This is a genomic window from Kineosporiaceae bacterium (assembly GCA_016713225.1).
Taxonomy (GTDB): Bacteria; Actinomycetota; Actinomycetes; order Actinomycetales; family Kineosporiaceae; genus JADJPO01.
The window spans coordinates 455,989-917,361 of the sequence record JADJPO010000001.1 but is presented as its reverse complement, the minus strand read 5'-3'; the positions used below and the strand labels follow the sequence as shown (position 1 = coordinate 917,361).

General features: G+C 70.3%; 396 protein-coding genes, 5 tRNA genes, 9 pseudogenes, 2 CRISPR repeat arrays and 3 riboswitches (2 of these 415 cut by a window edge). Of the genes and pseudogenes, 195 read left to right on the top strand and 215 right to left on the bottom strand.

Features of this window, described 5'->3' with window-relative positions:
* Nucleotides 1-63: the 3' end of a SigE family RNA polymerase sigma factor gene (locus IPK24_04130; GenBank protein MBK8074758.1), read on the top strand. Its footprint begins 480 nt before the window's first position; the window shows 63 of its 543 coding nt (coding positions 481-543); its start codon lies off the left edge, out of view; the stop codon is at nucleotides 61-63.
* Nucleotides 60-1,508, top strand: a complete 1,449-nt coding sequence (locus tag IPK24_04125) for a hypothetical protein (GenBank protein ID MBK8074757.1) — start codon at nucleotides 60-62, stop codon at nucleotides 1,506-1,508. Before IPK24_04130 ends, IPK24_04125 begins: the two co-directional genes overlap by 4 nt.
* 28 nt (nucleotides 1,509-1,536) lie before the next feature.
* On the opposite strand, the gene IPK24_04120 is transcribed toward IPK24_04125, so the two are convergent.
* On the bottom strand, nucleotides 1,537-1,980 hold the full coding sequence (locus IPK24_04120; protein ID MBK8074756.1) for a hypothetical protein: 444 nt from the start codon (nucleotides 1,978-1,980) through the stop codon (nucleotides 1,537-1,539).
* A gap of 178 nt (nucleotides 1,981-2,158) precedes the next feature.
* On the opposite strand from IPK24_04120, the gene fbaA reads away from it, so the two are divergent.
* The 10 genes and pseudogenes from fbaA to efeB all read left to right on the top strand — a co-directional run bounded on the left by fbaA (nucleotide 2,159) and on the right by efeB (nucleotide 13,917).
* Entirely contained in the window at nucleotides 2,159-3,181 is a 1,023-nt protein-coding gene (gene fbaA / locus IPK24_04115) for a class II fructose-bisphosphate aldolase (GenBank protein MBK8074755.1), read from the top strand.
* A gap of 98 nt (nucleotides 3,182-3,279) precedes the next feature.
* A complete protein-coding gene (locus tag IPK24_04110) occupies nucleotides 3,280-3,846 on the top strand; it encodes a hypothetical protein (protein MBK8074754.1) in 567 nt (188 codons plus the stop codon).
* A gap of 301 nt (nucleotides 3,847-4,147) precedes the next feature.
* Nucleotides 4,148-5,155, top strand: a complete 1,008-nt coding sequence (locus IPK24_04105; GenBank protein ID MBK8074753.1) for a response regulator transcription factor — start codon at nucleotides 4,148-4,150, stop codon at nucleotides 5,153-5,155.
* A 146-nt stretch (nucleotides 5,156-5,301) separates the two neighbouring features.
* Entirely contained in the window at nucleotides 5,302-5,871 is a 570-nt protein-coding gene (locus tag IPK24_04100) for a hypothetical protein (GenBank protein ID MBK8074752.1), read from the top strand.
* 122 nt (nucleotides 5,872-5,993) lie between these two features.
* Nucleotides 5,994-6,404, top strand: coding sequence for a DUF3151 domain-containing protein (locus IPK24_04095; protein ID MBK8074751.1), 411 nt, complete (start codon nucleotides 5,994-5,996; stop codon nucleotides 6,402-6,404).
* Nucleotides 6,405-6,407: 3 nt separating this feature from the next.
* Nucleotides 6,408-7,694, top strand: coding sequence for an adenylosuccinate synthase (locus tag IPK24_04090; protein ID MBK8074750.1), 1,287 nt, complete (start codon nucleotides 6,408-6,410; stop codon nucleotides 7,692-7,694).
* A 65-nt stretch (nucleotides 7,695-7,759) separates the two neighbouring features.
* Nucleotides 7,760-10,510 carry a phosphoenolpyruvate carboxylase gene (ppc, locus tag IPK24_04085; protein ID MBK8074749.1) on the top strand — a complete coding sequence of 917 codons (2,751 nt, stop codon included), beginning with the start codon at nucleotides 7,760-7,762 and terminating at the stop codon, nucleotides 10,508-10,510.
* Between the two features lie 100 nt (nucleotides 10,511-10,610).
* Nucleotides 10,611-10,859 (top strand): FTR1 family protein, encoded by a 249-nt coding sequence (locus IPK24_04080; protein MBK8074748.1) that lies wholly within the window; start codon nucleotides 10,611-10,613, stop codon nucleotides 10,857-10,859.
* A 268-nt stretch (nucleotides 10,860-11,127) separates the two neighbouring features.
* On the top strand, nucleotides 11,128-12,648 hold the full coding sequence (locus tag IPK24_04075; GenBank protein MBK8074747.1) for a peptidase M75 family protein: 1,521 nt from the start codon (nucleotides 11,128-11,130) through the stop codon (nucleotides 12,646-12,648).
* A gap of 3 nt (nucleotides 12,649-12,651) precedes the next feature.
* A pseudogene (gene efeB, locus IPK24_04070) lies at nucleotides 12,652-13,917 on the top strand (deferrochelatase/peroxidase EfeB).
* Nucleotides 13,918-13,926: 9 nt separating this feature from the next.
* Here efeB and IPK24_04065 read toward each other — a convergent pair.
* Nucleotides 13,927-14,796: a Ku protein gene (locus IPK24_04065; protein MBK8074746.1), complete on the bottom strand. Its 870-nt coding sequence runs from the start codon at nucleotides 14,794-14,796 to the stop codon at nucleotides 13,927-13,929.
* Nucleotides 14,797-14,906: 110 nt separating this feature from the next.
* Here IPK24_04065 and ligD (IPK24_04060) point away from each other — a divergent pair, with 110 nt between their 5' ends.
* The 6 genes from ligD (IPK24_04060) to IPK24_04035 all read left to right on the top strand — a co-directional run bounded on the left by ligD (IPK24_04060) (nucleotide 14,907) and on the right by IPK24_04035 (nucleotide 19,882).
* Nucleotides 14,907-15,869: a non-homologous end-joining DNA ligase gene (ligD, locus tag IPK24_04060; protein MBK8074745.1), complete on the top strand. Its 963-nt coding sequence runs from the start codon at nucleotides 14,907-14,909 to the stop codon at nucleotides 15,867-15,869.
* Nucleotide 15,870: 1 nt separating this feature from the next.
* Nucleotides 15,871-16,803, top strand: coding sequence for a non-homologous end-joining DNA ligase (gene ligD / locus IPK24_04055; protein MBK8074744.1), 933 nt, complete (start codon nucleotides 15,871-15,873; stop codon nucleotides 16,801-16,803).
* Nucleotides 16,800-17,498: a 2-C-methyl-D-erythritol 4-phosphate cytidylyltransferase gene (locus IPK24_04050; protein ID MBK8074743.1), complete on the top strand. Its 699-nt coding sequence runs from the start codon at nucleotides 16,800-16,802 to the stop codon at nucleotides 17,496-17,498. Before ligD (IPK24_04055) ends, IPK24_04050 begins: the two co-directional genes overlap by 4 nt.
* 65 nt (nucleotides 17,499-17,563) lie before the next feature.
* A complete protein-coding gene (locus tag IPK24_04045) occupies nucleotides 17,564-18,019 on the top strand; it encodes a DUF4442 domain-containing protein (protein ID MBK8074742.1) in 456 nt (151 codons plus the stop codon).
* Between the two features lie 355 nt (nucleotides 18,020-18,374).
* On the top strand, nucleotides 18,375-19,043 hold the full coding sequence (locus tag IPK24_04040; protein ID MBK8074741.1) for a hypothetical protein: 669 nt from the start codon (nucleotides 18,375-18,377) through the stop codon (nucleotides 19,041-19,043).
* Between the two features lie 194 nt (nucleotides 19,044-19,237).
* On the top strand, nucleotides 19,238-19,882 hold the full coding sequence (locus IPK24_04035) for a hypothetical protein (protein MBK8074740.1): 645 nt from the start codon (nucleotides 19,238-19,240) through the stop codon (nucleotides 19,880-19,882).
* Nucleotides 19,883-19,904: 22 nt separating this feature from the next.
* Here the strand turns inward: IPK24_04035 and IPK24_04030 are convergent, their stop codons facing one another.
* The 3 genes from IPK24_04030 to IPK24_04020 form a co-directional block, all read right to left on the bottom strand.
* Entirely contained in the window at nucleotides 19,905-21,215 is a 1,311-nt protein-coding gene (locus IPK24_04030; protein MBK8074739.1) for an AMP-binding protein, read from the bottom strand.
* 155 nt (nucleotides 21,216-21,370) lie between these two features.
* Nucleotides 21,371-22,795, bottom strand: coding sequence for an argininosuccinate synthase (argG, locus tag IPK24_04025; protein MBK8074738.1), 1,425 nt, complete (start codon nucleotides 22,793-22,795; stop codon nucleotides 21,371-21,373).
* 9 nt (nucleotides 22,796-22,804) lie between these two features.
* Nucleotides 22,805-23,482 (bottom strand): phosphoribosyltransferase, encoded by a 678-nt coding sequence (locus IPK24_04020; GenBank protein ID MBK8074737.1) that lies wholly within the window; start codon nucleotides 23,480-23,482, stop codon nucleotides 22,805-22,807.
* Nucleotides 23,483-23,773: 291 nt separating this feature from the next.
* Between IPK24_04020 and IPK24_04015 the strand changes: the two genes are divergently transcribed.
* The 7 genes from IPK24_04015 (at nucleotide 23,774) to IPK24_03985 (ending at nucleotide 31,768) form a co-directional block, all read left to right on the top strand.
* Nucleotides 23,774-25,450, top strand: a complete 1,677-nt coding sequence (locus IPK24_04015; GenBank protein MBK8074736.1) for a diguanylate cyclase — start codon at nucleotides 23,774-23,776, stop codon at nucleotides 25,448-25,450.
* Nucleotides 25,447-25,881, top strand: a complete 435-nt coding sequence (locus tag IPK24_04010) for a protein phosphatase (GenBank protein ID MBK8074735.1) — start codon at nucleotides 25,447-25,449, stop codon at nucleotides 25,879-25,881. The genes IPK24_04015 and IPK24_04010 overlap by 4 nt, the downstream gene beginning before the upstream one ends.
* Nucleotides 25,878-27,434 carry a hypothetical protein gene (locus IPK24_04005; protein ID MBK8074734.1) on the top strand — a complete coding sequence of 519 codons (1,557 nt, stop codon included), beginning with the start codon at nucleotides 25,878-25,880 and terminating at the stop codon, nucleotides 27,432-27,434. The genes IPK24_04010 and IPK24_04005 overlap by 4 nt, the downstream gene beginning before the upstream one ends.
* A gap of 216 nt (nucleotides 27,435-27,650) precedes the next feature.
* Entirely contained in the window at nucleotides 27,651-29,054 is a 1,404-nt protein-coding gene (locus IPK24_04000; protein MBK8074733.1) for a carbohydrate ABC transporter substrate-binding protein, read from the top strand.
* Between the two features lie 172 nt (nucleotides 29,055-29,226).
* Nucleotides 29,227-30,201: a sugar ABC transporter permease gene (locus IPK24_03995; GenBank protein MBK8074732.1), complete on the top strand. Its 975-nt coding sequence runs from the start codon at nucleotides 29,227-29,229 to the stop codon at nucleotides 30,199-30,201.
* On the top strand, nucleotides 30,198-31,130 hold the full coding sequence (locus IPK24_03990; protein ID MBK8074731.1) for a carbohydrate ABC transporter permease: 933 nt from the start codon (nucleotides 30,198-30,200) through the stop codon (nucleotides 31,128-31,130). Before IPK24_03995 ends, IPK24_03990 begins: the two co-directional genes overlap by 4 nt.
* A 119-nt stretch (nucleotides 31,131-31,249) precedes the next feature.
* Nucleotides 31,250-31,768: a shikimate kinase gene (locus tag IPK24_03985; GenBank protein MBK8074730.1), complete on the top strand. Its 519-nt coding sequence runs from the start codon at nucleotides 31,250-31,252 to the stop codon at nucleotides 31,766-31,768.
* Here the strand turns inward: IPK24_03985 and IPK24_03980 are convergent.
* Nucleotides 31,751-33,472 carry an FAD-dependent oxidoreductase gene (locus tag IPK24_03980; GenBank protein ID MBK8074729.1) on the bottom strand — a complete coding sequence of 574 codons (1,722 nt, stop codon included), beginning with the start codon at nucleotides 33,470-33,472 and terminating at the stop codon, nucleotides 31,751-31,753. The two genes, IPK24_03985 and IPK24_03980, sit on opposite strands and share 18 nt — an antisense overlap.
* A 1,048-nt stretch (nucleotides 33,473-34,520) precedes the next feature.
* On the opposite strand from IPK24_03980, the gene IPK24_03975 reads away from it, so the two are divergent.
* Both IPK24_03975 and IPK24_03970 read left to right on the top strand, forming a co-directional pair.
* Nucleotides 34,521-37,100 carry an AMP-binding protein gene (locus tag IPK24_03975; GenBank protein ID MBK8074728.1) on the top strand — a complete coding sequence of 860 codons (2,580 nt, stop codon included), beginning with the start codon at nucleotides 34,521-34,523 and terminating at the stop codon, nucleotides 37,098-37,100.
* 61 nt (nucleotides 37,101-37,161) lie between these two features.
* The gene (locus tag IPK24_03970) at nucleotides 37,162-37,407 is read left to right on the top strand and encodes an AbrB/MazE/SpoVT family DNA-binding domain-containing protein (protein ID MBK8074727.1); all 246 of its coding nucleotides are present in this window, start codon (nucleotides 37,162-37,164) and stop codon (nucleotides 37,405-37,407) included.
* Nucleotides 37,408-37,526: 119 nt separating this feature from the next.
* Here IPK24_03970 and IPK24_03965 read toward each other — a convergent pair whose 3' ends face one another.
* The 4 genes from IPK24_03965 to IPK24_03950 form a co-directional block, all read right to left on the bottom strand.
* Nucleotides 37,527-40,376: an FAD-binding protein gene (locus tag IPK24_03965; protein ID MBK8074726.1), complete on the bottom strand. Its 2,850-nt coding sequence runs from the start codon at nucleotides 40,374-40,376 to the stop codon at nucleotides 37,527-37,529.
* A gap of 28 nt (nucleotides 40,377-40,404) precedes the next feature.
* Nucleotides 40,405-41,433, bottom strand: a complete 1,029-nt coding sequence (locus tag IPK24_03960) for an FKBP-type peptidyl-prolyl cis-trans isomerase (GenBank protein MBK8074725.1) — start codon at nucleotides 41,431-41,433, stop codon at nucleotides 40,405-40,407.
* An 88-nt stretch (nucleotides 41,434-41,521) separates the two neighbouring features.
* Complete coding sequence (locus IPK24_03955) at nucleotides 41,522-43,498, bottom strand: glycosyltransferase family 39 protein (GenBank protein ID MBK8074724.1); 1,977 nt, start codon at nucleotides 43,496-43,498, stop codon at nucleotides 41,522-41,524.
* Between the two features lie 302 nt (nucleotides 43,499-43,800).
* Nucleotides 43,801-45,234 (bottom strand): SDR family NAD(P)-dependent oxidoreductase, encoded by a 1,434-nt coding sequence (locus IPK24_03950; protein ID MBK8074723.1) that lies wholly within the window; start codon nucleotides 45,232-45,234, stop codon nucleotides 43,801-43,803.
* Nucleotides 45,235-45,442: 208 nt separating this feature from the next.
* Here IPK24_03950 and IPK24_03945 point away from each other — a divergent pair, with 208 nt between their 5' ends.
* Entirely contained in the window at nucleotides 45,443-46,882 is a 1,440-nt protein-coding gene (locus IPK24_03945; GenBank protein ID MBK8074722.1) for a 26S protease regulatory subunit, read from the top strand.
* Nucleotides 46,883-46,902: 20 nt separating this feature from the next.
* Here IPK24_03945 and IPK24_03940 read toward each other — a convergent pair whose 3' ends face one another.
* The 5 genes from IPK24_03940 to IPK24_03920 form a co-directional block, all read right to left on the bottom strand.
* Entirely contained in the window at nucleotides 46,903-48,756 is a 1,854-nt protein-coding gene (locus tag IPK24_03940; GenBank protein MBK8074721.1) for a SpoIIE family protein phosphatase, read from the bottom strand.
* A gap of 150 nt (nucleotides 48,757-48,906) precedes the next feature.
* Nucleotides 48,907-51,672, bottom strand: coding sequence for an EAL domain-containing protein (locus tag IPK24_03935; protein ID MBK8074720.1), 2,766 nt, complete (start codon nucleotides 51,670-51,672; stop codon nucleotides 48,907-48,909).
* Between the two features lie 247 nt (nucleotides 51,673-51,919).
* On the bottom strand, nucleotides 51,920-52,339 hold the full coding sequence (locus IPK24_03930; GenBank protein MBK8074719.1) for a pyridoxamine 5'-phosphate oxidase family protein: 420 nt from the start codon (nucleotides 52,337-52,339) through the stop codon (nucleotides 51,920-51,922).
* 214 nt (nucleotides 52,340-52,553) lie between these two features.
* Nucleotides 52,554-52,898 carry a metallopeptidase family protein gene (locus IPK24_03925; GenBank protein MBK8074718.1) on the bottom strand — a complete coding sequence of 115 codons (345 nt, stop codon included), beginning with the start codon at nucleotides 52,896-52,898 and terminating at the stop codon, nucleotides 52,554-52,556.
* A gap of 51 nt (nucleotides 52,899-52,949) precedes the next feature.
* Nucleotides 52,950-53,795 (bottom strand): DeoR/GlpR transcriptional regulator, encoded by an 846-nt coding sequence (locus IPK24_03920; protein ID MBK8074717.1) that lies wholly within the window; start codon nucleotides 53,793-53,795, stop codon nucleotides 52,950-52,952.
* A 243-nt stretch (nucleotides 53,796-54,038) separates the two neighbouring features.
* Here IPK24_03920 and IPK24_03915 point away from each other — a divergent pair, with 243 nt between their 5' ends.
* Genes IPK24_03915 through IPK24_03895 form a run of 5 tightly spaced genes read left to right on the top strand, consistent with a single transcriptional unit; the run spans nucleotide 54,039 to nucleotide 59,318 of the window.
* The gene (locus tag IPK24_03915) at nucleotides 54,039-55,358 is read left to right on the top strand and encodes a sugar ABC transporter substrate-binding protein (protein MBK8074716.1); all 1,320 of its coding nucleotides are present in this window, start codon (nucleotides 54,039-54,041) and stop codon (nucleotides 55,356-55,358) included.
* A gap of 14 nt (nucleotides 55,359-55,372) precedes the next feature.
* Nucleotides 55,373-56,314 (top strand): sugar ABC transporter permease, encoded by a 942-nt coding sequence (locus IPK24_03910; GenBank protein ID MBK8074715.1) that lies wholly within the window; start codon nucleotides 55,373-55,375, stop codon nucleotides 56,312-56,314.
* Nucleotide 56,315: 1 nt separating this feature from the next.
* The gene (locus IPK24_03905) at nucleotides 56,316-57,158 is read left to right on the top strand and encodes a carbohydrate ABC transporter permease (protein MBK8074714.1); all 843 of its coding nucleotides are present in this window, start codon (nucleotides 56,316-56,318) and stop codon (nucleotides 57,156-57,158) included.
* 51 nt (nucleotides 57,159-57,209) lie between these two features.
* A complete protein-coding gene (locus IPK24_03900; protein MBK8074713.1) occupies nucleotides 57,210-58,070 on the top strand; it encodes a ketose-bisphosphate aldolase in 861 nt (286 codons plus the stop codon).
* A gap of 12 nt (nucleotides 58,071-58,082) precedes the next feature.
* The gene (locus tag IPK24_03895) at nucleotides 58,083-59,318 is read left to right on the top strand and encodes a hypothetical protein (protein ID MBK8074712.1); all 1,236 of its coding nucleotides are present in this window, start codon (nucleotides 58,083-58,085) and stop codon (nucleotides 59,316-59,318) included.
* Nucleotides 59,319-59,356: 38 nt separating this feature from the next.
* Here the strand turns inward: IPK24_03895 and IPK24_03890 are convergent.
* Nucleotides 59,357-60,648, bottom strand: a pseudogene (locus IPK24_03890) (transposase family protein).
* A 171-nt stretch (nucleotides 60,649-60,819) separates the two neighbouring features.
* On the opposite strand from IPK24_03890, the gene IPK24_03885 reads away from it, so the two are divergent.
* Both IPK24_03885 and IPK24_03880 read left to right on the top strand, forming a co-directional pair.
* Nucleotides 60,820-60,892: transfer RNA gene (locus IPK24_03885), tRNA-Glu, on the top strand.
* A 25-nt stretch (nucleotides 60,893-60,917) separates the two neighbouring features.
* Nucleotides 60,918-60,991, top strand: a tRNA-Asp gene (locus tag IPK24_03880).
* 1 nt (nucleotide 60,992) lies between these two features.
* On the opposite strand, the gene IPK24_03875 is transcribed toward IPK24_03880, so the two are convergent.
* Nucleotides 60,993-62,063 carry an alpha/beta fold hydrolase gene (locus tag IPK24_03875; GenBank protein MBK8074711.1) on the bottom strand — a complete coding sequence of 357 codons (1,071 nt, stop codon included), beginning with the start codon at nucleotides 62,061-62,063 and terminating at the stop codon, nucleotides 60,993-60,995.
* A 143-nt stretch (nucleotides 62,064-62,206) separates the two neighbouring features.
* On the opposite strand from IPK24_03875, the gene IPK24_03870 reads away from it, so the two are divergent.
* Nucleotides 62,207-62,280, top strand: a tRNA-Phe gene (locus IPK24_03870).
* Nucleotides 62,281-62,586: 306 nt separating this feature from the next.
* On the opposite strand, the pseudogene IPK24_03865 reads toward IPK24_03870, so the two are convergent.
* Nucleotides 62,587-63,302: pseudogene (locus IPK24_03865) on the bottom strand (ATP-binding protein).
* Nucleotides 63,303-63,358: 56 nt separating this feature from the next.
* Nucleotides 63,359-64,833, bottom strand: a pseudogene (locus tag IPK24_03860) (IS21 family transposase).
* A gap of 637 nt (nucleotides 64,834-65,470) precedes the next feature.
* Here IPK24_03860 and IPK24_03855 point away from each other — a divergent pair.
* Complete coding sequence (locus IPK24_03855; GenBank protein ID MBK8074710.1) at nucleotides 65,471-65,650, top strand: hypothetical protein; 180 nt, start codon at nucleotides 65,471-65,473, stop codon at nucleotides 65,648-65,650.
* A gap of 8 nt (nucleotides 65,651-65,658) precedes the next feature.
* Nucleotides 65,659-65,970: a hypothetical protein gene (locus IPK24_03850; GenBank protein ID MBK8074709.1), complete on the top strand. Its 312-nt coding sequence runs from the start codon at nucleotides 65,659-65,661 to the stop codon at nucleotides 65,968-65,970.
* Between the two features lie 549 nt (nucleotides 65,971-66,519).
* Here IPK24_03850 and IPK24_03845 read toward each other — a convergent pair.
* The 4 genes from IPK24_03845 to IPK24_03830 form a co-directional block, all read right to left on the bottom strand.
* Nucleotides 66,520-66,942: a hypothetical protein gene (locus tag IPK24_03845; GenBank protein ID MBK8074708.1), complete on the bottom strand. Its 423-nt coding sequence runs from the start codon at nucleotides 66,940-66,942 to the stop codon at nucleotides 66,520-66,522.
* A gap of 600 nt (nucleotides 66,943-67,542) precedes the next feature.
* Entirely contained in the window at nucleotides 67,543-67,818 is a 276-nt protein-coding gene (locus tag IPK24_03840; GenBank protein MBK8074707.1) for a hypothetical protein, read from the bottom strand.
* A gap of 141 nt (nucleotides 67,819-67,959) precedes the next feature.
* Nucleotides 67,960-68,382, bottom strand: coding sequence for a PIN domain-containing protein (locus tag IPK24_03835; GenBank protein ID MBK8074706.1), 423 nt, complete (start codon nucleotides 68,380-68,382; stop codon nucleotides 67,960-67,962).
* Nucleotides 68,379-68,648: a hypothetical protein gene (locus tag IPK24_03830; protein MBK8074705.1), complete on the bottom strand. Its 270-nt coding sequence runs from the start codon at nucleotides 68,646-68,648 to the stop codon at nucleotides 68,379-68,381. Before IPK24_03830 ends, IPK24_03835 begins: the two co-directional genes overlap by 4 nt.
* A 678-nt stretch (nucleotides 68,649-69,326) precedes the next feature.
* On the opposite strand from IPK24_03830, the gene IPK24_03825 reads away from it, so the two are divergent.
* Both IPK24_03825 and IPK24_03820 read left to right on the top strand, forming a co-directional pair.
* A complete protein-coding gene (locus IPK24_03825) occupies nucleotides 69,327-70,376 on the top strand; it encodes a Fic family protein (GenBank protein MBK8074704.1) in 1,050 nt (349 codons plus the stop codon).
* 357 nt (nucleotides 70,377-70,733) lie between these two features.
* On the top strand, nucleotides 70,734-71,714 hold the full coding sequence (locus IPK24_03820; protein MBK8074703.1) for a CPBP family intramembrane metalloprotease: 981 nt from the start codon (nucleotides 70,734-70,736) through the stop codon (nucleotides 71,712-71,714).
* 371 nt (nucleotides 71,715-72,085) lie between these two features.
* Here IPK24_03820 and IPK24_03815 read toward each other — a convergent pair whose 3' ends face one another.
* Nucleotides 72,086-72,337, bottom strand: a complete 252-nt coding sequence (locus IPK24_03815) for a DUF4242 domain-containing protein (GenBank protein MBK8074702.1) — start codon at nucleotides 72,335-72,337, stop codon at nucleotides 72,086-72,088.
* Nucleotides 72,338-72,499: 162 nt separating this feature from the next.
* Complete coding sequence (locus IPK24_03810; protein MBK8074701.1) at nucleotides 72,500-75,121, bottom strand: AAA family ATPase; 2,622 nt, start codon at nucleotides 75,119-75,121, stop codon at nucleotides 72,500-72,502.
* 259 nt (nucleotides 75,122-75,380) lie between these two features.
* Here IPK24_03810 and IPK24_03805 point away from each other — a divergent pair, with 259 nt between their 5' ends.
* Nucleotides 75,381-76,031, top strand: coding sequence for a hypothetical protein (locus tag IPK24_03805; protein MBK8074700.1), 651 nt, complete (start codon nucleotides 75,381-75,383; stop codon nucleotides 76,029-76,031).
* Between the two features lie 194 nt (nucleotides 76,032-76,225).
* On the opposite strand, the gene IPK24_03800 is transcribed toward IPK24_03805, so the two are convergent.
* The 5 genes from IPK24_03800 to IPK24_03780 form a co-directional block, all read right to left on the bottom strand.
* A complete protein-coding gene (locus IPK24_03800) occupies nucleotides 76,226-77,014 on the bottom strand; it encodes a hypothetical protein (protein ID MBK8074699.1) in 789 nt (262 codons plus the stop codon).
* On the bottom strand, nucleotides 77,007-77,510 hold the full coding sequence (locus IPK24_03795; protein MBK8074698.1) for a sigma-70 family RNA polymerase sigma factor: 504 nt from the start codon (nucleotides 77,508-77,510) through the stop codon (nucleotides 77,007-77,009). Before IPK24_03795 ends, IPK24_03800 begins: the two co-directional genes overlap by 8 nt.
* A 117-nt stretch (nucleotides 77,511-77,627) precedes the next feature.
* The gene (locus IPK24_03790; GenBank protein ID MBK8074697.1) at nucleotides 77,628-78,641 is read right to left on the bottom strand and encodes a YncE family protein; all 1,014 of its coding nucleotides are present in this window, start codon (nucleotides 78,639-78,641) and stop codon (nucleotides 77,628-77,630) included.
* A gap of 247 nt (nucleotides 78,642-78,888) precedes the next feature.
* Nucleotides 78,889-80,697 (bottom strand): GGDEF domain-containing protein, encoded by a 1,809-nt coding sequence (locus tag IPK24_03785; GenBank protein ID MBK8074696.1) that lies wholly within the window; start codon nucleotides 80,695-80,697, stop codon nucleotides 78,889-78,891.
* Nucleotides 80,698-80,944: 247 nt separating this feature from the next.
* Nucleotides 80,945-81,460: a hypothetical protein gene (locus IPK24_03780; protein ID MBK8074695.1), complete on the bottom strand. Its 516-nt coding sequence runs from the start codon at nucleotides 81,458-81,460 to the stop codon at nucleotides 80,945-80,947.
* A 66-nt stretch (nucleotides 81,461-81,526) separates the two neighbouring features.
* Here IPK24_03780 and IPK24_03775 point away from each other — a divergent pair, with 66 nt between their 5' ends.
* A complete protein-coding gene (locus tag IPK24_03775) occupies nucleotides 81,527-84,214 on the top strand; it encodes a glycogen/starch/alpha-glucan phosphorylase (protein MBK8074694.1) in 2,688 nt (895 codons plus the stop codon).
* A gap of 194 nt (nucleotides 84,215-84,408) precedes the next feature.
* A complete protein-coding gene (locus IPK24_03770; protein ID MBK8074693.1) occupies nucleotides 84,409-86,583 on the top strand; it encodes a glutamine synthetase III in 2,175 nt (724 codons plus the stop codon).
* Nucleotides 86,584-86,664: 81 nt separating this feature from the next.
* On the opposite strand, the gene IPK24_03765 is transcribed toward IPK24_03770, so the two are convergent.
* On the bottom strand, nucleotides 86,665-87,414 hold the full coding sequence (locus tag IPK24_03765) for a hypothetical protein (GenBank protein ID MBK8074692.1): 750 nt from the start codon (nucleotides 87,412-87,414) through the stop codon (nucleotides 86,665-86,667).
* Nucleotides 87,415-87,798: 384 nt separating this feature from the next.
* Between IPK24_03765 and IPK24_03760 the strand changes: the two genes are divergently transcribed.
* The gene (locus IPK24_03760; protein MBK8074691.1) at nucleotides 87,799-89,040 is read left to right on the top strand and encodes an FAD-dependent oxidoreductase; all 1,242 of its coding nucleotides are present in this window, start codon (nucleotides 87,799-87,801) and stop codon (nucleotides 89,038-89,040) included.
* A 29-nt stretch (nucleotides 89,041-89,069) separates the two neighbouring features.
* On the opposite strand, the gene IPK24_03755 is transcribed toward IPK24_03760, so the two are convergent.
* Together IPK24_03755 and IPK24_03750 are read right to left on the bottom strand one after the other, a co-directional pair.
* Nucleotides 89,070-90,167, bottom strand: a complete 1,098-nt coding sequence (locus IPK24_03755; GenBank protein ID MBK8074690.1) for an aldose 1-epimerase family protein — start codon at nucleotides 90,165-90,167, stop codon at nucleotides 89,070-89,072.
* A 38-nt stretch (nucleotides 90,168-90,205) separates the two neighbouring features.
* On the bottom strand, nucleotides 90,206-90,493 hold the full coding sequence (locus tag IPK24_03750; protein ID MBK8074689.1) for an antibiotic biosynthesis monooxygenase: 288 nt from the start codon (nucleotides 90,491-90,493) through the stop codon (nucleotides 90,206-90,208).
* 189 nt (nucleotides 90,494-90,682) lie between these two features.
* Here IPK24_03750 and IPK24_03745 point away from each other — a divergent pair, with 189 nt between their 5' ends.
* The 3 genes from IPK24_03745 (at nucleotide 90,683) to IPK24_03735 (ending at nucleotide 94,258) form a co-directional block, all read left to right on the top strand.
* Nucleotides 90,683-91,006, top strand: coding sequence for a rhodanese-like domain-containing protein (locus IPK24_03745; GenBank protein ID MBK8074688.1), 324 nt, complete (start codon nucleotides 90,683-90,685; stop codon nucleotides 91,004-91,006).
* Between the two features lie 7 nt (nucleotides 91,007-91,013).
* Nucleotides 91,014-93,347 carry a TSUP family transporter gene (locus IPK24_03740; protein MBK8074687.1) on the top strand — a complete coding sequence of 778 codons (2,334 nt, stop codon included), beginning with the start codon at nucleotides 91,014-91,016 and terminating at the stop codon, nucleotides 93,345-93,347.
* Nucleotides 93,348-93,499: 152 nt separating this feature from the next.
* Nucleotides 93,500-94,258 (top strand): GntR family transcriptional regulator, encoded by a 759-nt coding sequence (locus IPK24_03735; protein MBK8074686.1) that lies wholly within the window; start codon nucleotides 93,500-93,502, stop codon nucleotides 94,256-94,258.
* Between the two features lie 181 nt (nucleotides 94,259-94,439).
* On the opposite strand, the gene IPK24_03730 is transcribed toward IPK24_03735, so the two are convergent.
* Nucleotides 94,440-95,639, bottom strand: coding sequence for an NAD(P)/FAD-dependent oxidoreductase (locus IPK24_03730; GenBank protein MBK8074685.1), 1,200 nt, complete (start codon nucleotides 95,637-95,639; stop codon nucleotides 94,440-94,442).
* A 148-nt stretch (nucleotides 95,640-95,787) separates the two neighbouring features.
* Here IPK24_03730 and IPK24_03725 point away from each other — a divergent pair, with 148 nt between their 5' ends.
* Nucleotides 95,788-96,402: a class I SAM-dependent methyltransferase gene (locus IPK24_03725; GenBank protein MBK8074684.1), complete on the top strand. Its 615-nt coding sequence runs from the start codon at nucleotides 95,788-95,790 to the stop codon at nucleotides 96,400-96,402.
* A gap of 18 nt (nucleotides 96,403-96,420) precedes the next feature.
* Here IPK24_03725 and IPK24_03720 read toward each other — a convergent pair whose 3' ends face one another.
* Complete coding sequence (locus IPK24_03720) at nucleotides 96,421-97,122, bottom strand: PIG-L family deacetylase (protein ID MBK8074683.1); 702 nt, start codon at nucleotides 97,120-97,122, stop codon at nucleotides 96,421-96,423.
* A complete protein-coding gene (locus IPK24_03715; protein MBK8074682.1) occupies nucleotides 97,119-98,849 on the bottom strand; it encodes an aminotransferase class V-fold PLP-dependent enzyme in 1,731 nt (576 codons plus the stop codon). The genes IPK24_03720 and IPK24_03715 overlap by 4 nt, the downstream gene beginning before the upstream one ends.
* A 94-nt stretch (nucleotides 98,850-98,943) precedes the next feature.
* Between IPK24_03715 and IPK24_03710 the strand changes: the two genes are divergently transcribed.
* Complete coding sequence (locus IPK24_03710) at nucleotides 98,944-100,305, top strand: hypothetical protein (GenBank protein ID MBK8074681.1); 1,362 nt, start codon at nucleotides 98,944-98,946, stop codon at nucleotides 100,303-100,305.
* 33 nt (nucleotides 100,306-100,338) lie between these two features.
* On the opposite strand, the gene IPK24_03705 is transcribed toward IPK24_03710, so the two are convergent.
* Entirely contained in the window at nucleotides 100,339-102,600 is a 2,262-nt protein-coding gene (locus IPK24_03705) for a glycoside hydrolase family 3 C-terminal domain-containing protein (protein MBK8074680.1), read from the bottom strand.
* Nucleotides 102,601-102,693: 93 nt separating this feature from the next.
* Here IPK24_03705 and IPK24_03700 point away from each other — a divergent pair, with 93 nt between their 5' ends.
* A complete protein-coding gene (locus tag IPK24_03700) occupies nucleotides 102,694-103,662 on the top strand; it encodes a LacI family DNA-binding transcriptional regulator (protein ID MBK8074679.1) in 969 nt (322 codons plus the stop codon).
* 105 nt (nucleotides 103,663-103,767) lie between these two features.
* On the opposite strand, the gene IPK24_03695 is transcribed toward IPK24_03700, so the two are convergent.
* From IPK24_03695 to IPK24_03665, 7 genes are all read right to left on the bottom strand, one after another.
* Nucleotides 103,768-104,799, bottom strand: coding sequence for an AAA family ATPase (locus tag IPK24_03695; protein ID MBK8074678.1), 1,032 nt, complete (start codon nucleotides 104,797-104,799; stop codon nucleotides 103,768-103,770).
* Nucleotides 104,800-105,153: 354 nt separating this feature from the next.
* Complete coding sequence (locus IPK24_03690) at nucleotides 105,154-105,786, bottom strand: DnaJ domain-containing protein (GenBank protein MBK8074677.1); 633 nt, start codon at nucleotides 105,784-105,786, stop codon at nucleotides 105,154-105,156.
* Nucleotides 105,787-105,988: 202 nt separating this feature from the next.
* Nucleotides 105,989-106,768 (bottom strand): hypothetical protein, encoded by a 780-nt coding sequence (locus IPK24_03685; GenBank protein ID MBK8074676.1) that lies wholly within the window; start codon nucleotides 106,766-106,768, stop codon nucleotides 105,989-105,991.
* Nucleotides 106,768-107,628, bottom strand: a complete 861-nt coding sequence (gene folP, locus IPK24_03680) for a dihydropteroate synthase (protein ID MBK8074675.1) — start codon at nucleotides 107,626-107,628, stop codon at nucleotides 106,768-106,770. Before folP ends, IPK24_03685 begins: the two co-directional genes overlap by 1 nt.
* Nucleotides 107,622-108,686 carry a glucosyl-3-phosphoglycerate synthase gene (locus IPK24_03675; GenBank protein MBK8074674.1) on the bottom strand — a complete coding sequence of 355 codons (1,065 nt, stop codon included), beginning with the start codon at nucleotides 108,684-108,686 and terminating at the stop codon, nucleotides 107,622-107,624. The genes folP and IPK24_03675 overlap by 7 nt, the downstream gene beginning before the upstream one ends.
* A 26-nt stretch (nucleotides 108,687-108,712) precedes the next feature.
* Nucleotides 108,713-109,624 carry a formyltetrahydrofolate deformylase gene (gene purU / locus IPK24_03670; GenBank protein MBK8074673.1) on the bottom strand — a complete coding sequence of 304 codons (912 nt, stop codon included), beginning with the start codon at nucleotides 109,622-109,624 and terminating at the stop codon, nucleotides 108,713-108,715.
* Nucleotides 109,625-109,683: 59 nt separating this feature from the next.
* Nucleotides 109,684-110,688 carry a DUF2278 family protein gene (locus tag IPK24_03665; protein MBK8074672.1) on the bottom strand — a complete coding sequence of 335 codons (1,005 nt, stop codon included), beginning with the start codon at nucleotides 110,686-110,688 and terminating at the stop codon, nucleotides 109,684-109,686.
* A 241-nt stretch (nucleotides 110,689-110,929) separates the two neighbouring features.
* On the opposite strand from IPK24_03665, the gene IPK24_03660 reads away from it, so the two are divergent.
* Nucleotides 110,930-111,793: a helix-turn-helix domain-containing protein gene (locus IPK24_03660; protein ID MBK8074671.1), complete on the top strand. Its 864-nt coding sequence runs from the start codon at nucleotides 110,930-110,932 to the stop codon at nucleotides 111,791-111,793.
* A 133-nt stretch (nucleotides 111,794-111,926) separates the two neighbouring features.
* On the top strand, nucleotides 111,927-112,178 hold the full coding sequence (locus IPK24_03655) for a DUF397 domain-containing protein (protein ID MBK8074670.1): 252 nt from the start codon (nucleotides 111,927-111,929) through the stop codon (nucleotides 112,176-112,178).
* Nucleotides 112,179-112,870: 692 nt separating this feature from the next.
* Here IPK24_03655 and IPK24_03650 read toward each other — a convergent pair.
* Nucleotides 112,871-113,698, bottom strand: coding sequence for an SAM-dependent methyltransferase (locus tag IPK24_03650; GenBank protein MBK8074669.1), 828 nt, complete (start codon nucleotides 113,696-113,698; stop codon nucleotides 112,871-112,873).
* 145 nt (nucleotides 113,699-113,843) lie between these two features.
* Here IPK24_03650 and IPK24_03645 point away from each other — a divergent pair, with 145 nt between their 5' ends.
* The gene (locus IPK24_03645) at nucleotides 113,844-114,509 is read left to right on the top strand and encodes a nucleoside/nucleotide kinase family protein (GenBank protein ID MBK8074668.1); all 666 of its coding nucleotides are present in this window, start codon (nucleotides 113,844-113,846) and stop codon (nucleotides 114,507-114,509) included.
* 89 nt (nucleotides 114,510-114,598) lie between these two features.
* Here the strand turns inward: IPK24_03645 and IPK24_03640 are convergent, their stop codons facing one another.
* Genes IPK24_03640 through IPK24_03620 form a run of 5 tightly spaced genes read right to left on the bottom strand, consistent with a single transcriptional unit; the run spans nucleotide 114,599 to nucleotide 119,262 of the window.
* Entirely contained in the window at nucleotides 114,599-115,030 is a 432-nt protein-coding gene (locus IPK24_03640; protein MBK8074667.1) for an SRPBCC family protein, read from the bottom strand.
* 5 nt (nucleotides 115,031-115,035) lie between these two features.
* On the bottom strand, nucleotides 115,036-115,779 hold the full coding sequence (locus IPK24_03635) for an SDR family NAD(P)-dependent oxidoreductase (protein ID MBK8074666.1): 744 nt from the start codon (nucleotides 115,777-115,779) through the stop codon (nucleotides 115,036-115,038).
* Nucleotides 115,776-117,026, bottom strand: coding sequence for a class I SAM-dependent methyltransferase (locus IPK24_03630; protein MBK8074665.1), 1,251 nt, complete (start codon nucleotides 117,024-117,026; stop codon nucleotides 115,776-115,778). The genes IPK24_03635 and IPK24_03630 overlap by 4 nt, the downstream gene beginning before the upstream one ends.
* A complete protein-coding gene (locus IPK24_03625) occupies nucleotides 117,023-117,751 on the bottom strand; it encodes a DUF1365 domain-containing protein (GenBank protein MBK8074664.1) in 729 nt (242 codons plus the stop codon). Before IPK24_03625 ends, IPK24_03630 begins: the two co-directional genes overlap by 4 nt.
* A 41-nt stretch (nucleotides 117,752-117,792) precedes the next feature.
* Entirely contained in the window at nucleotides 117,793-119,262 is a 1,470-nt protein-coding gene (locus tag IPK24_03620; GenBank protein ID MBK8074663.1) for an FAD-dependent oxidoreductase, read from the bottom strand.
* On the opposite strand from IPK24_03620, the gene IPK24_03615 reads away from it, so the two are divergent.
* From IPK24_03615 to IPK24_03600, 4 genes are all read left to right on the top strand, one after another.
* Nucleotides 119,249-120,184, top strand: a complete 936-nt coding sequence (locus tag IPK24_03615) for a MerR family transcriptional regulator (protein MBK8074662.1) — start codon at nucleotides 119,249-119,251, stop codon at nucleotides 120,182-120,184. The two genes, IPK24_03620 and IPK24_03615, sit on opposite strands and share 14 nt — an antisense overlap.
* 180 nt (nucleotides 120,185-120,364) lie before the next feature.
* Complete coding sequence (locus IPK24_03610; GenBank protein ID MBK8074661.1) at nucleotides 120,365-121,273, top strand: ABC transporter substrate-binding protein; 909 nt, start codon at nucleotides 120,365-120,367, stop codon at nucleotides 121,271-121,273.
* A 5-nt stretch (nucleotides 121,274-121,278) separates the two neighbouring features.
* Nucleotides 121,279-122,220, top strand: coding sequence for an amino acid ABC transporter permease (locus tag IPK24_03605; GenBank protein MBK8074660.1), 942 nt, complete (start codon nucleotides 121,279-121,281; stop codon nucleotides 122,218-122,220).
* A 29-nt stretch (nucleotides 122,221-122,249) separates the two neighbouring features.
* Entirely contained in the window at nucleotides 122,250-123,020 is a 771-nt protein-coding gene (locus tag IPK24_03600; protein MBK8074659.1) for an amino acid ABC transporter ATP-binding protein, read from the top strand.
* A gap of 59 nt (nucleotides 123,021-123,079) precedes the next feature.
* On the opposite strand, the gene IPK24_03595 is transcribed toward IPK24_03600, so the two are convergent.
* From IPK24_03595 to bldC, 5 genes are all read right to left on the bottom strand, one after another.
* Nucleotides 123,080-124,645, bottom strand: coding sequence for a methyl-accepting chemotaxis protein (locus IPK24_03595; protein ID MBK8074658.1), 1,566 nt, complete (start codon nucleotides 124,643-124,645; stop codon nucleotides 123,080-123,082).
* A gap of 96 nt (nucleotides 124,646-124,741) precedes the next feature.
* Nucleotides 124,742-125,524 carry an SDR family NAD(P)-dependent oxidoreductase gene (locus tag IPK24_03590; GenBank protein ID MBK8074657.1) on the bottom strand — a complete coding sequence of 261 codons (783 nt, stop codon included), beginning with the start codon at nucleotides 125,522-125,524 and terminating at the stop codon, nucleotides 124,742-124,744.
* Nucleotides 125,525-125,605: 81 nt separating this feature from the next.
* On the bottom strand, nucleotides 125,606-126,265 hold the full coding sequence (locus IPK24_03585) for a 3'-5' exonuclease (protein ID MBK8074656.1): 660 nt from the start codon (nucleotides 126,263-126,265) through the stop codon (nucleotides 125,606-125,608).
* A 55-nt stretch (nucleotides 126,266-126,320) separates the two neighbouring features.
* The gene (locus tag IPK24_03580) at nucleotides 126,321-128,153 is read right to left on the bottom strand and encodes a cyclic nucleotide-binding domain-containing protein (GenBank protein MBK8074655.1); all 1,833 of its coding nucleotides are present in this window, start codon (nucleotides 128,151-128,153) and stop codon (nucleotides 126,321-126,323) included.
* A gap of 167 nt (nucleotides 128,154-128,320) precedes the next feature.
* The gene (bldC, locus tag IPK24_03575; protein ID MBK8074654.1) at nucleotides 128,321-128,530 is read right to left on the bottom strand and encodes a developmental transcriptional regulator BldC; all 210 of its coding nucleotides are present in this window, start codon (nucleotides 128,528-128,530) and stop codon (nucleotides 128,321-128,323) included.
* Nucleotides 128,531-129,083: 553 nt separating this feature from the next.
* Between bldC and IPK24_03570 the strand changes: the two genes are divergently transcribed.
* Nucleotides 129,084-129,314 (top strand): DUF3073 domain-containing protein, encoded by a 231-nt coding sequence (locus tag IPK24_03570; protein MBK8074653.1) that lies wholly within the window; start codon nucleotides 129,084-129,086, stop codon nucleotides 129,312-129,314.
* 46 nt (nucleotides 129,315-129,360) lie between these two features.
* Here the strand turns inward: IPK24_03570 and IPK24_03565 are convergent, their stop codons facing one another.
* The 10 genes from IPK24_03565 to IPK24_03520 form a co-directional block, all read right to left on the bottom strand.
* On the bottom strand, nucleotides 129,361-130,500 hold the full coding sequence (locus IPK24_03565; protein MBK8074652.1) for a phosphoribosylformylglycinamidine cyclo-ligase: 1,140 nt from the start codon (nucleotides 130,498-130,500) through the stop codon (nucleotides 129,361-129,363).
* Nucleotides 130,501-130,582: 82 nt separating this feature from the next.
* Nucleotides 130,583-132,010, bottom strand: coding sequence for an amidophosphoribosyltransferase (locus tag IPK24_03560; protein MBK8074651.1), 1,428 nt, complete (start codon nucleotides 132,008-132,010; stop codon nucleotides 130,583-130,585).
* 22 nt (nucleotides 132,011-132,032) lie between these two features.
* Entirely contained in the window at nucleotides 132,033-132,389 is a 357-nt protein-coding gene (locus tag IPK24_03555; GenBank protein ID MBK8074650.1) for a hypothetical protein, read from the bottom strand.
* A gap of 9 nt (nucleotides 132,390-132,398) precedes the next feature.
* Nucleotides 132,399-132,773: a hypothetical protein gene (locus IPK24_03550; protein MBK8074649.1), complete on the bottom strand. Its 375-nt coding sequence runs from the start codon at nucleotides 132,771-132,773 to the stop codon at nucleotides 132,399-132,401.
* Nucleotides 132,774-132,831: 58 nt separating this feature from the next.
* Complete coding sequence (locus tag IPK24_03545) at nucleotides 132,832-133,566, bottom strand: SGNH/GDSL hydrolase family protein (GenBank protein MBK8074648.1); 735 nt, start codon at nucleotides 133,564-133,566, stop codon at nucleotides 132,832-132,834.
* A gap of 80 nt (nucleotides 133,567-133,646) precedes the next feature.
* Nucleotides 133,647-134,975 carry a DUF1501 domain-containing protein gene (locus IPK24_03540; protein ID MBK8074647.1) on the bottom strand — a complete coding sequence of 443 codons (1,329 nt, stop codon included), beginning with the start codon at nucleotides 134,973-134,975 and terminating at the stop codon, nucleotides 133,647-133,649.
* Nucleotides 134,976-134,982: 7 nt separating this feature from the next.
* On the bottom strand, nucleotides 134,983-136,413 hold the full coding sequence (locus IPK24_03535; protein ID MBK8074646.1) for a DUF1800 domain-containing protein: 1,431 nt from the start codon (nucleotides 136,411-136,413) through the stop codon (nucleotides 134,983-134,985).
* A gap of 114 nt (nucleotides 136,414-136,527) precedes the next feature.
* Complete coding sequence (gene rfbC / locus IPK24_03530) at nucleotides 136,528-137,064, bottom strand: dTDP-4-dehydrorhamnose 3,5-epimerase (protein MBK8074645.1); 537 nt, start codon at nucleotides 137,062-137,064, stop codon at nucleotides 136,528-136,530.
* A 7-nt stretch (nucleotides 137,065-137,071) separates the two neighbouring features.
* Nucleotides 137,072-138,682 carry a sugar transferase gene (locus tag IPK24_03525; protein ID MBK8074644.1) on the bottom strand — a complete coding sequence of 537 codons (1,611 nt, stop codon included), beginning with the start codon at nucleotides 138,680-138,682 and terminating at the stop codon, nucleotides 137,072-137,074.
* A 299-nt stretch (nucleotides 138,683-138,981) separates the two neighbouring features.
* Entirely contained in the window at nucleotides 138,982-139,872 is an 891-nt protein-coding gene (locus IPK24_03520) for a glycosyltransferase (protein MBK8074643.1), read from the bottom strand.
* A 60-nt stretch (nucleotides 139,873-139,932) separates the two neighbouring features.
* Between IPK24_03520 and IPK24_03515 the strand changes: the two genes are divergently transcribed.
* Nucleotides 139,933-140,775 (top strand): polysaccharide deacetylase family protein, encoded by an 843-nt coding sequence (locus IPK24_03515; protein MBK8074642.1) that lies wholly within the window; start codon nucleotides 139,933-139,935, stop codon nucleotides 140,773-140,775.
* Here IPK24_03515 and IPK24_03510 read toward each other — a convergent pair.
* On the bottom strand, nucleotides 140,737-142,152 hold the full coding sequence (locus IPK24_03510) for a hypothetical protein (GenBank protein MBK8074641.1): 1,416 nt from the start codon (nucleotides 142,150-142,152) through the stop codon (nucleotides 140,737-140,739). The genes IPK24_03515 and IPK24_03510 overlap by 39 nt on opposite strands.
* Nucleotides 142,153-142,646: 494 nt before the next feature.
* Here IPK24_03510 and rfbF point away from each other — a divergent pair, with 494 nt between their 5' ends.
* Genes rfbF through IPK24_03490 form a run of 4 tightly spaced genes read left to right on the top strand, consistent with a single transcriptional unit; the run spans nucleotide 142,647 to nucleotide 147,251 of the window.
* Nucleotides 142,647-143,426, top strand: a complete 780-nt coding sequence (rfbF, locus tag IPK24_03505; GenBank protein MBK8074640.1) for a glucose-1-phosphate cytidylyltransferase — start codon at nucleotides 142,647-142,649, stop codon at nucleotides 143,424-143,426.
* Entirely contained in the window at nucleotides 143,423-144,721 is a 1,299-nt protein-coding gene (locus IPK24_03500; GenBank protein ID MBK8074639.1) for an NAD(P)-dependent oxidoreductase, read from the top strand. The genes rfbF and IPK24_03500 overlap by 4 nt, the downstream gene beginning before the upstream one ends.
* A 45-nt stretch (nucleotides 144,722-144,766) precedes the next feature.
* A complete protein-coding gene (locus IPK24_03495; GenBank protein MBK8074638.1) occupies nucleotides 144,767-145,915 on the top strand; it encodes an NAD-dependent epimerase/dehydratase family protein in 1,149 nt (382 codons plus the stop codon).
* Nucleotide 145,916: 1 nt separating this feature from the next.
* A complete protein-coding gene (locus IPK24_03490) occupies nucleotides 145,917-147,251 on the top strand; it encodes a UDP-glucose/GDP-mannose dehydrogenase family protein (GenBank protein MBK8074637.1) in 1,335 nt (444 codons plus the stop codon).
* A 175-nt stretch (nucleotides 147,252-147,426) separates the two neighbouring features.
* Here IPK24_03490 and IPK24_03485 read toward each other — a convergent pair whose 3' ends face one another.
* The 4 genes from IPK24_03485 to IPK24_03470 all read right to left on the bottom strand — a co-directional run bounded on the left by IPK24_03485 (nucleotide 147,427) and on the right by IPK24_03470 (nucleotide 152,901).
* Nucleotides 147,427-148,560, bottom strand: a complete 1,134-nt coding sequence (locus tag IPK24_03485) for a hypothetical protein (GenBank protein ID MBK8074636.1) — start codon at nucleotides 148,558-148,560, stop codon at nucleotides 147,427-147,429.
* Between the two features lie 314 nt (nucleotides 148,561-148,874).
* The gene (locus IPK24_03480) at nucleotides 148,875-150,101 is read right to left on the bottom strand and encodes a glycosyltransferase family 2 protein (protein MBK8074635.1); all 1,227 of its coding nucleotides are present in this window, start codon (nucleotides 150,099-150,101) and stop codon (nucleotides 148,875-148,877) included.
* 17 nt (nucleotides 150,102-150,118) lie between these two features.
* Nucleotides 150,119-151,588 (bottom strand): hypothetical protein, encoded by a 1,470-nt coding sequence (locus tag IPK24_03475; protein ID MBK8074634.1) that lies wholly within the window; start codon nucleotides 151,586-151,588, stop codon nucleotides 150,119-150,121.
* A complete protein-coding gene (locus IPK24_03470) occupies nucleotides 151,585-152,901 on the bottom strand; it encodes a hypothetical protein (GenBank protein ID MBK8074633.1) in 1,317 nt (438 codons plus the stop codon). Before IPK24_03470 ends, IPK24_03475 begins: the two co-directional genes overlap by 4 nt.
* 127 nt (nucleotides 152,902-153,028) lie before the next feature.
* Between IPK24_03470 and IPK24_03465 the strand changes: the two genes are divergently transcribed.
* Nucleotides 153,029-154,228 carry a glycosyltransferase gene (locus IPK24_03465; protein MBK8074632.1) on the top strand — a complete coding sequence of 400 codons (1,200 nt, stop codon included), beginning with the start codon at nucleotides 153,029-153,031 and terminating at the stop codon, nucleotides 154,226-154,228.
* On the opposite strand, the gene IPK24_03460 is transcribed toward IPK24_03465, so the two are convergent.
* Together IPK24_03460 and IPK24_03455 are read right to left on the bottom strand one after the other, a co-directional pair.
* Nucleotides 154,194-155,369 carry a hypothetical protein gene (locus IPK24_03460; protein MBK8074631.1) on the bottom strand — a complete coding sequence of 392 codons (1,176 nt, stop codon included), beginning with the start codon at nucleotides 155,367-155,369 and terminating at the stop codon, nucleotides 154,194-154,196. The two genes, IPK24_03465 and IPK24_03460, sit on opposite strands and share 35 nt — an antisense overlap.
* Entirely contained in the window at nucleotides 155,366-156,331 is a 966-nt protein-coding gene (locus IPK24_03455; protein MBK8074630.1) for a glycosyltransferase family 2 protein, read from the bottom strand. Before IPK24_03455 ends, IPK24_03460 begins: the two co-directional genes overlap by 4 nt.
* Nucleotides 156,332-156,739: 408 nt before the next feature.
* On the opposite strand from IPK24_03455, the gene IPK24_03450 reads away from it, so the two are divergent.
* A complete protein-coding gene (locus IPK24_03450) occupies nucleotides 156,740-157,321 on the top strand; it encodes a hypothetical protein (GenBank protein ID MBK8074629.1) in 582 nt (193 codons plus the stop codon).
* Nucleotides 157,322-157,376: 55 nt separating this feature from the next.
* On the top strand, nucleotides 157,377-157,970 hold the full coding sequence (locus IPK24_03445) for a S24/S26 family peptidase (protein MBK8074628.1): 594 nt from the start codon (nucleotides 157,377-157,379) through the stop codon (nucleotides 157,968-157,970).
* Here the strand turns inward: IPK24_03445 and IPK24_03440 are convergent.
* Both IPK24_03440 and IPK24_03435 read right to left on the bottom strand, forming a co-directional pair.
* Complete coding sequence (locus tag IPK24_03440) at nucleotides 157,949-159,517, bottom strand: GGDEF domain-containing protein (GenBank protein MBK8074627.1); 1,569 nt, start codon at nucleotides 159,515-159,517, stop codon at nucleotides 157,949-157,951. The genes IPK24_03445 and IPK24_03440 overlap by 22 nt on opposite strands.
* The gene (locus IPK24_03435) at nucleotides 159,514-160,500 is read right to left on the bottom strand and encodes a hypothetical protein (GenBank protein ID MBK8074626.1); all 987 of its coding nucleotides are present in this window, start codon (nucleotides 160,498-160,500) and stop codon (nucleotides 159,514-159,516) included. The genes IPK24_03440 and IPK24_03435 overlap by 4 nt, the downstream gene beginning before the upstream one ends.
* A 162-nt stretch (nucleotides 160,501-160,662) precedes the next feature.
* Here IPK24_03435 and IPK24_03430 point away from each other — a divergent pair, with 162 nt between their 5' ends.
* On the top strand, nucleotides 160,663-161,337 hold the full coding sequence (locus IPK24_03430) for an MBL fold metallo-hydrolase (GenBank protein ID MBK8074625.1): 675 nt from the start codon (nucleotides 160,663-160,665) through the stop codon (nucleotides 161,335-161,337).
* 52 nt (nucleotides 161,338-161,389) lie between these two features.
* Nucleotides 161,390-162,190, top strand: coding sequence for a glutamine amidotransferase (locus IPK24_03425; GenBank protein ID MBK8074624.1), 801 nt, complete (start codon nucleotides 161,390-161,392; stop codon nucleotides 162,188-162,190).
* Here IPK24_03425 and purC read toward each other — a convergent pair.
* The 3 genes from purC to IPK24_03410 all read right to left on the bottom strand — a co-directional run bounded on the left by purC (nucleotide 162,165) and on the right by IPK24_03410 (nucleotide 165,011).
* Complete coding sequence (gene purC / locus IPK24_03420; protein ID MBK8074623.1) at nucleotides 162,165-163,154, bottom strand: phosphoribosylaminoimidazolesuccinocarboxamide synthase; 990 nt, start codon at nucleotides 163,152-163,154, stop codon at nucleotides 162,165-162,167. The genes IPK24_03425 and purC overlap by 26 nt on opposite strands.
* Nucleotides 163,151-164,446, bottom strand: coding sequence for a phosphoribosylamine--glycine ligase (gene purD / locus IPK24_03415; protein MBK8074622.1), 1,296 nt, complete (start codon nucleotides 164,444-164,446; stop codon nucleotides 163,151-163,153). Before purD ends, purC begins: the two co-directional genes overlap by 4 nt.
* A gap of 94 nt (nucleotides 164,447-164,540) precedes the next feature.
* Nucleotides 164,541-165,011: an SRPBCC family protein gene (locus tag IPK24_03410; GenBank protein ID MBK8074621.1), complete on the bottom strand. Its 471-nt coding sequence runs from the start codon at nucleotides 165,009-165,011 to the stop codon at nucleotides 164,541-164,543.
* Between the two features lie 138 nt (nucleotides 165,012-165,149).
* Between IPK24_03410 and IPK24_03405 the strand changes: the two genes are divergently transcribed.
* A complete protein-coding gene (locus IPK24_03405) occupies nucleotides 165,150-165,935 on the top strand; it encodes a MerR family transcriptional regulator (protein MBK8074620.1) in 786 nt (261 codons plus the stop codon).
* A 478-nt stretch (nucleotides 165,936-166,413) separates the two neighbouring features.
* Here the strand turns inward: IPK24_03405 and IPK24_03400 are convergent, their stop codons facing one another.
* Together IPK24_03400 and IPK24_03395 are read right to left on the bottom strand one after the other, a co-directional pair.
* A complete protein-coding gene (locus IPK24_03400; GenBank protein ID MBK8074619.1) occupies nucleotides 166,414-167,847 on the bottom strand; it encodes an aspartate aminotransferase family protein in 1,434 nt (477 codons plus the stop codon).
* A gap of 46 nt (nucleotides 167,848-167,893) precedes the next feature.
* On the bottom strand, nucleotides 167,894-169,960 hold the full coding sequence (locus IPK24_03395; protein ID MBK8074618.1) for a sigma-70 family RNA polymerase sigma factor: 2,067 nt from the start codon (nucleotides 169,958-169,960) through the stop codon (nucleotides 167,894-167,896).
* Nucleotides 169,961-170,233: 273 nt separating this feature from the next.
* Here IPK24_03395 and IPK24_03390 point away from each other — a divergent pair, with 273 nt between their 5' ends.
* Nucleotides 170,234-170,455 (top strand): hypothetical protein, encoded by a 222-nt coding sequence (locus IPK24_03390; protein MBK8074617.1) that lies wholly within the window; start codon nucleotides 170,234-170,236, stop codon nucleotides 170,453-170,455.
* Here the strand turns inward: IPK24_03390 and IPK24_03385 are convergent.
* Nucleotides 170,383-172,161 (bottom strand): sigma-70 family RNA polymerase sigma factor, encoded by a 1,779-nt coding sequence (locus IPK24_03385; GenBank protein ID MBK8074616.1) that lies wholly within the window; start codon nucleotides 172,159-172,161, stop codon nucleotides 170,383-170,385. The two genes, IPK24_03390 and IPK24_03385, sit on opposite strands and share 73 nt — an antisense overlap.
* Before the next feature lie 252 nt (nucleotides 172,162-172,413).
* Between IPK24_03385 and IPK24_03380 the strand changes: the two genes are divergently transcribed.
* Entirely contained in the window at nucleotides 172,414-173,304 is an 891-nt protein-coding gene (locus IPK24_03380) for a hypothetical protein (GenBank protein ID MBK8074615.1), read from the top strand.
* A gap of 42 nt (nucleotides 173,305-173,346) precedes the next feature.
* On the opposite strand, the gene IPK24_03375 is transcribed toward IPK24_03380, so the two are convergent.
* Both IPK24_03375 and IPK24_03370 read right to left on the bottom strand, forming a co-directional pair.
* Nucleotides 173,347-173,892 (bottom strand): orotate phosphoribosyltransferase, encoded by a 546-nt coding sequence (locus IPK24_03375; protein ID MBK8074614.1) that lies wholly within the window; start codon nucleotides 173,890-173,892, stop codon nucleotides 173,347-173,349.
* Between the two features lie 66 nt (nucleotides 173,893-173,958).
* Nucleotides 173,959-174,759, bottom strand: a complete 801-nt coding sequence (locus IPK24_03370; protein MBK8074613.1) for an SDR family oxidoreductase — start codon at nucleotides 174,757-174,759, stop codon at nucleotides 173,959-173,961.
* Nucleotides 174,760-174,917: 158 nt separating this feature from the next.
* Here IPK24_03370 and xth point away from each other — a divergent pair, with 158 nt between their 5' ends.
* Entirely contained in the window at nucleotides 174,918-175,706 is a 789-nt protein-coding gene (xth, locus tag IPK24_03365; protein ID MBK8074612.1) for an exodeoxyribonuclease III, read from the top strand.
* A gap of 26 nt (nucleotides 175,707-175,732) precedes the next feature.
* Here the strand turns inward: xth and IPK24_03360 are convergent, their stop codons facing one another.
* Nucleotides 175,733-177,295 (bottom strand): ATP-binding cassette domain-containing protein, encoded by a 1,563-nt coding sequence (locus tag IPK24_03360; GenBank protein MBK8074611.1) that lies wholly within the window; start codon nucleotides 177,293-177,295, stop codon nucleotides 175,733-175,735.
* Entirely contained in the window at nucleotides 177,292-180,318 is a 3,027-nt protein-coding gene (locus IPK24_03355; GenBank protein MBK8074610.1) for a hypothetical protein, read from the bottom strand. Before IPK24_03355 ends, IPK24_03360 begins: the two co-directional genes overlap by 4 nt.
* Nucleotides 180,319-180,713: 395 nt before the next feature.
* On the opposite strand from IPK24_03355, the gene IPK24_03350 reads away from it, so the two are divergent.
* A complete protein-coding gene (locus tag IPK24_03350) occupies nucleotides 180,714-181,040 on the top strand; it encodes a CGNR zinc finger domain-containing protein (GenBank protein ID MBK8074609.1) in 327 nt (108 codons plus the stop codon).
* Between the two features lie 33 nt (nucleotides 181,041-181,073).
* Here the strand turns inward: IPK24_03350 and IPK24_03345 are convergent, their stop codons facing one another.
* Nucleotides 181,074-181,970, bottom strand: a complete 897-nt coding sequence (locus tag IPK24_03345; protein MBK8074608.1) for a response regulator transcription factor — start codon at nucleotides 181,968-181,970, stop codon at nucleotides 181,074-181,076.
* A 325-nt stretch (nucleotides 181,971-182,295) separates the two neighbouring features.
* On the bottom strand, nucleotides 182,296-184,932 hold the full coding sequence (gene clpB / locus IPK24_03340) for an ATP-dependent chaperone ClpB (GenBank protein ID MBK8074607.1): 2,637 nt from the start codon (nucleotides 184,930-184,932) through the stop codon (nucleotides 182,296-182,298).
* 396 nt (nucleotides 184,933-185,328) lie between these two features.
* On the opposite strand from clpB, the gene IPK24_03335 reads away from it, so the two are divergent.
* Complete coding sequence (locus IPK24_03335; GenBank protein MBK8074606.1) at nucleotides 185,329-186,918, top strand: transporter; 1,590 nt, start codon at nucleotides 185,329-185,331, stop codon at nucleotides 186,916-186,918.
* Nucleotides 186,919-186,961: 43 nt separating this feature from the next.
* Here IPK24_03335 and IPK24_03330 read toward each other — a convergent pair whose 3' ends face one another.
* On the bottom strand, nucleotides 186,962-187,291 hold the full coding sequence (locus tag IPK24_03330; GenBank protein MBK8074605.1) for a DUF192 domain-containing protein: 330 nt from the start codon (nucleotides 187,289-187,291) through the stop codon (nucleotides 186,962-186,964).
* 165 nt (nucleotides 187,292-187,456) lie between these two features.
* On the opposite strand from IPK24_03330, the gene IPK24_03325 reads away from it, so the two are divergent.
* The 7 genes from IPK24_03325 (at nucleotide 187,457) to IPK24_03295 (ending at nucleotide 195,162) form a co-directional block, all read left to right on the top strand.
* Nucleotides 187,457-188,782, top strand: coding sequence for a hypothetical protein (locus IPK24_03325; GenBank protein ID MBK8074604.1), 1,326 nt, complete (start codon nucleotides 187,457-187,459; stop codon nucleotides 188,780-188,782).
* Entirely contained in the window at nucleotides 188,779-189,801 is a 1,023-nt protein-coding gene (locus tag IPK24_03320) for a hypothetical protein (GenBank protein ID MBK8074603.1), read from the top strand. The genes IPK24_03325 and IPK24_03320 overlap by 4 nt, the downstream gene beginning before the upstream one ends.
* An 87-nt stretch (nucleotides 189,802-189,888) precedes the next feature.
* The gene (locus IPK24_03315; protein ID MBK8074602.1) at nucleotides 189,889-191,346 is read left to right on the top strand and encodes a hypothetical protein; all 1,458 of its coding nucleotides are present in this window, start codon (nucleotides 189,889-189,891) and stop codon (nucleotides 191,344-191,346) included.
* Nucleotides 191,343-192,104 carry a hypothetical protein gene (locus tag IPK24_03310; protein MBK8074601.1) on the top strand — a complete coding sequence of 254 codons (762 nt, stop codon included), beginning with the start codon at nucleotides 191,343-191,345 and terminating at the stop codon, nucleotides 192,102-192,104. The genes IPK24_03315 and IPK24_03310 overlap by 4 nt, the downstream gene beginning before the upstream one ends.
* Nucleotides 192,105-192,109: 5 nt before the next feature.
* The gene (locus IPK24_03305) at nucleotides 192,110-192,730 is read left to right on the top strand and encodes a hypothetical protein (protein MBK8074600.1); all 621 of its coding nucleotides are present in this window, start codon (nucleotides 192,110-192,112) and stop codon (nucleotides 192,728-192,730) included.
* Nucleotides 192,727-193,386 carry an isoprenylcysteine carboxylmethyltransferase family protein gene (locus IPK24_03300; GenBank protein MBK8074599.1) on the top strand — a complete coding sequence of 220 codons (660 nt, stop codon included), beginning with the start codon at nucleotides 192,727-192,729 and terminating at the stop codon, nucleotides 193,384-193,386. Before IPK24_03305 ends, IPK24_03300 begins: the two co-directional genes overlap by 4 nt.
* A gap of 87 nt (nucleotides 193,387-193,473) precedes the next feature.
* Nucleotides 193,474-195,162, top strand: a complete 1,689-nt coding sequence (locus IPK24_03295; protein MBK8074598.1) for an OmpA family protein — start codon at nucleotides 193,474-193,476, stop codon at nucleotides 195,160-195,162.
* A gap of 12 nt (nucleotides 195,163-195,174) precedes the next feature.
* On the opposite strand, the gene IPK24_03290 is transcribed toward IPK24_03295, so the two are convergent.
* The 10 genes from IPK24_03290 to cpaB form a co-directional block, all read right to left on the bottom strand.
* A complete protein-coding gene (locus IPK24_03290; protein ID MBK8074597.1) occupies nucleotides 195,175-195,876 on the bottom strand; it encodes a hypothetical protein in 702 nt (233 codons plus the stop codon).
* Nucleotides 195,873-196,079 carry a Flp family type IVb pilin gene (locus IPK24_03285; protein ID MBK8074596.1) on the bottom strand — a complete coding sequence of 69 codons (207 nt, stop codon included), beginning with the start codon at nucleotides 196,077-196,079 and terminating at the stop codon, nucleotides 195,873-195,875. The genes IPK24_03290 and IPK24_03285 overlap by 4 nt, the downstream gene beginning before the upstream one ends.
* A 78-nt stretch (nucleotides 196,080-196,157) precedes the next feature.
* Nucleotides 196,158-196,898, bottom strand: a complete 741-nt coding sequence (locus IPK24_03280) for a response regulator transcription factor (GenBank protein ID MBK8074595.1) — start codon at nucleotides 196,896-196,898, stop codon at nucleotides 196,158-196,160.
* The gene (locus IPK24_03275; GenBank protein MBK8074594.1) at nucleotides 196,891-198,114 is read right to left on the bottom strand and encodes a hypothetical protein; all 1,224 of its coding nucleotides are present in this window, start codon (nucleotides 198,112-198,114) and stop codon (nucleotides 196,891-196,893) included. The genes IPK24_03280 and IPK24_03275 overlap by 8 nt, the downstream gene beginning before the upstream one ends.
* Nucleotides 198,111-198,995: a type II secretion system F family protein gene (locus IPK24_03270; GenBank protein ID MBK8074593.1), complete on the bottom strand. Its 885-nt coding sequence runs from the start codon at nucleotides 198,993-198,995 to the stop codon at nucleotides 198,111-198,113. Before IPK24_03270 ends, IPK24_03275 begins: the two co-directional genes overlap by 4 nt.
* Before the next feature lies 1 nt (nucleotide 198,996).
* Entirely contained in the window at nucleotides 198,997-199,914 is a 918-nt protein-coding gene (locus tag IPK24_03265; protein ID MBK8074592.1) for a type II secretion system F family protein, read from the bottom strand.
* Nucleotides 199,911-201,251 (bottom strand): CpaF family protein, encoded by a 1,341-nt coding sequence (locus IPK24_03260; protein ID MBK8074591.1) that lies wholly within the window; start codon nucleotides 201,249-201,251, stop codon nucleotides 199,911-199,913. Before IPK24_03260 ends, IPK24_03265 begins: the two co-directional genes overlap by 4 nt.
* Nucleotides 201,242-201,622 carry a pilus assembly protein gene (locus tag IPK24_03255; protein ID MBK8074590.1) on the bottom strand — a complete coding sequence of 127 codons (381 nt, stop codon included), beginning with the start codon at nucleotides 201,620-201,622 and terminating at the stop codon, nucleotides 201,242-201,244. The genes IPK24_03260 and IPK24_03255 overlap by 10 nt, the downstream gene beginning before the upstream one ends.
* A 5-nt stretch (nucleotides 201,623-201,627) precedes the next feature.
* Nucleotides 201,628-203,280 carry an AAA family ATPase gene (locus tag IPK24_03250; GenBank protein MBK8074589.1) on the bottom strand — a complete coding sequence of 551 codons (1,653 nt, stop codon included), beginning with the start codon at nucleotides 203,278-203,280 and terminating at the stop codon, nucleotides 201,628-201,630.
* Nucleotides 203,277-204,008, bottom strand: a complete 732-nt coding sequence (cpaB, locus tag IPK24_03245) for a Flp pilus assembly protein CpaB (protein MBK8074588.1) — start codon at nucleotides 204,006-204,008, stop codon at nucleotides 203,277-203,279. The genes IPK24_03250 and cpaB overlap by 4 nt, the downstream gene beginning before the upstream one ends.
* Nucleotides 204,009-204,284: 276 nt before the next feature.
* On the opposite strand from cpaB, the gene IPK24_03240 reads away from it, so the two are divergent.
* Both IPK24_03240 and IPK24_03235 read left to right on the top strand, forming a co-directional pair.
* Nucleotides 204,285-204,818 (top strand): hypothetical protein, encoded by a 534-nt coding sequence (locus IPK24_03240; GenBank protein MBK8074587.1) that lies wholly within the window; start codon nucleotides 204,285-204,287, stop codon nucleotides 204,816-204,818.
* Between the two features lie 70 nt (nucleotides 204,819-204,888).
* Nucleotides 204,889-205,326: a hypothetical protein gene (locus tag IPK24_03235; GenBank protein MBK8074586.1), complete on the top strand. Its 438-nt coding sequence runs from the start codon at nucleotides 204,889-204,891 to the stop codon at nucleotides 205,324-205,326.
* A 32-nt stretch (nucleotides 205,327-205,358) separates the two neighbouring features.
* Here the strand turns inward: IPK24_03235 and IPK24_03230 are convergent, their stop codons facing one another.
* The 5 genes from IPK24_03230 to IPK24_03210 all read right to left on the bottom strand — a co-directional run bounded on the left by IPK24_03230 (nucleotide 205,359) and on the right by IPK24_03210 (nucleotide 210,179).
* Nucleotides 205,359-205,736 carry a MerR family transcriptional regulator gene (locus tag IPK24_03230; GenBank protein ID MBK8074585.1) on the bottom strand — a complete coding sequence of 126 codons (378 nt, stop codon included), beginning with the start codon at nucleotides 205,734-205,736 and terminating at the stop codon, nucleotides 205,359-205,361.
* Nucleotides 205,737-205,818: 82 nt separating this feature from the next.
* Entirely contained in the window at nucleotides 205,819-206,874 is a 1,056-nt protein-coding gene (locus tag IPK24_03225) for a DnaJ domain-containing protein (GenBank protein ID MBK8074584.1), read from the bottom strand.
* A 23-nt stretch (nucleotides 206,875-206,897) separates the two neighbouring features.
* Nucleotides 206,898-207,584, bottom strand: coding sequence for a nucleotide exchange factor GrpE (gene grpE, locus IPK24_03220; GenBank protein ID MBK8074583.1), 687 nt, complete (start codon nucleotides 207,582-207,584; stop codon nucleotides 206,898-206,900).
* Complete coding sequence (dnaK, locus tag IPK24_03215) at nucleotides 207,584-209,452, bottom strand: molecular chaperone DnaK (protein MBK8074582.1); 1,869 nt, start codon at nucleotides 209,450-209,452, stop codon at nucleotides 207,584-207,586. The genes grpE and dnaK overlap by 1 nt, the downstream gene beginning before the upstream one ends.
* 292 nt (nucleotides 209,453-209,744) lie before the next feature.
* The gene (locus tag IPK24_03210) at nucleotides 209,745-210,179 is read right to left on the bottom strand and encodes a nitroreductase family deazaflavin-dependent oxidoreductase (protein ID MBK8074581.1); all 435 of its coding nucleotides are present in this window, start codon (nucleotides 210,177-210,179) and stop codon (nucleotides 209,745-209,747) included.
* A gap of 157 nt (nucleotides 210,180-210,336) precedes the next feature.
* On the opposite strand from IPK24_03210, the gene IPK24_03205 reads away from it, so the two are divergent.
* Nucleotides 210,337-211,419, top strand: a complete 1,083-nt coding sequence (locus IPK24_03205; GenBank protein ID MBK8074580.1) for an EamA family transporter — start codon at nucleotides 210,337-210,339, stop codon at nucleotides 211,417-211,419.
* A 66-nt stretch (nucleotides 211,420-211,485) separates the two neighbouring features.
* A complete protein-coding gene (locus tag IPK24_03200) occupies nucleotides 211,486-211,674 on the top strand; it encodes a hypothetical protein (GenBank protein ID MBK8074579.1) in 189 nt (62 codons plus the stop codon).
* Nucleotides 211,675-211,693: 19 nt separating this feature from the next.
* On the opposite strand, the gene IPK24_03195 is transcribed toward IPK24_03200, so the two are convergent.
* Both IPK24_03195 and IPK24_03190 read right to left on the bottom strand, forming a co-directional pair.
* On the bottom strand, nucleotides 211,694-212,494 hold the full coding sequence (locus tag IPK24_03195; protein ID MBK8074578.1) for a transglutaminase family protein: 801 nt from the start codon (nucleotides 212,492-212,494) through the stop codon (nucleotides 211,694-211,696).
* Between the two features lie 72 nt (nucleotides 212,495-212,566).
* Complete coding sequence (locus IPK24_03190; GenBank protein MBK8074577.1) at nucleotides 212,567-213,847, bottom strand: MFS transporter; 1,281 nt, start codon at nucleotides 213,845-213,847, stop codon at nucleotides 212,567-212,569.
* Between the two features lie 87 nt (nucleotides 213,848-213,934).
* Between IPK24_03190 and IPK24_03185 the strand changes: the two genes are divergently transcribed.
* Nucleotides 213,935-214,885: an FAD:protein FMN transferase gene (locus IPK24_03185; protein MBK8074576.1), complete on the top strand. Its 951-nt coding sequence runs from the start codon at nucleotides 213,935-213,937 to the stop codon at nucleotides 214,883-214,885.
* Here IPK24_03185 and IPK24_03180 read toward each other — a convergent pair.
* Nucleotides 214,875-215,495, bottom strand: a complete 621-nt coding sequence (locus IPK24_03180) for a PepSY-associated TM helix domain-containing protein (GenBank protein ID MBK8074575.1) — start codon at nucleotides 215,493-215,495, stop codon at nucleotides 214,875-214,877. The genes IPK24_03185 and IPK24_03180 overlap by 11 nt on opposite strands.
* Nucleotides 215,496-215,499: 4 nt before the next feature.
* Entirely contained in the window at nucleotides 215,500-216,033 is a 534-nt protein-coding gene (locus IPK24_03175; protein ID MBK8074574.1) for a DUF2271 domain-containing protein, read from the bottom strand.
* Nucleotides 216,034-216,348: 315 nt separating this feature from the next.
* Here IPK24_03175 and IPK24_03170 point away from each other — a divergent pair, with 315 nt between their 5' ends.
* Complete coding sequence (locus IPK24_03170; GenBank protein MBK8074573.1) at nucleotides 216,349-217,212, top strand: alpha/beta hydrolase; 864 nt, start codon at nucleotides 216,349-216,351, stop codon at nucleotides 217,210-217,212.
* A gap of 3 nt (nucleotides 217,213-217,215) precedes the next feature.
* On the opposite strand, the gene IPK24_03165 is transcribed toward IPK24_03170, so the two are convergent.
* Nucleotides 217,216-218,148, bottom strand: a complete 933-nt coding sequence (locus tag IPK24_03165; GenBank protein ID MBK8074572.1) for a sulfite exporter TauE/SafE family protein — start codon at nucleotides 218,146-218,148, stop codon at nucleotides 217,216-217,218.
* Nucleotides 218,149-218,340: 192 nt separating this feature from the next.
* On the opposite strand from IPK24_03165, the gene IPK24_03160 reads away from it, so the two are divergent.
* Nucleotides 218,341-218,805, top strand: a complete 465-nt coding sequence (locus IPK24_03160; protein ID MBK8074571.1) for an Rrf2 family transcriptional regulator — start codon at nucleotides 218,341-218,343, stop codon at nucleotides 218,803-218,805.
* 81 nt (nucleotides 218,806-218,886) lie between these two features.
* Here IPK24_03160 and IPK24_03155 read toward each other — a convergent pair whose 3' ends face one another.
* A complete protein-coding gene (locus IPK24_03155) occupies nucleotides 218,887-220,362 on the bottom strand; it encodes a cation:dicarboxylase symporter family transporter (protein MBK8074570.1) in 1,476 nt (491 codons plus the stop codon).
* A 147-nt stretch (nucleotides 220,363-220,509) separates the two neighbouring features.
* On the opposite strand from IPK24_03155, the gene IPK24_03150 reads away from it, so the two are divergent.
* Together IPK24_03150 and IPK24_03145 are read left to right on the top strand one after the other, a co-directional pair.
* Nucleotides 220,510-222,177, top strand: coding sequence for a sensor histidine kinase (locus IPK24_03150; protein MBK8074569.1), 1,668 nt, complete (start codon nucleotides 220,510-220,512; stop codon nucleotides 222,175-222,177).
* A gap of 2 nt (nucleotides 222,178-222,179) precedes the next feature.
* Complete coding sequence (locus IPK24_03145) at nucleotides 222,180-222,875, top strand: response regulator (GenBank protein MBK8074568.1); 696 nt, start codon at nucleotides 222,180-222,182, stop codon at nucleotides 222,873-222,875.
* A gap of 20 nt (nucleotides 222,876-222,895) precedes the next feature.
* Here the strand turns inward: IPK24_03145 and IPK24_03140 are convergent, their stop codons facing one another.
* Nucleotides 222,896-223,516, bottom strand: a complete 621-nt coding sequence (locus tag IPK24_03140; protein MBK8074567.1) for a YbaK/EbsC family protein — start codon at nucleotides 223,514-223,516, stop codon at nucleotides 222,896-222,898.
* Nucleotides 223,517-223,795: 279 nt separating this feature from the next.
* On the opposite strand from IPK24_03140, the gene IPK24_03135 reads away from it, so the two are divergent.
* Nucleotides 223,796-224,311, top strand: a complete 516-nt coding sequence (locus IPK24_03135) for a hypothetical protein (GenBank protein MBK8074566.1) — start codon at nucleotides 223,796-223,798, stop codon at nucleotides 224,309-224,311.
* On the opposite strand, the gene IPK24_03130 is transcribed toward IPK24_03135, so the two are convergent.
* From IPK24_03130 to IPK24_03105, 6 genes are all read right to left on the bottom strand, one after another.
* Nucleotides 224,292-224,999 (bottom strand): hypothetical protein, encoded by a 708-nt coding sequence (locus IPK24_03130; GenBank protein ID MBK8074565.1) that lies wholly within the window; start codon nucleotides 224,997-224,999, stop codon nucleotides 224,292-224,294. The genes IPK24_03135 and IPK24_03130 overlap by 20 nt on opposite strands.
* Nucleotides 224,996-225,202 carry a hypothetical protein gene (locus IPK24_03125; protein ID MBK8074564.1) on the bottom strand — a complete coding sequence of 69 codons (207 nt, stop codon included), beginning with the start codon at nucleotides 225,200-225,202 and terminating at the stop codon, nucleotides 224,996-224,998. Before IPK24_03125 ends, IPK24_03130 begins: the two co-directional genes overlap by 4 nt.
* Nucleotides 225,202-225,897: a hypothetical protein gene (locus IPK24_03120; GenBank protein ID MBK8074563.1), complete on the bottom strand. Its 696-nt coding sequence runs from the start codon at nucleotides 225,895-225,897 to the stop codon at nucleotides 225,202-225,204. Before IPK24_03120 ends, IPK24_03125 begins: the two co-directional genes overlap by 1 nt.
* Nucleotides 225,894-228,260, bottom strand: coding sequence for an AAA family ATPase (locus tag IPK24_03115; protein ID MBK8074562.1), 2,367 nt, complete (start codon nucleotides 228,258-228,260; stop codon nucleotides 225,894-225,896). Before IPK24_03115 ends, IPK24_03120 begins: the two co-directional genes overlap by 4 nt.
* Before the next feature lie 101 nt (nucleotides 228,261-228,361).
* A complete protein-coding gene (locus IPK24_03110) occupies nucleotides 228,362-228,571 on the bottom strand; it encodes a hypothetical protein (GenBank protein ID MBK8074561.1) in 210 nt (69 codons plus the stop codon).
* Between the two features lie 106 nt (nucleotides 228,572-228,677).
* Nucleotides 228,678-228,872, bottom strand: coding sequence for a hypothetical protein (locus IPK24_03105; protein MBK8074560.1), 195 nt, complete (start codon nucleotides 228,870-228,872; stop codon nucleotides 228,678-228,680).
* A gap of 208 nt (nucleotides 228,873-229,080) precedes the next feature.
* On the opposite strand from IPK24_03105, the gene IPK24_03100 reads away from it, so the two are divergent.
* A complete protein-coding gene (locus IPK24_03100; GenBank protein MBK8074559.1) occupies nucleotides 229,081-229,899 on the top strand; it encodes an SARP family transcriptional regulator in 819 nt (272 codons plus the stop codon).
* A gap of 47 nt (nucleotides 229,900-229,946) precedes the next feature.
* On the opposite strand, the gene IPK24_03095 is transcribed toward IPK24_03100, so the two are convergent.
* Complete coding sequence (locus IPK24_03095) at nucleotides 229,947-230,540, bottom strand: hypothetical protein (GenBank protein ID MBK8074558.1); 594 nt, start codon at nucleotides 230,538-230,540, stop codon at nucleotides 229,947-229,949.
* A gap of 182 nt (nucleotides 230,541-230,722) precedes the next feature.
* Between IPK24_03095 and IPK24_03090 the strand changes: the two genes are divergently transcribed.
* From IPK24_03090 to IPK24_03060, 7 genes are all read left to right on the top strand, one after another.
* Nucleotides 230,723-231,409: a response regulator transcription factor gene (locus tag IPK24_03090; protein ID MBK8074557.1), complete on the top strand. Its 687-nt coding sequence runs from the start codon at nucleotides 230,723-230,725 to the stop codon at nucleotides 231,407-231,409.
* A gap of 11 nt (nucleotides 231,410-231,420) precedes the next feature.
* On the top strand, nucleotides 231,421-232,710 hold the full coding sequence (locus IPK24_03085; GenBank protein MBK8074556.1) for a HAMP domain-containing histidine kinase: 1,290 nt from the start codon (nucleotides 231,421-231,423) through the stop codon (nucleotides 232,708-232,710).
* A gap of 330 nt (nucleotides 232,711-233,040) precedes the next feature.
* Nucleotides 233,041-233,514, top strand: a complete 474-nt coding sequence (locus IPK24_03080; GenBank protein MBK8074555.1) for a hypothetical protein — start codon at nucleotides 233,041-233,043, stop codon at nucleotides 233,512-233,514.
* A gap of 26 nt (nucleotides 233,515-233,540) precedes the next feature.
* A complete protein-coding gene (locus IPK24_03075) occupies nucleotides 233,541-234,482 on the top strand; it encodes an FAD:protein FMN transferase (protein ID MBK8074554.1) in 942 nt (313 codons plus the stop codon).
* A gap of 6 nt (nucleotides 234,483-234,488) precedes the next feature.
* A complete protein-coding gene (locus tag IPK24_03070; GenBank protein ID MBK8074553.1) occupies nucleotides 234,489-235,061 on the top strand; it encodes a ferric reductase-like transmembrane domain-containing protein in 573 nt (190 codons plus the stop codon).
* Nucleotides 235,058-236,362 (top strand): NADH-quinone oxidoreductase subunit I, encoded by a 1,305-nt coding sequence (locus IPK24_03065; protein ID MBK8074552.1) that lies wholly within the window; start codon nucleotides 235,058-235,060, stop codon nucleotides 236,360-236,362. The genes IPK24_03070 and IPK24_03065 overlap by 4 nt, the downstream gene beginning before the upstream one ends.
* Nucleotides 236,363-236,406: 44 nt before the next feature.
* On the top strand, nucleotides 236,407-236,694 hold the full coding sequence (locus IPK24_03060; protein MBK8074551.1) for a ferredoxin: 288 nt from the start codon (nucleotides 236,407-236,409) through the stop codon (nucleotides 236,692-236,694).
* Nucleotides 236,695-236,880: 186 nt separating this feature from the next.
* Here the strand turns inward: IPK24_03060 and IPK24_03055 are convergent, their stop codons facing one another.
* On the bottom strand, nucleotides 236,881-237,909 hold the full coding sequence (locus IPK24_03055) for an SLAC1 anion channel family protein (protein MBK8074550.1): 1,029 nt from the start codon (nucleotides 237,907-237,909) through the stop codon (nucleotides 236,881-236,883).
* 46 nt (nucleotides 237,910-237,955) lie between these two features.
* On the opposite strand from IPK24_03055, the gene hrpA reads away from it, so the two are divergent.
* The gene (gene hrpA, locus IPK24_03050) at nucleotides 237,956-241,846 is read left to right on the top strand and encodes an ATP-dependent RNA helicase HrpA (protein MBK8074549.1); all 3,891 of its coding nucleotides are present in this window, start codon (nucleotides 237,956-237,958) and stop codon (nucleotides 241,844-241,846) included.
* 66 nt (nucleotides 241,847-241,912) lie between these two features.
* Here the strand turns inward: hrpA and IPK24_03045 are convergent, their stop codons facing one another.
* Entirely contained in the window at nucleotides 241,913-243,304 is a 1,392-nt protein-coding gene (locus tag IPK24_03045) for a hypothetical protein (GenBank protein ID MBK8074548.1), read from the bottom strand.
* Between the two features lie 227 nt (nucleotides 243,305-243,531).
* Nucleotides 243,532-243,662, top strand: a riboswitch (FMN riboswitch).
* Nucleotides 243,663-243,820: 158 nt separating this feature from the next.
* Between IPK24_03045 and ribD the strand changes: the two genes are divergently transcribed.
* From ribD to IPK24_03025, 4 genes are read left to right on the top strand one after another with little or no spacing between them, the layout of a single operon-like run.
* Entirely contained in the window at nucleotides 243,821-244,858 is a 1,038-nt protein-coding gene (ribD, locus tag IPK24_03040; GenBank protein ID MBK8074547.1) for a bifunctional diaminohydroxyphosphoribosylaminopyrimidine deaminase/5-amino-6-(5-phosphoribosylamino)uracil reductase RibD, read from the top strand.
* 8 nt (nucleotides 244,859-244,866) lie between these two features.
* Nucleotides 244,867-245,499, top strand: coding sequence for a riboflavin synthase (locus IPK24_03035; GenBank protein ID MBK8074546.1), 633 nt, complete (start codon nucleotides 244,867-244,869; stop codon nucleotides 245,497-245,499).
* Nucleotides 245,496-246,809 carry a 3,4-dihydroxy-2-butanone-4-phosphate synthase gene (gene ribB / locus IPK24_03030; protein MBK8074545.1) on the top strand — a complete coding sequence of 438 codons (1,314 nt, stop codon included), beginning with the start codon at nucleotides 245,496-245,498 and terminating at the stop codon, nucleotides 246,807-246,809. The genes IPK24_03035 and ribB overlap by 4 nt, the downstream gene beginning before the upstream one ends.
* The gene (locus tag IPK24_03025; protein ID MBK8074544.1) at nucleotides 246,806-247,306 is read left to right on the top strand and encodes a 6,7-dimethyl-8-ribityllumazine synthase; all 501 of its coding nucleotides are present in this window, start codon (nucleotides 246,806-246,808) and stop codon (nucleotides 247,304-247,306) included. The genes ribB and IPK24_03025 overlap by 4 nt, the downstream gene beginning before the upstream one ends.
* A 23-nt stretch (nucleotides 247,307-247,329) precedes the next feature.
* On the opposite strand, the gene IPK24_03020 is transcribed toward IPK24_03025, so the two are convergent.
* From IPK24_03020 to IPK24_03010, 3 genes are all read right to left on the bottom strand, one after another.
* The gene (locus tag IPK24_03020) at nucleotides 247,330-248,103 is read right to left on the bottom strand and encodes an SDR family oxidoreductase (GenBank protein MBK8074543.1); all 774 of its coding nucleotides are present in this window, start codon (nucleotides 248,101-248,103) and stop codon (nucleotides 247,330-247,332) included.
* Entirely contained in the window at nucleotides 248,097-248,993 is an 897-nt protein-coding gene (locus tag IPK24_03015; GenBank protein MBK8074542.1) for a cyclase family protein, read from the bottom strand. Before IPK24_03015 ends, IPK24_03020 begins: the two co-directional genes overlap by 7 nt.
* A 98-nt stretch (nucleotides 248,994-249,091) precedes the next feature.
* Nucleotides 249,092-250,093, bottom strand: a complete 1,002-nt coding sequence (locus tag IPK24_03010) for a hypothetical protein (GenBank protein MBK8074541.1) — start codon at nucleotides 250,091-250,093, stop codon at nucleotides 249,092-249,094.
* A 123-nt stretch (nucleotides 250,094-250,216) separates the two neighbouring features.
* Between IPK24_03010 and IPK24_03005 the strand changes: the two genes are divergently transcribed.
* The 4 genes and pseudogenes from IPK24_03005 (at nucleotide 250,217) to IPK24_02990 (ending at nucleotide 253,746) form a co-directional block, all read left to right on the top strand.
* Nucleotides 250,217-250,732: a GNAT family N-acetyltransferase gene (locus IPK24_03005; protein MBK8074540.1), complete on the top strand. Its 516-nt coding sequence runs from the start codon at nucleotides 250,217-250,219 to the stop codon at nucleotides 250,730-250,732.
* A gap of 109 nt (nucleotides 250,733-250,841) precedes the next feature.
* The gene (locus tag IPK24_03000; protein MBK8074539.1) at nucleotides 250,842-251,396 is read left to right on the top strand and encodes a DUF1697 domain-containing protein; all 555 of its coding nucleotides are present in this window, start codon (nucleotides 250,842-250,844) and stop codon (nucleotides 251,394-251,396) included.
* Between the two features lie 7 nt (nucleotides 251,397-251,403).
* Nucleotides 251,404-252,231, top strand: coding sequence for a methyltransferase domain-containing protein (locus IPK24_02995; protein ID MBK8074538.1), 828 nt, complete (start codon nucleotides 251,404-251,406; stop codon nucleotides 252,229-252,231).
* 61 nt (nucleotides 252,232-252,292) lie between these two features.
* A riboswitch (TPP riboswitch) is annotated at nucleotides 252,293-252,414 on the top strand.
* Nucleotides 252,407-253,746 (top strand): annotated as a pseudogene (locus IPK24_02990) (cytosine permease). It overlaps the preceding riboswitch by 8 nt.
* Here IPK24_02990 and thiD read toward each other — a convergent pair.
* The 3 genes from thiD to thiM all read right to left on the bottom strand — a co-directional run bounded on the left by thiD (nucleotide 253,719) and on the right by thiM (nucleotide 256,083).
* Nucleotides 253,719-254,591, bottom strand: coding sequence for a bifunctional hydroxymethylpyrimidine kinase/phosphomethylpyrimidine kinase (gene thiD / locus IPK24_02985; GenBank protein MBK8074537.1), 873 nt, complete (start codon nucleotides 254,589-254,591; stop codon nucleotides 253,719-253,721). The pseudogene IPK24_02990 and the gene thiD overlap by 28 nt on opposite strands.
* Nucleotides 254,588-255,256 carry a thiamine phosphate synthase gene (gene thiE, locus IPK24_02980; GenBank protein ID MBK8074536.1) on the bottom strand — a complete coding sequence of 223 codons (669 nt, stop codon included), beginning with the start codon at nucleotides 255,254-255,256 and terminating at the stop codon, nucleotides 254,588-254,590. The genes thiD and thiE overlap by 4 nt, the downstream gene beginning before the upstream one ends.
* A gap of 8 nt (nucleotides 255,257-255,264) precedes the next feature.
* Nucleotides 255,265-256,083: a hydroxyethylthiazole kinase gene (gene thiM, locus IPK24_02975; GenBank protein MBK8074535.1), complete on the bottom strand. Its 819-nt coding sequence runs from the start codon at nucleotides 256,081-256,083 to the stop codon at nucleotides 255,265-255,267.
* Nucleotides 256,074-256,167, bottom strand: a riboswitch (TPP riboswitch). Its footprint overlaps the gene before it by 10 nt.
* A gap of 58 nt (nucleotides 256,168-256,225) precedes the next feature.
* Between thiM and IPK24_02970 the strand changes: the two genes are divergently transcribed.
* A complete protein-coding gene (locus tag IPK24_02970; GenBank protein MBK8074534.1) occupies nucleotides 256,226-256,504 on the top strand; it encodes a DUF4235 domain-containing protein in 279 nt (92 codons plus the stop codon).
* On the opposite strand, the gene IPK24_02965 is transcribed toward IPK24_02970, so the two are convergent.
* Entirely contained in the window at nucleotides 256,494-257,723 is a 1,230-nt protein-coding gene (locus IPK24_02965; GenBank protein MBK8074533.1) for an imidazolonepropionase, read from the bottom strand. The genes IPK24_02970 and IPK24_02965 overlap by 11 nt on opposite strands.
* Before the next feature lie 96 nt (nucleotides 257,724-257,819).
* On the opposite strand from IPK24_02965, the gene IPK24_02960 reads away from it, so the two are divergent.
* Both IPK24_02960 and mmuM read left to right on the top strand, forming a co-directional pair.
* On the top strand, nucleotides 257,820-258,191 hold the full coding sequence (locus tag IPK24_02960) for a hypothetical protein (protein ID MBK8074532.1): 372 nt from the start codon (nucleotides 257,820-257,822) through the stop codon (nucleotides 258,189-258,191).
* A gap of 40 nt (nucleotides 258,192-258,231) precedes the next feature.
* A complete protein-coding gene (mmuM, locus tag IPK24_02955) occupies nucleotides 258,232-259,152 on the top strand; it encodes a homocysteine S-methyltransferase (protein ID MBK8074531.1) in 921 nt (306 codons plus the stop codon).
* Here mmuM and IPK24_02950 read toward each other — a convergent pair.
* The 6 genes from IPK24_02950 to IPK24_02925 form a co-directional block, all read right to left on the bottom strand.
* On the bottom strand, nucleotides 259,139-259,543 hold the full coding sequence (locus IPK24_02950) for a DUF3592 domain-containing protein (protein ID MBK8074530.1): 405 nt from the start codon (nucleotides 259,541-259,543) through the stop codon (nucleotides 259,139-259,141). The genes mmuM and IPK24_02950 overlap by 14 nt on opposite strands.
* Entirely contained in the window at nucleotides 259,540-260,778 is a 1,239-nt protein-coding gene (locus IPK24_02945) for an MFS transporter (protein ID MBK8074529.1), read from the bottom strand. Before IPK24_02945 ends, IPK24_02950 begins: the two co-directional genes overlap by 4 nt.
* Nucleotides 260,775-261,344 carry a TetR/AcrR family transcriptional regulator gene (locus IPK24_02940; protein MBK8074528.1) on the bottom strand — a complete coding sequence of 190 codons (570 nt, stop codon included), beginning with the start codon at nucleotides 261,342-261,344 and terminating at the stop codon, nucleotides 260,775-260,777. Before IPK24_02940 ends, IPK24_02945 begins: the two co-directional genes overlap by 4 nt.
* 58 nt (nucleotides 261,345-261,402) lie before the next feature.
* Nucleotides 261,403-262,236 (bottom strand): CoA ester lyase, encoded by an 834-nt coding sequence (locus tag IPK24_02935; GenBank protein ID MBK8074527.1) that lies wholly within the window; start codon nucleotides 262,234-262,236, stop codon nucleotides 261,403-261,405.
* Between the two features lie 70 nt (nucleotides 262,237-262,306).
* On the bottom strand, nucleotides 262,307-263,371 hold the full coding sequence (locus IPK24_02930; protein MBK8074526.1) for a CoA ester lyase: 1,065 nt from the start codon (nucleotides 263,369-263,371) through the stop codon (nucleotides 262,307-262,309).
* Nucleotides 263,372-263,537: 166 nt separating this feature from the next.
* Nucleotides 263,538-264,884: a formimidoylglutamate deiminase gene (locus IPK24_02925; protein MBK8074525.1), complete on the bottom strand. Its 1,347-nt coding sequence runs from the start codon at nucleotides 264,882-264,884 to the stop codon at nucleotides 263,538-263,540.
* An 86-nt stretch (nucleotides 264,885-264,970) separates the two neighbouring features.
* Here IPK24_02925 and IPK24_02920 point away from each other — a divergent pair, with 86 nt between their 5' ends.
* Both IPK24_02920 and IPK24_02915 read left to right on the top strand, forming a co-directional pair.
* The gene (locus IPK24_02920) at nucleotides 264,971-265,807 is read left to right on the top strand and encodes an amidohydrolase family protein (GenBank protein MBK8074524.1); all 837 of its coding nucleotides are present in this window, start codon (nucleotides 264,971-264,973) and stop codon (nucleotides 265,805-265,807) included.
* Nucleotides 265,764-266,135, top strand: a complete 372-nt coding sequence (locus IPK24_02915) for an amidohydrolase family protein (GenBank protein ID MBK8074523.1) — start codon at nucleotides 265,764-265,766, stop codon at nucleotides 266,133-266,135. The genes IPK24_02920 and IPK24_02915 overlap by 44 nt, the downstream gene beginning before the upstream one ends.
* Here IPK24_02915 and IPK24_02910 read toward each other — a convergent pair.
* From IPK24_02910 to cas3, 13 genes are all read right to left on the bottom strand, one after another.
* A complete protein-coding gene (locus IPK24_02910; GenBank protein ID MBK8074522.1) occupies nucleotides 266,101-266,547 on the bottom strand; it encodes a type II toxin-antitoxin system VapC family toxin in 447 nt (148 codons plus the stop codon). The two genes, IPK24_02915 and IPK24_02910, sit on opposite strands and share 35 nt — an antisense overlap.
* On the bottom strand, nucleotides 266,510-266,749 hold the full coding sequence (locus IPK24_02905) for a type II toxin-antitoxin system prevent-host-death family antitoxin (GenBank protein ID MBK8074521.1): 240 nt from the start codon (nucleotides 266,747-266,749) through the stop codon (nucleotides 266,510-266,512). Before IPK24_02905 ends, IPK24_02910 begins: the two co-directional genes overlap by 38 nt.
* A gap of 99 nt (nucleotides 266,750-266,848) precedes the next feature.
* Nucleotides 266,849-268,959: a CRISPR direct-repeat array (repeat unit 28 nt; unit sequence GGATCACCCCCGCCTGCGCGGGGAGCAC).
* Nucleotides 268,960-269,114: 155 nt separating this feature from the next.
* Complete coding sequence (locus IPK24_02900; protein MBK8074520.1) at nucleotides 269,115-269,930, bottom strand: ExeA family protein; 816 nt, start codon at nucleotides 269,928-269,930, stop codon at nucleotides 269,115-269,117.
* Nucleotides 269,927-271,447: a DDE-type integrase/transposase/recombinase gene (locus IPK24_02895; GenBank protein MBK8074519.1), complete on the bottom strand. Its 1,521-nt coding sequence runs from the start codon at nucleotides 271,445-271,447 to the stop codon at nucleotides 269,927-269,929. Before IPK24_02895 ends, IPK24_02900 begins: the two co-directional genes overlap by 4 nt.
* Before the next feature lie 132 nt (nucleotides 271,448-271,579).
* On the bottom strand, nucleotides 271,580-272,185 hold the full coding sequence (locus IPK24_02890) for a helix-turn-helix domain-containing protein (GenBank protein ID MBK8074518.1): 606 nt from the start codon (nucleotides 272,183-272,185) through the stop codon (nucleotides 271,580-271,582).
* 201 nt (nucleotides 272,186-272,386) lie between these two features.
* Nucleotides 272,387-275,285: a CRISPR direct-repeat array (repeat unit 29 nt; unit sequence GGGATCACCCCCGCCTGCGCGGGGAGCAC).
* 44 nt (nucleotides 275,286-275,329) lie between these two features.
* A complete protein-coding gene (gene cas2e, locus IPK24_02885; protein MBK8074517.1) occupies nucleotides 275,330-275,704 on the bottom strand; it encodes a type I-E CRISPR-associated endoribonuclease Cas2 in 375 nt (124 codons plus the stop codon).
* A complete protein-coding gene (gene cas1e, locus IPK24_02880) occupies nucleotides 275,701-276,636 on the bottom strand; it encodes a type I-E CRISPR-associated endonuclease Cas1 (GenBank protein MBK8074516.1) in 936 nt (311 codons plus the stop codon). Before cas1e ends, cas2e begins: the two co-directional genes overlap by 4 nt.
* Before the next feature lie 8 nt (nucleotides 276,637-276,644).
* Entirely contained in the window at nucleotides 276,645-277,322 is a 678-nt protein-coding gene (gene cas6e / locus IPK24_02875) for a type I-E CRISPR-associated protein Cas6/Cse3/CasE (GenBank protein MBK8074515.1), read from the bottom strand.
* Nucleotides 277,323-278,063, bottom strand: a complete 741-nt coding sequence (gene cas5e, locus IPK24_02870) for a type I-E CRISPR-associated protein Cas5/CasD (protein ID MBK8074514.1) — start codon at nucleotides 278,061-278,063, stop codon at nucleotides 277,323-277,325.
* Nucleotides 278,060-279,181 (bottom strand): type I-E CRISPR-associated protein Cas7/Cse4/CasC, encoded by a 1,122-nt coding sequence (gene cas7e, locus IPK24_02865; GenBank protein ID MBK8074513.1) that lies wholly within the window; start codon nucleotides 279,179-279,181, stop codon nucleotides 278,060-278,062. Before cas7e ends, cas5e begins: the two co-directional genes overlap by 4 nt.
* On the bottom strand, nucleotides 279,178-279,852 hold the full coding sequence (gene casB, locus IPK24_02860; protein MBK8074512.1) for a type I-E CRISPR-associated protein Cse2/CasB: 675 nt from the start codon (nucleotides 279,850-279,852) through the stop codon (nucleotides 279,178-279,180). Before casB ends, cas7e begins: the two co-directional genes overlap by 4 nt.
* A complete protein-coding gene (gene casA / locus IPK24_02855) occupies nucleotides 279,849-281,516 on the bottom strand; it encodes a type I-E CRISPR-associated protein Cse1/CasA (protein MBK8074511.1) in 1,668 nt (555 codons plus the stop codon). The genes casB and casA overlap by 4 nt, the downstream gene beginning before the upstream one ends.
* Complete coding sequence (cas3, locus tag IPK24_02850; GenBank protein MBK8074510.1) at nucleotides 281,509-284,436, bottom strand: CRISPR-associated helicase Cas3'; 2,928 nt, start codon at nucleotides 284,434-284,436, stop codon at nucleotides 281,509-281,511. The genes casA and cas3 overlap by 8 nt, the downstream gene beginning before the upstream one ends.
* Nucleotides 284,437-284,755: 319 nt before the next feature.
* On the opposite strand from cas3, the gene IPK24_02845 reads away from it, so the two are divergent.
* On the top strand, nucleotides 284,756-285,352 hold the full coding sequence (locus IPK24_02845) for a type IV toxin-antitoxin system AbiEi family antitoxin domain-containing protein (protein ID MBK8074509.1): 597 nt from the start codon (nucleotides 284,756-284,758) through the stop codon (nucleotides 285,350-285,352).
* A gap of 305 nt (nucleotides 285,353-285,657) precedes the next feature.
* Here the strand turns inward: IPK24_02845 and IPK24_02840 are convergent, their stop codons facing one another.
* The 4 genes and pseudogenes from IPK24_02840 to hutH all read right to left on the bottom strand — a co-directional run bounded on the left by IPK24_02840 (nucleotide 285,658) and on the right by hutH (nucleotide 290,976).
* Nucleotides 285,658-285,999, bottom strand: a complete 342-nt coding sequence (locus IPK24_02840; protein MBK8074508.1) for a hypothetical protein — start codon at nucleotides 285,997-285,999, stop codon at nucleotides 285,658-285,660.
* Nucleotides 286,000-286,262: 263 nt separating this feature from the next.
* The gene (locus tag IPK24_02835; protein ID MBK8074507.1) at nucleotides 286,263-287,513 is read right to left on the bottom strand and encodes an allantoate amidohydrolase; all 1,251 of its coding nucleotides are present in this window, start codon (nucleotides 287,511-287,513) and stop codon (nucleotides 286,263-286,265) included.
* The gene (locus IPK24_02830) at nucleotides 287,510-289,180 is read right to left on the bottom strand and encodes a urocanate hydratase (protein ID MBK8074506.1); all 1,671 of its coding nucleotides are present in this window, start codon (nucleotides 289,178-289,180) and stop codon (nucleotides 287,510-287,512) included. The genes IPK24_02835 and IPK24_02830 overlap by 4 nt, the downstream gene beginning before the upstream one ends.
* Before the next feature lie 184 nt (nucleotides 289,181-289,364).
* Nucleotides 289,365-290,976 (bottom strand): annotated as a pseudogene (gene hutH, locus IPK24_02825) (histidine ammonia-lyase).
* A 339-nt stretch (nucleotides 290,977-291,315) separates the two neighbouring features.
* Between hutH and IPK24_02820 the strand changes: the two are divergent.
* The gene (locus IPK24_02820) at nucleotides 291,316-291,519 is read left to right on the top strand and encodes a cold-shock protein (protein MBK8074505.1); all 204 of its coding nucleotides are present in this window, start codon (nucleotides 291,316-291,318) and stop codon (nucleotides 291,517-291,519) included.
* A 54-nt stretch (nucleotides 291,520-291,573) separates the two neighbouring features.
* On the opposite strand, the gene IPK24_02815 is transcribed toward IPK24_02820, so the two are convergent.
* From IPK24_02815 to IPK24_02790, 6 genes are all read right to left on the bottom strand, one after another.
* Nucleotides 291,574-292,026: a CZB domain-containing protein gene (locus IPK24_02815; GenBank protein ID MBK8074504.1), complete on the bottom strand. Its 453-nt coding sequence runs from the start codon at nucleotides 292,024-292,026 to the stop codon at nucleotides 291,574-291,576.
* A gap of 4 nt (nucleotides 292,027-292,030) precedes the next feature.
* Nucleotides 292,031-292,822, bottom strand: a complete 792-nt coding sequence (locus tag IPK24_02810) for a hypothetical protein (GenBank protein MBK8074503.1) — start codon at nucleotides 292,820-292,822, stop codon at nucleotides 292,031-292,033.
* Between the two features lie 103 nt (nucleotides 292,823-292,925).
* A complete protein-coding gene (locus tag IPK24_02805) occupies nucleotides 292,926-293,855 on the bottom strand; it encodes a sucrase ferredoxin (protein MBK8074502.1) in 930 nt (309 codons plus the stop codon).
* Nucleotides 293,852-294,265 (bottom strand): hypothetical protein, encoded by a 414-nt coding sequence (locus IPK24_02800; protein MBK8074501.1) that lies wholly within the window; start codon nucleotides 294,263-294,265, stop codon nucleotides 293,852-293,854. Before IPK24_02800 ends, IPK24_02805 begins: the two co-directional genes overlap by 4 nt.
* Nucleotides 294,262-294,978 (bottom strand): cupin-like domain-containing protein, encoded by a 717-nt coding sequence (locus IPK24_02795; protein MBK8074500.1) that lies wholly within the window; start codon nucleotides 294,976-294,978, stop codon nucleotides 294,262-294,264. Before IPK24_02795 ends, IPK24_02800 begins: the two co-directional genes overlap by 4 nt.
* A gap of 104 nt (nucleotides 294,979-295,082) precedes the next feature.
* Nucleotides 295,083-295,334, bottom strand: a complete 252-nt coding sequence (locus tag IPK24_02790; protein MBK8074499.1) for a hypothetical protein — start codon at nucleotides 295,332-295,334, stop codon at nucleotides 295,083-295,085.
* A 104-nt stretch (nucleotides 295,335-295,438) separates the two neighbouring features.
* Between IPK24_02790 and IPK24_02785 the strand changes: the two genes are divergently transcribed.
* The 3 genes from IPK24_02785 to IPK24_02775 all read left to right on the top strand — a co-directional run bounded on the left by IPK24_02785 (nucleotide 295,439) and on the right by IPK24_02775 (nucleotide 299,184).
* The gene (locus IPK24_02785) at nucleotides 295,439-296,281 is read left to right on the top strand and encodes an IclR family transcriptional regulator (GenBank protein ID MBK8074498.1); all 843 of its coding nucleotides are present in this window, start codon (nucleotides 295,439-295,441) and stop codon (nucleotides 296,279-296,281) included.
* A 163-nt stretch (nucleotides 296,282-296,444) separates the two neighbouring features.
* A complete protein-coding gene (locus IPK24_02780; GenBank protein MBK8074497.1) occupies nucleotides 296,445-296,627 on the top strand; it encodes a hypothetical protein in 183 nt (60 codons plus the stop codon).
* Between the two features lie 286 nt (nucleotides 296,628-296,913).
* On the top strand, nucleotides 296,914-299,184 hold the full coding sequence (locus tag IPK24_02775) for an ATP-binding domain-containing protein (GenBank protein ID MBK8074496.1): 2,271 nt from the start codon (nucleotides 296,914-296,916) through the stop codon (nucleotides 299,182-299,184).
* A 62-nt stretch (nucleotides 299,185-299,246) separates the two neighbouring features.
* Here the strand turns inward: IPK24_02775 and IPK24_02770 are convergent, their stop codons facing one another.
* Genes IPK24_02770 through IPK24_02760 form a run of 3 tightly spaced genes read right to left on the bottom strand, consistent with a single transcriptional unit; the run spans nucleotide 299,247 to nucleotide 301,933 of the window.
* Nucleotides 299,247-300,347 (bottom strand): NAD(P)/FAD-dependent oxidoreductase, encoded by a 1,101-nt coding sequence (locus IPK24_02770; GenBank protein MBK8074495.1) that lies wholly within the window; start codon nucleotides 300,345-300,347, stop codon nucleotides 299,247-299,249.
* Nucleotides 300,344-300,847 carry a hypothetical protein gene (locus tag IPK24_02765; protein MBK8074494.1) on the bottom strand — a complete coding sequence of 168 codons (504 nt, stop codon included), beginning with the start codon at nucleotides 300,845-300,847 and terminating at the stop codon, nucleotides 300,344-300,346. The genes IPK24_02770 and IPK24_02765 overlap by 4 nt, the downstream gene beginning before the upstream one ends.
* A 12-nt stretch (nucleotides 300,848-300,859) precedes the next feature.
* Nucleotides 300,860-301,933: a type III polyketide synthase gene (locus tag IPK24_02760; GenBank protein MBK8074493.1), complete on the bottom strand. Its 1,074-nt coding sequence runs from the start codon at nucleotides 301,931-301,933 to the stop codon at nucleotides 300,860-300,862.
* Between the two features lie 415 nt (nucleotides 301,934-302,348).
* Between IPK24_02760 and IPK24_02755 the strand changes: the two genes are divergently transcribed.
* A complete protein-coding gene (locus IPK24_02755; GenBank protein ID MBK8074492.1) occupies nucleotides 302,349-302,774 on the top strand; it encodes an NUDIX hydrolase in 426 nt (141 codons plus the stop codon).
* Here the strand turns inward: IPK24_02755 and IPK24_02750 are convergent.
* From IPK24_02750 to IPK24_02735, 4 genes are read right to left on the bottom strand one after another with little or no spacing between them, the layout of a single operon-like run.
* A complete protein-coding gene (locus IPK24_02750; protein ID MBK8074491.1) occupies nucleotides 302,732-303,514 on the bottom strand; it encodes an NTP transferase domain-containing protein in 783 nt (260 codons plus the stop codon). The genes IPK24_02755 and IPK24_02750 overlap by 43 nt on opposite strands.
* Nucleotides 303,487-304,107 carry an HAD family phosphatase gene (locus IPK24_02745; protein ID MBK8074490.1) on the bottom strand — a complete coding sequence of 207 codons (621 nt, stop codon included), beginning with the start codon at nucleotides 304,105-304,107 and terminating at the stop codon, nucleotides 303,487-303,489. The genes IPK24_02750 and IPK24_02745 overlap by 28 nt, the downstream gene beginning before the upstream one ends.
* Before the next feature lie 13 nt (nucleotides 304,108-304,120).
* Nucleotides 304,121-304,870, bottom strand: a complete 750-nt coding sequence (locus IPK24_02740) for a class I SAM-dependent methyltransferase (GenBank protein ID MBK8074489.1) — start codon at nucleotides 304,868-304,870, stop codon at nucleotides 304,121-304,123.
* Entirely contained in the window at nucleotides 304,867-306,564 is a 1,698-nt protein-coding gene (locus IPK24_02735; protein ID MBK8074488.1) for a CDP-glycerol glycerophosphotransferase family protein, read from the bottom strand. The genes IPK24_02740 and IPK24_02735 overlap by 4 nt, the downstream gene beginning before the upstream one ends.
* A 93-nt stretch (nucleotides 306,565-306,657) precedes the next feature.
* On the opposite strand from IPK24_02735, the gene IPK24_02730 reads away from it, so the two are divergent.
* Nucleotides 306,658-307,458 carry a 4'-phosphopantetheinyl transferase superfamily protein gene (locus IPK24_02730; protein MBK8074487.1) on the top strand — a complete coding sequence of 267 codons (801 nt, stop codon included), beginning with the start codon at nucleotides 306,658-306,660 and terminating at the stop codon, nucleotides 307,456-307,458.
* A gap of 474 nt (nucleotides 307,459-307,932) precedes the next feature.
* Here IPK24_02730 and IPK24_02725 read toward each other — a convergent pair whose 3' ends face one another.
* From IPK24_02725 to IPK24_02685, 9 genes are all read right to left on the bottom strand, one after another.
* Nucleotides 307,933-308,931 carry a magnesium transporter CorA family protein gene (locus tag IPK24_02725; GenBank protein MBK8074486.1) on the bottom strand — a complete coding sequence of 333 codons (999 nt, stop codon included), beginning with the start codon at nucleotides 308,929-308,931 and terminating at the stop codon, nucleotides 307,933-307,935.
* 527 nt (nucleotides 308,932-309,458) lie between these two features.
* Nucleotides 309,459-315,131 (bottom strand): hypothetical protein, encoded by a 5,673-nt coding sequence (locus IPK24_02720; GenBank protein MBK8074485.1) that lies wholly within the window; start codon nucleotides 315,129-315,131, stop codon nucleotides 309,459-309,461.
* An 84-nt stretch (nucleotides 315,132-315,215) separates the two neighbouring features.
* Entirely contained in the window at nucleotides 315,216-324,698 is a 9,483-nt protein-coding gene (locus tag IPK24_02715; protein MBK8074484.1) for an SDR family NAD(P)-dependent oxidoreductase, read from the bottom strand.
* On the bottom strand, nucleotides 324,695-326,416 hold the full coding sequence (locus tag IPK24_02710; protein MBK8074483.1) for an acyl-CoA dehydrogenase family protein: 1,722 nt from the start codon (nucleotides 326,414-326,416) through the stop codon (nucleotides 324,695-324,697). The genes IPK24_02715 and IPK24_02710 overlap by 4 nt, the downstream gene beginning before the upstream one ends.
* Nucleotides 326,417-326,474: 58 nt before the next feature.
* Entirely contained in the window at nucleotides 326,475-328,658 is a 2,184-nt protein-coding gene (locus IPK24_02705) for a (Fe-S)-binding protein (protein ID MBK8074482.1), read from the bottom strand.
* Nucleotides 328,659-328,703: 45 nt separating this feature from the next.
* Nucleotides 328,704-329,672 carry an electron transfer flavoprotein subunit alpha/FixB family protein gene (locus IPK24_02700; GenBank protein ID MBK8074481.1) on the bottom strand — a complete coding sequence of 323 codons (969 nt, stop codon included), beginning with the start codon at nucleotides 329,670-329,672 and terminating at the stop codon, nucleotides 328,704-328,706.
* Between the two features lie 67 nt (nucleotides 329,673-329,739).
* Complete coding sequence (locus tag IPK24_02695) at nucleotides 329,740-330,519, bottom strand: electron transfer flavoprotein subunit beta/FixA family protein (protein MBK8074480.1); 780 nt, start codon at nucleotides 330,517-330,519, stop codon at nucleotides 329,740-329,742.
* A 280-nt stretch (nucleotides 330,520-330,799) separates the two neighbouring features.
* Nucleotides 330,800-331,483 carry a hypothetical protein gene (locus IPK24_02690; GenBank protein MBK8074479.1) on the bottom strand — a complete coding sequence of 228 codons (684 nt, stop codon included), beginning with the start codon at nucleotides 331,481-331,483 and terminating at the stop codon, nucleotides 330,800-330,802.
* Nucleotides 331,484-331,582: 99 nt separating this feature from the next.
* Complete coding sequence (locus IPK24_02685) at nucleotides 331,583-333,256, bottom strand: formate--tetrahydrofolate ligase (protein ID MBK8074478.1); 1,674 nt, start codon at nucleotides 333,254-333,256, stop codon at nucleotides 331,583-331,585.
* Between the two features lie 403 nt (nucleotides 333,257-333,659).
* Here IPK24_02685 and IPK24_02680 point away from each other — a divergent pair, with 403 nt between their 5' ends.
* The 7 genes from IPK24_02680 (at nucleotide 333,660) to IPK24_02650 (ending at nucleotide 340,424) form a co-directional block, all read left to right on the top strand.
* Nucleotides 333,660-334,862, top strand: coding sequence for an acetyl-CoA C-acyltransferase family protein (locus IPK24_02680; protein ID MBK8074477.1), 1,203 nt, complete (start codon nucleotides 333,660-333,662; stop codon nucleotides 334,860-334,862).
* 4 nt (nucleotides 334,863-334,866) lie between these two features.
* A complete protein-coding gene (locus tag IPK24_02675; protein MBK8074476.1) occupies nucleotides 334,867-335,445 on the top strand; it encodes a hypothetical protein in 579 nt (192 codons plus the stop codon).
* A gap of 83 nt (nucleotides 335,446-335,528) precedes the next feature.
* Entirely contained in the window at nucleotides 335,529-336,587 is a 1,059-nt protein-coding gene (locus IPK24_02670) for an alpha/beta fold hydrolase (protein MBK8074475.1), read from the top strand.
* Between the two features lie 140 nt (nucleotides 336,588-336,727).
* Nucleotides 336,728-337,552, top strand: a complete 825-nt coding sequence (locus tag IPK24_02665; GenBank protein MBK8074474.1) for a 3-oxoacyl-ACP reductase FabG — start codon at nucleotides 336,728-336,730, stop codon at nucleotides 337,550-337,552.
* A gap of 236 nt (nucleotides 337,553-337,788) precedes the next feature.
* Complete coding sequence (locus IPK24_02660; protein MBK8074473.1) at nucleotides 337,789-338,088, top strand: hypothetical protein; 300 nt, start codon at nucleotides 337,789-337,791, stop codon at nucleotides 338,086-338,088.
* Between the two features lie 270 nt (nucleotides 338,089-338,358).
* Complete coding sequence (locus IPK24_02655; protein ID MBK8074472.1) at nucleotides 338,359-339,123, top strand: SDR family NAD(P)-dependent oxidoreductase; 765 nt, start codon at nucleotides 338,359-338,361, stop codon at nucleotides 339,121-339,123.
* Between the two features lie 191 nt (nucleotides 339,124-339,314).
* Nucleotides 339,315-340,424, top strand: a complete 1,110-nt coding sequence (locus IPK24_02650) for an alpha/beta fold hydrolase (GenBank protein ID MBK8074471.1) — start codon at nucleotides 339,315-339,317, stop codon at nucleotides 340,422-340,424.
* Between the two features lie 53 nt (nucleotides 340,425-340,477).
* Here the strand turns inward: IPK24_02650 and IPK24_02645 are convergent, their stop codons facing one another.
* Complete coding sequence (locus IPK24_02645; GenBank protein MBK8074470.1) at nucleotides 340,478-340,855, bottom strand: helix-turn-helix transcriptional regulator; 378 nt, start codon at nucleotides 340,853-340,855, stop codon at nucleotides 340,478-340,480.
* Nucleotides 340,856-341,124: 269 nt separating this feature from the next.
* Here IPK24_02645 and IPK24_02640 point away from each other — a divergent pair, with 269 nt between their 5' ends.
* Entirely contained in the window at nucleotides 341,125-343,443 is a 2,319-nt protein-coding gene (locus tag IPK24_02640) for a (Fe-S)-binding protein (GenBank protein ID MBK8074469.1), read from the top strand.
* 5 nt (nucleotides 343,444-343,448) lie between these two features.
* Here the strand turns inward: IPK24_02640 and csrA are convergent, their stop codons facing one another.
* The 5 genes from csrA to flgN are packed head-to-tail and all read right to left on the bottom strand — an operon-like array spanning nucleotide 343,449 to nucleotide 347,166.
* On the bottom strand, nucleotides 343,449-343,811 hold the full coding sequence (gene csrA / locus IPK24_02635; protein MBK8074468.1) for a carbon storage regulator CsrA: 363 nt from the start codon (nucleotides 343,809-343,811) through the stop codon (nucleotides 343,449-343,451).
* A gap of 55 nt (nucleotides 343,812-343,866) precedes the next feature.
* Entirely contained in the window at nucleotides 343,867-344,370 is a 504-nt protein-coding gene (locus tag IPK24_02630; GenBank protein ID MBK8074467.1) for a flagellar assembly protein FliW, read from the bottom strand.
* 8 nt (nucleotides 344,371-344,378) lie between these two features.
* Nucleotides 344,379-345,251, bottom strand: a complete 873-nt coding sequence (gene flgL / locus IPK24_02625; GenBank protein ID MBK8074466.1) for a flagellar hook-associated protein FlgL — start codon at nucleotides 345,249-345,251, stop codon at nucleotides 344,379-344,381.
* 6 nt (nucleotides 345,252-345,257) lie between these two features.
* Nucleotides 345,258-346,661 (bottom strand): flagellar hook-associated protein FlgK, encoded by a 1,404-nt coding sequence (flgK, locus tag IPK24_02620; protein ID MBK8074465.1) that lies wholly within the window; start codon nucleotides 346,659-346,661, stop codon nucleotides 345,258-345,260.
* Between the two features lie 7 nt (nucleotides 346,662-346,668).
* Nucleotides 346,669-347,166: a flagellar export chaperone FlgN gene (flgN, locus tag IPK24_02615; GenBank protein MBK8074464.1), complete on the bottom strand. Its 498-nt coding sequence runs from the start codon at nucleotides 347,164-347,166 to the stop codon at nucleotides 346,669-346,671.
* Between the two features lie 228 nt (nucleotides 347,167-347,394).
* Here flgN and IPK24_02610 point away from each other — a divergent pair, with 228 nt between their 5' ends.
* The 34 genes from IPK24_02610 (at nucleotide 347,395) to IPK24_02445 (ending at nucleotide 380,580) form a co-directional block, all read left to right on the top strand.
* Nucleotides 347,395-348,360 (top strand): sigma-70 family RNA polymerase sigma factor, encoded by a 966-nt coding sequence (locus IPK24_02610; GenBank protein ID MBK8074463.1) that lies wholly within the window; start codon nucleotides 347,395-347,397, stop codon nucleotides 348,358-348,360.
* 94 nt (nucleotides 348,361-348,454) lie between these two features.
* The gene (locus tag IPK24_02605) at nucleotides 348,455-349,267 is read left to right on the top strand and encodes a flagellin (GenBank protein ID MBK8074462.1); all 813 of its coding nucleotides are present in this window, start codon (nucleotides 348,455-348,457) and stop codon (nucleotides 349,265-349,267) included.
* Between the two features lie 167 nt (nucleotides 349,268-349,434).
* Nucleotides 349,435-351,285 carry a flagellar filament capping protein FliD gene (fliD, locus tag IPK24_02600; GenBank protein ID MBK8074461.1) on the top strand — a complete coding sequence of 617 codons (1,851 nt, stop codon included), beginning with the start codon at nucleotides 349,435-349,437 and terminating at the stop codon, nucleotides 351,283-351,285.
* Nucleotides 351,286-351,387: 102 nt separating this feature from the next.
* Entirely contained in the window at nucleotides 351,388-351,828 is a 441-nt protein-coding gene (fliS, locus tag IPK24_02595; protein ID MBK8074460.1) for a flagellar export chaperone FliS, read from the top strand.
* Nucleotides 351,825-352,127: a hypothetical protein gene (locus tag IPK24_02590; GenBank protein MBK8074459.1), complete on the top strand. Its 303-nt coding sequence runs from the start codon at nucleotides 351,825-351,827 to the stop codon at nucleotides 352,125-352,127. The genes fliS and IPK24_02590 overlap by 4 nt, the downstream gene beginning before the upstream one ends.
* 66 nt (nucleotides 352,128-352,193) lie before the next feature.
* Nucleotides 352,194-353,582: a glycosyltransferase gene (locus IPK24_02585; protein MBK8074458.1), complete on the top strand. Its 1,389-nt coding sequence runs from the start codon at nucleotides 352,194-352,196 to the stop codon at nucleotides 353,580-353,582.
* A 214-nt stretch (nucleotides 353,583-353,796) separates the two neighbouring features.
* On the top strand, nucleotides 353,797-354,144 hold the full coding sequence (locus IPK24_02580; GenBank protein MBK8074457.1) for a flagellar biosynthesis protein FlgB: 348 nt from the start codon (nucleotides 353,797-353,799) through the stop codon (nucleotides 354,142-354,144).
* Nucleotides 354,144-354,542 carry a flagellar basal-body rod protein FlgC gene (locus IPK24_02575; GenBank protein ID MBK8074456.1) on the top strand — a complete coding sequence of 133 codons (399 nt, stop codon included), beginning with the start codon at nucleotides 354,144-354,146 and terminating at the stop codon, nucleotides 354,540-354,542. Before IPK24_02580 ends, IPK24_02575 begins: the two co-directional genes overlap by 1 nt.
* Complete coding sequence (locus tag IPK24_02570) at nucleotides 354,542-354,904, top strand: flagellar hook-basal body complex protein FliE (GenBank protein ID MBK8074455.1); 363 nt, start codon at nucleotides 354,542-354,544, stop codon at nucleotides 354,902-354,904. The genes IPK24_02575 and IPK24_02570 overlap by 1 nt, the downstream gene beginning before the upstream one ends.
* Nucleotides 354,901-356,532 (top strand): flagellar M-ring protein FliF, encoded by a 1,632-nt coding sequence (fliF, locus tag IPK24_02565; GenBank protein MBK8074454.1) that lies wholly within the window; start codon nucleotides 354,901-354,903, stop codon nucleotides 356,530-356,532. Before IPK24_02570 ends, fliF begins: the two co-directional genes overlap by 4 nt.
* Before the next feature lie 2 nt (nucleotides 356,533-356,534).
* Nucleotides 356,535-357,551 (top strand): flagellar motor switch protein FliG, encoded by a 1,017-nt coding sequence (gene fliG / locus IPK24_02560; protein ID MBK8074453.1) that lies wholly within the window; start codon nucleotides 356,535-356,537, stop codon nucleotides 357,549-357,551.
* 31 nt (nucleotides 357,552-357,582) lie between these two features.
* Entirely contained in the window at nucleotides 357,583-358,215 is a 633-nt protein-coding gene (locus IPK24_02555; protein MBK8074452.1) for a hypothetical protein, read from the top strand.
* A gap of 41 nt (nucleotides 358,216-358,256) precedes the next feature.
* On the top strand, nucleotides 358,257-359,585 hold the full coding sequence (locus IPK24_02550) for a FliI/YscN family ATPase (protein MBK8074451.1): 1,329 nt from the start codon (nucleotides 358,257-358,259) through the stop codon (nucleotides 359,583-359,585).
* Nucleotides 359,582-360,046, top strand: a complete 465-nt coding sequence (locus IPK24_02545) for a flagellar FliJ family protein (GenBank protein ID MBK8074450.1) — start codon at nucleotides 359,582-359,584, stop codon at nucleotides 360,044-360,046. Before IPK24_02550 ends, IPK24_02545 begins: the two co-directional genes overlap by 4 nt.
* 29 nt (nucleotides 360,047-360,075) lie before the next feature.
* The gene (locus IPK24_02540) at nucleotides 360,076-361,158 is read left to right on the top strand and encodes a transglycosylase SLT domain-containing protein (protein ID MBK8074449.1); all 1,083 of its coding nucleotides are present in this window, start codon (nucleotides 360,076-360,078) and stop codon (nucleotides 361,156-361,158) included.
* Nucleotides 361,155-362,882 (top strand): flagellar hook-length control protein FliK, encoded by a 1,728-nt coding sequence (locus IPK24_02535; protein MBK8074448.1) that lies wholly within the window; start codon nucleotides 361,155-361,157, stop codon nucleotides 362,880-362,882. Before IPK24_02540 ends, IPK24_02535 begins: the two co-directional genes overlap by 4 nt.
* A gap of 81 nt (nucleotides 362,883-362,963) precedes the next feature.
* Nucleotides 362,964-363,449 carry a flagellar hook capping protein gene (locus tag IPK24_02530; protein MBK8074447.1) on the top strand — a complete coding sequence of 162 codons (486 nt, stop codon included), beginning with the start codon at nucleotides 362,964-362,966 and terminating at the stop codon, nucleotides 363,447-363,449.
* Between the two features lie 127 nt (nucleotides 363,450-363,576).
* The gene (locus IPK24_02525; GenBank protein MBK8074446.1) at nucleotides 363,577-364,773 is read left to right on the top strand and encodes a flagellar hook protein FlgE; all 1,197 of its coding nucleotides are present in this window, start codon (nucleotides 363,577-363,579) and stop codon (nucleotides 364,771-364,773) included.
* A 167-nt stretch (nucleotides 364,774-364,940) separates the two neighbouring features.
* Nucleotides 364,941-365,297, top strand: coding sequence for a flagellar FlbD family protein (locus IPK24_02520; GenBank protein ID MBK8074445.1), 357 nt, complete (start codon nucleotides 364,941-364,943; stop codon nucleotides 365,295-365,297).
* A 3-nt stretch (nucleotides 365,298-365,300) separates the two neighbouring features.
* The gene (locus IPK24_02515; GenBank protein MBK8074444.1) at nucleotides 365,301-366,083 is read left to right on the top strand and encodes a MotA/TolQ/ExbB proton channel family protein; all 783 of its coding nucleotides are present in this window, start codon (nucleotides 365,301-365,303) and stop codon (nucleotides 366,081-366,083) included.
* Nucleotides 366,080-367,213, top strand: coding sequence for an OmpA family protein (locus IPK24_02510; GenBank protein ID MBK8074443.1), 1,134 nt, complete (start codon nucleotides 366,080-366,082; stop codon nucleotides 367,211-367,213). The genes IPK24_02515 and IPK24_02510 overlap by 4 nt, the downstream gene beginning before the upstream one ends.
* Before the next feature lie 72 nt (nucleotides 367,214-367,285).
* Nucleotides 367,286-367,741 carry a flagellar basal body-associated FliL family protein gene (locus IPK24_02505; GenBank protein ID MBK8074442.1) on the top strand — a complete coding sequence of 152 codons (456 nt, stop codon included), beginning with the start codon at nucleotides 367,286-367,288 and terminating at the stop codon, nucleotides 367,739-367,741.
* 45 nt (nucleotides 367,742-367,786) lie between these two features.
* On the top strand, nucleotides 367,787-368,695 hold the full coding sequence (locus IPK24_02500) for a flagellar motor switch protein FliM (protein ID MBK8074441.1): 909 nt from the start codon (nucleotides 367,787-367,789) through the stop codon (nucleotides 368,693-368,695).
* A 35-nt stretch (nucleotides 368,696-368,730) separates the two neighbouring features.
* A complete protein-coding gene (gene fliN / locus IPK24_02495) occupies nucleotides 368,731-369,507 on the top strand; it encodes a flagellar motor switch protein FliN (GenBank protein ID MBK8074440.1) in 777 nt (258 codons plus the stop codon).
* Nucleotides 369,508-369,640: 133 nt separating this feature from the next.
* Nucleotides 369,641-369,982, top strand: coding sequence for a flagellar biosynthetic protein FliO (locus tag IPK24_02490; protein MBK8074439.1), 342 nt, complete (start codon nucleotides 369,641-369,643; stop codon nucleotides 369,980-369,982).
* 3 nt (nucleotides 369,983-369,985) lie between these two features.
* Nucleotides 369,986-370,846 (top strand): flagellar type III secretion system pore protein FliP, encoded by an 861-nt coding sequence (gene fliP, locus IPK24_02485; protein ID MBK8074438.1) that lies wholly within the window; start codon nucleotides 369,986-369,988, stop codon nucleotides 370,844-370,846.
* Nucleotides 370,847-370,858: 12 nt separating this feature from the next.
* Nucleotides 370,859-371,134 carry a flagellar biosynthetic protein FliQ gene (locus IPK24_02480; protein ID MBK8074437.1) on the top strand — a complete coding sequence of 92 codons (276 nt, stop codon included), beginning with the start codon at nucleotides 370,859-370,861 and terminating at the stop codon, nucleotides 371,132-371,134.
* Between the two features lie 169 nt (nucleotides 371,135-371,303).
* On the top strand, nucleotides 371,304-373,100 hold the full coding sequence (locus IPK24_02475) for a methyl-accepting chemotaxis protein (protein ID MBK8074436.1): 1,797 nt from the start codon (nucleotides 371,304-371,306) through the stop codon (nucleotides 373,098-373,100).
* A 40-nt stretch (nucleotides 373,101-373,140) separates the two neighbouring features.
* Nucleotides 373,141-375,324: an acyltransferase gene (locus IPK24_02470; protein MBK8074435.1), complete on the top strand. Its 2,184-nt coding sequence runs from the start codon at nucleotides 373,141-373,143 to the stop codon at nucleotides 375,322-375,324.
* Nucleotides 375,325-375,411: 87 nt separating this feature from the next.
* Entirely contained in the window at nucleotides 375,412-376,446 is a 1,035-nt protein-coding gene (locus IPK24_02465) for a hypothetical protein (GenBank protein ID MBK8074434.1), read from the top strand.
* An 11-nt stretch (nucleotides 376,447-376,457) separates the two neighbouring features.
* Nucleotides 376,458-377,237 (top strand): flagellar biosynthetic protein FliR, encoded by a 780-nt coding sequence (locus IPK24_02460; GenBank protein MBK8074433.1) that lies wholly within the window; start codon nucleotides 376,458-376,460, stop codon nucleotides 377,235-377,237.
* 3 nt (nucleotides 377,238-377,240) lie between these two features.
* Nucleotides 377,241-378,407, top strand: a complete 1,167-nt coding sequence (locus tag IPK24_02455) for an EscU/YscU/HrcU family type III secretion system export apparatus switch protein (protein ID MBK8074432.1) — start codon at nucleotides 377,241-377,243, stop codon at nucleotides 378,405-378,407.
* A 261-nt stretch (nucleotides 378,408-378,668) separates the two neighbouring features.
* Nucleotides 378,669-379,850, top strand: a complete 1,182-nt coding sequence (locus IPK24_02450; GenBank protein MBK8074431.1) for a hypothetical protein — start codon at nucleotides 378,669-378,671, stop codon at nucleotides 379,848-379,850.
* A 4-nt stretch (nucleotides 379,851-379,854) separates the two neighbouring features.
* Nucleotides 379,855-380,580: an HNH endonuclease gene (locus IPK24_02445; protein ID MBK8074430.1), complete on the top strand. Its 726-nt coding sequence runs from the start codon at nucleotides 379,855-379,857 to the stop codon at nucleotides 380,578-380,580.
* Between the two features lie 55 nt (nucleotides 380,581-380,635).
* Here IPK24_02445 and IPK24_02440 read toward each other — a convergent pair whose 3' ends face one another.
* The gene (locus IPK24_02440; GenBank protein ID MBK8074429.1) at nucleotides 380,636-381,154 is read right to left on the bottom strand and encodes a signal peptidase I; all 519 of its coding nucleotides are present in this window, start codon (nucleotides 381,152-381,154) and stop codon (nucleotides 380,636-380,638) included.
* A 66-nt stretch (nucleotides 381,155-381,220) separates the two neighbouring features.
* Nucleotides 381,221-381,838, bottom strand: coding sequence for a hypothetical protein (locus tag IPK24_02435; GenBank protein MBK8074428.1), 618 nt, complete (start codon nucleotides 381,836-381,838; stop codon nucleotides 381,221-381,223).
* 212 nt (nucleotides 381,839-382,050) lie between these two features.
* On the opposite strand from IPK24_02435, the gene IPK24_02430 reads away from it, so the two are divergent.
* The 4 genes from IPK24_02430 to IPK24_02415 all read left to right on the top strand — a co-directional run bounded on the left by IPK24_02430 (nucleotide 382,051) and on the right by IPK24_02415 (nucleotide 393,038).
* Nucleotides 382,051-384,123, top strand: a complete 2,073-nt coding sequence (locus IPK24_02430) for an FHIPEP family type III secretion protein (protein MBK8074427.1) — start codon at nucleotides 382,051-382,053, stop codon at nucleotides 384,121-384,123.
* A complete protein-coding gene (locus IPK24_02425) occupies nucleotides 384,098-387,007 on the top strand; it encodes a hypothetical protein (GenBank protein MBK8074426.1) in 2,910 nt (969 codons plus the stop codon). Before IPK24_02430 ends, IPK24_02425 begins: the two co-directional genes overlap by 26 nt.
* A complete protein-coding gene (locus IPK24_02420) occupies nucleotides 387,007-387,324 on the top strand; it encodes a hypothetical protein (GenBank protein ID MBK8074425.1) in 318 nt (105 codons plus the stop codon). The genes IPK24_02425 and IPK24_02420 overlap by 1 nt, the downstream gene beginning before the upstream one ends.
* Before the next feature lie 98 nt (nucleotides 387,325-387,422).
* A complete protein-coding gene (locus IPK24_02415) occupies nucleotides 387,423-393,038 on the top strand; it encodes an ATP-grasp domain-containing protein (protein MBK8074424.1) in 5,616 nt (1,871 codons plus the stop codon).
* 74 nt (nucleotides 393,039-393,112) lie between these two features.
* On the opposite strand, the gene IPK24_02410 is transcribed toward IPK24_02415, so the two are convergent.
* The 11 genes from IPK24_02410 to IPK24_02360 form a co-directional block, all read right to left on the bottom strand.
* On the bottom strand, nucleotides 393,113-394,348 hold the full coding sequence (locus IPK24_02410) for an HDOD domain-containing protein (GenBank protein ID MBK8074423.1): 1,236 nt from the start codon (nucleotides 394,346-394,348) through the stop codon (nucleotides 393,113-393,115).
* A gap of 37 nt (nucleotides 394,349-394,385) precedes the next feature.
* Nucleotides 394,386-394,871: a hypothetical protein gene (locus IPK24_02405; GenBank protein ID MBK8074422.1), complete on the bottom strand. Its 486-nt coding sequence runs from the start codon at nucleotides 394,869-394,871 to the stop codon at nucleotides 394,386-394,388.
* The gene (locus IPK24_02400) at nucleotides 394,871-395,233 is read right to left on the bottom strand and encodes a response regulator (GenBank protein MBK8074421.1); all 363 of its coding nucleotides are present in this window, start codon (nucleotides 395,231-395,233) and stop codon (nucleotides 394,871-394,873) included. The genes IPK24_02405 and IPK24_02400 overlap by 1 nt, the downstream gene beginning before the upstream one ends.
* On the bottom strand, nucleotides 395,230-395,757 hold the full coding sequence (locus tag IPK24_02395; GenBank protein ID MBK8074420.1) for a chemotaxis protein CheX: 528 nt from the start codon (nucleotides 395,755-395,757) through the stop codon (nucleotides 395,230-395,232). The genes IPK24_02400 and IPK24_02395 overlap by 4 nt, the downstream gene beginning before the upstream one ends.
* A complete protein-coding gene (locus IPK24_02390; GenBank protein MBK8074419.1) occupies nucleotides 395,754-396,575 on the bottom strand; it encodes a protein-glutamate O-methyltransferase CheR in 822 nt (273 codons plus the stop codon). The genes IPK24_02395 and IPK24_02390 overlap by 4 nt, the downstream gene beginning before the upstream one ends.
* Nucleotides 396,575-397,666 carry a chemotaxis response regulator protein-glutamate methylesterase gene (locus IPK24_02385; protein ID MBK8074418.1) on the bottom strand — a complete coding sequence of 364 codons (1,092 nt, stop codon included), beginning with the start codon at nucleotides 397,664-397,666 and terminating at the stop codon, nucleotides 396,575-396,577. The genes IPK24_02390 and IPK24_02385 overlap by 1 nt, the downstream gene beginning before the upstream one ends.
* Nucleotides 397,663-398,034, bottom strand: coding sequence for a response regulator (locus tag IPK24_02380; protein MBK8074417.1), 372 nt, complete (start codon nucleotides 398,032-398,034; stop codon nucleotides 397,663-397,665). Before IPK24_02380 ends, IPK24_02385 begins: the two co-directional genes overlap by 4 nt.
* Before the next feature lie 73 nt (nucleotides 398,035-398,107).
* Nucleotides 398,108-398,542 carry a chemotaxis protein CheW gene (locus tag IPK24_02375; protein ID MBK8074416.1) on the bottom strand — a complete coding sequence of 145 codons (435 nt, stop codon included), beginning with the start codon at nucleotides 398,540-398,542 and terminating at the stop codon, nucleotides 398,108-398,110.
* Complete coding sequence (locus IPK24_02370; GenBank protein MBK8074415.1) at nucleotides 398,539-401,175, bottom strand: chemotaxis protein CheA; 2,637 nt, start codon at nucleotides 401,173-401,175, stop codon at nucleotides 398,539-398,541. The genes IPK24_02375 and IPK24_02370 overlap by 4 nt, the downstream gene beginning before the upstream one ends.
* A gap of 73 nt (nucleotides 401,176-401,248) precedes the next feature.
* Nucleotides 401,249-402,346 carry a hypothetical protein gene (locus IPK24_02365; protein MBK8074414.1) on the bottom strand — a complete coding sequence of 366 codons (1,098 nt, stop codon included), beginning with the start codon at nucleotides 402,344-402,346 and terminating at the stop codon, nucleotides 401,249-401,251.
* A 12-nt stretch (nucleotides 402,347-402,358) separates the two neighbouring features.
* A complete protein-coding gene (locus tag IPK24_02360; protein ID MBK8074413.1) occupies nucleotides 402,359-402,934 on the bottom strand; it encodes a dCTP deaminase in 576 nt (191 codons plus the stop codon).
* Between the two features lie 336 nt (nucleotides 402,935-403,270).
* Here IPK24_02360 and IPK24_02355 point away from each other — a divergent pair.
* Nucleotides 403,271-403,344 (top strand) — tRNA-Gly (locus tag IPK24_02355).
* Nucleotides 403,345-403,658: 314 nt separating this feature from the next.
* Here the strand turns inward: IPK24_02355 and IPK24_02350 are convergent.
* Entirely contained in the window at nucleotides 403,659-406,490 is a 2,832-nt protein-coding gene (locus IPK24_02350) for a tetratricopeptide repeat protein (protein ID MBK8074412.1), read from the bottom strand.
* A gap of 830 nt (nucleotides 406,491-407,320) precedes the next feature.
* Between IPK24_02350 and IPK24_02345 the strand changes: the two genes are divergently transcribed.
* A tRNA-Ser gene (locus IPK24_02345) sits at nucleotides 407,321-407,394 on the top strand.
* A 538-nt stretch (nucleotides 407,395-407,932) separates the two neighbouring features.
* Here the strand turns inward: IPK24_02345 and IPK24_02340 are convergent.
* Entirely contained in the window at nucleotides 407,933-408,868 is a 936-nt protein-coding gene (locus tag IPK24_02340; protein MBK8074411.1) for an SH3 domain-containing protein, read from the bottom strand.
* A 172-nt stretch (nucleotides 408,869-409,040) separates the two neighbouring features.
* On the opposite strand from IPK24_02340, the gene IPK24_02335 reads away from it, so the two are divergent.
* Nucleotides 409,041-409,409 carry a VOC family protein gene (locus IPK24_02335; protein ID MBK8074410.1) on the top strand — a complete coding sequence of 123 codons (369 nt, stop codon included), beginning with the start codon at nucleotides 409,041-409,043 and terminating at the stop codon, nucleotides 409,407-409,409.
* Between the two features lie 22 nt (nucleotides 409,410-409,431).
* Here IPK24_02335 and IPK24_02330 read toward each other — a convergent pair whose 3' ends face one another.
* Nucleotides 409,432-409,821 carry a hypothetical protein gene (locus IPK24_02330; protein MBK8074409.1) on the bottom strand — a complete coding sequence of 130 codons (390 nt, stop codon included), beginning with the start codon at nucleotides 409,819-409,821 and terminating at the stop codon, nucleotides 409,432-409,434.
* A 532-nt stretch (nucleotides 409,822-410,353) separates the two neighbouring features.
* Between IPK24_02330 and IPK24_02325 the strand changes: the two genes are divergently transcribed.
* From IPK24_02325 to IPK24_02300, 6 genes are all read left to right on the top strand, one after another.
* Nucleotides 410,354-411,499: a multicopper oxidase domain-containing protein gene (locus tag IPK24_02325; GenBank protein MBK8074408.1), complete on the top strand. Its 1,146-nt coding sequence runs from the start codon at nucleotides 410,354-410,356 to the stop codon at nucleotides 411,497-411,499.
* A 243-nt stretch (nucleotides 411,500-411,742) separates the two neighbouring features.
* Nucleotides 411,743-414,241, top strand: a complete 2,499-nt coding sequence (locus tag IPK24_02320) for a nitrate- and nitrite sensing domain-containing protein (protein MBK8074407.1) — start codon at nucleotides 411,743-411,745, stop codon at nucleotides 414,239-414,241.
* Nucleotides 414,238-414,663, top strand: coding sequence for a roadblock/LC7 domain-containing protein (locus IPK24_02315; GenBank protein ID MBK8074406.1), 426 nt, complete (start codon nucleotides 414,238-414,240; stop codon nucleotides 414,661-414,663). The genes IPK24_02320 and IPK24_02315 overlap by 4 nt, the downstream gene beginning before the upstream one ends.
* Nucleotides 414,660-415,052, top strand: coding sequence for a DUF742 domain-containing protein (locus IPK24_02310; protein MBK8074405.1), 393 nt, complete (start codon nucleotides 414,660-414,662; stop codon nucleotides 415,050-415,052). Before IPK24_02315 ends, IPK24_02310 begins: the two co-directional genes overlap by 4 nt.
* Nucleotides 415,036-415,632, top strand: a complete 597-nt coding sequence (locus IPK24_02305) for an ATP/GTP-binding protein (protein MBK8074404.1) — start codon at nucleotides 415,036-415,038, stop codon at nucleotides 415,630-415,632. The genes IPK24_02310 and IPK24_02305 overlap by 17 nt, the downstream gene beginning before the upstream one ends.
* A complete protein-coding gene (locus tag IPK24_02300) occupies nucleotides 415,629-416,597 on the top strand; it encodes an ABC transporter substrate-binding protein (GenBank protein ID MBK8074403.1) in 969 nt (322 codons plus the stop codon). Before IPK24_02305 ends, IPK24_02300 begins: the two co-directional genes overlap by 4 nt.
* Before the next feature lie 48 nt (nucleotides 416,598-416,645).
* Here IPK24_02300 and IPK24_02295 read toward each other — a convergent pair whose 3' ends face one another.
* Together IPK24_02295 and IPK24_02290 are read right to left on the bottom strand one after the other, a co-directional pair.
* A complete protein-coding gene (locus tag IPK24_02295) occupies nucleotides 416,646-417,104 on the bottom strand; it encodes a flavodoxin family protein (GenBank protein MBK8074402.1) in 459 nt (152 codons plus the stop codon).
* 93 nt (nucleotides 417,105-417,197) lie between these two features.
* Nucleotides 417,198-418,061 carry an EamA family transporter gene (locus tag IPK24_02290; protein ID MBK8074401.1) on the bottom strand — a complete coding sequence of 288 codons (864 nt, stop codon included), beginning with the start codon at nucleotides 418,059-418,061 and terminating at the stop codon, nucleotides 417,198-417,200.
* Nucleotides 418,062-418,318: 257 nt separating this feature from the next.
* On the opposite strand from IPK24_02290, the gene IPK24_02285 reads away from it, so the two are divergent.
* The 8 genes from IPK24_02285 to IPK24_02250 all read left to right on the top strand — a co-directional run bounded on the left by IPK24_02285 (nucleotide 418,319) and on the right by IPK24_02250 (nucleotide 425,811).
* Nucleotides 418,319-419,080 (top strand): DeoR/GlpR transcriptional regulator, encoded by a 762-nt coding sequence (locus IPK24_02285; GenBank protein MBK8074400.1) that lies wholly within the window; start codon nucleotides 418,319-418,321, stop codon nucleotides 419,078-419,080.
* A complete protein-coding gene (gene pfkB, locus IPK24_02280) occupies nucleotides 419,077-420,027 on the top strand; it encodes a 1-phosphofructokinase (GenBank protein MBK8074399.1) in 951 nt (316 codons plus the stop codon). Before IPK24_02285 ends, pfkB begins: the two co-directional genes overlap by 4 nt.
* 58 nt (nucleotides 420,028-420,085) lie before the next feature.
* Nucleotides 420,086-420,532: a PTS sugar transporter subunit IIA gene (locus IPK24_02275; protein ID MBK8074398.1), complete on the top strand. Its 447-nt coding sequence runs from the start codon at nucleotides 420,086-420,088 to the stop codon at nucleotides 420,530-420,532.
* Between the two features lies 1 nt (nucleotide 420,533).
* Entirely contained in the window at nucleotides 420,534-422,063 is a 1,530-nt protein-coding gene (locus IPK24_02270) for a PTS fructose transporter subunit IIBC (protein MBK8074397.1), read from the top strand.
* An 86-nt stretch (nucleotides 422,064-422,149) separates the two neighbouring features.
* Nucleotides 422,150-422,419 carry an HPr family phosphocarrier protein gene (locus tag IPK24_02265; protein MBK8074396.1) on the top strand — a complete coding sequence of 90 codons (270 nt, stop codon included), beginning with the start codon at nucleotides 422,150-422,152 and terminating at the stop codon, nucleotides 422,417-422,419.
* 6 nt (nucleotides 422,420-422,425) lie between these two features.
* Complete coding sequence (gene ptsP, locus IPK24_02260) at nucleotides 422,426-424,126, top strand: phosphoenolpyruvate--protein phosphotransferase (protein ID MBK8074395.1); 1,701 nt, start codon at nucleotides 422,426-422,428, stop codon at nucleotides 424,124-424,126.
* 72 nt (nucleotides 424,127-424,198) lie between these two features.
* A complete protein-coding gene (locus IPK24_02255; GenBank protein ID MBK8074394.1) occupies nucleotides 424,199-425,428 on the top strand; it encodes a beta-lactamase family protein in 1,230 nt (409 codons plus the stop codon).
* Nucleotides 425,429-425,544: 116 nt separating this feature from the next.
* Complete coding sequence (locus tag IPK24_02250) at nucleotides 425,545-425,811, top strand: GlsB/YeaQ/YmgE family stress response membrane protein (GenBank protein ID MBK8074393.1); 267 nt, start codon at nucleotides 425,545-425,547, stop codon at nucleotides 425,809-425,811.
* Nucleotides 425,812-425,995: 184 nt separating this feature from the next.
* Here IPK24_02250 and IPK24_02245 read toward each other — a convergent pair whose 3' ends face one another.
* Both IPK24_02245 and IPK24_02240 read right to left on the bottom strand, forming a co-directional pair.
* Nucleotides 425,996-426,472, bottom strand: coding sequence for a hypothetical protein (locus tag IPK24_02245; GenBank protein MBK8074392.1), 477 nt, complete (start codon nucleotides 426,470-426,472; stop codon nucleotides 425,996-425,998).
* A 98-nt stretch (nucleotides 426,473-426,570) separates the two neighbouring features.
* Nucleotides 426,571-428,643, bottom strand: a complete 2,073-nt coding sequence (locus IPK24_02240) for a hypothetical protein (protein MBK8074391.1) — start codon at nucleotides 428,641-428,643, stop codon at nucleotides 426,571-426,573.
* A gap of 334 nt (nucleotides 428,644-428,977) precedes the next feature.
* Between IPK24_02240 and IPK24_02235 the strand changes: the two genes are divergently transcribed.
* On the top strand, nucleotides 428,978-430,834 hold the full coding sequence (locus IPK24_02235; GenBank protein MBK8074390.1) for an acyl-CoA dehydrogenase: 1,857 nt from the start codon (nucleotides 428,978-428,980) through the stop codon (nucleotides 430,832-430,834).
* Between the two features lie 123 nt (nucleotides 430,835-430,957).
* Here IPK24_02235 and IPK24_02230 read toward each other — a convergent pair whose 3' ends face one another.
* Nucleotides 430,958-432,304, bottom strand: coding sequence for a glycoside hydrolase family 6 protein (locus IPK24_02230; protein MBK8074389.1), 1,347 nt, complete (start codon nucleotides 432,302-432,304; stop codon nucleotides 430,958-430,960).
* A 106-nt stretch (nucleotides 432,305-432,410) separates the two neighbouring features.
* The gene (locus IPK24_02225; GenBank protein ID MBK8074388.1) at nucleotides 432,411-433,028 is read right to left on the bottom strand and encodes a hypothetical protein; all 618 of its coding nucleotides are present in this window, start codon (nucleotides 433,026-433,028) and stop codon (nucleotides 432,411-432,413) included.
* Nucleotides 433,029-433,088: 60 nt separating this feature from the next.
* Between IPK24_02225 and IPK24_02220 the strand changes: the two genes are divergently transcribed.
* On the top strand, nucleotides 433,089-433,292 hold the full coding sequence (locus IPK24_02220; GenBank protein MBK8074387.1) for a hypothetical protein: 204 nt from the start codon (nucleotides 433,089-433,091) through the stop codon (nucleotides 433,290-433,292).
* 9 nt (nucleotides 433,293-433,301) lie between these two features.
* Here IPK24_02220 and IPK24_02215 read toward each other — a convergent pair whose 3' ends face one another.
* From IPK24_02215 to IPK24_02195, 5 genes are all read right to left on the bottom strand, one after another.
* Entirely contained in the window at nucleotides 433,302-434,198 is an 897-nt protein-coding gene (locus IPK24_02215; GenBank protein MBK8074386.1) for an N-acetylmuramic acid 6-phosphate etherase, read from the bottom strand.
* A 20-nt stretch (nucleotides 434,199-434,218) separates the two neighbouring features.
* Nucleotides 434,219-435,748: a glycoside hydrolase family 3 protein gene (locus tag IPK24_02210; protein MBK8074385.1), complete on the bottom strand. Its 1,530-nt coding sequence runs from the start codon at nucleotides 435,746-435,748 to the stop codon at nucleotides 434,219-434,221.
* Nucleotides 435,749-435,752: 4 nt separating this feature from the next.
* Nucleotides 435,753-436,595 carry a carbohydrate ABC transporter permease gene (locus IPK24_02205; protein MBK8074384.1) on the bottom strand — a complete coding sequence of 281 codons (843 nt, stop codon included), beginning with the start codon at nucleotides 436,593-436,595 and terminating at the stop codon, nucleotides 435,753-435,755.
* A complete protein-coding gene (locus IPK24_02200) occupies nucleotides 436,592-437,584 on the bottom strand; it encodes a sugar ABC transporter permease (protein MBK8074383.1) in 993 nt (330 codons plus the stop codon). Before IPK24_02200 ends, IPK24_02205 begins: the two co-directional genes overlap by 4 nt.
* A gap of 70 nt (nucleotides 437,585-437,654) precedes the next feature.
* A complete protein-coding gene (locus IPK24_02195; protein ID MBK8074382.1) occupies nucleotides 437,655-438,938 on the bottom strand; it encodes an extracellular solute-binding protein in 1,284 nt (427 codons plus the stop codon).
* A 190-nt stretch (nucleotides 438,939-439,128) separates the two neighbouring features.
* Between IPK24_02195 and IPK24_02190 the strand changes: the two genes are divergently transcribed.
* Together IPK24_02190 and IPK24_02185 are read left to right on the top strand one after the other, a co-directional pair.
* On the top strand, nucleotides 439,129-439,878 hold the full coding sequence (locus tag IPK24_02190) for a GntR family transcriptional regulator (GenBank protein ID MBK8074381.1): 750 nt from the start codon (nucleotides 439,129-439,131) through the stop codon (nucleotides 439,876-439,878).
* Entirely contained in the window at nucleotides 439,875-440,936 is a 1,062-nt protein-coding gene (locus tag IPK24_02185; protein MBK8074380.1) for an SIS domain-containing protein, read from the top strand. The genes IPK24_02190 and IPK24_02185 overlap by 4 nt, the downstream gene beginning before the upstream one ends.
* Nucleotides 440,937-440,980: 44 nt before the next feature.
* Here the strand turns inward: IPK24_02185 and IPK24_02180 are convergent, their stop codons facing one another.
* From IPK24_02180 to IPK24_02170, 3 genes are all read right to left on the bottom strand, one after another.
* Nucleotides 440,981-443,029, bottom strand: coding sequence for a bifunctional copper resistance protein CopD/cytochrome c oxidase assembly protein (locus IPK24_02180; protein MBK8074379.1), 2,049 nt, complete (start codon nucleotides 443,027-443,029; stop codon nucleotides 440,981-440,983).
* A 76-nt stretch (nucleotides 443,030-443,105) separates the two neighbouring features.
* On the bottom strand, nucleotides 443,106-443,702 hold the full coding sequence (locus IPK24_02175) for a cysteine dioxygenase family protein (GenBank protein ID MBK8074378.1): 597 nt from the start codon (nucleotides 443,700-443,702) through the stop codon (nucleotides 443,106-443,108).
* Nucleotides 443,699-444,649 (bottom strand): amidohydrolase family protein, encoded by a 951-nt coding sequence (locus tag IPK24_02170; protein ID MBK8074377.1) that lies wholly within the window; start codon nucleotides 444,647-444,649, stop codon nucleotides 443,699-443,701. Before IPK24_02170 ends, IPK24_02175 begins: the two co-directional genes overlap by 4 nt.
* Nucleotides 444,650-444,791: 142 nt before the next feature.
* Here IPK24_02170 and IPK24_02165 point away from each other — a divergent pair, with 142 nt between their 5' ends.
* Entirely contained in the window at nucleotides 444,792-445,862 is a 1,071-nt protein-coding gene (locus IPK24_02165) for a LacI family DNA-binding transcriptional regulator (GenBank protein MBK8074376.1), read from the top strand.
* A 63-nt stretch (nucleotides 445,863-445,925) separates the two neighbouring features.
* On the opposite strand, the gene IPK24_02160 is transcribed toward IPK24_02165, so the two are convergent.
* Together IPK24_02160 and IPK24_02155 are read right to left on the bottom strand one after the other, a co-directional pair.
* Nucleotides 445,926-446,921, bottom strand: a complete 996-nt coding sequence (locus IPK24_02160; protein MBK8074375.1) for a CopD family protein — start codon at nucleotides 446,919-446,921, stop codon at nucleotides 445,926-445,928.
* A gap of 10 nt (nucleotides 446,922-446,931) precedes the next feature.
* Nucleotides 446,932-447,768, bottom strand: coding sequence for a carbon-nitrogen family hydrolase (locus tag IPK24_02155; GenBank protein ID MBK8074374.1), 837 nt, complete (start codon nucleotides 447,766-447,768; stop codon nucleotides 446,932-446,934).
* Nucleotides 447,769-447,814: 46 nt separating this feature from the next.
* Between IPK24_02155 and IPK24_02150 the strand changes: the two genes are divergently transcribed.
* The 3 genes from IPK24_02150 to IPK24_02140 all read left to right on the top strand — a co-directional run bounded on the left by IPK24_02150 (nucleotide 447,815) and on the right by IPK24_02140 (nucleotide 451,087).
* Nucleotides 447,815-448,504, top strand: coding sequence for a hypothetical protein (locus tag IPK24_02150; GenBank protein ID MBK8074373.1), 690 nt, complete (start codon nucleotides 447,815-447,817; stop codon nucleotides 448,502-448,504).
* Between the two features lie 112 nt (nucleotides 448,505-448,616).
* Nucleotides 448,617-449,129, top strand: a complete 513-nt coding sequence (locus IPK24_02145; GenBank protein MBK8074372.1) for a MarR family transcriptional regulator — start codon at nucleotides 448,617-448,619, stop codon at nucleotides 449,127-449,129.
* Nucleotides 449,129-451,087 (top strand): MFS transporter, encoded by a 1,959-nt coding sequence (locus tag IPK24_02140; protein MBK8074371.1) that lies wholly within the window; start codon nucleotides 449,129-449,131, stop codon nucleotides 451,085-451,087. The genes IPK24_02145 and IPK24_02140 overlap by 1 nt, the downstream gene beginning before the upstream one ends.
* Here the strand turns inward: IPK24_02140 and IPK24_02135 are convergent.
* The 4 genes and pseudogenes from IPK24_02135 to IPK24_02120 form a co-directional block, all read right to left on the bottom strand.
* Nucleotides 450,972-452,126: pseudogene (locus IPK24_02135) on the bottom strand (beta-galactosidase). The gene IPK24_02140 and the pseudogene IPK24_02135 sit on opposite strands and share 116 nt — an antisense overlap.
* A gap of 858 nt (nucleotides 452,127-452,984) precedes the next feature.
* A pseudogene (locus tag IPK24_02130) lies at nucleotides 452,985-453,236 on the bottom strand (hypothetical protein).
* 153 nt (nucleotides 453,237-453,389) lie between these two features.
* Nucleotides 453,390-454,100: pseudogene (locus IPK24_02125) on the bottom strand (hypothetical protein).
* Nucleotides 454,101-454,212: 112 nt separating this feature from the next.
* Entirely contained in the window at nucleotides 454,213-455,163 is a 951-nt protein-coding gene (locus IPK24_02120; protein MBK8074370.1) for a metallophosphoesterase, read from the bottom strand.
* A gap of 123 nt (nucleotides 455,164-455,286) precedes the next feature.
* Between IPK24_02120 and IPK24_02115 the strand changes: the two genes are divergently transcribed.
* The 4 genes from IPK24_02115 to IPK24_02100 all read left to right on the top strand — a co-directional run bounded on the left by IPK24_02115 (nucleotide 455,287) and on the right by IPK24_02100 (nucleotide 458,716).
* Nucleotides 455,287-455,916, top strand: coding sequence for an alpha-ketoglutarate-dependent dioxygenase AlkB (locus IPK24_02115; GenBank protein MBK8074369.1), 630 nt, complete (start codon nucleotides 455,287-455,289; stop codon nucleotides 455,914-455,916).
* A 159-nt stretch (nucleotides 455,917-456,075) separates the two neighbouring features.
* Nucleotides 456,076-457,128 carry a hypothetical protein gene (locus IPK24_02110; protein ID MBK8074368.1) on the top strand — a complete coding sequence of 351 codons (1,053 nt, stop codon included), beginning with the start codon at nucleotides 456,076-456,078 and terminating at the stop codon, nucleotides 457,126-457,128.
* A 161-nt stretch (nucleotides 457,129-457,289) separates the two neighbouring features.
* On the top strand, nucleotides 457,290-457,496 hold the full coding sequence (locus IPK24_02105; protein ID MBK8074367.1) for a helix-turn-helix transcriptional regulator: 207 nt from the start codon (nucleotides 457,290-457,292) through the stop codon (nucleotides 457,494-457,496).
* Complete coding sequence (locus IPK24_02100) at nucleotides 457,493-458,716, top strand: HipA domain-containing protein (protein ID MBK8074366.1); 1,224 nt, start codon at nucleotides 457,493-457,495, stop codon at nucleotides 458,714-458,716. The genes IPK24_02105 and IPK24_02100 overlap by 4 nt, the downstream gene beginning before the upstream one ends.
* 116 nt (nucleotides 458,717-458,832) lie before the next feature.
* Here IPK24_02100 and IPK24_02095 read toward each other — a convergent pair whose 3' ends face one another.
* The 3 genes in view from IPK24_02095 to pdhA are tightly spaced (at most 28 nt apart) and all read right to left on the bottom strand, a layout consistent with a single transcriptional unit that may run on beyond the window.
* Nucleotides 458,833-460,149, bottom strand: a complete 1,317-nt coding sequence (locus IPK24_02095; protein ID MBK8074365.1) for a 2-oxo acid dehydrogenase subunit E2 — start codon at nucleotides 460,147-460,149, stop codon at nucleotides 458,833-458,835.
* Between the two features lie 28 nt (nucleotides 460,150-460,177).
* The gene (locus IPK24_02090; protein ID MBK8074364.1) at nucleotides 460,178-461,185 is read right to left on the bottom strand and encodes an alpha-ketoacid dehydrogenase subunit beta; all 1,008 of its coding nucleotides are present in this window, start codon (nucleotides 461,183-461,185) and stop codon (nucleotides 460,178-460,180) included.
* Nucleotides 461,182-461,373, bottom strand: partial view of a pyruvate dehydrogenase (acetyl-transferring) E1 component subunit alpha gene (pdhA, locus tag IPK24_02085; protein ID MBK8074363.1) — the final stretch only. It continues 966 nt past the right edge of the window; 192 of the gene's 1,158 nt are visible here — the last part of the coding sequence; its start codon lies beyond the right edge, outside the window; it ends in the stop codon at nucleotides 461,182-461,184. The genes IPK24_02090 and pdhA overlap by 4 nt, the downstream gene beginning before the upstream one ends.

Here is a 461,373-nt window from a genome sequence, read left to right as displayed (position 1 = left end):
CACCAGTTGCGCGACGCCCTGACCCGCCTGAACGCCCTCGCCGACGTGGAGGTGCAACCGTGAACGACAACCTGCTCGAGGACGCCGCACTTCTCGAGGATGCGGCGCGCCAGGAGCTCGCCCGGCTCGCCGCCGAGCTGCCGACGGCTCGCGCCGTCGAGTGGGGCTCGGTGTCCGCCGGACTCCACCGGTCGCTTCGACGCCGTCGGCTGCAGCGGCTCGCGGGCGCAACGGTGGCGCTCGGCGTGGCCGCCCTGTTCGCCGGGGGCATCCCGCGGTGGAGTGGCGTGAGGTCCTCGGACGATCCGGCCGGCATGGTGAGCGTGGTGCCCTCACCCCTGGACGGCGTGAGCGCCCTCGCCCGGCAGCCCACCAAGGGCTCGCTCGCCCACGACACGGCGTGGCTGGCAGAGCTTCGCGCCCGGACGGTCGAGCTGATCCGTACTTACCCCGGCAGCCGCCAACAGATCTCGGCCGCCGACCTTCGGGCCGAGCAGGTCGCAGTGCTCTACACGGATGATCTCGCCGGCAACCGCATCGCTGCCGTCGAGTTCCCCGTGACCGGATCCGACGGCCGCGCCGAGCGGCTCCAGGCGTGTCTGGCCGGCGGACGAGCGACAACGGCAGACGGGATGGGCGTCACGAGCTACGTGTCCGGCGCCTTCGACGTCGTCGCCTGCAGCCTGGGTGAGAACGCCGGCGGGACGGCGGAGGCGGGCGGGCGGGCCAACGGCACGGTCGTGATCTCCGCCGCGCCCCAGGACCTGCAACTCGTGGGCCCGGTCAGCTACGCCGCCGACGGCTCGCCATCGGCGGCGCGGGTGGCGGTGAAGGCCGCCGAACCAGGGGTCTACGCCGTGGTGCCCAAGGATCCGATCCATGCCAGCCTCGCCCTTCGGGTTCCGGGATTCGAGGCCCAGCTCGTGTTCACGACGACGCAGGCAGCCGAGTACCTGGCCGCCCGGATCGCGGACACCGGGGGCCGGGTACCGCACCGGATCCTGGTGGACTTCTGCCGACGGGTGCTCGACGAGACGAGCCTGGACCCGCGCACCGTCACCCCCACCCTGGCCTGGTCGGACTCCGGGGCCAACCATGTCGCCGTCCTCACCCTCGCCACGCCATCCGGCGCCACGGTGAACGCCCTGGCCATGATCGGTCCTCAGCTGTACCCCGACCTGGGTCTGGGTTACGTGCTGTCTCTGCCGAAGGGCGAGCCCAAGATCCTCGCCTGGCGTCCGGCCGATGTGACGGGAGCCGGCACGCGATGGCTGGCCCTGGCCGGTCCCTCTGAGGCCGTCCAGGCCAGGTTGCTCGACAGCCATGGCGCCGTCATCCGTCGTGTTGTCCTGACGCAGGGGCGAGCATTGACGGCCGAGGGCACGGGCGTGGCCGTCGTTGATTTCGTCGACGGTGCCAACCGCGTGGTCGCCACCACGGTGCCGACGACCAGCCCGAGGTCGACCACCTCGTCCACGGCGGTGCAAGCGCTGGCAAACACACCCTGAATCGAGTCGTCCCGCCCCAGTGAGCGGGTCAGGCGCTGCGCGCGCCCACCTTCGCCCAGGTCGCCCCCGGGCGAGGTTCACGACGAGCAAGGTCCCGCTGTACGGCACCGCGATGGTGACCCGCTGTCAGCACCGGGCGGCACCGGCGACACGTAGCGGTCTGCCAGCGCGCGTCGTCCGTGCGTTGCTCGGTGACCACTGCGGCAGGTGAGCCGCAGGCCTCACAGTCCAGATCGAGACCGGTGCCGAACAGCGTCTCGACGGCGATCTGTTCGCGATACCACCGGCCGTAGCGGCGTTCGATGCGCATCGTGCCCGGCGGCAGGCGTCGCGGCAGGTCGATCCGATCACGCCAACACGACACCGCCAGCGTTTCGCCGTGGGTGTCGTCGGCGACCACGGCAACGTCCGCCATGAACCCACAGGTGTCGCAGGTCAGGCGGGCCGGCATCGGCGCGGGCACGTCCAGCACGGGCCGATCATGCCGCGAACGAGTCACTCAACGTGGTCGACACGCGACAGGTGTTCACGAAAAGCCCGGGAGTGTTCACGAAAACGCCGGGACCTCTGGTGCTCTGTGCCGCGACGAAGCGTGGAAGGATCGAGTGCGGATATCCACCCCATCATGCGATTACCAGGGAGCTCATCTCATGCCCATCGCAACCCCCGAGGTCTATGCCGCGATGCTCGACCGGGCCAAGGCCGACCGCTTCGCCTACCCGGCGATCAACATCAGCTCGTCGCAGACCCTCAACGCCGCCATTCGCGGCTTCGCCGAGGCCGAGAGCGACGGCATCGTCCAGGTCTCCACCGGTGGCGCCGAGTACCTGTCCGGCCCCACGGTCAAGGACATGGTGACCGGGTCGGTCGCGCTGGCCGCCTACGCGCACGAGGTCGCCAAGAAGTACGACATCAACATCGCGCTGCACACCGACCACTGCCCCAAGAACAAGCTCGACGGCTTCGTCCGCCCGCTGCTGGCGATCAGCACCGAGCGCGTGAAGAGCGGGCAGAACCCGCTGTTCCAGTCGCACATGTGGGACGGCTCGGCCGTGCCGCTGGCCGAGAACCTGGTCATCGCTCAGGAGCTGCTGGCTCTGGCCAAGGCTGCCAACATCATCCTCGAGGTCGAGATCGGCGTCGTGGGCGGCGAGGAGGACGGCGTCGTCGGCGAGATCAACGACAAGCTGTACACCTCGGTCGAGGACGGCATGGCCACGGCCGAAGCGCTCGGCCTGGGTGAGAAGGGCCGCTACATGGCCGCCCTCACCTTCGGCAACGTGCACGGCGTGTACAAGCCGGGCAACGTGAAGCTGCGCCCGGAGATCCTCAAGGAGATCCAGGACGCGGTCGGCGCCAAGTACGGCAAGGACAAGCCGTTCGACCTTGTCTTCCACGGCGGATCCGGCTCGTTGCCGTCGGAGATCTCGGACGCTGTCGACTACGGCGTGATCAAGATGAACGTCGACACCGACACCCAGTACGCCTTCACCCGCCCGATCGCTGCACACATGATGCAGAACTACGACGGCGTGCTGAAGATCGACGGCGAGGTCGGCAACAAGAAGACCTACGACCCCCGTGCCTGGGGCAAGGCCGGCGAGGCCGGCATGACCGCTCGCGTGGTCGAGGCCTGCCAGGACCTGCGTTCGGCCGGTACCAAGCTCAAGTAAGGCCTTCAGCGCACCAAGGTGGAGGGTTCGGCACCGTCTGCGTGTCCGAACCCTCCACCTTGTTCGCTGTCCGAGCCCGAGTGCGATGAGATAGGGCCGTGACGCAGCGCTTCCTGGACGAGGTCGATCCCCCGCTGAGTGAGCTGACGCTCGACTCGAACCACCTCGAGCTGGCCCAGAGCAGTGCGCTGCAACGAGGCGCCGAGAACCTGCTGACCAAGGCCATCGATGCGCTGGCCGAGGACGACGCCGCGCGTGCCGACCGCTTGGTGCGCCGCGCCCTCGGGCTCCCGTTCGACGACTACGAAGAGTGCACACCTGCCTGGTGGCAGGCGTACATGCTGCTGTTCCTGCTGATCACCGACGAGCTGGAGGACGGCCCGGACGACGAGGCCTGGCTGGACGCCGCACTGCAGGTCGAGGCGCAGGCCACCGGTGCGGGGCGGGACGCCGTCCGGCTTGCCTTGGCCGTGATCGAGCAGGACTTCGGCCTGGACCGTGCGGCGGCCCGACGCATCCGGGAGCGAATCGGCACGACCAAGCCGCTGCCGAGCTGGCAGGACCTGCTACCCGAGGCACCGGACGACGCCACCGCGGCAATCCTGCAGGTCTTGACCACCTTCAACGCCTATGACGACGCCCTCGACCTGCCGGCGGACGCCTAGGCCGTGCCGGCGAGCCAGATCTGGCCGGTCGAGCTCACCTTGTGCGACAGATGTTCTTGTTCCATCCCATGACGCCGCAGCCATCGCTGGCCGACGCCTGTAGCGCACTGCCTCCACCCACGAGGGCCATCGCCACCAGAACCACTGCCACCACACGCTTTGCCGACATTGCGATCTCCTCGAACACGCCCCGGTCGAGCCGCCGGAGCCTCGCCGGGGATCTTTCTGCCCCACTCCCCCCGATCCAAGGAATTGGCGTGGCACAGTGTTGCCACGGCCGCTTTGTGCCAGGGGAGGGTCGGTGTTCGAGTCGTTCGGGGTCGGCGCTGACGCCGAGTCGCTCTATCGGTTCATGCTCGACCACCCTGGCCTCTCCCGAGCTCGACTGTCGGTTGAGTGGGGCCGCACTCACGAGATCACCGAGGGGTTGCTGGGCGAACTCGACGGGCTGGGTCTGGTCGTCCAGGATCCCCGGTCCGAGCCGTGCGCGCTGGCACCGGAGCGGGCGATCGACATCCTGATCGCGCGCGAGGAGGAAGCCCTCGACGACCGTCGACGACAGTTGCAGGCCACGCGGGCCTCCATTCCCGAACTGGTGGACGTGTTCGTCGAATCCCGGCGGCAGTACGTGAGCCGGGACGTCGAGCTGCTGACCGACTCGGCCCTGGTGCGGTCACGGTTGTACCAACTCGCCACCGAGGCCGAGGCATCGGTCTGGGCGCTGCAGCCCGACCGAGGTCTGACACCGGAGGCGATGGCCGCAGCACGGCCCCTGGATCACGATCTGCGCGCGCGTGATGTGGCGTGCCGGCTCGTGGTGACGGCGTCGTCGCTGCACACGCCAGGGTGGCTCGGCTACCTGCACGAGTTGCAACAGATCGGCCAGCAGGTTCGCGTCGCCGGCACGGTGAGCCAACGCTGCATCATCGTCGATGACCACACGGCGGTGATCCCGAGCAGCGACCACGGGTCGCCCGGCGCGTATGTCCTGCACGGCCATTCCCTGGTCGCTCCCGTCGTGGCCCTGTTCGAGGAGATCTGGCTGCACGCCGGGCCGGTCCCCCAGGATGGGGAGGACCGCTCGTCCTCGACACCCGAGCGCATGCGGGAGGTCGCCGCGTTGCTCGCCCTCGGCATCAAGGACGAAGCCGTGGCCCGCCGCCTCGGAGTCTCGGTACGCACCGTTCGTCGACTGATCGCCGCCACCATGACGGAATTGCGCACCGACAGTCGATTCCAGGCCGGCGTCGCCGCGGTGCGCCGAGGCTGGCTCACCGTCGACAGTGAGCCACCGGACGGCGAGCCCTGAGGTGTCGACGCGACCCGCACCCGTGACACCAAGCGGACGTGGCCGGTCCTGACCCACCCCACTCCTCCCCACGGCGTGAGCCGGGACTGCAGAGTCCTCCACGGATGGCGCGGATCGGCCGCGCACCGACGAAACGGAGGGACACCATGACTGCACCCCGGCGTCAGACGATGGGACGCATCACCGGAGGGATCGTGCTCGCGGGAGCCGCATTCCTGGCCCCCACGGGCTCGGCGTCCGCTGTGACGACCACCGTGGCGGCCACCACCTGGGTCACCGACGACACCGACCTGCTCGAGGTGGCATCCACGAACGGCAAGGCCGAGATCACCCCGGCGACCATCGTCTGGCAGCACGAGGGCGGCATCCAGGTCTACGAGGACGCGCGTGCCGCCTGGCAGGCGCGGCTGCGCGTGGACGGCGGGCCGAACTCCTGCGCCTATCTGAAGGTCACGACCTACATGAAGGACAACAACGGCAACGAGAGCATCTCGAAGCTCTTCCCCGCCAAGGGAACAGAGCCGCACGGGTACTTCCACGTGTGCAAGGACGACGGCAAGGGCTCGAATCTCTTCACCGGCGCAGATGTGATCGACAACCATCTCGGCGGTGCGCCTCACCACTTCAGCCGAGTGGTGGCGGAGGTCTGCTACGCGAAGGATCTGCAGAGCGTCGGGTTCGCCTGCGCGAAGATCACCAAGCACCCGGGCGACTGACCTCACCCGGCGGTGATTGGGTGCGGTGGGACGGGCGCGTCGGCGTCAGAGCCCACCGCACCCCGGCTTCGGTTCCGCTCGACCACACCCCGTGCTCGTACACTTCACCAGTGAGCGGAAACCTGCTGAACCCCTCCCTGCCCGGGCACGGTACCGAGCTTCCCGACGACCGCGAGGTCCGCGCCGAACTGGACGCCGGCCGAACGCCGTCCGAGGTTGCCGCGGCGCACCCGGCCCGCAGCCTGCCGTGGGCGGTGCTCGCCGAGCAGGCGCTGGACGCCGGTGAGCCGGTTCAGGCGTACGCCTATGCCCGCGTGGGGTACCACCGCGGCCTGGACGCGTTGCGTGGCGCAGGATGGCGCGGCACCGGAGCGGTTCCCTGGTCACACGAACCCAACCGTGGGTTCCTGCGGGCACTGCACGCGCTCGGCCGGGCGGCAGCCGCCATCGGCGAGGACGCCGAGAAGCGGCGCTGTGCCATGTTTCTGGCCGACTGCGACCCAGCGGCCGCAGCCGAACTCGGGGAGAAGTGAGCCATGCCTGCAGTTGTGATCGTCGGCGCTCAATGGGGTGACGAGGGCAAGGGCAAGGCGACCGATGCCCTCGGGCACGCGGTCGACTATGTCGTGAAGTTCAACGGCGGCAACAACGCCGGCCACACCGTGGTGATCGGGCAGGAGAAGTACGCCCTGCACCTGTTGCCCTCGGGCATCCTCACCCCCGGCGTGGTGCCGGTGATCGGCAACGGCGTGGTGATCGATCTGAGCGTGCTGTTCAGCGAGATCGACGCCCTGGTCTCACGCGGCATCGATTGCTCCGCCCTACTCGTGTCGGCGAACGCGCACATCATCCCGCCGTACAACCGCACCATCGACAAGGTGATCGAGCGCTTCCTCGGCCAGCGCAAGATCGGCACCACCGGCCGGGGCATCGGGCCGACCTATGCCGACAAGATGAACCGCATCGGCATCCGGGTGCAGGACCTGTTCGACGAGCACATCCTGGCCCAGAAGGTCGGCAGTGCCCTCGACCAGAAGAACCACCTACTGGTGAAGGTCTACAACCGGCGGGCCATCTCGGCCGACGAGACCGTCGAGCACCTCTTGTCCTATGCCGAGCGGCTGCGCCCGATGGTGGCCGACACCGCCAAGGTGCTGGTCGACGCCCTGGACGAGGGCCGCACCGTGCTGTTCGAGGCCGGTCAGGCGACCCAACTGGACGTCGACCACGGCAACTATCCGTTCGTGACGTCGTCCAATGCGACCTCGGGCGGAGCCTGCACCGGTAGCGGCGTGCCGCCGACCCGGATCGACACCGTGGTGGCCGTGGCCAAGGCGTATGCCACCCGGGTCGGTGAAGGTCCGTTCCCGACCGAGTTGTTCGATGCCGACGGCGAGCGGTTGCGTCGCGTCGGCGGCGAGTTCGGGACGACGACCGGGCGGCCACGGCGCTGCGGCTGGTACGACGCCCCGGTGGTCCGATACGCCACGCGGATCAATGGTTTGACCGATCTGGTGCTCACCAAGCTCGACGTGCTCACCGGGGTGGAGCAGCTGCCGGTGTGCGTGGCCTACGACGTGGACGGCGTGCGCCAGGAGGACATTCCCTTGACGCAGAGCGACTTTCACCACGCCAAGCCCGTCTACGAGTACTTCGACGGCTGGGCCGAGGACCTCGCCGGCATCCGGTCGTTCGAGGATCTACCCAAGAACGCGCAGCGCTATGTGCTGGCCCTGGAGGAGATGGCCGGCGTACGGATCAGCGCGATCGGGGTGGGTCCCGAGCGCGAGGACCTGGTGATCCGACACGACATTCTCGGCTGAGGTTAGGCTTCGCCTCGCCGCCAGTGGTGTCGGCGTCCATCTCGCCCGTCCACCCGGGAGCCCCGATGAGCACCTCCACCCTGCCCGACACCACGGCACCCTTGCGGTCGGAGATCAACCGGCTCGGTCAGATCCTCGGCGACACCCTGGCTCGTCAGCACGGGCCCGAATTGCTCGGCCTCGTCGAGCAGGTGCGCCAGTCGGCCCGCACCGACCCGCAGCGGACGGCGCAGTTGCTGGCCGAGGTCGACCTGCCCACGGCGACCTCGCTGGCGCGGGCCTTCGCCACCTACTTCCACCTGGCCAACGTGGCCGAGCAGGTGCATCGAGCCCGTGAGATCACGCGGGCCAACCGCAGCCAGGGCGACCCGCTGACCCTGGCCGCCGCCCGCATCGGTGAGGCCATCACGGCCGGTGAGATCGAACGCGAGCAGGTCGGCGAGGCAGTGCGCGCCCTGGCCGCCCGCCCGGTGTTCACCGCTCACCCGACCGAGGCCGCGCGGCGCTCGGTGCTGCTGAAACTGCGCGGCATCGCCGACCAGCTGTCGAGCACCCCGGACGCCGCCGCCCTGGACGACCCGCGCACCCACCGCCGGGTGACCGAGTTGATCGAGCTGCTCTGGCAGACCGACGAACTGCGCTTGACCCGGCCCGAGGTGATGGACGAGGCGCGCAACGCGGTCTACTACCTCGACGCTCTCATGGCCGGGGCGGTGCCGGAGGTGTTGGACGGGCTGGCCGCCTCCCTCGCCTCGATCGGCGTCGAGATGCCACTGGACACCCGCCCGCTCTCGTTCGGGTCGTGGATCGGTGGGGACCGTGACGGCAACCCGTTCGTCACGCCGCAGACCACCCGCGAGGTCGCCGACCTGCTGCGTGACCATGCCATCCGCGACCTGCACGCCCTGATGGACCGGTTGCTCGAAGACCTCTCGTGCAGTGAGCGTTTCGTCGAGGCCACGCCCGAGCTGCGCGACTCGCTCACGGCGGATCTCGCCGCGTTGACCACGCTCGACGAGCGCTATCGACGACTCAACGCCGAAGAGCCCTATCGTCTGAAACTCACCTGTATCCGGGCCAAGCTGACGGCCACGCGCGCTGCGGCCACGATCGGGACGCCGCGTCGTCCGGGGGTGGAGTACGCGAGTACCCGCGAGCTACTCGACGATCTGCTGCTGGTGCGAAACTCGTTGGCGGCGTGCGGAACAGACCTGGCTGCCCGTGGCATCATCGAGCGGGCGATCCGCATCGTGTCGGCCGCCGGCCTGTCCCTGGCGACGCTCGACGTGCGCGAGCACGCTGCCCTGCATCATGCTGCACTGGGCACGCTGATCGACCGCCTCGGTGAGCAGCCCCGACCGTATGCCGACCTGGCACGGGCCAATCGAACGGCGGTGCTCGCCACCGAACTCGCCTCGCGCCGCCCGCTCGCGCCGAGCCCGCCCCCGCTGGACGGCATGCAGCGCACGACCTTCGAGACGTTCGTGGCCATCCGGGACGTGCTCGATCGGTTCGGGCCGGAGGCATGCGAGTCCTACATCATCTCGATGACCAAGGGCGCGGACGACGTCCTCGCGGCGGTGGTGCTGGCTCGCGAGGCGGGGCTGGTCGACATTCCGGGCGGGGTGGCGCGGATCGGTTTCGTCCCGCTTCTCGAGACCGTCGACGAACTGCGCCGAGCCGGGGATCTGTTGGGGGAGTTGTTGTCCGAGCCGAGCTATCGGCGACTGGTGGCGCTGCGCGGCGACGTCCAAGAGGTGATGCTGGGCTATTCCGACAGCAACAAGGACGCCGGGATCACCACCTCGCAGTGGCAGATCCATCTCGCGCAGCGGTCATTGCGCGACGTCGCCGCAGCACACGGCGTTCGGCTGCGGTTGTTCCACGGCCGCGGCGGCACCGTGGGCCGCGGCGGTGGCCCGACCTACGACGCGATCCTGTCGCAGCCGTGGGGGGTTCTGGACGGCGAGATCAAGCTGACCGAACAGGGCGAGGTGATCTCGGACAAGTACCTGGTGCCGCAACTGGCCCGCGAGAACCTCGGGCTGCTGGTCTCGGCGACGCTGGTCTCGTCGGTGTTGCATCGTCGATCGCTGGCCAGCACCGACAAGCTCGCCCGCTGGGACGCCGCGATGGGGCTGATCTCGACGGCCGCGCAGCGTCGCTACCGCGACCTGGTCACCGACCCCGATCTGCCGGAGTACTTCGGCCGCTCGACCCCGGTCGAGGAGCTGGCCGACCTGCACCTGGGCTCGCGCCCGGCCCGGCGGGCCACGACCGGCGAGGGGATCGACGGACTACGCGCGATCCCGTGGGTGTTCGGCTGGACCCAGTCGCGCCAGATCGTGCCGGGCTGGTTCGGCGTGGGCTCAGGCCTGGCCGCGGCCAGGGCGGCCGGGTTGGGCGAGGTGCTGCGCGAGATGCTGGACGAGTGGCGGTTCTTCGCCAACTTCGTCTCCAACGTCGAGATGACCCTGGCCAAGACCGACCTCGCCGTGGCCCGGCAGTACGTCGAACAGTTGGCACCGGCGCATCTGCACCGGGTGTTCGACCTGATCGAGGCCGAGCACGCGCTGACCGTGCGCGAGATCCAGGCGCTGACCGGAGAGTCGACGATCCTGGCCCGCCAGCCGTCACTGGCTCGCACCCTGGCGACCCGCGATGCCTACCTCTTGCCGCTGCAGCTGCTGCAGATTCAGCTACTGCGCCGGGTCCGCGCGGCCCGGGAGGCCGGCCACGAGGTCGACGAGACCCTGCGCCGGGCGTTGCTCGTCACCGTGAACGGCATCGCCACGGGGTTGCGCAACACCGGCTGATCACCGCCCCACCAGGCTCCGCCGCCCCTCGGCGCCGACGTGACCGAGTCGACCCCTCGTCGACGTGACTTAGGTAAGGCTAACCTAATATGGTCCTCACGTGCCGGGGCGCCCGGCGTTCCGGCAACCCGGAGGGGCCGTGCTCGCGAACTATCTGATCGGGCTACGCGAGGGGCTCGAGGCCTCACTGGTCGTCGTGATCCTGGTGGCGCACCTGGTGCGCACCGGCCGCAGTGATCGCCTGGGTGCCGTATGGGCCGGCGTGGCCGCGGCGATCGCGATCTCCCTCGGCGTCGGGGCACTGCTCACCTTCGGCCCCAAGGGGCTCACCTTTCAGGCCGGCGCCTGATCGCCGTCGCCTTGGTCACCTGGATGGTGCTCTGGATGGCCACGGCTGCGCGCAGTCTGTCGGGCGAGCTGAAGAACCGGCTGGACGCCGCGGCTGTCGTCGGACGGCGCGCACTGGCCCTGGTGGCGCTGCTCGCGGTCGGCCGCGAGGGCCTCGAGACAGCTCTGTTCCTCTGGGCGGCCACCCGATCTGCCGCCACCCCCGGGCAGTCGGCCGCAATTCCACTCGTCGGAGCGCTGCTCGGCCTGCTCACGGCCGTGGTGATCGGATGGCTGATCTATCGAGGAGCGTTGCGGCTGAACCTGTCCCGGTTCTTCGCCTGGACCGGTGGCCTGCTGGTCCTCATCGCGGCCGGCGTCCTCGCCTACGCCGTCCACGACCTGCAGGAGGCCGGCGTGCTGCCGGGCCTGAACACCTTGGCCTTCGATGTCAGCACGAGCCTGGCGCCGTCCACCGCCCTCGCCACCGTGATCAAGGGAATCTTCAACCTGTCCCCCGCCATGACCTGGCTCGAGTTGCTCGTCTGGGTCGGCTACGTGGCCGTGGTCATGCCGCTGTTCCTGCAGCGGCTCCGCCGTGCGAACCCACCCCAGCCCGTCCCCACCCCGACCGGAGTCCGTTCGTGAACCGTCCCCTCACCCTGCTCTGCTGCGCCAGCGCCGCGCTGACCCTCGCCCTCACCGGGTGCACCGACAATCCCGGCACGTCGTCGGCCGGTGGGCCGGCGTCCGGTGCGCTGTCGGTCGTCACCACGGACGATGCCTGCCGGGTGTCCGCGACCGAGGCGCCGTCCGGCACCCTGACCTTCTCGGTGACGAACGAGGGCACCACGGTCACCGAGTTCTACGTGTTGGCGTCCGACAAGCTGCGCATCATCGGCGAGGTCGAGAACATCGGGCCCGGGCTGACCCGCGACCTGGTGCTGAAAGCCCCTGCGGGGTCGTACGTCACGGCCTGCAAGCCGGGCATGACCGGTGCCGGTATCCAGGCGGCGTTCACCGTCACCGAATCCGGCGCCGACCTCTCCCCGTCCGGCGCCGAGGCCGACCTGCTCGCTCAGGCGAACACGGCGTACTCGGCGTACGTGAAGGATCAGACCGAGCAGCTGGTGGCCCAGACGTCGTCCTTCGTGGCCGCCTACACCGCCGGGCGGGACGACGAGGCCCGCGGTCTCTACCCGACGGCCCGAGTGCACTGGGAACGGATCGAGACCGTGGCGGAGTCGTTCGGCGATCTCGACCCCCGGATGGATGCCCGTGAGGCCGACCTGGAACCGGGCCAGGACTGGACCGGCTGGCACGTGATGGAGAAGGACCTCTGGCCCCCGGCCTCCGGGTACACCCCGCTGACCCCGGCGCGCCGCCGGCAGATCGCCGACCTGCTGGTCACCGACACCGCGACCTTGTTCGAGCGCACTCGCACCATGACGTTCACCGCCGACCAGATCGGCAACGGCGCCAAGGGTTTGCTGGACGAGGTGGCCAGCGGCAAGGTCACCGGCGAAGAGGAGATCTGGAGCCACACCGACCTGTGGGACTTCCAGGCCAACGTGGACGGCGCCCGCGTGGCCTGGCAGGGGTTGCAGCCGCTGCTGCGCACCCGCGACGCCGCGCTCGATGCCCAACTCGCCACCCGGTTCGCCGACCTGCAGCGCCTGCTCGACTCTCACCGGCGAGGCGACGGTTTCGTCACCTACGACACGCTCACCCCGGTGCAGGTCAAGGCGCTCTCGGACGCCGTGAATGCCCTGAGCGAGCCGATCTCGCGACTGACCGCGGCGGTGGTCTGAGCCATGGATTCCACCGCACTCGGCCGCAGGGGCCTGCTCGCCGCCGCCGTGGGGACCGCGACCGCCGGCCTGATGGCCGGTGCCGCGGCGGCCCGCGGCATCTCGGCCGTGGACACCGCCGGGGCCGGCGCCGCACCGATCGACGCCTACCCGTTTCACGGTGAGCATCAGGCCGGCATCATCACGCCGGCCCAGGATCGGATGCACTTCGCCGCCTTCGACCTGACCGCACGTTCACGTGAGGACCTGATCGCGCTGCTGCGCACCTGGACGCAGATTGCGGCCGATCTCACCCAGGGCCGCCCGGTCGCCGCCGGCCAGGCCGGCCCCTACGAGGCGCCTGGACACCGGAGAGGCCCAGGGGTTGCCACCGTCCGGCCTGACGATCACCTTCGGGTTCGGCCCCAGCGTGTTTCGCGATGCCGACGGCCGCGATCGCTTCGGCCTGGCCGCGCGTCAGCCCGAGGCATTGCGGCGGCTACCGCACTTCCCGGCCGACGCCCTCGACCCCCGGCGCAGCGACGGTGACCTCTGCGTGCAGGCCTGCGCGCACGACCCCCAGGTGGCGGTGCACGCGGTGCGCAACCTGGCGCGGGCGGCATTCGGTACCGCCGCGATGCGCTGGGCCCAACTCGGGTACGGCCGGACGTCGTCCACCTCGCGCAGCCAGACCACACCGCGAAACCTGTTCGGGTTCAAGGACGGCACGGCGAACATCACCGCCGAGGACACGGCCGCGGCCACCGAGCACGTGTGGGTCGGCCCGGATATGACCCACGCGCCAGATGGCTGGCCGGCGGTTCGTACCTGGTGGCGCGGCGGATCAGCATGAGCATCGAGACCTGGGACCGCACGTCGTTGCGTGAGCAGGAGCAGATCGTGGGACGTGACCGGCGCGAGGGTGCACCGCTGTCCGGCGGCACCGAGTTCACCGAGCCCGACTTCGCCGCTGCCGGTGGCGAGGGAAGGCCGTTGATCGACGAGGTGTCCCACGTACGACTGGCGCACCCGGACAGCAACGGCGGGGCGCGAATGCTGCGGCGCGGCTACAACTTCACCGACGGCAGCGATGACCTCGGCCGCCTGGACGCCGGGCTGTTCTTCGTCGCCTACGTCCGCGACCCGCAGCGACAGTACGTTCCGGTGCAGAACCGGCTGTCGCGCCAGGACCTGATGATGGAGTACCTGAAGCACACCGGATCCGGACTCTTCGCCGTGCCACCCGGGGCGCGCCCGGGCGAGTTCGTCGGGCAGGCCCTGTTCACCTGACCCCGCCGGTCACGCCGTCTTGCGCGGGGCCTTCTTCGCGGCGGTCTTCTTGGCGGGGGCCTTCTTCGCCGCGGGCGCCTCGGCGCCCTCGTCGCTCTCGCCTCGCGCCTTCTTGGCTGCCTCGACGCTGCGCTGCAACGCGGTGAGCAGATCCACCACCTCGGCGCTGCCGGCCTCCTCGTGGGTGACCTCGGGCAGCGGGGTGCCCTCGAGTTTGGACTCGACCAACTCGACCACGGCCTTGGCGTAGGCGTCCTCGTACGCGTCCGGTTCGAAGTCCGCGGCCAGCGACTCGACCAAGGACATCGCCATGCTGAGCTCGGCGTCGCGCACCTCGACGTCCTCGTGCAGGACCTCGAACTCGGCGGCCCGGATCTCATCCGGCCAGAGCATGGTCTGCAGCACGATCACGTCGTCGCGAACCCGCAGCACGGCGAGGGTCTCGCGTTGGCGCATCGCCAGCTTGACCACGGCCATCCGGTCGGTCTTGACCAGGGCCTCACGCAGCAGCACGTACGGCTTGATCGTGCGCGCCTCGGGCTCGAGGTAGTACGACTTGTCGAACAGCATCGGGTCGACCTGGTCGGCGGGCACGAACTCGAGTACGTCGATCTCACGGCTGCTGGTCAGCGGCAGGCTCGCGAAGTCCTCGTCCTCGAGCATCACCTGGCGCCCGTCGGGCGATTCGTACCCCTTCGCCAGCTGGTCCCAGGGCACCTCGTCGCCACACACCTGGCAGACCCGCTTCATCTTGATCCGGCCACCGTCGGCGCGATGCACCTGATGGAAGCGGATGTCGTGCTCCTGCGTGGCCGCGAACACCCGCACCGGCACATTGACCAGGCCGAACGAGACGGCACCCTTCCAGATCGCACGCATCCACCCAGCATGACCGATCGTGGGCCGGTGCGCAGGTCTGCGGCGCGCGGGATCACCCGTCCGTGAGCCACGATGGGGCCATGGCCTTGCTCCCGCGGCAGCTCGCCCCGATGCTCACCACGGCCGCCGACTCGGCCGGCGAACTGCCCGATGACAGCCTGACCTGGGCATACGAGGTGAAATGGGACGGCGTGCGGGTCCTGGCCCAGGTCGACGTCGAGCCGAGGCCCCGGGTTCGGATCGTGAGCCGGGCGGGCAACGAGGCGACGGCGGCCTATCCGGAGTTCGCGGCGTTGTCGGGGGCACTGACCGCCGGACACACCGATGCGGTGCTGGACGGCGAGGTCGTCGTCCTGCGCGCGGGCCGTCCCAGTTTCAGCGCACTGGCCGAACGAATGCACGTGCGTGAGGCGCGGCGGGCAGCAGCGCTGGCGACCAAGGCCCCGGCCACCTTCATCGTGTTCGACCTGTTGCGGCTGGACGGCGAGGATCTCACCGCCCTGCCGTGGTCTCGCCGGCGCGCCCTGCTGGTCGAGGCGTTGGCTGCGACGAGCCCCACCTGGCAACTCTCGCCCGTGTACGACGACCGCGACGCGCTGGTGGCTGCCACCTTGGAGCAAGAGCTCGAGGGAGTGGTGGCCAAGCGCCGTTCGTCGCGCTATCACTGCGGACGGCGTACAGACGACTGGATCAAGTTGGCGCACAAGCGGTTCCAGTCCGCGGTCGTGGGTGGCTGGCGGTGGGAGACCGGCAGCCGAGACCGGCTGGGCGCGCTGCTCATCGGTGTGCCGGACGGCGCGGGCGGGCTGGCGTTCGCCGGTCGGGTGGGTAGCGGCATCACGGCCGGCGTGGCTCGGCACCTGCGCCAACTGCTCGAAGCCGCTCCCGCGCCGGCAAGTCCGTTCACCACCGAGGTGCCGGCCGTCGATGCGCGCGGCACGCTGTGGACCGTCCCGAGCGTTGTGGTCGAGGTGCGTTACCTGGGCCGCGGCGAGGCGGGGCGACTACGGCAACCGGTGTTCCGCGGCGTCCGCAGCGATCTGCGCCCCGACGACGTGCGATGGGAGGCCTGAGGTGACACCCGCACCCCAGCACGGCCCGGATCAGGTGGTGCAGATCGGCGAGCGTCGGCTGGTGCTGCGCAACCTCGAGAAGGTGCTCTACCCCGCCACCGGCACCACCAAGGGCGAGGTGCTCTCGTACTACACACAGGTGGCCGAGGCGATGCTGCCGCACATCATCGGGAGGCCCGCCACCCGCAAGCGCTGGCCCAACGGAGTGACCGGGGCGTCGTTCTTCGAGAAGAACCTGCCCAACGGGACGCCCGACTGGGTGCGCCGGGTCCGCTTGCCGGTCCCCGGATCGTCCAAGGACCGCGAGACCATCCTGTACCCGCTGCTGGACGACCTGGCGAGTCTGATCTGGGCCGCCAACCTGGCCGCCCTCGAACTGCACGTGCCGCAGTGGCACGCCGATCCGAGTCCGGACGGCGCGGCGTCCCGGGGGGTGGCCCACGCCCCCGACCGGCTCGTGATCGACCTCGACCCCGGCGCCCCGGCGGGGTTGGACGAGTGCACCGAGGTGGCGTTCGCCGTCCGGGATCGGCTCGCCGACGACGGACTGGAGTGCTTCCCGGTGACCAGCGGCGGCAAGGGGATGCAGCTCTACGCGCGGCTGCCCGACGATCCGGGTTGGGACGAGGCGGACGACGTCGTGGCGTATGCCAAGGCGTTGGCCGAGGGGCTCGAGTCGCGCATGGGGTCGCTGGTGACCAGCCGCATGACCAAGGCGCTGCGGCCCGGCAAGGTGCTGCTCGACTGGAGCCAGAACAATCCGGCCAAGACCACGATCGCGCCGTACTCTCTACGCGGCCGGGACCTGCCCAACGCCGCCGCGCCGCGCAGTTGGGACGAGCTGGAGGCCGGTGGGCTGCAGCAACTCGATCACGCCGAGGTCGCCACCCGCCTGGCGACCGACGGAGATCTGCTGGCAGGGTTACTGCCATGAGCGTGTGGGCCATCGTCTTGGGCGGCGGGTCGGGCACCCGGTTCGGGGGCGGTGTCGCGAAGCAGTTTCTCGACCTGGGCGGGCGCAGCCTGATCGAGCACGCCATCGCCGGCTCCCGGGCGGTGGCCGACGGAGTGGTCGCCGTGGTGCCCGACCCGTCGGACCCGGCCGCGGCGGCCCTGGACGTCGAGGCCGTCACGCGCGGCGGCGCCTCACGAGCGGGGTCCACCCGCGCCGGGCTCGCGGCCGTTCCCGACGATGCGCAGATCGTCCTGGTGGCCGATGCGGCGCATCCGTTGGCGCCGGTGGCGCTGTATTCGGCTGTGGTGCAAGCGGTTCGGGACGGCGCCGAGGGTGCCTTCCCCGGCTTGCCGCTGGTCGACGTGGTCGCCCGACTATCGCCGGACGGCGCGCGCGGACGATCGCTCGACCGCGCAGCACACGTGAGTGTGCAGGTGCCGCAGGCGTTTCGGGCCGACGTGCTGCGCGCCGCGCATGTTCGCGCGATGCGGGAGGACGCCGAACTCGATGCCGTGACCGTGGTGGAGGATTCCGGCCTGGTCTCGGCCATGACCGTGCACGGCCGACCGGCGCGGGTGGTGAGCGTGCCGGGCGACCCGCGCAACGTCCACATCACCACCCCGGCAGAACTCGAGATGGCGCGCGCCCTGGTGGCTGCCGGGGTGTGCGTGTGAGTCGCACGTCGCAGTCGATCGGCCGGGTCAAGGGTGCCTTCCGCACGCCGTCCGGCCTGCGTCGCATGATGAACGTCTGGCCGCCCTTCCTGTTCGCGGGGATCCGGGTCGAGGAGATCGGGCCGGAGTTTCGGCACGTGAGGGTGCGCCTGCGCCACAGCCTGCTCACGTCGAACTACGTGGGGACCCATTTCGGCGGATCACTCTTCGCCATGACCGACCCGTTCTGGATGCTGATGGTGATGCACAACCTCGGCCCCGATTACGTGGTCTGGGATGCCTCTGCCGAGATCGCGTTTCGCCGGGCGGCGAAGACGGCCGTCACGGCCACCTTCGATCTGGACGATGCCGTGCTCGACGAACTTCGTCGGGCGGTTGCCCGTGGAGGCAGGACACTGCGTTGGTTCGACGTCGACGTGGTGGACCCCCAGGGGCAGATCGTCGCGCAGGTGCGCAAGCAGCTGTACGTGCGGCTGGCGACACCACCGCCCCCCAGCGATACCCCGCCCAAGGCACCGTGACGCGACCCTGCCCACCCGCGACACCACGACGCGCCTCGTCCCGGGCGACACCCATGACGCGAGTCGACCCACCCCGAACCCACCCCGACCTCACCCCGACCTCACCCCGAACCCACCCCGACCTCACCCCGAACCCACCCCGACCTCACCCCGAACCCACTCCGAACCATGATCACCGTTAGATCGCAGATTGCTCCGGATACGCGGTAGCAAACTGCGATCCAACGGTGATCATGGATGACTTCTTCGGCGGACTGGTCAAGATTCGGGGTGAAGGACTATCTTTCGGACTCGTGTCACAGAACGTGCACTACCCACACATTTACCCAAGAGCCGACCTTGGTGGGGACGGACTGTGACCGCGAAAGGGCAGAGAGTGCACCGAGGATCGATCCGGACGGCGACCGTCGTCGCCGCGCTCCTGGTGACCGCCGGATGCACGGGTAAGGGTGACGCAAACCCGCCCGCCACCAGCCGGACGTCGGCCCCGGTGATCTCGCAGCCCGCCGCGACGCCGACACCGTCGACGAAGATCAGCGTTCCGGCCTCGATGTCGCCGGCCGAGACGAAGGCGGTGGGTAACGCGATCGAGGCTTACAAGCAATGGGTCGCGGCGTACGACGTACTGAGGCGATCGGGCGGCAAGAACGTCAAGCCACTGCAGGAGTTCGCGACACAGACAACCCTCGCCAGCGGCCAACAAGCTGCGGCCCTGTATGCCACTAAGGGCTGGCATAGCATTGGAAGTATCGAGATTCGAGAGGTTCGCATCGAACGCGTGAGCATGGCAATCGATCTCGACAAGGACGTTCTTCCGGAAGTTGCTCTGGCAACCTGCGTCGACGCCTCAAACGTCGATGTTCTGGATCCGGGCGGCAGCTCTGTAATCACAACCAGAGAGCGAGTCTATACGGAACAGGTTTGGGTGAGGTACTTCCCGCCAGCTAAATTCCCTCAGGTTGGCCGTGGAGCCAACCATTGGCTTGTTGGCCAAAACAGGAACCAGCAGGTTGAAGAATGTTGACAGCGGCCGTGCTTGCTTTTCTAATACGGGTCCGCCCCGCAAATCTATCTGTGGATGAAGACATTTGCGTAGAGCGCGAGCCTGGCACCGGAATTTGCCTTGTATGGGCGACCGTTCCCGGCCAGCCGGGTGCGTCTCCGCGTCAGACTCCGACGCCAGGCAATGCCCCAGAACCTACGGGGCCGACCTGTTGGGTGGAATCGCTCAGCCCTCAACCCGCACGCAGCGACCCAGTCTGGCAGGGCCACCAAGACGGAACCATCGTTCGTCGCCTGTGCCGCAGTATCGACTTCAACGGATCACCCGTCGGTATTCCCGGACCGCCGTACTGGACCGGCCAAGCCCCACCGGCCGTCGACCCCGCCGTCCTGGCCCGCCAACTCCTGGCCACTCTGCAGATCCGCGCCATCACCATCGGCATGGTCCCCGAGGCCGGACCCGACAAGCTGGGCGCCGTCGGCGTCCCGGTCTGGATGTGGGCCGAACAGCCCACCCCCCAAACCGTCGGACCCATCACGGCGTCTCAGACCATCTCGGGCGTCACCGTCTCGCTCACCGCCACCCTGACCAGCACCGACTGGGACATGGGCGACGGCACCACCGTTCACTGCACCGGCGCCAACGCCCCCGGCACCCCGTACACGTTCACCACCGAGCTGACCCCTTCGCCCACCTGCGGTCACGTCTACACCAAGCAGGGCAACCCCTACACGATCACCGCCACCGCCCGCTGGCAGGTCAACTGGACTGCCGCCGGCCAGGCCGGAACCATTCCGCTGCAACTCACCTCGACCACGACCCGCCGCGTCGGCGAACTCCAAGTGATCAGCGTCCGCTGACCCGCAGCGGCGACGGCACACCTCAGCGGCTGTACATCTCGGTCAATCGCCGCCGCAGGATCTTGCCGTTCGCCGAGGTCGGCAGCTCCTCCACCACGTAGACGGACTTGGGTCGCTTGTATCGAGCCAGTGCAGTGGCGGCAAAAGCGTGCACGTCCCCCGGCACGATGTCGCCCACCGCCGCGACGCACACGCGCTGGCCCCACTCGGCGTCCGGCACCCCGAAGACCGCGAGCTCACGGACCCCCGGTGTCCGCGACAACGCCTGTTCCACCTCGACCGGGTAGACGTTCACCCCGCCGGTGATGATGAGGTCCTCACGGCGCGATTCGATCCACAGGTACCCGTCGTCGTCCAGGTACCCGAGGTCGCCGACGGTGAACCACTCGCCGTCCTCGCTCCAGGCTGCTGCCGTCGCAGCCTCGTTGCGCCAGTAGGTGAACCGAGCATGCACCGGCGGCCGGCACCAGATGATGTCATCCGCATCGACCCGGATCTCCCGATGGGGTCTCGCCCGCCCCACCGTCCCCGGCCGCGCCTGCCACTCCGCCGCCGGACAGGCCGTGAACTGTCCTTCGGTCGATCCGTAGAACTCCCACACCGACCCGGCCGGGAACAGCTCGATGGCTCGCTCCTTGACCGGGTGCGGACACGGTGCCCCCGCATGCGCCAGCAGGCGAAACCCCTCGGTGTCGAACGGAATCCCGTCGTGTACCACGGCATTCAGCAATCGTTGCAGCGGCGTCGGGGCGATGAACGTGGTGGTGGCTCCGCCGGCCAGGCCTTCGAGAAACCCCTCCACCGACCAATGCGGCAACACCCGCACCGTCCCGCCGGCCAGCAACGTCCCGATGGCGAACCGCAGCGGCGCCGAATGGTAGAGCGGCCCGGCGGCCAGGTACGCGTCGTCCGGCCCGAAGTCCCACACCTCACGCTCGTCCAGCACCGCTGCCCAGGCGGCATCATGATCGAGCACGCCGCCGTAGACGCCCTTGGCCCGCCCGCTGGTTCCGGACGTGTAGTGCATCGGCCGCACCAACGGCACGTCGGCCACCTCGATCGGCGCACCCGCGAGCAGACCCGGCAATTCGCCGTCCCCGATCACCACAACCGGTTCGGCGTCACCCACCAGGACGTCCCGCTCGTGCGGCAGCAACCCCGGGTTCAACACCACCGGGACGACGCCACTCGCCGAGGCCCCCAACACCGCCACCACGAGGTCCTCGGCCGGCGTCGCGACGAACGCCACCCGATCACCCGGCTCGGCGCCCCGCGCCGCGAGCGCCCCCGCGACCCGCGCCGCGCCGTCCCATGCCTGATCTGGGGTCAGCATCGAAACCTGCTCATGCTCCGCAGCCGCCCGGGGAAACTCGCATTTCGACCATCAAAGCCGTCGCCTGGGGAGCATGAGCTGTCACCTGCGGAGCATGAGCGGGTTGGTTTGGGGATTCGGGGTTGGGTGAGTTGGGTTGGGTGAGTTGGGTTGGGTCAGTCGGCGCCGAAGTCGAAGGAGGCCTGGTCGACCAGGGCGTCCGTGGGCTGGGTGCCGACGTCGTCGGTGCCGATCTCGGCGATGGGGTCGGCGCCGCCGGCCTCGATCTCTCCGATCAGCTGCGCGTGGGAGCCCAACTGGCCCTGGCGGGCGTACAGCTCGAGCTTGGCGCGGGAATCGGAGATGTCGAGGTTGCGCATCGTCAGCTGACCGATGCGGTCCAGCGGGCCGAACGCCGCGTCCTCGGTGCGCTCCATCGACAACCGGTCGGGGTGGTAGCTCAGGCCCGGGCCGCGGGTGTCGATGATCGAGTAGTCGTCGCCGCGACGCAGCCGCAACGTCACCGTGCCGGTGACCGCCGAACCCACCCAGCGCTGCAGTGACTCACGCAGCATCAGCGACTGCGGATCGAGCCAACGCCCTTCGTAGAGAAGGCGTCCCAGTCGACGCCCCTCGGCATGGTAGTTCGCGACGGTGTCCTCGTTGTGAATGGCGTTCAGCAGCCGCTCGTAGGTGACGAACAGCAGCGCCATGGCGGGCGCCTCGTAGATCCCGCGGCTCTTGGCCTCGATGATCCGGTTCTCGATCTGGTCGGACATGCCCAGCCCGTGCCGGCCACCGATCCGGTTCGCCGCGTGCACCAGGTCAACCGGTGAGGCGAACGACTCACCGTTGATCGCCACCGGGCGGCCCTGCACGAACTCGACCGAGACATCTTCCGAGTCGATCACCACGGCCGGGTCCCAGAACCGCACGCCCATGATGGGTTCGACGATCTCGATCCCGGCGTCCAGGTGCTCGAGGCGCTTCGCCTCGTGAGTGGCACCCCAGATGTTGGCGTCCGTCGAATAGGCCTTCTCGACCGAGGCGCGATAGGGCAACCGGCGCTCGGCCAACCAGGTCGACATCTCGGTGCGGCCGCCCAGTTCGGCGACGAAGTCGGCGTCCAGCCACGGCTTGTAGATCCGCAGCTCGGGGTTGGCCAGCAGGCCGTAGCGATAGAACCGTTCGATGTCGTTGCCCTTGAACGTCGATCCGTCGCCCCAGACGTCGACGTCGTCGGCCCGCATCGCGCGCACCAGCAGGGTGCCGGTGACGGCACGGCCCAGCGGCGTGGTGTTGAAGTACGCCTTGCCACCCGAGCGGATGTGGAACGCCCCGCAGGTCAGGGCCGCCAGTCCTTCCTCGACCAGGGCCTCTCGGCAGTCGACCAGGCGGGCCACCTCCGCGCCGTAGTCGCGTGCCCGGTCGGGCAACGTGGACATGTCGTCCTCGTCGTACTGACCGAGATCAGCGCTGTAGGCACACGGGATCGCCCCGTGTTCCCGCATCCACGCGACGGCGACGGAGGTGTCGAGACCACCCGAGAAGGCGATGCCGACCCGCTCCCCCTTGGGCAAGCTGGTGAGGACCTTGGACACGCCGCCAGCCTAGTGGGTGCCCCCGGTGGCCGATGGGGCCGAACCCTCGAGGTCGGCCCGCCGACGGGCCAGCAAGTCCAGCACGGTCTCGTCGTAGGTCACGGTGAAGTCGTCGTACGCCGACCCGACGGACGCCAGTTCGCGCGGCTCATCGACACACACCACCGAGTCGGCCACCGCCAACAGTTCGGATCGCCGATGTCGCGGCGCCACCGGTGTCGCGAGCACCACGCGCCGCGCACCCTGCGCCCGAGCCACCTGGCAGGCCGCCGCAGCCGTGGCACCCGTGGCGATCCCGTCGTCCACGATGACGGCGAGCCGGCCGGAGATCGAGACGCAGGGATGATCGGCCCGCACCATGGCCAGCCGCCTGGTCAGCGCCTCGCGTTCGACCACCTCGGTGGTCTGGAGCACCTCGGTCGAGGCGCCCATCTCGCGGACGACGCGCTGGTTCACCACCCGGACGCCGCCCTCACCGATCGCACCCATGGCCAGTTCGGGCTGCCACGGCACGCCCAGCTTGCGCACCACGATCACGTCCAAGGGAGCCTCGAGCGCCACGGCCACCTCATAGGCCACCACCACACCCCCGCGCGGCAGGCCGAGGACCACGACGTCCTCGCCGCGGAGCCACTGCAGCCGCTCAGCCAGCTGACGGCCGGCGTCCACGCGATCCCTGAAGGTCATGCTCGGCTCACCGGTACCGGCTCGGAGTGCGGCACGGCGATCCTCCATCCCGCCACCAGCGTGAGGCAGCACATCATCCCCCGCCAGAGCACCTTCGGCCCAACCGGCCCTCGAGCGTATCCAGGACCGGCCCGCGGCCCGTATGCCCCTCGGTCACTCGGGGCGTAACGGGCCACCTCAGAGGGTTCCGGGGTAATCCTCCGCCTCGGGCTCAGTTGAGCAACCCCACGTGCCGACACTACGGCGCAAGGGTCTGCACGGCCCGCCACCGGCCACGGAAAGGAGTCCCCGGTGCTCAGTGCCGATCACCCCGGACGCCGCACCATGTCCGGACGGCGCCTCGGCGGCCGCGACAAGGTGCTGTTCGGCCTGGTGGGCCTGATCGCCCTGCTCATGGCCGGCAGCTTCACCTTGGCCGAGGCGCGGGCCATCGAGGTCAACGACGCCGCGGTGGTCAACCTGCGGGCAACGCTGCTCACCAGCAACGTCAACGCCTACGCCCGAACGGTCGAGGGTATGGCTGCCAGCGTCCAACGCTGGACCGAGAGCCAGTTGCCGCAGGACGATCTGCGCTTTCTGCGCAACTACCCCGAACACAAGGTCTATGCACTGTCGGGCGTGGCCGCCGACGGTGGCCAGGAATCGCGAATCGGCACCCTCACGGGGATCGGGGACGCGCGATCGCTGACCCCGGCCCTGCGACGCGAGATCACCGCTGCCCTGAACCTCGACGGGCAGTTCGAGGCTCACCTGTCCCGCGACTCCGAAGCGGTGTGGGTCTACTACACCTCGGCGAGCAACTTCATGTACCTCGCCCCCAAGGTGCCTGTCGCCGACTTCCAGATGAACGCCGATCAGTACGACAACGCGTTCTGGACCGAGGCGATCCCCTCGGCGAACCCCCGCCACGACACCGTGGTCACCGACCTGTACGAGGACGGCGCGGGCAAGGGCCTGATGATCACCGTGTCGCATCCGGTGATGGACGGCGAGCGTCTGCTCGGCGTGGCCAGCGCCGACATCGGCATCAGCACGCTACGCACCATGCTCGGCGCGGGAGAGGCCGCCGGCACCTCGCAGTTGGTGGGCCGCAACGGCAATCTGATCGCACGCATCGGCCCGCTCCACCCGGGCGAACACGTCGGCCCAGAGCTGGCAAGCCTCTCGGAGGGAGTTCATCGGATCGGGTCGAGGTGGTGGACGGTCCACCCTCTGCTCGACGGGCGGGTGGTGTTGCTGCACGAGCTCGAGCTGAGCACGCTGGTCGAGCGGGCGCTTCGCTCCACGGCCCACGTGTGGGGACTCATGGTCGCCCTGGTCGGGACGTTCTATCTGATGCTGCTGCTGCGACGAACCCTGGCCTCGGTGACGGTGATCACCCGGACCGACCCCCTCACGGGGGTACTCAATCGGCGCGGCTTCGTCGAGGACGTCGAGCCGACATCGCATCTGGCCGACCGCACTTCGTTGCAGCAGTCCCTCGCCCTGATCGATCTGGACCACTTCAAGCAGATCAACGATCGGTTCGGTCACCACGAGGGCGACCGGGTGCTCGCCGCCGTGGCGGCGGTGATGGTGGACAGTATTCGCACCAGCGATCGGCTGTGTCGGTGGGGTGGCGAGGAGTTCGCCATCATGCTCCCCGGTACCGACCTGGACGGCGCCGTCCTGCTCTTGGATCGGTTGCGGCAGAAGGTGACCGCCTCGGTCGAGTTGTCCGACGGCACGCCCGTCACCTTCAGTGCGGGTGTGGTGAACGCTCCGGGTGGCGTCGAGTTGGATCGGGTCATCGGCGCCGCGGATCAACTGCTCTACGAGGCCAAGCAAGCCGGACGCGATCGGGTTCACGGCAAACAGGTGCACTTCGAGGTGCGGCCCACCTCGGCGACCCCAGCGAGGCGCTGCCCGGCGGTGAGTGAGGCTCACCCGCGAGCCCACGGACCGAACCTGGCTAACCTCGGAGCATGACCGCCTGGGATCGCCTCGACGGAGTGGTGACCCTGCCCGGCGGCGCCACGGTGCGAGGCCGCAGCCTGCGGCGCCCACCACCCAGCCCGGCCGACCTCACCGTGATGCTCGCCCCGGCCGACCCCCCGCCCTGGGAGCACCGGCGGGTCCTGTGGCCGGACTTCTGGGTGCCGACCGATCGCGATGATGCCCTGGCCGCCCTGAGCGATGCCCTGCATCGTGCCCGTGCCGGGCAACGGGTCGAGGTGGGGTGCGCCGGCGGTATCGGACGCACCGGCACCGCCCTGGCGGCCCTCGCCGTCCTGGACGGTCTGCCCTCGGCCGAAGCGGTGCCGTGGGTGCGTCGGACCTACCACCCCCGGGCGGTCGAGACCCCCTGGCAGCGCTGGTGGGTGCGCCGGCTGCGTGGCGGGTCCGGGTGGTCCGGGTGAGCGCGACACCCCTGGTGGCCGTCCTGCGCGATCCCGACCTGGTGCGCGCCTTCGACGGTGAGGCCGAGATCCCCCTGGACGGCGCGACGCTGCACCTGACGACCGACCTCGTGGACGACGTGCTGCGGGTGAGACTGGCCGGCAGCGCAGCGGTGAGCCGGATCGTGCTGCGCTGGCACGGCGACGCCAGCGCCGTCCGCCGTTACCTACCCGACGCGTGGGAGCGCTCCTACGGCGACCTCGGCTGGCTGCCCGAACGGGCCGAACGAGTGATGCCGTGGTCGTTCCTCGCGACCACCGACCGGTCCACCACCGGGTACGGCGTCAGGGTCGGCCCCGGCGCCCTGTGCTTCTGGACCGCCGACCGTGCGGGTGTCTCGCTGTGGGCCGACGTCCGCAACGGCGGAACGGCGATCCGACTGGGCGAGCGCACGCTGCCGGTGTGCGACGTGGTCATGGTCGAGGGCGAGGACGACGAGAGCGCCTTCGCCGTCCACCAGCGGCTCTGCCGGGAGATGAGTCCGACACCGCGGCTGCCGGCGCACCCGGTGTACGGAGCGAACGACTGGCACTACGCCCTCGGCACCTCCACCGCGGGGAGCATTCTCGCCCTCGCCGAGTTCACCTCACGAGCGGCCACCGACACCACCAACAGGCCCTACCTCATGGTGGACGACGGCTGGTCGGCCGGCGGGTTGGGCCACGGCCCGTGGATCGGCAATCACCGCTTCGGACACATCGGTGACCTGGCACGTCGGTTGCGCGAGAGTGGAGTTCGGCCCGGTTTGTGGTATCGCCCGCTCACGCCACTGCCGGAACACCGCGACCGGTGGCGGCTGGCTCGTGGCGGTGGCGCAATGGACCCCAGCGTGCCCGAGGTCCTGGCCAGCATCCGCGAGCAGCTGCAGCGCTTCGCCGGCTGGGGCTACACCATGGTCAAGCACGACTTCACCGTGTGGGACCTGCTGGGCCGCTGGGGCTTTCAGATGGGCGGCACGATCACGGACGACGGCTGGTCGTTCGCCGATCGCCATCGCACGTCCGCCGAGATCATCACCGGGCTCTATGCCACGATGCGGGAGGCCTCGGGGCCGGCGATCCTCATGGGCTGCAATGCCTTCGGCCATCTCGTGGCGGGTCATGCCGAGCTGCAACGCATCGGGGACGACGCCTCGGGCCGCTCGTGGAACCGCACGCGTCGGATGGCGATCAACTCCCTGGCCTTCCGGGCCGCGCAGCACGGGGCGCTGTACGCGGTGGACGCCGACGTCGCACCGATCACCTCCGAGCTGCCGTGGCGCCAGACCGTGCAGTGGCTGCACCTGCTCACGGCCAGCGGGACGCCGGCCTTCGTCTCGGTGGACCCCGGCTCACGCACCCCGATGGTGGCCGCGGCACTGCGTGACGCCTTCACCCTGGCATCGTCCGGGCCTCCGGTCGCCGTGCCGCTGGACTGGACGGCGTCGGCCACGCCCGCGCAGTGGCAGCTGGGAGCCCACCGTCAGACCTACGACTGGGCCGGCCCCGACGGCGGTTGGCCCTTCAGTGACTGACCCCTTGTACCGTCGAGGACCTGCCCTGGCCAGCCTCGATCCGGCCCCCGGCGACGACCCGGAACAGCAGCGGCAGCAGGCCCATCATGACGTGACCCAATCGTTATCGCTTTGGTGCTTCCCCGCAGTTGCCACGGCGTTACGAAATCGTTTACATAGCGCCGACACGCAAACCGGGCGACGGCGCCCGGTCGTCGTTGGACCGAGAGGAAACTCATGGCAGCACGTACATATCGGCGCGGTTCGACCGCCGTCGCGACCACCCTCGGTGTCGCCCTCGCCCTGTCGGCGTGCGGTGGCTCGAGCGGTGACTCCGCCAGCACGTCCGGCGCGGCGTCGTCCGCTGCCGGCGCTGCGGGCGGCGACTGTGCCGCTTTCGCCGACTACGGCAAGTTCGAAGGCAAGAAGGTCGAGATCTACACGTCCATCCGCGACGTCGAGGCGGAGCGCTTCGAGAAGTCGTTCGAGGCCTTCCAGAAGTGCACCGGTATCGACATCCAGTGGAACGGCTCCGGCGAGTTCGAGACCCAGTTGCAGGTGCGGGTCAAGGGCAACAACGCCCCCGACCTGGCCCCGATCCCGCAGCCGGGCCTGCTGCAGACGCTGGTCGGCCTCAAGGCCGTCAAGCCGGCGTCGGACAAGGTGAAGGCCGCCTCCGAGGCCAACTTCTCCAAGGACTGGCTGGCCTACGGCACCATCGGAGGCACGTTCTACGCGCCGCCGCTCGGCGCCAACGTCAAGTCGTTTGTCTGGTACTCGCCCAAGATGTTCAAGGACAACGGCTGGACCGTGCCGCAGACGTGGGACGAGCTGCTCAAGCTGAGCGACACGATCGCCGCCAGCGGCAAGGTCGACAAGCCGTGGTGCGCGGGCTTCGAGTCCGGTGACGCGACCGGCTGGCCGGGCACCGACTGGATCGAGGACATCATGCTCCGCACCCAGGGGCCGGACGTCTACGACCAGTGGTACCAGCACAAGATCCCGTTCAACGACCCCAAGGTCATCGACGCCTTCGACAAGGCCGGCGCGATCCTGAAGAACGACAAGTACATGAACGGCGGCTACGGCGACGTCAAGTCGATCGTGACCACCGCGTTCCAGGACGGCGGCAAGCCGATCGTCGAGGGTCAGTGCGCGATGCACCGTCAGGCCTCGTTCTACGCCAACCAGTGGCCCGAGGGCACGAAGGTCGCCGAGGACGGCGACGTCTTCGCCTTCTACCTGCCGCCGGTCGACGCAGCCAAGGGCAAGCCGGTGCTCGGTGGTGGCGAGTTCCTCGCCGCGTTCAACGAGAAGCCCGAGACCCAGGCGGTGCAGCTCTACCTGCAGGACGCGAACTGGGTGAACGAGAAGGCCAAGCTCGGTGACTGGATCACGCCGAACAAGCAGCTCAAGGTCGAGAACGTGCTGACGGTCACCGACCAGAAGCCGAACCCGATCCAGCAGCTGTCGGTCAAGATCCTGCAGGACCCGACCACGGTCTTCCGGTTCGACGCCTCGGACCTGATGCCGGCTGCGGTCGGTGCCGGGACGTTCTGGAAGGGCATGGTCAACTGGATCACCGGTGCGGACACCAAGACCGTGACCGGTGCCGTCGAGGCCTCCTGGCCGAAGAGCTGACGAGTTCTGCTCGTCGGTGATCGTCCGACGGTGGCCGCGAGGCGTCACGCCTCGCGGCCACCGTCAGCCAACTGCAGGCCAGAACCGGGCGCGCCCGGGTCGTACCCCGCCTCGCGCGCCCCGGACGTGACCTGTCACGTCCCACCAGCTCTTTCCGTCGAGGAGGACGAGCATGGAGAACTGGGCACCAAAAGTCACGATGCTGGTCGTGGGCATCGTCGCCTTCATCGTCGTGGCCGGGGCGATCATGTTGATCGTCGACAACTGGCCCAAGAAACTCTTCCGTGACCGGGCTCAGATCTTCTGGTTCATCGCCCCGCCGATCCTGCTCGTGACATTCGGCTTGGTCTACCCGGCAGTCAACACGTTCCTGCTGTCGTTCAAGGATCCCCAGGGCGAATCCTGGGTGGGGCTGGCCAACTACAAGTGGATCTTCACCGATCCCGACGGCCTGCTCAACGTGCGCAACACAGCGATCTGGGTGCTCTTCACCCCGATCTTCTCGGTGGCGATCGGGCTCATCTACGCCCTGCTCATCGACAAGATGAAGCGAGAGTCGCTGGCCAAGATCTTCGTGTTCCTGCCGATGGCGATCTCCGGCGTGGCCGCAGCGATCATCTGGAAGTTCGTCTTCGCCTACAAGGCCACCCGGTTCGAGCAGATCGGCCTGCTCAACGCCATCACCAAGAAGCTCGGGTTCGAGACCCAGCAGTGGCTGCTCAACGCGCCGTGGAACACCTTCCTGCTCATCATCGTCATGATCTGGGTACAGGCCGGTTTCTCGATGGTCGTGCTGTCCGCCGCCATCAAGGGCATCCCCAACGACATGATCGAAGCCGCCCGGCTCGACGGCGTCAACGCGTGGGAGATGTTCTGGAAGATCACGTTGCCGACGGTCCGGCCGACGGTGGTGGTGGTCTTCACCACGATCACGATCGGGGTGCTCAAGGTCTTCGACATCGTCCGCACCATGACCGGCGGCAACTACGAGACCAGCGTGGTCGCCAACGGCATGTACTTCTACTCCTTCGTCGGCAACCAGCAGGGCTGGGGCTCCGCACTGGCGGTGTTCCTCTTCGTGCTCGTCACCCCGGTCGTCATCTACCAGGTGCGCCAGCTGCGCCGTCAGAGGTTGGAGGCACGATGAGCGCCACGGTCACCCCTGCCGCGACCACCGCCACGGGGGCAGCGAACGCGGCCGCCGGCCGGGTCAAGAAGAAGATGTCCAATCCCATCGCCTCACTGGTCGCGGTGATCATCGCGATCATCTGGACGATCCCGACCTTCGGCCTGGCGCTCTCGTCGTTCCGGCCCGAGAAGGAGATCAAGGGCACCGGCTGGTGGACGGCGTTCACGAGCCCGTCGTTCACCCTGGACAACTACCGAGAGGTGCTCTTCGGGGCCTCGAGCAGCGGACGGCTGGCGAACTTCTTCCTGAACTCGCTGGTGATCACCGTGCCGGCGGTGTTGTTCTCGCTGTTCTTCGGCGCGCTGGCGGCGTACGCGCTGTCGTGGATGCGGTGGCGGCTGCGCGACTGGGTCTTCATCGCGATGTTCGCGCTGCAGATCGTGCCGTTGCAGATGGCCCTGGTGCCCCTGCTCAAGATCTTCTCGTCCTGGTACCCGTTCAGCCAGCTCGACCCCCAGGGCACCGGCAAGTTCATGACGATCTGGATCGCCCACGTGTGCTTCGGTATGCCTTTGGTGACCTACCTGTTGCACAACTTCATGAGCGACCTGCCCGGTGAGCTCATGGAGGCGGCCCGGGTCGACGGCGCCGACCATGCCCGGATCTTCCGGAGCATCGTGTTGCCGCTCATCGTGCCGGCGATCGCCTCGATCGGGATCTTCCAGTTCCTCTACATCTGGAACGACCTGCTCGTCGGTCTGGTGTTCGGTACGACCGAGACCAAGCCGCTGACCGCGGCCCTGGCCGACCTGGCCGGCACCCGCGGATCGGAGTGGCAACGGCTCACGGCCGGCGCGTTCGTGTCGATGATCGTGCCGATGGGCGTGTTCATCTCGCTGCAGCGGTACTTCGTCCGCGGCCTGCTCGCCGGCGGTCTCAAGGGCTGACCGGCACCACCGGCCCGTCGCGGGGCGTCGTCCGGCTGGACGGCGCCCCGTTGCCGTATGACCCCTCGGCCGCGCACGGCACGGCGCACACGGCACGGCGCGCACGGCACACTGAGGTCATGACCGACACCCGGCCCGCCGTCGTCCTGATCGGCTTCATGGGCGCCGGCAAGTCCGCGGTCGGTCGGTTGCTGGCGGACCGGCTCGGCGTGGCCTTCACCGACTCCGACGCCGTGATCGAGACCGAGGCCGGGTGCACCATCGCCGACATCTTCGCCACGGACGGCGAGCCGGCCTTTCGCGACCTCGAGCACCGCACCATCGCCCGGCTGCTGGCCGAGACGGACGGCGTGCTGGCGCTCGGCGGTGGCGCCGCCATGCACCCCGGCACCCAGGCCCTGCTGCGCCGGCACCCGATGGTGGTCCACCTGCGCATCGACCTGGGGCACGCACTGGCGCGGACCGGCGACGACGCGCGGCGTCCGATGCTGCGCCGGGCCGACCTGGCCGAGATCCATGCCCGACGGATGCCCGTGTTCGACGCGATCGCCACCCTCGTGCTGGACACCGCCGACCGGTCCCTGACGCAGGTGGCCGACGTGGTGCTGGCCGCGGTGGCCTCAGCGCCCCAGGTCTGACTCCGCCACCACGCGCAAGGCCTGTGCCGCGATGGTCAGCGCCGGATTCATCGCCGCCGAGGAGGGGAAGAAGCCACCGTCGACCACCCACAGGTTGTCCAGCTCGTGCACCCGGCACCAGGGGTCGAGCACGCTGGTGGTGGGATCGCTGCCCGCCACCACGGTGCCGCACTGATGGCTGTTCATGGCGATGTCGAACCACTGGGTGAAGACCACGTCGTACCCGGCACCGCGGAGCAGTTCGACCGCCCTGCGGTGCAGGCGTCGGTGCGTGGTCGTGTTGAGCGCGGCTCGGCGGACGACGATCCGCCCGTCCGCCGCCAGCTGGACCCGGTTGTGGCGGTGCGGCAGATCCTCGGTCATCACCAGCCACTCCACACTGCGGCCGGCCAGCGCGTTGAGCATCGGCAGCGGCGCCTTGGTGGCCCAGCTCTTCATCATCACGCCCTGCACCTTGCCGATCAGCTGCAGCGCGCCCAGCTCGTGGTACCAATCGTTGACCGACAGCGTCTTGGCGAAGGTCACGTCGTTGCGCCGGTCGAGGTCCACCGCCGCCACGTGGGCGTTGTTGTGCATCATGAAGTTGCGCCCGACCAGCCCGCTGCGATTGCCCAGGCCGTTCGGGTGGGACTCGTCCGCCGAGGCCAGCAACAGGGCCGCCGAATTGACCGCTCCGGCCGCCAGCACGTACCGATCACCGCGAACGGTGCGCTCGCCGTCCGCGGTCTCGACCACCAGGTGATCGACCCGCCGGCCGTGACCGGCCACGATCCGCCGCACCCGCGCGCCTGTCATCAGATCGACATGTCCGGTGGCGATGGCCGGGTCGAGCGCGCAGGTCTCGGCGTCGCTCTTGGCCCCGAACGGGCAGGGGAACCCGTCACAGGTGCGGCACCGGATGCAGCTACCGCCCGCGCGAAGGTCGATCCCCATGGCGTTGCTCGCCGGGTGCACCCCGCGAGCACGCAGCCGATCGGCCAGGTCGGCGATGTAGGGCTCGTGGGGCAGGGCCGGGTAGGGATAGGGCGCGCTGCGCCAGGGCTCGGTCGGGTCCTCGCCGGTCGTTCCGTGAACCCGGTAGAGCGCCTCGGCCTCGACGTAGTACTGCTCCAGCTCCTGGTACCCGAACGGCCAGGCCGGCGACACCCCGTCGGAGTGCTCGGTGGCCTCGAAGTCGCTCTCGCGGAACCGCGGCAGACTGGCGCCGTAGACCTTGGTGTTGCCGCCCACCACGTAGTGCACCCCGGGGGCGAATCGTCGTGCCGTCCGGGCGGGGTCCGAGCCGTCCAGCCAGGTCTCGGCGGGCTTGTAGCGACGGCGCAGGAAGACCTCGCGGGGGTCGGCGTTCTGGGGTTCGCGCGGCAACCGCTCGCCCCGTTCGAGCACCAGCACCGTGGCGCCACGGCGCGCCAGAGCCCAGGCACAGGTGGCACCACCCATGCCCGACCCGATCACCACCACGTCGTAGGGGCCGGCCACGGCCTCGATACAAGCACTCCGGAGAGGCTCTGCCCAGCCCCGCACGGGTGGTTCACTCTGAGCATGACCACGCAACCTTCTGTCGTCGAGGTCTCGCACCCCGGCGCGCCCGCGCTGCGCTGGGCGCTGATCGGTGCCAGCGACATCGCCGCCACCCGGGTACTGCCCGCGATCCGGGCCGCCGGCGGCGAGGCGGTCGTGGTCCGGTCGGGACAGGCCGGGCATGCCGCCGCCTACGCCACCCGGCACGGCATCGCCGGCTCGACCACCGAGCTGGCCGCAGCGCTGCAGCGGGACGACGTCGACGCGGTCTACGTCTCGTCGGTGAACCAGCTGCACCGGGAGCAGGTGATCGCAGCCTGCCAGGCTGGAAAGCACGTGCTGGCCGAGAAACCCCTCGCCCTGTCGCTGGACGACGCCCGCGCGATGGTGCTGGCCGCGCGCGAGGCCGGCGTCGTGCTGGCCACCAACCACCATCTGCCGGCCTCCCCCACCCACCGAGTGCTGCGCCGCGCGGTGGCCGAGGGGCTGGTCGGCGAGGTGCGCGCCGTCCGGGTGGCGCACGCCGTCCAGCTACCCCAGCGGCTGGCCGGATGGCGCGTACAGGACGCCGACGGCGGTGGCGTCGTCCTGGACGTCACCGTGCACGACGCCGCCGCGGTGAACGCCATCCTGGGCACCCGGGCTCTCGCGGTCACCGCCCAGGCGCTGCAGCAGGACAACCGGTCGCCCGAGGGCTCCGCCGGCCCCGCCGATGCCGTCGTGACCACGGCGGTCTGGGCCTCGCCGACCGGCTCACCCGGTGGGCCGGACATCCTGGTGCAGACCCACGACGCCTACAACAACGCTCATCTGCCCACCGGGCTGCACATCCTGGGCACCGAGGGCGCCCTGGTGGGCGAGAACTGCAACACCGGCGACCCGGTCGGAACCGTGACGCTGTGGCGCGGCGACGGGTCGAGTCACCGTGGTGAGCCACTCGAGATCGGCCCGCGCGACGACCTGTACCTGACCACCGTGCGATCGTTCACCGCGGCCGTCCACGGCGAGGGCGAGGTGCTGGTCAGCGGCGAGGACGGCGTGGCCTCGCTCGCGGTCTCCCTGGCCGTCCTCGACAGCCTGCGCAGCGGGCGCCGGGTCGAGGTGGAGCCGGTGGGCCTGTGACCGGCGGCTCGGCTGACGCCGTCCTCACGGCTCACCGCGACTCTGGCTCGCGCGACACCGGCCGATGGTAGCGTCGAACGGCCGGACACGACCCGGGGGGTAGCACCGCATGAGCATCCGCGCCACCGAGAGCGCCCAGCCCGCCACGCAGCCGCGCCCGGTGACGCCCCTGAGCATGGCCGACGCGCCCGACGGTGTCATCGCCCGGTTCCGGGTGGTGCTCGATGCCCAACCGGAGGCCATCGCCGTCGCCGATGCCCAGCGCCGCCTCACGTATCGCAGTCTGGCCGCCGAGGCTGCCGGGGTCCTGCGCACCATCCGCGCCGCACGGGCCGACGGTCGGCTGGCACCGCGGTCGCCCGTGGCCCTGCTGCACCCTCACGAGTCGGGCGCGGTCGCTGCCCTGCTCGGCGTCCTCGCCTCCGGGCACCCCGTGGTGGTGCTCGACCCTCGGACGCCTGCGGCCCGCCTGAGCGTCTTCATCCAGCGCTCGGGTGCCACGACGTGCGTCGTCCACCCCGACACCGCCGAGGTCGGTGGTCAGGTCGCCGACCACCTGCTGCTCACCGGCATCGACCGCGTGCCGGACGACCCGGCGAGCCTGGCGGCGCTCTGGGAGCAGCCGCCCGACCCCGCATCACCCGCTGCGCTCGCCTTCACCTCCGGCTCGACCGGGGTTCCCAAGGTCGTCGTCAACGACCACCGCATGCTCACCCGTGACGCCTGGACCAACTCGATCGACACCGGCTGCTACGACGCGAACGACGTGGTGGCCCACACCCTCCCCCTCGCCTTCCACGCCGGTCTCATGGTCACCGTCGCCGGGCTGGTGGTCGGCTCCCGGATGGAGTTGTACGACGTCCGGGGCTCGGGGATCGCCGGGCTGCCGGCTTGGCTGCACCGGGTCGGCGCCACCGTGATGCACTCCAGCCCAGCCATTCTGCGGGCCTTCGTCGGCACCCGTCCCGACCCCGCCCTGCTGGCCGGTCTGCGGTCACTGACCATCGCCGGGGAGGCTGCCCACGGCCGGGACGTGGAGGCGGCCCGCGCGCTGCTGCCACCATCCTGCGTGGTGCGCAACCGGTACGGCTCGAGCGAGACCGGACTGATCGCCGAGTACGCGGTGCCCGCCGACCACCCGGTGCTGGACGGCCCGCTGCCGGTCGGCCATCCCGTGGGTGACACCGTGCTGCGCATCACCGCGGCCGACGGCGCCGAGCACCCGGACGGCGAGCCCGGGGTGCTGACCGTGACCACGGCGTTCATGGCCTCTGGGTACTTCAACGACCCGGAGAACACCGCGAAGTCCTTCACCCCCAACGCCGATGGCACCCGGACGTATCGCACCAGCGACGTCGGGGTGTTCGAGACCGGACCGGCCGGACGGGTGCTGCGGTTGCTGGGCCGGCGTGACCACAGCGTGAAGATCCGCGGCTACCTGGTCGAGCCCGGCGAGGTGGACGCCGCCCTGTTCACGCTGCCCGACGTCACCGAGGCCGTCACCGTGGCGGCGCTGCGACCGGGTGCCGACCCCGAGGACGGCGCCAAGCGGCTGGTGTCGTACGTGGTCTCCCGCGCCGAACAGCCCAGCGCGGCCGAGATCCGAAAGCGATTGCGGGGGCTCTTGGCCGGGCACATGGTGCCCGAGGTCGTGGTGTTCCTGACGGCCCTGCCGCGCACCGACCGGGGCAAACTCGACCGGGCTGCCCTGCCCGAGCCGCCCGCGATCGGCGGCCCGGAGACCTACGGCCCGATGAGCGACTGGGAACAGGCCGTGGCCGACGTCTGGGCCGGTGCGCTGGAACTGGAATCGGTCGGCCCGGACGACGACTTCTTCGAACTCGGCGGCGACTCGCTGGCCGCCGAGGCGGTGATGGCGGCGACGGTGACCGATCTGGGGGTCCCGGCGGGTCAGGTCACCGCGACGGTGCTGACCGAGGCCCCGACGGTGCGGGAGTATGCCGCACGGGTGCAACGCGCGCCGGATGCCCTCGGCGCCGTCTTGGTTCCGTTGCAGCGCACAGGGTCTCAGCCGCCCGTGTTCTTCATCGCCGGCGGTGGTGGGCTCGGCGTCGCCTTCGTCGCCCTGGCCCGCCGGCTCGGCGAGGACCAGCCGTCGTATGCGGTGCAGATGCACGGCATGGAGCGTCGGGGCCTACCCGACTGGACCGTGGGCCGCGCCGCCAAGCGCAACATCACCGTGATCAAGACGGTGCAGGCGCAGGGGCCGTACGTGCTCGCCGGGCACTCCTTCGGCGGCCTGGTGGCGCTGGAGATGGCCCACCAGTTGCGGGCCGCGGGAGAGCAGGTGTCCCTGCTCGCCGTGATCGACTCCTTCCCGCCCGAGCCGTCGATGCACCCCGCCCCGGAGCAACGCTCCCTGGTGCAGCGGGTCAAGGCCGGGATCGGTCTGGCCGCCACCGGCTGGGCGACGCCACCCGGCGGGGGCAACTACTGGCGCTTCTACGACCTCACCTCGTTCATCGGTCGGCACTACCGTGCCGCGCCGTACCCCGGCCGGGCCGTCGTCCTGGTGGCCGACTCCCCCGAGAAGGAGCAGCGCTCGGCCTGGGCACCCCATCTGACCGGCGACTGGAGCCTGGTCGACGTGGGTGGTGATCACCTGTCGATGCTTCGCGAGCCGCACGTCGTCGAGGTGGCGAAGGTGTTGCGCGACGCGCTGGGCTGACCTACGACCTGCTGTCATCCCGCCGCATTCCACCCGGATCACGTAGAGGTACTTTCGACACATGAGTGGTATTCATCCAGTAACCATGGGCGACAGGGGCCGGGTCGTCATCCCCGCCCAGGTCCGCGAGCGAGCCGGCCTCACACCAGGGACCCCGCTGATCCTGCTCGACACCCCCGGCGGGCTGGTGCTGCTCACCCGTAACCAGCTGCGAGATCGGGTCCGCTCCGATCTTGCCGGGCTGGATCTGGTGAACGACCTGATCGTCGAGCGCCGCCGGGCCGCGGCGACCGAAGACGCCGCATGACCGCCGTCCTCGACGTGGTGGCGGCCCTGCTCGACAGTTACGTCCTCACCGCAGACGCGGCCTGGGGCGAGTAGGGGCGCGTCCGCCAGATCCGCCCCCGACCGGATCACTCGGCCGGGTCAGCCGGGTAGGCGGTCGGCGATAACCTCGGCCAGGTGAACGGCGCGCCGTCCGGTGAGGGCCTCGATCTGGGTGCGGCACGAGAACCCGTCCGCCAGGGCGATCCCGCCGGGGTCGACCTCGGCCTGGGCGTCCAGCGCGGGCAACAACGAGGTCTCGGCAACCGCTACCGAGACGTCGTAATGCCCCTGCACCACACCGAAATTGCCCGCCAGGCCACAACAGCCACCCACTGCGGTGACATCGGCGCCCGCCCGGCTCAACAACGTGGCGTCCGCCTCGAACCCCATCACCGCATGCTGATGACAGTGCGGCTGGGCCACCGCTGAGATGCCGTCGAGCCGCGGCAGCAAAGAGGCATCCACCTCGCTCAACAGCTCGGCCAGCGTCTGCACCCGAACCGTCCGCCCGACCAGCTCGGCCGCGTCATCCCGGAACACCGCGGTGCACGATGGTTCCAGGCCGACGATGGGAATCTCTTGCGCTGCAACACCTTCGAGGGCCTGGACGCTGCGAGTGAGCAGTCGTCGAGCCACCGATCGCTGCCCGGTCGAGATCCAGGTCAAGCCGCAGCACTCGTCGCGTTCGGTCAGCTGCACGGTGAACCCGGCGGCCTCCAGCACTCGCACGGCAGCGATGCCGACCTGCGGGCTGAAGTGGTTGGTGAAGGTGTCCACCCACAGCAAGACGCCGCGGCCACCGCCACTCTGAGCCGGTGAGTGATCGGCAAACCAGCGGCGGAAGGTCCGGGGCGCGAACGCCGGCAGGGGTCGCCGGGCATCGATTCGGCCCAGCCGCTTCACCACCGAAGCCACGGATCCGTTGCCCAGCAAGCGATTCACGACCGTGGCACCGCGCGGCGAAGCGGTGGCCAGCCGCGCCCACAGCGGCAGCCAACCCAGGGCGTAGTGGTCCATCGGGCGCAGCCGGCCCCGGTAGGCCTGGTGCAGCACGAGGGACTTGTAGGCGGCCATGTCGACGCCGGTCGGGCAGTCCGAGGCACACCCCTTGCACGACAGGCACAGATCGAGGGCCTCGTGCACCTCGGGCGCCCGCCACCCACCGGTGATCAGCGTGCCGTTGACCATCTCCTGCAAGACCCGGGCTCGGCCCCGGGTCGAGTCCTTCTCGTCCCGGGTGGCCTGGTACGAGGGACACATCACGCCGCCGGCCGCCGTGGTGTCGGCCCGGCACTTGCCGACGCCGGTGCACCGGTGCACCTCGTCGGTGAGTGGATGCGGTGCCCGGCGCTGGGCGAGTCGCAGGTCGGCGTCCACGGCGGCGGGGCGGACGACGACCCCCGGGTTCAGCACGCCGTCCGGGTCGAAGATGTCCTTGACGTCGGCAAACAACGACAGCGCCGCCGGCGAGTACATCCGGGGCAGCAGCTCACTGCGCGCCCGGCCGTCGCCGTGTTCGCCGGACATCGACCCGCCGTGGGCGGCGACCAGATCGGCCGCATCGGTGAGGAAGGCGCGCAGCGCGCCGGGGCCGTCCCGCCCGTCGAGCGGCAGGTCGAGGCGGATGTGAAGGCAGCCGTCCCCGAAGTGGCCGTAGGGGATCCCGGTCAGATCGTGGGTGGTCAGCAAGGTGTCGAAGGCGCGCAGATAGGCACCCAGCTGGGCCGGCGGCACCGCCGAGTCCTCCCAGCCGGCGTGTGCCGGACGGTCTCGGGGACTGCGTGCGGACAGCCCGGCGCCGTCCTCCCGGATCCGCCACAGCGCCGCCGCCTCGCCGGGGTGCTCGACCACCCTGGACCCCAGGGCACCAGCCGCCGCCGTCACCCCGAGCGCGCGCGCCGCGAGCTCTCCCGGGTCGGCGCCGCCGAGTTCGACCATGAGCCACCCGGTTCCGGGCGGCAGGTCGGGGATCGCCCCGCCGCCGTGGGCCGCCCGCTGCGCCCGGACGACGTCCACGATGCGGGCGTCCAAGCCCTCGATCGCCACCGGGTCGAAGCCGAGCAGAGCCGGGACGGCGTCCGCAGCAGCCGCCATGTCGGGGTAACCGAGCACCACCAGCACGGTGTGTGCCGGTGCCTCCACCAGCCGCACCGTGGCCTCGCGGACCACGGCCAACGTGCCCTCGGTGCCCGCCAGGAATCGGGCCAGTGATGGATCTCGTTCCGGCAGAAGGTGTTCCATCGAGTAGCCGGAGACCTGCCGGCCGAACCGGCCGAATTCGGTCCGGATGGTCGCCAGGTTCGCCCGCACCAGCGCGGACAGGCTCGGGAGCAGCCCGTCGGCCCGGGCCGGGGTCTCGGTCTCGGTCATGATCTCGGCCATGGCCTCGGCCGGTGGCAGCAGCTCGGCACGCACCAGCGCACCGGACCCGGTCACCACCTCGAGGGCCACCACGTTGTCGGCCGTGCGGCCGTAGCCCAACGCGCGCGATCCGCAGGCGTTGTTGCCGATCATTCCGCCCAGGGTGGCCCGGTTGTGGGTCGAGGGGTCCGGCCCGAAGCGCAGTCCGTGGGGTGCGGCGGCGGCCTGCAACGTCGACAGCACGCACCCCGGTTGCACCCGCGCGGTCCGGGCGAGCGGGTCCAGGTCCAGCACCCGGTTCAGGCGACGGCTGGTGTCGATCACCAACCCCGGCCCGACGGCGTTGCCGGCGATGGAGGTCCCGGCGCCACGCAGCGTGAGAGGAACCCCGAGGGTGCGGCACACCTCGACCGCCGCGACGAGCTCATCCGGGTGTCGAGGGCAGGCGACCGCCTGCGGCACGACGCGATACAGCGAGGCATCGGAGGAGTACCGAGCCCGGTCACCGAGCTCTGCCGAGACCTCGCTCAGTCCCGCGCGACGCAGCGCACCGACGAGGTCGGTGACCTCACCGACCTCAGATGCCATCACCGCCGACACCCCGGGCTGCCGGGCGTCAGAACTGAGCCACCACGTCGACGACCACGACGAGGCTTTCCGACCCCGCGGCCGCCGCCGTGACGACGACCGCCCGGCTGCCGACCCGCGCTCCCTTCAGGGCCTCGGCGACCGTGAAGACCTGCTCGGCGGGTACCACCTCGACGCCCTTGCCCCAGGTGGTCTGGGTCTGCTTGCCGGTGGCCGTGTCGGTCTGGATGAACTGCAGCGCCAGCGACTTCTTCGGGTCGATCGTCGGCCCGGTTCCCTTGATGAGCAACGTGGACCGACTGGTCGAGGAGGCCGTGACACCCTTCACCGAGGTGATCTGGGGTTCCTTGCCGGCGACCGAGGTGACGCTCGGGTAGCCGGCAGGCGGCTTCACCGCGGTGCCGGAGGCACCGGCCTTGGCGTCGACGGCGCCCACGATGTCGACCACGAACAGCAACGGCTCGCCGGCCAACGGGTTGTCGGCTGCCGGGCTCGCTCCATAGGCCTCGGCCGCGGGGATCGACAACAGCACCCGAGAGCCGATCTTCTGGCCGACCAGACCGGTGTCCCAGCCCTTGATGACGCTCCCAGTGCCGATCTGGAACGAGGCCGGGGCCTTGCGGTCATAGGAGTTGTCGAAGATGTTGACCTTGCCGTCCTTGGGCTTCCAGGTCTGGCCCAGGTAGTTGGCCACCAGGGTCTGCCCCGTGGCCACCGTGGCGCCGGAACCGGTGACCAGCTGCTCGACGCGCAGGGTGGTCGGAGCGGCCGATGCGGGAACCGTGAGCGCCGGCTTCTGCCCGAAGTCGCCGGTGACCTTCACGCCGACCTTGGTCTCGCGCACCGGGCCGGTGACCGCGGGCACCGTGGGCGCGGCCGACGAGTCGACGGACTCAGATGCCGAGGCGCTCGCCGAAGCCGAGGCGGCCGACGACGAAGACGCCGTCTTCGTGTCGGAACCACCACCGCAGGCACTGAGCGCGGCGGCACCCACGACGAGGCAGCCCAGCAACCGGGCGGCGGAATGATCGATGCGGCGACGGCGGCCAGAACTCACGAGAACCTCGAACGGTCGAAGACGGGATGCAGGCCAACGCTACCGGGCGTGGCCGACGCGACAGGATCCGGCCCATGGTTCACGCCGGTCACGAGGCGGCCCGGGTGAGGTCGTGGACCGTGACGGAGCCGATCCTGGCCGCGGGGAAGGTGGCCTGCACCCAGGCCGAGATCTGGGACGACGCGCTGCCGCCTGGACCGGATCTACCGCCACCTCCACCCGGACCGCCTCCACCCGGACCACCTCCACCACTGATGAAGTAGTGGATCCGCTTCTGCGCGACCTGCTCCTGAAAGGCCGCCAGGGTCGGTGACGGGTCATTGCCGCCGAATCCACCGATCGACATCACCGGTAGACCGGTGGCCAACTGTGGCCCGGCAGCTGCCTGCGACCCGACGGCGGCGGCCACCCAGGTGAACGACGAGGCGTCCTGGCGCAGGGCGGCGACCAGCGCGGCGTCCACCGTCTCGGTCTGCAGACCATCGCCACCGGGCGGGCCGGGTCGAGCAGCTCCGCCGGGACCACCCCGCGCGAACGGGCCGGAGGCACCGGCCACCGGCGGCCCGGCCGTCGGGATCGATCCGCGGTGCCCGGTCGACACGGTCTGCAGCGAGTAGGCGGCCGGCCCGGCCAGCGCGGCCAGAACCGACGCCCCCACCACCACGGCCGCCACCCGCCTGCCGAACCGCGTGCGCAGCCAGGCCATCGCCGCCACCGCCACCGCCAGCAGCAGGCCGAAGAAGATCACCGCGGCGCGCGCCACCGGGTAGAACTGGGGGCTGCGCCCCCAGAGCACCCAGGCCCAGGTCACCGTCCCCGCGAGGATCACGGCCAGCAGGACGGCAGCCAGCTCCCCGCGGCGGGTGGGGTCGACGATCCGCCACAGATCGGTGACGCCCATCCCCACCAGAGCGGCGATGCCCGGCGCAAGGGTGATCGTGTAGTAGTCGTGATAGATCCCGGCCATGAAGCTGAACACCACCAGGTGCACCAGGAGGTAGCCGCCCCACAGCAGATAGGCCGCCCGCAGCCGGTCGGTGCGCGGCGACCGTCCTCGTAGCCACAGTCCTGCCACCAGCAGCACCAGGGCCGCGGGCAGCAGCCACGACACCTGACCTCCGCTGCCCGACTGGAACATCCGCAGCGCTCCCGTGGCGCCCCACATGCCGCCACCGGGGCCGCCACCTCCGCCCGGCATACCCCCCGGTCCGCCGGCCTCGTCACCGTTGAGCCGGCCCAGCCCGTTGAAGCCGAACACCAGCTCCAGCAGGCTGTTGTGCTCCGAGCCACCGACATAGGGCCGGGCGCTCGCCGGGATCAGCTCGATCGCCGCCACCCACCACCCACCAGCGACCACCATCGCGGCGAAGGCTCCGAGCAGCTGCACCAGCCGGCGCCGCATCGAGGTCGGTGCACAGACCAGATAGACCAGCACCAGCGCCGGGAGCACGAGGAACGCCTGCAGCATCTTGGTCAGGAAGGCCAACCCCACCAGGACGCCGCCCAGTAACACCCAGCGCGTGCTCGCCTGCTCGAGGGCTCGGACGATGGCATACACCGAACCGATCAACAGCAGGGTGAGCAGCGCATCGGGGTTGTTGAACCGGAACATCACCACGGCGACCGGTGTCAGCGCCATCACGGCACCGGCGAGCAGGGCCGCCGCCGGAGTGAACCAGCGGCGCACCGTCGCGTACACCAGCGCGGTCGAGGCCACCCCCATCACGGCCTGCGGCGCGAGCATGCTCCAGGAGTTCATGCCGAACAGCCGCGCCGACAGCGCCATCACCCACAGCGACAGCGGCGTCTTGTCGATCGAGATCGAATTGCCGGCATCCGCGGCCACGAAGAAGAACGATCGCCAGCTCACCGACCCGGCCTGAACGGCGGCGGCGTAGAAGGAGTTGGCCCAACCGGAGGCACTGAGCCCCCACAGGTGCAACACCGATGCGCCGAGCAGCAGCCCGGCCAGGGCGGGGCGCTCCCAGCGGGTTCGACCAGGTGAGGACGGCGGCAGGGGGGCTGCGGGCTCGTCGACTGCAGCCGCCTGGTCGACCAGAGACATGGCGTGATCCTCGATCATCGACCTGGGCATCCCATGGATGGAACCTGAGTGCCGGCTGGGAGGCGGTCGCGCCAACGGGCACGGTCGGCGGCGGGCGTCGGGGGCCGCCGCCGCCGACCGTGGTCTCAGGGGCGCCCTACCCGGGCGCCACGCCCCCTGGTCGGAGGGCCTATCAACTTTCTGTAATTGAGACATTACTGGGAGTGTTTAACGGATCGAAGAGAGTCCCCCTCGGACGTTCGGCGGAAAAGTCCACCCGGCCGTTACGCCGGTGGCCGTCACGGCCGAACGCTCGGCCGGCCTCACCACCGATGGGGGCGATAGTCCTTGAGGAAGACCCCGTACAGATCCACACCGGCCTCCCCCTGCACGATCGGGTCGTACACCCGAGCCGCGCCGTCCACCAGGTCGAGGGGGGCGTGAAAGCCCTCCTGCGCCAGCCGGATCTTCGTGTGATGCGGCCGTTCATCGGTGATCCACCCGGTGTCCACCGCGGTCATCAGGATGCGATCGGCCTCGAACAACTCGGCGGCACTGGTACGCACCATCATGTTGAGTGCCGCCTTGGCCATGTTGGTGTGCGGATGCCCCGGCCCCTTGTACCCGCGACCGAACACCCCCTCCATGGCCGAGACGTTGACGATGTACCGGCGCGCGGCCGAGGACGCCGCGAGCGCCGGGCGCAGCATGCTGACGAGGATGAACGGCGCGGTCTGGTTGCACAGCTGCACCTCGAGCAGTTCGAGCGCGTCCACCTGACCGACCACCTGGGTCCAGCTGTTGACGTCGGTGACATCGGGCAGCAACCCCCCGGCGTCCACCGCCGTTCCGCTCTCGTGGCGAGCCAGCGAGGCCGACCCCGCCACCATCGCCATCCGAGACCAGTCATCGGCCGAGACACCCTGGGGCACATGGGGTTGCTGATGGGCGGCGAGCGAACCGGCCAGGGCAGCGGGATGCGCCTCACTGATCCGGTCGAAGGTGAGCACCTCGGTGCCCCGGGCCAGCAGCTCCGGCTCCAGCGGCTGGGCCTCACCCGCCACCAACGCCGAGTACGAGCCCGGCGAGCGCCGCACCGTCTGGGCCGCATTGTTGATGATGATGTCCAACGGCCCTGCCGCCGAGACGGTCTCGGCCAACGAGACCACCTGCGAGGGGTCACGCAGGTCGATGCCGACGATGCGCAGCCGATGCATCCAGTCCGCGGCGTCCTCGCACGCAGCGAAGCGCCGCGCGGCGTCATGGGGGAACCGGGTGGTGATCGTGGTGTGCGCGCCGTCCCGCAGCAACCTCAGCGCGATATACATGCCGATCTTGGCCCGACCTCCGGTCAGCAGCGCTCGTCGGCCGGTCAGATCCGTTCTCGCCGTGCGCTTCTCGTGACTCATCGCGGCGCACTCGGGGCAGAGCTGGTGGTAGAAGGCGTCGACGACGGTGTAGTGCTGCTTGCAGATGTAGCAGGGTCGGGCCTTGACGTACTCCCCCGCGGTGGCGCCCGGTGCGCTGGAGACCAGCGGGATGCCCGCGGTCTCGTCGTCGATCCGTTGCGGGCTCCCCGTGGCCGTCGCCTGGAGCACCGCCCGGTCGGCGGACGAGACCGCCTCACGGCGCGCCGTCCGCCGGTCCTGCTTGTACTGCTTGTAGATCGAGGCCGTCGCCCGGCGGATCGCCACGGCGTCGGCGTGATCGGGCGGTAACTCGTGCACCGCGGCCAGCACCGCGAGCGCGCGCGCCATGTCGTCGGCGTTCACCCGCGCGACGCCGGTCGCCGCATCGGGCGGCCCGGCCTCGTCCAGCGGAGCTGGCCGCACGCCGTCCAGCGGCAGCTCGGGGCGGGGCGGGTGGGGGCGCTGCCGACGCGGGGCGTCGGTCGACCGGGAAGCCTGGGGCACCCGGCCACGGTAACCCGATGCCCGAAGATCACGGCGGCGGTACGGTCGAGAGATGGACGAGCGCACCTGGTCGGTGATGACCACGATCCAGCAGTTCATGGACGAAGCCCTGGAGGCGGTCCGGGCGCAGGGTCAGGGCGAGGCCGGGCCGAAGCTCACCACCACCTTGCAGAGCCACCTCGGGCGGCCTCCCGCCGAACTGCCGGTGGTACGCCTCGACATTCCCCCGCACCAGTTCGTCAATCTCGACATCGCAATGGCCGCCCTGGTCGAGCAGCACGGCGGCGGCGAGGTGATCGGTGTCGGCGGCGGCGACCAGCGCCATCACCAGACCATGGGCGATCTGCTCGCCGAACGCGGGCAGTGGAGCACCCCCGTCGGGGCGGTCGATCGCACCCGGCTCGAGACCGGGCCCGACACCTCTCGCGAGGCCGTGGGGATGGGGATCCACCTGTTCCGCTACGACGGCGTCCCGGTGGCGGCCTACCAGCGGCGCATCCAGCCGCAGTTCGGTGGCACCACCTCGCTCGAGGTGGTCGCGGCCGAGCCGGTCAGCGAGGCCCTGCTGGCCGACGTCCGGGCGTTGATGGTCGAGCGCAGCGTCTACCGCGGCAAGGTGCTCGGCTTCGGCTTGACCGACGCCATGTACGGTCCGAGCGCCGGCGGCATCGCCTTCCTGCCCCGCCCCGACGTCGCCGCGGCCGATGTCGTGCTGCCGGACGGCGCGCTGGTCCGGCTGGAGCGACACGTCGCCGGGACGGCTCGTCACCGCGAGCGGCTGCGCGCCGCGGGTCAGCACCTCAAGCGCGGGCTCCTGCTCTACGGCCCACCCGGAACCGGCAAGACCCACACCGTGCGCTACCTGCTCAGCCGGCTGCCCGAGGTCACCTCGGTGGTGCTGGCCGGCAACGCACTCGGCCTGGTCGCCGAGGCCACCCAACTGGCCCAGGCGTTGCAGCCGGCGATCGTCGTGATGGAGGACGTCGACCTGATCGCCGAGCACCGCGAGATGCACCTGGGACCGCAGCCGTTGTTGTTCACGCTGCTGGATGCCATGGACGGGCTGAGCAGCGATGCGGACGTCGCCTTCGTGTTGACCACCAACCGCGCCGATCTCTTGGAGTCGGCGCTGAGCCAGCGCCCCGGACGCGTCGACCTCGCCGCCGAGGTGCCGTTGCCCGACCACGCCTCCCGGCGCCGGTTGCTGGATCTGTACGCCCGGGGACTGCCGGTGACACCCGACGCCCTGGACGCCGCCGCGGCGCGCAGTGAGGGTGTGACGGCCAGCTTCTTCAAGGAGCTGACCCGGCGCGCCGTGCTGCTGGCGGCCGATGCCGACCGAGACGTGGACGACGCTCAGTTGGCCGCCGCTCTGGACGAGATGCTCGCCGACGACGAGCGGCTGACCCGGGTGCTGTTGGGCAGTGCGCCGACCTCCCCGGAGCTGGAACCGCCCGGCTCCCACGGTGGTTGGTCGATGTTCAACGGCTGAGAGCGTGCCTCGGCGAGCGCTCAGGCCACGGCCAGCACCAGGACGGCGATGTCGTCGCGGTTCTCGCTGAAGTCGGTGACGGCGTCGACCACCTGATCGGCGACCGCATCGGCCAGCAGAGCCGCCGCCGCCTGGCCGGTGTGCCCGCGCAAGCCGGAGGCCGCCGAGGCCAGGGTCCAGGCCAGCCGCTCCTCGCCGAACTCGACCCCGCCGCGCCGCGCCTCGGTGACCCCGTCGGTGTAGGCGACCATGACCTCACCGGGTGCCAGATCGACGCTCACCTCTTCGATGTCGACCAAAGGCAGGATGCCCAGCGCGGTGCCGCTGCGCCCGATCGCCTCGATCCGCCCGTCGGTGCGGCGCACCAGGGGCGCCGGATGACCCCCCAGAGCCACGGTGAGCCGTACCCCGAGCCGCGACGGCGCGATCGGGTCCCCATCGTCGAGTTCGCCGATCCTGCCGTAGACGACGGTGCAGAACCGCTCCGGCTCGGCCTCCACCAGCAGGGCCTGGTTGAGCTGCTCGATCACTTGTTTCGGACCCCAGCCCTGCGCGCTCAGGGTTCGGGCGGTGTACCGCGCCATGGAGGTGACCACGGCGGCGTGAACGCCCTTGCCCGCGACGTCACCGAGCACGAAGGCCCAATCCCCACCCAGTGCCTGGTGAACGTCGTAGAAGTCGCCGCTGACCTGGGTTCCCTGCCCGGCCGGCAACGATCGCGCCGCCAGGTGGACCCTCGGCACGGCCGGCAGGGACGCCGGCCGCAGGCTGGTCTGCAGCACCGTCGCCAGGTGGGTCTCGGCGTCCAGCAGTTCGCGCAACCGGCGCTCGGTCTCGGTGCGCTGGGTGACGTCACGCAAGACCATGAGCCGGCCGGCCTCCTGCCCGGTGCGGTCGGTCAGCGAGCTGAGCTGGACGGCGAGGTGGATCGCGGTGTGGCCGGGTCGGCCGAGGTGGTCGGCGGTGGTCGAGATCTCCTCCTGGCGCGAGATGCCGGGGCGATGCGCCTCGACCGGGCCGGCCAGCGGGGGCAGCAACGCCGTCACGTAGCGTCCGACGATCTGGGAACGCGGAAGGCCGAGCAGGCCGGTGGCGGCGGGATTGGAGTCGATCACCCGGTTGTAGGCGTCCAGCACCATCACCGCGTCGGACATCTGCTCCATCACGGCGCTGCGGGCGATCGGCACCAGGTCGAGCAGCCCCACCCGGAAGAAGCCCCAGACCAGCACCACCATGAGCAGCACGAACAGGAACGGCGTCGGATCGGTGTACACCACGCCCTTGAGATAGAGCGCATTGCCGGCCAGCGGGGTGAGGGCGGCGACGATCACGATGCCCGCCGGACGGCGGTACGGCCGAGCCAGCCGGGCCAACCGCCAGACCAGCAGGGACAAGGCACTGACCAGCACGACGTAGCTGTAGGCCGAGTGGGCGTAGAACAACGGCCCGGGCTCCGCCAAAGGCCAATCGGTGTTGACCTTCATGGTCTTCGGGTTGTAGACGAGCATCAGGGAGTGCAGCTGGGGCACACTGAGAATCACCACCACAACCAGCGGCTCCAACGCGAGCAGAGCCAGCGCGCGCGTCGTCAGGTGGCGACCTTGACCGGTGTACTCCACGGCGAAGGCCAGCAGCGCGGGGATCAGAGTCCCGATCCCGACATACTTCACGGTCGACCAGAAGGTTGCCGGACCGGTTTGCCTCGTGGTGGTCTCGATGGCGTAGCCGGCTGAGAAGACAAAGCTGGCCACCAGCGCCACGAAGAGGGCGTACGCCGCCGGCGCCCGCCGCTGACGCCACACGTAAGCAGCCATGGCGAGGTAGGCCGCGCCACCGATGAGTAGGCCGGCCGCAATGAAGACGTTCCTGGTCATGCACCTCCCGCCCAGCCGGTGAGGACTTCATGTCTCTGAATCGATTCACGGTAGCCGAGCGGAACCGGCCGTTGACGGGCAGGTGGCCCCAGATGGCCCGGCCCGGCGTGGGCCGCTCGTCGACACCTGGAAGCAGAGGCCTGGCGCGGGTCAGCCGCGCAGGATGCGACTGGCGTCGCCCGGCCGTCCGAAGTGGAAGCCCTGGGCGAAGTCACAGCCGATCTCGCGCAGCCGCCGGGCCTGACGCGGGGTCTCGACGCCCTCGGCGGTGACCTTCATCCGATGGGCGTGGGCCAACGCCACGATGGCGGTGACCACGGCATCCGCGCGGGCGTCCTGCCCCACCGACGCCACGAACGAGCGGTCGATCTTCATGAAGTCGAGCTCGAACCGGGTCAGGTAGGCCAGCGCCGAGTACCCGGTGCCGAAGTCGTCGATCCCGACCGGGATCTGGTTGGCGATCAGCTTCTGCAGCGCCTTCTCACCACCGGGCAGTGAGGACAGGAAGCTGTTCTCGGTCAACTCCACCTTGAGCAGGTGCGGCGGCAGCCCGCGCCGGTGCAGGCCGTCCAGCACCGCGCGCACGATGCGCGGGTGCTCCATCGAGCGCGGCGAGACGTTGACGGCCAACCACGGCACCTGCGAGGACGGCGCGTGCTGCAGCCATCGGGCCAGTTGCGACAGCGCCGTCTCGAGCACCCAGCAGTCGAGCTCGACGACCAGGCCGATGTCCTCGGCGACGTCGACGAAGGTCTCCGGCGGCAGCAGGGTCTCGCCGTCCTCGGCGCGCATCCGCACCAGGGCCTCCGCGCCGACGACCCGGCCGTGGGTGAAGTCGACGATCGGCTGGTACTGCAACACCAGCCGGTCCTCCTCCAGCGCGGCCCGCAGCATCTGCTCGGCGCGGTGCCGGCCCCGAGCGCGCTCGCGCAGCGCATCGTCGAAGACCACGTACCGGTCGCGGCCGTCGTCCTTGGCGCGGTAGAGCGCCAGGTCGGCCTCGCTGAGCAGGTCGTCCATGTTCACCCGACGTCCCGAGGTGCACGTGACGCCGACGCTGGCCGGGCAGAACAGCACCTCCCCGGTGCCGTTCTCGTTGAGCGAGAAGGGGACCCGCAGCACCTCGACCACGTCCTGGGCGATGGTGCGCAGGTCTCGCCAGCCCACACCCGGCGGTGGGACGACGACGAACTCGTCCCCACCCATCCGCGCCGTGAGACTGCCCGCCGGTGCCACCCGCTCGAGCCGTCGGGCCACCTCGACCAGCAACCGGTCGCCCACCTGATGTCCGAGGGAGTCGTTGACCATCTTGAAGCGGTCCAGGTCCAGCAGCAGCAAACCGACATTGCGCCGGTCGTCGTCCAACAGGTTCTTCATCCGTCGTTCGAACCCGAGCCGATTGGCCAGCTTGGTCACCGGATCGGTCGAGGATCGCCGCTCCAGCTCGACCCGGTCCTCGACCTGTCGGCTGACGTCGACCACCGCCCCGGCCACCACCCGGGCGGAGGCGCCGTCCGCCGGGATCACGGTCGACCAGGCCTGCACGTGACGCTGTTCGCCGTCCATGCCGAACACCCGGAAGGTCTCGACGGTGCTGCCGCCCTCGTCGGCCATGGCGTCCAGACGCATCGCCCGGGCCAGGTCGTCGGGGTGCACCAGGCGGTGCCACAGCTCGAGCGAGGGGCAGGCCTCGCCGGGCTCGAGCCCGGCGATGCGGAACATCTCCGGCGACCACTCCAGGCGCCCTTCGCGGGGGTGCCATTCCCACACGCCCAGGCCGGTGAGCTCCTGCGCGGCGCGCAGGCCGGCCAAGGTGCTGCGCAAGGTGGCGGCCTGGCGTTCGCGATCGGTGACGTCGACGGCGGCGCCCCAGGCACCGGCGACCACACCGCCCGGACCCCGTCGGATCTCGCCCCAGGCGTGAACCTGGCGTTCGCCGTCCGGGGCGTTGAACCGAAACGTCCCGGCCACGCTGGGCGCCCCCGCGAGTTGGCGGGTCAACGCCGCCTCGAAACGCGGCAGGTCGTCCGGGTGCAGTGAATCGCGAATGCGATCGACCGAGAGGTCATCGTGGGGGCCGAGGCCGAAGATGGCACCGACCGAGTCGGAGTAGGTGGTGGCACCGCTGGCGGCGTCCCAACTCCACAGACCGAGGCCGTGCAGCGAGGCGGGGGGCTGGTCACCGGGGCGGGTCAGCCGGCCGGTCCCGGGCACCCGAGGCTGGTCGATCTCGGCCTCGCGGAAGGTGCCCTCGGTCAAGGTGCCGGTGCGCGGCAGCGACAGCCCGGCCAGCGCCCGGGCGGCCACCCCGGCGAGCAGGGTGACCGAGTGCTGATCACCGTCGTCGAACCAGCCGCGTTGATCGGCGGTGAGCGAGAGCACCCCGAGAACGACTCCACCGTCGATCAGCGGCACCGCCAGATGAGAGCGGGCACCCGGGCAGCACGCGCTGGTCAGGGCGTCGTCCCCGAGGGCCGGCAGGCCGCCCGGCCGGACGTCGAGGTGAGAGCCGGTGCGCACCACGCGCCGTTCGGCGACAGCGGTGCCGCAGATGGTGCCCTCGACCGACATCACGGCGCCGACCTGTACCGCCGTCCCACCGTCGGTGGCCGCCTTGCGCACCAGGACGCCCTTGTCGAGCAGGGCGGCGGAGGCGGTGGCGTCGACGAGGCTGGAGGCAGCGCCGACGAGTTCCTCGAGGATCCGGTCGGCCTGCCCGGCGGTGCGGACCCGGTCCTGGGCCGCTGCCAGCGCGGCCGGCCAGCGCAGCCCGGGGGCCGGCAGGGCGACGTCAGGACGCGGGCCGAGCAACTGGACGCCGTTGAGGTCGTCCTCCCGGCCGGTGCCGGGCACGACGCGCAGGTGCACCTCGGGATTGGCCGCACCGCTGGGCAGGGAGGCACGGATCACCGCCATGGCGTTGCCCTCCTCGCGTTCCGACCGAGATCGAGTTCATCGACAGTCGGATCGGCCCCCCTATGGCCGTCCCAGGGCCTGCGAACGGCCCTCACCAAGGATGCAACGTGATGACGCACCGTGTCTGGTCGTTGACCAAAACAGGCTCATCGGTCAGTGGCGATCACCACTGGGTACGGCCCCGAACGACCAACCGCCGGACGACGCGGGCGTCGTCCGGCGGTGAGGTGACAGCGGGTGCGAGGGCTCAGAGGTGGGGCGCAGACCCGTCACGGGTGTCGTAGACGGTGAACCGACGACCCGTGACCGCGTACGGGATGATCCGCACGAAGCGCTCCTTGGGGGAATGGTTCCACGGGAACAGCGGGGTGTCCTGAGCCGAGTAGATGTCGTCCCACTTCTCGAGCATGTGCGCCTCGCCCTTGAGGACGACGCTCCACGCCCGGCCGCGCTCGGGGTCGTACCCGTCGATCTCGAAGGCCACCCGGCCGGCGAGGACCACTTCGACCAGCTTGGTTCCCTCGGCGGTGCGGAACAGCAGCGACCGGTCGTCGACGACGAAGTTCAGCGGGAAGATGTCGATGTCACCGGCTGCGGCGACCGCGAGGCGACCCACCTCGACCGAGCCGAGCAACGACCAGCACTGTTCATCGGTGAGGATTTCCATGGCTCCGGTCTCGCGGGCCACTGGGTCGACACCAGGCGTCTGGTCAGCAGTCATGTCCGGATCGTTCCATCGCCGACGCGAATCCTCTACAGGGCCTAGGTCCTACGGCGTGTCGTCGTCGGGCAACGGTCGGTCGCCGGGCCGATCCTGCTGTGAATGGCGACCTCGTACGTTCCGGAACGGACAGGCTCGCCGATGGCGAAACGACTGTGGCTCAAGCCCATCCGAGGTGATGCAGCCGGTCGTCGTCGATGCCGAAGTGATGGGCGATCTCGTGGACGACGGTGATCGCCACTTCCTCGACGACCTCCTCGATCGTGTCGCAGACCTCGAGCGTCGGACGGCGGAAGATCGTGATCCGATCGGGCAGGGCACCGGCTGCCCAGAAGCCGTCCCGCTCGGTCAGCGGAATGCCCTCGTACAGGCCGAGCAGGTCGGGTTCGTCCGGTGGGGCGTCGTCCTCGACCAGGATCACGACGTTGCTCATGAGCGCGGTCAGCTCGGGCGGGATGGTGTCGAGGGCATCGGCGACGGCCTCCTCGAAGGCCTGTCGGCTCATCTCGATCGTCACCCTCACCTCCCTGCAGCCCTGACGACCCTGCGGATGGTCTCAGGAGACCCCGCCGGCCGCCTCGCGAGGTGTGATGATCTCGACGCCCGCGGCCCGCAGCGCGTCCGCGAGGTCGTCGGGGGGCGTGGTGTCGCTGACGAACCAGTCGGCGCGGCCCAACTCGGCCACCTGGGCGAACAGGCGACGGCCGAACTTGGTGGCATCCGCCAGCACCGCGACCTGGCCGGCACGCGCCATCATCTCGCGCATCATCGCGGCCTCGCCGAGATTGCTGGTCGAGTACCCGCTGTCGTGGGCCACCGCGCCGACGCAGATCATGGCCAGGTCACAGCGGATGTCGACCTCACCGCTGCCGGATCGCGCCAGCGCCACCGGCCCGACGGTCGCCTGGGCCGAGAGCCGGACGACGCCGCCGAGCACGTAGACCTCGCGCACCACCGAGGGCGCCAGTTCGGCCGGGATCGCCAGGCTGTTGGTGGCGATGGTCAGATCACGGTGCTCGCGCAGGTGGCGGACCAGGGCCAGCGTGGTGGTCCCGGCGTTGATCACCACGGACGACCCGTCGGCGATCAGCCCGGCCGCCAGCGCGCCGATGCGGTCCTTCGCACTCGCCTGCACCCTGGCCCGGACGTCGAGTCCGCTGTCCGGGCGCGGAAAGGCCGTCAGGCTGACCGCTCCACCGTGGGTACGGATCAGCACGCCCTCGCCGTCCAGGTGGTCCAGATCGCGGCGGATGGTGTCGGCCGACACGTCGAACCGTTTGGCCAGGCGAGCCACGGTCACCTGGCCCACCTCGGCGACGTAGGCGGCCAGTTCGGCCTTACGGCCTGCGGGCAGCCGCCGCGCGGAGTTCTCGTCGTCGAGGGCGGGATCGGGCGTGGACATCTGCCTGTCCTAGCACAGGCATGCATGTTTCTGCGAGATCGAGCAGAGCCGGCGTGCGGCGCCCCACGGTCGACCAGTTGCCGCTCGAGCGGCCTTCCCCGCACGAAATGGAATCGCTTCCAGGGTCAAACCGTGATGTTCCATCCCTTGACGCTTCTCATAACCCCGCACTAGCTTGCAAAAAACTGCAGATTCACGCATGCCCCATGCGGAGTGCAGCACCCCTTCTGAGATGGGAGACGGATGAGCAACGGCGCTCGTGCGGGACGTCGAGTCCTCGCACTTCTCGGCGCGGCCACGGCGATCACGCTGGTGGCTGCTTGTGGGAGCGGAACCTCGACCGGCTCGTCGGCCACGGCCTCCAGCGGCGCAGCAGGAGCCAGTGGCGGCGAGGCGGTCACCCTCGAGTTCACGCAATGGTGGGAGCCGGAGCTGCCGGACGGCGCGTTCCGCGCCCTGATGGACCAGTTCGAGACCGCCAACCCGGGCATCAAGGTCAAGCTGCTGTCCGGGCCGTACGCCTCCACCAAGGAGCAGGTGGTCGCCGGCGCGGCCGCCGGCACCATGTCGGACGTCGTCGGGCTGGACGGCGCCTGGGTCAGTGACTTCGTCAAGCAGGGCTCGATCACCGATCTGTCCAAGCTCATGAAGGACTCCGGGTACGACGAGAGTCAACTGGCCGCGCAGATCAAGATCAACGATGCGGCCTACATGATCCCGGTGGTCAACTTCGTCTACCCGCTGTTCACCAACGACGCGGTGCTGGCCAAGGCCGGGGTCACCAAGCCGCCGAGCAACCGCACCGAGTTCGCCGACGCCGCCAAGAAGGTCACCGCCCTCGGTGGCGACGTCAAGGGCTGGGTGGTGCCGCTGTCACCCGAGGCGCCCAACGGCATCCAGAACGACGTGATGGCGTGGAACTGGGCCTCCGGCGGCACGATGTTGAAGGACGGCAAGCCCGACCTGACCAACGCCGACGTCAAGGGGACGGTCGAGTTCGTCAAGAGCCTCTGGGACGCCAAGGCCGTCGCCCCCGGTGCCCTGACCATGAAGGAGCAGGACAAGGTCGAGGAGTTCACCAACGGCCGGGTCGGCATGATGATCGACTCCCTGGCCCACGTCACGCTGATCCGCAAGAACAACGCCAACCTGAAGTTCAGCATCTCGGCCATCCCGGCCAAGGACGGCTACACGGGTAAGCGCGGCATCCCGTACGCGTCGTGGGGCATCGGCATCGCCGAGAACTCCAAGCACAAGGCCGAGGCGTTCAAGCTGGTCAGCTTCCTGATGAACGAGGCCAACAACTCCAAGTTGTCCTCGATCGCCAACGCGTTCCCCGGCAACACCAAGTCCGTGCCGGACTTCGTCGCCGACGACGCACTGTTCAAGGCAGCCTTCGACATCTACAAGGCCGGCTACCCCGCCAACGAGTTCACCGGCCTGCCCGTCGCAGAGGACCTGATGCGCTCGTTCGACACCGAGTTGCAGAAGACCCTGGAGGGCAAGCAGACGGTCGATCAGATGCTCGAGGCAGCCCAGGCCGCCTGGCTCAAAGAGTTCTGAGGCCTGATCCGTTGATGCGCAACAGCGCGCCGGCCGCGCCACGGCAGTTGCCGTGGCGCGGTTCGGCGCGCCCGGCGGGCAAGCCGCTGGCCCGCCGGGTCGAGCCGTATCTCTTCCTGTCCCCCACCGTGCTGCTGATGCTCGTGCTGATGCTGGTGCCGATCGTGATGGTGATCGGGTACTCGCTGATGGACCGGGTCATCATGACGAAGGAATCTCACTTCACGGGTCTGGCCAACTACGTCGACGTGCTGACCAACCCGGTGTTCTGGGTCGCGGTGAAGAACACCACGTTCTTCACCGGTGTCAGCGTGGTGGCACATCTGGTGCTGGGCATGGGGTTTGCCCTGCTGCTCAACTCACCGCTGCTCGGCAACACGACCAAGGCGATCTTCCGGGTGATCTACATCCTGCCGTGGCTGTTCACCGTGGCGATCATCGCGGTGCTGTGGCGGCTGCTGCTCAACCCGAACGGCGTGGTCAATTACCTGATGCAGAACGCCGGCCTGGTCGACGACAAGGTCGAGTGGCTGGCGAGCACAGCCACGGCGCTCTACGCGGTGACGTTCATCAACATCTGGTCGGGCTACCCGTTCTACATGATGAGCCTGCTGGCTGGGCTGCAAGGCATTCCGCGCGACCTGTACGAGGCGGCCGTGGTGGACGGCGCGAGCGGGTGGCAGCGGTTCATCCACGTCACCTTGCCGCAGCTGCGTCCGATCATCGTCAGCATCGCCATGCTCGACGTCATCTTCACGACCCAACAGTTCGCGCTGATCTGGATGACGACCGGTGGCGGGCCGATCAACGTGACCGAGATGCTCAGCACGTTCACCTACAAGTTGGCCTTCAGCAAGTACGACTTCGCCACCGCCTCGGCGAGTGCGGTCGTCATCTTCGGCTTCTCGATGGTGCTGGCGTTCTTCTACGTCCGCTACCAGAAGGCGCGGGACTGACATGGAACCTCGTGGCATGCGGCGGATCCTGCTGAAGACCGGGGTGATCCTGGCGCTGCTGGTCGGCGCCGTGGTGGTCGCCTTCCCGGTGGTGTGGATGGCCGCCAGTTCGTTCAAGACCAACCCCGAGATCTTCGAGCTCCCCCCGCGGCTGATCACCGAGAACTTCTCGTTCGACGCCTACACCACGATCGTGCGCGACCCGGTGAAGGTGCGGTTCTTCATCAACAGCTACGTCGTGGCGCTGTCGGTCACCGCCCTGACCCTCGTGGTGGCGATCCTGGCGGGATATGCGTTCAGCCGCTTCGACTTCGTCGGCAAGCGACCGCTCAACATGATCATCGTGAGCGTGCAGGCGGTGCCACCGATCACGCTGCTGATCCCCTACTTCGGGCTCATGGTGACGCTGCGGCTCTACAACACCTACGCCGCACTGATCCTGACGTACATGGTGTTCACGCTGCCCTACGCGATCATCATGTTGACCGGGTACTTCAACACCCTGCCGCGTGAGCTCGACGAGGCGGTGAGGGTGGACGGCGCGGGCTCGATGACCGCACTCTGGCGGATCTTGGTGCCGATCTCGATCCCGGGGCTGGTCTCGGTGGGCATCTACACCTTCATGATCGCCTGGAACGAGTACCTGTTCGCCCTGACCCTGACCCGCACCCAGGACATGCGCACGGTGCCGATCGGCATTCAGCTGCTCATGGGCCAGCACTCGTACGAGTGGAACGAGATGATGGCGATGAGCATCCTCGGGTGCATTCCGGTGCTGGTTCTCTTCCTGTTCTTCCAGCGGTTCTTCATCGGCGGCATGACCGCCGGATCGGTCAAGAGCTGAGGCCGACCTCCACCCGTCCACAAGTGATCACAACCCCGAGGGAGAACACTCATGTTGCTGAGCGGCACCCGTCTGCTCGACGTCGCCAACAAGCACAATTTCGCCATTCCCGCGTTCAACATCAGCGACTGGGCGATGTGCCAGGGAATCTTCGAGATCAGTGAGGAGAAGGCCGCTCCGCTCATCATCGCGATCCACCCCGACGAGTTGCAGCACACCGGCGCCGACCTGTTGCCGGCGATCATCCAGCGGGCGCACCGCTCGAGCGTGCCGGTCTCGATCCACCTCGACCACGGCACCACCCAGCAGCAGATCCTGCTGGCGATCCAGAGCGGGTTCACCTCGGTGATGTTCGACGGGTCGATGCTGACCTTCGACGAGAACGTCGCCGCCACCCGCCGGGCCGCGGAGGCCGCGCACGCCGTGGGCCTGACCGTCGAGGGAGAATTGGGCACCATCGGCACCACCGAGACCGGCACCCAGTACGCCGAGTCCAACATCGTCTACACCGAGCCGGACGACGCGGTGCGCTTCGTGGCCGAGACCGGCGTCGACTCGCTGGCCATCGCCATCGGCACCTGCCACGGCATCTACCCGGAGTGGATGAAGCCCGAGCTCAAGCTCGACCTGCTGCGCGAGATCAAGGCCGCGATCGACGTCCCGCTGGTGTTGCACGGCGGGTCGAGCAACCCGGACGACGAGATCGCCGAGTCGGTGGTGCGCGGCATCAACAAGATCAATATCTCGAGCGACATCAAGGTCTCCTACCACCAGGCGATGCGGGAGGTCCTGAAGGACACCGGGCTGCGTGAGCCGCTGATCATCCAGCCGCCGGCCCTGGCGGCGATGAAGGTGACCGCGGCGCAGAAGATCGATCTGTTCGACACCGCCGGGCGCGCGGCGCTGTACTGAGTGGGGCCGCTGATCAACGACGCAGCCGCCGGGGCCGACCTCGTGCTCGGCCTCGGCGGGTGCCTCGACTACGAGATCGTGTGGAACCCGGACGTCGTTCAGTCCCTGGTCGATGAGTACGGCATCGAACCGCACGAGGCCAGCACGGACGTCGAGGTCGACAGCGAGCGCGACCTGGTCTGCTCCATCCTGGGGTTTCTGCGCGAGGGCGTCGGCGGCGAGCGGTACGTGGCCTCGTCCGCCGTGGTGCGGGACGTCGCGGCGCGGTTCGAGCGGCGGGTGGCGCTCGGGGGCACGAACGTGCGGGCAGCGGTGGCCATGAGCCGGATCGGGGTGGCCGCAACGCTGCACCTGGTGAGCATCGACGATCACGTGCGTCGGCTGCTGCCGGCCGGGGTGGACTACGTGTGCAGCGCCACAGCGGACTCGACCGATCCGCACCTGATCGTGCAATACCCCGCGGGGGCTCGGGTGCGCCTGGGCGAGGAGGAGGTGGTGTCCCCCGCGGCGAATCGGTTGATCTACGTCAACGACGTACCGAACCGCGACCTGGCCCTCAGTCGGCAGCTGGGGCGGATGCTCGCCGGCGCCGGCCTGTTCCTGGTGTCCGGGTTCAACGCCATGCGCAACCCGGCGCTGTTGGAACGGCGGCTGGATGAGTTGCGCCGGGCCATGGCCTGGCTGCCGCCCGCGGCGAAGGTCATTTACGAGGATGCCGGGTTCCACGTGCCGTCGTTCCGGGGGCCGATCTGCGAACGGCTGGTCGAGCGCGTGGACGTCTGGGGGATGAACGAGGACGAGTTGCAGGCCTACGTCGGGGCGCCGGTGGACCTGCTGGACGCCGAGGCCGTGGCGGGGGCACTGCGAGCGCTGCAGCGCGTCGTCCCGGCCCGGGTGCTGGTGGTGCACACGAGCGCCTGGTCGCTCGCGTACGGGCCCCGGTCGCGCGAGTACCGGACGGCGCTGCGCGGCGGCAATGCCCTGGCCGGGGCTCGGTTCGGGCACGGCGACACGTTCACCCGTTCGGATCATCGCCGGGTGGACGACGGCCCCCGCCACTCCGGGGGTGAGCGGTTCGCCGAGCAGGTGGAGCGCCGACTCGGAGAGCTGGTGTGCTGCGAGGCCGCGTTCCGGGTGGAGTGCCCGACACCCACCACGGTGGGACTCGGGGACACCTTCGTGGGCGGGTTCATCGCTGCCCTGGCCGGGTCGGCTGCGGGTGCCCCGCCGCGCACGGCGGGCGGGTGATCGGGGTGGGGCCAGGTATCGCTTCCTGGTGACTCACGTCAAGATGCCCGCTTGGGGTGAGTCGTTGACTCATCGGTGGATGCCCGCGGGGCCTGGGGTGGTTTGATCTTGGTTTTGGACAGGTAGACGGCGTTGGTCTTGGCGCGGCGTTGGATGCTGCCGCGGCGGCGGGCCAGCTCGAGCAGGCTGGCCTGGACGGCGGCGATGCGGCGGGCCAGGCCGGCCGGGTTGAGGACGTCGAGTTGGTGGCGCAGGGCGTGGGCGTCGGTGGGGGTCAGGACGTGGGGGTGGTCGCGGGCCAGGCGGGTGGCGGGGGTGGCGGCCTTGTCGTAGGTCTTGGTCACCTTGGCGCCGTCGCGGGTCTTGGTGAGCAGTTTCTGTTGGGGCAGGAACAGGTTGGTCAGTTGGGCTTGCAGGGGCCAGAGTTCGTTGAGCAGGGACAGTTCTCGGGCCGTGTCGTAGCGGTGGTAGCCGACGGCGTGACGGACGGTGGTCCAGTTCTTCTGCTCGATGTGGGCCTGGTCGTTGGAGTGGGAGGGCCGGCCTCGGGTGAAGGTGATCTGCCGGTCGGTGGCCCATTTCAGCAGGTGGTGGTTGATGAACTCGCTGCCGTTGTCGGAGTGGATGCCCAGCAGGGCGAACGGGAACCGGACCTGCAGGCGGGTCAGGGCCGCTGAGACGGTCCGTTCGCCTTTGGAGGCGATGCTGATCGCCTCGGTCCAGCCCGTGGCGACGTCGGTGGCGTCCAGGGTGTAGTGGAAGGCGCCGTTGGCGTCGCCGCCTTCGTGGCCGACCAGGTCGATCTCGATGAACCCCGGTGCCGTGTCGTCCCATTCGTGCCAGGTCTTCAACGGGATCGAGGACTTCAACAGGCTGCCCGGTCGGGTCAGGGACCGGCCCTTGGCGGCGACCAGGCCGACCCGGTGGGTCTTCAGGCGCCGGTCGATGGTGGCCGCCGACATCGCCAACAGGGCATCGATCACGGCCGGGTCCTGGGGCAGTTCACCGTGGGCCAGCAGGGCCGGGACCAGGGCCGCCAACGCCGGTTGCAGCCGTTTACCGGTCGGGCCGCCCAGCACCGCCCAACACGTCGCCAACGCCGTGATCGCCGCCTCGTCGTAGGTGTAGACCGGTGCCCGGGCCGCCCGCCGCTGACCGACCGCCCGGTCGCTGCCACCATCGGCCACGGCCGCCCGGATCATCTTGCGGGCGTGGTCACGATGCCACCCGTTGACCGCCACCAGATGATCAGGATGGCCGACTTCTCGACCTTGGTGGCCTTCGCCCACGCCGCCACCTGCGAGGCCAACACCGCCCTGCGCTGCACCATGGTCAACCCCATCGAGCGAGCCTGACCCACGCGGGCATCCACCGATGAGTCAACGACCCCACCCACGCGGGCATTCGACGTGAGTCAACTCGCGCTTTGGAGATGGTGGCCGCGTACCCCTATGCTGTGGACGTCCTCGACGGGTCCTGGACGTCTGGGGTCGTCGCTGACGCCCTCATCGTCTAGAGGCCTAGGACGCCGCCCTTTCAAGGCGGTAGCACGGGTTCGAATCCCGTTGGGGGCACGCAAGAAGGTCTTGGTACCACCAAGGCCCCGTAGCGCAGTTGGTTAGCGCGCCGCCCTGTCACGGCGGAGGTCGCGGGTTCGAGTCCCGTCGGGGTCGCTCAACGAAGCGCGTGATCGAAGAAATCGATCACGCGCTTCTCCCATTCCCGAGGTTGAGCGGTGAGCCCACCCGTGTGCTGAGCGCCCGGCACCACCCAGATCGAGACGTGGGATCGACTGGCGGCGATCCAGGTCGCGGCGTGCTGCTCGTCGGGCACCTCGCCCGCCGCGACGAGCAGGATTGGACGCGGCGCCGTCGCACGCGCCGACGAGGCGAGGGATGCCGGCGGCGCCGTGCCGCTCGCGAGGCTGGTGAGGGTCTGAGTCACGTGATCGACGGCGCGCTGGGCGGTGCCGCGGACGCCGTAGACCGAGGTCAGCCAGGCCTTGTCGGCCGCGACCCGGTTGGTCGCGCCCTCGGCGACCACGGCGCCAACCCGCGGATCGGTCCCGGCGGAGCCGATCGCCATCTCGCCGCCCAGGGATTCGCCCAGCAGCCCGATCCGGGTCGGGCGCACGTCGGGCCGGGCCGCGAGGAAGTCGACGGCCGCAACGAGGTCGAGATCACCAGTCCAGCCGAGGTTCATCCCGTGGCCGTCACTGTGGCCCATCCCCCGCGGGTCGACCAACAGCACCCCGTAGCCGCGCCGGGCGAGCACCGCGGCCTGCCCGAGCACGCCCGTGCGGGACGACGTCGCCCCGGGAACGACGGCCACCGCCGCACCAGTGGACGACGGCACGTACCAGCCGGCGAGCCGGACCCCGTCGGCCGTGGTGAACCGGACCTCGGCGCCGGCCAGGCCGAGATCGGCGGGGGTTCGGTTGCCCAGGTCGGCCCGGGGCGGGAACACGGCGGCCGTGGCGAGACCGGTCGGCAGACCGAGGCCATAGAGCGTCACGGCCACGGCGACCAGAAGGGCGAGCCGCGCGGGCCAACGCATCCGGCGTGCCCAGGTGAGCAGGGCGGCCAGCACGAGCAGCGCCGTGAGCGCACCGGCTGTGAGCGCGAGCCATGCCGCCGTCCCAACCGACCCCAGGCCGTGCCACAGCCGGGGCACCACGAACCCGATGAGGGCGCCGAGGATCATCAGGCCGGCGAAGGCCACCACCGCCAGAGTGGACGACGGCACCCGGGAACGTCTGGCCTGTCCGCTCGGGCGCCGCATGGGCAGCATCGTCGTCGATGATTGGTTCGACCGACAGCCCGCCGGTGGGTATGCTTGCGACGCTCTTGCGGCGCCCACGCTCCCACCCGGACGGCGCAGGATGTCGCGGCCAGGTAGCTCAGTTGGTACGAGCGTCCGACTGAAAATCGGAAGGTCGGCGGTTCGACCCCGCCCCTGGCCACCTCTCTGACCTGCAGGTTTACCGGGTTTCTTGATCCGCTCCGGGTGGGTCCGTCTCAGTTTCAGTCTGGTGCAACGTCTCGCGTGGGGCCGTCGCCTGTGTCGCGTCTGCCGGTAGGCCTCGACAGCCTTGCGGAAACTGCGCCACACGCCGTCCGGGCCGTGCAGGGCGCCCAGGCGACCTCGCTGAGCTGCTTGACGCAACGCCGCAGCACTGAAGTCGTGGTCGGCGAGCGCCGCGAGTGTCAATGGCCAGGTTGTGGTCCCCGTTGGTGGCCAGTTGGAAGTCCCCACTCCTCGGGGTTGATCAGCGTGTGTTCTTGGTGGCACCTCCCCGGGCTCGGGCTTGTTTCATCCGGTAGGAGTCGCCGTCGGTGACCACGGTGTGGCAGTGGTGCAGGAGCCGGTCGAGGAGGCTGACGGCGGTGGTGTGTTCGGGCAGGAACCGGCCCCAGGACTCGAACGGCCAGTGCGAGCCGATGCCCAGGGAGCGACGTTCGTAGGCGGCGGCGACGAACCGGAACAGCAGTTGGGCGCCGGTGTCGTCCAGGGGCGCGAACCCGAGTTCGTCGACCAGGACGACGTCGTTGCGCAGCAGGTTCTCGATCACTCTGCCGACGGAGTTGTCGGCCAGGGCGCGGTAGAGGGTTTCGACGAGGTCGGCGGCGGTGTAGTAGCGGACGCGGTGTCCGGCCTCGACGGCGGCGACCCCGGAGCGACCAGGCAATGCGATTTGCCGGTGCCGGCCGGCCCGATGAAACAGGTGTTCTCCTTGCCGCGGATCCACTCCAGGGATGCGAGGTAGTCGAACGTTGCCTTCGGGATGGAGGATGCGGCGACGTCGAACTCCTCCAGCGTCTTGACCACCGGGAACGCCGCCGACCGCATCCGGTTGCGGGCATTGGACTCATCGCGGGCGGTGATCTCGGCCTCGACCAGGGTGCGCAGGAACTCCTCCGGGCTCCAGCGTTGGGTCTTGGCGGTGATGAGCAGCTCGGGGGCGAGACGACGCATCGCGGCCATCTTCAGCCGTTTCAGGCCCTCGTTGAGGTCGGCGGCCAGCGGCGGCGCTGCGGTGGTCACGACAACTCACCACCGATCGCGTAGTCGGCCAGGGACCGGGTCGGCACCGAGGGCAGGGTCATGACCAAGGCTTCGCCCGCCGGGCGCGGTGTGGGTGCGGCACCGGCGGCGGCGAGGATGGAGCGGACGTCGTCGGCGCGCCACCGCCCGAACTCGACCGCCCGGGCCAGCGCCGCGAGCAACGCCTCGTGGCCGTGGGCATCGTGCAGGACCAGGATCTGTTCCAGCTCGCCGGGCAGCCGGCTCACCCCGGCCGCGGCCGCACCGACCAGGAACGCCTCAGCGACCTCACCCAGGGCCAGGAACCGTTTCTCCACAACGGTTTTCGGTCGCGGCGCGCGACGTGGCTTGTCCGGGCGGGTCGAGCCGTAGTGCTCATCAAGGATGCTGGTCTCACCCGGGGCGACCAGGGTGTGTTCGGCGACGACCTCACCGGTGAACGCCTCCAGCACCTGCACCCGCGCGTCCAGCACGGTGAGCAGCACGCTGGTGCCGATGAGCCGGTTCGGGACCGAGTAGCGGGCCGACCCGAACCGGACACAGGACAGCTTGTCGACCTTGCGGCTGATCGGCGCAGCGCCGACCTCGAGCCGCAGCGACGGCAACGGCCCGAGTAGGTCCCGTTCGGCCTCGAGCCGCTCGGCGGGGACGGCGCAGATCTCCGAATGGACCACCGTGTTGACCTCGGCGCACCAGTGGCCGGCGGCCCGGTTCGCGCCGCCCAGATCACTCACCGACGGTTCGGCCGGCACCATCAGGTCCCGCTTGGCATACCCGACCAGCGCCTCCACGATCCCTTTCGACTCCGGATCCGCGGCCTGGCAGAAGTCCGGCCGGAACCCGTAGTGGGTGGCGAACCGGACATAGTCCGCGGTCGGAACCACCACATCGGCGACCACCCCAGCCTTCAGGCAGCCCATCCGGTCGGCCAACACGGTCTTCGGGACCCCACCGAGGACCTCGAAGCACTCTGCGAGCAGCCCGAGTGTGGTGGACGCCTTCTCGTCGGCGGCGAACCGGACGAACCGGATCCGCGACCAGGCCAACACCGCGCAGAACACGTGCACCCCCGCCTGGACACCCCAATCGATCACCAGCGTGTCCCCGGGCGTCCACACCGCCGGACGACGGCCCCGATGATGACCCCGCCGCCAGGCCGCCTTCTGCGCCGCGACCAGCCGCCGGAAGTTGCGGGCCGACCCCCATAGCCCGCTGCGCGGGCAGCCGGTAACAGCCGCTTCGCGCTGATCTTCCCGTGCGTCGCGCGGACCTTGTCCGCGACCAGCGAGCTGACCTCGTCGTAGTTGTGGCCCCGGCCCTGGCGTTCCGATCCGCCATCACCGGCGTTGTGTCGTTCGACGACCCGCCGCACCGTCTTGTGCGTCGTCCCGCAGATCACTGCGGCCGCTCGATAACTCCCCACCTCACGGTAGGCAGCCAAGATGTCCATCCGTTCCCTCGCGTTCTTCAATACAGGCACCCCTGCGCGGTCGATCCGATGTCTGGTTGGCACCGACACCGTCACCGCGCAGGGCCACTCACCCCGGACAGGACACGCGAGGAGTGGGGACTTCTAACCGGCCACCAGCGGGGACCACCACCTGGCCACCAGTGGGGACTTTCTCATGGCCACGGACAGCGAGGGGCGGCCAGGCCGGGCCAGCCTCGCTGGGGAGGATGAATCGCTCCAGGTTGTCAGCAGTGCCCGAGCCGTCCACTGACATCGTGATGACGGGACACGAGCGCTATGTATGAATTCCTGTCCTTACGACCAGCAAGGGAGTAGGGCTTCATTCATGGTCGGGTTGGTGGATCTCCCGGCGACGTTCACGACGTCGCAGGCGCGCCAGGTCTGCATGCAGTACCGGGACCTGTACCGAGCCGTGTGGTCATCATCGAAGGGCCAGACGTCGCATCGCGGCCGCCCAGTCGAGACTCAACCCCTGGTCGTGACCGACGACGACACCACCGACCTGCTGCTGGCGCAGCATCGGCGACATGCAGCCGCTCTCGTCGTTCATGGGCGGATGCGTGTGCCCTCGGACAAGACAAGACGTTGTCGGGGGTGCTGGCTACGCTGTAGTGAGGATCGAACGGGTGGAGGGCAGATGCGGGTCATCACGGTCAGTGAGCTCGAGGCGATGACGCCTGCCGAGCGCGACCAGTCCTTTGAGGACTCGATCATCTACGACCTCGACGAGGTACCTGAGGAGTTCGAGCCGGCACTCGAGGCGCAGCGGCAGCGGATTCTCGACCGAGAGGCCCGGCTACGCGGCAACGCCTCCTGACTGCGGCTGTGATTCGCCGCATCGTTCGGGCAACCCCGGACTTCTTCGCCGTGATCGACGCCCAACTGGGTGACGAGCGCGGCGCCAACGACGAACCCACATCGGCCGAGTTCGAGGCGTACGAGCTGTTGGCGATCGTCGAGAAGTTCGCCACCGGATGGGACACCCTTCCCGAGCAGTTCCCCGGCCGGCCCGAGTACCGACTCCTGATCCAGGCCGGTCGAGTCGTTCCCATGATCGCGGTAGTCGGACAACTCGCGCCGGACGGCGCGGTCGAGCTCGTCGACATCACCATCGACCTCGACGGTCCGTGGGCATGACCAGGACTACTCGCACCGACCACAGCCCTCCACCTCCGCATGGGTCCAGGCAGGGCCGGCGTCCAGCCGTCACCAGACGTGCCCAACTGGCTGTGGCTGACCGCGCCGGATCCGCGCCAGAATTGAAGATCAATTATGCAGTCAGCCGCATCATTGCAGGTCAGCGCAACGTTGATCATGATCGGTCGTCCTTCTGAAAATCGGAAGGTCGGCGGTTCGACCCCGCCCCTGGCCACCCGCCGATATGGCATCTGACCTGCATGTTCTTCCTGGAATCGTGATCTTGCTGTGAGCGGCTGAGAGCGCCTTGGAGGAGGCCTGAGCGGGTGCGCGGTCAGAAACGTTCAGAAGTCTGGGCCGTTCGCCCGACTACGCTGGTCCTCTCACCCATCGCGTCTGCGAAGATCTCGTGGGTGAACGCGAGGGGCGGGCGTCGCGGGTGTTCAGGCCGATCATCTCTGGCACTGCCCGTGGCTGCCGGGTGCGCAGTTGACGTAGTCGCGGAGAGACATCCCATCCCGGCGCACCGCAGACAGACGACAGCCTGAGTCAGTCTTCTGAAATCAACTCAGGATCACCGATCTCCGCCAAGGAGATCACTCCATCCCTGGACATCAGCTCGACGCCGGCAGAGGTCTCCACGAAAGTGCATTCATCCTCTTCGCTATCCGCAGGAGCGGCATCCGGATGCCCCAAAACCTCCAGTGCCCGTTCGAGCGATAGGCCAATCAAGTCAACGCCGCGGAAAATGAAGTGTGAGGAACTGCTGATTCCTACGACGATCTCTTGCGTACAACTGACCATCAGCCCCATGTTCCTCACAATCCAGAAGGGGGACTCGCGCGCTGGATCGAGATCTGGTTCCAGAAACTCCCAAACACCGCCGGGTAGAACTTCCGGGACTTCTGACTGGCGCATTCCCAAACACACTCCAGCGAAGCAGCGCGGATTGGACCAGTTATAATCGATCACGCCGCATCACCCCTTCCCTCGCTGCGAGTGATGGACAACTCCCCTGAATCCAGTATAGGCCGACGTGCCGGGCACGGACACGTCCAGTTCCGTAATGGCCACACGGTCAGGGTTCAGGCGGCCACTCACACCGTTGGTACTACGGGCTAAAGGACCCGCGGCTCAATACGGTGAGGCAGTAGCCCAGCCCGTGGTTTCCTGTCTCTTCATAGTCGAGGGTGCAGTCGCGGCCCGAACCCGCCGATCCGGACAAGGGCGCCGTGATCTTCGAGGACGGCGAGGGTGGAGGCTCCGCCTTCACACTGCGGAAGGCCAAGCGCAGTTCGAGGGACTGAAATAGCCGAGCACGACGAAACTGGGTCGATGCCTAGCCCGGAGTCAGCTGTGGTTGCCTTGACGCGCGAACTGACCAATTACTCGGAAAGGATCGCCGAGGCATTGAGATGCCGATATCGGAGTTGTGGGGCATCTTTCTGGCGATCACGGGGCGCATGACCTACGTCGAGAAGACGACGGACGCGATGACGATGCCGCTTGGCGTCCTCGACGCTGGCCAGCCCGAGGCCAGCCCGACGGCAGGACGCGCTTCTAGTGTCGTATTCAAGTGCGAGACTCGTGATCGGCGCGGTGGTGACGCTCCGCAGCAGCCACAGCCTCACTCCAACCGTCGGTCTCCTGAAGGTCGCGACAGATCATGCACAAGGCCGTGACGCCTCGGCCGTCGACCGACCGGATGAAGTGCGTCAGGGCTGCTCGGGCGTCAAGCACGTCGTACTCGATCGACGTCTTCGACCCGTTCGGCAGCCGGACGAGCGCCCGACCATCGCGGTCCTCGACGAACGTCACCGGGATCAGCGCCAGCTGGCCGGGCTCCATGTGTGCTCCTCCACCGGTCGGTCCGCACGTCTCTACCCAGCCGGTCGCCATGGGCCGCGCCGGTCGGCGGGTCCGACCTTCACGGGCTGGCAACGTCCTCAACCGACACGGTGTCCGCCAACCAGCGGTCCCCGCTTGGTGTCATTGCGGCAGGATCGTGAACGCCGCGACATGCCGTGGCCGGACCGCAGCGAAGTGGCGCCGATCGATCGTGGCGATCTCGACGACGTCCAAGCGTTCAGCGACGGTCACGACGGCCGCGTCCACGAAGCCCAACGGGAAGTCGCCATATTGGAGCACCAACTCCGAGGCCCTGCGCCAGTCCCCCGGCTCCAGGTCGACGACCGCGAAATCGCCCTCCGCCAGCGACGCCAGGAACGCCGCCTCGGCCCGCGACCCCGCCTCGCGTTGGACCAGGAAACACACCTCCGCCACCACCGGCGCCGGAACCACCAACCGCTCCCCGGCCAGATGCGCAGCCGTGAACAGATCCACGCACGCCCGGTGATGGACATCGCGAGTCAACGCCGCCGCAACGATCGGACCCGTATCGACAACAATCACGACCGAGGCCGCCCGAACCCTTCAGCCAGGATCTCCTCGACCCGCTCGGACACGTCATCCGCCGATCCTTCGGCAATCCCGAACCACGACGGCGGCCACGCCCGCGGCGCCGGCACCGCATCCAGACGAGACCGCAACGCCGACACCACAGCCAGCACCTGCTCATCGGGCAACCGCTCGACCAGCTCACGCAACTCATCCCGGGGACTACTCACACGCCGAGTATAGGTACCCACCCCACACCCACCATGATCAAATCCCCCCACTCGACACCCCGAGCCCGCGACGACGAGTCCAGCCATCACCATCCCACCCCGACCAGCCACGACCACCCGGCCCGAAACCGTGTCGAAGAACCGCGCGAGGCGCACACAAGAGCCACAACACTGCAGGTCAGAGACGTATTCGGCCACGCACGATCAACTTCCTGAAGATCGGAAGGTCGGCGGTTCGACCCCGCCCCTGGCCACCAGCCAATACAGCCTCTGACACGCAGGTCCTTTCCTACATCGTGATCTTGCTGTGAGCGGTTGAGAGCGCCCTGGAGCGGGTCTGAGCGGATGTCCGATTAGGAATCGTTCAGAAGTTTCAGCCGTTCGCCAACCCGCCGAACCGGGTCGACGCCGCTCAGGCGCCGTCCAGGCAGGGCGCTTGGCTGAGCATCGCGTCGTGGTCGTGCAACTGCGCTCACCAACATCCACCCAGCCGTCCACGCGCGGCACTCAACCCTCACCTACCCTGAGCCTTGGTATGGTTTAGGAGTCATCCCATACTTCTACGAGCGGAGGGTCGGGGTTGTGCGAGGGCGACTACTGCGCCGGACGTGGCAGCACGACCCAGCTCTCTACGCACCGGCCCGGTACCGGCGCGCGTGCGCCTACGACGCGTTCCTCCCTGAACCCCTCACCGGTTTCGACGGCGGAATCAGCGGTGAGGTCGCGGGAGTGGTGTCGGACGCCGAGGCAGCAGTCCACGCACTCAACGCGCGTGCTCGGCCTGCACTGGCACCGCTCGCACGCTTGCTGCTGCGCATCGAGTCGATCGCTTCCTCCAAGGTCGAGGGCATGCAGATCGACTCGCGCGATGTGGCCCGGGCGGAGGCGCGCTTGGACACCGGAGGCAAAGCCGACCCGAGCGCCACGGAGGTGCTGGCAAACATCGACGCCATGGAGCTGGCGGTCCACCACGCCGCGTCAGCACAGGCGCTGAGCGTCCAGGAGCTCACCCAGATCCACACCGCGTTGATGGCCGGAGCTCCCAACTTCCAGGTCGCAGGCAAGGTCCGCACCGAACAGAACTGGATCGGGGGCAACAACTACAACCCCTGTGCGGCCGACTTCGTCCCTCCCCCACCCGAGGCCGTCCCCGAGCTTCTGGCCGACCTGTGTTCGTTCATCGACGAGGAGCATCTGCCACCCTTGGTGCACGCCGGACTCATCCATGCCCAGTTCGAGACCATCCACCCCTTCATGGACGGTAACGGCAGGACAGGGCGGGCCTTGATCCATGTCGTTCTCCGCAGAAGGGGACTCGCCCCCGCCTACGTTCCGCCGATCAGCGTCGTGCTTGCCGCAGAACGTGCCGACTACATCCAAGGCCTGACCTCGTTCCGCAGCGCGGACATCGACGATTGGCTGCTGCGGTTCGCTGCAGCGACAGCCCGCGCCGCAGGCTTGGCAAGCCAGTACCTGGACGCCGTCGAGCGCCTGCAAGATCATTGGCGCGGCCGGCTCAGGACGCAGAGCAGCCCGCGCGCGGACGCCGCGGCATGGCGCGTCATCGATGTCCTTCCCGCGCACCCGGTCATCTCCCTACCGGTCGCGGTCACAGCCGTCGAACGCTCCAAGGCAGTGGTCAACCAGGCGCTGGCGGAACTGGAACGAGCCGGAGTCCTGATCCGACTTGGCGGCGGACAGCGCAACCGAACCTGGGAGGCCGCGGGACTACTCGACCTCCTGGCCGAGCTGGATCAAGCCGCTGCCCCTCGCGCGTAGCCACCCCCGTAGGACGAAGCACCCCGTCCATGACCGGTCGATGCCCCGCCGAGCCGCGGCTCTTGGTCGACGCCATATGCCCCGCCTCGCCGCAGGTCACAGCACCTTCGAGGGTGCACGACGGGCCTGAAATCGGAGGTCGGCGGTTCGACCCCACCCCTGGCCACAAGAGGTGATCTACCGATGGTGTTCGCACTTCTGCGGATCAACCTGACAGGTTGAGCTGAGGGCCGGGGCTTGCACCAGCGGGTGCAGCGACCCACTGGCCTGAGCGACCTTGGGCACAAGCTCCGCCGATCCTCAGGCATGAGGATGGAACTGCCACCAGGCCAATCGCGCCGAGGGCAGGGGGCCGTCGTGACCACCGTGAAGGACGCCGCATCGCGGTTCTCGACCAGTCGTCGCACCGCGGTCACGAGGGTGACCGGCACACCAGAAGGCGTGGGGGGCGACCCCGCCGCGCGAGCGCCGATGTGGGCCAGACCCCACGTTGTGTTCCTGCTCATCGCGTACGGGTTCTCCTGGACGCTGTGGATCGCCGGCTGGATCGTCGCGGACCTGACCGATGCCGGTGACCTCCTGTTCAACGAGGACTTCGTGTGGCGGGTCGGTTTCGTCCGTGACGTGGCGGCGCCTCTCCTGATTGCCACCGGGATCGCGTTCTTCGCCGTCTACGGGCCGATGATCGGCGGAATCATCGCGACGGCCTTGGACCCGAACATCCCGAAGGGCAGCCTGCGGCAGCGAGTGAGGGACGTCGGCGTCGGCGGCCGTGAGTACGCCCTCGTCCTGGCGGTCCTGCTCGGTGTGACGCTGCCCGCACTGGTCATCACGGTTGCCACCGGGACACGCTCTGCTGACGCCCCTTCCAGTGGCCAGTTGATCGGCTTTCTCGTGGCCTTCTTCGCCTTGCAGCTCCTCACGTCCGGAACAGAGGAGATCGGCTGGCGCGGGTACTTGACCGAGAAGCTGCTCCCCGGCAGGGGGTTCTGGGACACAGGGTGGCTGGTCGGGATCGTGTGGGCGGTCTGGCACCTGCCCGTGGCCACGATGATCTTCCTGCAGCAGGGCATGGCCCCCGTGCAGATCGCGGTCTCACTGGTGGGCTTCGCCATGGGCATCGTCGCGATGGCGATCCTGCAGGCGTGGTTCTACAAGAGGACCCGCAGCGTCTTCCTGAGCATGGTCATCCATGCCGCGTTCAACACCCTGCCACTCACCCTGGTGCTGCTGTGGGAGGAGTCGCCCGCGGCCGTGGTGACAGACCTGCTGCTGTGGGCCGTCGTGATCTACCTCCGCACCCGAAGCCAGCGCACGGCCAAGGCCATGGAAGTCTGACTCGACGGGGACGCTTCCGATCTGTTGGTTGGCGCCTGGCGCCCATCAGGTGAAGCAGTCCGCATCGCGGGCTGGTCAGCCTGATCCGTGCGGTCGCGACCGTTTCGGGTTCTGCGCCGAATGCGCGCCGGCGCACCCGAGTCGCCCTCACGGTGCAGTACGTCCCCAGATTCGGCGCACTCGGCCCAGCACTGGACTCGATCATGATCCGCCGTCGCCTCCTGCAGGGCTTCCGCGGCCTGCTCGCCGGACTGAAACACGGGGTCGAGACCCCGGCACCGACACACCCACGTCTCGCCTCCCATCGACTCCGTGATCGTCGCCTGACCGGCAGGGGACGGACGTGCGGCGAATGGCCGACCGAAAACCGGTCAGACCCCTTCCTGCACCTGGTAGATCTCGTCGGCGACCAGACCGTGCGCCTCGCGGTGCACCAGGTTCGCCGACTCGGCGTCCGGGGCCTCGACCAGGCAGAAGACCTGACCACCGGACTCGTCGACCCAGTAGCGCAGGTAGCGCACGTCGTGGCCCTCCTGGGTGGCGAGGTCGGCCTGGTGGGCCTTGGCGACGTCGTCCATCGTGACCCCGTCGCCGAGGTGGTGAACATCCATGAACAGAGGCATCTCGCTGTCCCTCCTCGTAGCGCCGTGGCGCGGATGCACCGCTGGTCGCATGCCTCTGGTCTACCGACGAGCGGGACGGCGCCACATCGGTGAGTACTACCCAACCGGAACGCCGGCGGTACCTATCGAAGGGCGCGAAGGAACGTTGCGGGGCAGCAGGGTTCAGGGGTGACGGGGTTTTGCGCGCGAGGCGGCCTCGCGGCGGGACCGCACCCCGAGCTTGCGCAGGATGGCGGCGACGTGGTGCTCGACGGTCCGGCGCGACAGGACGAGCCGCTCGGCGATCGCGGCGTCCGGCAGCCCCTCGGCCAGGAGGGCGAGCACCTGAGCCTCGCGGGCGCTCAGGCCGTCGGGGTGCGGACGGTCCGAGGCCCGCGGGGCGCGGGGCGCGGACCAGCCGTTGGCCCGCAGCAGCGCCCGGGTACGGGCCGCCGCACCGGTCGCCGACAACGCGTCGAAGCACGCGACCGCCTCGGTCATCTCCGCGCGCTCACCACTGCGTGCCAAGGCCAGGGCATGCTCGTACGGGCACCCCAGCTGCTTCCACCGCAGCGCGGCCTCGCCCCAGCGACCGGCCACCTCGAGGGCGTACGGCGGAGCCAGCGGTGCGCCGTCCCCGGCTGCCGGGTCGCCGAGCCAGGTGGCGACGGATCCCCGGTTCCACGGGCAGTCGGCCGCTGTCGCCTTCGGCCAGGTCTCGGCGGCCAGCCGTCCCGGGGCATCTGCGTCACCGGACAGCCAGGCGATCTCGCAGCGGGCGGCGGTGACGGGCCCGAGACGCTGGATCTCCCCGATCCCGTCGGCCAGCCGGACCGCCTGGTCCATCGGCTGCCGCCACCGGTCCTCTCCGGTCCGGGCCAGGGCCAGTGCCTGGACGACCAGCGGTTCGACCTGGCTGGTCGGTGCAGACTCGATGCGCTGCAACACGTTCTCGGCGCACTCCCGGGCCGCGGTCGTCTGCCCACGGTTGAGCATGAGCTGCGCCTGGAGGCCCTGCAGGTAGAGCGTCCAGGCATCCAGGTCGCGGTCGATGCAGTACTGCAGCCCCGCCGCCAACCGCGCCGCAGCATCGGTGTGCCGGCGCTGCGCCACGGCGCAGGAGGCCAGGTTGCAGTAGGCGCGCGCGGCGTGCTCGTGCAGGTCGGCCACCCGGGCCTGCTCCAGGCTCGTGGTGAGCATGCGGATCCCGGCGTCGAAGTCGCCGGACACGACCTCGGCTGTCCCGAGGTTGTTCAAGGCGTGCACCCGCACCTCGTCCCGCTTCCGCCCGTCCGGCACCTGGTCCAGCGCGGCCAGGGCACGCCGTCCCCAGAGCCTGGTGCCGTGCAGGTCCGACGAGAGCATCCGCAGCTGCGCGACGTTGCTGTACGCCATCGCGAGTTCGACGGTGCCCGAGCCGTGTAACGCCTGCACGGCGAGGTCCGCCTGCCGTTCGGACAGGTCGTTGCGTCCGGCGAACCAGTTGAGCCGGGACAGGCAGCGGTGGGCGTCGCCGACCCTGACCGTGTCACCGGACGCCGCCCAGATCTCGAGGGCCTGCTGGACGGCGTCCAGCGCGTCCTCGACCTGGTCGGTGAGGTAGCACTCGTAACCCAGCGCCCACAGCAGGTCCGCCCGGCGCCCGTCCGCCAGACCGTGGGCGAATCGCAGGGTGCGGCGGTACTGATGGACCGCTTCGCGGTGTGCGCCCAGGTCGGCTGCTCGTGCGGCCGCCACGGGAGCATGGTCCAGCACGGCCGCGGTGTCGACGGCCGCCTCGGCGTGGTGCGCCACGCGCGCGTGGTCGAGCGCTCCGCCTGCCCTGCGCGCCAGCAGGGCGGCAAGGATCTGCCGGTGGATCGCGACCCGTCGGAACGCCGGCATCGGCTCGGCCACCGCCAACCGTGCCAGCTCGTGCCGGAAGGCCAGTTCACCGGTCGACGCGGCGAGAAGCCCGCGCTGCAACGGCTCGTCGAGCACCTCCAGGCCGTCGTCCAGCACCTGCTCCAGCAGCTCCAGGTCCGCCCGCGCCCCGCACAGGGCCACGACGTCCAGCGCGGCGCGTGCCGGCGCGGTCAGCCGGGACACCCGGGCCTGGACGGCGTCCCGGACGGTCGGTGGGACCGCGCCGGTGCCGGCCGAGAGAACCTCGGTGACGAAGAAGGGGTTGCCCCCGCTCACCTGGTGCAGGCGGTCGACATCCGCCGGGGCGGCGTCCGGGTGGGCGAGGGCGTACTCGTGGGCCAGGCGTTCGACCGCCGAGCGCGACAGCCCGGGAAGATCCAGTCGCCGCACACCAGGCGCGGTCGCGGCGTCGCCGAGAACCACCCGCAACGGGTGACCGGTGACGACGTCCTCCGGGCGGTACGTGACCAGCACCAGCGCCCGGCACGTATGGACGCGGCGGGCGAGATGGCGAATCAGGTCCAGCGTCGCCTCGTCGGCCCAGTGCGCGTCCTCCACCACGAGCAGGAACGGCTCGCGCACACCGGGCTCGCTCAGGGCCGTGACCAGCCGGGCGAAGACCTCGTGCCTGGTCGCCTCCGGAGGCCACACCTGTGCAGGCAGCCGCGGCAGCATCTCTGTCAGCGGGCCCAGCGGCGCCGGCGTCGACGACCCGTCACAACCGCCGACGGCGACCCTGGCCACGTCTGCCGCCTGCCGGACGACGCGCCCCACGAACGAGGTCTTGCCGACCCCCGCCTCCCCGGCGACGAAGACCATCCGGCCATGGCCGGCCACGGCCTCGGCGAGGTAGTCGTCCACCGCCGCGGCCTGCTGGTCCCGTTCGAGGAGCCGCACCATCAGATGCTAGGAGCTTGCGGCAGGCCCGCACAGACATCGAAGCCACGCGGTCATGTGACAACCGGTATGAGTCCCCTGATGTGGTGGGGTTCCGAAAGCTCGTCCTCGGCGCGGCGATTGATGCCGCTCCCTTGACTCTGATGGCTACGCCGGCCACGGCATCCGGACCACCCACTCCACCGGATACCTCTGTCGATGGGGTGCTGCAACCCGAGAACACCGTGCCCCAGCGCGCGTCGCCCTGCGAGATGATCGAGCCGTGAAGTGGACGACGGCGATCGGGCACGTGCACGGCCTGGCGGAGCGGTGCGCCGACATGGCCGAGCTGTCCAGCACCATCCAGACGTTGTCCGTCACGGGCCTGTGGGCCGTCGGTGACATCCTCGGACCACCCCGCGATCTGGACTGGGTCACCGTCGCCCTGGTCGTGGACCTGCCCGCGGCCGAGGTCCCCTGGCTCTGCTCGCCTCACGGTTCACAGCACTGGTCGCAGGCGACCAGGCTGTCGAAGAACCCCGTGACCGCGAGATGGCGCTCGGCCCACGCACCCGTGTGGAACCACCGCATCGTCCGCCCTGTGCTGATCTGGGATCTGGCCGGCGGCCTGCGACAGAACGCACTCGACGCCGTCCGCGAGGGATGTAGCGCCGACTTCGCCCTCCCTGCCCCGAGCCCCGACGAGTTTCGCGCCCGGATGGCCGACGAACTCGCGATCAGCGCAGCCGCCCTGGCCGCGAGGACCGCGGACTACGAGGCAAAGCGTTGGAGCAGAACCCCCTTGGAGCGGATCGCCGACCCCCTGTTCGAGGCCGTCCAGGGCTACCTCGGCGTCCTCGAGACACAACCCCACCCCTCGCGGCCACTGAGCGGCGGTCACCCCGAGGCGCCCACGGTCAGCCCGCAGGCCTAGAAGAGACACCTCGGCCACCACCGACGCTGGGAGCAACATGCGCTCCCCGACCAGATGCGCAGCCGTGAACAGATCCACGCACGCCCGGTGATGGACATCGCGGGTCAACGCCGCCGCAACGATCGGACCCGTATATACAAACGATCACGACAGAGGCCGCCCGAACCCCCACCCACCATGATCAAATCTCCTCTCTAGATCACGGTGATGGAGTTGACGATCCGGTTGGCGTCGGCGAGCGCATCGGGGTCGGTGCCAGCGGCCGGCCGAACGAGGGTGACCACCAGACCGGGCTGCTCTCCGTCCACCACAGTGACCTGGGCCGTCTGATCCGCGCCGACCGCGAACGGGTTGTCCGGGGTGTCGGCGAGGGTCACGGCCAGACAGTCACACCCCTCGGAGGCCCCGGCGGGCAGCCAGCGGTCGGCCCGGACGTCGAACGTGACGCGCTGCGCGGGCCGGCCGAGGACCATCACCCGCTGCGCCGGCCCGGTGAGCCGGATGGCGGGGTGGTCGGCCAGCCAGGCCGGCAGGTCGGTGGGCAGCGCGGCGAGGGCTGGCTTCGGCACCGCCGCGGAGGGCGCCGGGCGCACCGCCGTCCACTGCAGAACCGAGATCCGGATGCCGTCCTTGTCGTCGGTCACCACCAGGCTGGACGCGGTGGCGAGCGCGACCCGCCAGGATGTGGCGGAGTCCGGGACGGCGAACGTGATCTTCGGCGTGAGGCCGGCAGCGGCGTACGTGCCCGGCAGCAGCGCACCGGGTTCGGCCGGCGGCAGTGTGGACCAGGACGGTACGGATCGGTCCGGGACGAGGCGTGGCAGGGTGGCCGATGGGATGGCGACGGCGGCAGCGATCGCGACGGCGGCGAGCACACGCCGACGCCGGGCTCTCGCCCTGCCGCGTGCCTTGACGGCGGCCAGGTCCGGGGCGGCGGGCGGCGCGCCGGCCCCGATCTCGAGGAGCTGTCGGAGTTCAGTCATCGCGGCCCCCCGATGCGTCGAACTCGATACTGAGCGCGGCGCGCAGCACGGCCAGGCCGCGCGCGGTGAGCTTCTTCACGGTGCCCTGGCTGCAGCGCATCACCGCCGCGGTGGACGCCAGGTCGAGATCGTCGAAGAACCGCAGCACCACGGCCGCCCGCTGCCGCGGGGTCAGGTACGACAGTGCGGCGCGGACGACGAGCGCATCCACGAGGTCCGGCGTGGCGGGCAGACGCTGCCGCTCGGCGAGCACCGCCGTGGACCGCCGCTCCACGAGCAGCCGACGCCAGCGGGAGTTGGCCAGGTTGAGCGCGACCCGGGTGAACCAGGCACTCTGCTGCTCCATCCGACTCAGCCGGCCCCAGTGCACGCAGCCGCGGGCCAGGGTCTCCTGGGCGAGGTCGAGGGCGGTCTCCCGGTCTCCGCAGTACAGCGTGAGCAACCGCACCAGCCGTGGGTACTCCCCGGCGCACGCGTCCTCCAGGCCGCTGTACATGCGCCGCGGCGTGACATCGACGGCCGGCAACCTCACCTCCGGCTGCCCTGCGCCGCGCCCCTCGGGCTCGGGCCGGGTGCCTGCCATCGTGGCCACGTCCGCCTCCCCCAGCCGCGGTCACCTGGTCGCGAGCCGCGACAGCGTCGACGCGCCGGGGCCCGAGACCCAGACCGAGTCGTCGGTGACGAGCAACTCGGCGATCCAGCCGCGCAGCTGCGCACTCCCCAGCGTGCGCCCATCCTGCGGGGAGTGCCAGGTCACCAACCCGGAATCTCCGTGCGTGACCCACAGGGCGCCATGGGTCAGGGCGAGGCCGCCGGCCTCGGTCGTGGAGACCTGCCGGACGACGCGGTTCGTGGCCGGGTCGACCGCATGAATGGTCGAGTGCTCCGGGTCGGCAGCCCAGACCAGGTCGGGGGTGACCAGCATGTCGCCCCGGCAGCACCCCGGGATCGGGACCGTGGCGAGCCTCCGCCCCGTGGCCGAGTCCAGGCGGGCCAGCCCATCCTTGACGACGGTCCAGACCGACCCGTAGCCGGCGTTCACCTGGCCATGCGCCTCACCGACCTCGACCACCTGGACCCGTCGACCGGCGACCGGATCGACCCGGGTGAGGGTGGCGTCGGAGTTGCGGACCCAGATCATCCCGGCGTCGACGGCCACCTCCCAGGGTCCCGAACCGACCGGGATCGTGGCGAGGACGGCGTTCTTGGCCGGGTCCACCCGGGTCAGTGTGCCGTCGTCGTAACTGGCCACCCAGATCGACCCGGCGGCGACGACGACCCCGGCCGGGTCGCTCCCGATCGGGATCGACGTGATGATCTTGTCGGTTGCCGGGTCGATCCGGACCAGCAGCCCGCCGGTGTCCTGACCCACGGAGACCCACAGCGACCCGAAGCCGGTGACAAGGTAGACCGGGTGACCGGGCAGCTGGATCTCGGCGAGGGTGTCCCCGATCCGGTGCTGCTGCGGCCCCGAACTGCTGGCCGACCCGGTCCGGCTCGGGGCAGCCACCCCGGCGGAGCCGCTGCTCGCCGTGCCGCCCCCCGATGGCTGTCCACCCGAACAACCAAGCACGGTCAGCAGCACGGCGGCCGCCAAGGTGGCCGCTGTGGTCCGTCGTCGCACCATCACTGCCTCCTGCGCAGTACGTCCAGTGCACGGTTAACGCTTCATCACCCCAGCGGGGACCCGTGGCCGCCGATGTTCCTCTCGAACTCCCGCTGCACGCCAGAATCGGCGAACAACCTCAGGGGGCGCATCGCAGCAGGTCAGCGTCTTGCCGTCCGCCCGATGTCGTCTTCGTGAAGATCGGAAGGTCGGGGTTCACCCTCATCCCTGGCGAAGACGGTGCTCTCGAGTCTGATGACGCAGGGGGCTACTGCCCCGCCAGGTCGAGGGGGGGTTCATCCGAGCGCCGCCGGGAGTTCTGAGGCTCTGCCCGTTCCCTGGGCGCCGGAACGGCACTCGCCGGGGCCGTGGAGTCGGGGGTCACGCTCGTGGCGTCGGTCAGGGCGCCCTCGTCGTCCGAGAAGACGGTGCGGTCGCGGCCGAGTTGCTTGGCGCGGCGCAGCCTGGTGTCGGCCAGGTTCAGGACGTCCAGGAAACCGCTCCGTTCGGTGCTGCCGGCAGTTCCGAAGCTGGCGGTGACCGGTGCCGAGGCGCCGCGAGCGGTGGTGTTCGCGAGGTCGGCCCGGAGCCGATCCAGGATCTGGGCGGCCTCGGCGGGCGTGGCATGGGGGAAGAAGACGACGAACTCCTCGCCCCCGTAGCGGCCGGCGATGTCCTGGGCCCGGATGGTCTGCTGCAAGGTGGTGGCGAACTGCCGTAGCGCCTGGTCTCCTGCGTCGTGTCCGTACACGTCGTTCAGGTGTTTGAAGTGGTCCAGATCAGCCATGGCGACGGCATAGGACTCGCCAGGACATTGGGCGATTGCACCCCGGATGTGCTCCTCCACCGCGCGGCGGTTCAGCAGGCCCGTCAACCCGTCCGTACTGGCCCGTAACTCGCTGCGGCTGAACGCCCGGATGGTGCCGATCCGCTGACCGGTCTGGTCCGCGATCGTTGTCAGCCGCTCGATCACACCGTGGTCGGGAGAGTCGCCGGCCGGCCCGGTGCTGTGCAGCACTCCGAGGGCACGGCCCATGAAGGCCACGGGAATGCAGATGGACGAGACCGGCCCGGACTCCCGGCCGCGCAGCTTCCTGCACGCCCCCAGGGCCTCGCCGTCCGGATACACCATCCGCTGGCCGCGTCGGACGGCCACGCAGTCCCACGGCGACCTGATGGCGCAGTCCGGGGCCTTGCCGGGGGTGGCCGCGACGGTGGACATCGCGGATCGTGAGGAGTCGGCGAGCTTGAGTTCGGAGCACCGCCCGACCAGGGCGAGGGCTTCTGCGGACGCCTGGTACGCGTCGGGTTCGGTGTCCACCATTTCGAAGGCAGCGTGCAGCTCGGTGGCGAACTGGTGCAGCCCGGCCTCGCGTCTCGCCGCCAGAGCGAGTCGGTGATCAACCCGGAACACCAGGCCCCCGAGCACCGTCAGGAGCGCGATCGCCCCGCCTGCTGCGGAGATGATGATCACAATGGCCTGTCGCAGCCGTCGGTCGGCGTCGACCTGCGTTGCCGCCACCGCCGTGGCCAGATCGTCCGCGGTGGTGCTGAAGCCCTGATCGACGCCTTCGAAGGAGGCGCCGAGCTCAGCCAGTTCCGTGCGGGCCGCCTGCGGCTGCCGGCGTGCCAGCTGCGCCAACCGGGTGGCGTCGGCCATGAAGGCGTCGGTCTGCTTCACGAGCCGGTCCAACCCTGCCGGAAGCCCGGATCCCGACGGCAGGGCGATGGCCGCAGCCTGCCGGTTGGCGGTCAGGTCGTTGTGCACGCGGTCGGCATGCTCCCGGAGCTCGGTCACGATGTCGTCGGCGGCCGAACCGCCGCTGTCCACCGCCATCAGGGCGTGGGCGTACACGGCGTGGACGCCGGTGTCCGCATCCTGGTGGCGGATCGCGATCGCGTCGGCGGCCGTCAGAGCCTTCTGACCGGCCCGGATCGACGAGACAGCCGCGAAGGCGCTGCTCCCGACGACGGCGACCGCTGCGACGCCGATCCCGAGCAGGACCAGGTACCGCACCGGCAGCCGGCTCCCCCCGGCCGCAGCGCGAGGCGGCTCGGGGGTACCACCGATGCTCACATCACTCCATCGGCCGCCGCCGGCCCGGCGCACAGCGTCCGGGCGGGTGAATCCGATCGGGGGTCGGCCCCACCGACCTGGCTGCCGCGCTCTCAGCCATCGCGGCTGTCGCTACCGACGGCACTCGGCAGACCGGAGGAGACGACCCGGGTCCACCAGACCGATGCTCCCCGCACCGGACTCGGTGCGGGGAGCATCGGGTAGTGAGGCAAGCAGCCTGACCGGAGCGTCAGGTGGTGCTGATCGCTCAGACGGGCAGGGTGCGCCAGTTCGTCACGTAGACCGGGGCCGAGCACGTGCCGACCACGTTCCCGTTGCGGTCGGCCTGGCAGGTACGGACCTGGATCTGGTTGACCTGGCTGGAGGTGGTCACCCAGGGCGATTGGCCGTAGGTGTTGATGGTCGTCGAGCAGGACGCGGCGCCCTTGTACCACCTGGTGACATCGATCCCGTTGAACAGTGCCCGGGTCTGCGATACCGCGCAGAAGCTGTCGCTGCGGACGTCGCGGGAGTAGCCGGCGATCTGGAAGTGGCGAGCGTCGGAGCTGATGTAGCCCCAACCGCTGGCCCAGCCGTAGTAGCTGTTGAGGGAGTAGGTGCCCTCGTAGACGGAGCCCGCCGCCTGCGCCGGGGTCGCCACCCCGACGACCGAGGCGACCAGGGCAACCATCAGGGCCAGTGGGGCCAGCACTCGGCGGGCGAGTGTGCGCCGAGTGGAGAGCGGGCGACCGGCGACAGTTGCAGCGCTGCTGGTGCTGTTCATGAGGTCCTCCAGGGTCTGGCTGCCCCGGATGGGGCGCTCTGAGTTGTTGCCCCGAGCGTGTCCCGGATGCCGGACGACGTCTGTCACGCCGCTGACACAACAACCTTCCCCTGTCGGCGATCCACGGCGACTACGTCGGCCTGGAGCCGTTCGCCTCCGCGGCGCCCCGCCCGACGAGCCGATCCGAGGTCGGCTGATCTGCAGTTAACAAACGGCCGCTACGGTAGCGCGGTGGCTGATAACGATTACGTCATTGATCCTGTGAAGGGCCCGCGCGTGGTCCCGACCCATGCGAAGGCGATAGCGCCAGTCCAGCCGCCGACACCCGATGTCGACGGCTTCGTGGACGCGTTCTTGCGTGAGTTGAACTTCGGTCAGGGTGTCTCGCTGGCCCGTGCCTCGGTCAACGACCAGCACCTGGCCCTCTCGCGGACGGTGCGGCACTTCCTGATGGCGCGCTGGCTGGAGGCCTTGGCCCAGCAGCGCAAGAACCCGGTCAAATCGGTCGGGTACCTGTCGGCCGAGTACCTGCTGGGGCGCCAGCTCGACAACGCACTGTTGGCCACCGACCTGGTGGACGTCGTCCGCGAGGGTCTGGCCCAGTGTGGCCTGAGCCTGGACACGCTCCGTGACCAAGAGGTGGAGCCCGGGCTCGGCAACGGAGGCCTGGGCCGACTCGCCGCCTGCTTCATCGACTCCCTGGCCACCATGAGCGTGCCCTGCATCGGCTACGGCATCCGCTACGAGTACGGCATCTTCCGGCAGACCTTCGTCGACGGACGCCAGGTCGAGCAGCCGGACACCTGGCTCACCCTGGGTGGCCCGTGGGAGTTCCCGCACCCAGAGTCCTCCCAGTTGGTCAACTTCGCCGGTCGGACCGAGACGTACGTCGACACCGACGGCGAGGAGCGCACCCGCTGGGTGCCGGACTGGAACGTCGTCGGCGTGCCCTACAACTACATGGTGCCGGGCTACCAGAACGGCCGGGTCAACACGCTGCGGCTGTGGAGCGCCCGCGCCACCAAGGCCTTCGACCTCGAGATCTTCAACTCCGGCGACTACGCCGACGCGGTGCGCGCGCAGACGTTCGCCGAGAACATCTCCAAGGTGCTCTACCCGGAGGACTCCACCCCACAGGGCAAGGAGTTGCGACTGCAGCAGCAGTACTTCTTCGTGGCCTGCTCGCTGGCCGACTTCGTGTTCGAGATCCTGCACGACGGATTCGACATGACCAAGCTGCCCGAGCGGATCATCTTCCAGCTCAACGACACTCACCCGGTGATCGCCGTCCCCGAGCTGATGCGGCTGCTCGTGGACGTCAAGAAGCTGGCCTGGGCCGACGCCTGGCAGATCACCCAGCAGTGCTTCGCCTACACCTGCCACACCCTGCTGCCCGAGGCCCTGGAAGTGTGGCCCGTCGAGCTGCTCGGACGGCTGCTGCCGCGTCACCTCGAGATCATCGATCGGATCAACGAGGAGTTCCTGGCCGAGGTGCGCGCAGCGTTCCCGGGCGATGAGATGCGGGTCCGCCGGATGTCCATCATCTCCGACTACCCCGAGCGGGGCGTCCGCATGGCCCACCTGGCCACGGTCGCCGCAACGAAGGTCAACGGCGTGGCAGCCCTGCACTCGGAACTGTTGCGCGACAAGGTGTTGCCGGACTTCTCCGAGCTGTGGCCCGACAAGTTCATCAACGTCACCAACGGCGTCACCCCGCGCCGGTTCCTGCGCCAGAGCAATCCAAGACTGTCCGAGCTGATCACCGAGGCCATCGGCGACGGGTGGATCACCGACCTCGAGCAGCTGCGTGGCCTCGAGCCGCTGGCCGACGACGCCGAGTTCCGCGCCCGGTTCCGCGAGGTCAAGCTCGCCAACAAGACCAGACTCTTCGACCTGCTGAAGCGACGTGACGGTTACGACCTGTCCAACGGTCACATGCTCGACGTCATGGTGAAACGGCTGCACGAGTACAAGCGACAGTCACTCAAGCTGCTGCACATCGTCACGCTCTACGAGCGGATCGTCTCCGGACGCGTCGATCCGACCGACGTGAACCCGCGTACCTTCGTGTTCGGCGCCAAGGCCGCCCCGGGTTACCGCATGGCCAAGGAGACCATCTATCTGATCAACTCCGTCGCCTCGGTGGTCAACGCGGACCCGGCCGTCAAGGGCGTGCTGCAGGTGGTGTTCCCGGCCAACTACAACGTCACCCTGGCCGAGACCCTGATCCCGGCAGCCGACCTGTCCGAACAGATCTCGCTGGCCGGTAAGGAGGCCTCCGGCACCGGCAACATGAAGTTCGCCCTGAACGGCGCCCTGACCATCGGCACCGACGACGGGGCGAACGTCGAGATCCGCCAGTTGGTGGGTGACGACAACTTCTTCCTGTTCGGCATGCTCGAGCCCGAGGTCGCCGCACTGGGCGAGTCCGGCTACGTGCCCAGCAGCTTCTACGAGAAGGACGACGACCTGAAGCGAGCGATCGACCTGATCTCGTCGGGGGCGTTCTCGGACGGCGACCGCAGCGCCTTCGAGCCGCTGGTCTCGAACCTGTTGCACGAGGACCGGTTCATGGCCCTGGCCGACTACCGCGCCTACCTGGATGCCCAGGGGGTGGTCGACGAAGCCTATGGCGACCAAGAGGCCTGGAGCCGCTCGGCCATCCTCAACGTCGCCCGGTGCGGGTTCTTCTCCTCCGACCGCTCCATGCGGGACTACCTCGATCGCATCTGGCACGCCCAGCCCGTCCTGTAGGCCCTCGACGTGCGCTCCGCTCCCCTGGCCGCGGGAGCGGAGCGCTGACCACGGTGTCGCCCTGCTCACATACCTCTGCGTTCACACGCGCGAAACGTGACGCGCGATCGGGGTTCCTAGGCTTCACGAGACCGTGATGTTCGAGGGCCGGTGGCGCGCGCACAGAACGCGGACCGGCCGCGTGAGGAGTGCCCATGAGCGGCAACAACGTTCGTCTGCAGGCCATCAGGGACGTCGAGGCCTACGTGCCGCCGGCAGTCAGCTTCGAGCCTGGCGAGGCTCCCGGAGAGATCTTCGGCGAGAACGTGTTCAGCCGCGCGGTGATGCAGAAGCGGCTGCCCAAGGTGGTCTTCAAGTCGGTGATGGCGACGATCGAGAACTCCGCGCCGCTCGACCCGCTGGTGGCGGATGCCGTTGCCTCGGCGATGAAGGACTGGGCACTCGAGAAGGGCGCCACCCACTACGCGCACGTGTTCTACCCGCTGACCGGTCTGACGGCTGAGAAGCACGACAGCTTCCTGGAGCCGGTGGGCGACGGGTCGGCGCTGGCCGAGTTCGCCGGCAAGACCCTGATTCAGGGTGAGCCGGACGCGTCGAGCTTCCCCAGCGGCGGGCTGCGCAACACGTTCGAGGCCCGCGGATACACCGGGTGGGACGTCACCAGCCCCGCGTACGTGCTGGAGAACCCGAACGGCAACACGCTCTGCATCCCCACCGTGTTCGTCTCCATGACCGGTGACGCGCTGGACCACAAGACCCCACTGCTGCGGGCACAGCAAGCGATGTCGGTTCACGCCGAGCGCATCCTGCGGCTGTTCGGCCACGAACCCGATCGCGTCGTGTCGTTCTGCGGCGCCGAGCAGGAGTACTTCCTGGTCGACCGGCACTTCTTCCTCGCCCGACCGGATCTGCTCAACGCCGGCCGAACCCTGTTCGGCACCAAGCCGCCCAAGGGCCAGGAGTTCGACGACCACTACTTCGGAGCCATTCCGGAGCGGGTGCTCGGGTTCATGATGGACACCGAGCGCGAGCTGTTCAAGCTCGGCATCCCGGCCAAGACCCGACACAACGAGGTCGCACCCGGCCAGTTCGAGATCGCGCCGATGTTCGAGCGTGCCAACGTCGCGGCAGACCACCAGCAGCTGCTCATGACCACCTTCAAGACGATCGCCCGCAAGCACGGCATGGAGTGCCTGTTCCACGAGAAGCCGTTCGCCGGCGTCAACGGATCGGGCAAGCACGTCAACTTCTCCCTGGGCAACTCCGCTCAGGGAAACCTGCTGCTGCCGGGCGACAACCCGCACGACAACGCCCAGTTCCTCGTGTTCTGCGCTGCGGTGATCCGGGCCGTGCACCGCTACGGCGGCCTGTTGCGGGCCTCGGTCGCCTCGGCCAGCAACGACCATCGCCTCGGCGCGAACGAGGCACCGCCGGCCATCATCTCGATCTTCCTCGGCGATCAGCTCGCCGACGTGTTCGAGCAGATCGCCAAGGGTGCGGCCACCTCGTCCAAGGACAAGGGCACGCTGATGATCGGCGTCGACACCCTGCCGGTGCTGCCGACCGACCCGGGCGATCGCAACCGCACCAGCCCGTTCGCCTTCACCGGCAACAGGTTCGAGTTCCGGGCTCCCGGTTCGGGACAGTCCGTGGCCGGGCCGATGACGACCATCAACACGATCATGGCCGAGGCGCTGGACTACATGGCCACCCAGCTCGAGGCGGCCGTCGCGGCGGGCACCGAGTTCAACACCGCCGTCCAGAACCTGCTGACCGAGGTCATCACGACCCACGGTGCAGCGGTGTTCAACGGAAACGGCTACTCCGACGAATGGCAGGTCGAGGCGCAGGAACGCGGGCTACCCAACCTCCGCACCACGCTGGATGCGTTGCCGGAGCTCATCTCCGAGCCCTCGATGGCCCTGTTCGAGACCTACGGCGTGTTCAGTCATCGCGAGATGCACAGCCGCTACGAGATCGGTCTCGAGCAATACGCCCTCAGCGTCGGGGTCGAGGCGCGCCTGAGCATGGAGGTCGGTGCCACCCTGGTGCTGCCGGCGGCGATCCGGTACCAGACCGAGCTCGCGACCAACCTGGGCGCGCTCAAGTCGGCCGGTTTCGAGGGGGATCCGTCCTCACTCGAGGCGATCTCCGTCCCGCTGGGCGAGCTCCGGACGGCGCTGGCCACCCTGCGCAGTGCGCTCGCCGACGACAGCGGGTCGAGCCCGTTGGAGGAGGCCACCCATGCCAAGGAGGTCCTGCTCCCGGCCATGACTGCCGTACGCGCCGCATCGGACGCCATCGAGACCCTGGTGGCCGACGACCTCTGGCCGCTGCCCACCTATCAGGAGATGCTCTACGTGCTCTGATCCCCGGGCTCACGGGCCTGATTCGGACCGCGGAAGGCCGTACCGGATGGTTGGTTTCGACCATCCGGTACGGCCTACCGCCTACCCCCCGATCGGGTTGAGCTGACGGGGCGTGCAGGCGTTGACGAGCGCATCCCCGCTCAGGCCGGTGAACCGCGCGGCGCACCACGCCCGCACGTCGTCCGCGTCGGAGAAGGAGCCCTCGGCGAAGGTCACCCACAGGGCCTTGCCGCCATAGGTTCGACGCAGGCCGTAGTCCGTGCTCAGCAGCAGGAACACCCGGGCGCCGAGATTCTCTTCGCTCCGCAGTCGCAGGTGTTCGGCGAGGATGTCCGTGGCCATGAACGTGTGGGAGCCGGCCGCGGTTGTCTGCTTCGGGTCCACGATGCCCGGTACCTTCGACGCGATCTGGGCGACCCACTGGCGGCGCAACGTGACGTTCTGGACGTCCTGCGCCCGGACGCTCTCGAGCTGGGCCAGAGCGGCAGGCTCCGGGTTCACCGTCGACGGGCTCGGCGCAGCCGACGTCGGGGCAGTGGGCTCGGATGACGGCGGGGCCTGGGCGATCGGGGCGGCCGACGTCCGGGCCGGGCTCGGCTCGGCGACCGAGCTCACCGACGCGGCGGTGGTGTCGCCCTGGCCCTTCACCCGCATCACCACGAAGACGACGAGCGTCACCACGAGCGCGGCGATCAGCACCGAGACCGCAACGGTCCGCCCGATCCACTGGGACTGGGACAGCGGTGCCACCCCGGCCGAGGGGGCGCCGACCGGGCGGGAGAACACCGGCGGCGGTGCCGCCGCGGCGGGCGGTGTCGGTAGCGGCGCCACGGGTGCGGGCGGTACGGGTGGTGGAGAAACGGGTGGTGACGAGTAAGCCGACGCAGGTGGACCACTCGGCGGCGTGACCCGCACGGGCTCGACCGGGTTGGTCGAGCCGGGTTCGCGCCTGAGCCAGGTCGGCGAGGCGGGGACAGGGGGAGGGGACGACGTCTCCTGGCGGTCACCTGGCCCGCTGCCGCTCGAATCGGACATGGGCACGCTCCCTGGCTCCCTGCTCGGTGGTTCCTACGGCAATAATGCCGTCACGGCATGGAGCGGGTCCGGGGTACGACGCAATCTCACCCGGAATGGCCGAGCACGAGATGCAGAGTCGCTTCCACGGTCCCTGCGTCGACTGAACGTGCGACCGTCACGACACCGGGAGGCATGCCCGTGCACACACTGGTGATCGGCGGCGGGATCATCGGGCTCACCACGGCCTACCACCTGGCCCGGGACGGCGCCGAGGTCACGGTGCTCGATGCCCGCGCCACCGGGCTCGGCGCCTCCGCCGTCAACGCCGGGTGGTTCGTCCCGGCAGAGGCCATGCCGGTGCCCGGCCCCAAGGTCGTCGTGCAGACCCTGAAGTGGATGCTCCGGCCCGACAGTCCGGTCTACATCCGCCCCTCCCTCGATCCCCACTTCGTCGCCTTCATGCTGCGGATGTGGCGGCACTGCACCGATCGCGACCAACGGGCCGGGTTCCTGGCCCATCTGCGGCTGGCGCTGAACACCGGCCATCTGCTCGATGAGTACCGAGCCGACGGCATCGACTACGAGATGCACACCGAAGGCCTGTTGATGGCCTTCACCCAGCGGGAGAACCTCGACCACCACATCCACAACCTCGACCTGGTGCGAGAACACGACCTCGACCCCCAGGTGCTCGTCGGGGACGACGTGCGCGCCCACGAACCGCTGCTCACCGACCAGGTGTGTGGCGGCATCTTCTTCCCCACCGAACGCCACCTGGATCCTCGCGCCTTCGTCGTGTCGCTGCACCGACGTTTGCTGCAGATGGGTGTCCGGATCGTCGAGAACTCCCGCGTCGAGAGCGCCGACCTGCGCGAGAGCTCCGGACGACGCCGCGTGGCCGCCGTCCGCACGCCGTCCGGGACCTACGAGGGCGACACCTTCGTGCTCGCCACCGGCGCCTGGACCGCTGAACTGTCCTCGCTTCTCGGACACCGCCTTCCGGTGCGACCGGGCAAGGGCTACAGCATCGACGTCGACCCGATCCCGCTGCGCAGCGCGACCAACCTGTCCGATGTGAAGGTTGCCCTGACCCCGTTCACCGACCGGCTCCGGCTCGCCGGGACCATGGAGTTCGCCGGTCTCGACGAGGACGTCAACCAGGTACGCGTCGCCGCGATCCTGCGCGGACCGCAGGCCTATCTGCGCGGCTGGCAGCCACCCGCCGGCCCCTTGCGGCCTCGGGCCGGGATGCGGCCGATGACCCCCGACGGCCTGCCGGCGATCGGCGCGCTCCCTGGCCTGGACAACACGTTCGTGAGCACCGGCCACGGGATGCTCGGGGTCACTCTCGCGGCAGGCAGCGCACTCGCGCTCACCGACCTGGTGCTGCGCGGCGTCCAACGCCCTGAGCTGATCCCCTTCGATCCGGCACGGTTCTGAGAACCTCTGAAAGCCTTGTCGTACAACCGTCACCGATCCGTGGGCGCCGCCGCCACATCGTCCGACCCGTGCAACAGCCGCAGATCCACGCTGAGCAGAACGTCCTCGTCCGGCTCGAGCATCCGCAGGGTTCCGGCCTCTCGCGCTGCCGCGACGCCACCGACGCCGACGGTCGAGGGTTCGACGGCCGTCACGTACATCCCGGGGGCGGGCATGAGCCACTGCGCCAGGTGAGGCAGGGTTGCGGCGTCCCACGACACCAGCAGCCCGGCGGCACGGCCGTCGCCGATGTCGTCGGTCACGACTGCGGCGCGACACCAGCCGTCGTCATCGCGGCGCAGAGTGTGCTCCCACACCGCTTCGACCGCAGCGGGTTCCGGCTCGGGCAGGTGCCGCCAGTCTCGCTGCTCGGCGCTGCCGAGGCGCACCGCGGGCTCGCCCACGGTGGCGGTCACCCGGGCGCGCGGCGACACCACCGGCCAGCCGACGTTGAGGTGATAGAGCACCGCCAACGGACTCGGCGTCTGCCCGTCGTTACGCACCCGGTCGCGGATTCGCAGCGTGCGGCCCCCCAGATCGGCCTCCAGTCGGCGGCGCAGCACCAGGTGCTCACCGAACGGCATGGCCTGACGCACCTCGCCCTCGATCACCAGGGTCGAACCCTCGCGATCCAGCCGGGTCAGCCGCGCCTGGGCAGCGGCGATCCGCCCGTGCAGCGGGTGGTGCCGCACGGTGCCGCCCGGCGGTCCGTAGCGGTCGGGCTCGTCGGCCGGGGCGTGCACGTGATCCAGCCCGCAGGTGGTCAGCAGGCCACCGGTGAACGTCCGCAACGGGCCGAGGCCGTGAGGCTCGGCGAACGCCGCGTGCCGGATGCCCGCCGGCGAGAGCCATCCCACCGGGACGCCGCGTACGCTCGCCCGGGAGATGTCCAGCGCGCGGTCGACCAGGATGTCGACATCGATCTCACCTGTTCGCACCCGCGCCACCCGGACACCGCGGGCATCCCCGTCGAGCAGCTCCAGCAGCTCGACACCAGCGACCTGCTCGGGGTGTCCGACCAGGTCACGCCAGTGCCCCGCGCCGGGATCGGCCCCGAAGAGCTGCCCCGAGTACCTCTCGTCGTCCACACGGGCCACTGTGTCACGCCCGATGATCGATCCACGGCTCACAACGGCAGCGGATCGAGGAACTGCAGCTGCACCTCACCCACGATGTGCTCGGCCAGGTCGGCATTGAAGGTCTTGTTCTCCGCGGCGGCCAGGTGCGCCTCGAACGCGGCCGCATCGCGATACCGCTCGAAGACCACGAAGGTCTGGGCGTGCCCCGCCACGGTGCTCGGCTCGAACAGGATGGTCCCGTCGCTCGCCCGGACGACGAGAGCGTAGGCGGCCAGAAGGTCGCGGACGAGGTTCTCGTGGCCCGGCCGGGCGTGGAAACTGGCTGTCAGCTGCACCGTGGACGTCCTTGATCTGGGCCGATGTCGAAGGCCATGGTGAGGACAGCGGCCCGCTGGCGCAAGCGGGTGATGGGAGCGCATACCCCCAGAGGTATCTCTTGCCTCATCTCCGTTCCTCGGGTAATGTACGTACATCCGCAATACCGGTTCGCCAAGCCCTCGCGGCACGAGGAGAGAGCACACACCATGATCAACCAGCTCGAGATCGACGTCGAGACGTTCGCCGCCCGGCAGCCCGACGCCTACCTGATCGACGTCCGCGAGCCCGACGAGTACGCCGCAGGCCACGTGGACACGGCTCGACTGGTGCCTGCCGGCTCGCTCGCCGGTGCCGCCGGCAGCCTGCCCACCGACCGGACGATCTACATCATCTGCGCCAGCGGCAACCGCAGCCTGCGTGCTGCAGCCGCCCTGACGGCCTCCGGGTTGACCGCGGTCTCCGTCGCCGGCGGCACATCGGCCTGGGCCCGGTCCGGCCGCCCGGTGGCCGCCGGAATGCCCCGAGCGTGATGCAGCCATGACGCCGGAACTGATCGCCTCCCTCACCGTCATCCTCGCCTTCGGGGTCGGGGTGTCGCTGGGCCTGCTGGGCGGCGGTGGGTCGATCCTCGCCGTCCCCCTGCTGGTCTACGTGGGGCGCCTGGACCCGCACGAGGCCACCGCCGCCTCACTGTTCATCGTGGGGGTCACCAGTGCGGTCGGTTCGGTGTCGCACGCTCGGCAGGGCCGGGTCCGCTGGCGTACCGGGCTGGTGTTCGGTCTGGCCGGCATGGCCGGCGCCTACGCAGGGGGGCGGGCCTCGGCGCTGGTGCCCGGCACGGTCCTGCTGGTGGCCTTCGCCCTGATGATGCTCGCGGCGGCCGCTGGAATGCTGCGCGGGCGGCGCGAGAACGCCTCCGCCCGTGAGGAACTGCGGATTCCGGCCGCGATCGGCCTGGGCGCCGTCGTCGGTCTGGTGACCGGATTCGTGGGCGCCGGAGGCGGTTTCGTCATCGTTCCGACGCTGGTCCTCGTGGCCGGGCTGTCGATGCCGGCCGCGGTGGGCACCTCTCTGCTGGTCATCGCCCTGCAGTCCACCGCCGGGCTGGCCGGTCACCTCGCCGGTACCCGGTTGCCCTGGGGTCTGGTGTTGGCCGTCACCGCCTCCGCGGTGCTGGGCAGCCTCGCCGGCAGCCGGCTGACCGGGCGGATCCCCGCAGCAGCGCTCCGGCGGGCCTTCGCCGTCCTCGTCATCGCCATCGCCGCGCTCGTCCTGATCGAACAGCTGCCGAGCGCCACGAGCCGTTGGCTCGCAGCGATTCTGGCCGCTGTCCTGGGCTTCGCGGCGCTCTACTCCACCCGCACGCCGAACCACTCCACAACCCACCCCACGTCACCGATCGCCTCCCCCACCTCGACCCGGATCTCGACCCGTCAGGAGAAGGACATGTCTGCCACCCCCGCCTCGACCATGATCTTCACGCAGTACTACATCGACTGTCTGTCCCAGGCCTCCTACCTGATCGGGGACACCAGCACCGGCCAGGCCGTCGTGGTCGACCCGCGCCGCGACATCACCGAGTACCTCGACGACGCCCGCGCCCACGGCCTGCAGATCGTCGGCATGATCAACACGCACTTCCACGCCGACTTCCTGTCCGGCCACCTCGAGCTGGCCCAGGCCACCGGGGCCTGGATCGGCTACGGCCAGGTGGCCCAGGCCGAGTTCGAGACCCGGTCGCTGGCCGACGGCGAGCGGATCGCGCTGGGCGATGTCGTGCTCGAGGTCATGGAGACCCCCGGCCACACCCCCGAGTCGATCAGCGTGCTGGTCTACGAGCACGCCGACGACGAGGTCGCCTACGGCGTGCTCACCGGCGACGCCCTGTTCATCGGCGATGTAGGCCGTCCCGACCTGCTGGCCTCGATCGGCGTCACCGCCGACGAGCTCGGCGTGCAGCTCTACGACTCGATCCAGCGCAAGCTGATGGGTCTGCCGGACGCCGTCCGGGTCTTCCCTGCCCACGGGGCCGGATCGGCCTGCGGCAAGAACCTGTCGACCGCCCGGCAGTCGACGATCGGCGAGCAGCGCGAGACCAACTACGCCTGCCAGCCCATGTCGCAGCAGGACTTCGTGACGCTGGTGACCGCCGGCCAGCCCTCGGCCCCGGAGTACTTCGTCTACGACGCGATCCTCAACCGCAAGAACCGCGAGGTCTTCGACGACCAGGCGCCGGCAGTGGTCTTGGACGACGCCGCACTGGACGCCGCGCTGGCCCGCGGGGCCGTGGTTCTCGACACCCGCGACGTGACCGAGTTCGCCGCCGGGCACCTGCGCGGCGCCCTCAACGTGCCGGCCGACGGCCGGTTCGCCGAGACCGCCGGCATGGTGCTCACCGCCGACATCGAGGTGGTGTTGATCGCCCCCGAGGGGCGCGAGGGCGAGGTGGCCACCCGCTTGGCCCGCATCGGCTTCGACCGGGTCGCCGGCTACCTCGCCGACCCCGCTGCGGTCATGCTCGCGCGGCAGGACCAGGTCGAGCAGGGCAGCCGGCTCACCCCCGGCCAGCTCGCCGCCCTGACCACCGGCGCTGCGGGCGAGCGCGCCGATGCCCCGGTGGTGGTCGACGTCCGCAACATCGGTGAGCGCGACGGCGGGCACATCCCCGGCTCGTTGCACATCCCGCTGGCCGAGTTGCGCCGCCGTGCCCACGAGATCCCGGCCGGGCGGCCCGTCGTCCTGCAGTGCGCCGGTGGGTGGCGGTCGAGTGTTGCCGCGAGCCTGCTGCGCCAGCAGGGACGCGACGATGTCTCCGACCTGCTGGGCGGGTTCGCGGCCTGGCAGGCGATGCACGAGCCCGTGAGCGCCTGACCCTCACCATCCGACCCGAGGTCGCCGTCCGGTCCGCACCGGGCGGCGACCTCGACGTGTTCCCCGGCACGGGCGGGCCATCCGAGCCGCCGGTACGCTTGTCCGGTCAAGCGACCCGACAGACCCGACAGACCCGACAGGTGGAGCCTCCGATGAGCGCCAGAGCGCTGGACCGCACGGACCCGTTGCCGCTGTGGGCTCAATTGCAGCGCGATCTGTCCCGACGGTTGTCCGCCGGCGAGTTCAGCGGCACGTTCCCCGGCGAGCTGGACGTCGCCCGCGACTACGACGTCTCACGCCACACCGTGCGCGAGGCGTTGCGACGACTGCGCGAGGCAGGGGTGCTGGAGTCGGCCCGGGGCCGTCCCACGCAGGTGCGCGCCACCATCGAGCAACCGCTGGGCAGTCTCTACTCGCTGTTTCGCGAGATCGAGAGCCGGGGCATGGTGCAGACCAGCGAGGTGCTCGACCAATCGTTGACCACCAGCCCGGACGCGGCGGCCGCACTGGGGCTGCCCCCCGACGCCGAACTCTTTCAGCTGGAACGGGTTCGGCTCGCCGATGGCGTACCTCTGGCACACGACAAGGTGTGGCTGCCGGCCGCCGTGGCGCGCCCGCTGATGGCCGCCGACTTCACCCGCGCCGCGTTGTACGACGAACTCGCGGCCCGCTGCGGCGTCCGGGTGAGCGGGGGCAGGGAGCGGATCACCGCCACGGTGCCGACCCCTGCCGAACGGGCACTGTTGCAGGTGCCGCGGGGCGTGGCCTGCCTGTGTGTCGAGCGCGACGGTGTCGCTGCCGGCGAGGTGATCGAGCGGCGGCTCACCGTCGTGCGCGGCGACCGGTGGTCGGTCGTCGCGGACTGGACGGCGCGTGGCTGGTCACTGGGGGCCGTTGCCGACCCCCGGTGACGGGGGCTCGTTCGGGCAGGTCGGTCACTCAGGCTCGCGGCACCAACCACTCCTCGGTGATCATGCAATCCGTGCACGCTCCACCCCACACCGCGTCAAGATCACTGTCTCGCAACGGATTTCCCCTCATCGGGAGGGAAGACCCTGCACGACAGTGATCTGACTACGGCCGCGGAGCTCCTCAGGCGCGACCGGTGAGCATCAGATTCCAGTAGAGCGTCGGCAGGCCGACCTTCTTCAGCAGACCGAAGTCGCGGTGCTCACGCTTGGTGTTCAGCAACGGGATGCTCGGTGCCGGGGTCATGCTGTAGTCGAACTCGGCCAACAGCATCCGGTCACGTGCGGTCGTCAGAGGGCACGAGGCATATCCGTCATAGCTCGCCGAGAGGTCGCGGCCGGCCATCGCGTCCTGCAGGTTCTTCACCAGCACGGGCGCCTGGTGGCGGACGGCGGCACCGGTCTTGGAGTTCGGCGTCGAGCCGGCGTCGCCCAGACCGAAGATGTTGGCGTAGACCACGTGTCGCAGAGTGTGCTTGTCCAGGGCGATGTACCCGGCCGGCGTGCTGGTGTCGGCCAGCGGCCCCTGGCGCACCCAGTCCGGTGCCGACTGCGGCGGCACGGCGTGGAACACGTCGAACCCGAGGCGTTCCTTGGTGCCCTGGGCGATGTCGTGCACGACGACCTCACGCTGTCCGCCGTCCACCTCGGTCACCTCGCTGTTGAAGTGCACCGTGATGCCGTAGCGCTCGACCACGCGTTCGAGCACCCGAGCGAACTCCGGGACGCCGAACATGCCCGGAGTGGGCAACACGAGGTGGACGTCGATGTCCTTCAACACCCCCTGCCGCCGCCAGTAATCGGCTGCCAGATAAGCGATCTTCTGCGGCGCACCGGCGCACTTGATCGCCCCGGTGGGCTGGGCGAACACGGCCGTACCCCGGGTGGTCGACCGGATGAAGTCCCAGGTCTTGGGCGCCAGAGCCGGGTCGTAGTTGCTCGACACCCCATTCGCGCCCAGGCTCTCGGGCAGCCCGGTGATGCCGCCCCAGTTGAGCTGAATGCCGGGAGCCATCACCAGATACTCGTACCCGATCGTGCGACCGTCCTCGAGGGTGAGCTCGCTGGCCTGCGGGTCGACGCCGGCCACTCGTGCCCGGATCCAGCTGACCCCCTTCGGCATCACGGAGGCCTGCGGACGAGCCGACCGGGCAACCTCCGCCAGGCCACCCCCGACCAGGGTCCACAGCGGCTGGTACCAGTGGGTGTCGGATGGTTCGATCACGGCAACGTCGGTGATGCCGGCACGGCGCAGCCGAGCGGCCACGGTGATCCCGGCGCTTCCGCCGCCGACGATGACGACACGGTGGCTCGAGGTGCTCATGGAGGACTCCTTCGTCGGAACACCGGACCTTGGCTTATACGCATTCCCGGATGTACGGACATCCGCATAGTCAGGGTAGGCTATCCGGGACTCACACTCAATGGGTCGGATACGGTCATCCCCGAGCACGAACCCGAAGGAGACGGCTGTGGACAGCACGGACTGGGATACCCGCTACGCGGGCAGTGAGCTGGTGTGGTCGGCCACACCCAACGTCTGGGTCGAGCAGGTCTGCAGCGCACTGCCCCCCGGCACAGCCATCGATCTGGGAGCCGGCGAGGCACGCAACGCCCTGTGGTTGGCGGCTCGTGGCTGGCAGGCCACCGCGGTCGACTTCTCCGAGGTGGCCCTGGAACGCGCCCGCCGGCTGGCCGTCGAACGTCTGGGCGAGAACGCCCATCGGCTGCACACGGCTTGTGCCGACCTCACCACCTTCGAGCCGGACGCCGTGTACGACCTCGCGCTCGTGGTGTACCTCCAGGTGCCCGCACCACAGCGACGGACGATCCTGAACGCCGCCGCTCGATGCCTGGCGCCCGGGGGCCGCCTGGTCGTCGTGGCTCATCACAGCGACAATCTCGCCGCGGGGGTCGGCGGTCCGCAGGACCCGGCGGTGCTCTACACCGAGAGCGATGTCCTGGACGATCTCGCCACATCCCTGGCGGGCGGAGGGTTCGTGACCGAACGGGCGGATCGGGTGGTGCGCGCGGTGGGGCAGGAACGCTCGGCCATCGACACGCTGGTGGTTCTGCGACGGGGCTGACCCTGGCCCGCCGGCGGATCAGTCGACCCGGTGCAACCACCGCAGGTGTTCCACGGGACCGAGCAGCTCGAGCCGGCGCCACAGCACGCTACCGGGCACGGCCTGGCTCGGGTGGGCGGCGACAGCGTGCAACTGGGTGGCCCGGTCAACCGGCACCACCAGGTCGATCTCGGCGGCCGACCGCCCGGCGAACGGCGCACCGTATTCCTCACGCAGGGTCTCGGTGACGGCGATCGGCAGGGTCCAGGCCAGCACCGGCAGCCCCCGTTCCCGGCCGACCGCCACCGCGGCTCGGGTGGCCGCGATGTGGTCCGGATGGCCGGTGATGCCGGTCTCGTCGAAGACGACCAGGCCATCGGCGGGACGGCGTTCCAGGGCGTCCTGCACGGCCGACGACAGCCGCTGCGCACCGCTGACGCCCAGCGCGCCGTCCGGCTCGTCGAGCAGTTCACACCGCGCCAGGCCGAGCCGGCGCGCCGCCTCGGCCAGTTCGCCGGCGCGGACCTCGCGCAGGTCCCCTTCGACACCGTGCAGCGTCGACGCCTCGCCGTGCGTGAAGCAGAGGACGTCGACCTCGCGCCCGGCGGCGACGAACCCCGCCAGGACGGCGCCGAGCCCGAAGGACTCGTCGTCCGGGTGAGCGACGACCACCAGGAGTCGTCGCCAATCAGGCAGGCTCCCGGTTGGGGAGCCGGCGGGATCGCTGGGCCGTGTGGTCATCGCAGACACTCCTCCGGCAGGTCGAACCAGACCAGGTCGGCGAACTCCGGCGAGGGGCACCCGGCCCGGTCGAGGTGGTGGCCCTCGGCATCGAATCGCCGCGGCGCCGCGAGATCCAGCACTGCCCGCACCTCGCTGAGCTGCTCGGCCAGAACGGATTCGGGCACTCGATCCTCGTGATGCGGGTACGCCAGGCGCCCCTGCCGGTCGAACCCGACCTCGGCCAGGCGCAACGGCGGCTCGGCCGGCGCGTGACGATGCCGCCAGAGCCCGGTGCGAGGGTCGAACCGATAGTCGGGCAACAGTTTCCAGCCCTCGCGCGCCACCAGATCGACCGCTTCGATGAGGTAGTCGGCGACGGTGTCGCTGATGAAGTAGTTCAGACTCACTCGGGTCCACCCCGGCTTGATGCCCTCACAGCCGCGATGAATCTCTCGCTGGAAGGCGTGGGAGGTCTCGACGTCGATACCCAGCAGCCGGTGGCCGTACGGTCCGGCGCACGAGCATCCGCCACGTGCCTGAACCCCGAACAGATCGTTGAGCAGGGCGACGACGGCGTTGTGGTGCACGTACCGCCCCGGGCGCCCTTCGGCGTCCACCCGTCGCACCACGAACGAGATGATCGAGAGGCGTTCGGCGTCCACATTGCCCAACACCTCGATCGCCGGATTGGCCTGCCAGCGTGCGAGGGCTCTGTCCAGCAGCTGCGCCTCGCGGCGTCGGATCGCCTCGACCCCGACCTCCTGGCGCAGCCGGAACACCAGTCCGGCCCGGATGGAGCCGACGATGTCCGGGGTGCCGGCCTCCTCGCGCCGCTCCACGTCCGCCACGTAGACCTGCTCGGTCGGGTTGACGTACTCCACCGTGCCGCCGCCGGGGACGACGGGGACCCGGTTGCGAACCAGGTCGCGCCGCACCACCAGCACGCCGGGCGTACCCGGGCCGCCGATGAACTTGTGCGGGCTGATGAAGACCGCGTCCTTGAACGCCGTCGGATCGGCGCCGGCCGCGACGTCCGGCACCATGCGGACCTCGACGTAGGGGGCCGCCGCGGCGAAGTCCCAGAACGCGAGCGCGCCATGGCGGTGCAACAGCGTCGACACCGCGTCGGTGTCGGTCAGGATGCCGGTCACATTGCTGGCGGCCGAGAACGACCCGATCCGCAGCGGCCGTTCCGCGTAGCGGATCAACGCCTGCTCCAGCGCCGCCAGGTCGATGTGCCCGGCAGCATCCTCGGGGATCGTGACGACCTCGGCGATGCTCTCGCGCCAGGGCAGCTCGTTGCTGTGGTGCTCGTACGGTCCGACCAGGACGACGGGTCGCTCGTCGGCGGCCAGCCCTGCCGTCAGGTGGTGGCGATCGTCGAGGTCGGGCGGAACGCGCAGCCCCAGGATGCCCACCATGCGATCGATCGCAGCGGTGCTGCCGGATCCCACGAAGATCACCGCGGTGGAGTCGTCACCGCCGACCACGTCACGGATGATCCGGCGAGCGTCCTCGCGCAGTCGAGAGGTCTGCAACCCGGTGCCGCTCGCCTCGGTGTGCGTGTTGGCGTAGCGCGGCAGCACCTCGTCCCGGATGAAGTCCTCGATGAAGGTCAGCGACCGACCCGAGGCGGTCCAGTCGGCGTAAGTGATTCGCCGGGGGCCGTACGGGCCCGGCATCAGCCGATCGTCACCGATGACCGCCTCGGCGATCCGAGCCATCAGGGCGGACTCCTGGGCCATGTGCCACCACCTCCATATACCCCCCAGGGTATAACTGTGAGCGAGCCCACATCGGGACCTTCAGCGGTGTCGCGTGCCTGCATAGGGTTCGGCCATGAGCCCCCCGACACCGGACGAGCTGACGGTAGCGGCTCGACGTGCCCTGGCGGTGCATCGGCTCCACGGATTGACCGTGCCGAACCTCGCCCAGTTCCCGGCCGGGTACCTCTGGGATACCGCCGTGATCGTCAAGGGTCTCGCCGTGCACGATCCGGAGCGGGCGGCGCAGGAGATCCTGCGCTTCCTGCAGACCCAATGGCGTTCAGGCATGCTGCCGAACGAGATCTACTTCGAGCGCAGTCGTCGGCGTGAGCTGTTTCTCGGCCGCGAGGGCGAGACCCCACCGGGCATCACCACCAGCGGGATCACCCAGCCACCCCTGCTGGTCAGAGCGGCCTTCGAGGTCGGGCGGCGGCTGCCGCCGGAGCGTCGGCAGGCCTTTCTCGCGACGGTGTTCCCGGCCCTGGAACGCCTCTGCCGGTGGGCGGTCACCACCCGCGTGGGACGCAACGGGCTCGCCGTGGTGATCCACCCCTACGAGACGGGCATGGACAACCGCATCGATCTGGCCGAGGCGATGACCTCACACTGGCTCGCGCCGGGCGGCAGCCTCACCGAGCCGGCCCGACGATTCGTGCTCTACGGGCTGGACGCCCTTCGGCGTGGGTGGGGCGACCTGCGCACCGTGTCCCTCGAGCACCGGTCGAGCCATCGCGACGTGCTCGCAGCCCAGCTGCAGAGTCGGCACATCCGACGCCTCGGGTACGACCTCGGCGCGATCGAGGCGAGTGGGCGGGGAGTCCTGATCGAGGACCCTGGCTTCAACGCCGTCCTGATCGATGCCCTGGCCTGCCTGGACGAGATCGCCGCGCAGCTACCCGACTCTGGCGAGACCGGGACGACGATGGCCACGCTGCGCTCGGCCGGTCAGCGCCTGGCCACACACCTCGACGAGCTGTGGCACCCGGGCGCCGATGGACGACCCGGCTACTACGCGAGCCGCGACTATCGCACCGGTCGACTCAGCAGCCGGCCCACCGTCGCAGGCCTGTGTGCCCTGCTCGTCGATCGCGGCACCGAGCGCACCCGAGACCTGGTGCGGACCCTGACCGACCCCTCGGCGTACTGGACCCTGGTGCCGCCGCCGAGCGCGCCGATCGGCTCCGAAGGCTTCGATCCCGAGCAGTACTGGCGTGGCGCGGCCTGGAGCTTCCCCACCGACATCATCGAGACCGGACTCGAAATGCGCGGCGAGCACACCGTCGCCGGCGCGTTGCGCCAGGCCTATCTCGCCAGGCCCCACGGCATCGAGTTCGCCGAGTACGAGAACCCGTTGACGGGTGCGCCGCTGGGTGCGCGACCCTTTACCCCAGCGGCAGCCCTGACGCTAAGATTCGCTGCGCGAGAACGAGATTGAGCGAGGCCGGCGGTGACCACCGTCGGCCTCCACTCACCTGCCCTCGGCCATGTCGTCGCGACGCTGCAACACCCGGGCGACGGCGTCCTCGTCCAGACTCATGCCACCGAAGGCCGCCAACGTGGTCATGGGCATGGTGCCGATCACGGCGAGCAGCGCAGCGTCCCGCCTGGGGTCGTTCTGGCCGCCCCCGACCTCCTCGTCGAACAGCGGACGAATCACCGGGTCGGCCAGCCACTCGGCCAGGGTGGAGGACGCGGTGACCGGTGGGGCCACGGACGGCGCCTCGATCGACACCGTCTGCGCGACCGGCAGCGCGCGCGAGTGGTGGCCCACCTCGACGACGAAGTCGCCGGCCTCGACCACCCAGCGGCCGAGCCGGGTCGAGAAGTACGAGAACGCCCGCTGGTCCACCGTGATCTCGACGTCCCGGCTCTGACCTGCCGGTACCGCCACCTTGGCGAACCCCTTCAGCTCACGAACCGGTCGCGCCACCGAGGCCTCGACGTCACGGACATAGACCTGCACCACCTCGGAGCCATCGCGCAGGCCGGTGTTGCTCACCCGCACCCGCACCGCGGCACTCAGGTCGCCGGACGCCACGGCACCGCTGGTCACCACGCTCAGCTCGGACAGCTCGAACGTGGTGTAGGACAGACCGAATCCGAACGGGTAGGCGACCTCGTGGCGCGAGGCGTCATACCCGCGGTAGCCGATGAACAGGCCCTCGCCGTACCGCACCACCTGGGAATCCCCGGGGAAGTTCAGGTAGGACGAGTTGTCCTCCAGCCGCAGCGGAATGGTCTCGGCCAGCCGGCCGGAGGGGTTCACCGCACCGCTCAACACGTCGGCGATGGCCGACCCACCGGCCTGCCCGCCGAGCCAGGCCTCGACCACCGCCTGGCTGTGCTCGAGCACCGGGCCGAGCAGCACGGTCGACCCGTTGACCAGCACGGTGACGATCCTCGGGTTCGCCTGGGCGACAGCGGCCAGGGTGGCGAGCTGGTTGGCCGGCAGATCCAGGTGGGTTCGATCGAACCCCTCGGACTCCTCCACGGCCGGCAGCCCGATCACCACGACCGCCACCTCGGCGTCCCTCGCCACCCGGGCCGCCTCGGCGCGCAGCGGGGCATCGGCCTCGACCTCACCACCGACGGTGTAGCCCGACGCGAAGCTCACCTCGAACCCCTCCGCGAGCGCGTCCAGGGCATTGTCCAGCCGCGTCGGGTTCACCTGGGACGAGCCGGCGCCCTGGTAGCGGGGCGTCCGGGCGAACTCGCCGATGACGGCCACGCGGGTGCCGCCGGCCAAGGGCAGCAGCTGGTTCTCGTTGCGCAACAACACCATCGACTCGCCCGCGGCCTCCCGGGCCAGCGCGTGGTGCGCCGCGACGTCCAGGGTCTCGTCGAGCTCGAGCACCGCTGAACCCTTGCGCACCAGGTCGAGGACGGCGCGCACCCGGGCATCGAGCACCTCGACCGGCAGGTCGCCGGACTCGACGGCGGCCACCACCTGGCCGGGGCTGCGGGGGTTGGGCGGCATCTCGAGATCGAGCCCGGCCTTCGCCGCGGCGACCCGGTCGTAGACCGCGCCCCAGTCCGAGACCACCACGCCGTCGAACCCGAACTCCTCGCGCAGCACGGTGGTCAGCAGCCAGGGGTTGGCCGAAGCCGGCAGACCGTTCACCGTGTTGTACGCACACATGACGGTCCACGGACGGCTGCGCCGCACCACGGTCTCGAAGGCCGGCAGGTAGATCTCGCGCAGCGTGCGTTCGTCGACCTGGACGTTCACCCGCAGCCGGTCGTCCTCCTGATTGTTGGCGGCGTAGTGCTTGACCGAGGTGCCGACGCCCTGCGACTGGATTCCGTCGACGATGCCCACCGCCAGTTCACCGGCCAGGTAGGGGTCTTCCGAGAAGTACTCGAAGTTGCGCCCGCACAGCGGCGAGCGCTTCATGTTGACGCCCGGCCCGAGGATCACCGAGACGTTGCTGGCGCGCGCCTCCCGGCCCAGCGCCTGCCCGACCCGCTGCAGCAGCGCAGGGTTCCAGGACGAGGCCAGCCCGGCCGCGGGCGGAAAGCAGGTGGCCGGCAGGCTGCCGCCGAGGCCCACGTGATCGCCACCCTTGGGTTGCACTCGCATGCCGTGCGGGCCGTCCGACACCATGATCGACGGGACGCCGAGCCGCTCCACCGCTGTGGTCCACCAGAACCCCGATCCGCTGGCCAGAGCTGCCTTCTCGGCGAGGCTCAGGTCAGCGAGCACGGAGTCGACGTCGAGCTCGGCAGGCATCGGATCAGTCCCTCGGGTCGTGGTGAAACGTGTCAGTGGCACGTATCACCTACTATGGGACGGCATCCGAAACCAGGTCAAGGGGTGAGCCGCATGACCCGACCCCACCGCGTCACCAGCACTGACGTGGCGCAGGCAGCCGGCGTCTCGCGCACGACCGTCAGCTACGTGCTGAACGGGCGTGGGGACCTCCCCGCCGCCACGCGCGAGCGGGTCCTCGCCGCCGCCGCCGAGCTCGGGTACGTCCCCTCGGCGTCGGCACGCGCGTTGCGCCGGGGCGTCAGTGACCTGGTGCTCGTCGTCCAACCGCAATGGACCCAGGCCTACACCACCGGGCTGATCCTGCGTCGCCTGACCGAGCGGGTGACCGGGCTGGGGTTGTGGTTGGTGCAGACCCAGGCCGACCCGGCGGACGAGCGGATCTGGTCGGCGATCACCCCCCTCGCCGTCCTCAGCCTGGATCGCCTGCCGCAGCGGGTGGTCGACCGGTTGCACCGCGCCGGGTGCCCGCACGTCATCGATCCGGCCAGAGCGCTCGGCGACCTGCGCGCCCAGGCGGCGCACCACGGTGGGCTGCAGGCCGATCACCTGATCCGTGCCGGACACGTCCGGCTGGGGTACGCCGCCGCGACGGACCCCACGCTCACCTGGTTCAGCGATGCTCGCAGCGCCGGGGCCGCCCGGGCATCGCGCGCCGCCGGACTGGCCGAGCCCGTGATGGCCTCGGTCGGCACCGACCCCGAGCTGGCCGCCACCGCGGTACACCGTTGGCGGGCCGCCGGGGTGACCGCCGTGGCTGCCTACAACGACGACGTGGCGCTGGCCGTCATGGCTGCCGCCCGTCGGCACGGGGTGACCTGCCCGGACGACCTGGCCGTCATCGGCATCGACAACACTCCGGCCGGTCAGTGCGCCGAGCCGAGCCTCAGCTCGATCGACACCGCACCCGAGGTGTTCGCCGACCACCTGGCGGACGAGCTCGCCCATGCCCTCGGACAGGACGGCGTCCGACCGGTCGACCTGCGCACCGCGGTGCGGATCGTCGCGCGCGAGAGTGCCTGATCGAAGATCACTGTTGGATCGCAGTCTGCTACCGGTCACCCGGTGCAGACTGCGATCCAACGGTGATCATGGCGGGGTGGGTGGGGTGGGTGGGCCGAGGTGGGCTCACAGATAGAGGTAGGTTCCGACGTCCGGGTGCAGATCGATGACGACGTCCACTTCACGGCTCATGACCTCGGCAAGGGTCATCGGCCGTGCGATCGCCTCCCCACGCAGCACCGACGCCTCGGACGGCGACAGCGGCGCGAACTCCACCAGCGACAGACAACGACCCGGACGCAGCAACGCCGGGTGCACCTGATCGAGCCCCTGATTCGTGGTGAGCAGGAACAGGCAGCGAAGCCCTTGTCCGAGCAGGCCGTCGGCGAGATTGAGCATCTTGCCCACGGCGCTACCGCCCTGGTGCGCCCGTAGCAGGGCCTCGGCGTCCTCCATGACGATCAGCCGCCACGCGGCGTCGTCGTCCGGCTGGTCGAGCAGGATGCGTCGCAGATAACGGCCATCGGTGAGCAGCGACCCCGGGTCACTGACCACCACCGGAGCGGTCCAGTCCCGCCAGGCGTCCAGCAGCGCCCGAAGCGCCGTGGTCTTGCCGGTGCCGGGCCGACCGTGCCACAGCAGCAGTCGTGGGTCGTCGTCCGTCGGCTCGTGAGCCGCCAGCCGCTGCATCGAGGCGACGACCGCCGCGGGATAGAGGTGACTGATCTGCGGCCAGGGCGTGACGTCGAGATCGATGTGACGAGAACCGGTTTGGGCGTCGGCGAACTCCACCCGTACCTGACCCGGACCTGACGACGGCGTCAGTCGGCTCAGCAACTGCTCGGTGACCCGGCGCGCGGCCTCGGGATGAGCCGCGGCCACCCGCAACCGGCCACCCCGGCGCCAACTCTCGAGCCACACCACACAGTCCTCCACCAGGGCGACGTGGTCGTGCCCGGCCGTGTTGTCGACGCCGAGCACCAGCTGATGCCCCTCGGGCAGGACGTCGGGGGTGTGCGCCACAGGCAGGTCACGCACCACGGCGTGGACGTAGCCGCGGCTCGTGAGCTCGTGCAGGAACAGATAGGCGGGCAATTCGGTGTCGACGCTGCTGACCTCGGCCGCAGCAAGCGGTACCGGCAGGGGAAGGGGATTCATGGCGGGCTCCGTGACCGGTCGGGCCCGCCGGACGCCGAATCAGCGCGAGGCAGGCATGGGGGTGTGTGGTGATCGGTCGGTCATGAGTTGCTCCTTCGGCACGGATGCGTCGCTCAGAGTGGCAGCCGGGGGATCAGGGCACAAGGGAGTTTCGGCGCGACCGACGCGCCACAGTTCCCCGCACCGAAGATCACCGTTGGATCGCAGTTTGCTACCGGTCAACCGGAGCAAACTGCGATCCAACGGTGATCATGGAGCGGAGGGTGGCGGCGAGGCGGGGGGCGCTGAGGTGGGGTGGATGGGGTGGGGTGGATGAGGTTGGGGTGGATGGGATCGGCGCGCTCGGGAGTCCGGTCAGTCGTCGGTGGTCTCGGCGCGCGCCGGCTGGGGCAGCCACCACAGACCCGCCTGGAGGGTGCTCGACCAGGCCGTGGTGGCCCACATCGCGGGCGCCCACACGAGCGACTCCCACCCCAGGGACGACGAGGCAGCCGGGGTGCGGGTGCTCGCCGAGTCGCCGGCCGTCGATCGGCTGGTCGACGAGGTGCCGGCGGACTCGGGCCGGGGTGACTCCGAGGTCGAGGCGCCGCGGCCGGCGTCGCTCGGGCGGGCGTTCTGCGAGTCGGTGCTGCTCGGGCCGGAGGTCGCGTCCGAGGTGTTGGTCCACGGGGCGTTTCCCGGGGTGCCGGCGCCGGATGCCTGGGCTCGACGCCGGGCAGCAGCCGACCAGCCATCGTGGGCGCGCAGATGCGTCACACCGGATCGGGTGCGGTCATACCGGGCGCGCCGAGACTGGTTGGACAGCACCGCGTAGGCGGCGCCGACCTCCTTGAACCGGCGCTCGGCGCGAGGGCAGCCGGAGTTGGTATCGGGATGGTGTTGGCGCGCAAGCCGACGATAGGCGCGGCGCAAGGTGTCGTCGGTGGAGTCTCGGGGGACCCCGAGCACGGCGTACAGGTCTTTCGTCAGCCACGTCTGAGCTGCCATGAACAATCCTTCGTCGTGATCCTCCCCGCGGATGAACGCCGCGTCAGGTTGTGACATCGGTGCGGGGGTCGCCTCAATGGAGCCTCGTGTGCCTCATCGATCATCGGCTCCATCGCCAATCAGGCTGAAGCCAGCGTAACCGGGCTCGAGATCCGCGCGATACGACGACTCATCGGTAACATCCGCGGCGCGACCGGCACGGTCAATCGGAGGTCAACGCGGCGCCGTCGACCATCCAGCTCGCGACCAGGTAGCGCACGCCGTGGGGAACCGCGTCGTGGTGCACGACACAGGCCACCGGGCCGGCGTCCTCGGCGAGACCGGCAAGCACCTGCCAGGCCGCGCGACCGGCTACCAGCAGGTCGGCACACTGCCCCGGGTCGAGCGCACGCAGTACCGTCAGGTCTCCACGTAATCCCTTCTCGCACAACGCATCCAGGTCGTGCGCGCGCGGATCGAGATAGCCCGGGGCCTTGATCGTGCGGCGAGCGCTGCCATCACCCAGGACCACGACCCCCACCCGAGTGGCCACTCCCGCCAGCTCACGACCCAGCTGCAGGCAGTGCTCGACCGTGGCCGCGGCGGGCACCGAGACCAGGCGGCGTCGACCGGTCCACCCGGCGAGGTCCACCAGGACCTGCCCGACCGCCAGCCCCAGCGGCAGCACCGGCGTCCCGCCGCGCAACGGTGACCTCGGCGTACCTCGTTGCCCCGCAACGCGTCCCGCGGTGTACCGCTCGACCCCGAGGTCGCAGGCCGCGGGATCCCACTCGCGGTGCGGCACGGCGTCCGGGGTCGAGCCGGCAGGATGGTCCTGACCGGCAATCACCACGAGGACGTCGGGCGCGGCGTCCGTCACCGCGGCGACGGCTTCCCGGCAGGCCGCCCTGAGCTCGGCGGCCGGGTCGAGCTGCACGGCTGCCCCGGTCACCCCGGGCAAGAGCAACGGCGGATGTGGGCAGATGGCGGCGGCGACGAGCATCAGGCCAACCCCCGCACCGTCAGCGCCGGAGGGCGATGCCCCTGGATGGTCGAGACCATGTCGAGCGTCTGACGCGTCTCGCGTACCGCGTGAACCCGGTAGACCTGCGCCCCGAGCCAGGCACACACCGCCACGCTGGCCAACGTCCCCGTCGTCCGGTCCTCCAACGGCACGTTCAGGCTCTCGCCGACGAAGTCCTTGTTGGACGTCGAGACCAGCACCGACCACCCGGTGGCGACCATCTCGTCGAGCCGGCGCGTCACCTCGAGGGAGTGCCAGGTGTTCTTGCCGAAGTCGTGCCCCGGGTCGATCATCACACTCTCGCGGCGGACCCCCAGGGCGACCGCCCGCTCGGCGAGCCCGGTGGTCAGGGTGATCACGTGGGACATCACGTCGTCGTAGCCGAGGCGGTGCGGCCGGGTCCGCGGCGGCAATCCGCCCGCGTGGGTGCACACCAGCGCGGCGTCGAACTCCGCAGCCACCTCGGCGAGCCGCTCGTCGACGCCGCCCCAGGCATCGTTGAGCACGTCCGCCCCCGCCTCGCACACCGCGCGGCCCACCTCGTGCCGCCAGGTGTCGACACTGATCACCAGGTCGGGGTGGGCCTGGCGTACCGCAGCCACGAACGAGACCGTACGGCGCAACTCTTCGTCGACGTCGACCTCGTCTCCCGGGGCAGCCTTCACACCACCGATGTCCACCAGATCAGCACCCTCGGCCACGACCTGGTGCACCCGGTCCATCGCGGCGTCCGCGGCGTAGGTGGCACCTCGGTCGTAGAACGAGTCCGGGGTGCGGTTGACGATCGCCATCACCAACCGGTCCGTGGCGGCGAAGGTGCGGCGGCCCAGCTTCAGCACGCCGACCCCCGGATCGCGACCGGCGGGTCGACGCTCACCGCGGGCGGGCGTTCGCGGACCGGCACCGGACGCACCCGCCAGTGCCCCGTCCCCGCAGGATCCACCGCACCGGCGGCCGCGTGGGACAGCGACACCACGGGTACCTCACGCACGGGTACCTCACGCACAGGCACCTCGCCCACAGGTGGCGCCCCCCGCCGGAACTGGCTCAGGGTGGCCGACTCGATCGACCGGGCGGTCCGGTCGCCGCGTCGACGTTCGGCCACCACCAGCAACTCGGCAGCCATCACCCCCAGGTCGTGCACCGCCTGGTGGCGATGCGCCCGCGCACCCAGATCGACCTGCGCCACGGCGTCCGGGCCGGCGAGGGCGAAGGTGTCGAGCAGCGTGGCGAGTTCGACGCCGTAGCCGGTCGGGATCGACACCGACTCCAGCAGCGAGCGGCGGGCGGCCCACTCCCCCGCCAACGGCTGCACGACGCGTGACAGCTGCGGCCACCAGAGGTTGAGCAGCGGGCGCGCCACCAGCTCGGTGACCCGGCCGCCGTCCGGGGTCGCTTCGTCCCCCAGATCGAGGATGCGATCGTAGAACCCCTTGACCAGCAACAGATCTGGATCGTGCAGCAGCGGGCCGACCAACCCCGTCACGAAGTGCGGACCGAAATGGGTCAGGTCGGCGTCGACGAAGACCAGCACGTCGCCGGTGGTGGCGAACAACGACTTCCAGATCGCCTCGCCCTTGCCGGGATACGACCCGAGATCGGGCCGCACCTGCGCCGAGGACACCACCGTGGCGCCGGCCCGGCGGGCCAGGTCCGCCGTCCCGTCACGCGAGTCGGAATCGACCACGATCAGTTCGTCGACCAGCGGCGACTGCTCGACCAGCGCACGCCGCAGGCACCGGACGACGTCCTCGATCGTCGCCTGTTCGTCGCGCGCCGGGATCACCACACTGATCCGACTGCCGGTGCGGGACTTGGCCGCCACCAGGTCGGTCACCGGCCACTGCTCGGCCCTGCTGGTCCGGTGCGCGAACCAGCGAGTTGCCTCTGCGGTCACCCGGCCACCTTCCAGACTCACCAGACTCAGCGGAACACCACGGTACTGGCCCGGTTCAGCAGCACCCGGTGTTCGGTGTGCCACCGGACGGCGCGCGAGAGCACCTGCGCCTCGACGTCCCGGCCGGCGGCGGCGAAGTCGTCGGCACTCATCCCGTGATCGACCCGCAACACGTCCTGCTCGATGATCGGCCCCTCGTCGAGGTCGGGGGTGACGTAGTGCGCCGTGGCGCCGACGATCTTGACTCCGCGCGCGTGGGCCTGGTGGTACGGCTTGGCTCCCTTGAAGCTCGGCAGGAACGAGTGGTGGATGTTGATCATTCGTCCCGGCATCGAGCCGCACAGGTCGTCCGAGAGCACCTGCATGTACCGGGCCAGGACGACGAGTTCGACCTCCAGTTCGTCGATCAGCCCGCGCAGTCTCGACTCGGCGGCGCGCTTGCTCGCGGCGCCGTCGACCCCTCCTGCCACCGGCACGTGGTGGAACGGCACGCCGTAGAACTCCGCCAACGGAGCCAGCGCGGTGTGGTTGCTGACCACGGCCGGGACGTCGATCGGCAAGCCGCCGCTGCGGGCTCGGAACAGCAGGTCGTTCAGGCAGTGCCCGCCCAGGCTCACCATCACCAGCGTGCGGGTGCGCCGCTGCGAGCGGTGCACCTGCCAGGTCATCGCGAACTCGGCGGCCACCGGCTCGATGGCCGACCGAAAGCCCGCCCCGAAGGCCTCGACCGCGGCATCCTTCGCCCCTGCCCCGTTCGGCGTCTCCACCCGGTGGTGGGCCGGCGCGACGGCCACCCGCATGAAGAACGTGCCGGAGCCGGGGTCCTCGAACTGCTGGCTGGAGGTGATGTTCCCACCGGCCTCGACGATCGCTCCGGTGACGGCATGCACGATGCCGGGCCGATCCGGGCAGGACAGGGTCAGGACGTGGGTGGTCACGTCGCGAGTATCCCGAACCGGGCCGAGCGCCCGGGGATGGGGTGGGGACGGGGTGGGCGTCAGAAGGTGAGGGTCCAACCCTCCTGACGGGCCTGGTCGGCGGTGTAGGCGACGCCGTGCACCTTGAGACCGGCGGCATCGAGCAGCGTGATGGTGCCACCGCGGTTGCCCAGGGCGACCGCGGCGCCGGGGGTCAGCACCAGGACGGCGCCGGGAGCCAACTGACCCGCCGGCAGCGGGGCGTGCCCGCCCGCCCGGTCGACGATCGACCACCCGCTCAGGTCGACGGGCGTCGGTGAGGCGTTGAGCATGGTGACGGTCTCGGCCTCGGGCGCCGGACCCGATGGGTTGACCAGCGCCGCGATGATCCGCACCGGCTCGCTGCCCGGGGTGGGGCGCGGCGGGGCATCGGGGATCGCGTGCCCGGTCACGTCGTCCGTGTGCCAGGACTGGCTCTGGAAGGCCAGGAAGATCGCCACCCATCGGTTCTCGCCGGTGAGGTGCAGCAACAGGCCGCCGTCCTGCCAGACACCGTCGTCCCGGGCGAAGGCGGCACTGTTGCCCTGGTTCATGTGGATGTCGTGCACCCCGCGACCGGGGGTGAAACCGAAGATCTTGTCCGCCGAGGGCTCCGGTCCCCAACTCGCGCCCAGGGCGTACACCGCGATCGTGGCGTCCCCGGCGGCCCGGCGCAGGTAGTGGTCGAACAGGTCGGCCAGATCGTTGTCCTCGCCGTCGGCGTCGGCCGGCAGCAGCCGCATCGCCGCGGGGTCGAACAGGTTGCCCCGCACATAGTCGAGATGCGCTCCCTCGGCACCGGGAAGCAGTGAGGCCCAACCAGAGCCGGCAGCGGGCAACCGGGACGTGATCGGGTGTCGGAAGTCGTCCTGGACCAGGTAGAGCAGCTCGGAGGGCGACTGCTGCGACTGCACGTTGACCGCGAGCCGGGCGTGCACCCCGCTGTCGTCGACCAGGTGGACCTGATAGTGCGGGGTGTCACGGCCACCTTCACGGCGGGTGTCGAGCACCCGGCCGGCGAACACGCCGTAGCGTCCGGCGGGCAAGGCCGGGGCGGGGACAGCTGACTCGGGCATCGGGTCGACAGGCGTGGGGAGCGTCATGAAGGGTGGAGGTCACCAGCACCGGGCGTGATACGACCGTTGCCCTCGTGGTTCAGAGTGGCCACTACGGAACTGCGTTCTGTCAGTAGTCTCTCGCGTACACAAAGCACGCATCGTCGGCGAAGGGGCACGGTTTCTCGCCCAGGATGTTCGCGCAGTGACAGACTGTGCACCGGAGGTCGGGATGACGGAGCAGTCCCAGAGCAGCGTGACCGCACGACGCATGATGCTCGGCGCGCGCCTGCGACGGCTCCGTGAGCAGCGGGGAATCTCCCGCGCGGACGCCGGGTACACGATCCGCGCCTCCGAGTCGAAGATGAGCCGGCTCGAGCTCGGCAAGGTCTCGTTCAAGGAGCGGGACGTCGCCGACCTGCTGGTCTACTACGGCGTCACCGACCCCGCCGAACGCTCCGGCGTCCTGTCACTGCTGCGTGAGGCCAACCGGCCGGGCTGGTGGCGAGCCTACGAGGACGTGTTGCCGGACTGGTTCCAGGACTACATCGGCCTGGAACAGGCGGCCACCCGGATCCGCACCTACGAGACCCACTTCGTCCCGGGTCTGATGCAGACCGACGACTACAGCCGCGCCGTCATCGCCACGGCGTTGCCCCAGCCGACCGAGCCCGAGGTCGAGCGAGCGGTGGCGTTGCGCGCCGTCCGCAAGCAGCTGCTGACCCGCCCGAATGGACCGCACGTCTGGGCGGTGGTCGAGGAGGCGGCGCTCCGTCGTCCGGTGGGCTCGGAGAAGGTACGTCGTGGCCAACTGGAGCACCTGCTGGATCTGGCCACTCTCGGGCACATCACCATTCAGGTACTTCCGTTGACCCGTCATGTCCACGCCGCCGCCGGCGGGGCCTTCACCATGCTCCGTTTCGGCGAGACCGACCTACCCGACGTCGTCTACGTCGAGCACCTGCTGAGCGCGCTGTACCTGGATCGGCCGGATCACGTGAGCCGATACGCCGAGGTCATGGACCTGTTGTGCGTCGAAGCGCTGCTGCCGGAGGAAACCGTCACGTTCATCGGAGACCTGCTCACGGAGAGCTGATTACTCGAGGTCATCCGAACGGCTGATTTGCCCTACGCACCGTCACGGGTCTATCGTCGCGAAATCGCAGATGCACGAGTGAATGCACATGCATCTGCAGGCGAAGATCTCTACTCGGGAAGGGACCGCCACCATGTCGGCGATCATCAACGGGATGTCCGGCGCAGCGCTCGGCTCCCTCGCCTGGACCAAGAGCCGCCGCAGTGGCCCCACCGGGAACTGCGTCGAGATGGCCAGGCTCGAGACGGACGGCGTGGCCGTGCGCAACTCACGAGACCCTCACGGCCCGGTGCTCATCTACACGGATGCCGAGATCGAGGCGCTGATCCTCGGCGTCAAGGACGGCGACTTCGACTTCCTGTTGGACCACACCGCAGCCGGCTGACCACAGCCTGCGCCCCCCATCGGCGCGCGGACACGGGTGACCTGACCTCCCCGAGTCCGCGCGCTCTTCATGTGACGCTCGGAATCGGACGGATGGCGCCGCCCCCGTGTACAGCTGGTCACCGCCGCCGCGAACGCTCCGTGCACGACGAGGAGGACAATTCCGTCCGTTCAGGGAATGCCTGCGCCTCTATTCAACTACCTAAAGTGATGACAACGTGAGGCAGAGGGTCACCGCACCCGCTCGACCGGCCGCCGCAGAGGGCTGATTCTCGGGCAGATGCATATGCATCTGCCACTGCCGAATGACTTGCCTCCCAAGCGAAAACGCCTTCATCAGCCCCCAAAACTGGTGCACCGGCGCCATCGGCGCCGGTGCAGTGGCAACACTGCCACACCACCCCCGGGATTGACAAGTTCTCGCTACGCTGCGTGATATCACCACGGAACGTGGGCGAAGTGACGTGATCGGTGAACCCAGCCGACCGCGCCGCACGCCCGCGAGCCCCGTGCCACGGTGACGCGATGAGCGTGGAATGAACAGGGTGCACGCTGGGCGGACTCGCCCGCCGAGGTACTCGACCGCAGCGCCGTGGTGGTCAGCATGGTCGTCGGACCGGTTCAGATCGACCAGGTGGTCACCGGCCCGGGCGGCCTGCTGTCCACCGACTGTCGGGACAACTCTGGATCGACCTAGGGCTTGCGTGCCACGGCGGCCCAGCCGAACACCTCGGGCAGGTCAGCAGAGTCCGGTCGCCACTGCGGGATCGGCACCACCCCGGGGTCCACCAGGTCGAGCCCGCTCAGGAACTGTTCGGTCTGCGCCCGGGATCGGGCCACGTACGGCACCCCCGACGCCTCGGCCGACGCCGCGACGGCAGCCATCGCGGCCTCGTCGAAGTCGGACCCCGGGCCCGCGATCGCCACGTAGCTGCCGGACGGCAACCACTCGACCAGGCGCGCCACCAACCCGTAGGGATCGTCGTCGTCCCGCAGGTGATGCAGGATGCCCAGCAACATCAGGGCCACCGGCCGGTCCCGGTCCAGCGTCGCCGCCAGGTTGGGGTGCTCGAGCACCGACGCGGTGTCACGGATGTCGGCCATCACGAAGGCCGTGGCTCCCTGCGGGGTGCTGGTCATCAGCGCCCGCGCGTGCGCCAGCACGATGGGGTCGTTGTCGACGTAGAGGACTCGACACTCCGGGGCCAGGGACTGCGCCACCTCGTGCACGTTGTCTGCGGTCGGAATGCCGGTGCCGATGTCGAGGAACTGCCGCACCCCCGCCTCGGCGACGAGGTACCGGACGGCGCGCGCCAGGAAGGCGCGCTGCGCTCGGACCATCACCGGCAGCGCCGGAACCTGCTGGATCAGGGCATCGCCGACCGCACGGTCCGGTGGGTAGTTGTCCTTGCCGCCCAGCAGGTAGTCGTAGATCCGCGCCGACTGCGGACCGCCGCGGTCGCCCGCGGGAGGCCCGGCCTGGGCATCGAATCCCCCGGAACCCTGATCGTTGACGGACATGCCGGCCTCCCGAGAAACCGCACCAATGGTCGGTTGCGTACCGATACAGGGGTGTAACCCTAGCCCCACCGGCACGCGCTACCCAGCGTGGGGCGCCGGGCTTGTGCCACTGTGACGCCATGGGCGGGCGAGTCGAGGATGCATCGTGAGCGGGGCGCCGGAACGGACCGACCTCGCGGGCGCCGTCGAGCGGGTGCGCCATCTGCTGGATCGCGCCGGGAGCGGCCGCCGCATCGTGCTCGGGCTGACCGGGCCTCCGGGCTGCGGCAAGTCGACGGTGTCGGCCGCGATGGTCGAGGCCCTGCCCGCCGGCAGCGCCGTGGTACTGCCGATGGACGGCTATCACCTGGCGCAGGCCGAGCTGGAGCGGCTGGGACGCGCCGAGCGCAAGGGTGCACCGGACACCTTCGATGCGGCCGGGTTCGTCGCCCTGCTCCGCCGGGTCGCCCGGCCCGATGCGCAGGACGACGGCGCGCCGCCCGAGGTGGTCTACGCACCGGAGTTCCGGCGCGAGATCGAGGAGCCGATCGCGGGCGCGATCCCGATCGCACCCGAGGTGCCGTTGATCCTGGTCGAGGGCAACTACCTGTTGCTGGACACCGGGGCGTGGGTGGGCGTCCGGCCGTTGTTGGACGCGTGCTGGTACATCGACCCGCCGGACGACGTCCGGCTGGAACGCCTGATCGCCCGTCACGTGGCGCACGGCCGGTCACCGCAGGCTGCGCGGGAGTGGGTGTTCCGCAGCGACGAGGCGAACGCGCGGGTGATCGCCACGACCCGCGACCGGGCCGACCTGCTGATCGCACTCTAGACCTCCGTGATCATGCAATCCGTGCACGTTTTGTGCATCGTTTGCATGATCACGGCGGGTTTGTGCACGGATTGCATGATCACCGGGGGTCAGGCGAGTGTCATCAGGGCTCTGCGCATGCCGACCGCGGCCTCGTTGCCCAGCCGCTGTAGCGCCGGGCCGATCAGCGGACCGAGGAACCGGGCCACGCCGACGAAGGTGAAGTCGGCGATGTAGGTCACCTCGGTGCCACCGTCGACCTCACGAAACTCCATGACGTCGATCGCGGTCACCGTCTTGTTCACCCCCCGTAGCCTGATGCGTTGCGGGGCAACGTGTTCCGCGACGGTATAGATCAGTTCTGTCTGACGGCCCAAGAAACGTGAGGTGTTGCGATACCGGGTCCCCACACCGCCGTCACCGTCGATCAGCTCGGTGCGCACCGTGCCGGGATCCCACTCGGTGGTGGTGGTGAAGTCGGCCAGGTAGCCGAAGACCACGGGCACCGCGACCGGAACCTGAACCACTCGTCGAATGTGCATCTCGCTCAACCCTCTCGACGCCACAACCAGGCCCATACCCGCACCGGCACGAACCGGGCGAGCTTCATCACCACAGCCATCGGCAGTGGGAAGACGATCTCGTGACGCCCCCGCTCGAGACCGTCACAGATCGCCCGCCCCGCCGCGTCCGCGTCGATCAGGAACGGCATCGGGAATCGGTTGCGGTCGGTCATCTCGGTTCGTACGAACCCCGGGCAGATGGTGACCACCCCGATGCCCCGCCGGCCCAGCGAGATCCGCAACGCCTCGAACAGGTTGATCTGGGCGGCCTTCGTGGCGCCGTAGGCCTCCGAGCCGGCCAGGCCCCGGTACCCGGCCACCGAGGCGATGCCGGCCACCACCCCGCTGCCCCGCGCGAGCATGCCCGGCAACACCGCCGCCAGGGTGTTGTTGGTACCGCCGAGATTGACCTCGACGTGCCGCTCGAACTCGTCGGCGTCCCACTCGGTGGCCCGCATCGCGCTCCAGTAGCCGGCCGAGATCACCACCAGGTCGAGAGGCCCCAGCTCGGCAGCCACCGTGGCAGCCGCTGCCGCCATCGCCGCCCGATCGGTGACATCGGCGGGGACGACGAGCATGCGGCCCCCGGCGACATCCTCGAGCTGATCGGCCCGACGGGCCGAGATCGCCACCCGCGCACCACGATCGGCCAGTTCTCGTGCCACGGCCGCGCCGATGCCGCTCGAGGCACCGACGACCCACGCGACGCGTCCGGCGAGCGCGCTCACGCCGTCCGCCGCAGTTGCAGTTGACTGACGTCGAGGTACCCCGACCGGAACCCGGCCTCGCTGTAGGCGAGGTACAGCTCCCACATACGCCGGAAGGTGTGGTCGAAGCCCTGTCCCTGGATCTCGGCCCAGTTCTCCATGAACTGGTTGCGCCACAACCTCAGCGTGTCCGCATAGTGCCCGCCCAGATCCCGCCGGGCGGCGATCTGCAGCCCGGTGTGCTGGGCCAGGGTCTGTTCGACCAGTCGGAGCGACGGGATCAGGCCGCCGGGGAAGATGTACTTCTGCACCCAGCCGAAGGTGTGCCGGGTGGCCAACACCCGTTCGTGAGGCATGGTGATGGTCTGGATCGCCGCTGTACCACCCGGCGCGAGCAGCCGGTCGAGGCCCGCGAAGTAGGTGGGCCAGTACGCCTCTCCGACCGCTTCGAGCATCTCGACGCTCACGATGGCGTCGAAACGGCCGCTCACCTCGCGATAGTCCTGCAGCCGCACCTCGACTCGGTCGGCCAGGCCCTGGGCATCGATGCGCCGCCGAGCCTCGGCCAGCTGCTCCTCGGACAGCGTCACCGTGAGCACCCGGGCGCCGCGCTGGGCCGCCCGGATGGCCAGCGCCCCCCACCCGCTGCCGATCTCGAGCACGGTGCTGCCGGCGCGCACCTGAGCCAGGTCGAGCATGGCGTCGATCTTGTGGAGCTGGCCGACCTCGAGGTCGGCCAGGCTCGCCCGCGGGCTGCCCTCGGGGAACCAGGCGCTGGAGTACGTCATCGTCGGGTCGAGGAAGGCGGCGAACAACTCGTTGCTGAGGTCGTAGTGCGCCGCGATGTTGCTCCGGGCACCACCGACGGTGTTCTCGTGTTCGGTCGGCAACGGGCGATCGACCAGTGCCCGCAGTCGTTGCACCGGACGAGGGACCAGCGATCCCAACCGTGCCGCGAACGGGGTCAACAGGTCGGCCAGATCGCACCCGTCACCGGCTCGCCAGTCACCGGCCATGTAGGCCTCACCGAAGCCGATCTTCGTGTCCCGGGCCAGGCGGGAGAAGAACGCCGCCGGACGGACCACGACGAACTCGGGTGCCCCATACTGCTCGGCGGCACCGCCGACCAATCGTCCGTCGGGGTAGCGCACCCGCACCGGAACGCTGTGCGCAGCCTGGTCGAACAACCACCGCGCCAGACGTGCACCGACGTGGGGCCCAGGCACCGAGGCAATGGCCGGCCAGGGAGCGGCAGAGGAACAGCTCACGATCCGATTCCTTTCTGCGGGACATGGTTCGGACGAGGAATCACCGGGAGGCGACGCAGCCAGAGCCGGATGCCGTGCCAGCGGATCAGGGCCGACACCCGCTGCGGCATCACGGGGTGACGGAACACCGTGCGCACCACGGCACCCGGTGTCGCCGGGCGTGGAACCCCCCGGAACGAGCCCGAGAACTCCACCCGGCCATCCCGGCGCAGCACCACGGAGGTGGCGACCTGCTGCGCGGTGAGGCCGAAGGTCAGGGTGTACTCGCCGGTCACCTCGAAGAACGGCGAGACGTAGAACTCCTTGCCCACCACGGCGTTGCCATCGGCATCGGGGCGCACCACGTAGACGTGACGCTCGCCGTAGGTGTTGTGCACCTCGGCCAGCACGCACTCGAGGGTGCCGTCACCGGAGTAGCACCAGAAGACCGAGATCGGGTCGAACAGGTACCCCAGCACGCGTGCGCCGGACAGCATGACCACCCGGCACCGCTGATCGAGCTGAATCCCCTCGAGCCGTAAGAAGTTCAGGACGTTCTCGCGAATGGGCAGCGCGGGGTCACCGAAGTGATCCCCACTGCGGAAACCCGCGAACGGACGCAGCGGCCAGGGCAGCACGGGCAGCGAGTCGAGATCGACCAACCACAGGTATGCACCGTGACGGAAGCCGTCCACCACCGGTCGGTGACGGTGGTGTGTCACGGTGCCGCGGACCAGAGCCGGCAGCACCAGCCCCGGCGAGACCTCCCACGAGGTGACGGGCTGGCTCACCAGTGGACCCCGAAGTGCGCCGCGGCCGCCACCCCCGAGGCGCAGCCGTCCTCGTGGAATCCGAAGCCGTGATAGGCACCGGCGAACACGGTGCGATCGGTGGCCAACTGCGGCAGCCGCGCCTGAGCGGCGATCACCTCGCGGGTGTAGACGGGGTGGGTGTACTCCATGCGCGCCAGGACGGCCTCCGAGGCGATTCGGTCGCCGTCGTTCAGCGTCACCAGATAGGGATCGGACTCGGTGATCCCCTGCAACCGATTGGACCAGTAGGTGACCTGGGTGGGGGCGTCGGCGACCCAGCACTCGGACATGGAGTAGTTCCAGGAGGCCCGCGCCCGTGGCGCGTTCGGCAGGATCGAGGTGTCGGTGTGCAGCACCGCGCTGTTGCGGGAGTAGACGAAGGCCTTCAGGGTGTCGATCTCGAGCTGGGTCGGGTCGGCGAGCAGGTCCAGCGCCTGATCGGGATGCGTGGCGATCACGACGCGGTCGACCGTCGTGCGACGCCCGGTGGCGTCATGGATCTGGACGCCCTCAGAGGTCCGGTTCACGTTCACCACGGGGCATCCCGATCGGACGTCGGGGAGTCGCTCGACGATGCGTTGGACGTAGACGGCCGAGCCGCCCTGCACGGTGAACCACTGGGGCGAGTTGCCCACGGACAACATGCCGTGGTGCTCGAGGAACCGGAACAGGTAGTGGGCGGGGTACTCGAGTGACAGCGCCCGGCCGGTCGACCAGACACACGAGACGACGGGTACCGCATAGTGCGCGATGAAGTAGGCGTCGAATCCGTTACCGGCGAGGAACTCCCCATAGGTCGTCCTGTCGTCGCCCGAGCGCAGGAAGGCGCCGGCGACGCGATGGAACCGCTTCACCTGCACGAGCATGCGCACGAAGGAGGGGTCGACCGCCCGTCGGCCCTGAGCCAGGATGCCACCGGCTCCCCGGCCACCGGCGTACTCCAGGCCGCACCCCCGGCAGCGCACGCTCATGCTCATCTCGGTCGGGCGCACGGCGACCTCGAGTTCGGCGAACAGCCGGCGCAACGCCGGGTAGGTGCGGTCGTTGTGCACGATGAACCCGGAGTCCACCGCGTGTCGCACTCCGGTCGCCCCCACCAGGTGGTGGGTGTGCGCGTGCCCACCCCACCGATCCTCTGCCTCGAAGAGGACGACGTCGTGAGTGCGTGACAGCAGGTGAGCGGCGGTCAGGCCGGCCACCCCGGACCCCACCACGGCCACCGAGGGACGGGCACCACGCACGGCCGGCGGAGCCGGTCGGTGCGCGGGGAGGGGATCGGTGCTGTCAGGGCCTGTGGTCACGTGTCGCCTCGTCTCGAGCCCGGGCCGAGCCAGGTGCCCGGAGTGGGGATTCTTCGGCGGAGGAATCCCCACGCTAGACACGTGTAGAGACTCTGTCAAATGTTTGTCGAAGGTAGATAGAATCACCGCCGTGAGCGCAGCCATCACCCCCTCCCCCCTGATACGCATCGGCGAACTCAGTCGACGCGTGGGGGTCAGCGAGCACACCCTGCGTGCCTGGGAGAGCCGCTACGGACTCCTGCAGCCGATCCGCTCGACCGGTGGGTACCGCCTCTACTCCCCCCGGGACGAAGCCGTGGTGCGCCGGATGACCACCCTGATGACCACCGGCCTGTCCGCGGCCGAGGCGGCGGAGACCGCCCTGGCCGGAACTCCGGCACCGACCCTGACCGACCACGTCGAGCCCGTCGGTGCCGTCGCGGAGCCCGCTCACGAGAGTGTCGATCAGGGCTCCGTGGCGGTCGGGGTCCGTCAACTCACGGTCGCCCTGGCCCGCTTCGACGAGCAGTCGGCGCACGCCGTCCTCGATCGACTCTTCAGCGAACTGGCCGTGACCACGGTGCTGCGCGACGTCGTCCTGCCCTATCTGCACGACCTGGGTGAGCGCTGGGCGCGCGGCGAGGCGAGCGTGCCCCAGGAGCACTTCGCCAGCAATCTGATCCGCGGCCGGCTCGCCGCCCTCGCCACCGGTTGGGGTAGCGGCAGCGGCCCGCTGGCCCTGGTTGCCTGTCCCCCACGAGAACCCCACGACCTGCCGTTGATGATCTTCGGAGTGACCCTTCACCGCATGGGTTGGAGGGTGCTCTACCTGGGCGCGGACACCCCCGGACGAGCCCTGACCGAGGCCGCCCAGACCGCCGACCCGGCGCTGGTCGTCCTGGCGGCCACGCACCCCGAGCGGTTCGAGGCGATCCGCGACGACTTGCGCGACCTGGCCCACGGCCGGCGCCTGGTGCTCGCCGGACGCGGCGCCGACGGCCGATTCGCCGCCGAGGTGGGCGCGACGCACGTCACTGCCGACCCGGTGTCGGCCGCGCTGGAGCTCGGCATCGGCCGCTCACACTGAGGCGTCATTCGTCACCGGATCGCCCATCCGATCGATCGTTTCCGTTCCCCACAGGGATCACAGGTTCATTTCCGAGGGCCCGTCCACCTGCCGCCCGGGGCCGTCATGGGGCAGGCTCGGAGCACATCCGCCGGCGCGCCGGCCCGGCCGCCGGATCTGTCGTCACTGCTGGAGCGCCTGATGCGTCGTCGCACCCTTCCCCTTCTCCTGCTGGCCGGGCTGACCGCCACGACCGGTCTGACCGCCTGCGGCTCCGACTCGCTGTCGCAGCCGTCCACCTCCGCCAGCGCGGCCGCCTCACCGTCCGCCGCCGGCAAGGACGACGCCCTGGCCGCCAGGCTGCCGGAGAAGATCAAGACCGCGGGCAAGATCGTCGTGGGGACCGACGCGACCTACGCCCCGAACGAGTTCCTGGACACCGATGGCAAGACGGTCAAGGGCATGGACGTCGACATCTTCAACGCCGTGGCTCAGAAGCTGGGCGTCACCGTGGAGTGGGTGCCGGCCAAGTTCGACTCGATCATCCTCGGGGTGAGCAGCGGAAAGTACGACGTCGGCGTCTCGAGCTTCACCATCAACGACAAGCGCAAGCAGCAGGTCAACATGGTGAGCTACTTCAATGCCGGCACCCAGTGGATCGTGCCCAAGGGCAACCCGAAGAAGGTCGACCCGAACAACGCCTGCGGCCTGAACATCGGCGTGCAGACCGGCACGGTGCAGGCCGACGAGGACCTGCCGGCCAAGAGCAAGGCATGCGTCGCGGCGGGCAAGCCGGCGATCAACCCGATCGTGGACGCCGACCAGGGCAAGGTGACCACCTCGGTCATCTCCGGCAAGGCCGACGCCATGCTGGCCGACTCCCCGGTGGGCCTGTGGGCCGCCAAGGAGACCGGCGGTCAGCTCGAGGCGGCCGGCGACATCTACGACGCCGCCCCGTACGGCTTCGTGATCGACAAGAAGCAGACCGACTTCGCGCAGGCCATCGCCGACGCGCTGAAGGCGCTGGACGCCGCGGGCAACTACAAGCAGGCACTGGCCACCTGGGGCAACGAGTCGGGAGCGATCACGGACTTCAAGGTCAACCCGTGACCTCGATGACCGACACCGATCGGCCGGGCGTCATCGACGCCCGGCCGGTCCGGCACCCGGGTCGCTGGGTGGCGATCGCCGGGATCGCCGTCCTGGTCGCCATGATGATCAACTCGGTGGTGACCAACCCGCGGTGGGACTTCCCGTTCGCCTTCCAGATCATGCAGCAGCGACCGGTGATCAACGGCCTGTGGCTGGGCACGATCGTGGGCACCGTCGGCTCGATGCTGCTGGGGGTCGGACTCGGTGTCGTGATCGCCATCATGCGGCTGTCCGACAACCCGGTGCTGCGGGGGGTGTCCTTCGTCTACACCTGGTTCTTCCGGGCCATGCCGCGCTACGTCCTGCTGGTGATCCTCGGCGTCGGGGTCGCCTTCCTCTACCCCGAGATCCGCATCGGCATCCCGTTCGGGCAACAGATCTCGGCCGCACTCGGCCTGGGCTGGGACATGACCTTCTTCGGGCTGGACTGGAACCGGATCTCGAGCACGATCTGGGTCGGCATCCTCGGCCTGGGCCTGTCCGAGGCCGCCTACATGGCCGAGATCGCGCGCGCAGGCATCCTGTCGGTCGACCCGGGCCAGCGCGAAGCGGCCCAGGCGCTGGGCATGAGCACCAATCGCACCATGCGCCGCATCGTGCTGCCCCAGGCGATGCGGGTGATCGTGCCACCGACCGGCAACGAGACCATCGCCATGGTCAAGGACACCTCGCTGCTGGTGGCCGTCCCGGTGATCGTCGAGCTCTACTACCAGGCCTATCAATTCGGCCAGCGGGCCTTCAAGATCATGCCTGCCCTGGTGGCGGCCACGCTGTGGTATCTGATCATCTGCTCGCTGCTGATGGTGGTACAGACCTACCTCGAGCGCTACTTCGGTCGCGGGTTCGGTGAGGCCAAACCCAAGAACCCCCGCTTCGCCCGCGGCGCGGGTATGGGAGGTGCCTGATGACGGCAGTGGAACCCACCTCGTCCGGCATGCCGCTGGTGCACGCGGTCAACGTCACCAAGGCCTTTCACGGCACCAAGGTGCTCCAGGGCATCGACATGGACGTCAGCGCCGGCCAGGTGGTCTGCCTGCTCGGCCCGTCGGGGTCGGGCAAGACCACCTTCCTGCGCTGCATCAACCAGCTCGAGACCATCGACGGCGGCCGGATCTGGGTGGACGGCGAGCTGATGGGCTACCGGGATCAGGGCGGCCGGCTGCACCGGTTGACCGACAAGCAGATCGCCGCGCAGCGGCGCGACATCGGCATGGTGTTCCAGCGGTTCAACCTGTTCCCGCACAAGACGGCGCTGGAGAACGTGATGGAGGCGCCGATCCAGGTCAAACGGGAACCGGCCGGTGAAGTGCGCGAGCGCGCTCTGAAGCTGCTGGAACGTGTCGGGCTGCAGGACAAGCCCGCCGCCTACCCGGGGCAGCTGTCCGGCGGACAGCAACAGCGGGTGGCGATCGCCCGGGCGCTGGCCATGCGGCCCAAGCTGATGCTGTTCGACGAGCCCACCTCGGCGCTGGACCCGGAGCTGGTCGGTGAGGTGCTCGCCGTGATGCGCGAGCTCGCCGTCGACGGCATGACCATGATCGTGGTGACCCACGAGATGAGCTTCGCCCGGGACGTCGCCGACGAGGTGGTGTTCATGGCGGACGGTGTGGTGGTCGAGAAGGGACCCCCCGCCCAGGTGATCAGCAATCCGCGCCACGACCGCACAAGGGCCTTCCTGGGACGGATGCTCGACGAGAACCACTGACGGCCACCCGACCGGCCACCCGACCAGCCCACCGACCAGCCACCCCGAGTGCGAGCAGATCAGACCGTGAACCGGCGGATCTGCGCGTTGACCTGAACAGCCACCGCCGACAGCGCGACCGCCACCCGCTCGGTCTCGTCGGCGCCGCGGGAGGTTTCCCCCGTCGATCCCGCGATGTCGTGCATGCTGGCGTTGATCCGGTCGGCGCCGCGCGAGACCTCGCTGACGTTGCGGTTGATCTCGGAGGTGGTGGCCGATTGCTGCTCCACCGCGGCAGCGATCATGCCGGTGTTCTCGTTGATCCGGTCGATCACCGCGGTGATGTCGGCGATCGACTCGGCCGCGGCAGCGGTGATCGACTGGATGGTGCTGATCTTGTCGGTGATGTCCTGGGTGGCCCGGCCGGTCTCCTGCGCGAGTTCCTTGACCTCGGTGGCGACGACCGCGAACCCCTTGCCGGCCTCGCCGGCACGCGCCGCTTCGATGGTGGCGTTCAACGCCAGCAGGTTCGTCTGCTCGGCGATCGCCGTGATCGCCTGCACGATCTCACCGATCTCCTCGCTGGCCCGGTTCAGTTCGACGACCGTGGCTCGAGTGGCCGAGGCCCCACGTGCCGCCTCGGCAGCCACGGTGGACGCCGTCGCCGTCTGGCCGGCGATCTCGCCGATCGCGGCCTCCATCTGCTCGGTGGCCTCCGACATCGCCCGGACGTGATCGCTCACGTCACGAACCGAGTTGCTGGCCTCATGGGTCTGCCCCGCCGTCATGGAAGCAGCCCTGCCGAGGCTGGTCGAGAGCTGGTTCAACCCCGAACACTCGGTGGCCAGTGCCGCGGCGGCCGCTCCGGCGTCCGTGATGGTCTCGCCGATCCGTTCCAGGGCCACGTTCACCGCGCGGGACATGGTGCCCAGTTCGTCCCGGGTCGTCACCGGCACCCGCACCGTCAGATCGCCCTCGGCCACCTGGAGCAGGGCGCTCTCGACCCGTCGCACCGAGGTCACGATGGTGCGGCCGAGGATCCAACTGAACACCGCCAGGACGGCGATCGTCCCGCCACCGATCCCCAGCGTGAGCCAGCGCGCCGTGCGGGCGGTGGACAGCATCTGCCGCTGCTGATCCTCGACGGCGGCGAGCATGTCCTCGTCGATGCGCCCCAGCGACTCCTCGAGGGCGTCGAACTGCTGCAGGAACACCGGTAGCCGCCGCTGTGCCGCGGCGCGGTCACGCCCGGCGAGCGAGACGAGTTGGGTGGCGAGCTCGCCGTACTGCTGCACCGCGGGCAACGCGTCGGCGTACTCGGCCTGCAACGGGGCCGGGGCGGCAGCCGCAGCGGCCCGGAGGTGCGCCACCATGTCCGTGGCCTTCTCGCCCACACCCTCGACGTCCAGACTCGTGCGCTCTGCTGGGCTGGTCGCGTAGAGCGCGGACATCACGTCGGCCCGGATGCCGTCGTGCATCATGTCGGCGTTCCACTGACGTGACATCCCTGCGCTGACCCTGGCCATGGTCTGAGCGGTCTGGGACTGTCGCTGCCCTCCGTAGAGAGCGATGCCACCGACCAGGGTGATGGCTCCGATCCCGATCAGGGCGGCGGCAGTCAGGCGACGGGCAACGGTGACCCTCATGCGGCACAACTCCAGACGAGACGACAGGTGGACCGTGTCGCTATCTCCTCGGACGTCGGGCCGAGCACCTTGATGCGAACTGCGGCGATCGCAGGCTCAGCGGGGCGCCAGCCGCAGCGCGCCGTCCAGCCTGATCACCTCACCGTTGATCATCGCGTTGGACACCACGTGCACCACCAGGTCGGCGAACTCGGACGGCCGGCCCAGCCGCGCCGGGTGCGGGGTCTGGTGCCCGAGTGAGGCCCTGGCGTCCTCGGGCAGCCCCGCCACCATCGGGGTGTCGAAGGTTCCCGGCGCGATGGTGACCACCCGGATCAGCGAGGGCGCCAGGTCACGGGCCGCCGGCAGGGTCAGTCCGACGACGCCCCCCTTGGACGCCGCATAGGCCGCCTGTCCGATCTGGCCGTCGAAGGCCGCCACCGAGGCGGTGTTGACGATCACGCCACGCTCGCCGTCCAGGGGTTCGGCGGTGGCGATCCGTTCGGCCGCCAGGCGCAGCAGGTTGAACGTCCCGATCAGATTGACGGTCACCACCTGGCTGAACACCTCCAGCGAGTGCACCCCTCGGCGGCCCAGGATGCGCATCGGTGGGGCGATCCCGGCACAGTTGACCGTGACCCGCAGCGTGCCGAGGCCTGCGGCGGCGTCCAGGGCCGCGGTGACGTCGTCCGGGCGGGTCACATCGCCGGGCACGAAGGCGGCCCGCTCCCCCAGGTCGGCGGCCACCGCGGCGGCCGCCGAGCCGACGAGGTCGAGCACGACCACGGCGAACCCGGACCGGTGCAGTGCCCGCGTCGTCGCCTCGCCGAGCCCCGAACCACCCCCAGCCACGACCGCGACCGGAGTATCGGGGCGGGCGAGCAAACTGTCGAGCTGCATGACGGGCATCGTGTCACCCGTCCGGTGGCCCGGCGCAACCCCTCGCCACCCCGACGACGACCGGCGACCACCGGCGATGATTCAGTGCAGCACCCGCCGCCGACTGATCTCGGTCAGCGACCGGACGGTTTGCGGTCCCTGGGCCTCGAGCTTGGTCGCGAACGCCAACAACAACTGGGCGGTGGTCAAGGCATCACCGAGGGCATGGTGAGGCGGGTGCACCGGCAGACCGAGATCCACGGCCAGCCGCTCCAGGCTCGGCTCGGTGCTGCCGGGTGCCCTCGGTGCCAGGTAGAGCTCGCGGGCCAGGGCCGCCGTGTCCACGATCGGACCGTCCAGGCGCAGCCCCCGGGTCGCGAACGCCCGTTTCAGAAAGGCCCGTTCGACCCAGGCGGCGTGAGCCACCAGAGCCCGGCCCTGCATCAGCTCGGCGAGCACCTCGGCGCAGGCGGACAGCGGCGGGGCATCGACCAGCTCGGCGGCGCTCAGGGCATGCACGATCAGGGCGCCCTCGCTGACCGGCCGGGTGGGCTTGACCAATCCGTAGCGGCAGCTGTTCGCCACGATCCGCCCGGCACGGACGATCACCGCGCCGTAGGAGACGATCTCGTCCTGACGCAGGTCCAGGCCCGTGGCCTCCAGGTCGACGACGCAGAACTCCGCCTCACGCCAGGGCCGTTCGAGGCTGTCCCAGCCGGGAACCGTCGCGACGGCCGGACGACGCGCGAATCGGCTCAGCATCCCCACGGCACACCCCCCGACAGCGACGCGGCGACGCCGTCCCTGGCGGGAGGGGTCATGTCGTCATTCCGGGCAGCTGGCCCTGCCAGTTCGACTCCAGTCGGTTCTGGACCCCCGCGATGGCGCGGAACGACTCCCGCAGGTGGCGTCGGGTCAGCGAGTCCAGCGTTCCGGGCGCGATGTAGGTCGACACCGGTGTGCCGGCGCGCAACGACTCGACCTCCATCTCGAGCAGCAGCCCGTAGATCTGCTCGTGCGCCCCGATCAGGGTCTCGCTCTCGTCCACGCTCAGCAGCTTGGCCTCGGCTGCGCGGCGCAACCGCTCCGGCGTCGACCCGCGGACGTCGCCCGAGACCACGGCGACCCAGCGGCCCAGCGAGGTGACCGGGCGCAGCCCACCACGCTTGAGATTGAGCTGTCCCCGGTGCTCACCGGAGTGCTCCACGACGAAGTCGCGCACGAAGCCCGTCGGAGGGCGCGAGGACAGGGTGTACTCCAGCAGCATGCGCAGGAACTGCGGGGTGCGCCCGGTCGCCATGAGCGTGTCGGTGACCTGCAGGCCGAGGTCGGTCGAACTGATCGGGCGGCTGTCGGCCAGCATGGTCGACAGCAGCAGGGCGCTGTCCTGCCCGGCATCGCGCAACCACCCCACGGTCGCTTCGCGCCAACCTGTCAGCGACCGCGAGAAGCGCGCGTTGTCGGCGTTGGCGCCGTCCGCACAGCGCCGTAGGCCGGTCTTCTCCAGATCGTCCAACACCCCGGACGCCGCCTGGCGCACCTGAGCAGCGATGTCTCCCGTGCCCTCGGGTGGGTCGGCCCACACCAGGGCGGTGTCGACGTCCGAGGTCGGCAACACCTCGCGGCGGGCCAGAGAGCCGAGCACGATCCAGGAGGTCCGCACGTCCAGGTTCATCGGGCTCAGGATCAGCAGCCGGCGCAGCACCGAGTCGAGCACCGCCGACAGCAGCCCACCGATGCGAACCGGTGGCACGGCAGCGTCGAACAGCTCCACCGCGGTTCCGGGAAGCAGCGAGACCGCCTGGGCCAAGTCGGCCAAGGAGGCCGCGGAGTCGATCGCCGCGCGAACCACCAGGGGATCACGCACCTCGGCCGAGGCGAGGTCGACGACCCGGACGACGGCCGTGGGCAGATCCGCGCCATCGGTGAGCAGCAGGTGATGGACGCCACGCTCGACCATCTCGAGGAAGGCGGTGGCCAGCGGGGTGTCCTCGGGGACGCTCAGCGCGGGTCGGGTGGCCAGGACGCCGATCTCGGCCTCTGGTGGCACCTGTCCGGTGCCGACCTTCTTGCGGAAGTCGGCATCGGTGACGATGCCGAACCCGTCCGGGAAGGTGATCACGGCACACGACTGCCGTTCCTTCTCGATCCGGGCCGCGACCTCGGCCACCGTCTCGGACGCCGCGCAGCGCACCAGGGGGCGACCGAAGGTGCTGACCGGCACCAACGCTCGGTCACGCAGCCCGGTGGGGCTGGCGGACACCCGGCCGCGCTGCACCAACGACCCATATGCGGCGAAGCGCAGCCGCTCGGGGCGCGAGACCACCGACCGGGGGTCGTTCAGGCGGTAGACCAGGCAGTCGTCGAGTGCCCGCACGGTCAGTCTCGGCGGCTCGCCGCTGAACAACGACACCTGCCCGAAGGTGTCCCCGGCGTGCAACTGGTCGATCACCCGACCGTGGTCGAGCACCTCGACCGACCCGGTTCGCACCACCCAGAGATGCTGCAGCGGGTCCTGGCCCTCGGTGACCACCTCGGCGCCCGCGGGGAAGTACTCGGCCTCGACGGAGTCCGCGAGGCGCTCCAGATCGTCGAGGTCGAGGCTGTCGTAGGGGGGTTGCCCGCCGAGGAAGTACACGAACTCCTTCACGCGGACATTGGGCCAGCCCGCCCGGGCCGGGTCAAGGTCGACGGCCCTGACGCGTGTCGGGCTGGTGCAGACAATCGCCAGACGCACAGTTGCCGTTCACCGAGGGTGTCCTCCCGGTGAACGGCAACTGTGCTGCCGGGGCATCCTGGCCGGTTGCCCCGACGGTGTCAGGACTCGTCGACGCGCTGCTGGGGGATCCCCGCGAGCAGTGCTCGAACCTCGGACTCGCGATAGCGGCGGTGTCCGCCGAGGGTACGGATCGAGGAGAGCTTGCCGGCCTTGGCCCACCGGGTGACCGTCTTGGGGTCGACACGGAAGAGGGCGGCAACCTCGGCCGGCGTGAGCAGCGGCTCGGCGTCGGGCGAACGGGTGGTCATGTGATCCTCCAGGAACGGGGCGGGAACCCCCGATTACCTACATGGTGCCGTGTGCTGCGGGCGAAGCGGAGCCATTCCGCCGGATATCGGCCGTTCAGGCGGCAGGACCGCCCATTTGGAGCACTTGGGGTAGTTGTCACACCGCTGAACGTCGTGGATCCGGCCACCGGATCACCGCCCGGGCACCAACCGCTCAACTGCTTGAACAACGTTTCCAACGCAAACCCGATGCTAGCGGCGGGGCCGACGTTTCCGGACGATCTGCGGCTTTGGCGACCAATTTCCCCTCTTCGGGGGACCGCGGGATGGGCCGATCCGTCATCGGGCGCTCATCCGTGCGGTCACACCGCCATCGCGGGCCGTCCGGGGGTCGCAGGGACGGCCCCGACACCGCCTCGCCGGGTCACCACGGACAACTCGTGTGACTCCTACCAGCCGGGATGCCAGCGGCGCGGCAACGATGTACGGTTACGGGCACGACATACTGACGACCAACATCCGGGGCCCCGCCATGGGCGCCTGCCCCGGATCGATGCATGAGGGGGTCGACGCCATGGGGCGCGGCCGTCAGAAGGCCAAGCAGACGAAGGTGGCTCGGCAGCTGAAGTACTTCAGCCCGAACACCGACTACACGGCCCTCCAGCGAGAGCTCTCGGGCTCGAACGACCACGCACCGGTTGCCGGCGACGAAGACGACCTCCTCGAGGACGAGTACTCCGACGAGGATGACGACGACGCCGACGACGACGGGTACGGGGGATGGACGGCCGGCAGCAGCCGCTGACGTCACCAGGCAGGCGTACACGCATGCCTGGTCCTCCGTGACCGGATCAGCCCTGCGAGGCGTAGCTCCCGGTCATCTCCACGGCACCACCGTCGACACCCTTGGTGCCTTGAACGACCTCGTGTGACGGCGCATCCTCCGGTGTTCCCACCTCGCCGATCACCCAGGCCGCCAGGCCTCGCCCGCGCAGGCGCTCCAGCGCGGCGTCCACGGCCTCCGGCGCCACGACGGCCACCATGCCCACGCCCATGTTCAGGGTGCGCTCCAGATCGCCCAGCGGCACCCGCCCCAGTCGGCGGACCAGGTCGAAGACGGGCGGTGGCGTCCAGCTGGAGCGGTCGAGTCGAGCCAGCACACCCGCCGGCAGGACCCGCGCCAGGTTGGCCGCCAGACCGCCGCCGGTGACGTGTGAGAGGGCACGCAGGTCGGCGCCGAGCACCTGAGCCAGGTCGACCATGTCGGCCGCGTAGACCCGGGTCGGGGTCAGGAGCTCCTCGCCCACGGTGTGCCCCAGGTCGGCGACGTGGCGGTGATAGGTCCACCCGGCCTCGGCGATCACCCGGCGTACCAGCGAGTACCCGTTGGAGTGCAGTCCGGACGAGCCCAACGCCAGGACGACGTCCCCGGCACGCACCCGGTGCGGGCCGAGCAGGGCATCGGCCTCGACCACCCCGACGGCAGCACCGGCCAGGTCGTACTCCGAGGGGCCGAGCAGGCCCGGGTGCTCGGCCGTCTCACCACCGACCAGGGCACACCCGGCCTGCTCACACGCCGCCGCGATCCCCGAGACGATGGCGGCGATCCGCTCCGGCACCACCTGGCCACAGGCGATGTAGTCGGTCATGAACAACGGGCGGGCCCCGCAGACCACGATGTCGTCGACCACCATGGCGACCAGGTCGAACCCCACGGTGTCGTGCCGGTCGAGGGCCTGGGCCACCGCCACCTTCGTACCCACGCCGTCCGTGCTGGTGGCCAACACCGGATGGGCGTAGTCGCGCAGCATCGAGACATCGACCAGCCCCGCGAAGGCACCGATGCCCCCCAGCACGGTCACCCCGGCGGCCTTGGCCGCGATATGGGTACGCGCCACCGAGTCGCGCATCAGTTCGACCGCCCGGTCGCCTGCCTCGACGTCCACGCCCGCGGAGGCGTAGGTGATCGGCTGGGTGATCGGCTGGGTCATGACGCGGGGCTCCTTCGACGAACTGACCGTGCCGGACGCGCCGCCGGGGCGCGCGACAGGGCGAGGGTGACCGTGGCACGTCTCACGGGACGATGCTCAGGGGCAACTCGGGCTGTTCCAGGGCGCGCTTGCCGAGCAGTACCTCGTCGGACAGCGGCACCGGGTACTCACCGGTGAAGCAGGCCGTGCAGAGCTGAGCCCGAGGTTGCCCCGTGGCGTTCACCATGCCGTCCAGCGAGATGTACCCGAGCGAATCGGCACCGATGCTGACCCGCACCTCCTCGACCGTCAGGCCGCTGGCGACCAGCTCGGCGCGGGTGGCGAAGTCGATCCCGTAGAAGCAGGGCCAGGTCACCGGGGCACTCGAGATGCGGACGTGCACCTCGGCCGCCCCCGCCTCCCGCAGCATCCGCACCAGCGCCCGCTGGGTGTTGCCCCGCACGATCGAGTCGTCGACCACCACGAGGCGCTTGCCCGCGATCACCTCACGCAGCGGGTTGAGCTTCAGGCGGATCCCGAGCTGACGGATGGTCTGGCTGGGCTGGATGAACGTGCGCCCGACATAGGCGTTCTTGACCAGGCCCTGGCCGTAAGGGATGCCCGAGGCCTGGGCGTACCCGACCGCCGCCGGGGTGCCCGACTCGGGCACCGGGATCACCAGGTCGGCCTCGACGGGGTGCTCCACGGCCAGCCGCCGCCCCATCGCCACGCGCGAGGCGTGCACCGACTGACCCACGATCGAGGTGTCCGGACGGGCCAGGTAGACGTACTCGAAGCAGCAGCCGGTGGCGGTGGCCGGGGAGAACCGGGTCGAGCGCACCCCGTTCTCGTCGATGGCGACCATCTCGCCGGGCTCCACTTCACGCACCACCGAGGCCCCGACGATGTCGAGTCCGGCGGTCTCGCTCGCCACCACCCAGCCCTTGTCGAGCCGGCCGAGCACGAGCGGGTGGATGCCGTACGGGTCGCGGGCGGCGTACAAGGTGTGCTCGTCCATGAAGACCAGGCTGAACGCGCCGCGCAGGTGGGGCAGCACCTCGAGCGCCGTGGCCTCCAGCGAGTTCTGCCCGGCGCCGGCCAGCAGGGCGGTGATCAGCGCGGTGTCGGTGGTGTTGCCCCGGGCGAGTTCGCCGGAGTCGGCACCCTCACCCGTGCGCTGGGTCAGCCAGTCGCGCAGCTCGAAGGTGTTGACCAGGTTGCCGTTGTGGGCCAGGGCCACGGTGCCGCTGTCGGTGGCACCGAGCGTGGGCTGGGCGTTCTGCCAGGTCGACCCACCGGTGGTGGAGTACCGGCAGTGCCCGACGGCGATCTGCCCGGCCAGTGAGCGCAGGGCCGATTCGTCGAAGACCTGGGCGACCAGTCCGACGTCCTTGTAGACCAAGATCTGGTGGCCGTTGCTGACAGCGATACCGGCGGCCTCTTGGCCGCGGTGCTGGAGAGCGTAGAGCCCGTAATAGGTGAGTTTTGCGACTTCTTCGCCCGGGGCCCAAACCCCGAAGACACCGCACACGAGAGGAAGTCTCCCACACGCCTCAGCGCGGCCCGGGTGCCGGTGGCGCGCTGCGCCGGTCGAGCAGCACCGCCAGGCCCGCCCCGGCCAGGCCGCCGAGCAACGCACCGATCGATCCCAGATACCCGACCACCGCCCGGGCACTGACCTCCGTCTCCTGATCCGGGAGGCGCCGCAGCAGGACGGCGAGCAGGGCGATCAGCACCCCGATCACAGCGCCGGTGATCATGAACGGCACGAACCGTGGCGCCCGGCGCAGCTGCACCTGCACCGACCCGGCCGGGACGTCGTCCGGGGGGCCGACCGCCTCGTGCTCGATGGCCCCGGTGGATTCGCTGGACTCGCCGGTGTCGTCGACGGGTGGTTCGTTCTGGCTCACCGGACGAGCCTAACCCCGCACCGTGACCACCGGCAGAGCCGCGCTCAGGTCACTGCGCGAGCCACTGGCCCGCAGCCGGCCGGCCGAGGCCGCCGCCGGCCAGTCCAGCGCGCCGGTGGCCAGCTCGAGCCAGCAGGCGGCGTCCGTCTCGACGACGTTCGGCGGGGTGCCCCGGGTGTGCCGCGGGCCGTCGATCGCCTGGACGACGCCGAACGGCGGCACCCGGATCTCACAGCTGCGGCCGGGGTGGCGCGCCGCGAGCTCCTCCAACGTGAACCGGACGGCGGTCGCCAGCGTCGTGCGGTCGACGTCGCCGCCGGCCGCGACCCAGGCCCGGACGGCGGCGAGCCCGGCTGCGGGATCGACGCGCCGACGGGGTGGCATGACCTCCAGCCTGCCACGATCGGCCGCGCCACCGCGGGCTGCTCACCTGCTGGAGCGGCTACAGCAGAGGAGCCAATCCCGCCGACAGGTGCTCATAGCCTTCACCGTTGAGGTGAAGGAAATCCCGCTGATACCGCTGCTTCGTGGTGCCGTCCGGACCGGTGAGTATCGGGTCGGCGTCGAACACGACAACCCCGTCCGTTGCCTGCGATCGAATCCACTGGTTCACCTCGACCAGCGCGACATCGATCTCGTCGGACCAGACGAGACGGCGTTCCAGGGGGAGATTCCCCGGTGGGATCACGGTCATCAGCACGACGTGCGCTCCGAGAACTCGCGCTTGTCGGAGCATTTCGGTGATGTTGGCCTTCAGTGCGGAGACGATCTCCGATCGTCGCTGCGGGAGCATGCCCACTGCCTTGAGGTCGTTCACTCCGATCTCGATGATCACCACCTCGGGGCGCAGTGGGGCAACGTGTTCGTCGAAGCGCAACAGTGCCTGTTCGGAGGTCTGTGAACCGATTCCGCGATTGACGAAGGTCAGGTCTGGCACGTCGGGCAGCGGCTGCCACTGTGCCGCCCTGGAATCGCCGAAGAGCACGGCGATCGCGCGCCCCGACGGCACGACCGGCTCACGATCGAAATTCCGAGCGCCGATGGGATTCAGCCGTACCTCGTTGAGCTCGCGATAGTACTCGCGAACCATCGAATAGGTCCTCACGTTCACGGCCACCGAGGCGGCGAGCGTCAGGCCGAGCGCGATCGACATGTTTCGCCACAGCACCGACCGCATCGCGTGAGTGTATCGACCGGGTCATCTCGTGATGCAGCGGAATCGGCCCGCCGGCGACATCGGGGACGACACGCTCGCGATCAGGTTCGGGGTCGGGTCACGCCCAGCGAGGTGCCGGTCAGGCCGGGGAAGACCGTGTCGGGGGCGCTCACCAGACAGCGTTCGGTGAGGATCTCGCGCAGGATCAGCCGGTAGTCGGTGGTGACCGCCAGGTCGCCGTCCGCGAGGGCCTCGGTGGCCAGCCCCGGCCACCGGCCGTGCACCTGGCCGCCGACCACTCCCCCACCCAGCAGCAGGACGGCGTTGCCCAGGCCGTGATCGGTCCCGCCGCTGCCGTTCTCGGCTACCCGACGACCGAACTCCGAGAGAGTGGCCACGACGACGTTGGCCATCAGCGCCGACCCGAGATCGGTGGCGAAGGCAGCCATCGCGGCGGCGAGCTCGGCCAGTTTGTCCCTCTGCCTACCCGAGTCCACCGTGCCCATCTCGGCATGGAAGTCCCACTCGCCGAAGTCGAGACACGCGATGCGCAGCCCCACACCGGACTTGATCAACTGGGCCAGGTCACGCATCGACTCGCCCAGTTCTCCGGTCGGGTAGATCGCACCGTGGGCCGGGGTGTACCCCGCCGTCTTCAGCACCGCAGTGGTGGCAACGGCCCCGAGGGCGTTGCCGGCCGGTCCCGCGATCGTGGCCGGCGCCCCCCGATGCATGGCCGACAGTGCTGTGCGCCAGCGCTTCTCCTCGGTGGCGTTCCAGGCGCCGTTGAGCGTGAAGTCGGCGATGGACGACATCACCAGCTCGGGATTCGGCCCCGTGAGCGAGGCCAACAGCCCGATCTGACCGATCTGGGTGGCCCGGAACACCGAGGTGGCCGGGCTCACCCCGAGCATGCGATCGAGCCAGCCGGTGCGCAGCGACGAACCCGGTGCGGCCCGGTGCAACTCGGCCATGGCGGAGAAGTGCGAGCGGGACGGCTCGACCTGACCGACCGCGTGCACCGCACCGAAGGTTCCGCTCTGCCAGAACGGAACCAGCGGGGCCAACGCCGGGTGCAACCCGAACCGGTTGTCACCGGCGAGCAGGTGCCCCGTCGGGATGCCGACGCTCGGCCGCAGTCGGACATAGTCGGCGTCCGCCCGGGGGACGACGGCACTCAGCCCGTCGAAACCACCTCGCAGACTGAGCACCACCAGCACATCACCGGCGGCCGAGGCTGCGGCCGAGGCGAGGCCCGGCGCATCGAACAGCAGCCGGCTCAGCGGCGAATCAGCCACCGAGGCCGCGAGGCCCAGTGCCCCGGCGGCGCCGGTGGCCCGCACCATCGATCGGCGTGAGATCCCTCGTGCGACAACGCCTTCGGCGTTCGGCTCCACTGAATGGCACCCCGGGCATCGAGCGTCGGTCATGACCACCTCACCGCAGGGCCTGGGTCGGGGTGTTCAGCAACAGCGCCAGCAACTGCCCCAGGCGCCAGGTGAGAACCTCGCTGCCGACACGCAATCGGGTTGTGGGCGTGGCGCCGAAGAAGGCACAGATCGCCGTCCGCTCGATCGAGGTGACGCCGACCTGACGCAACCGCCAGCCCACGGCGTCCACCAGTGCCCCGTACGTCGCCGGCAACGGACTCGGCACGAACGTGGTCAGCGCAGGTCGGCGAAATCCCTTGGGCCACCAGTCGTTCGCCAGCGAGTTGTTCATGTTCCACCGCGACAGGGCACCGCCGGCGGACTGCCAGGCGGCGGCGTTGTCCGGGAACCCATCGGGCTGCGGCCAGGCCAACGGCTGCTGGCCGACCGTCGAGCAGGCCCAGTAGAGCTCGGTCAGCGGCGCCGTCCCCGAGGTAGGGGGCGTGAGGCCGAGGGCGCGCACCGTGGCCAGCATCGACTCGTAGGGCGTGCGGACCTTCGCGCCCGCCGAGGCCGCGAACTCGGGTGAGGAGAACAGCGACACCAGCACCGGGGCGATGGACGTGTCGTTCGCCAGGTAGACGCGTACCAGCCGATCGACCAATGCCCTCGGCGGGTCGTCGCGGACGAATCGGACGGCGAGCTTGTGGCAGAGCCGCCGGGCGGTCGAGGGGTGGGTGGCGAGATAGCCGAGATAGGCGGCGACCACGGCCCGGCCGTCCGGATCGGCGTTGGTGTGGCTGAAGCCCATCACCCGCACCGGCCCGACGTGGTGATCCACGGTGCGATACACGAAGGCCCCGGTCTGCCAGTTCGTCGACAAGCCGGTCAGGATCAGCGCCGACTGTTTGACGTCGCGCTCGGTGTAGCCGCCGTCCACCCCGACGCTGTGCAACTCGAGCACCTCGCGGCCGAGGTTCTCGTTCGGGTTGTCCTTGGTCGAGGAGGCGTTGTTGAGGTACATCAGCATCGCCGGGTGCACGATGGCGGCCCGCAGCATGTCCCGATACCGGCCGAACGTGTGCGCCCGGATCACCTCGACGTCGTAGCGGTGCCGGTTGTCCCAGACCTCACTGGACGGGCAGGTGATGTTGAGGTGGTTCGACCAGAACTCGACCATCACCTCGAACAGCTGCCGGGTGCTCCACACGGCCCGGGCCAGGGTCGCCACACAGACGTCCATCATGACGTCCCAGCTGTCGATCCGGCCCGCCGCGACCTCGGCACGCACCGTGGGCGTCGACCACGCCAACCGGGGCAGCCGCTTCAGGACGGCGTCACAGGTCGGGTCCGCGATCTTCGACGGTCGCAGTTGAGCAGCCAGCCAGGCCGAACGGCGAGCCGGGGTGACCGTGGCGACGAGACTGGGCGTCAGCCCGTACGTGGTGCGCGCCAGCAGGTGCCTGGTCGCGGCTGCCGCTGTCCCCGACGACGCCATGGTTCATGCATCGGATGCGGACGTCGCGGCTTTGATAGCCCCCGGGGGTGAGTCGATCTCACGATCGGTGATCAGGTGCTCCGAACGTGGTGGCGATGCGCACGGATCACCCGATCACCGCGGGGTGGGCAGGAGGGGCCAGCTGCGGTCCTTGTCGCTGATCAGGCTGAACGGCAGCGGCCAGGCGATGCCCAGGGCCGGGTCGTCCGGGCGCAGGCCGCGCTCGGCGTCCGGGGCGTACGGCGCGCTGACCTGGTACAGCACCTCGGTGTCGTCGACCAACGTCTGGTAACCGTGGGCGAAGTAGGGCGGCACGTAGAAGGCCAGCCGGTTCGCCGCGGACAGTTCGACCGCGACGTGCTGCCAGCGGGTCGGTGAGTCCTCCCGCACGTCCAGCGCGACGTCCACGATGGCCCCCCGGATGCAGCGCACCAGCTTGGCCTCGGGGGCCGGGTCGAGCTGGTAGTGCATGCCGCGCACCGTGCCGGCCCGGTGGTTCAACGACAGGTTGGCCTGCTCGACCGGAGGTACCAACCCGGCAGCGGTGAACTCCTCGCGGCAGAAGGCGCGGGCGAAGAAGCCCCGCTCATCCGAGCGGACGTCGAGCTCGACCAGCACCGGACCGTCCAGGGCGGTCGGGGTGAACTTCACGAGCGGGTCAGCCCCCGTCGCCGCGGATCACCGAGCCGACCGTGCGCAGGACGATCTTGACGTCCAGCCACAACGACCAGTTCTCGATGTAGTAGTTGTCGAACCGGGCGCGGTCGGCGATCGAGGTGTCGCCCCGCAGGCCGTGCACCTGTGCCCAGCCGGTCAGGCCGGACGGTACCCGGTGCCGTGCCACGTACCGGGGGTAGGCCTCGCAGAACTGGTCGACGAAGTGCGGCCGCTCGGGCCGCGGGCCGACGATGCTCATCTCGCCCTTGAGGATGTTGATCAGCTGCGGCAGCTCGTCGATCGAGGACTTGCGCAGGAACTTGCCCACCGGACCGAGCCGATCGTCGTGGGAGATGTTCCAGTTGGTCTGCGACTCGGTCTCGTCCACCGGCTTGAGCGAACGGAACTTCATCACCTGGAACCGGCGGCCGTCGACGCCGACCCGCTCCTGACGGAAGATGATCCCCGGCCCACCCTCGAGCCGGACGGCGATCGCCACCAGCAGCATGATCGGCGAGAGCAGGAGCAGGGCGATCGAGCTGAGCGTGATGTCGAACAGTCGCTTGACACGCCAACCACGACTGCGGCGGGCGGCTCGGCGCAACCGCACCAGCGGCAGCCCCCACACGCTCTCCATGTCCTCGCTGACGTGGTGGAGTTCGAACAGCCGGGGCACCAGGAAGATCTCGGTGTCCAGCCGGTCACAGGTACGGATCACATCGACCATGGCCGACTCGCGCATCGAGCCGAAGGCCACCACGACGTTGTTCACGTCGTGGTCGGTGAGCACGTGGTAGAGCGAGTCGGTGCCGCCCAGGATCGGCAGCGGCAGCTCCTTGGGGCCGAGCCAGGGGTCGGAGTCCAGGAAGCCGATCGGGTGCAGTCCGTACTCGGGGTGATCGAGCAGGACGTCGGCCACCTGGGCGCCGACCCGGCCCGCTCCCAGGATCAGCGTGCGGTGGACGACGCGCCGCTGGCGGCGCAGGGAGCGCACCACCCCGTACCCGATCGCCCGCAGCACGATCAGGAAGCCCAGGGTGCAGGCCGCGGCGGCGACCACGTTCCACTTGACGACCACCAGGTCCCAGCGCAGCCGGGTGAACGCCACCTGGATCAGGATGGTGATCGAGATCGCGGCCAGCCATCGCCCGACCAGGCGGGGCAGGTCGTCGAGGATCGACATCGACAACCGCGACCGGTAGAGGTGCCCGATCGACAGCAGTCCGAGCAGCACCCCCACGAAGAGCACGTGGACGCGGCCGATGCCGCTTCCGGTGAGCAGGCTCGCGAGCAGCCCGCCCAGGACGGCGGCCGCCAGGTCGGCGGAGACCAGGAGCGGTTGGACGCCGTATCTGCCCAACCAGTCCTCGCGCCGACGGGCGCGGGCCGACCGGGGCGGTTCGGGGACCGGTGCGGAGCCCGGCTCGGGCAGGGGGATCTCGGGGAGTGGGTCAGGGAGCTCGGCGATGTCGTCCGCACGCGCGGCCGGCGCCGGTAACACCGCGCCGAGGCGAGTGCCCAGCACCCCTTCGGCGCCGGATCGGGCCTCGCGTTGCCCGTTGATGGTGCCTGCGGCCGACGTGACGCCGGATTCGGTCAGATCGATGGTCACCGGACGGTCGGCCCCCGTTGGAGCCGGTCGTCCGTTGCTCCCGACATTCCTGTCGGTAGTGCCCACTCTGTCTCCTCGCCCACATCCAGCGATGCCCGTCGGTCTCCCTCGGACACCAGCCGACCCCGGTCGACGCATCATCTGTCCGACCTGCGCGTTCAGCGGTTACACGCCCTGAACGGTCTCCACTTGCCACACCGAGCGTAACCGCCCGCCCCTCCACTGTCCTCGAGATCGGGTGATCCACGCGTGGATGAGCAGGGCCTGCGCGGTCCAGGGTGCACCAAACGTGATGGACGTCATCGCGGCGGCCCCGAGGGAACGTGACCCTTCCGAGAGGCCGCCGTGGCGGCGTGAAACCCTCGGTGCCACCCCCATTGCCACACGAATCGAGCCAGACTGGGCGGGGTCCCGAACCAGGCGGCGACCAGGCCGCGCAGGCGTCGGATCACCCCGGCCGCCCCGGCGGCGTCCGGGGCAGCGGACGGCGATAGGGCGTGGCGCGACTGCAGGTCGGCGTGGGCCCGGCCGTAGTCCACCCCTTGGCGATACATCGCCTGCCAGGTCGCACGCAGCCGCACGTGCACCACCAGCCGGGGCACGAACACCAGCTCCACCCCGGTGCGTTGCACCCGCCAGCACAGGTCGGTGTCCTCCAGACAGGGCACGGCCGGATCGAACCCGCCGACCGCCAGGAACACCGCGCGGTGGACGCCCATGTTGCCCGCCCCGGCATGCGGCAACGTGCCGTCGGAGCCTCCCTGCAGGCCGGTCTGCTGGTCCAGCGGACGTGACCGACGGGCTCGGGCGGTGTTCAACCGCTCCCCGTCGAATCGCCCGGCCACGAAGCGGTGATCGGTCAGGGCGGCACACACCGTCGCCAGCCAGTCCTCGGCCACCACGTCGTCGGCGTCGCAGAAGGCCAGCCACTCGCCCCGCGCCAGCCGGGCCCCGACATTGCGCGCCGCCGCCGCGCCGCGCCGCGCACCGGCATCGACCAGGCGCACGGGCAACCGGTCGGCATACCGCTCGACCACCGCCGCGGTGCCGTCGGTGGACCCGTTGTCACAGACGAGCAGTTCCCAGGGGACCGGACACGGCTGGCCGGCGAGCGCCTCGAGCTGATCACCGAGAGTCTCCTGCGCGTTCAGGCAGGCGATGAGCACGCTGAGCCGGATGGCGGCGTCCACGGTTCCCTCCCACCGGCTCCCCCCAGCGGGGCTCGCGCCGCCGTATCGTAGCCTGGCGGAATGTCGACCGATGCGCGCCGCAGCCCCGCCGAGGCCCCGGTGTTGGTGCGAGCCCGCGACCTCGGGGGACACGACGAACCCGGCCCCCGTGCCCTGCCCGACCCCGACCGGCTGATCCGTTGGGGTCGCCCGCTGCTGCTGCCGCTGAGTTCGGCCATGCGGGTGCTGACCGACGACCCGGTGATCGGTCTGACCTACGACGACGGTCCCGACCCGGAGCGCACCAGGGAGATCCTGGCGGAGTTGCGCGAACGCGACGTCCGGGCGACGTTCTTCGTCCTGGTCGAGGCGGCCGAGCGTCACCCTCAGCTGGTGCGGGACATGCTCGCCGAGGGGCACGAGATCGGCCTTCACGGCATCGACCACACTCTGCTGACCACGGTGTCCTGGCGCGAGGCGGCGCGAGCCGTCCGGCAGGGACGTCATCGCCTCGAGCAGGTGACCGGCCGGCCGGTTCGGCTGTATCGGCCCACCTACGGGATCCAGGGGCCGGCACAGTACCTGGCCGCCCGGCTGGCCGGCCTCGAGGTGGTGTTCTGGACGGCGTGGGCTCAGGACTGGCTGCAGGAGCCGGCCGAGACGGTCGCCGCCCGCGCGGTGACCGCCGGACACCCCGGCGCCATCCTGCTGCTGCACGACACGACGGGCGACGCCACACCGGAGCGTCCGGCCCCCACGTTCTCTCGCGGCGAGGTCACGGCCCGCATCGTCGACCTGCTGCACGCCGGCGGGTACCGCCTGATGCCCGCTGGGCAGCTGCTCGCGACCTACCCGGCGGTGCGGGCGGTCACCATCACCCCGCCGTCAGTCCCCCGACCCGGACGAGGCGGTCAACCGGTCTGACGACGCCGGGGCCGCTGTCTCGTGGCGATCGCTCTCCCGCATCACGCGCCGGAAGGTCCACAACCACAGGGGCAGGGATGTCGCCTGATCCAGGCAGAGGCCCCAGGCGGCCCCCCGCGCGCCGCCGAGGTACAGCCCTCCGATCATGAACGGAAAGACCAGGGGCGCTTCGATGGCCATGATCCAGAAGGCTCGGCGGGCCAATCCCATGGCGTAGATGACCAGGGTGTGGCCCTGCCACAGACCCCAGAAGACGTTGCCGACGATCATCGGCAGCAACACGTCCAGGGCCTCGGCCCAGTTGCCTCGGAACATGGCCTGGCCGGCCGCCGCCGGTAGCAGGAGCAGCAGGGAACCGTAGAGCACGGCGATCGCGGCCATGGCCAGACTGGTGAGGTAGGCGATGCGGGTGCGCTGGCTGCTGGTCCACCCGGTGCGCTTGGACAGCTGGGGCAGCGCGAAGGTCTGCAACGCCGTCCCGAGCATGTTCAGCGGCCCCAGCACCACCTGCGCGGCCTTGAAGGCCCCGACGACGGTCAGCCCCTCCTTGCCCCCCACCAACGCGCCCACGGCCAGGATTCCGCCCTGGAACGCCCCGGCACCCAGGAGGTACTCGGCGAGCAGGTACCCCGACAGATCGCGGTGTTCGCGCAGCCAGCTGGCCGCGCCCCGCAGGTCGGGCACCACCCGCAACTGCACCAGCGCGACCACCACACACACGGCGGCGGAGGCCCCCCACACCAGCACCAGCGCGGGCGGAGTGGGGCGCGTGATGGCGGCGAGCACCACGATGGCGGGGAACTGGATCGCGGCCCACAAGGCGTCGTTGAGGGCCGCCAGTTTGGCCTGCGACCGGGCGAAGAAGATCAATCGGGCGGCGTCCTGCAACAACAGGAACGGCAGCACCGCACCCGTGGCGACCAGAACCGGCCCCAACTGGCCGCCGAGCACCAGGCCCACGGCGATGCAGCCCAGTGCCCCGATCAGCCCGACAGCCAGGGCGGTGCCGAAGGCCCGGGCCCGGCCCGAGTCCAGCCGCGCTCCGGTGGCGCTGCTGTACCGGATGCTCATCGGCTGCCCGACCAGGGCCCGCTCGATGCCGATGCACACGTTGAACACCAGGATCGCGACCGCGAAGGTGCCGAAGGCCGGCACATCGACGTAGTGCGCCACGACGATGGCGAGCATGGTGTTGGTCAGGGCCGACAGCACCTGGTCGATGGCGGTCCAGCTGGCCAGACGCACCAATTTGAACCGACGGCTCTCGCCGGGGCTCTCGTCGGGATCGGGCGGCAGCACCTGCGACAACGCCGGGAGGAGCGGACCCCGGGCACCGTTACGCACCGGCTCCGCGCTCTCGCGCGTGGGTTCGCTCACGGTGGCTCGGCCCTCGCCCTTCCTGCCTGTCGCTGTGTGCTGTCGCGGGCCGGCTCGACCCGATTGGCCCCGACCGCCCGAACTGTCACCACGACTATCGCGCCGCGACGGTGAAGTGTCACAAGAAACTCGCGACCTGTTCGGGATGACCTACCTCATGACCCCGCGCGAGCACCGGCGGCACGTGGCTACCCTCACCTGCACCGGCTCGTTCGGGGCCGTATGTGACTCTCTGGCCGAGTCTCCACTGTACGAGACGTAGTCGTCAGGATTCGACCACACGCCTCCGGCTCGCTGCATCAAGTCAACGCAATGTCATGCATGGCAGAGCTCGAGGTCATCCCTCGCGCCATCCCCGGCCCATCCCCGGCTCATCCCCGACCCAGGGGGGCAGCACCGTCGTCCGGCTCGGACCAGACGCGCGCGGGCGATAGCCTGCCTTGCGGTGGCGGACGGACGCCGCCACGTCCGGCGGGCAGATTGGGGGCCGATCGGTGAAGGCGGTCATCTTGGCCGGCGGGCTCGGGACGCGACTGAGTGAAGAGACCTCACTGCGACCCAAGCCCATGGTGGAGATCGGCGGGTATCCGATCCTCTGGCACATCATGAAGACCTACGCCGCCTACGGCATCGACGACTTCGTGGTCTGCTGCGGCTACAAGCAAGAGGTGATCAAGGACTGGTTCGCGTCGTACACGCTGCGCACCTCCGACGTCACGTTCGACCTGGGCTCGGGCATCGTGACCACCCACCACGCCCGCACCGAGAAGTGGCGGGTCACGCTGGTCGACACCGGGCTGCACAGCATGACCGGGGGGCGGTTGCGCCGGGTCGCCGACCACCTCGACGGCACCTTCTGTTTCACCTACGGGGACGGCGTGAGCGACGTCCCGGTCGATGAGCTGATCGCCTTCCACCGTCGCCACGGACGCCACGCGACCATGACCGCCGTCCAGCCACCCGGGCGCTTCGGTTCGCTGGTGCTGCACGGCGAGGACACGGCGGTCAGTCACTTCCAGGAGAAGCCGGACGGCGACGGCGCCTGGATCAACGGCGGGTACTTCGTGCTCGAGCCCGAGGTCATCGACCACATCGCCGACGACACCACCACCTGGGAGCAGGAGCCGCTGCGCCGACTGGCGCGCGAGGGGCAGCTGCACGCCTTCCGGCACCCCGGGTTCTGGCAGCCCATGGACACGGTGCGCGACCGCGATGTGCTCGAGCGCGCCTGGAACGAGGGCAGAGCGCCCTGGAAGGTCTGGGACGACGCATGATCCTCATCGACTCCGCTCTGAAGCAGCGGGCCGAGGCCGACGACCCGGTGCCGTTCGCGCTGTTCGGTGCCGGGTTCATGGGCCGCGGCATCGTCAATCAGGTGGTGCGGTACACCCCCGGCATGAGCGTGCCGGTGGTCTGCAACCGCACCCCCGAGGCCGCCCTCGACGCCTACCACCGGGCGGGCGTGGACGACGCGGTGGTGGTGGCCGACGCCGCCCACCTGGACGAGGTGGTCGCGGCGCGCGGCCATGCGGTCACCAGCGATCCGGCGGTGGTCGCCGGGTCGCGTCTGATCGGCACCGCCGTCGAGGCCACCGGGCACGTCGCCTACGGCACCGCCGTCACCCAGGCCATGATCGAGTCCGGCAAGCACATGGTGCTGATGAACGCCGAGCTCGACGCCACCGTGGGGCCGTTGCTGCGCCGCCGCGCCGAGGCCGCGGGCGTCGTCCTGACCGGGTGCGACGGCGACCAGCCCGGCGTCCAGCTGAACCTGATCCGGTTCGTCGAGCAGCTCGGGCTGATCCCTCGGGTGGCGGGCAACATCAAGGGGCTGCAGGACCACTACCGCAACCCCACCACCCAGGCAGGCTTCGCCAAGGCCTGGGGGCAGACACCCTCCATGGTCACCTCGTTCGCGGACGGCACCAAGATCAGCTTCGAGCAGGCGCTGGTGGCCAACGCGACCGGCATGGGCGTGGCGCGGCGCGGCATGATCGGCATCGACGACGACGGTCATGTGGACGACCTGGTCGACCGGTACGACCTCGACGACCTGCGGGCACGCGGCGGCATCGTCGAGTACGTGGTGGGCTCCAAGCCCTCGCCCGGGGTGTACGTGCTGGCCGAGGCCCGGGACGAGGCGCAGAAGCTCTACCTGGACTACGGCAAGCTGGGCAAGGGGCCGCTGTACTCCTTCTACGTGCCCTACCACCTGACGATCTTCGAGATCGCGATCTCGGTGGCCCGGGTGGCCCTGTTCGGCGACACCGTCGTCGCCCCGGTGGCCGGTCCGGTGGTCGACGTGGTGGCCACCGCCAAGGTCGACAGCCCCGCCGGCACCGTGCTCGACGGCCTCGGCGAATACCTGACCTACGGCCAGTGCGAGAACTACGACGTCTCGCGGCGCGAGCACCTGTTGCCCATGGGGATCGCCGAGGGCTGCCGGCTGCGGCGCGACGTCGTCCGCGATCAGGTGCTGACCTACGAGGACGTCGAGCTGCCCACCGACTCACTGGTCCACCGGCTCCGCGCCGAGCAGGACGAGCTGTACCCGATCACCCCCGCGTAGGGCCCCATCCCACGCCGTCACCCGACTCGAAGGATTGTTGTTCGCATGAGTGTCGTCATTCCCTCCGATGCCCAGCAGGCCGCGCTCGACGTGGTCCTCGCCGATCTCGACCACATCGTCGACTCGGCCGCCACCGAGTTCGCCGAGCTGGCCGGCTCGCGACTGCTCATCATCGGCGGGGCCGGGTTCCTGGGTCACTACCTGGTGCAGGGAGCCGTGCACGCCAACCGGCGCGCGCGGGCCGCCGGGTCGGGCGAGCCGATCGAGATCGAGGTGTGGGACTCCTACGCCCGCGGCGTGCCCACCTGGCTGGACGAGCTGCGCGGTGAGCCGAACCTGACGCTGCGCGCCCAGGACATCCGCGACCCGCTGCCCGCCGATCTGGGCCATGTCGACTACGTGATCCACGCGGCGTCGATCGCCTCGCCGACGTACTACCGGCTGCACCCGATCGAGACCATGGACGCCAACGTCGACGGGCTGCGCAAGCTGCTCGACCACGCCCTGGCCCAGAAGAACGCCGGAACGCCGATGAAGGGGTTCCTGTTCTACTCCACCAGCGAGATCTACGGTGACCCCACGCCGGAGCACATCCCGACGCCGGAGACCTACCGCGGCAACGTGTCCTGCACCGGACCGCGCGCCTGCTACGACGAGTCCAAGCGGTACGGCGAGACGCTGTGCGTGAACTTCGCGCGCCAGCACGGCCTGCCGATCACGATCGCCCGGCCGTTCAACAACTACGGCCCGGGGTTGAAGATCACCGATGGCCGGGTACTGCCGGACTTCTGCCGCAACGTGCTGGACGGCAACGACATCGTGATGCTGTCGTCAGGCTCACCCACCCGCACCTTCTGCTACGTCGCCGACGCGGTGGCCGGCTACTACAAGATCCTGGTGCGTGGCCGGGCCGGGGAGTCGTACAACATCGGCATCGAGACCCCCGAGATCTCGATGGCCGACCTGGCGCAGCGGGTGGGCACGCTGGCCAAGGAGCTGTACTCCTGGGACGGCGCCGTGGTGCTGGGCACCAGCGACGACGCGGAGTACCTCACCGACAACCCGAACCGGCGCTGCCCGGTGATCACCAAGGCGCGCACCGAGCTGGACTACAACCCGACGGTCACCGTGGACGAGGGGCTGCGGCGGTCGCTGATCTGGTACGCCGGCAACCGCAGCGCCGAGGAGAACTGACATGCGGGTCAGCATCGTCGGCACCGGTTACGTCGGACTGGTCTCGGGTGTGGGCCTGGCCGAGATCGGCCACCGGGTGACGTGTATCGACATCGACGAGCGCAAGGTCGAGATGATCCGCTCCGCGAAGGCTCCGATCCACGAGCCGGGCCTGGAGGACCTCCTGGCCCGCACCAGTGGCACCTCGCTGTTCGCCACCACCGACCTGCACGCCGCGGTACTCGACAGCGACCTGACGATGATCGCCGTCGGGACACCGTTCGACGGCGAGCGGATCGATCTGAGTTACATCGAGACCGCGGCCGAGCAGATCGGCAAGGCGTTGGCCGAGAAGGACTCCTACCACGTGGTCGTGGTCAAGAGCACGGTCGTGCCCGGGACGACGCGCACCGTGGTGCTGCCGATCCTCGAGCAGGCGTCGGGCAAGCGGGCGGGCGCCGACTTCGGCGTCGGCATGAACCCCGAGTTCCTGGCCGAGGGCAATGCGGTGGTCGACTTCTCCTCGCCCGACCGCATCGTGTTCGGCGGCATCGACCAGCGCTCGCAGGACACCCTGGCCGACCTGTACGCACCCTTCACCGCTGCCGACACCCTGCGCACCGACACCGACACCGCCGAGATGATCAAATACACGGCGAACTCTTTGCTGGCCACCCTGATCTCGTTCTCCAACGAGATCGGCAACCTCTGCGCCGAGGTGGGCGTCGACGTGGTCGATGCCATGGCGGGGGTCCACCTGGACAAGCGGCTCTCGCCGATCCTCGGGGACGGACAACGGGTCCGTCCGGGGTTGCTGTCGTTCCTGGCGGCCGGCTGCGGCTTCGGCGGCTCGTGCTTCCCCAAGGACGTCAAGGCCCTGGTGGCCTACGGCCGCAGTCGCGGTCAGGCGATGCCGGTGCTGGACGCCGTCCTGGCGACCAACAAGGCGCAGCCGTCGCGGCTGATCGAGCTGTTGCAACGCCGCCTGCCCGAGCTCGCCGGGCGGCGGATCGCCGTCCTGGGCATGGCCTTCAAACCCGACACCGACGACATCCGCGAGTCGCCCGCGCTGCCGGTCACCGAGCAGCTGCTGGACGCCGGTGCACAGGTGGTCGCCTACGACCCCGAGGCCACCGAGAACGCCCGCGCGGTGTTCGGCGACCGGGTGCGGTTCGCCGGCTCGCTGCCGGACGCCGTCCAGGGGGTGGACGCCGTGGTGCTGGTGACCCGCTGGGCCGAGTTCACCGGGCTGGCGCAGGTGCTGGCCGATGCCGGGCTGGACGTGCCCGTGATCGACGGTCGACGGCTGCTCGACAAGGCCGCCTTCACCCAGTACGAGGGCATCGGCCTGGGCTGAGGCCGCCCCTCGCCCCCAGTGATCACGTTGAAGATCACGGTGAGGGTTGCGTGTCAGATCGAAGATCACGGTGAGGGTTTCGTCTGCGGCAACGCGTCGGAAACCCTCAACGTGATCTTCAACGTGATCATGCCTGCCGCGATGTGACGCCGCGGTGGGCACCCGGTTGGGGCCGTCAGAACCAGCGCTTGTAGACCGCCGCCGACTTCGGCATCTGCACCGGCGAGAACAGCGAGTTCTTGATGTAGGACATCGGCTCGTTGAAGTAGCACTCGTAGACCAGCACGTCCCGGTTCGCATAGAAGAACTGGTGCATCTTCACGACGAAGTACGGGTTGTCCCCACCGCCGAACGAGGCACCGTGCACGCCCCACTCGGGCACCGCAAAGCCCTTCTTGTGCAACCGGGCGAAGGCCACGGCGTCCCCGAGCCCCGGACCCTTGACGGGCTTCATCGCCCGCGAGAACGTCAACGAGTTGTTGGCCTTGAGCTCCCAGAAGTCGTAGTGGTCCATCGAGATCCCGTCCACGTACCGGTCACCCGGGTAGAGCACGCTCAGAGCGTCCAGCCGGGTCTTCTGACCCGGCAGCCCGAACCCGGACGAGGTGTCGAACCAGAAGGTCAACCCCGGCGACTCGCGGTTCATGATGGTCACCACGCGCTGGAATGCGGCGCGGAACTTGGGAGCCGTGGCGTACGTGGCCCCCCAGGCGAACCAGTCGCCGTTCGCCTCCAGGCCGACGCGGATCGCCGCGTCGCCGCGGCCCCCGGCCTTCAGGTCACGGGCGATCTGGCGGAAGACGTAGTCGTACCTGCCCGAGGTCACATCCGCCCACTGCCCCTTGCGGTTGTTGGGCAGCAAGGGCAGGCCCACCACCAGCCGGCCGTTCCAGCCCGCCATCTCTCGGGTGATCCAGCTGCTGTCGGCCATCTCGGCCCAGGTGCCGTAGCTCGGGTAGACGGTCGTGAAGTCGAACCGCCGCCCCGCCCAACTCTCGGCCGCCAGGGTGCGGGCGGCGGACATGCCGTTGCCGGTCCAGATGCCGCTGTGCCAGAGCATCCCGGAGCGGGGCTTGCCGTACATGGTCAGCGCCTTGCGACCGACCGCAGCCGTGGCGGCCGTGGCGGCGGCGGGTGCTGCAGCCGGTGCGGCGGCGAGGGCCGCGGGTGCCGCCGCCAGACGCGGAGCGGCCAACGACTCGGCCCGGGCGGGCCCGGCGGCGATACCGGCCGCCAGACTGGCGGCCAGGGCGCTGCTCACGGCCAGGCGGCGTAAGCGAGTACGGGTGGGTGGGACGGTGATACTCATCGTGACCCCCATCAGGCGACGAATCGACGTGATGGGGTTCGGCGGGTTCGAGGCACCGGCTGAAGGGAGCCGCCCGGGATTCACCCCGGGTGCCAGGGCCTCCTCCACAGAGCGTGAACCCGCCCGCAGGGGGTGTTCGGACGCCGCCGCGACAACCCGGTGATCACCCGGGGGGCATGGTCCGACCCGGCCCGGGGCCGGCGTCCGTTCGGGTCATGGCGACCCGGAGGCCTACCGTCGTCCTGCCACCGGACGACAGGTGCGACGGCGTCTCGGACCTGAGCAGGCATGGTGCACCACAGTGCCCGTGCCGATCATCGACCGGACGGCGTCCGCCCACCCTGATCGGCCGCATCCGGGTCGCTGGCCTGCAGGTTCGACGGCCGGACCGATGCGGCTGCGTCACCGTCCGGCGACGCCACAGACGAGGCGGACGACGCCTGCGGGGTCTTTCGGCTGGGCACCCGGGCACTGGCGGTCGCCGGCCGGAGCCGGAACAACGCGCCCTCGAGGAAGCCCAGCCCCCACCCCAGGTGCATGGCCATGAACGCTCCCAGCAGCCGGGGCAGCCCGGCACGGCGTCCGGCGCTCGGGCCCGGCCCGGAGATGCCTCGGGAACCGAGATCAGCCGCCGTCGGATCACCCGTCCGGACGCCGCCCGACCGGGTGTCCGGTGGCGGCTCGATGCGGATGTCCGAGCGCAGCGTGAGCACACCGGCGGCGATCAGCGCCAGGGCGTAGGGCAGCGACAGCAGCACGGCCAGGGGCCACCAGCCGAGCACGGCGCACACCACGGCCAGGGCCAGGGCCACCACCAGGGCGGGTGGGGCCAGATGGCGAATCCGGACGGCGCCCAACCCGTTCTTCAGCACCATCGCCGCCTTGCCCCGGCCGTAGCGGCGGTACTGCCGGGCGAGCGCGGGCACGGATTCGCGCACGTGCCAGTAGATGCACATGTCCGGGTCGAACCGGATCCGGTGCCCCTGGGCCAGGATTCGGTGATCGAGGTCGACGTCCTCGTTGACCAGGAGGTTCTCGTCCCAGCCACCGAGCGGGCGCAGCACCGACACCCGGAACACGCCGAATGAGGCGTGATCGGTGTCCTGCGGTTCGGTCGCGTAGTGGTTGATCGAGTCACCCACCCCGAACTTGCTCGACAAGGCGGTGGCCACTGCCACGCCGGCCGATGTGCGGGCCACCCCGATCCGCTTGCCGCCCACGGCCGCGACCTGGGGATCCGCGTCCAACGTCGCGGCCCCGCGCTCCAGGTAGGTCTCGCTGACCGCAGCATGCCCGTCCACGCGGGCGATGTAGCGCCCCTGCGCCTGCGCGAGCGCGATGTTGAGCGCGCTGGGGATGGTGCGCTGCGGGTTGCGCACCAATCGCACCCGGGGGTCGACCTCGGCGATCTGGTGCACGATGGCCGCGGTGCCGTCGGTGGAGTCGCCGTCGAGCACCAGCAGCTCGAGATCGGTGAAGGTCTGGGTCAGCACCGAACGAATCGCCCCGTCGACGCTGCGCTCCTCGTTGAGCACCGGCATCACGACGCTGATCGCGGTCACGACCTGGTTCCTCGGTGGTCGAGGGGAGCGGGGTCGACGGGTCGGACGCGACGTCGTCCGACGCGCCAGGTCTGCATGCTCTGACCCGGTCGCCACCGCCCGGCACGTTCCAGCCAACCGCGCGCGGTGGCGAACGTCTCGCTGTCGCTCTCCAGCACCGGTTCGAAGCGGGGTGCCCACCAGGTCGTGGTGATGAACAACGGCAACACGGCGATCATCGTGGTGGTGCCGGGCTGGAGCATCCACAGCGAGACCAGCATGGTTACCGACAACGAACGGCTGGGTCCGCCCACGTAGGTGAACAGGATGCACGCCGCGATCACCAGGCCGACGATGACGCCGTACTCGAAGAAGATCTTCACCGGGCTGGGGGTGAGCAGGCCCATGATCCCGGAATCCAGCACCACCTTCTGCGACGATCCCGGGCCACGGCCGAACACCACCGCCATCGGGTCGTAGACCCAGCGCGGCCAGGTGTAGGAGTAGGGCAGGATTCCGCGCAGGCTGGTCGAGGACTGCTCTTCACCGGCCTCGGTCAATCGGCTCAGGATCGACTGCCCGAAGGGCGTGGCCACCAGGGCGATCACGCCGCCGACGGCCAACGGCAGGTACTTCACCAGGTTGTTCCGCACCGGGTAACCGAGCATCACCACGAACGCCACGGCCGCGATGGCGAACCCCGACCCGGCGGTCGCCGCCACCAGACCACCGCCGATGACGATCAGCGTGCGCAGCCGGGCGCCGGACAAGAAGCCGGCCACCAGCCCGAGACCGAGCTGCATCGAGACGAACGAGGGCTCCAGGCCGATCCAGGCATTGGCCCGGAACAGGTTGGAGCCGTAGACGATCGGGTAGGTGATGACGAAGTTCTGCATCAGTAGCCGGGGGGGCAACGCCTCGGCCAGGTAGTCCTGATACGGGATGCCGACCAACTGGGTGGCGATGAAGACCAGACACAGGGCTGCCAGGGCGGTGGCGATCCGGGCCATCCAGCGCAGCATCATCACGTAGGTCTCGCGTCGCCGGTCCTTGAGCACGGCCACCGCCGGCAGCCACACCACGAACAACAGCGCCCAAGCCGTGATGCTGATCAGCGGCTCGGCGACGAACCGCTGTTGCGCCGGCACCACCAGGGCAGCCGCGCCGGTCGCCGCCATCCAGAGCAGCAACCGGGTCCGGTCCACGACGAGCAGACCCCGCAGCAGCCCCCAGCCCGCCCAGGCCGGCACGAGCACCACCAGGATGGACACGTCGGAGATCACGATCGACGAGAACCGCTGCAACAGCACCATCGCCGCGAACAGGCCCACCATGTACCGCACGGTGGCCTGTTGCAGCGTCCGCGCGCCGAGGGGATCGGCCTGCGGATCAGGGGCCGGGCCACGCCACGGGTGCAGCATGGTGACCCGGCGAGGCCGGATCACCGCCACCTCCGCCGACGGTGGGGCCGCGACGACCGAGGTCACGGAGCCAGCACGACAATCGGCTCGGCCGACTCGACGGCAGCCACCGTGTCCCAGACCTGCTGCAGGGTGGAGCGGCCCTCCTTGGCCACGACCACGGCCATCAGGTCGGACTGCCCCGAGATCAGGCCGACCGCCTCGGGCTCGGCGGTACAGGCCACCACCAGCACGTCGGTGGAGAAGTAGGCCTTGACGTCCTGGCGGATGTCACGGCGCAGCACCCACACCTCGTCCGGCAGGGCCATCGAGGAGTCGCCCGACTCCAGCGCGATCGCGTTCACCAGGGTCACGCTCGACCCGTGGGTACGCAGGTGGTTGGCCACCGCCGCCGCGAACCGGGACGCCGAGGACGGCGTGGAGGGCAGCGAGAGGACGACGAGCGTCGAGTGACCCGACTCGAGCAGCCGGCCCGCGACCTCACCGGCCTGGGTGGTGGCCCGCAACGTCAGCTCCGGGGCCAGTGCCCGCAGCTCGGACGGCGTCCGCACCCGGCGTCGTCCGGCACCCACGGCCAGGGCCGCCAGGCCACCGAGCAACAGGCCACCGACGCCACCCAGGCCTGCGGCCACCGGGCCCGAGGCGCCGGCCGGCAGGAACGAGGTCGCATTGCTGCCGGCGGTCACGGCCAACGAGGACAGGACGTTGTCCGTCAGCGCTTGACCCAGGCCCTTGGCGAGCTCGGACCGGCGATCGGGCTCGCCGGCGGCGGCGGGACCCGTCAGGGGGCTGTCCATCTCCTTGCCGATGCGCTCGGTCGCCTGGCGGTTCAACAGCTCACTGTCGGTCTGGGCCTTCTTGATGACGGCGCGCAAGACCGCATTGGCCTCCTTGACCGCCTGTCGGCCCGAGGTGTTCGAGACCGTGATCTCGATCAGGTCGGTGTCGAGTTTCCAGACCGCTTTGATCCGCTTGGCGAGGTCTTCGGGCGCGACGCCCTTGATGTCGGGGTCGGTGGCCGCCGCGGCGATCACCGGTGGCGACACCGCGACGTCCTCGTTGGTCTGGCCGACCTGCTTGAGCCGCAACGGGTCGCCGACCCCGGTCACCCGCAGCACGGCGGTGGCCTGGTACGTCTGATTTGCCCCCAGCAGCAGGCCGCCCAGGGTGCCGACCAGAGCGGCGACCACCAACCAGGGCCAGCGCGCCCGCAGCAGCGCCAGCACGGGCGCCGGACGGGCGGCGGCCTTCGGCAGCCGGCGGTTCTCGGCCGGCAGCGGCTCGGCGGGCAGCGGGGTCGAGCCCGTGGGTGGTCCGGCACCGGGCATTTTCGGCCCGTTGTGGACGCTCAGGGCGCGATCCTCATCCGGCGGGGTCATAGCCGACATACTAGGAGCCTCACTGACGAGGGCTGATCACGACCCTCGTGGTCGGGCAGTACGAGCCGCACTCACGTGCGGGGGCACTACGAACGGACAGGGTGGCGTGCAAGGTCAGCGCTGGATCATGGTTGCCGACTCGCCGTTCCTGCCTGCCACGGACGGCGGCGAGCAGGAGCACCTCGGTTTCGTCCGCGCCGCCGCGCGGGAGGGCTTGCTCGCCCTGGTGGTGCTCCCCGACGGTGACACGGTTGAGTTGTCAGACTACAACCGGCTGCTGCCCGGCGTGCCGATCCTGTCGACTCCCCGCCGAACCAGCCCGCTCTGGCTGGCCCACCCCACCAAGCCCTACGTGGTCGCCTCCCGCCCGGCGCCGTCCTGGCTGGTAGCCCGGGCCCGCGACCTCGCGCCGGACGCCACCGGCATCGTGGTCTTCTCGTTCAAGGCGGCCGATCTGGGCGAGGCCCTGGCCCGCGGGCTCGATCTGCCGGCCGTGCTGCGCCAGCACAACCGCGAGAGCGTCTACAGCCGCCGGGTGGCCGAGCAGACCCCCGGACCACGCGGCTGGGTGATGCGCTGGGAGGCGATGCGGATCGCCCGGCACGAACAGCGGCTGAACCAGGCGGACTGGCTCGACGGCGTGGCGGACATCTCGTTGGCCGATGCCCGCTGGCGCGCGGGCACCGGGGCGCGCCACGTCGTCCACGTGCCACCGTTCGCCCTCGGCCTGGACGCCAGGGACGACGCCCCACCCCCCGCACGCACGCCGTCCGCCACCGAGCCGCGGCTGCTGTTCCTGGGCAGCCTGGACACGGCGACCAACACCGGGGCCATCGACTGGCTGCTGAGCCGGGTCTGGCCGATCATCCTGGCGAAGCACCCCCGGGTGGTGCTGGACGTCGTCGGCCGCGGCCCCTCACCGGCCCTGCGGCAACGGCTGGCGGCGACCGAGCGGGTCGAGCTGTTCGCCGACGTGCCCGATCTGACCCCGTACCTGAACCGCACCTCCGTGGCGCTCAACCCGGTGGTCTCCGGCTCGGGGGTGAACATCAAGTTGATCGACTACCTGGACGCCGGGCTGCCCCTGGTGAGCACCTCCCTGGCCACCGCGGGGCTGCCGCTCGAGGCGGGCGTCGATCTCGAGGTGCACGACGATCCGCAGGAGTTCGCGGCCGCCGTCCTGCGACTGGTGGACGACCCGACCCTGGCCGGGCGACTGGCCCGATCGGGACGCCGCCACCTGCGGGAGTTGCTCGACGCCCCGACCAACCTGGCCCGGATCGGGGACCTGCTCAGCCCGCGGCGCTCGGCGAGCCCGACGGCGTGAGGGCCGCCTTCGGGCGTGGCCGGGCACCCCACAGCGCTCGGTACTCGGCCGCTGCTCTCGGGTTCTGCACCTGGTCCCAGATCGAGGACCCGATGTAGGCCTCGGGCTCGTTGAAGTAGTTCTCGAACGCCAGGTCGGCCGAGTTCGCGGCGAACCACGAGTACATGGCGTAGATGAAGAAGTCGTTGTCGCCGCCACCGCGCTTGGCGGTCGAGGTCAGACCCCACTCGGGCACCGCGAAGCGCTTGCGGTGGGCGCGGGCGAAGTCGAGGGTGTCCTGCAGACCGGCGGCCTTGGCCGGCTTCAGTGCCCGGTCGAAGCGCTGCTGCGTGGGGGCGACGAGTTGGTAGTGGTCGTAGTGGTCGACCCCGATCACGTCCACCACGTCGTCACCGGGGTAGAGCTTGGTGAGGGGGTCGAGCCGGTCGGTCTGACCGTGGATGGCGGCACCGGCACTGATGTCGAACACGATCGTGCACCCGGGCAGCTTGGCCTTCATCAGGGTCGCCACCCGACGGAAGGCGGCCTTGAACAACTCGGGGGTGTTCTCCGGCTTGCCTGCCCCCCAGGGGAACCAGTCGCCGTTGGCCTCCAGACCCACCCGGATCACGGACTTCGACCGTTGGTGGCGGGCCAGCGTGGCGGCGACGGCGGTGAACGCCGAGTCGTGTCGGCCCGCGGCCACCTCGGCCAACGCCCCGGGCGCGGCGTCCTTGGGCAGCAGCGGCAGGCCGTAGACCAGGGTGCCTGCGAAACCGTCGAACACACTGACGTGCCATTCCGACTTCTCGGCGAGCTCCTGCCAGGTGCCGTAGGCCGGGTAGGTCACCGCGGTGTCGGCCGGCGATCCACGCCAGCCGGCAAAGGCCGCGACCCGTTTCGCCCCCCACGTGCCACCGGTCCAGACCCCGCTCGACCACCCGGTGACGGCGCTCGGGGTCGCCGTGGGGACGGCCTGGATCGGTGGGGTGCGCAGCCGGGTCCAGTAGAAGGCACCGCCCGCTCCCAGCCCCAGCACCAGAACGAGCGCGGCAACCAGTCCGATCAGGACGCCGCGTGACGGGCCACTGCGGTAGCGGAAGACCTCCGGGGCAGCGTGGGGGTCCGGGTGGGCGTCGGAGTCGTGGGCGGTGAACGTCACGACATGTCCGGCTCGCCGCGCCACATCCCGCGCAGGTACGCGGCGTGCGCTCGCGCCAGGTCCTTGCGGCCCTCGAGCCGGGCCTGGATCAGGCGCAGGGTCGTGGCCACGGTGAGCGAGATGCGCATCAGTGAGGTGGCGAGCGGGCTGTTCTGGTCAGCCACGTACTTGATCATCGAGGCGCCGCGCATCTGGAACATGCGGGTCTTGGCCTCGCCCGAGCCGCCGCCGAGGTGGGGAACGAGGATGTCCGTGCGCAGGCGCAGCGTGCGTCCCGCCTCGCGCGCGCGGCGTCCGAAGGCCATGTCCTCGTTGTAGACGAAAAATCGCTCGTCGAAACCGCCGAGCGACAGGAAATCCTCCCGCGGGACCGCGAGGCAGGCTCCGCTGAGCCATTCCAACTGCAGTGGCTTGCCGGGCACCGGGCGGGCGTAGACCCCGGCCCGGGGGAAGATCCGGTGCAGCCCGAGCGCATGCACCAGGCACCGCATCGTGGTCGGCTCCCAGCCACCCACGCCGAGCTCGACCCGCCCGTCCGGCAGCACCGTGGTGGCCCCGACCGCGGCCAGCAGCGGATCCGCCTCGAGATCCTCGACCATCGTCTCGAGCTGCGCCAGGGTCGGGCCACTGTCGGGGTTGACGAAGATCAGGTAGTCGGCGGTGGAGGTCCGTGCCCCGAGGTTGGCTGCCTTGGCGAACCCCTGCCCGGGTCCGGGCAGATAGCGCGCATGCGGACGATCGTCGGCCAGCTCGGCCATCCCATCGGCGCCCTGCGCGTTGTCGACGAGGGCCACCGGGACGTCAGCCGGGAGCCGTGAGAGCAGAGCCTCGGCCAATGGCCGGCTCTGATAGGTGACGAGGATGACCTCGTACCGATCTCCCACGCTCTCTCCCACGTCGCCCACCGAGTACCCCGTCAGTGGGGCAGCGTCCACGGTCCTTTCGTGCACCACGACCTTCATCACACCGGATGTGATCGCGCTTCGCCAAACCTGCGTTCCACCCATGGTGCTGTCGAGTTGCGCGAGTGCACCGTTCGTACACCCCCAGCCTGCCCGTTCATCACGTCCCGCGCGGGCAAAGTACGCCAATTCTCGGGGGAACCTGACACCGAGGGTCTCGGGCCGTGCTCGGCAGCCGAACCAGGTCACCGGGCGCCGCTCCATCGGGCGCCCCGTGGCCACGGGTTCACAGGGTCGACACGGCGGGCTGTCAGGGTTCGCGCCGGCCGGCGCTGGGCCATTCGGGTGTCGCTGCGATGGATCGTCGACAACGTCACGTCCCCGGACTGCATTTCGTCGCGCCATCGACCGATGACACATCTCGACGGGCCCCAACACGCCTACCGCGTGGCCCCGAGGAGGATCGACATGGCCGAGCACAGCACCCGACGGCGGCACCGACCGGGCATCGCTGTCCTGGTTCCGCTGGCGCTGCTCGCGAGCAGCGCCGTCGTGTACCAGGCGTCCAATGCCGCCTTCAGTGCCACCACGACCAACGGGGTCAACTCGTGGCAGACCGGATCCGTGGCGATCAGCGACAACGACAGCAATGTCGCGATGTTCTCGGTGACCGGCCTCAAGCCGGGTGACACCGGCACGAAGTGCATCGTCGTCACCTACACCGGCTCGCTCGACGCCGCGGTCACGCTGTACGGCACCAGCTACACCGACACCGGCTTGGGGCAGTACCTCGACCTGACCGTGCAGGAGGGCAGCGGAGCGAACGCCAACTGCTCCGACTTCAGCTCCACCGCGAGCTTGCACAGCGCGACGCTGGACGCCTTCGCCGCCGCGAGCACCGGCTACGCCACCGGCGTGTCCAGCTGGGCGCCGACGGGTGGATCCAACGCCACCAAGACCTTCCGCTTCGTCTGGACGTTGCAGGACGACAACAACGCCATGGGCAAGAGCTCCGCGCTGACCTTCACCTGGGAAGCCCAGAACACCTGATCCGGCGCGCTGTCCGATCGGTACACCGACCATGACGGGCGGGGTGCCCCCGCAGGTGACCGTGCTGCCGGGCGGCCGTGGCGACCCAGCCGAGCGACCCGACCCGGACGGCGCCGCCGACCGGGTCGGCGGGCTGGGCGGTGGGTTGGGTGGGGCCGTCTGGTCACTGCTGAACACGGCGGCGACGAGCTGGTTGCTGGTGGTCTGTTCCCTGATCGGCTGGTCCCTGGCGCCGCTCGTCATCGGCTGGCATCCCACCTTGGTGGTCACCGGCTCGATGGCACCCTGGATCGATCCGGGCGACGTCGTCCTGTTCGCGCCGCCCACGAAGGCACCGGCACGCGGACAGGTGGTGCTGCTCAGCGACCCCTACACCGCGACCGGACGGGTGGTGCACCGCATCGTGCGGGTCGAGCCGGACGGACGCTTCCGTACCCAGGGCGATGCCAACCCGAGCATGGACTCCGAACTGCACACCACCGATGAACTGCTCGGGGTGGGGCGCCTCGTGGTGCCGGCGGCCGGACGACTGGCCCTGCTGCAGCACGGCCGGGCCGACCAGACCTCCCGGCTCTGGCTGATCACGACCGGCTGCGCCGCCCTGGTGTTCGTGGCCTCACGCGGGCGTCAACGGCCCGAGGAGTCCTGAGCCGCCGGGCTCTGGGCCTCGGCCGCCAGGTGCGCCTGCAAGGCCGTCTGGGTGTCCGGACCGGCGATGACCACCCGGTTGCGGCCGGTGCGCTTGGCCAGCAAGAGGGCGTCGTCGGCCGCGCGGATCACGGCCTCGATGCCGTCGGCGTCCTCGGGCACACCGGCGACCCCCATGCTGGCGGTCACCTTCACCGGCGAGTCCGCCAGGGGTAGGCCGAGACGAACCCGGTCGGCCAGGACCGCCGCGGCGGCGGTGTCCATGCCGGGCATGATCATCGCGAACTCCTCGCCGCCGTAGCGGGCGACGAAGGCCCGTGCCCCGGCCTGCTCGGTGAGCACGCGTGCCACCGCCGCCAGCACCTGGTCACCCACCGGGTGACCGTGGACGTCGTTGACCTTCTTGAAGAAGTCGACGTCGACGAGGACCAGGACGAACGGCGTCGCCCGCTCGCGCCAGGCCCGTTCGTGTTCGGCGAGAGCGGTGTCGAAGGCCCGGCGGTTGGCCACGCCGGTCAGTCCGTCGGTCACGGCGGCGCGCTGGGCCTGTTCCATCAGCTGAGCGCGAGCCAGGGCCAGGGCCGCGGTGGCGGCGGCCTGCGTCGCCGCCTCGATCACCCGGCGCTCCACCCGATGACTGCGCCACCGGCTGGGGCCGAAGTCCAAGACCAGGAACTGTTGCCGCCCCTCGCTCGATCCCCGCAACGGGATCGCCGCCAACCGGCGCGCGCCGGGCAGTTCGGCGGCCAGATCGGGGTCGAGTCGGGGATCCAGGCGCAGCGCCAGGGTGGCCCCGGGGCGGGTGGCCGCCAGGTCGAGGTAGGCCGACGCCGTGTCGTCCTGGGCGAGTCGGTGACGGACCACGGCCCGCGAGGCGCCGAGCTCGTCGACCACGAAGTCCCGCAGCCGCTCGGTGACGGCACCGGGGGTCTCGTCGGTGAGCAGCGCGGAGGCCAACCGTTCCAACGACTCGGCGTCGTAGCGCCGACGCCGCAGTTCGCGTTCGTTGATGGAGGCCGCCACCGAGGTCACGATCACCACCAGCCAGAGCACCAGGGTGTCGGTGACCACGAGGATCTCGCGACTGATTCCGGGCGTCCCCGGGACGCGCGGGAACAGCCCACTCTCCTCACCGCGCCAGGCGATCACGAGCATCAGGGACTGCCAGACGGCCAGCTTCAGGCCGGTGCGAAAGGACGCCAACAGACATACGGCGACGAGAAAGGCCGCCACCACGGTGTCGGTGGCCAGCCCGTGCCCCAGACGGTCGTGCGCGTACTGCACGAACACGCCGTCCAGCAGCAGGCTGACGCCGAATGCCTTCACCGCCAGGGTGGTGAACCGGGTCCAGACCACCGCCGAGAGCAGGCCGGTCGAGATCACGTAGCCACCGACCACCCAGGCGTCGCCGGCGGTCAGGTCCGTCTGCAGGCCGCCCAACACCCCGAGGACGACGACCGCCGCGAGGCGGAAGAACGCCATGGCGGCTGTCCGCTGCGAGAGCGGGGCCACCTCGATGCCGGAGCGTCGAGCGGGAGCAGAGTTCACAGCGCACCACCGAATCGGTCGGGAAAGGAGACCTCGTTGTCCCGTTGGCGAACCGAGCTGACGGCGAGTTTGGGGTCACGCCGGTCGATGCGGTCCTGCACGATCAGGAAGGCCAGGGCGAAGAGCAGGGCCAGCAGGGGGTACTGCGGCCGGGAGACGACGGCGCCGACGGTCACCGCGACCTGACGACTCACCTCCTGAACCCGGGCCAGCGCGCGGCCCAGGGTCAGATCCGGCTCGATGCTCGAGCCGCCGCCCGAGGAGGATCCGCCGCCCGGCACGGTCGGGCGCGTGGTCGGCGACGGGCTGCTCTCGGGTGTCACGGACGGCGTCGGGTCGGTCGGGTCGGTCGTGCTGGTCGTCGTGGGCGTCGTGGGCGTGGCCGTCGTCGGTGTCGTCGTCGGTGTCGGCGTGGGTGTCGGGGTGGTCGGGGTGACCTCCGGGGAAGCGTTCGAGGTCAGCTGCCAGACGAAGCTGCCCTCGGCGGTGACGCCCTGGGGGGTCGAGGCGTCCAGCGCGACGGTCACCCGGAACGACCGGGCCGGGTCGGCGTCCGGCGTCCACCCGGTGGCCACGCCCCGGGTGCCGGAGGCGGCCAGGTCGGCCAGCGATCCCTGGAACAGGACGGCGCCGGTGAAGCCCGCGCAGTCGCCGTAGCGGGCGCCGTCCCCGAGCTCGACCGTCAGCTGCAGGTGAGCGGCCAGGGTGCCCGCCACGTCCACCGCGGCGAGACGCACCGAGTCCTGCGGCTCGAGCGCCTGGGCCTGGATGCGCAGGCACTGGGTGTACGTGTGATCCGGCGCCAGGTTCAGACCCGGGAACATCGCCCGGTCGGCGTCGTCATCGAAGATGGCGATGCTCACCTGTGCCGGGCGGGCGGCTGCCGGGTCGGCGAAGGCGAACAGGAATCCGAGCGACATCACCAGGGCAGCGAGCAGTGTGGAGCCGGCCGCGGCGGACCTCGTGCGCCCGCGCATCACCACCGCCCTCTCACCCCCCGCTCACTGCCGTGTCGCCCGCGGAACAGACCTGCTTCGAGATGTCGGCAGACCGGCCTCGACGCTTGACCCGGTCGTCGATCACAGCGGCGGGTCGCGCGACGTCGTGCCCTGTCTGCTCGGGCCGCACGGTGCTTGTGTGGGGGTATGCGGTTGACCCATCTCGGACATTCCTGTCTGTTGCTGGAGGACGGCGGTAGCCGGGTCCTGATCGATCCGGGCTCGATGTCCCCCGGTGCCGAGGAACTCACGGATCTGGACGCCGTCCTGATCACTCACGGCCACAGCGATCACCTGGACGCCGAGCGGCTGCCGGTGTTGCTGGACGGCAACACCACCGCGGTGTTGATCACCGAGCCGGAGGCCGCCGGCGATCTGACCAGGGTGGGGATCGAGGCCCGGGGGCTGCACCCGGGCCAGGCTGTCACCGTGGCCGGATTCGAGGTGTCCGCCCTCGGCGGGCTGCACGCCCCGGTGCATCCCGAGGCGCCCCGCATCGGCAACATCGGGTTGCTGCTGCGCAGCCCCGGCGGCAGCACGGTGTTCCACCCCGGGGACGCCCTGGACGCCGTCCCTCCCCGCGGCAGCGGCACGGTCGACGTCCTGGCGCTGCCCGTGAGCGGCTCGTGGCTCTCGCTCGGGGCGGCGATCGACTTCGCCCGCGCAGTGGCCCCACGCGCCGTGCTGGCCGTCCATGACGCGGCCCTGTCGCCGTACGGACGGCGCTCGGCGGCGCACTGGCTCACCCAGCTGCTCGGCATGCCGGTGCTGGACGGCTCTGCACCGATCGACCTCGACTCCGATCAGCCGGTCCGGAGCTGACCGCGCCGGCCCAGGTGGGGCACGACCCGCAGCGGGATCTAGGCTGACCGACGTGAAACCGTTCCTGCTGCTGGCCACGCGCGCCGAAGACGCCGCCGCGGACAACGAGTACCAGGCCTTCCAGCACTTCGCGGGCCTGGCGGAACGCCACCTGGTGCGCCACCGCCTCGAGCGTGACCCGTTGGGGCCGATCGAGCTGGCGGACTACTCCGGCATCCTGCTCGGCGGCGGACCGTTCAACTCCAGCGACCCCGAGGAGGCCAAGTCGACGGTTCAGCGGCGTGTCGAGGCCGACCTGCGCCGGCTGCTCGACGAGGTCGTGGCCGCGGACTTCCCGTTCCTGGGGGCCTGTTACGGCATCGGGACCCTGGGCGCGCATCAGGGGGCGGTGATCGACCGGACCTACGCCGAGCCGGTGGGCGCCGTCCGGATCACCCTGACCCGCGACGGCCGGGCCGATCCGTTGCTGACCGAGCTGCCGGACAGCTTCGACGCCTTCGTCGGGCACAAGGAGGCGGTCAGTGTGCTGCCCGACCACGCCGTCCTGCTCGCCGGCTCACCCACCTGCCCGGTGCAGCTGTTCCGGGTGGGCCGCAACGTCTACGCCACCCAGTTCCACCCCGAGCTGGACGTCGACGGGCTGAGTACCCGGGTGGAGGTCTACAAGCACGCCGGGTACTTTCCCCCCGAACAGGCCGACGAGATCAAGGCCATGGCCCGGGCCAGCGACGTCACTCACCCGCCCGCCCTGTTGCGCGCCTTCGTGGCGCGGTATGCCGGCACCGAGGACTCGCCCGGGTCCGGCGCCACGCCGTCCGCAGAGGTGCTCAGTTCGTCCAGCGCCGGCCGGTGAGCCGCTCGTAGGCCTCGACGTACCGGGCGCGGGTGCGTTCGACGACGTCCTCGGGTAGGGGCGGCGGCGCCTGGTCGCCATGGCGGTCCCACCCGGACGACGCCGAGGTCAGCCAGTCGCGGACGAACTGCTTGTCGAAGCTGGGCTGAGCCCGCCCGGGCTGCCAGCCGTCGGCCGGCCAGAACCGCGAGGAGTCCGGGGTCAGCACCTCGTCGCCGAGCATGATGTCACCGGCACCGGCACCGACGCCGAACTCGAACTTGGTGTCGGCCACCAGGATTCCGCGATCGCGGGCGATCTTCTCGGCCGTCGCGTAGACGGTCAGGGTCAGCTCACGAATCCGCGCTGCGGTCGGCTGCCCGACCCTCGCAACCACCTGGTCATAAGTGACGTTCTCGTCGTGCTCACCCATCGGGGCCTTGGTGGCCGGGGTGAAGATCGGCTCGGGCAATCGCGATCCGTCGAGCAACCCGGGCGGCAGCCGGACGCCGCAAACCTGACCGCCCTGACCGCCCTGACCGCCCCGATCGCCCCGACCGCCCTCGCCGCCGCTCGTCGTGGCGACGTACTCGGCCAGCCCCGACCCGGTCAGATAGCCCCGGGCGACGCACTCCACCGGGATCATCTCCAGCCGGCGGCAGATCATGGCGCGGCCGGCCACCGCCGCGGGCACCTCGGTGGTCAGCACGTGATGGGCCACCACACCGGCGAGCCGCTCGAACCACCACAGGCTGAGTGCGGTGAGAATCCGGCCCTTGTCGGGGATCGGCGTGACCAGCACGTGGTCGTAGGCCGAGATGCGATCACTGGCGACCACCAGCACGCGGTCGGCGTCGGCGGCGTCGGCGGAGTCGGCGGGTACGTAGAGATCACGCACCTTGCCGGAGTAGACGTGGCGCCACCCCGGCACCCCGGCCGCCGGCGAATCCGCCTCTGCCACGGGCGAATCGGCGTCGGCGCTCATGCCGAGGCCACCGCCGAGGACTCGGCGGCCGCCACGGCCGCGATATCCGAGCGGTAGTGCGCCCCCGGCAACTCGATACGCGAGATCGCCTCGTACGCAACGCTTCGTGCGGCGTCCAGATCATCACCCAGGCCGACCACCGAGAGCACCCGACCGCCGGCCGAGACCAACCGGCCCTCGGGGTCGCGCGCCGTTCCGGCGTGCAGCACGCTCGCCCCGGTCACGGACGCCGCGGCGTCCAGGCCGGTGATCGCGTCACCGGTACGCGGGGCGGCGGGGTAGTTGTCGGCGGCGAGCACGACGGTGACCGCGGCGGCGTCCCGCCACCGCAGCGGGGCCAGGCCGGCCAGGGCGCCGGTGGCCGCGGCGAGCAACACCCCGCCGAGCGGGGTGGCGAGTCGGGCGAGCACCGATTGGGTCTCGGGGTCCCCGAAACGCACGTTGAACTCGACCACGCGCAGACCGCGCGCGGTGAGCGCCAGGCCGCAGTAGAGGACCCCGCTGAAGGGGGTGCCACGGTGGGCCATCTCGCGCACCACGGGCAGCGCCACCCGATCGACCACGTTGTCGACCAGGTGGGCCGGTGCCCACGGTAACGGGCTGTAGGCGCCCATGCCTCCCGTGTTCGGCCCGGTGTCGCCATCACCCACGCGCTTGAAGTCCTGCGCCGGGGCCAGCGGCACCGCGCTCTCGCCGTCGCACAGGACGAACAGCGACACCTCGGGGCCGTCGAGGTACTCCTCGACGACCACGGCAGCGTCGGGGCGTCCGGCCAGGCAGGTGCGCGCGTGGGCGAGCGCAGCGTCCCGATCGTCGGTGACCACCACACCCTTGCCGGCAGCCAGGCCGTCGTCCTTGACCACGTGGGGCGCACCGAAGGCATCGAGCGCCTCGGCGACCTCGTCGAGGGTGGTGCACACGTGGGCCATGGCCGTCGGGACCCCGGCGGCGGCCATGATCTCCTTGGCGAAGGCCTTGCTGCCCTCGAGCCGGGCGGCCTCGGCGGAGGGGCCGAAGCAGGGCACCCCGGCCGCGCGGACGGCGTCCGCCACCCCGGCGACCAGTGGGGCCTCGGGGCCGACCACCACCAGGTCGAAGCCCGTGCCGGCGCTCGCCTCGGCCTCGATCAGAGCCCGGACGGCATCCGGGTCGGCGGCGTCGACCGGCCGACAGGGTACGGGCATGCCCGGATTGCCCGGGGCTGCAACGATGTCGCGGACGTCCGCATCGGCGGACAGGGCGGCGACCAGGGCATGTTCACGGGCACCGGAGCCCAGCACGAGAACCTTCACGCTCGCGAGCCTAGTCGGGCCGGGCCACCTCACCCGAGGTGGCTCGGGTGAGCGCGGGACACGTGCGGTCAGATGGTCCGGTCAGATGGTCAGGTCAGTGACCGTGCTCGAGCTCGTGCTCGGCGTCCTTCTCGACCTCGTGCTCGAGGTCGTGGTCGTGGCGCAACACCTGCTCCATCTTGCGCAGGTCGATCTCTGCGGTGTCGTTGCGCGACCCGAACAACTCGGCGAGCCCGGACATGAAGCCGACCGGATCGGCGGTGAACTGGAGTTTGATCTTCGTTTGCTTCTCGCCCTCGGCGTGCAGCCGGATCTCACCCTCGTACATCGGCCCTTCGAGGGCCTTCCAGGTGAAGCGATGCTCGCGGTGGTGATGAGTGATCGCAGCAACCACCTCACGGGTCGTGCGACCGCTGCGGATCACCATGCGGTATCGGTGATGCCCTGCCTTGCTGATCTCTTCGAGATCCTCCAGGAACAGGGGCCAGGTCTGAACATCGTGGAGACGCTCCTCGACCTCGTCCAGCGGGAGCGAGATCACGGAGGCTGCGGTTTGGTGCGACATCGAGAACACCTCCTACTGAGCACTGTAGGTCGATTCCGGCGCCGTGGCCTGGGCAGATCGGCTCGACTCGATGTGATCTGCGAGCCGTCGGCGAACCGGCTTGACCCTCCCCCGGCGTGAGGCCACACAGTGGGGGCCATGGACACGACGCACGCAGCCGCCGAGCCGATGTCGGTCGGCCGGGTGAGCAGCCGATTCGGCATCACGGTACGCACCCTGCACCACTACGACGAGGTGGGGTTGCTGCGCCCGAGTGAGCGGACGTCGTCCGGTTATCGGCTCTACACCGCAAGGGATCTCACTCGGCTGGCCCACATCGTGACCTACCGCCGGCTGGGCTTCTCGCTGGAGCAGATCGCCGACCTGCTGGACGCCGACCCGGACGGCGTCGCGAGCCACCTGCGCCGTCAGCGCGAGGTGGTCTCGTCCCGGCTGGATGACCTGCACGCCCTGATCACCGCCCTCGATCACGCCCTGGAGACGACCATGACCGACCAACCGTTGAGTGCCGCCGAGCTGAAGGAGTTGTTCGGCGACGGCTACGGCGAGGACTACGCCGCCGAGGCCGAGCAGCGCTGGGGCGAGACCGACGCCTGGAAGCAGTCCCGGTCGCGCACCTCGCGCTACACCCGCGCCGACTGGGAGGCGGTCAAGGCCGAGGCCGAGGCGGTCAACGTCGCCTTCGTCGCCGCCCTGGAGGCGGGCCTGCCCGCGACGTCGGTCGAGGCCATGGACGCCGCCGAGGCCCACCGGCGCCAGATCCACGACCGGTTCTACGACCTCGGCTACGACATGCACCGCGGCCTGGCCGACATGTACCTGGCCGACCCGAGGTTCACGAAGACCTACGAGGACGTCCACGAAGGCCTGGCCCAGTACGTCCGCGACGCCATCCACGCCAACGCCGACCGCCACACCCCCTGACACCCCACCAACAAACCCGCTCATGCTCCGCAGGTGACTCGCCATGCTCCGCAGGTGACGCGTTTGGACCCTCCCAGGGAGCCCATCCGCGTCACCCGCGGAGTATGAGCAGGTCGGGTGAGGGTCACGGAGGGCGAACATCATGATCGTGACGCTTCGGCCTGCACGACGGACCACGTCGTCACGATCATGATCGGACGTCGCGTGCCACGACACGGGGTCGGTCGGCGTCTCGGGGCACCCGTGGAGCGGGTGGTGCAGACGTCGATGCGCTCACTGATCGGTGCCCGACCCCGGACGACGCGAGCCGGCCGAGCGCTGACGGTCCCACCGAGCCCGGTCCTGCCGGCCAACCCTCTGACCAAAACCTGCTCATGCTCCGCGGGTGACGGCCTGATACCCGCAGGGAGGCCTTGTGTGCGGCCTCAGCGGAGCATCGAGCGTCACCTGCGGAGCATGAGCCGGTTTGGTGGGGTGGTCAGGAGTCCTGGTCGATGACGAGGCGCGCGACGTCGTCCAGCGCCTCTTCGAGCAGGGCCAGGCCGTAGCGGGCCTCGTCGTCGGTGATGTTCAGGGCCGGGACGACGTGGGTCCGGCTGCCGTTGACGAACGGCATCAGACCGCGCTGGCGGCACGCCGCCCCCAGCTTGAGCATCGGCGCGTTGGCGTCCCCGGCAGCGTTGAACGGCACCAGCGGTTCGCGGGTCTCCTTGTCGCGCACCAGCTCCAGCGCCCAGAACGCCCCGGCACCGCGCACCTCGCCGATGATCGGGCTGCGCTGCGCCATGGCGGCCAGCTCCGGGCCGAAGACCTCACGGCCGAGCCGGTCGGCGTTCTCGACGATCCCCTCCTCGGTCATGGCGTTGATGGTCGCCACGGCCGCGGCGCAGGCCAACGGGTGCCCCGAGTAGGTCAGCCCACCGGGGAACGCCCGGGTGGCGAACGTGTCGTAGATCGCGCTCGACACGATCACGCCGCCCAGCGGCACGTACCCCGAGTTCACGCCCTTGGCGAAGGTGATCAGATCGGGGCGCACGCCGTCCCCGGCCAGCTCACAGGCGAACCAGCGCCCGGCCCGGCCGAAGCCGCTCATCACCTCGTCGGCGATCCACAGGATCTGGTACTTGTCGCACAGCTCACGCACCCCGGCCAGGTACCCGGCCGGCGGGATCATGATGCCTGCGGTGCCCGGAATCGACTCCAGCACGATGGCGGCGATCGTCGAGGCGCCCTCGAGCACGATGGTCTGCTCGAGATGGGCCAGCGCCCGCGCACACTCCTCCTCCTCGGTGGTCGCGTGGAAGGACGAGCGGTACAGGAACGGCCCCTGAACGTGGACGACGCCCTCGGCGCCGTAGTCGTTCGGCCACCGCCGCGGGTCACCGGTGAGGTTGATCGCCGTGGTGGTGTTGCCGTGATAGCTGCGGTACCGGGCGAGCACCTTGCGGCGGCCGGTGTGCAGCCGCGCCATCCGGACGGCGTTCTCGATCGCGTCGGCGCCGCCGTTGGTGAAGAAGACATGGGTGAAGTCGTCGCCGTCACCGGCCGAGACGCCACCGATCTGCTGCGCCCGCTCGACGATCAACCGGGCGGCCTCCGAGCGCGCGGCGTTGGCGTGCTGCGGGGCGACGGTGGCCAGCAACGCGGCCTGCTCCTGGATCGCCGAGACCACCTTCGGGTGGCCGAACCCGATGTTGGTGTAGACCAGCTGGCTCGAGAAGTCCAGGTAGGTGGTGGCATCCCCGTCCCAGACCCACGACCCCTGCGCCCCCGCGACCACCAGGGGGTTGAGCGTCGCCTGGGCGGACCAGGAGTGGAACACGTGCGCCCGGTCGAGCTCGTAGGTGCGCTTGGCACCATCGACGTCGGCGACGGGCGTGGGACGGGTTGGGGGCACGGCGCGACTGGTCATGGCGCGGAAGCGTACGCGACCCTCCTGCGACGTAGCAGGGTTCTGGTCAGCTGATCACCAGACAATTCTGGACCGTCAGGGTGGTCGTGCCGACGTCACTGGTGCCCGCCGTGTCGGTGACCGTCACGGTCAGGGTTCGCGACCCCAGGCCGGTGAACGGCCCCACCTGACCGGACAGCACGCCCGCCCCGGCCGGCTGCAGCGGCGCGGTCACGGCGCCCGCCTCGCCCGGCGTCCACGACACCGTGCCGCTGACCGGCAGGGGCGACGTGAACGTCACCGTGACGCCGGCCGTATCGGGGGTACACCCGAGGAACATCACCTGCGCAGGACTCACGGTCACGGCCACGATCTGCGGGCTCGGGGCAGGCGACGGGCTGGGCGTCGGCGTGGGGGGCCGCGGCGCGGGCGGCGAGGGTGCGGGGGGCGACGGCAGGGCGGTCGGCGGCGTCTCGCTCGGCGGCACGGTGGGGTTGCCGGACGACGGCCCACCCGAGGACGGCGAGGCCGTGGCCGGTCCGGTGGGTGTGGCCGAGCCGGACGTCGGCACCGCGGGGGAGGTCGCCGGGGACCCTCCGGGAACGGCGCCGTCGGCCGCTGTGTCCGGGCCGGGGCTCACCCCCGGCACCGGGGATGACCTCGGCGAGGGCACCAGGGTGGGCGTCGGCAGAGATCCGGGCAGAGATCCGGGCAGGGATCCGGGAGATCCGGGCAGGGATCCGGGCGCGGAACCGGTCCCGCCACCTCCCGACGGCGAACCGTCGGGCGAGGACAGGTCCCCGGGGAAGGCCATCGGCGGGCTGGTGGGACGCACCACGACACCGCCCCGCCCGGAGATCACATCATCGACGGTCCACCAACCGCCCATCGCGAGGGCCGTGACGGACCCGATGCCGACCAACCCCATCCGTCGCCGGCGACGCCGATCCGCCGACTCGCGATCCTCACCGGGCCAGGGGTCGTCCCCGGGGTCGAGGTCCAGGTCGACCGCCAGATCCCGGCCCAGCACGACACCCGCAGCCCGATCCTGCTCGCGCTCCTGCTCGTCGTCCGGGGCGACCACCGGGGCGACGACCGGCTCCACGCCGGGGGCCACCGAAGCCGCGACATGACCTGACCCGACGACCGGTCCGGTCCCGCCATCGAGCGGCACCCGCGGGAATCCGTCGTCCTGCCATGCCTCGTCACGCCGCTGGCCGGGCAGCTGCCCCACCGCCGCGGACGCCGCCCCCACGGCTGCGGCAGCCGGCTGCGTCGACAGCTGGGTCAGCGCACTCACCAGGCGCACGTGCAGCTCTTCGGGCAGCACCACCGCGGGCGGCAGCAGCGCCGGCGCCAGCCGGTCGAGTGAGACCAGCCCCTCGCGGCGCCGCACGCACACCGGGCAGCTCTCGATGTGCCGCACCACCCGGCCCCGCACGGCCAGCGAGAACCGGCCGTCCCAGCCGTCCAGCAGCTGGTCGAGACCGGGGCAGTCCGGCCGGCCCGAGCGCGCGATCATCACGGCGCCCAGACACCGCTCCAGCCGATCACGCATCCGGGTGAGCATCACCGCGGCGTGCCCCGGGGTCACCCCCATCACGGTGGCCAGGTCGCTCGCCTCCAACCCGCCCCGCAGGTGCAACTCGAGCACCTCACGATCCCGCGGCTGCAACCCGTCGGCAGCGGTCCAGACCAGCTCACGCAGCTCGCTGCGCGAGGCCTCGACATCGGCCGCGGGCGCGTCGTCCTCGAGCCATTCGCTCACCGGGCTGGCGCCCTGGTCCAGGCTGATCGCCACGCGCGCCCCCGCCCGGCGCCACGACGCCACCTCGTTGCGCAGGATGGCGAACAACCAGGCCCGCAGCCGGGCCGGTTCGCGCAGCGTGCCGATGCGGGTCGCGGCGCGCACGAAGGTCTCGTGGACGACGTCGCCCGCGCTGCTGCGGTCGTCGACCAGCACCAGGGCGGTGCCGAACAGGGCCGGGGCGAAGCGGCGGTACACCGCATCGAAGGCCGGCGCTCCGCCGCGTTGCCAGGCCAGTGCGAGGTCGGCATCACTCCCGTCGGGCGGCACCGAGAGTGCGGCGGTGGGCGGATGCTCGTCGGGGTGCACTCCTCCGGCAGGACGCATCCGACCTCCAGTAGCCACGACCAGGCGTCCGACACGCCCCGACGGGCGTGAGTCTGACACTGGCCGGTGTCGATCATCGAAACCGGAGATTCGTTGCAGCCCAGGCCCTTCGGTTGTTGTCGGGCATCAGCCCACCCCTCGCCCGGCCGACCGAACGGCAATCTCCTCCGTTCACCCGAGGTGCTGGGGTGTAGTCCCGCCACGGGCATCGACGTCTTGATCACGAGTGCCCCGATCCGGGCGCCCGAGAATCAGTCGAACCCTGGAGGCACCATGAACCGTCGCCCGTATCTGGCCGCACCCCAGGCGATCGTGTTGACCCTGGTGAACACCCTGCTCCTGGGCGTCGCGTCGGGATCGCTGGTCGTCGTGTTCCGGTCGAGCGGAACTCACCGACCGATGATCATCGCCGAGGCCGCGGCTCACCCGATCACTCGGCAGGCGGCGACGGTGACCGACGGGGCCGCCGTTGCGCTGCGCCCCTGGGCGTCCTGAAGCGCGACGCTCAGCGTCATCGTGCCGGTCACGCCGAACGGGCCGACCCGGCCGGACAGCCCGGTGCCGGTGGGGGTCAGCGACGTCGTCACGTACTGACCCTTGGCCGCCTGCCAGCGGACCGTGCCGGTGAACGGAGCGACGCCCCGGACCACCACCGACACCGTGGCGGTGGAGGGGGTACACCCCGACTGCAGCACCGTGGCGGGGCCGGCGCTCACCCGCAGGATCTGCAGCGGAGTGGCCGAGGGTGAGGGGCGCACCTGAGACGGGGACGGGTCCGGCGACGGCGTCGGGGTCGCCGGAACGCTCCCCGACCGGGACGGCGTGGGCGGCGATGGGGTGACCACGATCGACGGAGAGGACCCGGACGCGGACGGTGTGGCGGACCCCCGAGGTGTCGAGGAGGTCGGCTGCGGCGTCGACGGCGCGGGCGGTGTGGTGCCGGCGCGCGGAGCGCCGGCTCCCGTCGGCGCACCGGCGGACGACCCTGCCGAGACATCGGAGGACGGTGCGGCCGACGCTGCGGTCGACTCGGTGGCCCCCGGGAAGGCGAGCGCCGAGGCCGATGCCCCCGGCGGGAGCGCATCGGCCAGCGCCACCTCGGTGCGCTCCCCCGCGCGTCGGACGACGACCCCCACCGCGGCGAGCAGCAGCACGACAGCGGCCGCCACGACCAGCGCGGAACGGCGGCGCGTGGCCGGTTCACCGACCCGGTGCGGGTCACGGTCGAAGAGCAGACTCGGGGACACCGCGCCGACGGCCCCGTCCGACACCGCGGACTCGAGGTCGGGATCGACCGCGGGCCACGGGAACCCGTCGTCCCGCCAGGCCCAGCCCCCGGACGGCAACTGGCCCGGTGCACCAGGTGCCGCAGCACCGGACGCCGCCCCGCCCGGCCCGCCGAGCTGCGACAGGTCCGCGACCAGCCGGGCGTGCAGATCCTCGGGCACCAGCACCACCGGCGGCACGATCACCGGCGCGAGGTGCTGCAGCGAGACCAGCCCGGCCCGCCGTCGTCCACAGATCGGGCAACCCTCGACGTGACGCACCACGGTGCCGCGAACCGCGAGGGAGAACCGGCCGTCCCAGCCGTCGAGCAGCTGGTCGAGAGCGGCACAGTCCTGGCGTCCCGACCGGGCGATCAGCACGGCGCCCAGGCAGCGTTCCAGCCGGTCCCGCATCCGCGACAGCAGGACGGCGGCATGCCCCGGGGTCACCCCCATCACCTGGGCCAGGTCGGCCGCCTCCAGACCACCGCGCAGGTGGAGTTCGAGCACTTCGCGATCGCGCGGTTGCAGCCCGTCCGCGGCGGTCCACACCAGATCTGCCAGCTCGCGGCGCGAGGCCTGGACGTCGGCCGCCGGGGCGTCGTCCGCGAGCCACTCGCTCACCGGGGCCGGCCCGTCGTCCAGCCCACCACCGGTGCGGGAGCGCGACCGGTGCCACGAGGTGGCCTCGTTGCGCAGGATCGCGAACAGCCAGGCGCGCAGCCGAGCCGGATCACGCAATGTGCCGATGCGCGTGGCGGCGCGCAGAAAGGTGTCGTGGACGACGTCGCCGGCGGCGTGGCGATCCCCCACCAGGGCGACGGCGGTGCCGAACAACCGGGCGGCGAAGGCACGGTAGACCGCATCGAAGGCGCCCGCCTCACCGGCCTGCCAGGCCAGGGCGAGTTCCGCCTCGGTGCGCTCGCCGGAATCCATCCCCGACCTCCCGGTGCGTGTGGCGACCTCATGGCAACACGACGACCCGCGCGGACGAGTCTGACACCCCAGGAGCCGGCTTTCTGTGGCCTCGTACCCGGACCCCTCGACATCTCGCCGGAAATTTCCGCAGAAATTGTCGTCCTGGGGTGTTGGGCCACCCGGGCTGCCCCGTCGTGGTGCCGAGAGCTCGCACCGTGCGGGCCACGACGACGGCCCACGCCAGCGGGTCGGACACCTCGGGAGGCAGCCGTGAACCACCAGATGATCTTCGATACCCGCGCCGAGCTCGACGGCCCGTCACCGGCGCCACAGGCGGCCGGCATGCCGGCTCAGCGCTACCCCGCCGTGGTGGTCGATCCCTTCGGGGTCGACCCGGCGCCGAGCCCTCACCAGCACCGCATCGCGCTGGTGGTGGTCATCGCCGTCCTGCTCGGGATCGCCGCAGGCTCGATCGCCTATCTGTTGCGCCCGGGCGAGCGCGGACCCGTCGCGGCGTCCGGACCGGTCGGCTCGGCCTCGGCCCCCGCCTCCCCGGGGGCGGGCACGCCGGTGGCCGCCGATTCCCGCGGCACCGGCGTCTCGAGCGGAGCATCGGGCGCCGGCCTCGCCGTCGCGGGTGGCTCGTCCGACCCGGGCACGTCCGGCAAGGGCTCGTCCGGCAAGGGCTCGGCGGGTCAGGGCTCGTCCGGGCAGGGCTCGCCCGGCGACGACCCGGATGGGCTACCGGGCGATGGCACCGAGGGCGATGACGGCGACACCGATGGGGACGTCCCCCTGATCGCCCAGGTCCACGTGCTCTCGCCCGCGGGCGGCAAGCACACGGCCGGGATTCCCCTGACGATCAAGGCCACGGCGAAACACCCGGTCACCGGCGCGTACCTTCCCGGGACACGACTGCACTGGACGGTCACCAAGGCCGGCCACGTGCTGCGCAGCGGCACCGGCACCTTCGGCAGCGTGCCCGGATACCTGATGACCTCGGGCGGCTACCACGTGCGCGTCGAGTACGTGTACCCGGGCTGGTCCGGGTCGGACGACGTCAGCCTCAGCGTGCCGTTCGAGCTGAAGCCGGTCGGCCCCGAGCCCTCACCGGCGGTCGGCGGACCGGCCGACGAGGTGCTCCCCCAGCCCCAGGACTGACCCGCCGTGCCTCACGCGCGGAACCGGCTTCGGGCCGGCCGGTCACAAGCCGAGATCGGCCAGCCCGAACGCCGCCCGATACTCGAGGCCCTCGGACTCGACCACCTCGCGGGCACCGGTACCCCGATCCACGATCACCGCGACCCCGACCACGTTCGCCCCGGCCTCGCGCAGCGCCTGCACCGCGGTGAGCACCGACCCACCGGTGGTGGAGGTGTCCTCGACGGCCAGCACGCGCCGTCCGGGTACGTCGGGACCCTCGATGCGGCGCTGCAGCCCGTGCGCCTTGCCCTCCTTGCGGACCACGAAGGCGTCGAGGGCCTCACCCCGGGCGGCAGCGGCGTGCAGCATCGCGGTGGCCACCGGGTCGGCGCCGAGGGTGAGCCCGCCGACGGCCTCGTAGTCCCAGCCGGCGACGAGGTCGAGCATCACCCGGCCGACCAGCGGGGCGGCCCGGTGGTGCAGTGTGATGCGGCGCAGGTCGACGTAGTAGTCGGCCTCGCGGCCACTGGACAGCGTCACCCGGCCGTGCACCACCGCCAGGTCGGTGATCAGCGAGCGCAACGCCTCGCGGTCGTCGGTGGTCACGGCAGTCGTCACGTCGGCGCTCACGGCCCCGAGCCTACGCCGAGCCGGACCCCGGATGCGGGGCGCTCAGCGCTGCCGGCCCCGTCCCCGTCGGCCGCCGGCGAGGCGCCGGTTGACGCGGTGGCTCAGCCTCAGCGGCAGCTGCCGGGCGAGCGCCACGACGGTTCGATACCGCCGGGTCGGGATGCTCACCGGGCGTCCGGCGACCGCCGCGGCGAGGGCCGTGTTCACCACCTCGGTGACCGGCACGTAAGCCCAGGCCGGGGCCACCGGGCCGCGGGCGCCGAGGCGCTGGTGGAACTCGGTGCGCACGAATCCGGGGCAGACCGCCGTGGCCGTGACGCCGGTGCCGTCGAGCTCGATCGCCAGTGAGGCCGTGAACGTGGTCACCCAGGCCTTGGCCGCCGAGTAGGTGCCCGTGGTCAGGAAGGAGGCCACGGACGAGACGTTGATGATCTGCCCACGGCCTCGGGCGGCCATACCGGGGGCGGCTGCATGACTGAGTACCAGGACGGCGGTCACCAGCACCGCGAGCATCGCCTCCTCCCGCTCGAGGTCGCCGCCGACGAACCGCTGGGCCAGCCCGAATCCGGCGTTGTTGACCAGGATGTCGACCGGGTCGGCGGTGTCGCGCAGCCGATCGGCCACCCGCTCCACCTGAGTGCGGTCGCAGAGATCGGCCACCAGCACCTCGACTCCGACACCGAACTCGGCACGCAGTTGATCGGCAACCTGCTGCAGCCGAGCCCCGTCGCGGGCGACCACTACCAGCTCATGGCCCTGGGCGGCCAGGGTGCGAGCGAACTCCAGGCCGATTCCGGCGGTGGCCCCGCTGACCAGCGCGGTGCCGGACAGATGAGAAGGCATGCCCCCTGTCTACCGCGGCGGTCGCCGCCCGTCGGGCAGATGCGTCGCACCAGATTCGTCACAACTCACGGATCAGGCGTCTGACATCGATGTCGCGCGCACTCGTGACGACACTGGTGCGGATTCGACCGCCTCGGGGCCGAGGTAGCCTCGCTGGCGTGCGCTTGGCCACCTGGAACGTGAACTCGATCCGCAGCCGCGTCGACCGCGTCGTCGACTGGTTGCCCCGCGCCGGGGTCGATGTGCTGGCCCTGCAAGAGACCAAGTGCCGCGAGACCCAGTTCCCCTTCCTGCCGTTCGAGGCCGCCGGCTACGAGGTGGTGCACCACGGGCTGAACCAGTGGAACGGGGTCGCGATCGCCTCCCGGGTGGGGATCAGCGACGTCGAGGTGGGCTTCCCCGGCATGCCGACCTGGGGTGAGCCCGCCGCGGCCGAGGCCCGGGCCATCGGAGCCACCTGCGGTGGGGTGCGGGTGTGGAGCCTGTACGTGCCCAACGGCCGCACCCTGGCAGACCCCCACCTGGCGTACAAGATCGCCTGGCTGGGCAGGCTGCGCGAGGCCGGGCTGGAATGGCTCGAGAAAGATCCGGAGGCGGCCATCGCCCTGGTCGGCGACTGGAACGTGGCTCCGTTCGACGAGGACGTCTGGGACATGGCGAAGTTCGCCGACAGTACCCATGTCAGCCCGGCCGAACGCGCGGCGTTCCACTCCGTGGTCGAGGCCGGCTTCACCGATGTGGTGCGACCCCACGCGCCCGGGCCGGGGGTCTACACCTACTGGGACTACACCCAATTGCGCTTCCCGCGGCGCGAGGGCATGCGGATCGACTTCGTCCTCGCCTCACCTGCCCTGGCCGCCCGCGTCACCGGCGCGGCGATCGATCGCGAGGAGCGCAAGGGCAAGGGCGCCAGCGACCACGCCCCGGTCGTCGTCGAGATCGGCTGAGACAGCGGAGTCCCACGTAGACCCGCTCAGCCCAGGCCGAGCACCTCGTCCGCCGCGGCGATCAACACCGGGTCGTGGGTGGCGACCACCACGGCGGCACCACGAGTGGCCTCCTCGGCCAGCACCGCAGCCATCGCCTGCGCACTCGCCTCGTCCAGCTGCGACGTGGGCTCGTCGCAGACGAGCAGCCGGGCCGAGACCGCCAGAGCGCGGGCGACGGCGAGACGTTGCCGCTCACCACCGGACAGCTCCCCGGCCAACCGCCCGGCCAGCGGCGCGAGCGCGAGGCGTTCGAGGCAGGCCGTGATCACGGCGTCGTCGGCGGGCAGGCCCCGAACCGATCGGGCCAGATCGAGATTCGTGACGGCGTCCGAGGTATCGGCGAGCTGGACATCCTGGCCGCAGTACGAGGTCAGCCGGCGGCGCAACGCGGCAGCACCGGCGCGATCGAGCTCGGCCAGATCGACGCCGTCCAGCCGAATCCGTCCCCCGTCAATGGATTCGAGGCCCAGGAGAACCCGCAGCAGGGTGCTCTTGCCGGTGCCGGAAGGTCCCCGGACGACGAGCAACCGGCCCGCCCTGATCTCGAGGTCGACCCGGTTCAGCACCGTGCGCTCGCCGTAGCGACGCACCACGCCCGTCAGTTCGGCCACGATCGGCTGGGCGGGAGCGCCGACCCGACGCGGTCCCGCGAACGGAACCGAGCCTCGGGGGGTCACCGTCCCAGCCGCCCCGAATTCGCTGGGACGCAACACCATCGATCCGTCCGAGGCCGATTCGGGGCGCAGCGTCAGGCTGCCGGCGTCGTGACCGGCACGCAGGCTGTCGGGCAGCCTGACCCAGCCGCGGTCGTCGACCACCAGCAACTCGCGCGGTGGGGAGCCATCGGCCGCCGGCTGCCAGGTCTCCGAGAGCCGCCCATCGCGGATCCGGACCACCCGATCGGCCACGCGTGCCGCCCGGTGATCGTGGCTGACCAACACCAGTGCCGCACCGGTCGAGTCCACCGCGTCGGCCAGTGCGTCATAGACCTCGAGAGCCGTCACGGCGTCCAGTTCGCCGGTGGGCTCGTCAGCCAGCAGCAGACGCGGACCGTGGGCCAGGGCCGCACACATCGCCACCCGTTGCGCTTCCCCGCCGGACAAGGTCACCGGACGCCGCCGGGCGAGGTGATCGACACCGAGCCGGGTCAGCAGCGCCTCACCGGCACTCCGAGCCCGCTGCGGATCGACGCCCAGGAGGCGTTGTTGCAGAAGCACATTGCCCAGGACGTCGAGTTCGGGCCGCAGCATACGCCAGGGGTTCTGATCGACCCAGCCCAGGGTGCGGGCCTGCCACCCACCGCGGCTGACCGTCCCCACCTGCGCACCGGCCACCGTGGCCCGACCGGCGGCGAGCTGTTGGTCACCGGCCAGCAGCCGCAGCAGAGTGCTCTTGCCCGATCCGTTGGGGCCGTGTACCACCACGCGTTCCCCGGCCGCCACGCCGAGTGTCAGGCCCCGCAAGGCCACGACGGCACCGTCCGGAACCTGGTAGAGGCAGAAGGCATCGCGCACCTCGACCACCGGCGCACCCGGTCGGCCGGTCATGGCTGCGGCGCCGATCGCACCGGGCGCGGCTCGCGCAGGGCTGCGCCCGCCACCACACCCGAGATCCCGAGCGAGAGCACCAGTGCCCCGCCCAGCAACGCCAGTGCCATGGCCCACCCGGTCACCGCGATCAGGGGTGGGTGAGGTGTGGTGGCCAGAGCGGTCACCGCCACCAGCCGGGCGGTCAGAGCCGCCAGGCCCAGACCGACCGCGATGCCCCAGGGCACCGCCGGGCCGGCCACGGCCACGGCCCGCCACCACAACGCCCACCGCACCGTGCTCGGTGGCACGCCGTCGGCCTCCCAGGCGTAGGCGCGTGCCGCGTCCTCACGACGCTCCCCCGCGATCAGCAGTACCAGGGCACCGGCAGCGACCAGCAGCACGGCGATGGCGACGAGCAACAGCACGCCGGACGCCGCGCGCGCCACCGGGTCGGCCCGGGCGGCCGACTCGATGTCGGCCCGGCTGCTCACCACCAGCTTGTCGAACGGCGGTGCGCTGGAATCGATCGCGGCCCCCGGCCGCAGGTCGAGCCACACCTCGCCGGCCTGACCGGTTCCGGGATTGCGCAGGTCGAGCAACCGGGCCAGCGCACCGCCGTCCGCCACCGCGAAGCGGCCCGAGAGCGTCGGGAACTGTTCGGTGGCCGCGACCACCCGCACCGGCAGCCCGACCCCGTCGAGGATCAGGGTGAGGCGACCCGAGACCGCCTCGGCGGCGGTGAGGGCATCGGTCATCACCGGCAGGGGTTCCGCACCCGCACTGCCCGGTCCACTCGTCGGGCCGGTCAGCAGTGCCAGACCCTGATCGAGACGGTAGTCGACGGTGAACCGATCGGTCGCCACCACCCCGCCCCTCGCCGTCCAGCCCTGCCATGCCTGCTGAGCCGCCTGCCCGTCCACGGTGACGGTGCCGAACACGATCCGCCCGGACACGGCGGCTCGATCGCGGTTGCCCTCACCCAGGTTGTGCTGGCGCAGGGTGGCCGAATCGGTCGGTTCACGCAGGCTGATCGCGATCAGGCTCAGGGTCGGCGGGCGGCTGTCGAGCGTGGGGAGCGTCGGCAGCTCACCGAGCAACGACGGTGCAGTCGCCGTACCCGCCACCCGCAGTGGCACGCTGCGCTCACGCCCGTCGGCCGTGCGCAGGTGAGCGGTGGCGGCGACGGTCACCGGGTCGGTGGTGACGATGCGCAGCGTCCGCCCCGGGGGCAGCGTGGTTCCGAAAGCCGCTGTCGACGTGCGGATTGCGCTGCTCACCTGCGCCACCGAGAGCTCGGTGTCGCCGAGCCGGGCGCCCCCGGTGACGGCGTCCCAGCGCGAGATGCGTCCCAGTGCCGCCGGCGGCAGCCCGAGCAGCTGCACCGTGGCCCCCTGCTCGGCGTCCACGCGAAGCCGCGAGGCAGCGCGCAGCACGGGCACCACGGCGTCGCCGTCGGCGACCTGCGCCCACTCGGAGGGGCCGAGCAGGTCTTGCGGTCGGGCGCCGGCCGGGCCGGTCGCCCGAACGTCCAGTGGCGCCGCGAAACTCGCCTGGTCGGCTGCCCCCCGGTCGAGGGTGGCCCGGTAAGACGCCGCGAAGGCCGCCGCCGCGATCGCCGCGGCGAGCAGGGCCGCGGTCGCTGCCGGACGCAGCGGACGACCCGCCACGGCCCCGATCCCGAGCCGGGCGGCCACCGCGCGACGGGGCACCACCCGCGCGGTGGCCCGCGCCAGGGCCGGCCAGACTCGGGCCAGCCCCAGGCCCGCAGCCGTCAGGATCAAAGCCGGCAGCAACCCCAGCAACGGATCGCCGCCACCACTCACCGCGACCCCGCCACGCACCACCAGCAGTGCCGCACCGAGCCCGGCCGCCAGCGCCACGCCGGTGATCGCCGCGGACGCGGTCCGCCCGCGCACGGTGAGTGCGACCAGGACGGCGGCCGCGAGGACCAGCACCAGGTCGGGCACCCACGCCGCACGCCACCCGGCGATCACGGTCTCGCCCCACGGCAGGCCGGCGCGCTCGGCCACCACAGCGGCCCCCAGACCACCGGCGATCCCGCCCAGCACTGCGCCGCCCAGCACCACGGCCACGATCTCGACGGCGACCAAGCGCCCGATGCGGGCCGGGCGAGCGCCTCGCAGCCGCAACACTCGGGCCCATGCCGCATGGTCGTGGCGCACCCCGGCACCACCCACCACCGCGGTGCCGAGCAACAGCACCGCCATGGACGAGCCCAGCAGGCCGAACCGCTGCACCGACAGCCGGGCGCGACGGTCCTGCTCACGCACCGCGTCGACGGGAGCGGTGACCACCAGCCCCTCGGCGTCGCGCCACAGGTCCTGGGCGACCACGGCCCCCTCGCGCACCCAGGCCGCCAGGCCCAGCGCGCGAACCCGATCGGCATCCAGCGGGGCCACCCAGCCGTAGCTGCGCCCGAACGAGGCGAGGGCGGCCAGCGCCGAGACCTGCCGCGCCCCGTCACCGAGCAGCACCGGCACCCCGGCGCCGGGATCGAAGGTGCCCGAGAGCAGCAACGTGTCGGTTCGCTGCGCCTGGCCAACCACGATCAGGCCCAGGTGGGGCGGCGGCGTGGCGACCAGCGAGCCGAGGGCGACGACCTCGCAGCGGGCCGGGGTACAGCTGCTGGGCAGCCGACCCGAGGTGAGCCGGACGGCACCGGCCAAGCCGTCGGTGCCGGCCAACACGAACGCCCCGTACCTGCCGGCCGGCGCCTCGACGATCTGACGGTAGAGCATCTGGCGGCGGATCGGCGGCTCCGCCAGCCTCGGCAGCGCCGTGGCGACCAGCCGGTCGAGCCGGTCGAGTTCGGCCGGTTCGACGATGCCGTTGAACGACATCGTGACGCTGCGCTCACCGGGCGGCAGGCTCGAGAGCTGTTGCCGCAGAGCAGAGATGGCGGTTGCCGACCCCACGGCAGCCACCAGCACGGGCAGCGCCGTCGCGATGCCCAGACCGACGACGACCGGCAGCCACCGCCGCCAGATGTACGCCAGCCGCGCGGGCACCAGGAACCACATAACCGGAAAGGTATCAGTTACCGGTTAGCTGGTCGTACGATCTGGACATGAGCTCACACCTGGTGGACGGCGTCGCGCTGCCCGACCACGTGAGCGGGGATCCGGGCCTCGAGTTGTGCAACACCCGGGCCGGATGGGGCGGTCCGGAGCCCAGGGAGTACCTGACCGGCGACCGCGCCCTGACCCTGTGGGCGGCCGACGTCGGGTTACGGCCGCCTCCCCCGCGCCGAGTCCTCGCCCGCATCGCTCCCGACGCCGGCAACGGTTCGAACGGTGCCACGGCGCGCGCCATCCGGCTCCGTGAGGCGCTGTACGCCTGCGCACTCGGCCGCGGCACGCCGTCCGACTGGGACGAGATCGCCCGTGCCGCCACCGATGCCCGAACGCGGGCAGTGCTGCGCCCCGACCGGGACGACGCCGCGCGCCGACCCGCGTGGCAGGTTCAGCCGGCGCCGGAGTACACCATCGAGCAGGGGTGGCCGCTCGCGGCACTCGACGCTGCAGCCCTCGCCGCAGAGCAGCTGCTGTGCCATCGCGCCAGCACGGTGTCGGCCTGCCCCGGGCCGGGCTGCGGCTGGTTGTTCACCGAACCGCGAGGCCGGCGCCGCTGGTGCTCGATGGCCGTCTGCGGCAACCGCTCCAAGGCGCGGCGGCACGCGTCCCGCCGACGCTCGGTGGCACCACCCGACGACGACGCCCGGGCCTCCAGCGTCGAGCCGTGACGAGCGCCCGCCGCCACACCGGGTCCAGCCGGCCTAGCCGGGTTCGACGGTGGAGCCCGCCAACATCAGCCCCTCGGCGATGGCATATCGCGTCAGATCAGCACGACGGCGCCGTCCCGTCTTCTCGCGCACGCGCTCGAGGTAGGACCGCACGGTCCGCACGCTCAGCCGCAACTGGTCGGCGATGCTCTGATCGGTCTCGCCCGCCGCCAGCAGGATCAGCACCTCACGTTCACGCGTGGTGAGGTGCGGCGACGCCCGGCGAGCGCCCCGGTCACCGGACAGCGCGAACGAGGCAAGGGTGGGCGAGACATAGGTCCGACCGCCGGCAACGGCCTGGATCGCCTCCACGATCTGCCCGATGGTGGCGCGCTTGCACAGATACCCCCGGGCGCCGGCGGCCATGCCGCCCTGCACGTCCTCGCGCTGTGCCCGGTCCGAGATCAGCAGCGGCGTGAACCCTTGGCGCACCAGGTATCTCACGGCCTGGATGCCCTGCGGACCGACGGAATCGAGATCGAGCACCACGACGCCGCCCTTGACGGCGAACGGGAACTCGCGCAACGCCCCGTAGACCCCGGCAATCTCGAGGTCGGGATCGGCCGCGAGCCCACGACAGAGCGCGTCGAGGTAGAGCGGGTGATCCTCGACGATGTACACCGTGATCGCCGTGGTGCGGGCCGGGGTACGCGGCGCCGAGAGAGAGGGCGCTGACGTGTCCACGCCAGGCGTGTCCTCGACCAACGACCTCAGCTCGACCACCTGGCGACGCGCCTGGCGCGTGACGGTGCCCAGTACGGCCGACAGATCCGCCTCGGACGCCGCGAGCCGGCCACTCTCCGCGTGGAGCGCAATCGCCTCCAGCGTCTGGATTGCCGAGTCGCGCCACCGAGCGTGTTCCTGGTTCGACTCCCGGCGACCGTGGGCCATACCCATGGCGTACGCGGATCGCACCGACCAGGGCAGGGCGTGATCCCGAGCCGGTTGGCGGCTTCGGGGCAGCGAGGCCGGCTCAACGACCGTCACGACGCTCAGGTCTCGCGTCGCCAGGGCTGGATCGGTCGTCATCATCGCCTCCTCGCCGCCACCGGCCGGCCCCGAGCGCCGGCCGGTGATCGCACGTCGGCGCCCAGCTGCGCCGCGATGCGTGCCTCACCGTAGGTGCCCATCGTCCCGGCCATCCAGGGCCCGCGGGCCCCAGTGCCCAGGGACGACGGGCCCTCTCGGCGCCCGCGCCGGCCCGGTGGCCGCAGGCTCAGCTCGACGGGGTGGACACCGGCGAACGGTGGACCACAAGCCCTTCACCACCGGGACCGGCAGCCTCGACCAGAACGGTGTCGCCGTCGCGGATCTCCACACCCAGCAACGCTCGTGCCAGCCGGTCACCGATCTCTCGCTGCACCAGGCGGCGCAACGGACGGGCACCGTAGGCGGGGTCGAAACCGGTCAGGGCCAGCCAGTCCCGAGCGGCCGGGGTGACCTCGAGCCGCAGTCGGCGTTCGGCCAGTCGCGTGGCGAGCGCGGCCACCTGCAGGTCGACGATGCGGGCCAGCTCGGTGGTGGTCAGCGCGTCGAAGACCACCACGTCGTCCAGCCGGTTCACGAACTCGGGCTTGAACGCTGCCCGCACCGCACTCATCACGGCGTCCTTCTTGGCCTCCTGGCTCAGGGTCGGGTCGACCAGGAACTGCGAACCGAGGTTCGAGGTGAGCACCAGGATCGTCGACCGGAAGTCGACGGTGCGGCCCTGACCGTCGGTGAGGCGACCGTCGTCCAGCACCTGCAACAACACGTCGAACACCTCGGGGTGGGCCTTCTCGACCTCGTCGAGCAGTACGACGCTGTACGGGCGACGCCGTACCGCCTCGGTGAGCTGGCCGCCCTCCTCGTAGCCGACATATCCGGGAGGTGCACCGACAAGCCTTGCCACAGAGTGCTTTTCGCCATACTCACTCATGTCGATGCGCACCATGGCCCGCTCGTCGTCGAACAGGAAGTCCGCCAAGGCCTTCGCCAGCTCGGTCTTGCCGACACCAGTCGGCCCGAGGAACAGGAACGAGCCGGTCGGCCGGTCGGGATCGGAGACACCCGCACGAGCCCGACGGACGGCGTCCGACACCGCGCGAACCGCCGTCTCCTGACCGATGAGTCGTTCTCCCAGAACGGACTCCATCCTCAACAGCTTGGCCGTCTCGCCTTCGAGCAGCCGTCCGGCAGGTATCCCGGTCCAGGCGGCGACGACGTCGGCGATGTCATCCGGGCCGACCTCCTCCTTGACCATGGGGGCCTGGGCGTCGTCCGAGGCGACCCAGGCCCCTTCAGCGGCCTGCGCCTGCTCGAGTTCCTTCTCGATCGTGGGGATCTCGCCGTAGAGGATTCGCGACGCTGCGGCCAGGTCGCCTTCGCGCTGTAGGCGTTCGGCCTGTCCCCGCAGCGCGTCGAGGCGCTCCTTGAGCTCGCCCACCCGGTTCAACCCCGTCTTCTCTGCCTCCCATCGGGCGGTCAACGCAGCCAGCGACTCGGACCGGTCGGCCAGTTCGGCGCGCAGCTTCTCGAGCCGGACGCGCGACCCCTCGTCGTTCTCCCGTTCCAGCGCGAGCTCCTCCATCTTCATGCGGTCGACCTGACGACGCAGCGCGTCGACCTCCTCGGGTGAGGAATCGATCTCCATCCGCAGTCGCGAGGCGGCCTCGTCGACCAGGTCGATCGCCTTGTCGGGCAACTGACGGCCGGAGATGTAGCGATGCGACAGCGAGGCTGCGGCGACCAGCGCGGCGTCCGCGATCTCGACCTTGTGGTGGGCCTCGTACCGTCCCTTGAGACCGCGCAGGATCGCCACGGTGTCCTCCACCGAGGGCTCGCCCACGTAGACCTGCTGGAAGCGCCGCTCCAGTGCGGCGTCCTTCTCGATCCGCTCGCGGTACTCGTCCAGCGTGGTGGCCCCGACCAGACGCAACTCACCACGGGCCAGCATCGGCTTGAGCATGTTGCCGGCGTCCATGGCGCCCTCGCCCGAAGCCCCGGCGCCGACCATGGTGTGCAGTTCGTCGATGAACGTGACCACCTGACCGTCGCTGGACTTGATCTCCTCCAGCACGGCCTTGAGTCGTTCCTCGAACTCGCCGCGATACTTGGCGCCGGCGACCATCGCCGCCAGGTCGAGCGACAGCAACCGCTTGCCGCGCAACGACTCCGGCACGTCACCCGCCACGATCCGCTGCGCCAGGCCCTCGACCACGGCGGTCTTGCCGACCCCGGGCTCACCGATCAGCACCGGATTGTTCTTGGTCCGACGACTGAGCACCTGCACCACGCGACGGATCTCGCTGTCGCGCCCGATCACCGGATCGAGCCGGCCGTCGCGGGCCGCGGCGGTGAGGTCGACGCTGTACTTCTCCAGCGCCTTGAACGTGCCCTCGGGGTCGGGGCTGGTCACCTTGGCGCCACCGCGGACGGCGGGCAGTGCCGCGATCAACGCCTCGCGGGTGGCGCCCGCGGTACGGAGCGTGCCCGCCACGCTGGACGACGAACCGCCCGGACCGGAGGCCAGGCCGATCACGAGGTGCTCGGTGGAGATGTACTCATCCCCCAACTCGCGAGCCACCTCACCAGCGGCGTTCAGAGCCTGGTAGGCAGCACGACCCAGTTGCGGGGAGGCCGCCGTCGGCCCCGAGGCCGAGGGCATGGCACCCAGGGCGCGCTCGGTACTCGTCCGCAACGCCGCGGGATCGGCGCCGACCGCCTTCAGCAGAGCGGTCGCGACGCCGTCCGGCTGGGTGAGCAGGGCCTCGAGCAGGTGCGCCGGCTCAACCTGGGGATGGCCGCCGGAGGTGGCCCGGCGCACGGCGGACGACAGAGCTTCCTGGCTGCGAGTGGTGAGCTTGAGGTCCATGAGATGAGTGTCCTCCGATGTACAGCGCGTGCGATCTGCTTGCACGGAAAGCAACGCTCTCAGAGTTGAGTCTGTTCCACTCAATTCTATCTCTCACCTGGGCCGACCTGACCCAACCTGCTCATGCTCCGCAGGTGACGGCTCGCACGCCGGATTGGCTGCTGAAAAGCGTCAGCTGCGGAGCACGAGCGGTCAGCTGCGGAGCATGAGCGGGTTGGGGGTGGGCTTGCCGCCGGGGGACGGTGGTCCCTCATGTGCCACGGGGACGCGCCGACGGGACGTGCGACCCGCCATCGACATGACAACGGTGTCATGATGGACTCGGGCCGGACCACGACGACGCGGCCGGCCTTGGGCCCCGCCGCCCCGTCGCACCGTCAGGAAGCTCTGATCCCTGTGCACACCGCACTCGAGTTCCTCGCCCACCAGCCCCTCGTCCTGGTGTTCCTGCTGTTCGCCCTGGGCTCGGCCCTGGGCACCGTCCGGATCGCCGACGTCCAGATCGGCCCGGCGGCGGTGCTGTTCACCGCGATCGCCCTGGGCGCGGTCGCCGCCGCGAACGGCGTCAAGCTCAGCGTCCCCGAAACCGTCGGCACGCTCGGCCTGGTGATGTTCACCTACACCGTCGGCGTGATCAGCGGTCCCACGTTCTTCGCCGCACTGCGCACCGGGTGGGCGCCCATCGTCACCGTCACCTCGATCCTGGCCGTCGGGGCGGCGATCACGGCAGCCATCGGGCTCTGGCTCGACCTACCGGTGGCCACCATCGCCGGCACCTTCGCCGGTTCGCTCACCAACACCCCCGCCCTGGCCGCGGCCACCGAACGATCGGGGGACGCCGCCGCGACCACCGTCGGCTACTCGATCAGCTACCTGTGGGGCGTGGCCGGCATGATGCTCGCCACCGCCTGGACCCTGCGGCACCGGGGCAGCACCGACTCCGGGCCGAGCACCCTGACCAACCTCACCGTGCGCGTCGAACGCACCGACCGGCCGCGGATGAGCGAGATCGTCGAGCGGTTCGGTGGCACCGTGCTGTTCTCACGGATCCGCCACGGCGAGACCAGCCCGATCCTGGTCGCCGAGGACGAGGAGCGGCTCGAGCACGACGACCTGGTGTCCATCGTGGGTCCCAAGGACGTGGTCACGCAGGTGGCCCGCGAACTCGGACACGCCTCCTCGCACGACATCGTCGGCAACCGCCACAACCTGGACTCGCGGCGCATCACGTTGTCGAACCGCTCCCTGGCCGGCCATACCCTGGCCGACCTCGACCTGGGCGAGAAGTTCGGCGCCGCGGTCTCGCGCGTTCGCCGGGGCGACATGGACATGGTGGCGACCGATGACCTGGTGATGCAGCTGGGCGACCGGTTGCGCGTGGTGGTCCCGACCCCGCAGATGCCCGACATCGCCCGCCACCTGGGCGATTCCGAGCGCGGCCTGTCCGACATCAACCCGGTCGGCCTCGCCCTCGGCATCACGCTGGGCATCCTGGTGGGCCTGGTCCACATCCCGCTGCCCGGAGGCGGTTTCGAGATCGGCGCCGCCGGCGGCACCCTCATCATGGGTCTGATCTTCGGACGCGTCGGACGCGTCGGGCCGCTGGTCACCACCCTCGGTCACTCGGCGGCCTCGGCGCTGTCGAACTTCGGGATGCTGGCCTTCCTCGCCTATGCCGGCATGCGCGCCGGCGGCTCGTTCACCGCCGCCGTCACCTCCAGCCTCGGCTGGCGCATCGCCGTGGTCGGCCTGGTGGTCACCACGATGGTCGCGGTGTCCCTGCTCGTGGTCGGGCGGCTGGTGCACCGACTGGACGCCGAGAAGGTCGCCGGCATCCTGGCGGGCGCGCAGACCCAGCCCGCGGTGCTCGCCTTCGCCAACGAACGCTCGGGCTTCGACAACCGGGTGGCCATCGGATACGCCCTGGTCTACCCCGCCGCCATGATCGTCAAGATTCTCCTGGCCCAGGTGCTCGCCGGTCTCTGAGCCGCCCGGGTCGGCTCGGGGACCGCTGAGTCCGGCTGCGCCGTCAGCTCAGCGAAACCACCGCTCCGGGGCGGATCCCCCACTCCGCCATCCGGCCGGCCTCGGTCTCGAGAATCCAGCGGCAGCGCCACCGCGGCAGCCCGAGCCGCCCCGGCACCATCGTGGTGACAGCCAGCACCCGGCCCGACCGCGCCACGTAGGCCACGTCGATGGCGAAGGCCATACCGAAGGTGTGGACCGAGCTCGCGGGCTCGAGCGCCAGCCCCGTCGCGACGCCGGTTCGCCCCAGCAGTCCCTTGCTGCGCGCCCGAAACGACCGCGCGTGCTCCACGTGCGCGATGTCCCGGCCGTCGACCACCAACGTCGCCATCATCGTCCCTCACCTCCGGTCACCCCGCCCCCGCGGCGGGCACCCGAAAGCCACCGCCCCTGACGCTGCGCAGTACCCGTGCCCCACGGCCGAGCACGGGCTTGGTAGCCTCCGGCCAGCACGGTAGCCCACGGTGATCCAGCCACCGCACCAGCGCGAAGGGGGGTCATGAGGCGACTGCCCACCCTCTCCGCGTTGCTGCGTCCGGCCTTCGGTGACCCCACCGGCGGCCAGCCGGCCACTCCCGGACGCCTGCTCGTGGTCGCCGCCGTTGCGCTGACCGCGATCGGGACGACGGTGAGCGTCGTGGTTCCCGCCGGCCGCGCGGTCCGGAACGCGGCATGCGGATCAGGCCCTGACGGCTGCGATCCCTTCATTCCCCCGGCGGCGGATCTGGGCCGCTGCACCGTGATCAGTCACTCCGATCCGGTGGCCGACGACACCGTGCTGTTCTCCGATCGGATCGGCCCCGCCGGGGGGGTCGTCCTCAGCCGGGCGATCGACACCAACGCGGTGGTGACCTGGCACGTGGACGAGCCGGGAACCTCGCCCGGGCGAGCCACCATCCGAAGTTTCGCCGATGAGGACACCGCCCGGAACTACGTGACGGAGGTGTTGCGTGAACCGCTGCGGCAGCGCCTGGCAGCAGCCGACGGCAGCGGGGTGGCCGCCTGGCTGGGTGTGGCGATCGATGGCCATCGGATCGACCCACCCACCCCGCGAGAGCAGATTGCCCTGCTCGGCGGCGCGGTCGACACCGTGGCCGAGGCCAAGGACGGCGCCGCCGCGACCCAGCCCACCACCCCCGCTGCACTGGTTCAGATCAGCGATCACCTCTCCCCGGCCGGGGAACCGGTGCGGACCCTGGTGCGCGAGTTGGACTGGCGGGCAGCGGTGGCGATGGGACTGGGCAGCGAGAAGGCGGCGGGCCGGGTGTTGATGTCCACCACCCACACCGCCGCGGGGATCCCCCTGCGCGAGACGGTCGAGATCACCGGCCTGCTCGCCGCAGGGCTGGATCCGACGGGCGCTGCGGCAGGTCCTGCACCCTTGGCCGCTCTGCTGCCCCGCCCCGAGCCACTCGCTCTCTTCCCCGCCAAGATGATCATCGACCTGGACCTGGCCACCGATGGCACCGCCGACCTGCGAGCGGCCCTCGAGCGACTGGCGGGGCTGCCGCATCCGGCGAGCTGGACCAGCCTCGTCTCGCTGGAGGAGCGCAGCGGCGCCCGGCCGGCGGCCATCGCGCGGGCGGTGCGGGCGCAGTCGTCACTGCGTCCACGATCGGGTCTGTATCGGGCTCTCGATCAGACACCACGGGGCACAACGGTCACGATCAGCACCTTCCGTAGGACATCATCGGTGAACCGGCCGACCACGGAGCTCGGGCTGCGCGGCCATTTGAACATCGCCGGAGGGCTGCCTGCGGGCGATTACTACCTGGCGCGAGGAACCGGCTTCGTCAAATGGCAGGAATGCGGGGACACCACATGACTCACCACCTCGACCCGGCAGCTCGGACCGACTCCCGGCCCAGCATCCGCACCCACCTGACCGCCCACCCCTCTCCGGCACGTGCGCCGGACCCTGTCTCGGGGTCGATCCCGCCGCCGCTGCCGTCGGGCCGCCCACCCGGGCCGTATGACTATGTCGTGGCCTCGGACCCCGCGATCTGGCCGGATTCGACCGGCTCCACCGGCCCGCTGCTGGCCCTGCCGGTCGTCGACCGGGTCGCCGCCCTTGCTGCGCTCAGCGCCGGCGATCGCCGACTCGTGGTGATCTGCGACCCCGCCGAGTACGCCACCGTGGCCGCCCTCGCCGGCCAGGCTCGCGGGTTGTATCGCTCACGGATCGCCGTGGTGCCGATCGGGAGCGGAGCCGCGATGCAGGTGGCCATCGCCCTGATCGGGCAGGTGCTGCTCACCTCACGCCTCAACCGCCCCGTGGCGGAGGTGATCGAGCGGCTGCCGGCGTTGAGCCGCCAGCTGCTGCACGTCGTCCTGCTGCGGTCGGTTGCCCGGCTCGACCACCCCGCCGTCACGGTGAGCCACCACATGCGTTCCTACCTGCCGGGACGACGCGTGTTCGCCGTCCAGTCCTCACCGGAACCGAACCTCATCTGGCTCAACGGGCAGGGCGTCGTCCGCCCGGCCAACGTGGGCCTGGTCCGGCCCGACCACGATCCCCGGCTGGGCATCGTGGTCGGGGTGCTCGGCCCCCGCGAGGTGCCGGTGGGAGTGCTCGAACGGGCCGGTCTGCCCACGGACGCCCCCAGCCGACTGGTCACGACGATGTCGCCGTCACGGCAGTGGGGCGACCCGGAGGCCACCGAGGTGGTGGCCATGCCACAAGACCTCGTGGGGTGGGTGGCCGATCAGCTGCCGCCGGTGGAGGCATGGCCGTGCCATTGGTGCGACGAGCCTCTGGCGGCCCCGGTACGCACCTGCCCGTTCTGCGCCGACACCCTGCCCGGCCCGCTGACCTCCACATCGCCCGATCGACTGTCCGGCTGAGGCTCGCGACCGGCACGACGTCACGGGCCCCCAAACAGGCCCGCGGGCCCTGGGTTCGGGCCCTTGCAGGACTCCAGGATGCCGAGCATGGAACGTCCCTGGAACGTCGTCCGGCTCGACCGGGAGCATCAGCCCGATCGCCGCGACCAGGGACAGACCTCATCGGAGCTGATGGGCATCCTCGTGGTCATCGCGCTGATCATCGGCGTGCTGGCCCCCAGCGGCCTCGGTGGGCAGCTCGCCGACGACATCAGGGTGCTGATCTGCCGGATCGCCGGCCAGAGTTGCAGCGCCGGCACCACGGCCATCTCGCACGTTCCCGAGGAATGCACCACCCTCAGCCACAGCGAACAGATCAAGGCCGATGTCACCGTCTTCAGCGTGAACGTGGGAGGCAGCGGCAAGCTGACCCTGACCAAGACGGTGGACAGCTCCGGCAAGACCCACTGGTTCGTTCAGCAGGAGGGCGAAGGGCACCTCGGTGCCAAGGCGATCTTCGGCGAGTCGGCCGGTGTGGGTGACCTCGGCGAGGGGTTGAAGGCGTCGGTGACGGCTGCCCTCACCGGCAGTGCCGGGGCCAAGTACGAGTTCCCCACCGAGCAGGCCGCGCGGGACTTCCTCACAGCCGCCCGTGACGAACCCGCCAAGCGCGCCGTCGTCGGCCCCTTCGATCCCTTCGGATTCGGCAAGAAGCTGCTCGACAAGATCGATGGCGTCAGCTATGACCCGCCCCCACCGACCGAGACCTTCTACGCCGGAGGTGCTTTGGTCTCGGGAACCGCCGAGGGCAAGGCGGGCGTGGCCGCGCTGACCGGAAACGGCTCGGTGACCGCCCTGCTCGGCGTCAAGGTCAAGTCGGCGACCCCCGCCAGCGCCGATGGTTCCGTCCCGGCCCGGGGCGAGACCCGCACCGTCTACCTCCAGGTGAGTTCCGAGGCGGCGGCTCAGCTCGGGGTGTTCGAGACGGTGTCCGGCACGATCGGGGACAGCTCCGAGGTGGTCGTGGGGATCGAGTACGACGACACCGGCAAGGCCATCTCCGCCACGCTGGACGCCACCGGCACCCTCACCGGCCAGCTCGGGCTCGGGGCGACGGGCGGCGAGAAGGGTCAACCGGCCACACCGCTCACCCCTGCCGTGCCGAAGGGCACCACGGGAGCCGGCGACCTGTCCATCGGGGGCGGCAAGGCGGGGACGCTGCAGATGAGGGTCGACCTGACCCAGGGGAACAATCGCGATGTGGTGGCCGACGGGCTGCACTCCATCGGAGTCCCGGTCCTGATGAACGACGGCACCGGTAGCGTGGACCCGGTGACCGGATTGACAGGGATGTACCGCCTCTTCGAGGACGGTGCCCCGGGAACCACCCTCGGCGTCGTCCTGTACTCGCAGAACGACGGCGGGCTCTCCGGCGGTGTCGAAGGCGGTGAGGGCATCGGCTTCGGGATCGAGGGCGGCGTCAGCACCCAGGACCGATCGGTCGACCGGGCCGCCTACTTCCAGCCCGGCCAAGGCTTCGTGACGTGGGAGCAGTGCTCGCAGTGAGAGCTCACATCGTCCGGCGCGCGGTGGCCCTGCTCGCCCTGAGCCTCGCCGCGTCGTCCGGCCTGAGCGCCTGCTCGGACGACGCGGGATCGGCCGCCACGCCCGGATCGCCGGCCGTCACGCCCGCCACGGCGAGCTCCCCCGCCGGCACGGTGGCCACCCGATCGGCGGGCTACGACGGCACCATGACCTCGGGTGCAGCGCTGCGCTTCAGCCTGCCGGCGTCACCGCGATTCATCCTGGACGTCGATCGCGTGCGCTCGCAGGACGGCACCCATACCCGTCGCTGGCGTCACGCCGTGGCACCCGCAGGACCGTTCTGCATGATCGAGACGGTGGAGCAGCCCCAGTTCTCACAACCCTTCCCGCAGACGGCGATCGCGATGTGGAACGCCACGCTCGAGGCGGGTGACACCCCGGTGCGTAACGAGGTCATGACCGACGTGCCGCACGGGGCCACCTCCGGCGTCGATCAAGAGATCACGAGCTCCGTCCAGTTGGCCGGCGGCACGCGCGTGGCCGCCCGGATCAGGAGCCGATCGCTGATCACCCCGGGTAAGACGGTGATCACCCTGATCACCTCCGGCCCGATCACCTCCTTCGAGACCTGCCACCTCAACGCCGTGTTCGACACCTTCGAACCCACCGGCCAGGAGGCCCCCGTCGACCCCCCGGTGCCCCCGACACCGCCACCGCCGACCCCTTCCGGCTCCCCCTCACGATCAGCCGGACGGACGCCGTCGGCGGTGGCGGGCTGATCCCGGTGAGAGCGACATCCCTGCGATGGGTACTCGCGGTCGCGGTACTGCTGGCCGTGAGCGCGATCGGCACGATCTGGTGGAAGGTGTTCCTCGGTGTCCGGCCCCACGAACCCGGACCATCGGTCGCCGTGGTCCTCGGCATGGTGCCGGATTCCGGGGGCACCCGGGTCACCCAGACGGTCATCGCCGAGGCCGGTGTCACGCTGCCGAGCACGCTGACCCTTTCGTTGCCGGGTGGCGACTTCACCCACAGCGACCGGACGACGTTCACCGACAGCCGGTTGACCTACTCCACCGCGTCGACCGGGGCCGGTCGCGCCCTCACCCTCGAGCCGGGCGACCAGAACGCCTCACCGCGCATCACGGGCATCCCCACCGACGGCCGTCAGGCGACGGTGCGGTTTCACGTGGCCACCGTCGCCGGGCGGCACGTGATCTACCCCGGGGCCTTCACCGGCCTCAACCCGATCCGGCTCGACGTGACGGGCTACGCGCCCACGTGGACCTGTGATCAGCCGGTGTACGGCGCCTCCCGCGTCTACCGGTACCGGGCCTGCGACGGGGCCGGCCGGCTGACCCCCGAGCACAACGCCCTGACCGCTCTGCGTTGGGAGCTGCCGTGAACGACCGTCCGGAATCCGCGGCGGACGGCGCGCCGTCGGCCCCTCGCTTCTCGGCAGGGACGCTCGACCTGGCCGAGCGCGCGCTGGTGCTGACCGTCTACCTGTACTCGATCGTGCGCGCCGGCCCCTCGGCGATCACCGACCCCGCGCTGGGCCAGCTGCTGGTGTTGTCGGGCAACCTGCTGGTGGTCGTCTTCGTGGTCGCCCGCCGCCGACCGGACGTCATCTCGACGCGACCGTGGGACTGGCTGATCGCCGTCATCGGCACCGCTGCCCCCCTCTTCGCTCGGCCGGCCGAAGGGCCTCGGCTGGTGCCACCGCTGGCGGCGGCCCTGGTGATCCTGGCCGGTCTGGTGCTCACGCTGGCAACCAAGCTCACCTTGCGGCGCAACTTCTCCCTGGTGCCGGCGCGCAGCGACATCGTGGCCCGAGGGCCGTACCGACTCGTGCGACACCCGATGTACGCCGGGTACGTCCTGGTGCACCTCGGCTTGCTGGCCTACGGCTTCGTGCTCTGGAATCTGGCCTGTTACCTGATCTGCTGGGTGTTCCTGTGGCTGCGGATCGACCGCGAGGAGGCGGTGTTGAGCGAGACGGAGGCCTATCGGGCCTACCGCGAGCAGGTGCGCTACCGGCTGGTCTGGGGTCTGGCCTGACCGAGCCGCCGAGGGGGGCGAATCGGTTCGAATGTCGCAGGTCGCTAAGATCGTCCGCACATCGCCCATCGGTCGTGAGGAGTGTCGATGCGTCAGCCGGTTCGACGAAGGCCAACGGCCTGGGTTCTACCCCTGACCGTCGCGTTGACCCTCGTGTCCGGCTGCACCTTCGGCGGCGACGACACCCCACCGACCGGATCATCCACCGGCGCCGGCACGCGCACCGATGGCGCGTCGTCCCCGGCGACCAGCACGTCCCCCGCCGTCTGGGCCACACCCGCCTGGCAGCAGCAGGCCACCTACCCGCCCGCCGGTGACGTTCCTGCCCTGGTCAGCCTGTACCCGCTGCAGCGCGTCGACGGCCACCTCCTGCTCACCGTCGACGTCACGCCGCAGGGCGGCTCGACGGCCGACCTGAACACCATGGCGCTGTTCTGCCCGGGCACGATGTGCCGCACCATGGGGGGCATCTCGCTGATCGACGCCGCGCGCCGGGTGCGCTACGGCCCGCTGCGGCAGCCGTCCCCCCGCGCCGATCTGCCCTACTACGGCAACCCGTTCGGCAGTTTCGACAAGATGCTGCGCAAGACCGGCGGCACCACCTATCGCTTCGGGGCGTTCTTCCCCGACCCCGGCCCGGAGGTCTCGTCCCTGTCCGTCGACCTGCTGTTCGGTGGCCTGGCGCCCGACATCCCCATCGTCGCCGGCACCGAACCAGCGCCGGACCTGGTCGACACCCCCGAGGCGGTCGCGGCCACCCCGTCGGTGGGCGCCCCCACGCCCGGTGCGAGCGCCTCGCCGGGATCGAGCTCACTGGTCACCCTGCGCGTCCCCCGGCCCACTGCCGACGCCGTGGTGGAGAAGCACGATCTGATGGCCAAGGTGGCGGGCGGCACCGTGACCGATTCGGGGCCGGGGCGGCACGGTGTGGTGACCCTGAATGCGGACGTGCTGTTCGCCTTCGACTCGGCGGCGCTCAGCCCACAGGCCAAGAACCTGATCACCCAGGCGTCGCAACTCGTGGCAGCCAAGGCCGACCCGGCCAAACCGGTCGAGATCACCGGGTACACCGATGCCAAGGGCTCACCCGGCTACAACCAGACGCTGTCCACGAAACGCGCTGCGGCGGTGGCCGCTGCATTGAAGGCCGAGGCCCCGACCGCGGGCTTCTCGTCCACGGCGCGGGGACGCGGCGAGGCCGACCCGGTGGCGCCCAACACCGTGCCCGGTGGCGGGGACAACCCGGACGGCCGCGCCCTCAACCGGCGGGTCGAGATCGCTTACACCCCCAAGCCGGTCCCGATCCCGACGCCGACCCCCGCCGCCACGATCAGTGCGGCTCCGGACGCCCCGGCGACCGGGCCGGCCGGCCCGACGGTCACCGTGGGCCCGAAGGCGGTCAAGGGCAACGGCACGTTCCCGGTGCAGATGTCGGCCACCGTGTACCCGGTCACGATCGACGGCACCCTCAGCCTGGTCAGACTCGATCTCACCTCGCACGAGGACGGGTTCGTCATCGACGCCTTCAGCGGACGGTCCAAGGCCAGCCTCGACCTGGGCGCCTTCCACCTGATCGACCCGACCACCAAGGCGACCTACATCCCGGCCTACGACGCCGACGCCTACACCCGCGTCACCGGAACCACGATGTGGTCGATGAAGAAGGACAACACGTTCCACTTCTACTTCTACACGGCAGCACTTCCCGAGACCGTGAGCACGGCCACCCTCTCACTCGGCCAGCTCGGGTCAACCACGGTGTCGGTACACCGCTGACCGTCTCGGTGGCTACTGGATGATCTCGATGCGCATCTGGCGACGGACCGCGTCAACGATCAGATTCGGCGGGCCCACCGCCGCCGGGGCGGTCCACGGATAGAGGTCCAGCGGTTCGAGGGACGCCTCGTCGGCCGGGGTGTAGCAGCTGCTGGGCCGACCCAGTTGAGCCATCGTGCGATCGGCGATCCAGTGCGCCAGCGCGCCCGGCACACCCGCCATCAGGGGGCACTCGTCCAGCACCACGCGCGTCACGGCGGTCGCTCGCGCTCGCTGCCCGGTGGCATCGGCGGGTCCCTCGAACACCTCGCCCGCTGGAGCCGTCACCGAAACCCGGGCGCCACCGGTGGTCCGGCTGACCGAGACGTCGCCGCACGACAATCCCGAGTCGTGCGGGTTGGAGGTCCAGTTGCGTTGTGCCGCATCGCATCCCACCTCGGCGAGCGCCGGGGTGAGGATCGGGATCGCGGCGAAGATGGCCGGCGCCCAGGAATGGGGGATCTGGTGCGAGGAGGCAGCGATCGTCGTGTCCCGGACGTCGTGCGCCGCGGCGACGGCGGCCGAGTCGGCCACCGAGCGGGTCTGGGTCTTCTGCTCGGCCGCGCTCCCGACCTGAGCCACCAACAGGCCCAGGAAGAGCAGGGCCACGACAGCGAGGAGCAGGGCCGGGATGACCTGGCCCTGCTCCTCGCGGTGTGACGTGGAGGACATCATCCGGCGCCGAAGATCTCGCTGATCTTCGAGGTGATGTTGCCGGCAATCGTCGACCCGATGCCGGAACCGGCGATCGCCACGATGATCACAGCGACGACGACGAGGATGCCCATGTACTCGGCGGCGGTCTGGCCCTCGTCGTCCCGACGGCGCTCGGACAGGCGCAGACCGGCCATCTCCAGCGCGCACAACAGCTTCAACATGGTTGCCCCTTCAGGTTCCCGGTCCGTTGACCGGAACGGCTTGATGTGATGCTCACGCTATGTCCCGGTATCGCGTGATCAGAGGGCCCGCGGGCCCCGATCGGGGCCCAATCCACGCCGCGCGGGCCCGGGCACGGCAGCCACGGAGCCCGTGGTGACCTCCTCGTCCAGAGCGGAACCCAACCAGAGCGCCATCGCCTGCGCCCGAGAGACCACGTGCAGCTTGGCGAAGATGCGGTTCACGTGGTTCTTCACCGTCTTGGGGGCCAGGAAGAGCTGTTGGGCGATCTCGCCGTTCGACTTGCCGGCGGCCAGCAGATCCATGACCGCGATCTCGCGCTCCGACAGCACCGACAGCATACGTTCGGGAGTGGCCCGCTGGGAGTTCGGCCCCGCCGTCGGCGGCGGCCCGCTGAGCAACGCGGCGGCGGCCTGGCCACTCAGCACCGCACCCCCACCCAGCGCCGTCCGAATGCTCTGCAGGATGCCGAACTCGTCCATCGAGCCGTAGACCAGGTAGCCCCGCGCCCCCAAACCCATGGCCGCCCTGATGGTTTCGTCCTCATCCGAGGAGGTCAACATGATGACGCAGGCCCGCTGCGAGAGCTCGGGCAACACCTCCAGCCCACCCCGCACCGGCATCCGAACATCGAGCAGGACGACGTCGGGTGCGTACTCGGCGGCACGCTCCAACGCCTCCTGCCCGTTGCACGCCTCGGCGACCACTTGCAGGTCGTCAGCACCGTCGACCAGCAGCCGCAGCCCCACCCTGATCACCGGATTGTCGTCGACGATGAGGACTCGACGTCGTTCAGCCACGACCACTCCTCCCGTTCGCTGCCGCCGGAACCGATTGCGCCACCGGGACTCTGAGCGCGACCTCGGTGCCACGACCGGCTTCACCGGCGATGCCGAAGGTCGCCCCGATACTGTGTGCCCGCTCCGTCATGCCCACCACCCCGATGTGCCCGCGGGCCACGCGAAGGGCCGCACGCTCGGAGCTGTACCCGACACCGTCGTCGCGGATACAGACCTCCAGGGCATCCGGATGCGCGATGGCGCTGACCTGCAAGCGTCGGGCCTGCGCATGCTTGACCGTGTTGTGCACCGCCTCGCCCACGATGGCGACCACCTGCCGCCGGGCCTCGGCCGGCAACGCCCGTCCGGCGACCTCCGCCGCGGCTGGTACGTCCACATCGATGACCAGGCCCTGATCCGCGGCTGCCGCCTGGGCGGCGCGTTCGAGTTCCCGGCGGAACGGCTGGTCGGCCTCGTCGTGACGAAGGTCGTAGATCACGACACGGGTCTGCTCCGCCAGATTGCGCGCCGTGCTGCCGACCAGATCCGAGGCCGAGCGGGCAGCCGCCACATCGCCGCGGTCGAGCGCAGAGGTCAGCGAGCTGCACACCAGCCACAGTCCGTGCAGGCTCTTGGTGACGTTGTCGTGCAGATCGCGGGCCACCCGCAAGCGTTCCTCGTGCACCGCGGATCCGGCCCGCAGCACGGCGACCTCGGAGGCCAGCCGCTCATGGCGGCGCAACAGCCGGCGCACCCCCGCGGCCGCCGGCCCACTGGCCAGCACCATGGCGGGAAGGGTGATCAGGGTGTGAATGTCCGGCGAGGCCGGGGCCGAGCCGGTTCCGGTCACCACGAGCACCGCGTACCCGGCCACCATGGCCAGGCTCGCCACCAGCGCCAGACGCGCCCGGTAGAGCAGGCCTCCCAATGCCCCGCACCCGACGAGATAGAGCACCAGGGGGGTTCCGATGCCCACCAGGGCGATCAGTGAGAGGGCCAGGGCGATATCCAGCACCAGATAGAGCGGTTTGCGCCCCACCTCGACCACGTCGACGACGTACACCCAGTGCCGCAGGGCCAGGTAGTTGACCGCGACCAGGAGCGGAGTCGCGATGGACAACACCAGCCAGCCACGGGACATGTGACCGACCGCCGAGAAGGTGAGTCCCGCCGCAGCGATCCGCGGCAGCATGACGTACTGCGCGATCCGGTCGACGGGACCCAGCTGCCGGATCACAGCGTGCTCAGGTCGAGTCGGCTGCCGAGCACCAGAGCGGCAAGGATCAACAGGATGATGGCGGGCATGATCACCATGGTCACGATCAGGCTGACCCGGGGGGCGGCCCGTGCCGCCCGTCGGCGCGACTGTTGCGCGAATTCACGGCGCATGTCGCGGGCCAACTGATTGAGCGTCTCGGTCAGTGGCGCGCCGAGTTCCTCGGCCTGCAGAATCGCCGTGGTGAACAGGCTCATCGTGGCCGACCGGGGGTTGCGGTCCCGCAGTTCGATGAACGCCTGACGCCGGTGCAACCCGACGTCCATCCGGCGCAGGGTGCGCCGAAGCTCTTCTGCCAGTGGGCCACTGAGGGTCTCCCCGACCCGGTCCAGTGCCTGACGGAAGGCCAGACCGGCGCTGACGGTCACGGCGAGGATGTCGAGGAAGTCGGGCAGGTCCCGTTCGATCTGGCGTTGGCGCCGCTGCGCCTCACTCATCAGCCAGATGCTGGGATAGCCGACCAGCGCCACCACCGTGATCAGCCCCAGCCCCCATCGGTTCTGCACCGCGAACAGCACCAGCACCAGCCCGGCGAGGGAGGCATACGCGCCCTGGAACTCACCGAATCCCGCCACGTCGTAGCCGCGGGGCTGCCCTGCGGCCGCCAGCTGTCGATGAACCCAGGCGCGCCAGCGTGGTCCGAGCAGCCGCACGATGGTCGGGCCCGACCACCGGCCCAACTTGGCGTAGATGGAGGCGACCATGCTGCGACGCTCAGGGCGCTCGTCGTCCTCGAGGCTGAGGGCGAGCGAACCGATCTGAGGCGCCGACAGGTAGGCACGCAGCCCCGTGGCCGCGACGAGGAAGCAGCAGACTGCCGCCAGCGCCGCGAGCAGGGACATCTCAGACCTCGATCCGGATCGTTCGCCGGATGAGCAGGAAGCCGAGCGCGAACAACACGGCCGACACCGCGATGACGGCCTGCCCCATCAGCGTCGACGTCAGACGGTCGAGTGTGCCCGGAGCGATGGCGTTCATGGCCAGCACGGCGCCGACGCCGATGAACAGGACGATCCAGCTGGTGTACACCACCCCGGACAGGATGGTCCGGATCTCACGGCGCAGTTCCTTGCGCGCCTCGAGCGTCTCGGACATGTCCCGCAGCGCGGTGACCACCGCACCACCGGCCCGGGCCTGGATCACCAGGGTTCGGGTCAACAGGGACAGCTCGCGGCTGGGCAACCGGTCGTGCATCTCCTCCATCGCCTCGGCGATGCCCGTGCCCACGGACAATCGCTCGGACAAGTGGCCCAGCTCGAGACCGGCCGGCGGGCCGATGTCCTCGGAGGCCAACCGGATGGCCGAACGCAGGGCCAGGCCGGCCGACGTGGCGTTCGACAACACCCGCGCCACCTGCGGCAGCTGGGCGATGAACGCCTCGCGGCGTTGCTGTTCCTTGCGATCCAGGAACAGCAGGCAGGCCCGGGCGATGCCGATCCCGACCACCAGGGCGACCCACCACGTGACATAGCGGTCAGCCACCACGAACGCCAGCACCGTGATCGCGACCAGCGCCGCCCAGGCGTCCAGCACCCGCCAGCCCAGCCCAGCCCGGACCAGCCGCCGGCCCATCCACTGCCCGGGGCGGGTCTGACGCAGGCGATGGTCCCATTCGGCGTCGGCCCGCACCACGACCTCATCGGGTCGAGTATCGGCCCGGTTCTGCAACGCCTCGCGCTCGGAGATTCCCAGGCGCCACAACGTGTATCCGACCAGCCACGTCGTCACCACGGCCGCCAGCAGCAGCACCTGCCGGGTCACGGGGCCTCCTCCCGGGCCGGCGGTCCCACCTCTCCGGTGAACGTGCCCGGGATGCGCTCGCCGGCAAGCCTGAGCCGCTCCTGGAACGGGGCCGGCAGGCGATGGTGCACGAACTGCCCGTGCACCGCACGGTCGGGGCCCACCGGATCGGCAGCGAAGTGCATCAGGGGTTCCAGGGCGTAGGGCTCACGTTGGCGCGAGGTGACCGCGACGATCTCCACCATCCGCCGCGAGCCGTCGGCCATGCGAGCCAACTGCACGATGATGTCCAGAGCGCTGTTGATCTGGTCGCGCACGGCGTCGTAGGGCAACTCCAAACCGCTCATACTGGCCAGCGTCTCGAGCCGCGAGACGGCGTCCCCGGCGGAGTTGGCGTGCACCGTGGCCAGGGAGCCCTCGTGGCCGGTGTTCATGGCCTGCAACATGTCCATCGTCTCGCCACCGCGGACCTCACCGACGATGATCCGGTCCGGGCGCATGCGCAGGCTGTTGCGCACCAGTTCACGGATGGACACGTGGCCCTTGCCCTCGACGTTCGCCGGACGCGCCTCGAGGCTGACCACGTGCTCCTGGGTCAGGCGCAGCTCGGCCGCGTCCTCGATGGTGATGATGCGCTCGTGTGATCCGATGAACGCCGACATCGAGTTGAGCATGGTCGTCTTGCCGCTGCCGGTTCCCCCCGAGATGATCATGTTGAACCGGGCGCGCACCATGGCCGCCAGCAACAGTGCGCTCGACCGATCGATCGTGTTGATCTCGATCATGCGCGACATGGGGATCGGCCGAGGGAAGCGTCTGATCGTCAACGTGGGGCCGGTCAGGGCGAGCGGCGGGATGATCACGTTGACCCGCTCGCCGCCGGCCAATCGCGCATCCACCATCGGGCTCGACTCGTCCACCCGACGGTTCACGGTGGACACGATGCGGTCGATCGTCTGGTTGAGCTGTTCCTCGGAGGCGAACGAGAACGGCGCCCGCTCCAGCCGGCCGGCCCGCTCGATGTAGACGTTCTTGGGTCCGTTGACCATGATCTCCGTGACCGAGGGATCGGCCAGGAGTGGTTCCAGGACACCGAGTCCCAGCGCATCGTCGATCACGCGCCGGATCAGCTGGGCGCGCTCCGCCCCCGCCAGCAACGGCCCTTCGCGACTGAGGATGCGCGCCAGCACCCGTTCCAGGCGGGTTCGACGCTGGGCGTCGTCCAGGCCGTTCAGTTCACTGAGGTTGATCTCGTCGAGCAAGGCGTGGCGGTATCGCTCGACGATGCGCTCGAACTGCTGCTCGTCGTCCCGGTCGCCGCGGCCGAAGTCCTGGCCGCGCAGATCCCTCAGCCCCATGGCGAGGGCCCCTGCTCGGGATCGAACCAGGCCCGGCGGGTCACGTTCGGCCCGTCGACCCCCGGCAGCACCACGGGCATGGTGGCGGTCACCGCCACCCCCGGCTTCACGCCACCGGTCACCGACACCGTGATCCGGCCGGCGAGCCAGTCCGGGACGGCGCGCCGCGCCGAGGTCGTCGCATCGCCGTCCGCCTGACTCACGGTGCGCGCCGCGGCTCGCGCTGCCGTGGACGTTCCCTGAACCGTGGCCACCGCCACGGCGAGCTGCAGAACAGCAAGGCCCCCCAGGATGAGGTAGGGGATGATTCCCAGGAATTCGACGGCCGTCTGACCGGCGTCCCCGCGGTCCCGCCCGAGCAGTCTGCGCATGCCGCTCACCGTCCCTCGAACCTCATCTGCGCGGTGGCCGTCACGACCATGACGTCGTCGAGCAGACTGTCGACCAGAGGGATCACCGCCGGGGCACGCAATGTCACCCTCACCGCGGTGTCCGGGTCGGCGTACCGGGCATCGCCGCCCCCAGCGGCGCCGTCCAGGGTGATCTGCAGATCACGACGCCAGGCGCCCGGCAGCTCATCGCGCGCAGCGGCCGCGATCTGGCCGTAACCCACCAGCGGCGAGACGGCCACGCGGGCACCAGCGGCTGCAGCGTTCGATGCCAGGACGTGGGCGTAGCCGATCACCGCCGCCTGGACCAACAATCCGAGCGCGATCAGGATGAGGGGCAGCATGCCCATGAACTCGACACTGGTCTGGCCCGTGCTCTCGCGGCGCCGCATCGATCGGCGGCGTGACCTGCCGCCTGCCGCATCCGGTGCGGCCCCCGCGGCGGCCAGGTCGATCGGCGCGGCAGCGTCACGGCTGACCACCGTGGGCGCCCGGTCAGAGGTGCGTACCCCGATCGCCCCTGCGACCCGGGCCAGCGCGCGACGCAGGTCACGGTCGACCAACCGCCGCGGATCACCGGTGTTGGTCGAGGCCTCGAGGGCTCGGAACGAGGCCGGCACCGTCTCGTCCAGGATCGGCAGCCGCATCAGCCGGCCGGCCAGATCCGGCTGGACCTCGGCGCTGCGGGACACCTTGTTGAGCAGCACGGTGACCTCACTCTCACGGCGCAGTTGCAGTCGTTCCCAGAGCTGCACCGCACGCCGGGCTCCGCGCACGCTGAGCACATCGGGGGTGGTCACCAGCACGGCGCGATCGGCGATCTGCACGGCCGCCGCTCCGGCGGGACTGAGAGTCGATCCCACATCGACGATCACGACGTCGAAGCGCGACTTGACCGCACCCAGGACGGCCCGCCCGATGGACTCGTCGACGTCCTCGCCGCGCTCACCGTCGCGGGGTGCGAGCAGCACGTGCAGGCCGCTCGGGTGCCGGTAGAGCGCGTCGTCCAGCGCCTGGCCACTCATCTCGCCCACGACCGGCACCAGGTCGACGACGTCACGGCGGTGGGTGATGTCGAGCAGCGCGGCGACGTCACCACAGAGCAGGTCGAAGTCGATCAGACAGACCCGGCGGCCGTCGGCGATGGCCTGCAGGGCCAGATGGACGGCGAGGGTCGTGGTGCCGACGCCACCCTTGCTGCCCACCAGCGCCACCACATAGCCGCTGCCGTAGGTGCGGGTCGCCTCGTTGGCGACGTGGGCGCGAACCATGCTCGCCCAGTTCGCGGCGGTCTCGATGCGCTGACCGAGATCGTCGACCGTGAAGCCCAACGGGGCGATGCTGCGGGCGCCGGCCTCCATGGCCAGCCGGTACAGGTCGCGGTCGGTGGAACCGGTCAACAGCAGGATCCCGGTGAACGGGTCCTGCCGGGCGGCCTGGCGGATCAGGTCGAGCACCGGCACGGGGCCGAGGCTGTCAGCCATGATCACGATGTCCGGCGCGAGGGCAGCCAGCGCGTCCAGGGTGTCGGAGGACGTCGTGGTCACCCGCAACAGCTCGTCGCCGATCTCGGCGATCACCGAGCGAACCCGCTCGGTCAGGGCGGGGTCGGCGCAGCCGAGAACGATACGCCGGCTCATCGCGTCCGCTTGGGCGAGGGTGTGGGCGAGGGCTTGGCCTTGGGAGCGGTGAACATGGTCTTCTGATCGAGCACGTCCGTCGCCGGGTTGGCCGCCGACCTGGTGCCCGGAGCGATCAGGGCGAGTCGCACCTTCACGCCGAAGCTCTCGGCATAGGCGACACGCAGGCTCTCCTGGATCGACAGGGCGAACGTCACGGGCACCACGTCGTTCTGTCGATACCGGGGGCCGTTGCCCGTGTCGGTCTCCCCGTCGACCTGCTGCAACGTTCCGATCGCGAGCACCTGAGCGTTGGCCACCACGACGCGGGAGACCGCGGACTTGTTCTGGGTGTCGGCGAACGTGGCGTAGATGTCGACCAGGTCGCCGGGGTTGATCCGCCCGGCAACCCCCGTCTCGGCGTTGATCAGGATGGCGATCTCACGCTGCCCGGGCCGCAGTTCGGGTGGGGGGCCGGCCATGCCCTGCTGCAACAGCGACCCCTGGGCGATGTCGCGGGTCGCCACCAGACCGCGGGTGGTGTCGAAGGACTGGATGGCCGCTTCGGGCAGCCAGCGTTCCGGGATCTTGACCTGCTCGAGCGTGGCTCCGTCGATGGCACCCAGACGGGGCACCGCCTGGCTGAACTTGTAGGCCGTGACCAGGGGGCCAACCTCACGGCTGACGGAGCGCACATACCCGAACACGCTCACGAAGACGGCAATTGCACCGACAACCGCCAGAGCCATCAGAAAGAGCCCACGGCGCTGACGAGCATTCACTACAACTGGACCCCTCTGTCGACCCGGCTCGCCCCAGCGAGCTGACTTCGTACAGACCCACCGATCCCACGATGTAACCGCGCATGTCACCTGAGATACGACTTCGTCGCCTACAGGACCGTGTGCCACCTTCGAACACACGTGCCTGGTATCGGGGGTGGAAGCTACCATGATCCGGCCAGTTGGGGCCAACGCCACCGAAAGGCTCGAAGGGCATCTCCGCGACACGGCGACGGGACATCGATGAGGACACGCACGAGGGCCGGCGCCTTCGGCGCGCAACGCGGGCGGGCCACCTGGCCGGGTCGTCGACCCTCTGCCGCGCTGCTGCGGAGGGCCGCTCTGGGCGCCCTCGCGTCGGTTCTGCTGGGCCTCTGGCTTCAGGTGCTCGTGATCGCGCCGGCCTTGGGGGGACTGCAACCGGGCGAGCCCGGCGGGGTGATCCTGCCGGCCGCCCTCGGCGTCGTCGCCGCCCTCGTGGCGGCGGCGATCCCGAGTGGTGTCCTGGCCTCGGTGCTGCGCCGCGACGACCTGGACGTGGGCCGGGCCAGCCGCTGGGGCGCGGTGCCAGGGGTTGCCTTGGCGCTGGTCACCGCAACGGCTTCACTCAGCGGTAGACAGACCTCACTCAGCGCGACGTTGCTCGTGGCGGCGGCCGGCGTGGCCGGAGGCATGGTGACCTCGTTCGTCGCCGCCCGCCGCGCTCAGCCCTTCGAGCATGATCCACCCGGACCCGCCGAGGGGTGGATCTCCATGTTCCACGAGGGAAACCGCTGACCGCCCCGCTGCGCGCCGACCGCCGACAACGGATCCACCCGAACTCGAACGAGGAGACAACGAACAGACCATGACCTGGCAGAGCGAGACCTCACCGACGGACGATCGCCTCGGCCCGCTCACGGTGCCCCTCGCCCTCGGCGTCCTGACCGGGGTGCTCGTCGGCCTGCTCGGCTTCACGGTCATCGCCCTCACCGCCCTCACGACAACCGGGGTCGAGGTGACCAACGCCACCCTGACGAAGATCACCTTCGGCGGCATGCTCTCGACGGCGCTCGCGGCACTGCTGGCCGGTGTCGTGACGGGCGTGCGAGCCCGACGCCGCCCGGCCTCCGCTCGGGCGCGCGGCCTCGCCGCCGGCTCGGCTGCGCTCCTCGCGACCGTGATCCTGCTCGGCGTGGGGCTGATCCCCCACACCTCGGCAGTCACGGCACCGCTCTACCTGCTCTGCGGGCTGGCCGGGGCCGCGGCGAGCATCCGCATCACCGGTGGCCGTCTGCGCGGGTGATCCCGCCAGTGATCACGCCGAGCGCCGTCGGCTCAACTCCGGCGAGGTGGGCGCCAGACCACCAGTGCGTTGCCGGCCACCTCTCGGGCCGGACGACGCCCCGGAGCCATGGCGACGATCTCTCCTGCCGTGCCGGCGGCGAACACCCGGCGGCGCTGGGACAGCGCCACCCGCAGGTCCTCGACCTCATCGAGCACTTCTGAGAGACGTTGCCGCAGAGCCTGATTGGCGGTCTCCAACTCCAGGATCCGCTTGATGCCGGCCAGATTGACCCCCTCGTCCTGACTCAGGCGCTGCACCTCGCGCAGCATCGCGACGTCCCGGGCGGAGTACCGCCGGCCACGACCGGCGGCTCGGCCCGGGGTCACCAGGCCGAGCCGGTCGTATTGCCGCAGGGTCTGCGGGTGCATCCCCGCCAACTGGGCGGCCACCGAGATCACGAAGACGGGGGTGGACTCGTCGACGGTGAGCTCGAACTCGATCACCGCGGTCTCATTCCGCTCGTTGCGCTCGGGCGATCAGATCGGCACGGGGGTTCTCGCCCTTGGTCGCTCGCTCGAAGGCGTCCAGGGCGTCCCGGGCGGCACCGTCCACACGTTGCGGTACCACCACCTGGATCGTCACCAACAGGTCACCGGTGCGGCGCGACCCCTTGAGTCCGTGGCCCTTGGCGCGCAGCGTGCGGCCGCTGGGCGTACCGGGCGGGATCTTCATCCGAACCGTGCTGCCGTCGACCACCGGCACCTCGATCTGTGCCCCGAACACCGCCTCGGTGAAGGTCACCGGAACGGTGATCTTCACGTTCTCGCCCTCGAGGGTGAACAGCGGGTGGGCCTCGACGTGCACGGTGACCACCAGGTCGCCGTCCTCGGCCCCGGCCTCGCCGGGCCGGCCCTTGCCCCGCAGTCGCACCTTCTGCCCCTCACGCACCCCGGCCGGGATACGTGCGGTGATGGTCCGTGCCCCGTTGCGCGGGTCGTCGACGCGCAGGTTGAGCTGCGCGCCGTCCACGGCCTGGCGGAAGGTGAGGTTCACCTCGGCAGCCAGGTCGGCACCCCGTTGCGGACCCCGAGGTGAGCGATAGCCGCTCCCTCCGGGAGCAGCGGTCCCCGCCCCGAAGATGCCACCGAACAGATCGTCCAGGTCGAACTGAGCACCGCCCGGGGTGCCCGAGGTGCTGTACCGGACGTTGCCCGCCCGGTTGCCCGCTCCGGCCCCTTGCCCGAACAGCCCGCCGAGCAGGTCCTCGAACCCGCCCGCACCCGGGCCACCCGCACCGCCGGCGCCGCCCGCGCTGAACCGTGCCCCGCCGTGGGTCATCGCCCGCACCGCGTCGTACTGCTGACGCTGCTCGGGATCGGACAGCACGGCGTAGGCCTCGCCGATCTCCTTGAACTTCTTCTCGGAGGTGGCGTCCCCGGAGTTGGCGTCCGGGTGATGGATGCGAGCCAGCTTGCGGTAGGCCTTCTTGATGTCGTCGGCGCCGGCATCCGTGGGCACCCCGAGGGTGGCGTAGAAATCCTTCTCGAACCAGTCCTGACTAGCCATGGGGCACCCCTCCTCTCATCGCCTCAGCCCACCGGATCCGCGACGGCCACCCGGGCCGCACGCAAGACCCGCTCACCCATGCGGTACCCGGGCTGCAGCACCTGCACCACCGTGGTGGTGGTCGTGCCCTCGGCCAGCTCGGCCTGGGTGTGCATGAGCGCCTCGTGCACCGTGGGGTCGAACGGCTCGCCCGGTTCGCCGTAGCGGCCCAGGCCGAACTTGCCCAGCGTCGCCTCGAGCTTGTCGGCGATGGAGGCGAACGGTCCGGACTCCAGATCACCGTGCAGCCGGGCCAGGTGCACGTCGTCCATCACCGGCAACAACGCCTCCAGCACCGCGGCGACGGCACCGTCCCGAGCGACATCCCGATCACGGTCGACCCGCTTGCGGTAGTTGACGTACTCGGCGTTGAGGCGCTGCAGGTCTCCCAGCAGTTCCTCCGCGACCCGCTTGGCCTCGGCCAGCTCGATCGAGACCTGTTCGCCCACACCGCTTCCGGTCATCGCCGAGGGCTCGGGGGACACTCCCGGATCCGACCCGGACGCCGCGCTGGCGTAGGTTTCGCGGACCTTGCCGGTCTGCGGGTCCAGTCGGCGCCGGTCGCGGACGACGGGCCCCTGCTGGGCCTCGCCGTCCGCGCCCTCGTTCGCGTGAGGGTGCGAGGTACCGCCCAGCCCGCCGTCCCGCGGGGCACTGGTCGGTTCGCTCATCACTTGTCCTCGTCGACGATCTCGGCGTCCACCACGTCATCGTCGTCCGACGACGAGGCGCCGGCCGAGCTGTCCGAGCCGGCCGTGCCCCCGTCGGAGGATCCGGCGGCCTCGCCGGCGGCGGCGTACATCGCCGTGCCGACCGCCTGGCTGACCTTGGCCAGGTTCTCGTGCTTGGCCTTGACCGCGTCGATGTCGGTGCCCTCGAGCGCCGTGCGCAACTCGGCGATGGCCACGTTCACCTCGGCCTTGTTGGTGTCCGGGATCTTGTCGGCGTTCTCGGAGACGAACTTCTCGGTGGAGTACAGCAGCTGCTCGGCGCCGTTGCGGGTCTCGGCCTCCTCCTTGCGCTTCTTGTCCTCCTCGGCGTGGGCCTCGGCCTCGCGCACCATGCGGTCGATCTCGTCCTTCGGCAGCGCACTGCCGCCGGAGATCGTCATCGACTGCTCCTTGCCGGTGCCCCGGTCCTTGGCCGAGACGTGAACGATGCCGTTGGCGTCGATGTCGAAGGTGACCTCGATCTGCGGGATGCCCCGCGGTGCCGGCGCGATCCCGGTCAGCTCGAAGGTGCCCAGGGCCTTGTTGTCGCGGGCCAGCTCACGCTCACCCTGGAAGACCTGGATCAGCACGCTCGGCTGGTTGTCGTCGGCGGTGGTGAACACCTCGGACGCCTTGGTGGGGATCGCGGTGTTGCGCTGGATCAGCTTGGTCATGATCCCGCCCTTGGTCTCGATACCCAGGCTCAGCGGGGTGACGTCGATCAGCAGCACGTCCTTGCGCTCGCCCTTGAGGACGCCGGCCTGCAGGGCGGCGCCGACGGCGACGACCTCGTCCGGGTTGACGCCCTTGTTGGGCTCCTTGCCACCGGTCAGTTCACGCACCACCTCGGCCACGGCGGGCATCCGGGTGGAGCCACCGACCAGGATGATGTGGTCGATCTTGCTGACGTCGACGCCGCCGTCCTTGATGACGGCGCGGAACGGGGCCTTGGTGCGCTCGAGCAGGTCGGCGGTCATCTTCTCGAACTGCGCCCGGGTGAGCTTCTCGTCGAGGTGGATCGGGCCGGACTCGGTCATCGAGAGGTACTGCAGGCTGATCGTGGTGGCCGTCGAGCTCGACAGCTCCTTCTTGGCCTGCTCGGCCGCCTCCCGCAGACGCTGCATGGCGATCTTGTCCTTGGACAGGTCCGGGCCGCCCTGCATCTTCACGGTCTGCACCAGGTGATCCATGATCCGCTGGTCCCAGTCGTCACCGCCGAGGTGGTTGTCACCGGAGGTCGACTTGACCTGGATCGTGGAGAAGCCGTCCTCGTCCTTGCCGACCTCGAGCAGGGAGACGTCGAAGGTGCCGCCACCGAGGTCGAAGACCAGGATGGTCTCGTCCTCCTTGCCCTTGTCGAGGCCGTAGGCGAGCGCTGCCGCGGTGGGCTCGTTGATGATGCGCAGCACGTTGAGGCCTGCGATCTCGCCGGCTTCCTTGGTGGCCTGGCGCTGGGCGTCGTTGAAGTAGGCCGGGACGGTGACCACCGCGTCGGTGACCTTCTCGCCCAGGTACTCCTCGGCGTCCCGCTTGAGTTTCATCAGCACGCGGGCGCTGATCTCCTGCGAGGTGTACTTCTTGCCGTCGATCTCGACGTTCCAGTCGGTACCGATGTGCCGCTTGACCGACCGGATGGTGCGGTCGACGTTGGTGACCGCCTGCCGCTTGGCGACCTCGCCGACCAGCGGCTCGCCGCTCTTGGCGAACGCGACGACCGACGGTGTGGTGCGCCCGCCCTCGGCGTTCGCGATGACCGTGGGCTCACCGCCCTCGAGGACGGCGACGACGGAGTTGGTGGTGCCGAGGTCGATGCCGACCGCTCGTGCCATGTTCGTGATCCCTTTCGTGCGGGGGTGTCCCACTGTGTGCCCACGGCGGATGGCCGGGGCGTCGAGGTGCCTGGTCTCACCATCGGCAGATCATGACGTGTTGTCAACTCATGACTGACGAAAGTTGAGTCTGATTGCCTCAACTCTGGCTACCCGCAATCTGTTCCCCAACCCCGTCATACTCCGCAGCTGACCGCCCATACTCCGCAGCCGACGCCTGACATCGTTGACTTCCGCCGTTGGAGCGACCTCTGCGGAGCATGAGCGGGTTGGTGGTGGGTGGCCCAGCCGATCAGCGCGACTCGACACGGAAGACCGGGAACCGGTCGGCGACGGCGGCGAACTCGGCCAGGGAACTGCCCGGCGCGACCGGAAGGTGCGGCCGTCCCCCCGGCACCGTGTCCAGATAGCGGCGCAGGATCGGCGCCCTCTCGGTCACCGCCACCTCGACAAGTCGCACCGGCCGCGCCCGTCGCCGCCACAGCACTGCCTCGCCATCGGCCGCCCGGACGTTACGGGTCCAGTTGCACTCGCCGAGCATCGACACCAGGTACCAGTGACCGTCGAGGTCGGCCATACCCAACGGGAACCGCGTCAGGCGCCCGCTGACCCGGCCGGGCACCTCGAGCGTCACCCAGCGACGCGGCTGCAGGCCGAGCCGGAAGACCCAGGCCCACACCCGGGCGTATCGACGCGCCGTGGCATTCCCTCGACCCCCGGCGTACATCTGACGCAGCCATTCCTGGTGACGCCCCACCGTCCCACCCTCCACCGCCCGAACGGAGCGTCCAGCCGAGCCCGGACCGCCCGCTTCGAATCTAGACCGCGCAGCGGACCCGAACCCTCGGGCTGGCACCATGGAATCCGCGAGGAAGGCGGGATCGATGAGCACCGGCCCCTCCGGCACCAGGCCCTCCCACCACGCGACGTCGGCGTTGCGACACCCGGGGGTCCTGGCCGCCCTGGCCTCCGCCGCCCTGTTCGGCGCCGCCACGCCGCTGACCAAAATCCTTCTCGGTCAGGGGATCAGTCCCTGGCTGTTGGCAGGTCTGCTCTACACCGGTTCGGGCATCGGACTGACCCTGGTGCAGTTGATCCGCCGGCGACCACCGCCCCGACCCGGACGACGTGACCTCCTACCCCTGGCCGGCGCCATCGCCCTCGGTGGTGTCGCTGCCCCGATCCTGCTGCTGATCGGGATCTCGCGCCTGCCCGCGACCACGGCCTCCCTGCTGCTCAACGCCGAAGGCGCCCTCACCGCGGTGCTGGCCTGGGCCGTCTTCCGAGAGCACCTCGACCGGCGCATCGCGCTCGGCATGACGGCGATCGTCGCCGGCGCCGTGATCCTCGGCGGCCAGGGCACGGCCTCGACCGGGACCGCTGGACCGGCGCTCGCCGTCCTGGGTGCCTGTGCCTGCTGGGCTCTGGACAACAACCTCACCCGCCTGATCTCGACCACGGACGCCGTATGGCTGGCCGCGCTGAAAGGGCTCGTCGCCGGCCCGGTCAACCTGGCCCTTGCGCTGTGGGTCGGTTCAACTCGACCGTCCCCGGCGACGGCCGCCGTCGCCGCCCTCATCGGCCTGCTGGCCAACGGGGTGAGCGTGGTGCTGTTCATCACCGCGTTGCGCCGACTCGGGACGGCGCGTACCGGCGCCTATTTCGGCCTCGCCCCGTTCCTGGGCGCCCTGCTCGCCCTCGCCCTGGGGGAACCGCCGACCTGGAGCCTGGCCCTGGCCGGCGCGTTGATGGCGCTCGGCACCTGGTTGCACCTCAGCGAGGACCACGGCCACCCCCATGCCCACCAGGCCACGGCGCATGCCCACGTTCACGATCACGACCCGCACCACGGGCACCGTCACGACCAGCCAACGGAGGGCGGCCACGCCCATTGGCACGATCACGACCCGCTCGACCACAGTCATGCCCACTACCCCGATGTCCACCACCGCCACGATCACGACTGAGCCGCTCGCCGGCGGCCGCGTACCGTGGCCCGATGGCCACCACGACCATCCACCGGATCGACTTCGGTGCCATTCCGGTTCTGGCCCAACGGATCGAGCATCAGCAACCAGTTGGCCTGGCGCGCCGAACGGCTCGAGAGCGAACGCGGCACTCGAACCGACCTGCCGCCCGCCTCGCCGTGGCTCGACACCCTGCAGTCCTTCGACCCGCGCATCGTGTACTTCGCCCACGACCGCAGCGTCTGGATCCCCTGAACCCGGTCGCCTCGCCCGTTCAGCGCAACTGCACCAGAGTGGTCATGTCGTCGCTCGGCAGACCGTCCGTGGCGATCGCCATCACCTCGACCCGACTCAGATTCACCCCGCCGGTCAGCGTCGTCAGGAAGGCCGTGTCCGCCGCGTCCCGGCCGGTGGCGATGCGCATCATCGCGCTGCGCGGGGCCAGCGCCGTGGCATCGACCACGTACCACGCACCGTCCAGGTAGGCCTCGGCGACGGCGTGAAAGTCCATCGGCGACAGGCCTGGTGCGTAGACCGCGGCCAACCGGGCCGGCACGTTGCGTGCCCGCAACAGCGCCACGACCAGATGAGCGAAGTCACGACACACCCCGGCCCGGGCCAGGAAGGTGTCCACGGCGCCGTCGATGGGGCGGCTGGACCCACTGACGTAGACCAGTTGGTGACCGACCCAGCTGCTCACGCCGTCCAGGAGGTCCTTGCCCTCCAGCCCCGAGAATTCCGCGATCGCGACCGGACGCAGGGTGTCGGAGTCGCAGTATCGGCTCGGCCGCAGATAGGTGATCAACTCGAGGGGACTGATCGGCCCCGGCGATGTCTGCCCCACGGCGGTGGCCGAGTAGTGCACCCGCAGCACTCCCACCGGCAGCCGACAGAGGTGCATCCGCCCTCCCAGTTCAGCCGAGACCTCCTCGACCAGAACGGGTTGCGAGTCCACCGTGACCGTCAGCAACTCATCGCGGATCTGCGGACCAGCGGCCACGGCGAGGGCCAGCACGATCTGAGAGGGCTCGGTCACCTCCGCCTCGATCAGGGCCGAGACATTCCGTGTGACCACCGCTGTCGCCTCCCGATGCGCTGCGGAGGCCGACCGACCGCCACACTCGACCCTAGCTCCCGAGCCCGGGACTCACCCGCCCACGCCATCCTGGGCATCGGTCAGGCGCCATCGCAGCATCCGGAACAACACCGCGCCCAGCAGTTGCCCGCCGACCACGAGCACCACCCAGACCTGCGCCAGATCGTGGCCGATCAACATCCCGGCCATGGCCGGGCCGATCACGCCACCGATCGTCCAGGCCATGCCCTGCACCGAGTTGTACCGACCGCGCAGGTCCTCCCGCGCCAGGCTGTTGACCAGCGCCGGGGCCACCGGGGCCCACAGGGTCTCGCTGAGCCCGAACACCGTCATCCCGATGACGGCCGCCAACGCCGCGGGCCACCCGGCAACCAGGTCTGCGGCTGCCACCACGGCCCAGGCGAGCCCCCAGCCGAGCGCGCAGAGGGCGAGCAGTGTGGTGCGTCGGCGTCCCGCGACCAGCTTCAGGACGACGAGTTGGCCCACCACGATGGCCAGCGTGTTGGCCGCGTACGCCCACCCGAGCACCCGCGGCGGCACGTGGGCGACCGTCACGGTGTAGGCCGCGAACCCGGCCTCCAGCTGGGCATACCCGACCGTCAGGACCAGCACCGAGATCGCGGTGAAGCGCACCAACGCCCGGTCGCGCAGCACCACCGCCCAGGACGCCGTGGGCTGGTCTTGTGTGGGCCGGCTCACCTCGGATGGCTCGGACAGCGCACCGGTCCCCCGCGGCATCGCCACCAAGACCGCGATGTGCGCGGTGAAGGTCAGGGCGTCGATGAGATAGAGCCGCTGAAACGAGGCCACCGAGTTCACGTCGATCACCAGCGAACTGATCAGCCCACCGACGCCGAGACCACCGTTCAGCATCATGAAGTTGATCGCATAGACCCGCTCGCGCATCTGTTCCGACACCAGTCGGGTGAGCAGGGCATTCGATGCCGGCCACAACCCGGCCGTCCCGACCACGATCAGCGAGGCGACCGCGAACCCCTGGGGCACCGTTCGTGCGAACCCGATGCAGCCGGTACCGATCGCCTCGATCACCAAGCCCACGATCATGACCGGTCGCGGCCCGAAGCGATCGATCGCCGTCCCGAACGGCGCCGCGGCAGCGAACCCCAACACTCCCATCCAGGCGAACAACCAGCCGACAGTGGTGGTTTCGAAGTGACGCACCTCGACCAGGTAGACGTACAGGTAGGGCAAGGTCAGGCCGCTTCCCACCGCCGAGAAGGCGAACCCGAGCATGAGCCACCGCACCTGGACCGGTAGGTCCCGGATCTGCATCCTCGTGGCGCCCGGGGCGGCCTCCAGACCATTGCTCACAACCAGCCAGTCTCACTCACCGTGGCGTGATCAGGCCAACGAATTGCCGCCGGCTCCCTCGCCGTGAGCCCGCGATACCCTGCCGACGTGTCCGACCGGCCGTGGCAGGTGAACTGCTACGAACCGCTGCTCGGCACCCGGGTCGACATCGCGATCCAGGCCGACGATCCGGACGCCGCGCACCGCGCCGACGAACGTGCCCAGGCAACCATCGAACAGCTCACCGGCGTCTTCTCCCTCTACGACCCCGACAGCGAGCTGTGCCGGTGGCGCCGCGGCGAGCTCGCCAACCCTGGCGACGAGCTGGCCGGCGTCCTCGAGCAGGCCGAGCACTGGTATCGGCTCGGCACAGGCACGTTCCACCCCGCCTGCGCCGCTCTGCGCCGGCACTGGCTCGCCGCCGAACACCACCAGCGCCGCCCGAATCCGGCGGAGTTGCAGGATCTGGCAAACACGTTGCGCCCGTTACCGTTCCGGACGACGCGACGCGACGGCCGGGTTCACATCGAGCGAGTGACCGACTGCGGCGACGTCGATCTCAACGCCATCGCCAAGGGCCACATCGTCGATCGCGCCGTGGCGGCCGCCCGGGCGGACGACGCCGTGCACACCGTGGTGGTCAGCGCCGGGGGCGACCTACGCCACGCCGGCCACGGCGACGCCGTCCCGGTCAACGTCGAGGATCCGCATCGCGTGGCGGACAACGCCCCACCGATCGCCAGGTTTCCCCTCGCCGAGGCCGCCGTGGCGACCAGCGGCAGCACCCGCCGGGGCTTCCGGATCGGATCGGAATCCTTCGGGCATGTCATCGACCCCCGGACCGGATGGCCCGTGGCCGACACGATGTCGGCCACCGTCCGGGCGCCGTCCGCCCTGGTCGCGGACGCCGTGGCGACCATCGCGATGGTGCTCGCGCCACACCAGGGGATCGCCTTCGTGGACCGCCTGCCCGAGGCGGTCGCCGCGTTGCTGGTCGAGGCCGATGGCACGCAGCATGTCTCGGCGCGATGGCCCACCGGCGCGGGCGTCAGCCGCTGAAGGCCACCAGGACCACCGAGACCACTGTGCCCACCGCCGCCAGCACCAGGCCGAGGGCGCGGGTGCGCCTGATGGTCAACTGCAACACGATGCCGGTGATCGACATCAGCACCAGCAACAGCGCCGTGATGTCGATGACCCACTTCCACAGGGTCGAGGTGTGCCGACCCTTGTGCAGATCGTTGAGTACCGCCACCACACCGCTCTTCTGGCTGGTCAGCGTGAACGACCGGTCGGCGACGCGAAAGCTGACATCGGCGGCGTAGCCGGGGCCGCGATAACTGATCGACCCCTCACCGTTCTGGGTGCTGTGGTCGGTGACCTCACCGCTGACGCCGTGGGCCGACCGCAGATACTCGCTCACCACCAGGAAGTCGACGGTCCCGGCGTGAACCGTCGACTCCGGCAGGGTGCCGGAGACGGACGCGGCCACGGGGTCCTGCCCGAAGGTCCAGGTCGGGTGATTGAGCGTCAGGCCCGTCACCGAGAAGAACAGCACGATGAGCAGGCTGCTCATCGAGGTCCACATGTGGAGGCGACGCATCCACTTCTGCGTCAGGTTGCGCTGTCGCCGAACCCCCGGCGTGGTCTCGACCCCCGTCGTGGCCACGGCGTCAGACCTGGTAGCTGACCGACGCGGCGGTGAGTTCCCCCTGCGGGGTGAGCTGCTTCGACACGGCCTCGGCGCCGAGCACCACCGGTTCGCGGATCAGCTCGTACGGTCCGTGTTCGCGGGCCGCCTCGATGCAGAGGTAATACTGCCCGGAGGGCACCTTCGCCCCCTCGCGACCGACGCCGTCCCACTGCAGGCTGTAGGTGCCGGGCACCCGGGTCGGACCGGTGTTCACCTCGAAACCGCCCGAGACCGTGTACCAGCGCTTGAGCTCGTGCAACCACCGCTCGTTCTGTTGCATGTGCCAGATCGCCAGCGTGCTGACCATCTCTTCGCCGGTGCTCTCGATCCACACCGCGATGTAGGGGTTGCGGGCGGGCCCACGCCCGCCCCCGGCGGCCGCGGCGAAGGTGAAGTCGACCTTCAGCACGGCCGCGGCCGGCAACGGCGGACCCGAGGCAGCCGGCCCCGGCGTCGAGCCCGTGGCCGACGCAACGTCGGATGTCTCGCTGGTCGAGGAGGGACTGGAACTCACGAAGACCTGTGAATCCCCGTTCGAGCAGCTCGCGAGGGCTCCGGCGACCGTGACGAGACCCCAGCCCCTGAGCATGGCCCGCCGAGAGACCTCGGCATAGCGCGACTGCGTAGACCCCACGCCCACCACTTCCACTCGACCGGCGGCAACACCGTGCCTCTACCCGAACTCCCCCGAGGCCGCAACCTAGCATCCGAGTCCGTGCTCACCCGGGGTTCCCACCACAGACCACAACGCTGAAAGGTCCACCGGCCAGTTGCGGACATCACCTGTTCGGCCCACTCCGAGGACCGACGGGCCACCTAGCCTCAAAGCATGCGCCCCACGGAAATCGCGACGTTGCGTAGCGGAACCCTCGAATACCGTTACGAACGCCGCGGACCGGTGACCGTGGTGATCTGTCACGGCGGTCATCTGCGCGCCGAGGTCCCCGTCGGAGAGGATCCCCTCGCGGCGGCGGGGTTCTCGATCCTGGTGCCCTCCCGGCCCGGATACGGACGCACCCCCGTCTTCGCCGAGGACCCGTACGAGGTCGCCGCCACCGTCCGCGAACTGTGCATCCACCTCGGCCTGGACCAGGTCGCGGTGCTCGGGATCTCGGCCGGCGCCCCGCTCGCGGTCGCACTCACCGCTCGTTACCCCGAGTTGGTCAGCTCCTTGGTGCTGCACTCGCCTCGGTCGTCCCTACCCTGGCCGGACCTGGTCACTCGCCTCAGCGGCAGCGTGGCCTTCCATCCGTGGACCCAGATGTTCACCTGGACGGCGATGCAGACCTCGCTGTCCCTGCTTCCGGGGCACGGCCTGCGTACCGTCATGGGCTCGATGACCACACTCAGCGCCGAGCGTGTGGTGGCCGACCTGACCGCAGCCGAGCGGGTCGCCGTCCAGCAGCTGTTCCGGTCCATGCGCTCTGACCATGGCTTTCGAACCGACCTCGAGGTCACACCCGACCCGGCGCTGGAGCATGCGGTCAGCCGGCCGACCCTGGTGGTCGCCTCACCCACGGACGGCGCGGTGCCGTTCAAGCATGCCCAGCACCTGGCCCGTTCGATCCCGGACGCCACCCTGTGGCCGAGTCCGTCGCTGAGCCACCTGATCTGGTTCGGCACCGGCGCCCGGGAGACCGGGCAGAGCACGGTCGACTTCTTCACCCGGACGACGGCGCCGACGCAGAGCTGAGCGTCAGTCCGCCGTACCCGCCAGGGCGGACACCGATGTGCGGGCCGCGGCGGGGACGAGGTGCTGCTGCGCGCGGTGTTCGCGCACCGAGTAGGCGACGGCACCGACCCAGACGGCCCAGATCAGCGCGTACACGGCCCACATCACGCCGCCGGAGATCACCTGGTCACCGATCCAGTCGCTGTGCAGCAGCGTGCGGGTGTTGGTGAGCACGATCAGCCCGCCGACCGCCGAACCGAGCACCCGGGGCGGCAGGTGACGCACCAACCAGGCCGCGATCGGCGCCGCGACGGCCCCTCCGATCAGCAGGCCCAGCACCCAGGTCAGCTGGATGCCCTGGGTCCCCAGGGCTGCGATGAACCCGAGGCTCGCAGCCAGGGCGACCAGGAACTCACTGGTGTCGATCGACCCGATCACCCGACGCGGCTCCAGCCGGCCGCTGGCCAGGATGGCCGGGGTGCCGACCGGACCCCAGCCGCCCCCGCCGGTAGCGTCGATGAAGCCTGCGAACAGTCCCAGCGGGGCCAGGAACCGAGCCCGCAGCGGGTGTCCGAGACGGTCCTGCCGCAGGCCGCGAGCGGTGAACCGCACCAGGACGTACAGGCCGAGGGCGAGCAGGACCAGGGACATCAGCGGCTTGGCCACGGAGGTGTCCAGGTTCGACAGGACCGTGGCCCCGGCGAACGAGCCGACAGCCCCGGGAAGGCCGACCTTGAACACCACTGGCCAGTCGACGTTGCCGAACTTCCAGTGCGAGGCGCCGGAGATCATGGTGGTGCCGATCTCGGCCAGGTGAACCGTGGCCGAGGCCGCCGCCGGATTGGTGCCCAGGGCCAGCAACAGGGTGGAGGAGGTCACGCCATAGGCCATGCCGAGGCTGCCATCGATCAGCTGGGCACCCAACCCGACCAGAGCGAGCAGAACAAGCTTGCGCATCAACGACTCCCATATGTCGACTGTTCCACCAAAGCCTATGGAGTTAGTGGGAGATTAGGAGGGGATCGGAGCGGGGTCAACCCGTTCGGCCGAGCATCTCGGTGGCCGAGACACCCATCCGGACCAGCCCTGAGGGCTACCAGCCGAGGCGGCCTGCTCGTCCCGAGCCAGAGCGGATGTCAGGATGGGCCCGTGGATATCTCGGCCAAGACCGACTATGCCGTCCGCGCCCTGCTCACCCTGGCGGCCGCACAGCGAGCGGGTGACATTCGGGTGGCGGCCGAAACCCTCGCCGAGGAACAGCAACTGCCGCGCAAGTTCCTGGAGGCGATCCTCGCCGACCTGCGCCGGGCCGGCCTGGTCAGCAGTATTCGCGGCGCCGCCGGTGGGTACCGGCTCGCCCGACCCGCCGGCGAGATCCACCTGGGTGCGGTGTTCCGGGCCGTCGACGGCCCGCTCGCCGAGGTCCGCGGGCTGCGGCCGCACGAGACCACGTACACCGGCGCTGCGCAGCACCTGCCCACGGTGTGGGTCGCCGTCCGGGCCAGCCTGCGCCGAGTGCTCGACGAGGTCAGCCTGGACGACGTGCTGAGCGGCAAGCTGCCCACGCACGTGCGACGGCTGCTCTCCGCCGAGGACGCCTGGGCCAGCCGCTGACGGGCGCGAACAGCGATCCGCCCCACAGCACGCCTGATGCCCTCCCCGACGGACGGGAAGGGCATCGGCAGACCAGCGGGGTCAGCGCAGCACCGTCGCGCTCGGCACCCCCACGGGGATCGGGGCCGGGGTGACGACCGGGGTACCGGCGGCAGGCACGACATCCGGCACGACATCCGGCTCGTCGACCAGCGTGCTCTCGTCGAACGGCAGGTGGCCACCGAGCACTCTCCCGGCCTGGTCGCTGTCGATCTCACCCACCCAGGTGGCGATCACCACGGTGGCGATGGCATTGCCCGCGAAGTTGGTCAGCGCCCGCGCCTCGCTCATCATGCGGTCGATCCCGACGATGAAGCCGACGCCGTCGACCAGGTCGGGGCGGTGCGAGGCGAGCCCGCCGGCGAGGGTGGCCAGACCGGCTCCGGTGACGCCGGCCGCACCCTTGCTGGCGATCATCATGAAGACCAGCAGCGAGATCTGCTGCCCGATGCTGAACGGCTTGTCCAGCGCCTCGGCGATGAACAGCGAGGCCATGGTCAGGTAGATCGCGGTGCCGTCCAAGTTGAAGGAGTAGCCGGTCGGAACCGTGATGCCCACGACCGGGCGTGAGATGCCGAGGTGCTCCATCTTGGCGATCAGGCGCGGCAGGGCCGACTCGGAGGAGGAGGTCGACAGGATCAGCAGGAACTCCCGAGCGAGGTAGCGCAGCAGGCTGAACACGTTGATCCCGGTGACCAGCTTGAGCAAACCCCCGAGCACCACCACGACGAACAGCAGGCAGGTCGCATAGAAGGCGATCATGATCATGCCGAGGCTCTTCAGGGCACTCAGACCGGTGGCGCCGACCACGGCGGCCATCGCACCGAAAGCGGCGATGGGGGCCAGGAACATGATCATGGCCATCAGCCGGAAGACCAGTTTCTCGACGTGCTTGATCCCGACCAGGATCGGTTCACCCGCTCGTCCCATCTTCTGCAGGGCGAAGCCCACCAACAGCGCGACCAGCAGGGCCTGCAGCACCGACCCCGACGTCAGGGCCGAGACCAGCGTCTCGGGGATGAGCCCCAGGATGAACTGCGCTGTCGAGACGTGTTCGGCGCTCGCCGCCTGCCCCTGACCGGCCTTGGCCAGCGACTCGGTGAGGTTGAGCCCGGCACCGGGCTTGACCAGATTGCCGACCACCAGGCCGATGCCGAGGGCCACCGTCGACATCGTGACGAAGTAGGCCAGCGCCAGACCACCGACCTTGCCGACCTGCGCCGCCCGGCGCACCGACCCGATACCGAGAACGATGGTGCAGAAGATGATCGGGGCGATCATCATCTTGATCAGATTGACGAAGATCGTCCCCAGTGGCTTCAACTCGACGCCGACCGTGGGCCAGATGGCACCGACCGCCACACCGAGGATCATCGCGATGATGACCGAGACGTACAGATAGTGCGTGCGGTCCCGCTTCGGCTTCTCATAGTCGTGAACCGCGATGTGGGCGCGGTGCAGCGCATGGTCGATCGGCGGAAGGTCCGGGTTACCGGGTGAGTCGGAGGTGCGGGACATGGCGTACTCCTTCGTTCGTCTCGTCGCGCGAAATTCGCTGAGGACCGTGACAAAGAGCCTGCGACGCCCGGTGGATATCGTCACGGTTGTGTTCATTGAGTTCAGCGTCGACTCGAGTCGACGCAGCGCGACGGCACCGGCGACCTGATGTCGGCGCCGGCGATACGCCCGAGCTCCCCGCCCTGGCGGCGGCTGCTCGCGCGGCCGGCGCGGTGGAGCCTGGCCACCCAGACCCTGGTGCTGCAGGCCTCGGTGGCCGTGACGGTCGTGATCGCCGGGTTGGGCGGGGCGTACGTCCAGGCCCAGAAGGCGGGTTCACGCGAGGCCTCGGCCCAGGTGCTGGCGGTGGCGCGGGCCGTGGCCGTCGACGCGCGGGTGATCGAGGCGTTGCAGCAGCCGGACCCCTCACCCCGCCTACAGCCCTTGGCCGAGTCGGTGCGCCAGAGCACGGGCACCGACTTCGTCGTGGTGATGAACCCGCGTGGCCTCCGTTACAGCCACCCGAACCCGGCCCTGATCGGCGGGCAGTTCTCCGGACACATCGATCAGGCCCTGGCCGGGGGCTCCGTGGTGGAGGACTACACCGGCAGCCTGGGCCCCTCGCGCCGCGCGGTGGTGCCGGTGATCGCCCGGCGCACGGTGATCGGCCTGGTCTCGGTCGGGATCGTGAAATCCCAGGTGAGCGAACGCCTGCGCGGTCAGCTTCCGGCGCTGGGGTTGGCCGCCGTCCTGGCGGCCCTGCTCGCCGGGGCCGGGACGGCGCTGGTCGCGCGGCGGGTTCGGCGCCAGACCCGCGGGCTGGGCGCGCGGCAGCTGCAGGAGATGATCGAGTACTACGACGCCGTGCTGCACGCGGTGACCGAGGGACTGGTGCTCACCGACCGCGAGGGCCGGGTGCGGCTGGTCAACGACGAGGCGGTCCGGCTGCTCGGCCTGACGACGCCGGTCACCGATCGCCCACTCGCCGACCTCGATCTGGCACCGGCCCTCGTGGCCGCACTCACCGACACGGCCCCCCGCTCCGACGAGGTGCATGTGACGGCCCAGCGCGTCTTGGTGGTCAACACGGCTCCCGCCACCTGGCGTGGGCGGCCGCTCGGCGCCGTGGCCACCCTGCGCGACCGCACCGATCTGGAGCACCTGACCGGCGAACTCGACCAGGCCCGCAGCCTGGCCGATGCACTGCACGCCCAGGCCCACGAGGCGGCCAACCGCCTGCACACCATCGTCTCGCTCATCGACCTGGGCGAGACCGACCAGGCGGTCGCCTTCGCCACCGAGGAACTCGATCTGGCGCAACGGTTCACCGATCAGGTCATCAGCGCAGTGGAGGAGCCTGCCCTCAGTGCGTTGTTGCTCGGCAAGTCCGCCCAGGCGGCCGAGCGGGGCATCGAGTTCATCGTCGAGCAGGCCTCCCGCTGGCCGGCCGGCGTCGCGGGCGCGCGCGACGTGGTGACCATCGCCGGCAATCTCATCGACAACGCCTTCGACGCCGTCTCGGCTGCGCCGACGCCGCGCCGGGTCAGCATCGCGGCCCGCATCGACGAGCCGGCCGGCCAGGTGCCCGTGGCCGAACTGACAGTTGCCGACAGCGGCCCCGGCGTGCCCGAGGCGATCCGGCAGGCGGCCTTCGTGCGCGGGTTCTCGACCAAGTCACCCGGCCCGCTCGGACGACGCGGGGTCGGCCTGGCGCTGGTCGCCCAGACGGTGGAACGACTCGGTGGGACCATCACTCACAGCGGCCCGCCCGGAGCACGGTTCGTCGTCCGGCTGCCGTGGCACGAGAGCGAGGGCTTCGAACCGAGCGGGGGGTGAGCATGTCCGGCACCGAACTCGCCGTCCTGGTGGTCGAGGACGAGCCCGTCGCCCGGCGTGCACATGCGGTGTACGTCGATCGGGTCGACGGGTTCCGCGCGGCGGCCTCGGCCGCGACGGTCCGCGAGGCGCTCCAGGTGCTGCGGGCGACCCCGGTCGATCTGGTGCTGCTCGACCTGCACCTGCCCGACGGTCACGGGCTCGACATCGTGCGGGCCCTGCGCGCCGCGGGCCACCGGGCCGACGTGATCGCGGTGACCTCGGCGCGCGACCTCACGGTGGTGCGCTCGGCGACGTCCCTCGGGGTGGTGCAGTACATCCTCAAACCGTTCACGTTCGCGACCCTGCGCGACCGGCTCGCCGACTACCGCGTCTACCTGGACGCCGTGGCCGGCGGTTCGGCCGACACCCAGGAGCAGATCGACCGGCTGCTCACCCGACGCCGCTCACGGGACGAGGCGCTGCCCAAGGGGATGAGCCAGGAGGTGCTCGGCCGCGTCTGTCAGGTGCTCCGGGGGCGGCGCGGGCAGGGAGCCGGTGGTGGCCGGTCGGCCGGGGAACTCGCCGTCGACCTCGGCGTCAGCCGAGTGACCGCCCGACGCTACGCCGAGTACCTGGTGGAGGCGGGCCGGGTGCTCCGGCGGCAGCGGCCGGTACGCGCCGGACGCCCCGAGGTGGAGTATCTCTGGACCGACTGACCCGTCGCGCACGCCACCGCTCAGACGGGGCGAGCCAGGTCGGTGACCACCTCGGCGCCGGGAAGTCGACCCAGCGCGGCTCCGGGCAGCAGCAGCTTGGAGTGGCGCACCCCCGACCCGATGATCACCTCGGGGGTCGCGGCCACGGCGGTGTCGATCCACAGCGCCCACTCGGCGGGCAGTCCGATCGGGTTGATGCCGCCGTACTCCATGCCGCTGCGGCGCACCGCGTCGTCCATGGGGGCGAACGAGGCTCGGCGGGCGTCCAACCGGCGGCGGACCAACCCGTTGACATCGACCCGCGTGGTGGCCAGGGCGACACACGCGGCATACCGGGTGACCCCGGCGCGGGTGCCGGCCACGATGACGCAGTTGGCGGCGGTGTCCAGCGGCAGGTCGAAGGCGGCACACAACGCCGCGGTGTCGGCCAGCTCCGGATCGATGGCGAACACCCGGACGGTGCCGGCCACCGCCGCCGCGCCGCCCCCGGGCGCGAGGGCGATCGCGACAGGTTCGGCCAGCAGATCGAGTCTGCCGGCGAGCGGCTCGGCCCGCAAGACCCTGGCGGGGTGAGCGGGGTGAGCGGGGTGAGCCGGGTCAGCCGGGTGCGCGGCGGCCTCGGAGGAGGAGACGGACGTCATGTGGCCATTCTGACGCCCAGGCGGCAGCACAGGGCGCCGTAACCGGGCGTGACGACGCCCGGCCCGCGCGCGGGCCGGATTCGGGGCAGAGCGGAACCGGATGTTGCTCCGCGTGGCGGGGTGCGCCGACGAACCGTGATGGTTACCGTGATCTGCGACTGCGGCTCGCTACCAACGACGCCGCTGTGTGACCACCACCCGATGAGCTCTGAGCCACGACGAATCGACGGGATGACGATGACAGGGCACTTCCCCGCCCGCATCAGGCGCGTCATCGCAGTGACCATCACCGCGGCGGCGTTGACGCTGCTGGCCGCCTGCAAGCCCATCGACCGCACCGAGTTCGGCAACGACCCGTTCCGCACCGGGGAGGCCGCCGCTCGCGCCAAGTCACTGGACGCCGCGGCAGGATCCGGCTCGACGTCCGGGTCCAGGTCGACCGTCCGGGTGACGCAGCGAGGCGGCGGAACCGTCACCGTGCGCCAGAACCAGACCGTCGACACCTCGGACGACTCGGGCGTCGTCGACGGCGGTTTCGGCGGCGAGCGCCGGTCGAGTACCTCCAGCATCGTGGTCAGCACGGCGGCAACGACCTGCTGGATCCTCGTGGTCGACGGCAATCGCCACGACGGCTGCGGCAATGCGACGATCAGCGACACCCGGGGCACCCGGGCTGCCCGGGTCACCAAGGTCAGCGGCTCGGCCCCGATTCAGTTGCAGCTCGTCACCGACGGTACGGCGGTCGCGACCAGCACGGTCTCGGGGAACAACCGATTCACCACCGTCCGGGGCTGAGCACCGCCGGCACCAGGGCGGCCGTGGCCGGCTCGGGCTCGACCGAGAGTTCCCGGCGCAGGAGTTCGCGCAGCCCGACATAGCGCCGCACCGCCAGCGCCTCGTCGCCGGCGCTCAGGTGTGCCCTGATCTGCCACCGAGCGGCGACCTCGTCGAACGGGTCCAGCCGCCCTGCCCACTCGGCACTGGCCAGGGCACCCGGGATGTCCCCGGCCCGCAGCCGTAGCCCGCTGTGGCGACAGAGAGCCCGAGATACCTTGCTGCGCAGGAATTCTCGCTCCTCACACACCCATTCGTCGTACCAACCCGGCAGCAGGTCCAGTTCGAGCGGCGTCGGGGCAACCCGTTCCAGCGCCTCCAGCGCGGCAACCTCCCCTCGAACGCACTGCCCGAGCACGAGGTCCAGGTCGAGCAGGTCGACCTGCAACGTCGCGACCAGAGCCAGTTCGGGTTCGCCGCCGATGAGTTCGGCCAGCCGGGAATGCCGATGCCGTAGCCGTGACAGGGTGTCCCGCAGCCGTGCCGCCGCGGCGTCGTCCGGCCGACCGGGGAACAGACTGCGCGCCACCTGGCGGCGATCGCAGCGGCCCCGCAGGGCGAGCAGCGCCACCAGCCGTTGCATCGCCGGCGGCACCGGATCACGGTGTCGGTCCGGCAGCACGAGCCGCCACCCACCGAGCAGGCTCAACCGTGGCGCACCTGGTCGATCCACTGGCTCACCGCCTCGTCGAGGGCGTCGGCGGAGGCCACCACGGTCATCTGCAGGGGCTGCTCCGGCAACTGGATGCTGCTCCAGATCCGAGCACGCAGTCCATCGTCGGTCCCCTCGGGCACCTCACGCCAGGCTCGGACCACCAGCAGCGCCACCGTGGGTTCGTCGGCGCTGTCCATCAGTGGGGCCAGAGGACGACGCCGGTGGCCAGCACCGACAGGATCTGGCGCGAGTAACGATCCATCCGAGCCTGGAGCAGACCGTTCGAAACCCCGTGCGAGACACTCCAGATGGCCTCGGCCCGCATCTGGCGCTCGATGGTCGCCAACCGGGAACGCGCCGCGGGGGTGAGCCTGAGCCGGTGCTTTCCCACCACCACGAACTGATAGGCGATGGCCATCGCGTTGCAGTCGGCGCAGCCGGCGGCGCGGCCCCCGGAGCCGGTGACCTGACGGCGTACCCCGCGGGGTACATCCTCGGCCAGAGCGATGTTGCGCGCGATCACCACGGGCGGCCGGTCAGGCTGAGCCGGCCCGGTCAGATTCGGGACGTGTCCCTCGACGATCACCTGTACCGAGATCGCCACGGCACGGCACCCGCGGCACGCCGCGCGAGCCCACGCCTGGTTCGTCACCTCGACCCCGGCCTCGTTGGCGGCGCGCACCCGGAACGACAGGTGGGCCGCCCGCTGTCCGTCCCGCGTGACCTTCACCGTCGAGGTGGTCGCGACGCGTGTGCGGGGAACCTCCTCGGCGAGAACCGCATGCGCCGGGACGAGCCCGAGCAGGCCCGGTAACAGTGCCACACCCAGCCCGCCGATCACGGCTGCGGCGGTCGCCGAGCTCCGGGGACGCCGCCCGGCCCGCCCGGTCATCGGGCACCGCCGGCTGGTTGGGCGAATCCCTCGGCGACCACCGCGCCGAGTTCGAGATAGGCCTTGCGGGTGGCGGGTCGCAGGTCCTCCAGTGCGGTGCGCGCCCCGGCCTCCAGCGCTCGATCCCACGGGATCTGCACCACCCCCGCGCATCGGGCGCGGAAGTGTTCCTCCACGGCGTCCAGCTGCACCAGTCCGTTCTCGGACCGGACGCCGTTGATGACGGCGACCGCACCCCGCACCAGCGTGCGGTATCCGTGCTCCTCCAACCAGTCCAGCGTCGAGGCAGCCACCCGGGCGCCGTCCAGCGCCGGGGGCATCACCACCAGGATCTGATCGGCCTCACGCAGCAATCCCTGTGTGGCGTCGTCCAGGATGCCGGTGCCGGTGTCCATCAAGAGGATCATGTAGTGCTGTTCCAGTGCTCTGATGACCCGGGCGTAATCTGCCTGCCCCAGCGCATGAGTGATCTTGGGGTCGTCGTCCGAGGCCACGATCTCCAACCGACTCGGCGCCTGCGAGGTGTGCGCCCGCAACTGGGCATAGCTCGTGAGCCGTTCGACATCCGCCAGCAACGAGGTCACCGTGGCGGTGGATTCGCGTTCCACGCGATAGGGCAGTGATCCCGCATCCGGATTGGCATCCAGCGCCACCACCCGGTCACCGCGGTGGATGGCCAGGGTGTGACCGAGCATGAGCGTGGTGGTGGTCTTGCCGGCACCCCCCTTGCGGCTCAGCACCACGATGCGGCGCGGCGAGTCCAGGCGGGTGCGCAGCCGGCTGATCAGCTCTGCCTCACGGCGTTCGGCAGCGCTGGGTCCGGGATGCACCATGCCGCCCGTGGCGAGGAACACCTGACGGCGCCACCCGCTGCGGGGCACCTGCCGCCGGTGGCGCAGGATCAGCTCCTCGGTGAAGTCGGCGGCGCTGGGCCGGGCCCGCTCGGGCGGTCGGGCAACGACATCGGTCACGGGGTCCTCCTCGAGAGTCGCGGCCGGGCGCGACGTCGGCCGCCGGCGGTGCCAGGCCTGGCGGACGCCGCGGGCGACCAGGGCGGCGAATCCGATGAACGGCAGGCTCAACAGGGTGATCGCGGTGCCGGCATAGACCCGGGTCGCCCAGCTTCCGGAGCTGCGCGCCGCGGCCCAGAGACCGACGATCTGCGACCAGGTCTCGGCGATCAGCCGCGGGGCGCCGGTGACCAGCAGCACCAGTGAGGTGCCCAGCGCGATCGTGGTCACCAGCGACCACACCACGACCAGCCGCCGCACCCCGGGGCGCAGAGCGGTGACCCGAGGGTCGGGCGCACGACCGGGGATCAGCGAGAGCAGGGTCGGCCGCAAGACCCCGAACAGGTTGGGGACGCCGGTCAGGTCGCCCAGGATGTAGTACCCGTCCATCCGAATGATCGGCAAGAGCTGTTGCAGCGCAAGCACGTTCGTGAGCGCCACGGCCACCGCGAGGGGTAGCCAACCGGTCAGGGCATACACCGGGGTGGCCAGGGCGACGAACACGGCGTTGAAGTAGATGCCACCCAGATCGGTGCGCAGCCGACCCGGGCGATCGAGGCGATAGGCATCGGTGACGTCGGTCCAGAACACGACGAACCACAGGTACAGGCCGGCCCCGATGGATCCGGGACGTCCACCGCCGTACCGGCACCCGGCGGCATGGCCGAACTCGTGGATCAGTGTCGAGATCGCCACCAGACCCAGCACGGCGAGCAGGTCGGCCGGATCGGCGAGCAGCGCCGCCGTCCGATCGATGCCCTGGCTCGTCGCGCCGAGAGCGTGCCGCACCAGCCACAGGTCCGCCGCGGCGAACGCGGCCAGGACGGCGGCCACGGCGGCCGGGTGGAACAGCGGCGCCAGGGCCGTTGCCACGCGGCGCACCACGAAGGCCGGCAGGAAGGTCTGCCCCAGGGTCACCGACAGCAGAGGCTGCTCGGGCCGCGAGCGGCGCCCGGCGGCCGGTTCCCGGGCGACGGCCGGGGTGATCTCTCCAGCGCGAGTTCCGGAGGCGTCCTCGACGTACCCCGTGGAACCGGTGGGAGGCAGCACCAACCCGGCCGGTGCCAGCCGGTCACGAACCAACCGGGCCAACAGGTCCACGCTCAATCGACGGCCGTACTCGCGACTGACCCGCTCGGCCACGTCGGTCGCCGCTGCCGAGCCGTCGGCGTAGCGCACCACCAGGTAGGGCAGCCGGTCGAGCAGCACCGGCTGCCCGTCGGGACGCATCACCAGGAACCTGTCCTCGACGTACCCGCCACCCTCGTAGCGGCCCAGCAGCCGCGTGCCCGGCACACGCTCGATCACCGTCGAGCCCCATGCCGGGGCGGGCAGCGTCATGGGCTGGCTCATCCCGTGCCTCCTAGGTCGGGCCGGCGGTCGAGAAGGTCGCCGCCCCGGCGTCGTGAAGGGACGGCACCGAGGGCGGCGACCGAATGGTGCGGCGCGAGTCGCTACCGGACGACCCCGACTCCCTGCAGGGCGTGCGCCGCAGCGGTGCTGCCGATGGTCGCCGCGTTGACGGCGATCGCGATGTTGATCGGGACCACGGTCGTGACGTTGATCAACGCGAGCGCATCGCGACGCGGCAGCAACTCGACCGCCGCCACATCGACGTCGGTCGGGCCGAGGTCGGCCACTGGGCCGACAGGGTGCTGGAACATTCCTTCCCTCCTCTCGAGGAGGATCGGTGCACCTCACCCCGGCCGCGGCCGGGCAGGCCCGATGGACCGGCCGAGCCACGACAGCGGTCGGGGTGTGGGTCACAGCTCACTGGCTGACGAGGATGTACTGCCCGGCAGCCGCGTGCGCCAGCGAGTGGTACGAGCCGGCGTTGAGCGCCAGCGCCGAGTTCGACGCGTAGACGTTCGCCCACTTCGAGCCCCAACCGCCCAGTGCCGCGCGCTCCGGAAGCAGTTCGACGGCCTGCGCGTCGAGCTCCGCGAAGGTGATGTCCATGGACATGTGTGTCACCTCCCCTCCCAGTCAGAGATGCGTTGAAGGGGCCAGGAAATACGGGTGATCGTCGGCCTGGCGTGACCCAGGTGTGACCGGGGTGTGACGAGAGAGTCACCCCAGGCTGTATTTCTCAGCGGGTGGCCCGACTCACTCTTGCTGAGGAACAGTCGCTCGGTAGCTCGGCTGCTCGGCTGCATCGCCTGGGGGGGCTCGCATGGACAGCGACCGCAGATCCCGTTCCGCACCCGACTCCCGATTCACGCCCGAGGCCGGCGTGGTGCGGGTGCGCGTGTTCGACGCCCTGGAGGTCGAGGTGGACGGGCACCGGCTGGATGTCCCCGGTCGCTGCCGTCGACTGATCGCGGTCCTGGCCCTGCGGGGCCCGCTGGCCCGCTCGATGGCCTGCGGCCTGCTCTGGCCGGAGGTCACCGAGGACCGCGCGCGCGCCAGCCTGCGGGCCGCGGTACACACCGCGCAACGGGTGCTCCCGGGGCTGATCACCGGCGCGCAGGAGATCCGGCTCGCCGACGGAGTCCACACCGACGTCACGGAGTTCCGTCACCTGGTGCGGGCCTCACGCCGCGCCACCGGCACCGGCGGCCCGAACAACTCCGACCCGGCCGCTGGTCAGGTCACCTCGGACAGTGCCCTGGACCTGCTCCCGGGGGGACCCCTCGGCGGCCCGGTGCTACCAGAGTGGAACGACGACTGGGTGATCACCGAACGCGAGGTTCTCGGCCAGTTGCGACTCAGGGCACTCGACGCCTGGGCCGCCGCCTGCCTCACCCAGGGCGACCTGACCACGGCCCTGGAACTCGCGGCCGCCGCCGTCCAGGCCGATCCATTACGCGAGAGCGCTCATCGCCGACTGATGCAGATCCACCTCACCGAGGGGAACATCGCCGCCGCCCTGGGTCAGTTCGCCCGCTTCCGTGAGTTGTCGCAGCGCGCACTGGGGATCGAACCCAGCCGGCTGATGCTCGAGCTGGTGGCCGGCATTCGCCGACCGGTCGCCCTGGGGGTCGGATCGTGATCCACCAGCACTGATCATCGGGTGATCGTCAGCTCATCGGGTGGTCGTCAGCGTCGCCGCGAGGGCCGGGGGCTCGGCCCGGACGCCGACGCCGACGATGTCGGGGGGCCGGTCGGGGTGGTGCTGCTGGTTGGCGTCGGGGTGGGTGAGCCGGCCGACGGGACGGAGGGCGAGGTGGTGGCCGAGGGCCGCGGGGAGGTCGGCCCGCTGCTCGGCCGGGTCGTGGTCGCCACAGGGGCGGTCGAGGCCACGGGTGTGGGTGCGACAACTGGGGTGGAACCGAGCCCGGCGGGAGTCCTCGACGTCGCGGCAGAGGTCGTCGAGCGCGAGGCGGTTCCGGGGCGGGCGCTGCCCTCGCTGCCCTCGGTCACCTCCGACACCCGGTCGGAGGTGGCGCCGTCCGGAGCTCTGACCAGGGTGGTCGCGGGCTTCGACCCCATCGTGGCCGAGCCGGCGGCCGGCTCGGGTGAGGTCACCCGGGTGGGCAGCAGCACCGAGTCCTCGGGTTGCGACACGCCGACCGCACTGATCGGTGCCCCGGCCGAGCTGATGGCCCAGGTGGCCAGGCTCGCCGTGCCGGCAACAGCGGCCAACCAGATCGCCGCCCCCACGAGGAGGTTGCGCCGGGTCGAGGGGTTCACCCCCGCGCGATGCCCCGCCGAACGACGCGGACGCCGATCCCGACGCCGTCCCGCGGGCTGCCTCGAGTCCATGATCTCGTGTCGGCTCATCCCGCTCCCCACTCCCCCGTCAGGGGTCGCGCAACAGTCGGTGAGCCTCGCGCATTGCCCAAACCCCACCAGCAGGGGATACCGTCCTGAGCGTGGCCGTGATCCTGCTGGTGGAGGACGACGCCGGAATCCGCTCCGCGCTGACCCGCGCACTGACCGAACGTGGGCATGCCGTGACGTGGCAACCGGCGGGTTTGCCTGGGCTCCAGGCGGTGATCGACGAGCGCCCTGACGTGGTGCTGCTCGATCTGGGACTGCCCGATGTGGACGGCGTCCAGGTGCTGACGATGATGCGTGCGGTCAGCGAGGTCCCGGTGATCGTGGTCACCGCCCGTGACGACGACGCCGACATCGTCAAGGCGCTGGACGCCGGGGCCGACGACTACGTCGCCAAACCGTTCGGCGCCGACCACCTCGAGGCGCGCATCCGCGCCGTCCTGCGCCGCAGCGCCGGGCAGCGCGCCGAGGGACCACTGACCGTCGGCGACCTCGTGGTCGACCCGCGGACCCGGTCGGCCACCCTCGAGAGCCGACCGCTGGAGCTGTCCCGTAAAGAGTTCGATCTGCTGTACGCGTTGGCCCAGCGTGCCGGAGAGGTGGTCAGCAAGCGCGAACTGCTCGCCGAGGTCTGGCGGCAGCCCTACGGCGGCGGGGACCGCACCGTCGACGTTCACCTGTCGTGGTTGCGCCGCAAGCTCGGTGAGACCGCGGCCGAGCCGCGCTACCTGCACAGCACCCGTGGCGTCGGGGTACGCCTGGCCGCGCCCGACGGCAGCTGAAGCGAGCATCGTTGCGTCGCCGCCTGACCTTTCTCGTCGCTGCCACCACATCAGCTGTCGTCGTCGCCTTCCTGGTGCCGATGACCTTCCTGCTGCGCGCACTGGCAGACCAGCAGGTGCTGACCGGGTCCATCCAGCGTCAGCTCGAGGTGCTCTACCTGGTCGGTTCGACGGACGCCGCTGCGCTGCCGGCCGCCGTGGACTCCTACCTGAAGCAGCACCAGCCCGTCGGCACCAGCACCACGCTCTATCTGCCGGACGGGCGGGCGCTCGGCGTGCAGGTGCGAGACGACGCCGGGGTGAGCCAGGCGATCCGGGTCCGTAACCCGTTCAACCGCACCCAGGACGGCGCCCTGATCAGCTATCGGGTGCTGGTCGTGGGCCAGAGCAGCTACGTGGTGCGTGACGCGGTCTCGAACGACGTGCGCAACGCCGGCGTGTTGCGCCGGACCCTGGTCATCGGCGCCTTGGCGATCGTGCTGATGGCCGCCGCCGCCCTGGCAGCCGATCGGTTGGCCCGACGGGTGACCGAGCCGATCCAGGAGGTGGCCCAGGCCGCGGACGCGATGCGCGAGGGGAGTCTCGACGTGCGGGTCACCGAGGCCGGCATGCCCGAGGTGGTCACCCTGGCCAAGGCGCTGAACCGGCTGGCCGAACGGGTGGGCCGGCTGCTCAGTGCCGAACGGGACGCCGTGGCCGACCTGTCGCACCGCCTGCGCACGCCGGTGACGGCGCTGCGGCTGGACACCGAGATGATCACCGACCCGGACGTCAGCGAGCGCCTGCGCACCCACATCACCCAGCTGGAACGCACGGTGGACGCGATCGTCCACGATGCCCGCCGTCCGACCCGGGCGGACGCCACGGGCTCGTGCGATGCCGCCAAGGTGGTGCGCGAGCGGGTCGCCTTCTGGTCGGCGCTGGCCGAGGAGCAGGATCGGCCGCTGCGGACCGCGGTGCCCGAACGCCCACTGCGGGCCAAGGTGAGCGCCAACGACCTGTCGGACGTGGTCGACGTCTTGCTGGACAACGTGTTCGCACACACCGACGACGGCGTCCCGATCGAGGTGTGGGTGGTGCCTCGGGCGGACGGCGCCATCGTGTTGACCGTCGAGGACGGCGGGCCGGGCCTGCCCGCGGGCGACATCGTCTCCCGCGGGAGTTCCGGCGCCGGGTCGACCGGCCTGGGCCTGGACATCGCCCGACGCGCGGCGATGGCCTCCGGTGGCTGGCTCGAGCTGGGCCAGTCGCGTCTCGGTGGCGCCTTGGTACGGGTCGTCCTCGGGCGCGCCGCGACCTGAGGTCCCGGGACAGGCGGCGAGGCGATCCATTCCTCCAGAGTGGGGCGAAAACGGTCATCGACGCCTCGTCACGTGGTCAACAGACCCTCAAGTACCGAGGCAGCCTTCACCGCGGCTCGCCGTGATCTCCGTCACCAACCGTGACAGCCCCGGCCAGCCCTTCGGCGGTCGCCGGGAACGTGGGCCGACGACCCCGAACCGGGCGAAGTGGGCCTCCGGCACAATGTCGCCCAGGTCAGGTCAGCTGATCGGTCGTCCTTTGAGGACCTCTTGACTCCCGACTGACAGAGTTTTCACTCCGGATGTCGGATGCTGGCGACCATGGTTCACGTGACGATCGGTGATCGTGATCGCGCTCGCAGGGCGATCACGGTGATGACAGGGGGGATCACCGTCGGCGCGGTGGCCGCCACGGCGGCGGCAATGGCACTCGCCCAGGCCGAGACGCAGCACAAGCAGGCACAGAAGGCAGCGCAGAAGGCAGCAGCCGCCCTGGTCGCTCAGCAGTCGACCGCCAATCAGCTCGCCGCAGCGCCACGCGCTGCGAAACCCGCCGGCACGACCACCCACGTGTACACCACGCCCACCGTGGCGCCGAAGACGACCAGCACGAGCCGCAAGCTGTCGGCGACCAAGACCACCACCACCAAGCCCCGCGTCACGAAGGCCACCACCAAGACGGCGACCAAGACGGCGACCAAGACCACGACTCAGGCGCCGGAACCGCCGCCGGAGACCCAGACACAGGCACCCGAGCCGCCGGCGCAACAACAGCCGGACCCGGTACCCACCAGCGGGTCGTGACGGCGCATACTGCGCAGATGCACCCGGTGAGCTACCGATCGACCGACTGGCGGGCGCTGGGCACCTACGTCTTTCTCGGCATCGCCGACGGTGACCGGCTCACCGAAGCCCGCGCGGTGGCCGAGCACCTGCTCGACGAGGTCGACCGCACCTGCAGCCGGTTCCGCGACGACTCCGATCTGATGCGGGCCAATCGGGCCGCCGGTGAGTGGGTGGACGTCTCTCCGCTGCTCGTCGAAGCCGTGGATGCCGCCCTCGACGTCGCCGCCACGACCGAGGGCCTGGTCGACCCCACACTCGGGCGGGCTCTGATCGCCCTCGGCTACGACCGCGACCTGGACGCCGTCCGCGAACGCGCGAGCGGCGACGCCCCCGGGCCGGCCGACCTACCACCGATGCCGGGCCGGTCCGGCGGCTGGCGCGAGGTACAAACCGACCCGGCCGGCCGGCTGAGGGTGCCTGATGGTGTGGCACTCGATCTCGGCGCCACCGGCAAGGCGTTCGCCGCCGATGTGATCTCCACGGCGCTCGCCGACCAGGGCCACGACTGCATCCTCAGCCTCGGCGGTGACGTGGCAGTCGGTCGATCCGGTGACACCCGCCACCGGTGGCCGGTGAGCCTGAGCGAGCGCCCCGGGGGTGAGGTGGTCGAGACGTTCACCCTCACCGAGGGGGGCGTGGCCACCTCCACCACGGTGCACCGCACCTGGACCCACCATGGCCGCGCCGTCCATCACGTGCTCGACCCGGCCACGGGGCTGCCGGTGCTGCGCACCTGGCGTACCGTGACGGTGCGAGCGGGCACGTGCCTGGCGGCGAACGCCGCCAGCACGGCGTCGCTGGTCTTGGGGGAACGAGCCGATCGGTGGTTGACCGATCGGGGCTTCTCGGCCCGACTGGTCTCGCAGGACGGTTCGGTACGTACCCTGGGTGGGTGGCCGGATTCTCCCGCTGAAGGGCAAGACTGAATGGTGATGTGGTTCGCCAACCGAGGCACCGGTGTGGTGCTGGTGGCCCTGCTCACCGTCTCGACGGTGCTCGGGGTGCTGGCCACCGCACGCGCAGGCACCTCGCGGTGGCCCCGGTTCGCCACCCAGGGCCTGCACCGGAACATCTCCCTGCTCAGCATGATCATGTTGTTCGCGCACGTGGCCACCCCCGTCCTCGACGACTTCACCGACCTCGTCTGGTACCAGGCCGCCGTCCCGTTCGGTGGCAGCTTCGTCGCCAAGGAACGGCTGCCCATGGCCCTCGGCGCACTGGGCTTCGACCTGCTCGTGGTGATCACGATCACCAGTCTGATCCGAGCCCGGATGTCCCACCGGTTCTGGCGTGCACTGCACCTGCTCAGCTACCTCAGCTGGGGTGCCGGTGTGCTGCACGGCCTGCTGATCGGTACCGACGCCGACACCCCGTGGAGCCGGGCGGTGACCTTCGCCTGCGTCGCGGCGGTGGCCGTGGCGGGCCTGGTGCGCCTCGGTACCTGGTTCCACGAGGCGCGCCGCCGCACGCGGCATGCCGACGAAGCCCTGGCGAACCTGCCATGACCGGGTACCTGGCCGTCCCCGCAGCCCTGGCCGGCGACATCTCCGTCGTGGTCGGGCCGCGACTGCTGTCCGGGGTCGCCGACGCACCCGGCCTCGCCGCCCATCGGCGCCGGTGGGGACCCTGCCCCACGCTGGGCGCCCAGCAACTCGTCGATCTGACCCGCGACGGCCAGGTCGCCGGACGCGGCGGCGCCGGGTTCCCGTTCTCCCGCAAGCTCGCCACCGCGATCTCGGCGAACAAGAAGCGCACCATGGTGGTCAACGCGGCCGAGGGTGAGCCGGGCAGCGCCAAGGACAGCACGCTGCTGCTCACCGTGCCGCACCTGGTGCTGGACGGCGCCACCGTGGTGGCCCGTGCCCTCGACGTCGCGAGCGTCCACCTGATCATCCCTGGCGAGCGGCCGGCGATCCGACCGGCCATCGAGGCGGCGATCGCCGAGCACGACGGCGGCATCGAGTTCGTGATCGTCGAGACCTCGGCCGGCTTCGTCGGCGGGCAGGCCCGCGCCGTCCTGGAGTTGGTCTCGGGTCGCGAGAACCTGCCGGTCACAGCCTGGGAACCCGAGGCGATCAGTGGCCTGCGCGGCAGGCCCACGCTGCTGTCGAACGCCGAGACCTACGCTCAGGTGGCTGCGCTGTGCATGCTGGGCGCCCGCGAGTACGGCCGGCTCGGCACCCGCGACGAGCCCGGGACGTCGCTGCTCACCGTGGGCGGGGACGGCGTCACCGGGGTCGTGCTGGAGGTGCCCTTCGGCACCCCGATGCGGGAGGTGCTGTCGCGCTGCGGCTACGACCTCGACGCGCCGGTGGTGATCGGCGGGTACCACGGCACCTGGATGACTCCGCAGATGGTCGCCGATCGTCTGGTGAGTCGCGCGGACCTGAAGGCTGCCGGCACCTCGCTCGGTGCCGGGGTGATCCTGCCGGTGCGGCGCGAGGCCTGCCCGGTCGAGCTCACCGCACAGGTGGTGGTCTATCTCGCCGGGCAGACCGCCCGCCGCTGCGGACCGTGTTTCAACGGTTTGCCGGCCTTGGCCGAGGCCTGCGTCGCCCTGGCGGACGGGTCGGCCGGGCAGAACGTGTTGTCCCGCATCGAGCAACTCATCGGGTTGCTACCGGGTCGCGGTGCCTGCACCCACCCGGACGGGACGGTGCGCCTGGTCCGCTCCCTGCTGCGGGCCTACCCCGACGAGGTGGCCATGCACCTCGTCGGCCCGTGCGGGCATCAGAGCGGGGCCTCGTTCGCCCCGCCCAACCCTTCAGCTGCCCCTCGGGCCGAGCAGGGCATGGTGACGTTGTGACCTCCCGCAATCCTCCTGCCGACGCCACCGGCCCGCAGACCGTGATGATCCCGCTGATCGAGGCCACCGGGGCCATTCCGCTGCCCGGCGACATCACCGGGGCACCGGCCCGTCGAGTGCGCCGGGGCAAGCGGTTGCGGGTGGACTGGCCCGCCTGCAAGGGCCACAAGTTGTGCGCCGAGCTGGTGCCCGAACGGATCACCCTCGACGAGTGGGGGTACCCGATCATCGACGGCAAGCCGTTGCGTGGCGCCGCCCTGGATCACGCCAAGAAGGCGGTCAAGGCCTGCCCGACCCTGGCACTGAGGCTGGTCGACATCACCGCGAAGTGACACCCTCGGTGATCATGCAATCCGTGCACGTTTTGTCGCGCGGCCGAGCGGCCACGACGCGGCTCTGTTGCGCCGGTGGGCCACTGATGTCCTGATGTGCCAGAACATCAGTGAGTCCAACCTGGTCACCGTGACGCCAACCCGAGCACAGTGATCACCCGATTCGGGCTGTGATCACCGTGGCGGTCACTCGGGCAGGCAGATCCGCCTCTGCAGTGCCGCCACGACAGTGGCAGCGGTGACGCCGGCGACCACCACCGTGGCCAGGGCGAGCAACAGCACGGCGACCACGTCGAAGACCAAGGCCGGGCGGGTGCTGGCCATGGCGATCGCCGAGGCGGCCGCCGCCGCACTGGGGAAGGTGTAGGCCCACCACGGCATGGCGAAGGGCAGGCGACGCAGCCGACCGACCTGGGCGAGCACCAGCAGCACGAACATGATCGTGGCGGAATACAGGATCATGCCGATCGGGTCGGCCGAGGGCTCACCCGACCCCCCGGTCAACACCCCCCACGACAGACCGGCCACCGCGGGCGGGGCGGCGAAGATCGCCAGCGTGGGCAGCAGCTTCTGCGGGAGCGGGTCGCTGTGCACCAGTACGCGCACCAGCAGGAGTGGTAGGAGAGCGATCCAGAACACCAGTCCGACCCCAAAGGCGAACCAGGCCAGGTCGATCGAGCCGAGCGCCGGGGCGGCCAGGGGCGTGACCACGTTGCCGACGATCGGGATGAACCAGGCCGGCGTCACCTGGGTCAGGCCGATGTCGGGCCGGCCGAACCAGGCACTGAGGACGGCGATGGTGAGGGCCAGGTGGCCCACGGCGCCGACCCACCAGGCCACCCGCGCGAGCTGCGGCACCAGGTCTTGACCGGCCGTGGCCAGGATGAGCAGGGCGATCGTGATGGTCGGGACGAAGGCCATCCGGATCGGGTGACGCAGCTCGGCGCGCGCGGCGGCCGGGTACCGGACCCACTTGGCCACATAGGCGATCGCCACGACCACGAAAGCGGCCGAGGCCAACCAGAACAGGGACTCCGCCGGCCAGGCGGGCACCTGCCAGACCCGGGCCGCGCGGCGCCAGGCCAGGCTGAGCCCGCCGATACCCATCACCGAGGCGAACAGGGTGACCGGCAGGTACGGCAACCCGTGAGGTGGTGCCGTCGAGGAGGTCGGGGCCGAGGCGGGACCACCCGCCTGAGTGACCGTGTGATCCATGCTCCGATGATACCCGTGGGGGTATCAGGATCAGGGTGCGGACGATCTGCTCGCCTATGCTGACCCGGTGAGGCAGCAGTACGTCGAGGCGCGGCGCCAGGCCGTCCCGGCGGTGATCCGGTTTCCGGAGGAACTGCCCATCAGCGCGGCCCGTGAGCAGATCGCCGCCGCGATCCGGGATCACCAGGTGATCGTGGTCGCCGGCGAGACCGGTTCGGGCAAGACCACGCAGCTGCCGAAGATCTGCCTCGAACTCGGCCGCGGCATCACGGGCATGATCGGCCACACCCAACCCCGTCGACTGGCGGCCCGCACGGTGGCCGAACGCATCGCCGATGAGCTGGGCGTCGACCTCGGGGACGCCGTGGGCTACCAGGTGCGGTTCACCGACCGCATCTCGCCCGCGACCAGCATCAAGCTGATGACCGACGGCATCCTGCTGACGGAGTTGCAGCGCGACAAGCTGCTGCGCCGCTACGACACCCTGATCATCGACGAGGCGCACGAGCGCAGCCTGAACATCGACTTCATCCTGGGCTACCTGCGCCGCCTGCTGCCGCGCCGTCCGGATCTGAAGGTCATCATCACCTCGGCCACCATCGACCCGCAGCGCTTCGCCGACCACTTCACCCTGCCGGGGGCCGAACCCGTTCCGGTGCTGGAGGTCTCGGGACGCACCTACCCGGTCGAGGTGCGCTACCGACCGGTCGAGGCGGCCGGTGCCGCCGAGGAGCAGCAGGACACCACGGACGCCATCTGCGCCGCGGTCGACGAACTGTGGCGCGAGCGCGAGGGTGATGTGCTCGTCTTCCTGTCGGGCGAACGCGAGATCCGTGACACCGCCGACGCTCTGGCCGCCACGGTGGTCAAGCGCTGGCGGCACACCGAGATCGTGCCGCTGTACGCCCGGCTGTCGAATGCCGAACAGCACCGGGTGTTCGCCGCCCGACCGCAGGGAATCCTGCGCCGCGTCGTCCTGGCGACCAATGTCGCCGAGACCTCACTGACGGTGCCGGGGATCCGCTTCGTGGTCGACCCCGGGACGGCGCGGATCTCGCGATACAGCTTTCGCACCAAGGTGCAACGGCTCCCGATCGAGGCCATCTCGCAGGCCTCGGCGAATCAACGCGCGGGACGCTGTGGCCGGGTGGCCGAGGGCATCTGCATCCGGCTCTACAGCGAAGAGGACTACGCCTCGCGGCCGGCGTTCACCGATCCCGAGATCCTGCGTACCAACCTGGCCTCGGTGATCCTGCAGATGGCCGCGATCGGGCTGGGCGATGTCGCCGCCTTCCCGTTTGTCGATGCACCGGACAAGCGCTCGGTGGCCGACGGCGTCGCGTTGCTCACCGAGCTGCACGCGCTCGAACCGCGCGACGGCGGTGGTCAACGGCTGACCGACCTCGGACGACGCGTGGCCCAGTTGCCGGTCGACCCGCGTCTGGCCCGCATGATCCTCGAAGCTGATCGCAACGGGTGCGTGCACGAGGTGATCGTGATCGCTGCGGCGTTGTCGATCCAGGACCCGCGGGAACGACCCCAGGAGGCGCAGCAGGCAGCGGATGAGTCGCATCGCCGGTTCGCCGACCCGACCTCGGACTTCCTGACCTACCTGAACCTGTGGAACTACCTGCGTGAGCAGGCCGATGCCCTGTCGTCCAACCAGTTCCGCCGGATGTGCCGACGCGAGTTCCTCGGCTACCTGCGGGTGCGGGAGTGGCAGGACCTGGTCGGTCAGTTGCGCCAGATCGCCCGAGGCGTGGGCATCACGGTGCCGCGACGCAGCGAAGGTGGTGAGGGCAGCGAGGGCAGTGAGGGGGCGGCCGCCGACCCGGACGCCGTCCACCGCAGTCTGCTCGCCGGGTTGCTCTCGCACCTCGGGGTGCGTGAGGAGCGCAGTGACACCGGCGGCCGGTCGGGCCGCCACGAGTTCACCGGGGCGCGCGGGGCGAAGTTCCTGATCTGGCCGGGGTCGGCGCTGGCACGCAAACCGCCCGGCTGGGTGATGGCCGGCGAGCTGGTCGAGACCAGCAGGCTGTGGGGCCGCGACGTCGCGGCGATCCAGCCCGAGTGGGTCGAACCCCTGGCGGCGCACCTGATCAAGCGCACCTACAGCGAGCCACACTGGTCGAGCAAACGCTCGGCGGCGATGGCGTACGAGAAGGTGACGCTGTACGGCGTCCCGATCGTCAGCCAGCGACTGGTCGGGTACTCGCGGATCGACCCCGAGCTCTCCCGGGAGCTGTTCATCCGGCACGCCCTGGTCGAGGGCGACTGGCGCACCCACCACCGGTTCTTCCACGCCAATCGCGAGCTGCTCGACGACGTCGAGGACCTCGAGCACCGAGCGCGGCGACGCGACATCCTGGTGGACGACGAGACACTGTTCGCCTTCTACGACACCCGGATCCCGGCCGACGTCACCTCGGGGCGCCACTTCGACGCCTGGTGGAAGAAGGCCCGGCGCACCGAGCCCGAGCTGCTCACGTTCACCGAAGACCTGCTGGTCAGTGACGATGCCGCCGCGGTTCACGCGGCCGACTACCCGAACCACTGGAGCGTCGAGGGTGGCGTCCTGACGCTGAGCTACCAGTTCGAACCCGGGACGGCGAGCGACGGGGTGACCGTCCACGTGCCGGTGCAGCTGTTGGCAGGCCTGGATGCGGAGCCGTTCAGTTGGCAGGTGCCCGGGCTGCGCGAGGAGCTGGTCACCGCGCTGATCCGCAGTCTGCCCAAGGCGATCCGCACCAACTTCGTGCCCGCCCCCGACACTGCGCGAGCCGCGTTGTCGGCCATCGCGCCCGCCGCAGAGCCGCCCGAAGGGTCGTTGCTCGCCGCGCTGGAGCACGACCTCGGACGCCGCGCCGGCCTCGTGATCCCGCCCCACGCCTGGGACCTCGACAAGGTTCCCGCGCACCTGCGGATGACGTTCCGCGTGCTGGCCGAGGGCGACCAGGGCGCCGAGCCCACGGTGCTCGCCGAGGGCAAGGACCTGCCGGAATTGCAGAATCGGTTGCGGCAGAAAGTGAAAGCCGCCGTTGCCGCGATCGCCGGTGCCGGGGTCGAACGGTCCCGGCTGACCACGTGGGACGTCGGCGAGCTGCCGCGCACCGTCGAGCGCGAGGCGGGCGGCCGCACGGTGTCGGGGTTCCCGGCGCTGGTCGACGAGGGCGACGGCGCCGCCGTCCGGGTGCTGCCGACCGCGGCCGAGCAGGCGGCGGCGATGCGGGCCGGCACCCGACGGTTGCTGATCGAGAACCTGGCCAACCCGCTGGCGCGGCTGCAGGGGCAGGTCGACTACGTTCTGCCGCAGGCGGATCGGCTGGCGCTCGCCGCGAGCCCCTACCCGAACACCGCAGCACTGCTCACCGATTGCCTGGACACGGCGATCGACGACCTGGTGACCCGGCACGGCGGCCCGGCCTGGGACGGTGAGGCGTTCGCCGCGCTGCTGGCCGCCGTCCACGGTGGTCTCGATCAGGCCGGGCTGGACGTCGTCCGGATCGTGGCGCGGGTGCTGACCGCCTGGCGCGAGGTCGACCGGGCGGTGGCCGGCACGAAGTCGCTGCCGCTGCTGCCGATGCTGACCGACGTCCGCGACCAGACGAAGGCGTTGATCCACAACGGTTTCGTGGCCGAGGTGGGGGCCTCGCGGCTGCCCGATCTGGTGCGCTACCTGCGCGGGATCGCCCACCGGCTCGCCAAGGCTCCCGAGAACGTCAACGCCGACCGCGGCCGCATGGACCGGGTACGCGCCATGCAGGACGAGTACGTCGCGGTGCTCGACGAACTGCCCCCGAGCCGCCGGCACGAGGCGGACGTGCACGCCGTCCGCTGGATGCTGGAGGAGTTCCGGCTCAGCCTGTTCGCCCAGAACGTCGGCACCGCCTATCCGATCTCGGAACAGCGCATCCTCAAGGCCCTCGACGCCCTCTGACCCGCGGTGATCATGCAATTCGTGCACGCTCGTGAATGAATTCACGAGCGTGCACGAATTGCATGATCACCGCGGGTTGGTGCGCAGCACGTCGATGACGTCGGCCAGGGTCTCGTCGCCGCCGACGTTGCCCGCGAACACGATGTAGGGCATCCCCCGGGCCTCGGGCCGCGCGGCGATCGGTTGCACCACACTGATCAGCCCGGGCAACAACTGACCCAGGACGACGCCCCGGCGGATCCCGAGCCCGGTGACGGCCACGTCGTGCGACGTGATCCCGCCCTTGGCCACGATCCATTGTGGCCCGACAGGAACGAGGCCCCGGACGACGTCCGCCACGGCCGCCGAGATGGTGCGGGACAGCGCCAGGGCATCGGACGGATCGTCGGCTGCCAGCAGCTGTCGACTGGTGACCACCAGGACGTCAGATCGAGCGAGAGCGGTGGCGGCCCGGTCGATGGCGGCCGCGACGTGGGCCTGTCGGCGGACGGGGTCCGCCAGTGCCGTGACGTCCAGCTCCACCTCGACCAAGCCACCCCGGCGCCGGGCCGCCGCGACCTGACGCGTGGTCAGGTCGACATGCGAGCCGACGACGACCAGACCATGACCCGCCGGGCGCCCCTGCGGCCAGATCTCGTTCGCGGTCAAGGGGTCTCGGGGTCCGCGCCCGGCCAGGGCGCGAACGAACGAGGGGCCGGTGCGATGCAGGAACGCCTTCCCGCGGGCCTCGGCGGCGATCAGCCCGAGGACGACAGTCTCGAGATCGTCGTAGCTCGTCGCGTTGACCACGACGAACCGTCCGCCCCGCACCTGCATCAGGATCTCGGCCACCCGGCCGGGCCCACCGAGGCGGATGTCGTCCAAGGTCAGCGCCACCACATCGCGACGATCGATCGCGCCCGCACCCCGCTCGACCACGAAGTCGACCAGGTCGGAGGACCGATACCCGAAGGCAGCATCCCGGGCGAACTCCGTCTGCCCCACCGGAATCGCGCGACCGCCCACCCGCGCCCAGTGCGTGTTGTCCGAGGTGAACCGGCCGGCCTCCAGATACGCCGGAACGAGCAGCACCCCGTCGAACCCCTGACCCAGCACCGCTTCTCGGGCGGCGTCCAGCGCCCGGACCTCGGCCATCAGATGGCCGCGCAGGGTCGAGTCGCTGCGCGAGACCACCGACACCGGCGCGCCCAACCGCTCCCCCAGCTCCAGAACCTCCCGCCCGATCCGGTAGGACAGTCCGGCGGCCTCGTCCGCGGACAGGCTGCGCGAATTGGTGAGCACGAAGCAGGTCGCGCCCGGTTCGGTCAACCCCGCCGCGTACTCGGCCGGGTCGAGCTCGAAGACCACCGCGACGTCGTGCACCGCTTGCGAGCCGGTCGGGTCGTCGTCCAGGACGGCGATCCGACGGCCGCCGGCGCGATGGGCCTGCCGGATCTGCTGCCGAGCCGGGGTCCCCATCAGGCCTCCCTCGCCGTCGAGATCGAGCACCGCCGCTGCCGCACCCTCGCGCCATCATCGTCGCCGGCACACCACTGCGCCCAGACCCTTTCCAGACCCTTTCCAGACCGTGCCCAGAGCCTGCCCGGCCCGCCAGGCAAGACCCCGCCGAGACCCCTCACGCCGTCAGGTCCGCGGCGGGGCGTGCATACTGGGTCCGCAAGCAGGGCAAACCACAATCCACAGCAGTGCGTGCTCCGGGGTCGGTGTAATTCCGAACCGGCGGTGACAGTCCGCGACCCGACCGCAGCCAGCGGCCGGTTGACCTGGTGAAACTCCAGGACCGACGGTGAAAGTCCGGATGGGAGGCAGCGCGCACGGCGTCACGGCCCGTCGGCGTCCTCGGACGTCGTCACCTCGCTGGTCGAGGGATCGGTCGTCGGCGTTGTTCGGTGTCGACCGGCATCCAGCCGGCCACTCCGTCGTATCCCCGGAGCCAGTACCCGCATGAGCGGTACTAGGCAGGAGGGGACGGCGATGGCGAGCGGTGACGAGCTCGAGGCGATGCGTCTGGCGCTGTCCCGCGCCGCATCGGGACCGGCCCGGGGCCCCAATCCGCGGGTCGGGTGCGTGATCCTCGACGAGACCGGGGCCGTCGCCGCCACCGGGTATCACCGCGGCGCCGGCACCGCCCACGCCGAGGTCGACGCCCTGGCCGCGGCCCGCACGGCCGGGGTCGGCGTCCGGGGCGGCACCGCCGTCGTCACCCTCGAGCCCTGCGCCCACACCGGCCGTACCGGCCCCTGCACGCAGGCCCTGATCGAGGCCGGGATCGCCCGGGTCGTGGTGGCCGCCACCGACCCCAACCCGCTGGCCGCCGGCGGCGCCGCGGTGCTGCGCGAGGCCGGACTGGACGTCGAGGTGGGCGTGCTCGCCGACGATGCCGTCGCGCTCAACCACCGATGGACCGCCGCCCTGGTGCGCGGCAGACCCTTCGTGACCTGGAAGTTCGCCGCGACCCTGGACGGGCGCAGCGCCGCCTCCGACGGCACCAGCCGGTGGATCACCGGCTCGGCCGCCCGCGCCGACGTGCACAGCCGCCGGGCGCAGGCGGACGCGATCCTGGTGGGCACCGGCACCGTGATCACCGACGACCCCCACCTCACCGTGCGGGACGCGACCGGGCGCCCGGTCGGACCGCAGCCGCTGCGCGTCGTCCTGGGTGAGCGCCCGATCCCCGCCACGGCACGGGTGCGGGACGACGCTGCCGACACCATGCTGATCACCCACCGAGACCCCGCGCAGGCTCTCGCCGAGCTGCACGAGCGCGAGGTGCGCCAGGTGTGGCTCGAGGGCGGGCCGACCGTGGCCGCCGCGTTCTGGCGCGCCGGCCTCGTCGACGAGGTGCTCGCCTACCTGGCCCCCGCCCTGCTCGGCGCGGGCGCCCTCGCCGTCGCCGACCTCGGCGTCACGACCATCGACCGGGCCTACCGCCTGGTTCCCACCGACGTCCGGCGGATCGGGGACGACGTACTCGTCGTCGCCACCCCCGGCCGGACCGACCCGCACGCGTGAGGAGATCCATGTTCACCGGAATCGTCGAGGAACTGGGCGAGGTGGTCCAGCTGGACGCCGGCCCCGCCTCCGCACGGATCACGGTCCACGGGCCGCTGGTCACCGCCGGCGCAGGCCAGGGCGACAGCATCGCCGTCAACGGCATCTGCCTCACCGTGGTCGACCGACCCACCGCGAGGACCTTCACCGCCGACGTCATGCTCGAGACGCTGGAGCGCACCTCGTTGCGCGGCCTGACCGCCGGCACCCGGGTCAACCTCGAGCGGCCGATGCCGGCCGACGGGCGGTTCGGCGGTCACGTCGTCCAGGGTCACGTGGACGGCATCGGGGTCGTGGTCGACCGGGTGCCCGGCGAGAACTGGGAACTGCTGCGGATCACCGTCCCGCCGGCGCTGGGCCGGTACGTGGTCGAGAAGGGATCACTGGCCGTCGACGGGGTCTCGTTGACGGTGGCGGGCGTGCACGACGAGCTGGACGAGATGAACGAGCTGGACGGGCGCACGACGGTCACCGTGTCGCTGATCCCCGAGACGCTGCGGCGTACGACGCTCGGGCTGCGGGCGGTGGGCGAACCGGTCAACCTCGAGGTCGACGTCCTGGCGAAATACGTCGAACGCATGCTGAGCCGGGTGAGCGCATGACCGACCTGTCCCGGCCCGACGTCGCCGAGGCCGCCCCCGTCCGGTTGGACCGGGTGCAGGACGCCCTGGACGCCCTGCGCCGAGGCCTGCCCGTGATCGTCGTGGACGACGACGACCGCGAGAACGAGGGCGACGTCGTCCTCGCCGCATCCCTGGCGACACCGGAGTGGATCGGGTGGACGGTTCGGCACACCTCGGGTGTCCTCTGCGCCCCGCTACCCGACGCACTCGCCGACTCTCTCGACCTGCCACCGATGGTGGCCGACAACCAAGACCCCAAGGGGACGGCGTACACGGTGTCGGTCGATGCCCGGGTCGGCGTCGGCACCGGGATCAGCGCCGCCGACCGGGCCAGGACCGCTCGAGTACTCGCCGACCCCGACGCCGGGGCCGGCGCACTCACCCGACCCGGGCACCTGTTCCCGCTCCGGGCCCGCGACGGCGGCGTGCTCGAACGGCGCGGCCACACCGAGGCCGCGGTCGACCTGTGTCACCTGGCCGGGTTGCCGCCCGTCGCGGTGATCGCCGAGATCGTCGAGGACGACGGCTCGATGATGCTGCTGCCCGGGCTGCGGGCACTGGCGGACGGCCGGGGGTTGCCGCTGATCAGCATCGAGGACCTGGCCCTCCACCGGCGCCTGACCGAGGCCGGCAGCAGTGTCGGCAGCAGTGCGGGCCGCGACGGGCGAGCGCAGCCGCCCGCCAGGGTGGCGCGCAGTGCCCGCACCGTGCTGCCGACTCGTCACGGGCGCTTGACCGCCATCGGGTACCGCGACCGGGCCACCGGGGCCGAACACGTGGCCCTGATCGCCGGCACCCCGGGGGACGGCGCGCTGGTGCGGGTGCACTCGGAGTGCCTGACCGGCGACGCACTCGCCTCACTGCGCTGCGATTGCGGCCCACAGCTGGACGCCGCGCTCGCCGCCGTGTGTGCCTCACCCGACGGCGGTGCCGTCGTCTACCTGCGCGGACACGAGGGCCGCGGCATCGGGCTGCTCGCCAAACTCGCCGCCTACGCCCTGCAGGACGACGGCCTCGACACCGTGGCCGCCAACCTCGAACAGGGCCTGCCGGCGGATGCGCGCGAGTACGGCGCCGCCGCCGCGATCCTGGCCGATCTCGGCCTGGACGACGTCCGGCTGCTGACGAACAACCCCGAGAAGGTCGAGGGTCTGGCCGCTCACGGGGTCGGCGTCCGCGAACGGGTGCCGTTGCAGGTCGGTGTCGGGCCGGCCAACCGGGCCTACGTGAAAGCCAAGCGTGACCTGATGGGTCACCTCATCGATCACCGTGTGGAGGAGGCGTCATGAGCGGCGTGGGAGCACCGAGCATCGGGGTGGACGGCAGCGGCCTGAGGGTCGCCGTGGTGTCGGCGTCCTGGCACGCCGCGGTGATGGACGGCCTGCGGGACGGCGCGCGCCGGGCGCTGGCGCAGGCCGGGGTGGACGACGTGGTGGAGGTCGTCGTCCCCGGCACCTTCGAGTTGCCGGTCGCGGCCGCCCGGCTCGCCGGCGAGGGGTCGTTCGACGCGGTGGTCGCGCTCGGCGTCGTGGTGCGGGGCGGGACGCCGCACTTCGAGTACGTGTGCGACGCCGCGACGTCCGGGCTGACCGAGGTGGCGGTGCGCACCGGGGTGCCGGTCGGCTTCGGCGTGCTGACCTGCGACACCGATGAACAGGCCTACGAGCGGTCCGGTCTGCCGGGCTCGAAGGAGGACAAGGGGCACGAGGCCGCGACGGCCGCCGTCGCCACTGCCGTGGCCCTTCGCGCCTATCCGCGAGGCGACGCTGCGACGGTGGTGGGGTGATCGGCCAGGCGGATCAGGGGGGGTCAGGAGACCTGAAGGCCACCGTTGATGTCGTAGGTCGCGGCGGTGATGTACCCCGCATCAGGGCCGCACAGGAACGCCATCAGCGCAGCGACCTCCTCGGCGGTGCCGACCCGGCCCACGGGCATGCCGACCGTCATCTCGGCCTTGCGCTCCGGCGTCAGCGTGCCGCCCATGATGTCGGTGTCCACCGGCCCGGGAGCGATGCAGTTCACCGTGATCCCGTGCGGACCCATCTCGCGTGCCAGCGCCCGGGTGAGGCCGATGATCCCGGCCTTCGCCGCGCTGTACGGCACCTTGGAATAGGTACCCCCGCCGCGTTGGGCCGAGATCGAGGACACGCTGACCACCCGGCCGAATCCGCGCTCCACCATGCCCGGGATGACCCGGCGCGTGACCAGGTACGTGCCGCGCAGGTTGATGTCGACGACCCGGTCCCACTCCGCCGTGGTCAGCTCGAGGAACGGCACCGGCGAACTCACCCCGGCCACGTTCACCAGCGCGGCGATCGGTGGCAGCTGGGCCTCGACCTCGGCGATCGCCGCACCGACCGAGGACTCGTCCGCAACATCCGCTGCGAGGCCGATCGCCCGAACCCCGTGCCGGACGACGAGCTGCGCCGCGGCGTCCCGGGCGCCCTCGCCGTCCAGATCGAGCACCGCCACCGACCAACCCTGCTGGGCCAACCGATCGGCGGTGGCCCGGCCGATACCCCGCACCGAACCCGCCCCGGTCACCACGGCCGTGCGCTGGGCCGGGAACACGTCGCTCACCAGGTGGCGAAGACCCGCGCCTGGCCGCCCGATCCCTGCTGGAACGGGATCAGGCCGACCATGATCTTCGCGCCGGTGGGCGGGATCCGGTGCAGATTGGCCAGGTTCTCGAGCCCGTACCGATCGGCCCCGTTGACGGTCAGGTGGGTGTCGAAACCGGTCGAGGGGCCGTTGTCGATGCTCAACGTGTCGACGCCGACACTGCGGATCCGGCGATTCTTCAGCAGCCAGGCCGCGGCGTCCGGATCGAACCCCGGGAAGTGCAGCACCCCGGCGGAATCGGTGCCGCGGTAGGCGTTGGCGTTGCCGACCTTGGCGCCCCAGCCCGAGTACATCAGCACCGCGGCGTTGTGCGGAATGCGCCCGTGTCGGCGCTCGAAGGCGCGGACGTCGTCCACGGTCACCAACGCATCGCGGTTCTTCGCCGCCTTGGCGGCGATGTCGATGACCACGGCCGGGGTGATCAGCTCGGCCGGGGTGAGACGGTCCGCCGTCCGGCCGCCCTTGGCGAAGTGCGCCGGCGCATCGACGTGGGTGCCGATGTGCTCGATGATCACCCACTCCTGCATGTAGTAGCCGTCCTTGGCCAGGTCGGCCACGGTGCGGCGCGCGGCCTCCTCACCCGGCTCGAAGGCTGGGGTGGTCGGGCCGAGAACATAGGTCAGATCCATCACCCCGTGCCGGGTCCAACGCCGGGCCGGGCCGGCCGTCGCCGCGGTGGTGGTGGTGGCAGCCTGCGCCGGCTCGGCCAGACCGATCGCCGCCACTCCGGCCACGGCCGTCGCCAGCAAGGCCGACCGCCGGGACAGCCCGTGCCCGCCGGAGCCGGCCGTCGCCGAGACGTCGGCCGCCCCGCAGCCCTGCACCAGATGTAGACCATGCTCGGTGCACATCGGCCCCGACCCCTCTCCGCCTGGACGATGCGGGCGACATCGCCCCGCATGCTCTCCGAACCTAGCGGCCGAGGCAGCGAGCCGGAAGCAGGCGCGGATCAGCCGATGGCATAGACGACGACCTGCCCGTCGGCGAACGTCACCGATCCCCCGGTGGCCCGCGCCGCCTGCTCACTCGACACCGGACGCCCCCGCCGCTGGTCGTGGGCCAAGACCGCGGTCGCCCCGACGGTGAGCAGCCGCAGGCCGTCCTGATCGAGATCGCCCGGACCCTCGGCGTCCACCGCCAGTGGCAGCGGAACCTCCCGGGCCTCGACGGGCCAGCCGTAGCGAAGCGCCTTGTTCACGAACTCCGGCGGCGAATCCTCCCGCCCGTCCAACCAGATCACCACGCTGCCCGAGGGGAACGCCACCGCGTCGCCGGGCGCCCAGTCCGCCATTCCTGCCGGCAGGTCCTCACCCGGGTACAGCGCCAAGCCGCGCTGGATCCCGGCCTGACCCATCACCACGGCCACGTACGGCACGGTGTCCTCGTCGATCATCACGTGCAGCCGCAGGTGATCGGCGTCCGACCATCGTTGCCACGGCTCGGCGGTCAGGTAGTCGTGGGCCACGGCATAGAACTGTGGCCAGTCCTCGGCCGTGGGCGGCTCGATCGGCTGGTGCCGCCCGAGCAGCCGCCCGACGAAGGAGTCGAAGATGTCCTCCGCCTCGGGAATGGCGTCGGCCACGAAGAGTTCGGGGTCCGGGCCGGACTCGGCCACCTCGCCCCGGGCTCGGCCCAGGGCCGCCCGCACCTCGTCGGCGACCGCCTCGCCGTGCACCACCCGTCTCGGGGGCAGCGCCGCCAACTCGGCCGCCGGCTGCGTCAGCGCCAACACCATCGCCTTCTCGCAGGCCTCGACCCCGGACGCCGCCACCGACAGGCCGCGCACCAGCCCGGTGTCCGCGTCGAGCACCATGGCGGCGATCACCTCGGGCTCGTCCGGAATCTGGATCGAGTCGCCGATGTCGCGAATCAACACGATCCACGTGGGCAACGCCCGGGGAAGGTCGGTGATCTCGGAGCTGGTCTCGGATGTGGTCTCGGAGCTGGTCACGATGCGGTCCCGGTCATGAACCGGCATCCTGCCAGTGACCATCCGGTTCCGCCCGCGAATGCACAGCGTGAACGTCCGTTACAGCTAGGGACGGCAAGGGCCTTCTCATGGGAGAGTACGCAGATGGCTGAGATCCGGGTTCGCACACTCCGCGAGGATGACTGGCAGGCGTACCGGGCCATTCGGCTCGCCGCCCTGGCGGATGCTCCCGACGCCTTCGTCGCCCGCCACGCCGAGGAATCAGCACTCGACGAGGCCATGTGGCGCGCCCGGATGGTTCGTTCGCCGCGACTGCTCGCCGAGGTCGACGGTGCCGCCGTCGGCGTGGTGAGTCTGGGCCAGGACGAGGACGACGAACGCGTGGCCCAGCTGTTCGGTCTCTGGGTCACGCCGCCGGCTCGCGGTACCGGGGTGGCCACGGCGTTGGTGCAGGCCGGGGTGGACGCCGCGCTGGCCGGCGGCCGAACCCAGCTGTCGTACTGGGTCGGAACCGACAACGGCCGCGCCGTCGCCTTCGCCAGTGGGTTCGGCTTTCGCCCGGGTAACCGGCGCCGGCCGATGCACGGGCACGAGGGCGAGCAGGAGATCGTCATGGTGCTGGCCCTCGGCGACGACCGCGGCCAGCCGACCGCACGCTGACCCGGGCGCCGCCACGCCATGGCCCACCCGATTCAGATCACGATCGACTGCGCCCACCCTGAGCCATTCGCGATCGTCATGGCCGATCCGGAGGGAAACGAGTTCTGCCTTGGCTGAGCGCGCCTCGGCGGCCCACACGGTGATCGTGTTGCTGCGCGCGGTGAACCTGGGCTCGCACAACAAGGTGCCGATGCCGGCATTCCGCGACCTGTTGGCCGACCTCGGCGGGCGCAACGTGGTGAGTTACGTGGCCAGCGGGCAGGCCGTCGCCGACATCGACGGGGACCACGCGACGTTCGGCGCCACGGTGCACGACGGGATCCGCGACCGGTTCGGGCTCGACATCGACGTGTTCACGCGCACGCCGGCCGACCTGAGGGATCTCGCGACGGCGAACCCCTTTCCCGAACTGGTCGCCACCCCCAAGCAGTTGCACGTGGCGTTTCTCGACACCACCCCGGACGCCGCGCGCATCGCGGAGATCGGCACCCGGCACGGCGACGACGAACTCGCGGTCGGCGATCGGGCGCTCTACCTGGCCTACGCACGTTCCAGCCACGACTCGCCACTCGTCAAGGCGCTGCGTCGTCTCGGCGGGCGGCAGACGTCGCGCAACTGGGCCACCGTCGCCAAGCTGGTCGAGCTCTCGACCGGGCGAGGCTGAGGTCGCGATGGCCGACGTCGCCGAGTTCTCCTGGGATCCGGTGCAGTACAACCGGTTCAGCGACGAGCGAGGGCGTCCGTTCGCCGACCTGCTGGCGCGCGTCGCCCTCGATCGGCCGGCCGGTCTGGTCGTCGATCTGGGGTGCGGGTCGGGCGAGCTGACGGCCGGTTTGCTGACTCGCTGGCCGTCGGCGTCCGTCATCGGCGTCGACTCCAGCGCCGAGATGATCGCCTCGGCCGAGCGACTGCGCCGCAGTATGCCCCCGGCGGACGCCGCCCGGCTGCGCTTCATCGAGGCCGACCTGAGCAGCTGGACGCCGCCCGGCCCGGTCGATGTGATCACCAGTAACGCTGCGCTGCAGTGGGTTCCCGGTCACCTCGACCTGTTGCCCACGCTGATGGGCCGGCTCGCTCCGGGGGGCCGGCTCGCCGTCCAGGTGCCCGGCAATCACGATGCCCCGGCCCACGCCCTGCTGCGTGAGCTGCGCCGGACGCCGCGCTGGAGCCCGCTGGTCGGGCCGGACGCCGCGCCCGGTCTGGACCGACGCCTGGCCGTCGCCGAGCCGGCCGACTACCTCGCGACGCTTGCCCGGGCCGGGTTCGCGGCCGATGTCTGGGAGACCACGTATCTGCACCTGCTCACCGGCGAGGACGCCGTCCTGCAGTGGATGCGCGGCACCGGCGCCCGGCCCACGCTCGCCGCCCTGCCGGACGACGCCACTCGGGCCGCGTTCGAGGCCGACTATGCCGCACTGTTGCGCGACGCCTACCCGCCGCAGCCGTTCGGCACGGTGATGCCGTTCCGCCGACTCTTCCTGGTGGGCAGTACCCGGTAGGAGTCCGCCGCGGCAGCCACACGACACCGCGGGAGCCGACAGCGACACGGCCGGTTAGGCTTGGCCCACCCGCGGGAGCCCACTCGGGCTGAGAGGGCGTCGCACCAGATTCACCGGTGCGGCGCTGACCGCCTGAACCTGATCCAGTTAGCACTGGCGAAGGAAGAGGTCACCGATGTCCGTCGTCCACGACGAAGCACCGATCACGCTCACCGAACCGGCACCACGCACCCTGGGCCTGGCCGATCAGCTGGGCTTCTGGGGCAATCTCGGGGTCAGCATGCTGGGCTTCGCCGGAGCACTGGCGATCCTCACCCCGTACGGGGCCGACCCCCTGAGCCTGCCCGCGGCCATCACGGCCCTGCTCGTCGGCACCGCGCTCGGTGCCCTCGCCCTGGCCACCACTCTGGTCATGGGGACGCGCACCGGCATGCCGACGATGGTGCTGCTGCGGGGGCTGCTCGGGGCGAAGGCCTCGTTCGTGCCCACCGCGTTCAACCTGGCCCAGTGCCTGGGCTGGGCCATCTTCGAGCTGATCGTCATCGCGCAGGGCCTGACCGCGGTGACCCGAGGCGCCGTCCCGGTGTGGGCCGCCACCCTGATCGCCGGCATCGTGACGACCGCGTTGACCATTCGCCCGCTCGGGGCGATCCGGTTGTTGCGCCGCTACGTCTCGGTGCTGGTCGTGATCGCCCTGGTGGTGCTGCTGATCGGGCTGGCCCGCCGTCCGGCAGACGCCCTCGACTCACCGGGTCAGTCACCGGGTCGTGGAGCGGTTTCTGGTTGGCGGTCGACGCGATCGTGGCGATCGGCATCTCGTGGGTACCGCTCGGGGCGGACTACTCCCGCCATGCCCGCACCGAGCGCAGCGCATTCCTCGGCGCCGTGCTCGGCTACGGCACCACCCAGGTGCTCTGCATGCTGATGGGCATCCTCGCCCTGGCTCAGGTGCAGCAGGACCCTAACCGGATCTTCGACCTCTTCCTGGCCATGCCACTGGGCACGGCGGCGGTCGCTGTTCTGGTGCTGCGTGAGAGCGACCTCAGCTTCGCCAACGTCTACTCGACCGCGGTCTCGATCCAGAACATCTCGCCCCGCTGGGACCGCCGCGTGCTGACCGTGCTGATCGGCACGTTCACCACCGCGGTCGCGCTCACCCTCGACATCAGCCAGTACACCAGCTTCCTCTACCTGATCGGCGGGGTGTTCATCCCGATGGCCGGCGCCCTGATCGGGGCCTGGCTGCGCAGCCGGGGCCGGGGCTGGGACACCTCGGACGCCGCCCCCTCCCGGCCCGGCATGTGGCTCGCCTGGGGCGTGGGATTCGTGGTCTACCAACTGATCAACCCCGGATCGGTGCCCGGGTGGGCCGATCTGTGGACCTGGATCGACACCGCCCTGCACACCACGGGCCACGTCTGGCTGTCGGCCTCCCTGACCTCGTTCGTGGTCGCCGCCGCGCTGGCGTGGTTCGTGCCGGCCGGGTCTCAGCCGAGGGTCGGCCAGAGCGCGTGAAAGTGGTGCACCGGGCCGTGGCCCTCGCCGGGGCCGGCATCACCGTCACGGCCGTTGCCCCCCACCGCGAGGGTGTCGGCCGCGGCCAGGGCCGCGGTGAGCCACTGCTTGGCCTCACGCACCGCGTCGGGCCACGAGCCTCGTTGCGGCCGTAGGGCAGCGATCGCCGACGACAGCGTGCATCCGGTGCCATGGGTGTTGCGGGTCGCGATGCGGGGCGCGGTCAGTTCGGTCAGTTCGACGCCTGCACCGACCGACTCGGCGAGGACGTCGACCGCTCGAGCGGTGCCATCGCCGGCATTGGCCAGGTGTCCGCCCTTGAGCAGCACCCGCTTCGCCCCCGAGGCGAGCAACGCCTCGGCCTGGCTGCGCACTGCGGCGAGGTCCGTGGCCACCGGGACACCCAACAGGTCGGCGGCCTCGTGCAGGTTGGGCGTGATGATCGAGGCCAACGGCACCAGCCGCGCCACCGCCGCCGCGGCGTCCGGGGCCAGCAGCCGGTCACCGCTGGTGGCCACCATCACCGGGTCCAGCACCACGACGTCACCGGCGAATGCGCGCAGGAAGTCCCCCACCGCATCGGCGATCTCGGCGGTCGCCAACATGCCGATCTTCACGGCATCGATCCGGACGTCGGCGGTGAGGGTCTGCAGTTGCTCGGCGACGAAGTCCGCCGGCACCACGTGAACCCCGGTCACGCCGCGGGTGTTCTGGGCGGTCAGGGCGGTGATCACCGCCGTGCCATAGGCGCCGAGCGCCGAGAACGTCTTGAGATCGGCCTGGATGCCTGCCCCGCCCGACGGGTCGCTGCCCGCGATCGTCAGGGCCACCGGCGGTCTGCTCATCGCGAGCGTGCTCCCGTCTCGTCATCGGCTGGCTGGTCCCAGGTACGTCGCACCTGCGCTGTCGCCGAGGCGATGTCGGGCCGGCCGCAGATCGCGCTCACCACGGCAACCCCAGCGGCCCCGGTCCGCCGCACCGCGGCCACCCGCTCACCGCCGATACCGCCGATCGCCACGCACGGCCAGGGACTGGCGATCACGATGTCTCGCAACAGGTCGAGGCCACCGGGAGCCGCGGCGTCCGGCTTGGTGTCCTGCGCCCACACCGGCCCGACGCCGAGGTAGTCGATCACCGACCCGAGCTCTCGCGCGGCCTCGACGTGGTCGAGGGTCTGCACCGACAGCCCCAGCACCGCCGCCGGCCCGAGCAGCCGGCGAGCCGGCACGGCGTCCAGATCGCCTTGGCCCACATGGGCTCCCGCAGCGCCGATCGCCTCGGTCAGGTGCACCCGATCGTTGACGATCAGCGGGACGCCGGTACCCCGCAGCTCGTCGACCAGTTCCCGGCCCAGCGCCACGAAGGTGTCGTCGTCCGCCTCGGGGTCGCGCAGTTGCACCAGGCTGACCCCGTTCGCCACGGCAGCACGCACCGTGGCCACCACCCCGACGTCGCCACACAGCGCGGTGTCGGTCACCAGGTACACCGACAGATCGAGAGCCGAACGCATCACGACCCTCAGCTCAGGGCGACGCGGGCGGCCAGCGTCTGTGGGGTCAGCGAGGCCAGCTCGTCCAGCAGGGCCACGGCAAACGAACCCGGGCCGCGGCTGGCTCGGGCGGCGTCCTCGGCGGCGACGGTCAGCGTCGCCGTGGCGGCCACTGCGGCGACCAGAGGGTCCTCGACCGAGCCGGCGAAGGCCGCCATCAGGGCTCCGAGGGCACATCCGACGCCGGTCACCTGCGTCATCCACGGGTGGCCGTTGGCCACGCGCACCAACCGCTCGCCGTCGGTGAGGTGATCGACCGGTCCACTCATCGCCACCACCGTGCCACGGTGCTTGGCCAGATCGACTGCCGCCGAAGCCATCGACTCCGCCGTGTCGACCGCATCGACGCCGCGACCGCCCGCGCCGCCGGTGAACGCCCCGATCTCCGAGGCGTTACCGCGGATCACCGTGGGCGTCGCAGCGGCGAGCAGCTCGTGGGCGATCTCGGTGCGCCAGGCCAGCGCCCCCGCGGCCACGGGGTCCAGCACCCAGGGCGTGCCGGCGGTCGCCGCAGCGACAACGGCCTCGTGCATCGCCTCGGCGGTTTCCGGGTAGGGCGTGCCCAGGTTGATCAGCACCCCACGGGCGATGCCGGCGAATCCCGCTGCCTCAGCAGGGTTGTCGACCATCGCCGGCGCCGCTCCCACGGCCAGCACCACGTTCGCGGTCCAGCCGGCCACCACGATGTTGGTCAGGCACTGCACCAGCGGCACCTGCGCACGCACGGCAGCCAGGGCCTCGGCACACGCCTCGGCGGACACGCTCGACAGGGCAGATGGAGGAGTCATGACGACGTCCCTTCGCTAGTCCGAACTAGATCAGGTTCGACGGGTGTGATCTCAGCCAGCTGCCCGGCACCCCGCGTCGACTGCCACGATAGTGCCGAACGTGATGTGATGGCTCCTCGGGACAGGCTGCTGGAGGCTCACCGTGGGATCGTTGGTCTGGAAGGTGCTCGGCACCGGTGCAGCCGTACTGGCTGCCTCGCTCGCCGAGAAGGGCATCACCACCGCGTGGCGAGCCGCCACCGGCGAGGAGCCCCCGGTCAACCCCGAGGACCCCGACACGCACTGGGGCGAGGCGATCAGTTGGGCGGTGCTGTCGGGCGCCGCCATCGGCGTGGCCCGGTTGGTGGCGACCCGCCGCGCCGCCGCCTACTACCGCGAGTCCTCCGGGTCACTGCCGAAGGGCCTGGCCGTCAAGGGCTGACCAGCTCACCGCGCTGCATGACCTGGCGCACCAGCGGAACACCCGGCCGATAGGCCAGGTGCACGAAGGACGGTGCGTCCAGGATCGCCAGGTCGCCCGCGGCACCCACCGTCAGCGCCCCGATGTCGGTGCGCCGCAGCGATCTCGCGCCACCCGCGGTGGCCGACCAGAGCGCCTCCGCCGGGCTCATCCGCATCGCGATCACGCCCAGCGCGATGCACAACGGCATCGACGAGGTGTACGACGAACCCGGGTTGCAGTCGGTGGCCAGCGCCACGCACACCCCGGCGTCCAGCAGGCGCCGCGCGTCCGGGTAGGGCGAGCGGGTCGACAGTTCCGCCCCCGGCAACAGCGTGGCCACCACGCCGGCGTCGGCGAGCGCGGTGACGTCGGCGTCGTCCAGGTGGGTGCAGTGATCGGCCGAGGCCGCCCCCAGCTCGGCCGCCAGTTGCACTCCCGGCCCCGGGCCGAGCTGGTTGGCGTGCACCCGGGGCAACAGCCCGCGCGCCATGCCGGCGCTCAGGACGGCGCGCGCGGCGTCCGCGTCGAAGGCACCGCGCTCGCAGAACACGTCGACCCAGCGCGCGTGCGGGGCGCAGGCGTCGAGCATCGCCCCGGTGACCAGGTCGACGTAGCCCGCGACATCGCCCCGCTCGGCGAACTCCGGTGCCACCACGTGAGCGCCCAGGTAGGTGGTCTCGGCGGTGAGATCGGCGGCCACGACCAGCGCGCGGGCCTCGTCGTGGGTGGTCAGCCCGTACCCCGACTTGATCTCGACCGTGGTCGTGCCCTGGCGCCGCATCTCGGCCACCAAGCGGGCGGCGTTGGCCCGCAGCTCCTCGTCGGAGGCAGCACGCGTGGCCGCCACGGTGGTGCGGATACCGCCCGCGCTGTACGGCGTCCCCGTCATCCGGGCGGCGAACTCGGCGGCGCGGTCGCCGGCGAAGATCAGGTGCGCGTGGGCATCGACGAACCCCGGGACGACGGCCGCACCCGCGACATCGATCCGCCGGTCCGCGCCGACGGAGCCCGGCGAACCCGTCGAGCGTTCGGCGGGCCCGACCCAGGCGACCCGGCCGCCGTCCAGCACGATCGCCGCATCCCGCAGGAGGCCCAGCCGAGCGATGTCCGGCGGATCGGTGGCAACGGCCCACCTCGGATCATTGGTCACCAGTTCACCGATGCCGGTGATCAGCACGGACGACGCCACCCCAGACATGGCCCCACGGTAGGCCAGAGCAGTCTCACCCGGAGTTCATCGCACCGTCGCGTCACGGGCACCCCACCGTGACCTCCGCCGGGCACCGTTTGTCCCATGGCCATGCGCGTGCAGTACTACCACCTCGACTCGGGGTGGTTCTGGCGGCTGCTCGGCGCGAACAACCGCACCCTGGCCTACGGACCCGACCCGATGCCCGACCGGGCGAGGGCGGTGAGCGAGGCCCGCGCCGTCTTCCAGGCGGCGGGCAGTGCCCAGTTCGACCTGTTCGACGAGGGTCGGGAATGGCATTGGGCGATGCTCGTGTCGGGGCGGCTCCGTGCCGTCTCGGCGAACCGGTTCGGCCGGCGCCTGGACTGCGTGCGGGCGGTGCGTCAGTTCCGCAAGGCTGCCGTCCTCGCCGGACAGGCCGAGCCCGACGGCGCAGAGCTCACCCAGGCCCCGGTGACCCCGTCGTTGCCGGGATGACCCACAATCGGTGCTCGTGAGCATCGATGCATCGACCTCCTTGGCGCAGGCCATCGCCCACGAACGGGTGGTGCTCGACGGTGGCCTGGCCACAGAGCTGGAACACCGGGGGCACGACGTCTCCTCGGATCTGTGGTCCGCCGCCCTGTTGCGTGAGGACCCCGACGAGATCCGGGCCACCCATGCCGCCTACTTCGCGGCCGGCGCCCGGGTGGCCACCACGGCCAGTTACCAGGCCAGCTTCGAGGGTTTCGCGGCTGCCGGGATCGACCGAGGCGAGGCCGAGACCCTGATGCGGCGCTCGGTGTCCCTGGCCGCCCGGGCACGCACCGAGTGCGGCCTCGATGGCCATGCCTGGGTGGCCGCGTCGGTCGGGCCGTACGGGGCCGTGCTCGCCGAGGGCCAGGAGTACACCGGCGACTACCCCGCACCGCGGGACACGGTGGCCGGGCTGCGAGCCTTCCACCGAGAGCGGCTCGAGGTGTTGCTGGACGCCGGTGCCGACGTGCTGGCCTGCGAGACCATCCCGCGGCTGGCCGAGGTCGAGGCGCTGGTCGCCGAGTTGGACGAGCTCGGCGCGCCCGCCTGGATCTCGCTCACCACGGTCACCACCGACGATGGCCGGGTTCTCACCCGCTTCGGTGAGGACGCCGGCGAGGCCTTCGCACTCGCGGGTGCGGCGTCGTCCGTGGTGGCGGTGGGGGTGAACTGCACCGCGCCGTCCGGGGCGGGCGCGGCGGTGCGGCTGGCTGCCGAACGCTCGGCCAAGCCGGTGATCGTCTACCCGAACAGCGGCGAGACCTGGGACGGCGCCCGACGCGCCTGGGTCGGTGCGCCCGGGTTGGACGGCGCCGACGTGGCCGGGTGGATCGCGGACGGCGCGCGCCTGGTCGGTGGCTGCTGCCGGATCGGGCCGCAGGACATCGCCGCCCTGAGCGGAACGGTGCTCAGCTCGAGATGAGCGCAAAGACCACGAGGATCACCGAGATCACGCCGAAGACCACGGCCCCGACCAGGTAGGCCCGCGAGCGCCCTGGGCCGACCAGGACCGTCTGGGGCTTGCGTGGGTCATAGACCACGGCCATCGTCCGGTCGGTGATGAACGGCCGCGGGGATGAGATATCCCCTACCGCGCGAACGGATCTGCCGCGCTCGGTGACGAACTTCAGCACCGGGTGAAACAGGACGCGGCCGTCGTCCGACGTGACACGGCGGCTGTCGACGATGGTCGCGATGGCGACCTCACCGGTGCGGCGCAACTCCGGCTCGTGCAGTCGGGCCCGGACCGCGGCGATCACCATGCCCACGGCCCCGAGCGCCGGGAACGCGGCGAGCAGCAACAGGAACCTCACGACGGTGAGGCTACGCGAGTTGCGGCCGCCTCCGACGGGGCCGTCGGCGACTGGACTCGACCCGGCACCTGGCGCCACAGGAAGGGCACCACGGCCAGCAGCACGAGGGTCACCAGCATGACGCCGACGAACGGCAACCAGTCGGCCACACCGAACGCCGCACCGCACACACCCGCCGACAGGGCCACGGCAGCGGTCTGCAACGCGGTGAACAGACCCTGTGCGCGGCCGGCTGCCTCATCGGGCACGTGTTCGGTGAGCAGGGACTGTGCCGCGGGGACGGCGAACACGAAACCGACGGACTCGACCATGCCCAACCCGATGAGCCAGCCCACGCTGGGCAGGAACGGGTACAGGCCGGCGAACACACTGCCGCTGAGCAGCCCGACCATGACCAGGACCCGGCGATCCTGCCGGTCGGCCAGCCACCCGCCGAACGGGGCGATGATCGCGAAGGGCACCGCGAACAGCGTCCAGGACAGGCCGATCTGCGCGTCGGTCGCCCCCCGGGCATCCATCAGCAACGACCAGCAGGCCTCGTAGACGCCGGTCAACACCCCACCGATCACGGCCACCAGCAGCACTCCGGTCAGTGCCCGGCCGGCCACACCACGCCGGGGCAGGCGAGCCAGCGCGGCGTCCGGATGCGGGGTGAGGTCGACCGAGGCGGCGCGCGAGAGCAGCACCGGAATGCAGGCCGCCAGAGCCGCCGCGGCCGAGACCACGAACAGGGTGCCCATGTGCGCGATCCCGACCGCGGTACCCAGCATCGGACCGACCGCGATGCCGGCCAACTCGGCGCCGCTGACGATCGCGAAGGCGCGGCCACGGGCCGCCAAGGGCACCGCACGGGCCACCAGGGACAGGCAGGCGACCTGCGCGGCGCCTGCTGCGGCCCCCTGGGCACCGCGCAGCCCGAGATAGCCCCAGCCATTGACCTCGAGCAGGAATCCGGCGCTGGCCAGGGCATAACCGATCAAGCCGGTCAGCAACACCCGGCGATGACCGATCCGGTCACCGAGCCGGCCCGACAGGTACTGGGCGAGCACGCCGGTGGCGAAGAACGAGGCCATGACGGCACCGATCAACCCGGTCGGGTTGTCGCGCTCGGCCAGGTAGATCGGCAGCAGCGGCAGGACGGCGCTGGAGCCGGTCCACTGCAGGAAGACGGCCGCCGCGAGGGCGAGCACCAGCAACGAATAGCCCGGCTGCAGCCACCGGCGGAGGGCGTTCACGAGGGGTCTGCCAACTGGCGCAGCCGGTCGGCCACCTGCTCGCGCCGCTGCGGGGTGAGGGCGTCGATGCCGAACAGCTCGCACAGCCAGAGCCCGTCGGCGGCCAACCGGGCGATGGTGGCCCCGACCGGGTCGGCGGCCTGCTCGATCTGGTGCTGCCAGTCGTCGAAGGCGGCGCGCAGCGGGGCGAGCAACTCGGGTTCGGCGGCCACGGCGGCGAGCAGGGCGGCGCCGACGCGCTGTTCGTGTCGGGCGGCGGCCGGTTCGATCGGCTCCTCGACGAGGCACTCCTCGACGTACACCCGGACGAAGGAGTGCTGCGGGTGAGCGGCCCGGACGTCGTCCAGCCCGGACTGGAAGCGCGCGATCAGGCGCTCGACCATCGCCGCCACCAGGTCGTTGCGGGTGGCGAAGTGGTAGAGCACGCCGCCCTTGCTCACCCCGGCCCGCGCCGCTGCCTTCGCCAGGGTGAGGTGCGCGACGCCGTCCTCGAGGACGACGTCCTGGGCGGCCTGCAGGATCAGGTCACGGGTCGCGGCGGCGTCGCGTCCGGCGGTCTTGGCCATGCCGGGAGGCTATCACCGACTGTACCGTCTGGACGGTACAGTTCCCGCTCTCTCGGTGTCAGGGGGTGGCGGTGATGGCGGCGTGGAACGCGAGGGTACGGCGGGCGGTGTCGACGTGGAGGTTCTCGACCATGCGACCGTTGTGGACGACGACGCCCTTGCCCTCGGCGATCGCCGCCTCGAAGGTCGCGATCAGGGCGCGGGCATCCTCGACTGCGGCTTCGGACGGCGCCCACGCCTCGTTGCACGGCCCGATCTGGCCCGGGTGGATCAGGGTCTTGCCGTCGAAGCCCATCTCGACGCCCTGGCGACACTCGGCGGCGAAGCCCTCGGCGTTCTTCACGTCGTTGTAGACCCCGTCGAGAATCGCCTTGCCGGTGGCGCGGGCCGCCAGCAGACACAGGCCGAGGCCGGTCAGCAACGGCTGACGACCCGGGACGTGCTCGGCGCGGAGCTCCTTGGCCAGGTCGTTGGTGCCCATCACCAAGACCGCCAGCCGCTCGGACGCCGCGGCGATCTCTTCGCAGTGCAACATCGCCACCGGGGTCTCGACCATGGCCCAGATGAACGTGTGGTCGGGCGCGCCGGCCTTGTCCATCGCGGCCTCGATGGTGCGGACGTCGGCCACCGACGACACCTTGGGGACGACGATCCCGCCCGGCCCGGCCGCCGAGGCCGCCGCGATGTCATCGGCGAACCACTCGGTGTCGAGTCCGTTCACCCGGATGGTGAGTTCCTTGCGGCCGTACTCCCCCGAGGACGCCGCGACGCAGACCCGTTCGCGAGCATCGGCTTTGGCGTCCGGGGCGACCGAGTCCTCGAGATCGAGGATCAGCGCGTCGGCGTCCAACGCCTTGGCCTTCTCGAGCGCACGCTCGTTGGCACCCGGCATGTAGAGCACGCTGCGGCGCGGGGTGAGACTGGGGTCGGTCACGACACTCTCCTTGGGGGGTGCGGATTGCTCAGAAGCCGTACGCAGCAGCGAGTTCCGGATCGCGCGCCGCGAGGGCACGGGCCAGATCGACCATCACCTGGCACTGCTTGCACGAGGCGTCGTCCTCCATCCGCCCGTCGAGCATCACCGCGCCGCTGCCGTCACCCATCGCCTCGATCACGCGCAGGGCGTGTGCCACGTCGTCCGGGGCGGGCGAGAACACCTTCTTGGCGATCTCGATCTGCACCGGGTGCAGGCTCCACGCCCCGACACAGCCGAGCAGGAAGGCATTGCGGAACTGGTCCTCACAGGCGACGACGTCCTTGATGTCCCCGAACGGTCCGTAGTACGCGTAGATGCCGTTCGAGGCGCAGGCATCGACCATGCGCGCGATGGTGTAGTGCCACAGGTCCTGCTGGAACACGGTGCGGTCGGCCTGGTATCCCACGGCGCCGTCGTCCAGCACCGGCGGGTCCTCGCGCACCAGGTACCCGGGGTGACCGCCGCCGACCCGCGTGGTCTTCATCCGGCGGTTGGCGGCCAGGTCCGCCGGACCGAGCGAGAGACCCTGCATCCGCGGGCTGGCACCACAGATCTCCTCGACGTTGGCCACGCCGCGGGCCGTCTCGAGAATCGCGTGGATCAAGATCGGCCGGGTGAGCCCGGCCTTGGCCTCGAGCTGGGCCAGCAGCCGGTCGACGTAGTGGATGTCCTCGGCGCCCTCGACCTTGGGCACCATGACCACGTCGAGCTTGTGCCCGATGGCCGGGATCAGCGTGGTCAGGTCATCGAGCACCCAGGGCGAGTCGAGCGCGTTGATCCGGGTCCACAACTGGGTGTCACCGAAGTCGGTGGACGCCGCGATGGCCACCAGCCCGGCGCGCGCGGCCTCTTTGTTGTCCGCCTTGACGGCGTCCTCGAGATTGCCGAGCAGCACGTCGACCTTCGAGGTCATCTCCGGCACCTTCGCCGCCATCTTGGCGTTCGACGGGTCGAAGAAGTGGATCATTCGAGAGGGTCGGAACGGGATCTCGCGCAGGGGCTGCGGGGCACCAACCGCAAGCGCACGAAAGAAGTCCTTGGCAGGCCGCATGGCGCTCAGCCTAGGTGCCCGGCCGACCCTCGCCACGTCGCGCCGGTCACACCCCAGCCAACCCGCTCATGCTCCGCGGGTGACCGCTCATACTCCGCAGAGGAGCGGATGGAAACCTTTACATGCCACGTTGAGCGTCACCTGCGGAGCATGAGCAGGTTGGTGCTCAGGCCTCGCCCCAGGCCCGGGCGATGGCGCGCGTCAGCGCCCGCGGGACGCCGCCGGAGGCTCGCAGCGGCAGGTGACGCCCGTCCTCGACCACGGTGCGCCCGCCCACGACCACGGTGTCGACGTCACTGGCCGAAGCGACCATCGGGATCTGGCCGGGCAGTGCGCCCGACGTGCGCAACGAATCGAGCCGGACGCCGACCAGGTCGCACAACGACCCGACCTCGATCCGCCCGGCCTCGGGCCAGCCCAGCGCGGCATGCCCCGCCGAGGTCAGCGAGGTGACCAGCTCCTCGACCGAGAATCGGCCGCGACGTCCGGAGGCCAGGCGTTCGTGCATCTCCAGCATCCGCGACTCGGCGATCATGTCGATCATCACGTGCTGATCGGTGCCCAACGCGATCGGCGCCCCGGCGTCGGCCAGTTCGCGCGCGGGACCGATGCCGTCCGCCAGATCCTGCTCGGTACTGGGGCAGATGCAGGCCGTGGTCTGTGAGGCGCCCATCAGCACGATGTCCTCGGCCGACAGATGCGTGGCGTGCACCGCCGTGGTGGCCGAACCCAGCACCCCGTGGTCGGCCAGCAGCTGGGTGGGGGTGCGACCGTAGGCCGCCAGGCAGGACGCGTTCTCGGCCGGCTGCTCCGACAGGTGCACGTGCAGCGGCCGCGGTGAGCCGTCCTCCCCCACGTCGGCCTCGACGATCACCGACAGCTCGTCGACCGGGACGGCGCGCACCGAGTGCACCGCCGCCGCCACCCGGAAGCTGTCACCGTCGGCCAGCTCGCTCACCCGCATCGCCCAGCTCTCGGCGTCCCCGTCGTCGAACCGGCGCTGCACGCCCTCGAGCGGGACGTCGATGCCACCACGCAGGTAACAGGTGTCGAGCAGCGTCATGCGCAGACCCGCGCGCGCGGCGGCCTCGCGCAATGCCTCGCCCATGGCGTTGGGCTCGCCGTATCGGGCGCCCCCCGGGCCGTGGTGCAGATAGTGGAACTCGCCGACGCAGGTGACACCCGACAGCACCATCTCGGAGAAGACCGCGGTGGCCAACTCGCAGTAGGTATCGGGGGTGAGCCGGTCGGCCAGCGCATACATCCGGTCGCGCCAGGTCCAGAAGGTGCCACCGTCGGTGTGGGTACGACCGCGCAGCGCGCGGTGGAAGGCATGAGAGTGGGTATTGGCGAACCCGGGAAGAACGAGCAGGTCGAGCTGCGTGTCGCCCGGCTGGGCCTGGGTGTCCGTCTCGACGGCAGTGATCGTTCCGTCCGTGCCGGAACTGATCCTCACCCCAGCGGCCGGGCCCTTGGGCAACCAGGCGTGGGCGCACCACCACGTGCGGTTCACGGTTGCATCCTGCCCGTTTCGCTCCGCGAGCGCACTACCTGGGCATCAGAACCGCCCGGCAGGCCTACCGGACTAGGGTGCCCAGCGTGAGTTCAGAGCCCGCAGCACTGCCCTCATCCATCGTTGTCGAGCGGTTGGTCGAGGACGCCTTCGACGGACCGGTCTGGCTTCAGCTGGACGACGGACGCGTGGTCGCCCGCGGTAGCGGCGCGCCACCCCGGCCGGCCGAGGCCACGATCGAGCTCGCCGTCCCGGGTCTGTTCGACATGCACTGCCACGGTGCCGACGGGGTGGATTTCGGAGCCCTGGCAACAGATCCGGCTCCCGGCCTGGCCCACCACGCCCGGCTCGGGGTCACCCGGCTGGTGGCCACGATCGCCACCATGCCGCTGCCGGCGTTGCTCGATCGGCTGCGCGAGCTGGCCCCGCTGGTGCACGACGGCACCCTGGCCGGGGTACACCTCGAGGGGCCGTGGTTGTCGGTGCACCGCTGCGGCGCCCACGACCCGCGGCTGCTGCGCACGCCGTCCCCGGCCGAGGTCGACCAGGCCCTGGACGCCGCGGGCGGAACGATCCGCATGGTCACCCTGGCGCCCGAATTGCCCGAGGCGCTGGACGCCGTTCGCCGCCTGACCGAGGCCGGCGTCACCGTCGCGCTGGGGCACAGCCAGGCGCCGGCCGACATCGTGCATGCGGCTGTGGACGCCGGTGCCCGGGTGATCACGCACCTGTACAACGGCATGCCCTCGCTGCACCACCGCGATCCGGGGCTGGTCGGGGTCGCCCTGAGCGATGCCACGCTGACCGTCGAGGTGATCGCGGACGGCGAGCACGTGGCCGACGAGGCGATCGACGTCGTCCGGGCCGCGGCGGGGGCGGATGGCGTTGATCTCGGACGCCATGGCGGCCACCGGACTCGGTGACGGCGACTACCTGTTGGCCGGCTCGCAGGTGCGGGTGCAGGACGGCGTGGCGCGGGTGGTCACCTCAGACGGCTCGGCGGGGGCGCTGGCAGGCAGCACGACGACGGTGGGCGAGGCGTTCGGTCGGCTGGTGCGCCGCGGCGTCCCGGTGGTCGAACTGGTGCGCGCCGCAACCTCGACCCCGGCCCGCGCGCTGGGCCTGTCGGTGCCCCAGCTCGCCATCGGGTCGCCGGCCGATCTGGTCGAGATCACCGAGACGGGCGTGGGGCGTGTGCTGCACCGCGGCCGGTGGCTCACCACCCCCGCGGCACCATCCCTGCCTCACTGAAGGCGCTGTCGCAGCTGACCAGCGACAGCGACTCGAGCAGGCATTGCGCCGCCAGCATGCGGTCGAACGGGTCGCGGTGAGCCCAGTCGAGCGCGCCGGCCAGGAGCGCATGCTCGGAGGTCACCGGCAATTCCTGCGCGCCGAGGCGGGACACGTGACGCGAGTAGGCGGCCAGCAACGGGTCGGCCTGCGGGAGGCGTCCGAGTCGGTGCTTGGTCGAGAGCTCCCACGCCGTGGCGGCGGAGACGACCAGGCGGGTCGCCGAGTCCTCGATCACGGCACGTGCGGCCGAGCCCAGCCGCGACGGATCGGTCAGTGCCCACAGCAGGGCATGGGTGTCGAGCAGTACCGCTGGCGGCGGCGCGCTCGGTGCCTCAGCCACGAGAGGGGACTTCCCAGTGATCGAGTTCATCGTCCGGCAGCGGGTCGAAGAAGCTCTCCGGCACCCGGTAGTGCACGAAGCCGAGTTCTCGCCCCTTGGTCCGCGCCAGCGGGACCAGGCGCGCGATCGGGGTGTCACCGCGGGCGATGACGATCTCTTCCCCGTCCTCCACCGCAGCCAGCAGGGCTGACAGATTGGTCTTCGCCTCGTGCACCTTGACGATCCGCTCCATCCGATCAGACTAACCTAGTCCATCTTGTTAGTCCGTGAATCGAAGCCTTCCTCTCATAGGGCGCTTCGCCGCAGCAAGAACCAGGTCCTGGATTGCGCTCGGATCACCCCGTCTGCGCGGGGAGCACGGCGACGGCTTGGCGAGGTCGCCCTCGATCGTGGGATCACCCCCGCCTGCGCGAGAGCACCGTTGTAGTCCAGCTCGTTGATCGAGCGGAGCTGGGATCACCCCCGCCTGCGCGGGGAGCACTAGCCGCGGCCCTGATGCGGTGCCCACCACCAGGGATCACCCCCGCCTGCGCGGGGAGCACCCAGGTCGCCGAGGGCGCCGAGGGCGCCGAGGGCAAGGTCAGGGATCACCCCCGCCTGCGCGGGGAGCACTGAGGGTGTCGCCGAGTGAACCTGTTGCAGGCGGGATCACCCCCGCCTGCGCGGGGAGCACCGGCCGCAGGCCGGGTTCCGTCAGCTCGAGCTGGGATCACCCCCGCCTGCGCGGGGAGCACGTTCATCTCCCTGATGGTGAGTGCCATGGCGCGGGATCACCCCCGCCTGCGCGGGGAGCACAGCCATGTTCGGAACCAGGTCCGAACGGAACAGGGATCACCCCCGCCTGCGCGGGGAGCACCTGGTCGACCAGATCGGCCGCGGCGGCGCGGCGGGATCACCCCCGCCTGCGCGGGGAGCACGTGGGTTGGCTGAGCGTGCTGTGGTTGTGGGTGGGATCACCCCCGCCTGCGCGGGGAGCACGGAGTCCCCTTGGTGGGGAGGGAGGGTTTCCCGGGATCACCCCCGCCTGCGCGGGGAGCACTGTGAGGCATGGGGTCTCCCGTGGTCAGTGGGGGGATCACCCCCCGCCTGCGCGGGGAGCACAACGGCGACCGCGTCACGTCATGGGTCGATTCAGGATCACCCCCGCCTGCGCGGGGAGCACAGCTTCCCCATCGACCACGCGTAGCGCGTTCCGGGATCACCCCCGCCTGCGCGGGGAGCACCCTAGTAGGACGAGGCCGAGCACAACCCACGTGGGATCACCCCCGCCTGCGCGGGGAGCACTCAGTGTGCTGCGGCGAGGTCGTACCGGATGGGGATCACCCCCGCCTGCGCGGGGAGCACGAGGTCAGCGCGTACCGAACCGCGTTCCAGCCGGGGATCACCCCCGCCTGCGCGGGGAGCACCCCGGATTGCGCTGTCACGCGCAGAATCTCGGCGGGATCACCCCCGCCTGCGCGGGGAGCACGTTGTCGTTGTTGCTCTCGCGTGGCTCGGATTGGGATCACCCCGCCTGCGCGGGGAGCACGGACTCGGATCGTCGACGACCACAGACACCGGGATCACCCCCGCCTGCGCGGGGAGCACAGGGCGCGCGCGTTGAACAGGTTCGACTGCCCGGGATCACCCCCGCCTGCGCGGGGAGCACTTGGTGCCCGAGCCCAGTGTGTACGCCGAGCCGGGATCACCCCCGCCTGCGCGGGGAGCACGCGGCATCGTCACAGAGCTGGACACCGAGGGCGGGATCACCCCCGCCTGCGCGGGGAGCACAACGCCTGGTCGAACGACTACGTGAACGTCACGGGATCACCCCCGCCTGCGCGGGGAGCACCTCGGAAGTTGAATATCTGGGCCAGGTCAGAAGGGGATCACCCCCGCCTGCGCGGGGAGCACGTCCCTGCTGGCCGTGGCCGGCCTCGCGTGGCTGGGATCACCCCCCGCCTGCGCGGGGAGCACGCTTCCTCGAACCGGGTCGCCCATGTCGACCGGATCACCCCCGCCTGCGCGGGGAGCACGCCGCCGAGATCGGCTCCAACGCACTCAACACGGGATCACCCCCGCCTGCGCGGGGAGCACTCGGGCATGTGGGTCATCTCCTGAGGTCGGTGGGGATCACCCCCGCCTGCGCGGGGAGCACCCGCTCGTGATCGGCAAGGCGTTCGCCGACGCGGGATCACCCCCGCCTGCGCGGGGAGCACGAGGGCAGGCACAGTCAATGCCTCCCCACCCGGGGATCACCCCCGCCTGCGCGGGGAGCACGCCACGGCTGAGAACGCCGGGCCGAGCACGCTGGGATCACCCCCGCCTGCGCGGGGAGCACACCGGGGTGCCCGAGGTGCCGCGCACGATCACGGGATCACCCCCGCCTGCGCGGGGAGCACGACCCGCTTCGGTACGGGGTTCAGGTCGGCCAGGGATCACCCCCGCCTGCGCGGGTGTTGACCGTCGCTGATCTTGCCGATGACGCCGTTGTTGTGGATGCCGATGAAGTTGTTGTGGAAGGGCCCCGTCCGCTGGTTGCGGACGGGGCCTTGGTCGGTGTGGCGCCGGGTTGGTCGGCGGGGTGATGGTGCCGATCGTTTTCTGGGCGGCTGGGTTCAGTCGGCGCCGGTTTCGGAGATCGCGATGCGGGCGGCTTTCTCGTCGACGATCGTGCTCTGGCGTGCGAACGCGGAGGTGAGGGCGTTGACGGCGAGGTTGTTGACTGCCCGGGGGTAACCGCGCGCGGCGTTGTGGATCAGGGTGATGGCGTCATCGCTGAACAGGGTGTCGGAGCGGCCGGCGATCTTGACGTGGTGGGTGATGTAGTCGCTGGTCTCGGTGGGGGTCATCCCGGCCAGGGCGTAGCGGACCGAGATCCGCTGGTCCAGTGCGGCCAGGACGCCCAGGCGCAGCCGGTGCCGCAGGGTCGGCTGTCCGACCAGGAGCGCGGCGAAGGGCGCACCGGAGTCCATGTCGTGGTTGGTCAGCATCCGGACGGCTTCGAGTTGGGCGTTGTCGAGCAGGTGCGCCTCGTCGAAGATCACGACTGGGGTGCGGCCACGTTCAGCGTGTTCGGCTGCCAGAGCTGCGGCAGCTTGCGGGACCAGCGTGGCGGTGTAGAAACTCGGTGTCTGCCCGAGCGTGGATACGACGTGGTGCAGCATGCCGCGCACTCCGATCGAGGGGTTGGGCAGGTAGATCACCACGTGCCGGGAGGTGTCGAGGCCGGCGGCGGCGGCGCGGACGGCGACGGTCTTGCCGGCACCGACTTCGCCGGTGATCACACCGAGGGCGTGTTGCTCGATGCACCAACCGATCCGGGCGACGGCCTCGGCGTGCCCGTCGTGGCGGTGCAGCATCGAGGGGGCCAGGCTTCTGCCGAACGGCATCCGGGTGAAACCCCAATGTGCTTGCAGACGCTGGATACTCATTTCCCGGCCTCCGCCCGCTCATCGCTGATGTCCTTGCTGATGTCCTGGAGTGCCTCGTCGATCGACAGCTGCCCGGGCAGCTGGCCGATGCCGGGCTGGCCGGTCTCTGGTGGCGCCGGCTGGCCGGTGGAGTAGAGGGCGTGGAAGCCGATCCGTTCGTCGGCGGCGACCTGCTCGTGGTGGGTGCCGGCGACCAGTTGCAGGTAGGCGATCCCGGTTGCCGGGGCCCGATCCGTTTCCGGTTCGAGGGTTTCGGGCCGGGCTTTCGGGTGGGCGTGACGGGTGATGCGGTGTGGCACCGCCCGCCCGTAGACCTTGTCTCGGTAGTGCACCTCGATCGTTTCCAGGTCGAAGGGGGAGAACACCAGCTCGACCTTGCGGCCGGCCAGGACCGGGTCGACCTCGTAGCTGTTGCCGTGCAGCGACACCGTCGCGGTCTTGGTCACGGTGCGCCATTGCGACCACAGGAACGCCTGCGTCAACGCCTCCGCGCTGGGCATGGCCGGGCCGTGTCCGGCGGCCTGCCAGCCCTCGTCCCACCGGGCCAGCGGGCTCTGCCCGGTCTCCGAATGGACCCGGTGGTGATAGACCGACTCGGCCCAGGCGGTGAACAGCGCGTTCAGCTCCAGCAGCGCCCCGGCCTGCGACAGTCCTCGCCCGGTGAGGTCCTCGGCGGTGCTGTCGCTGACCTCGACGAGGAACTGATCGCGGACGGTGCGGAAGAACCGTTCGATCTTCCCCCGGCCCTGCGGGCGGTGCGGGGTGGAGTGGATCAGCCGGATGCCGAGCTTGCCGCAGGCCCGCAACAGCCACGCATCGACGAACGCGCTGCCGTTGTCGACATACACCGACTGCGGGACACCACGAGCGGCCAGCGCAGGCTGCAGCGCGGCAGCCAGGCGCACGGTGTCCTCGGCGAACCCGAACCGGTAACCGGCCAGCAGCCGTGACCGGTCGTCCAGGAACGCGAACAGGTACGTCTTGCGGCCACCCACCCGCGGCCCGTGCAGGGCGTCCCCGACCCACCGTTCGTTCGGGGCGCCGGCCTCGAACCGGCCGAACACCGCCGTCGATCCTTCGACCGGCGCGCGGATCAAGTCGTGGCGGTGGAACAGCCGCAGCAGCGTCGTCTCCGACGGCGACCACCCGGTCGAGGCCTTCAAGATCCTGGCGACCTGCGCGGCGGTGCGGCCCGGGTTCTCCTTCTTCAACGCCACCGCCATGTCCAGCACCGGCGCGTCGATGCGGGTGCCGGGCTGACGCGCCGATGGGGCCAGCGCGTCGAACCCGCCGCGGCGGTAACGGCGGATCCACCGGTCCAACGTGTCCCGGGAGAAGGACACCGTCCCGCCGAACGGGCCGGCATGGGACTGCGCGGCGATCGCCCGGACCACCCGGCCACGCGCCTTCGTCGACAGACCCGGATCCAGGGCAGGGCAGATCACCTGGTAGCGGAACAACGCCACCCGCTGCGCCCGCGCCCGCCGGGCAGCCTCGTCATCGTGTTCTGAACTCACGAAAACCTCTATTCCGAAAGGGATGACCCCACGCCAGGACAGGCGCCGGTCAGTGACCTTCCGAGGTTTCCGAACAACCGCCCCGACCGTCAGAGGCAACTCGTGTTGCGCCCGCCAGCCCACACGCAGCCGTCACGACACCTGCCAACCCGGCGCCAGGAGCCGACCACCACTGCAGCTCACCGCGACCTGCCACGCCGTCACCGCGCCGAGGACACCCGGGCCGAGAACACCGACCGGCCCGAACCGGCCGACCACCGCCTCCTTCGCGGCCTCCAGCGCTGCCAGCAGATCCCGCCACCCAGATCCAGTGGCAGCAGGCACCGTGACATCGACACCGGCGCGGACCGCGACCTGCAGCAGCACCACCCGGACCGATCCCAGCCGCCCACCCAACCGGCGCAGCCAGCCCCGCACCGTCGAAGACGGCACCCGCAGCCGCTCACCGATCGAGCGGTGACCGGCACCCGCAGCACGGGCCCTGACCGCGGCACCGATCACCTCGGCGGCATACGCCCGCCGCAGCAGCACCACCACCGGCAGCAGCACATGCGTGGCCAGACACGACCCGCACCGCGCCCGCCGCGGACGCAGCGACCCCGCAAGTCCGTGAACCCTCCGCCGCCGAGCCCACCCCCACGGCCGCAGCGGCTGCTGACACCCGACCACCGGGCAGGGGACCTGCCCCCCGAACAACCGCGCCTCGACCAGAACCGAATCAGCCCCTACCGTCACCACGATGCCTCCGTGCATCAGCACGGCCCTCCCGGCGCAGGTCCTCCACGACACATCGGCGGGAGGGCCGTCGTCGTCTACGTCGGCGCGATTGTTCCCCCGTCGGCCAACCGACGGCGCCGACCACCACCCACCGGCGACACCACCAAGATCACCCGGCCATCGGCAACCAGAACGACGTCAGTCCACCCGCTCATCGGCATCAGAAGCGACGGTCAACACGCGGGGAGCACTACCGGCAGCACCGCGCGGATCGCGGGCACCAGGGATCACCCCCGCCTGCGCGGGGAGCACGGGGCGCCGGGGTGGATCAGCCAGGCCAGGCCGGGATCACCCCCGCCTGCGCGGGGAGCACGTACCAGTGCCGTCGTTGCAGAACATCTGCACGGGATCACCCCCGCCTGCGCGGGGAGCACAAGGATTCGGCGCCTCTGCGGTCCCCGGTGGCGGGATCACCCCCGCCTGCGCGGGGAGCACCACTCCTCGTCGCCCTCGGAGAGCTCGTGCCAGGGATCACCCCCGCCTGCGCGGGGAGCACGCCAAGGTCACCCCCGCCAGCCTGATCACCTCGGGATCACCCCCGCCTGCGCGGGGAGCACGTGTCGTCGGAAGGCATTGACAGCGTTGGGTAGGGATCGCCCCCGCCTGCGCGGGGAGCACAGCTCGAGCTGCGCCTTCGCCAGGGCGGCGGCGGGATCACCCCCGCCTGCGCGGGGAGCACCAGCAGGTCGCTCTCCTCGACGTGGACGAGTTGGGATCACCCCCGCCTGCGCGGGGAGCACGTCGCGCACATCGACCCCGACACCGAGTCCCAGGGGATCACCCCCGCCTGCGCGGGGAGCACCATCTTCTGCGGGTGCGCGGCTATGGCGACCCGGGATCACCCCCGCCTGCGCGGGGAGCACGTACTGGCCGCCCGGCACCGCCTCGGCGAACCGGGATCACCCCCGCCTGCGCGGGGAGCACCGCCCCGGACAGCTAGTGGCGGTCTGGCCATGGGGATCACCCCCGCCTGCGCGGGGAGCACGCAGGTGCACCGATCCCAGTCGACGCCTGGCAGGGATCACCCCCGCCTGCGCGGGGAGCACCAGGTCAGGGCTACTCACCCGAACCACCACCCGGGATCACCCCCGCCTGCGCGGGGAGCACTACCACTCACGTAGAGCTGCGATCAGCCACCAGGGATCACCCCCGCCTGCGCGGGGAGCACGCTCGGCGACCATGTGCCGGCGCATCGTTTCCGGGATCACCCCCGCCTGCGCGGGGAGCACTCACCGGCACCGGAACCACCCAGACATTCGCGGGGATCACCCCCGCCTGCGCGGGGAGCACAATGATGTGGTCGTGCTCGACGTCTACAAGCGGGGATCACCCCCGCCTGCGCGGGGAGCACACATCGGGGTTCTCCTCGTGGGTTGGGTTGCGGGGATCACCCCCGCCTGCGCGGGGAGCACACCCCGCCCGGCGTCTACCCACGCCGCGTGCTGGGATCACCCCCGCCTGCGCGGGGAGCACAGCGGCCTGGGCTGCGAAGGTGGCAGCGGATCGGGATCACCCCCGCCTGCGCGGGGAGCACAGGGTGGTGTTGCCCATCCCGGCGCCCCGGTAGGGATCACCCCCGCCTGCGCGGGGAGCACTCGAGGGCGGTCGAGGTGTAGCTGAGGAGCTCGGGATCACCCCCGCCTGCGCGGGGAGCACACGACTGTGACTGTGTATGCGTCGTCTTCCATCGGGATCACCCCCGCCTGCGCGGGGAGCACGCACCGGGATTGGAGACAGCATGCGCCGCCAAGGGATCACCCCCGCCTGCGCGGGGAGCACCCGGACGTTCGACGTCGACCTGAGGTGTCGCCGGGATCACCCCCGCCTGCGCGGGGAGCACTCGCTCGGCCGTGGCCGTGCCCCGCTCGTCGAGGGATCACCCCCGCCTGCGCGGGGAGCACGTCTCCGATCAGGGCTCGCACGACGACGGCCAGGGATCACCCCCGCCTGCGCGGGGAGCACCAGGCAGCGACATCCCCCGTCGTGGCCGGCCCGGGATCACCCCCGCCTGCGCGGGGAGCACGTTGTCTTTGTCGCTCTCGCATGGCTCGGACTGGGATCACCCCCGCCTGCGCGGGGAGCACGCCTGCGACAGGGTTCCCGCGCGCCGGAGCCCCTCGGGATCACCCCCGCCTGCGCGGGGAGCACCTCGCGCGGCGTCACGCGGGCGAGCAGGTCGGGGATCACCCCCGCCTGCGCGGGGAGCACGCCGAGCTCGGCGCCCAGGTCTCACCGTCGGGGGATCACCCCGCCTGCGCGGGGAGCACGCCGGAAGTCCTGTCGGTGCTCGAAGGGTAAGGGATCACCCCCCGCCTGCGCGGGGAGCACCGGGCCATCGCTGACGAGGTGCGCGGCGTTGCCCGTGGGATCACCCCCGCCTGCGCGGGGAGCACGGGTCGGGGCGTTACCTACCCGCGATCCGTCCCGGGATCACCCCCGCCTGCGCGGGGAGCACTTCCACTTGACCTCGGACACGAAGACCTTGGTGGGGATCACCCCCGCCTGCGCGGGGAGCACTCCTGCGATCACTTCAGTGGTAGGCGCGGACGGGATCACCCCCGCCTGCGCGGGGAGCACGCCACGGACGGCGAGCCGGTCAGGGCGCCAGCGGATCACCCCCGCCTGCGCGGGGAGCACCTACTTCGGGTGTTGCGCCGACTCCCCGAGCATGGGATCACCCCCGCCTGCGCGGGGAGCACGGTGGACCCGTCGTGACCCTGCTCGCCGTCAAGGGACCCCCGCCTGCGCGGGGAGCACCTCCGCGAGGTGTCGCTGTGCGCCATCCCCGCGGGATCACCCCCGCCTGCGCGGGGAGCACCACCGACCGGCCCACCGCACAGGAGCCGACAAGGGATCACCCCCGCCTGCGCGGGGAGCACCTCCGGTCACACGCCGGGGCGGCTCGGGTGGCGGGATCACCCCCGCCTGCGCGGGGAGCACACGGTCGAGATCGGGCCGAGCGCGCCGGCGGAGGGATCACCCCCGCCTGCGCGGGGAGCACCGCTTGGTCATGAGACGGCCCGCACTCCTCCCGGGATCACCCCGCCTGCGCGGGGAGCACACTTGCTGACCTGGCACTTTACTGGGACGGGCGGGGAACTGGCTTCACTCTGCCTTCTCCGCACGGGGCAGCACACGGCCGAACCGGCGACGCCTCGACGCAATACTCCAGCCCTCCGGAGGCGGCTTCATCGGTACGGAACCCGTGCCGCTCGGGCGGAGCATCAGCTGGATACCTTCGTAGTCTTCCGGCACCCAGTCGTGCCCGTGAACCTTGAAAGCGAGCCTTTGCTCCCCCGACCTCGAGTGGATCATCAGCGCCCGACCCGATCCCACCATCTCGACGATCCGGTCCCAGAGCAGATCCCTCACCCGGGTCGGCAAGTGGCCGACGAACACCCCTGGCGCCACTTCGAGGAGCCACCTGGTCATCAGCCCGCGAAGACCCACGGGAACCGCCGTCAGCACGACGACAATCACCAGTCGACCTCATCGTAATTCTGGCCGGCAGCAACAGCATCGGCGCGGTCGTCCCACAGACTGACCATGTCGATCTCCTCCCCGCCGGACCCCGTGTCACCCAACAGCAGGCGCCGAACGTCGGCTACGCAGCGCTCTAGCAACTTGGCCCTGAAGATCACGTCTCGCATGGTCCGGCGGGTGTGCGCTCCAATGTCCTCCACCCCCTCCTTTGCAGCCACGTCAAAGGCCGTCGGGATCACCAGGTCTGCCTTGTAGAGATCAGCGATGTCGTAGACGAACGACCGGTCGTGCCCGGTATGCACAAACCCCAGACCTGGCGAGCAGCCGAGCGCCACGACAACGGAGTGCACCGCGCCGTACATGGCCGTGTTCGCCGCCGAGAGGGCCTTGTTCACAGCGTCGGACTTCTCGAAATCGCCCGCGACGTAGCTCCGGGAGCGCCAGGCCACCCCGGTGCGCTCGCTGTGTTCCCGGTACGTGCGTTTGACCCGAGCACCCTCCCGGCCTCGGAGCTGCTGCATGGTCAGCCCGCGGGTGTCCTCCCCCACGAATCGCATCGTGTACATCTCTCGGGCGACCGCCAGGCGCGACTGCCGGTTACTCACCAGCCGCGCCTGCGCATCAAGCAACCGGGACGAGCGCGCCAGGGGCCGTCCGTGCGCGTAGTACCGGACGCCGCGCTCCCCCACCCAGACCACGTTTGCCCCGCTCTCGGCCAACAGCATCACCGCATGATGGCTGATGCTGGTCCCCGGCCCGAGCAGCAGCGTGGCGATGGTCGCTGACGGGATGTGCACCGTCCCTCGGGCGTCGGTGCTGGTGATGGCATTGGAGTCGCGATGGACTACCGCGTGCTCCAGGTAGAGGAAGGACACGCGATCCTCGGCGCGCAGCAGCTCCCGGGGCTCCAACGGCGGCGCCCCAGGCATCGGCCGGGTCACGGCGAGGGGCGGGCGAGCGTCATCAGCCCACACCCGTACGCCTTGGCATGGCCCATCCCTGCGATGAGCGAAGCCCGCATCACCTCCGCGTCGACAATCCGCAATGTGCCCTCGAACACCGCGGTGCTCAGGGTCACCCTGCCCTCACCCCGGCGAAACGTCCGGACAGCGCGATCCCGCACCAGCACCGCCCGCTGAGAATCTTCGCCATCGGCCCATCCCGTAGCCTCTGGGATATCGAAACCCCATGTACCACAACGTGTCAGCAGCCATGCATGCTGCTGCTGCGCAGTGATGTGACCGAACCGCTGGGTCTCAGCTGAGGCGGTCCGGCGACCCGAGTGCACCGGATTGGCGGCGAGCCGGAAGGCCCAGGTCTGCCCGGCACGAAGGCCGCCCAGAAAGCCATCGTAGTCGCGACTCTCCCAGCCGGTCGTCGACGGCCATCCGGCCTCTTCAACAAGGTGACTGAAGTCGGGTGCGTGCGGGCTCACGGTGTACAACACGTGGCGATGACTGTCACTGTCGAGCCGCCACAGCACGCGCCCGCCGCCCGTCGCTTCACCCGTGGACGGGAAGGCGTACCGCACGGCCGCATGCAGCGCCTGCGGCGAACCGAGCAGTTGCCTCGCCCCACGACGCGCAGGGTTGATCTCACATCGGCTGAGGAACACCTAGGCCTCCAAGGCGTCGAACGGATCATGGCCGCCGATCGCATCGGTCACACGCTCCGGTTCGGCGTGCCGGGCGCCGTCCGGATTGCTGATCAAGGTTCGGTACCGGACGACGCGCCGCACGCCATAATCACGGCGTACCGGGTCGAACGACTGCGGGACGTCGCGTACCAGCGCCGGGACCACGTCACCCCGGGTGTCGTCGACTGGATCGGCATCCGCGACGATGTCCACCGGCACCTCGGCCCTGCCGTCCTTGCGCCGGATCCGTCGAGCAGCACGCCACGGCATGGTCTCCAGCACCGTACGCAGTGGCTTGTCGTGCACCTCGGCACGGATCGGCCCAGCCGGCGGGCATGCCCGCCGGCCCAAGTAGAGCGGAAACATTGGACGACGCAGCGCGCCGTCCAATGTCGCCACCAGACTTGCCTCGCCCTCGAGGCCGGCCAGGAACACGGCATCCCCCAGGTAGTACCGCTCGGAGATCGGCGCGGAGGCGCCGTCCGCGCGATGGGCGGTCTGAAAGTCGCGAACCAGGGCACCAGCCTGATCAATGCGGACCCCGAACCGCAGGCCCAACAAGTCCTCGATCGGATCGGTGCGTCTGCGACCCATGGCGGCGGCCAGCAGCCCGATCACCCCGCTCTTGCTCGGATGGTCTTGCGTGGCGCGCACGGGGAACCGGCTGGCGACTCCCCACGATTGCAGCGGTGCCGCCAAGGTGAGCAGCAGTGTGGTCATCGGACGGCGCCGAGCCGCTCACGCACCGCCTGCGTGATCCCGTCGACCAACTGATCGCGCGAGACGCGCTCACCTCCAGCCTCGACGGGCCGCGCCTTGTCGCCGATCCCGAACACCCACGAGGACTCGGGCGTCCCGTAGGCGTCATGGATGTCCTTCGCCTGCGTGACGAGCGCATCGACCGAGGCGCTCAACTGACCCGCCGAGCCTGACGCCGTCACCGGTTCCTCGAAAGCGCCCACGAATGAGATCGGCTGGTCGCCGCGAACGGTGACCAGCACCGCGTCCGGCACAGTGTTGTTCGCGAAGGTGTTCTGCTTGCCGGTCGGCATGCTGACCAGGAACGCGCGCACGAACTCTGCCGCTGCCCGCGCGGTCGCCTCGGTGTCACCCATGTTGCGCTGCAATTGATCGACGTCGAGACAGGCGTAGCGATACAGGGTCGAGGAATTGAACTCGACCGTTCCCATCATCCCGGCGCCGGCGTCCTCGTCGGCGCCATGCTTACGGTCGTCGACGGCCGTGAAGAAGTCGAACTCGTTGCTGACGGCGTGGGTGCTGATCGCGTGGGCGACCTGAGCGGCGGCGTCGACATTGAGGTCGGCGACGTCGGCCACCATGCGGCCGAACAGAGCGACGTCGATCGAGTTGGCCTCACCAAACTTGGCCCGCACCGCGGCTTTGGCCAGCGGTTGCCCCGACCGGGCGGACTCGACGGCCAGCGCAGCGAGCGCACGTACCTGAGCAGCGCTCAGGAAGATCAAATAGCCCGACTCCTCGACAGTGCGTTCCTTCTGCCGCGGGGCACTGACCTTGATACCCGCGGTGGTGATGATCTGCTTCGCCAGTTCGATGGACTGCTCAGCCAGGTCCGAGGACTGGCGGGTAATCTCCTCACCGATCAGTTCGAGCACGCGCTTGGTACGCACCCCGAGGCCGTCACGATCGAGGGTGGTCTCGAAGGCTGTGCGAGTGGCCTTCTTCCACGCCTGGCTCGACACCCGGGCACGGCGAACGCCACCGTAGACGGCTGTCTTGGGGCTGCCGGTGTCGTCCCGATTGACGTTGCTGGGAGGCAGCGTCTGCAGCACGTGGACGTCGATGATGGTGCGGGTCACGAGAGCTCCTCGGGGTCGGTCGTGTCGGGGGTTTCGGTGGTGTCGCCGTCGGCTTCCTGATCGGCGCCGGGCAGGTGGAGGCGGTGGTAGTCACGCCCCCAGCGGATCCGCACACCTGCCACCCGATGAGGACGCTGGAGGCTCACCAGATCCTGCGCGAGCCGCGCGTAGTCGAGTGGCACGTCCGCGGCGCGGAACTGCTGAACCAGCCCACGCAGGTGATAGGTGAGTTCCTCATACGATTCTGCGGTCAGCAGGGCATCGAACCGCAGCCGAAGACTGCCCTCACGCTCCGGATCGGCGCCGGCGTTGTGCGAGCGCAGCAGCCGCCGCATGGCATGGCCGATCGATATGCCATCCACGAACATAGGCGTCCGCTTGGCTTGTTGGTGCAGCGCGTAGAGGGTGCAGACGGTGTGCGCGGCCCGCTCGGTGGCCGATGGCACATCGGTACGCCCAGGCCGGGGCACGCCGTCCAGGGTCAGATCCCAGATGGCGGCCGACTCCCCCGGGGCACCGGTCACAGCATGCCGCAGCTGGGCCAACCGAGAGTCGACCGACCCGTTACGCTTGGGTGAGAGGTATTGCCTTTGAAGAGGTTTCAGCCGTGACCTGATGAACTGAGCCAGCTCATCAGCGGTGCCCTGAGTACGTTCATGGGTGTCGGTCATGCCGATACCTCCCTATCGTGGTACGCCGCGGGGAGCACCTCGCGGAGCTTGCGCTGGAACCACTTGTCGGCCAAGCCCGCGTCGAGCCGGTGGCCGCGCACCGCGCGGCCGGTCCAGGCGCCTGGCCCGGCCTCGCCGAGCCACTCCCGTCCGAGTCGCTGGACGACGTCGCGTACCTCGCTCTGCCAGCGATGCTCGGCATCGAGCAGACTCGGTTCGGCACCAAGCGAGAGCAGCCAGGCGCGGAACGGGGCGTCCAGAGCGTGATAGACCGCCGTCCGAGCCTGGTCACGAGGACCTTCGGATTCGTCGGATCCGGCCCCGGCAGCGCGGGCGAGGTTCTGCCGAAACGACGCCGCAGCGGCTGCGGCCTCGTCAGCTCGACTCAGAGCACGTACCGCACCGTCGGCCAACTCCCGACGGGTGGGATCCAGCAGGACAAGGGGCAATCGCAACCGATCATCGATCAGCTCGTCGACGACGGAGTTGTTGCTGCCGTAGACGATTCCCACCGCATGCACAGTGACGAGGCCGTACCCCCGGTGGCCGACGAGGCGATCCACCGCGCCGAGCCAGCCCATCAATGCCGGTGCCAGCCGTGCCGCCGGCTGCCCCAACGACGTCGCGCCCGTGTGGGCGAGCAACGCCTCGAGTCCGCGCCAGAACTGACGCTCCACGCGATGCTCGAGCGGCATGTACGTGACCTGACCGTGCTTCTTGGTCTGCGGCTCGCTGTACCGCCAAGCCGACATCGGCTCGCGGGTGTGCTGGTTCTGCGGCAGCACCTTGTCGCCATTGGCCAACACCAGACCGGCGACACCACCCCGATCACCGTCCAACCTGACCCGCCGGGTCTGCCAGGTGTACAGATCGATCGGGCCACGCGCCTGCCGGCCGCCGACGGTCTCCTCGGTGGCGGTGAGTTGAGGGCGTTCCCACGGCGGGACGTCGTCCGGCCCTGAACTGATGGTCAGCTCGGCGGTTCGCGGGTCGCCCCAGGCGATCAGGTTGAGCAGCAGGGTGTCGCGCAGGGTGCGACCCTCCAGGTGCACCCCGCCGATCTGCCCGGACCACCCCGGCCCGATCGGATACCCCTTGCCCCCCTTCACCCGGCTGTCGCCGACCGCGCCCGAGCGGATGCCGGAGGCGTCGAAGGCGTGCACGTGCACCAGCCAGCGTGCCGCCTCGGCCGCCGTGATCCGTTCGATGCCCGGGCCGGTACGAGTGGTGAAGAACGGCAGCCCGTTCGGCACGTCCGCGATCAACTTATCGAGGTCGGACGTCTCGTTCTTGGCCGTGTGGAGGTCGGCCACCTGGAAGAACGGGGTGTCGGGGTGGAACAGATCGAACCTGTCGCGGTGGACATCGAGGTATCCGATGGCCGCTTCGGCCACGTCGGGCCACTGTTCCCACAGGTCCGCCCATTCGCTGATGCTCGCCGGGCCCGCACCGCCGTCATCGCGACGCAAGGTGCGATGCAAGACCGCGAGCACCAGCCGCAGGAGCGCGAAGCCCTGCGTGGGTAGCTCGCCGACGATGCCGACGTATCCGTCGGCGTGACGGAGCAGGTCAGCCAGCGAAACCTCGTTCACCGTGCCATCCCCTGCCAGCACGGGGATCCAGGGCTCGTCGATCAGGTCGAACGAGCGGTCGGGGTCAATCACCGCGGTGTACCTCCAGTCCGTCGCTGCCGTCGTAAGAGATGTCGAGACCCGCCAGCCGGGTGGGTGCTCCTTCGTCGAGCACCATCACCAGTTGCCCGCGCAAGGTCGGGTCGCGCTGCCACGGTTCGAAGTAGTTCTGTTCCAGCTCGGTGATGAGCTGGACGCCGCGCTCACCCTTGGTGGCCCACGCCGGCACCCGCACCGCACAGCCGGCGAGCGTCCGGGACAAAGGGCGACCAGGATCCAGCGGTGCCTCTTCATTCGCGTGCCGAAAGCCGCCATCCGGTAGGCGGAGCACGCCGTCCTCACCTCGGCGCAGCAGGATCACCTCGAGGCTGTCGTCACCGTCGCGCACCTGCGCCCGGCCTCGGGCGTCGTCGTCCGCTTCGCCGACCGACCCGTTCAACCATCCGGCAAGTGAGGCACCGGGTGAACGCACCTCACCCAATCTGAACGTCTCGGCACGGCCGAGCCGCTCTGCGTCGCGTCGTCGCTGGCCATGGGCTGCGTCCTCGAGGTCGCGCTGCCAGCTCGCTGGGCCGATCGGCTGCTCGCCGTATACGTCCTCGACCAACCGCGGGATGTCGTCGGGAAGCTGCCAGGCGCCCCCGCACTCGGACGCCTCGAGCACCAGCGCCGCGCTGCGGTAGAGCAGGTGCCGCCCATAGACACGCATCGAGCCGGCCACCGGCTTCGGCGGCCCGGAACTCTCCGATCCGGCGCGCCAGTCCTCCACCCCTGTCACCATGCAGACCGCCTCACGCAACGGTTCCGGCCGCCGGCTCTGGCCCTCACCCCGTTGGTGCCGGTGCACCCGGCCGATCCGCTGCAGCATCAGGTCGATCGGGGCCAGATCGGTGACCAGCAGGTCGAAGTCGATGTCGAGAGACTGCTCGACGACCTGCGTGCCGACCACGATGGCCTTCTCCGGCCGACGACACGAGGTGTCGTCCGGCGGTCCGAACAGCTCACGCAACAGAGCGTCATTGCGGGCACGGTGGTGACCGATGAACCGCGCGTGCACAAGGTGAACCCGGGTATCGGGAAAGGCCTCGCGCAGGGCACGTGCCGTGAGCTGGGCGCGGTCGACAGTGTTGCGGACGACGAGCACGCACCCGCCCTCGCGCAGCCGGTCGTGCAGCTCGGCGACCAGGCTGTCGAGGTCGTCGTCCAATGTCTGGATACGTACGTGACCCGACCGGCCGGACGCCGCCACCGGCTGATGATGCCAGGCATCGTCGACCGGAAAGGTGAGTACCGGGTAGGGCAGGCTACTCGGGATGGACTGCACGACAACGGTGTCGGCCGCTGACGTGGCAACAGGCGCAGCCACGCGATCGCGCCAGCCTCGCGTCGGCAGGGGAGCCTGATGGGAGTCGACGCCGCACTGGTATGCCTCGCACAGCTCACGCCGACGGGCTGTCGGAAATGTCGCCGACAGCAGGATCACCGGAACTCGGTACGCACCAAGCCATTCCAATGCTCGCCGCAGATACACGCTCATGTAGACGTCGTAGGCGTGCACCTCGTCGATAATCACCACTTTGCGCGCCACACCGAGGTGACGTAGCGCGAGGTGTCGGGCTTTCAGCGCAGTGAACAGCAGTTGGTCGATGGTGGCTACCTCGAAGTCGGCCAAGCAGCCCTTCTTGCGGCCCCGAGTCCAGGAGTCGACGTAGGCCTGCACACAGGTTTCGTGCGCAGGACCACCCCCGGGCGCCGCGTCATCGGATTCGTCGATGCCGACCGATGCCGGGCGGCCGGCGCGGAACAGAGCCAAGAAGTCAGGGTTGAGCCAGGCCTTGCCGTGGCCGAGGTGCAGGGAATGTGCGCCCAGCCCGGCATCCGGCACTCGCTCCAGCCATGAGGTGACGCGGGCGAACATCGCGTCAGAGGTCGCCTGAGTCGGCAGTGCCACCATCACACCGCTGCAACCGCTGCGCTCAGCGAGCACCTCGGCGGCGAGCAGAGCTGCCTCGGTCTTGCCCTCACCCATCGCCGCTTCGATCACCAGCAGTCCGGGTAGGCGCATGCGCTGGGCCGCGGCGACCGCCTCGTGCTGAACCGGCCGAGCTGCGGCATCGATGACGAACCGCTGGCGCAGGAGGGCATTGGCATCACCCGCACTCCTGCGGGGTTTCCAGGCTGCCGGCAGGGCCAGCCGATCATGGGCCTGGCTCACTCGCACCGGCGTCGGGACGGTGATCGCGGTCTGATCGAGCCCGATCAACGGGAAGAACTCGGCATTGCTGGCCACCCAGTCGGCCATGATGACCAGCCCGCTGAGGATCACCTGGGCCGGTTGGCTGATCTGGACGTCGCGCCAGGCGGTCCAGAGGTCCGTCGTTTCGGTGCGGTGGGCAGCACCGTCGATCAGCTCGCGTTGGGCGGCCTGCCAAGCAGGGCCGCCGAGCAACTCGCGGCGCCGGCTCGCCGCGATGATCTCGGTGGTGGCGGGAGGGAACCCGTGGTGGCCGCCGATGACCGTGCTGACCTGGGTGGTGTCGGTAGAACTCCAGCCCTGCTCGATGAGCCAGGCATCGAGCGCGATCTGGCCTGCGGGGCCGTGCCGGACCTCGCGCGAGATGGCGGGCGGCCATTGTGCGGGAACGCGGAGTCCGAACTGCGCCATCGTCGTGAGCAACTCGGGGTGGCTCTTGCGGGCCTGGATGGCGAAGGCGGGGGTGCACTTACCGACATCGTGCACTCCAGCCAGGAACGCCGCGACGGAGCGTCCGTGATCGATCGAGCCGAATGGTTCGGCGACGAGAGCGCGCAAATGGGGGGTGAGCCAGTGATCCCACAGGTACGCGGCCGTGGCCTCGGAGTCGACCAGGTGCTGCGCGACCGGTAGCCATCGTGGCTCGTTGACCTGCCGATCGAAGTCGGTCTTCCCCCAGACCGAATGCAGAACATCCATGCGCCCCTCCCCCAGGTTGTTCGATCTTGTCACTTCTACCGTGCGCCACCGACAATCACGGCGTGTCAGCGTGCAATGGCCACGCCAAGGGCGACGATCAGGCACGCCCTCGGAGCAGACCCGACCGGCGAGGGCACTGATTCCTGTCGCATGCTGGCAGCTCCGGCGATGCAGACGCCATTCTCGACAAGAGGCGTGCTCAGCTAGTGACAGTTCCGTACCGTAATAGGTACGTTAACGCCCATGAACGCCTATGTTGATCTGCCAGAACCGTACTCCTTATGGTACTGTTCTGCCTCACCGAGCGAGGCGTGTGACCATGACTTACCGGCAGCAGCTCCGAGAGCTTGCCAACGAGAGCTACGGATACATCACGACCCGAGACGCGGCTGACCTCGACATCCCCGCGGTCGAGCTTCGCAAGCTCGCCGCCCGCGGCGCCCTCCAACATGTCAGCCGCGGGGTCTACCGGTTCACCGACGCCCGCCGCACCCACCGCGACGCCTACGCCGAGGCCGTCATCAGAACCGGGGAAGACGCCTACCTCACCGCCGACGCCGTCCTGGGTCTACTCGGCCTGGCCATGGTCGAGCCCCAACGGATCAAGGTCGCAACCCCCCGACGAACCCGACCGAAAGATCCCGGTTTTGTCGAGATCGTCCAGCGCCAACTGCCGCCCGAGCACATCACCACCTACCGAGGGATCCGCGCCACCACTGTCGGCCAAGCCATCCTCGACAGCCAGGGCACCGTCATGACCGAACGCCTCCTCGACGCCCTCACCGAGGCCCGTCACGCCGGACTCATCGACCCGCGCGAGGCAGCCCGCATTCGACGTCACCTCACGGCAACCACCAGGAAGACCCAGCCCAGCTTGACTGGGGCTGCTCCAACCAAGACAAGGACCAGGACATGAAGGCGCCGGACACTCCGCCCCGCCACGTCGCCGCCCTGCGCAAGCGCATCGAGAACCTCGCAGCAGGCGACCAAGCACGTGCCAACATCGTTCTGCGCACAATCGCCACTGTCGCTGTCGGGCAGCTACTCCCACCGTCCGCGGTCAAGGGCGGCACCGCCATGAAACTACGCCGAGGCATCGATGGATCACGGTTCAGCACCGACCTCGACGTCGCACGTCGAGCAGGACTGGAGGACTTCCTCAGCGATTACGATCAATCCCTGCGCAGCGGCTGGGCCGGCTTCACCGGCGAGATCCGACCCTCACGTCAGATCGCTCGGCCCGCTGGCGTGCCATCCGATTACGTCATGACCACGCGAGAGATCAAGGTCTCCTACAACGGGCGGGACCTGATGACGATCACCCTCGAAATCGGGCACGACGAACTCGATGACACCCTCGATCCACCCACAGCGCTCGCCGGCGACATCCCGCCCCTGTTCACCGCGATCGGCCTCCCGACGCCCGACCCGATCCCTGTCGTCGCGCACGACCACCAGATCGCCCAGAAGCTTCACGCCCTCAGCCAGGCGCGCAGCGAGCGTGCCCACGACCTCGTGGACCTCCAGCTCCTCGAGCCTAGTTGCGAGCTGACCGATGCCCATGTTGCGCGAACCTGCTCACGCCTGTTTGCATTCCGCAGGCGACACGCCTGGCCCCCGGTCGTCGAAGCAGGACCTGACTGGCCCGGCACCTACGCCGCCGCGGCGAAGGATCTCCCCGTCGTCCCCGATCTCGACGACGCCCTTCGCTGGGTGAACGCCTACATCCGACGGCTCAGCCCCCCCCCCCCCACAACAGCGGCGGGGCGCAGTAGGGACGCCGTCGAGGCGGGTGGAGAAGCGCGAGCAGCCCGCGACGCGCGATCTCACCGCGAGGTGGGGCTGGGAGACAGCAGGCGGGTGAGTACGGCAGTCAACGCTGCTGCCCCGGTCTCGCAGTCGTCCGGCTCGGCATGTTCGTCGGGCGCGTGTGAGACGCCGGTCGGGTTGCGCACGAAGAGCATGGACGACGGCACGCCGGCCTGGGCGAGCACGCCGGCATCGTGGCCGGCGCCGGTGGGCAGGATGGGGACCGGACCGGTGCCGAGCTCGACCCCGATGGCTTCGGCGAGCTCACGAGCGAGATCCCCGGGGAACTCGGTCGCGCCCGTCCACGACTCCTGCACTGCTCCCTGACCGATGGCCGCCTCGACGTCGGCCAGGGTGGCCCGCACCTGTTCCTCGGTGTCGGCCCGCAGGTCGAGCCAGGCGCGCACCGACGACGGGATGGCGTTGACGGCGTTGGGCCGGACGTCGACCTTGCCCACCGTGGCGAGAGCACCGTGCTCGGCTGCCGCGGCGCGGGCCACCTGGACCACCGTGGCCAGGGCGAGCATGGGATCGTCACGATCGGCCAGCAGGGTGGTCCCGGCGTGATCGGCCCTGCCCATCAGGTCGAGCCGGAATCGGCCGTGCGGCCGGATCCGGCTGGCCACCCCGATCGCGGCGTCCAGCTCAGGGGTGGCCAGGGCACGCCCCTGCTCGACGTGCAGTTCCACGAAGTGGCCCATCCGGCGCAGGGTTTCGTCGTCCCGGCCGAGGTGATCCGGCGTGATCCCGGCGGCCCGCGCTGCCTCGCCATAGCTGGTTCCGCCGGCATCCTGAAGCGCCAGCACGGCCGCCGGTTCGCTGGTTCCGGTGAGCAGCCGGCTGCCCGAACAGGCCAGACCGAACCGGGCTCCCTCCTCGTCGACGAAGCGGACGACGCCGAGCGGCCTGTTCCGCCCGGCCGTGACGTCGTCCAGAGTTCCGTTGTCACGCAAGGCTCTCACCGCGACCAATGCGGCGGCGACACCCAGCGGACCGTCCATCGGGCCGCCGTCCGGCACCGAGTCGAGGTGGCTGCCGGTGACCACACCGGATGTTCCGGAGGCCAGTGCCGTATCCGGGTCTCCCCACCAGGCCCACTGGTTGCCGCACCGGTCGACGGTCACGTCGCCGCCGAGACCCGTTGCCGCCGAGGCGAACCACTCACCCAGTACGGCGTCGTCCGCGGTGAACGCGAACCGTCGATAGCCGCCACTGTCGCGATGCCGACCCACCTCGGCGATCTCGGCGAGCAGGCCGGTGACGCTCACGACGTGCCCTCGTTCATCGGTACCCGCACCCCACGCTCGGCCGCGACCTCGACCGCCTCCGGGTAGCCGGCATCGACGTGCCGGATCACACCCATGCCCGGGTCGTTGCTCAGCACACGCGCGAGTTTGGCTGCCGCGAGCGGGGTTCCGTCGGCGACGCTGACCTGCCCGGCATGGATCGAGCGCCCGATGCCGACCCCACCGCCGTGGTGGATCGACACCCATGTCGCCCCGGACGACGCCGCGACCAGGCCGTTGAGCAACGGCCAGTCGGCGATGGCGTCCGACCCGTCGAGCATCGACTCGGTCTCGCGATAGGGACTGGCCACCGACCCACAGTCGAGGTGGTCGCGTCCGATCACGATCGGGGCACTGACCTCCCCCGAGGCGACCAACTCGTTGAACCGCAGCCCGGCCTGGTCACGCTCGCCGTAGCCGAGCCAGCAGATCCGCGCCGGCAGACCCTGGAAGGCCACCTTCTCGGACGCCGCGCGCATCCACCGCTGCAGATGATCGTTGTCGGGGAACAGGTCACACACCGCTCGGTCGGTGACCGCGATGTCCTTCGGGTCCCCCGACAGGGCCGCCCAGCGGAACGGTCCCTTGCCCTCACAGAACAACGGCCGGATGTAGGCGGGCACGAAGCCGGGGAAGGCGAAGGCGCGGGTGTAGCCACCCAGGCGGGCCTCGTCGCGGATCGAGTTGCCGTAGTCGAACACCTCGGCGCCGGCGTCCATGAAATCGACCATCGCCTCGACGTGCTTGGCCATCGACGCACGCGCCCGGTCGGTGAACTCCTCGGGCTTCTTGGCGGCGTAGTCGTGCCAGTCGCCCAGATCGATGCCCTCGGGCAGGTAGGACAGCGGGTCGTGGGCGCTGGTCTGGTCGGTGACGATGTCGACCTCGACCCCCCGGCGCAACAGCTCGGGTAACACGGTGGCGCAGTTGCCGACCAGCCCGACCGACAGCGCCCGACGCTCGGCCTTGGCGGCGAGTACCCGGCGCAGCGCGTCGTCCAGGTTGTCGGCCAGCTCGTCCAGGTAGCGGGTCTCGACCCGGCGCTGTAGCCGGCGCCCGTCGACGTCGATCACCAGGCAGACCCCGGCGTTCAGCGTGACGGCCAGCGGCTGGGCGCCACCCATGCCACCGCACCCGCCGGTCACCGTGAGGGTTCCGGCCAGGGTGCCGCCGAACCGCTTGGCTGCCACGGCCGCGAAGGTCTCGTAGGTGCCCTGCAGGATGCCCTGGGTGCCGATGTAGATCCACGATCCGGCGGTCATCTGGCCGTACATGGTCAGCCCGAGCTGCTCCAGCCGGCGGAACTCGGGCCAGGTCGCCCAGTCTCCCACCAGGTTCGAGTTGGCGATCAGCACCCGCGGCGCCCACTCGTGGGTACGCATCACCCCGACCGGACGACCGGACTGCACGAGCAGCGTCTCGTCGTCCGCCAAGGTGGTCAGGGTACGCACGATGGCGTCGAAACTGGCCCAGTCACGGGCCGCCTTTCCGGTGCCGCCGTAGACGACCAGGTCGTCGGGGCGCTCGGCGACGTCCGGGTCGAGGTTGTTCATGAGCATGCGCAGCGGCGCCTCGGTCTGCCACGACCGAGCGGTCAGGCTGGTTCCTCGCGGGGCGCGAACCTCACGGGGACCGGAAGTGATGGTCATCGAAACCTCCAGTTGAGTGACGCAGCGTTGCTGGTTCGGGTGGTCGGAGCGCCATCACGCTCGTCCCGGACGAGCGCGATGTCACGTTGCGCTCACTGGACGAGTGCAACGTGACATTGCGCTCGGGGGGGGCGGCGGCGGGGCGGGGGGGGGGGGGGGGGCGGGGGGGGGGGAACGGGGGGGGTCAGGCGAGGGTGCCGGTTGTGGCCTCGGCGGCGGCCACGACCTGGCCTGAGCGGACGAGATCCGTTGCCAGGGCGATGTCGGGGGCCAGGTGGTGGTCGGGGCCGGGGCCGGTGATGCCGGCGGCGCGGACGGCATCCCGGACGGCGGCGGTGGCGGGCGCGGGGGCCAGCGGGGCGCGCAGGTCGAGCGCGCGGGTGCCGGCGAGCAGTTCGACGGCCAGGACGGCGGCCAGCGCGTCGACCGCACGGCGCAGCTTGCGGGCGGCGTGCCAACCCATCGAGACGTGGTCCTCCTGCATCGCCGAGGACGGGATCGAGTCCACGCTGGCGGGCACCGCCAGCCGCTTCATCTCGCTGACCAGCCCGGCGGCGGTGTACTGGGCGATCACGAGGCCCCGAGTCGACGCCGGCGTCGTCGGCCAGGAACGGTGGCAGGCCGTGGTTGCGGGCCTTGTCGAGGAACCTGTCGGTGCGCCGCTCACTGATGCTCGCGACGTCCGCTGCCGCGATCGCCAGGAAGTCGAGCACGTAGCCGACCGGGGCGCCGTGGAAGTTGCCGTTGCTCTCGACCCGGCCGTCGAGGGTGACCACCGGGTTGTCGATCGCCGACGAGATCTCCAGCGCTGCCACGGCTTCCGCGTGGGTGACGGTGTCGCGTGCCGCCCCGTGCACCTGAGGCGAGCAGCGCAGCGAGTAGGCGTCCTGCACCCGGGTGCAGTCCGGGGTGCGATGCGAATCCATGATCGCGGACGACGCCAGCAGCGCCCGGAGGTTGGCGGCACTCGCGCCCTGACCCGGGTGGGGCCGCAAGGCCATCAGGTCGGCAGCGAACGGCCGGTCGGTGCCGAGTTGCGCCTCGATGGATATGGCTGCGGCGATGTCGGCCGTGCGCAACAGCATCCGCAGGTCGGTCAGGGCCAACACCAGCATGCCCAACATGCCGTCGGTGCCGTTGATCAGAGCCAGCCCCTCCTTGGCGGCCAGGGTCAACGGGATCAGACCGGCGGCCGCCAGGGCCTCGCCGGCGGGCCGGCGCACCCCGTCCCCATCGCGTACCCACCCCTCACCGCAGGCGGCCAACGCCACGGCCGAGAGCGGGGCCAGGTCGCCGGAACAGCCCAGCGAGCCGTACTCGTGCACGTCGGGGGTGATGCCGGCATTGAGCATGCCCGCGTAGGTCTGCACCACCTCGGGTCGTACCCCGGTGCGGCCACTGGCCAGGGTGCGCAATCGCAGCAGCATGAGCGCGCGCACCACCTCGGGCTCGACCAACTCGCCGGCGCCGGCCGCGTGGGAGCGGATCAGCGATCGCTGCAGTCGTTCACGGTCGGCCGGGGCGATGTGCCGGGTGGCCAGCGCCCCGAAGCCGGTCGAGACGCCGTAGACCGGCGCTTCGGAGGCCGCCAGCGCCTCGATCGCGGCCCGCGAGGCGGCGACGGCGTCCATCGCCTCGACTGCCGGCCGCACCCGCGCCCCGTGGCGCGCGACGGCCACGACGTCGGCCGGGGCCAACGGCCGCAGCCCGACCTCGATCACGGGCCCCGGCGCGGGGTCCGGGGCGGCCACGGGCTCCTGCTCGACCACGGACTCGATCGGGGGGAGGTGTGTCATGCCCCCAGGTCACCACTGCAGCGACCTCGATCGACACCCCCGAACAGCCGAAGCTGTCTGGTATCTCAGACACATTCAGGGCTCGACGACGAGTCCGCCACGAGGTGCGAAAAGGGGGCACAAGGGGTTGGTCACAACTGGCCCACGTGTTAACGTCGTCACGGTTGCACAAGCAGATCCCCGTACGTTCACGAACGCCCACGGAGCACGTGTCCGCGGGCGTTTATTGCAGATGGCCCCTCCACTGTGAGGTCCGGAGGCTGGGACGGCGAGACATGGGCAGCCCGGGGCCCGGTATCCCGCCGCGCCCCGCCTACCCTCCGAACAAGGAGACATGCAGTGGCACAGGGCACTGTGAAGTGGTTCAACGGCGAAAAGGGCTACGGGTTCATCACCCCCGACGGCGACGCCAGCGACGTGTTCGTTCACTTCTCGGCCATCCAGGCCGACGGTTACCGGACGCTGGAAGAGAACCAGCGCGTGGAGTTCGACGTCCAGCAGGGCCAGAAGGGTCCGCAGGCCGCGAACGTTCGCGCCATCTGAGCATCTGCTCGCACCACTGCAGGCCTCACCCTCGGGTGGGGCCTGCAGTGCGTTTCACCCCTCGACGACGGCCAGCCAGTCCATCAGGGCGTCCATCAGCAACGGCGCCACCCCGCTGTATCCGTCACCGTCGCGCATCAGGTGCACGGCACTGTCGATGTCGCGGCGCGACACGGCACCGAGCACCTCGGCGGCACAGCGGTGGAACGTGGCGTGCAGTTCGGTCACGGCCCGCGTCCGACCCGGGTCGAGGGCAGCCGCCGCACCGGAGTGCAGCCACTGCCCGAAGGCACAGGCGTCGTCCCGGCCGGCAGCGGCCAGATCGACGCCGTCCGGGACCGTCCGGGTCGAGATGGCCTTGTTCAGCCGGTGCTTCCAGGCCGCGTGACCCTTGACGGCAGCCCGCAGTGGGTGGGTCTCGAACTGCGCCGCCAGACGCTCCACGTCGGAGCGCTGCCGAGCCTCGGTGGCCTTCAACCGCTTGATCCACAGCTGAGCCCGGTCCATCGCCTCACGCGCCGAGCGGGCGGCGTCCGCGGTCTCGGTGACCGATTCGTTGAGCTCGCCGACAGCCCCGGCGACCGAGGTCGCGGATCGGGTGATCTCCGAGATCACCGCGCTCTGCTCCTCGACCGCGGCCGCAATGGTCTGCTGCAGGGCCAGTACCCGCTTCGAGCACCTCGTCGATCCGGGTGACCGATTCACGCACCTGATTGCTGTCGTCGACCAACTGCGCCAACTGACCGGCGATCACGGTGGTCGCCTGGCTGGTCTGCGCCGCGAGGTTCTTGACCTCCTCGGCCACCACGGCGAAGCCGCGTCCGGCCGATCCGGCACGCGCCGCCTCGATGGTGGCGTTCAGGGCCAGCAGCCGGGTCTGGTCCGAGATGCCGTTGACGGTCTTGACCACCTGGTCGATCGAGGCGCTGGAGGTGGCCAACCGCTCGACCGAGGCGACGACGTCGCGGACGACGTTGCCGGCCTCCTGGGCGACACCGGTCGCCTCGGAGGCCGAGGAGGACACCTCCGTCATGGACGCCGACATCTGTTCGGCCGCCGAGGCCACCGTGTTCGCCTCGGCCGCCACCTGCCCGGTCGCCGCACTGGCCGCGGTCGCCGACCCCTCCGAGGTCGCCGAGGCGTCGCCGATCTGGGCCAGCGAGTCGGCGAGGTCCTCGGTGGCGTAACTGATCATCTCGGTGTTGCCCAGCACACGTCGTAACGCGCTCTGGTCGATGCCCGGTCTCGGGGCACCCGAGTCCGGCGCCCCGCGGTCCGATCCCTGCAGCAGCCGATTGAGCATGGTGTGGCCGGCCCTCTCCCGTTCCCGGAGCGGCCCGATGGCGCTCCATGCGGATGATCGGACGCGAACGATGCCGTCTTGAGTCCGTGACCGGCCGCCCGGCTCACCCGAGGGCCGAGTACGACTCCGGGTCGAACAACCGCACGCGACCCGGGGACGCCGCAGCGCAGGTCAACCGCTCGGGGTCCGACCAGCGGTCGCGCAACACCACCCGATGGGTCGGCTGCGGCGAGGCCACCGCGAGGTCGACCGACCAGCGGTGTTCCTCCACCTGCCGTACCTCGACCACCCGCACCACGTCGCGGCTGTCGATACCCAGCCGGTCCATGACCTGGAACACGGCGGCCTGCTCCACCGGGGGTCGACCGAACCGACCGCGGTGGTGTGCCAGATCGATCCGCCCGGCGCGGAAGCTGGTGAGAACGCGCGCGGCATCGTCCGGGTCGAGCCCGCCGAACAGGTCACCGGTGGGCAACACGAGCATGTTGGCCGCGAAACGCTCACCCCCGAGATGGGAGGTCTCCCAGACGTCGGCGTCGCCCCGCTCGGCCAAGCGCGCCGCGACGGGTCGGCCGTCCAGCGCGCAGCACAGATCGTGACGACCGTGCGTGCAGACCAGCACGACGTCCTGCGGACCCTCGGCGATCACCGGTGCGGCGAGGTCGACCTCGAGCAGGTGATGCGGCTCGTGCCAGGTCCGCCAACCCACCGCCTCGTGCCCGGGTCGCAGGTCGGCCAGTGCCACCGCGGCTCCGAGCACGCCCGGCGCACCGGTGGGGTGCGCGGCCTCGGGAACGGCGTGGCGCCCCGGACGCCGGATCAGTTGGACCCGCACCCCGGCCGCCGCCGCCCGGTCGGCCAGCCGCCCGGAGTGATAGCGATCGAGCCGGCTGTCGCGCAGGGCATCGTGGCCCCACGGCCCGTTGAGTTCGATCAGCATCAGACGCTGCGCAGGACCGGCCGTGGCGGGCAGCGGGTCACGCCGGGCGCGGGCGGCCACCGCGCAGCGGGTCGGGGACGGTGCGGCGCTCACGCGCGGTCCTGCCCGGCCAGCAGCACGGCGGCCTGCACCCACGCTGCGGCAAGTTCGGGCCCCAACTCCCCCGCCGTCACCGTGGCGCCGTCGAGCAACCGGAGCACCACCGACGCGACGTCCGCGGGGACCGAATGATCACCATCGGCGGTTCGCAGCACCGTCCCGCCGTCCGGCGTGGCCGCCAGCCGCGCGGTGAGGTTGCGCCGCAGTCGCAGCGGTGTCGCGTCGTCCAGGACGTCGAGCAGCCGGGTCTGTGCCAACGGCGCCACCGGCTCGGGCCGGGTGCTGGCGCGCGCCGTCATCGCCAATCGGTCGGCGGCCAGCGAGGCGTCGACGCCGTCGAGGGCTGCGATGAGTCGCGGCATCAGACCGGCGAGTTCGGCACCGATCACCGCTGGATCGGTCACGTCGACCCCAGCGGCAACGGGGCGCGCAGTTCCTCGACCTCGGCGAGTTGACGGACGATCTGCTCGACCAGGTGCGCCCGGTTCCAGACGTGCACGCCGACGGTCAGATGGGCGCTGGTCTCACCGAGCGCCTGCGCGGCGTGCAGGAAGCCGGCCGGCAGGTACAGCACGTCGCCCGGCTGCAGGACGACGTCCAGCAGCGGCTCGGCGTCCGGGGCACTCGTGGCCGCTTCGACCTCGGCTCGACGATCGGTCCACGGCTGGTCGCGCAGCGGATGGACGTGGACGGGCGGGTGGATGAGCCATCGCTTCTGCCCGGCGGTCTGCATCACGAAGACGTCGTGGACGTCGTAGTGATGGGCGAAGCCCTGCGCCTGGCGCGGCGTCACATAGGCGTTGACCTGCACCGGGTGCCCCAGGTCGAGCGCCAACTGCTGGGCGAACTCGATCACCGGGGGGTGCACCCGGTGCAGGCCCTGCAACACCAGGGTGTGGCCTGCTGCGTACAACCGAGCGAGGGCAGCGTCGTCGAGCTGGTCGGCCACGCCGGCTCCGACACCCCCGCCGCGCGTGAACCGGGCGTCGGGCAGGGTGCGACCGGCCTTGGCCACCCGCAGGAACGGAGCGCGCACCCCGCGGATCGACAGCAGCTCGTCGACGTCGGCCAGGGTGAGCAGGTCTACCGCCGACCCGAGCTCGGCGCCTCGGCTCATGCTGGGCCGACGGCCCCAGATCTGCGCGGCGAACTCATCCGGTTCCAGATGAGTGCACCGGCGCAGCGCCGAGGGCCGCCGGGGTGCTACGGGATCAGGGGTGCTCAGTGCGCGCCGCCGTCCGCACCACCGTCGGCGCCCTTGTCGGCACCACCATCGGCACCACCGTCGGCACCCTTGTCGGCACCACCGTCGGCGCCCTTGTCGGCACCACCGTCAGCGCCCTTGTCAGCGCCACCATCGGCACCACCATCGGCACCGCCATCCGCACCACCATCGGCACCGCCATCCGCGCCACCGTCACCAGCTGCGTCGGAGGTCGGGTCGACCACGTCCTCGTTGGTCTCGTCAGTCATGCGGACTCCCAGGCGTCAGAAGGAATGCGTCGCACACAACCTAGGCCAGGCGTCCGCGCCGTGCAGCTCGTGCCGAAGCGGGGCATGACCCAAGATGTCTGTCGATGACCACCGTCCCCGCGGCGCGCCACGCCGTCGCCGTCCTGCGATTGCTGGCCGCCCAGGCCGGCCCGGTACCCGCCGCTGTCATCGCCCGCGACCTGGGCCTGCCCCGATCGTCGGTCTATCAGTTACTCGAGGCCCTCACCGAGCACGCCTTGGTGGTGCACCTGCCCGAGGAACGCCGCTACGGCCTCGGCCCCGGGTCCTTCGAACTGGGCTCGGCCTACTCACGCCAGGCGCCGCTGGCGCGGCTGGCCCGGCCGGTGCTGGCCCGATTGGTCGACCGGCTGCACGAGAGTGCCCATCTGGTGGTGCTGCACGGCCGCGAGGTGTTCTACGTGGTCGAAGAGCGCGCGCCCGGGCGCCCGGTGCTGGTCACCGATGTCGGCGTCCGGCTGCCCGCCCACCTCACCGCCAGCGGCCGCGCCATCCTGGCCGCGCTGCCGGCGGCCCAGGTGCGTGCGTTGTTCCCGGACGCAGCGGCCTTCACCGACCGCACCGGGCTCGGGCCACAGACGGTGCGCCAACTCCGCGCCGTACTCACCGGCGTCCGGGGCCGCGGTTTCGCCATCGAGGACGGCGAGGTCACCCGCGGGTTCGCCTCGGTGGCGGCGGCGGTCACCGATCACACCGGCCACCCGATCGCCGCCGTGGCCCTGACCTATCCCGTCGACCACCACACCGATTCCCTGCCGGCCACCGCTGATGCCGCCGCCACAGCTGCCGACAGGGACGAAGATGCCCGCCCCCGCCCGATGATCGGGCCCGACCGATGGGTCCCGGCGGTTCGCGCCGCGGCAGCCGAGTTGACCCGCCGGGTCGGTGGGACACCGAGCCGGACCTGAGCCGGACCTGAGCCGGACCTGAGCCGGACGTGAGCCGGACCCGAGGTTCACCCGATCGGCGGCTCATCGCCCCGGCCGGTTCTGCCGATACCCGTCCTACAGCGATCCCTCAGCGGATCGAACCGACACGGACGTCGGGTTTCTGCCGGAACGGAGGACGGCGATGAACGTCTCAGGCATCAGCTCGGTGCCGCCAGTGCCGACCCCAACAGCCATTCCACGCGTCGAACAGACCTCGCACACCGAGGCCCATCCGCAGAACCAGGCGGAGACCGACGCCAAGGCCAAGGGCAAGCAGCAGGCGCCGAAGGCTCCAGCCATCGAGGCCCCACCGATCAAACCCTGAGCACCACCGAGATGCGGGTCATGTTGGGCGGCCTGCCGCCCGCGGCCATGCTCGAGGCGGTCAAGCAGCCCACCAAGGGGCATTTCGACGGCTACGCCTGAGCCGAACGGCTCAGGTGTCGCCGCTCCGGGTGGTGGCCCTTCCCACCACCCGGGGTCGGAACAGACAGACCAGCCTCGCGTCCCGCATACTTGTAGGCCGCTGTGCACGGTCGAGCCGCCCTCGACGTGTGCCCCACGGCCGGCGGGGAGGAGGTCTGGTGACCGGCAACGGCCTGCGCCCTGACCTGGCGGGCGAGCTGTCCGCCGAGCAGGTCTATGTCGACCGGCTCTATGCCCACCTCGACCACCTGCGCGCCCGAACCGAGACCTCTCTCGACCAGGTACGCCGCGCCCCCGCGGTGCCCACCCCCGCGGGCCGGGCCGAGCGAGACGCCTTCGACGCGCTGCACACCGAACGGCTGCGCCAACTACGCGCCGTCGAGGATCGACTGGCCTTCGGCCGCCTCGACCTGGTCGAGGGGATCCGCCGCTACATCGGCCGTCTCGGCCTCTCGGACGACGAGCGGCACCAGCTGCTGCTCGACTGGCGGGCGCCCGCGGCGTCCGCCTTCTATCAGGCCACGGCTGCCGCGCCGGACGGCGTGCTGCGCCGGCGTCATCTCGCGCTGCGCGGCCGCACGGTCACCTCGCTGGACGACGAGGTGCTGGACGCCGACGCCCTGGCCGCCGCGATGGCCTCCGGCCGCGATGACCTGGCCACCGTCGCCGGGGAGGGCGCGCTGTTGTCGGCGCTCACCGCCCACCGCACCGGGCGAATGCGGGACATCGTCGAAACCCTTCAGGCGGAACAGGATCGGGTGGTCCGCTCGGAACTGGCCGGTGCCCTCGTGGTGCAGGGGGGGCCGGGCACCGGCAAGACCGCCGTGGCGCTGCACCGCGCCGCCTACCTGCTCTACACCCACCGCGACCGGATTGCCCGCAGTGGCGTCTTGGTGATGGGGCCGACCACCGTGTTCCTGCAGTACATCGAGCAGGTACTGCCCTCACTCGGCGAGACCGGGGTGGTTCTGGTCACCCCCGGGCAGCTGTTCCCGGGGGTCGAGGCCTCGGCCCGCGACCGCGACGACGTGGCGGTGATCAAGGGCGGGCTGCGGATGGCCTCGGTGGTCAAGGCCGCAGTGCGCCGCCGGCAACGGCTGCTCACCGAACCGGTGCGCCTGATGATCGACGGCGACGAGATCGCCCTGCGGCCACGGGTGGTCAGTGAGGCGCGGGCCCGGGCACGCCAATCCGGGCGCCCACACAACGAGGCGCGCACCACATTCGTGCGGATCGTGCTGGACGACCTGGCCGACCAACTCGCCGAGCGGCGGCGGATGCAGGCCCAGGACGACGAACGCGGCGCCCTGCTGGCCGAATTGCGCGACTCGCGAGACGTGCGGCGCGAGGTGAACCTGTGCTGGATGCCGTTGACCGCCAAGGGGTTGATCAGCGATCTGCTCTGCAAGCCGGCCAAGCTCGCCGAGGCCGGCGGCGGGGTGATGAGCCCGGCGCACCAGCAGTTGGTGCTGCGCGAACCCGGCGCTCCCTGGACCATCTCGGACGTCCCGCTGCTCGACGAGGCAGCCGAACTGATCGGCCCGGACATCGAAGCGATGACGGCCGACCGGTCCGCCGCGGCCCGGGCCGCGGCGGAGCGATCCGAGGCCCTGGACTTCGCACGGCGGGTGCTGCGCGAGTCGGGTGAGGCCGCCGCCATGATGACCCCCGAGATGCTGGTCGACCGTTTCGCCGGCTCGGGGCCGGCCCGCTCGGTGGCCGAACGAGCCCGCGACGACCGCACCTGGACCTTCGGCCATGCCGTCGTCGACGAGGCTCAAGAGCTCTCACCCATGCAGTGGCGGGTGCTCGCGCGCCGGGTGCCGAACCGGTCGATGACCATCGTCGGCGACGTCGCCCAGACGGGCTCTGCGGCGGGTACCACCGCGTGGCAGGACGTGCTCGAACCCCTCGCCGGATCACGCTGGCGGGTCGAGGAGCTGACGGTCAACTACCGCACCCCGCGCCGGGTGATGGACCTGGCGACGGCGCTGTTGCGGGCGCACGGCCTCGACGTCACGCCCGCCCGCAGCGCCCGCGAAGGGGATCACGAGCCGGTCGGGGTACGCAGTGACCGCGCGATGGACGCCGTGGCCTCGGCCGTGGCGCGAGCCGCCGGGACCGATGACGCCGCGCTGGCCGGCGGCCGGATCGGGGTCGTGGCCGCCCGCTCGGCGGCGGCCGATCTGACCAAGGCGTTGGCCGACGTCCTGCCTGCCGTGACGGGCCGGGACAGCACGCTGGCCGACCGGGTCGAGGTGTTCGCGGTGGACGACGTCAAGGGCCTGGAGTTCGACGCGGTGATCGTCGTCGACCCGGTGGCGATCGTGGCCGAGTCCACCCGCGGGGTGAACGACCTCTATGTGGCCCTGACCCGGCCCACCCAGCGACTCACCGTCGTCCATCACGGCCGGGTGCCGAAGGGCCTGGACAGGCTCACCCACCCACCTCGGTGATCATGCAATCCGTGCACGTTTCGTGCACGGATTGCATGATCCACGGCGTGGCTGAAGGCGGGTCAGCCGAGCTGGTCGACGATCGTGGCGAACACCCCGGGCAGCCGGGAGGCCGCCGGGACCAGGGCACGTCGCAGCGGCGGCCGGGCCGCGACGGCGACGAGTCCCCCGGTGAGCCACCGGTAGCGGCGCGTGGTGCGCCGCCACGCCGCCTCGTAGTCCTGCGGCCGATCGGCGAGCAGGCAGGCGATGAGTTCGTGGGCGCTGCGCAGGCCCATCGCGAGACCTTCGCCGGTCAGCGCGTCGACGTACCCGGCGGCGTCCCCGACCAGCAGGGTGCGTCCGTCGACCCGACGGATCACGTTCTGGCGCAACGGACCCGCCCCCCGGACGGCGCTCGCCGGGGCCGCGCCGTCCAGCCGATCACGCAGCGCGGGGAACTCGGCGAGCCAGGACGCGTAGCTGCCCCCGCCCGGACAGAGCACCGCCACCCCGACCAGGTCGTCGGCCACCGGGGTGACGTACGCCTCGGCGTGCGGTGACCAGTACACCTCGACCAGATCGCTCCACGGCGCCAGCCGGTAGTGCTGCCGCAGGCCGTAGCGCCGACGTTCGCGCCGCGGACCCGGGCCGTTGAGCCCCAACGCTTCTCGGGTCGGACTGTGCAGTCCGTCGGCGCCGATGTACCATCGCGCCCGGTGTCGGCCGACCTGGACGACGTCACCCCCGCCGGCATCCGGCCGAGGCGGTGGCGCGAGCTCGGCCACCAGTTCCACCCCCAGCTCGACCGCGCGCGCGGTCAGCGCCGAGGAGAGCTCCAGGCGACGCACGCCCAGGCCGTGCCAGGTTTCCGCCGTCCTCGCCGTCCTGGTCGTCCTCGGCGTCCTGGTCGGTGCCCGGAACCGGGCCTCGGCCCGGCGGGTCCCGGCGGCGTTCAGATACCTGATGCCGGCGAACTCGCGGCCGCGCGGGTGGACGCCGAGCCGGGCGAGCGCCGTCCGAGCCGTCGGCATCAGGCCCTCACCGCACGCCTTGTCGATCGGGGCCGGGCGTGGCTCCAGCACCCGGACGCTCAGGCCGGCCAGCGCCGCCTCGACGGCCGTGGCGAGTCCGATCGGGCCACCCCCCGCGATCAGCACGTCGACCGGTGCCACGCGACTCATCCCGTCAACGCGGCGTTCTCCACCTGCAGACGCACGCGCAGCAACGCGGCATTGGCCACGGTGAACACCAGCGCGGTGATCCAGGCCGAGTGCACCAACGGCAGGGCGATGCCCTCGAGCACCACTGCGGCGTAGTTGGGGTGACGCAGCCAGCGGTACGGCCCATCGGTGATCACCGGCTGGCCGGGCACCCGGATCACCCGGGTGTTCCACTGCGGCCCCAGGGTCCGGATGCACCACCAGCGCAGGATGTGGGCGCAGATCAACAGCACCAGCATGGGCCAGCCCAGCGCCAGGTAGAACGGCCGGTCGAGCGCCGACACCTCGACGATGCACCCGACGAGGAAGGCTGCATGCAGCAACACCATGATCGGATAGTGCTCGGCGCCGGTCTCGACCCCGCCGCGGCGTCGGGCCCAGAGCAGGTTGCGCTTGGCGACCCCGAGCTCGAGCGCCCGGATCAGGGCGACCACCGCCACCAGACCGACGTAGGCCACCACACTCATGGTCGGTCATCCCTCCAACAGGACGAGTTCGGAGCAGAAGCCCGGTCCGAGCGCCATCATCAGTCCTGGCGTGCCCGGTGTGAACCGGCCGAGGGCCACCGTATCGGCCAGCACGTTCAGCACGGACGCCGACGACAGATTGCCCACCGCGGCCAGGCTCGCCGTGGTCAGGTCGAGGTCATCGTCCTTCAGGTCGAGGCTCTCTCGGATCGCCTCGATCACCTTCGGCCCACCCGGGTGGCAGACCCAGGGATCGATGTGAGAGAGCTCGAGGTCCGACCGGCCGAGGAAGCTCTCGACGTCCTCGCGCAGGTAGCGGCGCACCATGTCGGGCACCGTGGGCGCCAGCACGATCCGAAACCCCGAACCGCCGATGTCCCACCCCATGACCCGTTCGGAGTCGGGGTACATCCGGCTCGTCGTGGCCCGCACCCGCGGCCCGGTCAGCCCGAGCCGTCGCGCGCGGTCGGCGCCCAGCATGACCACGGCCGCCGCGCCGTCCCCGAACAGGCCGCTGGCCACCAGGTTCGCGGGCGACACGTCGTCCCGCTGGATGGTCAGCGAGCACAGCTCGACCGCCAGCAGCACGGCCACGTCGTCCGGGTGGCCCACCAGGTAGTCGTGCACCCGAGCCACGCCGGCCACTCCGGCGACGCAGCCCAGACCGAACAGCGGCAGCCGCTTGACGTCGTCCCGCAGGCCCAGCCGGCCGACCAGCCGGGCGTCCAGGGTGGGTACGGCCAGCCCGGTGACCGTGGTCGAGACGATCAGATCGACGTCGCGCGGCTCCAGCCCGGCGGCCGCCAAGGCCTCGGTGATCGCCCGGTCGCCGAGGTCGACGCCCGCCGCGATGAAGGCGTCGTTGGCCTCGCCGAACCCGCTCAGCGTCGCGTACCGCTCCAGCGGCAGCACGAGGTGCCGGGTCCGGACACCGCAGGAGGCGTGCAGCGCTCGCAGCACCCGCTCGTCGGCCGTCCCACCGCGCGAACCGAGCACACCACCGGCCAACGCGTCGGTGATCTCGTCCTGTGACTGGCGATGACCCGGGAGAACGCCGCGAACCGCGGCAATGGTGGACATGTCAGGACGCTAGCGGCACCGACGCGAACCGGCCTGGTGAGCGAGAAGTCGCGCCCCCGGACCACGGCGGGACGCGCGCCCTCGAGCACGTTGAAGATCACGTTGCGGGGAGTCGTCACCCCTGAGCACACGCCGTCTTCACCGTGATCTCGTGTGGCGCACGAATCGCTCACCGTGATCTTCACCAGCCGGACGCGCTGCCCGGAGCGCCGCGTCGATCGCACCGGATTCGTCACAACCTCCCCCGGACCGCCCACCGAGGCCCCTCGTGGCCGATTCGGACGATTCTGGTGCGATCGATCGGTAGGCCGTACGTTCCTGACGGAGCGGGCAAGGCACCACCTACGCTGATTCGGTGAGCGAACCGACCGCCCCGACCGACCTACCGCGGGGGATCCCGGTGAGCGCCGGCGCGATGATCTTCGACGGTGTCGGGCGATTGCTGATCGTCGACCCCAGCTACAAGAAGGGGTGGACCATCCCCGGGGGCGTCATGGAACCGACCGGCGAAACCCCATGGGAGGCCTGCCGGCGCGAGGTGTTCGAGGAGTGCGGACTCACCGTGACCCGCGGACGCCTCGCGGCCGTCGACACCCGACCGGCCAGGCCGAACCGGCCGCTGCAGCTGCGGCTGCTGTTCGACTGCGGCGTCCTGGACGACGCCACGCTGGCGGGCATCACGCTGTGCGAGGAGGAGATCCTGGGCCACCGGTTCGCCACTCCGGCCGAGGCGACCGTCCTGCTGCGACCCGCTGTGGCCCGCCGGGTCGCCTCGGCGCTGACCGCCGAGTGCTGCTGCTACCTCGAGAACGGCCTTCCGGTGGCGGACGTCAGGGGCTGACGGCGCCGCTGGCCGGGCACGAGTGGGGGGAGCGCCGAGGGCGGTTCGGCCGCGACCGCCGGTCCGGTGAACCGGGCGTGTGCGACGTCCAGATCACCGGGACGATCGATCTCGTAGCTGTCCACGTAGGCCGCCGGCAGCGGCAGGTCACCGCTCAGTCGCTCGTAGACCGCTCCGGTCCCCGTCTCGCAGTATCCGGGCGGCAGCAGGGCGATGTTGGCCCACTCGTGGGGGGTCGCCACCTGCCGGGCGAAGCCGGTGATCATGGCCTCGCTCCCGGCGCCGTCCACGGTGACGTACACGGCGTCCTCGGTCTTCGCATCGGTGTAGCCGATCAACGGCGGACACAGGGCGGGCGAGGGCTGGTGGGCCATCGCCTGCGCCGCGGCGTCCAGGAAGGCGGCGAAGCTGTCCGGCTCGAAGACGATGTCGGCATCCATCACCAGCGCCGGCCACCGCAGATACCGCACACCGAGGGCGTAGCTGGTCAGCGTGGTGGTGCTGGCGTAGGCGGGATTGCGCACGATGGTGACGTCCGGACGCAGCGCCCGCGCGTGGGCGATCACGTCACGTTCGCGGAAGCCGACCACCACTCGGACGTCGGGCACCTCGGCCAGCAGCTCGAGCTGACGGTCCAGCAGGGTCCGGCCACGGAACTCGACCAGGCACTTCGGCATACCGCGGCCCAACCGCGAGCCGAATCCGGCCGCCGCTATGACAGCGTGTTCAACAGACGACACAAGGCCTCCTCGCGGTAGGTCGCATAGTCGGCGACCTCGATCAGATCATCGGCGGGATCGTGCACCCCGCCGTAAGCGATCCCGATGTCGGCCAGCTCGAACATCGAGATGTCGTTCACGCTGTCGCCGACGGCGACCACCCGGTCGTAGCGGGTGTTCAGCTCGGCGACAGCGGTCGACTTGCGCAACACGGTGTCGACGCCCAGCAAATGGTCGCCCTCGGCCCGTCCCACCGACGTGAAGGCCCGGCAGCCCAGCCGGTCCAAGATCGGGCGGATCCAGACGTCGAGGTTGCCGGTGACCACGTAGCAGTCCTCGGCGTGGGCGCTGATGAAGTCGGCCAACGCTTCGGTCAGGGCCACCTCGGCGACGATGTCGCGCACCCGCGAGATCGGGACGGCGCGCAGGATCGCGCAGCGCAGCCGGAACGAATCCTCGAAATCGATGGTGCCGTCGAGCGTCAGCCGCGTCAGGGTGGCCATCTCACGCGAGAGCGAGAGCTCCTCGGCGATGACGGGCAGCAGTTCCTCGCAGGTCAGCGTGCCATCGAGATCGAACGCGAAGGCCGTGCTCGCCGGTCCGGACGGGCTCACCGCGGTGCCCCGTTCACCGGCCACGCTCGAGCAGGTAGTAGCGCTGCGTGGTGTCGGCCCGGTTGTTCAGGTCGGCCGGGTAGAGATCGGCCGCCATCCGGAGCGCGAACCCGGCCGCCAGCAAGGTGCGGCCGAAGGCCGAGTTCAGTTCGGCCTCAGGGCGATAGACGGCGCTGTAGCTCTGTTCGAGGTCGCTGGACCAGTGCTGGTCGAGCGTGAGCCGGGCGCCGGTGGCCACCGGCTCGCGCAGGTAGATCAAGCACCGGGGGGCCGCCGAGGCCGCCACTGCCGTCAGCGCCCGCAACAGGTCGGTGTCGTTGAGGTAGATCAGGACGCCGGCGATGATCACTCGACTGAAACCGCCCGGTTGGTCGAGGGTTTCGAGGTTCAGGGCCTGGACCGGGCAGGTGACGAATCGGGCCTTCGGGTGGGTGATGCGGGTGCGGGCGACGTGCAACAACTCGTCGCTGAAGTCGGTGCCGCAGTAGTGCGCCCCGGCGTCCAGCACCGGTTGCGCCCAGCGGCCGATGCCACAGCCGACATCGAGCACCGCATCCTGCTCGCCCAGCGCGAGTTCGGGCAGGATCAGCTGCTTCTCGTACTGGTCGCGCGCCCGGGCCAGTTCGGGGTTGCCGTCCTGGTACAACACGCTGGTGAGCGGCTCGGCCGAGGCGGCGCGCCGTGCCCGGCCGGCGAAGAAGGCGGCCACTGCCGTCGGGTCGATGTCGACGTTCTGCCCATAGACCCTGCTCTGACCGGTCATCGCGTCCCCATTCCGGCCGGCACGGCGTCCGGCGCCTTGTCGTGCATCGAACCCAACTCCGCCCGCAGGCCGTCGACGAGTTCCGCCGCGATGCGGGCACTGCTCTGACCGTCGAGGCACTCGAAGTGTCGGGACAACACCAGGTCTCGGCGGTCGCGTCCCGGGTCGTGGCCGGCGGCGAGCGTGTCGAGGAACTCACGAACGCCCGCCCACGATGTCGCCACGTCCAGGCTGAACAGGTACTCGGCGTCCGCGTTGGCCCCCGGGCCGTCGAGCCGGTGCAGATAGCAGATCGGACGGCGCGTCGGCAGCCACTCGGTGATCAGCGAGCTGATGTCGCTGATCATGGCGTCGGCCACGGTGAACGCCGGCAGGTAGTCGGTCTCGGTGTCCAGCACGATGTTCGGGTGGGTGTCGGCCGCAGCGTGCAGCGCCGCCAGCAGCGCCTGTCCGGCCTCACCCAGCAGCGGCAGGTCGCGCAGCAGCCTGAAGTGTGGCCTGATCATCAGCACCACACCGGGATGCGTTGCAGCCCAATCGGTCAGCGGACCCAGGTAGCGATCGAGAGTCGACCACCCATCCGGCCCGAGCGTGAAGTGAGGGTTCCACAGCACCACCGGACGATCGCCGGCCAGTTCACGTACCGGGTGCCCGGCGCCACGGCGGTTGACGTTCGGCGAGCCGGGGTCCGCATCGCCATCAGCCAGGGCGAGCATGCGGTCGAGCTTGGGCAGACCGACCACCCGGACGTGATCCGCGCCGACCGAACAGTGGGTGCGCCACAACCCGAGCTGGGTCTGCGATCGGGCGAACGCCCTCCAGGCCAGTCGATGCAGCGGCAGGTCGTAGGCCATCGCCATCATCTTGGCGCCACCGCCGACGTTGTTTCCGTAGGGCAGATAGGCCAGCCGCACACCGCGTTCGGCCAGGTGCAGTGCGTGTGTGGCCTCGGGTCGCAGGCCGTCCCACGGGCTGTCGGTGAGCACCAGCGCGAGAGCCGAGCGCTCGTCGTCCACCTGGGCGGTGAACCAGGCCAGGTCACGCGGTGCGAATCCCTGGCTGCGCACGAAATCCGCCGTACTGATCGGGCGCGGGTCGTGCTCGCTGTCGAACGCGACGATCTCGAAGTCGATCTCACCGGCCTCGGCTCGCACCACGAGCCGGCTGCAGACCTCGGCGATGGACGGCCAGGTGCTCTGCACCTGCACCAGGGCGACGACCAGGGGCGGCACGTCGACCCGTCGCACGGCGTCCCGCTTCGCCGTCATGTGGGCCACCGTGGCGCGCAACGCGCCGCCGACGGCAGCGCGCTCGGCGTCCTGATCAGTGACCTTCCGGGGCGCGCCATCCCACAGCCGCTCGGCGGCCAGGGACATCAGGGCGATCGCCCGCGCGCCCTGGCGCGGGTCATCGGTGGCCTCGACCATCAGCAGGTGCTCGGCGGCACGCAGCTCGGTCTCGCCCAGCAGGACGATGTCGGGCAGAGCGCCGTCGCCGGGGGCCAGGTCACGGCAGAGAGCCAACACGGCATCGGCATGCTGCTCGGTCGGCCGGTCGACCCCGGCCAGACAGAGCGCCACCTCGACGCCGCTGCCGAACAGACAGAGCGCACCGGCCAGCACCGTGCGGCCACGAGCCGGATCGTCCGCCGGCAGGCAGACGACCACGCGAGGGCGCAGCGAGGCAGAGGTCATGGCGCCTCTATCGGCGCCGAGGGGGTGGGCCTTGAGCCATCCGGGTGACCCTCGCCCCATCACCGCCGAGCACTCACCCGTCATGCTGAGGGCATGCGATGGCTGGCGCGCGGCGAGCACGAGATGCCCTCCGAGCTGGACTGGCTGGTGCCGGCCGAACGGGCGCGGCTGGACATGTTGCGTTTCACCAAGCGCCGCACCGAGTACCTGCTGCGCCGGTGGACGGCCAAGTGGGCGGTGGCCAGCACCGTGGGGTGGCACGACGGTAGCGGTGACCACGGGCTCGCCACCGACTCCTTCGCTCGGATCCTGGTGGGCAATCACCCCACCGGCGCCCCCTTCGTGCAGGTGGACGGGGTGCCGCTGGGCTGTGATATCTCGATCAGCGACCGAGCCGGATGGGCGGTCGCCATGGTGGGTTCGGCCAGTGCCGGCGACCGGCTGGATGCCATCGGGATCGACCTCGAGATCGTCGAGCCCCGCAGCGACGGCTTCGTCGAGGACTACCTCACGGCGCCCGAGCGGGACGCCGTCCGGGCGCTGCCGACCCGAGGCGATCAGGACGGCGCGGCGAACCTGTTCTGGTCGGCCAAGGAGGCCGCACTCAAGGTGCTGCGCACCGGTCTGCGCGCCGACACCCGCACCGTCGAGGTGAGTCTGCTGGAGGGCTATACCGCCACCCCGGCCCGGGACGACGGGTGGTCACCGCTCGAGGTCCGCCACACGCCGTCCGGCCGGGTGTTCACCGGCTGGTGGCGTCGCGACGGGGTGTTCCTGCTGACCATCGCCGCGGAGCAACCCCTTACCACGCCCCCGGCCATGTTGGCCCACACCGCCGACCTGCGCGGCGCCGTCCCCACCCACTCCTGGCTCACCAACCCCCGCGCCTGGTGACCGCACCCCCACCCAGAAACCTGCTCATGCTCCGCGGGTGCCCCGTCATGCTCCGCCGGTGCACCGGAATCGGGGCGTTCGGCGGATCATCCCGGTCAGCTGCGGAGCATGAGCCGCTGGGTGTGCATCCACCTCGAGACCGCGGGAACACCGCGCAGAACCGCCCGCCAGACCGCCATGATCACCGCCTTGTCGCAGTCCGCCCCGGCTGTCGCGGTGGACACCGCGATCTCAGAGTGATCATGAAGGCCGTGGGGCGTGGGGCGCCCGGCTCATCCCGCGGACGACGCCGCGCGCCGTCCACGCCGTCGGGCGTCGAGGACCCCTCGCACGAGTCGGACGCTTCTCGCACTCATGCTCCGCGGGAGAGCACGCTTCGGCCGATGGGCTGGCGGATCGGTGCCCCTGCGGAGCATGGTCAGTCACCCGCGGAGCATGGGCGGGTTGGGATGGGGTTGGTGGGTGGAGCCGGGGCTACCACCAGCCGCGGCGTTTGGCCCAGGTCAGGAGCACACCGGAGCCGACCGCCATCACCGCGAGGACGGCGATCAGCCCGACTGGTCGCGTGGCCTGGTTGACGATCAGGTTCATGCCCAACACCGACGACAGCGCCGTGATCGGCAGGGTGACCACGGCGATGACGGCCAGCCGTTCGGCCGCGATGGACATCTGGGTGTCCGTCCGAGTGCGGTAGTGGTCGATCACGCCCTGCAGGTACTCGCGCTGACCGGTGGCCAGGCGCTGCAGCCGCTCGAACTGATCAACGATGTCCTCGTCCAGCCGCTCGCCCCCCGGCCGGTGCCCGGAGCGTCCCAGGGCCACGATCCGGCCGTAGATCTCGGCGCCCAACCCGGTCATGGTGGCCACGGCGACCAGTCCGTGACGCACCTGGAACAGTTCCTCGAGGAAGACCTCTGCATCCTTGCGCTGCCGCCAGGTCACCTCCTGCTCGAGGCGCCATACCTGCTCGGTGAGCCGCTCGATGAAGCCCTCCTGCATCCGGGCGATGGTCGAGGTGAGCGCATACGAGAGCTCGTGAGGGGTCCGCGGACGCGACCGGCCCGACACGATCCGCAGACGCACCGCCTCGACCTCCCGTTGAGCAACCTCGAGGGGCACCACCGGGTTGAGCGGACCGTGCACGGTGATCAGATAGCGCGCCCCGATGAACTGATCGAGTTCGATGTAGTGCACGTGGCCGGCCTTGCCCAACTCGGGTGTGTGCAAGATGACGAACACGTGGTCGGCATAGACGTGCACCCGCGGCACACGGTTGCGACGGGTCACGTCGAGCACGGCCAGTTCGTGGCATCCGAACACCCGGCGCAGCATCTCGGCCGCGGCCTCATCCGGCAACGGGACGTCGATCCACACGAAGGTCTCGGGGTCGGCGTCGGCGCTGTTCACCCGGTCGAGCAGGTCCTCGAGCTCGTCGACCTCATGATCCTGGACGCCGCCCGGACCGACCCGCATCACGCGTACCCGCGACTCCACCGTGCCTCCCAACCTGCTGATCGTCCCACCTCAACGGTCCTGCGCGAGGCGGCCTCGGCCCGCCGGCGACACGGAGTTGACCGAAGCGGCCAACCTCCGTTTGCCCACCTCGCCGCTCGAGGACGCAGGCGATTCAGGTAGCCCACGACCAGCCCGGGTGCGACGACCGCGACGACGTCCCTCCTCATGCTCCGCAGCGGAACGCGATTCGGTCGAGAAGGGAGCCACATCGACGTCCCACCGGAGCATCAGCAGTCACCCGCGGAGCATGAGCGGGTTTGGGGGGGTGAAGGGGGTGAAGGGGGTGGGAGTGAGTGGAGACATGGGCGAGGGGGCGGTCCCGACACTCCTGGGTGTCGGAACTGCCCCCTCGCCACATTCGTGGACCGGGTCATCCCGTGCTGACTCCAGTCATACTCCTTTGCGTCGGATCCACAACCCCGCGGCCGCCACCACTGGGGCGATCGTGACCGGACACACACTCCGGCCCGTGATCATCTGGACCGTCAATGGCCGAAGTTGACCATGCCCTCCTCCAGCGCCTGTACCACCCAGGGCCGGACCCGCTCCGGGGCGATGATCTCGTCCACCGAGCCGACCTGAAGGGCGCGATCGATGGTGTGGATCCCATCGAACTCGTCCGCCACCTCACCGAGACGCTCGGAACGCACCGCGGCCGTCACCTCGGCCAGTGCGGCACGCGCCGCCGGGGCCTCCGAGCGGGACGCCGCGGCGACGGCCTCGCGGGCGGCCACCACTCGGGGGTCCTTCTCGGTGCGGATCTTGACCTCGCGGGCGAACACCGTCGCGGCGGCGGGCGCACCTCCGATCACCGAGGCATACGAGCCCTCGACCGCGGCGATCGACATTGCCGGGTTGAGCGCCTTGGAGAAGACCACGAAGGCACCACCGTGGTAGCGCGAGACCACCACGAACACGATCGGGCCGCGGAAGTTGGTCACCGCACGACCGATCTCGGCGCCGTACTCCAACTGCCAGCGCCGCATCGATTCCGGCGATCCGTCGAATCCGGACAGATTCGCCATCACCACCAACGGCCGGTTGCCGCTGGTGGCATTCACCGCCCGTGCCGTCTTGCGAGAGGCCTGCGGGAACAGCGTCCCCGAGGTCCACGCCAGTGGCCCATCGGCCGGCACGTAGCCCCGTCGCGGGGTGTTGCGCGACTCCAGCCCGAGCATGCACACCGGGATCCCGCCGACCGTGGTGTCCCACACGATCGAGTTCTCGGCGTCGGCCCAGCGTTGCCAACGTTCCAGCGGTTCGCAATCGACGTCCGACACGGCACGCATCACCGACCGCATGTCGAACGGCTTCTTCCGATCAGGGTTGGCCTCGAAGACATCGCCCACCACCGTGAAGTCGCTGCCCGGCACGGCACGGTGTTCACTGGATCGGATGTCTCGCTGAATCGGGTCGGACGTCGCGCGCCGCCTCGGGAACCGCTCCCCCGGCACGACATACGTGAAGTCGTAGTGCCGCAGCAGCAGGGCGCACGCCTCCTCGAAGGTCGGCGCGAAGTACTGCCCCTGACCGTTGGGACCCATCACCCGGTCGTAACCGCCGATGCCGAAGTTGTCCTCGGCGCTCACCCCACCGGAGAAGTCCAGTGCCTGCTTGCCGGTGAGCACCATGGCACTGGCCGGAGTCATGATCAAGATTCCCCGGGTGTGCATCAGCATGGTGGCCTCGGCGTTCCAATACGGTTGGCCACCGACATTGATCCCGGTGACGATCACGTTGATCTCGCCACCGCGCTGGGTGAACTCGATGATCCGACGCAGGGTCAACGAGATCCAGTCCATGTTCTCGGTGCCCGAATCCATGGCGATCAGCGCACCCGAGGACACGGCGAACCACTCCACCGGCAACTTGCGGTCGGCAGCCAGCGCCAACGCCGCGTTCACTCGTCGGCATTCCGGCTCGGCCAGGTTGCCCAGCCCCTTGGTGGGGTCGGACAGGATCGCCACCCGGGTCACGCCCTCCGGCACCGTGTCGGTGTAGGAGGTCAGCAGTCCGACCACCAGGTGAGCCGTGTTCAACCCCGGTTCCCGCTCCACCGGGATCAGGCAGTCACCGGGTTCGTCGAGATCGAGCTCGAGGAAGTCACCGGGCGGGAAAGCCCCGGTCGTCCCCGGCGGAGGTGCGAGCATGCGCACCACCTCGTACGGATACGGAGCCCCGAACCTCTTCGCCAGCAACACCTTCTGCGCATAGGGGGTCAGCGATCCCACCGCGGCGCTACCGAGCGACTCCTCCCGAACCGTGAGGCCGCCGCCGGTCAACCCCTCGACGTGCAGCGAGACATCCCGAATGGCGCCGCCGGCGTCCTCGGCGGGCATCCGCACCCGCAACAACACCTTCTCGAGCCCCGCGCCCACGGCCAGCGGCGCGAACGCCCTGGCCAGGAAGCGCCAGTGTTCGCGAGGAACGGTCCAGGTCGGTCGCACGTAGAGCACGATCCGGTTGGCCACCGGCCGTTGCCGATCGGGGATGGCCGCCAGGGTGTCCCGCACCGCGGCGAGCGCGCGCAACCCGACCCGTTCGAGCATGGGGTAGCTGACGCGCCCGGTCTCGGGCTCGGTGACCGGTGTCAGATCCCGCACTTCTGCCAGGGCGAACAACCGCCGGTCCTTCGGGTTGTCCCGCGCCTGACCGAGGAAGAGGTAGACGTCCTCGGCCGAGGACAGCCGCTCCAGCTCGAAGTTGCGCAACCGCCACAGACTCAACCGCTTGGCCAGCATCGGGTGCAGATTGCGGTAGACCCGCTCCTCGGTGAACGACCCATCCCTGGTGCCCTGCCGGAACGTGAGATGTTGGGTACGGAAGTGCTCCGGCCCCTCACCGGCGGTGCTGGTGACGGTCACGTCGAGCCGGTGCAGCACCCGACCGAATTCGCATCGGGCCAACAAGGAGGTGACCTCGGCCGCGGTGACGTCGATGTCGGTGCGCTCGCCGTCCCGCCAGGTCACGATGTCCACCACGACCTCCGACTCGGTCGGCACCGACGCCAGATGTGCTGCCATGGCCCGGGACAGGTCCACCAGCTGGTCGAGTGAGGCATAGCCGACCACGAGATGGATCCTGCGGTCGTCCAACGGGTAGGTGGTGGCGGCCAGGGACCATCCATCCTGCTCGACCGGCCGTACCGGTGCGAGCACCCGAATCCGATAGAAGCGACGGATGTACACCTCGAGCACGGCCTGGCGCAGGGCTTCACGACGCGCCGGGTCGAGCCCCTCGGCATCCAACCAGGCCCGCAACAGCGGCGAACGCAGCGGCTGCGCACAGTCGACCAACGCGGCGATGTGCTCTTCCCGCTGTGGGCCGGACGGATCCACGGCCAGAGCCGCCAGGTCGCCCTCCAGCTGCTCGACGAGTCCACTGACGATGCCTTCGAGGACGGGTTCGTCGTAGAAGTGGAAGCGGACGTCGCGCGCCAGGTCGGCCACGACCTGGTAGCGACCCTGGGTCGCCGCGGCCAACCGGTCGTAGCGCCGCCGGCGTTCCGTGGTAGCCGTCTGCACCAACGCATCCCGGGCCGCGAGCCGGCGCTGCAGGACGGCGACCACCAACGGCGTGATCTCGCGCAACCGGCCGACCGAGCGGAACAACCGCACCACGGCGGCCTCGACGTCCGGGCTGCGGTCGAGACCGTTGACGCCATATCGGCTCAGCGCCCGACGCAGCCGGTCACGGTAGGCCGTCGACAACCCGGCGCGGTCGGCGTCCAGCCATTGCAGGTACGAGTGCAGGTACTCCTGGGTGCCGGTCGAGGTCGGGTCGTCCATACCGCCGCCCGCCGACTCGGTACGCGGGCGATAGAGCGCCCCGAGATCAGCGTAGAGATCCAACAGCGAGTCCTCACAGTCGGACAGGCACTCGTCCGCTGGGTCGCAGTCGGTGGACAACCGCTTCTGTTCGGCGAGAAGGGCCTTGAGTGCTCCGGGGGCGAGGTCGTAGCCGAGCAGGTAGTTGTTCAACCGCGCGTACAGCCGCCGGCACGGCGAGGCGACCTCACCGGTCGCTACCCCGGTGTCGGCCCCGTCCGCCGACGTCAGCCCGGCGAGATCGAGGACGACGTGCGCCCCGTCCGCGTCCACCGCCGCGTCCGAGTCCTCGTGGCCACGCACCCGCAGCAGGCTGGCGCCGGCACCGACCTGGGCGTTCGGCGACACATCGACCCCGATCACGCTGCCGTTGACCGGCGAGTAGAGCGGGGTCTCCATCTTCATGGTCTCGAGCACCGCCACCAGGTCACCGGCGTAGATCTGGTCACCCACGGCAACGTTGATCGAGACCACGATGGCCGGCCCGGGGGCGGCCACCACGACTCCGTCGGCCCGGGTCACCTCGTGCCCCGCGCCGTCGACGTCCACCAGGAACGACGACCCGGCCGGCACCACGCGGGCCAGGTGACGACGGCCACCGACCAGCACCCGGCGCTCGAAGGCATTGACCCGTTCGGTCCACACCTCGACCCCGGGGGGCTGAGCGACGCCGACCCCCACCACGGGGGCGACTCGATACGAGTTGACGGCGGTGCGGTCGACGCTCAGGCGATACGTGGCGCCTCGATAGCTGAGGGCGATGCGCTCGCCCACCTCGGCCGGTGATTCCGGGCGACCGCGGGCAGCGCGGGCCAGGAAGGCCGTCTGGGCCTGCGCAGCGTCCAGGTCGTAGGCGGCGATCGCAGCGGCCACCACCGCCAACGGATCCGGCGGTGGGACATGACCGTCGGACCCGACGAAGAGGTCCAGCCAGGCATCGTCCACCCCACCGGTTCGCACCGGCTCGGCGTCCAGCACGCGCAGCAGGAAGGAACTGTCCGTGGCACCCCCCTCGATCACCACGCTGGTGCGTTCGAGAGCGCGGCGCAGCCGACCGAAGGCCTCGGCTCGATCACGCCCCCAGGCGATGGTCGTGGCGAGCAACGGCTCGTACGCTGCCGAGACCTGATCGCCGACCCGCACCCCGGCCTCGACCCGCACCCCGGCACCGGCGGGGAACTCCACCAGGGCGACCCGGCCCGGGGTGGCGTTGAAGGCATCGAGCGGGTCCTGGGCGTGCAACCGCACCTCCACCGCGTGCCCGCTCGTGACCGGGGCCTTCCCGTCGAGCCGGTCACCGGCGGCCAGGCGAAGCCGCAACGAGACCAGGTCGATGCCGCAGACCTCTTCGGTCAGAGCCGGTTCCAGCTGCAGCCGAGCGTCCACTCCCGTGACGTAGAACCGCTCACCATCTGGATCGAGGACGAATCGCACCGTGCCGGTGTTGCGGTACCCGACGGCGCGGCAGACCCCGACCGCCGTCTCCCGCAACGCCTCCTCGAGCTCGTGGGACAGACCCGGCGCAGGCGACTCCAACAGGATGCGTTGGTGGTCACGTTGCAGGCTGGTGTCCCGGACGTCGAGCGTCCAGATCGTGCCGGCGTCGTCGGCAGCGATCACCACCTCGACCTTGCGGGTCGGCCCGAGGTGGCGCTCCACCAGGAGTTCGGGATTGTCGGTGGGATGGCTCGCCGCGTGCCGCGCCCGCATCTGGGCCTCGTCGAAGGCAGCGGGCAGCGCGGCAGCGTCCGGCACCGCGACGACGCCGCGCCGGCCACTGGCATCGACGGCCAGCAGCCGCACCGGATAGCCCAGTTCGTCCGCCACGTCGGCGGCGCCGTCCAGGGTGTTGACCGAACCGTCGCTCCAGGGCACCAAGGGCAGCCCGGCGGCGGCCACCGCGGTCCGGAACGCGACCCGGTCGTCGATCAACCGCACCGTGTCCGCGGCGGGTCCGACCACGACGATCCCGGCCGCGGCACATCGTTCGGTGAACCGCAGTTGATCGCCGACGACGCTGTGACCGAGCCACACCACATCCACCCCGGCCCGGGTGAGCAGGGCGACCACGGCGTCCAGATCGAGCAGCTGAGAGTAGCGCCGCCCGTCCGGCTCACCGGTGTAGAGCTGTTCGCCCAGTACCAGTTCGCCGTCCGCCTCCCGGGCGAACCAGGCGTTCTCGGCGGGCTCGGCGTGCACCGCGAGGGTGGTCATCGGCACGCCGCCGTTGCCCGTGCCGGATCGGTTCAGTTCAGCGACCGACAGCAGCACCCGGACGGCGTCCTCGCCTCGATCAAGAACCGCCAGTCGTCGAAAACTCTTCTGGGACACAGTCGTTTCCCTCGCTCCGGGGGACTCGTGGCGCATGGACTCGTGATGGACGGATGGATCGGAGCTCGGCATGTCGCGGTGCCGTCAGCCGATCAGGACGGCGCGCAGCGGGTCGCGCACCTCGTGCGGCATCGGCGCGGGAAGAGCGATGGTGCGGTAACCACTGAGCCGCAACACCACCCGCCCCTGCCCATCGGCTACGTGCCCGTCGAACACCGGGGGGCCGTCGCCTTCCCGTGCCCGGAGCACCGCGTGCAGACCGGTGGCATCGACATGGTTGGGGTCACGCACCAGGTGCATCGCCCCGACGGCGTTGGGCAGCGCCAACTCGCCGGTGCCCGCAGCCTGGAACAGGCCCGCGGTCTGGAAGCACAGCTCGGTGAGCCGTGGGCCGGTGACCGTCTGCTGGCTGTCCGGAACGTGGTTGTCCGGCAACGGGTTCGCCATGCGGGCGGCCGTCCCGTCCCCGGCACGGGCCGCGACGTCCACCACCTGGTACGCCGGCCCGTGGAAGTACAGCCGGTACACCAGGTCCCGTCCGATCGCCTGTCCGGCTGCGACGCCGTTCTGTTCGGCGTGCATCGAGGCAGGGACCTCCTCGTACTCCTCACGCCACGGCGCGCGGGTCAAGCGCACCGTGCCGGTGAAGTGGACGTCGACACGCGGCGTCGAACTGCCGGCCAGGGTTCGTTCGGCGGTCAGCACACAGCGGGCCACCAGATCCTGGCCGTCGCCGGCATCGGGCGCCGACACCGGGTCGAGTACGACGCTGACCCGGATGGCGCGGGGTTCGTCCCGATAGAACTTGCACGGCGCGAGGAAACGCACGTCGGTGATCTCAGCGACCCGATACCCGGAATCGCCGCCCACCTCGAGCCCGGCGAGACGTGCTCCGGCCAACGCGGCCTCGGCGAAGGACTCCATGCCCATCACCCCGGGCAGCACCGGAATGCCCTCGATCCGGTGGTCGTACAGGAACGGCTGCACCGCCGGGTCGAGCATCGTGGTGACCACGACGCCGTCGTTGACATCGACACTCACCTCACCGGTCACCGGTGCGATGCCCGAGATCCCTTGGCCGACAACGGCGTCGGCATCCAGGCCGGTGGTGTTGCCGCCACGATCGGGGGCCGCGGCCATCTGGCCCAACCGACCCGCCACGACGACCTCGCCGGCGAATCCGGACGAGGCGAGTTCACGCCGGATCCAGGCGACGCCGGCCTCGGGCGGCAGCATCTGCACCCCGGCCATCTCCATGATCTTGGGGATGGAGCCGCGCGTGGCCATGCCGATACCGCCCCACGCCGTCCAGTCCAACGCGATGGCACGCATCCCCGGTCGGGTGCGGCGCAGGCTGGAACTGATGGCGCACAACAGGTTGTTCGCCGCGGCGTAGTCGGGCTGACCCGAGTTGCCGAACCGCCCGGCCACCGAGGAGAACACCACACTGGCGCCGATCGGCAGATCCGGGACAGCGTGCACCAGCGAGTACCAGCCATCGGCCTTCACATCGAAGACCAGGTCGAACTCGGCAGGTTGTTTGTCGGGCATGGTGCGGCTGATCTCGAGACCGGCGGCGTGCAGCAGCAGGTCGACCCGGCCCGATTCGGCCTGGACGGCGCGCATCACCGACACCACGGCGTCCGCGTCGGTCAGGTTCACGCTGTGGTAGCGCACCCGGCCACCCGCGGCTTCGACCGCCTGAACGGCGGCCAGCGCGGCGGCCCGGCGCTCGATGCGGGCCAACTCCTTCTCGATCGCCACCGGGGTGGGTCGCTCACCGGCCTCCTTCAGCCGCGCCGCGATGACCGGCTTGAGAGCGTCCTTGTCGGTCGCGAACGTCTGCAGGTCGGGGTCGGCTGCATCCGGTGTGGGCGTGAGGTCGAGCAGGTGGAACGTCGCCCCACTCGCCGCGGCCAGATCGGCCGTGATCGCCGAGACGATGCTGCCGGCCGCCCCGGTGACCACGACGACGCTGTCGCCGGTCAACGGGGTGCCGCCCTCGCCGAGTGGGCTGCCGTCCGCCCCCAGCGGGGTGAATGGAACCGTCTCGAGCGCGATGCCGATTCGCGCCGGGCCGCGGTGCTCGACGTCCGGGCGCCCGATCTCGACGCAGCCACCGTCGCGCAGCGCCTCGTCGATGAGGACGTCGGCGATCGCCGCCGTCTTGCGACTGGCCGGCAGGTCGACGGCCTTGACCACCGCCGCCGGGCACTCGCGCTGATAGGCCTTGGCGAACCCGTTGACCGCGCCGCCGAGCGGGGACGTCGCCCCGCCGGGCTCGTAGCCGTGGAACCCGCCGAGGCGGGTGGCCGTGATCAGGAAGGGCGTGCTGTCGTAGAGCGCCCGGATCGTGGCGTAGAGCGCCTTCACCCTGCGGCGCAGCGCTTCTCGCCACGTGCCGAAGTCCAGACCGTCGAGCGCGCCTTCGTCGTCCAGGCCGGCGAGCCAGAACACCCCGTTGATCGAGGCGTCGGTCGTCCACTCGCCGAGCCGGGTCAGCAGGTCGTCCGTGGCGGTTCCGGCCTCGAGGGTGAGCACCTCGACGCCCAGCTTGCGCAGCCGTTTCGCCAGGGAGTCCCCGACGCCACCCTCGTCGAGCATGACGACGACGCGACTCCCCTCACCGAGGGCGATCCCGGTCGGCGCACACAGGCTCAACGCCGGCCGGAGCACTGCCACCGGAACCCGCCGCGGCAACCCATCGATGGCCCCGAGGTCGCCTCGTACGAGCCCACTGCCCACCGAGCGCGATGTCACATCACGCTCGCCAGACGAGTGCGATGTGACATCGCGCCCATCCGGGATCGAGCTCTCGGCTACCTCGGGGACACTCTGCGTCGCCGAAGCCGGCTGGATGCCGGTCTTCTCTCGGACCCAGCCGATCACCAGGTTCAGCGTCGGGAAGTCACGCAACTGCAGGTTCGGGTCACGCTCGACGCCGTAGTGCTCCCGGACGGCGGCGAACACCTCGGCCTGCTTGACCGTGTCCACCCCCAGATCCGCCTCCAGATCCAGATCGAGGTCCAACAACTCCGGCGGATAGCCCGTCAGCTCGGCCACGATGCCGACCACGACGCTCTCCACCTCGTCGCCGGACGAGCCGGGACTCGAGGCGTCCACCGCGGGAACCGCCTCGGCCACAGCGGGTGCGGCGACCGACGCGGCGACGTTCGGCTGGATGCCGGTCTTCTCTCGGACCCAGCCGATCACCAGGTTCAGCGTCGGGAAGTCACGCAACTGCAGGTTCGGGTCACGCTCGACGCCGTAGTGCTCCCGGACGGCGGCGAACACCTCGGCCTGCTTGACCGTGTCCACCCCCAGATCCGCCTCCAGATCCAGATCGAGGTCCAGCAACTCCGGCGGATAGCCCGTCAGCTCGGCCACGATGCCGACCACGACGCTCGCCACCTCGTCGCCACCGTCGGCTGCGGGTTCAGCCGATGCAGCCGGCTGCACTGGTGCAGCGGGAACCGGCACTGCCGCAACGACGGCCGCCGCCTGGGCCGCCAACTCAGGCTTCTTGCTGTGCACCCAGCCGACGACGGAGGCCAGCGTCGGGAAGTCGCGCAACTGCAGGTTCGGGTCACGCTCGACGTCGTAGTGCTCCCGGACCGCGGCGAACACCTCGGCCTGCTTGACCGTGTCCACCCCCAGATCCGCCTCCAGATCCAGATCCGGATCGAGCAACTCCGGCGGATAGCCCGTCAGCTCCGCCACGATCGCGGTCACCGCCGCGAGCACCGGATCCTGACCTGTCTGAACCACCGGGGCAACCGGGTCCGGGGTCGTGGCAACCGGCGCCGACGCGACCACCGGAACCGCAGCCGGCACAACGGCCAGGTCGGGCTTCTTGCTGCGCACCCAGCCGACGACGGCGGCCAGGGTCGGGAAGTCCCGCAACTGCAGGTTGGGATCACGCTCGACGTCATAGTGCTCGCGCACCGCGGCGAACACCTCGGCCTGCTTGACCGTGTCCACCCCCAGATCCGCCTCCAGATCCAGATCCGGATCGAGCAACTCCGGCGGGTAACCCGTCAGTTCCGCCACGATCGCCGTGACCGCGACCAGCACCGAGTCCGGTGCGGGCGCCGGGGCAGGAGCCGCTGCGGCAGCCACGGTCACCGGGGCAACCACCGGAGCTGCAGCCACTGGCACGGCAACGGCGGCCGCCAACTCGGGCTTCTTGCTGCGCACCCAGCCGACGACAGCAGCCAGGGTCGGGAAGTCCCGCAACTGCAGGTTCGGGTCACGCTCGACGTCGAAGTGCTCCCGGACGGCGGCGAACACCTCGGCCTGCTTGACCGTGTCCACCCCCAGATCCGCCTCCAGATCCAGATCCGGATCGAGCAACTCCGGCGGATAGCCCGTCAGCTCAGCCACGATCGCGGTCACCGTCACCAACACCGGGTCCTGCGCAGGCTCCGCTGCGGGCGTGGCGACCACCGGGGCCGCCACCGCGGCGGGTGCGGCGACGGCAGGCGCCATGGCGGGTGCCGCCGCCGGCTGGATGCCGGTCTTGTCGCGTACCCACCCGATGACATGAGTCAGCGTCGGGAAGTCTCGCAGCCGCAGGTTCGGGTCGCGCTCGACGTCGAAGTGTTCCCGGACCGCGGCGAACACCTCGGCCTGCTTGACCGTGTCCACCCCCAGATCCGCCTCCAGATCCAAATCGAGATCCAGCAGCTCGGCGGGGTAGCCGGTCAGTTCGGCGACGATGCCGACCACCGTGGTGGTGACGGGATCCTCGACCGGTGCCGGCGCGGCAGGCGCGGCGGCGGCGGCAGTCACCGGCGCGGCGGCGGCGGCAGTCACCGGCGCGGCGGCGGCAGCAGGTACCGGCACGGGGGTCACGGTGGCGGCCGGCATCGCTGCAACGGCAGCGGGAGCAGCCGTCGGCACCCCGGCGTCCACGACGCGCAACCGGCGCAGGTTCACCTCGAGCTCAGCACCCGAGTGCCCCGCGGCACCGTCCAGCCAGCGGTGGAAGGCCGCCGTGTCGACGATCCGGTGCTGGTAGCCCAGATCGTTGGGCAGGGGACGCCGTCCGGTCGGCGGCGCGATCCAGCGTGAGAGGGTCATGGCGATCTGGGAGCCGAACCCGGCCGCCAGGCGTAGCGCATAGCGCACGTCGTAGCTGCCACCGACGGACAGGTTCAACGAGCCCAGACCGGGGTCGACCTCGCGGAAGTTCGGCACCGGGGGCACGACGCCGGTCTCCAAGGCCTTGACCGCCACCACATCCTCGATGCCGGCACCCATGGCGTGACCGGTGAACCCCTTGGTGTTGGTGATCACGATCTGGTCGGCCTGCGGGCCGAACACCCGGCGCAGCGCGTTGATCTCCGCCGCGGCGCTGCCCCCGCGAGCCGGGGTGTAGGTCTCGTGCGAGACGAACATGGTGGACGACGCGATCTCTGCGCGGGCGATGCCGCGCGCTTCCGCTTGGCGCACCAGGGATTCCATGATGCCGCCGATGTGTTCGACGTCCAGTCGGGTGCCGTGGAAGGCACTGTTGGCCGTGATGGCAGCCAGCACCTCGCAGATCGGGGCGATACCCCGCTCAGCGGCAGCATCCGCGCTCTCGATCACCAAAGAGGCGGCGCCCATCCCGACGATCATGCCGTGCCGACGGCGGTCGAACGGCGTGGCCGCATCGGCCACGATGTCGTCCGTGGCCGCCGCTCCGGAGGCCAGGAATCCGCTGGTGATCCACGGCATCAGGTGCTCTGCCGTGGCCACATCGGCCGACACGATGATCACCCGACGGGCACGCCCGGTGCGAATCCAGTCCTCGGCCAGCGAGACGGCCTGGGTGGTGCTGGCGCAGGCGGCGTTGATCTGGGTGTTCGGCCCGCGGGCGCCGATCAGCTCGGCGAACTGGGAATGGCCCATCGCCAGCGCCCGGAAGATGAACCGCCGGTCGAAGCTGTAGGGGTGCGTCTCGAGCTCGTGGCGCAGCTCGCCGATCCGCCGGTCGACCTCGACCGCGGCGGCCTCGGTACCGGTCATCCGGGCCCGCACCGCTTCGAGCGCCAGGAGCTGCTCGCGGTGGCCCCGTGAGGTGAAGTACTCCTCCAGGTCCTTGGCGAAGTTGTTGTACCCGGGGAAGGCCGAGGCAAAGATCACCCCGGTGTCGTCACGCATGGAGTCCGGCAGCGCCCACTTCTCCGGCAGCTTGGTGCCCAGAGTGGTCTGCTTGTACCGCATCACGAGCGGGATGCCCGCATCGCGCAGGGCGTCGAGCCCGGCCCCGATGGCCAGCCGAGTGGCGTCGTCCAGGGCCTCGTCGCGCGCGGCGTCCACCCCGAACTCGGCCACCACGTCGACCGGCGCGTACTGGCCCGCCAGCTTGATGACCTCGGCCTCATCGGTGATGGTCTCGAAGCTCGGACCACCGATCTCGCTCTTGACCAGCCGGGTGATCCGCATGTCGACCATGCGCTGCCGCACCCGGTGCGGCACCGCCTCGATGAACTGCTGACCCGCCAAGATCCGGGCCACATTCTCATCATCGAACACCCGCGGCACACCCGGCAGCCCCAGCGCCGCCCCCGTGATCGCCACCGGATCCCCCGCCCCCGGGCGCGATGTCACGTCACGCTCGTCTGGCGAGTGCAACGTGACATTGCGCTCGGCGGGGACGAGCGTTCCGGACGCCGCGGGCACCGACGAGGGTGACGCAGCGTGCCCGGACGACGGTGCGGGAGCAGGGGCCGCGAGTCCGAGACCGTTGGCCCACAGACCACACAGCGCCTGGTTCACCGAGGCGGCGTCGCCGAGCTTGGGGTGGTTGGTGAACAGGGCCAGGACGTCGTCGTAGGTCGAGCTGAGCACGTCCTCGGCGAACCCGTGCAGTGCCTTCTTGGGACCGACCTCGACGAACACCCGGGCTCCGGCTCGGTACAGCGTGTCGAGCCCCTTGACGAACTGCACCGGAGAGGCGACCTGCTTGCCCAACATGTCGAGCATGTCGTCGACGGTGGCGTTCGCCGGGTAGAAGTCACCGGTCACATTGGCCACCAACGGCATCGAGGGCGGCTGCACGTTCAGGCGACGCAGCTGGCCGACCAGCGGCTCACTGGCCGGGGCCACGATCGAGGTGTGGAAGGCGTGGCTCACCGGGATCCGGATCGCATTGATCCCGGCCGCGGCGAACTTCTCCACCGCCTGCTCCACCCCCGCCGTCGAACCACCGACCACGGCCTGACTGGTGCTGTTGATGTTCGCCACCACGACGTAGCCACCCGTGGCGCTGGTCTCGTCGACGATCCGCTGAATCTCGGTCAGCGGGCCGAACACCGCGGCCATGGCGCCCTTGTCGGGAACCTCGAGGCTGGCCATCTCGCGCCCACGGGCGCTGACCGCCTCGAGCGCGGCCTCGAAGGTCAGGCTGCCGGCGGCGACGAGGGCGCCGTACTCGCCCAGGCTGTGGCCCATCACCATGTCGGGCACGATGCCGTACTCGGCGAGCAGCGCCTGCAGTGACAGGTCGGTGGCCAGCACGGCCGGCTGGGTGATCTCGGTCTGGCGCAACTGGTTCTCGAGCTGTTTGACCGCTGCCGGGTCGGCGCCGTCGATGAAGATGTAGGACGACAGGGGTCGCCCGAGCAACGGGGTCATCACCGCGTCGGCACGATCGAAGGTCTGCGCCACAACGGGCTCCGCCGCCCGCAACTCACTGAGCATGTTGGCGTACTGCGACCCCTGGCCGGTGTACAGGAAGGCCACCTTGGGCGCTGGGCCACGCCCGACGAACACGCCCTGCGAACGCAGCATGCGCCACAACGCTGTCGCGGCCGCCGCGCCCTTGCTCGCCGCGGTCTCGAACGCGGTCAGGGTCTTGGCGAGCTTGCCGGCCAGATCCTTGGCATCGGCGTAGTCGATCGCCACCCGGACGGCGGCACTCGCCAGGGTGGGGTCCGGCGCCACGGGAGGCGCGGCCGCCACCCCGGTTCCGGCCTTGGCCTGGGCCAGGTGCTCCCGTACCTGGGCGACGATCGACGCGTCGTCCGCGCCACCGATCACCAGGGCACCGCGCAACGGCGGGCGAGCGGGCTTGGCTGCCGCGGTCACGACAGCGGTTGCCGGAGCCGCAGGCACCGCCGCCGCGGCGAACACCCGCGGCTCGTGCGAGTACCGACCGGGCGAGTACTCCTCGACCACGGCGTGGAAGTTGGTGCCGCCGAACCCGAAAGCGCTCACCCCACCACGGCGCACATCACCGTTGGCCGGCGCCGGCCAGTCGCGCAGTTCGGTGTTCACCCGGAACGGGGTGGCCGCCCAATCGACGTTGGGGTTGGGGACGTTGAAGTTCAGGGACGGCGCCAGCACCTTCTCGTGCAGGCTGCGCACCATCTTGAACAGGCCTGCGGTACCGGCAGCGGCCTTGAGGTGGCCGATGTTCGACTTCACCGAGCCGAGAGCGATCGACCCGGGTGCGACACCGGCCGCGCCGAAGATCGCGGTGAGGCTGGACAGTTCGGCGGCGTCGCCGACGCTGGTGGAGGTGCCGTGCGCCTCGATCGCCCCGGCCGAGGCCGGGTCGGCGCCGGCCATCGCCCACGCCCGCTGCAGGGCGAGCTTCTGGCCCACGGGGTTGGGCGCAGTGATCCCCTTGCCCTTGCCGTCGCTGGATCCGGCCAGACCGGTGAGCACGGCGTAGATCCGCCGGCCCGCCTTCTCGGCGTCCTCGAGGCGCTGCAGCACGAACAGGGCTGCGCCCTCGCCCATCACGAAGCCGTTGGCCCCGGCGTCGAACGGACGGGTGCCGTCGGCCGAGAGCGCACCGATCTTGCAGAACTTCACGAACGCGGACACGCTCATGTTGCGGTCGACGCCGCCGGTGATCACGGCGTCGTAGTGGCCTTCGATCAGCCCGTCGACCGCTGCCCAGGTGGCCGCCAGCCCGGAGGCGCAGGCCGCATCGGTGGTGAAGTTCGGCCCGCGGAAGTTGAAGAGGTTGGCCACCCGACCGGCGAGCACGTTGGACAGCTCACCGGGCATGGTGTCCTCGGTGATCTCGGTGAAGTTGGCCAGGTAGCTCGTACTGGCCTCGGCCAGAACGCGTTCCCGAGTGGCACCGTCGAGCGCGGCGAAGGCGGGTGAGTTCGTCAGCGCCCGCAGGAACTCGGGCATCTCGATACGCATGCTCGAGCGATAGTGCTTCTCGCCGCCGATGGCGTTGCCCAGCACCACCGCGACCTTGTCGGAGTCGATGTCCCAGGCCGGCCAGCCGGCATCGACCAGGGCGGCGCGGGCCGCACTGATCGTCCAGCGCTGGCCCTCGTCCATCTGCTTGGCCACCATCGGCGGCACCGGCAGCTTCCAGGCGATCGGGTCCCACGGGAACTCCCGAACCCAGCCGCCGATCTTGGAGTAGGTCTTGTCGGGCGCGTGGTGATCGGGGTCGTAGTAGAGCTCGGGATCCCAGCGCTCCGGCGGGACGTCACTGATCGAGTACCGGCCACCGGTGATGTTGCCCCAGAACGCCTCGGCGTCCGGGGCATCCGGCATGATCGCCGCCATTCCGACGATGGCGACCTGTCGACTCCCCGGGGCATTCATGACTGGTCCTTCCCATAGATCACGGCGGCGACCGCGTTCATGTCGGCGAGCAGCCCGGACTGAGCGGCGCGGACGGCGTCCAAGGGCAGGCTCGCTGCCAGCGCGGCAGCCTGAGCCGAGGTGCCGTCGGCGGCACCGACGACCCACCGCAGGCCGTCGTCGGCGACCTTGAGCGCGGCGTCCCGGGCGAACACCCGGGCGATCGCGGCCAGCGCCGGGGCACCGAATCGCTTGTCGGTCTTCTCGTGAGCGGTGCCACCGGCCGCGGCAGCGGCGCGACGCGAGGCCGCACCGGCGGTCTCGGCCCAGGCGATCAGCTCACCGAGGCGGAACAGCACGTGCTGATTGCGGGTCAGCCGGCCGGCCTGGCAGGCGTCGAGCACCGCCGCCAGGCATTCGTTGGCCAGCGCGGCCGCATCGGCGCCGACCCCGGAGTTCTTGGCGTGCAGCGCCTTCAGCCCGGCAGCGGCCTGACGGTAGTGCTGACCACGCGACTTCAGGTGGGTCTGCCACCGGTCACGAGCGATGGTCATCTCCAGGATCTCCGAGGTGCCCTCGTAGATCGTGGTGATGCGGACATCACGTTTGACCTTCTCCACGACGTAGGGGCGGGTGAAGCCGTAGCCGCCGTGCGCCTGGATCGCCGCCTCGGCGGCGGCGTTGCCGAACTCGCTCGCCATCAGCTTCGCGATGGCGCCCTCGGTGTTCAGCGCCCCGTTGGTGCCCTCACCGGCGTCGAGGCGGGCCGAGGTCTCCTCCAGGAAGGCACGCGCCGACTCCAGCCGGACGACGTGCGGCACGATCAGTTTGTGGGTGTAACCCTGCTTCTCGGCCAGCACCGATCCGCCCTGTTCCCGGTTCTGGGAGTAGTCGATCGCCCGCTCCAGCGCCTCCCAGCCGCCCCCCATGCCGAAGGCGGCGACCATCACCCGGGTGTAGCCGAAGACCTGCTGCGCCTGCACCAGGCCCTTGCCCTCGACGCCACCGATCAGGTTCTCCACCGGCACCACGACGTCGTCCAGGAACAGGGCGGCGGTGTTGGACAGCCGGATGCCGTGCTTGTCCTCGGGCGTGGCAGCGGTGAACCCCTCGGTGCCTCGCGCGACGACGAACCAGGTCGGTCCGCCGGGTGCCAGCGCCAGGATCGTGGTGGCATCCGCGATGGACCCGTTGCTGATCCACTGCTTGCGCCCGTTGATCTTGTAGTGGGTGACGGTCCCGGACTCGTCCGTGATCGGCACCGCGGTGGTGGTCATCGCGCCCAGGTCGCTGCCGGCATCCGGCTCGGTGGCGCCGTAGGCGAAGACCAGGCCTTCTTCGGCGATCCGGCCGAGCCAGTACGCACGCTGCTCCTCGGTCGCGCCCACCAGGATCGGGTCGCTGCCGAGGAAGGTGGCGAACACCGCCGTCGCCAGACCGATGTCGTGACGCGCCATGATCTCGCACACGCGGTAGGAGTCGAACGCCCCACCGCCCATGCCGCCGTAGGCCTCCGGCACGAACACCAGCTGGACGCCGAGCTCGTCGCTGCACATCGCCCGCACGATGTCCTCGGGGCAGACGTCCTCGTGGTCGAGTTCGAGTTGACGCTCGGGGGTCAGCGCGGCGCCGACGAAGTCGTCGAGTGCCTCGAGCATCAGGGTGAGGGTGCCCAGATCGAGGCCCTCGCCACTGAAGACATGCCCGGTGGTAGCAGTCGAGGCGGCGGTGTCGGTCATCGTGTGGTTCCTTCCACGCATACGGGCGGCTCGATCGGTCTGACGATGGGGCTGGGTGTCACGGCGTTGTGGCGGGAGAGGGCGCCGCGCAGGCGCGCAGCAGGATCTCGGCGATGTCCGCGACCTCGACGCTGGGATCGGCCGCGCCGTCCGCGCCGTTCTCGGCGTCCACGGCGCGCACGCCGTCGCTGAGCATCACGATGCAGAACGGGCAGGCAGCGGCGACGACGTCGGGCTTCAGGTCCATCGCCTCGCGCGCCCGGTTGGTGTTGATGCGCTCCCCGAGGGTCTCGTCCATCCACATCCGGGCGCCGCCGGCGCCGCAGCAGAACGAGCGCTCCCCGGTGCGGGCCATCTCGATCACCCGGGCACCCGGGACGGCGCCCAGCACCGCACGCGGCGGCGCGAAGATCTGGTTGTGGCGGCCCAGGTAGCAGGCGTCGTGGTAGGTGATCGTCGAGTCCAGCGCGGTGACCGGGGTGAGCCGACGGTCGGCCACCAGTTGCGACAGCAGGGTCGAGTGGTGCACCACCTCGTAGTGGCCACCCAGTTGCGGGTACTCGTTGGCGATGGTGTTGAAGCAGTGGGCGCACGTCACCACGATCCGCTTGGCGCCCACCGAGTTCAGCGTCTCGACGTTGGCCGCAGCGAGCATCTGGAACAAGAACTCGTGACCGATCCGGCGGGCGGCGTCCCCGGTGCAGGTCTCGCCGTCCCCCAGCACCATGTACGTGACGCCGGCCTGGTGCAGCAGGGTGGCGACGGCCCGGGTGGTGTTCTGCGCCTTGTCGTCCAGGGCACCGGCGCACCCGACCCAGAACAGGTACTCCACGTCCTCCGGCAGGGTGTCCTCGCCGTTCGCACCGAAGACGGGCACCTCGAAGTCGAGACCCGTCGTCCATTCCAGCCGCGCGCTCGCGCCGCGGCCCCACGGGTCGCCGGCGTGTTCCAGGTTGCGCAGCATCACTCCGGCCTCGTCCGGGAAGGCGCCCTCGACCAGCACCTGGTACCGACGCATGTCGACGATGTGGTCGATGTGCTCGATGTCGACCGGGCACTGGTTCACACAGGCGCCGCACGTGGTGCACGACCACAGCACGTCAGGATCGATCACGCCGCCGGCCGCCGGGTTCGCCTCGTCCACCGGGGCCACCAGCACCCGCTCGCCCTCGGCGCGCACCGCCTCGGGCAGCGCGGCCCGGGCCTCGTCGTCCGCCGCGAGGGTGTACGGCGCGCGGGCCAGCGCGTGATCACGCAAATTCATCACGACCAGCTTGGGTGACAACGGTTTTCCGGTGTTCCAGGCCGGGCACTGCGACTGGCAGCGGCCGCACTCGGTGCAGCTCAGCATGTCCAGCACGCCCTTCCAGGTGAAGTCCGTGATGGCGCCGCGCCCCATCAGGTCGTCCTCACCCGGGTCTTCGAAGTCGACCGGCTCGCCGGCGGAGTACACCGGCTGCAAGGCGCCCAGGGCGCCCGCACCTCCCGGCCGACGTCGCGCCACGGCGACATTGATCGGGGCGGTGAAGATGTGCATGTGCTTGCTGTGCACCACCAGCACCAGGAAGCCGAAGATCACGCCGAGCGCCAGCAGCACGCCCACATGTTCGATGACCGTGTTGGCGTCCTCACCCAACGGCTCCAGCGCTCGGGCGACCGCCTCGGAGGCATAGGCGCCGCGCTCGAACGGGAAGTAGCCGGTGTTGATCTGGGCACCCCGGTAGAGCAGCAGCGTCCAGACCACATTGAAGATCATGAACAACACCAGCCAGGCCGCGTCCAGGTGGCTGCCGAAGAACCGGCTGCTGCGGCCCTGGTTCTTCGGGGCATTGCGGACCCGGATGATCGCGAACACCACCACGGACGCGGCGGTGGCCAGGGCCATGGTGTCCTCGAGCCAGCCGAGCCAGGCCTGGCGACCGATCACCGGGATCGCGAAGTCGCGCCAGAACAGCGCGCCGTATCCCTCGATCACCGTCACCAGCAGGAACATGAAGCCCCAGAAGGCCGCCAGGTGCGCCAGTCCGGGCACGGTCCACTTCAGCAACTTGCGCTGCACCAGCACCTCGGCGACCTCTGCCGAGGCGACCGAGGCGACGCTGCGCGTCGGACCGCCGATGCGGCGATCCGGTTCGGCGGGTTGCCCGGCCGTGGCGAGTCGGATCAGGTAGGCGACACGCCGGCCGGCGACGGTGAGAGCCACCACCGTCATCGCCAGACCGAGGATCATCCGAACGATCAATGCTTCGTCCTTTCCTCTGCTCCCCGGTCAGGGCGCTGGTGGGGATCAGCCCTTGCGGCGGGCTATCTCCTCGGTGAGCTGTGGCAGCACCGCATGCAGGTCTCCGACCACGCCGAAGTCGGCGATGGCGAAGATCGGTGCCTTGGGGTCCTTGTTGACCGCGACGATGGTCTTCGATCCCTGCATACCCGCCCGATGCTGGATCGCCCCCGAGATCCCGCCCGCCAGGTACAGCTGCGGTGCAACGGTCTTGCCGGTCTGACCGATCTGCTGTTCGTGCGCGTACCAATCGAGGTCGGTTGCCGCGCGTGAGGCGCCGACCGCGCCACCCAGCGCGTCGGCCACCCCCTCGATGACGCTGAATCCCTCGGCCGAGCCCACTCCGCGGCCCCCGGCCACGACGACCGCGGCGTCCAGCAGCTCCGGACGACCCGACGCCTGCTTCGGTGCGCGAGAGACGATCCTCGCCGCCTTGGCCACGTCGCTGAAGGCGACGGTCACGTTCTCGACAACGGGGGCCGGGGCGCCGGAGACCGGTTCCGCAGCAATCGCATTGGGCCGAATCGTGATCACCGGAACGCCTCGGACGACGTCACTGACGGCCACCCAGGCGCCTGCCACCACGGTCTGGGTCACCGAGGGGCCATCCGCTCCGGGCGCCACGTCGACGGCGTCGGTCACGATGCCCGAACCGAGCGCCACCGCCACTCGCCCGGCGACGTCCTTGCCCTCGGGACCCGAGGTCACCAGGACGGCGCTGACGCCGTCTCGGGCTGCCAGCTGAGCCAGCGCCTCGGCCTTGGGAACGACCAGGCAGTCGGCCACCTCGGTGTCGTCCACCACGTACACCGTCGCGGCGCCGTACTCCCCGAGCTTGTCCAGGACGGCGGCATCGGCGCCGCCGAACACCACGGCTCCGGGGGTACCGAGGCGACGAGCGGCGGTGAGCAGTTCGAGGGATGCCTTGCGGACGCCGGCGTCCGACCGTTCGACCGAGACAAGCACTTCAGACACGTTGCGCTCCTGCAGGTTTCGAGAAGGATCAGGCGGGTCGGTGGGCCGTGACAGCCGGCCCGATCGGTCAGATGAAGCCGCGCGCGGCGAGGAAGTCGGCGATCTGAGAGGCCCCTTCGCCCTCGTCGACCACGACGGTGCCGGCCTGACGCGGGGGACGCGGGCTGAGCGAGCGCACCCGGGATGCCGCCGCGTCGAATCCGACCTCATTCGGGGCGATACCCAGGTCGGCCAACGACAGCGTCTGGACCGGCTTCTTCTTGCTCGCCATGATCGCCTTGAAGGCCGGGTAGCGGGCTTCGCCGGTCTGGTCGGTGACCGAGACCAGGGCCGGCAACGGAGCGGTGATCTGCTCGGTGGCCGTGTCGCCGTCCCGACGGATCGTCACCACGGCGTCGGCAACGCTCAGAACCGCGGCGAAGGTGACCTGGGGAACGTTCAGCCGCGCCGCCACCATGGCCGGAACCACCGACATCTCGGCGTCGGTGGAGGCCATGCCACAGACGACGAGATCGAAGCCGGTGTGTTCGATGGCCTTGGCGAGAACCAGCGAGGTGGCCATGGCGTCCGAGCCGCGGATGGCGTCGTCCAGCACGTGGACCCCGCTGGTGGCACCCATGGCGAGGGCCTTGCGCAGGGCATCGGTGGCCTTGGCCGGCCCCACCGTCAGCGCGACGATCTCGGCGTCCAGGCCGCCCTCGACCAGGCGTACGGCTTGTTCGACCGCGTACTCGTCGAGCTCGGACAGTCGGCCCTCGACCGCACCGCGGTCGAGCAGCAGATCAGCTCCGAAGCTCCACGTGGCGGTGGGCTCGGGGACGTACTTGACCGGGACGACAATCTTCATCAAGGAGCTCCAGCAGTCGCACGTGGATGACCCCGGAATCCGGCGGCGACGCTGCCGCCCATCAGGGTGATTCGGCTCGACCGTAGGACGACAGCCCGGAGCAGGCCCTAGGACCTTCGGACCCCACTGAGTGATCGGGCTCTCCCCGACTGTGACCCATTCGGGTCAACGGGACGTACGGCCCGTCATGATCACGAGAACGAATTCGTGCGCGTGCCATGTGATGGGCACGCGCGGTGCACCCGGCATTCACCCGACAGGACCGATGCGCGGGCACCCCTCAGTGCGCGACGTCGATGACCAACCGGCTGGGACCCTCCAGCCGCGAAACCCGCAGGCCGGCCTGACGGCTCAGCCCGATACCGAGCGAGATCACCGCCTCGAAATCACCCGCGTCGGCGACCTCCTGCACCACGGGAAGTGCTGCGGTCAGCCGCCGCGGCCCGGTGTAGGCCAGGTGGGGCACGCTGCCCTCGGCCTGGAATACGTTGTCGAAGGTGGCGTTCTGGACGACGACGCGCAGGAAGGCGGCCCCCTGCAGGGCCACCGGTTCGTCGGTGGGGTCCTCGGTCACCGCCGGGACGTAGCCGACCTGGTAGGGGCCGAAGGTGCCCTCGAACTCGATCACCACCCGGTCGAAGTTGCCCTGATCGGCGGTGCGGATCTCGCGGACCACCGCCGCCTTCAGTTCACCCGACGGCTCGGGCGCGGCGCTCCCGACGACCTGGGCGGTGGCCGTGGCCGCCGGAGGCTGGGCCATGGACGTGCCCGACGGCCCTGGCAGGGCGGAGCCACTCGCGGTGCTCCGGGGGCTCGACCCGGCGGACTCCGTCACGTCGGCGGAGGCGGTGGCCACCGGTGTCGACCCGCCCGCCCCGCACCCGGCGAGCAGCACGGCGGCGAGGGCGGGCAGCGAGACGACCTGGACGGCGCGGCGCAGCGCCGGATGCGGGCGAGGATCCATGGACGTCATCGTCGCCTGCTTCGCGGCATCCGCGAACCACGACAGGCCGCGCACCGCGCGGTTGTCGCTCGCCGTGATCGGGACGTGATCAGGACGTGATCAGGAGAGGCCGATGACTGCGCCGTCCACCAGGTCGATGTTGACCGACGCCGGCACCTTGGGCAGACCGGGCATGGTCATGATGTCGCCGCAGATCATCACGATGAACTCCGCGCCCGCGGCGAGCCGCACCTCGCGAATGTTGATCACATGGTGGGACGGCGCACCGCGCAACTTGGGGTCGGTGGAGAAGGAGTACTGGGTCTTGGCGACGCAGACCGGGAACTCGCCGTAGCCGCCCTCCTGGAGCTCCTTGATCCGTGCCCGCACCGAGCTGTCGGCGGTGACCTCGCTGGCCCCGTAGACCCGGGTGGCAATCGCCGTCACCTTGTCCCACAGCGACATCGTCGAGGTGTACGTGAAGGTCATCTCGGACGGCTTCTCGCACGCGGCGACAACCGCCCGGGCCAGGTCTTCGGCCCCCGCCCCGCCGTTGGCGAAGTGGGTGGCGACCACCGCGGTGGCGCCGGCCTGCTCGACCAGCTCGGCGACCAGGGCCAGCTCGGCGTCGGTGTCGGTGCCGAACCGGTTGAGCGCCACGACGGTGCGCAATCCGTAGACGCCGGTGACGTTGTCGATGTGCCGCTGGAGGTTGGTGAAACCCCGCCGCACGGCGTCCAGGTTCTCGGTGGCCATATCGGCCAGGGCGACCCCGCCGTGATGCTTCAGCGCCCGCACCGTCGCCACGATCACCGCCGCCTTGGGCCTCAGCCCGGACTTGCGGCACTTGATGTCGATGAACTTCTCCGCGCCCAGATCGGCGCCGAACCCTGCCTCGGTGACCACGTAGTCGGCCAGCTTGAGCGCGGCGCTGGTGGCCACGACCGAGTTGCAGCCGTGGGCGATGTTCGCGAACGGCCCGCCGTGGACGAAGGCGGGAGTGCCTTCCAGGGTCTGGACGAGATTGGGTCGGAAGGCGTCCTTGAGCAACACCGCCATCGACCCCTCGGCCTGCAGGTCGCGGGCGGTGACCGGCTTCTTGTCGCGGGTGTAGCCGACGACGATGTTGCCGAGGCGCTGCTTGAGGTCCTCCAGCGAGGTGGCCAGGCAGAAGATCGCCATCACCTCGGAGGCCACCACGATGTCGAAGCCGTCCTCGCGCGGGTAGCCGTTGGCCGGCCCGCCGAGCGACACGGTGATCTGACGCAGCGCGCGATCGTTGAGGTCGACCACGCGTTTCCAGGTGATCCGCCGGACGTCGATGCCGAGGGTGTTGCCGTGGTGGATGTGGTTGTCGATCAACGCGGCCAGGAGGTTGTTGGCGAGCTGGATCGCGCCGAAGTCGCCGGTGAAGTGGAGGTTGATGTCCTCCATCGGCACCACCTGGGCGTAGCCGCCGCCGGCGGCGCCGCCCTTCATGCCGAACACGGGGCCGAGCGAGGGCTCGCGCAGGCACGCGATGGCGTTCTCGCCGATCCGGCGAAGCCCGTCGGTGAGCCCCACGGTGGTGGTGGTCTTGCCTTCACCCGCGGGCGTCGGCGAGATGGCAGTGACCAGGACGAGATGGGCATCGGGCCGGGCCGGCTGGGCGTCGAGCCAGTCCAGGCTGATCTTCGCCTTGTACCGTCCGTAGGGGTCGACCGCCTCGTCGGGGATGCCCAGGCGGTCAGCGATGGCACCGATCCGCTCGAGCGTGGCGCTCTGGGCGATCTCGATGTCGGAGGGGAAACCCATCGACGGGGCCTTTCACATCGCAGGAGGGGTCCAACGTCCCGGACGCTACCCCTCCACAGCGCCCGGGTCTAGCGTCATACGCAATTCAACGCACCATGCGCAACAAAACCGCTCGACGGGCGTAGGGCGAACCGCCGCGGCACGTCGTGCCGAGACAACGACCGGTCGCCCTCGACGGCTGACGATCCGCGTCGACCCCCGAGGAAGGGCCGAAGGACCCATCGCTGCTCGGGCCGGGCGGCGACCGCCCACCGATCCGACGAGAGATCCGAGGGATCGGCACGGTTCGGCGCCTAGCGTCTCGCGCGCCTTTGGGCGAAGGATGTAGACCGTCGGCCTACGAGCCATTGATTAACTGCCGGTAACCGCCAAGTCTCAGCAATGAGACGAAGGAGGCCTCAACGTGACCAACGAGACAAGCGGAGCCCCCCGTGAAGTCGTCGTCCTGTCTGCTGTGCGGACGGCGATCGGCAAGTACGGCGGCGGACTGAAGGACGTTCCACCGGCCGATCTGGCCGCCACCTGTGTACGCGAGGCCGTCTCGCGCGCCGGGGTCGAACCGGCCGAGGTCGGCCATGTGGTGTTCGGCAACGTGATCCACACCGAGCAGCGCGACATGTACCTCTCGCGCGTGGCCGCCCTGAACGGCGGTCTGCCGATCGACACCCCCGCGTTCAACGTGAACCGGCTGTGTGGCAGCGGTTTGCAGGCCATCGTGTCCGCCGCTCAGGCGATCACCTTGGGTGACTGCGACGTCGCCGTGGCCGGTGGCGCCGAGGCCATGACCCGGTCGCTGTACTGGGCGCCGGGTGCCCGTTGGGGCCAGCGCATGGGTGACGGCGCCCTGGTCGACGCCATGGTCGCCGCGCTGAACGACCCGTTCGACAAGGTGCACATGGGCATCACCGCCGAGAACGTGGCCGAGAAGTGGAACATCTCGCGGGAGGACCAGGACGCCCTCGCGGTGCAGAGCCACCAGCGGGCCGCGGCGGCACGCGCCGAGGGCCGGTTCAAGGAACAGATCGTGCCGGTGGAGATCAAGGGCCGCAAGGGCTCGGTCTTCATCGACACCGACGAGCACATCCGTGCCGACGTCAGCATCGAGCAGATGGCCGCCATGCGGCCGGCGTTCAAGAAGGACGGCTCGGTCACCGCCGGCAATGCCTCGGGTGTCAACGACGCCGCAGCAGCCGTCGTCCTGATGGAGCGGGGCGAGGCCGAGCGTCGCGGCCTGACCCCGATGGGTCGCCTCGTGGCCTACAGCCACGTCGGCGTCGAGCCCAAGTACATGGGCATCGGCCCGGTGCCGGCGGTCAAGAAGGTGCTCGACAAGGCCGGCATGACGCTGGACGACATCGACGTGTTCGAGGTCAACGAGGCCTTCGCCGCCCAGGCGCTGGCCGTCTCTCGTGACCTCGGCCTGCCGGATGACAAGACCAACGTCAACGGCAGCGGTGTCGGCCTCGGTCACCCGATCGGAGCCACCGGCGCGATCCTGGTGGTCAAGGCGCTCTACGAGCTGGCGCGCAGCGGTGGCCGGTACGCCATGGTCACCATGTGCATCGGCGGCGGTCAGGGTATTGCCGCGATCTTCGAGCGCGGGTGATCGAATGAGTCAGCCCACCGATCCACTGGCCGGCGCGTACGCCGCCTACGAGCAGCTCGAGGCCAAGCTCTCCACGGCCATGGACCAGCTCGTGGCGACGAACGGGTTCGCCGAGCTCTTCACGACCACCGCCACCACCATGATGGCGGCGACGAAGATGGCGAACGACGCCATCGACCAGGTCGTGCGGGCCACCCGGCTCGCTGCTCGGCAGGACGTGACCTCCCTCGCGAAACAGCTCGCCCGCACCGAGGACAAACTCGAGCGGATGCTGCAGGCGATCGAGGCCATCGAGGACCGGCTGGCCGACACCGGAAGCGGTGCCGCCGGGTCGAACGGGACTGCCTCCAGGAGTGCTGCGGCGGCTTCGGCCGCCGCAGCACCGGCGCCGGTCTCCGTGACCGAGCCGGTCACCTCGCCGGGTGAGGCCTCCCGACCGGTGAAGCGGGCTACGGTGAAACGGGCTGCCGTGAAGCGGGCTGCCGTCAAGCAGCCCGCCGCCAAGCAGGCCACCGCCAAGCAGCCGGCTGCCAAACGGCCGGCTGCGAAGCGGTCGACCAGTCAGGCCGGAGACGGGCGATGACGACGGGAACGGGGGCACCCCGCGAGGGTGCCCCCGACCTGTCGTACCTGAACCTGTCCGCCGACCCGACCACGATCCCGGGGATGTCCGCCGTCGCCAACCTGATGAGCATCCCGAGGGCGCTGCTCGAGACGGCCGAGGTCATGCTCACCGTCGAGGACGCCCAGATCGCTGTCACTCCCAAGGAAGTGGTCTGGACCCATCGCAAGACGACGCTGTACCGCTATCACAGCGCTCAGCGACGGCACGCGACCCCGATCCTGCTGGTGTTCGCCCTGATCAACCGGCCCCATGTCTACGACCTGCGGCCGGGCAACTCCTTCGTCGAGTTCCTGCTGGGCGAGGGGTTCGACGTCTTCCTGGTGGACTGGGGCGTACCCGGCGAGGAGGACGACGACCTCGGTGTGGCCGATTACGTCTGCGACGAGCTGCACTGGGCGGTGCGCGAGACCCTGCGCCGCTCCGGGGCGGACCAGTTGTCGATGATCGGCTGGTGCATCGGTGCCACCGTGGCGGCGATGTACACGGCGATCTACGCCGAGCTCAACCAGGTGCGCAACCTGGCCGTGCTCACCATGCCGGTGGACACCAAGGGCAGCGTGTACGAGAACTGGGTCAACCGGCCCTCGTTCGACCTGGATGTGATCATCTCCAACGGCGGGCTACCCGGGGCAGCGATCGACATCGCCAACCGCATGCTCAAGCCGGTCACCAACTTCGTCACCACCAAGCGCAAGGTCTTCGACCAGGTGCGCGCGGGAACCCTGGATCGGGTCTCCTACCAGTCGATGTCGAAGTGGGTGCAGGACAATCCACCGTTCCCGGCCCAGTCCTACCGCGACTGGATCACGTGGATGTACAAGGAGAATCGGCTGATCAGCGGCACCATGCGGCTCCGCGACAAGCATGTCGATTTCGCGGACATCGTCGAGCCGTCGGTCCTCGTGGTCACCGCCAGTGCCGACCACATCGCCCCCCGGGAGGGCACTGTGCCCTTCCTGGGGATGTGTGGGTCGAAGGATCTGACCCACTTCGATCGCAAGGGCGGTCACATCGGCCTCATGGCCGGATCCAAGGCACGCCACCAGATCTGGCCCGAGATCGCGGGCTGGCTCGCCGAGCGGGACGCCCCGAGCGACTGAGGTCACATCCGAACCACCGCACCATCCACTAGGTAAGTACGAGACAACCCCGGGGCGAGCACCCGCTCGCCCCGGGCAGGAAACGGCAGCCACCGCCGATGGACGCCGATGGAACCGTCACCGACACAGGGAGCGCACCGATGACCGACACGTTGCACGTGGATCGAGGAAAGCTGGAAGGCCGCGTGGCCTTCGTGACCGGGGGGACCCGCGGCATCGGTGCTGCGATCTGTCGCAGCCTGGCCAGCCAGGGTGCCGCCATCGCGGCCGGCTACAGCAGCAACGACGAGGCGGCCAACGCCTTCGCCGAGGACTTCCGCGCCAAGCACCTGGACGGTGGCGGCGAGATCACCCTGCACAAGGGGAACATCGGCGTGGGCGACGACTGTCGGCGCGCCGTCCAGGAGGTCGTCGACCAGCACGGCCGGATCGACCTCCTGGTCAACAACGCGGGCATCACGATCGACCGCACCGTCGCCAAGATGACCGACGACGACTGGAACAAGGTCATCGCCGTCAACCTGTCCGGCGCGTTCTACCTGTCCCAGGCGGTGCTGCCGCACTTCATCGCCCAGGGCACCGGGCGCATCGTCATGGTCTCGTCGGTGATCGGCGAGATGGGCAACATCGGCCAGGCCAACTACGCGGCGTCCAAGTCCGGCCTGTTCGGCTTGACCAAGACCCTCGCGCGTGAGGTCGAGTTCCAGCTGAAGCGGGCCGGCAAGCACGCCGACGCCAATCCCATCGGCATCACCGTCAACTGCGTGACCCCCGGCTTCGTGGCCACCGAGATGCTCGAGCACATCCCGGAGAAGGTCATGGAAGGCATCAAGGCCACGATCCCGGTCGGCCGGCTGGCCCAGCCCGACGAGATCGCCCGCGTGGTGCACTTCCTGTCGGCCGACGCCTCCGGGTACATCACCGGTCAGGTGTGGGGCGTCAACGGCGGTCTGGACATGCACTGAGTGCCCTGCCGTGAGCAGCAGTGAGCACTGATCACGACGAGAGGGCGGTTCCACCCCGGCGTACGGGGTGGGACCGCCCTCTCGTCGTGTGCCTCGCATCAACGGCACCCGAGGTGTGACGCAGGCTACGCATCGATCGTTAGCTAGTTAGCACTAGAGCTGCTAATGTCTTCCTCAGGCACGACCGACACACCGAATCAGGTCCACCAAACCACCATCGCGAGGAGCGAAATTCCATGGCCACCAAGCCCGAACCGACCATCCCCAACCCCCTCGGCCTCGACCTCGGCCCGTACGAAGAGGCCGCGACCCGCGTCCGCGAGCTCAACGAGCGCATCCTCGAGAGCATGAAGGCCACCGGCCTCACCTCCCTGGACGCCTACGAGAAGGCCCTGAAGAGCCTCGTCGACTTCGAGCAGAAGGTCGCCGGCGCCAGCCAGCTGGAGTGGGTCTCCGCTCTGGCCGCCACCCACGCCAGCTTCGTGCAGGACGTCAGCGCGGCGTACACCAAGGCTGCACGCGAGGTTCTCGGCTGACCCAGCCCTACCCCGTCCCTCGGGACGGTCACAGACACGAGTGGCGGACAGGTGGACACCTCCCTGTCCGCCACTCGTCGTCCGTGGCCCACCATCGCGCTCACGCGCCCCCGGAAGTCCCTGGCGCGGCCACCCTGATCGGGTGCCCAATGTCAGCAACGACACACGTCTGAGCTGCACAGGCATCGCCGAAGGGCGCATGCTCGAACTCACTCAGCAGGTGCACGAAGCAACGCGACTCGACGACGAGAACAGCGGGAGGTTCCCACGATGGCGACATCTGGGCAGAGCAGTGGTGGACGACGAGCGGCCATCGTGACCGGCGCCGCCAGCGGGATCGGGGCGGCGATCGCCGAACGGTTCCTCAAGGACGGCATCGACGTCCTGTCGGTCGATCTGAGGCCCGGCCCTGACACCCCGGGTGTCCCCTTCGCGGCCGACCTGACCACCCGAGAGGGCAACAAGGCCGCCGTCGAGGCGGCTGTCGAACGCTTCGGGCGACTCGACATCATCGTCCCCAATGCCGGCTTCCAGCACGTGTCCCCCATCGCCGACTTCGACGAGGACCGCTGGGACGCCTTGCTGGCCGTCCTGCTCACCAGCCCCTTCCTGCTGACCAAGTACGGCTGGTCACACCTGGTCGAGTCCGGGGCGGGGAGGGTCTGTGTGATCGCCTCTGCGCACGCCCTGTCGGCCTCGCCGTTCAAGTCCGGCTACGTCTCGGGCAAGCACGGCGTGCTCGGCCTGGTCAAGACCATCGCGCTGGAGGGTGCCGACTGCGGCATCCGGGCCAACGCGATCTGCCCCGGCTACGTGCGAACCCCCCTGGTGCAGGCCCAGATCGCCGACCAGGCGAAGTCGCACGGTATGAGCGAGGACCGCGTGGTCGCCGAGGTCATGCTCTCGCGGCAAGCGGTCAAGCAGATGGTGGAGCTGGACGACCTGGCCGAGATGGCCTTGTTCATGACCGGCCCGCACAGCAATTCCCTGACCGGTATGGCGGTTTCGATGGACATGGGGTGGAGTGCACTATGAGTGAGATCCAGCACACGGCGTTGCCGAATCTGAAGACGACGCACACGCACCTGCGGACGCTGTCTCGTCGGCAAGCAGGCAACGCCACGCCGACAGCCACCCCGGCGGTGCGGGCCCGGCGCAACATCGTCCAGTGCCCACCCGGCATCGTGGACGGCGGCGTCGACTCGGTCTACGAGATCGCCGGGTCCATGATCCGCAGTGGCGTCGACTACTGGACCGGGTTGCTCGAGCGCGGAGCCACCCCGCTGGACGCCGCTCGCGACGTCATGGAGTGGACCAAGGAGGTCAACAAGCGCGAGAAGCCCACCTGGGCCAGCCCGCACTCGATCACCGCCGAGTGGCCGGTGGCCAGGTTGCGTGACTTCAGTGGCCCGGACGAGCCGCACGACGTCATCCCGACGCTGATCCTGCCGCCCCAGGCGGGTCACGACTCCTGCATCGTCGACTACGCCCCGGGCCAGTCCCAGGTGCAGACGGCGCTCGAGGCGGGCTGCGTCCGGGTCTACTCGATGGACTGGATCGGCGCCGACGAGCAGACCAAGGACGCCACGATCGAGGACTACATCGAGACGATCAAGGCGGCGATCGACACCCTGGGCGGGCACGTCAACCTGGTGGGCGACTGTCAGGGTGGCTGGTTGGCGACGATCTACGCCGCCATGCACCCGGACACCGTGCACACGCTGTCGATCGCCGGCTCACCGATCGACTTCCACGCCGGTGAACCGCTGATCCACGACTGGGTCCAGGTGGTCTCACCGATCGGCCAGATGGACTTCTACAAGGCCGCGGTCCAGGCCAACGGCGGCATGCTGCCCGGCGATTTCCTGCTCACCGGTTTCAAGCTGATGCAGCCCGAGGCCGAGATGCAGCGCCAGATGGCCCTGCTGGCGAACATCCACGACAAGCGCCACGTCGAGCGGTTCCGCCGCTTCGAGGACTGGTTCCAGTGGACCCAGCCCATCCCGGGCAACTTCTACCTGTGGATCGTCGAGCACCTGTTCATGCGCAACGAACTGCTGCACGGCACCCTGGAGGTCGGCGGCAAGCACGTGGACCTGGCCGAGATCCACTGCCCGCTGTACCTGTTGGCCGGCGCCAAGGACCACATCACGCCGCCGGCGCAGGTCTTCGCCCTGGCCGACTTCGTCTCCACCCCGGCCGACGAGGTCACCAAGTTGACCACCAGCGGTGGCCACCTGGGCATCTTCATGGGGCACGAGGCGCTGCGGAACTACTGGAAGCCGGTCTTCGCCGACATGGCCGCTCAGTCGCTCATCGAGACCGAACACCCCTGACAGACCCCGCAACACACCGTGCGCCGGCGCGGCGCGTCGTCCGAACCTCGGGGTCAGGACGGCTCGCGGCGCCGGCGTACGGTGTTCGCGGCCAGGAAGGCCCGGTAGATCTCGATCAGGGCCTTGCGTTGGGCGGAGCTGAGTTCGGTGGCGTCCTCGATGGCGGCCAGCAGGCTGCCTGGGGCCTTCTCCTCGTCGTCCGCCGCCACGAATCCGGCTTGGGTGTAGAGGTCGTCGGCCGTGGTCTGCAGGGTCTCGGCGATGGCGCTGAGCACTGCTTCCGAGGGCGCCCGCAGGTCACGCTCGATCTGCGACAGATAGGGATTGGAGATGCCGACCGTGTCGGCCAGGGCACGCATCGACAGCGAGGCCAGCTCACGCTGGCGCCGGATGATCGCCCCCAGGCTCGGCGCTCCCGATGGCCGGAACATCCCGGCAAGGTCGTCGTCAGTCACCTCTCCAGACTAGGTGGACCGCCCGGCGCAGCGTGGCGTTCCGCTATGGGGTTGACCGCATCGACGAGCCTGGACGGCGTTGCGTCCGGCCGCGTAGCGTCACTGCACGGTTCCGTGGGCGTCGCCGCGGAAGATGGGATCACCGGTCGAATCGGCTCGCCGTCCGGCCAACGCCCTCTACCGTGTGACAGGCACCACCGTCGCCCATCCTGCGCCACCGCTCGACCCACAGGAGAGTCGTAGCCATGCAACTGTCCGGGCTGCAGATCACCGTCATCACCGTCATCGCCGTACTGTCGGTGGTCGGGATCGCCCTCTTCGCCCGCACCGTCGGAAACCTGGCGCGAGTGATCCGATTGGGCCAGCCCGACCCGACCCGATCGGGGCGCACCGGCGAGCGCATCTACTCGCTCGTCGCCGAGTCGCTGGGGCACGCCCGGCTGGGCCGCTGGCCCTTGGTCGGCATCATGCACTGGCTGGTCTTCGTCGGCTTCGGCGCCCTGTTCTTCACGCTGATCACCGCGTACGGACAGCTCGGCAATCCGCGATTCGCCCTGCCACTGGTGGGGCATTGGGTGGTCTACGAGTGGATCACCGAGATCATCGGCTGGCTCACGCTGGTGGCGATCGGCACCCTGATCCTCATCCGGCAGAAGAACCACCCGCGACGCAGTGCCGGTGAGGCGGGACGCCGGTCGCGGTTCTTCGGATCCTCGTTCTGGCAGGCCTATTACGTCGAGGCAACCATCGCCGCCGTGGCGCTGTGCGTGCTGACCCTGCGCGGCCTCGAATACGCCCTGGGCACGGTCGAGCCCGAGGCCGGCCACCCGGCGTCCCTGGCACACTTCCCGCTGACCGCCTGGATCGGCGATCTGTTCTCGGGAGCCTCGGCCACGGCGCTCGAGCACGGCATCCTGGCGGTTGCCGCGCTCAAGATCGTGGTGTCGATGGCCTGGTTCATCACCATCTCGTTGCAGCCCACGATGGGTGTGGCCTGGCACCGCTTCCTGGCGTTCGTGAACATCTGGTTCAAGCGCAACCCGGGCGCCACCGAGGGCCGCGACTCCTCCGCGTTGGCGCCGTCCCTGGGCGCCCTGCAGCCGATCCGGATCAAGGGCGAGGTGCTCGACTTCGAGAAGCTCGACGAGCTCGAGGACGAGGAGCCCGCTCTCGGTGTCGGCCAGGTCGAGAACTTCACCTGGAAGGGCCTGCTCGACTTCACCACCTGCACCGAGTGCGGCCGATGCCAGTCGCAGTGCCCGGCCTGGAACACCGACAAGCCGCTGTCGCCGAAGCTGGTCATGTTGAACCTGCGCGACCACGCCCACGCCAAGGCCCCGTGGTTGCTCACCGCCGAGGGCGAGCGCGACCAGCTGGACGACGCCGTCAAGGCCGAGGCGGAGCGGACCCTGGTGGCCCCGGTGGACGTCGACAACCCCGTGGCCGGCGGCGTGATCGACCCGGACGTGCTGTGGTCGTGCACCACCTGCGGCGCCTGCGTCGAGCAGTGCCCGGTCGACATCGAGCACGTCGACCACATCGTCGACATGCGCCGCTACCAGGTGCTCATCGAGTCGGCCTTCCCCGCCGAGCTGGGCGGGCTGTTCAAGAACCTGGAGAAGAACGCCAACCCGTGGGGCATGAACGCCCGGCTGCGGCTGGACTGGGCCAAGAACCTGCCCTTCGAGGTCAAGCAGGTCGGCGTCGACGTCGAGGACCTCACCGAGGTCGACTACCTGTTCTGGGTGGGCTGCGCCGGTGCCTACGAGGACCGCGCCAAGAAGACGACCCGCGCCGTCGCCGAACTGCTGCACACCGCCGGGGTGAGCTACGCCGTCCTGGGCGAGGGTGAGTCGTGCACCGGCGACTCGGCCCGCCGGGCCGGCAACGAGTTCCTGTTCACCACGCTGGCGATGACCAACGTCGAGGTACTCAACGACGCCAAGGCGAAGTCCATCGTCGTCACGTGTGCCCACTGCTTCAACACGCTGAAGAACGAGTACCCCCAGCTCGACGGCAACTACGAGGTGGTGCACCACACCCAGCTGCTGAACCGGCTGGTGCGCGAGGGGCGGCTGACCCCGGTGGCCCCGATCTCCAAGGGCACCACGGTGGTCGCCAACGCGGCCGGCGAGATCCCTGCGGGCAACGGCGCCGGGTCGACCGTGACCTACCACGACCCGTGCTACATCGGTCGGCACAACGGGGTCTACACCCCGCCGCGCGAGCTGATCGCCGCACTGCCCGGCGTGAGCCTGACCGAGATGCCGCGGCACGGTACGCGCTCGTTCTGCTGCGGCGCGGGTGGGGCGCGGATGTGGATGGAGGAGAAGCTCGGCAGCCGGATCAACACCAACCGCACCACCGAGGCGCTGGCCACCGGAGCCGACAAGGTGGCCGTGGCCTGCCCGTTCTGCCGCGTGATGCTGTCCGACGGGCTCACTGCCGCCCAGGCCGGGGACGGCGGGGCGGCCACGGATGTCGAGGTGGTCGACGTCGCGCAGATGCTGCTCGCCGCGGTGCGTCGGGGCCGGCCGGACGCCGAGAGCGTCGCCGCCGGCTGACTCGGTCAGTCCTCGGCGTCCGGATCGCGTGGCGTCGGCGCGGGCGGGGCTGCGGGAGTCGAGGGCGGCGCCGGTTTGGGCACCGACGACGTGGCCGGCCCGGGGCGCGTACCGCGACTGCCCGGTGGGCGCGGTCGGGCGATGCGCTGCAATCGGTCGGCCACAGTGCCCAGATCCGCGGCGGCGGCCGCGCTGGCCGCCGCATTGGCCGCCTGCACCTCCGCGTACACCTCGGCTCGATGCACCTGGACGCTGCGGGGAGCCTCGATCCCCAGCCGCACGGTGTCACCGCGCACATCCAGGACGACGACTCGTACGTCGTCGCCGATGACGATGCTCTCCCCGGCTCGCCTGGTCAGCACCAGCACAGCGGGCTCCCTCCATGGATCCCGACGCAGACGCCGGCCCCCCTGGCAGGACCCGCTAGACGACTGCGGCGCGAACCGGCCAATCCGTCCCGGAAAGGATCACCTGAGCGGCGGATCGATTTCGGGCGTTCACGACGACCGGTGCCAGAAGGTTAGCGGTCGTTGACGCTGCGTCAGCACCAACCGTGAGAACCACCAGCACGAGAGCGTCCTCGGCGGCACTCAGCCCGAGCTCGCGCTGGGCGTCCTGATCGAGTTCGAAGGAGTAGTCCGGGAAGAACGCGTTGGGCGCTGCAACCAGAAACCGCACGTCAGGGGCCTCGAGGCTGCGCAGTTCGAACACCACCGGGTCGAGATCCTCGTCCTCGGCCGACTCCCCCTCGGCCGCCTCGGAGTCGTCCGACTCGGCCTCGTCGCCGGAATCGGCGTGGTCGAGGCGAACCAGGGCGAAGCTGCTCAATTCAGGGAATCCCGGCAGCGGGCGGACGAACGTCAGCGCGGGCAGCTCCGCACCGCTCGACGATGCGGACACCGTCGCCTCGACCACGTCAGCGGTCATCGGACCGCTCACCGCAAGAAGTCGATCAGTGAGTGCTGCATGACCTTGGCGGCCGCTCCGAGCGCCGCTTGATAGCCGACCTGTTGCGCCTGCAGATTCATGATCGTCTCCGGTAGGTCGACGTCCTCGTTCTCGCTGATCCGCGAGACCAGGTCGAGTCGGTGGGACTCGACGAGGGCGCTGGTCGTGTCCAGCCGCTCAGTGCGGGCGCCGACGTCCCCGATGGCCCGTTGCAGGGCCGACAGGGCGGAGTCGATCGCCGTGAAGTCGGTGGGGGTGGCCCCCGTGGTGACGATGTTCGCCGACACGGCACTCAGGGCCGCAGGAAGGGTGTCGGCTGCCACGTCGGTGCCCTTGACGTCGATGCGCAGCACGGCGTCGGTGGAGATGCGCGCCTCGATCGGCGCGTTGTTGCCGACATAGGCACCGGTCGTGGGATCGACGGCCTCCCGGCCGGGAACGGTGCCGCCGAACACCGGGCGGTCGAGGTAGGTGGTGTTGTAGAGGCCGACCACTTCGGAGCGGATGGCATCCACCTGCACCGCCAGGGCCGCCCGACCGTCGGTGCTCAGCGCACCGCTGTTCGAGGCGACCATGAGCTCGCGGACGGCGCGCACCCGGTCGCTCAGACTCTGCACCGCGGAGTCGGTCACCGTCAGCCGGCCCTTGGCCTGTTGGTTGTTGCGTTGGAATTGCTCGTCGGCCATCTGGGACGAGCGCAACTGCATCAGCGCCGAGGTCGAGGCCGGGTCGTCGCTGGGTCGAAAGATCCGCTTGCCGCTGGACAACTGCTCCTGCAACGCCTGGGTCCGCCCCAGGTTGGCCTGAAGTCCGCGCAGCGCCACCGTGGTGGTGGTCGCCTGGGTGATTCGGCTGGTCATCGGCTACTACCTCCCCACGGTCCCGGTGCGGTTGATCAAGGTGTCCATCATCTCGTCGATCGTCGTGATCACCCGGGCCGAGGCCTGGTAGGCCCGCTGGAACAGCATCATCCCGGTCATCTCCTCGTCCAGGTTGACCCCCGAGTCGGAGTTCACGGCGTCGTCGGCGGCCGTGACGACCGAGTCCTGCGCCGCCACCGCGGCCTTCAGGCTCTGCAGCTGAGTGCCCAGGGCGGTGGTCACCGACCGCCACCGCGAGGACGGTCCGGCAGCGCCACCGAGCGCCGCCGAGGCATTGACGTCGCTGGCCAGGTCGCCGATCTTCAAGGCGACGCCACCATCGACCGTGCCGCTCGCCGACGAGATGGCGAGCTGGGCCGGATCGGTGGGCACCACCGCGAGATCGTGGGCCCCGGTGCCGCTGAAGAACGGGCCGCCGGCCGCGCCGCCGAGGGTGAAACCGGTGGCGTGCACCGAGTTCACGGCATCACGCAAGGCGTTGGCCACGTCGTCCACGGCGGTCGACAACGACGGCAGGTCGGTCCGCAGCGCGGCCAGATACCCCGCGGCGGCTCCCGACTCGACCGGCACCGCCATCGATCCCCAGCTGATCGTCGGGGGCGATCCGGCGGCGGCCTGCAGATCCGTGGCACCGGTGAGCGTGAGCTGCTGCGCCGTCCCGGCGGCCACGATGGTGACACCGTTCACGGCCAGCGAGATCGTGCTGTCCGGTGCGCGGACGGCGTACCCGCCGACCAGGTCGGCCAGCTTGCGAACCAGGATGTCGCGTTGGTCGAGCAGCTCGTTGACCGGACGCCCCGCCCCGACCCCCTCGAGGATCTGCGAGTTGAGCGAGGCCAGGTCCCCGGCGGCCTGATTGGTCTCGGCCACCACCTGTTCCAGCCGACTGCGGGCCGTGGCCCACTCGGCGGCGATGCCACCACTGACCGTGTGCACCTGGTCGACCAAACCCTGCGCCCGCTGCAGGACGACCGAGCCCGAGGCATCGTTCGTGGGGTTGAGCGACAGGTCGTGCCACGACGAGTAGAACGCGTCCAGGCTCGATTGCATCCCGTTGGTGCCGGGCTCGGAGAACAGGAGTTGGGTGGTGGTGAGAGTGTCGTCCTGAGCGGCCAGGGCCTGCTGCCGGCTACCGGCGGCGGCGCGGGTGGCCTCGAGGTAGGCGTCCCGGATGCGGGTCACCGCATCAACCCGGACGCCGCCCAGCGGGGTGGCGCTGCCGGTGTGGAACGAGGCGCTCGGCGGTGCCCCCACGGCGGACAACAGCACCCGCTGGCGCGAGTAGCCGGGCGTGTTGGCGTTCACCACGTTCTGTCCCGCGGTGTCCATCGCGCGCTGGCTGGCCAACAGTCCGGAGACCGCGGTGTTGAGGGTGCTGAAGGTGCTCATCGCGAGATCACAGGCTCCTGTCCACCACGGTGGCCGCCGCACCGGCGATCACGTCCTGGCGGCCCTGGGCGTCATAGCCCACGGAGGTGCGCCCGTCGCGCAGGCCGAGCCCGGCCATCGCCTGCTCCACGGCTGCCAGGCCGGCAGCCATCATGTGGCGGTTGGTCTCGGCGAGCACGGTCAGTTCCCCGGTCAGGGTGAGCAGCGCGTTGCGGTGGTCGATCAGCACACCCGTCCACGGCGGTTCGGCGGCGGCGGCCAGTTCCTCCAGCCGCGCCCCCGCATCGAGCCCGACCTCGACGGCGACGGCGTCCGCGATCGCGGCGCGCTGCATCTCGACGACGCTGAGGTCGTCGATGAGTGCCTCGACCTCGGCAGTGGCCAGAGGCAGGAAGCGGGTTCGTCCGGCTGCCAGCAACAGTTGCTCGCACTCGAGCCGGTACACCAGGCGCTCGAGCAGTTCGCGTTGTCGCCAGAGCACGGCGGCCAGATCAGGCAGGCTCATCGCGCCGCTCCCTCGGGGGTCTCGTGGGGTCTGGTGGTGCTCGATCGGGGGTGCCGATCGATGTCGCGTGTTGGAAGCACTTGTCGGCATCCGCGGGCCCGACCTGAGCCCTTTCGGGTCACTGCACCTGCGCGAGAACTGAGCCGCACGTGTGATTCGCCCGCCTGAGGAGCCTCCGGAACGCCAGGATCGCGAAAGCCCACGGCGACGACGGCCGATGCCTGATCCGTGCCTGAACCCACGGTGGACGTCGACGCGCTCGTGACGTCGCATCTCGCCCTCGTCGGCCATCTGGCCCGCGAGGCGGCTGCGCGGCTGCCGCGTCACCTGGACACCGATGACCTCGTCGGCGCCGGCGCGCTGGCCCTGGTCCAGGCCGCACACTCCTTCGACCCGACCCTCGGCGTTCCGTTCGCCCGGTTCGCCTCCACGCGGGTGCGCGGAGCCATGATCGACCAGATGCGCCAGCGCGACTGGGCCACCCGCTCGGTCCGTTCCCGGGCACGCGCCCTGGCCACCGTGACCGAGGAACTGACCCGGGCACTGCAACGCGTCCCGACCGAGGCCGAGCTGGCCGCCGCGAGCGGTATGTCGACATCCGAGGTGCGCGAGGTGGCCCACAGCACCGACCGGGCGGCACTGCTGAGCCTGGACCCGGTGACCCAGGACGACGACGGCCTCGGGGCCGGCCTGGCCGATGTCGGGCCCCGGCCGGACGAGGCGCTCATCGCGGCCGAGCGGATGGGGTACCTGCGTGATGCCCTGGCCGAGCTGCCCGAACGCACCCGCTACGTGGTCACCGGGTACTACCTGGAGAACCGCCAGCTGACCGAGCTCGCCGCGGACCTGGGCGTGACGCAGTCCCGGGCCTCGCAGTTGCGGGCCGAGGGGCTGGAACTGCTGCACGAGGCGCTCTCGAAGCTGCTGACCGACGACTCCCGCGCCGGCTCGGGTGCCGGCAGCGTGGGCTCGCCCCACGGTGGACGGCACGGCGACCACGACGGCGTGCGCGCCCGCCGCCGCGATGCCTATGTCCATGCCGTGGCGCACCGTTCCTCGGTACGCGAGCGAGCCGACGTCGCGGCCTACCTCGCAGGATCAGCGTTGCCCGGCAGCCGCAGTGGCTCGGCCGAGGCCGCCCCCCAGACGCTCCGACGCCCCTCGGGCGCCGGGGTTCACCCACTCGGCGCATGAGAAACGGCTCAACACCGCTCCCCAGGCGCCGATAGGTACAGCACACGCCGGTCCACGGATGGACCGGTAAGGGACCCTGACCAAGGAGGACACCGTGGGTCTTCGCATCAACAACAACATCGCAGCGTTCAACTCGTACCGGAACTTGTCGGTCACCGACGGGCAGATGAGCAAGTCGCTGGAGAAGCTGTCCAGCGGGTACCGCATCAACCGGGCCGCCGACGACGCTGCAGGTCTGGCGATCTCGGAGGGCCTGCGCGCCCAGATCGGTGGCCTGAAGGTCGCCGTCCGCAACGCGCAGGACGGAATCAGCGTCGTCCAGACCGCTGAAGGTGCGCTGACCGAGACCCACTCGATCCTTCAGCGCATGCGTGACCTGGCGGTTCAGGCCTCCAACGACGGTGCGCAGAGCAGCGCATCGAAGGGCGCGGCCAACGCCGAGTTCGGCGAGCTCATCAAGGAACTCGACGACATCGCCGGCAAGACGACCTTCAACGGCACCAAGCTGCTGGACGGCTCGTACTCCGGCACCTTCCAGGTCGGCGCACAGGCCGGCGAGACCCTGTCCGTTGCCGTCTCGGCCATGACGAGCGCCGGCCTCAGCCTGGGCTCTCTCGACCTGACCACCGCGGCCTCGGCGGCCATCACCGCCGTGGACACGGCGATCGGCACCGTCAGCACCACGCGCGCCAACCTCGGTGCGTCGCAGAACCGGCTCGAGCACAAGATCAACAACCTCAACGTCGCGGTGGAGAACCTGACCGCGTCGGAGAGCCGGATCCGAGACACCGACATGGCACAGGAAATGGTGTCCTTCACCAGGTCACAGATCCTGTCCCAGGCAGGCACCGCCATGCTGGCGCAGGCCAACCAGGCACCGCAGAGCGTGCTCAAGCTGCTCGGCTGATCCTGGCAGGGTGGCGGTCCCCCCGGGGACCGCCACCCTCGCGGCCGCGGCCCACCTCACCCCGCGGATCCGCAGCCACCCGCGCGCCGCCGTACCCGGCCCGTCGCGCACTCCCCGCACCCGTCCACCCACCTCGCCGACCGCGAGGGGTCCCCAGGAGGGACGCCATGTCCCAGGTCAGCATCTCCGGAGCCGTATCCGGGATCGATACGGCCTCCCTCATCAATTCCCTGGTGTCGGTACAGCAGAACCAGCAGGCGCTGCTCAAGACCCAGCAGAGCCAGCAGCAGAAGGCCGTCGACACGCTCGGCGGGCTGATCAGCTCGCTCGGCAAACTGTCGACCAAGGCCAAGGCCCTCACCGACACCAGCTCCTGGAAGGGCGCGATCGCGTCGTCCAGCTCGACCGGGGTCGCCGCCAGCGCCACCGGCACCCAGAACGCCTCTCTCAGTTTCGATGTCACCTCCGTCGCTCGCGCCCATGCCCGGGTCTCCCACGAGGCCGTGGGCTCGCTGAGCACGCAGGTGGCCGGGGGTCCGCTGACCTTCACCAAGGGCGACGGGTCGACCGTCACCGTCCCGACCGGCTCCGGCTCGCTCGCCGATGTCGTCGCCGCGGTCAACGCCTCGACGGCCGGGGTCAGCGCCTCGGCGGTGCAGACCTCGCCCGGGCAGTACCGACTGCAGCTCACGGCCGGCAAGAGCGGAGCCGGCTCGGAGTTCACCGTCGCCGGCCTGACCGGCTTCACCGGCACCGACGTGCTGACCCAGGGCAGCGACGCCCAGATCAAGATCGGCTCGAATCCGGCCACCGCCTACACGATCACCTCGTCGACGAACTCCTTCACGAACGTCGTCCCCGGCCTGTCGTTCACGGTCAGCCGGGTCGAGACCGGGGTCACGGTCGCCTCGACCATCGATGGCAGCGACGTCGCGACGAGCCTGCAGTCCCTGGTCGACACGGCCAACGAGGTGCTCGGCACCATCGAGACCGCCACCGCGTGGAACGCCACCACCAACACCGGTGGCGCCCTGGTGGGCGACAGCACCGCCCGCACGCTGCAGCAGTCACTGCTCAGCCTGGTCGGCTCCGCCGGCGCGCCCGGGGTCTCGTTGAACCGCAACGGCCGGGTGACCTTCGACAAGGCAGCGTTCACGGCCGCCTTCGTGGCCGATCCGGACGCCGTCAAGGCCACGTTCGGTGCCACGTCCACGTTCTCCGCCGCCGGTGGAGTGACCGGCAGCGCCACCTTCTCGTCAGCCACCTCGTCGACCCGGGCCGGCAGCTACGCGGTCAAGATCACCTCGGCGGCCGCCGCCGAGAAGTGGTCTGCCGACGCCTCGGGCGACCTGTCCGGGCAGACCATCGCCCTGACCCGAGGGTCGGTCACCGCGAGCTACACGGTGGGCCTGGGCGACACCCCGGCGGCCATCGCCGCCGGACTCAATGCCGCGGCCCAGACCGCGGGCCTCAGCGTGCAGACCGGAGTCAACGGCAGCACGTTGGAGTTCACCGCCGGCTCGGTGGGTGCCGCGTCGGCCTTCACCGCCAGCGTGGACGGCACCCCGCAGACCCGGGACGTGGCCGGGGCCGACGTCGCCGGCACCATCGACGGGCAAGCGGCGCAAGCCATCGGCACCGTGCTCACCCGTACCGGGGGAACCGGTGGCGCGGTCGGCCTCTCCGTCGACACGTCCTTCAGCGCGGCCGACGTCACCGGCTCCGGTGGCAACGTCGGTTCGGTGACCTACGCGCCCGGGCTGGCGCAGCGCTTCGTCCAGCTGGTGCAGCAGCAAACCGCCACGGGCACAGGAATTCTCAGCACGGCCAAGTCCAGTCGCGAGAGCTCCGTCAAGACGCTGCAGAATCAGATCGACGACTGGGACACCCGGTTGTCGTCCTACCGGGCCTCGCTGCAGGCGCAGTTCACCGCCATGGAGACCACGCTGGCGGCGCTGAAGACCCAATCGAGCTTCCTGAGCAGCTACGGCAGCGCCTCGTCGTCCTCATCCGGCTGATACCGACACGGGGGCCGGCCGTACGGGCAGGACAACCCCATCGGCGTACTCAGGCCGGACCACGCACGTCCGACGTAACCAAGAAGGCTGAGGAGGTGGGGCATGTCGTACGCACTCGCACACGCGCAGGCGCGGTATGCCTCCGATGCCTCACAGACCGTCTCACCGGCACGACTGCTGACCATGCTGTACGACCGGCTCGTGGTCGACCTGGGCATTGCCCACGACGCCATGTTGCGGGGCGACATCGCGATGACCGGCGAGCGGCTGAGCCACGCCAGCGACATCATCCTCGAGCTGCACTCCACGCTCGACACCGAGATCTGGCCGCAGGGTGAATCCCTGGCGGCGCTGTACCTGTGGCTGGTCCAGGAGCTGATCCAGGCCCGGCTACACCATGACCCCCAGCGAGTGGCCACCTGTCGAGACATGGTGGTCCCGCTGCGAGACGCCTGGCACGTTGCCAGCGGGGGTGCTCCGCCCAGTGCGAGCACCGAGGAATACCGAGCGCAGGGAGGCGCTGTACAGGGAGGCGCCACATGACGCCGACGTGGATCGATTATCTGGACGCCGTCGAGGCTGCTGCGCTCGACGTCAAGGCCAGCCTGCTCGCGGGGCGTGCCCCGCAGATGCCGGCCCTGGACCTGCCCGCCGGGCCCCCGCCCGCCGCCGTGGAACCCCGGCGGACCGTCGTTGCCGCACTCCTGGAGCAGGTGAGCATGATGCTCGGCGAGCACCGCGACGCCGTCACCGAGCGGCTGGCCACGCTGCCTCGCCAGCAGGTGCGCAGCACGGGGTACGACATGGTGCACGCCGGCGAGAAGCTCGACGTCATGAGCTGAGCCCGCCGGAGCAGCAGATGAGCTGATCGGGTGAAGCCCGGGCCGCGGCGAGCCGATGAGAACCCGGTGAGCCGTACCAAGTCCCGAGCACCGCGCCGGCCCCGTCGTCCGCTGCTGGCCGCCACCATGATCGTCAAGAACGAGGCGGAGAACCTGCCGCACATCCTGGCGAGTCTCGTCGGGGTGGTCGACGAGGTGGTGGTCTACGACACCGGGTCGACCGACGACACCGTCGCCATCGCCCGCGCCGCGGGGTGCCGGGTGCACCTGGGCCATTGGGACAACGACTTCTCGCGCGCCCGCAATGCCGCCCTGGACCTGACTCGCGCCGAATGGGTCCTGATCGTGGACGGCGACGACCGGGTGGTCGGCAACGCCGCCGCGCTGCGGGCCTATCTGAGCGGGGACACCGGGGCGTTCCCCGGCGCACCACCGGTGCGGGCCATCGACTTCATCCAACTGCGGGTGCTCAACGTGTCGGCCACCGACGAGGAGCGTCACAGTCTGCTGTCGCTGCGCATCGCCCGCCGAGACGGCGTCCGCTGGCACGGCAGGGTGCACGAGATGATGCAGCTGCCCGGCCAGGAACCCGGCATCGGACGGATCCTGAGGTTGGCCCCCGGGGTGCTGCACATCCGGCACACCGGGTACAACGACGAGCAGGTCCGGCGCAGCAAGGGTGTCCGCAACCTCGAGCTGGCCCAGGCCCAGGTGGACGAGTTGGTCGCCGGCCTGAACGAGAATCCGACCGCCCGCCCTGACAACCCCGACAGCCCTGACAACCCTGACAGCCCTGACCTCAACGCGGTCAGCCGCGCCGTCCTGGATCTGGGGCGCTCGCTGCTCATGGTGGGACGCCGCCAAGAGGCGGTGGAGGCCTTCGAGACCGTCCGCGAGCTGGCGGCCGGCGGCGTGTTGCAAGCGCAGGCGATCGCCTTGCTGGCCCAGACACTCCTGGACACCGGCGGTCACGACGAGGCCGCTCTGCTGCTGGTGGACGAGCTGCGCTGCTGTGGCTTCGCCACAGCGCAGTTCTGCGACTGGCTCGCCGCGCAGGGGCTGGCACGGATCGGACGGCGCCCCGAGGCACTCGAGTTGCTGCGCGGCATCGACGAGATCATCGAACCGGTGGGCAATCGGCTCCCCCTGGAATCGGTGATGCTGGCCCGGGTGATCTACGCCGGTGCCGAGGGACTGATCGAAGAGGCCCGCGAGGTGCTGGCCGACTGCCTGACGCAGTTCGGGCCGCACTACGACAACACGGAGTTCCTGCTGCGGCTGTGGCGTGGCCGAGAGAGCGAGCTGGCGGCCCATCTGGCGGCCTCGACCGGCGCCTTCGTCACCGACCTGCTCATCGAGCTGCGCCGAGTGGGTGAGACCGGCGGGCGGGTGGCCGACCTGGTCGGCACCCTTTCGGCGGCACCTGATCCGGTGCCGGCCGACACCACCGGGTGAGCCCGCCACAGAGCGTGAGCAACCCGCGGTCGCCGGCTGGGCCGGACGGCGGACAGTCACCCCGCTCGGCCGTGGATTCCTTCAGCGAGAACGGCTCCCGGACGAGGTCATAGGCAGAGCACGGACCGCTCTGCAGCGCCACGGAACGGCGCACCGCATGACACGACGCCTACGGCGATCACTCACGTGAGCGCACCGGGGACAAGGGGTCCAGATGCTCGACGACGTCTCGATCAGCACGCTGCACGCAGCCCTCAACGGGCTGTCGGCTCGCCAGCGGGCGCTCAGCGACAACATCGCCAACGTCAACACGCCCTACTTCCGCGCCCGCTCGGTCAGCTTCGAGGGCGATCTGAAGAATGCGGTGGCCGGCGGTGACAACCCGTTGGAGACGCGGCCCCAGGTGCAGTACTCCAACGCTCCCGGCGGGCTGACGGGGAACAACGTGAACCTGGCCGACACCGTCGTGGCCGCGATGAACACCCAACTCGCCTACGAGCTGGCGGTACGGGCCACCGGTGACCGGTTCTCGCTCTACCGCAGCGCCGTCCGGGGGGCCTGATCATGTTCGAGGCCCTGGGGATCAGCGGAAGCTCGATGAACGTCCACCAGACCTGGATGGACGCCATCTCGGACAACATCGCCAACATCAACACGGTTCGCCCCACCAGCGAAGAGGCGTTTCGCGCCCGGTACGTGCTGGCGCAGTCCCTCGAGGACGGCGGCGTCGGCCGCGGGGTCGGCGTGCGCGGCATCGAGCTGGGCAAGGCCGAGGGCCGCCTGGTGTACTCCCCCGACCACCCGATGGCCGACAAGGACGGCCTGGTCCGGTTGCCGGACACCGATCTGGGCGAGCAGATGACCACCATGATCATGGCCCAGCGGGGCTACCAGGTCAGCGCGTCGAACCTGACCCGGGTCAAGGCGTGCTACGACGCCGCGATCGCGATGGGTCGCTGATGGCCGTCAGCGGTATCGGTGGGGTGAGCGCCGCGAACCTCGACCGCATCAGCCGGATCTACCAGCGGCAGGCCGCCGAACTCACCGCCACGTCACCGACCTCACCGGCCGGACGGATCGCGGAGGCGGCGGGCAACCGGGGCGCCGACTTCGGGCAGGCGGTCTCGAACGGCATCAGTTCACTGGAGTCGATGGACCGCTCGGCCGCCGGAAAGGCGGTGCAGGCAGCCACGGGTGACCTCACCGACGTGCACGACTACGTGATCGCCGCCACCCAGATGCAGACGGCCACCGAGATCACCACGACCGTTCGCAACAAGGCCCTCGAGGCCTTCAACGAGATCATGAGGATGCCGCTGTGAACGCTCGCATGAACCAGGCCATGGGGCGCGCCAAGGGGCTCGCCGGCGGGTTCACGCCCGGTCAGCGCGGCATCATCCTGGTGGCGGCGCTCGGCCTGATCCTGGGGGCCTTCGCGTTGACCCGGTGGGTGGCCCAGCCCACCTGGACCCCGCTGTTCGGTGAGACCTCGAGCGCGGACACCCAGAAGATCGTGGAGGAGCTGCAGGCCGAGGGCGCCCAGTACAAGCTCGGCGGAAACGGCAACACCGTGATGGTGCCGCAGTCCCAGCTCTACGCCCTGCGGGTGTCGGTGGGTGCCAAGGGATTGCCGTCCACCACCTCGGATTCGAGCAGCTGGGCGATCTTCGATCAGCAGGGCATGACCGCGACCGAGATCCAGCAGAACGCCGCCTACCAGCGAGCGATCGAGGGCGAGGTGGCCAAGACCCTGGAGGCCATCGCCGGGGTGAACACCGCCATCGTGAAGCTCGCCATCCCCAAGGACAGCGTGTTCGTCACCGAGAAGGACAAGACCACGGCGTCGGTGCTGCTCTCGCTGGCACCCGGCACGACCCTCAGCAAGAGCCAGGTGCGATCGGTGACCAACCTGGTCGCGACCAGCGTTCCGGGCCTGCTGACCGCGAACGTCGCCGTCAGCGACGGCAACGGCACCCTGCTCACCGCGCCGAACGACGGCAGCAGCGGTGCCGCGGCGGCCAACGCCAACGACACCGACGAGCAGACCGCCCAGTTCGAGGACCGGGTGGCCGCCAAGACCCAGCAGATGCTCGACCAGGTGCTCGGCGCCGGGAGTGCCGTGGTGCGGGTGAGCGCGGCACTCGACTTCGACGCCAAGCACTCCACGACCGAGAGCTACCTGCCCTCGCCGGCGCTGCCGCTGAGCGAGCAGACCTCCCGGGAGGCCTTCAATCCCGGCCCCGGCGGCGTTGGCGGGTTGCTCGGCGTGATCACCCCCACCCCGCTGTCCAGCGCCATGGGCACCGGCCAGTACTACAAGGACAGCACGACCCGGAACAACGGGATCGGCAAGAGCATCGTCGAGGCCGAGGCCGCCCCCGGCGCCGTGAAGCGGCTGAGCGTGGCCGTGGTGCTCGACTCCAGTGCGGCGGAAGGCGTCGACCCCGCCACGGTGCAGGCCCTGGTGGCCAGTGCCGTGGGGATCGACAGCACCCGGGGTGACGTGGTGCAGGTCAACGCGGTGCCGTTCAACAAGGCGGCTGCCGAGAAGACCGCCAAGGAGTTGGCCAAGGCCGAGGCCGAGGCCAAGACCGCCGGCTACATCGACCTGGGCAAGAAGGGCGGCATGGGCCTGCTCATCGTGATCGCGGCGGTGATCCTGATGCTGAAGCAGCGCAAGGGCAAGGCCGCAACCCCGACCGTCGATGCCACCGCGACCGATCTGCCCGACGGCCTGCTGGTGCCCTCCCGGCTCGAGGCCATCGGCGCCGACCGGATGCGCGAGCTGGGCGCCGGTCCGGCCGGTGAGCTGGGTGCCCTCGAGCAGGAGGCGCTCAGCCCGATCATCGAGCGCGAGAAGCTGCGTGAAGAGGTCGCCTCCTTCGTCGACAGCCAGCCCGATGACATCGCCCAGCTGGTTCAGGGCTGGCTCGAGCAGCGGAGCAACTGACGATGACCGTTGCCACCGTCGGCCTGTCGGGCTTGCGCAAGGCCGCGATCCTGCTGGTTCAGCTCGGCAAGGAACGCGCGTCCAAGGTGCTCGCCATGTTGCCCGACCAGATGGTCGAGGACCTGACCGCAGAGATCGTGCGGCTGCGCGACGTCTCGGTGGACGACGCCAGCGCCGTCCTGAGCGAGGCACACGAGACGCTGCACTCCAACGAGACGGCCGGCCGCGGTGGGCTGGATCTGGCCAAGGCGTTGTTGGCCGAGAGCCTGGGCCGGGAGCGCGCCGAAGAGATCATGGAGCGGCTCGGGGCCACCCTGGCCGAGATGCCGTTCGAGTCCATGCGCAAATCCGATGCGCGGCAACTGATCACGTTCCTGGGCGACGAGCACCCGCAGACCATCGCGCTGGTCCTGGCGCACCTGTCGCCGCAGCAGTCGGCCCTGGTGCTCTCCGGGTTCGATCAGGGCACCCAGGCGGACATCGCCCATCGGATCGCGTGTATGGAGCGCGCCTCGCCGGACGTCATCCGGCTGATCGAGCGCGAGCTCGACCGCCGGATGTCCACCGTCATCGGGCCGCAGGAGTTGTCGTCCGTCGGCGGTGTGGGGCCGCTGGTCGCGATCATCAACCGTGCCGACCGCGGGACCGAGCGCATGATCCTCGAAGGTCTCGAGACCCTCAGTCCCGATCTGGCCGAACAGGTTCGGGCACAGATGTTCATCTTCGAGGACATCGTCACGCTGGACGACAAGGCCATTCAGCTCGTGCTGCGCAACGTCGAGAGCTCCTCGCTCGCGTTGGCGCTCAAGGGCACCAGCGCGGCCGTGCGCGAGAAGATCATGCGCAACCTGTCGACCCGCGCGGCCGAGAACCTGGCCGAGGAGATCGAGCTGCTCGGTCCCAAGCGCCTGTCCGAGGTCGAGGAGGCCCAGGCCAAGATCGTCACCGAGATTCGTGCGCTCGAGCAGTCCGGGCAGATCGTCATCATGCGGGGTAACGATGAAGCCCTCGTCGAGTAACCCGGATCGCAGCGAGCCCATCGTGCGGGCGATGAGATTCGACCGCCCGCTGGTGCCCGGGGTCGGCGGCATGGCCTGGATCGACCCCGAGATCGAGCGGCTGGTGCACCAGGCGATGGAGCAGGGGCGCGAGGCCGGCCGTGCGCAGGGGTACGCCGCCGGGTGGGCTCAGGGACGCCGGGCCGCCGCCGAGGCCGAGGGCGCCGAGAGCGCCCGCCGGGCCGAGCTGCGCGCCGCCGAGCGAGCCACCGAGGCCGCCCGGATCCGCACCGTGCTGGACCAACTGACCCAGGCCGTCCACGCGCTCGACCGCACCACGCACCCGGCCTGGATCCACGTGGCCGACGCACTCACCGACGGGGCGATCGCGATCGCGCGGGCCGTACTCGACCGCGAGCTCTCTTCCGTGACACCGCCGGTGCTGGAGGCCGTCCGGACCGCGATCCGGCTGCTCGCGGAGGGCGACCAGGTGGTGTCGCTGCGGCTCAACCCCGCTGACGCCGCCGACCTGGCCGCTCTCGCCGGTGAGATCCCGGACGACGTCCGGATCGTCGCCGACGCCGAGGTGCCCGTCGGCGATGTCCTGGCGCTGACCCCCACGCAACGGTTGCACGTGTCGTTGCCCAGGGCGATCGCCGCCGCCGAGGAGGTGCTGCGCGGGTGACCGGACAGCACCTTCTCAGCCATCGGGCCGCCATCGAATCGCTGACGACCCTGCTCGCCGACCGCTTCACCGCCGCCCTGCCGGTCGCCAGGCCCACGGTGCACGGCCTGGTCGCCGACGTGGTGGGGCTCGGCATCCGGGTCGAGGGCATTCGCGCCGGCGTTGGCGACCTGGTGCACGTGCTCAGCGATGCCGGCTCGGTGCCGGCCCAGGTGGTCGCGGTCCATCGCTCCGGTGCCACCTGTATGCCGCTGGGCACCACCGCGGGTATCGGTGCCGGATGCGCCGTGGTGTCCACCGGGGGACCCGCCCTGGTGCCGGCCGGCCACGGGCTGCTCGGTCGGGTGGTCGACGCCCTCGGCCGCCCCATGGACGGCGCCGGCCCACTGCGCGACGTCGTCCCGGTGGCGCTGGAGGCCTCGGCGCCGAACCCGTTGCACCGCAGGCGGGTCGACACCCCCCTGGCCACGGGCGTGCGCGCGCTGGACACCCTGATCCCGGTCGGGGCCGGTCAGCGGGTGGGCATCATGGCGGGTTCCGGCGTGGGCAAGTCGACGTTGTTGGGCATGGCCGTGCGCGGCACCTCGGCGCCGGTGCGGGTGGTCGCCCTGGTGGGCGAGCGAGGGCGAGAGGTGCGCGAGTTCCTCGAGGACACCCTCGACGAGGTCACCCGGGCCAGCACCGTGATCGTGCTGGCCACCGGGGACGACCCGTCGATGTTGCGGCTCACCGCGGCGTTCACCGCCACCCGCATGGCCGAGTGGTTCCGCGACCAGGGCTTCGACGTCCTGCTGGTGGTCGACTCGATCACCCGCACCGCACTCGCGCAGCGCGAGGTGGCTCTGGCCGCCGGTGAGCCACCGGCCACCCGCGGCTACCCCGCCAGCGTGTTCGCGATGCTGCCCCGGCTGCTCGAGCGAGCCGGGCCGGGGGCGGACGGCAGCATCACCGCGCTGTACACCGTGCTCGTCGAGGGCGACGATCTGCAGGACCCGATCGGTGACACCGTACGCGGCATCCTCGATGGTCACATCGTGCTGTCGCGACGCCTCGCGACAGCCGGGCACTTTCCCAGTATCGATGTGTTGGAGTCGATCTCGCGGGTCGAGCGGGCCGTGTGCACGCCGGACCAGCTGGGTCTGGCGGCCATGGCACGCCGCCTGCTCGCTGCCCACCGCGAGGCGCGCGAGCTGATCGAGGTCGGCGCCTACGCGGCGGGCAGCGACCCCGACGTCGACCTGGCCATCGCGCTGCGACCCGGCTTGGAGGACTTCCTGCGGCAGCGTCCGGATACCGCGGTACCGGCCGAGCAGGCCTGGGCTCAGCTGGCTCAGGCGCTGGGCGGCCAGCTGCCGGGTGAGACCACATGAGCCGCCGATTCCGATTGCAGACGCTGGAGCGGTTGCGCGCCGTCCGGCTGGACGCCGCAGCCGAGGAGCTCGGCGCTGCCCGGCGAGCCCTGATCGATGCCGAGCTGGAGCATGCGGCGTTGCAGCAGGCCGTCCTGACCTGCGTTCCCGCGGCACTGGCCGACTCGCAGGACGTTGTGACCGCCGGGTTGCGTCGTGATCTGTTGCGCGAGCGCGCCGATCAGGCAGCCGCCGTCGTGATCACCCGGCAGAGCGAGGTGGCCGCCGCCGTCGAGGCCTGGCACACCGCCCGGGCAGGACTGCGGGCCGTCGAGGCGCTGCACGACCGCCACCGCCTCGCCCTGGCCGAGTCCGACGCCCGTCACGAGCAGCGCCTGATCGACGACCTGGCCGCCGGCATGCCACGGCTGCTCGGCAGCCCGGTCGGCACCGATGTCGTGGCGGGAGGTGAGCCCCGATGACCGCTCCGGTTCCCGAGTCGTTCGGGGCGATGCAGGCCCGGATCGGGGAGTTGCAGTCCCTGCTGGGCGTTCGGTCGGGGCGGACGAACGCCGGGTCGGGCAGCGGCACATCTGCCTCGGGCACCGCAGCCGGGTTCGCCTCGTTGCTGGCCGAGGCCATGGGCTCGCAGGACGGCACCTCGACCTCCGACACCACCGCCCTGGTGCAGGCCCTGGCGGGGTTGTCGGGATCGACGGGAGCGACCGGGGTCACCGCCGCTGCCGGCGCCACCTCGGCTCCCAGAGGCGATCTCGGCGCCGCCGCAGTGGCCAAGGCCCAGCAGTACACCGGGGTGAAGTACGTCTGGGGCGGAGAGGATCCCGCGACGGGGGTGGACTGCTCCGGACTGGTGCAGTACGTCTACGGCTCGCTCGGGATCGACCTGCCGCGGGTGGCCGCAGATCAGTCCCGAGCCGGGCAGGCCGTGTCCTCACTGGCGGCGGCGCGTCCGGGCGACCTGGTGTTCTTCGGCAAACCGGCTCACCACGTGGGGATCTACGTCGGCAACGGCAAGATGATCGATGCCCCCCGTACCGGCAAGACCGTGGGCGTGCACCCCTTGTGGGGTACCCCCTCGTCGATCCGCCGGGTCACCCCGGCGGTGGACGAGGCAGCCGGGGCGACCGTGGCGTCCGGGGTGAGCGGCACCGGCGCGCTCGGTCGCGTGAGTGCCGCCACGGCCGGTTCGGTCACCGGCCCCTACGCCGCCCTGTTCACGGCAGCGGGCCGCCGCCACGGGGTCGATGCGTCGCTGCTGTCGGCAGTGGCCAAGGCCGAGAGCGGGTACAACCCCCGTGCGGTCAGTGGCGCAGGGGCTCGGGGCCTGATGCAGCTCATGCCGGGCACGGCACGATCGCTCGGCGTCGACGCCTACAACCCGGCCGAGGCGGTGGACGGCGCCGCCCGACTGCTGAAGGACCTGCTGTCGCAGTTCGGCGGCCGGGTCGACCTCGCCCTGGCCGGTTACAACGCCGGCCCCGGAGCGGTGCGCAAGTACGGCGGCATCCCGCCGTACTCCGAGACCCAGACCTACGTCCGACGTGTGCTCGAGTACCAGGAGGCCTTGCGATGACCGTGACCACGAACCGCACCACCGCTGCCACGGTCGGTGAACTGATCGGCGCCGACCCGAGCCAGGCACAAGCCCCGAACCCGGCCACCGTGGCGGCGTTCCACCAGGCACTGATGCTGGCCGCCCGGCAGTCGACGGCAGCGCAGAACACCCGTCCGGATCTGCCGGAACGAGCTCGCCCGAGCGTCGAGGAGCGACCGCAGGAACGGGCCGGCAACCGCGCGCGGCGTCCGGTGCGGCGTCCGGCGAGCACCCGTCCGCCGCGCGATCCGTCCTCCGAGGCCGCCACCTCGACCCCGGCGCCGGCCGCCACCCCGGCAGCGCAGCAGGCCCGGCCCGAGGCACCGACGCGGGTACCCCCCGGCCGCCACCGATCCGAGGCCGCGGTCGAGACGGCGACGCCCACCGAGCGGGTCGGCGCGGCCCGCACGAGCGGTACCGCCTCGAGCCCGATCACCCAGCCCGCCGGCCCCGCGGCACCGACACCGGCGGGTGAGACCGCCACCGGGACAGTCGATTCCCTCCCTACCGAGGGTTCCGTGTCGTTCGCTGCCGCCCTGGCCACCTCGGCCTCTGCGGCCGAGTCGGGAACCCCCACCGCACCGGACGTCGCCGCCACACCGGTAGCCGCCACGAGTCCGGCCCCGAACGATGGTTCCCTGATCGGTTCCCCGACCGATGGTTCCCCCACCGAGGCCACCCCGGCAGCCACCGCCCCGGCGGCCGCGATCGCGGCCGCACTGCTCGACCCGGCGACCAGCACCGTCGTGGCGACAGCGCAGGCGGCCACCTCGGCTCCCCGCGTGACAGCTGCACAACAGACCCCGATGGCCGACACCGGGGAAGGCACCGCCTCGGGGATCGACGGCGTGCCCGCCTCGGCAGGCTCGGAGAGCCCGGTCGACAGTCAGCAGGCCACGGCCCTGCCGTCGTCCGCCCCGGCGCCCTCGAACACGCCGACTCCGCTGCCGCAGAACGCCCCTGCCACGAACGTCGCCCCACCGGTGGCTGCTGCGCAGCCGATCGCCCCCGCCGCCGAGGACGATCCCCAGCCCACCGGACGACTCGAGTCCACCGGCTCGGTCGAGGCCGGCGACTCCCCGTCGGCAGGGTCGCCGACGTCCGGGGGCGCCTCGACACCTGCCGCGGCCTCGGGCGAGGCCACACCGGCCACCACCACGCCCGTCGCCGGCGCCGGCGGCGTCCAGGCGTCGGCGGCGAACCAGCCCGCCACCGGCCCGGAGGCCGCCCGGACACCCCACACCCCAGGCAGTCCCCAGGATCTGGCCGCACAGGTCGTCAAGCACGTCAGCGGCTTGCGGACGTTGCGCGACGGTACCCATCGCACGGTGATGCACCTGTCGCCGGACAACCTCGGCGACCTGACCGTGACGGTCGACGTCCGGGGGGCGAGCGTGCAGCTGTCGATGTCGGGCGAGATCACCGCCATCGCCACCCTGCGCGAGGGCATGGACCACCTGCGCGACCAACTGTCCGAGGCAGGCCTCGACCTCGCGTCGGTGGCCTTGCAGGACAGCGCCACCGAGGGCTCACCGCAGCGCCGACCGGGCGCCGGCGAGACCGACGGCGACACGGGCGGCCCCCGGGGCCGGTCCGGCCAGCAGCCGGGAGCCGAACGGACGACCTCGCGCTTCGACCGGGACGAGGCCGGGTCGGCCACCCGGGTGAACTCGACCACGGAGGGCTTCGATGTACGGGTTTGATCCGTCGAACACCTTGATAACCACCACAACCGGCCGACGGGAAGCCGACGGCCACGGTCAGCGAAGGGACAGTGCAGCCGCATGAGCAGCGTGACAGGTATCGGCACTGCGAAGACGCCCACGATCACCGGATCCGATGGCACGACGTTCTCGGCCGGCGCCGACCGCACCGCGATGGGCACCGACACGTTCCTCAAACTGCTGGTGGCCCAATTGCAGTACCAGGACCCCAGCAACCCGACCGACTCCTCGCAGTTCATGGCGCAGACGGCCCAGTTCACTGCGGTGGAGAAGATGCAGCAGCTCACCGAACTGCAGCAACAGGTGCTGGACTCCTCGCGCAGCCAGACCGCCACCTCTCTGGTCGGGCGCACGGTGACCTACACCGACGCCTCCGGCATCAGCCGCAGCGGCCTGGTCACCGCCGCCACGCTGGGCTCGTCCACACCCAACCTGACGATCGACGGCCTGAAGATCGAATTGACCGCCGTCACCGGGGTGTCGACGACCCCGACCGGCACCTCGTCGTCCAGCACCTCATCCGGCAACTCGACCAGCGGAAGCTGACCGCTCCTCGATCTCGGTGGCAGGTCAGCGTCGACCTGTCACCGTGCACCACCCCGACGGCACGATGCCTCTCGGGCCTTCCGGCACGGACGCCGACTTCTGGATTGTCCCGTCACTGGAGGACCCGTTGCTTCGCTCCCTCTTCTCCGGCATCACCGGTCTGCGCCAACACCAGACCCTGATGGACGTCACGTCGAACAACATCGCCAACGTCAACACGACCGGCTTCAAGGGCAGTGCCACCACCTTCGAGGACACGCTGAGCCAGATCGTGCGCAGCGCCGGCACCCCCACCCCCGGCCTGGGCGGTCTCAACCCGGCCCAGATCGGTCTGGGCGTTCAACTGGGCGGCATCACGACCAACTTCCGGCAGGGCTCGGCGCAGAGCACCGGGCGCACCACCGACCTGATGATCCAGGGTGACGGGTTCTTCGTGGTGAGCAACGGCACGCAGGCCTACACTCGCGCCGGCGCGTTCAACTTCGACACCAACGGCCGGCTGGTCAATTCCGAGGGAATGCGGGTACAGGGCTGGCCCGGGGTGAACGGCCTGATCAACCCCGACGGCCCGCTGGATGACATCATCGTGCCGGCCGGTACCATGATCCCGCCCACCCCGTCGACCAAGGTCACCATGGCGGGCAACATCACGAACGCCACCGCGGCCCCCCTCACCCTGGGCGCCACCGTGTACGACAAATCCGGTGTGTCGCACTCGATCTCGATCCTGCTGAGCCCTGCGGGCACCGGCTTTTCCGTGACTGTCACAGACCTCACCGATGCCTCGTCGATCGCGAGCGCCGGGACGCTGGCCTTCGACGGCACCGGCGCCTATGACGACCCCAACTCCACGGCGGCGTCGCTGACCCTGGACGACGGCACGTTGATCGACTTCGACATGGACGGCGCCAGCCTCTACGGCGGCCCGAAGTCGCTCTCGGTCACCGCGACGGACGGCGCCGCTGCCGGCAGTCTGCAGCAGTTCCAGATCGACCAGGACGGCACCATCATCGGGGTCTTCAGCAATCAGCAGAAGCAGTCGCTGGGCAAGCTGGCGCTGGCGAACTTCACCAACCCGAGTGGCCTCGAGAAGGTCGGCAACACCGCGTTCGTCCAGACGGCCAACTCCGGCCTGCCTCAGATCGGTATCGCCGGCAGCGGCGGCCGGGGCACGCTGCTCGGCTCCACCCTGGAGATGAGCAACGTCGACCTGGCGCAGGAGTTCACCAACATGATCATTGCTCAACGCGGGTTTCAGGCGAACTCACGGGTGATCACCACCAGCGACCAGATGCTGCAGGAACTGGTGGACCTCAAGCGATGACGCATCGTGCGTGATCGCCGTCTGATCGCACTCCACCCCCGCTACGGGGTGGGATGGCGCGATCCGACGGCGATCACCGCGCCCCGCCGGCTCATACCTGGCCGCAGGCTGCCGATGCGAGATATGAGGCCACGGAACGGCCTCCCGAGGATCCAAGGACGGATACCGTGATCATCCTGACCCGCCTGGGCGGCCACGAGGTGGCCGTGAACCCCGACCTGATCGAGCGCGCCGAGAGCACGCCGGACACCTTGCTGACCATGGTCGACGGCCACAAGATCATGGTGGTCGAGCCGCTGGTCGAGGTGGTCGAGCTGGTGCGCACCTGGCGGGCCACCGTGGTGGCCGAGGCCCACGACCTCTGTCGCGATCGAGCGGCCGCGCGGGCCGTCAGCCGCCACCCATCTCTGTTCAAGACGTCGAACCGGGCCACCAGCGAAGGCGTCGACGAAGCCATGGGCGAGTGCGCGTCTCTCGACGCCTCACTCGCCAGCGTGCTGCGCATGCCGCAGCGGGGGGAGTGAACCATGGACCCGGCAGGCATCATCGGCTTCAGTGTCGCCTTCGCGGCGATCATGGTCTCGAATGTGCTCGAAGGTGGTAATCCGCTGCACCTGTTCGCCCCTGCGGCGCTGGTGCTGATCTTCGGTGGCACCTTCGCGGTGAGCACGGCCTCGACCACCATGGGTGGGGCGATCGGCGCCTTCAAGTGGGTCATCTACGACCTCACCGCCAAGAAGGTCGATCTCAACGCCAGCATCGAGCCCCTGGTCAAATTGGCCGAGAAAGCTCGGCGAGAGGGCCTGTTGGCCCTGGAATCCGAGATCGAGTCGGTCGAGGACGAGTTCATGAAACGCGGCCTCCAGCTGGCCGTGGACGGTACCGACCCCGACGATGTGTACGAGATCATGTCGGCGGAGGTCAAGGCTCGCAAGGCCGCCGGCACCGCCGGCAGCGCCTACTGGAGCGCGGCCGGGGCGTACTCCCCGACGATCGGCATCATCGGTACCACGATGGGCCTGATCCACGCCCTGGGAATGCTCGACAAGCCCGAGAAGCTCGGTGGTCTGATCGCGGCGGCGTTCCTCGCCACCTTCTGGGGAATCCTGTCCGCGAACGTGATCTTCCTGCCGTGGAGCAAGCGCATCAAGGCCCTCGTGGCCCTCGAGGCGAACCGCATGGAGATCGTCATCGACGGCGTGCTCGCCATTCAGGCCGGGGCCAACCCCCGCGTGGTGGCCACCAAGCTGCGCGCGAAGATCGTGGCGGACGTGCCCGGCGGACCACCTGAGGCCAAGGAAGCGGCATGAGCGGCGACGGTGGTCACGGCGGCGGCCACGGCAAACGCCGGGGTGGCCACGACGAAGAGCACGAAGAGCACGAGAACCACGAGGCGTGGCTGGTCAGCTACGCCGACATGATGACGCTGCTCATGGTGTTGTTCATCGTCATGTTCGCCGTCAGCCAGGTGGACATGAAGAAGTTCGCCGCGCTCAAGAACGGGCTCAAGGCAGGGTTCGGTGCACCCGTGGCGATCCTGCACGGCGGCGACCAGCTGCTCGACCCGGGCGGCGCGGTGGCTCCGGACAGCGTCAACCTCGACGGATCGGCCAAGGGCGAGAGCCGCACGGCCAATCAGGAGCCGCAGGTATCGCCCGAGAAGGTCGCCGAGCTGGTCAACTCACTGGCCAAGGCGGCCGCGGCCAAGGAGGCCTCCAAGCTGACCAAGGCGCAGAAGGACATCGAGAAGGCCCTTGCCGCAGCGGGTTTGTCCAAGAGCGCCACATTCAGGATCGACGAGCGCGGGCTCGTGGTCACCATTGCCACCGACAAGGTGCTGTTCGACAACGGCAGCGCCGTCCTGCAGCCGAAGGGCCAGCAGATCCTCGACGTGGTCACCCCGACCCTGGCGGCCCTGCCGAATCGGATCAGCATCGACGGGCACACCAACTCGATCCCGATCCACACCGCCCAGTACCCGACGAACTGGGAGCTGTCGACCGACCGAGCCACGCGAGTGCTGCGCCACCTGGCCCAGAAGATCCCGGTGGACCGGATGTCGGCCACCGGATTCGCCGACACCCGCCCATTGCAGGCGGGCACGGGTATCGAGGCCCTCCGGGTGAACCGCCGGGTCGAGATCGTCGTTCTGGCCTCCATCGACAACTCCGCCGGGCGGGCGGTGGCCGCTGCGGCCAACCAACCCGACGCCACGGACGAGGACACGCCGGAGGAGAGCACACCCGGGGATGCGACGGAGGACACCGCCGCCGACGAGGAGGCCACGGACGAGACGTCGCAGGACGAGGAGCCGACCGGCGAGGAGTCGATCGACGAGGAGGCCACCCCCGACGACGAGTCCGCCGCGACACCGAGTGCCGAGCCCAGCGAGGAGCCCTCACCGACCGAGGAGGCCGGCCCCACCCTCGACAACCCCTGAGCGCCGGCCGGTACATCAAGGCCGCACCCGAATCAGCCGACGTAGTGACGAGGGCTGACGAAGGGGAGCACCATGGCCGACAAGGATGAGACCAAGGACGACGCCAAGGCCGGCGGCGGCAAGAAGAAGCTCATCGTCATCATCGCCCTGGTGGCGGTGATCGGTGGCGCAGCCTTCTTCTTCCTCAAGCCGAGCGAGGATGCAGCCGCAGCAGCGGCGAAGCCCTCGCCGTCGGTGTCCCACGCGCCGGGCCCCGTGGTTCAGCTCGAGTCGATCTCGATCAACCTGAGCGGTGGCCACTTCCTCAAACTCGGCCTGGCCCTGCAGGCAACGGCCGAGGTGACCGAGGACGTCTCCGGGGCCAAGGCGCTGGACGCCGCGATCGCCCTGTTCAGCAACATGACCATGGACGAGCTCATCCCCGCCAAGGGTCGTTCGAAGGCGAAGAAGGAGCTCGTCAAGGAAGTCACCGAGCTGTACGAGGACCAGATCTACGACGTCTACTTCACCGAGTTCGTGATGCAGTGACCGCCCGGCTCAAGACCCGCTCGGGGCCATCCGATGCCTGCTGATGTGAGTACCGGCCCGACCAGCAACATGCGACGCCGGCGGGGCGAGGCACGCACCTACGACTTCCGGCGGCCGGTCCGGCTGGCCCGTGAGCACGCGCACCTGCTGCGGGTGGCGATGCAGACCTTCGGTCGCCAGTCCACCACCGTGCTCACGACGAGCCTTCGCGCGGTGTGCCAGATCGGGGCGCCCCAGATCGAGGAACTGAGCTACGACGAGTTCCTGTCCAGCATGAAGGACCACTCGGTGTGCGCCGTCCTCAATCTCGAGCCCTGGTCGGGCAAGGCGTTGATGACGTTCGACCTCGCCACGCTGCTGACCATGATCGACCACCAGCTGGGTGGGATGGGCAGCGAGAAGCAGCCCGAGCGGCCGCTGACCGACATCGAGCAGGCGTTGGTGCGTCAGCTCATCACCCGCCTGCTCAACGAACTCGCCTACGCACTCGAGCCGATCACCAAAGGCGTTCGGCCACAACTGCTCACCCTCGAGGCCGATGCCCGGTTCGTCCAGGCCGCGGCGAGCACCGACCCCGTCGTGGTGGCGACGATGGACCTGGCGGTCGGCCAGCGCGAGAGCCAGCTGTCACTGTGCCTGCCGTACGCGATGCTCTCCCCCGCGCTCGATCTGGCCACCCACCACGACGACGGTGACCAGACCCGCGTCCGCACCACCGCGGCCCTCCAGACCCAACGGCGTCTCACCGACGTGGATGTCGATGTCGCCATCCGATTCGAGCCGTTGCGCATGTCGTCCCAGTCCATCGGCCGACTCGCCGTCGGCGATGTGCTCGCCTTTCCGCACCGCACGACCACCCCCATGGCGGTGACGTCGGCGTCCACGGTGTTCGCCCACGCCATCCCCGGCGCCTCGGGACGGCAACTCGCCGTCCTGATCGTCTCTGCCCGCTGACCGATCCCACGTCCGACCCACCAGGAGGCCGTCCCATGAGCTTCTCCGCCTCACCGCTCGTCCCGGACGCCCAGGCGCCCGCCGCGGACGCCGGCGCCTGGGCACGGACCGCGCAACGGGTGATCGCCGCGGTCACCGAAGCGCTGCCACAGATCCCCAGCGCCTCACCGCTGGTCGTCGGCGAGCCGGCCTCGGACGTCGCAGCCGCCGTGCTGCCCGACCCCGCCGGTGCCGCCGTGACCGGCTACCTGGGCAGCGGCTCCGAGGGCAAGGCCCTGTTGGTCGTCGGGCAGGAATTGGTCGATGCCCTGGCCGGCACCCCGTTCGGGGCCGTCGAACCGGCGCAGGCGCTCAAGCCCGCCTTCGAGTCGCTGGCCGGCGCACTCGGCAGCCGCCTCGACGGCGAGCCGACCGGCATCGGCGTCGAGGACTGTCTCGAGGTGCTGACCGGCGGCATCACCGTGCTGGTGCCGCTGATGCTGGACGACGCCGTGGCCGCCTTCGTGGGCGTCACCCTCGACGACCCGCCCCCGGCCCGGCCCACCACCGCCGCGGTGGCCGGCAAGAGCTGGGGCATCGACATGTTGCGCGACGTCGAGATGGAGGTGACCTGCGAGCTGGGTCGCACCCGGATGACGGTGCGTCAGCTACTGGCCCTGGCCCCGGGCGATGTCGTCGAACTGGACCGGTTGGCCGGGGCACCCGCGGATCTGCTGGTCAACGGCACGCTGCTGGCCCGCGGAGAGGTCGTCGTCGTCGACGAGAGCTTCGGGTTGCGGATCACCGAGATCGTCACCCAGGACGCCATCTGACCCTGACGCACCGCCCCACCGACCCAGCCCCAGCCAACTCACCCAACTCACATCGACTCGCGAGGATGCCGTGAACACCGCCGACGATCTGGCCCTGCTCGGCCGGGTCGTGCTGTCGCTGCTGGTGGTGACCATGATCGCGGTACTGCTGGCCCGGTTCGTGCGCCGGTCGGGGGTCCGCGGACCCGGCGCCGGACTGCGGGTGATCGATCGAGTGGGGCTGTCCCGCGAGGCCAGCCTGGCCGTGGTGCAGGTGGGTGAGGCCGCCCTGGTGCTGGGGATCACGGCCCAGTCGGTGAGCCTGCTGACGACCCTGGACGCCGCGAGCCTGCCCCGCCCGGACCGTGACACTCCCGGCACCACCCCCGGCCTCGACATTCCGGGCACGCGACGCGCCGGCACCGGCTCGGTACTCGACCCCCGCACCTGGAAGCAGGGCCTCGAGGCCTTGCGCGACCTCACCGCGCGGCGCTGATCCATGGCACGCCTCGTCCGGATGCTGCTCGCCGCCGCGATCTGCGGTGGCGCCATGGTGCTGGCCGCCCCGGCCGCCCACGCCGGACCCCTGACCATCACGGCGTCGGCCACCCGGTCGATCGCCGGGCCACCGGCGATCTCGGCACCCGCCGCCCCGACACCGGTGCCGAAGCCGAGCGATCCCACGGCGCCGAGCGTGACCGCCGACCCCAACATCACGGTGTCGGTCCCCGGGCAGCCGAGTCGCGTCGTCCAGATCATCGTGCTGGTGACGGTGCTCGGGGTGGCGCCGTCCCTGTTGCTGTTGTGCACCTCGTTCACCAAGATCGTCGTGGTGCTGTCGCTCACCCGTAGCGCGATCGGCACGCAGACCGTGCCGCCCAATCAGGTGCTGGTCGGGCTCGCCCTGTTCTTGTCGCTGTTCGTCATGGGGCCGACCATCGATGCGATGCAGGACGCCGCGGTGGCGCCGTACCTGAACGGCAGCAAGACCATCTCGCAGGCCTATGAGGCCGGCACCCCGCCGCTGCGCGATTTCATGCTCGAGCACACCCGCGATGCCGAACTGGCGCTGATGACCAAGGCCGAGGGCAAGGAGCGGCCGGAGACTCGTGACGACGTCGGGCTCCGCACGCTGATCCCGGCTTTCGTGATCAGCGAGTTGCGCAGCGCCTTCATCATCGGCTTCGTGATCTTCATTCCGTTCCTGGTGGTCGACCTCGTGGTCAGCGCGATCCTGATGTCCCTGGGCATGGTCATGCTGCCGCCGGCCCTGGTCTCACTGCCGTTCAAGTTGCTGCTGTTCGTCATGGTCGACGGGTGGAGTCTGATCGTGACCACCCTGCTCGGCACCTACCGGTAGACGGGAGATCCCGTGTCCGACAGCGTGATCCACATCGTGGCACTGGCCCTGCTGACCGCTGCCAAGGTGGCCGGGCCGGTCCTGGTGTCGACCCTGGTGATCGGCCTGTTGTTGTCGATCGTGCAATCGGCGACCCAGATCCAGGAGCAGACCCTGACGTTCCTGCCCAAACTCGCGGTCGCCGCGGTCGCCCTGGTGGTCACGGGGTCCTGGTGCCTGGGCACGCTGATCGCGTTCACCCGAGAGCTGATGCGCATGGTTCCGGGCCTGCTCTCCGCCGGCTCGTGACCTGCCCCCGCCCGACCCGGCGCTGAGCACGCGGTCGCTTCGCCCGTTCGGGGGCCTGAGCCGCTGCTCGATCAAGCCTCGGCGCCAGGGCACCGATGCCTCATGGCGACCGGTCACCAGAACTCGTCGTCGGCCGACCCCACATCGCCGGCGGCTGCGAGGGGGCACCATGAGCGTGGCACGTCGGGCCGTGATCGGCTTCGCCGCCGTCTTCCTGGTCACGTTGACGGCCTCGATCAGCGTGTTCCTCATGGCGCACTCGTCCTCGTCGGCGCTCTCCCGGTACCGGGACCGGTCGGCCCAGCTGGACGCCACCATGTGGGCGTTGCGGTCGGACTTCTACAACTACGACGACCAGATGAACATGTACGTCGCCGTCCTGGCGGGCGACACCACCGGGGACGACCTGGCCGAGACCACCTATCAGCAGGCGGTCGAGGCACGCACCGCCATGGGCAAGCACCTCGACAGCGCGCTGGCCCTGGCCACGTCGGCCGAGCTGCGTGCCGAACTCACCCGGCTGCGCACGGACTACCAGGGCTACAACGGCTTTGCCGACCAGACCCGCGCCGCGGCCCAGGCGGGCAACGTCCGGCGGGCGGTCTACCTGTCGACCCGGGGCAACCTGGAGCCCTCCAACGACATCATGCCCACACTCGACCGTGCCACCACCTTGACCTCTGCGGACGCCGCGGCGGACCTGAAGGTGGTGGAGGCTCGCCAGGGCGTGCTGCGGCTGCTGTCCGTGGCGTCCGGCGTGATCGTGGCCGTGATGATCCTGGCCCTGGCCCTGGGTACGCGGATCTTCGTGATCCTTCCCCTGACCCGGGTACGGGACACCATGGTGGCGATCGCCTCGGGGAGCGCCGACCGATCGACCCGCATCGCCATCCACGGCCACCGCCACGACCACGACGAGGTGGCCCAGGTGGGCACGGCGTTCAACACCGTGCTCGAGAGTCTGGCCGCCCAGGACGCCGAGATCGCGACCGCCGCAGCCGAACGGGAACGGACCCTGGCGGCCTCGTTCGAGCAGCAACGCGCCGCCGAGGTGCAGGTCCGCCATCGCGCCCAGGCCGTGATCGACGAGACCGCCGGGTCGGTGACCACCGACCTGAACGAGCTGGGCGCCCAGGTCGAACGCGTCCGCGACGCAGCCGGCACCATCGACGAGCGGGTGAGCGCGACCGAGGCCGTCACCCGGGCCGTGGTCGAGCGCGCCGGGCACGCCGATCGTGTCGTCGGCGAACTCCAGGCGAGCCTGCGTGAGGTGGGCACGATGGCCCAGTTGATCGCCAATGTCGCCGACCAGACCAAGCTGCTGGCGCTCAACGCCACCATCGAGGCAGCCCGGGCCGGCGAGGCCGGGCGCGGGTTCAGCGTGGTGGCCGGCGAGGTCAAGGAACTGGCCGTCGAGACCGCCCGGTCGACCACGGCGATCACCGCGACCATCGGAACCCTGGCCGACCATGCCGGTGCGGTCGCCAGCACACTGACCGAGATGAGCCAGGGCATCAGCGGGGTGAACGATGCCACCGGGGTGCTCCGGCAGGTGGCGGCCGAGCAGTTCTCGGTCGTGGCCACCCTGCAGGAGCAGGTACGGGGCGCCGTCGAGCGTGTCGAGTCGATGACCAACCTGACCACGCGGCTGGAACGTCGCCGGCATCAGCGCGTTCCCGCCGGCGGGACGGTGCAGGTCAGTGCCGGGGGGCGCACGGTCGACGCGCAGTTGCTCGATGTCAGCGAGAGCGGGCTGCGGTGCAGCGGGGTGGGCCACCTGGCCGCGGGGACCGCCGTCCGGATCCGCTTCACCCTCGGCGGAGCGCCGGTCACCGCGGAGGGCATCACGATCCAGCGGCCCGGGGCGGGCGGTGACGAGGCAGGCGTGGAGTTCACCACCGTGCCCCCCGACACCCGGGCGCAGCTGAAGGCCCACCTGACAGCCCACGGCGTGACGCCGCTCTGAGCTCTGAGCTCCGAGCCACCGCTGGTAGGCTCCCCAGCCGATGAGCAGGTCGCCCGGTATCCTCGCGACCGCCGGTCCCCCGCGCCACGAGACCGCCCCGTCGGCAGACGGCTTCCGCCCCGAGATCCAGGGGCTGCGCGCGGTCGCCGTGGGACTGGTGGTGCTCTTCCATCTGTGGCCACGCCGGCTCGGCGGCGGCTACGTCGGGGTCGACGTCTTCTTCGTGATCTCGGGCTATCTGATCACCTCACACCTGTTCCGCGAGGTCGCCCGAACCGGCAGCGTGAACGTCGTCCGGTTCTGGGCTCGCCGGATCCGCCGGCTGCTGCCGGCGAGCTTCCTGGTGCTGGCCTTCGGCGCCGTCGGCACCCTGGCGTTGGCACCCCAGACGGTGTGGGCCGCCACCATCCGCCAGATCACGGCGAGCGCGCTCTACGTGCAGAACTGGGTGCTGCAGACCGACGCGGTCGACTACATGGCGCAGGACAACGAGCCGACCGCGGCGCAGCACTACTGGTCGCTGTCGGTCGAGGAGCAGTTCTACGCGGTCTGGCCGTTGCTCGTCGTCGGCGCGCTGTGGCTGGCCGCCCAGCGCCACCGGGCCACGGTCGACCTCACCGCACGCAGCGGCGCCGGCACCCCGGCAGACCTGGGACGGCGCCGCGCCGCCGTGGCGGGCACGCTCGGGGTCGTGGCACTGGCCTCGTTCATCGCCTCGGTCGTGATGACGGCCGCCGATCAGCCGGTGGCCTACTTCAGCACCTTCACCCGGGCCTGGGAGTTCGCCGTCGGGGCGCTGATCGCCCTGATTCCCGGACGCCCGGGGACCCCCGACGGCCCGATCCGGACGGCGCTGGGCTGGGTGGGCCTGGTCGCCGTCCTGATCGCCGGCGTGATGTACACCGAACGCAGCCCGTTCCCCGGCTGGATCGCGGCACTGCCCGTCCTCGGCACCGCCGCCGTGATCCTCGCCGGAGCCGGTCGTGGCCACACTCCCGGCTGGTGGCTGGGCCGGCGGCCGGCCACGTTCATCGGGGACATCTCGTACTCGATCTACCTGTGGCACTGGCCGTTGATCGTGCTCTTCCCCTACGTCACGGGGCACAAGCTGCGCTGGCCGGAGAAGCTTCTCGTCCTGGCCCTGACCGTCGTGCTCGCCTGGGCCAGCAAGACCTTCGTCGAGGATCCGCTGCGCACCCGGCCCTGGCTGGCCGCGGCACCTCGCCGGGCGTTCGCCTTCGCGGTGACCGGCATGCTCGTGTTCACCGTGGGGTATGTCGGGGTGAACCGCGAGCTCGACAGCCGCGAACGGGCCGATCGACTCGCTGCCGAACGCAATGCGGCCCGCATGGCTGCCTGCCTCGGGCCGAAGACGCTCGAACCCGGGGCACGGTGCCTCCCGGTGGAGGGCGACGGCCCCCTGGTCGTGCCGGCGGCCCAGGTCGCCGACCAGGGCCACAGCGCGATCCTCACGTCCTGCCAGCAGTCGCTCGTCTCCGCGCTGCTCAAGACCTGCGTGGTCGGCGCCACCGAGGGCGCGCGGCGCACGGTAGCGCTCCTGGGTGACTCGCATGCCGCGCAATGGACACCGCTGCTCGACGAGATGGGCAAGCAGCTGCGCTGGAAGGTCCTGGTGCACGTCAAGGGCTCGTGCCCGATGACGCTGGCCCGGCGGATCCTGCCCCGCGAGAACGGCGATGCCCGGCAGGTGGCGTGCGAGTCCTTCACCCGTCTGGCCCTGGCCGACATCGCGGCCCACCCCGAGATCACCGACATCTTCCTCGCCGCCAAACCCGGTGCCTACACCTGGACGTCGATGCCCGGACGGCCACTGAACGATCCCGGCGTCGACGGCTTCACCGCCGCGTGGCGCGAGTTGGCTGCGGGCGGGCGGCGGTTGCACCTGATCTCCGGGACGCCGCGAACCATCGGCACCAGCGTGCCGACCTGCCTGCTCAAGCATCCGGACGACGTGCTGGCCTGTGCGGTTCGCCGGGACGCCGCGCTGCAGCGTGACGACCAGCGTCAGGTCGCCCGGGCTGCCTGGAAGGCGCCGATGTCCGTGATCGACCTGACCGACCGGTTGTGTGACACCTCATGGTGTTACGCCCGCATCGGGTCGCTGGCGGTCTACCGGGATGCCAACCACGTGTCGCTCGAGTACGCCCGGCTGCTGGCACCGCACGCCATCGCCCAGCTGCCCGCGGAGCTGCGCACCGGCTGACGTCTCGGACCGGTACGACGCACCGACCGACCGAGTTCACCCGATTGCCTGCTCAACACGGCCGGGGCAGCTGTCGACGTCGTGCTCATGCCGGCTGCGGAACGTGCTCTGCCCCCTGCCCGAATTCGAGTGCTGCCCCGTCTGCGGGTCATCGTTCGCCTGGCCACGGCTCTGGTGCTCGTGCTGGCCGGGTCCACGGCGGTGGCCACCCCGGCCTCCGCCGCGACCCTTCCCGGCGGCAAGGCCAACTATGTGGTGAGCGTGATCGGCGGCACGGTCAACGCCACCGGTGTTCGGCTGGCCAGTTACGCCTTCCGCAGTGACGGAACCGTGGTCCAGGAGTACTGGGCCTGGCGCCAGGACCGAATCACCGGCAAGGGGAACGCGAGCTGGGCCAAACCGTTCAGCGGCTACAAGACCACCGGGTGCCTGCGCCCCTGCCCGATCCGCACCCCGGTGGGGTTCCAGTCGGGGCGCCGCGGGACGGTGATCGTCGGGAAGTGGTCCATGAGCGGTTCGACGCTGACCATCCGGTTCGGCCAGGGAACCGCTGAACACTGGCGTATCGGTGCCGGGATGAGCGGGGTCGCCTCCGCCTCGCTGATCAGTTCCAGCCCACAGGTCCACGGCTGGGCCATCGGATCGAATGCCTCGCTCACCCGGGCGGTCGGCATGCGCACCATCTACGCGGCCCAACGTTTCTACGGCCCGTTGGCGCAGAACTCCTACGGTTCGGCCACCACCATGGCCCACATCGGATTCGCGTACCAGGGATATCGCCTCTGCAGCAATGGGTTGTGCATGCAGGGCACCAACGTCACATCGGCGAACAAGCGCACCTGGTTCAGCTCGTACTGGGCCGCCAACCCCACGCGAGACGGCCGTAAGGTGTTCTGGAACAACCAGACCGGTTCGGTGCAACAGACCGAGCAGCCCGGATCGACCTGCATCAGTGCCACGGGCGGCGGCCACACCGATGCCCTGCTGCAGGCCCTGGACGACTCCGGACGCATCGTCGGACTCGTCGGCGTCGAGGCGAGCCTCAACCAGCGCAAGCCCGGCCAGGCCGTCGTCGGCGCCTTCGCCATGGTGCTGCCCACTCACAGCACACTGGTCTCCTAGGCCGGCGGCGGGTGGACGGCGCAACGGTCGGGATCGGCGAGACAGCCTTCGCCGCCTATCTGCTCGCCCTCTCCCGGACCGCCGGGTTCGTGCTGATCACACCGCCGTTCAACACTCGCAGTGTGCCGGCCCGGGCCAGGGTCGGGCTGGCCGTGGCGCTCGCCCTGCCGTTGTCCGCCACCCAGGTCGCCACCCCCACGCTCGGTTCGGCCTCGCTGTACCTGCGCGCCCTGGCAGAGGCGTTCACCGGTCTGAGTCTCGGCTTCTTCGTGTTGCTCGCCGTGGCCGCAGTGCAGTCGGTGGGCGAATTGCTCGACGTGGTGGGGGGTTTCACGATGAGCACAGCCATGGACCCCCTGTTGATGGCTCAGACCTCGGTGATGGGGCGGTTGCATCAACTCACCGCGGTGACACTGCTGTTCGCCTCCGATGGCCATCTGGTGGTGCTCCGAGGGCTCTCACGAACCATGGGCACTGCCGGAACCGCCGTGCCGAACAGTGCGACGATGGCCGAAGCGGTCACCACCGACGTGGCGGGGCTGTTCACCAGTGCGATCCAGATCGCCGCCCCGGTGATCGCCGCCATGCTCGTGGCCGACGTCGCGCTCGGATTGCTCACCCGGGCCGCCCCCGCCCTGAACCCTTTTGCCCTGTCGTTTCCGCTCAAGATCGGCTTCACGCTGCTGTTGGCCGGGCTGATCATCGCCCGGCTGCCACAGGTGGTGCACACCCGGGTCGACCACGCCGTCCTGACGGTGGTCGATCTGGTGCACGCTGCCGGCGGGGGGTGACCTGTGGCGGATGACGCGGGCAAGACCGAGAAGCCCACGGCCAAGAAGCTCAAGGACGCCCGAAAGCAAGGTCAGTTCCCGCGGACGGCGGACGCCCCCACCTGGCTGGGAATCGCCGGGGGTGCGGCCATGCTGCCGTACACCGTGGCCGCCATCGGCGACCAGTTCCGGCGCTTGTTGGCCCGACTGTCCGCAGTCGGCGCCGAACCCGACACGCCCCAAGCCCTTGCGGCGTTGGCCGAGGTCCCGAAGGCGGTGTTGCTCGCCTGTGGCCCGCTGTGCCTGGCCGCTGCCACCGGAGCCGTTCTGGGCGCCGCCATCCAGGGGGTGCACCCGTCCGCATCGGTGATGAAGCCGAAGTTCAACCGGATGAGTCCCAAGCAGGGCCTGAAGCGGATGTTCGGCACCAAGGCCCTCTGGGAGGCCGCCAAGGCGGTGGCCAAGGTGACCGTGATCTCGATCGTGGTGTACTCGCTGGCCAAGACCCTCATACCGCAACTGATCGCACCCGGTCTGATGCCTCTCGCGGTCACGCTGGAGCGCACCCGTGCGGGCATGACGACGCTGCTGTGGGCAACCGTGGTGACCGGCCTGATCCTGGCCCTGTTCGACTACGGGTACATGCGCCACACCGTGATGAAGCAGCTGATGATGAGCCCTCACGAGGTCAAGCAGGAGATGCGTCAGAGCGAAGGCGACCCGATGGTCAAGAGCGCGATCCGCGCCCGCCAGATGGCCATGAGTCGCAACCGGATGCTCAGCGCCGTCACCGAGGCGGACGTGGTCCTGGTCAACCCGACCCACTACGCGGTGGCCCTGTCCTATCAGCCTCACCGAGGAGCACCCCGTGTGGTTGCCCGAGGAGCGGGGACACTGGCGCTGAAGATCCGTGAGATCGCCCGCGAGTCACGGGTTCCCGTCGTCGAGGACAAGCCGTTGACACGCCTGCTCTATCGGGTGTGTGACCTCGGGGACGAGATCCCGGGCGAGCTGTACATGGCCGTGGCCCGCATCCTCGCGTTCGTGATGGCCGCCGGTAAGCCGACACGCAGTGCGGGGGTGCGGCGTCCCAGCCAGGCAACGCCGTTGCCGGAGTTGCCTTCCCGCTCGCAGATGCGGGCACGTCGGGCGCGGCAGACACGTAGTGATCGGGCTTCGACCGGGGTTTGACGGGTCTCGGGTCGGTTGGGGTTCGGGGTGTGGGTTGGTGGTCGGGTGGGGTGGGTGGGGTTGTCGCGCGCGGCGATCCATCCGCGCTCGCAGGCTCGCGCTCCCGCCAGACCCAGCCAGCCGCGCGCGACAACCCCACCCACCCCCACCCTCTACGCGACCCTCCACCCGGCTTGGGTTGGCGTGAAAACCGTTGCGGGGTAGACGGATTCGACGGCCTGCCCAATGGCGTTCGAACAGGTGTTCCGGTAGAATCGGGGCATGTTCACGCCCGACCTGTTGCACGACGCGGACGCCGAGGTGGCTCGGCTCAGCGTCGAGAACGAGGCGTTGCGGGCGCAGGTCGAGACACTCCGGGAGCAGAACACCGTCCAGCGTGAACAGCTCGACCGCGGCTCGGCACGGTTGTCGGCGCGGGAGGCGGTGTGGGACTGGTTCACCGACGGCGGACCGGAGAACGAGGACGAGCGGGATGCGGTGGCGGGGCGGATCTGCCGGACGTTCCTGACCCCGGGAACTGTGGAGCCCTCGTTGGTGACCGTGGCGGCGGTGACGTTGGCGCAGTCGCAGCCGTCGGGGCTCACGGATGCGGAGGTGGTCTCGGCGGCGGTGGCGTGCCGGCAGGCGATCACCCACATCGAGTTGACCCAAGCCCAGCTGACCCGCGAGCTGGCGTGGCGGTATCAGGCGCGGCATCCCGAGGAACTGGACCTGGATGTCGAGGTGAACCTGCCGGCGTGGGTCCGCGACCCCGAGGAGCGGGCGTTGACGGCGGCGATCGAGGAGGTCGCCGCGGTCGCGCGGATCAGTCCGTCGGGGTTGCGGGCGCGGGTGGAGATGCTGGCGACCTGGCCCGAGGACCACGGCCGGCTGTACCGGGCACTGCTCGACGGCACGATCTCGACCACCCGGGCGCGGGAGGTGGCCCGCCAGACCGGACGTCTGGCGGCGGGTCGGGCGCGGGACTGGGTGGAACAGATGATCCTGCCCGTCGCCGAACAGCTCGGCGCCGTGGGGTTGCGTAACCGGATCGAGCGGTTGATCGCCCAAGCCGATGCGGTGGCGTATCGGCGGATCCTGGACGACGCCGCAGCGGAGAAGGACACGGTCAAGGTCAGCCAGCAGGGCTACGGGCGGGCCCATCACCGACGTATCGGGGCTCGATCACCAATATCGCCGACCTGCACGCTGCGCTGCTGCACCGGGTCCGGGCCGCGACCTGCCCCGGCACCGGCACCACCACCAGCCCCAACGGCGGGGCGGGGTGCCGCGGGCACCGGTCGGGCAGGATGCGACCGGGGTGGGTCGGCGGGGCGGCGAACAGCAGGCGGCCTCGATGGCACAGATCATGTTCGACCTGATCACCGACCCCGACACCATCACCCCACTGCTACCCGCCGTCGGCGACCCGGACACCGAGACCACGGCACAGGCGACCGGTGACGACGTGGTCGGTGGCGGCGTGACCGGTGGCGGCGTGACCGGTGGTGGCCTGCTCGGCGGCGGGGCCGTCAGCGCCCCGGCACCGGCCTGCCCGGGGATCCGGGTCGAACCGAGGGTGTCGTTGAACGTGACCATCCCGTTCCAGGTCCTGGCCGCGCTGTGGGCCGGGCAACCGCCACCGACCGGGTCCGGATGGGTCGAGACCACCGGCCACGGACCCATCCCCACGGAGGCCCTGGCCGCGATCCTCGACAAGTACGGCCAACGCGCCCTGTGGCACTGCCAGGTGCTCGACGACCGACCCGACTCCCCGACCTACGGCGCCCTGATCGCGATCGGACGCGCCGCCACCGACCCGGGATACACGCCGTCGCCGTTCGTGAAGGCGTTGGTGAAGGCTGCCCGGCCGCGCTGCTCGCACCCCGGGTGCGGACGCCCCGCCATCGAGGCCGACCTCGACCACGTCACCGCCCACGCCAAGGGCGGGGCGACCGACGAGAAGAACCTGGCCCCCCTGTGCCGGTTCCACCACCTGCTCAAGCACCACGCCGGGTTCACCCCGACCCTCGACCCGACCACCGGACAGGTCACCTGGCGCACGCCGTCCGGACACCACGTCAGCGAACCACCCGACACCCCACCACCCCTGGCGGCTGAGGGTGACCTGCCCGGTGCCTGGCCGCTCCTGCCGCCACCGCGCCGTCCCGAGGGCAACCCGCCGCCGTTCTGAACCACTCAAAGCACCCGGCGGGTCCTGACCGGAAACCTAGGCCCGCGCTCGAGCTTCAGGCGGCGGCGTACGAGCGCTGATATCCACCCAACACGATGCTCAGGCTCGCCCAGGTGCCCAGCGCCACGAGCAGCAGCGCCAGGTAGTCGTGCTCCTGCATCCAGATCACCGGCCGCCCCACCATCGGCACGACCAGGCGCAGCTCACCCCGAACCGACTCCGGCGCCACCGTGTCGGAGTCGTTGTTCTGATTCGCATCGCCCTTGGTGATCACGACCCCGTTGGCCTCGTAGCTCACCAACCGGTGCAGGTAGTAGCCGCTGGCCTTGCTCGCATCGCGCACCAAGACCACCCGGCCCGGCGGCAGCGTGGCGGGTCCGACCCTGGCGGGCGCGATGACCGTGACATCACCCGGGGCGATCGTCGGCATCATCGATCCGCTGAGCACCACCCGCGGTTGCCATCCGATCAGCGAGGGTGCGTGCGACCAGAACAGCAGGCTCACCACCACCGTCAGGTACACGATGGCGACGAACTGCATGGCCAACGCACCGATCCGCCGCACCCCGATCATCACCGCCTCCTCGCATCCCCCGGTCGGTCGAGGGGGTGCGGGTATGAGGCGTTGGCGAGCCTCGGCTCAGCTGCGTGACTCCCAGGTGAAGGTGGCCCCGGCCGAGGCGCCCTGCTGGCCGCTGGGAGCGGCGGCATTCAGCGTGTAGTCGAAACGGTAGACCCGGTACTCGCCCGCCCCGGCGGGCGCGAAGGCACCGACGCCGGTGGCGTAGTTGGTGGCTGCCGTGGTGAAACCGGCCAGCGTTCCCGAGTAGATCTGGGTGCCGGCGAAGCCGGTGCACCCTCCCGCGTAGGTGCCGTTGTTACCGAGCGCCGTCGCCTCCTGCACCACCAGGTCGATGTACGGGCCGAGGGTTCCGGTCGACGACCCGCCGTAGAGCTTCACGGTGGCCGCGATCGACCCTGTGTAGCTGACCCTGATGCACTTGCTGCCGGTGTCCCCCGGCAACAGCCCGGTGGCCGAGAACAGCGCCGAGCCCGCATCGTCGTCCCCGAGCACGACGGTGCCCGCGGCCCATTGGTCGGCCGGGTTGGCCGTGCTGGCCGTGAAGGCCGCACGGGTGCGTTCGTTGACGAGCACCGCGGTGAGCAGCAGTGCGGTCAGCACGGCGGCGATCAGCAGGCGCCGTCGGCGCCGACCCAGCTCTGACCCCGAGGCCGGCGCGGGGTGGACGCTGGTCACACGACTCCTCCGGCTCTGGGTGGACGGGGACAGCCCACCTCGGTCGTATCTGAGATCGGTCGATCAGAGCTCGAGGTTGACCCCGCCCCGGGAACCGTCACCCGAGCGGCCCGCTCAAGCCGAGCGCCCCGGCTGCCGATGCAGAACGAAGCCACGGACGGCTGCCCGGCGCACGGACCCTCACGCGCCAGAGCCCCTGTGGAGGTCGGCGCATGGCGTCCAGCCGAGCGGCCCGCCTCGCCGTCCCCATCATCGTGGTCATCGTCGTCGTGATGATGGTCGTGCCGCTGCCGGCGACCGTGCTCGACATCCTGATCGCCTCGAACCTGGCGATGTCGTTGCTGGTGCTCCTGGTGGCCATGCAGGTGCGCAAACCGTTGGAATTCGCGGTGTTCCCCACCCTGGTCCTGGTGGGAACGATCTTCCGGCTGGCGCTCAACGTCTCATCGACCCGCCTGGTCCTGCGGGACGGCTTCGCCGGCAACGTGATCGAGGCCTTCGGCCACATCGTCATCGGCGGCTCACTGGTCATCGGCCTGGTGGTGTTCGCGATTCTGGTCATCATCCAGCTGACCGTGGTGACCAACGGTGCCGCCCGGGTCGCCGAGGTGGGCGCCCGATTCACCCTCGACGCCATGCCCGGTAAGCAGATGGCCATCGACGCCGACCTCAACTCCGGCCTGATCGACGAGGACGAGGCGCGCCGCCGCCGCAAGGAGGTCGCCGCCGAGGCGGACTTCTACGGCGCGATGGACGGTGGCACCAAGTTCGTCAAGGGCGATGCCGTCGCCGCGGTGATCATCACCCTGGTCAACCTGATCGGTGGCTTCGCCGTCGGCATGATCAGCGAGGGGCTCTCGCCGTCCGACTCGATCCACAAGTACAGCCTGCTCTCGGTCGGCGACGGTCTGGTCTCGCAGATCCCGGCCCTGTTGATGTCGGTTGCCACCGGCGTCATCGTCACCCGCTCGACCAGCGAGGGCGACGTCGGCAACGACCTGGTCGGTCAGCTGTCGCAGCACCGTGAAGCGCTGCGCATCGGCGGCGGCGCCCTGATCGCCCTCTGTTTCGTGCCCGGCATGCCCAAGATGCCGTTCCTGGTCGCCGGCGGCTTCCTGCTGTTCGCCTCGACCCGCTCGACCGACGAGTCGGCCGGCCCGGCGACGCCGGCGCCCGGTGCGGTGCCGCTGCCCGCCGCCGGTGGCCTGCCCCCGGACGGCGCGCAGGCCGCCACCGACCCGATCAGCGACTCGCTCAAGGTCGACCCGCTGGAGCTCATGCTCGCTCCCGACCTGGTCGATCTCGTCGACCCGGCCCGCGGTGGCGACCTGCTCGACCGGGTGCGCGCGCTGCGCCGCAAGACCGCACTCGACCTCGGCCTGGTGCTGCCGCCGGTCCGCACTCGCGACGGCGGGCAGTTGCCCCCGGGCAGCTACGAGATCCGCATCGGCGGGGTTCCGGTCGCCACCGGCGAGGCGCCGTCCGGTCACTTGTTGGCGATCGGGGACGTCGGCGAGCACCTGCCCGGGCGCCGCACCACCGAGCCGGTCTTCGGCCTGCCCGCGGTGTGGGTGCCGGCCGAGTACCGGGCCACCGCCGAGCTCACCGGGGCCACCCTGGTGGAGCGGGCGGCCGTGGTCACCACCCATCTCGCCGAGATGGTTCGGCGTCACGCCTCACGCCTGTTGTCGCTGGACGACACGCGTGAACTGCTCGAGGTGCTCAAGGCGGAGCGTCCGGCTGCCGTCGAAGAACTGGTGCCCGCCTTGTTGCCGTTGAGCTCGCTCCAGAAGGTCCTGCAGGCCTTGCTGGACGAACAGGTCTCGATCCGTGACCTCGGCCGGGTGCTGGAGGGCGTGGGCCAGCGCGCCCGGGCCACCACCGATGCCGATGCCCTGCTCGAAGCGGCCCGGATGGCCCTCGGGCCGGCCCTGACCTCGCAGTACGTCAGTAACGGCGTGCTGCACGCGATCACCTTCGACCCGCACATGGAGGCCGAATTGGCCGAGGGACTACGCGCCAGCGAGCAGGGCGTGGTGATCGCGCTCGACCCGATGTCGGCGAACCGCCTGGTCACCGACCTGGGCGCCCTGGTGAGCGGCGCCGAGAACGTGGGCCTCAGCCCGGTGTTGCTCACCGCCGGCCCGCTGCGACTGCCGGTTCGCCGGCTGATCCGCGGCGCTTTCCCCCAACTCCCCGTGATCGCCTTCGGCGAGACGGCGGGGATCGGATCCATCGAGACCGTCGGGCAGGTGAGCCGTGGCGAGTTTGTTGCTCGAGGGTGACGACCTGGAGCAGTTGCTCCTCCGGGCGCAGCGTGAGGGCGGGCCGCATGCCCGCATCGTGCGCGCCGAGAAGGTCCGTCACGGAGGCGTGATGGGCTTCTTCGCCCGCGAAGGGTACGAGGTCGCGCTCGAGATCCCGGACGACGCCCCCGGCGCGCCCAGCGTCGCGGCACCCGACCCGGCCGCCGGGGAGGACCGTGCCCCGGTAGAGGCGTTGCTGGACCGGCTCCAGGATCGCCTGGTCGACACCGCCGAGGTCACCGTGGCCGATCTGAACGCCCCGGCCCCGCCGGTCGATCCGGCCGTACCGGACCCCGAGCGGCCCAGCTTCACCCCCTTCGGTGCGACCTTCGAAGCCGCCCTGCAGGAGTTCGGGGACGTGGTGCAGGAGGCCCAGGCCCGTGAGTCGCTGACCCGGCCCGCATTCCGGGCCCGAAAGCAGCGCACCACCTCGACTCTCGAACCCGCAGCCCTCGAACCGTCACCCCTCGCACCCACCGTGGACGAGCCGGCGCACGCCCAACCAGCAGAGATCGAAGCGGCTCAGCTCGAACCGGCGCTGATCGAACCGGCTCCGATCGACGAACACGCCACGGCCACGCCCGAACCGGTCGTCGCCGCGGACCATCCCGACCAGAAGGTCGTCCCGATGCCCCCCGAGCAGGTCAACGCAGGAATCGACCCGGTCGCCCCGGTGCTCCCGGCCGGTGGCGGGTTCGAGGACCCGTTCGCCACCCCGTTCGCGGCCGAATCGGCCACGGCGCGCCCGATCCGGTCGGCAGAGACCCTGGTGAGCCCGCTCGACATCCGGTCGGCGGCCTCGCTGGAGGCCCCGGCCGCCCCCGTCGCCCCCGACACCGTGGTCGGCTGCACGTTGGCCGCACCCGCTCCAGCGGCCGAGATCCTCACCGTGCCGCTCGGTGCCGCCGCGCGCCGTCCGGTGCCGACCGTCATCCCGCCGCCGGCGCGCCACAGCCGCCGCCGGGCGCTGGACGACACCGGCCCGGCGTTGAGCGAGATGCTCGACCCGGTGCTCGCGGTCGAACGCGTCGCCGCCCGCAGCGTGGCGGGTCAACCCCTGTCGGCCGCCCAGGACCTGGTGTTCCAGGTTCCAGTGCCCGGCTTCGACCCCGATCGTGCGCCGCGCCGGGACATCGACTGGGAGCGCGAGCTCGCCCTCGCCGCCCACACCGCCGCCTACGCCGCGGTGTACGCCAGCGTGCACGAGGACGGCATCGCCGGATCCCAGGGATTGCGCCTCGCCTCGCGAGGCAGCACGGCGGTGGCCGTCGAGACGGCTCCCCACCTCGTGGACGACCCGCTGTTCGGGCCGCTGCCGTCGCAGGCGTCGTTCCGGCCGGCGGTGTTCGAGCCCGTCGCGTCCGGGCATGCCGCCCTGGCCGGTCCAGCTGATGCGCGATCCGATGCGCGACCTGGCCGTCACGGCGTGGTCCCACCGCTACCCCCGGCCGGTGAAGGTTGGCACCGATCGCCCCGGCATTCGTCCGAATGGGGGACGCCCGTGCCATCAGGTCATTGGGGCTTCGTGCCGACATCTGCTCACATGGTGATCGAAGACTCCAGCACCGCCGACGCCGGACGCAACCAGGCCGGGTCGCGGCCCGAGTTCACCGCGCTGCTCGACCAGCTGCGGTCCCCGGCTGCGTCCGAGGCCTCCGACGGCCGTCACAGCGCCCGGGAGAGCACCTGGACGCCGAGCGACGGTCTCGACGAGCTGATCCCCGAGCCCATCGCGGCCGAGGTCGCGCGGAACGTCGTGGACCAGCTCGACGGGCACGGTGAGACCCCCGACGACCTGCCGGCCGAGGCACCGGCCACCGAACCGGCCGCCGGATCGGCCGCCGGGCGGGAGAAGACGGCGCTGGGCAGCGACATGGTCGAGAGCATCCGGCGGCAGGCGCAGGCGGCGATCGACGAGGTCTACAGCACCGCCGGCCTGGTCGAGGACGCGATGCGCACGAACAGCGCATCAGCCGCCATCCCGATGCCGCGGCGCGAGTCGCTGCGCACCATCTCCGAACGCTCCGTGACACCGTCGATCGCTTCGGACGACGACCCCGACCCGGGCGACGACCTCGCCGAGCCGGCCGGCGTGATGTACCAGGTGATCGCCGAGGTGAACGCCGACGGCAGCGCGGAGGCGGACGAGATGCCCGCCGTCCCGTACTTGGACGACACCCACGACACCCACGACACCCACGACACGGTTGTCACCGACACCCCCGACCTGACCGCCACCGTGATGCGGGACGCCGGGCGGCTCATCGTCGACCAGCTCACCTTGCGGGGACTGGGCGTTCCCTCGGCCTTCGTCGAGCGGATGCACGGCGGTGACCGGTACGCCGACGTCTGGCAGTCGCTCGAACACCTGCCGGTGCCGGAGATCGACCCCGACGTGCCGCTGGTCGCCGTGATCGGCGCGCCCGAGGCGGTCCTGCTCGAGGGCCACCGAGTGGCCGTCGACCTGGCCATCGGCGACTCCCCGCGGCCCGTCGTCCACGTGCCGGCCGGTGCGATGCTCGATCTGCCGGCACTCATCGGCCGTCACACGCACTGCGTGGTCACGATCGAGACCGACGGCAGCGGCGACTACTCCCAGGTGCTCGAGCCCCTGGGCCGGATCGCGCCCGGGGCCGTGATCGTCGTCCTGGACGCCCACGACGACATCGCCGAGGCCCGCCGCTGGCTGTTCTCGCTCGGTGACGTCGATGCCATCGCCCTGGACGGCGTCAGCACCAGCCCGACCCCCGCGCTGATGATGCAGCTCGGTGTGCCCATCACCCGACTCGACGGCATCCCGATCGACCGGCTGACCTGGACCGCCCTGCTGTGCGCCCAGCTCGAGGCGGCCCACCCAGCCTGATGAACCCGACCACTGCAGGAGTCGGCCTGGCGACACTGATCGCCGGGCCGACCCTGTATGCCATGGTTGCGCGGGGTGAGCTCGAGGCCACCGCCGCCCTCGAACGGGGGGCCGTGGTGGCCCTGGCCTGTGCCCTCGGCGCCCGATGGATCATGAAGATCGCCGACGGCTACGCCGTCGAACAGGAGCGCCTGCGACGCCGGCAGGCCGCCGAGGCCCGCCAGGCCGAGGACGACGCCCAACTCGCCGCCACGGTCGCCAAGATGATGGCCGCCAACGACGCGCCTCGACCCCCTGAGGGCGACAAACCGGATTAGCGTGGCCATCGCGCCCTGACCTGCGGCGAGGCGGTGTCCTTACCGGCCGGTCACTCCTACCCTGACGGGGCGAAACGACCTCTGGCGGAGAGTGGGGCATGACACAGCTACGGCGCGTGGCGATCGTCAACCGGGGCGAGGCGGCCATGAGGCTGATCCACGCCGTCCGGGAGCTCTCGACCCGCACCGGGGAGCCGATCGAGACCATCGCCCTGCACACCGACGGCGAACGCACGGCGATGTTCGTCCGCGAGGCGGACCATTCCTACGCCCTCGGCCCGGCCTCGGCCCGGCCCTACCTCGATCACGCCGTGCTCGAACGTGCCCTGCGCGAGACCCGGGCGGACGCCGCCTGGGTCGGCTGGGGCTTCGTCGCCGAGGACGCCACGTTCGCCGAACTTTGCGAACGCATCGGGGTCACCTTCGTCGGCCCGACCCCGGCGGCGATGCGCGACCTGGGCGACAAGATCGCTTCCAAGATCATTGCGGAGCGGGCCGGCGTCCCGGTGGCGGCGTGGAGCGACGGCCCGTTGCCCGACCTGGCCACCGCGCTCGAGCACGCCGCCCGGATCGGCTACCCGATGATGCTCAAGGCCGCGGCGGGCGGCGGGGGCCGCGGCATCCGTGTGGTGCGCAGCGACGCCGAGCTCACCGAGGTGTTCGACCGCACCCGCGACGAGGCGCTGCGCGCTTTCGGCAGCGACGTGGTGTTCCTCGAGCGGCTGGTCACCGGCGCCCGGCATGTCGAGGTGCAGCTGATCGGCGACGGTCAGGGGGCGGCGTGGGCGCTCGGCGTACGCGACTGCTCGGTGCAACGGCGCAATCAGAAGGTGATCGAGGAATCGGCCTCGGTGGCCCTGGATGCCGAGCAGGTGGCGCTGCTGAAGGACTCGGCGGCGCGATTGGCCCTGGCGGTGGGCTACCGCGGTGCGGGGACGGCCGAGTTCCTCTACCAGCCGGACGAGCGCACCTTTGCCTTTCTCGAGGTCAACACCCGGCTGCAGGTCGAGCACCCGGTCACCGAGATGACCACCGGACTCGACCTGGTCGCCCTGCAGCTCGGTGTGGCCGGCGGCCTCACGTTGCCCGAGCTGGTGGGCGAGCAGCCGGGCGAGTCCGGGCATGCCGTCGAGGCCCGACTCAATGCCGAGGACCCCGACCGTGACTTCGCCCCCGCACCGGGACGGATCTCGTTGCTGCGCCTGGCCACCGGGCCCGGTCTACGGATCGACACCGGCGTCAGTGAGGGCGATCTGATCCCGGCGGACTTCGACTCGATGATCGCCAAGGTGATCGCGTACGGCGCGGATCGCGAGCAGGCCCTGGCCCGCCTGCGCCGGGCGCTGGAGGACACCACGGTGGTCATCGAGGGCGGGACGACGAACAAGTCGTTCATCCTCGACCTGCTCACCCGAGCCGAGGTGCGCACCGGCAGCGCCGACACCGGCTGGATCGACCGGGAGCGCGCCGCGGGCGGCCTCACCAATCACCGGCACGCCGGAATCGCCTTGGTGGCAGCGGGAATCGACGCGTACGACGAGGCACAGCGCACCGAGCGGAACCGATTCCTGGCCACCGCCTGGGGCGGGCGGCCCCAGGGACGCCACGAGGCCGGCCGCGAGTTCGCGCTCGGACTGCGCGGCGCCACCCACGACCTCGCCGTGGCCCAGGTCGGCCTGGACCGGTACCGGGTCAGCGTCGACGGCGACGTGGTCGAGGCCACCCTGGAGCGGCTCGGCCCGTTCACCGGCCGCCTGGCCGTCGAGGACAGCACCCACAAGGTGGTCATGGCCACGCATGCGGCGTCCCACCTGGTCGAGGTGGATGCCGCCGTGCACCGCATCACCAAGGACTCCGGCGGCGTGGTTCCCTCGCCGGCACCGGCGCTGGTGGTGGCGCTGCCCGTGACCGCTGGTGACGTCGTCGCAGCCGGTGCACCGGTGATCGTGCTCGAGTCCATGAAGATGGAGACCGTGATCCCGGCGCCGTATGCGGCGCGGGTGCGAGAACTGTTGGTGGGCGAGGGCGATCAGGTCGGCGCGGGTCATCCGCTGCTCGCTCTGGAGCCGATCGAGGACGAGGGCGACGAGGCGGCCGCGGCCGCACAGGCCCCCGGTGTCCCGGTCGAGCTGCCGCTGCCCTCGGCCGAGCTGGCCCCTCGCGACCAGGCCCTCAGCGCCCTGGCCGACCTGCGAAACCTGTTGCTGGGCTTCGACATCGCCCCCGACCAGGGCCGCCCGCTGGTGGCCGAGTACCGGTCGCTGTGCGATGAACAGGTGAGTTCGGCCGGCAGCGCCGCGGGCTCGGCGCTCGACGGCGCCCTGCTCGAGGCCGAACTCGACGTCCTGACCGTCTTCGCCGACCTGTGCGAGCTGACCCGCAATCGCCCCCATGCGGGCGATGTCGGCGAGGTCGCCGGCGAGCAGGTGCACAGCCCGCGCGAGTACTTCCACGTCTACCTGCACTCGCTGGACGCCGACCGCGAGCGGTTGCCGGACGACTTCCGCAGCAAGCTGATTCGCATGCTCGGCCACTACGGCATCGACTCCCTCGACCGCACGCCACATCTCGAGGAGGCTGTCTACCGGGTGTTCCTCGCCCAGCAACTGACACCGTCCCAGGTGCCGGCGGTCGCCGAGTTGCTCGAGCGCTGGCTGTCGAGTCCCATGCCGTTCGACGGACTCGCCCGCCGGGCCCGCGACGTGCTCGACCGGCTGGTGATGGCCACTCAGCTGCGGTATCCGACCATCGGCGACCTGGCCCGCAGCGCCCGGTACCGATGGTTCGAGGCGCCCCTGACCGAGGCGGCCCGCGAAGCGGCCTACGACGAGGTGCGAGCCCACCTGGCCCACCTGGCCGCCCACCCCGATGCCGGCGATCACGACGAGCGGGTGAACGCCCTGGTGGCCAGCCCCGAGCCGCTGGTGCGCTTCCTCGCCGACCGGCTGCGGACGACGGGCGCCCCGGTCGAGCCGATGCTCGAGGTGCTGGTGCGCCGCCATTATCGCGATCACACCCTGAACCGGCTCGAGGTGCACGACATCGGCGGCCGCGCCTTGGTGACCGCCGATTACGTGATCGACAACCGACCCTCACACCTGGTGGCCACGGTCGCCGATCTGGTCGAGCTGACGCCGGGGTCGGTACTGGTCGACCTGTTGCAGACCCGGGTCGACGCCGCGCCCGCCGGACACGAGACCGTGATCGACCTGTACCTGGTCTGGCCCGGGATGCCCGAGTCCGAGGCCGCCGCCGAGCAGCTGCACCAGATCGTCAACGGGCTCGACGTCGCCCGCCGGGTGCGCCGGCTCACCGTGGTGAGCTGCTCGGCCGCCGACGCGGTCCGCCACATCACGTTCCGCCCACAGGGACTCGGTGCCTCCGACAGCGATCGGACCTCGGCGGCCACCGGGGCCGTGGTGCCCGGCGACGTGGTCGAGGATGCCCTGGTGCGCGGCGTCCACCCGATGGTGGGCCGGCGGCTCGACCTGTGGCGGCTGAGGAGCTTCCAGCTCACCCGACTCGACTCACCCAGCGACGTGCTGCTCTACCGGTGCGTCGCGCCGGACAATGATGCGGACGTCCGCCTGGTGGCCATCGCCCAGGTGCGCGAACTCACCATCGACCGTGATGCCGACGGCCGGGTGCACTCGCTGCCCGAGGCCGAGCGAGCGCTGGCGAACTGCATGGACGCCATCCGTCGGGCCCGGGCGGCCGAGCAACAGCGCCGAGGACGCCGGATCACGTTGGACATGAACCACATCTGGCTCTACATCTGGCCCGTGATCGACGCCGAGGTCGACCAGTTGACCGCGTTGCGGCGCGCCTTCGCTCCGCTGACCGTCGGTGCCGGCGTCGAGGAGGTGGTGGCCCAGGGGCGCATCGCCCTCGGTGCCGGCGAGCCGACCCAGATCGCGGCCCGGTTCTCGTATCAGCCGGGCTCGGGCGTCGAGGCGAGTGTCGGGCCACCGCCCAAGGCTCGGCTCGAACCCCTGGACGACTACGCGCAGAAGGTGTTGCGCTCACGGCGTCGAGGCACGGTCTACCCGTACGAGCTGGTCCAGCTGCTGCTCGAGGGCGGCGGCTCGTTCGTCGAGCACGACCTGGTCGGCGGCGACGGCGTTCTCGTGCCGGTCGAGCGACCTCCCGGCGGGAACACCGCCGGGGTGGTGGTCGGTCTGGTGAGCACCCCGACGGTGCGCTTCCCCGAGGGGTTGCGTCGCGTCGTCCTGATCGGCGACCCCACCAAGGCGCTGGGCGCCGTGGCCGAGGCCGAGTGCCTGCGGATCATGGCCGCCCTCGACCTGGCCGAGCAGCAGGGCCTGCCGGTGGAGTGGTTCGCCCTCTCGGCGGGCGCCCGCATCTCGATGACCTCGGGTACCGAGAACATGGACTGGGTGGCTCGTGCCTTGCGCCGGATCATCGAGTTCACCCAGGCCGGTGGCGAGATCAACGTCGTGGTCACGGGCATCACCGTTGGGGCGCAACCGTATTGGAACGCCGAAGCGACGATGCTCATGCACACCAAGGGCATTCTGGTGATGACTCCGGACAGCGCCATGGTGCTGACCGGAAAGGCCTCCCTCGACTACTCCGGTGGCGTCTCGGCCGAGGACAACTTCGGCATCGGTGGCTATGACCGGGTGATGGGTCCCAACGGGCAGGCCCAGTACTGGGCCGTCGACCTGGCCGGGGCCGTCGACGTCCTGTTCGCGCACTACGCGCACAGCTATGTCGCCCCGGGGGAGCGGGTGGCCCGCTCGGTGGCCAGCACCGACCCGCGCGATCGCGACGTGTGCGACTACCCGCACCCCCTCGTGGACGGCGCTGCCCCGGACTTCCGCACCGTGGGCGACATCTTCTCGGCGGTGGTCAATCCCGAGCGCAAGAAGCCGTTCGACATCCGCACGGTGCTGCGCGCCGTGGCCGACGCCGATCACGCCCCGCTGGAACGCTGGGCCGGAACGGCCGAGGCCGACACCTGCGTGGTGATGGATGCCCACCTCGGTGGGCACCCGGTCTGTCTCCTCGGCATCGAGTCCAGATCCGTTGCCCGACGGGGATTCCCGCCCACCGATGGCCCGGACACCTGGACCGCGGGGACGCTGTTCCCCCAGTCCTCGAAGAAGGCGGCCCGCGCCATCAACGCGGCCAGTGGCAGCCGGCCGGTCGTCGTCCTGGCGAACCTGTCGGGCTTCGACGGTTCGCCGGAGTCGATGCGTCGACTGCAGTTGGAATACGGCGCCGAGATCGGCCGGGCCGTGACCAACTTCGACGGCCCGATCGTGTTCTGCGTGATCTCGCGCTACCACGGTGGGGCGTTCGTGGTGTTCTCCAAGGCGCTCAACGACCGGATGCAGGTGCTGGCGGTCGAGGGTTCGTTCGCCTCGGTCATCGGCGGTGCCCCCGCAGCCGGCGTGGTGTTCACCGGCGAGGTCGATGCCCGAACCTCGGCCGACCCCCGGGTGCGAGCGGTGGAGCGCTACCTGGCCAATGCCGGCGAGGCCGAGGCGGCGTTGCAGCGCCGGGAGCTGTCCGAACTGCGGGCCGCGGTGCGGGCCGAGAAGCTGCGCGAGGTGGCCGCCGAGTTCGACGCGGTGCACTCCATCGAGCGCGCGGTCCAGGTGGGTTCGGTCGACGCGATCATCCCTGCCTCGAGGCTTCGCCCGGAGCTCATCGCCGCCATCGAACGGGGCCTGACCCCAACCCCGTGATCATGCAATTCGTGCACGCTCGTGAATGAATTCACGAGCGTGCACGAATTGCATGATCACGGTTGGGGGGTGGGTCAGGACTGGGTCAGGCCGTGGACGACGGTGAGCGATTCGCTCAGTGACTCGAGATAGGCACGCGAGACGTCGAAGGGCATGAACCCGGTCGCCGCGATGGCATCCATGTCGTCCTGCTCGTGGGCCAGGACCGCCGTCAGCGCGCGCCCGGCCTCGCCGTCCCCGTCCAGGAGGGCGGCACGGGCCTGCGCCCCGATCCCGGCGCCCGCGGCCACCTCGGCAGGGTCACCGCCGAGCAGGTCGGCACACCCCGACAGCAGTCCGACGGTGTACGCCAGATCGCCCTCGTGACTGGCCAGACGCTTGCAGGCGAAGGCCCGGGCCAGCACGCTCCACAGATCATCGGAGCGACCTCGGGCCGCACCGCCCTCGAGCAGGGTGAGCACCACCCAGGAGCGCAGCCGGCGCGGCCCCAGCAACACGATCGCCTGGTGCAGTGAGGCGATCTCCGCGGCGAGCCCGTGGGACGCCGAGTTCGCCGTCCGCAGCAACCGAAGGGTCAGTCCGGGGTCACTGCCCACCATCTGCTCGATGGACTCGATGGGCACGTCGGGATCCCCGAGACTGTTCAACAAGCGCACGCACACCAGCTGGAGCGGCGAGAGGGTGCGCCCCTCCAGCACGCTGGGCCGCTGCAGATGGCTCCCCTGGAACAGCTCGAATCCCAGTGCCACGCAACTGTTCAGCGTGGCCGCATTCTCGATGTCGGTGGCGAGCAGGGTGGCCCCACCCGAACGTGCCTGGGCCACCGCCTCCGACAACGCCGGACCCGTGATCCCCGCGACGTCGATGGCCACGAAGTCGGCCAGGTCGATCAGCATCCCGTGGGCAGCCTCCCCGCGATACCCCTTGAGGGCCAGTCGATACCCGGCGTCCTTGAGGGTCCGCAGGCCGAGCAGCAGCTCGTGATCGACGGCCAGGGTGTCGACCAGCTCCACCACGACGTTCTCGGGTTCCACCGGGATCGGGATCACCCCGGTGAGGAACGCCCGGGTGAAGTTGATGAACACCGGCCGGCCGTCGGCGATAGCCTCCAGCCCGAACGTCCCGAACGTGGTCGCGATCAACTGTGACGTGGCCTGTTCACCGGCCACCTCCTCCCCGCCCGAGGCGCCGGCGTGGAACAACATCTCGTAGGCGGCCACGTGGCGTTCGGCATCGTAGATCGCCTGCCGGCCCACGCGGGTGCGACGCACGAGGTCCGAGCGCGGTGGCTCGACCAGGTGTGCGGACATGGTGGCTCCTTCGGCGATCAGGGGCGAGACGGGCCGATCAGCGGCAGATCAGCGAGATCAGGCCCTTGCCGTACCCGGCCACGTCGATCTCGACATCCATGCGATTACCCGCCGAGGCGCTCAGCGTGGCGATGTCGCCCGGAACGGACCCGTTGGGGCCGAGCATCTCGTAGAGCCGCACGTGGGGGGCGTTGGGCACGTTGAACACCGCCGAGAGCACGTTCAGCACCTCGTAGCAGTTGTCCCGCAGTGACGGGAAGAGCTCCTTGCTGTCGATGGCGTCGTCCACACCACCCTTGGGCAGCATCGCCAGGGCGCCACCGAGCCGGGCGCCCGCCTCGATGTTCGCCACCGCGATCGCCGAGACGGCGAGCTTGTCGGTGACGAAGACGGCCACGATGTTCGTCGTCTTCGGCGGCACCGGAGACCCGTCCCTGATCTCGACGTCACGCCCGATCAGGCCTTCGAGCAGGGAGCGCACCGCGTGCCGACTGGGCAGGGGCGAGGTCATGGTCTCGGCCATCAGGACACCACCGTTCCGAGGATCTCCGTGAACTGGTCTGCGGTGAAGGGCTTGGCGATCAGACCGAGGGCGCCGGCAGAGGCGGCAAGGGTACGCATCTCTTCCGAGCCCTCGGAGGTCACGAAGCAGAACGGGATCTGCGAGCCCTGGCCGCGCAGTGCCTTGAGCAGCTCGATCCCGGTCATGTTGGGCATGTTCCAGTCGGACAGGATGATGTCCGGCGACTGGCTCCCGGCCATGGCCAGGGCCTGGGCACCGTCCTCGGCCTCGAGGATCTCGTGCCCGGCCATGTCGGCCTGGCGCAGCGTCCGGATCACGATCATCCGCATCGCCTTGCTGTCATCCGCAACCAGGATCTTCATGGCTGAGTCTCCAGAAGCTCGTCGTAGGTGTTCGATCCGGGCCAGCAGACGTCCGGCCCGGGTTCGCCGGCGCCCGCGGGACGCACGGTGAGCTCGATGGTGCTGCCGAGGACATACGCCGTGACGCGTACACCACCCGCGGACGGGCGTGGCCTCTCGTGGGCATCGGCCGTGGGCAGCGAGAGCCGGCACGAGTGGCGTACCAGCGACTTCACGTTGCCCGCCAAGATGTTTCCCAGCTCGGCAACCATGTCCAACAAGTCCTCGGGCGACGGGTTGGGGTCTCCGAGCAGCTGTGAGCCGATCATGCGGCCGACCATCAACGGAGCCTGGATCTCCACGATGGTGAAGGACTCGTCCGATCGGTCGAAGATCGCCAGCTGCGAGGCCAACACCGGGGTGTCGTCCATCGCCTCGTCCCAGCCGGGGCTGACCTCGTCGGCACCCAGCAGCGAGGCGAGCACCTCGACGAGCAGATCCTCGAGATCCTGCCGGTGCTCCTCGAACTCGTCGGTCACACTCACGGGGTACCTCCGGTGTGGCGAAAGACGACGGCCTTGCCCAGCTCGGTCCGCTGGAAGGAGTCGTCCAGGTTGAGGGTGGATTCGGCGCCGCCGAGGACCAGGAACCCCCCGGGGCGAAGCACACGCCGCACGTGGGACAGCACCGTGCGCTTGGTGTCGAGGTCGAAGTAGATGAGCACGTTACGCAGGAAGACGATGTCGCACTGCGGGACGTTCACGGCCGGCTGGGCCAGGTTCCCCCGTTCGAACCGGCACAGGTCCCTGGCCTGCTTGCTGATCACCCAATCACGTCCGACCTGCTCGAAGTACTTGACCAGGAAGGGCGCCCGCATGCCGCGGTTCACCTCGATCTGAGAGAACTTGCCGGCCCGCGCCCGCTCGACCATGCTCGGCGAGATGTCGGTACCGACGATGCGCGCCGTCCAGCCTGGGTTCTTCGCCTGCCATTCCAACAACAACATGGCCAGCGAATAGGCCTCCTGCCCACTGGAGCAGGCAGCGGACCAGATGGTGATCTGACGCGACTTGGCGGTCTTCACGACATCGGGCAGCAGGTGCTCGACGAAGGTGTCGAACGGTCTGGCGTCACGGAAGAACGAGGTCTCGTTGGTCGTCAGCGCGTCGACGACGGCATCACGCAACCGGTCGTCGCCGGCACGCAGCTTGGCCACCAAGGCGGCCAGGTCGGCACCCATCGTGCGGGCGAGGGGAGCCAGGCGGCTCTCGACCAGATATTCCTTGCCCGGCTGCAGGTCGATCGAACTGCGCTGCCGCACCATGTTGGTGACGAAGGTGAAGTCCGTTGCGGAGATGCCCATTACCCCACCCCCACGGGCGCCGGCCCGCGCGACAACGAGGCGACGACCTCGGCGCTGACCTTGTCGAGGGGGACCACCTTGTCGGCCAGTCCCGAGGTGGTGACGGCCCCGGGCATGCCCCAGACCACGCTCGTCGGCTCGTCCTGGGCGATCACCTCGCCGCCGGCGTCCCGCACCAGCCGCGCCCCCTTCTCGCCGTCCCGCCCCATCCCGGTGAGGACCACCGCGAGCAACCGGTCGGCGTACACCGAGACCGCCGACCGGAAGAGCACGTCCACCGCGGGGCGGCAGAAGTTCTCCGGTGGGGCGTCGGTCAGGTGGGCGACCACGGAGGTGCCGCGACGACGTACCTCGAGGTGACTGCCGCCAGGGGCGATCAACACGCGCCCGGGCACCACCTCGTCGCCCTCCACGGCTTCGGTGACCCGCAACGGGCAGATCATGTCCAGCCGCTGCGCGAGCAGGCGGGTGAAGACCGGCGGCATGTGCTGCACGATCACCACCGGCACCGCGAGGTTGCCCGGCATGGTGGCCAGCACCTTGGACAGCGCATCGGGTCCACCGGTCGAGCACCCGAGGACGACGGCCTGGTAGGGGCCGGTGCGCTGAGCCTTGGGGCCGGCGGGTCGCGGCGCCGGGGGACGCGGCGCGCTGGCCAACGGCCGCATGCCGATTCCGGTGAGCGCCTTGAGCTTCGGGATCAGCTGCTCGCGGACATTGGCCTGACTCTGGGCGAACCCGGACACGTTCGACGGCTTGGTGACGTAGTCACTCGCCCCCGCCTGCAACGCGTCCAGGGTGGCCGAGGCACCGCGCTCGGTCAGCGTCGAGAACATCACGATCGGCAAGCGCGGGTTGGTCCGCCGGATCACCCGGACCGCGTCGATGCCGTTCATGACGGGCATCTCGATGTCCATCGTGACGGCGTCCGGCTTGAGCCGGGCGACCCGCTCGACCGCGAGCTGTCCGTTTTGCGCCGAGCCGATGACCTCGATCTGGGGATCGGCCGTGAGGGCCTCGGTGACCAGCTTGCGGATCACCGCCGAGTCATCGACGATCAACACCCGGATCTTCCGGGCGGGACCGCTCATGCCGGGACCAACCCGAGCAGGTTGAGCTTGTCCGCGATCACATCATCGGTGAACGGCTTGACCACGTACTCGTGGGCTCCTGCGGCCAGGGCACGCACGATGTTGCCCTGTTCGCTCTCGGTGGTGACCATCATCAGCGCGATCTCCCGGAGGTCCTCGCGCTCGCGCACCTTCTTGATGAAGGTCAGCCCGTCCATGACCGGCATGTTCCAGTCGACCAGGATGACGTCCGGACGCGCCCCGGCGTCCAACACGGCCATGGCCTGCGCGCCGTCCCCGGCCTGAGCAACATCGAACCCGAGGTTGGTCATCAAGCGGGTCAGGATCGAGCGCATCGCCCGAGAGTCGTCGACAACCAGTGCCAACATGGTGCTCCTTGGGTGGCTTGCCGTCGGCACGGCAGCCGATCGACGGACGGATTCCTGGGACTGGCAGTGGTTTTCAGGCACGAGCCTCGACCGGGACGTCGAGCACCCGTTCGGCGTTCAGGGCGAGCAGCAGACGGTCGGGCAGGGTGTAGGCGCCGAGCAGCAGATCGCGGACCTTCTCGTCCACCGTGCTCGGGGTGGACTCGAAGGGAACCTGCGAGACCTCGAGCACGCCACCGATCTCGTCGACCAGCAGACTGACCGGCTCGTCGTCCACCCGGACGACGACGTTGACGCGTTCCCTCGTGCCGTCGGCGGGCGGCAGGCCCAACCGGGCGCGCAGGTCGATGGCGGTCAGCACCGCACCCCGCAGGTTGATCAGACCGGCGATCTCCGGCCGGGCCAACGGCACCGGGGTGATCTGGTTCAGCCGGACGACTTCCTGCACCAGGGCGACGTCCACCCCGAAGAGGTACTTGCCGACGTGGAACGTGGACAGCTGGCTCATACCAGCGCCTCCTCGAACTGGCTGGTGACCGTACCGGTGTCGAATGAACCGGCGGAGCTGTAGAAGTGCGGGTCGGCGGCCAGCACGGCACTCTGCATGTCGACCAGCTCGACCACCTTGTCGCCCACCACCACCGAGCCGACCAGGGCGTGGTCGTCGATGTCGCTGCGGGTGCCCGAGCGTTCGGTGGCGATGTCGAGGATGCGCTCGACGACGAACCCGACGCTGCGCTCGCCGCGGGTGTAGACCACCAGCTGGACGCCGGCGTCCGGGTCGCCCACGTCACCGTAGGCCCCGAGCAGGGTCGACAACCGCACCAACGGCATGATGTGCCCGCGGTACTGCACGACCTCGCGACCGCCGACGCGCTCGATGGACGTCGCCGGGATCTCCTCGAGCCGGGTGACCATCTCGAGCGGAATGGCGGCCCGGCGGTCGCCGGCCACCTCGACCACCAGCACCGGGTCGATCGGCTCGACCTCGCTGCCGTGGTCCTCGGTGGTGACCCCGAGGTTGTTGGCCAACACGTTCGAGCGCCGGGCCAGCGTCGCGGCGTCCAGGATCAGGACGACGGACCCGTCGCCGAGGATCGTGGCGCCGGCGTAGACCGGGATGCCCTTCAGGTGACGACCGAGCGGCTTGACCACGATCTCCTGGGTATCGAGCACATCGTCGACCACGAGGCCGAAGCGCTGCTGTTCGGCATGCAGGACGACGATGAAACCACCTCGCTCGCCGTCGATCGGGTCGTCGGCGGAGGTGAGTCCGTCGGCGCTGCCCATCGGCACCAGGCCGAGTTGCTCGTCCAGGCGCACCAGCGGCAGCAGCATGTCGCGCAGCCGGTAGACCGGGGCGCCGCTGATGAGCTCGATGCCGCCGCGGGCGTGCTCGCCCGACAGCCGCACCAGTTCGAGCACGCTCACCTGCGGAACCGCGTAACGCCGCTTGGCGCAACCGATCGTGAGCGCCGGGATGATCGCCAGGGTCAGCGGGATGGTCAGCCGGAAGGTCGACCCCTGCCCGACCTTGCTGGTGACGTCGACCGCGCCGCCGATGGCCTCGATGCGGGTCTTGACCACGTCCATGCCGACGCCGCGACCCGAGACGTTGGTGACCTTGGCGGCCAACGAGAATCCGGGCAGGAAGATCAGGTGCAGGATCTCGCGCTTGGTCATGGTCGAGAGCTGGTTCTGCGTGATCAGGCCACGCTCCAGCGCCTTGGCGGCGATCTTGTCCGGGTTGATGCCGGCGCCGTCGTCGATGATCTCGAGGTGAACCTGGCCGGCCTCGTGATAGGCCCGCAGCCGCAGCACACCCTCATCGGTCTTGCCCGCGGCGACCCGGTTCTCGGGGGTCTCGATGCCATGGTCGACCGCATTGCGCACCAGGTGGGTCAGCGGGTCCTTGATGGCCTCGAGCACGCTGCGGTCGAGCTCGGTCTCCCGGCCCTCCATCTCGAGGCGCACCTTGCGGCCGCACTGCTTGGCCAGGTCGCGGACGACGCGCGGCATCTTCGACCAGACCGCGTCGACCGGCTGCATCCGGGTCTTCATGACCTGTTCCTGCAGCTCGCTGGTGACCAGCGAGAGGCGCTGCGCCGAGCGGGCGAGCGCGGAGTCCTTGGCGGTGTCGCGCTCGTCGTCCAGGCGCGAGACCAGCTGGTTGCGGGCGAGCACAAGCTCACCGACCAGGCGCATCAGCGAGTCGAGCAGTTCGACGTCGACCCGCACCGAGCTGTCGACCACGCTGCGGTGAGCGCTCTGGGTCTCGAGCGCACCCTCGACCGCGGCCGGGGTGGCGGTGCCGTGATCGACCATGATCTTACCGATGGGGCGCTGGTCGCCCAGCGACTGCTCCATGCGCGCGATCTCGACGGCGTCCGGGGTGGTGGCGCCGGACTTGACCAGCACCTCACCGATGGGCGGGGCGTCAGGAGTCGTGGGGGAGCCTGCGCCGGCTGCGGCAGGGGTCTCGGAGGCGGGGGTCTCGGCGACGCTGTCCCCGCCGTCCCCGCCGGTGGCCTTCTTGGCGGTGCGCTTGGCGGCGGGCCGCTTGGTGGCGGTCTTGGTGGCTCCGGCGCCGGCCTCGGGGGCCTGCGACGCCTGGATGGCGGGTGCCTGCTCGGCCTGCTCAGCCGGCTCGGCCACGGCCGCCACAGCCGCCGCGGCTGCCGGCGCGGGGGCTTCGGCTGCCGGCGCGGGCGCGGCGGCGCCGTCCTCGAGCAGGGACGAGAGGGTCTCGATCAGCTCACTGTGGTCGGTGTCGCCCTCGACGCCGGACTGCTCGATGTCCCCGAGCAGCGAACGGACGGCGTCCACCATGGCCAGCAGCGCCGTGGAGCGTTCCTCGGTGAGCCCGATGCGGCCGTCCCGCAGCCGACTGAGCAGGTTCTCACCGACGTGGGTCAGCTTCTCCAGGCGATGAAAGGCCAGGAAGCCACTCGTGCCCTTGATGGTGTGAATCGTGCGGAAGACACTGGCCAGAAGGTCCCGAGAATTCGGGTTCTGTTCCAGGGCCAGTAGGTCGCGGTCGAGCTGGTCGAGGTTCTCGTGACTCTCGACCAAGAACTCGGCAACGATCTCGTCGATCGCATCCACAGGGTGCCTCCTCGCCGAACGGGACGAGGTATGCATCGGCCTGTGGCGTCACACCTTGAGTCCCCGTCCGGGAGTTGCCGCCGCACCCCCGCCCGTCCCGCGCCGCGACTCAGAGGTGGTAGCGGTCGACCGGGAAGCCCTCTTCGTCGGTGACCACGCCGCCCACGGCCTCGACCAGCGCGCGGGCCACGGCGTTGACCACCGGCCGCACCCGTTCCCGGCTGGCCAGATAGGACGACGCGGGCAGCCGGCGCTCCCGTTCCTCGGGCTCGGCGCAGGCCCAGCGCACCTCGTAGGTGACGAAGGCGGACCCGCCCCAGTCCTGATCGGCCACCGAGGGCTCACCCGGCGCCGAGACGTGCACCAGCACCTCGATGCCGCCGTCCTGCTGGCCGCCGGCGTGACCACCGGGCAGCGGCCGGACGCCGTAGCTCAGTGCGGCGAGACCGGCCAGTTCGGCCACGACGGCGTAGGCGTCGATGGTGTCGCGCGAGCGCAATGCCGCCAGATCGGCCTGATCGGCCATGGCGTGCAGGGCCTCGAGTTCGGCGGGGGAGAGCGGGTCGTCCAGTCCGTCGGTGTAGGCGCCGCCATAGGCGTCGGCGCCCGGGCCGCCCCAGTCGTTGCCGGCGACGGCCAGCTCGGCACCGGGCACAACGCGCGCCACGATGCCGTGCACCACCTGCGGGTCGAGCCAGGTGGGCGAGTGCAGCAACAGGTCGACGGCCCGGTGCGGGTCGGGCTGGATCAGCACCCCGGAGCCGTGAACCCGGACGGCGCCCTGCAGCCGCCGCGCCAGGCCCACCATCAGCTGCAGCGCCCGGGCCTCCTCCCGCCAGGGCAACCCCTGGGGAAAGGCGCGGGCGAACCCGTCGCGGTCGTCCTCACCGGGCGCCGGGGGCAGGTCGCGCTCGATCGGGGCGTCCAGGGCGTAGGCGAGGGTCCAGGGCATCGGGACGCCGGCGTCGACCGCGTCCTCCATGGTCAGTTCGAACGGGCCGTAGATCCGGCAGTGGCGGCCGAGCCGGGCGATGCCCTGGGTCTCGAGCCGGGCGTCGGGCACGCGTGAGCGCAACAATTCACCGACGTCGCGCGGCCCGACCGTGGTGGGCAGCAGCAGCAGGTGCCGGTTGCGCAGACCGGCGGGGCCGCCGTCCGGGTAGGTGACGATGACGCCGGTGAGGGGGGCACTGCGTCGACGAGCCATGGCCGCAGGCCGTCAGACGGTGGTGCGGTGGAAGGAGCGGTACGACAGGCTCGCCGTCGGGCCCCGCTGGCCCTGGTAGCGCGATCCGTAGGCGGAGCTGCCATACGGGTGCTCGGCGGGGCTGGACAGGCGGAAGAAGCACAATTGGCCGATCTTCATGCCCGGCCAGAGCTTGATCGGCAGAGTGGCGACGTTGCTGAGCTCGAGCGTGACGTGGCCCGAGAAGCCGGGGTCGATGAAGCCCGCGGTCGAGTGGGTGAGCAGGCCGAGGCGCCCCAGACTGGACTTGCCCTCGAGCCGGGCGGCGACGTCGTCCGGCAGCGTGACGACCTCGAAGGTGGAGGCGAGCACGAACTCGCCGGGGTGCAGGATGAACGCCTCGTCGGGCTTGACCTCGACCAAGCGGGTCAGGTCGGGCTGCTCCTGCGCCGGGTCGATCACCGGGTACTTGTGGTTGTCGAACAGCCGGAAGAAGCGGTCCATGCGGACGTCGACACTCGACGGTTGCACCATCGCCGCGTCGTAGGGGTCGAGGACGACGCGTCCGGACTCGAGTTCGGCACGAATGTCACGGTCGGACAGCAGCACCCGCCCACGGTAGCCCGTTCCCGAAGGGGTCGCCGCCACGATGCCGTCATGCTCACCCGCCGCGCCACGCAGGCTCGCCTGCCGACCACGAGGGGTGGCCACTCGTCAGCGCTGCGCTCCTTCCCACCCTGCGCGCGCCCTACCGAGCGCCGCCGAACCCCGCCGAAACGCCCATGATCACTGTTGGATCGCAGTCTGCTCCGCTTCAACCGGAGGGAACTGCGATCTAACGGTGATCATGGACCTTGGAGGGGGCAGCAGAGCACGGATGAGGCTTGCTACGATGACGCCCGGCACCTCGATCAGGCTCGCGACAACGGCCGATCGGGTGATCACGCGGGTGTAGTTCAATGGTAGAACATCAGCTTCCCAAGCTGACAGTGCGGGTTCGATTCCCGTCACCCGCTCCACAATCCCCCTGGTCAGAGCCATGATCACGTTTCATGTGAGAATCGTTCGGGGCCGGACGTGCGATGGCGTGCGATAGGCCCGGGTCCTGAGTCGTTCGCCGCAGGGTCGTGAGTCACCCGGCTCACCGGTCTGTCAGGTGTGGCGTTCACCGATCGGCGACGGATCCGGTCTGGGCTCGCTGATCCTTTGGGACCGTGCACTTCACCGCTCGGGTGGGGGCGTTGAGGGACGGTCGACCACCTGGTCGTCGATGCTCGGGTCTGCGTGGTGGTGGTGCCCAGGGTCTCGGGGATGGGTGGCGGGCGTGTCCGGATCACATGGTGGTGCTGGCGGCGGTTCGTGCCTGCTGCAGGGCCGGGGTGGGGTGGTCGGTGAGGTGGTCGAACAGGTGCAGGGTGCGGGCGACGATTCCGGGTGCGGCCGTGATGCGGCGGGCCTGCCGGAACGCGCAGACAGCCTCGTGCAGGTGTGCTGGTGCGGCGTCGGGTTCGGTCAGAGACAGGCCGCAGAACGCCAGCGCGCGGATGTCGGCGGCGGCGTAGTCGTCGGGATTGGCGGTGAGCCGGGTGCCGGTGTGGGTGAGGGCGCGGCGGAGATGGTCGACTGCGGTGGCGGCCTGGTGGTTTCGTCGATGGGCCAGGCCGGTGAGCAGGGCGAGCATCGCCTGGTCCGGGGGATGGCCCACCGTGGTCGCGGTGGCGGCGATCGCCAGAGACGCGTCGATGTCGCCGGTGAGCAGATGCAGGCGAGCCAGCCCCGTCCCGGCGGTGCTGCGGACCTGAGCGTTGCCCGTACGTTCCCCGATCTCTAGAGCCTGCCCGTACCAGTCAGCGGCCCCTGACGGCGTGGTCTGGTCTGCGGCCTCGCCGAGGCCGACCAGGGCCAGCGCCTCGCCATAGGGATAGCCGATCCCCCGGTAGATGGTCAGGGCCTGCTGGTGGTGGTCGAACGCGGTGGCGACCTGCCCGAGGGCGGCATAGCAGAGGCCGAGGTTGCCCAGGTCGGCGGCTTCGCCCAGCCGGTCGCCGATCTCCCGGTGGATGGTCAGGGCCTGCTGGTGGTGGTCGATCGCGGCGGCGACCTGCCCGAGGGCGGCGTAGCAGGAGCCGAGGTTGCCCAGGTCGGCGGCTTCGCCCAGCCGGTCGCCGATCTCCCGGTGGATGGTCAGGGCCTGCTGGTAGTGGTCGATCGCGGCGGCGACCTGCCCGAGGTCGGCAAAGCAGAGGCCGAGGTTGTTCAGGGCGGCGGCTTCGCCCAGCCGGTCGCCGATCTCCCGGAAGATGGCCAGGGCCTGCTGATAGTGGCCGATCGCGGTGGCGACCTGCCCGAGGGCGGCATAGCAGAGGCCGAGGTGGGTGTGGTTCGCGGCCCGGTCCCAGGGGTCGGTGAGGTGGCCGTCGAGGCGCTGGTGAAGGTCGAGGGCTTCACGGGTGTGGCCCCAGCGTTGCAGGTAGTGGAAGGAGATGTCGGTGAGGATGGCGGCGGCGGTGTCGAAGGTGTGGGTGGCGCAGCGTAGGTCGAACTCGGCCAGTTGGGGGGCCAGGTCGGTCAGGGTCCGCCAGGACTCGCGGGGGGTGCGGGTCTGCTGGTAGTAGTCCGCGGCCCGGGCCTGCAGCCCTGCCCGGGTGAACTCGCTCGGGCTGCCGCCGGGCTCGCCGGGTGGGAGTTGGGTCAGGGCGTAGGCGCGGTCGATGGGGTGTAGTCCGTAGCGGTGGTCTTGGACGTGGACCAGTTGCCGGCGCAGCAGCCGGGTCAGGATCGGGGCGGCGTCGATGGTCGGGTTGACCGTTCGCAGGAGGTAGTCGACACCGACGGCGGGGACCGGGCCGGGGAAGACGGCGAGGGCTTGCATGACCTGTTGGGCGCTGGGGTCCAGCAGCCGGTAGGCCTGCCCGACCAGGACCTCGACGACCTCGTCCTCGCCCAACTGCCGGGTGCTGTCGAGCAGGTCCGCCGGGGTCAGGCCGGGGTCACCCTCGAGGATGGCCTTGACCGCCTCCAGGGCGCGGGGGAAACCGCGGGTGTGCTCGCGTAACCCGGCCAGGACCGTGTCGGGGGCCTCGCGCAGACCCAACCGGCCGTCGTCGTCCAGCGCGCGCAGGACGGTGGCGGCATCGGCGGTGTCCAGGCCGGCGTCCAGGCGCCGGTGCCGCTGCACCCCCGGCATGACCTTCAACAGCCCGGCCGGGACCACCCGGGTGGTGGCCACCACGGTCACGGCATGGGCCGGGGCGGTCAGCAGCGTCGTGAGCGCCTCCTGCAGCGCGGGTTCGGTGAGGGACTCGGTGCCGGCGTCGATGACGGTTTCGAGGTTGTCCAGCAACACCACGACCGGGCCGGCCTCCTCCCGGACCGGGAAGGCCTGCAGCACCGCGCGCATCATCACCGTCGGGGTGGTGCCCGGGTCAGCGAACATCGCCGCCAGCGGGCGCGCCTGATCGGTGGGCACCAGCCGGAGCAGATCGTCGACAAGCGTGGCATACCGGACGGTGTGAGCACCGACCGGGGACAGGTAGATGACCCCACCCACAAGCCGGGAGGCACTGCCCTCCCCGGCCTGGGACCGGTGAGTCGGTGGATCGGGCAGACGGCCGGCTTGCAGAGATTTGAGGAGCCGGCAGACCAGAGTGGTCTTGCCGATCCCGCCCCGACCGCTGAGCAGGACCATCCGAGTCCCCGGGTCGGCCAGATCCCGGGCCAACAGGTCGGTCTCGATGTGCCGACCGGCGAACCAGGACGGCGCCGTCAACGGCGGCGGGTTCAGGAACTTCGAGGTGTGAACCGGCTCCGGCTCCGCCGGGACCTGCTCACGGGCCAGAGCACTCGCCATACGCTGCCTGGTCGCCGCGAGCTCCCGCAGAGAACGCTCGACCAACTGGCCCAACTGGTCAGGGCTGGCGAACGTCTTCGTCGTCAGCCGGCTGTCGTTCACCGACCGGCGGAAGGTGTCCTGCCGGTCGCCGTACTCCCGGTCCATCAACTTGGCCGGTGGAATGCCCTCCACCACCGTCTCGGTGCTGAGCAGGAACATCAGCCGAGGCTTGTCGGCCTCGGTCGCGGTCCGGAACTCCAGCTCCGTATACGACACGTCCGGCTGATCACGGACCGGAGACCCGTACCGGGTGCCCAGCACCCCGACCAGCACATCACAACCCCGGACACGCTAATGCACTCCTGCGCCGAAGCCTGACTGGCGGCCGGGAAGTCGGCCATGTCCACGATCACGTGCCCGGCCGCCGACACCGCCCGCTCGACCGCCGCGACATACGAGCCACCGACCGGATGGTCACGCAACTCGGAGGTATGGCTCACGAACACCCGCCACCGTTCATCAGCCATGACCGAACGCTACCGATCAACCACACCGCCCATCCAGACCAGCCAGGACGAGTTGCCGTGGCAGGTCGAACGGCATCACGACATCGCCCTGATCGAGACCCGTGAAGGTGCTGCAAGCCGCGGGCCGACCCAACTACCCGATCAACCCATTGGCGGGTGCACGACTCTCGATCGGGTCGGGCGGAGAGGTCATCGCGAGTGATTGTGATGTCGTCAAGCAGGTCTGGGATGAGCAGTCGGCATGGTCCCAGACGGCCAACAAGCTCGAGCATGAGATCCATCGGTCCCGGCTGGCAGCACTCGTGCTGACGGTGGCTGCGGCCATCTGCGGCACCACGAGTGCCACGGTGGGAACCGATCAGACTGCTGGTCGATGGCTGGCCGCAACGACCGGTCACTTCGCTGGGCACGTGCGTCTGGCAGTCTCAGATCCGCGTGGTGGATGAATACATCGAGTACGACATCGACTGGAGTGACCGATTACTTCTCCGACGCCATCGAGGCTGCCCGCGACTATAGGTACGAGGAGGCTACGGGGACGACTGGCGAAAGGGTCCCACCGGATGGCTTGCTGGTGGCCATGGGGCCGTGCGGGTGAATGACCTTTGGTGTGGCGGTGGCGTTGCCGATGCGCATGGCGTCCGTAGCTCAAGGGATAGAGCAGCCGATTGCTACTCGGTAGGTAGAGGGTTCAAATCCCTCCGGGCCCGCTATAAGAGCCAGAGGGTCGGGATCGACCCTCTGGCTCTTGGGTCGTGCGCGCGAAGCGCCAGCGTCTCGCTAGGTTGAACAACCCTCTCAAATCGGGGCCGCATCGCCTGCCCTTGCGATTGCACGGTCTGCGGTCACTATCGCGTGCTGATAGATGAGTGCGGCTGGTCCGTCGTTTGGCCGTGCGCGCAGGGTCTCTCTCGGAGGCCAGTAGGCAGCGGCTACGCAGGCGCGAGCAACAGCTCGCCGCCCTGCTGGCATCCCTGTGTATGAGCTTGGGTCCGATCATCGTCAAGGCCGCCGGCCGGGATGCCCAGGTCACAACATCGGCGGCCTGCTCGCCGCGTCGACGGTCGTGGTCTTCGGGTTCTCCAGCCAGCTGTTCACGGCATCCCTCGTCGCGTACTCGCTGGCTCCCCTGTGGGCCAGAGTTGTCATGGCGACAACGGCGGTCGTCGTCCTGACGATCGTCCTGATCTAGGAGAGGCAGCGACTCTGGCGACAGCTGACGACAGCTCAGGGCATCGCCCTGTAGCGCTACTGGACGCTGACGTGCACGTGGTCGTAGTGGTTCGCGGTCGTGCCACCGCGATCCTCCATGAACTTCCACTGGCTGGTCGGGTTGCCGGCCATCCAGATCTGCTGCCGATAGATCACGTACGAGACACCCAGCTCGCGGGCGTGAGCCTGGACATACCGGGCGATGACCCAGCCCGGCTCGCCCGACACCATGATGTCGATGGCCTTGCCGTTGCCATGGTCGCCGTCGTCCCCGGCACGGTAACCACCGAAGGACGACACGGAATCGCCGTAGGCGGCGCACACCGCGCGGTACACCGCGCGGGCTCGCGAGGTCAGGTGCGACTCGATGCTCGTGCTGATGGAGCACTTGGCGTCCGACACCCCAGACGGCACGCTCGCGACCTTCGGCTTCGAGGTGGCCAGGTAGGTCGACTTGACCCACCCGACCCGTCCGTCGGTCACCACCTGGGTCCAGCCGCTCTCGGTCACACCCGTGATGCCGATGCCGGCCGCTGCCTCCAGGGCACCGATGCGGTCTCGCTCGGCCGACGGGCCGGAGCGAATGGTGATACCGGTCGTCGCCCAGCGTTGCCCCACCACCTCGGGAACCGACGATGCGGGAGTCGTGGCAGCCGGTGTGGGCGAAGCCGACGTGACGGCGGACGACGCCGGCTGGGCAGGTGCGCTCCGTCGCCGACTGACCCGCTCCTCCGTTCGCATCGCCGCAGCGGCCCGGAGGGCATTGGCAGCCACCGCGTCGTCCTGACGCAGGTCGTCGGCCACGATCACCGCGGTGTCGCCGACAGTCGATCGGGCGTCCGGCCAGAGGCTCACCACGAGGGCAGAGGCCAACAGCGCCGCACCGATCCCGGCGGCCGGGCGGGTCAGCTGACGCGGGAGACGAGCCGAGGTCTGTCTGACAGGCTCCGCGCGATGACGGCCTTTGGACACGAACTCTCTCTCCCGATCGGGTACAGCGAACGAGAGGAGCCTAGGCAACGCCGATGACAACGTGCGCTAAGCCCATGTGAAGGATGAGGCCCGTCTGCTTGACCACCACTGAGCCGAACGAGTGACGTGACTCGATCCGCGGCCGGACGCGTCGCGTCCTAGATTGCTGGTCATGGCCATCGCACGATTCCCGGTCGTGGTGCTCGACTGCCCCGACCCCCAGGCACTGGCTGCGTTCTACGGCGCCCTGCTCGACTGGAAGGTCGAGCAGGGCGACGACCAGGACGACAGCTGGTGGCTCATCCGCGCCGAGTACGGCGACTCCCTGGGCTTTCAGAAGGTCGACGACTTCCGGCCACCCCAGTGGCCGGGCCAGGACCAGCCACAACAGATGCACCTCGACGTCGTGGTCGACGACCTCGACACCGCCGAGGTCGCCGTCCTCGAACTCGGCGCGACCAGGCACGACCACCAGCCGGGCACCACGTTCCGGGTCTTCCTCGACCCGGCGGGTCATCCCTTCTGTCTCTGCCTGAGCTGAGGCGACCCGGCGACCGAGGCGACTACAGGCAGCCCTCGATGTAGTCGACCGGCCCCACCAGACCGGCCCGTAGCAGGGTGACCCGGCCCTTCTCGTCCGTCTCGAACACGATGGCGTGGCCCTGCCCGTCGAGCACGCGCAGGTACTGCCCGCCCTCGACATAGGTGTGCGGCGTCGCCGCAACCTTGCCCGGATAGGCCGCCAGCACCTGAGCCTTGGTCGAGCCGACACCCACTCCTGCCGCCGTCCGCGGCAGTGCGGCCTGCTTCGCCGCGGACAGGCCGTACCCCTGGAGGTCGTAGCGCGCGACCTTGCCCTTGCGGCCACCCTCGGTGAGCACCGTCATGCCCGAGGTGGGCGATCCGAGGGCCAACTGCCAGCAGGGGTCGTTCATGCCGCTGGTCGTCTCCACGACGAGCTTCAGCCCCAGGGCATGGTCGGCGCAACGGACGGCACCGAGCCGGCCGGTGTCGTCGCCGTGCCGCCACAGGCGCTCACCACGATGGTGAGCAGGGCGATACCTGTCATTCGAGCCCGCATGATGATGACGTTCCTCTCCGAAGCCACGGGCCGGCGTTCCGGCGCGCGGCTGTTCTCCTGGACTCCTGCCGAAGCCTGTCGGTTGCAGCGCGACGTCGATCGCGGCCGTTCAGCTGATCCGCGGCCTCGGCAGCGGCGCGCGAGCGATTACCTGGCAATGACCTTCCTCTTACCTTTTATAGAGGCTAATCTCGACCCTCGTGTCGCACAGATCCGACAAGGACGGCATTCCCCTCGGGGCCGGTGGAATGCCCTTCGGGACGGCGCCCGACGGCCCGCCGCCGACCCCCGAGACCTTCTTCACCCAGAGCCCGCCCCCCGCGCGCCGCCCGGGCCTGACCCGCATCGCCCTGGCCATGGCCCTGACGGGCGTTCTGCTCGTCGCCGGCACCTGGTTCCTCACCATGCGCGCCCAGCAGACCGAGATTCACAGCGGCATGACCTCGGCCGGCGCGGCGGGCATGAGCGGCCCGGCCTACTGGCAATCCGTACAGGGTGGCTACCACCCCACCGGGCGCACCCGTACGTACTACCTCGGCGCCGACGAGCGGGTCTGGGACTACACCCCCAGCGGCAAGAACCTCATCACCGGCAGGCCGTTCGACGAGGACGCCCAGGTCTTCGTCCAACCGGGCACGGATCGCAACGGCCCCCGCTATCTGAAGTGCCTCTATCACGCCTACACCGACGCCACCTTCACCACGCCGTCCCCGCGCCCGGCCGCCGACGCCTACCTGGGCTTCACCGGCCCGGTGATCCGCGGCGAGGTCGGCGACACCATCAAGGTGATCTTCCGAAACCGGTCCTGCCGCATACCGGTCTCGGTCCACCCGCACGGCGTCTTCTACCTCAAGGCCTCCGAGGGCGCGCCCTACGCCGACAACACCTCCGGCACCGACACCATGGACGACGGGGTCGCCAAGGGCGCCACCCACACCTACACCTGGCTGGTGCCCGACCGTGCCGGGCCCGGCCCCCAGGACGGCAGTTCGGTGATGTGGATGTACCACTCACACACCGACGAGGTCTCCGACACCTACGCCGGGCTGCAGGGGTTCATGGCGATCACCGCCCAGGGCATGGCGAAGGCGGACGGCAGCCCGCAGGACGTCGACCGTGAGGTCTTCGAGCTCTTCGCGGTCATGGACGAGAACCAGAGCAGCTACCTGGCGGCCAACATCGACCGACTGCCCAGGGGACACCGGCGCGACCTCGAGGACGACGAGGGGTTCGGCGAGTCGAATCTCATGCACTCGATCAACGGCTATCTGTACGGCAACCAGCCGACCGTCGTGGTGCACAAGGGCGAACGCGTGCGCTGGTACCTGATGAGCATGGGCACCGAGGTCGACCTCCACACCCCGCACTGGCACGGCAACGACGCCCTGGTCGCCGGGATGCGCATGGATGTCGTGAGCCTGCTGCCCGCGACCATGGTCACCGCCGACATGGTTCCCGACAACACCGGGGTGTGGCTTTTCCACTGTCACGTCAACGATCACCTGACGGCCGGCATGGTCAGCCGCTTCCAGGTCGACGGCGCCGCTTGATCGGACAAATCATCCCAAAAATGCGCATATTCGCTCTACGGACAGTGACGCCTTTTAATCCTTACGTAATGATCGAGTTGGGTTCGTCGGCGCTCGTTCTGCTACGTTTCGACCTCCGCGGTCGACACGCATCAATGGCGTCGCTTCGCCACTTTCGTCCATCACCGGCAGGATGGGGCCGAGAATGGGTCCGAGACACGTGCTGTCCCTCACGTTCACCCGCAGCCACCGGAGCTTGCCATCGTGAGCCGAGGCAGGCACAGCGGAGCCCTCAGCGGCGGGAGCATCGGCAGCCGCCTGGCGCGCATCCTCGCCCTCCCCGCGGCGGTCGTCCTGATCCTGCTCGGCGTGGTGGCCACGCAACAGGTCCGCGACTACCGGACGGCGCAATCCACTACTCGCGCAGTTGATCTCACCCTCGGCGTCCAGAACCTGGTGCAGGCGTTGCAGACCGAGCGCGGCCTGACCGCGGCCGTCCTGGGCGGCAACCAGAGCTTCACGCCCGAGCTCACCCCGGCACGCCGGCAGGTGGATCAGAGACGTACCGCGTTGGCCGGCCTGGTCAGCGGCGACGGGGACGCCGACGCCGAGGTCCGCAGCGCGCTGGCCCAGCTCGATGGACTGAGCGCCGTGAGAGCCGCCGCCGACAGCACCTCGGCCGGACGCGCCGCCACGTTCTCCTACTTCACCAACCTGATCTCCCGGCTCGGGAGCAGCAGCCTGGGGCTCGATCGCTCCGGTGACGAGCAACTCCGTCGCGGGGTCGGTGCACTGACCGCGCTGCAGGACATGTCCGAGGCCATCGCCCAGGAGCGGGCATTCCTGAACGGCGTATTCTCGGCCGGCGGGTTCGGCAAGGGCGAGTTCGTCCAGTTCGCCGCCATGAGGGCCACGCGTGAAACGGCCGCCACCCGGCTGCGCGAGGCGGCCACCGACACCCAGCTGAAGGCCCTCGACTTCACCCTCGGCACGGGAGCCGCTCGCACGACCCAGTACTTCGAACGCGTCGCGGTCGAGGGCGCCGACGGCCGGCCGTTGGTGGTCAATCCCCAGGCCTGGTGGTCCGGCCTGACCACCGTGCTCGGCGACCTGGACCAACTCCAGTTGCACATCGGTTCGGAGATCCAGTTCCGGGCCTTCGAGTTGCGCAGCGCCGCCGCCGAGCGGCTCGGCCTGCTGACGGCCGGCGTGCTGCTGACCCTGCTCGCCTCGCTCTACCTCGCCATGCTGGTCTCACGCTCGATCACCCGCCCGCTCGCCGCCCTGGCTGCCGAGGCCGAGGCGGTGGCGGCCGAGCGCCTGCCGGAGGCCGTCCGGTTGGTGCAGGCGGGCCGGGGCGATCAGACTCCCGAACCCCCTGAGCCCGTGCGCATTCCGCAACGCGCCTCGTTCGAGATCCAATCCGTGGCGGTGGCCCTCGATCGGATGCAGAGCGCCGCCTACGACCTGGCCATCGAGCAGACCATCCAGCGCACCCGCACCATCGAGTCGCTGACCAACCTGGGGCGGCGCAACCAGGGTCTGATCCGCCGCCAATTGGGCTTCATCACCAAGCTCGAGAGCGAGGAGATCGACCCCCAGGCCTTGTCGAACCTGTTCGAACTCGACCACCTGGCCACCCGGATGCGCCGCAACGCCGACAGCCTGCTCGTGCTGGTGGGTGCCGCCAGCTCACGCCGGTGGGCCACCCCGGTACCGATGGCGGACGTGATCCGCGCCGCCGTGTCGGAGGTCGAGGAATACCGCCGGGTCACGCTGCGCCGGGTCGACGACGCCTTCGTCGGTGGCGGATCCGTCGGCGCCGTCGCGCATCTGCTCTCGGAGCTGATCGAGAACGGCCTGGCCTTCTCGCCACCCGAGTACGAGGTCGAGGTGCAGGGCCGCCAGTTGCCCGACGGATATCTCATCGCGGTCACCGACCAGGGCGTCGGCATGACCACCGAGGAGCTGCGCCAGGCGAACTCGCGCCTGCGCGGCGAGGGCGACTTCATCTCGGCCCACACCCGATTCCTCGGTCACTTCGTCGTGGGTGAGCTCGCCCGTCTGCTCGAGGCAGAGGTCGAGCTGCTCCCCTCCCCCGTGGTGGGCGTCACCGCCCGCGTCACCCTCCCGCGGGCCGTCCTGTCCGTGCAGCCCGAACTGCCCTCGTCGGCACCTCCGGCGCACGAGAAGACCACCGGGCAACCCTCTCCGGCCGTGCTCGCTGCCCAGGCCCCGCGACCGGACGACGACACCCCACCGCCCCTCCGCCTCGCCCGGGACAACGCCCCCGTCGTGGTCACGGTCGATGTGCAGGACGTCGAGGTCGAGGCCATCCCGCCGGCGGTGGCGTCTGCACTGGCCCCGCCCGAGCTGCGTCGTCCCGAGGGCTCGCTGTTCGAACGCCCGGCGGCGGCGAGCGTGGGGCACTCGGTGCCGCCCGCCGCGACGATCCGGTTCGGGCCGGACGACGCGCGTCGCGTCGCGTGGGACGACACCCCGCCGCAGGGGGTGACCGCACCGGTCGCGACGAACGATCCGGCACGTACCCGCAACGGGTTGCCCAAGCGCATGCCCCGAGAGGTCCGTGCCACGACGTCGAGCCCGTCGGCCGGCCCCCAGCCGACCCGCGTGGTCGACCTCGCTGCGGCCGAACGTGCCCGGCTGGACCAGGCACCGTCCAGCGTGAGCGCACGGCTCACCGCGCTACGAGCAGGAGTCCGTCGGGGGCAGGAGGAGCATCAGCCGGAGGTCGAGTCATGAGTGCGCACCCGTCCACGACAGGGCAGGAGTTCGGCTGGATGTTGGCCAACTTCGTCCGCACCACCGACGGCGTCCGCGAGGCGGTGGCCGTCTCGTCCGACGGCCTGCTGATCGCCGGTTCCGCGGGCCTGAACCGCAGTGAGGCCGACCATCTGGCCGCGATCGTGTCGAGTCTGGTCAGTCTCGGCCGCAGCGCGGCGCGGCGATACGAGTTCGAGGGCCTCAAGCTCGTCATGATCGAGATGGTGCGTGGATTCCTGCTGGTCTCCACCATCGCCGGCGGTAGCTGCATCGGCGTGGTGGCCGACGGCGAGGGCGACCTGGGGCTGATCGGGTACGAAACGGCCTCACTGGCCGAGCGTTTCGGCCCGATGCTGACCCCGGCACTGATCTCCGAGTCGCGGCGGCACCTGCCGCGATGAACACCGACCGGCCGGCGCCAGGCACCGCGCACCAACGTGGGTCGCCCGAGGAACTCGACACCGAGACCGAGGACACCCCGGTCATCCGCCCCTTCCTGATCACCGGCGGACGCACCCGCCCCACCCGCGACGACCTGCGCGTCGAGACACTGATCCAGGCGCAGGCCGTCACCCCGGCCAACCTGCGTTTCGAGGCGCGGCAGATCGTCCAGACCTGCGCGACACCGACGTCCCTGGCCGAGATCGCCGCCGCCGTGGGGGTTCCGCTCGGCGTCGCCCGAGTACTGATCAGCGATCTGGTCGCGGACGGCGTCGTGACCGCCGTCGAGCCCGGAACGTTGTCGGTGCGCCTGATCGAGAGGATCCGGGATCGTGTCCGTGCACTCTGACGAGCTGGTCGATCTGGTCTCGGTCAAGATCGTGATCAGCGGCGGCTTCGGCGTCGGCAAGACCACCTTCGTGGGCGCGATCTCCGAGGTCGAGCCACTGTTGACCGAGGCCGACATGACAGATGCCTCCGACGGCGTCGACGACCGGCGCCACGTCCCCGGCAAGGTGACCACCACGGTGGCACTGGATTTCGGTCGCATCAGCCTGGACGACAACCTGCGGTTGTACCTGTTCGGCACCCCGGGGCAGGACCGCTACGCCTTCCTCTGGGACGACCTGGTGCACGGCGCCCTCGGCGCGGTCATCCTGCTCGACACCTCGCGCATCGAGGATTGCTTCCCGGCGATCGACTACTTCGAGGAACACGGGGTGCCGTTCCTGGTCGCGGTCAACCTGTTCGAGGGCGTCCCACGGTTCGACCTCGCCGAGGTGCGCGAGGCCCTCGGGGTGAGTGACCACGTCCCGGTGGTCGATTGCGATGCCCGCCGCCGCGACTCGGTCAAACATGTCCTGGTCGCCCTCATCGAGGAAGTGCTCGCCCGAGCGATCGCCCACCAGAACCAGGAGGTACGGCTGTGAAGCCCGTACGTCGCCTGCTCGCCGCCGGCGCGGCGCTCGCTGCGCTGACGCTGTCCGGGTGCGGGGGTACCGCCCCCGAACTCGTCCCCGCACCTGGGGTGAGTCGGACGGCGTGCGGTCCCGTCACGCTCGCCTCGAACCCCTGGGCCGGCTACGACGCCAACCTCGCCGTGGTGAAGCTGGTGGCGGAGAAGGAACTCGGCTGCAAGGTCTCCGTCCGCCCCGAGGCCGAAGCGGACTCGTGGAAACACCTGGCCGATGGATCGGTCGACGCCATCCTGGAGAACTGGGGCCACGACGACCTGAAGAAGAAGTACATCGACACCGATCGTGTCGCCGTCGAGGGCGGGCTGACCGGCAACAAGGGAGTGATCGGCTGGTACGTACCGCCCTGGATGGTGGAGGAGTACCCCGACATCACCAATTGGAAGAAGCTGAAGGAACGTTGGGAGCTGTTCACAACACCGAAATCCGGTGCCAAGGGCCAGTTCCTGGCCGGTGACCCGACCTACGTGACCAACGACGAGGCGCTGCTGCGCAACCTCGGGTTGAACTTCACCGTGGTCTATGCGGGCAGCGAGGACGCCCTGATCGAGGCGTTCCGGGACGCCGAGCGCAGCAAGACGCCGCTGCTGGGCTACTTCTACTCGCCGCAGTGGTTGCTGTCCGAGGTCGAGCTGGCGCACATCCCGCTGCCGCCGTACACACCCGGTTGCGACGCCAACCCCAAGACGGTGGCGTGCGACTACCAGCCCTACGACCTGGACAAGATCCTCAACCGAGAGTTCGCCTACTCGGGAAGCCCTGCAGCAGAACTGATCCAGAATTTCAGCTGGACCAACGCCGATCAGAACCAGGTGGCCAGCGACATCACGGCGAAGAAGCTGACCCCCCAGGCGGCCGCACAGAAGTGGCTGGACTCCCACCCCCAGGTGTGGCGGAAGTGGTTGCCCGCCAGCCCCTGAGGCACGCTGCCCCCGAGGCGCGTCGCGGACGGGCTCCTCGTCGAGCCCTCAGTGCGTGACGGGCAGGGCCAGCCCCGCAGCCCATTGCGCGGCACGTTCACGTTCCCCCGCCACGAGCGGTCCCTCGCGCCCCTCGACCAGGAACCCCTCGGCGGGCGCCAGCGGCACGGCGTCCCGCAGCACCAGGGCCTTGGCCATACGGGGCGCGGCGTACCCGAACATGCGGACCCAACGCGCCGCGAGCCGGGTGTCGAAGGTCGCGACGGACAGCCCTTCGAGCACCGAGTCGGGCAGGTGGGCCAGGAAGCGATCCAGTGCCGGGGTGGCGCGGCCGCCCTGGGTGGGCGAACCCACGACCAACACGTCGCCGGGAACGAGGGCCTCGGGCGCAGCGAGATCGACCCGGTAGAGCACCACCTCGTGGCTGGAGCGCAGGACATCGGCGATCGCGGTCGCGACCACCTCGGTGTTGCCGTAGGCGGAGTCGTAGACGACGTGGACCTTCATGACGTGACCTCCCGTGACCGTAACGGTCCCGCATCGATCCTCTCCCCCGATGCAGGACTCACACGAGAGCACAAGGTCGCATCACGTTGGTGATCACCGAGGGGTGGAGCGGGTGGCCAGCCAGGAGCCGCACAGCACGAGCGGGAACCCCACCAGCAGCCCGGAGGTGACCGGTTCGCCGAGGACCACGGTGCCCGAGATGGCCGCCACCACGGGGTTCACGTAGGTGATCACGGATGTTCGCGCGGGTCCGACCTCGGCCACCAGGTGGAAGAACACCACGAAGGCCAACGCGCTGCAGATCAGCCCCAGCGCCACCACCGCGAGCCACGCCCGTAGTGGCACCTGGCCAGGCATCTCGGGCCGGGTCCACACCGCGAACGGCAGGTAGCCGAGGGCGTTGAGGGTCATCGCCACCGCCGTGACGGCCGAACCGGACACCGCGGAGAGGCGCTTGGCGATCAACAGTGGCCCTGCGGCGTACCCCAGAACGGCACACAGGACGGCGAGTACCGCGCCCACGTCCCCACCACCGAGATCGAGCCCGCCCACCGCGCCGACCCCGGCCAGTCCGACGGCGAGACCCAGCCAGCGGCCCCGACCGATCCGGCGTTCGAGGCCGGCGATCCGGCTGAACAGCATGGCCACCAGCGGGATCACCGCGAGCAACAGCGCGGTCAGTGAACTGCTCAGGCGCAGTTCGGCGTAGCCCAACATGATCCACGGGACGCTGATCTCGATGACGGCGAACAGCACCACCCACCGCGCCACCGGTCGCAGGGCACCGAGCTCGTCGCGGCGAATCGCCAGCGGCAGCAGCACCACCGCGGCCAGGGCTGTCCGCCCGAACACCACCATCGCCGGCGACAGGTCGGTGACCGCCACCTTGATCAACAGGTACGGGACGCCCCAGATGACCGACATGGCCGAGAACAGCACCCATCCGCGACGAGACACCCGCCGAGTCTGTCGTACCGCTCCCCGGCGACCACCCCTCCCCACCGGCACGATCCGAACGCCTGAGTTTCCAACTCAAACAGACGTAATCACAGAAATTCGGATGCCCGAATCTCTTTACATAGCGTGGAAGCCGTGATCTGATACAGGTGCGAAAGGGATACACCTCGCACACCGGATGAGCGAGCCCAGCCAGCACCGACCAGCACAGCCAGCCAGCACCGAGACGAGTCCAGAGACGAAGGAGTCTCCTGCCGATGTATGCCGAAGAGCGTCAACAGCGGATCCTCACCGAGGCCCGCCATGCCGGCCGCGTCGAGGTGAGCAGCCTCTCCGAGCTGCTGGACGTCACTCCCGAGACCGTTCGCCGCGACCTCACCGCCCTCGAACGGCGCGGCTCGCTGCGCCGGGTGCACGGCGGGGCCATCCCGGTCGAGCGACTCGACCTCGAGCCCACGCTGGCGGCTCGCACCACTCGGCTGACGGCGGAGAAGCGCCGCATCGCCGCCCGCGCCCTCGACGAGCTGCCCCGCGAGGGCACCGTCCTGCTCGACTCGGGAACCACCACCCTGGCCCTGGTCGAGCTGCTGCCGCCCGACATCGACCTGACCGTGGTGACCAACTCGATCACCGCAGCGTCCGTCTTGATCACCCACCCGGGCGTCGAGCTCTACCTGATCGGGGGGCGGGTGCGGGGCCGCACCGGCGCCACGGTCGGCGACTGGGCCACCGCAGCCCTCGACGGGGTCGTGGTCGACGTCGCGTTCATGGGAACCAACGGGTTCTCGGTCTCCCGCGGGCTGACCACCCCCGACCAGAGCGAGGCCGCCGCCAAGCGGGCGATGATCGCCACCGCCCGGCGCACCGTACTGCTGAGCGACTCGAGCAAGGCCGGCGATACCCACTTCCACCGGTTCGCGACGCTGCACGACATCCACCTGTTGATCACCGACAGCGACCTGGACGACGAGCTGACGCTCGAACTCGAGGCCGCCGGACCGAGAGTGGTGCGGGCATGACCATCCTGACCCTGACCCCCAACCCGAGCGTCGATCGCACCATCGCCATCGCCGAGCTGCACCGAGGCGAGGTGCACCGAGCCACCTCCAGCCGCATCGACCCGGGCGGCAAGGGCATCAACGTCTCGCGGGCGCTGACCGCCCAGTCCACCCCCACCGTCGCCGTCTTCCCCAGCGGTGGCCCGGAGGGCCGGTTGATGGAGGCCCTGCTCGACACCGCCGGTGTCCCCCGCTACACCGTGCCCGTCGAGGGCACGCTGCGCATGAACGTCGCCGTGGTCGAACCCGACGGCACCACCACCAAGCTCAACGAGCCCGGCCCGACCCTGACCGGCGACGATGTCGACGCCCTGATCGACGGCACCCTGGCAGCCGTCGATGCCACCACCACCTGGGTGGTGGGCTGCGGCTCACTCCCCCCGGGCGCCCCCGTCGACCTCTACGCCACGCTGGTGCGGCGCGCCCGCGAGCACGGCGTGCGGGTGGCCATCGACTCCTCCGAGGCTCCGCTGGCCGCCGCCGTGGCGGCTCGGCCCCAGTTGATCAAGCCCAACCACGAAGAGCTGGCCGAACTGGTCGGCACCCCGATGACCACCCTGCGCGACGTCCGCGATGCCGCCGCGGCCCTGGTGGCAGACGGCATCGAACGCGTCGTGGTGAGCCTCGGCGGGGACGGTGCCCTGCTGGTCGACGCCACCGGGTGCACCCACGCGATCGCCACCATCGACGACCCGCTGTCGACGGTGGGGGCCGGTGACTGCCTGCTGGCGGGCCTGCTCGACGCCCTCTCACGCGACCAGGACGCCGCGACCGCCCTGATCGCCGGCGTCACCTGGGGAGCCGCCGCGGTTCGCCTGCCCGGCAGCCGGGTGCCGTCGTCCGCGGATTGTGAAGACATCGTTGTCATCTGCACCGCCGACCCCGATCTCGACCGACTCCTGCACTGATTCGATCAACACCCCTCAGCACCACCCGACCGATCGCCACTCCCACGAAAGGAAGACCATGTCCCTGATCACAACCGACCAGGTGGTGCTCGACCTGGACGCCCCAGACCGACACGCCGCGACCCGCGCGATGGCGCAGACCCTGGTCGCCAGCGGCCGCTGCACCGACCTCGAGACGTTCCTGGACGACGTCCGCAAGCGCGAGGAGCAGATGGCCACCGGCCTGCCCGGCGGCATCGGCATCCCGCACGCCCGCAGCGCCGCCATCACCCAGCCGTCGCTCGTCTTCGGCCGTCCCGCCACGGGAATCGACTGGGGCGCCGAGGACGGCCCGGCCACCCTGATCTTCCTGATCGCGGCCCCGGACGGCGGCGGCCAGGAGCACATGAAGATCCTCGCCGCCCTGGCCCGCAAGTTGATGCGCACCGAGTTCCGTCAGTCCCTGAAGGACGCCCCCGACGCCGCCACCGTCGTCGAGATCGTCGAGCGAGAGGTCGTGAGTTGAGATGAAGCTCGTCGGAGTCACCTCCTGCCCCACCGGAATCGCCCACACCTACATGGCCGCCGAGGCCCTGGAGGTGGCCGCCCGCGAGGCCGGCCACGAGATGATCGTCGAGACCCAGGGATCGGCCGGGTCGGACCCACTGGACCCCGCGGTCATCGCCGCGGCCGACGCCGTGGTCTTCGCCCACGACCTCGAGGTCAAGGACCGGGGCCGGTTCGCCGGTAAGCCGACCATCGACGTCGGCGTCAAGAAGGCCATCTCGGACGGTCCCGGCCTGATCGCCCAGGCGGTCGCCGCGGCCGAGCAGTTCCGCCAGGACCCGAGCAGCGTGAACGTCACCGCCGCCGCCGGCGGCGGTTCGGCCGGCGGCCTGACCACCAAGGTCGACGCCGGTGCCGGCACCGGTACCAAGATCCGCCAATGGCTGATGACCGGCGTCTCGTACATGATCCCGTTCGTCGCGGCGGGCGGCATCCTGATCGCGCTGTCGTTCATGCTCGCCCAGGTCGCGATCGGCGAGCAGGGCGCCATCGAGATCGTCAAGTACAGCCTGACCGCCAAGGATGACCAGGCGGCCTTCAACATCGCGCAGAACTTCGACCTGCTCAGCCTGACCTCCTGGGCCGCCCTGCTGTTCGTGATGGGCGCCGCAGCCTTCGGGTTCCTGGTTCCGATCCTGAGTGGCTTCATCGCCTTCGGCATCGCCGACCGCCCGGGCATCGTGCCCGGCATCGTCGGGGGCTCGATCGCGGCCACCATGGGCGCCGGGTTCCTCGGCGGCATCGCCACCGGCTTCCTCGGCGGCTTCGTGGCGCGCTGGATCTCGCGGTGGAAGGTGCACAAGGGCGTCCGCGGCGTCATGCCGGTCGTGGTCATCCCGTTGCTGTCGACCCTGATCACCGCAGGCATCTTCATCACCGTGCTGGGCCGGCCGATCACCTCGCTGATGAACGCCCTGACCGACGCCCTGAACAGCATGTCCGGCTCGTCGGCCGTGGTGCTCGGCCTGATCCTCGGGGCCATGATGGGCTTCGACCTCGGTGGCCCGGTGAACAAGACCGCGTACACCTTCGCCACCGCCGGACTGGGTGCAGCGGGTGCCGCCACCGATGCACCGCAGTTGAAGATCATGGCCGCCGTCATGGCTGCCGGCATGGTCGCCCCGCTCGCCATGGCGCTGTCGACCGCCGTCCGACCGAAGCTGTTCACCGAGCCCGAGCGCGAGAACGGCAAGGCCGCGTGGCTGCTGGGCGCCTCGTTCATCTCCGAGGGCGCCATCCCGTTCGCGGCCGCCGACCCGATCCGCATCATCGCCTCGTCCGTGTTCGGTTCGGCGGTCACCGGTGCGCTGTGCATGGCCTTCGGAACCACGTTGCGCGCCCCGCACGGCGGCATCTGGGTGCTGCCGCTGATCGGCCAGTTCCTGCTCTTCCTGCTGGCGCTGCTCATCGGCGTCCTGATCATGGCCGGCATCGTGATCGCCCTGAAGCAGCGTGATCACAGCCGCGAGGCCGTCCCCGTCGCTGCCTGAGGTGCGACGAGCGAGTTCGACGGCGCTCGCACCGACCGACATCAGATCCGTTACCGGACAACGCTCTTCAGACAAGGAGATCCGCCATGGCACGACGAACGGTCACCATCGCCTCTTCGGTGGGCCTGCACGCCCGGCCCGCATCCCTGTTCGTGCAAGCCGCCGCCGAAACCGGCCTGGACGTCGAGATCGCCAAGGTCGGTGAGGAGCCGGTCGACGCGACCAGCATCCTGGCCGTGATGGCCCTGGGCGCCGAGCACGGCCAGGAGGTCGAACTGACCGCCGAGGGGGACGGCGCCGACGCAGCGCTGGACTCGCTGGTGGCCTTGCTGGCGCGCGACCTCGACGCGGAGTGAATCGTCATGGGTGATCCATCGAGCCCGGGTGCACCGCAGACCCGACAGGGCATCGGGGTCAGCCCGGGTACGGCGTACGGGCCGGTGGTGCAAGTGGCACCACCGGTCCGGCCGCCGGCCGGCGAACCTGCTGCCACCGACACCGACGCCGCCCTGGTGCGCATCAGGGCCGCCTTCGAGGGCGTGGCCCAGGACCTCACCGCCCGGGCCGCCACCGCGGACGACACCGCTCAACAGATCCTCACCGCCACCGCCCTGATCGCCCGTGACAAGGGACTGATCAAGGGGGCCGGCAAACACCTGGCCGCCGGCAAGGGTCCGGCCGCGGCCGTGCACGCCGCCGTGGAGGACTTCGCCGACCAGTTCACCGCCCTCGGAGGGTATTTCGCCGAGCGGGTCACCGACCTGCGGGACGTGGGCTCGAGGGCGCTGGCCCGGCTGCTCGGCGTTCCGGCTCCCGGCATCCCGGTGTTCAGCACGCCCAGTGTGGTGGTGGCCGAGGACCTGGCCCCGGCCGAGACCGCCACCCTGGACCGATCCCTGGTGCTCGCGATCGTCACCGAGGCCGGCGGACGCACCAGCCACACCGCGATCCTGGCCGCTCAGATGGGTATCCCGGCCGTGGTGCAGCTGGCCGGCGCCACCGGCATCACGCCCGGCACCGAGATCGCCGTGGACGGCGACTCCGGTGAGGTCACGCTCAACCCGACGCGGGCGTACGTGGACGAGCTCGTCGTCCGGCGGCAGCGGCGCGCCGAGGCGCTGGCCGACAGCCACGGCCCGGGACGCACCCGAGACGGTCACCCGGTGGCCCTGCTGGCGAACATCGGCGGGGTCGAGGACGCCGTCCAGGCGGCCGCGCAGGATCTCGAGGGGGTGGGCCTGTTCCGCACCGAGTTCGTGTTCCTGTCGGCCGAGCGCGCCCCGACCGTGGCGGAACAGACCGAGATCTACCGGCAGGTGTTCGCGCCGTTCGGCGACCGGCGGGTCGTCGTGCGCACGCTGGACGCCGGCGCCGACAAGCCGCTCGCCTTCGCCGATCTCGGCCCGGAGGAGAACCCCGCTCTGGGACGACGCGGATTGCGGCTGTCCGCCGAGCGGCCGGAGCTGCTCGACGCCCAGTTGGAGGCGTTGGCCATCGCGGCGCGCGAGACCGGCGCCGACGTCCGGGTGATGGCACCGATGGTGGCCACCGCCGAGGAGGCAGCCTGGTTCGCGCGCCGGGTCCGGGAGAACGGCCTGCCCAAGGCCGGGGTGATGATCGAGGTGCCCGGGGCGGCATTGCGTGCCGCCCACGTGCTCGCCGAGGTCGACTTCGCCAGCCTGGGCACCAACGACCTGGCCCAGTACACGATGGCCGCCGACCGGATGCAGGGTGAACTCGCCGATCTGCTCGACCCGTGGCAACCCGCCGTGCTCGACGTGATCGCCGCGGCCTGCGCCGGAGCGGCGAGTACCGGCAAGCCGATCGGGGTCTGCGGTGAGGCGGGCGGGGATCCGTTGCTCGCCCTGGTGCTCGTGGGTATGGGGGTGTCGAGCCTGTCGATGGCGCCCTCGAAGGTGGGCCTGGTGCGGTTCGCGTTGTCGACGCACAGCCTGCCGGAGTGCCAGCGGCTGGCCGCCCTCGCCCGGGACGCCCGCACGGCGCGCGACGCCCTCGACGCCGTCCGATCCGAGGCCCACCAGAGCTTGACCAACATGCTCTGATCGCGCTGTGCTCTGATCGCGCGGTGCGCTGATCGATCAGCGCGCGCCGCAGCTGTCGATCGGAGGCTCGCGATGGCCGGACTGCACGTCGAGGTGGATCCCGCCGAACTGGGGTTGGACGCCGACGGGCTGGCCAGGGTCGATGCGGCCCTGGCCCGCTACGTCGACGCCGGGCACCTACCCGGGTATCACCTGGTGATCACCCGGCGCGGACGGGTGGTGCACAACAGCCTGGTCGGGCGACGCGATGTCGAGCGCGACCTGCCGGTCACCGCCACCACGCTGTGGCGGATCTACTCCATGACCAAGCCGATCACGGCGGTCGCGGCGATGATGCTCTACGAGGAGGGGGCGTTCCAGCTCACCGACCCGATCGCGCGCTACCTGCCGTCGTTCGCCGATTCCCGGGTCTACACCGGGGGTTCGGACGTCAAGGCGATGACGGTGCCCACCCCCGAACCGGTGCGGATCTGGCACCTGCTGACCCATACCTCCGGCCTGACCTACGGCTTCCATCGGATGCACCCGGTCGATGCCATGCTGCGCGCCCAGGGCTACGAGTGGGGCAGCCCACCCGGGGTCGACCTGGCGACAGCGGTCGACTACTGGGCCAGCCTGCCCCTGCTGTTCACCCCGGGCACCGAGTGGAACTACTCGCTGGCCACCGACGTGCTGGGCCGGCTGATCGAGGTGGTCAGCGGCCAGAGCCTGGACGCCTTCCTCGCCGACCGGATCACCGGCCCACTCGGCATGGGCGACACCGGATTCCGGGTCAGCGGGTCGGATGTCGACCGGCTGGCGACGTTGTACGTCGCAACCCCGGACGGCGGGATGCGCGCCCATCCCGAACTGGGCGACGTCTGCCTCGACCCCCCGCTGCTGGCCGGCGGCGGCGGCCTGGTCTCGACCGCCGCCGACTATCAGCGGTTCGCCCGATTCCTGGCGCGCGGCGGCGAGCTGGACGGCGTCCGGCTGTTGAGCCCGAAGACCGTCGCGTACATGACCCGCAATCACCTGCCGGGCAACGCCGACCTGCAGACCTTCGGGCGCCCGGTGTTCAGTGAGATCCCCCAGGACGGCGTGGGTTTCGGCCTCGGCATGGCAGTCGTGGTCGATGCCACGGCGGCCCGCATGGTCTGCTCGGCCGGGGAGTACAACTGGGGCGGCGCAGCCAGCACCACGTTCTGGGTCGACCCGGTCGAACAGCTCGAGGTGGTGTTCATGACCCAACTGCTGCCGTCGAGCACCTACCCGGTGCGACCTCTGCTGCGCCAGACGATCTACGGGGCACTGACGGGTTGAACCCCCGTCGCGACGAACGAATCTCGACAGGCGCCCCCCCGCCCTCGGTGCGATCCTCGGATCACGCCAGGCCGGCCGTCAGGGGTCCGGCCGATGTCCCGTGGTAGGAGACCGACATGACCGTCAACGGCATCATCGCCGCGATCGTCATCGGGCTGATCATCGGCGCGCTGGGCCGACTGGTCGTGCCCGGCAAGCAGAACATCCCGATCTGGATGACCATCGCCGTCGGTATCATCGCTGCCCTGATCGGCAGCGCCATCGTCGGGCCGATGCGCAACACCTCGGGGATCGACTGGGTCGAACTGCTGGTGCAGGTGGTGTTGGCCGCCGGTGGCGTGCTGCTGGTGACCACCATGCGCGGCAGACGTAGCATCCACTGATCTCGTTCCACCCGAACGCAGGACGCATCCCGGAACCCCGCCACGGGCCTTCCTCCGGGATGCGTCCTGTTGTGCTCATCCCCCACGAGCGCAATGTCACGTCACGCTCGTCTGGCGAGTGCAACGTGACATCGTGCTCGACCCGGACGAGTGCAACGTGACATCGCGCTCATCGGACGAGTGCTCAGTCGGCCAGCAACCGTTGCACGGACTGCGGGTCGGCCTCACGCTTGCGGTGGATCACGTAGGTGCCCGGCCCGATGCCGTTGGCGCCGTGTTCCTCGGTGTGGATCAACAGTGCTGCCTGGCCCGACGGCACGCTCACGTAGGCCAGGCGGAGGTCGGGATCGTCCTCGTCCCGCCAGACCATCGGCTCGGGTTGCGCCCACCGCACGCCGTGGCACCCCTGGTCCTGGTGCAACCAGTGGGTGTTGCCGGTGGCCTCGGACCAGATCAACTGAACACCCTGAGCCGGCACCGGCCGCCAGGCCCCCGGGTCGACCGACTCACCCGGATCGGCCGGCTCGATCGGGATCACCAGCAGGTCACCCTGAGCCTGCACCCCGGTCAGGATCGGCACCGCGACCTCGGCCGCCAAATGGTTCGGCACAACCGCGCCGACCAGGCCCAAGGCCTGTTCATAGGTGAGCGTCACGACGATCAGTCCTCCCCGTCCCCGACGGTCCGAGCGGATCCGTCATCCGGTCAGCGTAGGCGACGCCTCCCACGGTCCACCTCCCGGAATTCGCCGCCCCGGGCTCACGTACGCCGCTGCAACCGGCGGTAGACCTCCACCGGCACCCCGTACTGCCAGGCCGCAGCCTCGATCGGGTCGTCGAGACCCGCCGGCACGAACTCGGCGAACCGTCGCACCTGCCCGTCGGGTCCGGGGCTGGCATTGGTCATCACCAGCAGGCTCAGGTCGTCCCATCCGGCGTCGTCCAGCCGGTACAGCCGCAACCAGTGGGGCGGGTTGGCCGGGTCGGGCACCTCGGCGATCAGGGGCAGCCGGGCCTGCTCCAGATAGCGATCCCAGCCCATCGTCTCGATCAACACCCGGCGCGCCTCGGAATTCGGTACGCCGTGGATCTCCGCGGTGGTCCATTCCCCCGACTCGGCCGCCCGCGGCACTCGCACCCCGTCGATGAGGTGCCACCAACTGCCGTCCGCCCAGCCGAGGGAGGCCGTGGAGAGCCGGCGCCCTCCGTCGGGGGTGGCCAGCCACCCGCGGCGAATCACCGGCTGTTCGAGCAGGACGGCGACCCGACGCAGCGCCGTCCAGGGCACCGCCGCGGTGGCCTCCAACGCGCTGAGCAGTGCCTCGGCCCTTTGCTCGCGCCGCTGGTCGGTCTGCGGTGGCGACTCCCGGGCAGGCGCCGGCGGCACGGCTGCGAGCCGGACGGCGCGCTGCCAGCGCCATTGCGCCACCGTGGCCGGCGGGAACGAGCGCCGAACCAACGCCCCGAGCGGATCGGCGGCCGCCACCGGTGCGGTGACCTGCTGCACCACCCGGTCGACACCCGGGGTCCGCGGCGCCGGCCCACGGCGCAGCCGAGCCGTCACCCTCGCCTCCAGCGGAAGCAGCCACCTCGCCCAGCGGAGACGCCCCCGGCGCACGCCGGCGAACCAGGGCCGGGTGGTCACCCCCATCACGACGAACAGCGCCGCCGGGACGCCGAACAGCCCCACCGCCCGGCCCGCAGCGGACTGCAGGAAGGCGGGGTCGGCGTAGGCCAGCCAGAGCCACCAGCCGACGATGAGGCTCACCAGGACGATCAGGCTCGCCCCGGCGATGACCTTGGCCGTGCCGGGGCGAGCCACCATCTGCTGCCAGCGCAACGCCCGGGAGGCCATCGCCTCGGGCAGCCGATCGCGGTCCTCGGCCCGCACCAACCGATCGAGCGGGTCGCGCAGCGCCGCCACGTACTCCTCCCAGGTGCGGCACCACAGCAGCGCCGGTGGGGGCAGCCCGAGCGCGTCATAGAACGCGTCGACAGCGGCCTCGGTCGCGGGATCTGTCGGGCGGGCGACCAGGTGGCGGTCAGCCCAGTCACGCCCGAAGAGTTCGCCCTGGCGACCCGCCTCACCCGCCTGCGGGAGCCGCGGCACCCGCACGCCGTCCACGAAGAGGTGCCGGACGCCGTCCGGCCAGCGCGCGGTGAGGACCTCGTGCCCCTCGACCTCGCGTCGCTCGAGCTGGGTCGGTGGCGCCAACGCCACCGCGACCCCTCGCAACCCGTGCCAGGGGAACCCCTGGATCTCGAGACCTGGGACGACGGCCCACCAGAAGGGCCGTTGCAGCGCTGCGCGAGCGCGCAGGGTCAGGTCGATCGCCCTTCTCAGCAACCGCCATCCCACGACCAAGGGGGTCAGCAGGCAGACCAGGAACACCAGGTTGTCCGGCAACGAGTCCTCGCCGACCGGGCGGTCGAGCAGCGCCATCACCGCGCGGTAGGCGAGGAAGGTGGTGAGGAGCCAGCAGGTGAGGCACAGCAAGAGCACCGCCAATGCCCCGGCCAGAGCGGTCACGACCATCGTCAGCGTGCGCAACCACCCGGGCCGCCAGCGCCAGAGCCGCACCACGAGCGGACGGCGCCGCAGCAACCACCGGGCCTGCGCCCGCGGGTCCTTCAGAGCAGCCAGGTAGCGACCCGGTGACTCGCACCAGGCCACCCGCGGGGCGCGCCGTCCCACGCGCCGGTATTCCTGCGCGATGGCCTGCTCGGCCTCGGCACGCAGCACCTCCCCCGACGCCGTGCCGTGCCCACTCCAGGCGAGGATCACCGCGTGCACCTCGGGTGACAACTCCCCGTCGAGAAGCCGCCTGTCCACCCGCCCGACCACCGTTCGCTCAGTCTGGCCAGCCCCCGACGGCCGCCACACGCCAATCACCCTAAACGCGACCACCCTCCGTCACCGCCCCCGACTCATCCCCGCGGATCACGCTCATCCCCGACGAGCGCAATGTCACATCACGCTCGTCTGGCGAGTGCAACGTGACATCGCGCTCGTCCCGGATGAGTGCGACGTGACGTTGCGCTTGGTTGGCGCTTGCGCAGTTACTCATCAGTAGGCATCATCGAGTTACCGGCGGGTAACCCTCGCCGCGGACGAAGCGCGGCCGGACGGCCGCCGGCGGCGACAGACATCCCGAGGGGCGGCACTGATGAGCCACTACAAGCACAACCTGCGCGACGTGGAGTTCACCCTGTTCGACGTGCTGGGACGCGACGCCGTCCTGGGCACCGAGGCCTTCCCCGACGTGGACGGCGAGACCGCCCGCGAGATGCTGGGGCAGGTGGCCAAGCTGGCCACCGACAAGCTCGCGTCGTCCCTGGTCGACTCCGACCGCAACCCACCCCTGTTCGACCCCATCAGCCACTCGGTCACGCTGCCCGCCTCGTTCCACGAGAGCTACCGCGCCTACGTCGACAGCGAGTTCTGGCGCAGCGACCTGCAGCCCGAGATCGGCGGCCACCCCGTGCCGCCGTCGCTGCGCTGGGCGATGGCCGAGTTCGTCCTCGGGGCCAACCCCGCCATCCACATGTACGGCACCGGGTTCGCCTTCGCCCGCATCCTGTACGCCCTGGGTAACGAGGCCCAGAAGAAGATCGCCGGCCACATGGTCGAGCACCGCTGGGGCTGCACCATGGTGCTCACCGAGCCGGACGCCGGGTCGGACGTGGGTGCCGGGCGCGCCAAGGCCGTGCAGCAGCCCGACGGGACCTGGCACATCACCGGCGTCAAGCGGTTCATCACCAGCGGTGACGCCGACATCTTCGAGAACATCGTGCACCTGGTGCTGGCGCGCCCCGAAGGGGCCGGCCCGGGCACCAAGGGGCTCTCGTTGTTCGTGGTGCCGAAGTTCCTCGTCGACACCGAGACCGGCGAGCTGGGCGAGCGCAACGGCGTCTTCGTCACCAATGTCGAGCACAAGATGGGCCTGAAGGTCTCGGCCAGTTGTGAACTGCGCTTCGGCGAGGTGGACGGCATCCCCGCCGTGGGCACCCTGGTCGGCGACGTGCACGACGGCATCGCCCAGATGTTCAAGGTGATCGAGGCGGCCCGGATGTTCGTGGGCACCAAGGCGATCGCCACCCTGTCGACCGGATACCTCAACGCGCTCGACTACGCCAAGAACCGGGTGCAGGGCCCCGACCTGACCCGCTCGACCGACAAGACCGCCCCGAGGGTCACCATCACCCATCACCCCGACGTGCGCCGCTCACTGATGCTGCAGAAGGCCTACGCCGAGGGGCTGCGCGCCCTGGTGCTCTACACCGCCAGCCAGCAGGACGCCGTGTTCGTCGCCGAGGCGCGAGGTGAGCGGGACGAGTTGGCCGAGCGGGTCAACGACCTGTTGCTGCCGCTGGTCAAGGGCTGTGGTTCCGAGCGCTCCTGGGTGCTGCTCGGCACCGAGAGCCTGCAGACCTTCGGCGGCAGCGGATTCCTGCAGGACTACCCCATCGAGCAGTACGTGCGGGACGCCAAGATCGACACCCTCTACGAGGGCACCACGGCCATCCAGGGCATGGACTTCTTCTTCCGCAAGATCGTGCGCGACAAGGGCCAGTCCCTGACCCACCTGGCCGGCCAGATCGCCGAGTTCGTCAAGGCCGCCGGCGCCGAGGATGCGCTCGCGGTCGAGCGCGAGCTGCTCGGCAAGGCGCTGGACGACGTCCAGGGCATCGTCGGGTTCATGGTCGGGGCGTTGATGAGCGCTCACCCGAAGGCCGAGGGCGGCGACGTCCGCAACGTCTACAAGGTCGGCCAGAACACCACACGGCTGCTGATGGCCGCCGGTGACCTGGTGATCGGCTGGCTGCTGCTGCGTAGCGCGGAGGTCGCGGCCGGCAAGCTCGCCGCCGAGGGCATCAGCGCGAGCGAGCGATCGTTCTACGAGGGCAAGATCGCCGCAGCGCGGTTCTTCGCCCGCACGGTCCTGCCGAGGTTGACGGCCGAGCGGGCGATCGCCGAGACCACCGACAACGCCCTGATGGACCTCGACGAGGCAGCGTTCTAGATCGCCTCGTGATCGCCGTCGTGCAGGGTGGTTCCCCCTCGCCACGGGGGAATGACCCTGCACGACGGTGATCTCTGCGAGACGGTGATCTCTGCACGACGGGGAGCTCGGCGCGAGAGCAGGTCACCAGGCGGCGTTGCGCACCAGGCCCAGTGCGTAGTCCTTCCAGAAGCCGGACGCCGGACCGCCGTTGCAGGCACCGTCGGTGTCGCCGGGCACCTTGACCCAGAGCAGGGCATCGAGGGTGCCGCTGGTGCCCAGCCGGGGCGGTTCACCGAGGGCTCGGCCACTCGGGTTGCACCACGCGCTGCCGGCAGCCGCCCCGTTGCCGTTGCGCGAGGTGTCGACCACGTAGTGCAGCGACGAACCGTACGCCGTGGAGATCGCCGCCGCATAGGTGGACACCGAGGACGTGGCGGCGAAGTTGCTCACGTTCAGCGCGATGCCATCGAAGGCGTCCATCCCGACGCTCTTCAGGATCGCGGCCGCCTGCGCCGGGGTCTTCCAGGCCGGGTGCCCGGCGTCCAGGTACACGCGGTGACCGGCCTGCTGGAAGATGTTGCCGGCATCGTGGAGCAGCTTCAGGCGCCCCGCGGGGTCGGCACATCGAGCCGCGTCGACCGCGGCGTCCGGCTCGAGCACGATCATCGCCTTGCCGACGATGGCGTTCTTCACCGAGGTCACCCAGGCGAGGTACTCACTCGACGTCGTGCCGCCGGCCGAGTACCCACCACAGTCCCGGTCGGGGATGTTGTAGATCACGAAGACGGCGAGCTCGCCCTGCGCGGTCGCCCGGGTGCTGACCGTCTTGGCCATGGTCAGGTTGTACGAACCGCCGGAGAGCCAGGTGGCGATCGGGCGGTCGGCGATCTTGTGCAGCAGCGCCAGCTCGGCCGCATTCGAGGTCGACCCGAGGATGACCTCCTGGATGTTCGGGCTGACGTAGAGACCCGAGGCGGGCACGGCCGGCACCTTCGGTGCGGCGCTCGTGGTCGGCGTCGTGGGCGCGGCGCTCTTCGTGGTCGTGGTGACCGTGGGAGGCGTGGACGACGGCACCGCCTTGGTGGTGGTCGTCGTCGGGGCCAGCGGCACCACCGTCGTGGTGGCCGAGGTGGGGTCACCGGCCACGCCCGGCTGCGGCGCGACAGGAGCGGCAGCACCCGGCGCTGCGGGCGCTGCGGGCGCTGCGGGGACAGCAGGGGCCATGGTCGGGGCGGCGGCGGGACTCGACGGCGCAACGGGACGCTTGCCCGCGCGACCCCGGGCGGCCGTGGTACTCGAACCGGTCGGCGGACGGCGCCGCGCCGCGGGAGCCTGAGCCTGACGCTCGTGCCCGGCCTTCGCCAGAGTGGTCACGATGCGGTCATCGGAGTTGGGGCCGACGGGCGCCGCCGTGAGGGCGACACCGCCACACACCATGACGACTGCCGCCCCCGTAGCAGTGATCTTGATGTTGGTCCGAAGGCTCACGGTCCAGAACACTAGTCAGGAGTTCGGCTGAATTTGAATGGCTGAATGCCTGGATACCGCCGACTTAACACTTCATTGAGCCACGAACTTCTCATTCCTCGCGTGCTCAGCCGCGCGGCACCCGGACGGCGATCTCCTCCCCGAGACGGGCACCGCCGAGCAGATCCAGGTCGTCGCCCGACCAGAACGTTCCCGGGTCGAACGCATTGGCCGGGCGCGCGCCGTCCAGCAGGCCCATGACCTGATAGGCGCGGGCCACCACCTCGGCGCAGTAGGTCACCCCGATCGGGGCGTGCCGGCGCACCCGGCCGCGCAACCAGCGGCCCGCCAGCGCGGCGGTCCGCGGGAACGGCAGGCCGTCGGCCCGCGCGATCTCGCGCAGCAACTGGTCCTCCATGGCCGCGGTGATGGTGGTGTCGAGCTGGCGCATCCAGGGACGCTGCTCGTAGCGGGTCACCCACTGCACCACGGCCTCGCGCAGATCGTGCAGCTGGACGCCGCGGTGCTTGTCCCCGGTCCAGACATCGGTCAGTGACTGACCGAGTTCGGCGTGCCACATGAGCGGCGGCAGGTCCTCGAGGACCACGGCCATGCCGACGTGGTTCACCGGGGCGTTGGTGAGAGTCTGGATCGCGCGGTCGGCGAGACTGGGGCCGCGGAACAGCCAGAGGTCACCGGTGCGGGTGACCTCGACGGCCTGATCGAGGTCGATCGAGCTGGACATGACGCACAGTCTGCCGGGTGCGCCCGGCAGCGAGCAGGCACACGGATCCAGGAGGCAGCGATGGACGACGCGGCACGGTCGCGACTGGTGCGGCGCCTGCTGCGGGGCCTGGGCCTGGCAGGCGTGGTCGGGGTGGCCGCCACCGGGGCCCTGCTGGCGCGCTCCGAACGGCAACGTCGCGCCGTGACACCGGACGAGGTTCGCTCCCGGCTGCACGAGCGACTCGACAACGCCCGAGATCCCCGAGATCCCCGAGATCACTGACGGCAGACGTCAGCGACCGGCCGACGCCTCACGGACCCGGCCCCCGGCGGCGTCCAGCGCCTCGCGGGCGGCGGTCGCGTCGAGCCCACGGCGCAGCATGACGATCGCCAGCGGTCCCGAACCGCCGGCGGCCGACAGCGCGTCCTGCGCCGCTGCCGGCTCGACGCCGCAGGCCAGGGCCACCCCCCGGACGGCGCGTCGCACCAGCTTCGCGTTCACCGCCGGCGCGGCCACCATGAGGTTGCCGAAGGTGTGACCGGTCCGGATCATCACCGCGGTCGAGATGACGTCCAGCGCCATCTTCTGAGCCGTGCCCGCCTTGAGCCGGGTGGAGCCGACCACGAGTTCGGGACCGGTGAGCAGCTCGATGGCCCGGTCCGCACCGGCAGCCAGCTCCGTTCCCGGGTTGTTCACCAGGGCCGCAGTGGCGGCACCGCGGTGCCGGGCCTCGGCCAGCGCGGCCACCACGAACGGGGTCCGGCCGCTCGCCGAGACCCCGATCACCAGATCGCCCGGTGACGTCCCGACGGCCGCCACGGCCTCGATGCCGGCGTCGGCGTCGTCCTCGTCCCCTTCGCGTGCATCGAGCAGCGCCGCCTGCCCCCCGGCGACCAGGGCGATCACCGTGCCCGGGCGGACCCCGAAGGTGGGCGGCAGTTCGGTGGCGTCCAGCGCGGCGAGACGACCCGCGGTCCCGGCACCGACATAGATCATCCGGCCACCGGCCGAGAGCCGCGCCACGGCGAGCTCCGCCACGCGGGCGATGTCACGGCGAGCGGCCCGAACCGCGTCGGCGACCTGGAGTTCGACGTCGAGCGCGACGGCGACCAGGTCGTCGGTGCTCAGCAGATCGAGCTCACGACGGCTCGGGTCGTCATCCTCGGTGCCGCCCCCATCCGCCGTCATCGCCGCCGTCATCGCCACGGTCATCGCCCTCTCTGCGCCAACACCTCGGCCGCCGCCCGGAGGCAGACCGGGGCGCTGCCGAAGGTGAACACCCGGGCACCACGCCAGGTCAACGACCCCGGTTCGGCATCAGGGTGTTCCGCATCGTGGCGAGAATCCGGTCCGGGGAATCCGGTCTCGACCACGATGGCATCCGGCCGCGCCGTCCTCAGCTCGTCGACCACCCGCGCGACCCTCGGCTCACGATGGAGCTCGCGGACGACGATCACCAACGCTCGTCCGGCGGCGTCAGCCAGCAGGTGGTGACCCAGGTCGGTACCGTCCTGGTGGATCCCCACACGCCGCACCAGCGTGCCGGGCAGCAGCGCACTCAGCAGGTCCCCCAGGCCACGGGTGAGCCGTTCTCCCGCAGCCATGTTGGGCCGGCCGTCCAGCTCCACGACGAGCGGTGGCCCCGGCATCGGACCCACGGGCGTGCCCGACACCGTGATCGCCCGCCGGGCCGCGGCCAGGCCGGCCACCTCGTCCGGACCGGTCGACGGCCGGCGCATCCGAGCCGACCATCGGGCGAGGTCGCGCAGCCGCCGGCTCGCCTCGGCGAGCCTGACCACGGGCAGGACGCCGTCGCGCAGCGCCTCGACGATGGCCGTTCGGGCGCCCTCGACCTGCGCCGGACTCGCGCCGGGCCCCAGACACAACGCATCGACCCCGGCGGCCAGGGCGCGGACTGCCCCCTGCGGCATGCCGTACGTGGCCGCGATCGCCGCCATGTCGAGGGCATCACTGACGATGAGCCCGTCGAAGCCCAACTCCCCTCGGAGCAGACCGATCAGGGCTGGACGGCTGAGGGTGACGGGGGCGGCGGCGTCCACCGCGGACACGACGATGTGTGCCGTCATCACCGCGCGCACGCCGGCCGCGACGGCTGCCCGGAACGGGGCCAGCTCGCGTGGCTCGAGTACCTCGCGCTCGACTTCGAGGCGTGGCAGGTCGTGGTGTGAATCCGTGGTGGTGGCCCCGTGGCCCGGAAAGTGCTTGGCGCACGCGGCAACGCCCCGGGCCTGGTGCCCTGCGATCCAGGCCGCCGCGTGGGCCGAGACCTGGCCCGGGTCGGCGCCGAACGATCGCACCCCGATCACGGGGTTGTCGGGCTCGCAGTTCACGTCGACGGACGGCGCCAGGTTCAGATCGATCCCGGCACGTGCCAGATCCGCGCCGATGGCCTCGCCCAGCTGCCTGGTGAGTCCGACGTCGTTCACCCGGCCCAGGGCGAGATTGCCCGGGTAACTCGATCCGTGCGCCCACTGCAGCCGGGTGACGTCGCCACCCTCTTCGTCCACGGCGATCACCGCGTCCGGATTCGCCTCGTGGATCCGGGCGGTCAGCTCGCGCACCTGCTCGGGAGTGCCCACGTTCGTCGCGAACAGCGTGATCCCGCCCAGGCCCGAGGAGAGGCGTTCGAACCACAGGTCCGGGAGGGTGGGTCCCTCGAAACTGGGCAGCAGAACGGCGTCGGCCAGCGCGTGGAGTTCGTCGAGTTCGGACCTCACGCGCTCAGCCCTTCACGCCGCCGGCGACGGTGGACGACTGCATCCGCCCCTGCACCAGGATGAAGAAGACGATGACCGGGATGGCGAACAGGGTCGAGGCGGCCATCAGACCGCTCCAGTCGGTCTCCTTGAAACTGCTCTGGTATCCGGCGAGCCAGACCGGCAGCGTCTGCACCCCCTTGGACTGCAGCACCACGTTGGCCAGGATGAACTCGTTCCAGGCCTGAATGAAGGCGAACACGCTGGTGGCAACCAGTCCTGGCGCGATCAGGGGGAACAGCACCAGCCGGAACGACTGCGACCGGCTGCACCCGTCGATCAGGGCGGCCTCCTCCAGTTCGACCGGCACGTTGGCCACGAAGCCGCGCAACGTCCAGATCGTGAAGGGCAGCACGAAGGCCAGGTAGGCCAGCATCACCCCGGCCAGCCGGTCGACCAGACCGGCTCGCGAGAGCATCACGAACAGCGGGATCAACAGCGCCTCGAACGGCACCATCTGGACCGCCAGGATCAACACCACGTAGGCCCGCCGGCCGCGGAACCGGAACCGGGCCAGCGCCGTGGCCGCGAGGAACGCGGTCAGCATCGACAACACCACGACCACCAGGACGACGAGCAGACTGTTGCGCGCGTAGCCCCAGAACCCCCCGTCGGACAGCACTCGGGCGAAGTGCTCGAACGTGATCGGGTTCGGGATGATCTTCGGTGTCTCGAGGAAGACGTCGGCGCGCGGCTTGAGGGCCGTGGCCACCATCCAGTACACCGGGAACACCATGACGACGAACACCATCAGCGCCGCCAGGTTGTCGACCCGTCGGCGCGAGCGCCGGGCGCGAGCGCCGCTCATGCCTCCACCTCCTCGAGCATGCGCCGGACATAGAACACGCTGAACCCCAGCAGCAGCACCACCATCAGGACGCCGATCGCCGATCCGGCGCCGAAGTCGTTGGCCGCGAAGGAGGTGCGATAGGCGTAGATCCCGAGTAGATCGGTGTCCCTCGTGATACCCCCGGCCTTCTGCAGGATGAACACCTGGGTGAACACCCGGAAATCCCAGATGGTCGACAGCGCCACCAGGATGGTGATGATCGGGGCGAGCAGCGGAAGGGTGATCTGCCGCAACAGTTTCAGCCCTCGGGCACCGTCGAGTTCAGCGGCCTCGAAGATCTCACCGGGGATCTGGGTGAGCCCGGCGAACAGGGTCAGGCAGACGAAGGGGATCGCCCCCCACACCACGATGACCGCGGCCACAGCGAGCAGAGAGACCGGTGAGGCGAGCCAGGAGTAGTTGCGGAATCCCTCGAGCCCCAGACTGGTCAGCGCCCAGTTGACGACACCGAACTGGGTGTCGAAGAGCCACTGCCACACCTGGGTGGCGGTCAGTGCCGGCGTGGCCCAGGCCATCAGCAGGCCCACCGACAGCACGAGGCGCATCGCACGACCGAGGCGTTGCAGCAGCAGGGCGATCGCCAATCCGGCCACCAGAGTGGTGATCACGCACACCGCCGCGAAGACCACGGTGCGCAGGGTGACCGTCCACAGGTAGGGGTCGGTGAGGATGGTGCGGTAGTTCTTGCCGGCGTTCCAGGCGGTGGTGCCCCGGTTGAGGTCGCGCAGCTTGGCTCGTTGCAGTGACAGGCTGATCATGCGCACGATCGGGTACCCGAGGACGACGACCAGCAGCACCGTGGCGGGCGCCAGCATCAGATAGGGCAGCGGCCGAACCCGCTCTCGCGCAACCCGAGCCGCATCGGGCACCGGGTCGACCGGGGCCGCCGTCGACCGGGATGCCGTCCCGATCGAGACGTCGTCCGTGCCAGGTGGGTCAGCGCTCATCGCAACTCCTCAGGGGGAGGACGGTCGTCGACCGGACGGCGCGCGCGGCGCCGTCCGGTCAACGGGTACGTCAGCCGGCCAGCTTGGTCGTGATCGCTGCGCTGGCCTCCTTGGTCGCCTCGGCCACCGTGGCCTTACCGGTCATGATCTTGACGAGCATGTCCTGCAGCACCGAGGAGCTCTCGACATTGCCCCAGGTGGGGGTGACGGGCGTGAACTTGGAGTTCTCCGCCGCCGTGTCGAAGGGCTCGAGCAACGCGTTGCCGGCGTGCCCACTGAAGGCCGCCTTGGTGTTCGGGATCACGCCACCCTCCTTGGCGAGCTGGGTCTGGATCTTCTCCGAGGTCAGGATCTTCGCCCACTCGACCGCCAGGGCCTTGTTCGCGCTCTTCTCCGAGACGCCCAGATCGGAACCTCCGAAGAAGGCCGGTGCCGTCGTGCCGGCCTTCACACCCGGCACGGCGAACGCTCCCACCTTGTCGGCCCAACCGGCCTCCTTGGCGATGACACCGGGCGCCCACCAGGAGTCGATGACCATGCCGACCTTGCCGGTCTTGAAGATCTCGGAGTTCTTGGTCTCGTCACCGTCCTTCGGAGCGCTGGAGTACTGGTCGACCAAGGTCTTCAACGCCGTCAGACCGGCCTGGGACTCGGCACTGTCCAGCGTTCCCTTCCAGGCATCACCGTCCTTGGCGGCGATGTCACCACCGTGTGCCCAGACGAAGGGCAGGGCGCCGTACCAGTACTTGCCCGGGAAGTAGAAGGCCGAGTAGCCGGGGGTGGCCGAGTTCGCCGCCTTCAGCTTGGCGGCCACCTGAGCGAGCTCGTCGAGCGAGGTCGGCACCGTGACACCGGCCTTGGTGAACTGCTCCTTGTTGTAGACCACGGCACGTGTGCCGCCGTAGTACGGGATGCCGTAGCGCTTGCCCTCCAGTTCGCCGGACGCCTTCAACCCGGGCAGCCAGCTCGCCTCACCCAGGCCGGCGGCATTGCCCGTCAGATCGGCGAGCAGCCCGGCATCGGCGAACTTGGCGGTCAGGGTGTTGCCGATCTCGACCACGTCCGGCGTCGTGGCCGACCCCAGCGAGGTGGTCAGCTTGTCCTGGATGCCGTCCCACTTCTGCAGCTCCACCGACACCGTGACCTTGGGGTAGGCGGTCTTGAACTCGGCGTTCACGGCATCGACCACGGTCTGCGGCTGGCTTCCGTCCATCAGCCACACCTTCAGCGTGCCGGACGCGTCGGCGCTCGGCGAGGCGACCGCCCCCGAGCCGCCCGTCGACTCACTCGATGATCCACACGCTGCCGTCAGGGCAGCAACCACGCCCAGGACCAGTACGTAACGGAGCTTCATGAGATGCGCTCTCCTCCCGAGGATGACGAGACCGGGTGGCCCCCCGACCGACGCAGGTCGAGAGCACCACTCGATTGGACTAGACCAGTTACCCACAGTGGACCGGGTGAATTTGAGTTGTCAAGTGGTCTAGTCCTCTTCGGTCGTCACGATACGATGACGATCCCTTGCCGCTACGAGGAAGGACGCCATGGCGACCACGGAATCGGCGGAACCCACTGATGCGACACGGATCCCGAAGTACTGGAATCTCAAACGCCATCTGGTGGGACTGATCGGGGCAGAGTCACCCGGCACCGCCCTCCCTGCCGAGCGGGTGCTGGCCCTGCAGTTCGGCGTCTCCCGAACCACCGTGCGTCAGGCACTGCACGAACTGGTGCTCGAAGGTCGCCTGGAGCGCATCCACGGCAGTGGCACGTTCGTGGCACGCCCGAAGGTGCGCCAGTCGTTGAGCCTGACCTCCTACACCGAGGACATGCGTGCCCAGGGCATCGCCCCGTCGGCACGGGTGCTGGGGGTGGACGTCGTCCCGGCCACCGCTGAGCTGAGCGCCCTGCTGCAGTTGAAGACCGGCGCGCGGGTGTTGCGCATCCGGCGACTGCGCCTGGCGGACGGCGAGCCGATGGCCATCGAGACCACCCACCTCGACCGCGGGCGCTTCCCCCGGCTGCGCGCCCAGCTCGAGCGCCACGGCTCGCTGTACACCGCCTTGCGGACGGTCTACGGCATCGAGTTGATCGATGCCGAGGAGACCATCGAATCGGCGCTGGCCGCCCCGGACGAGGCCGGCCTGCTCGGCGTCGACGTCGGCCTGCCGATGCTGCTGCTGACCCGCCACTCGTTCGACACCGACGGGCCGGTGGAGTGGGTGCGCTCCCTGTATCGCGGCGACCGGTATCGCTTCGTCAGTCGGTTGCAGCGCCCCGGAACCGACCGATGAGCCCCGAGCCGGCCGCGGTGGGGCCCCGGGGGCATCTGATGGCCGCTGAGATCGGTGCCCAGCCCCAGGTCTGGCGCGAGATCCTGGCCGCATCCGGCGCAGCCCTGGACGAGGCCGCGGCCGCGATCCGTGCCTATCGCCCGAGGTTCGTGCTGCTGGTGGCCCGTGGCACCTCCGACCATGCCGCGCTGTATGCCAAGTACCTCGTCGAGACCCGGCTCGAGCTGGCGGCGGGGCTGGTCTCGCCGTCCACGATGACCGCCTACGGCGCACGGCCCGACCTGCGCGACGTCCTGATGATCGCGGTCAGCCAATCCGGCGGCTCCCCCGATCTGGTGCGCAGCATCGAGGTGGCCGGCGAGCAGGGCGCGCTGACCCTGGCGGTGACCAACAACGCCGCCTCGCCGCTGGCCGCGGCGGCTCGCTGGCACCTGGACATCCGCGCCGGCGAAGAGCTCGCCGTGGCGGCCACCAAGTCCTACACCGCCGAGTTGCTCACGTTGTACCTGCTGCTCAGCCGGTGGCGCGGCGGCCCGGCACCAGAGCTGGAACGCCTCGCCGAGATCGGCGAGATCAGCCTGCGCTCGGACGACGCGATCGTCGACCTGGCCACCCGCTACCGGTTCGCCCAACGGCTGGTGGTGACCGGGCGCGGCTTCTCGTACCCGACCACGCGCGAAGCCGCCCTGAAGTTGATGGAGACCTCCTACCTGTCGGCTCAGGCGTTCTCGGGGGCAGACCTGCTGCACGGTCCGCTGGCCATGGTCGAACCGCAGGTGCCGGTGATCCTGGTTGCTGCCGGCGGGGTCGGCGGCCGCGCCATGATGCCGGTGCTGACCCGGGTGCTCGATCGAGGAGCCGATGTCTGCTGCATCGGGGACGCCGAGGCGGTCTCGCGTGCGACGGTCGGCATCGAGCTGCCCGGCGGGCTGCCCGAGGAGTTGTCACCCCTGATCGAGATCATCCCCCTGCAACAGCTGGCCCTCCACCTGGCGGTGGCGCGCGGTGAGGATCCCGACGCCCCGCGCGGCCTGCGCAAGGTGACCGAGACCCTCTGACCCCGAGATCCCTTGCCCCCGAGGCGATCTCGATCAGGTAGGGATCAGCCGCGACGAGCGTCCCGCTCGGCCATGCCCGTGAGCATCGCGTTGTAGGCCTCCAGCTCGGCGTCCCCGTCGCGGTCGGCCGCCCGGTCGAGGCGGCGCGCCTCACGATCATCCGACCGCGACCACTGCACCGCGAGGATCAGGGCCACCGCGACCATCGGGACCTCCCCCAGGCCCCAGGCGAGTCCGCCCCCGAAGTGCTGGTCGGCCAACAGGTCCGTGGCCCACGGTCGCTGCAGTTGACTGAAGAAGTCTTCGGCCAGAACCGATTTCGACATCATCAGGGCCACCCCGAAGAAGGTGTGGAAGGTGATGACAGCGAACATGAACATCATGCGCAACGCGGGTGAGGGACGCCGCGGGCCGGGGTCGGGGCCGATCAGCACCCACAGGAACAAGTACCCCGCCGCGATGAAGTGCACGTGCATGATCTCGTGGCCGATGTGGGTTCGCAGCGCCACCGGGAACAACGGCGAGAAGTAGAACATGAACAGCGTTCCCGCGAAGAAGAAGCCCGCCACCGCCGGCCGCGTGATCTGCCGTGAGTACCAGGATTCGAGGACGGCGAGCAGCCACTCTCGCGGACCTCGGGTGCCGTCGTGCCGGGCCGGCAGGGTACGCAGCGCCAGGGTCATGGGCGCCGCCATCACCAGCAGCAGCGGGACCAGCATGCTCAGCATCATGTGGCCGAGCATGTGGGCACTGAACTGCACCCGCCCGTAGACCATCGGGCCACCGCTGGTCAGCCAGGTCATCGCCGCCAGGCCGGCGAACCACAGCAGGGTGCGGTAGATCGGCCACCCGTCCCCGCGCCGATTGATCCGGACGACGCCCCGCAGGTAGAGGCCGCCGGCCACCACCGCGATCACGATCCACATCAGGTCGGGCTGCCACCCCGTCAGCCACCGAGCCAGGGTGGGCTCCGGCGGCATGGCATAGCCGGTGAGGACCTCGGCCATCGACGGCAGTGGCGGCAACACCTTCGGTACGGGCGGGGCGCTGCTGGCCAGGGCCGCAGCCAGCCCCATCGCCAGGGCCATCAGCACCAGCTCGCCGACCACCAGGCGGGCGAAGGCCCCCGGGCGTCCGGCGTCCAGTTGTGCCAGCGTCCGCCGCCGATGCCACCACCCGGCAGCCCCGAGCAGCACCAACACCGCGGTCTTGGCCAGCACCAGGACGCCGTAGCGCGAGGCCAGTGCCCCGAAGGCGCCCACGCGGATCCAGGCGCTGATGACCCCGGAGATGGTCAGGAAGACCACGGACCACAACGCCACCGGCGAGAACCGGCGGGCTGCCAGAGCGCCCTCGGACGCCGTCAGGGTGCGCCAGACCAGCACCAGGGCCAGCAGACCGCCGACCCACAGCACGACGGCGGCCAGGTGTAAGCCGAGGCCCGTGACGGCGGTCTCGTGATTGCCGCCCTGTGAGTGCCCCGCCAGAGCCGACGGAATCAGCGCCAGCAGGCCCAGGCAACTGAGCAGGCCCGCGGCGCGCAGGGTGCGGGCGCCGGCAGCCGCCAGCGAGATCACCACGGCGACGGCGATGGCGAACAGTTGACCGGCGCCGACGCCGGAATCGGACGAGCACACTCCGCCCAGCTGCCCACCGAGCAGGGGATTGGTCAGCGGGGTGCCCGACTGCCAGGCGCAGGAGAAGACGAACAAGGACAGGTGGGCGAGCACCCACACCCCGGCGGACACACTGGCGGCCATCAGGGCCGGGCGATGGGCCAGCGTCGAGCGGCTCAGTCCGGAGCGAGCGCCATCGGTGGCCGGCAGGGCGACGGCCGCCAGCACGAGCAGACCGATCGTCAACGCGGTCGCCAGGTCGACGACGACCTTCAACAGCGGGATACCCCAGCGAACCGTGGCCCCCGGATCACCCAGGATCAGCGGCTCGGCCGCTCCGGTGAGCGCGGTACCGGCCAGTGCGGCCAGCACGGCGAGAGCCAGCAGGACGAGCACCAGAACAGCGGGCGGTGCGACAGGTCGGCGCTCGAGGGTCGGCCCAGCAGCCGCCTCCCGGGTGGGGGCAGACGTGGTCACTCCCCCACTGTAGGCAGTTGACCGCCGTCCCGTGTCGACAGTGTCGAACGGTGTCTCGACAATGCCGATTCGTGCCTCACATCGGGCGCAGCTCGTCCGCGTAGCTGACCGTGGTGCGCTGCAGAATGCCGTCTTCGGTGATCGAGTACTGCCCGAGGCGCCACAGGGGCGGCGAGTAGGCGTGGATCGAGACCGCCCCGACGTCGCTGTCCGGTGCACCGCTGATCCGGTGGATGTACTCGGGTCCGAAGTCGATCGAGGCGCCTTCGGTCAGCCGACGAAGCGGGTGCTCACCGGTGACCCGCAGATGCGCCTCCTCGATCGCGCCCCGGGTCACCGCGACGGCCCCACTCGAGGTGTCGTGGTCGTGCCACCCGGTGTCGTCGGTGACGTTCCAGCACAACACCCACACATCGAGGTGGGCGTCACGATGCAGCGAGGAGTAGTGGCGCTCGCCGCCGTGGTGGGTGGTCAGGTCCTGCCAGAGGTCGGGCCGGGCGGCCAGCGCTGTGACCAACTCGCGAAGTTCGGCGCGGGTCAGCGGGCGATCGGGCAACGACGGCAGCCCGTCGACCCGGGACAGATCACGCCGGGTGATGGTGCGGGGGTCGACCGCCGTGCCGTCCCTGGTGCTCACCGGGGTGCTCACCGGGACTGCATCGAGGAGGGTCATCGCAGGGCTCCTTTCAGGATGTCGTTCACGGTGTCCCCGCCCGGTGCCGCATCGCGCAGGTCACCGCCGAGGAAACGGGCGGGGTTGGTGGCGAACAGCAGCCGGGCGAATGCCTCGCCCAGACCGGGATCGGTGCTGTGCGCATTCGGCTCGTCCGAGCCGTGCACCAGCGCATCGACCCCGACCACCCGCACCAGGGCGTCGATCGCCCGGGCGCTGTAGGACGACGTCTCGTAGTACACGTTCGGATGCACCCGGAACGCCCCGCCGCGGACGGCGAGCCGCTCGTGATGCATCGGGGCCAGGCCGGCCAGCGCCACGAAACCGATCCGCAGGTCCGGGTGATCACCCACTCCGGCGGCGTGCCAGGCGAACCAGGCCGCCGCCTGCTGGGCCAGGTAGGGCACCAGCGCCGGCCACCAGGACGGCGCGCGGGCGCCGTCCGGGATCCTCGCGGGCCCCGGGTGAACCAGCACCGGGCGATCGAGTTCGGCGCACAGAGCCAGGACGTCGCCCAACCGGGCCACGTCGTCCGGGGTGGCCAGCGCCGGGGCGGGCAGCTGCAGACCGAGGGCGCGTGGTCGCAGCAGGTCGCGCCGGACCACCTCGAGGTCCGGTTCGACGAGCGCGATCGAGACCCAGGTGCCGAACGGCGCCCCGAGCTGCTCAGCGCCGTCGTGCCAGAGGTCGAGCAGCGGCTGTGCCTGGGCCGGGTCGAGCTGGTCGATGCCCAACGCACACGACAGGCTCAGCCCGATCAGGTCCGCCGGGGTGGTGCTCACCCGGATGCCCGGGTCGTGCTCGGTGAGATCGAGCGCACCGTCGGGCTCACCGCTCAGGTGCAACGTGACGGGCGAGTGGCCCGACACCCGTGGCGGCTGGCGACGCGAGCGCAACGCGTCCAGCAGACCGACGGGCAGGAGGTGTTGGTGAAGGTCGATGCGCATGTCACCACCTCCTGCCAGGTGAACCGGTTCACTCGTGATTCCGAGAGTAGTGAACCGGTTCACTTTTCGCCAGTGTCACCCCGGATGAACAGCGCCACAGCTCACCGGAGCAGGGGCGGCCCGGGGTTCGTATGCTGATCGGATGCCGGACGGTCGGGTGACCCTTCAGGACGTCGCCGACGAGGCGGGCCTGTCGAAAGCGGCGGCCTCGTATGCCCTGCGCGGCCTCAAGGGCTCGAGCCAGACCCAAGAGCTGGTGCGCGACATCGCCGACCGGCTCGGCTACACCGCCAATCCCGCGGCTCAGGCGCTGGCGGGTGGGCGAAGCGGCACCGTCGGGGTCTGCGGCGCCCTCCACGACCTGTGGCACCAGGAGCTGGCCGTGGCCCTGGCCGGCCGACTGCGCGCCGCCGGTTTCGGCTCGGCGATCGCCGACACCGACGCCGACCCCGAACGCGAACGCGAACTCGTCGAGGGCATGGTGCGGGCGCACGTCGACGGCGTGGTCACCCTGGTCACCGACCCTGCCGCGCCGTGGTGGGGAGAGCTGCCGGACTCGTTCACCGTGGTGAGCGTGGGCGACGTCCTCACGGCGCGGCCCCTGGCCTCGAGCGTGGTGTTCGACAACGTCCACGGCGTGCGAACCGCCATGGAACACCTCGTCACCCGCGGCCATCGACGCATCGGACTGGTGACCACCACCTTGCCGTCCAGCCCGGGGCGCCCCGGGGAGCAGGTCGCCGGGCAGATCGCCCGCGCCCGGGGATTGGACCTCAGCGTGGTCTCGGTGCCTCCCGCCACCCGCGCCGCCACCCGTGCGGTGCACACCCTGCTGGCGGGGCCACGCCGACCGACGGCACTGTTCTGCCTCAGTGACTCCATCGCCTTCGGCGCCTACCGTGCGGCCACCGAGTTGGGCCTGCAGATCCCCCGCGACCTGTCGATCCTGGGGTACGACGACCACGACCTCGCCGACCTGGTGGTGCCGCCGCTGAGCAGTTTCGGCTGGGACGAGGCGGCGATCGCCCAGGCGGCCATCGACCTGTTGGTCGGTGAGCTGAGCGATGGCCCCGACCCCGAGGCGGCGCACCAGATGGTGGACGCCGGGACGACGAGGACGGGGGCCACCGGGGACGACGGGCGGCGCGGCGTCCGGGTGGAATTCAGACCGGAGTTCGTGGCGCGATCCTCGACGGGGCCGGCCCCGGCCTGAGACCGTTCAGCGCAACGAATCACCGCACGAAATCACCCGCGACGAATCACGGCGACGAATCAATCAATGCAGCGAACCGGGCGGCGGCGTGTCGGCCAGCACGGCAGCGAAGGCGATCACCACGGCCATCACCGCCAACTCGGCCACCGCGAGGGTCAGCAGTCCGCGGGCGCCGGCCCGATCGAGGCGGCGCAGGTGCCGCGCCCGGTGCCAGGCGCCCAGCCCGCCGAGCACCAACAGCAAGAGGGTCTTGGCCACCATCAGCCGGGTGTAGGGCGATCCGAAGGGGTCGACTCGCCCCACCACGGCCAGACCCGTGGCCAGCCCCGACCCGGCGACCAGCAGATAGGCACCGCCGGCCATGATCGAGAACCCTTGCGCCGCATTCACCGCCCGCCGGTGATCCCACAGCTGCGGCCACAACAGCACCAGGGCGAGCAGACCACCGACCCAGGCGCCGACGCCCAGCAGGTGCATCGCGCGGCCGATCAACGCCGAGGCCCCCGCCGCCGACGAGGTGGCATGCCCGGACGGCGCCCAGCTCAGCACTCCCACCACCACCAGCCCCCCGGCGACGTAGGGCGCCCAGCGCTGCCCGCCCCAGCTGACCATCGCCAGGGCCAGGGCTGCGGCTCCCGATGCCATCACCGCCACGGCCGCGCCGAGACCGCCGGAGGTCTCCGTCACCAGCGAGCGCGCCACCGGCCACAACGCGGCGTCGGTCAGGCCGACCCCAGCGGCCCGGGAGACCATCATGATCAGCAACAGGGCCTGACTCAGTGACCACAGTGCGCTGGCCCGGGCGGCCAACAACAGGGCGGGCCGGTACGGCTCGGCGGCGTCGAGCAGCACCGCCAGGGTCAGTGATCCGAGGGCCGCCGCCATGGCCAGGTCGACGATCACCCGCAACACCGGGGTGATCCACCGCACCACCGCCCCCGGGTCGGCCAGCAGCGGCGGAGTGGTGGTGCCGATGTCCGCGGCCGTGAGCAGCACAGCCAGTGCCCCGATCCCCAGCAGACCGGCGATCACCACCCCCGCAGGCGCAGGCAGGCGCATGGCGATCTCCCTAGAGCCGACGGTCGGCGAGCACCGGGAAGTCGGCTCGCCAGGCATCGATCGCGGGCACGTCGATCTCGGCCACGAGCACCTCCTCGCCGGTACCGGCCTCGGCGAGCACCCGGCCGGCGGCGTCGAGCACCTGGCTGTGCCCACCCATGGCCAGCCCGCCGTGACTGCCGCCGGTGTTGCACTGCACCAGCGCCACCTGGTTCTCGATCGCGCGCGCCCGGCCCAGCAGTTGCCAGGCCTCGACCCGAGGCGCCGGCCAGGCAGCAGGCACCAGGACGACGCGCGCCCCCGCGTCGAGCAGCAATCGGAACATCTCGGGAAAGCGCAGGTCGTAACACGTGGCCAAACCCACCGTGACCGGGACGCGCTGCCCACCGACCGCTGCTCCCAACGGCAGATCGAGGGTGACGATCTGCGTGCCGGCCTCCATGAGCGCCGGTTCGCCCTGGCCGAACCCGAACCGGTGGATCTTGCGATACGAGGCCAGCAACGCGCCGTCCGGGCCGAGCAGCACCGAGGTGTTCCACAGGCCGCGGCCGGTCTCGCCACGGGCCTCGGGCGGGGCGTCGTCCGGGGCCTTCTCGACGATCGACCCGGCGTGCACGACGGCGCCGATCCGGCGAGCAGCCTGCGCCAGGGCGGTGACCGTCGGCCCGTCGAGCTCCTCGGCCCGTTCGGCCCAGGTGCGGTAGGCGAAACCGCCAGGAGCCCACAACTCGGGCAGCACCACCAGATCGGCACCACGTTGCGCCGTCACCAGGTCAGCGACCCGGGACACCCGCTCGGCCATCGGCTCGTCGTCGCCGTAGGCGACCTGGATGACATGAACACGCACGTCTCGACCCTAATCTGCCGAGAGGTAGAGGGTGAGCCTGCTCTCGATGCGTTCTCCGTTCGGCATCCGGCGTCAACTGCGCCTGGTGCTGCCGCTGCTCGCCACCTGGATCGCCGGCGTGCTGGTGCTGGCCGTGGCCGGCACCCAGCGAGAGGCCCCACTGCGGGAGCTCTTCCTGGACGCCGCCTACCTGGGCGGGCAGCCCTGGTACTCGGGCATCCTCAACGAGGCCTCGATCGTGGCCTGGTCGACCGCGGCGACCGCGGCAGCGTTCGGCAGTTGGGTCGCCTGGAGCACCGGACGACGCGCCGCCGCCGGCTTCCTGGCGGGCGGTGCCCTGGTCGCGGTCATGTTGTTGCTCGACGTCTGGATCCAGTTCCACTCGGCCGTGGCACCCAAGCTCGGGGTGTCCAGCAACACCGCCCAGGTGGTGCAGGCCCTGCTCGGCGGGATCTGGTTCATCGGCTTCCGGCGCGAGATCGCCCGAACCCGCTGGCTCGTGGTGCTCGCTGCGTTCGCCGCGCTGGGCACCTCGGGATTCGTCGACGTGGCGTTCGAACCCGCGGGGCCGTGGGGGCTCATGCTCGAGGACGGCACCCGGTTGCTCGGCGTGCTGGCCTTCGGCCACTACATGGTGCTCACCACGGTCGACATCACCCGCTCGGTCATGACGGCTGGATCGTTCGACTCCCCGATGATCCCGGCGCCCCGGCGAGAGCAGGCCCCCACCTCGTGATCACCGTTTGGACTCCACATTGCAGTGTTCTTGTCCCGAATCCGGCATCGAAACGGTGATCATGATGGTCGAGTCGCCTGGGGTTTGGAAAGTTGTGTGTTACAACTAACCAGTGTTCTCGACCGGTGATCTGCAGGACGAGCTCGGGTTCGAGCTCACTCGGCACGCCCGGCTGCTGCACGTCGTCAAGGCCCGGATGGCGCTCCGGGTGCCCGCCGGGCTGGATCTCGCCGCTGTGGGGCTGTTGATGATCCTCGTCCGTTGCGGGCCCCGGCGTCAGGGCGAGCTGGCCGAGGCGGCCATGCTCGACCCCTCGACGGCCAGCCGGTACGTCACCGCGCTGGCCCGGGCCGGGTTGGTCGAGCGGCAGGCCGATCCGGACGACGGCCGCGCCGTGCACCTGCTCGCCACGGCCGCGGGCCTCCAGCTCGGGGCCGACCTCACGGCGCACCGCCAGGCCATGTTCCGCGAGCTGCTCAACGGCTGGAGTGAGCACGACCTCGACGTCCTGCTGAACCTGGTCCGACGGCTCAACGACGCACTGGAACAGCAACGCCCCGGCGCCCCCGGCCGTGACCGGGAACCACCCTTCGCCTCGGCACCACCCACCACGCAGGAGAGTTGATGTCCACCGCCACACCCCCCGCGTCCGGCGCCGAGGCGCCGCCTGCGTTCACGCATCGCCAGATCATGGTGATCCTGACCGGACTCATGTCCGGCATGTTCCTGGCTGCCCTCGACCAGACGATCGTGGCCACCTCGATCCGCACCATCGCCGATGACCTACAGGGGTTGAGCATCCAGGCCTGGGCCACCACGGCCTACCTGATCACCTCGACGATCTCGACACCGCTCTACGGCAAGATGAGTGATCTCTACGGCCGCCGGCGGTTCTTCCTGCTGGCGATCTCGGTCTTCGTCATCGGCTCCACGCTGTGCGGCTTCTCGCAGTCGATGTACCAGCTGGCCGCCTTCCGTGCGCTGCAGGGCATCGGTGCCGGTGGCCTGTTCTCGCTGGCGCTGACGATCATCGGCGACCTGGTGCCGCCCCGCGAACGCGCGCGTTACCAGGGCATGTTCCTCGCCGTGTTCGGCACCTCGAGCGTGCTCGGCCCGGTGGTCGGTGGCTTCCTGGCGGGGCAGGACACCATCCTCGGCATCACCGGGTGGCGGTGGGTGTTCCTGGTCAACGTGCCGGTCGGCATCATCTCGTTGGCCCTGGTGTTCCGCACCCTGCATCTGCCGCACACCCGCCGCGAGCACCAGATCGATCACCTCGGCGCCATCATGTTGTGCCTGGCGTTGGTCCCGCTGCTGATCGTCGCCGAGCAGGGGCGCGAGTGGGGTTGGTCCAGCGTCCGGTCGCTGTCCTCCTACGTTGTCGGGGTGCTCGGCATCGCCGGCTTCCTGTGGGCCGAGCGGCGCATCGGGGACGACGCGCTGCTGCCGTTGCGTCTGTTCAGGGGCCGCACGTTCGGGGTCGGCTCGGTGCTGAACTTCGTCGTCGGTATGGGCATGTTCGGTGGTCTGGCGGCCCTGCCGTTGTACGTCCAGATCGTCAAGGGCTACTCCCCCACCGAGGCAGGCCTGCTGTTGCTGCCGATGGTGATCGGCATCATGAGCGGTTCGATCGGCTCGGGCCAGGCCATCTCGCGCACCGGCCGGTACCGGGTGTTCCCGATCGTCGGGCTGTTCCTGCTCGTGACGGGCATGGTGCTGCTGTCGCAGATCACCGCCGACAGCTCGATGGTGACCGTCGACGCGTACGCCTTCATCTTCGGTCTGGGACTCGGCTTCAACATGCAGACCCTGGTGCTGGCGATCCAGAACGCGGTGCCGCCGCAGGACATGGGGGTGGCGACCTCGTCGGCCACCTTCTTCCGGCAGATGGGCGGCACCCTGGGCACCGCCGTGTTCTTGTCCGTGCTGTTCAACCGGCTGCCCGACACGATCGCCTCGGCCTTCACAGCGATCGCGCCCACGCCGGAGTTCCAGGCGGCGCTGAAGGACCCGGCCGTGCTCGCCAACCCGGCGAACAAGGCGGTGCTGCAAGGGTTGTCGAATCCCGGCGCCGCGGCCGGTGGTTCGCTGAACGACTCCTCGTTCATCTCCTCGCTCGACCCACGATTGGCCCGACCGTTCCTGGTTGGGTTCTCGGACGCGATCACCAGCGTGTTCGTGCTCGGGGCGATCGTGCTGGCCGTGGCCTTCGTGGTCGTCTGGTTCCTGCCGGAGGAGAAGCTGCGGACCCAATCGGGCATCGCCGCCCGCCACCAGCAGGAGAGCGCCGCCGCCGCGGCCCTGGGTGAGGGCGCTGCGGGCGACGCGTTCACCGACGAGCGCGAGGCCCGCGACTCCGGTGCCCCGACCCAGCCGGTCGACAGCCGACTCAGCCGAGCAGGTAACTCCAGCGGTAGCGGCCCGGGCGCACCAGGTAGTGATCCAGGGTGTCCGGGCCGCACGATGCCGTCCCCAGTCCGCGGTGGGCGACGTCCACGTGGACGACGTGACCGGGTCTGGCGACCAACTCGCCATCGTGGGTGGCAGCAGCGAGATCGGTTGCCCGGTAACGGGTCACGCTGACCTGCCGGGGTCGATCGAGTCGGAGCGCCAGGCTGCCGAAGCCCGCGCCGTCCAGGCTCAACCGCCGGACGGCGCACCGTCCGCCGCTCTCCTGCGGGCGCAGGTACGGGGTGAACCAGGAATCGGCCGGCGCGGCGTACCACCCCACCTGCGCCGCGGCGGTGCGATCGGGGTAGGACTCGTGCGGCCCGGACCCGAACCAGCGCACCGTTTCTGCCGCATTCAGCGTCTCGAACATCGCCCCGATGCGCGGCAGATCGGCCAGTTCGGGCAGGTCCGGGACGGTGACGTCCTCCTCGACGAGCACCCCCGGGACGCCGTCCAGGTGCACCGAGGTCAGCCGCTGCTCGTGGGTGATCGCCACGCCCGGAGCGCCGGTGTGCGTGCTGTGGACGACCACGGTGGAACCCTCGCGTACCACCTGGTCGAGCCGCCGGGTCAGGCTCGACAGGCCGGCCGCCTCCCACCGGGAGGCGATGCCTCCGATGCGGTCGTTGTCGGTCGGCGCCCGCCACACCGAGAGCACCGGTCCGTGCACCAGCAGCGGGTGCACCAGCAATCCGTCGGCGTCGACCGCGGGTGGCTGCGCGACGGGTTCGGCGAGCAGCGGGTCGGCCCCCGCAGCGGGAGACAGGTCCTCACCGAGCCTGACCTGGGCGAAGCACACCGCAGTCCCGGCCGGTGACCACGTGGTGTCGCCGGCGGTGAACACGTTCAACGACAGCAGGACCTCGCCCCGAGCCGCCAGCTCGTCGAGACTCTGCAGCAGCTCACCGGGGACGTCGATCCGCGTCGCTCGGCCCGGACCCAGCGACGGCAGCACGGCCGGCAACTCGCGCGAGTACTCCCGGCCGGCCTCACTGATGATCTGCCAGGTGGCCCGCAGGTCCGACAGGTCGCCCCAGTGCCGGATGTTGACCAGCTCGACCTCGGCCGAACCGTCGGTGAGGTCGTGCGCGAGCAGCCGCACCCGAACCGGCGCGGCCAGCTGAAGGTGTTCGTACATCGCCGGTTTGGGCGTGCGATCAGGGAACACCATGCCGTCGGCGACGAAGTTGCCGTCATGGGGTTTGTCGCCGAAGTCCCCGCCGTAGGCCCACCGCAGCCCGTCCGGCGCCCTGCCGTCACCGGGCGCCGCGAACCGATCGGTGCGTGATCCGGCCAGGCCCACCGGGCGGCCGTCGGGCCGTTGCGCCAAGCCGTGGTCCCACAGCTCCCAGATGAATCCGCCCTGCAGCCCGGGATGGGCCTCGATGGCCGCCCAGTAGTCGGCCAGGGTGCCGTTGCTGTTGCCCATGGCGTGCGAGAACTCGCACATGATCAACGGTAGTCGCTGCTCCCCGGAGGTCGCGTGAGCCACGATCGCCTCGATCGGCGGGTACATCGGGCAGACCAGATCGCTGACCGGCTGAGGCCCACACCAGTCGAACATGATGGCGCCCTCGTAGTGCAGCGGCCGACTCGGGTCGAACGAGCGCACCCAGCCGGCGGCGGCATCGTGGTTGGCGCCGTAGCCGCTCTCGTTGCCCAACGACCAGACGACGACGCTGGGGTGGTTGTGGTCACGACGCACCATGCGCGAGACCCGGTCGACGAAGGCGGACAGGTAGCGCGGGTCGGCGGGCAGGTGGTGAGCGTAGGCGTGGCACTCGATGTCGGCCTCGTCGATCACCATCAGGCCGAGCTCGTCCGCGGCATCCAGCAGGGCTGGGTCGTTGGGGTAGTGCGAGGTGCGCACGGCATTGAACCCGAACCGTTTCAGGGTGATCAGATCCTCGCGCAGCTGCGCCGGGGTCAGGGTGCGGCCGGTGAAGGGGTCGCTGTCGTGCCGGTTCATGCCCCGCAGGTACGGTCGGACGCCGTTCACCAGCAGGTCGCGCCCCACCACCTCGACCCGCCGGAAACCCACACGGTACGAAGCGGTTTCGACGATGTTCCCGCTCGGGTCGTGCAAGCGCACCACCAGCGGGTACAGCTGCGGGGTGTGCGGGGTCCACGGCCGGACGCCGCCCAGCCGCGCCGACAGCGCCAGGCGACCCATGCCGAGCGGACGTCGGTAGCCACGCACGGCCTCGGCGACGACCCGGTGCATCGCGCCCTCGTCGGTGGCGGGCAGACCACCGGCGGCGTTCAGGTAGACCGACCGCATCGCCACCAACGGCTCGATCGGCAGGGGCTGGGTGGCCTGTCCGTCCTCGATCGGCCCCGAGTCGACCGGCCCCGAACCGGGTACCGACGCCGCGAGGTGCGTGGCGTCGTCCAGGGTGGTGCCGTCGGGCAGGTCGAACGCCAGTGATGCCGACCACCCGTGAGGCACCCGCCCGTCGAGTGCGCCCACCTCGACGACGACCGAGAGGGCGCCGCCGGTCAGGCCGTCCGGCTCGATCGGAAGCTCGACGAGATCGGCGTGCACCCTCACATCGGCCAGGTACACCGGCGCCGTGGCGTAGAGGAACACCGAACGGGTGATGCCGCCGTGCCACCACTGGTCCTGATCCTCGATGAAGGTGGCATCCGACCACTTGACGACCGCGAGGCGAATCGTGTTGGCACCCGGACGGATCGCGGCGGTGACATCGAACTCACTCGCCAGGTGCGAGTCCTTGCCGACGCCGACCTCGACCCCGTTGACCCAGGCGATCAGCACGCTCTCGGCCGCCCCCACGTGCAGCACCACGCGACGTCCGGTCCCTGCCGAGGACTCGGTCCAGTCCGCGGGCAGGTCGACGGTGCGTTCGTACACCCCGGTCGGGTTGGCCGCCGGTGGGTGCGGCGGCAGGTCGGGCCAGGGCATCTGCACGTTCGTGTAGTGCGGCAGGTCGCCGACGCCGTGCCGGTCCTCGAACTCCTGCAGCGTCCAGGCACCGGGCACCTGAGCTGCGGCGCAGGGTGGGGCAGCGGCCCCCGGCGCGAGCGCCGACCCGGGCGTCCCGAACAACTCGAAGGCCCAGACGCCGTCCAGGTCGAGCCGTTCGACGCCCACCTCACCGGGCTCGTGGCGCAGCGTGTGCATCGGCAGGCGGTTGCGCCCGGTCAGTTCGGGGTCGTCCCAGACAGGGTTCACGACGCATCCCTATCATCTGCCGTCCGATTCGGCGGGTCCTCCTGCCGCGTTCGGCAACGCGTCAGTGGCAGGTGGCCGATCCGTGGTCGGAGTAGGTGCCACCGGCCGCGGGGACGAACCGCCAGTCGTACCCGTTCGCGCCGAGCGTCAGGCTCAGCACGCCGAAGGACTCGTCCGTGGCGGCGTCCAACCCCTGGGTGGAGGAGATCGGGTAGAGGCGACGACCTCCCGTCCCGATCACGAACTGCCGCACCCCCGTCGCCTCGTCACGGGCACCATCCGGACGGCGCGGCTCGAACCGCTGGTAGTTGTGATCGTGCCCGGTGAACACGAGCTCGGCACCTGCGGCGTGCAGAACCTCGACGAAGGCGCCGACCTGCTCGTGATCACCGTGCTTGCTGTGGCTCCAGCGCGGGTGATGCCAGAACGCCATCACGCACCGCGCGGGGTTCCGGGCCAGATCGGCACGCAACCAGGCGAGCTGCGGCGAGCCCTCACCACAACCACCGACCTCGGCACAATTGCTGTTCAGCGCGATCACGTGCCACGACCCCAGGTCGCGGCTGTACCACCCCCGACCGGGCGGTCCCGCCGCCTCGCCGAAGTAGTCGAAATAGGGCGCGGCGCCGGGACTGTCGTACTCGTGGTTGCCCGCCGCCGGGTGGGTGATGGCCGTCAACCGGCCCCAGCTCGGGGCGAAGGCGCGGACGAACTCCTCGCGGGTGCCACGGTCGTACTGCAGGTCGCCGGGCAACACCACCGCCTCGGGTGACAGGCCCAGGGCCACCTGCGAGGTCGCCGCCTGCTGGCAGTCGTCGGGTTGCGGCGTCGGGGACGGGCACGCCAGATCGGCTGCGACGACCACGCGCACCGCGTCAGCCCCGGAGTGGGTCGGAGTCGGCTGCCCCGCGGGCGCGAGCGACACCCCGTCCCGGTCGGCACTCCACACCACGGCCAGCCCCACCGCCACCACGGCCGCGGCGCCGAGAGCCCCCAGCCAGGCTGCGCGCACCTTCTGTCCCTTTCGTCGTCGTCCACTGTACGAGGCAGGGATGCGCGTCCCGGCGTGAATCGGCAGGCGCGGCAGGCGGGGCCACTTTCGGACGTACGTTCGAATCCGTGGCAGAATTGCCTCATGCCGCTCGCCATTCAGGGCAGCCTGTTCGACCAGCCTCCGGAGGGTCGTACCCAGCCCGAGATTCCCCGTCCCCGACGGGTGGCGTTGACAGCCGGCGCCTGGGTCGATGTGCAGCCGAACTGGCTGCCCGGTGCCGACGGCCTGTTCGAGCGCCTGCTGGACGCCGTGCCCTGGGTCGCCGAGCGCCGCCGGATGTACGACCGCGTGGTCGACGTCCCCCGGCTCCTGGCCTTCTACGACATCGGCGAACCGCTGCCCGATCCGTTGCTGGCCGAGGCGTTCGATCGCCTCAACGACCACTACCGACCACAGTTGGGCGAGCCCCTGTTGACGGCCGGGTTCTGCCTCTACCGCGATGGGCGCGACAGCGTGGCCTGGCACGGCGATGACACCGGGCGCAGCAAGACCGAGGACACCGTGATCGCGATCCTCTCCCTCGGGACGCCGCGTGAGTTGGCGCTTCGCCCGCGCGGCGGCCGGGTGGCGCATCGATTCGCGCTGGGTCATGGCGACCTGGTGGCCATGGGCGGGTCGTGCCAGCGCACCTGGGAGCACGCCGTCCTGAAGACCTCGCGTCCGGTGGGGCCGCGGATCAGCGTGCAGTTCCGCACCCGGGGCGTGCGCTGAACCACTGCGCACGGTCGGGAACCTCGAGCGTGCGCAGGCCAGGCCTGCCGAAGGGCTGTGCGTGGGCACCGCGCCCGCCCGTGATCACACGCCGAGCTGACACATCAGCAGGAGTTGGCCCTATGGTGGCGGGCGTCGTCGAGCCTGTCGGGAGGCATCGTGAGCAGCCGGTTGTCCAAGCGTCGAGCCGTCGCCGTGGCCGTGGTCGCGGCGCTCGGGCTGGTTGCGACGGGGACCTGGTTCGGCCGTGCCGAGGCCTGGCCGTGCGGGCGTCTCGACCGGGGCGACACCTGCGTGAGCAGTACCCGGCTCGACGTCGAGGCGCTCGGCCTGGACGCCGGCTCGACCCACGCCGACTTCCGGTCCTTCGACCTCGGTCCGGGCGCCCGGACGGCGCTGGTCGGTCTGACCGGCTGGTCGGGCGCGCGTTACCGCACCGTCTTGGCCCTGTTCGACACGCGCACGGGTGCCCCGATCCGCGTCCTTCGTGACCTGGCAGGAGGCGCTGTCAGCGAGGGCAACGACGGGCTGTCGGCGGTGGACGGCGCAGCGCTGTCACCCGACGGCAGCCGCGTCGTGAGTTGGGCCTGGGGTACCGACAAGGCCGGCGCCACCGAGAACGACCTGCGCATCCAGGACACTGCGGATGCCAGCGTGGTGAAGACGTTGCACCAGGGCAGCCCTCTCGGGGAGCGGCCGTGCGCGGCAACCGTCGGGCTGTCGCCCGACAACACCCAGGTTCAGTGCGCGGACACCGTGACCGACCTGGCCTCGGGAACCACGCGCTCGCTCTGGGACGGCAAGCGCCGGCTGACCCCTCGGTACGCGGGCTTCTCGGGCGGGTACCTGGCGATCTCCGCTGACGGGACGCTCATCGACGGCGGCGAACTCGAACGCCCGGACGGCACGCGCGTCGACCTCGCGCCCCGCGTGACGATCACCGACGAGGGAATCAGCAACTACAGCTTCTCGCCCGACGGCCGGTACCTGCTCGACTCGCACGCCGCCTACAGCGCGAACCGGGGAGCGCGTCGGGTCACCCCCGCCCCGTTCCGGACGCTGAGCGTCGTCGGCGTCTGGAACGTCCAGACCGCCGAGCTGGAACGCACCGTGACCCTGAACGATCGCTATCACCTGATCGCCTGGTCACGAGACAGCAGCCGCTTCGGCGTGGTGACCCGAGACCTCGACCTGCAGATCTTCACGACGTGACACCGAGCGGCACGATCGTGCCGCATTGCTGATCCTGAGTTCATCCGAGGCGATTCCTCATGAGTATCGGCACGATCGTGCCGATACTCTGGACCACATGGCGCTGAGGTCCTATCGTTGACACCAATCGGCACGATCGTGCCGCATTGAGAGGTGCCCAGATGTCTGCGTCCAGCCTTGGTTCAGAACTCAGGGTTCGCCGAGAGACACTCGCGCTCACCCAGGCCGACCTCGCCGATCTGGCCGGGGTGTCGATTCGCTTCATCCGCGCCCTCGAACACGGTAAACCCACCGTCAGACTCGACAAGGTGATCGCCCTGCTCGAGGTGCTCGGCCTGGAGTTGCGTACCCAGCTGAGGACGCCATGAGCCTGGACCTGCGTGGCCTGGATCCTCGCCGCGTCACCCGAGCCGATGTCTACGTCGGTCGGCGATGGGCGGCCACGCTCGATCGGCTTCCCTCCGGGGTGGAGTTCAGATACACCGAGGACCATCTGATCGGCGCCGGAACGCCCGTAGCCAGCACGCTGCCTTTGGTTCGCGACCCCGTGGTCACCATGGCGGGTGCCGTGCCGCCGTTCTTCGCCGGGCTACTGCCCGAGGGCCGCCGCCTGAACGCCCTGCGTCAGGCCGTCAAGACCTCGGCGGACGACGATCTCTCACTCCTCATCGCCGTCGGCAGCGACACCGTGGGCGATGCCCAGATCGTTCCGCACGCAGACTCCCCCACGATGCCCTCACCACTGGTCACCGTCACGAAGGCCTGGGACGAGATCGAGTTCAGCCGCGTCCTCGACGCCGCGGGGATCGTCGATCCCGTCGCCCTGGCGGGCATCCAGCACAAGGCCTCGGCCGGAATGATCTCCCTCCCGTTGGCCCGGGCCGGGGAGCGATTCATCCTGAAGGTCGACCCCCCCGAGTACCCACACGTCGTGCTCAACGAGGCCTACATGCTTCGGCAGGCCCATGCTGCGGGGCTGCCCGTGGTGGACGCCGAGGTGGTTCACGACGCGACCGGGCGGCCCGGTCTGTTGATCCGACGGTTCGACCGGCTCCCCCGACCCGATGGCACCACGCACCCACTGCACGTCGAGGACGGCGCGCAGGTGCTCGGCCGATATCCCGCCGACAAGTACGCCGTGAGCTTCGAGGACGTGGCTTCGGCCCTGACCAACCTCTGCGCAGCCCGCCCCGTCGCAGCGCGTGATCTCTACCGCCAGGCGTGCTTCGCGTGGCTCACCGGCAATGGCGACCTCCACGCCAAGAACCTCTCGGTGCTCGTCGATCCGTCCGGCGAGTGGCGGGTCGCTCCTGCCTACGACATCCCGTGCACCTTGCCGTACGGCGATCACATTCTCGCCCTGAGCGTCGACGGCAGGGTCCACGGCCTGTCACGGCGGCGGCTTCTCGCCTTGGGGGCCGATCTCGGCCTGCGCGAAGCGGCCGCCACCACGATCCTCGATCGGCTCCTGGTCGCGACCTCCACGATCGCCGACGATTGGGCAGCTGGCTCACTCCCGTTCTCCGACACGGTGTGCCGTGACGTCGCCCGGGTCATGCGACAGCGCCATCGGACGGCGTCCGGCTGACGTTCGGGCCGCCTCCACGTCGACGTGGAGGTCCGACAGGGGAAGCAGGACCATTCGCGCCGTGGGCTCCGGGTGAGCGCATTGTCAGACGGTGTGCACGGATTTCATGATCACCATCAGACGAGGGCGGTGCCGGGGTCGTTGAGGATGGCGGCGGTGTCGGCGAGCACTCGGCTACCGAGCTCGCCGTCCACGATGCGGTGGTCGAAACTCAGCGACAGCGTGGTGACTTGACGGGGCTGGACCCTTCCCTTGTGCACCCAGGGACGGGCAGCCACCTGACCCACGGCGAGGATCGCCGACTGACCCGGCGGCAGGATCGGGGTACCGCCGTCCACACCGAACACCCCGACATTGGTGATCGTGACAGTGCCGCCGGCCATCTCGGCGGGCTGGGTCCGACCGTCGCGGGCGGTCTTGGCCAGGACCGAGATCGCCTGCGCCAGTTCACGCAGGCCCAACGAGTCGGCGTCCGGGATGACGGGCACCAACAGCCCCCGAGGGGTCGCCGCCGCGATCCCCAGGTTCACGTAGTGCTTGGTGACGATCTCGTCGGTCTCGGCGTCCCAGGTCGCGTTGATCCCGGGGTTACGCCGGACGGCGACCAGCAGCGCCCGCGCCACCATCACCAACGGGGTCAGCCGCACTCCCGCGAACTCCGGACTGTGGCGCAATCGACCCAGCAACTTCACGGTGCGGGTCATGTCGACCTGCACCCACTCGGTGACGTGGGGAGCGGTGAACGCACTCGTCACCATGGCCTGGGCCGTCAGCTTGCGCACCCCGCGGACCGGCACGCGCGTCTCGCGATGCAGCGCAACACGTTCCGCTGCCGCCAGGGTCGGGGCCGCGGCTCGATCGGCGGCAGCCTCGACGTCCTGGCGGGTGACCACCCCGCCCTTGCCGGTCGGTGGCACCGTGTTGAGATCGACCCCGAGATCACGAGCGAGCTTGCGCACCGGCGGTTTGGCCAGCGGACGGAACAACCCGGCCACCACATCCTGCGGCGAGATCTCGGCCGCGGGCGGCAGCTCGACAACCGGCGCCATCTCGGTGGCAGGCTGGTCCTCGACCACTGCAGCCACCCGGCGACGCCGCACGGCCGCCCCGTCGCGCGGGCCGTAGCCGACCAGCATCGGGGTGCGCTCCGGTTCGACAACACCAGCATCATCCGTTGCGCCGGAATCGGTTTCGTCGCCGGTGTCCAGTCGGATGATCGGCATTCCCACGGGGACGGTGTCGCCCTCGGCCACCAGCAACTCGGCGACGACCCCGGCATACGGGCAGGGCAGCTCGACGACCGACTTGGCCGTCTCGATGTCGACGATGATGTCGTTGACCGCCACGGTGTCGCCGGGCTGCACACGCCAGGTCACGATGTCGGCCTCGGTGAGCCCTTCGCCCGCATCGGGGAGTCGGAATTCCTTCAGCATCAGTGCACCCTCTCCGGATACGGGTGATTCAGTGGGCCAGAGCGCGATCGACGGCGTCCAGGACGCGGTCGACGTCCGGCAGGTAGTCCTCTTCGACCCGCGACGCGGGGTAGGGGGTGTGGAATCCCCCGACCCGCAGCACGGGCGCCTCGAGGTGGTAGAAGCAGCTCTCCGAGATGCGCGCGGCGATCTCGGCACTCATCCCCAGGAAGGTCGAGGCCTCGTGCACGACGATCAGCCGTCGGGTGCGTTCGACGGAGGCCACCAGGGTGGGTAGGTCGAGCGGCGACAGGCTGCGCAGGTCGACCACCTCGATCGAGACACCCTCCTGCTCGGCCACCTGGGCGGCATCCAGGACGGTACGCACCATCGGGCCGTACGCGGCGATGGTCAGGCGGCTGCCCGGCCGGACCACCCTGGCTTGGTGCAACCCGACCGAGGGTGCCTCGAGGTCGACGGATCCCTTCTCCCAGTAACGACGCTTGGGCTCGAAGAAGAGCACCGGGTCATCACTGGTGATCGCCTGTTGGATCATCCAGTAGGCGTCCTGCGGCGTTGCGCAGGTGACCACGCGCAGCCCCGCGGTGTGGGCGAAGTACGCTTCCGGGCTCTCGCTGTGATGCTCCACCGCGCCGATCCCGCCGCCGTACGGCACCCGGACGACGACCGGCATCCGCACCGTGCCCCCGGTGCGGTAGTGCATCTTGGCCAGCTGAGAGACCAGTTGATCGAACGCCGGGTAGATGAACCCGTCGAACTGGATCTCACACACCGGGCGATAGCCGCGCATCGCCAAACCGATGGCAGTGCCCACGATTCCGGACTCGGCCAACGGGGTGTCGATCACCCGGTCGTCCCCGAAGTCCTTGGCCAGCTCGTCGGTGACCCGGAAGACCCCGCCGAGGGCACCGACGTCCTCGCCCATGACGAGTACCTTCGGATCCTGCTCCATGGCCCGGCGCAGACCGGCATTGATCGCCTTCGCCATGGTGAGCGTCACGCCGGAGTCGTTCTGAGAGGTGTTGTCGGGTGTCATGCCGACGCACCCGCCTCGAACGAACGGTGGTACTGCCGGAACCAGGCCCGCTCGGCCTCGACCTGGGCGTGCGGTTCGGCGTAGACATGATCGAACATGCTCTGCGGCAACGGGTCGGGGATCGTGCGACAGGCCTCTCGCACCCTGACACCGAGCGCATCGGCCTCGGCCGCCACCTCGGCGAACCA

Excerpts from the sequence above, each read along its gene's own strand:
- IPK24_03015 (MBK8074542.1), bottom strand. The coding sequence starts at position 248,993 with ATGTGCACCGAGCATGGTCTACATCTGGTGCAGGGCTGCGGGGCGGCC.
- IPK24_03055 (MBK8074550.1), bottom strand. The coding sequence starts at position 237,909 with ATGGATCACACGGTCACTCAGGCGGGTGGTCCCGCCTCGGCCCCGACC.
- ptsP (MBK8074395.1), top strand. The coding sequence starts at position 422,426 with ATGGGTGATCCATCGAGCCCGGGTGCACCGCAGACCCGACAGGGCATC.
- IPK24_03605 (MBK8074660.1), top strand. The coding sequence starts at position 121,279 with ATGACCGACACCGATCGGCCGGGCGTCATCGACGCCCGGCCGGTCCGG.
- IPK24_03855 (MBK8074710.1), top strand. The coding sequence starts at position 65,471 with ATGCGGGTCATCACGGTCAGTGAGCTCGAGGCGATGACGCCTGCCGAG.
- IPK24_02295 (MBK8074402.1), bottom strand. The coding sequence starts at position 417,104 with ATGAAGGTCCACGTCGTCTACGACTCCGCCTACGGCAACACCGAGGTG.
- IPK24_02450 (MBK8074431.1), top strand. The coding sequence starts at position 378,669 with ATGTTCACGCCCGACCTGTTGCACGACGCGGACGCCGAGGTGGCTCGG.
- IPK24_03910 (MBK8074715.1), top strand. The coding sequence starts at position 55,373 with ATGCGCAACAGCGCGCCGGCCGCGCCACGGCAGTTGCCGTGGCGCGGT.
- IPK24_03165 (MBK8074572.1), bottom strand. The coding sequence starts at position 218,148 with ATGCGCAAGCTTGTTCTGCTCGCTCTGGTCGGGTTGGGTGCCCAGCTG.
- IPK24_03235 (MBK8074586.1), top strand. The coding sequence starts at position 204,889 with ATGACCTGGCAGAGCGAGACCTCACCGACGGACGATCGCCTCGGCCCG.
- IPK24_03450 (MBK8074629.1), top strand. The coding sequence starts at position 156,740 with ATGGCCGAGCACAGCACCCGACGGCGGCACCGACCGGGCATCGCTGTC.
- IPK24_02760 (MBK8074493.1), bottom strand. The coding sequence starts at position 301,933 with ATGTCCACCATTGCCGCGGTTCGCGGCGTTCTCCCGGGTCATCGCCAG.
- IPK24_02200 (MBK8074383.1), bottom strand. The coding sequence starts at position 437,584 with ATGAGCGCTGACCCACCTGGCACGGACGACGTCTCGATCGGGACGGCA.
- IPK24_03995 (MBK8074732.1), top strand. The coding sequence starts at position 29,227 with ATGGAGAACTGGGCACCAAAAGTCACGATGCTGGTCGTGGGCATCGTC.
- IPK24_02640 (MBK8074469.1), top strand. The coding sequence starts at position 341,125 with ATGCAACTGTCCGGGCTGCAGATCACCGTCATCACCGTCATCGCCGTA.
- IPK24_03720 (MBK8074683.1), bottom strand. The coding sequence starts at position 97,122 with ATGACCACACGGCCCAGCGATCCCGCCGGCTCCCCAACCGGGAGCCTG.
- IPK24_02830 (MBK8074506.1), bottom strand. The coding sequence starts at position 289,180 with ATGACCATCACTTCCGGTCCCCGTGAGGTTCGCGCCCCGCGAGGAACC.
- IPK24_02250 (MBK8074393.1), top strand. The coding sequence starts at position 425,545 with ATGACCGTCAACGGCATCATCGCCGCGATCGTCATCGGGCTGATCATC.
- IPK24_02265 (MBK8074396.1), top strand. The coding sequence starts at position 422,150 with ATGGCACGACGAACGGTCACCATCGCCTCTTCGGTGGGCCTGCACGCC.
- IPK24_03965 (MBK8074726.1), bottom strand. The coding sequence starts at position 40,376 with ATGGCATCTGAGGTCGGTGAGGTCACCGACCTCGTCGGTGCGCTGCGT.
- IPK24_03610 (MBK8074661.1), top strand. The coding sequence starts at position 120,365 with ATGCGTCGTCGCACCCTTCCCCTTCTCCTGCTGGCCGGGCTGACCGCC.
- IPK24_02995 (MBK8074538.1), top strand. The coding sequence starts at position 251,404 with ATGGCCGACGTCGCCGAGTTCTCCTGGGATCCGGTGCAGTACAACCGG.
- flgL (MBK8074466.1), bottom strand. The coding sequence starts at position 345,251 with ATGACCAGCCGAATCACCCAGGCGACCACCACCACGGTGGCGCTGCGC.
- IPK24_03550 (MBK8074649.1), bottom strand. The coding sequence starts at position 132,773 with ATGCCACCCCGTCGGCGCGTCGATCCCGCAGCCGGGCTCGCCGCCGTC.
- IPK24_02160 (MBK8074375.1), bottom strand. The coding sequence starts at position 446,921 with ATGCGCCTGCCTGCGCCTGCGGGGGTGGTGATCGCCGGTCTGCTGGGG.
- IPK24_02590 (MBK8074459.1), top strand. The coding sequence starts at position 351,825 with ATGACGCCGACGTGGATCGATTATCTGGACGCCGTCGAGGCTGCTGCG.
- IPK24_03790 (MBK8074697.1), bottom strand. The coding sequence starts at position 78,641 with ATGGTGCGACGACGGACCACAGCGGCCACCTTGGCGGCCGCCGTGCTG.
- IPK24_02630 (MBK8074467.1), bottom strand. The coding sequence starts at position 344,370 with ATGACCGCTGACGTGGTCGAGGCGACGGTGTCCGCATCGTCGAGCGGT.
- IPK24_02090 (MBK8074364.1), bottom strand. The coding sequence starts at position 461,185 with ATGACACCCGACAACACCTCTCAGAACGACTCCGGCGTGACGCTCACC.
- IPK24_02690 (MBK8074479.1), bottom strand. The coding sequence starts at position 331,483 with ATGGATCCTCGCCCGCATCCGGCGCTGCGCCGCGCCGTCCAGGTCGTC.
- IPK24_03390 (MBK8074617.1), top strand. The coding sequence starts at position 170,234 with ATGAACCGTCGCCCGTATCTGGCCGCACCCCAGGCGATCGTGTTGACC.
- fliP (MBK8074438.1), top strand. The coding sequence starts at position 369,986 with ATGGCACGCCTCGTCCGGATGCTGCTCGCCGCCGCGATCTGCGGTGGC.
- IPK24_03795 (MBK8074698.1), bottom strand. The coding sequence starts at position 77,510 with ATGTACAGCGGCCTGGAGGACGCGTGCGCCGGGGAGTACCCACGGCTG.
- IPK24_02770 (MBK8074495.1), bottom strand. The coding sequence starts at position 300,347 with ATGAGTCGCGTGGCACCGGTCGACGTGCTGATCGCGGGGGGTGGCCCG.
- IPK24_02935 (MBK8074527.1), bottom strand. The coding sequence starts at position 262,236 with ATGCCGGGTGCCAACGAGCGTGCGCTCGAGAAGGCCAAGGCGTTGGAC.
- IPK24_04010 (MBK8074735.1), top strand. The coding sequence starts at position 25,447 with ATGACCGCCTGGGATCGCCTCGACGGAGTGGTGACCCTGCCCGGCGGC.
- cas1e (MBK8074516.1), bottom strand. The coding sequence starts at position 276,636 with ATGCCTGGGGCGCCGCCGTTGGAGCCCCGGGAGCTGCTGCGCGCCGAG.
- IPK24_02780 (MBK8074497.1), top strand. The coding sequence starts at position 296,445 with ATGAACGTCTCAGGCATCAGCTCGGTGCCGCCAGTGCCGACCCCAACA.
- ribD (MBK8074547.1), top strand. The coding sequence starts at position 243,821 with ATGGCGAGCGGTGACGAGCTCGAGGCGATGCGTCTGGCGCTGTCCCGC.
- IPK24_02740 (MBK8074489.1), bottom strand. The coding sequence starts at position 304,870 with ATGACCGGTCAGAGCAGGGTCTATGGGCAGAACGTCGACATCGACCCG.
- IPK24_03535 (MBK8074646.1), bottom strand. The coding sequence starts at position 136,413 with ATGGCGTCGTCGGGGACAGCGGCAGCCGCGACCAGGCACCTGCTGGCG.
- IPK24_03515 (MBK8074642.1), top strand. The coding sequence starts at position 139,933 with ATGTCGACCGATGCGCGCCGCAGCCCCGCCGAGGCCCCGGTGTTGGTG.
- IPK24_02845 (MBK8074509.1), top strand. The coding sequence starts at position 284,756 with ATGACTTACCGGCAGCAGCTCCGAGAGCTTGCCAACGAGAGCTACGGA.
- IPK24_02275 (MBK8074398.1), top strand. The coding sequence starts at position 420,086 with ATGTCCCTGATCACAACCGACCAGGTGGTGCTCGACCTGGACGCCCCA.
- IPK24_03355 (MBK8074610.1), bottom strand. The coding sequence starts at position 180,318 with ATGTGGTTCCTGGTGCCCGCGCGGCTGGCGTACATCTGGCGGCGGTGG.
- IPK24_03205 (MBK8074580.1), top strand. The coding sequence starts at position 210,337 with ATGAGCACCGGCCCCTCCGGCACCAGGCCCTCCCACCACGCGACGTCG.
- purC (MBK8074623.1), bottom strand. The coding sequence starts at position 163,154 with ATGAGCGCCGACGCCGATTCGCCCGTGGCAGAGGCGGATTCGCCGGCG.
- IPK24_03430 (MBK8074625.1), top strand. The coding sequence starts at position 160,663 with ATGCGGTTGACCCATCTCGGACATTCCTGTCTGTTGCTGGAGGACGGC.
- IPK24_03545 (MBK8074648.1), bottom strand. The coding sequence starts at position 133,566 with ATGCGGTCGGTGCTGTGGCGAAACATGTCGATCGCGCTCGGCCTGACG.
- IPK24_02255 (MBK8074394.1), top strand. The coding sequence starts at position 424,199 with ATGGCCGGACTGCACGTCGAGGTGGATCCCGCCGAACTGGGGTTGGAC.
- IPK24_02910 (MBK8074522.1), bottom strand. The coding sequence starts at position 266,547 with ATGAACTCGATCACTGGGAAGTCCCCTCTCGTGGCTGAGGCACCGAGC.
- cas3 (MBK8074510.1), bottom strand. The coding sequence starts at position 284,436 with ATGGATGTTCTGCATTCGGTCTGGGGGAAGACCGACTTCGATCGGCAG.
- IPK24_02940 (MBK8074528.1), bottom strand. The coding sequence starts at position 261,344 with ATGGCCAAGACCGCCGGACGCGACGCCGCCGCGACCCGTGACCTGATC.
- IPK24_02430 (MBK8074427.1), top strand. The coding sequence starts at position 382,051 with ATGGCGTCCAGCCGAGCGGCCCGCCTCGCCGTCCCCATCATCGTGGTC.
- IPK24_03065 (MBK8074552.1), top strand. The coding sequence starts at position 235,058 with ATGACCGGGTACCTGGCCGTCCCCGCAGCCCTGGCCGGCGACATCTCC.
- thiD (MBK8074537.1), bottom strand. The coding sequence starts at position 254,591 with ATGAGCAGACCGCCGGTGGCCCTGACGATCGCGGGCAGCGACCCGTCG.
- IPK24_02755 (MBK8074492.1), top strand. The coding sequence starts at position 302,349 with ATGATCTTCGACGGTGTCGGGCGATTGCTGATCGTCGACCCCAGCTAC.
- IPK24_03915 (MBK8074716.1), top strand. The coding sequence starts at position 54,039 with ATGAGCAACGGCGCTCGTGCGGGACGTCGAGTCCTCGCACTTCTCGGC.
- IPK24_02535 (MBK8074448.1), top strand. The coding sequence starts at position 361,155 with ATGACCGTGACCACGAACCGCACCACCGCTGCCACGGTCGGTGAACTG.
- IPK24_02150 (MBK8074373.1), top strand. The coding sequence starts at position 447,815 with ATGCGTTCTCCGTTCGGCATCCGGCGTCAACTGCGCCTGGTGCTGCCG.
- IPK24_03735 (MBK8074686.1), top strand. The coding sequence starts at position 93,500 with ATGAGCGCCAGAGCGCTGGACCGCACGGACCCGTTGCCGCTGTGGGCT.
- IPK24_02370 (MBK8074415.1), bottom strand. The coding sequence starts at position 401,175 with ATGCATACCTCGTCCCGTTCGGCGAGGAGGCACCCTGTGGATGCGATC.
- IPK24_03975 (MBK8074728.1), top strand. The coding sequence starts at position 34,521 with ATGAGCATCCGCGCCACCGAGAGCGCCCAGCCCGCCACGCAGCCGCGC.
- IPK24_03320 (MBK8074603.1), top strand. The coding sequence starts at position 188,779 with ATGACTCACCACCTCGACCCGGCAGCTCGGACCGACTCCCGGCCCAGC.
- fliS (MBK8074460.1), top strand. The coding sequence starts at position 351,388 with ATGTCGTACGCACTCGCACACGCGCAGGCGCGGTATGCCTCCGATGCC.
- IPK24_03260 (MBK8074591.1), bottom strand. The coding sequence starts at position 201,251 with ATGGGGCTGAGGGATCTGCGCGGCCAGGACTTCGGCCGCGGCGACCGG.
- IPK24_02220 (MBK8074387.1), top strand. The coding sequence starts at position 433,089 with ATGGACGACGCGGCACGGTCGCGACTGGTGCGGCGCCTGCTGCGGGGC.
- IPK24_02650 (MBK8074471.1), top strand. The coding sequence starts at position 339,315 with ATGATCCGCAGTGGCGTCGACTACTGGACCGGGTTGCTCGAGCGCGGA.
- IPK24_02555 (MBK8074452.1), top strand. The coding sequence starts at position 357,583 with ATGAGATTCGACCGCCCGCTGGTGCCCGGGGTCGGCGGCATGGCCTGG.
- IPK24_03985 (MBK8074730.1), top strand. The coding sequence starts at position 31,250 with ATGACCGACACCCGGCCCGCCGTCGTCCTGATCGGCTTCATGGGCGCC.
- IPK24_02695 (MBK8074480.1), bottom strand. The coding sequence starts at position 330,519 with ATGAAGATTGTCGTCCCGGTCAAGTACGTCCCCGAGCCCACCGCCACG.
- IPK24_03395 (MBK8074618.1), bottom strand. The coding sequence starts at position 169,960 with ATGCGTCCTGCCGGAGGAGTGCACCCCGACGAGCATCCGCCCACCGCC.
- IPK24_02580 (MBK8074457.1), top strand. The coding sequence starts at position 353,797 with ATGCTCGACGACGTCTCGATCAGCACGCTGCACGCAGCCCTCAACGGG.
- IPK24_03485 (MBK8074636.1), bottom strand. The coding sequence starts at position 148,560 with ATGAGTATCACCGTCCCACCCACCCGTACTCGCTTACGCCGCCTGGCC.
- IPK24_03700 (MBK8074679.1), top strand. The coding sequence starts at position 102,694 with ATGACCCGACCCCACCGCGTCACCAGCACTGACGTGGCGCAGGCAGCC.
- IPK24_03480 (MBK8074635.1), bottom strand. The coding sequence starts at position 150,101 with ATGCCGGTGCTCAACGAGGAGCGCAGCGTCGACGGGGCGATTCGTTCG.
- IPK24_02665 (MBK8074474.1), top strand. The coding sequence starts at position 336,728 with ATGACCGACACGTTGCACGTGGATCGAGGAAAGCTGGAAGGCCGCGTG.
- IPK24_02400 (MBK8074421.1), bottom strand. The coding sequence starts at position 395,233 with ATGAAGATCCTGGTTGCGGATGACAGCAAGGCGATGCGGATGATCGTG.
- IPK24_03715 (MBK8074682.1), bottom strand. The coding sequence starts at position 98,849 with ATGGCCCAGGAGTCCGCCCTGATGGCTCGGATCGCCGAGGCGGTCATC.
- IPK24_02505 (MBK8074442.1), top strand. The coding sequence starts at position 367,286 with ATGGCCGACAAGGATGAGACCAAGGACGACGCCAAGGCCGGCGGCGGC.
- IPK24_02785 (MBK8074498.1), top strand. The coding sequence starts at position 295,439 with ATGACCACCGTCCCCGCGGCGCGCCACGCCGTCGCCGTCCTGCGATTG.
- IPK24_03945 (MBK8074722.1), top strand. The coding sequence starts at position 45,443 with ATGGACGAGCGCACCTGGTCGGTGATGACCACGATCCAGCAGTTCATG.
- IPK24_02390 (MBK8074419.1), bottom strand. The coding sequence starts at position 396,575 with ATGGGCATCTCCGCAACGGACTTCACCTTCGTCACCAACATGGTGCGG.
- IPK24_03775 (MBK8074694.1), top strand. The coding sequence starts at position 81,527 with ATGCCGGACGACGTCTGTCACGCCGCTGACACAACAACCTTCCCCTGT.
- IPK24_03170 (MBK8074573.1), top strand. The coding sequence starts at position 216,349 with ATGCGCCCCACGGAAATCGCGACGTTGCGTAGCGGAACCCTCGAATAC.
- IPK24_04100 (MBK8074752.1), top strand. The coding sequence starts at position 5,302 with ATGACTGCACCCCGGCGTCAGACGATGGGACGCATCACCGGAGGGATC.
- thiM (MBK8074535.1), bottom strand. The coding sequence starts at position 256,083 with ATGACTCCTCCATCTGCCCTGTCGAGCGTGTCCGCCGAGGCGTGTGCC.
- IPK24_02735 (MBK8074488.1), bottom strand. The coding sequence starts at position 306,564 with ATGACCTCTGCCTCGCTGCGCCCTCGCGTGGTCGTCTGCCTGCCGGCG.
- IPK24_02715 (MBK8074484.1), bottom strand. The coding sequence starts at position 324,698 with ATGAATGCCCCGGGGAGTCGACAGGTCGCCATCGTCGGAATGGCGGCG.
- IPK24_03025 (MBK8074544.1), top strand. The coding sequence starts at position 246,806 with ATGAGCGGCGTGGGAGCACCGAGCATCGGGGTGGACGGCAGCGGCCTG.
- IPK24_03780 (MBK8074695.1), bottom strand. The coding sequence starts at position 81,460 with ATGAACAGCACCAGCAGCGCTGCAACTGTCGCCGGTCGCCCGCTCTCC.
- IPK24_02195 (MBK8074382.1), bottom strand. The coding sequence starts at position 438,938 with ATGAAGCTCCGTTACGTACTGGTCCTGGGCGTGGTTGCTGCCCTGACG.
- IPK24_02165 (MBK8074376.1), top strand. The coding sequence starts at position 444,792 with ATGCCGGACGGTCGGGTGACCCTTCAGGACGTCGCCGACGAGGCGGGC.
- IPK24_03935 (MBK8074720.1), bottom strand. The coding sequence starts at position 51,672 with ATGGCGGTGATCCGTGCCTCCCTGCCCAGCGGTGCGGCCAATCCCGAG.
- IPK24_03990 (MBK8074731.1), top strand. The coding sequence starts at position 30,198 with ATGAGCGCCACGGTCACCCCTGCCGCGACCACCGCCACGGGGGCAGCG.
- IPK24_03655 (MBK8074670.1), top strand. The coding sequence starts at position 111,927 with ATGTCGGCGATCATCAACGGGATGTCCGGCGCAGCGCTCGGCTCCCTC.
- IPK24_03150 (MBK8074569.1), top strand. The coding sequence starts at position 220,510 with ATGTCGGCGCCGGCGATACGCCCGAGCTCCCCGCCCTGGCGGCGGCTG.
- IPK24_03590 (MBK8074657.1), bottom strand. The coding sequence starts at position 125,524 with ATGCAGCTCGACAGTTTGCTCGCCCGCCCCGATACTCCGGTCGCGGTC.
- IPK24_03230 (MBK8074585.1), bottom strand. The coding sequence starts at position 205,736 with ATGCACCCGCAGACCCTGCGGCAATACGACCGGCTCGGCCTGGTGACC.
- IPK24_02795 (MBK8074500.1), bottom strand. The coding sequence starts at position 294,978 with ATGAGCCGAGGCGCCGAGCTCGGGTCGGCGGTAGACCTGCTCACCCTG.
- IPK24_03470 (MBK8074633.1), bottom strand. The coding sequence starts at position 152,901 with ATGACCCCGCCGGATGAGGATCGCGCCCTGAGCGTCCACAACGGGCCG.
- IPK24_03740 (MBK8074687.1), top strand. The coding sequence starts at position 91,014 with ATGACGCCGGAACTGATCGCCTCCCTCACCGTCATCCTCGCCTTCGGG.
- IPK24_03255 (MBK8074590.1), bottom strand. The coding sequence starts at position 201,622 with ATGCGCAGACTGCTCGGGCGGGACCGCGGGGACGCCGGTCAGACGGCC.
- IPK24_03250 (MBK8074589.1), bottom strand. The coding sequence starts at position 203,280 with ATGAGCCGGCGTATCGTTCTCGGCTGCGCCGACCCCGCCCTGACCGAG.
- IPK24_03570 (MBK8074653.1), top strand. The coding sequence starts at position 129,084 with ATGGGGCGCGGCCGTCAGAAGGCCAAGCAGACGAAGGTGGCTCGGCAG.
- flgK (MBK8074465.1), bottom strand. The coding sequence starts at position 346,661 with ATGAGCACCTTCAGCACCCTCAACACCGCGGTCTCCGGACTGTTGGCC.
- IPK24_03105 (MBK8074560.1), bottom strand. The coding sequence starts at position 228,872 with ATGTCCATGGACATCACCTTCGCGGAGCTCGACGCGCAGGCCGTCGAA.
- IPK24_02235 (MBK8074390.1), top strand. The coding sequence starts at position 428,978 with ATGAGCCACTACAAGCACAACCTGCGCGACGTGGAGTTCACCCTGTTC.
- IPK24_02225 (MBK8074388.1), bottom strand. The coding sequence starts at position 433,028 with ATGTCCAGCTCGATCGACCTCGATCAGGCCGTCGAGGTCACCCGCACC.
- IPK24_02710 (MBK8074483.1), bottom strand. The coding sequence starts at position 326,416 with ATGACCGACACCGCCGCCTCGACTGCTACCACCGGGCATGTCTTCAGT.
- IPK24_02545 (MBK8074450.1), top strand. The coding sequence starts at position 359,582 with ATGAGCCGCCGATTCCGATTGCAGACGCTGGAGCGGTTGCGCGCCGTC.
- IPK24_03620 (MBK8074663.1), bottom strand. The coding sequence starts at position 119,262 with ATGGCTGCGCTCACGGCGGTGATTCTATCTACCTTCGACAAACATTTG.
- IPK24_03815 (MBK8074702.1), bottom strand. The coding sequence starts at position 72,337 with ATGCCTCTGTTCATGGATGTTCACCACCTCGGCGACGGGGTCACGATG.
- IPK24_04065 (MBK8074746.1), bottom strand. The coding sequence starts at position 14,796 with ATGCGTGCGATCTGGAAGGGTGCCGTCTCGTTCGGCCTGGTCAATGTG.
- IPK24_02380 (MBK8074417.1), bottom strand. The coding sequence starts at position 398,034 with ATGTTGGCACTGGTTGTCGACGACTCTCGGGCGATGCGCTCGATCCTG.
- IPK24_03930 (MBK8074719.1), bottom strand. The coding sequence starts at position 52,339 with ATGGAAATCCTCACCGATGAACAGTGCTGGTCGTTGCTCGGCTCGGTC.
- IPK24_03370 (MBK8074613.1), bottom strand. The coding sequence starts at position 174,759 with ATGCCTTCTCATCTGTCCGGCACCGCGCTGGTCAGCGGGGCCACCGCC.
- IPK24_03695 (MBK8074678.1), bottom strand. The coding sequence starts at position 104,799 with ATGAATCCCCTTCCCCTGCCGGTACCGCTTGCTGCGGCCGAGGTCAGC.
- IPK24_03400 (MBK8074619.1), bottom strand. The coding sequence starts at position 167,847 with ATGACCAGTCGCGCCGTGCCCCCAACCCGTCCCACGCCCGTCGCCGAC.
- IPK24_02205 (MBK8074384.1), bottom strand. The coding sequence starts at position 436,595 with ATGAGCGGCGCTCGCGCCCGGCGCTCGCGCCGACGGGTCGACAACCTG.
- IPK24_04050 (MBK8074743.1), top strand. The coding sequence starts at position 16,800 with ATGAGCGTGTGGGCCATCGTCTTGGGCGGCGGGTCGGGCACCCGGTTC.
- IPK24_03465 (MBK8074632.1), top strand. The coding sequence starts at position 153,029 with ATGGTTGCCGACTCGCCGTTCCTGCCTGCCACGGACGGCGGCGAGCAG.
- IPK24_03455 (MBK8074630.1), bottom strand. The coding sequence starts at position 156,331 with ATGAAGGTCGTGGTGCACGAAAGGACCGTGGACGCTGCCCCACTGACG.
- IPK24_03595 (MBK8074658.1), bottom strand. The coding sequence starts at position 124,645 with ATGAGGGTCACCGTTGCCCGTCGCCTGACTGCCGCCGCCCTGATCGGG.
- IPK24_03345 (MBK8074608.1), bottom strand. The coding sequence starts at position 181,970 with ATGGCCCACGGTCGCCGGGAGTCGAACCAGGAACACGCTCGGTGGCGC.
- IPK24_03405 (MBK8074620.1), top strand. The coding sequence starts at position 165,150 with ATGGACACGACGCACGCAGCCGCCGAGCCGATGTCGGTCGGCCGGGTG.
- IPK24_03600 (MBK8074659.1), top strand. The coding sequence starts at position 122,250 with ATGCCGCTGGTGCACGCGGTCAACGTCACCAAGGCCTTTCACGGCACC.
- ppc (MBK8074749.1), top strand. The coding sequence starts at position 7,760 with ATGAGCACCTCCACCCTGCCCGACACCACGGCACCCTTGCGGTCGGAG.
- IPK24_03925 (MBK8074718.1), bottom strand. The coding sequence starts at position 52,898 with ATGAGCCGACAGGCCTTCGAGGAGGCCGTCGCCGATGCCCTCGACACC.
- IPK24_02215 (MBK8074386.1), bottom strand. The coding sequence starts at position 434,198 with ATGACGGCGGATGGGGGCGGCACCGAGGATGACGACCCGAGCCGTCGT.
- IPK24_03565 (MBK8074652.1), bottom strand. The coding sequence starts at position 130,500 with ATGACCCAGCCGATCACCCAGCCGATCACCTACGCCTCCGCGGGCGTG.
- IPK24_03145 (MBK8074568.1), top strand. The coding sequence starts at position 222,180 with ATGTCCGGCACCGAACTCGCCGTCCTGGTGGTCGAGGACGAGCCCGTC.
- IPK24_03325 (MBK8074604.1), top strand. The coding sequence starts at position 187,457 with ATGAGGCGACTGCCCACCCTCTCCGCGTTGCTGCGTCCGGCCTTCGGT.
- IPK24_03940 (MBK8074721.1), bottom strand. The coding sequence starts at position 48,756 with ATGACCAGGAACGTCTTCATTGCGGCCGGCCTACTCATCGGTGGCGCG.
- IPK24_02420 (MBK8074425.1), top strand. The coding sequence starts at position 387,007 with ATGAACCCGACCACTGCAGGAGTCGGCCTGGCGACACTGATCGCCGGG.
- IPK24_02675 (MBK8074476.1), top strand. The coding sequence starts at position 334,867 with ATGAGTCAGCCCACCGATCCACTGGCCGGCGCGTACGCCGCCTACGAG.
- clpB (MBK8074607.1), bottom strand. The coding sequence starts at position 184,932 with ATGGACCTCAAGCTCACCACTCGCAGCCAGGAAGCTCTGTCGTCCGCC.
- IPK24_02900 (MBK8074520.1), bottom strand. The coding sequence starts at position 269,930 with ATGAGTATCCAGCGTCTGCAAGCACATTGGGGTTTCACCCGGATGCCG.
- IPK24_02810 (MBK8074503.1), bottom strand. The coding sequence starts at position 292,822 with ATGCTCAATCGGCTGCTGCAGGGATCGGACCGCGGGGCGCCGGACTCG.
- IPK24_03950 (MBK8074723.1), bottom strand. The coding sequence starts at position 45,234 with ATGGCGCGCGCGCTCGCGGTGCTGGCCGCGGTGCACGAGTTACCGCCC.
- IPK24_02185 (MBK8074380.1), top strand. The coding sequence starts at position 439,875 with ATGAGCCCCGAGCCGGCCGCGGTGGGGCCCCGGGGGCATCTGATGGCC.
- IPK24_02915 (MBK8074523.1), top strand. The coding sequence starts at position 265,764 with ATGGCGTTGATCTCGGACGCCATGGCGGCCACCGGACTCGGTGACGGC.
- IPK24_03295 (MBK8074598.1), top strand. The coding sequence starts at position 193,474 with ATGCGTCAGCCGGTTCGACGAAGGCCAACGGCCTGGGTTCTACCCCTG.
- IPK24_03385 (MBK8074616.1), bottom strand. The coding sequence starts at position 172,161 with ATGGATTCCGGCGAGCGCACCGAGGCGGAACTCGCCCTGGCCTGGCAG.
- IPK24_03585 (MBK8074656.1), bottom strand. The coding sequence starts at position 126,265 with ATGCTGAGCCGATTCGCGCGTCGTCCGGCCGTCGCGACGGTTCCCGGC.
- IPK24_02325 (MBK8074408.1), top strand. The coding sequence starts at position 410,354 with ATGCGCGCCCAGCAGACCGAGATTCACAGCGGCATGACCTCGGCCGGC.
- IPK24_02310 (MBK8074405.1), top strand. The coding sequence starts at position 414,660 with ATGAACACCGACCGGCCGGCGCCAGGCACCGCGCACCAACGTGGGTCG.
- IPK24_02175 (MBK8074378.1), bottom strand. The coding sequence starts at position 443,702 with ATGACCCTCCTCGATGCAGTCCCGGTGAGCACCCCGGTGAGCACCAGG.
- IPK24_02930 (MBK8074526.1), bottom strand. The coding sequence starts at position 263,371 with ATGCGGCCTGCCAAGGACTTCTTTCGTGCGCTTGCGGTTGGTGCCCCG.
- IPK24_02470 (MBK8074435.1), top strand. The coding sequence starts at position 373,141 with ATGAGCAGGTCGCCCGGTATCCTCGCGACCGCCGGTCCCCCGCGCCAC.
- IPK24_02540 (MBK8074449.1), top strand. The coding sequence starts at position 360,076 with ATGCAGGCCCGGATCGGGGAGTTGCAGTCCCTGCTGGGCGTTCGGTCG.
- IPK24_02095 (MBK8074365.1), bottom strand. The coding sequence starts at position 460,149 with ATGCTGAAGGAATTCCGACTCCCCGATGCGGGCGAAGGGCTCACCGAG.
- grpE (MBK8074583.1), bottom strand. The coding sequence starts at position 207,584 with ATGAGCGAACCGACCAGTGCCCCGCGGGACGGCGGGCTGGGCGGTACC.
- fliG (MBK8074453.1), top strand. The coding sequence starts at position 356,535 with ATGACCGTTGCCACCGTCGGCCTGTCGGGCTTGCGCAAGGCCGCGATC.
- IPK24_03955 (MBK8074724.1), bottom strand. The coding sequence starts at position 43,498 with ATGTCTCTGGTCGACCAGGCGGCTGCAGTCGACGAGCCCGCAGCCCCC.
- IPK24_03640 (MBK8074667.1), bottom strand. The coding sequence starts at position 115,030 with ATGCACATTCGACGAGTGGTTCAGGTTCCGGTCGCGGTGCCCGTGGTC.
- IPK24_03660 (MBK8074671.1), top strand. The coding sequence starts at position 110,930 with ATGACGGAGCAGTCCCAGAGCAGCGTGACCGCACGACGCATGATGCTC.
- fliD (MBK8074461.1), top strand. The coding sequence starts at position 349,435 with ATGTCCCAGGTCAGCATCTCCGGAGCCGTATCCGGGATCGATACGGCC.
- IPK24_03710 (MBK8074681.1), top strand. The coding sequence starts at position 98,944 with ATGAGCCCCCCGACACCGGACGAGCTGACGGTAGCGGCTCGACGTGCC.
- IPK24_03980 (MBK8074729.1), bottom strand. The coding sequence starts at position 33,472 with ATGCCCGGCCTGTCCCGACCGGACCACGACCGCCTCGCCGCCGGCGGC.
- IPK24_03100 (MBK8074559.1), top strand. The coding sequence starts at position 229,081 with ATGGACAGCGACCGCAGATCCCGTTCCGCACCCGACTCCCGATTCACG.
- IPK24_03210 (MBK8074581.1), bottom strand. The coding sequence starts at position 210,179 with ATGTACGCCGGGGGTCGAGGGAATGCCACGGCGCGTCGATACGCCCGG.
- IPK24_02440 (MBK8074429.1), bottom strand. The coding sequence starts at position 381,154 with ATGATCGGGGTGCGGCGGATCGGTGCGTTGGCCATGCAGTTCGTCGCC.
- IPK24_02170 (MBK8074377.1), bottom strand. The coding sequence starts at position 444,649 with ATGCGCATCGACCTTCACCAACACCTCCTGCCCGTCGGTCTGCTGGAC.
- cpaB (MBK8074588.1), bottom strand. The coding sequence starts at position 204,008 with ATGGCTCTGGCGGTTGTCGGTGCAATTGCCGTCTTCGTGAGCGTGTTC.
- IPK24_02375 (MBK8074416.1), bottom strand. The coding sequence starts at position 398,542 with ATGAGCCAGCTGTCCACGTTCCACGTCGGCAAGTACCTCTTCGGGGTG.
- dnaK (MBK8074582.1), bottom strand. The coding sequence starts at position 209,452 with ATGGCACGAGCGGTCGGCATCGACCTCGGCACCACCAACTCCGTCGTC.
- IPK24_03360 (MBK8074611.1), bottom strand. The coding sequence starts at position 177,295 with ATGACCGGCCGACCGGGTGCGCCGGTGGTCGAGGTGCGCGATGCCTTC.
- IPK24_02645 (MBK8074470.1), bottom strand. The coding sequence starts at position 340,855 with ATGTTCCGGCCATCGGGAGCGCCGAGCCTGGGGGCGATCATCCGGCGC.
- IPK24_03225 (MBK8074584.1), bottom strand. The coding sequence starts at position 206,874 with ATGGCTAGTCAGGACTGGTTCGAGAAGGATTTCTACGCCACCCTCGGG.
- IPK24_04075 (MBK8074747.1), top strand. The coding sequence starts at position 11,128 with ATGGCTGATCTATCGAGGAGCGTTGCGGCTGAACCTGTCCCGGTTCTT.
- IPK24_03140 (MBK8074567.1), bottom strand. The coding sequence starts at position 223,516 with ATGACGTCCGTCTCCTCCTCCGAGGCCGCCGCGCACCCGGCTGACCCG.
- IPK24_04000 (MBK8074733.1), top strand. The coding sequence starts at position 27,651 with ATGGCAGCACGTACATATCGGCGCGGTTCGACCGCCGTCGCGACCACC.
- IPK24_02490 (MBK8074439.1), top strand. The coding sequence starts at position 369,641 with ATGATCGCGGTACTGCTGGCCCGGTTCGTGCGCCGGTCGGGGGTCCGC.
- IPK24_02840 (MBK8074508.1), bottom strand. The coding sequence starts at position 285,999 with ATGGGCATCGGTCAGCTCGCAACTAGGCTCGAGGAGCTGGAGGTCCAC.
- IPK24_02285 (MBK8074400.1), top strand. The coding sequence starts at position 418,319 with ATGTATGCCGAAGAGCGTCAACAGCGGATCCTCACCGAGGCCCGCCAT.
- IPK24_03745 (MBK8074688.1), top strand. The coding sequence starts at position 90,683 with ATGATCAACCAGCTCGAGATCGACGTCGAGACGTTCGCCGCCCGGCAG.
- ligD (MBK8074745.1), top strand. The coding sequence starts at position 14,907 with ATGCTCACCACGGCCGCCGACTCGGCCGGCGAACTGCCCGATGACAGC.
- IPK24_02385 (MBK8074418.1), bottom strand. The coding sequence starts at position 397,666 with ATGAGCGGTCCCGCCCGGAAGATCCGGGTGTTGATCGTCGATGACTCG.
- IPK24_02685 (MBK8074478.1), bottom strand. The coding sequence starts at position 333,256 with ATGGGTTTCCCCTCCGACATCGAGATCGCCCAGAGCGCCACGCTCGAG.
- IPK24_03970 (MBK8074727.1), top strand. The coding sequence starts at position 37,162 with ATGAGTGGTATTCATCCAGTAACCATGGGCGACAGGGGCCGGGTCGTC.
- IPK24_03490 (MBK8074637.1), top strand. The coding sequence starts at position 145,917 with ATGCGGGTCAGCATCGTCGGCACCGGTTACGTCGGACTGGTCTCGGGT.
- IPK24_03285 (MBK8074596.1), bottom strand. The coding sequence starts at position 196,079 with ATGTTGAAGCTGTTGTGCGCGCTGGAGATGGCCGGTCTGCGCCTGTCC.
- IPK24_03650 (MBK8074669.1), bottom strand. The coding sequence starts at position 113,698 with ATGTCCGTCAACGATCAGGGTTCCGGGGGATTCGATGCCCAGGCCGGG.
- flgN (MBK8074464.1), bottom strand. The coding sequence starts at position 347,166 with ATGAGCCTGCCTGATCTGGCCGCCGTGCTCTGGCGACAACGCGAACTG.
- IPK24_02530 (MBK8074447.1), top strand. The coding sequence starts at position 362,964 with ATGAGCAGCGTGACAGGTATCGGCACTGCGAAGACGCCCACGATCACC.
- IPK24_02410 (MBK8074423.1), bottom strand. The coding sequence starts at position 394,348 with ATGTCCGCACACCTGGTCGAGCCACCGCGCTCGGACCTCGTGCGTCGC.
- IPK24_04030 (MBK8074739.1), bottom strand. The coding sequence starts at position 21,215 with ATGCTGACCCCAGATCAGGCATGGGACGGCGCGGCGCGGGTCGCGGGG.
- IPK24_03690 (MBK8074677.1), bottom strand. The coding sequence starts at position 105,786 with ATGGCAGCTCAGACGTGGCTGACGAAAGACCTGTACGCCGTGCTCGGG.
- thiE (MBK8074536.1), bottom strand. The coding sequence starts at position 255,256 with ATGCGTTCGGCTCTCGATCTGTCGGTGTACCTGGTGACCGACACCGCG.
- IPK24_02335 (MBK8074410.1), top strand. The coding sequence starts at position 409,041 with ATGGCCATCGCACGATTCCCGGTCGTGGTGCTCGACTGCCCCGACCCC.
- IPK24_02960 (MBK8074532.1), top strand. The coding sequence starts at position 257,820 with ATGGCCATGCGCGTGCAGTACTACCACCTCGACTCGGGGTGGTTCTGG.
- IPK24_03155 (MBK8074570.1), bottom strand. The coding sequence starts at position 220,362 with ATGTCCCGCACCTCCGACTCACCCGGTAACCCGGACCTTCCGCCGATC.
- IPK24_02510 (MBK8074443.1), top strand. The coding sequence starts at position 366,080 with ATGAGCGGCGACGGTGGTCACGGCGGCGGCCACGGCAAACGCCGGGGT.
- IPK24_03240 (MBK8074587.1), top strand. The coding sequence starts at position 204,285 with ATGAGGACACGCACGAGGGCCGGCGCCTTCGGCGCGCAACGCGGGCGG.
- IPK24_03005 (MBK8074540.1), top strand. The coding sequence starts at position 250,217 with ATGGCTGAGATCCGGGTTCGCACACTCCGCGAGGATGACTGGCAGGCG.
- IPK24_03115 (MBK8074562.1), bottom strand. The coding sequence starts at position 228,260 with ATGAGCCAGCCCATGACGCTGCCCGCCCCGGCATGGGGCTCGACGGTG.
- IPK24_02815 (MBK8074504.1), bottom strand. The coding sequence starts at position 292,026 with ATGGACCGGGCTCAGCTGTGGATCAAGCGGTTGAAGGCCACCGAGGCT.
- IPK24_02105 (MBK8074367.1), top strand. The coding sequence starts at position 457,290 with ATGTCTGCGTCCAGCCTTGGTTCAGAACTCAGGGTTCGCCGAGAGACA.
- IPK24_03035 (MBK8074546.1), top strand. The coding sequence starts at position 244,867 with ATGTTCACCGGAATCGTCGAGGAACTGGGCGAGGTGGTCCAGCTGGAC.
- IPK24_02730 (MBK8074487.1), top strand. The coding sequence starts at position 306,658 with ATGCGATGGCTGGCGCGCGGCGAGCACGAGATGCCCTCCGAGCTGGAC.
- IPK24_02965 (MBK8074533.1), bottom strand. The coding sequence starts at position 257,723 with ATGTCTGGGGTGGCGTCGTCCGTGCTGATCACCGGCATCGGTGAACTG.
- IPK24_04045 (MBK8074742.1), top strand. The coding sequence starts at position 17,564 with ATGATGAACGTCTGGCCGCCCTTCCTGTTCGCGGGGATCCGGGTCGAG.
- IPK24_03500 (MBK8074639.1), top strand. The coding sequence starts at position 143,423 with ATGATCCTCATCGACTCCGCTCTGAAGCAGCGGGCCGAGGCCGACGAC.
- IPK24_03800 (MBK8074699.1), bottom strand. The coding sequence starts at position 77,014 with ATGACTGAACTCCGACAGCTCCTCGAGATCGGGGCCGGCGCGCCGCCC.
- IPK24_03905 (MBK8074714.1), top strand. The coding sequence starts at position 56,316 with ATGGAACCTCGTGGCATGCGGCGGATCCTGCTGAAGACCGGGGTGATC.
- IPK24_04020 (MBK8074737.1), bottom strand. The coding sequence starts at position 23,482 with ATGACCTTCAGGGATCGCGTGGACGCCGGCCGTCAGCTGGCTGAGCGG.
- IPK24_03045 (MBK8074548.1), bottom strand. The coding sequence starts at position 243,304 with ATGGGGACCCCGGCTCGGCAGCAGATCCGGCAGGCCCATCGCGCCGGC.
- IPK24_03920 (MBK8074717.1), bottom strand. The coding sequence starts at position 53,795 with ATGTCCACGCCCGATCCCGCCCTCGACGACGAGAACTCCGCGCGGCGG.
- IPK24_04090 (MBK8074750.1), top strand. The coding sequence starts at position 6,408 with ATGCCTGCAGTTGTGATCGTCGGCGCTCAATGGGGTGACGAGGGCAAG.
- IPK24_02415 (MBK8074424.1), top strand. The coding sequence starts at position 387,423 with ATGACACAGCTACGGCGCGTGGCGATCGTCAACCGGGGCGAGGCGGCC.
- IPK24_03120 (MBK8074563.1), bottom strand. The coding sequence starts at position 225,897 with ATGACCGGGCGGGCCGGGCGGCGTCCCCGGAGCTCGGCGACCGCCGCA.
- IPK24_02190 (MBK8074381.1), top strand. The coding sequence starts at position 439,129 with ATGGCGACCACGGAATCGGCGGAACCCACTGATGCGACACGGATCCCG.
- IPK24_02790 (MBK8074499.1), bottom strand. The coding sequence starts at position 295,334 with ATGACTGACGAGACCAACGAGGACGTGGTCGACCCGACCTCCGACGCA.
- IPK24_03125 (MBK8074564.1), bottom strand. The coding sequence starts at position 225,202 with ATGGACAGCGCCGACGAACCCACGGTGGCGCTGCTGGTGGTCCGAGCC.
- IPK24_02270 (MBK8074397.1), top strand. The coding sequence starts at position 420,534 with ATGAAGCTCGTCGGAGTCACCTCCTGCCCCACCGGAATCGCCCACACC.
- IPK24_02115 (MBK8074369.1), top strand. The coding sequence starts at position 455,287 with ATGCCGCTCGCCATTCAGGGCAGCCTGTTCGACCAGCCTCCGGAGGGT.
- fbaA (MBK8074755.1), top strand. The coding sequence starts at position 2,159 with ATGCCCATCGCAACCCCCGAGGTCTATGCCGCGATGCTCGACCGGGCC.
- IPK24_03685 (MBK8074676.1), bottom strand. The coding sequence starts at position 106,768 with ATGCTCGTCGCCGCCGCCATCTGCCCACATCCGCCGTTGCTCTTGCCC.
- IPK24_02570 (MBK8074455.1), top strand. The coding sequence starts at position 354,542 with ATGGCCGTCAGCGGTATCGGTGGGGTGAGCGCCGCGAACCTCGACCGC.
- IPK24_03840 (MBK8074707.1), bottom strand. The coding sequence starts at position 67,818 with ATGGAGCCCGGCCAGCTGGCGCTGATCCCGGTGACGTTCGTCGAGGAC.
- IPK24_02405 (MBK8074422.1), bottom strand. The coding sequence starts at position 394,871 with ATGGCCGAGACCATGACCTCGCCCCTGCCCAGTCGGCACGCGGTGCGC.
- IPK24_03770 (MBK8074693.1), top strand. The coding sequence starts at position 84,409 with ATGAGCGGCAACAACGTTCGTCTGCAGGCCATCAGGGACGTCGAGGCC.
- IPK24_02725 (MBK8074486.1), bottom strand. The coding sequence starts at position 308,931 with ATGCGGGTCGGTCCGGGCGGCGTCCAGGATCATGAGGTCGACGAGCTC.
- IPK24_03900 (MBK8074713.1), top strand. The coding sequence starts at position 57,210 with ATGTTGCTGAGCGGCACCCGTCTGCTCGACGTCGCCAACAAGCACAAT.
- IPK24_03540 (MBK8074647.1), bottom strand. The coding sequence starts at position 134,975 with ATGACCGACGCTCGATGCCCGGGGTGCCATTCAGTGGAGCCGAACGCC.
- IPK24_03315 (MBK8074602.1), top strand. The coding sequence starts at position 189,889 with ATGGAACGTCCCTGGAACGTCGTCCGGCTCGACCGGGAGCATCAGCCC.
- IPK24_03705 (MBK8074680.1), bottom strand. The coding sequence starts at position 102,600 with ATGCCTGCCGAGCTCGACGTCGACTCCGTGCTCGCTGACCTGAGCCTC.
- IPK24_02905 (MBK8074521.1), bottom strand. The coding sequence starts at position 266,749 with ATGGAGCGGATCGTCAAGGTGCACGAGGCGAAGACCAATCTGTCAGCC.
- fliN (MBK8074440.1), top strand. The coding sequence starts at position 368,731 with ATGAGCTTCTCCGCCTCACCGCTCGTCCCGGACGCCCAGGCGCCCGCC.
- IPK24_03730 (MBK8074685.1), bottom strand. The coding sequence starts at position 95,639 with ATGAGCACCTCGAGCCACCGTGTCGTCATCGTCGGCGGCGGAAGCGCC.
- IPK24_02365 (MBK8074414.1), bottom strand. The coding sequence starts at position 402,346 with ATGGCTCGTCGACGCAGTGCCCCCCTCACCGGCGTCATCGTCACCTAC.
- IPK24_02515 (MBK8074444.1), top strand. The coding sequence starts at position 365,301 with ATGGACCCGGCAGGCATCATCGGCTTCAGTGTCGCCTTCGCGGCGATC.
- IPK24_02655 (MBK8074472.1), top strand. The coding sequence starts at position 338,359 with ATGGCGACATCTGGGCAGAGCAGTGGTGGACGACGAGCGGCCATCGTG.
- IPK24_03290 (MBK8074597.1), bottom strand. The coding sequence starts at position 195,876 with ATGATGTCCTCCACGTCACACCGCGAGGAGCAGGGCCAGGTCATCCCG.
- IPK24_02660 (MBK8074473.1), top strand. The coding sequence starts at position 337,789 with ATGGCCACCAAGCCCGAACCGACCATCCCCAACCCCCTCGGCCTCGAC.
- IPK24_02100 (MBK8074366.1), top strand. The coding sequence starts at position 457,493 with ATGAGCCTGGACCTGCGTGGCCTGGATCCTCGCCGCGTCACCCGAGCC.
- pfkB (MBK8074399.1), top strand. The coding sequence starts at position 419,077 with ATGACCATCCTGACCCTGACCCCCAACCCGAGCGTCGATCGCACCATC.
- IPK24_02670 (MBK8074475.1), top strand. The coding sequence starts at position 335,529 with ATGTCCGCCGTCGCCAACCTGATGAGCATCCCGAGGGCGCTGCTCGAG.
- IPK24_02465 (MBK8074434.1), top strand. The coding sequence starts at position 375,412 with ATGCCGGCTGCGGAACGTGCTCTGCCCCCTGCCCGAATTCGAGTGCTG.
- IPK24_03330 (MBK8074605.1), bottom strand. The coding sequence starts at position 187,291 with ATGATGGCGACGTTGGTGGTCGACGGCCGGGACATCGCGCACGTGGAG.
- casB (MBK8074512.1), bottom strand. The coding sequence starts at position 279,852 with ATGACCGACACCCATGAACGTACTCAGGGCACCGCTGATGAGCTGGCT.
- IPK24_02475 (MBK8074436.1), top strand. The coding sequence starts at position 371,304 with ATGAGCGTGGCACGTCGGGCCGTGATCGGCTTCGCCGCCGTCTTCCTG.
- IPK24_03110 (MBK8074561.1), bottom strand. The coding sequence starts at position 228,571 with ATGTTCCAGCACCCTGTCGGCCCAGTGGCCGACCTCGGCCCGACCGAC.
- IPK24_03810 (MBK8074701.1), bottom strand. The coding sequence starts at position 75,121 with ATGGTGCGGCTCCTCGAACGGGACCAGCAGGCCGCGGCGGTGGACGAC.
- IPK24_02140 (MBK8074371.1), top strand. The coding sequence starts at position 449,129 with ATGTCCACCGCCACACCCCCCGCGTCCGGCGCCGAGGCGCCGCCTGCG.
- IPK24_03060 (MBK8074551.1), top strand. The coding sequence starts at position 236,407 with ATGATCCCGCTGATCGAGGCCACCGGGGCCATTCCGCTGCCCGGCGAC.
- IPK24_03410 (MBK8074621.1), bottom strand. The coding sequence starts at position 165,011 with ATGTCGCACCAAACCGCAGCCTCCGTGATCTCGCTCCCGCTGGACGAG.
- bldC (MBK8074654.1), bottom strand. The coding sequence starts at position 128,530 with ATGACCACCCGTTCGCCCGACGCCGAGCCGCTGCTCACGCCGGCCGAG.
- IPK24_03495 (MBK8074638.1), top strand. The coding sequence starts at position 144,767 with ATGAGTGTCGTCATTCCCTCCGATGCCCAGCAGGCCGCGCTCGACGTG.
- ribB (MBK8074545.1), top strand. The coding sequence starts at position 245,496 with ATGACCGACCTGTCCCGGCCCGACGTCGCCGAGGCCGCCCCCGTCCGG.
- cas5e (MBK8074514.1), bottom strand. The coding sequence starts at position 278,063 with ATGACCACACTGCTGCTCACCTTGGCGGCACCGCTGCAATCGTGGGGA.
- IPK24_03070 (MBK8074553.1), top strand. The coding sequence starts at position 234,489 with ATGTGGTTCGCCAACCGAGGCACCGGTGTGGTGCTGGTGGCCCTGCTC.
- IPK24_03270 (MBK8074593.1), bottom strand. The coding sequence starts at position 198,995 with ATGTCCCTGCTCGCGGCGCTGGCGGCAGTCTGCTGCTTCCTCGTCGCG.
- IPK24_02315 (MBK8074406.1), top strand. The coding sequence starts at position 414,238 with ATGAGTGCGCACCCGTCCACGACAGGGCAGGAGTTCGGCTGGATGTTG.